393 protein-coding genes, 4 tRNA genes, 1 other RNA gene and 1 riboswitch (2 of these 399 running past the window's edge) are annotated in these 454,296 nt (G+C 65.9%); of the genes, 219 read left to right on the top strand and 179 right to left on the bottom strand.

Annotated elements, in window-relative coordinates:
* From betT to PCA10_RS27415, 3 genes are all read right to left on the bottom strand, one after another.
* A protein-coding gene (betT, locus tag PCA10_RS27425) for a choline BCCT transporter BetT (RefSeq protein WP_016495354.1) crosses the window boundary here: on the bottom strand, positions 1–315 show its 5' portion. Its footprint begins 1,662 nt before the window's first position; only the first 315 of its 1,977 coding nucleotides appear in the window; it begins with the start codon at positions 313–315; the stop codon falls past the left edge of the window.
* A gap of 105 nt (positions 316–420) precedes the next feature.
* Positions 421–1,926, bottom strand: a complete 1,506-nt coding sequence (locus PCA10_RS27420) for a YifB family Mg chelatase-like AAA ATPase (RefSeq protein ID WP_016495353.1) — start codon at positions 1,924–1,926, stop codon at positions 421–423.
* A gap of 38 nt (positions 1,927–1,964) precedes the next feature.
* Positions 1,965–2,228 carry an accessory factor UbiK family protein gene (locus PCA10_RS27415; RefSeq protein WP_016495352.1) on the bottom strand — a complete coding sequence of 88 codons (264 nt, stop codon included), beginning with the start codon at positions 2,226–2,228 and terminating at the stop codon, positions 1,965–1,967.
* Between the two features lie 414 nt (positions 2,229–2,642).
* On the opposite strand from PCA10_RS27415, the gene glnK reads away from it, so the two are divergent.
* The 4 genes from glnK to sutA all read left to right on the top strand — a co-directional run bounded on the left by glnK (position 2,643) and on the right by sutA (position 5,292).
* Positions 2,643–2,981 carry a P-II family nitrogen regulator gene (glnK, locus tag PCA10_RS27410; RefSeq protein ID WP_003457590.1) on the top strand — a complete coding sequence of 113 codons (339 nt, stop codon included), beginning with the start codon at positions 2,643–2,645 and terminating at the stop codon, positions 2,979–2,981.
* A 34-nt stretch (positions 2,982–3,015) separates the two neighbouring features.
* Entirely contained in the window at positions 3,016–4,335 is a 1,320-nt protein-coding gene (locus PCA10_RS27405; protein WP_016495351.1) for an ammonium transporter, read from the top strand.
* A 137-nt stretch (positions 4,336–4,472) separates the two neighbouring features.
* Positions 4,473–4,898, top strand: coding sequence for a secondary thiamine-phosphate synthase enzyme YjbQ (locus PCA10_RS27400; RefSeq protein WP_016495350.1), 426 nt, complete (start codon positions 4,473–4,475; stop codon positions 4,896–4,898).
* A gap of 76 nt (positions 4,899–4,974) precedes the next feature.
* A complete protein-coding gene (gene sutA, locus PCA10_RS27395; protein ID WP_016495349.1) occupies positions 4,975–5,292 on the top strand; it encodes a transcriptional regulator SutA in 318 nt (105 codons plus the stop codon).
* Between the two features lie 202 nt (positions 5,293–5,494).
* Here the strand turns inward: sutA and PCA10_RS27390 are convergent, their stop codons facing one another.
* The 6 genes from PCA10_RS27390 to lptM are packed head-to-tail and all read right to left on the bottom strand — an operon-like array spanning position 5,495 to position 10,063.
* Positions 5,495–6,199, bottom strand: a complete 705-nt coding sequence (locus tag PCA10_RS27390) for an HAD family hydrolase (RefSeq protein ID WP_016495348.1) — start codon at positions 6,197–6,199, stop codon at positions 5,495–5,497.
* The gene (gene xerC, locus PCA10_RS27385) at positions 6,196–7,092 is read right to left on the bottom strand and encodes a tyrosine recombinase XerC (RefSeq protein WP_016495347.1); all 897 of its coding nucleotides are present in this window, start codon (positions 7,090–7,092) and stop codon (positions 6,196–6,198) included. The genes PCA10_RS27390 and xerC overlap by 4 nt, the downstream gene beginning before the upstream one ends.
* A 26-nt stretch (positions 7,093–7,118) precedes the next feature.
* Positions 7,119–7,823, bottom strand: a complete 705-nt coding sequence (locus PCA10_RS27380; protein WP_016495346.1) for a DUF484 family protein — start codon at positions 7,821–7,823, stop codon at positions 7,119–7,121.
* Positions 7,820–8,650, bottom strand: coding sequence for a diaminopimelate epimerase (gene dapF / locus PCA10_RS27375; protein WP_016495345.1), 831 nt, complete (start codon positions 8,648–8,650; stop codon positions 7,820–7,822). The genes PCA10_RS27380 and dapF overlap by 4 nt, the downstream gene beginning before the upstream one ends.
* A 10-nt stretch (positions 8,651–8,660) precedes the next feature.
* Complete coding sequence (gene lysA, locus PCA10_RS27370; protein ID WP_016495344.1) at positions 8,661–9,908, bottom strand: diaminopimelate decarboxylase; 1,248 nt, start codon at positions 9,906–9,908, stop codon at positions 8,661–8,663.
* A 14-nt stretch (positions 9,909–9,922) separates the two neighbouring features.
* Positions 9,923–10,063 carry an LPS translocon maturation chaperone LptM gene (lptM, locus tag PCA10_RS27365; protein WP_016495343.1) on the bottom strand — a complete coding sequence of 47 codons (141 nt, stop codon included), beginning with the start codon at positions 10,061–10,063 and terminating at the stop codon, positions 9,923–9,925.
* Positions 10,064–10,203: 140 nt separating this feature from the next.
* Between lptM and PCA10_RS27360 the strand changes: the two genes are divergently transcribed.
* The 4 genes from PCA10_RS27360 (at position 10,204) to rnk (ending at position 12,327) form a co-directional block, all read left to right on the top strand.
* The gene (locus PCA10_RS27360) at positions 10,204–11,247 is read left to right on the top strand and encodes an AraC family transcriptional regulator (RefSeq protein WP_016495342.1); all 1,044 of its coding nucleotides are present in this window, start codon (positions 10,204–10,206) and stop codon (positions 11,245–11,247) included.
* 11 nt (positions 11,248–11,258) lie between these two features.
* A complete protein-coding gene (cyaY, locus tag PCA10_RS27355; protein WP_016495341.1) occupies positions 11,259–11,591 on the top strand; it encodes an iron donor protein CyaY in 333 nt (110 codons plus the stop codon).
* The gene (locus PCA10_RS29880) at positions 11,572–11,775 is read left to right on the top strand and encodes a DUF1289 domain-containing protein (protein ID WP_081664019.1); all 204 of its coding nucleotides are present in this window, start codon (positions 11,572–11,574) and stop codon (positions 11,773–11,775) included. Before cyaY ends, PCA10_RS29880 begins: the two co-directional genes overlap by 20 nt.
* 144 nt (positions 11,776–11,919) lie before the next feature.
* The gene (rnk, locus tag PCA10_RS27350; protein ID WP_016495340.1) at positions 11,920–12,327 is read left to right on the top strand and encodes a nucleoside diphosphate kinase regulator; all 408 of its coding nucleotides are present in this window, start codon (positions 11,920–11,922) and stop codon (positions 12,325–12,327) included.
* A 73-nt stretch (positions 12,328–12,400) separates the two neighbouring features.
* On the opposite strand, the gene PCA10_RS27345 is transcribed toward rnk, so the two are convergent.
* The 5 genes from PCA10_RS27345 to argH form a co-directional block, all read right to left on the bottom strand.
* Positions 12,401–15,238, bottom strand: coding sequence for a class I adenylate cyclase (locus PCA10_RS27345; RefSeq protein ID WP_016495339.1), 2,838 nt, complete (start codon positions 15,236–15,238; stop codon positions 12,401–12,403).
* A gap of 105 nt (positions 15,239–15,343) precedes the next feature.
* Positions 15,344–15,586, bottom strand: a complete 243-nt coding sequence (locus tag PCA10_RS27340; protein WP_016495338.1) for a TIGR02647 family protein — start codon at positions 15,584–15,586, stop codon at positions 15,344–15,346.
* 81 nt (positions 15,587–15,667) lie between these two features.
* Positions 15,668–15,946, bottom strand: coding sequence for a hypothetical protein (locus PCA10_RS27335; protein WP_016495337.1), 279 nt, complete (start codon positions 15,944–15,946; stop codon positions 15,668–15,670).
* The gene (locus PCA10_RS27330; protein ID WP_016495336.1) at positions 15,943–16,563 is read right to left on the bottom strand and encodes a P-loop NTPase family protein; all 621 of its coding nucleotides are present in this window, start codon (positions 16,561–16,563) and stop codon (positions 15,943–15,945) included. The genes PCA10_RS27335 and PCA10_RS27330 overlap by 4 nt, the downstream gene beginning before the upstream one ends.
* A gap of 14 nt (positions 16,564–16,577) precedes the next feature.
* Positions 16,578–17,972: an argininosuccinate lyase gene (gene argH, locus PCA10_RS27325; RefSeq protein WP_016495335.1), complete on the bottom strand. Its 1,395-nt coding sequence runs from the start codon at positions 17,970–17,972 to the stop codon at positions 16,578–16,580.
* A 218-nt stretch (positions 17,973–18,190) separates the two neighbouring features.
* On the opposite strand from argH, the gene PCA10_RS27320 reads away from it, so the two are divergent.
* From PCA10_RS27320 to PCA10_RS27280, 9 genes are all read left to right on the top strand, one after another.
* Positions 18,191–19,273: a sensor histidine kinase gene (locus PCA10_RS27320; protein ID WP_016495334.1), complete on the top strand. Its 1,083-nt coding sequence runs from the start codon at positions 18,191–18,193 to the stop codon at positions 19,271–19,273.
* Entirely contained in the window at positions 19,270–20,016 is a 747-nt protein-coding gene (locus tag PCA10_RS27315) for a LytR/AlgR family response regulator transcription factor (protein WP_016495333.1), read from the top strand. Before PCA10_RS27320 ends, PCA10_RS27315 begins: the two co-directional genes overlap by 4 nt.
* A gap of 124 nt (positions 20,017–20,140) precedes the next feature.
* Complete coding sequence (gene hemC, locus PCA10_RS27310) at positions 20,141–21,082, top strand: hydroxymethylbilane synthase (RefSeq protein ID WP_162472281.1); 942 nt, start codon at positions 20,141–20,143, stop codon at positions 21,080–21,082.
* Complete coding sequence (locus PCA10_RS27305; protein ID WP_016495331.1) at positions 21,079–21,849, top strand: uroporphyrinogen-III synthase; 771 nt, start codon at positions 21,079–21,081, stop codon at positions 21,847–21,849. The genes hemC and PCA10_RS27305 overlap by 4 nt, the downstream gene beginning before the upstream one ends.
* A gap of 16 nt (positions 21,850–21,865) precedes the next feature.
* Positions 21,866–23,011, top strand: coding sequence for a uroporphyrinogen-III C-methyltransferase (locus PCA10_RS27300; protein WP_016495330.1), 1,146 nt, complete (start codon positions 21,866–21,868; stop codon positions 23,009–23,011).
* Positions 23,008–24,258: a heme biosynthesis HemY N-terminal domain-containing protein gene (locus PCA10_RS27295; RefSeq protein ID WP_016495329.1), complete on the top strand. Its 1,251-nt coding sequence runs from the start codon at positions 23,008–23,010 to the stop codon at positions 24,256–24,258. Before PCA10_RS27300 ends, PCA10_RS27295 begins: the two co-directional genes overlap by 4 nt.
* 280 nt (positions 24,259–24,538) lie before the next feature.
* On the top strand, positions 24,539–25,030 hold the full coding sequence (locus PCA10_RS27290; RefSeq protein WP_016495328.1) for a disulfide bond formation protein B: 492 nt from the start codon (positions 24,539–24,541) through the stop codon (positions 25,028–25,030).
* Between the two features lie 334 nt (positions 25,031–25,364).
* The gene (locus PCA10_RS27285; RefSeq protein WP_016495327.1) at positions 25,365–25,835 is read left to right on the top strand and encodes an Rsd/AlgQ family anti-sigma factor; all 471 of its coding nucleotides are present in this window, start codon (positions 25,365–25,367) and stop codon (positions 25,833–25,835) included.
* Between the two features lie 254 nt (positions 25,836–26,089).
* Complete coding sequence (locus PCA10_RS27280; protein WP_016495326.1) at positions 26,090–27,187, top strand: AlgP family protein; 1,098 nt, start codon at positions 26,090–26,092, stop codon at positions 27,185–27,187.
* On the opposite strand, the gene PCA10_RS27275 is transcribed toward PCA10_RS27280, so the two are convergent.
* Entirely contained in the window at positions 27,184–27,648 is a 465-nt protein-coding gene (locus tag PCA10_RS27275) for a TIGR02444 family protein (protein WP_016495325.1), read from the bottom strand. The genes PCA10_RS27280 and PCA10_RS27275 overlap by 4 nt on opposite strands.
* A gap of 50 nt (positions 27,649–27,698) precedes the next feature.
* On the opposite strand from PCA10_RS27275, the gene PCA10_RS27270 reads away from it, so the two are divergent.
* The 5 genes from PCA10_RS27270 (at position 27,699) to PCA10_RS27250 (ending at position 33,454) form a co-directional block, all read left to right on the top strand.
* Positions 27,699–29,609 carry an ATP-binding cassette domain-containing protein gene (locus PCA10_RS27270; RefSeq protein WP_016495324.1) on the top strand — a complete coding sequence of 637 codons (1,911 nt, stop codon included), beginning with the start codon at positions 27,699–27,701 and terminating at the stop codon, positions 29,607–29,609.
* Positions 29,609–30,148, top strand: coding sequence for a mechanosensitive ion channel family protein (locus PCA10_RS27265; RefSeq protein ID WP_016495323.1), 540 nt, complete (start codon positions 29,609–29,611; stop codon positions 30,146–30,148). Before PCA10_RS27270 ends, PCA10_RS27265 begins: the two co-directional genes overlap by 1 nt.
* Positions 30,149–30,220: 72 nt before the next feature.
* Positions 30,221–30,853, top strand: coding sequence for a homoserine/homoserine lactone efflux protein (gene rhtB / locus PCA10_RS27260; RefSeq protein ID WP_016495322.1), 633 nt, complete (start codon positions 30,221–30,223; stop codon positions 30,851–30,853).
* A gap of 202 nt (positions 30,854–31,055) precedes the next feature.
* On the top strand, positions 31,056–32,945 hold the full coding sequence (locus tag PCA10_RS27255) for an FTR1 family protein (RefSeq protein ID WP_016495321.1): 1,890 nt from the start codon (positions 31,056–31,058) through the stop codon (positions 32,943–32,945).
* A gap of 56 nt (positions 32,946–33,001) precedes the next feature.
* Positions 33,002–33,454, top strand: a complete 453-nt coding sequence (locus tag PCA10_RS27250; RefSeq protein ID WP_016495320.1) for a YaiI/YqxD family protein — start codon at positions 33,002–33,004, stop codon at positions 33,452–33,454.
* 6 nt (positions 33,455–33,460) lie between these two features.
* Here PCA10_RS27250 and PCA10_RS27245 read toward each other — a convergent pair whose 3' ends face one another.
* The 3 genes from PCA10_RS27245 to PCA10_RS27235 all read right to left on the bottom strand — a co-directional run bounded on the left by PCA10_RS27245 (position 33,461) and on the right by PCA10_RS27235 (position 35,565).
* On the bottom strand, positions 33,461–33,931 hold the full coding sequence (locus PCA10_RS27245) for a thioesterase family protein (protein WP_016495319.1): 471 nt from the start codon (positions 33,929–33,931) through the stop codon (positions 33,461–33,463).
* Between the two features lie 133 nt (positions 33,932–34,064).
* Complete coding sequence (gene elbB, locus PCA10_RS27240; protein WP_016495318.1) at positions 34,065–34,721, bottom strand: isoprenoid biosynthesis glyoxalase ElbB; 657 nt, start codon at positions 34,719–34,721, stop codon at positions 34,065–34,067.
* 13 nt (positions 34,722–34,734) lie between these two features.
* Positions 34,735–35,565, bottom strand: coding sequence for a dienelactone hydrolase family protein (locus tag PCA10_RS27235; protein ID WP_016495317.1), 831 nt, complete (start codon positions 35,563–35,565; stop codon positions 34,735–34,737).
* Positions 35,566–35,728: 163 nt separating this feature from the next.
* Here PCA10_RS27235 and PCA10_RS27230 point away from each other — a divergent pair, with 163 nt between their 5' ends.
* Positions 35,729–36,964 carry a sterol desaturase family protein gene (locus tag PCA10_RS27230; RefSeq protein ID WP_016495316.1) on the top strand — a complete coding sequence of 412 codons (1,236 nt, stop codon included), beginning with the start codon at positions 35,729–35,731 and terminating at the stop codon, positions 36,962–36,964.
* Between the two features lie 150 nt (positions 36,965–37,114).
* Here the strand turns inward: PCA10_RS27230 and PCA10_RS27225 are convergent, their stop codons facing one another.
* Complete coding sequence (locus PCA10_RS27225) at positions 37,115–37,675, bottom strand: DedA family protein (protein WP_016495315.1); 561 nt, start codon at positions 37,673–37,675, stop codon at positions 37,115–37,117.
* A gap of 235 nt (positions 37,676–37,910) precedes the next feature.
* On the opposite strand from PCA10_RS27225, the gene hemB reads away from it, so the two are divergent.
* Both hemB and ppk1 read left to right on the top strand, forming a co-directional pair.
* Complete coding sequence (gene hemB, locus PCA10_RS27220) at positions 37,911–38,924, top strand: porphobilinogen synthase (RefSeq protein ID WP_016495314.1); 1,014 nt, start codon at positions 37,911–37,913, stop codon at positions 38,922–38,924.
* Between the two features lie 20 nt (positions 38,925–38,944).
* Positions 38,945–41,179, top strand: coding sequence for a polyphosphate kinase 1 (gene ppk1 / locus PCA10_RS27215; protein ID WP_016495313.1), 2,235 nt, complete (start codon positions 38,945–38,947; stop codon positions 41,177–41,179).
* Positions 41,180–41,248: 69 nt separating this feature from the next.
* Here the strand turns inward: ppk1 and ppx are convergent, their stop codons facing one another.
* The gene (gene ppx / locus PCA10_RS27210; protein WP_016495312.1) at positions 41,249–42,751 is read right to left on the bottom strand and encodes an exopolyphosphatase; all 1,503 of its coding nucleotides are present in this window, start codon (positions 42,749–42,751) and stop codon (positions 41,249–41,251) included.
* A gap of 347 nt (positions 42,752–43,098) precedes the next feature.
* Here ppx and trxA point away from each other — a divergent pair, with 347 nt between their 5' ends.
* The 4 genes from trxA to PCA10_RS27190 all read left to right on the top strand — a co-directional run bounded on the left by trxA (position 43,099) and on the right by PCA10_RS27190 (position 47,516).
* Positions 43,099–43,425: a thioredoxin TrxA gene (trxA, locus tag PCA10_RS27205; RefSeq protein WP_016495311.1), complete on the top strand. Its 327-nt coding sequence runs from the start codon at positions 43,099–43,101 to the stop codon at positions 43,423–43,425.
* A 266-nt stretch (positions 43,426–43,691) separates the two neighbouring features.
* Positions 43,692–44,951 carry a transcription termination factor Rho gene (gene rho / locus PCA10_RS27200; protein ID WP_016495310.1) on the top strand — a complete coding sequence of 420 codons (1,260 nt, stop codon included), beginning with the start codon at positions 43,692–43,694 and terminating at the stop codon, positions 44,949–44,951.
* 130 nt (positions 44,952–45,081) lie between these two features.
* A complete protein-coding gene (gene ubiD, locus PCA10_RS27195; protein WP_016495309.1) occupies positions 45,082–46,548 on the top strand; it encodes a 4-hydroxy-3-polyprenylbenzoate decarboxylase in 1,467 nt (488 codons plus the stop codon).
* Positions 46,548–47,516, top strand: a complete 969-nt coding sequence (locus PCA10_RS27190) for a CDP-6-deoxy-delta-3,4-glucoseen reductase (protein WP_016495308.1) — start codon at positions 46,548–46,550, stop codon at positions 47,514–47,516. The genes ubiD and PCA10_RS27190 overlap by 1 nt, the downstream gene beginning before the upstream one ends.
* 61 nt (positions 47,517–47,577) lie before the next feature.
* On the opposite strand, the gene PCA10_RS27185 is transcribed toward PCA10_RS27190, so the two are convergent.
* On the bottom strand, positions 47,578–48,555 hold the full coding sequence (locus PCA10_RS27185; protein ID WP_016495307.1) for an NADPH:quinone oxidoreductase family protein: 978 nt from the start codon (positions 48,553–48,555) through the stop codon (positions 47,578–47,580).
* 166 nt (positions 48,556–48,721) lie between these two features.
* Here PCA10_RS27185 and PCA10_RS27180 point away from each other — a divergent pair, with 166 nt between their 5' ends.
* The gene (locus PCA10_RS27180; RefSeq protein ID WP_016495306.1) at positions 48,722–49,138 is read left to right on the top strand and encodes a flagellar basal body-associated protein FliL; all 417 of its coding nucleotides are present in this window, start codon (positions 48,722–48,724) and stop codon (positions 49,136–49,138) included.
* Here the strand turns inward: PCA10_RS27180 and PCA10_RS27175 are convergent.
* Positions 49,129–50,973, bottom strand: a complete 1,845-nt coding sequence (locus PCA10_RS27175) for a sensor domain-containing diguanylate cyclase (protein ID WP_016495305.1) — start codon at positions 50,971–50,973, stop codon at positions 49,129–49,131. The genes PCA10_RS27180 and PCA10_RS27175 overlap by 10 nt on opposite strands.
* 50 nt (positions 50,974–51,023) lie before the next feature.
* Positions 51,024–51,473: an EVE domain-containing protein gene (locus PCA10_RS27170; RefSeq protein WP_016495304.1), complete on the bottom strand. Its 450-nt coding sequence runs from the start codon at positions 51,471–51,473 to the stop codon at positions 51,024–51,026.
* Between the two features lie 203 nt (positions 51,474–51,676).
* Between PCA10_RS27170 and PCA10_RS31200 the strand changes: the two genes are divergently transcribed.
* Positions 51,677–51,808 (top strand): hypothetical protein, encoded by a 132-nt coding sequence (locus tag PCA10_RS31200; RefSeq protein ID WP_016495303.1) that lies wholly within the window; start codon positions 51,677–51,679, stop codon positions 51,806–51,808.
* Between the two features lie 42 nt (positions 51,809–51,850).
* On the opposite strand, the gene PCA10_RS27165 is transcribed toward PCA10_RS31200, so the two are convergent.
* From PCA10_RS27165 to PCA10_RS27155, 4 genes are all read right to left on the bottom strand, one after another.
* Positions 51,851–52,456, bottom strand: a complete 606-nt coding sequence (locus tag PCA10_RS27165; protein WP_016495302.1) for a 5-formyltetrahydrofolate cyclo-ligase — start codon at positions 52,454–52,456, stop codon at positions 51,851–51,853.
* An 8-nt stretch (positions 52,457–52,464) separates the two neighbouring features.
* A non-coding RNA gene (gene ssrS, locus PCA10_RS29400) (6S RNA) lies at positions 52,465–52,644 on the bottom strand.
* Positions 52,645–52,744: 100 nt separating this feature from the next.
* The gene (locus PCA10_RS27160; RefSeq protein ID WP_016495301.1) at positions 52,745–53,059 is read right to left on the bottom strand and encodes a cell division protein ZapA; all 315 of its coding nucleotides are present in this window, start codon (positions 53,057–53,059) and stop codon (positions 52,745–52,747) included.
* Positions 53,056–53,265 (bottom strand): TIGR02449 family protein, encoded by a 210-nt coding sequence (locus PCA10_RS27155; RefSeq protein WP_016495300.1) that lies wholly within the window; start codon positions 53,263–53,265, stop codon positions 53,056–53,058. The genes PCA10_RS27160 and PCA10_RS27155 overlap by 4 nt, the downstream gene beginning before the upstream one ends.
* A 204-nt stretch (positions 53,266–53,469) precedes the next feature.
* Between PCA10_RS27155 and PCA10_RS27150 the strand changes: the two genes are divergently transcribed.
* The 9 genes from PCA10_RS27150 (at position 53,470) to gcvP (ending at position 65,372) form a co-directional block, all read left to right on the top strand.
* A complete protein-coding gene (locus PCA10_RS27150) occupies positions 53,470–54,024 on the top strand; it encodes a YecA/YgfB family protein (RefSeq protein WP_016495299.1) in 555 nt (184 codons plus the stop codon).
* Between the two features lie 40 nt (positions 54,025–54,064).
* The gene (gene pepP, locus PCA10_RS27145) at positions 54,065–55,399 is read left to right on the top strand and encodes a Xaa-Pro aminopeptidase (protein ID WP_016495298.1); all 1,335 of its coding nucleotides are present in this window, start codon (positions 54,065–54,067) and stop codon (positions 55,397–55,399) included.
* Position 55,400: 1 nt separating this feature from the next.
* Positions 55,401–56,585 carry a 2-octaprenyl-6-methoxyphenyl hydroxylase gene (gene ubiH, locus PCA10_RS27140; protein ID WP_016495297.1) on the top strand — a complete coding sequence of 395 codons (1,185 nt, stop codon included), beginning with the start codon at positions 55,401–55,403 and terminating at the stop codon, positions 56,583–56,585.
* A 43-nt stretch (positions 56,586–56,628) separates the two neighbouring features.
* Positions 56,629–57,849, top strand: a complete 1,221-nt coding sequence (locus PCA10_RS27135; RefSeq protein ID WP_016495296.1) for a 2-octaprenyl-3-methyl-6-methoxy-1,4-benzoquinol hydroxylase — start codon at positions 56,629–56,631, stop codon at positions 57,847–57,849.
* 130 nt (positions 57,850–57,979) lie between these two features.
* Positions 57,980–58,981 (top strand): extracellular solute-binding protein, encoded by a 1,002-nt coding sequence (locus PCA10_RS27130; RefSeq protein WP_016495295.1) that lies wholly within the window; start codon positions 57,980–57,982, stop codon positions 58,979–58,981.
* Between the two features lie 74 nt (positions 58,982–59,055).
* Positions 59,056–60,675, top strand: a complete 1,620-nt coding sequence (locus tag PCA10_RS27125; protein ID WP_016495294.1) for an ABC transporter permease — start codon at positions 59,056–59,058, stop codon at positions 60,673–60,675.
* Between the two features lie 227 nt (positions 60,676–60,902).
* The gene (gcvT, locus tag PCA10_RS27120) at positions 60,903–61,985 is read left to right on the top strand and encodes a glycine cleavage system aminomethyltransferase GcvT (protein ID WP_016495293.1); all 1,083 of its coding nucleotides are present in this window, start codon (positions 60,903–60,905) and stop codon (positions 61,983–61,985) included.
* Positions 61,986–62,028: 43 nt separating this feature from the next.
* Positions 62,029–62,418 carry a glycine cleavage system protein GcvH gene (gene gcvH, locus PCA10_RS27115; protein WP_016495292.1) on the top strand — a complete coding sequence of 130 codons (390 nt, stop codon included), beginning with the start codon at positions 62,029–62,031 and terminating at the stop codon, positions 62,416–62,418.
* A gap of 77 nt (positions 62,419–62,495) precedes the next feature.
* The gene (gene gcvP, locus PCA10_RS27110; RefSeq protein WP_016495291.1) at positions 62,496–65,372 is read left to right on the top strand and encodes an aminomethyl-transferring glycine dehydrogenase; all 2,877 of its coding nucleotides are present in this window, start codon (positions 62,496–62,498) and stop codon (positions 65,370–65,372) included.
* A 208-nt stretch (positions 65,373–65,580) separates the two neighbouring features.
* Here gcvP and PCA10_RS27105 read toward each other — a convergent pair whose 3' ends face one another.
* The 7 genes from PCA10_RS27105 to PCA10_RS27075 form a co-directional block, all read right to left on the bottom strand.
* Complete coding sequence (locus PCA10_RS27105; RefSeq protein ID WP_016495290.1) at positions 65,581–65,889, bottom strand: DUF2388 domain-containing protein; 309 nt, start codon at positions 65,887–65,889, stop codon at positions 65,581–65,583.
* A gap of 159 nt (positions 65,890–66,048) precedes the next feature.
* Entirely contained in the window at positions 66,049–68,355 is a 2,307-nt protein-coding gene (locus tag PCA10_RS27100) for a tetratricopeptide repeat protein (protein WP_016495289.1), read from the bottom strand.
* A gap of 93 nt (positions 68,356–68,448) precedes the next feature.
* Positions 68,449–68,850 (bottom strand): hypothetical protein, encoded by a 402-nt coding sequence (locus PCA10_RS27095; protein ID WP_016495288.1) that lies wholly within the window; start codon positions 68,848–68,850, stop codon positions 68,449–68,451.
* A 74-nt stretch (positions 68,851–68,924) separates the two neighbouring features.
* Positions 68,925–69,371 carry an NfeD family protein gene (locus PCA10_RS27090; RefSeq protein ID WP_016495287.1) on the bottom strand — a complete coding sequence of 149 codons (447 nt, stop codon included), beginning with the start codon at positions 69,369–69,371 and terminating at the stop codon, positions 68,925–68,927.
* 4 nt (positions 69,372–69,375) lie between these two features.
* Entirely contained in the window at positions 69,376–70,296 is a 921-nt protein-coding gene (locus tag PCA10_RS27085; protein ID WP_016495286.1) for an SPFH domain-containing protein, read from the bottom strand.
* A 64-nt stretch (positions 70,297–70,360) separates the two neighbouring features.
* Entirely contained in the window at positions 70,361–72,145 is a 1,785-nt protein-coding gene (gene tfpB, locus PCA10_RS27080; protein ID WP_016495285.1) for a type IV pilus assembly ATPase TfpB, read from the bottom strand.
* 103 nt (positions 72,146–72,248) lie between these two features.
* Positions 72,249–72,563, bottom strand: a complete 315-nt coding sequence (locus tag PCA10_RS27075) for a hypothetical protein (protein ID WP_016495284.1) — start codon at positions 72,561–72,563, stop codon at positions 72,249–72,251.
* Between the two features lie 126 nt (positions 72,564–72,689).
* Between PCA10_RS27075 and PCA10_RS27070 the strand changes: the two genes are divergently transcribed.
* Positions 72,690–73,163, top strand: coding sequence for an Lrp/AsnC family transcriptional regulator (locus PCA10_RS27070; protein ID WP_016495283.1), 474 nt, complete (start codon positions 72,690–72,692; stop codon positions 73,161–73,163).
* Positions 73,164–73,234: 71 nt separating this feature from the next.
* Here the strand turns inward: PCA10_RS27070 and PCA10_RS27065 are convergent, their stop codons facing one another.
* Both PCA10_RS27065 and PCA10_RS27060 read right to left on the bottom strand, forming a co-directional pair.
* Entirely contained in the window at positions 73,235–73,921 is a 687-nt protein-coding gene (locus PCA10_RS27065; protein ID WP_016495282.1) for a DUF502 domain-containing protein, read from the bottom strand.
* Positions 73,922–73,946: 25 nt separating this feature from the next.
* Positions 73,947–75,311 carry a CYTH domain-containing protein gene (locus PCA10_RS27060; protein ID WP_016495281.1) on the bottom strand — a complete coding sequence of 455 codons (1,365 nt, stop codon included), beginning with the start codon at positions 75,309–75,311 and terminating at the stop codon, positions 73,947–73,949.
* Positions 75,312–75,449: 138 nt separating this feature from the next.
* Between PCA10_RS27060 and argE the strand changes: the two genes are divergently transcribed.
* Together argE and argA are read left to right on the top strand one after the other, a co-directional pair.
* Positions 75,450–76,607, top strand: coding sequence for an acetylornithine deacetylase (gene argE, locus PCA10_RS27055; RefSeq protein ID WP_016495280.1), 1,158 nt, complete (start codon positions 75,450–75,452; stop codon positions 76,605–76,607).
* Positions 76,608–76,723: 116 nt separating this feature from the next.
* Positions 76,724–78,022, top strand: a complete 1,299-nt coding sequence (gene argA / locus PCA10_RS27050; protein WP_016495279.1) for an amino-acid N-acetyltransferase — start codon at positions 76,724–76,726, stop codon at positions 78,020–78,022.
* A 145-nt stretch (positions 78,023–78,167) separates the two neighbouring features.
* Here the strand turns inward: argA and gshA are convergent, their stop codons facing one another.
* The 3 genes from gshA to PCA10_RS27035 all read right to left on the bottom strand — a co-directional run bounded on the left by gshA (position 78,168) and on the right by PCA10_RS27035 (position 82,609).
* Entirely contained in the window at positions 78,168–79,754 is a 1,587-nt protein-coding gene (gene gshA / locus PCA10_RS27045) for a glutamate--cysteine ligase (RefSeq protein WP_016495278.1), read from the bottom strand.
* A 150-nt stretch (positions 79,755–79,904) separates the two neighbouring features.
* The gene (locus tag PCA10_RS29305; protein ID WP_051148053.1) at positions 79,905–80,288 is read right to left on the bottom strand and encodes a PaaI family thioesterase; all 384 of its coding nucleotides are present in this window, start codon (positions 80,286–80,288) and stop codon (positions 79,905–79,907) included.
* Positions 80,289–80,290: 2 nt separating this feature from the next.
* Positions 80,291–82,609 carry a Tex family protein gene (locus tag PCA10_RS27035; protein WP_016495276.1) on the bottom strand — a complete coding sequence of 773 codons (2,319 nt, stop codon included), beginning with the start codon at positions 82,607–82,609 and terminating at the stop codon, positions 80,291–80,293.
* Positions 82,610–82,829: 220 nt separating this feature from the next.
* Here PCA10_RS27035 and ompR point away from each other — a divergent pair, with 220 nt between their 5' ends.
* The 3 genes from ompR (at position 82,830) to PCA10_RS27020 (ending at position 89,039) form a co-directional block, all read left to right on the top strand.
* Positions 82,830–83,561 carry an osmolarity response regulator transcription factor OmpR gene (ompR, locus tag PCA10_RS27030; RefSeq protein WP_016495275.1) on the top strand — a complete coding sequence of 244 codons (732 nt, stop codon included), beginning with the start codon at positions 82,830–82,832 and terminating at the stop codon, positions 83,559–83,561.
* 43 nt (positions 83,562–83,604) lie between these two features.
* Positions 83,605–84,918 (top strand): ATP-binding protein, encoded by a 1,314-nt coding sequence (locus PCA10_RS27025; protein WP_016495274.1) that lies wholly within the window; start codon positions 83,605–83,607, stop codon positions 84,916–84,918.
* A gap of 335 nt (positions 84,919–85,253) precedes the next feature.
* Positions 85,254–89,039 (top strand): bifunctional diguanylate cyclase/phosphodiesterase, encoded by a 3,786-nt coding sequence (locus tag PCA10_RS27020; protein WP_041770463.1) that lies wholly within the window; start codon positions 85,254–85,256, stop codon positions 89,037–89,039.
* Between the two features lie 228 nt (positions 89,040–89,267).
* Here the strand turns inward: PCA10_RS27020 and rimK are convergent, their stop codons facing one another.
* Positions 89,268–90,173 (bottom strand): 30S ribosomal protein S6--L-glutamate ligase, encoded by a 906-nt coding sequence (rimK, locus tag PCA10_RS27015; protein ID WP_016495272.1) that lies wholly within the window; start codon positions 90,171–90,173, stop codon positions 89,268–89,270.
* Positions 90,170–90,634 carry a retropepsin-like aspartic endopeptidase RimB gene (gene rimB, locus PCA10_RS27010; RefSeq protein ID WP_016495271.1) on the bottom strand — a complete coding sequence of 155 codons (465 nt, stop codon included), beginning with the start codon at positions 90,632–90,634 and terminating at the stop codon, positions 90,170–90,172. The genes rimK and rimB overlap by 4 nt, the downstream gene beginning before the upstream one ends.
* A 120-nt stretch (positions 90,635–90,754) precedes the next feature.
* Between rimB and PCA10_RS27005 the strand changes: the two genes are divergently transcribed.
* From PCA10_RS27005 to PCA10_RS26985, 5 genes are all read left to right on the top strand, one after another.
* Entirely contained in the window at positions 90,755–91,159 is a 405-nt protein-coding gene (locus tag PCA10_RS27005; RefSeq protein WP_016495270.1) for an RNA-binding S4 domain-containing protein, read from the top strand.
* A 159-nt stretch (positions 91,160–91,318) separates the two neighbouring features.
* Positions 91,319–92,206, top strand: coding sequence for an Hsp33 family molecular chaperone HslO (gene hslO / locus PCA10_RS27000; protein WP_016495269.1), 888 nt, complete (start codon positions 91,319–91,321; stop codon positions 92,204–92,206).
* Between the two features lie 194 nt (positions 92,207–92,400).
* Entirely contained in the window at positions 92,401–93,945 is a 1,545-nt protein-coding gene (locus tag PCA10_RS26995) for a phosphoenolpyruvate carboxykinase (protein WP_016495268.1), read from the top strand.
* Between the two features lie 167 nt (positions 93,946–94,112).
* On the top strand, positions 94,113–96,068 hold the full coding sequence (locus tag PCA10_RS26990; protein ID WP_016495267.1) for a RecQ family ATP-dependent DNA helicase: 1,956 nt from the start codon (positions 94,113–94,115) through the stop codon (positions 96,066–96,068).
* A 99-nt stretch (positions 96,069–96,167) separates the two neighbouring features.
* Positions 96,168–96,770 carry a nitroreductase family protein gene (locus tag PCA10_RS26985; protein WP_016495266.1) on the top strand — a complete coding sequence of 201 codons (603 nt, stop codon included), beginning with the start codon at positions 96,168–96,170 and terminating at the stop codon, positions 96,768–96,770.
* A gap of 198 nt (positions 96,771–96,968) precedes the next feature.
* Here PCA10_RS26985 and PCA10_RS26980 read toward each other — a convergent pair whose 3' ends face one another.
* Entirely contained in the window at positions 96,969–97,868 is a 900-nt protein-coding gene (locus PCA10_RS26980; RefSeq protein ID WP_041771006.1) for a LysR family transcriptional regulator, read from the bottom strand.
* 98 nt (positions 97,869–97,966) lie between these two features.
* Between PCA10_RS26980 and PCA10_RS26975 the strand changes: the two genes are divergently transcribed.
* From PCA10_RS26975 to PCA10_RS29300, 6 genes are all read left to right on the top strand, one after another.
* Complete coding sequence (locus PCA10_RS26975) at positions 97,967–99,205, top strand: 3-hydroxyacyl-CoA dehydrogenase (RefSeq protein ID WP_016495264.1); 1,239 nt, start codon at positions 97,967–97,969, stop codon at positions 99,203–99,205.
* Between the two features lies 1 nt (position 99,206).
* The gene (locus PCA10_RS26970; RefSeq protein WP_016495263.1) at positions 99,207–100,997 is read left to right on the top strand and encodes an acyl-CoA dehydrogenase C-terminal domain-containing protein; all 1,791 of its coding nucleotides are present in this window, start codon (positions 99,207–99,209) and stop codon (positions 100,995–100,997) included.
* A 43-nt stretch (positions 100,998–101,040) separates the two neighbouring features.
* Entirely contained in the window at positions 101,041–102,204 is a 1,164-nt protein-coding gene (locus PCA10_RS26965) for an iron-containing alcohol dehydrogenase (RefSeq protein WP_016495262.1), read from the top strand.
* Between the two features lie 26 nt (positions 102,205–102,230).
* Positions 102,231–102,668 carry an acyl-CoA thioesterase gene (locus tag PCA10_RS26960; RefSeq protein ID WP_016495261.1) on the top strand — a complete coding sequence of 146 codons (438 nt, stop codon included), beginning with the start codon at positions 102,231–102,233 and terminating at the stop codon, positions 102,666–102,668.
* Positions 102,669–102,954: 286 nt separating this feature from the next.
* Positions 102,955–104,199, top strand: coding sequence for a serine/threonine transporter SstT (gene sstT, locus PCA10_RS26955; RefSeq protein ID WP_016495260.1), 1,245 nt, complete (start codon positions 102,955–102,957; stop codon positions 104,197–104,199).
* Between the two features lie 185 nt (positions 104,200–104,384).
* On the top strand, positions 104,385–110,048 hold the full coding sequence (locus tag PCA10_RS29300) for a beta strand repeat-containing protein (protein ID WP_016495259.1): 5,664 nt from the start codon (positions 104,385–104,387) through the stop codon (positions 110,046–110,048).
* A gap of 75 nt (positions 110,049–110,123) precedes the next feature.
* Here PCA10_RS29300 and PCA10_RS26945 read toward each other — a convergent pair whose 3' ends face one another.
* The 5 genes from PCA10_RS26945 to PCA10_RS26925 form a co-directional block, all read right to left on the bottom strand.
* Positions 110,124–110,522 carry a glycine zipper domain-containing protein gene (locus PCA10_RS26945; protein ID WP_016495258.1) on the bottom strand — a complete coding sequence of 133 codons (399 nt, stop codon included), beginning with the start codon at positions 110,520–110,522 and terminating at the stop codon, positions 110,124–110,126.
* Between the two features lie 167 nt (positions 110,523–110,689).
* On the bottom strand, positions 110,690–111,169 hold the full coding sequence (locus tag PCA10_RS26940; RefSeq protein WP_016495257.1) for a hypothetical protein: 480 nt from the start codon (positions 111,167–111,169) through the stop codon (positions 110,690–110,692).
* Positions 111,170–111,552: 383 nt separating this feature from the next.
* Positions 111,553–113,874, bottom strand: a complete 2,322-nt coding sequence (locus PCA10_RS26935; protein WP_016495256.1) for an FdhF/YdeP family oxidoreductase — start codon at positions 113,872–113,874, stop codon at positions 111,553–111,555.
* Positions 113,871–114,716, bottom strand: coding sequence for a formate dehydrogenase accessory sulfurtransferase FdhD (gene fdhD / locus PCA10_RS26930; protein ID WP_016495255.1), 846 nt, complete (start codon positions 114,714–114,716; stop codon positions 113,871–113,873). Before fdhD ends, PCA10_RS26935 begins: the two co-directional genes overlap by 4 nt.
* A 97-nt stretch (positions 114,717–114,813) precedes the next feature.
* Positions 114,814–115,710: a LysR family transcriptional regulator gene (locus tag PCA10_RS26925; protein WP_016495254.1), complete on the bottom strand. Its 897-nt coding sequence runs from the start codon at positions 115,708–115,710 to the stop codon at positions 114,814–114,816.
* Positions 115,711–115,837: 127 nt separating this feature from the next.
* Here PCA10_RS26925 and lysM point away from each other — a divergent pair, with 127 nt between their 5' ends.
* Entirely contained in the window at positions 115,838–116,278 is a 441-nt protein-coding gene (lysM, locus tag PCA10_RS26920) for a peptidoglycan-binding protein LysM (protein WP_016495253.1), read from the top strand.
* A 3-nt stretch (positions 116,279–116,281) separates the two neighbouring features.
* Here lysM and yrfG read toward each other — a convergent pair whose 3' ends face one another.
* Positions 116,282–116,944 carry a GMP/IMP nucleotidase gene (gene yrfG, locus PCA10_RS26915; protein ID WP_016495252.1) on the bottom strand — a complete coding sequence of 221 codons (663 nt, stop codon included), beginning with the start codon at positions 116,942–116,944 and terminating at the stop codon, positions 116,282–116,284.
* Between the two features lie 129 nt (positions 116,945–117,073).
* On the opposite strand from yrfG, the gene nudE reads away from it, so the two are divergent.
* Positions 117,074–117,640, top strand: coding sequence for an ADP compounds hydrolase NudE (nudE, locus tag PCA10_RS26910; RefSeq protein WP_016495251.1), 567 nt, complete (start codon positions 117,074–117,076; stop codon positions 117,638–117,640).
* Positions 117,637–118,458 carry a 3'(2'),5'-bisphosphate nucleotidase CysQ gene (gene cysQ / locus PCA10_RS26905; RefSeq protein WP_016495250.1) on the top strand — a complete coding sequence of 274 codons (822 nt, stop codon included), beginning with the start codon at positions 117,637–117,639 and terminating at the stop codon, positions 118,456–118,458. The genes nudE and cysQ overlap by 4 nt, the downstream gene beginning before the upstream one ends.
* 158 nt (positions 118,459–118,616) lie before the next feature.
* Here cysQ and PCA10_RS26900 read toward each other — a convergent pair whose 3' ends face one another.
* From PCA10_RS26900 to arcD, 5 genes are all read right to left on the bottom strand, one after another.
* Positions 118,617–120,524 (bottom strand): beta-ketoacyl synthase, encoded by a 1,908-nt coding sequence (locus PCA10_RS26900; protein WP_016495249.1) that lies wholly within the window; start codon positions 120,522–120,524, stop codon positions 118,617–118,619.
* 345 nt (positions 120,525–120,869) lie between these two features.
* Positions 120,870–121,802, bottom strand: coding sequence for a carbamate kinase (gene arcC, locus PCA10_RS26895; RefSeq protein WP_016495248.1), 933 nt, complete (start codon positions 121,800–121,802; stop codon positions 120,870–120,872).
* Positions 121,803–121,873: 71 nt separating this feature from the next.
* Positions 121,874–122,884 carry an ornithine carbamoyltransferase gene (locus tag PCA10_RS26890; RefSeq protein ID WP_016495247.1) on the bottom strand — a complete coding sequence of 337 codons (1,011 nt, stop codon included), beginning with the start codon at positions 122,882–122,884 and terminating at the stop codon, positions 121,874–121,876.
* A gap of 102 nt (positions 122,885–122,986) precedes the next feature.
* Complete coding sequence (arcA, locus tag PCA10_RS26885; protein WP_016495246.1) at positions 122,987–124,237, bottom strand: arginine deiminase; 1,251 nt, start codon at positions 124,235–124,237, stop codon at positions 122,987–122,989.
* Between the two features lie 18 nt (positions 124,238–124,255).
* Positions 124,256–125,683, bottom strand: a complete 1,428-nt coding sequence (gene arcD, locus PCA10_RS26880; protein WP_041770462.1) for an arginine-ornithine antiporter — start codon at positions 125,681–125,683, stop codon at positions 124,256–124,258.
* 239 nt (positions 125,684–125,922) lie between these two features.
* Between arcD and PCA10_RS26875 the strand changes: the two genes are divergently transcribed.
* Positions 125,923–126,411 (top strand): DUF5064 family protein, encoded by a 489-nt coding sequence (locus PCA10_RS26875; RefSeq protein WP_081664017.1) that lies wholly within the window; start codon positions 125,923–125,925, stop codon positions 126,409–126,411.
* Positions 126,412–126,918: 507 nt separating this feature from the next.
* Here the strand turns inward: PCA10_RS26875 and PCA10_RS26870 are convergent.
* The 6 genes from PCA10_RS26870 to rfbB form a co-directional block, all read right to left on the bottom strand.
* Complete coding sequence (locus PCA10_RS26870; RefSeq protein WP_016495243.1) at positions 126,919–128,292, bottom strand: sigma-54-dependent transcriptional regulator; 1,374 nt, start codon at positions 128,290–128,292, stop codon at positions 126,919–126,921.
* A complete protein-coding gene (locus PCA10_RS26865; RefSeq protein ID WP_016495242.1) occupies positions 128,289–130,100 on the bottom strand; it encodes a sensor histidine kinase in 1,812 nt (603 codons plus the stop codon). Before PCA10_RS26865 ends, PCA10_RS26870 begins: the two co-directional genes overlap by 4 nt.
* A gap of 100 nt (positions 130,101–130,200) precedes the next feature.
* A complete protein-coding gene (gene rfbD, locus PCA10_RS26860; protein WP_016495241.1) occupies positions 130,201–131,067 on the bottom strand; it encodes a dTDP-4-dehydrorhamnose reductase in 867 nt (288 codons plus the stop codon).
* Positions 131,064–131,609 (bottom strand): dTDP-4-dehydrorhamnose 3,5-epimerase, encoded by a 546-nt coding sequence (gene rfbC, locus PCA10_RS26855; protein ID WP_016495240.1) that lies wholly within the window; start codon positions 131,607–131,609, stop codon positions 131,064–131,066. Before rfbC ends, rfbD begins: the two co-directional genes overlap by 4 nt.
* The gene (gene rfbA / locus PCA10_RS26850; protein WP_016495239.1) at positions 131,606–132,478 is read right to left on the bottom strand and encodes a glucose-1-phosphate thymidylyltransferase RfbA; all 873 of its coding nucleotides are present in this window, start codon (positions 132,476–132,478) and stop codon (positions 131,606–131,608) included. Before rfbA ends, rfbC begins: the two co-directional genes overlap by 4 nt.
* Positions 132,475–133,539 (bottom strand): dTDP-glucose 4,6-dehydratase, encoded by a 1,065-nt coding sequence (gene rfbB, locus PCA10_RS26845; RefSeq protein WP_016495238.1) that lies wholly within the window; start codon positions 133,537–133,539, stop codon positions 132,475–132,477. The genes rfbA and rfbB overlap by 4 nt, the downstream gene beginning before the upstream one ends.
* A gap of 395 nt (positions 133,540–133,934) precedes the next feature.
* Here rfbB and PCA10_RS26840 point away from each other — a divergent pair, with 395 nt between their 5' ends.
* From PCA10_RS26840 to PCA10_RS26810, 7 genes are all read left to right on the top strand, one after another.
* Positions 133,935–135,122 (top strand): integrase arm-type DNA-binding domain-containing protein, encoded by a 1,188-nt coding sequence (locus PCA10_RS26840; protein WP_016495237.1) that lies wholly within the window; start codon positions 133,935–133,937, stop codon positions 135,120–135,122.
* 344 nt (positions 135,123–135,466) lie between these two features.
* Positions 135,467–135,763 carry a helix-turn-helix transcriptional regulator gene (locus tag PCA10_RS26835; protein WP_016495236.1) on the top strand — a complete coding sequence of 99 codons (297 nt, stop codon included), beginning with the start codon at positions 135,467–135,469 and terminating at the stop codon, positions 135,761–135,763.
* A 2-nt stretch (positions 135,764–135,765) separates the two neighbouring features.
* Positions 135,766–138,012: a VapE domain-containing protein gene (locus PCA10_RS29295; protein WP_016495235.1), complete on the top strand. Its 2,247-nt coding sequence runs from the start codon at positions 135,766–135,768 to the stop codon at positions 138,010–138,012.
* Positions 138,013–138,535: 523 nt separating this feature from the next.
* Positions 138,536–139,048 carry a hypothetical protein gene (locus PCA10_RS26825; RefSeq protein WP_016495234.1) on the top strand — a complete coding sequence of 171 codons (513 nt, stop codon included), beginning with the start codon at positions 138,536–138,538 and terminating at the stop codon, positions 139,046–139,048.
* Positions 139,049–139,058: 10 nt separating this feature from the next.
* Positions 139,059–139,274, top strand: coding sequence for a hypothetical protein (locus PCA10_RS26820; RefSeq protein WP_231866607.1), 216 nt, complete (start codon positions 139,059–139,061; stop codon positions 139,272–139,274).
* A 242-nt stretch (positions 139,275–139,516) separates the two neighbouring features.
* Positions 139,517–140,242: a hypothetical protein gene (locus tag PCA10_RS26815; RefSeq protein ID WP_016495232.1), complete on the top strand. Its 726-nt coding sequence runs from the start codon at positions 139,517–139,519 to the stop codon at positions 140,240–140,242.
* The gene (locus tag PCA10_RS26810) at positions 140,232–140,510 is read left to right on the top strand and encodes a hypothetical protein (RefSeq protein WP_016495231.1); all 279 of its coding nucleotides are present in this window, start codon (positions 140,232–140,234) and stop codon (positions 140,508–140,510) included. The genes PCA10_RS26815 and PCA10_RS26810 overlap by 11 nt, the downstream gene beginning before the upstream one ends.
* 92 nt (positions 140,511–140,602) lie before the next feature.
* Here PCA10_RS26810 and PCA10_RS26805 read toward each other — a convergent pair whose 3' ends face one another.
* The 5 genes from PCA10_RS26805 to PCA10_RS26790 form a co-directional block, all read right to left on the bottom strand.
* The gene (locus PCA10_RS26805) at positions 140,603–141,739 is read right to left on the bottom strand and encodes a beta family protein (protein WP_016495230.1); all 1,137 of its coding nucleotides are present in this window, start codon (positions 141,737–141,739) and stop codon (positions 140,603–140,605) included.
* Positions 141,736–142,956 (bottom strand): ImmA/IrrE family metallo-endopeptidase, encoded by a 1,221-nt coding sequence (locus tag PCA10_RS29875; protein WP_016495229.1) that lies wholly within the window; start codon positions 142,954–142,956, stop codon positions 141,736–141,738. The genes PCA10_RS26805 and PCA10_RS29875 overlap by 4 nt, the downstream gene beginning before the upstream one ends.
* On the bottom strand, positions 142,946–143,224 hold the full coding sequence (locus tag PCA10_RS26800) for a type II toxin-antitoxin system HigB family toxin (RefSeq protein WP_016495228.1): 279 nt from the start codon (positions 143,222–143,224) through the stop codon (positions 142,946–142,948). Before PCA10_RS26800 ends, PCA10_RS29875 begins: the two co-directional genes overlap by 11 nt.
* A gap of 519 nt (positions 143,225–143,743) precedes the next feature.
* Positions 143,744–144,736: a DUF4917 family protein gene (locus PCA10_RS26795; RefSeq protein ID WP_016495227.1), complete on the bottom strand. Its 993-nt coding sequence runs from the start codon at positions 144,734–144,736 to the stop codon at positions 143,744–143,746.
* 146 nt (positions 144,737–144,882) lie between these two features.
* The gene (locus PCA10_RS26790; RefSeq protein ID WP_016495226.1) at positions 144,883–145,209 is read right to left on the bottom strand and encodes a hypothetical protein; all 327 of its coding nucleotides are present in this window, start codon (positions 145,207–145,209) and stop codon (positions 144,883–144,885) included.
* Between the two features lie 98 nt (positions 145,210–145,307).
* On the opposite strand from PCA10_RS26790, the gene PCA10_RS26785 reads away from it, so the two are divergent.
* Entirely contained in the window at positions 145,308–145,598 is a 291-nt protein-coding gene (locus PCA10_RS26785; protein WP_016495225.1) for a helix-turn-helix domain-containing protein, read from the top strand.
* Between the two features lie 77 nt (positions 145,599–145,675).
* Here PCA10_RS26785 and PCA10_RS26780 read toward each other — a convergent pair.
* From PCA10_RS26780 to PCA10_RS26730, 11 genes are all read right to left on the bottom strand, one after another.
* Positions 145,676–145,751: transfer RNA gene (locus PCA10_RS26780), tRNA-Thr, on the bottom strand.
* A 294-nt stretch (positions 145,752–146,045) separates the two neighbouring features.
* Positions 146,046–147,263: a methyltransferase gene (locus PCA10_RS26775; protein ID WP_016495224.1), complete on the bottom strand. Its 1,218-nt coding sequence runs from the start codon at positions 147,261–147,263 to the stop codon at positions 146,046–146,048.
* A gap of 83 nt (positions 147,264–147,346) precedes the next feature.
* A complete protein-coding gene (locus tag PCA10_RS26770; RefSeq protein ID WP_016495223.1) occupies positions 147,347–148,036 on the bottom strand; it encodes an ABC transporter permease in 690 nt (229 codons plus the stop codon).
* On the bottom strand, positions 148,033–148,728 hold the full coding sequence (locus PCA10_RS26765) for an ABC transporter permease (RefSeq protein WP_016495222.1): 696 nt from the start codon (positions 148,726–148,728) through the stop codon (positions 148,033–148,035). Before PCA10_RS26765 ends, PCA10_RS26770 begins: the two co-directional genes overlap by 4 nt.
* A gap of 48 nt (positions 148,729–148,776) precedes the next feature.
* The gene (locus PCA10_RS26760; protein ID WP_016495221.1) at positions 148,777–149,529 is read right to left on the bottom strand and encodes an ABC transporter substrate-binding protein; all 753 of its coding nucleotides are present in this window, start codon (positions 149,527–149,529) and stop codon (positions 148,777–148,779) included.
* A 19-nt stretch (positions 149,530–149,548) separates the two neighbouring features.
* On the bottom strand, positions 149,549–150,322 hold the full coding sequence (locus PCA10_RS26755; protein WP_016495220.1) for an ABC transporter ATP-binding protein: 774 nt from the start codon (positions 150,320–150,322) through the stop codon (positions 149,549–149,551).
* A gap of 381 nt (positions 150,323–150,703) precedes the next feature.
* Positions 150,704–150,779 (bottom strand) — tRNA-Phe (locus tag PCA10_RS26750).
* A gap of 75 nt (positions 150,780–150,854) precedes the next feature.
* Positions 150,855–151,127, bottom strand: coding sequence for an oxidative damage protection protein (locus PCA10_RS26745; protein WP_016495219.1), 273 nt, complete (start codon positions 151,125–151,127; stop codon positions 150,855–150,857).
* Complete coding sequence (gene mutY, locus PCA10_RS26740) at positions 151,124–152,191, bottom strand: A/G-specific adenine glycosylase (RefSeq protein WP_016495218.1); 1,068 nt, start codon at positions 152,189–152,191, stop codon at positions 151,124–151,126. The genes PCA10_RS26745 and mutY overlap by 4 nt, the downstream gene beginning before the upstream one ends.
* Positions 152,188–154,419, bottom strand: a complete 2,232-nt coding sequence (locus tag PCA10_RS26735; RefSeq protein WP_016495217.1) for an AsmA family protein — start codon at positions 154,417–154,419, stop codon at positions 152,188–152,190. Before PCA10_RS26735 ends, mutY begins: the two co-directional genes overlap by 4 nt.
* Before the next feature lie 156 nt (positions 154,420–154,575).
* Positions 154,576–154,974, bottom strand: coding sequence for an acetyl-CoA sensor PanZ family protein (locus PCA10_RS26730; RefSeq protein WP_016495216.1), 399 nt, complete (start codon positions 154,972–154,974; stop codon positions 154,576–154,578).
* 124 nt (positions 154,975–155,098) lie between these two features.
* On the opposite strand from PCA10_RS26730, the gene hisB reads away from it, so the two are divergent.
* From hisB to PCA10_RS26695, 7 genes are all read left to right on the top strand, one after another.
* The gene (hisB, locus tag PCA10_RS26725; protein WP_016495215.1) at positions 155,099–155,692 is read left to right on the top strand and encodes an imidazoleglycerol-phosphate dehydratase HisB; all 594 of its coding nucleotides are present in this window, start codon (positions 155,099–155,101) and stop codon (positions 155,690–155,692) included.
* Entirely contained in the window at positions 155,692–156,330 is a 639-nt protein-coding gene (gene hisH / locus PCA10_RS26720; RefSeq protein WP_016495214.1) for an imidazole glycerol phosphate synthase subunit HisH, read from the top strand. The genes hisB and hisH overlap by 1 nt, the downstream gene beginning before the upstream one ends.
* 4 nt (positions 156,331–156,334) lie before the next feature.
* On the top strand, positions 156,335–156,592 hold the full coding sequence (locus PCA10_RS26715) for a DUF2164 domain-containing protein (protein WP_016495213.1): 258 nt from the start codon (positions 156,335–156,337) through the stop codon (positions 156,590–156,592).
* 40 nt (positions 156,593–156,632) lie between these two features.
* On the top strand, positions 156,633–157,370 hold the full coding sequence (gene hisA, locus PCA10_RS26710; protein WP_016495212.1) for a 1-(5-phosphoribosyl)-5-[(5-phosphoribosylamino)methylideneamino]imidazole-4-carboxamide isomerase: 738 nt from the start codon (positions 156,633–156,635) through the stop codon (positions 157,368–157,370).
* 45 nt (positions 157,371–157,415) lie between these two features.
* On the top strand, positions 157,416–158,186 hold the full coding sequence (hisF, locus tag PCA10_RS26705) for an imidazole glycerol phosphate synthase subunit HisF (RefSeq protein WP_016495211.1): 771 nt from the start codon (positions 157,416–157,418) through the stop codon (positions 158,184–158,186).
* Between the two features lie 135 nt (positions 158,187–158,321).
* Positions 158,322–159,077, top strand: coding sequence for a substrate-binding periplasmic protein (locus tag PCA10_RS26700; RefSeq protein ID WP_016495210.1), 756 nt, complete (start codon positions 158,322–158,324; stop codon positions 159,075–159,077).
* Positions 159,078–159,219: 142 nt separating this feature from the next.
* Entirely contained in the window at positions 159,220–159,975 is a 756-nt protein-coding gene (locus PCA10_RS26695) for a substrate-binding periplasmic protein (protein ID WP_016495209.1), read from the top strand.
* A 130-nt stretch (positions 159,976–160,105) separates the two neighbouring features.
* Here the strand turns inward: PCA10_RS26695 and PCA10_RS26690 are convergent, their stop codons facing one another.
* The 3 genes from PCA10_RS26690 to PCA10_RS26680 are packed head-to-tail and all read right to left on the bottom strand — an operon-like array spanning position 160,106 to position 163,483.
* On the bottom strand, positions 160,106–160,870 hold the full coding sequence (locus PCA10_RS26690; RefSeq protein ID WP_016495208.1) for a divergent polysaccharide deacetylase family protein: 765 nt from the start codon (positions 160,868–160,870) through the stop codon (positions 160,106–160,108).
* Between the two features lie 2 nt (positions 160,871–160,872).
* Positions 160,873–162,186 (bottom strand): S41 family peptidase, encoded by a 1,314-nt coding sequence (locus PCA10_RS26685; protein WP_016495207.1) that lies wholly within the window; start codon positions 162,184–162,186, stop codon positions 160,873–160,875.
* A gap of 31 nt (positions 162,187–162,217) precedes the next feature.
* Positions 162,218–163,483, bottom strand: coding sequence for a murein hydrolase activator EnvC family protein (locus tag PCA10_RS26680; protein WP_016495206.1), 1,266 nt, complete (start codon positions 163,481–163,483; stop codon positions 162,218–162,220).
* A gap of 162 nt (positions 163,484–163,645) precedes the next feature.
* Here PCA10_RS26680 and PCA10_RS26675 point away from each other — a divergent pair, with 162 nt between their 5' ends.
* Complete coding sequence (locus tag PCA10_RS26675) at positions 163,646–164,848, top strand: ISL3 family transposase (RefSeq protein ID WP_016493146.1); 1,203 nt, start codon at positions 163,646–163,648, stop codon at positions 164,846–164,848.
* 95 nt (positions 164,849–164,943) lie between these two features.
* Here the strand turns inward: PCA10_RS26675 and gpmI are convergent, their stop codons facing one another.
* Positions 164,944–166,479, bottom strand: a complete 1,536-nt coding sequence (gene gpmI, locus PCA10_RS26670) for a 2,3-bisphosphoglycerate-independent phosphoglycerate mutase (RefSeq protein ID WP_016495205.1) — start codon at positions 166,477–166,479, stop codon at positions 164,944–164,946.
* A gap of 167 nt (positions 166,480–166,646) precedes the next feature.
* Between gpmI and PCA10_RS26665 the strand changes: the two genes are divergently transcribed.
* Genes PCA10_RS26665 through secB form a run of 3 tightly spaced genes read left to right on the top strand, consistent with a single transcriptional unit; the run spans position 166,647 to position 167,825 of the window.
* Positions 166,647–167,060, top strand: coding sequence for a rhodanese-like domain-containing protein (locus tag PCA10_RS26665; protein ID WP_016495204.1), 414 nt, complete (start codon positions 166,647–166,649; stop codon positions 167,058–167,060).
* 1 nt (position 167,061) lies between these two features.
* Entirely contained in the window at positions 167,062–167,337 is a 276-nt protein-coding gene (gene grxC, locus PCA10_RS26660) for a glutaredoxin 3 (protein ID WP_016495203.1), read from the top strand.
* Positions 167,338–167,351: 14 nt separating this feature from the next.
* Positions 167,352–167,825 (top strand): protein-export chaperone SecB, encoded by a 474-nt coding sequence (gene secB / locus PCA10_RS26655; protein WP_016495202.1) that lies wholly within the window; start codon positions 167,352–167,354, stop codon positions 167,823–167,825.
* 189 nt (positions 167,826–168,014) lie between these two features.
* Here the strand turns inward: secB and trmL are convergent, their stop codons facing one another.
* Positions 168,015–168,476: a tRNA (uridine(34)/cytosine(34)/5-carboxymethylaminomethyluridine(34)-2'-O)-methyltransferase TrmL gene (trmL, locus tag PCA10_RS26650; protein WP_016495201.1), complete on the bottom strand. Its 462-nt coding sequence runs from the start codon at positions 168,474–168,476 to the stop codon at positions 168,015–168,017.
* On the opposite strand from trmL, the gene PCA10_RS26645 reads away from it, so the two are divergent.
* Entirely contained in the window at positions 168,475–168,915 is a 441-nt protein-coding gene (locus tag PCA10_RS26645) for a hypothetical protein (RefSeq protein WP_016495200.1), read from the top strand. The genes trmL and PCA10_RS26645 overlap by 2 nt on opposite strands.
* Before the next feature lie 684 nt (positions 168,916–169,599).
* Here the strand turns inward: PCA10_RS26645 and PCA10_RS26640 are convergent.
* The 5 genes from PCA10_RS26640 to PCA10_RS26620 form a co-directional block, all read right to left on the bottom strand.
* Positions 169,600–169,872 carry a hypothetical protein gene (locus PCA10_RS26640; RefSeq protein WP_231866606.1) on the bottom strand — a complete coding sequence of 91 codons (273 nt, stop codon included), beginning with the start codon at positions 169,870–169,872 and terminating at the stop codon, positions 169,600–169,602.
* Between the two features lie 159 nt (positions 169,873–170,031).
* On the bottom strand, positions 170,032–171,468 hold the full coding sequence (gene ntrC, locus PCA10_RS26635) for a nitrogen regulation protein NR(I) (protein ID WP_016495198.1): 1,437 nt from the start codon (positions 171,466–171,468) through the stop codon (positions 170,032–170,034).
* The gene (gene glnL, locus PCA10_RS26630) at positions 171,465–172,550 is read right to left on the bottom strand and encodes a nitrogen regulation protein NR(II) (protein ID WP_016495197.1); all 1,086 of its coding nucleotides are present in this window, start codon (positions 172,548–172,550) and stop codon (positions 171,465–171,467) included. Before glnL ends, ntrC begins: the two co-directional genes overlap by 4 nt.
* Before the next feature lie 262 nt (positions 172,551–172,812).
* Positions 172,813–173,436: a DUF4124 domain-containing protein gene (locus tag PCA10_RS26625; RefSeq protein ID WP_016495196.1), complete on the bottom strand. Its 624-nt coding sequence runs from the start codon at positions 173,434–173,436 to the stop codon at positions 172,813–172,815.
* A 3-nt stretch (positions 173,437–173,439) separates the two neighbouring features.
* Positions 173,440–174,000, bottom strand: coding sequence for a DUF4124 domain-containing protein (locus PCA10_RS26620; RefSeq protein WP_016495195.1), 561 nt, complete (start codon positions 173,998–174,000; stop codon positions 173,440–173,442).
* A 230-nt stretch (positions 174,001–174,230) separates the two neighbouring features.
* Between PCA10_RS26620 and PCA10_RS26615 the strand changes: the two genes are divergently transcribed.
* Entirely contained in the window at positions 174,231–176,429 is a 2,199-nt protein-coding gene (locus tag PCA10_RS26615; RefSeq protein WP_016495194.1) for a mechanosensitive ion channel family protein, read from the top strand.
* A gap of 485 nt (positions 176,430–176,914) precedes the next feature.
* Here PCA10_RS26615 and PCA10_RS26610 read toward each other — a convergent pair whose 3' ends face one another.
* On the bottom strand, positions 176,915–178,117 hold the full coding sequence (locus tag PCA10_RS26610; protein WP_016493146.1) for an ISL3 family transposase: 1,203 nt from the start codon (positions 178,115–178,117) through the stop codon (positions 176,915–176,917).
* Between the two features lie 159 nt (positions 178,118–178,276).
* Entirely contained in the window at positions 178,277–179,680 is a 1,404-nt protein-coding gene (gene glnA / locus PCA10_RS26605; RefSeq protein WP_016495193.1) for a glutamate--ammonia ligase, read from the bottom strand.
* A gap of 333 nt (positions 179,681–180,013) precedes the next feature.
* Between glnA and thiI the strand changes: the two genes are divergently transcribed.
* The 4 genes from thiI (at position 180,014) to PCA10_RS26585 (ending at position 196,943) form a co-directional block, all read left to right on the top strand.
* The gene (gene thiI, locus PCA10_RS26600) at positions 180,014–181,468 is read left to right on the top strand and encodes a tRNA uracil 4-sulfurtransferase ThiI (RefSeq protein WP_016495192.1); all 1,455 of its coding nucleotides are present in this window, start codon (positions 180,014–180,016) and stop codon (positions 181,466–181,468) included.
* A 131-nt stretch (positions 181,469–181,599) separates the two neighbouring features.
* Positions 181,600–183,417: a translational GTPase TypA gene (gene typA / locus PCA10_RS26595; RefSeq protein WP_016495191.1), complete on the top strand. Its 1,818-nt coding sequence runs from the start codon at positions 181,600–181,602 to the stop codon at positions 183,415–183,417.
* A 329-nt stretch (positions 183,418–183,746) separates the two neighbouring features.
* On the top strand, positions 183,747–185,438 hold the full coding sequence (locus PCA10_RS26590) for a ShlB/FhaC/HecB family hemolysin secretion/activation protein (protein WP_016495190.1): 1,692 nt from the start codon (positions 183,747–183,749) through the stop codon (positions 185,436–185,438).
* 24 nt (positions 185,439–185,462) lie between these two features.
* On the top strand, positions 185,463–196,943 hold the full coding sequence (locus PCA10_RS26585; RefSeq protein WP_016495189.1) for a two-partner secretion domain-containing protein: 11,481 nt from the start codon (positions 185,463–185,465) through the stop codon (positions 196,941–196,943).
* 962 nt (positions 196,944–197,905) lie between these two features.
* Here PCA10_RS26585 and PCA10_RS30525 read toward each other — a convergent pair.
* Positions 197,906–198,259, bottom strand: coding sequence for a hypothetical protein (locus PCA10_RS30525; RefSeq protein ID WP_016495188.1), 354 nt, complete (start codon positions 198,257–198,259; stop codon positions 197,906–197,908).
* A 499-nt stretch (positions 198,260–198,758) separates the two neighbouring features.
* Between PCA10_RS30525 and PCA10_RS26580 the strand changes: the two genes are divergently transcribed.
* From PCA10_RS26580 to PCA10_RS26570, 3 genes are read left to right on the top strand one after another with little or no spacing between them, the layout of a single operon-like run.
* Positions 198,759–199,457: a CsgG/HfaB family protein gene (locus PCA10_RS26580; RefSeq protein WP_016495187.1), complete on the top strand. Its 699-nt coding sequence runs from the start codon at positions 198,759–198,761 to the stop codon at positions 199,455–199,457.
* The gene (locus tag PCA10_RS26575) at positions 199,457–199,825 is read left to right on the top strand and encodes a DUF4810 domain-containing protein (protein ID WP_016495186.1); all 369 of its coding nucleotides are present in this window, start codon (positions 199,457–199,459) and stop codon (positions 199,823–199,825) included. Before PCA10_RS26580 ends, PCA10_RS26575 begins: the two co-directional genes overlap by 1 nt.
* Complete coding sequence (locus PCA10_RS26570) at positions 199,822–200,481, top strand: DUF799 domain-containing protein (protein ID WP_016495185.1); 660 nt, start codon at positions 199,822–199,824, stop codon at positions 200,479–200,481. The genes PCA10_RS26575 and PCA10_RS26570 overlap by 4 nt, the downstream gene beginning before the upstream one ends.
* Before the next feature lie 68 nt (positions 200,482–200,549).
* Here PCA10_RS26570 and PCA10_RS26565 read toward each other — a convergent pair whose 3' ends face one another.
* Both PCA10_RS26565 and PCA10_RS30765 read right to left on the bottom strand, forming a co-directional pair.
* Positions 200,550–201,875, bottom strand: a complete 1,326-nt coding sequence (locus PCA10_RS26565; RefSeq protein WP_081664015.1) for a flavin monoamine oxidase family protein — start codon at positions 201,873–201,875, stop codon at positions 200,550–200,552.
* Positions 201,876–201,933: 58 nt separating this feature from the next.
* Positions 201,934–202,098: a hypothetical protein gene (locus tag PCA10_RS30765; protein ID WP_016495183.1), complete on the bottom strand. Its 165-nt coding sequence runs from the start codon at positions 202,096–202,098 to the stop codon at positions 201,934–201,936.
* A gap of 244 nt (positions 202,099–202,342) precedes the next feature.
* On the opposite strand from PCA10_RS30765, the gene cptA reads away from it, so the two are divergent.
* The 3 genes from cptA (at position 202,343) to PCA10_RS26550 (ending at position 206,214) form a co-directional block, all read left to right on the top strand.
* On the top strand, positions 202,343–204,127 hold the full coding sequence (gene cptA / locus PCA10_RS26560; protein ID WP_041770461.1) for a phosphoethanolamine transferase CptA: 1,785 nt from the start codon (positions 202,343–202,345) through the stop codon (positions 204,125–204,127).
* A 77-nt stretch (positions 204,128–204,204) separates the two neighbouring features.
* Entirely contained in the window at positions 204,205–205,119 is a 915-nt protein-coding gene (locus tag PCA10_RS26555) for a DUF808 domain-containing protein (RefSeq protein WP_016495181.1), read from the top strand.
* Between the two features lie 165 nt (positions 205,120–205,284).
* Positions 205,285–206,214, top strand: a complete 930-nt coding sequence (locus PCA10_RS26550) for a pentapeptide repeat-containing protein (protein WP_016495180.1) — start codon at positions 205,285–205,287, stop codon at positions 206,212–206,214.
* Here the strand turns inward: PCA10_RS26550 and PCA10_RS26545 are convergent, their stop codons facing one another.
* Positions 206,215–206,610 carry a YkgJ family cysteine cluster protein gene (locus PCA10_RS26545; RefSeq protein WP_041770460.1) on the bottom strand — a complete coding sequence of 132 codons (396 nt, stop codon included), beginning with the start codon at positions 206,608–206,610 and terminating at the stop codon, positions 206,215–206,217.
* A gap of 262 nt (positions 206,611–206,872) precedes the next feature.
* On the opposite strand from PCA10_RS26545, the gene PCA10_RS26540 reads away from it, so the two are divergent.
* The 7 genes from PCA10_RS26540 to PCA10_RS26510 all read left to right on the top strand — a co-directional run bounded on the left by PCA10_RS26540 (position 206,873) and on the right by PCA10_RS26510 (position 216,368).
* Positions 206,873–210,478: a DUF2339 domain-containing protein gene (locus tag PCA10_RS26540; RefSeq protein ID WP_016495178.1), complete on the top strand. Its 3,606-nt coding sequence runs from the start codon at positions 206,873–206,875 to the stop codon at positions 210,476–210,478.
* Complete coding sequence (locus PCA10_RS26535) at positions 210,475–211,860, top strand: DUF3999 domain-containing protein (protein ID WP_016495177.1); 1,386 nt, start codon at positions 210,475–210,477, stop codon at positions 211,858–211,860. The genes PCA10_RS26540 and PCA10_RS26535 overlap by 4 nt, the downstream gene beginning before the upstream one ends.
* Positions 211,861–212,028: 168 nt before the next feature.
* Complete coding sequence (locus PCA10_RS26530; protein ID WP_016495176.1) at positions 212,029–213,678, top strand: histidine kinase N-terminal 7TM domain-containing diguanylate cyclase; 1,650 nt, start codon at positions 212,029–212,031, stop codon at positions 213,676–213,678.
* A gap of 154 nt (positions 213,679–213,832) precedes the next feature.
* Positions 213,833–214,843, top strand: coding sequence for a class 1 fructose-bisphosphatase (locus tag PCA10_RS26525; protein WP_016495175.1), 1,011 nt, complete (start codon positions 213,833–213,835; stop codon positions 214,841–214,843).
* Positions 214,844–214,846: 3 nt separating this feature from the next.
* The gene (locus PCA10_RS26520; protein ID WP_016495174.1) at positions 214,847–215,446 is read left to right on the top strand and encodes a DUF924 family protein; all 600 of its coding nucleotides are present in this window, start codon (positions 214,847–214,849) and stop codon (positions 215,444–215,446) included.
* A 116-nt stretch (positions 215,447–215,562) separates the two neighbouring features.
* Positions 215,563–215,817, top strand: coding sequence for an outer membrane protein assembly factor BamE domain-containing protein (bamE, locus tag PCA10_RS26515; RefSeq protein WP_016495173.1), 255 nt, complete (start codon positions 215,563–215,565; stop codon positions 215,815–215,817).
* Positions 215,817–216,368: a lipocalin family protein gene (locus PCA10_RS26510; RefSeq protein WP_016495172.1), complete on the top strand. Its 552-nt coding sequence runs from the start codon at positions 215,817–215,819 to the stop codon at positions 216,366–216,368. The genes bamE and PCA10_RS26510 overlap by 1 nt, the downstream gene beginning before the upstream one ends.
* A 291-nt stretch (positions 216,369–216,659) precedes the next feature.
* Here the strand turns inward: PCA10_RS26510 and PCA10_RS26505 are convergent, their stop codons facing one another.
* Entirely contained in the window at positions 216,660–218,024 is a 1,365-nt protein-coding gene (locus PCA10_RS26505; protein WP_016495171.1) for a formimidoylglutamate deiminase, read from the bottom strand.
* A gap of 234 nt (positions 218,025–218,258) precedes the next feature.
* Here PCA10_RS26505 and hutC point away from each other — a divergent pair, with 234 nt between their 5' ends.
* The 12 genes from hutC (at position 218,259) to hutG (ending at position 232,378) form a co-directional block, all read left to right on the top strand.
* Positions 218,259–218,969: a histidine utilization repressor gene (hutC, locus tag PCA10_RS26500; protein WP_394296635.1), complete on the top strand. Its 711-nt coding sequence runs from the start codon at positions 218,259–218,261 to the stop codon at positions 218,967–218,969.
* Entirely contained in the window at positions 218,966–219,550 is a 585-nt protein-coding gene (locus tag PCA10_RS26495) for a HutD/Ves family protein (RefSeq protein WP_016495169.1), read from the top strand. Before hutC ends, PCA10_RS26495 begins: the two co-directional genes overlap by 4 nt.
* Positions 219,551–219,751: 201 nt before the next feature.
* Positions 219,752–220,759: an ABC transporter substrate-binding protein gene (locus PCA10_RS26490; protein ID WP_016495168.1), complete on the top strand. Its 1,008-nt coding sequence runs from the start codon at positions 219,752–219,754 to the stop codon at positions 220,757–220,759.
* A gap of 291 nt (positions 220,760–221,050) precedes the next feature.
* Positions 221,051–222,721 (top strand): urocanate hydratase, encoded by a 1,671-nt coding sequence (gene hutU, locus PCA10_RS26485; protein WP_016495167.1) that lies wholly within the window; start codon positions 221,051–221,053, stop codon positions 222,719–222,721.
* A 152-nt stretch (positions 222,722–222,873) separates the two neighbouring features.
* A complete protein-coding gene (locus tag PCA10_RS26480; RefSeq protein ID WP_016495166.1) occupies positions 222,874–224,319 on the top strand; it encodes a purine-cytosine permease family protein in 1,446 nt (481 codons plus the stop codon).
* 93 nt (positions 224,320–224,412) lie between these two features.
* Complete coding sequence (gene hutH, locus PCA10_RS26475) at positions 224,413–225,942, top strand: histidine ammonia-lyase (RefSeq protein ID WP_016495165.1); 1,530 nt, start codon at positions 224,413–224,415, stop codon at positions 225,940–225,942.
* Between the two features lie 171 nt (positions 225,943–226,113).
* Positions 226,114–227,082, top strand: coding sequence for an ABC transporter substrate-binding protein (locus PCA10_RS26470; RefSeq protein ID WP_016495164.1), 969 nt, complete (start codon positions 226,114–226,116; stop codon positions 227,080–227,082).
* A 71-nt stretch (positions 227,083–227,153) separates the two neighbouring features.
* A complete protein-coding gene (locus tag PCA10_RS26465) occupies positions 227,154–228,005 on the top strand; it encodes an ABC transporter permease (protein ID WP_016495163.1) in 852 nt (283 codons plus the stop codon).
* Positions 228,002–228,832, top strand: coding sequence for a quaternary amine ABC transporter ATP-binding protein (locus PCA10_RS26460; RefSeq protein ID WP_016495162.1), 831 nt, complete (start codon positions 228,002–228,004; stop codon positions 228,830–228,832). Before PCA10_RS26465 ends, PCA10_RS26460 begins: the two co-directional genes overlap by 4 nt.
* 12 nt (positions 228,833–228,844) lie before the next feature.
* The gene (locus tag PCA10_RS26455; RefSeq protein WP_016495161.1) at positions 228,845–230,377 is read left to right on the top strand and encodes an HAL/PAL/TAL family ammonia-lyase; all 1,533 of its coding nucleotides are present in this window, start codon (positions 228,845–228,847) and stop codon (positions 230,375–230,377) included.
* The gene (gene hutI / locus PCA10_RS26450) at positions 230,374–231,582 is read left to right on the top strand and encodes an imidazolonepropionase (protein ID WP_016495160.1); all 1,209 of its coding nucleotides are present in this window, start codon (positions 230,374–230,376) and stop codon (positions 231,580–231,582) included. The genes PCA10_RS26455 and hutI overlap by 4 nt, the downstream gene beginning before the upstream one ends.
* Positions 231,575–232,378 carry an N-formylglutamate deformylase gene (gene hutG / locus PCA10_RS26445; protein ID WP_016495159.1) on the top strand — a complete coding sequence of 268 codons (804 nt, stop codon included), beginning with the start codon at positions 231,575–231,577 and terminating at the stop codon, positions 232,376–232,378. Before hutI ends, hutG begins: the two co-directional genes overlap by 8 nt.
* A 91-nt stretch (positions 232,379–232,469) precedes the next feature.
* On the opposite strand, the gene PCA10_RS26440 is transcribed toward hutG, so the two are convergent.
* On the bottom strand, positions 232,470–232,943 hold the full coding sequence (locus PCA10_RS26440; RefSeq protein WP_016495158.1) for an NUDIX domain-containing protein: 474 nt from the start codon (positions 232,941–232,943) through the stop codon (positions 232,470–232,472).
* On the bottom strand, positions 232,940–233,371 hold the full coding sequence (locus tag PCA10_RS26435) for a hypothetical protein (protein ID WP_016495157.1): 432 nt from the start codon (positions 233,369–233,371) through the stop codon (positions 232,940–232,942). The genes PCA10_RS26440 and PCA10_RS26435 overlap by 4 nt, the downstream gene beginning before the upstream one ends.
* A gap of 93 nt (positions 233,372–233,464) precedes the next feature.
* Between PCA10_RS26435 and pip the strand changes: the two genes are divergently transcribed.
* The 5 genes from pip (at position 233,465) to PCA10_RS26410 (ending at position 237,566) form a co-directional block, all read left to right on the top strand.
* Positions 233,465–234,439 carry a prolyl aminopeptidase gene (pip, locus tag PCA10_RS26430; protein ID WP_016495156.1) on the top strand — a complete coding sequence of 325 codons (975 nt, stop codon included), beginning with the start codon at positions 233,465–233,467 and terminating at the stop codon, positions 234,437–234,439.
* Entirely contained in the window at positions 234,439–234,876 is a 438-nt protein-coding gene (gene dtd / locus PCA10_RS26425; protein ID WP_016495155.1) for a D-aminoacyl-tRNA deacylase, read from the top strand. The genes pip and dtd overlap by 1 nt, the downstream gene beginning before the upstream one ends.
* A 124-nt stretch (positions 234,877–235,000) precedes the next feature.
* The gene (locus PCA10_RS26420; RefSeq protein ID WP_016495154.1) at positions 235,001–235,792 is read left to right on the top strand and encodes a transporter substrate-binding domain-containing protein; all 792 of its coding nucleotides are present in this window, start codon (positions 235,001–235,003) and stop codon (positions 235,790–235,792) included.
* Positions 235,793–235,876: 84 nt separating this feature from the next.
* Entirely contained in the window at positions 235,877–236,839 is a 963-nt protein-coding gene (locus tag PCA10_RS26415) for an amino acid ABC transporter permease (RefSeq protein ID WP_016495153.1), read from the top strand.
* On the top strand, positions 236,832–237,566 hold the full coding sequence (locus PCA10_RS26410; RefSeq protein ID WP_016495152.1) for an amino acid ABC transporter ATP-binding protein: 735 nt from the start codon (positions 236,832–236,834) through the stop codon (positions 237,564–237,566). Before PCA10_RS26415 ends, PCA10_RS26410 begins: the two co-directional genes overlap by 8 nt.
* Positions 237,567–237,745: 179 nt before the next feature.
* Here PCA10_RS26410 and PCA10_RS26405 read toward each other — a convergent pair whose 3' ends face one another.
* From PCA10_RS26405 to ubiE, 10 genes are all read right to left on the bottom strand, one after another.
* Positions 237,746–238,168, bottom strand: a complete 423-nt coding sequence (locus PCA10_RS26405; protein WP_016495151.1) for a UPF0158 family protein — start codon at positions 238,166–238,168, stop codon at positions 237,746–237,748.
* A gap of 51 nt (positions 238,169–238,219) precedes the next feature.
* On the bottom strand, positions 238,220–238,927 hold the full coding sequence (locus tag PCA10_RS26400; RefSeq protein ID WP_016495150.1) for a 16S rRNA (uracil(1498)-N(3))-methyltransferase: 708 nt from the start codon (positions 238,925–238,927) through the stop codon (positions 238,220–238,222).
* Positions 238,924–239,718, bottom strand: a complete 795-nt coding sequence (gene tatC / locus PCA10_RS26395) for a twin-arginine translocase subunit TatC (RefSeq protein ID WP_016495149.1) — start codon at positions 239,716–239,718, stop codon at positions 238,924–238,926. Before tatC ends, PCA10_RS26400 begins: the two co-directional genes overlap by 4 nt.
* The gene (gene tatB, locus PCA10_RS26390; protein WP_016495148.1) at positions 239,715–240,194 is read right to left on the bottom strand and encodes a Sec-independent protein translocase protein TatB; all 480 of its coding nucleotides are present in this window, start codon (positions 240,192–240,194) and stop codon (positions 239,715–239,717) included. Before tatB ends, tatC begins: the two co-directional genes overlap by 4 nt.
* A 6-nt stretch (positions 240,195–240,200) precedes the next feature.
* Positions 240,201–240,461 (bottom strand): twin-arginine translocase TatA/TatE family subunit, encoded by a 261-nt coding sequence (locus PCA10_RS26385; RefSeq protein ID WP_016495147.1) that lies wholly within the window; start codon positions 240,459–240,461, stop codon positions 240,201–240,203.
* 25 nt (positions 240,462–240,486) lie between these two features.
* The gene (locus PCA10_RS26380) at positions 240,487–240,822 is read right to left on the bottom strand and encodes a phosphoribosyl-ATP diphosphatase (protein WP_016495146.1); all 336 of its coding nucleotides are present in this window, start codon (positions 240,820–240,822) and stop codon (positions 240,487–240,489) included.
* Positions 240,815–241,216: a phosphoribosyl-AMP cyclohydrolase gene (gene hisI, locus PCA10_RS26375; protein WP_016495145.1), complete on the bottom strand. Its 402-nt coding sequence runs from the start codon at positions 241,214–241,216 to the stop codon at positions 240,815–240,817. Before hisI ends, PCA10_RS26380 begins: the two co-directional genes overlap by 8 nt.
* A 78-nt stretch (positions 241,217–241,294) precedes the next feature.
* Positions 241,295–242,887, bottom strand: coding sequence for a ubiquinone biosynthesis regulatory protein kinase UbiB (gene ubiB, locus PCA10_RS26370; protein ID WP_016495144.1), 1,593 nt, complete (start codon positions 242,885–242,887; stop codon positions 241,295–241,297).
* Positions 242,884–243,501, bottom strand: a complete 618-nt coding sequence (locus PCA10_RS26365; RefSeq protein WP_016495143.1) for a ubiquinone biosynthesis accessory factor UbiJ — start codon at positions 243,499–243,501, stop codon at positions 242,884–242,886. The genes ubiB and PCA10_RS26365 overlap by 4 nt, the downstream gene beginning before the upstream one ends.
* Positions 243,501–244,271: a bifunctional demethylmenaquinone methyltransferase/2-methoxy-6-polyprenyl-1,4-benzoquinol methylase UbiE gene (ubiE, locus tag PCA10_RS26360; protein WP_016495142.1), complete on the bottom strand. Its 771-nt coding sequence runs from the start codon at positions 244,269–244,271 to the stop codon at positions 243,501–243,503. The genes PCA10_RS26365 and ubiE overlap by 1 nt, the downstream gene beginning before the upstream one ends.
* A 143-nt stretch (positions 244,272–244,414) precedes the next feature.
* Here ubiE and PCA10_RS26355 point away from each other — a divergent pair, with 143 nt between their 5' ends.
* The 3 genes from PCA10_RS26355 (at position 244,415) to PCA10_RS26345 (ending at position 246,250) form a co-directional block, all read left to right on the top strand.
* Positions 244,415–244,690: a polyhydroxyalkanoic acid system family protein gene (locus tag PCA10_RS26355; protein ID WP_016495141.1), complete on the top strand. Its 276-nt coding sequence runs from the start codon at positions 244,415–244,417 to the stop codon at positions 244,688–244,690.
* Positions 244,691–244,866: 176 nt separating this feature from the next.
* Positions 244,867–245,301 (top strand): phasin family protein, encoded by a 435-nt coding sequence (locus tag PCA10_RS26350; protein WP_016495140.1) that lies wholly within the window; start codon positions 244,867–244,869, stop codon positions 245,299–245,301.
* A gap of 10 nt (positions 245,302–245,311) precedes the next feature.
* A complete protein-coding gene (locus PCA10_RS26345; RefSeq protein WP_016495139.1) occupies positions 245,312–246,250 on the top strand; it encodes a phasin family protein in 939 nt (312 codons plus the stop codon).
* Positions 246,251–246,298: 48 nt separating this feature from the next.
* Here PCA10_RS26345 and PCA10_RS26340 read toward each other — a convergent pair whose 3' ends face one another.
* The 10 genes from PCA10_RS26340 to PCA10_RS26295 form a co-directional block, all read right to left on the bottom strand.
* Positions 246,299–246,913: a TetR/AcrR family transcriptional regulator gene (locus tag PCA10_RS26340; RefSeq protein ID WP_016495138.1), complete on the bottom strand. Its 615-nt coding sequence runs from the start codon at positions 246,911–246,913 to the stop codon at positions 246,299–246,301.
* 73 nt (positions 246,914–246,986) lie between these two features.
* Complete coding sequence (gene phaC / locus PCA10_RS26335; protein WP_016495137.1) at positions 246,987–248,669, bottom strand: class II poly(R)-hydroxyalkanoic acid synthase; 1,683 nt, start codon at positions 248,667–248,669, stop codon at positions 246,987–246,989.
* Between the two features lie 171 nt (positions 248,670–248,840).
* A complete protein-coding gene (phaZ, locus tag PCA10_RS26330; protein WP_016495136.1) occupies positions 248,841–249,698 on the bottom strand; it encodes a poly(3-hydroxyalkanoate) depolymerase in 858 nt (285 codons plus the stop codon).
* A 153-nt stretch (positions 249,699–249,851) separates the two neighbouring features.
* A complete protein-coding gene (gene phaC, locus PCA10_RS26325; protein ID WP_016495135.1) occupies positions 249,852–251,531 on the bottom strand; it encodes a class II poly(R)-hydroxyalkanoic acid synthase in 1,680 nt (559 codons plus the stop codon).
* A gap of 274 nt (positions 251,532–251,805) precedes the next feature.
* The gene (locus PCA10_RS26320) at positions 251,806–252,180 is read right to left on the bottom strand and encodes a gamma-butyrobetaine hydroxylase family protein (protein ID WP_016495134.1); all 375 of its coding nucleotides are present in this window, start codon (positions 252,178–252,180) and stop codon (positions 251,806–251,808) included.
* A 58-nt stretch (positions 252,181–252,238) separates the two neighbouring features.
* Positions 252,239–253,576: an HslU--HslV peptidase ATPase subunit gene (gene hslU / locus PCA10_RS26315; RefSeq protein WP_016495133.1), complete on the bottom strand. Its 1,338-nt coding sequence runs from the start codon at positions 253,574–253,576 to the stop codon at positions 252,239–252,241.
* A 29-nt stretch (positions 253,577–253,605) separates the two neighbouring features.
* Positions 253,606–254,136: an ATP-dependent protease subunit HslV gene (hslV, locus tag PCA10_RS26310; RefSeq protein WP_016495132.1), complete on the bottom strand. Its 531-nt coding sequence runs from the start codon at positions 254,134–254,136 to the stop codon at positions 253,606–253,608.
* 95 nt (positions 254,137–254,231) lie between these two features.
* Positions 254,232–254,951, bottom strand: coding sequence for an SPOR domain-containing protein (locus tag PCA10_RS26305; RefSeq protein WP_016495131.1), 720 nt, complete (start codon positions 254,949–254,951; stop codon positions 254,232–254,234).
* A 6-nt stretch (positions 254,952–254,957) separates the two neighbouring features.
* Positions 254,958–256,697, bottom strand: coding sequence for an arginine--tRNA ligase (gene argS, locus PCA10_RS26300; protein ID WP_016495130.1), 1,740 nt, complete (start codon positions 256,695–256,697; stop codon positions 254,958–254,960).
* Between the two features lie 135 nt (positions 256,698–256,832).
* Positions 256,833–259,055, bottom strand: a complete 2,223-nt coding sequence (locus tag PCA10_RS26295) for a primosomal protein N' (protein ID WP_041770459.1) — start codon at positions 259,053–259,055, stop codon at positions 256,833–256,835.
* A 166-nt stretch (positions 259,056–259,221) separates the two neighbouring features.
* On the opposite strand from PCA10_RS26295, the gene rpmE reads away from it, so the two are divergent.
* From rpmE to PCA10_RS26275, 4 genes are all read left to right on the top strand, one after another.
* Complete coding sequence (gene rpmE, locus PCA10_RS26290; protein WP_016495128.1) at positions 259,222–259,434, top strand: 50S ribosomal protein L31; 213 nt, start codon at positions 259,222–259,224, stop codon at positions 259,432–259,434.
* A gap of 26 nt (positions 259,435–259,460) precedes the next feature.
* The gene (locus PCA10_RS26285) at positions 259,461–260,261 is read left to right on the top strand and encodes a thermonuclease family protein (RefSeq protein WP_016495127.1); all 801 of its coding nucleotides are present in this window, start codon (positions 259,461–259,463) and stop codon (positions 260,259–260,261) included.
* A complete protein-coding gene (locus PCA10_RS26280) occupies positions 260,258–261,712 on the top strand; it encodes a M48 family metalloprotease (RefSeq protein WP_016495126.1) in 1,455 nt (484 codons plus the stop codon). Before PCA10_RS26285 ends, PCA10_RS26280 begins: the two co-directional genes overlap by 4 nt.
* A gap of 100 nt (positions 261,713–261,812) precedes the next feature.
* The gene (locus PCA10_RS26275; RefSeq protein ID WP_016495125.1) at positions 261,813–263,081 is read left to right on the top strand and encodes a malic enzyme-like NAD(P)-binding protein; all 1,269 of its coding nucleotides are present in this window, start codon (positions 261,813–261,815) and stop codon (positions 263,079–263,081) included.
* A 58-nt stretch (positions 263,082–263,139) separates the two neighbouring features.
* Here the strand turns inward: PCA10_RS26275 and PCA10_RS26270 are convergent, their stop codons facing one another.
* Positions 263,140–265,581 (bottom strand): penicillin-binding protein 1A, encoded by a 2,442-nt coding sequence (locus tag PCA10_RS26270; protein WP_016495124.1) that lies wholly within the window; start codon positions 265,579–265,581, stop codon positions 263,140–263,142.
* 181 nt (positions 265,582–265,762) lie between these two features.
* Here PCA10_RS26270 and PCA10_RS26265 point away from each other — a divergent pair, with 181 nt between their 5' ends.
* From PCA10_RS26265 to PCA10_RS26210, 12 genes are all read left to right on the top strand, one after another.
* On the top strand, positions 265,763–266,827 hold the full coding sequence (locus PCA10_RS26265; protein WP_016495123.1) for a pilus assembly protein PilM: 1,065 nt from the start codon (positions 265,763–265,765) through the stop codon (positions 266,825–266,827).
* Positions 266,827–267,450 carry a type 4a pilus biogenesis protein PilN gene (pilN, locus tag PCA10_RS26260; protein ID WP_016495122.1) on the top strand — a complete coding sequence of 208 codons (624 nt, stop codon included), beginning with the start codon at positions 266,827–266,829 and terminating at the stop codon, positions 267,448–267,450. The genes PCA10_RS26265 and pilN overlap by 1 nt, the downstream gene beginning before the upstream one ends.
* Entirely contained in the window at positions 267,447–268,070 is a 624-nt protein-coding gene (pilO, locus tag PCA10_RS26255) for a type 4a pilus biogenesis protein PilO (protein WP_016495121.1), read from the top strand. Before pilN ends, pilO begins: the two co-directional genes overlap by 4 nt.
* Positions 268,067–268,600 (top strand): type 4a pilus biogenesis lipoprotein PilP, encoded by a 534-nt coding sequence (gene pilP / locus PCA10_RS26250; protein ID WP_016495120.1) that lies wholly within the window; start codon positions 268,067–268,069, stop codon positions 268,598–268,600. The genes pilO and pilP overlap by 4 nt, the downstream gene beginning before the upstream one ends.
* Positions 268,601–268,657: 57 nt before the next feature.
* The gene (gene pilQ, locus PCA10_RS26245) at positions 268,658–270,757 is read left to right on the top strand and encodes a type IV pilus secretin PilQ (RefSeq protein WP_016495119.1); all 2,100 of its coding nucleotides are present in this window, start codon (positions 268,658–268,660) and stop codon (positions 270,755–270,757) included.
* Between the two features lie 5 nt (positions 270,758–270,762).
* Entirely contained in the window at positions 270,763–271,281 is a 519-nt protein-coding gene (aroK, locus tag PCA10_RS26240; RefSeq protein WP_081664013.1) for a shikimate kinase AroK, read from the top strand.
* Positions 271,282–271,332: 51 nt separating this feature from the next.
* Positions 271,333–272,436 (top strand): 3-dehydroquinate synthase, encoded by a 1,104-nt coding sequence (gene aroB, locus PCA10_RS26235; RefSeq protein ID WP_016495117.1) that lies wholly within the window; start codon positions 271,333–271,335, stop codon positions 272,434–272,436.
* Positions 272,437–272,445: 9 nt separating this feature from the next.
* Positions 272,446–274,086, top strand: coding sequence for an AAA family ATPase (locus PCA10_RS26230; protein ID WP_016495116.1), 1,641 nt, complete (start codon positions 272,446–272,448; stop codon positions 274,084–274,086).
* A 383-nt stretch (positions 274,087–274,469) separates the two neighbouring features.
* Positions 274,470–278,915, top strand: a complete 4,446-nt coding sequence (gene gltB / locus PCA10_RS26225) for a glutamate synthase large subunit (RefSeq protein WP_016495115.1) — start codon at positions 274,470–274,472, stop codon at positions 278,913–278,915.
* A gap of 36 nt (positions 278,916–278,951) precedes the next feature.
* Positions 278,952–280,370: an FAD-dependent oxidoreductase gene (locus tag PCA10_RS26220; protein WP_016495114.1), complete on the top strand. Its 1,419-nt coding sequence runs from the start codon at positions 278,952–278,954 to the stop codon at positions 280,368–280,370.
* 173 nt (positions 280,371–280,543) lie between these two features.
* The gene (hemE, locus tag PCA10_RS26215) at positions 280,544–281,611 is read left to right on the top strand and encodes a uroporphyrinogen decarboxylase (RefSeq protein WP_016495113.1); all 1,068 of its coding nucleotides are present in this window, start codon (positions 280,544–280,546) and stop codon (positions 281,609–281,611) included.
* A gap of 107 nt (positions 281,612–281,718) precedes the next feature.
* Positions 281,719–282,483, top strand: coding sequence for a ParA family protein (locus PCA10_RS26210; RefSeq protein ID WP_016495112.1), 765 nt, complete (start codon positions 281,719–281,721; stop codon positions 282,481–282,483).
* A gap of 54 nt (positions 282,484–282,537) precedes the next feature.
* Here the strand turns inward: PCA10_RS26210 and PCA10_RS26205 are convergent, their stop codons facing one another.
* The 4 genes from PCA10_RS26205 to PCA10_RS26190 all read right to left on the bottom strand — a co-directional run bounded on the left by PCA10_RS26205 (position 282,538) and on the right by PCA10_RS26190 (position 285,467).
* Positions 282,538–283,362 carry a universal stress protein gene (locus PCA10_RS26205; protein WP_016495111.1) on the bottom strand — a complete coding sequence of 275 codons (825 nt, stop codon included), beginning with the start codon at positions 283,360–283,362 and terminating at the stop codon, positions 282,538–282,540.
* A gap of 73 nt (positions 283,363–283,435) precedes the next feature.
* Entirely contained in the window at positions 283,436–283,879 is a 444-nt protein-coding gene (locus PCA10_RS26200) for a YiiD C-terminal domain-containing protein (protein ID WP_016495110.1), read from the bottom strand.
* A gap of 89 nt (positions 283,880–283,968) precedes the next feature.
* Positions 283,969–284,403, bottom strand: a complete 435-nt coding sequence (gene trxC, locus PCA10_RS26195) for a thioredoxin TrxC (RefSeq protein WP_016495109.1) — start codon at positions 284,401–284,403, stop codon at positions 283,969–283,971.
* A gap of 86 nt (positions 284,404–284,489) precedes the next feature.
* Positions 284,490–285,467: a sulfite exporter TauE/SafE family protein gene (locus tag PCA10_RS26190; protein WP_016495108.1), complete on the bottom strand. Its 978-nt coding sequence runs from the start codon at positions 285,465–285,467 to the stop codon at positions 284,490–284,492.
* Between the two features lie 225 nt (positions 285,468–285,692).
* On the opposite strand from PCA10_RS26190, the gene PCA10_RS26185 reads away from it, so the two are divergent.
* Positions 285,693–286,388 (top strand): aspartate/glutamate racemase family protein, encoded by a 696-nt coding sequence (locus PCA10_RS26185; protein ID WP_041770457.1) that lies wholly within the window; start codon positions 285,693–285,695, stop codon positions 286,386–286,388.
* A 96-nt stretch (positions 286,389–286,484) separates the two neighbouring features.
* Here PCA10_RS26185 and selO read toward each other — a convergent pair whose 3' ends face one another.
* The 4 genes from selO to PCA10_RS26165 form a co-directional block, all read right to left on the bottom strand.
* Positions 286,485–287,945: a protein adenylyltransferase SelO gene (gene selO / locus PCA10_RS26180; RefSeq protein WP_016495106.1), complete on the bottom strand. Its 1,461-nt coding sequence runs from the start codon at positions 287,943–287,945 to the stop codon at positions 286,485–286,487.
* 41 nt (positions 287,946–287,986) lie between these two features.
* Positions 287,987–291,319 (bottom strand): mechanosensitive channel MscK, encoded by a 3,333-nt coding sequence (gene mscK, locus PCA10_RS26175; protein ID WP_051148096.1) that lies wholly within the window; start codon positions 291,317–291,319, stop codon positions 287,987–287,989.
* A gap of 167 nt (positions 291,320–291,486) precedes the next feature.
* Positions 291,487–293,229 carry a potassium/proton antiporter gene (locus tag PCA10_RS26170; RefSeq protein WP_016495104.1) on the bottom strand — a complete coding sequence of 581 codons (1,743 nt, stop codon included), beginning with the start codon at positions 293,227–293,229 and terminating at the stop codon, positions 291,487–291,489.
* A 694-nt stretch (positions 293,230–293,923) separates the two neighbouring features.
* The gene (locus tag PCA10_RS26165) at positions 293,924–295,726 is read right to left on the bottom strand and encodes an acyl-CoA dehydrogenase (RefSeq protein WP_016495103.1); all 1,803 of its coding nucleotides are present in this window, start codon (positions 295,724–295,726) and stop codon (positions 293,924–293,926) included.
* 136 nt (positions 295,727–295,862) lie between these two features.
* On the opposite strand from PCA10_RS26165, the gene PCA10_RS26160 reads away from it, so the two are divergent.
* On the top strand, positions 295,863–296,702 hold the full coding sequence (locus PCA10_RS26160) for a 23S rRNA (adenine(2030)-N(6))-methyltransferase RlmJ (protein ID WP_016495102.1): 840 nt from the start codon (positions 295,863–295,865) through the stop codon (positions 296,700–296,702).
* 60 nt (positions 296,703–296,762) lie between these two features.
* Here the strand turns inward: PCA10_RS26160 and msrA are convergent, their stop codons facing one another.
* The 4 genes from msrA to aceE form a co-directional block, all read right to left on the bottom strand.
* On the bottom strand, positions 296,763–297,410 hold the full coding sequence (msrA, locus tag PCA10_RS26155) for a peptide-methionine (S)-S-oxide reductase MsrA (protein ID WP_016495101.1): 648 nt from the start codon (positions 297,408–297,410) through the stop codon (positions 296,763–296,765).
* Positions 297,411–297,480: 70 nt separating this feature from the next.
* Positions 297,481–300,177 carry a sensor domain-containing protein gene (locus PCA10_RS26150; RefSeq protein ID WP_016495100.1) on the bottom strand — a complete coding sequence of 899 codons (2,697 nt, stop codon included), beginning with the start codon at positions 300,175–300,177 and terminating at the stop codon, positions 297,481–297,483.
* A gap of 334 nt (positions 300,178–300,511) precedes the next feature.
* Positions 300,512–302,497 (bottom strand): dihydrolipoyllysine-residue acetyltransferase, encoded by a 1,986-nt coding sequence (gene aceF / locus PCA10_RS26145; RefSeq protein ID WP_016495099.1) that lies wholly within the window; start codon positions 302,495–302,497, stop codon positions 300,512–300,514.
* Positions 302,498–302,508: 11 nt separating this feature from the next.
* Positions 302,509–305,154 (bottom strand): pyruvate dehydrogenase (acetyl-transferring), homodimeric type, encoded by a 2,646-nt coding sequence (gene aceE, locus PCA10_RS26140; RefSeq protein ID WP_016495098.1) that lies wholly within the window; start codon positions 305,152–305,154, stop codon positions 302,509–302,511.
* Positions 305,155–305,434: 280 nt separating this feature from the next.
* Between aceE and glnE the strand changes: the two genes are divergently transcribed.
* The 15 genes from glnE to PCA10_RS26065 all read left to right on the top strand — a co-directional run bounded on the left by glnE (position 305,435) and on the right by PCA10_RS26065 (position 323,134).
* Positions 305,435–308,368 (top strand): bifunctional [glutamate--ammonia ligase]-adenylyl-L-tyrosine phosphorylase/[glutamate--ammonia-ligase] adenylyltransferase, encoded by a 2,934-nt coding sequence (gene glnE / locus PCA10_RS26135; protein ID WP_016495097.1) that lies wholly within the window; start codon positions 305,435–305,437, stop codon positions 308,366–308,368.
* A gap of 42 nt (positions 308,369–308,410) precedes the next feature.
* Positions 308,411–309,334, top strand: a complete 924-nt coding sequence (gene ilvE / locus PCA10_RS26130) for a branched-chain-amino-acid transaminase (protein ID WP_016495096.1) — start codon at positions 308,411–308,413, stop codon at positions 309,332–309,334.
* A gap of 92 nt (positions 309,335–309,426) precedes the next feature.
* On the top strand, positions 309,427–310,470 hold the full coding sequence (gene waaF, locus PCA10_RS26125; RefSeq protein ID WP_016495095.1) for a lipopolysaccharide heptosyltransferase II: 1,044 nt from the start codon (positions 309,427–309,429) through the stop codon (positions 310,468–310,470).
* Positions 310,471–311,532: a lipopolysaccharide heptosyltransferase I gene (gene waaC, locus PCA10_RS26120; protein ID WP_016495094.1), complete on the top strand. Its 1,062-nt coding sequence runs from the start codon at positions 310,471–310,473 to the stop codon at positions 311,530–311,532. It begins immediately after the preceding gene.
* Positions 311,532–312,653: a glycosyltransferase family 4 protein gene (locus PCA10_RS26115; RefSeq protein WP_016495093.1), complete on the top strand. Its 1,122-nt coding sequence runs from the start codon at positions 311,532–311,534 to the stop codon at positions 312,651–312,653. Before waaC ends, PCA10_RS26115 begins: the two co-directional genes overlap by 1 nt.
* Positions 312,650–313,465 (top strand): lipopolysaccharide core heptose(I) kinase RfaP, encoded by an 816-nt coding sequence (gene rfaP / locus PCA10_RS26110; RefSeq protein WP_016495092.1) that lies wholly within the window; start codon positions 312,650–312,652, stop codon positions 313,463–313,465. Before PCA10_RS26115 ends, rfaP begins: the two co-directional genes overlap by 4 nt.
* Positions 313,462–314,199: a lipopolysaccharide kinase InaA family protein gene (locus PCA10_RS26105; RefSeq protein WP_016495091.1), complete on the top strand. Its 738-nt coding sequence runs from the start codon at positions 313,462–313,464 to the stop codon at positions 314,197–314,199. The genes rfaP and PCA10_RS26105 overlap by 4 nt, the downstream gene beginning before the upstream one ends.
* Positions 314,196–314,951 carry a lipopolysaccharide kinase InaA family protein gene (locus PCA10_RS26100; RefSeq protein WP_016495090.1) on the top strand — a complete coding sequence of 252 codons (756 nt, stop codon included), beginning with the start codon at positions 314,196–314,198 and terminating at the stop codon, positions 314,949–314,951. Before PCA10_RS26105 ends, PCA10_RS26100 begins: the two co-directional genes overlap by 4 nt.
* A complete protein-coding gene (locus PCA10_RS26095) occupies positions 314,948–316,405 on the top strand; it encodes a lipopolysaccharide kinase InaA family protein (protein ID WP_016495089.1) in 1,458 nt (485 codons plus the stop codon). Before PCA10_RS26100 ends, PCA10_RS26095 begins: the two co-directional genes overlap by 4 nt.
* Positions 316,406–316,409: 4 nt before the next feature.
* Positions 316,410–318,167 (top strand): carbamoyltransferase family protein, encoded by a 1,758-nt coding sequence (locus PCA10_RS26090; protein ID WP_016495088.1) that lies wholly within the window; start codon positions 316,410–316,412, stop codon positions 318,165–318,167.
* Entirely contained in the window at positions 318,151–319,065 is a 915-nt protein-coding gene (locus PCA10_RS26085; protein WP_231866605.1) for a glycosyltransferase family 2 protein, read from the top strand. The genes PCA10_RS26090 and PCA10_RS26085 overlap by 17 nt, the downstream gene beginning before the upstream one ends.
* Complete coding sequence (locus PCA10_RS26080) at positions 319,062–320,018, top strand: glycosyltransferase family protein (protein WP_016495086.1); 957 nt, start codon at positions 319,062–319,064, stop codon at positions 320,016–320,018. Before PCA10_RS26085 ends, PCA10_RS26080 begins: the two co-directional genes overlap by 4 nt.
* A gap of 19 nt (positions 320,019–320,037) precedes the next feature.
* On the top strand, positions 320,038–320,907 hold the full coding sequence (locus PCA10_RS26075; RefSeq protein WP_041770456.1) for a glycosyltransferase: 870 nt from the start codon (positions 320,038–320,040) through the stop codon (positions 320,905–320,907).
* A 1-nt stretch (position 320,908) separates the two neighbouring features.
* A complete protein-coding gene (locus PCA10_RS26070; RefSeq protein ID WP_016495084.1) occupies positions 320,909–321,916 on the top strand; it encodes a glycosyltransferase family 2 protein in 1,008 nt (335 codons plus the stop codon).
* Between the two features lie 9 nt (positions 321,917–321,925).
* Positions 321,926–323,134, top strand: a complete 1,209-nt coding sequence (locus tag PCA10_RS26065; protein WP_144277009.1) for an O-antigen ligase family protein — start codon at positions 321,926–321,928, stop codon at positions 323,132–323,134.
* Between the two features lie 48 nt (positions 323,135–323,182).
* Here the strand turns inward: PCA10_RS26065 and PCA10_RS26060 are convergent, their stop codons facing one another.
* The gene (locus PCA10_RS26060) at positions 323,183–323,800 is read right to left on the bottom strand and encodes a lipopolysaccharide kinase InaA family protein (protein WP_016495082.1); all 618 of its coding nucleotides are present in this window, start codon (positions 323,798–323,800) and stop codon (positions 323,183–323,185) included.
* A gap of 32 nt (positions 323,801–323,832) precedes the next feature.
* Here PCA10_RS26060 and msbA point away from each other — a divergent pair, with 32 nt between their 5' ends.
* Together msbA and hldE are read left to right on the top strand one after the other, a co-directional pair.
* On the top strand, positions 323,833–325,629 hold the full coding sequence (msbA, locus tag PCA10_RS26055) for a lipid A export permease/ATP-binding protein MsbA (protein ID WP_016495081.1): 1,797 nt from the start codon (positions 323,833–323,835) through the stop codon (positions 325,627–325,629).
* A 113-nt stretch (positions 325,630–325,742) separates the two neighbouring features.
* Positions 325,743–327,164 (top strand): bifunctional D-glycero-beta-D-manno-heptose-7-phosphate kinase/D-glycero-beta-D-manno-heptose 1-phosphate adenylyltransferase HldE, encoded by a 1,422-nt coding sequence (hldE, locus tag PCA10_RS26050; RefSeq protein WP_016495080.1) that lies wholly within the window; start codon positions 325,743–325,745, stop codon positions 327,162–327,164.
* A 93-nt stretch (positions 327,165–327,257) separates the two neighbouring features.
* Here the strand turns inward: hldE and PCA10_RS26045 are convergent, their stop codons facing one another.
* From PCA10_RS26045 to PCA10_RS26030, 4 genes are all read right to left on the bottom strand, one after another.
* Positions 327,258–328,163, bottom strand: coding sequence for a hypothetical protein (locus PCA10_RS26045; protein WP_016495079.1), 906 nt, complete (start codon positions 328,161–328,163; stop codon positions 327,258–327,260).
* Positions 328,164–328,187: 24 nt separating this feature from the next.
* The gene (locus PCA10_RS26040) at positions 328,188–328,997 is read right to left on the bottom strand and encodes an aldo/keto reductase (RefSeq protein ID WP_016495078.1); all 810 of its coding nucleotides are present in this window, start codon (positions 328,995–328,997) and stop codon (positions 328,188–328,190) included.
* The gene (locus tag PCA10_RS26035; protein ID WP_016495077.1) at positions 328,994–330,169 is read right to left on the bottom strand and encodes an NAD(P)/FAD-dependent oxidoreductase; all 1,176 of its coding nucleotides are present in this window, start codon (positions 330,167–330,169) and stop codon (positions 328,994–328,996) included. The genes PCA10_RS26040 and PCA10_RS26035 overlap by 4 nt, the downstream gene beginning before the upstream one ends.
* 71 nt (positions 330,170–330,240) lie before the next feature.
* Positions 330,241–330,573, bottom strand: a complete 333-nt coding sequence (locus PCA10_RS26030; protein ID WP_016495076.1) for a DMT family transporter — start codon at positions 330,571–330,573, stop codon at positions 330,241–330,243.
* A 92-nt stretch (positions 330,574–330,665) separates the two neighbouring features.
* Between PCA10_RS26030 and PCA10_RS26025 the strand changes: the two genes are divergently transcribed.
* A complete protein-coding gene (locus PCA10_RS26025) occupies positions 330,666–331,550 on the top strand; it encodes a LysR family transcriptional regulator (protein ID WP_041770455.1) in 885 nt (294 codons plus the stop codon).
* An 81-nt stretch (positions 331,551–331,631) separates the two neighbouring features.
* The gene (waaA, locus tag PCA10_RS26020; protein ID WP_016495074.1) at positions 331,632–332,900 is read left to right on the top strand and encodes a lipid IV(A) 3-deoxy-D-manno-octulosonic acid transferase; all 1,269 of its coding nucleotides are present in this window, start codon (positions 331,632–331,634) and stop codon (positions 332,898–332,900) included.
* A 135-nt stretch (positions 332,901–333,035) separates the two neighbouring features.
* Here the strand turns inward: waaA and PCA10_RS26015 are convergent, their stop codons facing one another.
* Positions 333,036–333,626 carry a cupin domain-containing protein gene (locus tag PCA10_RS26015; RefSeq protein WP_016495073.1) on the bottom strand — a complete coding sequence of 197 codons (591 nt, stop codon included), beginning with the start codon at positions 333,624–333,626 and terminating at the stop codon, positions 333,036–333,038.
* A 61-nt stretch (positions 333,627–333,687) separates the two neighbouring features.
* Complete coding sequence (locus tag PCA10_RS26010; protein ID WP_016495072.1) at positions 333,688–335,643, bottom strand: oxidoreductase; 1,956 nt, start codon at positions 335,641–335,643, stop codon at positions 333,688–333,690.
* A 157-nt stretch (positions 335,644–335,800) separates the two neighbouring features.
* Between PCA10_RS26010 and PCA10_RS26005 the strand changes: the two genes are divergently transcribed.
* Entirely contained in the window at positions 335,801–336,874 is a 1,074-nt protein-coding gene (locus PCA10_RS26005; RefSeq protein WP_016495071.1) for an ABC transporter substrate-binding protein, read from the top strand.
* A 109-nt stretch (positions 336,875–336,983) separates the two neighbouring features.
* Here PCA10_RS26005 and PCA10_RS26000 read toward each other — a convergent pair whose 3' ends face one another.
* Positions 336,984–338,423 (bottom strand): TolC family outer membrane protein, encoded by a 1,440-nt coding sequence (locus tag PCA10_RS26000; protein ID WP_016495070.1) that lies wholly within the window; start codon positions 338,421–338,423, stop codon positions 336,984–336,986.
* A gap of 222 nt (positions 338,424–338,645) precedes the next feature.
* Positions 338,646–338,752: riboswitch (TPP riboswitch) on the top strand.
* Positions 338,753–338,842: 90 nt separating this feature from the next.
* Here PCA10_RS26000 and thiC point away from each other — a divergent pair.
* Both thiC and cytX read left to right on the top strand, forming a co-directional pair.
* Positions 338,843–340,726 (top strand): phosphomethylpyrimidine synthase ThiC, encoded by a 1,884-nt coding sequence (gene thiC / locus PCA10_RS25995; RefSeq protein WP_016495069.1) that lies wholly within the window; start codon positions 338,843–338,845, stop codon positions 340,724–340,726.
* A 127-nt stretch (positions 340,727–340,853) separates the two neighbouring features.
* Positions 340,854–342,155 carry a putative hydroxymethylpyrimidine transporter CytX gene (gene cytX, locus PCA10_RS25990; RefSeq protein ID WP_016495068.1) on the top strand — a complete coding sequence of 434 codons (1,302 nt, stop codon included), beginning with the start codon at positions 340,854–340,856 and terminating at the stop codon, positions 342,153–342,155.
* Here cytX and PCA10_RS25985 read toward each other — a convergent pair.
* Complete coding sequence (locus PCA10_RS25985) at positions 342,112–342,852, bottom strand: DUF3298 and DUF4163 domain-containing protein (RefSeq protein WP_016495067.1); 741 nt, start codon at positions 342,850–342,852, stop codon at positions 342,112–342,114. The genes cytX and PCA10_RS25985 overlap by 44 nt on opposite strands.
* A 197-nt stretch (positions 342,853–343,049) precedes the next feature.
* Between PCA10_RS25985 and PCA10_RS25980 the strand changes: the two genes are divergently transcribed.
* From PCA10_RS25980 to PCA10_RS25940, 9 genes are all read left to right on the top strand, one after another.
* Positions 343,050–343,667 carry an NUDIX domain-containing protein gene (locus tag PCA10_RS25980; RefSeq protein WP_016495066.1) on the top strand — a complete coding sequence of 206 codons (618 nt, stop codon included), beginning with the start codon at positions 343,050–343,052 and terminating at the stop codon, positions 343,665–343,667.
* Positions 343,658–344,113: a DUF1249 domain-containing protein gene (locus PCA10_RS25975; RefSeq protein ID WP_016495065.1), complete on the top strand. Its 456-nt coding sequence runs from the start codon at positions 343,658–343,660 to the stop codon at positions 344,111–344,113. The genes PCA10_RS25980 and PCA10_RS25975 overlap by 10 nt, the downstream gene beginning before the upstream one ends.
* Before the next feature lie 105 nt (positions 344,114–344,218).
* Positions 344,219–345,034 (top strand): 3',5'-cyclic-AMP phosphodiesterase, encoded by an 816-nt coding sequence (gene cpdA, locus PCA10_RS25970; protein WP_016495064.1) that lies wholly within the window; start codon positions 344,219–344,221, stop codon positions 345,032–345,034.
* A gap of 58 nt (positions 345,035–345,092) precedes the next feature.
* On the top strand, positions 345,093–345,710 hold the full coding sequence (locus PCA10_RS25965) for a YqiA/YcfP family alpha/beta fold hydrolase (protein WP_016495063.1): 618 nt from the start codon (positions 345,093–345,095) through the stop codon (positions 345,708–345,710).
* Between the two features lie 14 nt (positions 345,711–345,724).
* The gene (gene parE / locus PCA10_RS25960) at positions 345,725–347,614 is read left to right on the top strand and encodes a DNA topoisomerase IV subunit B (protein ID WP_016495062.1); all 1,890 of its coding nucleotides are present in this window, start codon (positions 345,725–345,727) and stop codon (positions 347,612–347,614) included.
* Positions 347,615–347,640: 26 nt separating this feature from the next.
* Entirely contained in the window at positions 347,641–348,594 is a 954-nt protein-coding gene (locus tag PCA10_RS25955; RefSeq protein WP_016495061.1) for an esterase-like activity of phytase family protein, read from the top strand.
* On the top strand, positions 348,591–349,115 hold the full coding sequence (locus PCA10_RS25950; protein WP_016495060.1) for a retropepsin-like aspartic protease family protein: 525 nt from the start codon (positions 348,591–348,593) through the stop codon (positions 349,113–349,115). Before PCA10_RS25955 ends, PCA10_RS25950 begins: the two co-directional genes overlap by 4 nt.
* Positions 349,116–349,122: 7 nt before the next feature.
* Positions 349,123–351,381: a DNA topoisomerase IV subunit A gene (parC, locus tag PCA10_RS25945; protein ID WP_016495059.1), complete on the top strand. Its 2,259-nt coding sequence runs from the start codon at positions 349,123–349,125 to the stop codon at positions 351,379–351,381.
* A gap of 139 nt (positions 351,382–351,520) precedes the next feature.
* The gene (locus PCA10_RS25940) at positions 351,521–352,234 is read left to right on the top strand and encodes a PqiC family protein (protein WP_144277076.1); all 714 of its coding nucleotides are present in this window, start codon (positions 351,521–351,523) and stop codon (positions 352,232–352,234) included.
* Between the two features lie 398 nt (positions 352,235–352,632).
* On the opposite strand, the gene PCA10_RS25935 is transcribed toward PCA10_RS25940, so the two are convergent.
* Positions 352,633–354,156 (bottom strand): AhpA/YtjB family protein, encoded by a 1,524-nt coding sequence (locus PCA10_RS25935; protein ID WP_041770453.1) that lies wholly within the window; start codon positions 354,154–354,156, stop codon positions 352,633–352,635.
* Positions 354,157–354,301: 145 nt separating this feature from the next.
* Here PCA10_RS25935 and serB point away from each other — a divergent pair, with 145 nt between their 5' ends.
* Positions 354,302–355,516, top strand: a complete 1,215-nt coding sequence (gene serB / locus PCA10_RS25930; RefSeq protein ID WP_016495056.1) for a phosphoserine phosphatase SerB — start codon at positions 354,302–354,304, stop codon at positions 355,514–355,516.
* A 103-nt stretch (positions 355,517–355,619) separates the two neighbouring features.
* Here serB and PCA10_RS25925 read toward each other — a convergent pair whose 3' ends face one another.
* The 5 genes from PCA10_RS25925 to PCA10_RS25905 form a co-directional block, all read right to left on the bottom strand.
* The gene (locus PCA10_RS25925; protein ID WP_016495055.1) at positions 355,620–357,689 is read right to left on the bottom strand and encodes an EAL domain-containing response regulator; all 2,070 of its coding nucleotides are present in this window, start codon (positions 357,687–357,689) and stop codon (positions 355,620–355,622) included.
* Between the two features lie 59 nt (positions 357,690–357,748).
* Positions 357,749–359,575: a hypothetical protein gene (locus PCA10_RS25920; protein WP_016495054.1), complete on the bottom strand. Its 1,827-nt coding sequence runs from the start codon at positions 359,573–359,575 to the stop codon at positions 357,749–357,751.
* Between the two features lie 184 nt (positions 359,576–359,759).
* Entirely contained in the window at positions 359,760–360,623 is an 864-nt protein-coding gene (gene asd / locus PCA10_RS25915) for an archaetidylserine decarboxylase (RefSeq protein ID WP_016495053.1), read from the bottom strand.
* Positions 360,624–360,647: 24 nt separating this feature from the next.
* A complete protein-coding gene (gene rhdA, locus PCA10_RS25910; RefSeq protein WP_016495052.1) occupies positions 360,648–361,463 on the bottom strand; it encodes a thiosulfate sulfurtransferase in 816 nt (271 codons plus the stop codon).
* Positions 361,464–361,503: 40 nt separating this feature from the next.
* Positions 361,504–363,027 carry an HDOD domain-containing protein gene (locus PCA10_RS25905; RefSeq protein ID WP_041770452.1) on the bottom strand — a complete coding sequence of 508 codons (1,524 nt, stop codon included), beginning with the start codon at positions 363,025–363,027 and terminating at the stop codon, positions 361,504–361,506.
* A 117-nt stretch (positions 363,028–363,144) separates the two neighbouring features.
* Between PCA10_RS25905 and motA the strand changes: the two genes are divergently transcribed.
* Positions 363,145–363,996, top strand: a complete 852-nt coding sequence (motA, locus tag PCA10_RS25900; RefSeq protein ID WP_016495050.1) for a flagellar motor stator protein MotA — start codon at positions 363,145–363,147, stop codon at positions 363,994–363,996.
* Between the two features lie 10 nt (positions 363,997–364,006).
* Positions 364,007–365,056, top strand: coding sequence for a flagellar motor protein MotB (gene motB, locus PCA10_RS25895; RefSeq protein ID WP_016495049.1), 1,050 nt, complete (start codon positions 364,007–364,009; stop codon positions 365,054–365,056).
* Between the two features lie 74 nt (positions 365,057–365,130).
* Here the strand turns inward: motB and rsgA are convergent, their stop codons facing one another.
* Positions 365,131–366,162 carry a small ribosomal subunit biogenesis GTPase RsgA gene (rsgA, locus tag PCA10_RS25890; RefSeq protein WP_016495048.1) on the bottom strand — a complete coding sequence of 344 codons (1,032 nt, stop codon included), beginning with the start codon at positions 366,160–366,162 and terminating at the stop codon, positions 365,131–365,133.
* Between the two features lie 294 nt (positions 366,163–366,456).
* Between rsgA and orn the strand changes: the two genes are divergently transcribed.
* Entirely contained in the window at positions 366,457–366,999 is a 543-nt protein-coding gene (gene orn / locus PCA10_RS25885) for an oligoribonuclease (RefSeq protein ID WP_016495047.1), read from the top strand.
* Here the strand turns inward: orn and queG are convergent.
* On the bottom strand, positions 366,989–368,071 hold the full coding sequence (gene queG, locus PCA10_RS25880; protein ID WP_016495046.1) for a tRNA epoxyqueuosine(34) reductase QueG: 1,083 nt from the start codon (positions 368,069–368,071) through the stop codon (positions 366,989–366,991). The two genes, orn and queG, sit on opposite strands and share 11 nt — an antisense overlap.
* A gap of 68 nt (positions 368,072–368,139) precedes the next feature.
* Between queG and PCA10_RS25875 the strand changes: the two genes are divergently transcribed.
* The 13 genes from PCA10_RS25875 to PCA10_RS25815 all read left to right on the top strand — a co-directional run bounded on the left by PCA10_RS25875 (position 368,140) and on the right by PCA10_RS25815 (position 383,206).
* Positions 368,140–369,639, top strand: coding sequence for a bifunctional ADP-dependent NAD(P)H-hydrate dehydratase/NAD(P)H-hydrate epimerase (locus tag PCA10_RS25875; protein ID WP_016495045.1), 1,500 nt, complete (start codon positions 368,140–368,142; stop codon positions 369,637–369,639).
* On the top strand, positions 369,627–370,094 hold the full coding sequence (tsaE, locus tag PCA10_RS25870) for a tRNA (adenosine(37)-N6)-threonylcarbamoyltransferase complex ATPase subunit type 1 TsaE (RefSeq protein ID WP_016495044.1): 468 nt from the start codon (positions 369,627–369,629) through the stop codon (positions 370,092–370,094). Before PCA10_RS25875 ends, tsaE begins: the two co-directional genes overlap by 13 nt.
* 8 nt (positions 370,095–370,102) lie before the next feature.
* Complete coding sequence (locus tag PCA10_RS25865; RefSeq protein WP_144277008.1) at positions 370,103–371,536, top strand: N-acetylmuramoyl-L-alanine amidase; 1,434 nt, start codon at positions 370,103–370,105, stop codon at positions 371,534–371,536.
* Positions 371,533–373,413 (top strand): DNA mismatch repair endonuclease MutL, encoded by a 1,881-nt coding sequence (gene mutL / locus PCA10_RS25860; RefSeq protein ID WP_016495042.1) that lies wholly within the window; start codon positions 371,533–371,535, stop codon positions 373,411–373,413. The genes PCA10_RS25865 and mutL overlap by 4 nt, the downstream gene beginning before the upstream one ends.
* Before the next feature lie 2 nt (positions 373,414–373,415).
* Positions 373,416–374,390: a tRNA (adenosine(37)-N6)-dimethylallyltransferase MiaA gene (gene miaA, locus PCA10_RS25855; protein WP_016495041.1), complete on the top strand. Its 975-nt coding sequence runs from the start codon at positions 373,416–373,418 to the stop codon at positions 374,388–374,390.
* A gap of 102 nt (positions 374,391–374,492) precedes the next feature.
* Positions 374,493–374,747: an RNA chaperone Hfq gene (hfq, locus tag PCA10_RS25850; protein ID WP_003453015.1), complete on the top strand. Its 255-nt coding sequence runs from the start codon at positions 374,493–374,495 to the stop codon at positions 374,745–374,747.
* A gap of 13 nt (positions 374,748–374,760) precedes the next feature.
* Positions 374,761–376,062, top strand: coding sequence for a ribosome rescue GTPase HflX (gene hflX, locus PCA10_RS25845; RefSeq protein WP_016495040.1), 1,302 nt, complete (start codon positions 374,761–374,763; stop codon positions 376,060–376,062).
* 96 nt (positions 376,063–376,158) lie between these two features.
* Positions 376,159–377,337 carry an FtsH protease activity modulator HflK gene (hflK, locus tag PCA10_RS25840; protein ID WP_016495039.1) on the top strand — a complete coding sequence of 393 codons (1,179 nt, stop codon included), beginning with the start codon at positions 376,159–376,161 and terminating at the stop codon, positions 377,335–377,337.
* Complete coding sequence (hflC, locus tag PCA10_RS25835) at positions 377,337–378,206, top strand: protease modulator HflC (RefSeq protein WP_016495038.1); 870 nt, start codon at positions 377,337–377,339, stop codon at positions 378,204–378,206. The genes hflK and hflC overlap by 1 nt, the downstream gene beginning before the upstream one ends.
* A 106-nt stretch (positions 378,207–378,312) precedes the next feature.
* Complete coding sequence (locus PCA10_RS25830) at positions 378,313–378,498, top strand: DUF2065 domain-containing protein (protein WP_041770987.1); 186 nt, start codon at positions 378,313–378,315, stop codon at positions 378,496–378,498.
* A 34-nt stretch (positions 378,499–378,532) separates the two neighbouring features.
* Positions 378,533–379,717 (top strand): ATP phosphoribosyltransferase regulatory subunit, encoded by a 1,185-nt coding sequence (locus tag PCA10_RS25825; protein ID WP_016495036.1) that lies wholly within the window; start codon positions 378,533–378,535, stop codon positions 379,715–379,717.
* Between the two features lie 103 nt (positions 379,718–379,820).
* Complete coding sequence (locus tag PCA10_RS25820; protein WP_016495035.1) at positions 379,821–381,116, top strand: adenylosuccinate synthase; 1,296 nt, start codon at positions 379,821–379,823, stop codon at positions 381,114–381,116.
* 155 nt (positions 381,117–381,271) lie between these two features.
* Positions 381,272–383,206 (top strand): methyl-accepting chemotaxis protein, encoded by a 1,935-nt coding sequence (locus PCA10_RS25815; RefSeq protein ID WP_016495034.1) that lies wholly within the window; start codon positions 381,272–381,274, stop codon positions 383,204–383,206.
* Between the two features lie 109 nt (positions 383,207–383,315).
* On the opposite strand, the gene PCA10_RS25810 is transcribed toward PCA10_RS25815, so the two are convergent.
* Positions 383,316–383,402 (bottom strand) — tRNA-Leu (locus PCA10_RS25810).
* 111 nt (positions 383,403–383,513) lie between these two features.
* A tRNA-Leu gene (locus PCA10_RS25805) sits at positions 383,514–383,600 on the bottom strand.
* Positions 383,601–383,805: 205 nt separating this feature from the next.
* Here PCA10_RS25805 and rnr point away from each other — a divergent pair.
* The 8 genes from rnr to alr all read left to right on the top strand — a co-directional run bounded on the left by rnr (position 383,806) and on the right by alr (position 392,273).
* A complete protein-coding gene (gene rnr, locus PCA10_RS25800) occupies positions 383,806–386,544 on the top strand; it encodes a ribonuclease R (RefSeq protein ID WP_016495033.1) in 2,739 nt (912 codons plus the stop codon).
* Positions 386,541–387,287 (top strand): 23S rRNA (guanosine(2251)-2'-O)-methyltransferase RlmB, encoded by a 747-nt coding sequence (rlmB, locus tag PCA10_RS25795; protein WP_016495032.1) that lies wholly within the window; start codon positions 386,541–386,543, stop codon positions 387,285–387,287. Before rnr ends, rlmB begins: the two co-directional genes overlap by 4 nt.
* A 271-nt stretch (positions 387,288–387,558) precedes the next feature.
* Complete coding sequence (rpsF, locus tag PCA10_RS25790; RefSeq protein ID WP_016495031.1) at positions 387,559–387,966, top strand: 30S ribosomal protein S6; 408 nt, start codon at positions 387,559–387,561, stop codon at positions 387,964–387,966.
* Positions 387,967–387,994: 28 nt separating this feature from the next.
* The gene (rpsR, locus tag PCA10_RS25785) at positions 387,995–388,225 is read left to right on the top strand and encodes a 30S ribosomal protein S18 (protein WP_016495030.1); all 231 of its coding nucleotides are present in this window, start codon (positions 387,995–387,997) and stop codon (positions 388,223–388,225) included.
* 31 nt (positions 388,226–388,256) lie between these two features.
* Positions 388,257–389,150: a YybS family protein gene (locus PCA10_RS25780; RefSeq protein WP_016495029.1), complete on the top strand. Its 894-nt coding sequence runs from the start codon at positions 388,257–388,259 to the stop codon at positions 389,148–389,150.
* Between the two features lie 21 nt (positions 389,151–389,171).
* A complete protein-coding gene (gene rplI, locus PCA10_RS25775) occupies positions 389,172–389,618 on the top strand; it encodes a 50S ribosomal protein L9 (protein WP_016495028.1) in 447 nt (148 codons plus the stop codon).
* 112 nt (positions 389,619–389,730) lie between these two features.
* Positions 389,731–391,125, top strand: a complete 1,395-nt coding sequence (dnaB, locus tag PCA10_RS25770; RefSeq protein WP_016495027.1) for a replicative DNA helicase — start codon at positions 389,731–389,733, stop codon at positions 391,123–391,125.
* Positions 391,126–391,196: 71 nt separating this feature from the next.
* On the top strand, positions 391,197–392,273 hold the full coding sequence (gene alr, locus PCA10_RS25765; protein WP_016495026.1) for an alanine racemase: 1,077 nt from the start codon (positions 391,197–391,199) through the stop codon (positions 392,271–392,273).
* A gap of 8 nt (positions 392,274–392,281) precedes the next feature.
* Here alr and PCA10_RS25760 read toward each other — a convergent pair whose 3' ends face one another.
* On the bottom strand, positions 392,282–394,189 hold the full coding sequence (locus tag PCA10_RS25760) for a diguanylate cyclase (protein WP_016495025.1): 1,908 nt from the start codon (positions 394,187–394,189) through the stop codon (positions 392,282–392,284).
* A 211-nt stretch (positions 394,190–394,400) separates the two neighbouring features.
* Between PCA10_RS25760 and PCA10_RS25755 the strand changes: the two genes are divergently transcribed.
* The 7 genes from PCA10_RS25755 (at position 394,401) to PCA10_RS25725 (ending at position 407,475) form a co-directional block, all read left to right on the top strand.
* Positions 394,401–396,698 carry a YgiQ family radical SAM protein gene (locus PCA10_RS25755; RefSeq protein ID WP_016495024.1) on the top strand — a complete coding sequence of 766 codons (2,298 nt, stop codon included), beginning with the start codon at positions 394,401–394,403 and terminating at the stop codon, positions 396,696–396,698.
* Between the two features lie 163 nt (positions 396,699–396,861).
* Complete coding sequence (locus PCA10_RS25750; protein WP_016495023.1) at positions 396,862–398,097, top strand: parallel beta-helix domain-containing protein; 1,236 nt, start codon at positions 396,862–396,864, stop codon at positions 398,095–398,097.
* On the top strand, positions 398,094–399,203 hold the full coding sequence (locus PCA10_RS25745) for an SO2930 family diheme c-type cytochrome (RefSeq protein ID WP_016495022.1): 1,110 nt from the start codon (positions 398,094–398,096) through the stop codon (positions 399,201–399,203). The genes PCA10_RS25750 and PCA10_RS25745 overlap by 4 nt, the downstream gene beginning before the upstream one ends.
* A gap of 362 nt (positions 399,204–399,565) precedes the next feature.
* On the top strand, positions 399,566–402,853 hold the full coding sequence (locus PCA10_RS25740; protein WP_016495021.1) for a transglutaminase family protein: 3,288 nt from the start codon (positions 399,566–399,568) through the stop codon (positions 402,851–402,853).
* 89 nt (positions 402,854–402,942) lie between these two features.
* Positions 402,943–405,441, top strand: coding sequence for a circularly permuted type 2 ATP-grasp protein (locus tag PCA10_RS25735; RefSeq protein ID WP_016495020.1), 2,499 nt, complete (start codon positions 402,943–402,945; stop codon positions 405,439–405,441).
* Positions 405,441–406,376, top strand: coding sequence for a transglutaminase family protein (locus PCA10_RS25730; RefSeq protein ID WP_016495019.1), 936 nt, complete (start codon positions 405,441–405,443; stop codon positions 406,374–406,376). Before PCA10_RS25735 ends, PCA10_RS25730 begins: the two co-directional genes overlap by 1 nt.
* A gap of 250 nt (positions 406,377–406,626) precedes the next feature.
* Positions 406,627–407,475: a mechanosensitive ion channel family protein gene (locus PCA10_RS25725; RefSeq protein ID WP_016495018.1), complete on the top strand. Its 849-nt coding sequence runs from the start codon at positions 406,627–406,629 to the stop codon at positions 407,473–407,475.
* 113 nt (positions 407,476–407,588) lie between these two features.
* Here the strand turns inward: PCA10_RS25725 and PCA10_RS25720 are convergent, their stop codons facing one another.
* The 4 genes from PCA10_RS25720 to PCA10_RS25705 form a co-directional block, all read right to left on the bottom strand.
* On the bottom strand, positions 407,589–408,035 hold the full coding sequence (locus PCA10_RS25720) for a GNAT family N-acetyltransferase (RefSeq protein ID WP_016495017.1): 447 nt from the start codon (positions 408,033–408,035) through the stop codon (positions 407,589–407,591).
* A gap of 5 nt (positions 408,036–408,040) precedes the next feature.
* Complete coding sequence (locus PCA10_RS25715; RefSeq protein ID WP_016495016.1) at positions 408,041–408,412, bottom strand: thiol-disulfide oxidoreductase DCC family protein; 372 nt, start codon at positions 408,410–408,412, stop codon at positions 408,041–408,043.
* Positions 408,413–408,465: 53 nt separating this feature from the next.
* Entirely contained in the window at positions 408,466–409,053 is a 588-nt protein-coding gene (locus PCA10_RS25710; protein ID WP_016495015.1) for an LOG family protein, read from the bottom strand.
* Between the two features lie 393 nt (positions 409,054–409,446).
* Positions 409,447–410,070: a LysE family transporter gene (locus tag PCA10_RS25705; protein WP_016495014.1), complete on the bottom strand. Its 624-nt coding sequence runs from the start codon at positions 410,068–410,070 to the stop codon at positions 409,447–409,449.
* Positions 410,071–410,192: 122 nt separating this feature from the next.
* Here PCA10_RS25705 and azu point away from each other — a divergent pair, with 122 nt between their 5' ends.
* A complete protein-coding gene (gene azu, locus PCA10_RS25700; RefSeq protein ID WP_016495013.1) occupies positions 410,193–410,642 on the top strand; it encodes an azurin in 450 nt (149 codons plus the stop codon).
* 136 nt (positions 410,643–410,778) lie between these two features.
* Here the strand turns inward: azu and PCA10_RS25695 are convergent, their stop codons facing one another.
* Positions 410,779–411,804 carry a DUF1338 domain-containing protein gene (locus PCA10_RS25695; protein WP_016495012.1) on the bottom strand — a complete coding sequence of 342 codons (1,026 nt, stop codon included), beginning with the start codon at positions 411,802–411,804 and terminating at the stop codon, positions 410,779–410,781.
* A gap of 225 nt (positions 411,805–412,029) precedes the next feature.
* The gene (locus tag PCA10_RS25690) at positions 412,030–412,929 is read right to left on the bottom strand and encodes a LysR family transcriptional regulator (protein ID WP_016495011.1); all 900 of its coding nucleotides are present in this window, start codon (positions 412,927–412,929) and stop codon (positions 412,030–412,032) included.
* 136 nt (positions 412,930–413,065) lie between these two features.
* On the opposite strand from PCA10_RS25690, the gene amaB reads away from it, so the two are divergent.
* The 8 genes from amaB to lhpI all read left to right on the top strand — a co-directional run bounded on the left by amaB (position 413,066) and on the right by lhpI (position 422,405).
* Positions 413,066–414,556, top strand: coding sequence for an L-piperidine-6-carboxylate dehydrogenase (gene amaB / locus PCA10_RS25685; RefSeq protein ID WP_016495010.1), 1,491 nt, complete (start codon positions 413,066–413,068; stop codon positions 414,554–414,556).
* A gap of 29 nt (positions 414,557–414,585) precedes the next feature.
* Positions 414,586–415,869 (top strand): L-pipecolate oxidase, encoded by a 1,284-nt coding sequence (amaA, locus tag PCA10_RS25680; protein ID WP_016495009.1) that lies wholly within the window; start codon positions 414,586–414,588, stop codon positions 415,867–415,869.
* Between the two features lie 355 nt (positions 415,870–416,224).
* Positions 416,225–417,346: a branched-chain amino acid ABC transporter substrate-binding protein gene (locus PCA10_RS25675; protein ID WP_016495008.1), complete on the top strand. Its 1,122-nt coding sequence runs from the start codon at positions 416,225–416,227 to the stop codon at positions 417,344–417,346.
* Between the two features lie 231 nt (positions 417,347–417,577).
* Positions 417,578–418,492, top strand: coding sequence for an ABC transporter permease subunit (locus PCA10_RS25670; RefSeq protein WP_016495007.1), 915 nt, complete (start codon positions 417,578–417,580; stop codon positions 418,490–418,492).
* Positions 418,493–418,494: 2 nt separating this feature from the next.
* Positions 418,495–419,781, top strand: coding sequence for a high-affinity branched-chain amino acid ABC transporter permease LivM (gene livM / locus PCA10_RS25665; protein ID WP_016495006.1), 1,287 nt, complete (start codon positions 418,495–418,497; stop codon positions 419,779–419,781).
* Positions 419,778–420,653 (top strand): ABC transporter ATP-binding protein, encoded by an 876-nt coding sequence (locus PCA10_RS25660; protein WP_016495005.1) that lies wholly within the window; start codon positions 419,778–419,780, stop codon positions 420,651–420,653. Before livM ends, PCA10_RS25660 begins: the two co-directional genes overlap by 4 nt.
* Positions 420,650–421,366: an ABC transporter ATP-binding protein gene (locus PCA10_RS25655; RefSeq protein WP_016495004.1), complete on the top strand. Its 717-nt coding sequence runs from the start codon at positions 420,650–420,652 to the stop codon at positions 421,364–421,366. The genes PCA10_RS25660 and PCA10_RS25655 overlap by 4 nt, the downstream gene beginning before the upstream one ends.
* A 100-nt stretch (positions 421,367–421,466) precedes the next feature.
* Positions 421,467–422,405, top strand: coding sequence for a bifunctional Delta(1)-pyrroline-2-carboxylate/Delta(1)-piperideine-2-carboxylate reductase (gene lhpI, locus PCA10_RS25650; protein ID WP_016495003.1), 939 nt, complete (start codon positions 421,467–421,469; stop codon positions 422,403–422,405).
* A gap of 102 nt (positions 422,406–422,507) precedes the next feature.
* On the opposite strand, the gene PCA10_RS25645 is transcribed toward lhpI, so the two are convergent.
* Entirely contained in the window at positions 422,508–422,831 is a 324-nt protein-coding gene (locus PCA10_RS25645) for a putative quinol monooxygenase (protein ID WP_016495002.1), read from the bottom strand.
* Positions 422,832–423,264: 433 nt separating this feature from the next.
* On the opposite strand from PCA10_RS25645, the gene PCA10_RS25640 reads away from it, so the two are divergent.
* Positions 423,265–424,029: an SDR family oxidoreductase gene (locus PCA10_RS25640; RefSeq protein WP_016495001.1), complete on the top strand. Its 765-nt coding sequence runs from the start codon at positions 423,265–423,267 to the stop codon at positions 424,027–424,029.
* A 31-nt stretch (positions 424,030–424,060) separates the two neighbouring features.
* Positions 424,061–424,765, top strand: coding sequence for a GntR family transcriptional regulator (locus PCA10_RS25635; RefSeq protein ID WP_016495000.1), 705 nt, complete (start codon positions 424,061–424,063; stop codon positions 424,763–424,765).
* Between the two features lie 4 nt (positions 424,766–424,769).
* On the opposite strand, the gene PCA10_RS25630 is transcribed toward PCA10_RS25635, so the two are convergent.
* On the bottom strand, positions 424,770–425,717 hold the full coding sequence (locus PCA10_RS25630; protein ID WP_016494999.1) for a PDR/VanB family oxidoreductase: 948 nt from the start codon (positions 425,715–425,717) through the stop codon (positions 424,770–424,772).
* Positions 425,718–425,766: 49 nt separating this feature from the next.
* Positions 425,767–426,822, bottom strand: coding sequence for an aromatic ring-hydroxylating oxygenase subunit alpha (locus PCA10_RS25625; RefSeq protein ID WP_016494998.1), 1,056 nt, complete (start codon positions 426,820–426,822; stop codon positions 425,767–425,769).
* 393 nt (positions 426,823–427,215) lie between these two features.
* Between PCA10_RS25625 and PCA10_RS25620 the strand changes: the two genes are divergently transcribed.
* Positions 427,216–428,544 (top strand): MFS transporter, encoded by a 1,329-nt coding sequence (locus PCA10_RS25620; RefSeq protein WP_041770451.1) that lies wholly within the window; start codon positions 427,216–427,218, stop codon positions 428,542–428,544.
* 136 nt (positions 428,545–428,680) lie between these two features.
* Positions 428,681–429,868 (top strand): OprD family porin, encoded by a 1,188-nt coding sequence (locus PCA10_RS25615; RefSeq protein WP_394296633.1) that lies wholly within the window; start codon positions 428,681–428,683, stop codon positions 429,866–429,868.
* 7 nt (positions 429,869–429,875) lie between these two features.
* Here the strand turns inward: PCA10_RS25615 and PCA10_RS25610 are convergent, their stop codons facing one another.
* From PCA10_RS25610 to PCA10_RS25585, 6 genes are all read right to left on the bottom strand, one after another.
* Entirely contained in the window at positions 429,876–430,790 is a 915-nt protein-coding gene (locus tag PCA10_RS25610; RefSeq protein WP_016494995.1) for a glycerophosphodiester phosphodiesterase, read from the bottom strand.
* 235 nt (positions 430,791–431,025) lie between these two features.
* The gene (locus PCA10_RS25605; RefSeq protein ID WP_016494994.1) at positions 431,026–431,598 is read right to left on the bottom strand and encodes a HupE/UreJ family protein; all 573 of its coding nucleotides are present in this window, start codon (positions 431,596–431,598) and stop codon (positions 431,026–431,028) included.
* Positions 431,599–431,688: 90 nt separating this feature from the next.
* Complete coding sequence (gene ureG / locus PCA10_RS25600; protein ID WP_016494993.1) at positions 431,689–432,300, bottom strand: urease accessory protein UreG; 612 nt, start codon at positions 432,298–432,300, stop codon at positions 431,689–431,691.
* 14 nt (positions 432,301–432,314) lie between these two features.
* A complete protein-coding gene (locus PCA10_RS25595) occupies positions 432,315–432,989 on the bottom strand; it encodes an urease accessory protein UreF (protein ID WP_016494992.1) in 675 nt (224 codons plus the stop codon).
* A complete protein-coding gene (gene ureE, locus PCA10_RS25590) occupies positions 432,986–433,486 on the bottom strand; it encodes an urease accessory protein UreE (RefSeq protein ID WP_016494991.1) in 501 nt (166 codons plus the stop codon). The genes PCA10_RS25595 and ureE overlap by 4 nt, the downstream gene beginning before the upstream one ends.
* Positions 433,487–433,656: 170 nt before the next feature.
* Positions 433,657–434,292 (bottom strand): TetR family transcriptional regulator, encoded by a 636-nt coding sequence (locus tag PCA10_RS25585; protein ID WP_016494990.1) that lies wholly within the window; start codon positions 434,290–434,292, stop codon positions 433,657–433,659.
* Between the two features lie 140 nt (positions 434,293–434,432).
* Between PCA10_RS25585 and PCA10_RS25580 the strand changes: the two genes are divergently transcribed.
* Complete coding sequence (locus tag PCA10_RS25580) at positions 434,433–435,536, top strand: ferredoxin reductase (protein WP_016494989.1); 1,104 nt, start codon at positions 434,433–434,435, stop codon at positions 435,534–435,536.
* 8 nt (positions 435,537–435,544) lie between these two features.
* A complete protein-coding gene (locus PCA10_RS25575) occupies positions 435,545–436,606 on the top strand; it encodes a fatty acid desaturase family protein (protein WP_016494988.1) in 1,062 nt (353 codons plus the stop codon).
* A gap of 63 nt (positions 436,607–436,669) precedes the next feature.
* Here the strand turns inward: PCA10_RS25575 and PCA10_RS25570 are convergent, their stop codons facing one another.
* On the bottom strand, positions 436,670–437,119 hold the full coding sequence (locus tag PCA10_RS25570; RefSeq protein ID WP_016494987.1) for a hypothetical protein: 450 nt from the start codon (positions 437,117–437,119) through the stop codon (positions 436,670–436,672).
* Positions 437,120–437,403: 284 nt separating this feature from the next.
* Here PCA10_RS25570 and PCA10_RS25565 point away from each other — a divergent pair, with 284 nt between their 5' ends.
* On the top strand, positions 437,404–439,455 hold the full coding sequence (locus tag PCA10_RS25565; protein ID WP_016494986.1) for an AsmA family protein: 2,052 nt from the start codon (positions 437,404–437,406) through the stop codon (positions 439,453–439,455).
* Between the two features lie 7 nt (positions 439,456–439,462).
* Here PCA10_RS25565 and osmE (PCA10_RS25560) read toward each other — a convergent pair whose 3' ends face one another.
* The 6 genes from osmE (PCA10_RS25560) to PCA10_RS25535 form a co-directional block, all read right to left on the bottom strand.
* Positions 439,463–439,801, bottom strand: a complete 339-nt coding sequence (gene osmE, locus PCA10_RS25560; protein WP_016494985.1) for an osmotically-inducible lipoprotein OsmE — start codon at positions 439,799–439,801, stop codon at positions 439,463–439,465.
* Positions 439,802–440,087: 286 nt separating this feature from the next.
* Entirely contained in the window at positions 440,088–440,456 is a 369-nt protein-coding gene (osmE, locus tag PCA10_RS25555) for an osmotically-inducible lipoprotein OsmE (RefSeq protein ID WP_041770450.1), read from the bottom strand.
* Positions 440,457–440,558: 102 nt separating this feature from the next.
* The gene (locus PCA10_RS25550) at positions 440,559–441,824 is read right to left on the bottom strand and encodes an Hsp70 family protein (RefSeq protein ID WP_016494983.1); all 1,266 of its coding nucleotides are present in this window, start codon (positions 441,822–441,824) and stop codon (positions 440,559–440,561) included.
* 87 nt (positions 441,825–441,911) lie between these two features.
* Positions 441,912–442,394 carry a DUF6644 family protein gene (locus tag PCA10_RS25545; RefSeq protein WP_144277006.1) on the bottom strand — a complete coding sequence of 161 codons (483 nt, stop codon included), beginning with the start codon at positions 442,392–442,394 and terminating at the stop codon, positions 441,912–441,914.
* A gap of 7 nt (positions 442,395–442,401) precedes the next feature.
* Positions 442,402–442,755, bottom strand: coding sequence for a DUF6152 family protein (locus tag PCA10_RS25540; protein WP_016494981.1), 354 nt, complete (start codon positions 442,753–442,755; stop codon positions 442,402–442,404).
* A gap of 185 nt (positions 442,756–442,940) precedes the next feature.
* Positions 442,941–443,381, bottom strand: coding sequence for a YqaA family protein (locus PCA10_RS25535; protein ID WP_016494980.1), 441 nt, complete (start codon positions 443,379–443,381; stop codon positions 442,941–442,943).
* 194 nt (positions 443,382–443,575) lie between these two features.
* Here PCA10_RS25535 and PCA10_RS25530 point away from each other — a divergent pair, with 194 nt between their 5' ends.
* The 3 genes from PCA10_RS25530 (at position 443,576) to PCA10_RS25520 (ending at position 445,494) form a co-directional block, all read left to right on the top strand.
* Positions 443,576–444,442, top strand: coding sequence for an isocitrate lyase/PEP mutase family protein (locus tag PCA10_RS25530; RefSeq protein ID WP_041770449.1), 867 nt, complete (start codon positions 443,576–443,578; stop codon positions 444,440–444,442).
* Positions 444,443–444,543: 101 nt separating this feature from the next.
* The gene (locus PCA10_RS25525; RefSeq protein ID WP_016494978.1) at positions 444,544–444,810 is read left to right on the top strand and encodes a DksA/TraR family C4-type zinc finger protein; all 267 of its coding nucleotides are present in this window, start codon (positions 444,544–444,546) and stop codon (positions 444,808–444,810) included.
* Between the two features lie 162 nt (positions 444,811–444,972).
* A complete protein-coding gene (locus PCA10_RS25520; RefSeq protein ID WP_016494977.1) occupies positions 444,973–445,494 on the top strand; it encodes an REP-associated tyrosine transposase in 522 nt (173 codons plus the stop codon).
* Positions 445,495–445,609: 115 nt separating this feature from the next.
* Here the strand turns inward: PCA10_RS25520 and ureC are convergent, their stop codons facing one another.
* The 10 genes from ureC to urtA all read right to left on the bottom strand — a co-directional run.
* Positions 445,610–447,310 (bottom strand): urease subunit alpha, encoded by a 1,701-nt coding sequence (gene ureC / locus PCA10_RS25515; protein WP_016494976.1) that lies wholly within the window; start codon positions 447,308–447,310, stop codon positions 445,610–445,612.
* 103 nt (positions 447,311–447,413) lie between these two features.
* A complete protein-coding gene (locus tag PCA10_RS25510; protein ID WP_016494975.1) occupies positions 447,414–447,719 on the bottom strand; it encodes an urease subunit beta in 306 nt (101 codons plus the stop codon).
* Positions 447,716–448,219, bottom strand: a complete 504-nt coding sequence (locus tag PCA10_RS25505; RefSeq protein WP_016494974.1) for a GNAT family N-acetyltransferase — start codon at positions 448,217–448,219, stop codon at positions 447,716–447,718. Before PCA10_RS25505 ends, PCA10_RS25510 begins: the two co-directional genes overlap by 4 nt.
* A gap of 156 nt (positions 448,220–448,375) precedes the next feature.
* Positions 448,376–448,678 carry an urease subunit gamma gene (gene ureA, locus PCA10_RS25500; RefSeq protein WP_016494973.1) on the bottom strand — a complete coding sequence of 101 codons (303 nt, stop codon included), beginning with the start codon at positions 448,676–448,678 and terminating at the stop codon, positions 448,376–448,378.
* Entirely contained in the window at positions 448,678–449,517 is an 840-nt protein-coding gene (locus tag PCA10_RS25495) for an urease accessory protein UreD (RefSeq protein ID WP_016494972.1), read from the bottom strand. Before PCA10_RS25495 ends, ureA begins: the two co-directional genes overlap by 1 nt.
* Positions 449,518–449,592: 75 nt before the next feature.
* Positions 449,593–450,291: an urea ABC transporter ATP-binding subunit UrtE gene (urtE, locus tag PCA10_RS25490; protein WP_016494971.1), complete on the bottom strand. Its 699-nt coding sequence runs from the start codon at positions 450,289–450,291 to the stop codon at positions 449,593–449,595.
* Positions 450,292–450,399: 108 nt separating this feature from the next.
* On the bottom strand, positions 450,400–451,260 hold the full coding sequence (urtD, locus tag PCA10_RS25485) for an urea ABC transporter ATP-binding protein UrtD (protein WP_016494970.1): 861 nt from the start codon (positions 451,258–451,260) through the stop codon (positions 450,400–450,402).
* Complete coding sequence (gene urtC / locus PCA10_RS25480; protein ID WP_016494969.1) at positions 451,261–452,349, bottom strand: urea ABC transporter permease subunit UrtC; 1,089 nt, start codon at positions 452,347–452,349, stop codon at positions 451,261–451,263. It lies immediately after the preceding gene.
* Positions 452,349–453,917, bottom strand: coding sequence for an urea ABC transporter permease subunit UrtB (urtB, locus tag PCA10_RS25475; RefSeq protein ID WP_016494968.1), 1,569 nt, complete (start codon positions 453,915–453,917; stop codon positions 452,349–452,351). The genes urtC and urtB overlap by 1 nt, the downstream gene beginning before the upstream one ends.
* A gap of 182 nt (positions 453,918–454,099) precedes the next feature.
* Positions 454,100–454,296, bottom strand: partial view of an urea ABC transporter substrate-binding protein gene (gene urtA / locus PCA10_RS25470; RefSeq protein WP_016494967.1) — the final stretch only. It continues 1,069 nt past the right edge of the window; 197 of the gene's 1,266 nt are visible here — the last part of the coding sequence; the start codon falls outside the window, past its right edge — the gene reads right to left on this strand; its stop codon occupies positions 454,100–454,102.

Here is a 454,296-nt window from a genome sequence, read left to right as displayed (position 1 = left end):
GATGCCCATGCCGGCGGAGAACAGCATGGCGAACCAGGTGCTGCTGCGGTAGTCGGGGCGGCTATGGTCGGGGCCGAGGCGGATATCGCCGAAGCGACTGACGGCGAGGAAGACCGTGGTGATCAGCAGCAGCGCGACGGTGAGGACGTAGAACCAGCTGGCGTTCACCACTATCCAGTCCTGGATGTGGCCGAACACGGCCTGTGCCTGGTCGCGGGCGAGGGTGCTGTAGAGCACCAGGGCGATGATGAGGATGGCGGAGCCGAAGAATACCGGCGGATTGAGGGTGGATTGCGAAGACGAACGTGCCTCCATTGAGCTAGCTCTCCTTGTTATCGGATGGCCGCCAAGGGCGGGAAGGCGCGGAAGTCTAACAGAATCGATAGAGCCTGTCTTTCATTGGTGTCTAATTGATAGTTTTTATTGAGCCAGGTCAAGGCTCTCCGGCCGGTACTGCAGGGCTTCGCCCAGGTGGTGGCGGGCGATGCTTTCGGCCTCTTCCAGGTCCGCCAGGGTGCGTGCCACCTTGAGGATCCGGTGCGCCGCGCGCAGGGACAGGCCAAGGCGCTCACAGGCGTCTTCCAGCCAGTTGCGATCCGCATCTGGCAGGGCGCAGTGCTGGCGCAGGCCCTTGAGGTCGAGGAAGGCATTGGCGCAACCCTGGCGCTGCAGTTGCAGGTGCCGTGCCCGCGCCACCTCGGCGGCGGCCTCGGCACTGCTCGGGCCCTCGCTGGGACCAGGCTCCAGGGCGGTGGCTTCGCGGGCCACGGTGAGGTGCAGGTCGATCCGGTCGAGCAGCGGCCCGGACAGCTTGGCGCGGTAGCGCTGGATCTGCTCCGGGGTGCAACGGCAGCGGCCACCGGGGTCGCCAAGATATCCACAGGGGCAGGGGTTCATGGCCGCCACGAGCTGGAAGCGCGCCGGGAAGCGCACCTTGTCATGGGCACGGGCAATGACGATCTCGCCGCTCTCCAGGGGCTCGCGCAGGACTTCCAGCACCTTGCGGTCGAACTCGGGAAGTTCGTCGAGAAACAGCACGCCCTGGTGGGCCAAGGTGATTTCCCCCGGCTTGGGGCGGCTGCCACCGCCCACCAGGGCCGCGCCGGAAGCGCTGTGGTGCGGCTGGCGGAACGGGCGCTGGGGCCAACCACGCAGCGGCGCGTGGCTGGCCACCGAGTGGATGGCGGCGACTTCCAGCGCTTCCTGTTCTTCCAGGGGGGGAAGCAGGCCGGGCAGGCGGCTGGCGAGCAGGGTCTTGCCGGTGCCGGGCGGGCCGCAAAAAAGCAGGTTGTGGGAGCCCGCCGCGGCCACCAGCAGGGCGCGCTTGGCGGCGGCCTGGCCCTGGACGTCGGCGAGGTCGGGGTAGGGGGGGCGCTCTGCCAGAAGGCCCTGGGCCTGGTAGGGCGCGAGCGGGGTGTGGCCGGCGAAGTGCGCGGTCAGCTCCAGCAGGTGATCGGCGGCCATTACCTTGAGGCCGCTGGCCAGGCTGGCTTCCTCGGCGTTCTCCCGGGGTACCACCAGGGTGCGCCCGAGCGCGCGGGCGGCCAATGCCGCCGGCAGTACGCCCTGGACCGGCCGCAGGGCGCCGGAGAGGGCCAGCTCACCCAGGCATTCCACGTCTTCCAGGGCGCCGGCGGGCAGTTGGCCACTGGCGGCGAGCACGCCGAGGGCGATGGCCAGGTCGAAGCGGCCGCCATCCTTGGGCAGGTCGGCCGGCGCCAGGTTGAGGGTGATGCGGCGGGGCGGAAAGTCGAAGCCGCTGTTCTGGATAGCGCTGCGCACGCGGTCCTTGCTTTCCTTCACGGCGGTTTCCGGCAGGCCCACCAGGGCCAGGGACGGCAGGCCGTTGGCGAGATGCGCCTCGACGGTCACGGCAGGGGCTTGAACGCCAACCTGCGCGCGGCTGTGGACGATGGCCAGGGACATTGATCACTCCTTGATCGGTCCGCCGGGCCGGAGCGGGATCACTCCGTGGGCGGCGGGTTCAGCTTGGCTTCCATTTCCGCGACCTTGGCCTCCAGCGCTTCCAGGCGGGCACGGGTGCGGGCGAGTACCACCATCTGGCTGTCGAACTCGTCGCGGCTGACCAGGTCGAGTTTGCCGAAGGCGCTTTGCAGCAGGACCTTGAACTGCGCCTCGATCTCGCCGCGGGGCAGCGGGCTGTCACTGCTGAACAGGCGCGAGGCGGTGGCGGCGAGGGTATCGAGCAGGGCTTTGGGCGGCAGCATGGCGGGATTCCGTAAATGACTGGGCGCAAGTCTACCACGGGGTCCCGGCGGGCCGGATCGGCGCAGGGAGGCGCACACTTTTTGAGCAGTGCCCTGGGGCGTCGCGCACCGCTTTGGTGCGATCCATCCGTCGCTTTAATCGTGCCGGGAGGGCATGGGGCCAGTATCTGCTTGAAAAAACGCACTTTGTACGGTTCTGGCAAGGATTCTGCTTGGAGGTAAGCGACGCATGCACTGATGCAGTTCCGGTGCACCGGGCGAGGCGGGGGAGTGTTTCGCCAGACGCGGTTGGTTGACGTCGAAGGGCCATGCCAAGGCCTTCGGCGCGTTACAAAAGCCAGACACTGCGCTTAGACTTGAGCCGGGTTCGCGTTTTTCCTGGGGCAAGTCAACCAAACACGGGAGAGAGTTTTCATGAAGCTAGTCACCGCCATCATCAAGCCTTTCAAGCTCGACGACGTGCGCGAGTCGCTGTCGGAGATCGGCGTCCAGGGCATTACCGTCACCGAGGTCAAGGGCTTCGGACGGCAGAAGGGTCACACCGAGTTGTATCGCGGCGCGGAATACGTCGTTGATTTCCTGCCGAAGGTGAAGATCGACGTGGCGATTGCCGACGATCAGCTGGATCGCGTGATCGAGGCCATCACCAAGGCCGCCAACACCGGCAAGATCGGTGACGGCAAGATCTTCGTAGTCAATCTGGAACAGGCCATCCGTATCCGTACCGGCGAAACCGGCACAGACGCGATCTAAGCCGCCGAACCCCAACGCCCCAGGAGAAAACAACATGACTCTGCGTAAAACCGCAGGGCTAGGAGCCCTTTTGTCCCTCGTCACCCCCGGCCTGGCCATGGCCGCCGACGAGGTCGTACTGAACAGCGGTGACACGGCGTGGATGCTTACCGCCACGGCACTAGTCCTGTTCATGACCATCCCCGGCCTGGCGCTGTTCTACGGCGGCATGGTGCGTTCCAAGAACATCCTGTCGGTCATGATGCAGTGCTTCGCCATCACCGGCCTGATCAGCATCCTCTGGGTGATCTACGGCTACAGCATCGCGTTCGACACCACCGGCATGGAGAAGGGCGTCGTCAACTTCAGCTCCTTCGTGGGTGGTTTCTCCAAGGCCTTCCTCAGTGGCGTCGGCGTCGACAGCCTGGTGGCGGCCTTCCCCGAAAGCGTCTTCATCACCTTCCAGATGACCTTCGCGATCATCACCCCGGCGCTGATCGTGGGTGCATTCGCCGAGCGCATGAAATTCTCCGCCATGCTGATCTTCATGGCCGTCTGGTTCACCCTGGTCTATGCCCCGATCGCCCACATGGTGTGGAGCGGTGACGGCGCCCTGATGTGGGACTGGGGCGTGCTGGACTTCGCCGGTGGCACCGTGGTGCACATCAACGCCGGTGTCGCTGGCCTGGTTGCCTGCCTGGTGCTGGGCAAGCGCAAGGGCTACCCGACCACCCCGATGGCTCCGCACAACCTGGGCTACACCCTGGTCGGCGCCGCCATGCTCTGGGTAGGCTGGTTCGGCTTCAACGCCGGTTCCGCCGTAGCCGCCAACGGCACCGCCGGCATGGCCATGCTGGTCACCCAGATCGCCACCGCCGCCGCCGCCCTGGGCTGGATGTTCGCCGAGTGGCTGACCCACGGTAAGCCGAGTGCCCTGGGCATCGCTTCCGGCGTGGTCGCCGGCCTGGTCGCCATCACCCCGGCCGCCGGTACCGTCGGCCCCATGGGCGCCCTGATCATCGGCCTGGTTGCCGGCGTGATCTGCTACTTCAGCGCCACCAGCCTGAAGCGCAAGCTGGGCTACGACGACTCCCTGGACGCCTTCGGCGTACACGGCATCGGCGGTATCGTCGGCGCCCTGCTGACCGGCATCTTCGCCGCTCCGGTCCTGGGTGGCTTCGGCAGCGTCGACGACATCGGTGCGCAGTTCTTCATCCAGCTCAAGGGCGTGGTCGTGACCGTGCTCTACACCGGTATCGTGACCTTCGTGATCCTCAAGGTCCTGGACGTGGTGATGGGCCTGCGTGTGAACGAAGAGGAAGAGACCGTCGGCCTCGACCTGGCTCAGCACAACGAGCGCGGCTACAACCTCTGATCCCGATGATTTCCCCGTTCGGCAGTTGCCGGCGGGGAGCGCGGAAGGAAAGCCGAAAGGGCGCCGAAAGGCGCCCTTTGTTTTTTCAGCGGCCGCGCTAAAATGCCGCCCGTACGAGCCGAGACAGGCATTTGCGGATGTGGCAGCAGACCCTGATCACCTTGCGCCCGCGACCACGTGGCTTCCACCTGGTCACCGAGGACATCCTTGCGGCACTGCCGGAACTGCGGCGCTGTCGCGTCGGTCTGTTGCACCTCTGGCTGCAGCACACCTCGGCCTCCCTGACGGTCAACGAGAACGCCGACCCTGCGGTGCGGCGTGACTTCGAGCGATTCTTCAATCGCCTGGTGCCCCAGGGAGAAAACGGCTATGAACATGACTACGAAGGGCCGGACGACTTGCCCGCGCACTTCAAGGGCAGCCTGCTGGGCTGTCAGCTGAGTCTGCCGGTCAAAGACGGGCAGTTGGCGATGGGCACCTGGCAAGGTGTCTACCTGGGTGAGCACCGCGATCAAGGCGGTGCGCGCCGGGTGTTGGCGACCTTGCACGGCGAGGCGCCCTGAATTTTTTCCGGCAGCGTTAGAAAGCTGGCGCAGCTGGGCTATAACTAACCTGCTTTGGCAAGGCATGAGGTAGAACATGAGCGACGAAGAACTGGAACAAGACGAGCTGGAAGCGGCCGACGAGGACGACGGCGAAGAGCTGGCTGCAGCCGATGATGGTGATAGCGACGACGATGGCGAGGCCCCTGCCCCTTCCTCCGGGAAGAAGGCCAAGGCTGCGGTCGAAGTCGAAGAGATGCCCAGCATCGAAGCCAAGCAGAAAGAGCGCGATGCCCTGGCCAGAGCCATGGACGAATTCCTGGCGCGCGGCGGCAAAGTGCAGGAGGTCGAACCCAACGTGGTCGCCGACCCGCCGAAGAAGCCGGACAGCAAGTACGGCAGCCGCCCCATCTGAGGCCGGCACCCGTCGAAAGAGCCCGCCATTGGCGGGCTTTTTCATGGGCGCGAGTCGTGTGGGTGTGCTGGCGGAGGATTTGTGTAGGGGCGATTTCAATCGCCAAGGGCTGCAAAGCAGCCCATGACCTCGAAGGGCAGGCCTACGACCTGCTTGGCGAATGAATTCGCCCCTACAGGAAATGGGCGAGCAACCGGTTGCGTCAGTGCCAGCGCGCCCAGCGCGCCAGCACCTCGGGCAGTTCCCGCAGGCTGGCGATCTCGGCGTCCGGCAGTCTCTCGCCGCTCCATTCCTTGCCCAGGGGGTTGAACCAGATGGCGCGCAGGCCGGCCCGGCGGGCGCCTTCGATGTCGTCGGCCGGATGGTCGCCGATGTGCACGGCTTCGCCGGCGCTGACGCCTCCGCGCTTGAGCGCTTCGAGGAAGGGCTCCGGGTCGGGTTTGCCGATGCCCAGTTCCTCGGCGCAGAGCGCGAACTTGAAGTAGTCGGCCAGGCCCAGGCGACGCACGTCGGCGTTGCCGTTGGTGATCACCCCGAGGCTGTAGCGGATCGCCAGGCGCTCCAGGGTGGGCACGGTATCGGGGAAGAAGGTGATGCGATGGCGGGCCTGGAGCATGGCCTGGAAGGCGCCCTCGGCCAGGTCGATGGAGTCAGCGACCGAATAGCCGACGCCTTCCAGGGCGCGGCGCAGGGTACGCCGGCGCAGTTCGCTGAGGCGGTGCTTGAGGCCTGGCTCGGCGGCGAGAATCTCCCCCCGGATGGCCCAGAGGTGCTCCACCGGCAGGGTGCCCAGGGCCGGGGTATGTTCCATCAGCCAGTCGCGCATGGCCGATTCGGCGCCCTCGATTACCGGGCGGTTGTCCCAGAGGGTGTCGTCCAGGTCGAAAGTGATCAGCTGGATGCTCATTCGTCCGCTCCCCGTCGCTTGGCCCGTGGATGGGCCTGGTCGTACACCGAGGCCAGGTGCTGGAAATCCAGGTGGGTGTAGATCTGGGTGGTGGAGATGTCGGCGTGGCCGAGCAGTTCCTGAACCGCCCGCAGGTCCTGGGATGACTCCAGCATATGGCTGGCGAAGGAATGTCGCAGCATGTGCGGATGCAAATGCTGGCCCAGTTCACGTACCCCGGCCTGGCGCACCCGCAGCTGGATGGCGCGAGAGGACAGGCGGCGGCCCTGCTGGCTGATAAATACCGCTGGCTCGGCCGGGTTGGCCATGGCGCGCAGCGGCAACCACTGTTCGAGCGCATCGCGTGCCTTGCTGCCCACCGGGAGTTCGCGGGTCTTGTTGCCCTTGCCGCGCACCCGCACCAGGCCGGCGGCGAGGTCGAGGCCATCGAGGTCCAGGCCTACCAGTTCGGACAGGCGCAGGCCCGAGGAGTAGAAGAGCTCCAGCACGGCCTGGTCGCGGCGGGCGATGAAGTCGTCTTCCACCGCGCCATCCAGCAGTTGCTGGGCACGGTCGGCATCCAGCGCGCGTGGCAGGCGGCGAGCGCCCTTGGGCGCGGCGAGTCCGTTGGCCGGGTCGTGGCGGCAGCGGCCTTCGCGGATCAGGTACTGGTAGAGGCCGCGCACAGCCGAGAGCAGGCGCGCCAGGCTGCGGCTGGACAGGCCGTCCTGGTGCAGCCGGGCGACGAAGCCGCGCAGGCTGCGAACGTCGAGGTCCCGCCAATCGGCGATGGCGTACTTCTCGCAGAGCGCGCGCACCTTGAGCAGGTCGCGGTGGTAGCCGTCGAGGGTGTGGGCCGAGACCTGGCGCTCGCTGCGCAGGTGGTTCAGGTAGGCATCCAGGTCGGCTTGCATGGGACTTCCTTGAACGGTGTGGCGGGCTATCTCACTGAACGCAGCGGGGTGGCGAAGCGCGGTAGCACGCGGGCCAGGACCTCGGCGATGTAGCCGAGGAACAGGGTACCCAGGGAGCTCTTGTAGTGCTGCGGGTCCGGGCTGCCAATGGCCAGTACGCCATGCAGGCCCTGGTAGGTCAGGCTCACCACGGCCGCGGAACCGACCTGGTCGCGCTCGTCGGTGCCGAAGAGGAACTCCAGCTCGTGGCTGCGCAGTACACCGCAGATGGTCTTGCCGCCGGCCAGCAGGCCGCCGATGCTCTGGTGCGCCTCCGCGGCGCTGACGCTGCGGCCCACCGGCAGGGTGTTCTCGCTGAACAGGATGAGACTGACGAAGGGCACCTGGAACTCGTGGCGCAGGCTGTCTTCCACCGCGCCCACCACTTCTTCCAGGCTGGATGCATCGAGCAGGTCGAGCACCAGGCGCCGGGTCTTGTCGAACAGGCGATCGTTCTCCCGGGCCACGTCCATCAGCTGCGACAGCCGATGGCGCATCTCGATGTTGCGTTCACGCAGCAGCTTGACCTGGCGCTCCACCAGGGACACGGCCTCACCCGGCAAGTGCGGGATGCTCAGCTCGGGGATCAGTTCGTCATGGTGGACGAAGAACTCCGGATGGTGGCGCAGGTAGGCGGCCACCGTCTCGGCGTCGAGGTGTTGCGGCGGGTCCTGGTGCTGGTCGTCGGTCATAGGCGAACCTGTCCTTCGAATACGCGGACGGCGGGTCCGGTCATCATAACGGGGTGCCCCGGCCCGGCCCACTCGATGGAGAGTCGGCCGCCCGGTAGCTCGAGCTGCAGCGGGGAATCCATCCAGCCCTGGCGGATCGCCGCCACCGCCGCCGCGCAGGCGCCGGTGCCGCAGGCCAGGGTTTCCCCGGCGCCGCGTTCCCAGACGCGCAGCTTGGCCTGCTTGCGGTCGACGACCTGCAGGAAGCCGACGTTGACCCGCTGCGGGAAGCGCGGGTGGTGTTCCAGCTTCGGCCCCAGTTCGTGTACCGGCGCGCTGGCCACGTCATCGACGCGCAGCACGGCGTGGGGGTTGCCCATGGAGATGGCCGCCAGCTCGACAACCTGGCCGTCCACTTCCACCGGGTAGCTCAGGGCCTCGGCGTCGGCGACGAAGGGGATCTGTTGCGGCACCAGGCGCGGCGGACCCATGTCCACGGTGACCTGGCCGTCGGGGCGCACATCCAGTTCGATGATGCCGCCCTTGGTCTCGACGCGAATGAGCTTCTTCACCGTCAGGCGCTTGTCGATGACGAAGCGGGCGAAGCAGCGCGCACCGTTGCCGCATTGCTCCACTTCCGAGCCGTCGGAATTGAAGATGCGATAGCGGAAATCGACGTCCGGGTTGGTCGGCGCTTCGACGATCAGCAACTGGTCGAAGCCGATGCCGGTGTTGCGGTCGCCCCACTGCTTGGCGTGCTTGGGCTGGATATGGGCGTGCTGGCTGACCAGGTCGAGGACCATGAAGTCGTTACCGAGGCCGTGCATCTTGGTGAAGCGCAATAGCATGGATGCGCCCTCACTGCGGCAGCAGGCTTTCGCCGGCATAAAGGTCTTCGATCATCTCGCGGCGGCGCACCTCGAAGGCTTGCTCGCTGTCCACCAGCACCTCGGCGGCGCGGCCGCGGGTGTTGTAGTTGGAACTCATCACGAAACCGTAGGCGCCGGCGGAGCGAATCGCCAGCAAGTCGCCCTCGGCCAGCACCAGATTGCGCTCACGGGCGAGGAAGTCGCCGGTTTCGCAGATCGGGCCGACCAGGTCGTAGGTGCGCTCGATGCCGGGGTGGGGTTGCACCGGCACCACGTCCATCCAGGCCTCGTAGAGGGCCGGGCGGATCAGGTCGTTCATGGCCGCGTCGATCACGGCGAAATCCTTGTGTTCAGTGTGCTTGAGGTATTCCACCTGGGTCAGCAGAACGCCGGCGTTGGCGACGATGGAGCGACCCGGCTCGAACAGCAGCTCGAGATTGCGACCCTGCAGGCGCTGGCGCACGGCCTGGATGTACTCGCCGGGCAAAGGTGGCTGCTCGTCGCGGTAGCGCACGCCGAGGCCGCCGCCGAGATCCAGGTGGCGAATGGCGATGCCGCGTTCGCCCAGGCGGTCGATCAGGTCCAGGAGGCGGTCGAGGGCATCGAGGAACGGCGCGAGGCTGGTGAGCTGGGAACCGATATGGCAGTCGACGCCGATCACGTCGAGGTTCGGCAGGCTGGCGGCCTGGGCGTACACCGCTTCGGCTTCGTCGATGGAGATGCCGAACTTGTTCTCCTTGAGGCCGGTGGCGATGTAAGGATGGGTGCCGGCATCCACGTCGGGGTTGACCCGCAGGGATACCGGAGCCTTCACCTCCATGGCCGCGGCCACGTTCTGCAGGCGCTCCAGCTCATTGCGCGATTCCACGTTGAAGCAGTACACACCGGCCTCGAGGGCGCGGCGCATGTCGTCACGGCTCTTGCCGACGCCGGAGAAGACGATTCGCTTGGGCGCGCCGCCGGCGGCCAGCACGCGTTCCAGCTCACCGCTGGAAACGATGTCGAAGCCTGCGCCCAGGCGCGCCAGCAGGTTCAGCACGCCGAGGTTGGAGTTGGCCTTGACCGCATAGCAAACCATGCTCGGCGTACCGGCCAGGGCATCGGCATAGGCGTTGTAGCCAGCTTCGATGGCGGCGCGGGAATAGACGTAGGTGGGCGTGCCGAAGCGAGCGGCGATATCGGACAGCGCGACGCCTTCCGCGAACAGCTCCCCGTCGCGGTAAGAGAAAGCCTCCATGGCGGCTCCCCCGGTCAGTGGATGTAGACGTCTTTCTGGTGTTCTTTCGCTGCTTTCTCGTCGTCAGGCATGTAAAGCGGGCCTTTCTGGCCACAGCCGGCCAGCAGACAGGCAACGGCGAGCAGGGCGACGAATGGGGCGTGGAGTCGCTTCATGACGGAGTCCTTGCAGAAAACGTGAATTGTTCCGGAGTATACCGACCCCCCGGCGCCTTGCCTATGCGCCGGAATTCCCGTCCGGCGTGGCTTGCGGGCCTCTGCGGGGCTAGCATTGGCGGCTTGAAAAAGGAGAACCCATGGACAACGCCGCATCCTTTGCCGGCTCGGTCTCGGTCGCCTATCTGCAGGGCCTGGTGGAGCATGTTGGCCAGGCAGGAGTCAGCGCCGCCGAGCTGCTCGGTCATGTCCAGCTGACCCCCGCGACCCTCGCCCAGCGCGATGCGCGCATCGCCGCCAGAGCGTACCTGGAACTGCTCGGCCAGGCCGAGCGGCTGTCCGGCGACCCACGGCTGGGCCTGCACCTGGGCGAGGCGGTGCGACCGGGTTACTACGGCGTGCTGGGATACTTGCTGATGAGTTGCGCCACCCTGGCCGACGCCCTGCACCGCCAGGCGCGCTATGCCGCGCTGGTGGGCGACCTGGGCCGCGTCAGGCTGGCCGATGAGCCTTCCTGCGAGGGCCTGGAACCCCAGGTGGCGCACAGTTGGGAGCCATTGCTACCGCAGCAGCGCGCCTTGTTGGCCGAGGAGACTCTGGCGGGCTGGGTGACCTTCGGCCGCTGGATCACCGGGTTGGACATCCCGCCCACCGAGGTGCGCTTCCAGCACCCGGAGCCGGCCGACACTTCCGAGCACCGGCGGATCTTCCGTTGCCCGGTGCTGTTCGGCCAGGCGGACAACGCCCTGGTGTTTCCCCGGCGCCTGCTGGCCACGCCCCTGGGCCAGGCCGACGCCGAGGTGCGCCGGCTGTTCGACGGCTACGCCGAACGCCTGCTCGGCGAGCTGCGCAAGGGCAGCAGCGTGCTGGACCGTGCCCGTGAACTGCTGGCCGCCCAGCTGTCCGCCGAAGGGCCCGACCTGGAGCGACTGGCCGCGGCCCTGGCGTTGAGCCCGCGTACCTTGCAGCGCCGTTTGCGCGAGGCCGGGTTATCCTTCAGTGCGCTGGTGGACGAGACGCGCCAGCAGTTGGTGCTGCACTATCTGCGCGATCCGAACCTGGAGCTGGCCGATATCGCCTTCCTGGTCGGTTTCAGCGAGCCCGGCTCCCTGGGTCGCGCCTTCCGTCGCTGGACCGGACAGCACCTTGGCGAGTACCGTCGCCAACCCTCCCCAATGCCCTGAGGTAAACCCTGATGAGTTTGAGCGAAGCCCGATTCCATGACCTGGTCGATGCCGCGCAGTCGCTGGTGGAAGACGCATTCGATGACTGCGACCTGGACCTGGACCTGGAGAACAGCGGCGGCGTGCTCACCGTGCGCTTCGAGAACGGCACCCAGGTGATCCTCAGCCGCCAGGCGCCGCTGCGCCAGCTCTGGGTGGCCGCGCGCTCGGGTGGCTTCCACTTCGACTACGACCAGGCGAGCGATCGCTGGATCTGCGACAGCAGCGACGAACCCCTGGGTGAGTTGCTCAGCCGCGTGACCCGCGAACAGGCGGGCGAAGACCTTGAGTTCGACGACCTCTGACCCTGCACCCGCGGCGCCGCAGCCGTCGCCCTGCATCCGACGCTGCTGTCTGGATGATGCCGACGTCTGTGTAGGCTGTGGCCGTACCCTGGCGGAAATCTGCGAGTGGGGCCAGGCCAGCGAGCCGCGCCGCCGCGAAATCTGCGCCGCCGCCGAACGGCGCCGGCGACCGACACGCGGTTGACCGGGCGGTCTTGCCAATGGCCGGCACCCTGACGTACTGTCGGGCTTACCGGCGGTATTCGACCGACCGGACAGAATCTGAAACCCCGCCTTCGGGCGGGGTTTCGCTTTTTTCGCATGCAGCACAAGGAGTCGCGCCTTCGCCATGAACACCCAGCCGCCCATCACCATTACCCGTCTCGACCTGCAACGCCTGGAGCGCCTGCTCGACAGCCTGGAGGAGTACGGCCCTGCCGCCGAGGCGCTGGAGAGCGAGCTGTCGCGTGCCCAGGTGGTTGGCCATGATGAGGTTCCGCCTGGCGTCGTCACCATGAACTCCCGCGTGCATTGCCGCGAGGAAGTCAGCGGCAAGGACTACCACCTGACCCTGGTCTACCCGGAAGACGCGGGTGGCGAAGGCACGGTTTCCATCCTCGCCCCGGTGGGCAGCGCGTTGCTGGGCCTCACCGTTGGCCAGCACATCGACTGGCCGGTGCCCGGTGGCAAGACCCTCAAGCTGACCTTGCTGGGCGTCGAGTACCAGCCCGAGGCGGCCGGCGAATACAACCGCTGATCCCCGCCCGACCAGGGGCCGTGGGAGCGAATTCATCCTCGATCGAGATCGCTCCCGCAACACCCACGCCGCTTCAGCTATCACGCAACGCGCGGTTCAACCGATCTTCCAGCTCGACCTTGTAGCGCAGGTAGTGGACCGTCTGCGCCTGGCCTTTGCCGGGCACCCGCGACAGGTCCAGGTCGGTGATGTAGCAGGGATAGCGTTCCGGCTCGCGGCGCTGGGCGAGGATGTGCCGGGCTACGGCGGCGAACAGGCCCGCGCCATATTCCAGCTCGGAAAATTCCCGGTGGTTGCAGTAGAGGGTCACGTGGACCAGGCCCGGTTCCGCCGGCTCGACGATGGCCTGCACGTCGTAGAAGGGATGGGAAACCGCCGCCGAAGGCGCCGCGCGCCGCTCCAGCTTGCGGCCCTGGCGCACCACTTCGTAGTAGATGATCTCCAGCGCCGCCGGGGTCTGCGGGCTGTCCAGCGGCAGCAGGGCGTTGCGCCGGTAAAGCAACGACTGCAGGAAACGCTGCAACGGCGTCAGCAGGCTCTGTTCGTCGCGGTACGGCAGGCGCTGGCGCCACAGCGCGTTGTGCTCGTCCAGCAGGTTGATCTCGGCGCTGTCGCCGTCCACCCGGTAGAACACCTGGATGCAGTCGGGGCGGCCTACCGGCAGCACCAGCGCCAAGTCCTGCTCCGCGAGGGCGTGGCGGTCCAGTTGCAACGGGCTGTAGCCCGGCAGGTCGCGGCCCAGGTGCTCCACCAGCGCCGGCAGGTCGGGCAGGCTGGCGTGGCTGACCCGGTTCGGCTCCAGCTGCAGCACATGGAAACGCTGCTGGATCTGCAGCAGGAAGCGCGGCACGCCGGCGGCACCGAGCAGCGCCTGGGTTTCGTCGAAGAGTTCCTGCACGCGTTGGGCGATGGCCTGGGCGCGGTTGCGGCAGAAGCAGCGCACCCGCAGTCCGGGCCGGCCGCGATCGGCGGGCAGGGCATTGAGGTAGTCGCCGAGGCAGGCGAGCAGGGCGTCCGCACCTTCGTAACGGCTGACCAGCAACTCGTTCCAGCTGTTAAGGCTGACCTGGTCGATGGTGACCACCAGGTTTTCGCGCACCCCGGAGTAGCCCAGGGCGTCGGTGCGTTCGGTGGTCAGGTGCTGGTTCTTCTGGCTGTGCTGTCGTAGCGGGTCGATCCCGACGTTCACCAGCAGCAGGACCTCGGCCGGCACCCCGGCGCGCAGCAAGGCGTTTTCATCCACCGCGCCCTGGGGCTGGGGGAAGGATTGCTGCAGGCTGGCCAGGAGGTTGAGCAGTTCGTGTTCGCTGAGATCGCTGGTGCCCGGGTGCAGGGAGAGGCGGGTGCCGCTGTCGATCACGCCGTTGCGGTGGCACCAGGCGAGCAGCGGAACCAGCTCGCGGCTGCGCTTGATCGGGGCGAAGTCCTGCCATTCGAGGGCATTGAGGCTGCCGGAGTAGAGCGCCCACTGGGTGTCGCCAGCGGCATCCGGGCTTGGGCATTGCACCAGGGTGAGGGTGTCTTCGGCGATGTCCGGGGCGATCCCGGGGTTGATGAATTCCACCTTGCCGGCCTTGCGCTCGAAGGCGGCGTAGAGGCGTCGGCCGAGCACGCCCAGGTCACGGCTGCTGAGGGTGCCGCTGGCCTGCTCGGTGCGGGAGAACTGGGACAGGAAGCGGTAGCTGTAGGTCAGCTCGTTGACCAGGGCGCGACGCTCGGCCAGCACCTGGCGGACTTTCCACTGGCTACGGCTGTCGAGCATCGCCAGCTGCCGATGCTGCCAGTGCCACTCGGCCGTCAGGCGCTCCAGCAGCAGGCGCTGCCAGCTCTTGCTGCGGTTGCGCGGCGGGCGGCTGAGCTTCTTGTTCACCTTCAGGTAGAGGCAACGGCGGATCAGCTCCAGGCGCTCGGTCTCGTTGCGCCCGCGCAGGTATTCCTCCAGGCGGCGGTAGACCACCATGTAGGGGTCCAGCTCGTCCAGGTCCAGGCGGTTGGCGTAGACCGCCTCCTTGAAGCGCAGGGACAGGCAGGCCACCCGTGGGTGCTCGCTGGCGTAGACCTCGGTGAGCAGCAGCTTGAGCACCGACTTGTAGGGCGACTCGATGCCCTTGTAGAGCTGCCACATGCTGGCGCCGATGAATTCGCCGGGTGGGATCTGCGCAAGGTGGCCGAGGTCGAGCACCTCGTCGGCACGGATGAAGCGCTTGGACACCAGGGTCTGGGCGTACTCGGCGTAGCGTGCCTCCTCGTACACCGGCACCAGCCACCAGAGCGGGGTACGCCCGGCCAGCCAGATGGCGGTGCGGTAGAACTCGTCCAGCAGCAGGTAATGCTGGGTGGTGCCGCAATCATCGGAGGTCAGGCGCGCCTCGCGCGCGCCCTGGGTGAAGCGTTGCGGATCGATCAGGAAGAAGTGCGCTTCGGCGCCCTGGCTCGCGGCCCATTCTTCCAGGGCGCTGCACTTGCGCTGCAGTTCGGCGGTGGCGGCGGCGTCCAGTTCCGGCGCGTGGCAGACCCAGATGTCCATGTCGCTCTGTTCGGCCTGGGCGATGGTGCCCAGGCTGCCCATCAGGAACAGGCCGTGAATCGGTGTGGGTTGCGGGCCGCGGCGCGGCTTGTAGGCAAAGGAGCGGGTCAGCCGCTGGGCTTCGGCCAGTAGTTCGTCGTCGGGCTCGAAGGCGGCGACCCCGGCCGGCGTGGTGCCGGAGACATAGCCCGGCAACAGCGGGTGATTGACGTGGAACAGCAGCGGCAACAGCTTGAGGACCAGTTCCTGGCGCGTGGACAACGCCTGCATGGCGCGCGCCAGGCGGCCGCTGTTGACCTTGAGGAAGCGGGCTCGCAGTTGTGCGAGGACCTTGCGGTCGATGCCGTCGTCGATATCCGGGCGGATTTCCTGGGTGCGCGTCATGCTCTGCTCATGTCCCGATGCTGGCGGCCTGGCCGGCAGCATTTGCTACCGGCAGGCGTCCGCATTGTATCGCCTGGAATGTCGCCGACTTGAGCAGCGGGAAAGTCAGGCGGGTTCGGGCAGGAGGATGGTGCGCAGGGCCTGGACGTGTTCGGCGGCGTCCAGGCCAAGGCTGGTCAGGTAGCCGCCATCGGCCTGGGTGATCAGGCCTTTCTGGTGCAAGCGCATCACCGCGGCCTGGGCCTTGGGATTGGCGCTGTTGTGGACCTTGATGCCCTCCTGGGTGTTGTCCAGGTTGAACAGGGCCAGCAGTTCGAATTCGGCAATGAGTTCGGGGGTGAAGACCATGGTCGCTCCTTGTTCTTGTTGTACCGCAAAGGCCGGCGCTTGTGCCGGCCGGAATCTGGAGACTTTGGAGTGTAGGTGACGTCAGGCCTGATCTTCCGGCAGGTCCGGTAGCGCCCGCAAGGCCCTTTCGTACCATTGACCGTCGAATGGGCGGTCGGCCTTGAGCATGGCGTCGATCTCGTGGGCCAGGACCAGGGCCATCAGCTGGAGGATTTCCTCGCGCTCGTAGCCCACCAGGGTGAGCTTGTTGAAGGTGGCGCGGGCAGCGGGCGGCTCGTCGGCCTCGATCTGGTTCTCGATGGCCTGGATCAGGGTGCTTTCGGCGAAGGCTTCTTCGCCATCATCAATGTCGTCGGTCATGGCGGGGTTCTCGGTTGCGATGGCGGGAGTGTGCCATGCCCGGGGCGGGACTGCTGGCGCAGTGCGTGCAGGAAGGCCCTGACTTCCCGGCGTGAACCCAGGCGTATGCGGCGGATGCCCGCCAGTTCCGGATTCTCGTGCTCTTCGCGAAAGCGTTCGCGGTAGAGGGCGTGACGGGTCCAGCCCCAGAGGATGATGGAGCGGTTGGGGTCGAGACTGAGGAGGTTGCCCAGGCGTTCGCGGTTGCCGTTCCACAGGCGCGTGCGCAGCAGCACCCGGCTGGCGCTGCGCAGCACCAGGTTGCGCAGCACGTCGAGGCGCGGTGGGTCGAGCCAGATCTGGGTGTCGGCGCGGGCCAGCACTTCCGGGCGCACGGCGCCGTAGCTGCCTTCGACTATCCAGCGTTCGCCGGCCAGGGCGTTGGCGACGCGGCTGCGGAACTCCCCCCTGGGCAGGGGCTGCCAGCCGGGCTGGTGGAAGATCGCGTCGAGCTCGATGTGCGGGTGGTCCAGCAAGGCGGCAAGCGCGCGCGCCAGGGTGGTCTTGCCCGAACCCGAGCAGCCGACGATGGAAATGCGCTGGCCGGGCGAACCCGGCCAGTCGTGTTGCCTGTCCATGGCGTGGGTCTTTCTCAGCGGCTGGCGAGCAGATCCTTGCCGCGCTGCACGGCGGCGCGGACCTGGTTCGGTGCGGTGCCGCCGATGTGGTCACGGGCGTTGACCGAGCCTTCCAGGGTCAGCACGGCGAAGACGTCGTCGCCGATCTGGTCGCTGAACTGGCGCAGTTCGTCCAGGCTCATCTCGGCCAGGTCCTTGCTGGTGTCCACGCCGTACTTCACCGCGTGGCCGACGATCTCGTGGCAGTCGCGGAAGGGCAGGCCCTTGCGCACCAGGTAGTCGGCGAGGTCGGTGGCGGTGGAGAAGCCACGGCGGGCCGCCTCGCGCATGATCTCGCGCTTGGGCTTGATGGCCGGGACCATGTCGGCGAAGGCGCGCAGGGAGTCGCGCAGGGTGTCGGCGGCGTCGAACAGCGGTTCCTTGTCTTCCTGGTTGTCCTTGTTGTAGGCCAGCGGCTGGCCCTTCATCAGGGTCAGCAGGCCGGTGAGGGCGCCGAACACCCGGCCGGACTTGCCGCGCACCAGCTCGGGCACGTCGGGGTTCTTCTTCTGCGGCATGATCGAGGAGCCGGTGCAGAAGCGGTCGGGCAGGTCGATGAACTGGAACTGGGCGCTGGTCCAGAGCACCAGCTCTTCGGAGAAGCGCGACAGGTGCATCATCGCCAGGGACGCGGCGGCGCAGAATTCGATGGCGAAGTCACGGTCGGACACGCCGTCCAGGGAGTTGCCGCCGACGGCGTCGAAGCCCAGCAGCTGGCAGGTGACTTCGCGCTGGATCGGGTAGGTGGTGCCGGCCAGGGCGGCCGAGCCCAGCGGCATGCGGTTGACCCGCTTGCGGCAGTCCACCAGGCGCTCGTGGTCGCGGCTGAGCATCTCGAACCAGGCCAGCAGGTGATGGCCGAAGGTCACCGGCTGCGCGGTCTGCAGATGGGTGAAGCCGGGCATGATGGTGTCGGCTTCCGCCTCGGCCAGGCCAAGCAGGCCCTGCTGCAGGCGGGTGATTTCGCCGAGGATGGTGTCGATCTCGTCGCGCAGCCACAGGCGGATGTCGGTGGCCACCTGGTCGTTGCGCGAGCGGCCGGTGTGCAGCTTCTTGCCGGTGACTCCGATGCGGTCGGTCAGGCGCGCCTCGATGTTCATGTGCACGTCTTCCAGGTCCACGCGCCAGTCGAAGCTGCCCGCCTCGATCTCGCCCTGGATCTGCTTCAGGCCGTCGATGATGGTGTCGCGCTCGGCCGTGCTGAGTACGCCGACCTGTGCCAGCATGGTGGCATGGGCTATGGAGCCCATGATGTCGTGGCGATACAGGCGCTTGTCGAAGTCGACGGAAGCGGTGAAGCGGGCGACGAAAGCGTCGACGGGCTCGCTGAAGCGGCCACCCCAGGACTGGTTGGTCTTGTCAGTGCTCATGGGTTCACTCGGTGAGGAAGGTGAAAGAAAGCCGATGGGCCGGAAAATACCGTCGATAATAACAGTGTTGCCGGAAAAACCGGCGCGGCCTGTCCGGTCGGGGGTTGGGCAGTTTGCCGCGCCCTTCACGGAAGTTTCGCGGGTTTGATGGTTCAGTACAGGCTTTTGCCCGGCGATCCTGGCTAGTCGCCAGCTGGGCTTTTGGGGATATGTCCGGGATGCCGAAGCGCCTGAAAAAGAAAGCGCGTTCCAGAGCCGCAAGCGACGATTTCTTCCTGCCGGAGCTTTGCCTGCCCGAGGCGCTGCTCGGGCTGGTGCTGCTGGCCGAGTTGCTGGTGCTGGTACTGGTGCTGGCCGAACCCATGCTGCCCAGTTTCAACTGGGTGCGCCTGGCCCTGACCTCCCTGTTCGTGCAATGGATCGTGCTGCTGTCGGCCGCGTTGCTCTGCCAGCTGCGGCCCTTGCTGGCGCGCTTGCGCGCGGCGCTGGCCGGCGGCATCTGCTGCGCCCTGGTGGTGGGCCTGACGCTGGCCGGCACGGCGGTGGCCGACCACTTCGACCTCGGCGGGCCGCTGCCACGGGACGGCGAGGTCAACCTCTACCTGCGCCACGGGCTGATCAGCCTGATCATGTCGGCGCTGCTGTTGCGCTACTTCTACCTGCAAAGCCAGTGGCGCAAGCAGCAGCAGGCCGAGCTCAGGGCACGCATCGAGTCCCTGCAGGCGCGCATCCGCCCGCACTTCCTGTTCAACAGCCTGAACAGCATCGCCAGCCTGGTAGTGATCGATCCGGACAAGGCCGAGCAGGCCGTGCTCGATCTTTCCGACATCTTTCGCGCCAGCCTGGCCAAGCCCGGCACCCTGGTGGACTGGGGCGAGGAAGTGGAACTGGCGAAACGATATCTGTCGATCGAGCAATATCGGCTCGGAGAACGGCTACAGTTGGATTGGCAGGTGGATGAAGTACCGGATGATCTGCCCATCCCCCAGTTGACGCTGCAGCCTTTGCTGGAGAACGCCCTGATCCATGGCATCCAGCCGCGCATCGAAGGGGGGCTGGTACGCATCGAAGCGGATTACCGCGACGGCATGTTCCGCCTCTGCGTAAGCAACCCTTACGAAGAGGTCCAGGGGCAGTCACCGTCGCGGGGAACCCAGCAGGCTCTACGCAATATCGACGCCCGCCTGACGGCACTTTTCGGGCCGCGGGCAAGTCTCAGCGTGGAGCGCCGTGACGGCCGCCACTTCACCTGTCTACGCTATCCTTGTGCGAGACTCACGCAGGAAGCCCGTGCGATATGAATGTCCTGATCGTCGACGATGAACCCCTTGCCCGCGAGCGCCTCAGCCGCCTGGTCGGCGACCTCGAGGGATACCGAGTACTGGAGCCTGCCGCCAGCAATGGCGAGGAGGCGCTCACCCTGATCGACAGCCTGAAACCGGATGTGGTCCTGCTGGACATTCGCATGCCAGGTCTGGACGGGCTGCAAGTGGCCGCCAGGCTATGCGAGAAAGAGGCGCCGCCGGCGGTGATCTTCTGCACGGCCCATGACGAGTTCGCCCTGGAGGCCTTCCAGGTCAGTGCCGTGGGCTACCTGGTCAAACCGGTGCGTTCGGAGTCCCTGGCCGAGGCACTGAAGAAGGCCGAGCGACCCAACCGTGTGCAACTCGCTGCGCTGACCCGTCCTGCCGCGGTCAGCGGGAGCGGTCCCCGAAGCCACATCAGCGCCCGCACCCGGAAAGGGATCGAGCTGATCCCCCTGGACCAGGTGATCTTCTTCATCGCCGACCACAAGTACGTGACCTTGCGCCACGAACACGGCGAGGTCCTGCTGGACGAACCCTTGAAGGCGCTGGAGGACGAGTTCGGTGACCGCTTCGTGCGCATCCACCGCAATGCCCTGGTGGCCCGCGAGCGGATCGAGCGCCTGCAGCGCACCCCGCTCGGGCACTTCCAGCTCTACCTCAAGGGCATGAACGGAGAGGCGCTGACCGTCAGCCGCCGGCACGTCGCTGGCGTGCGCAAGCTGATGAACAACCTGTAGCCACGGAACCTCGGGCCCTGCCCGCTGCGTTTCCCGGACAGCCCGTGTCGCTGCGCGACAAGCGCCCGCGCCCTTGCAGTGCGCGGGCCTGTTATTATTCCGGGCATTAACGTTTCCGGAAGTGATCATGTCCCGCGAGATCCGCATTGCCACCCGCAAGAGTGCCCTGGCCCTGTGGCAGGCCGAATTCGTCAAAGCCCGGCTCGAGGAGGCCCACCCCGGCCTCAAGGTCAGCCTGGTGCCGATGGTCAGCAAAGGTGACAAGCTGCTCGACGCGCCCCTGGCGAAGATCGGCGGCAAGGGCCTGTTCGTGAAGGAGCTGGAAACCGCCCTGCTGGAAAACGAGGCCGACATCGCCGTGCACTCCATGAAGGACGTGCCCATGGACTTCCCCGAGGGCCTCGGCCTGTACTGCATCTGCGAGCGCGAAGACCCGCGCGATGCCTTCGTCTCCAATCGCTTCGACAGCCTCGACGCGCTGCCCGCCGGCAGCGTGGTCGGCACCTCCAGCCTGCGTCGCCAGGCCCAGTTGCTGGCGCGCCGGCCGGATCTCAAGATCCAGTTCCTGCGCGGCAACGTGAACACCCGACTGGCCAAGCTGGACGCCGGTGAATACGACGCCATCATCCTCGCCGCCGCCGGCCTGATCCGCCTCGGTTTCGAAGATCGCATCCGCTCCTCCATCAGCGTCGAGGACAGCCTGCCGGCCGGTGGCCAGGGTGCCGTGGGCATCGAGTGCCGCAGCGCCGACAGCGAGATCCATGCGCTGCTGGCGCCGTTGCACCACCGGGATACCGCCGTACGCGTCACCGCCGAGCGTGCCCTGAACAAGCACCTGAACGGTGGCTGCCAGGTACCCATCGCCTGCTACGCGGTGCTCGAAGGCGAGCAGCTCTGGCTGCGCGGCCTGGTTGGTCAGCCCGACGGCGGCCAGCTGCTGCGCGCCGAAGCCCGCGCCGCGGTGGCCGATGCCGAGGCCCTGGGTGTCAAGGTGGCCGACGAACTGCTGGAGCTGGGCGCCGGCGACATCCTCAAGGTGGTCTACGGCGAGGCCGGTCACCCGTGACGAACTGGCGGTTGCTGCTGACGCGGCCCCTGGATGAGTGCCAGGCCGTGGCTGCGGCCCTGGCCGAGCAACAGGTGTTCAGCAGCAGCCTGCCGCTGCTGGCCATCGAACCCTTGGAAGAAACCCCCGAGCAGCGCGGCCTGATCGCGGAGCTCGACCGCTACTGCGCCATCGTGGTGGTGAGCAAGCCGGCCGCGCGCCTGGGCCTGCAACTGCTCGACCGCTACTGGCCGCAACCGCCGGCGGCGCAGCATTGGTTCAGTGTCGGCGCCGCCACCGGAAGCCTGCTCGAAGACCGTGGTTTGCCGACTTCCTGGCCGGAGGTCGGCGACGACAGCGAGGCCCTGCTGGCCCTGCCGCGGCTGGCCGAGGCCCTGGCCACGGCAGAGCCCAGGGTACTGATCATGCGTGGCGAAGGTGGTCGGGATTTCCTCGCCGAGCGCTTGCGCGCTCAAGGCGTGACGGTCGACTATCTGGAACTCTATCGGCGCTGCCTGCCGGACTATCCGGCGGGAACCCTGGTGCAGCGGGTCGCCTCGGAACGCCTGAATGGCCTGGTGGTCAGCAGTGGCCAGGGCCTGGAAAACCTCCAGCGCCTGGCCGGCGATGCCTGGCCCGAACTGGCCCGTCTTACCCTGTTCGTACCCAGCCCGCGGGTGGCCGAGCAGGCCGCCGAGGCGGGCGCGAGCAATGTTGTGGATTGCCGTGGCGCCAGTACCACGGCCTTGTTGGCGGCGCTCGAGCAGCACCCGGCGCCGGCCCCCTGATTCGAAGGATGGATACGTGAGCGAAGCAGAAGCCCCCAAGCAAGAGCAACACACCGACTCCGCCGAACCCGTCGCCCCTGCAAGCGCCAGTACCGGGTCCGCACCGCGAGGCAACGGCCTGGCCCTGCTCGCCCTGCTGCTCGGCGCCGCCGGGGTCGCCGTGGGGGGCTGGGGCCTCTGGCAGGTGCGCAGCCTGGAAGCCCGTGACCAGCAACAGCTCAGCATGGTCGAGGATGCCCGTGGCCAGACCCGCGCCCTGGCCCAGCGCGAGCAACAACTGACCCAGCGCCTGGAGGCGTTGCCCAGCGCCGCCGAGCTGGATGAGCGCCGCCGCCTGCTGATGGACCTGCAGGGCGATCAGCAGCAGATGCGCCAACGCCTGGAAACCATCCTCGGCGCCAGCCGCAAGGACTGGCGCCTGGCGGAGGCCGAGCACCTGCTGCGCCTGGCCAGCCTGCGCCTGTCGGCGCTGCAGGATATCCACAGCGCCACGGCGCTGGTGCAGGCCGCCGACGAGATTCTCCGCGAGCAGGATGACCCCGCCGCGTACGCCGCCCGTGAACAGCTGGCGAAAGGCCTGGTGGCCCTGCGCAGCACCGAGCAACCGGATCGCACCGGGCTGTTCCTGCAACTCGGCGCCTTGCGCGAGCAGGCGGCCCAGCTCAATCCACTGGTGCCGGCCTTCGAGGACAAGGGCGGTGTGCTGATGGACATGGCCGCCGAAGGCGACGGCCGCAGCCGCTGGTCCGAGTGGCTGGAAGAACTCTCGCACTACTTCCGCATCCAGCTGGATGCCAGCCAGGACATCAAGCCGCTGCTGTCCGGACAGAGCCTGTCCCAGGTGCGGCTCGCCCTGTCGCTGGCGCTGGAGCAGGCGCAGTGGGGCGCGTTGCATGGCCAGACCCAGGTCTACCAGCAGTCCCTGCGCCAGGCCCGTGAAGTCATCCAGGGGCACTTCAACGAGGAGAACCCCGATAGCCGCGCCCTGCTGGCGCGCCTGGACGAACTGGCCGGCCAGCGCGTCGAGGTCCAGACCCCCGACCTCGCACCGGCACTGGCTGCGTTGCAGGCCTACCTGCAGCGCAATCCGAACGCGGGTGGCGGCGACACCGCCAATGAGGCGCCGGAGGCTTCCGAGCCGGCCAAGGAGGCCGGTCAATGAAGCGCTTCCTCAAGGTCCTGCTGATCCTGCTGGTGATCGGCGCGATCGCCACCCTCGTCGGTATGCAGGTGGCCCAGCACAAGGGCTACGTGCTGGTGGCCTACAAGGGCTTCCGCTACGAATCCACCCTCTGGGCCACCCTGGCGTTGCTGGTGGTGCTCTGGCTGTTGTTCATCGTCCTGCGCTACGTGCTGCGTCTGGTGGTGGCATCCGGTGGCGTGGTCAATCCGTGGTCTCGACGCAACGCCCGACGCCGTGCGCGGCTGGCCTCCGAGCAGGGCCTGCTGGACCTTGCCGAAGGCCGCTGGGCCCGTGCCCTGCGCCATCTGAAACGGGCCGCCGAAGGCGATCCGCAGCCGCTGATCTACTACCTGGGCGCTGCCCGCGCCGCGCAGAAGATCGGCCAGACCGAAGAGGCCGAGCAATTGCTGGAACGTGCCCTGGAGCGCCAGCCCCAGGCCGAACTGGCCATCGCCCTGGCCCATGCCGAGCTGCAACTGGATCGTGGTGATTCGGCGGCGGCGCTGGAAACCCTCAACGCCGTGCACCAGCGCCATCCGCGCCATCACCAGGTGCTGCGCCAGTTGCTGCACCTGCACGAAGTGCGGGGCGACTGGGCAGCGCTGGTGGGCTTGCTGCCGGACCTGCGCAAGCACAAGGCATTACCGGAAGCTCGCTTGGCCGAGCTGGAGCTGCGTGCCTGGAGCGCCCGCCTGCACCAGGCGGGAGAGGAGGGCTTGGACCAGGGCGAAACCGCTCTGCAGCCGCTGACCCGTGCCTGGCAGCAGCTCTCCAGTGCCCAGCGCAATGAGCCCGCGCTGGTGCTGGCATTCGCCGAGCAACTACGCCGGCTGGGGGCCGAAGAGGAGGCCGAGGAGGCCGTGCGCGGCGCGATCAAGCGCAGCTACGACGATGACCTTGTGCGCCTCTACGGCCTGCTCCGTGGCCGTGATCCGGCCCGCCAGCTGCAGACCGCAGAAGGCTGGTTGAAGGAGCATCCGAGCGATGCCTCGCTGCTGCTCACCCTGGGCCGTCTGTGCCTGCGCAATCGGCTCTGGGGCAAGGCGCGGGAGTATTTCGAGACCAGCCTGAGCTTCCGTCGCGATTCGGAAACCTGCGCCGAGCTGGCGCGCCTGCTGGCGCAGCTGGGTGAAGTGGAGCGCAGCAACCAGTTGTTCCAGGAAGGCCTGGGCCTGCTCGATCAGCGCCTGCCGGCCTTGCCCCTGCCAGCTGAGAAGATCGCCTGAAAGCGCGCGGCCCGGTGAGGTCCGGGTCGCTGCGACGCCATGTCGCGCTGGTGTAGGAATCGCCTGAACGGTACCGGGCAAAGAGCTGGATTTTTGTGTGATGTAGTGGTGCATCACTGCCGGCCAACGGGCCCGGGCGGGCGGCCAGGCTGGTGTAATCAGCCGACACGTGGCCCTGAAATCCGGATGGGCAACCTGCCCTTGCCTGGTAGGTCGCCTTGAAAGGCCAACGCGCTTTCCACTACCGTAGCGCCCTTTCCGATAACCCAACGGAGCCGCCATGTCCCTGGCAAGCCCGCGTTCGCTTTTCCTGCTCGCCTTCCTCGGTTGCGTCGCCATCATGGGTGGTGCGCTTTACCTCGAGCATGCTCTGGGTCTCGAACCCTGCCCGCTGTGCATCGTCCAGCGCGTGTTCATCATCGCCTTCGGCATCGTCTGCCTGATCGCTGCACTGCATGGCCCCGAGCGCACCGGGCGCCGCGTGTACGCCTTCTTCGCGCTGCTGTTCGCCGCTGGTGGCGCGGGCTTCGCCGGCCGCCAGATCTGGCTGCAGAGCGTTCCGGCCGACCAGTTGCCGGCGTGCCTGCCCAGCTTCGATTTCATGATGGAAGCCTGGCCCTGGATGCAGATCCTCAAGACCATGCTGCATGGCACCGCCGACTGCGCCGCGGTGACCTGGACCCTGTTCGGCATGAGCATCCCGGAGTGGAGCCTGCTGGCCTTCGCCGGCTGCATCCTGTTCTCGCTCTACCAGCTGCTGCGCCGCACCTGATCCCCCTTGGGCGCATGGCACGCCATGCGCCCTCGCTCCAACATCTCCCGTCCTATCTCCCGCCTTTGCGCGACCATTCCCACTGCGCCAATTCGTCGCGCAGACCCAGAACGCCGGCCTGATGGGCCGCGGCCTGTCGATTAAACGCTCGTATGAATTTTTTCCCGCCAGCGCCTTGATGGCACTGCCTGGCGGGCATAATCTGGCCCGCACGCGCCGCCGGAATATTGCCGTTTTGGCGGCGCCTTCCCAGAATCTTGCACCGGTCGACAAAAAACCGTCTCGGAGCAGACGTATAACGGCATTACCGAATTAGGGAAGTGAGGTCGTCACCATGCTCGAAAGTTGCCAGAACGCTCAGGAACGTTGGGGTGGCGTGCACCAGTTGATCGACCGCTGGTTGCAGGAACGCCAGGAGCTGGTCCGCGTCTATGGCTCGCTGAGCGACAAGCCCCAGGCCCCCAGCGCCAATGCGGAAGCACTGCAAAGGTTTTGTGAGGTCCTGCTGGATTACGTTTCCGCAGGGCATTTCGAGGTCTACGAGCAACTGCTCAACGAGGCGAAAGCGTTTGGTGACCAACGCGGCCTCGACCTCGCCAAGCAAATCTATCCACGTATCGAAGCCATCACCGAAGTCGCCCTGGCGTTCAACGACCGCTGCGACAACGGCGACTGCCGTGACATCTGCCTGACCACCGAGCTCAAGCAACTCGGGCAGCTGCTTCACGAACGCTTCGAGCTGGAAGACTGCCTGATCGAAGTGCTGCACAACGCCCACCAGGGACAGGCTCCGCAACCGGCCTGATCCTGTCCTCCCGTGCTGGAGCCATGGGTCTCACTGTCCCGCTGAGACCCTGATTCCAGAGCCTTCCTGGCGTTGCCAAGCCGTCGACACGAGTGGGGTTGCAGGACCTCGCGACAGCAGGTCCGGATTCCATTGGCGCAAGCATCCGTCGACGATCAGTCGCAAGGCCCGGGCGGGCGGAATTGCACGGCCTCTGGCGACTCGCGAAACAGGCGACTAGTATGGGCCAAATAACGCCCGCCAGGAGGCATACCATGTCGGCCAAGAAGAAGCCCGTAAGCACCCCGCTTCACCTGTTGCAACAGCTTTCCCACAGCCTGCTCGAGCACCTCGAAAACGCCTGCGCCCAAGCTTCGGTCGACGCTGAAAAGCTGCTGACCAAACTGGAAAAGCAGCGCGGTAAAGCCCAGGAAAAACTGCATGCCGCGCACACCAAGTTGCAGGATGCGGCGAAGGCCGGCAAAGCCAAGGCGCAAGCCAAGGCCAAGGCCAGCATCGGCGAGCTCGAGGGCCTGCTGGAAACCCTGAAGAATCGCCAGGCCGAAACCCGCAGCTACATCGCCCAGCTCAAGCGTGATTCCCAGGAGAGCCTGAAGCTCGCCCAGGGGGTCGGCAAGGTGCGTGAAGCGGCAAACAAGGCCCTGGCCTCCCGCGCAGCCAAACCCGCTGCCGCGAAGGTCGCCGCGAAGCCGGCTGCCAAGCCTGCAGCGAAGCCCGCCGCCAAGCCGGTGGCAAAAGCCGCTGCTGCCAAGCCCGCTGCTAAACCTGCTGCCAAGGTTGCCGCGAAGCCTGCCGCAAGAGCTGCTGCCAAGCCTGTCGCCAAGGCCGCTGCCGCTAAACCCGCAGCCAAGCCTGCTGCCAAACCGGCCGTGAAAACCGCCGCTGCGAAACCGGCCGCCAAACCTGCCGCTCGTGCAGCTGCCAAACCCGCAGCCAAGCCCGCCGCGAAGCCGGCTGCCAAAGCGCCCGCCAAACCCGCTGCTGCTGCTGCGAAACCCGCTGCCGCTGCCAAGCCGGCCGCCGCCAAGGCCGTTGCCGCGAAACCGGCAGCCAAGCCCGCCGCCAAGCCTGCTGCTAAACCCGCCGCGAAGCCCGCTGCCGCCGCCAAGCCTGCAGCAGCCAAGCCCGCCGCAAAACCGGCCGCCAAGCCCGCTGCGGCTAAGCCTGCTGCCAAGCCTGCTGCGAAACCGGCCGCTGCGGCGAAACCCGCTCCCGCCGCCAAGCCTGCCGCTCCGGCCGCTGCCGCCAAGCCTGCTCCCGTCGCGCCTGCCGTCCCGGCCGCCGCGACCCCGGTTGCCAGCGTGGCGCCGACCAGCAGCAATGGTGCTTCGCCGACTTCGCCGTCGAACTAAAGCGCCAGGGCCGCGTCGCGCACCAGATCCAGCGCGTCGCGGCCTGTTTCTTCCAGCCCAGGGCAGCAGCCCTGCAGCCAGGCCTCGACCTGCGCTCCAGCTCCCCCCGGCCAGCCGTCGGCAGCGCCTTCAAGCCGCGCAAGCAGCTTGCGCTCGGCTTCCAGTTCCAGTGCCTTGATCTGCTCCCGCAACCCGGCCAGTGCCTGGTCGCCCTGCGCCTGCACGCGCCAGTTCTGGCGTAGCGCACGCAGCGGGCCGACCACCTGTTCCTGCCAGGGATCGCAGACGGCGCGTAGGCTGTCCAGGCGCGTGGAATCGAAGGCCACGCCACGCCGCCCCAGCCAGCAACCGGTTAGCAGCAGGCAGACATCCGCCCCCTGATCCTGCAGGCGCAGGCAGGCCGGCTCAACGCCGGGAAGGCCGTAGAGGTGCACAGCGAAGGTCCACAGGTCTGAAGGCATGGTGCTCCTCGGGCGACGGGACGGCGAAGCTGATAAACTCCGCCGCCATCATGATTCGACTGCAAAATCTCACTCTACAGCGTGGTCCGCAGCGCCTGCTAGAAGGCGCTGAACTGACCCTGCACGCCGGCCAGAAGGTCGGTCTCATCGGCGCCAACGGCGCCGGCAAATCCAGCCTGTTCGCCCTCCTGCGGGGCGAGCTGGGGCCGGACGCCGGCGACTGCCTGCTGCCCGCCAACTGGCGTATCGCCCACATGCGTCAGGAGGTGGACAACCTCGAGCGCCTGGCCGTGGACTACGTGCTCGACGGCGACCAGCACCTGCGCCAGGTACAGCGCGATCTGGCCGCCGCCGAGGCGGGCCACGACGGCACGGCCATCGCCCGCCTGCACATCGAGCTGGACAGCGCCGATGGCTATACGGCCGATGCCCGTGCGCGCAAGCTGCTGGCCGGCCTCGGGTTCACCTCGGAGCAGATGGACCGCCGCGTCGGCGACTTCTCCGGTGGCTGGCGGATGCGCCTCAACCTCGCCCAGGCATTGATGTGCCCGTCGGAGCTGTTGCTGCTCGACGAGCCCACCAACCACCTCGACCTCGACGCCATCCTCTGGCTCGAAGACTGGCTCAAGGGTTATCCGGGCACCCTGTTGCTGATCTCCCACGACCGCGACTTCCTCGATTCGGTGGTGGACAACATTGCGCACCTCGAACAGCAGAAGCTGACGCTCTACCGCGGAGGCTATTCGGCCTTCGAGCGCACCCGTGCCGAGCGCCTGGCGCAGCAGCAGCAGGCTTTCGAGAAACAGCAGGCGCAGCGTGCGCACATGGAAAAGTACATCGCTCGCTTCAAGGCGCAGGCGACCAAGGCACGCCAGGCCCAGAGCCGCATCAAGGCGCTCGAGCGCCTCGAGGAATTGGCTCCGGCCCATGTGGATTCTCCATTCGACTTCAGCTTCCGCGAGTCCGACAAGGTTTCCAGCCCGCTGCTGGACCTGTCCGAAGGCCGCCTCGGCTATGGCGACAAGGCCGTGCTGCAGCAGGTCAAGTTGCAGTTGGTCCCGGGCGCCCGGATCGGCCTGCTTGGCCCCAACGGCGCCGGCAAGTCGACCCTGATCAAGACCCTTTCCGGCGATCTCGATCCCCTCGGCGGGCGCCTTGCGCGCGGTGAGAACCTGGCCATCGGCTACTTCGCCCAGCACCAGCTGGACGCCCTGGACGCCAAGGCCAGCCCGCTGCTGCACCTGCAGCGCATCGCGCCCGGCGAGCGCGAGCAGACCCTGCGCGACTTCCTCGGCGGCTTCGACTTCCGTGGCGATCGCTGCGACGAGGCGGCGACCAATTTCTCCGGTGGCGAGAAGGCTCGCCTGGCCCTGGCGCTGATTGCCTGGCAGAAGCCCAACCTGCTGCTGCTGGACGAACCGACCAACCACCTCGACCTGGAAATGCGCCTGGCGCTGACCATGGCCCTGCAGGACTTCGCCGGTGCCGTGCTGGTGGTGTCCCACGATCGTCACCTGCTGAAAAGCACCACCGACGAATTCCTCCTGGTGGCCGACGGCCGCGTGCAGGACTTCGACGGCGACCTCGACGACTACGCCCGCTGGCTGGTGGACTTCCGCGCGCGGCAGGCCCCGGTGGCCAGCGCAGCGGTCAATCCCGACAAGACCGACAAGCGTGCCCAGCGCCAGGCCGCCGCCGCGCTGCGCCAGCAACTCGCCCCGCACAAGAAGGAAGCCGACAAGCTGGAGAAGGACCTCGGCAAGGTCCACGAACAGCTGGCCGCCATCGAGGAGCGCCTGGGCGACTCCGCCCTCTACGAGGCGGCGCGCAAGGACGAGCTGCGCGACCTGCTGGCCGAGCAGGCGCGCCTGAAAGGCCGTGAGGCGGAGCTGGAAGAAGCCTGGCTGGTGGCCCTGGAAACCCTGGAGGAGCTGCAACGGCAACTGGAGGCCGCGGACTGATGGAAAGCCTGGAGCTGTTGACCGCCTGGAGCGGACCGCTGATCCGCGCAGGCCAGCTGTTGCTCATCGTGGTGCTCGCCTGGGTCGTCCAGCGCATCGTCACCCGTGGCATCACGCGTCTCGGCAGGCACTATCCACAGCTGCCCCCGGAGCTGCTGCTGCCCCTGCGCGGCCTGCTGCGCTGGATGATCCTCGGCAGTGCCCTCATGTTGGTGCTGGAGCGCTTCGGCGTCTCGGCCGAAGTGCTCTGGGCCGCGTTGACCGGCTTCGCCGCCGTGGCGGCGGTGGCCTTCTTCGCCATCTGGAGCGTGCTCTCCAACATGTTCTGCGCGGTGCTGATCCTCTCCCTCGGGTCCTTCCGCATCGGCGACCTGGTCGAGGTGGTGGAAAGCGCCGACAAGCCGGGTGTGAAAGGCCGGGTCATCGCCATCAACCTGTTCTACACCACCCTCGAAGACACCGTCGAAGGCAACCATGGCGCGCTGGTGCAGGTGCCCAACAGCCTGTTCTTCCAGAAGCCCGTGCGCCGCTGGCGCTGACCGTACTTTGCAGCGCGTGGACTAAGGCGTAGGCTCTGCGGCCCGCCCCTTTTCGTTTCCGAGGTATCTGCCATGGCGCTCCAGACCTGGCTCGCTTTCCTGGTTGCCTGCTGGGTGATCAGTCTCTCGCCGGGTGCCGGTGCCATCGCCTCCATGTCTTCCGGCCTGCAGTACGGTTTCCTGCGTGGCTACTGGAATGCCCTCGGCCTGCAGATCGGCCTGGCCCTGCAGATCGCCATCGTCGCGGCCGGCGTCGGCGCCATCCTGGCCACCTCCGCCGTTGCCTTCAGCCTGATCAAGTGGTTCGGCGTGGTCTACCTGGTCTACCTCGCGGTCAAGCAATGGCGGGCGTTGCCCAGCGACATGGCCAGCGATTCCGCCGTGCGCCCCATCGGCCGGCCGCTGACCCTGGTGCTGCGCGGCTTCCTGGTGAACTTCAGCAACCCCAAGGCGATCGTCTTCATGCTCGCCGTGCTGCCGCAGTTCATCGATCCCCATGCGCCCCTGGTGGAGCAATACCTGGTGATGGGCGTGACCATGATCACCGTCGACCTCATCGTCATGGCGGGCTACACCGGCCTGGCCGCCCGAGTCCTGCGCCTGCTGCGCACCCCGCGTCAGCAGCGGGTGATGAACCGCAGCTTCGCCGCCCTGTTCGTCGGTGCCGCCGCGCTTCTGGCCACGGTGCGTCGCGCGCCGGTGTGATCGTCGGCGGGGTTCTTCCCGTCGGAAATCCGCTTCGCGCGGTCCTTCACAGGTAATTTACGTTTCGGCTGCAGCCCAGTTCCCACGGGGCTTGCAGCCAAGGTGTGAGGCAAGCTGCCGCACGCCGGGGAGTCATCTGGGGTTGAGCTGAATCGTTAGTAAGGTAACAATTCGTTTCCCCATTCTCATTTGAGATTGACTCATGTTCCCCATTCCCAGATTGCTCAGCTGGCTTTTCATGCCGCTGATCGCGCTCTGCAGTTTCAATCTGCTGGCCGACCCGGCCGAAGGCGCCGCCCAGGCGCTGCACCTGCTCAGTTACATCGGCGCGGATTACCCGGCCACCGTGGTCGACGGCAAGGTCGTCGACACCAGCGAGTACCGTGAACAGATCGAATTCCTCGGCGCGCTGCAGGGCCTGATCGTCGCCCTGCCTGCTCGCGACGGCCAGAAAGACCTGGAGGCCGGCGTCGCCAGCCTGCACCAGGCGGTCGAAGCCAAGCAGGACGGTGCCAGCGTGGCCCGCCAGGCGCGCCAGCTGGCCACCCGGCTGGCGGCGACCTACGAGGTCAGCCAGGCCCCCCTCATCACCCCTGATCCCGCCCGTGGCGCACCGCTCTATGCCCAGCATTGCAGCGTCTGCCACGGCGACGCCGGCGCCGGCGACGGCCCTGCCGGCATGGGCCTGGAGCCGCCACCGGCCAACCTGCGCGACCAGGCGCGGATGGACCGCATGAGCCTCTACGACCTCTACAACACTCTTGGCCTGGGCGTCGAAGGCACCGATATGCCGGCCTTCGCCGACCAGCTGGATGATCGCCAGCGCTGGGACCTGGCCAGCTACATCGCCGGCTTCAGCGCCGACCCCGCGGTGAAGGGCGAGCCCATCTCGCTCGGCGAGCTGGCCGGCCGCACCCCGGAAGAGGTCGGTGCCAGCCAGGGCGCCGCCACCCAGGCGCTGTTCCGCGCCCAGCGCGCCCAGCCGCCGATCCAGCAGCGCGGGCCGAAGGAGCTGATCGGGCATACCCGCGCCACCCTGGAGCAGAGCCTCAAGGCCTACCGTGATGGCGACGCGGACCAGGCCTACGACCTCTCCGTGGCCGCCTACCTCGAAGGCTTCGAGCTGGTCGAAAGCTCCCTCGACAACCTCGACGCCGCGCAGCGCAAGACCACCGAGCGCTCGCTGATGGCCTATCGGCAGGCCCTGCAGGACCGCCAGCCGGTGGCCAAGGCGGCGCAGCTGCTGGAGCAGGCCAAGGTCGAGCTGGACAAGTCGGCCGACCTGCTGGGCAGCGATGGACTGAGCGGCTCGCTGAGCTTCATCTCCAGCCTGCTGATCCTGCTGCGCGAAGGCCTGGAAGCGATCCTGGTGCTGGCGGCGATCCTCGCCTTCCTGCGCAAGACCGGCCAGGAGCATGCTGTACGCGGCGTCCACGTCGGCTGGGGCCTGGCGATAGTCGCCGGTTTCGCCACCTGGGCGGTGGCTGCCTACCTGATCGATGTCGGTGGCGCCCAGCGCGAGCTGATGGAAGGCTTCACCGCGCTGTTCGCCTGCGTGATGGTGCTCTGGCTCGGCGTGTGGATGCACGACCGCCGCCACGCCGCCGCCTGGCAGAGCTACATCAAGGATCACCTGATCAGCAGCAGCGGCCGCTTCGGCTTCGCCACCCTGGCGTTCTTCTCGGTGTACCGCGAGCTGTTCGAAGTCATCCTGTTCTACGAGACCCTCTGGCTGCAGGCAGGCCCCGCCGGCCACAGCATGGTCATCGCCGGCGCGGTGACGGCACTGGTGCTGCTGGTGGGCCTGGCCTGGGTCATCCTGCGCGGCTCGGCGAGGCTGCCCCTGGGCACCTTCTTCACTGCCAACGCCATCCTGCTCTGCGCCCTGTCGGTGGTGTTCGCCGGCCATGGCGTGGCCGCGCTGCAGGAAGCCGGCGTGATCGGCACCCGCCCGGTACCCTTCGTCGAGTTCGATTGGCTGGGCATCCACCCCGATGCCTACACGCTGTCGGCCCAGGCCCTGGCACTGCTGGCTATCGCCTTGCTCTACGGCCGCAGTTGGCTGCGCGAACGCAGTTCGGCGCAGGCCTGAAAACGGGGCGAGGGGTGTAGACTCCTCGCCCTTTTTCTTATCAGGAGGCCAGCGCCATGCGTGTCTGGATCGATGCCGACGCCTGCCCCCGGGCGGCCAAGGACCAGGTGATCAAGTTCGCCTTGAAGCGCAAGTTCGAGGTGGTGCTGGTGGCCGGGCAAAGCCAGGTCAAGCCGGCCTTCGCCTGCGTGCGCCTGGTGGTGGTCCCCAGCGGCCCGGACGCGGCCGACGACTACCTGGTGGAGCACGCCGTGCCCGGCGAACTGGTGATCTGCAGCGACGTGCCCCTGGCCGACCGCCTGGTGAAGAAGGGGGTCGCGGCCCTCGACCCACGGGGCAACGAGTTCGACGAGCGCAACATGGGCGAGCGCCTGGCGGTGCGCAACCTGTTCACCGACCTGCGTGAGCAGGGCCAGGTGGGCGGCGGCCAGGCGGCCTATGGCGAGCGCGAGCGGCAGGCCTTCGCCAATGCCCTGGACCGCTTGCTCACCCGCTTGAGTCGGGGCTGAGGCGGCTCAGCCGCAGAGGTAGGTGCCGGTACCGACGGCCACCAGGGTGCCGTCGTCGGCGTGGAGTTCCGAGCGCACCACGGCCACCTTGTTGCCCGAGCGCAACAGGACGGCGGTGGCGGTGAAGTGCTGGCCACGACCGGGGCGCAGGTAGTCGATGCGCAGGTCGATGGTGCCGAGCTTGGACAGCCGCGTCATGCGTTCGCTTGTGGATAAGTGTTGGTGGCGCTCGAAGGCGCCGATCAGCGCCATCGCGCCGCCCACCACGTCCAGCAGGCTGGAAATCACCCCGCCGTGAAGGATGCCGTGGACGAAGTTGCCCACCAGTTCGTCCTTCATGGGCAGGTGCATCACCACCTGCTCCGTGCTCATCTCACCGAGCTGGATGCCGAGCACGCGGTTGAAGGGAATGCGTTCGAAGAAGCTGGCGACGGCCTGCTGCAGTTCGGGGGTGAGGACGAAATCGGTCTGGCTCATGGCGCCTCCTGGGAGCATCGATGCAGTGACGCTGCCGGAGAAATGGCCCGAGTGCCAGGGGGACGGCGGGAGAGTCGGGTGGATTGTCCTGATCGACACGCAGCGGGCGGCTGGCGCCGCCCGCCCAGGGGCATCAGTGGGTCAGTTCCAGTACCCGGTCCACCAGCTTGTAGATGCCGCCGGCGGCTTCGCTGATCGATTGCGCCAGCATGTAGGCCGGGGTGGTCACCAGCTTGCGCTTCTCGTCTTCGACTATTTCACCCACCACGCACTCCACATGGGCGGCACCCATTTCTGCCAGGGCGGCGGCGGTGCCGGCATCGTTGCCGATGGTGCAGGTCACGCCTTCGCCATAGATCTTGGCGGCCAGGGCCGGGGCGATGCAGATCAGGCCAACCGGCTTGCCGGCTGCGGCGAAGGCGCGGGCGGCGGCCAGCACGTCGGGCTGCACGGTGCAGTTGGCACCGCTGATGGCGAAGTCGGAGAGGTTCTTCGCCGCGCCGAAACCGCCGGGGACGATCAGCGCGTCGAAATCGGCGGCGGCCAGTTCACGCACGTCGAGGATCTCGCCACGGGCGATGCGCGCCGATTCCACCAGCACGTTGCGGCTTTCCGGCATCTCTTCGCCGGTGGTGTGGTTGATCACGTGGTGCTGCGCGATGTTCGGCGCGAAGCACTGGACCTTGGCACCGCGCTGGTCCAGGCGCAGCAGGGTGATCACACTCTCGTGGATCTCCGCGCCGTCATATACGCCACAGCCGGACAGGATCACGGCAACTTTCTTGGTCATGGACATCTCCAGTTCATTGGGCCGGCCCGAGGTTTTCGTGCAGGAATGCCAGGGCGCGCCGTTGGGCATCCTCGGCCGGCCCGGGTTGGTAGGTATTCAGGTCACTTCGCTGGTCGAAGACATGGTCGGCGTCGCCGTACTGCACCAGCTCCAGGCGGGCGCCGTCGAGGCTGTCGAGGGCCGCGAGGCATTGTTCGTGGTCGGTGATGTGGTCCTTGCCGCCGAGGAACATCAGCACCGGTGCGATGTGGCCGCGTCCCTCGCGCAGGTGGGCGGGGAAGCCGCAGTAGGGGTAGTAGGCGATCACGCCGCGCACGCCGGTCAGCGCATCCTTGCCGGTGGCGGGGAAGCCGTGGCCGGCACTGCCGTCGTAGGACAGCGCGTCGAGAATGGTCCAGCCGCCGTGGGAGTAGCCCAGCAGGGCCAGGCGGGTGGCGTCGATGGCGGGGTTTTCGCGGGCCACGGCCAGGGCGGCGTAGACGTCGATGGCGCGCTCGTTGCCCCACAGGCGCTTGCCGTCGCATACCGGGCGCCAGTCCTTGATGCCGCGCGCGGCGTGGCTGTCGACGAACATCACGGCGTAGCCGGCCTGCAACAGCCAGGATTTGACGTTGCGCACGAACAGTGGGCTCTGGCCGCTGCAGCCGTGGAACACCAGCACGGTGGGGAAGGGGCCGCTATCTTGTGGGGTGAAGAAGCTGAGGTGGGGAGCCAGGCGCTGCTCCGCCACCGTCAGGTCGGCGGTTTGCGGCAGCAGGGCGGCGCGATAGGGGTAGAGCCCGAGCAGGGCCGCGCAGGTCAGCAGGAGCAGGGCGATCAGTACGGGTTTCAGGAGTTTTCGCATGCTGTCGTCATATGCCGCTTGGGTTGGCACGCCATGCCGAGGGGTTGGGCCGGCTGCGGGAGTAGCATCCTATCGAGCAATCCTAGCAGGCCGGATAAACGGGCTGCGAGCGGCGCGCCGCCACCGGCGAGTCATCGGACAAGCATAACGACAAGGCTGCCCCATGAATTACGTACTCTACGCAGTGCCTTTCTTCTTCCTGCTGATCGGCCTCGAGCTGATCGCCGATCGCTGGCGTGGCAGGAGCAGCTACCGCACCGCCGATGCGCTGAACAGCCTGAGCGCCGGCGTGCTGTCGACCACCAGCGGCCTGTTGACCAAGGTGGTCGGGCTGCTCACCTATACCTTCGCCTGGCAGCAGCTGGCGCTCTTCGAGCTGTCGGCGCAGAGCCTCTGGGTCTGGCTGGGCGCCTTCGTCTTCTACGACTTCTGCTACTACTGGAACCATCGCCTGGGCCATGAGCGCAACGTGCTCTGGGCGGCCCACTCGGTGCACCACCAGAGCGAGGAGTACAACCTCTCCACCGCCCTGCGCCAGACCAGCACCGGCTTCATCTTCGGCTGGATCTTCTACCTGCCCATGGCGATCGCCGGCGTGCCGCCCCTGGTGTTCCTCAGCGTCGGCGCGCTGAACCTGCTCTACCAGTTCTGGGTGCACACCCGTCACGTGCCCAAGCTCGGCTGGTTCGAGTGGGTCTTCATCACCCCGTCGAACCACCGCGTCCACCACGCACAGAACCCGGTGTACATGGATCGCAACTACGGCGGCGTCTTCATCCTCTGGGACCGGCTGTTCGGCACCTTCCAGGAAGAGCTGGACGAGGAGCCGGTGATCTTCGGCGTGACCACCCCGCTGGCCAGCTGGAACCCGATCTGGGCCAACCTGCAGTTCTACGTGCAGCTCTGGCGCGACGCGGCGCGTGCCGCCTCCTGGTGGGACAAGCTGCGTATCTGGTTCATGCCCACCGGCTGGCGTCCGGCGGATGTGGCCGCGCGTTATCCACAGGCCAAGCCGGACCTGTCGCGCTTCTGCAAGTTCGAGGTGCCCCTGGGCCTGGGACAGAAGTGGTATGCCGGGGTGCAGTTCGCCGGCTACGTGGTGGCGGGTACCTGGTTGCTGGGCACCGGCGATACGGCGTCCCTGGGGGGCTTGCTGCTGGCCTGGGGCTGGATGGCCTTCGGGCTCTTCGCGATCGGCGCCTGGCTGGAAAACCGCCCTTGGGCGCGTGCCGTGGAGCTGTTGCGGCTGGCGCTGAACTGGCCGGTGTTCTGGGCGGGCGCCGCGCTGGGGATGCTGCCCATGAATGCGCTGGGCTGGGGGCTGCTGGCACTCTACAGCCTGGTCAGCCTGGCCGCGCTGTTCGGCCTGCCGCGCCGCGAGGCGGCGCTGGCGGTCTGATTCATTTGAACGTGGGAAACCACGTCCTTAGCTTCCACAAACAGCATGGGTATCGCAGGCTCAACCCATCCTACGTTGCTACGTCGCGGTGGTCAGTTTCGTCGCGAGGAAGAGCTCAGGGACAAGTCCACGTTCTACGAACGTGGATGTTTACTCGCCCTTGCCGTTGTTGCGCAGGCGGCGCCTCAGCCAGAGGATGCAGCCGATGATCATCAGGCCACCCAGGACCATCAGTTCGTAGCGCTTGAGGTTGCCCAGGATGCCTTCGAGCACGGCGCCGAAGTGATAGGCGGCGAAGCCCAGGGCCAGGGCCCAGATCAGCGCGCCGATGCCGTTGAGGATCAGGTAGCGCAGCGGCGGGTAGCCGGACAGGCCGATGGCCACCGGCATCACGGTGCGCAGGCCGTAGACGAAGCGGAAGCTCAGGACCCACAGGTCGGGATGGCGGCGGATATGGTCCAGGGCGCGGTCGCCCATGGCCTGCCAGCGCGGCTTGCGGGCGAGGATCTGGCGACCCTTGTGGCGGCCCATGTAGTACCAGAGCTGGTCGCCGGCGTAGCTGCCGAAGAAGGCGGTGGCCACCACGGCATTGATGTCCATGTAGCCGCGGAACGCGAAAAAGCCGGCCAGGACCAGGATCGTCTCGCCCTCGAAGAAGGTGCCGAGGAAGAGGGCGAAGTAGCCGTAGTCCTGGAGTAATTGTTGCAGCATGGTCGAGGTGCGCAGCGAAATGAGCGCGCAGCCTAACCGGGATGGCGCCCCGGGAAAAGCTCCGATCCGCGCCGATTGCCATTGGGTTGACCCCGGACAATGCCCGAACCTGCGTCGTAGGTGGCGCTACGCCAGTCGACGCGACCACGGGTCGCTGTCGCGCGTTGTTACCATTCGGTCATAATCGACGCTTATATTTGTCACACTGCGTCCGTTCCGGGCCCTGGAGTCTGCTGTGAGCTTTACCCCCGCCAATCGCCTGTTTCCCGCAACCCGTCTGCGCCGCAACCGTCGTGACGATTTCTCCCGGCGCCTGGTGCGCGAGAACGTCCTGACCGTCGACGACCTGATCCTGCCGGTGTTCGTGCTGGATGGCGAAAACCGTCGCGAAGCCGTGCCCTCCATGCCCGGCGTCGAGCGTCTGTCCATCGACCTGCTGCTCAAGGAAGCAGAAGCCTGGGTCGAGCTGGGCATTCCGGCGCTGGCGCTGTTCCCGGTGACCCCGCTGGAGAAGAAATCCCTCGACGGCGCCGAGGCCTGGAACCCGGACGGCATCGCCCAGCGCGCCATCCGTGCCCTGCGTGAGCGTTTCCCGGAACTCGGCGTGATCAGCGACGTGGCCCTGGACCCCTTCACCACCCACGGCCAGGACGGCATCCTCGACGACAGCGGCTATGTGCAGAACGACATCACCGTCGATGCGCTGGTCAAGCAAGCGCTGTCCCATGCCGCAGCCGGCGCCCAGGTGGTGGCCCCCTCGGACATGATGGACGGCCGCATCCAGGCCATCCGCGAAGCCCTGGAACTGGCCGACTACCCCAACGTGCGCATCATGGCCTACTCGGCCAAGTACGCCAGCGCCTACTACGGCCCCTTCCGTGACGCGGTGGGCTCGGCCGCCAACCTCGGCAAAGGCAACAAGGCCAGCTACCAGATGGACCCGGCCAACAGCGACGAGGCCCTGCATGAAGTGGCCGCGGACCTGGCCGAAGGTGCCGACATGGTGATGGTCAAGCCGGGCATGCCCTACCTCGACATCGTTCGTCGGGTGAAGGATGAATTCCGCGTCCCAACCTTTGTCTACCAGGTCAGTGGTGAGTACGCCATGCACATGGCGGCCATCCAGAACGGCTGGCTCAGCGACGCGGTCATCCTGGAATCCCTGGTGGCCTTCAAACGCGCCGGCGCAGATGGCATCCTCACCTACTTCGCCGTACGCGCCGCAGAAATGCTCAAGACGGGAGCCTGAGCTCCCCCCAGGAACTGCAGATGAACACCGAAGGACTCAATCCCAGCGCTTTGCTCGAACCCCTGAAGGAAGCCACCGAGGTACCGGTGGAGCCGCCCGCCGCCGAGGTGCCCGCCACCGAAGTGGTGCCGGCACCGGTGCCGGTCGCGGCACCGGTTGTTGCACCCCTGGTGGTGCCGAGCCTGGATGACAGCAGCCTGTACATCCACCGCGAACTGTCCCAGTTGCAGTTCAATATCCGCGTGCTGGAGCAGGCGCTGGATGAGTCCTATCCGTTGCTCGAACGTCTGAAGTTCCTGCTGATCTTCTCCAGCAACCTCGACGAATTCTTCGAGATCCGCGTCGCCGGCCTGAAGAAGCAGATCACCTTCGCCCGCGAACAAGCCGGCGCCGACGGCCTGTTGCCCCATCAGGCCATGGCGCGCATCAGCGAGCTGGTGCATGAGCAGGTCACGCGCCAGTACAGCATCCTCAACGACATCCTCCTGCCGGAGCTGGCCAAGCATCAGGTCAACTTCATTCGCCGGCGCTACTGGAACGTCAAGCTCAAGAGCTGGGTGCGCCGCTACTTCCGCGACGAGATCGCGCCGATCATCACCCCCATCGGCCTGGACCCGACGCACCCCTTCCCGTTGCTGGTGAACAAGAGCCTGAACTTCATCGTCGAGCTGGAAGGCGTGGACGCCTTCGGCCGCGATTCGGGCCTCGCGATCATCCCGGCGCCGCGCCTGCTGCCGCGGGTCATTCGCGTGCCCGAGGACATCGGCGGGCCGGGGGACAACTTCGTGTTCCTCTCCTCGATGATCCACGCCCACGCCGACGACCTGTTCCCCGGCATGAAGGTGAAGGGCTGCTACCAGTTCCGCCTGACCCGTAACGCCGATCTTTCGGTGGACACCGAGGATGTCGACGACCTGGCCCGCGCCCTGCGTGGCGAGCTGTTCTCGCGCCGCTACGGCGACGCGGTGCGCCTGGAAGTGGCCGATACCTGCCCGAAGAATCTCTCGGACTACCTGCTCAAGCAGTTCAACCTGGGCGAGAGCGAGCTGTACCAGGTCAACGGCCCGGTGAACCTGACCCGCCTGTTCAGCATCACCGGCCTGGAAAGCCACCCGGAGCTGCAGCACCCGACCTTCACGCCGGTGATCCCCAAGCTGCTGCAGAAGGCCGAGAACCTGTTCAACGTGGTGGGCAAGCAGGACATCCTGCTGCTGCACCCCTTCGAGTCCTTCACCCCGGTGGTGGACTTCCTGCGCCAGGCCGCCAAGGACCCCAACGTCCTGGCGATCAAGCAGACCCTCTACCGCGCCGGCGCCAACTCCGAGATCGTCGACTCCCTGGTGGAAGCGGCGCGCAACGGCAAGGAAGTCACCGTGGTGATCGAGCTGCGGGCGCGCTTCGACGAGGAGTCCAACCTGCAGCTGGCCAGCCGCCTGCAGCAGGCCGGCGCCGTGGTGATCTACGGCGTGGTGGGCTTCAAGACCCACGCCAAGATGATGCTGATCCTGCGTCGCGAGAACGGTGAGCTGCGCCGCTACGCCCACCTGGGCACCGGCAACTACCATGCCGGCAACGCGCGGCTGTACACCGACTACAGCATGCTGACCGCCGACGACGCGCTCTGCGAGGACCTGCACAAGCTGTTCAACCAGCTCATCGGCATGGGCAAGACCCTGCGCATGAAGAAGTTGCTGCACGCGCCCTTCACCCTGAAGAAGACCCTGCTCGACATGATCGCCCGCGAAGCCCTGCACGCCAGCGAAGGCAAGCCGGCGCACATCATGATCAAGGTCAACGCGCTGACCGACCCCAAAGTCATCCGCGCGCTGTACAAGGCCAGCCAGGGTGGCGTGCGCATCGACCTGGTGGTGCGCGGCATGTGCTGCCTGCGCCCGGGTATCCCCGGCGTGTCGCACAACATCCAGGTGCGCTCGATCATCGGTCGTTTCCTCGAGCACAGCCGGGTGTACTACTTCCTCAATGGCGGCGACGAGAAGATGTACCTTTCCAGCGCCGACTGGATGGAGCGCAACCTCGACATGCGCGTGGAGACCTGCTTCCCGGTGGAAGGCAAGAAGTTGCTCACCCGGGTGAAAAAGGAGCTGGAGGCCTACATCACCGACAACACCCAGAGCTGGGTGCTGCAGCCCGACGGCCGCTACCTGCGCAACAGCCCGAGCGGCAACCAGAACTCGCGCAACGCCCAGGCCACCTTGCTGGACAAGCTGACCAACCTGCCGGTCAGCGTACGCTGATCGCGGACAGCGGAACGGGGCCTTCGGGCCCCGTTTTTCATTGGCGGGATGACTGCTCCCGGCCGCGCTTCAGCGCACCTTGAGGACGAAGTCGATGCGTTTCAACCAGTCGACTTCCTGCTGGAAGTCGGCTTGGGTCAGCGGGTTGGCCTCCAGCCAGTCCTTCGGGAACTGCACTTCCAGGCTGTTGCCGGCCGCCTTGAGCTGCACCTTGGGCATGGCCGACGTGCCACGGATATGGTGGAAGAGGATGGCGAAGCGCAGCAGCACGCACAGGCGCAGCAGCTTCACGCCTTCCTCGCCGAACTCGGCGAAGCGGTCCTTGGGGATGTTGCGGCGATGGCCGCGCACCAGAAGGGCCAGCATCAGTTGGTCCTGGCGGGAGAAACCGGCCAGGTCCGAGTGCTCGATCAGGTAGGCGCCGTGCTTGTGGTAGTGGTAGTGGGCGATGTCCATGCCGATCTCGTGGACGCGCGCGCCCCACAGCAGCAGGTCACGGTGCCAGTCGTCGTCCAGGCCCCAGCTGTCGGCCACCTGTTCCAGCGCCGAGAGGGCCTTGGCCTCGACACGCGCCGCCTGTTCCAGGTCCACATGGCAGCGCTCCATCAGCGCGCTGAGGGTGCGCTCGCGAACATCCTCGTGGTGGTGGCGGCCCAGCAGGTCGTAGAGCACGCCTTCGCGCAGGGCGCCTTCGGAATGGGTCATGTGCTTGAGTTCGAGGGCCTCGAAGATCGCCTCGGCGATCGCCAGGCCGGCCGGGAAGATCGGTCGGCGGTCCGGCTTGATGCCGTCGAGGTCGAGCTTTTCCACGTCCCCCAGCTTGAACAGCTTGCGCTTGAGCCAGGCCAGGCCTTCCGGGTTGATCTCGCCGCTGCCCAGGCCCGCAGCCTGGATCGCCAGGCCCACGGCGCGGATGGTGCCGGAGGCGCCCACCGCTTCCTGCCAGCCGAGGCGGCGCAGGCTGTACTCGATTCCCATCAGCTCCAGGCGGGCGGCGGTATAGGCCTGCGCGTAACGCGCCGGGGTGATCTTGCCGTCGCGGAAGTAGCGCTGGGTATAGCTGACGCAACCCATCTGCAGGCTTTCCCGCAGCTGCGACTCGAAGCGCTGGCCGATGATGAATTCGGTGCTGCCGCCGCCGATGTCCGCCACCAGGCGGCGGCCGGGGGTGTCCGGCAGGGTGTGGGAGACGCCCAGATAGATCAGGCGCGCTTCCTCGCGGCCGGAGATGACTTCCACCGGGTGGCCGAGCACTTCCTCGGCGCGGCGGATGAATTCGGCGCGGTTGTGTGCCTCGCGCAGGGCGTTGGTGCCGACGATGCGCACGGCGCCTTCCGGCAGGCCGGCGATCATCTGGGCGAAACGGCGCAGGCAATCGATGCCGCGCTGCATGGACTCTTCGCTGAGATTGCGCGCCTCGTCCAGGCCCGCCGCCAATTGCACCTTGTCGCCGAGCCGTTCCAGGATGCGGATCTCACCGTGGTCGGCCTTGGCCACCACCATGTGGAAGCTGTTCGAGCCGAGGTCGATGGCGGCGATCAGGGACGGAATTTCGGCGGGCTTTTGCGGCATGGTTTCGGGTCTCGAGGCTGAACCGCGCAATCCTGCCACGGTTGCCCGGTCGCGCCAATGCGAATAGCGGTACGTCCGTGCCAGGTTGGCGTGACCGGCAAGGGGGCGGGTGGATACGGCTTTTTCATGCCGATAGCTGGCTGTGCAAACTATAGGTGGGATATGACAGTCGCGCGTCAACCGGCGGTGGCGGGCCGTCTGGAGGCCTGTTGCGCCCCGCGCGGGGCGATCAATGAGTTTTGCACCGGCTTCCCATAGCAAAGCTCAATCGCGCCCTGCTTTCGGTCGCGGAAAAGCCGGGCTATGATGGCTCCACTTTTTTGCTTCCGAACCACGGAGATCCTTCCATGAGCGAATTCATCACCAATGTCACCGATGCCAGCTTCGAGCAGGACGTGCTCAAGGCCGACGGCGCGGTGCTGGTCGACTACTGGGCTGAGTGGTGCGGTCCGTGCAAGATGATTGCACCTGTCCTTGACGAAATCTCCAAGGACTACCAAGGCAAACTCAAGGTCTGCAAGCTGAACATCGACGAGAACCAGGACACCCCGCCGAAGTACGGCGTGCGTGGCATCCCGACCCTGATGCTGTTCAAGAACGGCAACGTCGAAGCCACCAAGGTAGGCGCCCTGTCCAAGTCCCAGCTGGCCGCCTTCCTCGACGCCAACATCTGATTCCGCGCGGTCTTTCCAGGCCGCCGAAGCAGCATTTACAGCGTCACGAAAAAGCCCCGCCAAGTGCGGGGCTTTTTCATGGAACAGCACTAGACTCCCCGTAGCGCCGGTGTTACATTCGGGACCGCTGCCATTTCTGTGCAGCCCTCCACGCCGTCGCCGATGCACTCCAATTCGAATAAGCACAGCGATCCTGTCGCCTTCTCTGCGGCGCGGCCTCTAAAGCTAAACGCTTTCCCTCCTCCATATCTATCTACGTCATTCCTATGAATCTGACCGAACTCAAGCAAAAGCCGATTGGCGAACTTCTGGAAATGTCTGATGCCATGGGCCTGGAGAACATGGCCCGTTCGCGCAAGCAGGACATCATCTTCGCTTTGCTGAAGAAGCACGCGAAGAGCGGCGAGGAGATCTCCGGTGACGGCGTGCTGGAGATTCTCCAGGACGGCTTCGGCTTCCTGCGCTCCGCCGACTCCTCCTACCTGGCCGGCCCGGACGACATCTACGTCTCGCCCAGCCAGATCCGCCGCTTCAACCTGCGGACCGGCGACACCATAGTCGGCAAGATTCGTCCGCCCAAGGAAGGCGAGCGTTACTTCGCGCTGCTCAAGGTCGATTCGATCAACTACGACCGACCCGAGAACGCCAAGAACAAGATCCTGTTCGAGAACCTCACGCCCCTGTTCCCCAATGAGCGCCTGAAGATGGAAGCCGGCAACGGCTCCACCGAAGACCTCACCGGCCGCGTGATCGATCTCTGCGCGCCCATCGGCAAGGGCCAGCGCGGCCTGATCGTCGCCCCGCCGAAAGCGGGCAAGACCATCATGCTGCAGAACATCGCGGCCAACATCACCCGCAACAACCCCGAGTGCCACCTGATCGTCCTGCTGATCGACGAGCGCCCGGAAGAAGTGACCGAGATGCAGCGCACCGTGCGCGGCGAAGTGGTCGCTTCCACCTTCGACGAACCGCCGACCCGCCACGTGCAGGTCGCCGAGATGGTGATCGAGAAGGCCAAGCGCCTGGTCGAGCACAAGAAGGACGTGGTGATCCTGCTGGACTCCATCACCCGTCTGGCCCGTGCCTACAACACCGTGATCCCGAGCTCCGGCAAGGTGCTCACCGGTGGTGTCGACGCCCACGCCCTGGAGAAGCCCAAGCGCTTCTTCGGTGCCGCGCGCAACATCGAGGAAGGCGGTTCGCTGACCATCCTCGCCACCGCGCTGGTGGAAACCGGCTCGAAGATGGATGAAGTCATCTACGAAGAGTTCAAGGGCACCGGCAACATGGAGCTGCCGCTGGATCGCCGCATCGCCGAGAAGCGCGTGTTCCCGGCCATCAACATCAACAAGTCCGGTACCCGCCGCGAAGAGCTGCTGACTGCCGACGACGAGCTGCAGCGCATGTGGATCCTGCGCAAGCTGCTGCACCCGATGGACGAGATCGCCGCCATCGAGTTCCTGCTCGACAAGCTGAAAGACACCAAGACCAACGACGAATTCTTCCTGTCGATGAAGCGCAAGTAAGTCTTGGATGTGCCACAAAGGCCGGGGAAACCCGGCCTTTGTGTTTCTGCGATGGCCCTTTGTCCTTCTGAATAACCCAGTTCGGCGCTAAACTTTGCGCCCCGACCTGCACGCCCCAAGAGGCTCAAGCATGCAGTATCGCGATCTGCGCGAATTCATCAGTGGCCTGGAACAGCGTGGCGAGCTCAAGCGCATCGCCACGCCGGTTTCCACAGTCCTGGAAATGACCGAAATCTGCGACCGCACCCTGCGCAAGCAAGGCCCGGCGCTGCTTTTTGAAAAGCCTACCGGCTTCGACATCCCGGTACTCGGCAACCTCTTCGGCACCCCTGGCCGCGTGGCCCTGGGGATGGGCGCCGAGGATGTCGGCGAGTTGCGCGAGATCGGCAAGCTGCTGGCCTTCCTCAAGGAACCCGAGCCGCCCAAGGGGCTGAAGGACGCCTGGTCCAAGCTGCCGATCTTCAAGAAGGTCATCGCCATGGCACCCAAGGTGCTCAAGGATGCGCCTTGCCATGAAGTGGTGGAGGAGGGCGACGATGTCGACCTCGGCAAGCTGCCGATCCAGCACTGCTGGCCGGGTGACGTGGCGCCGCTGATTACCTGGGGCCTGACCATCACCCGTGGCCCGAACAAGGAGCGGCAGAACCTCGGCATCTATCGCCAGCAGGTGATCGGCCGCAACAAGGTGATCATGCGCTGGCTGAGCCACCGTGGCGGCGCGCTGGATTACCGCGAGTGGTGCCAGAAGTACCCGGACCAGCCCTACCCGGTATGCGTGGCGCTGGGCGCTGATCCGGCGACCATCCTCGGTGCCGTCACCCCGGTGCCCGACACCCTCTCCGAATACGCCTTCGCCGGCCTCCTGCGTGGCCACCGCACCGAGCTGGTCAAGGCCATCGGTTCCGACCTGCAGGTCCCGGCGAGCGCCGAGATCGTGCTGGAAGGCGTGATCCATCCCGGCGAGATGGCCGACGAAGGTCCCTATGGCGACCACACCGGCTACTACAACGAAGTGGACCGCTTCCCGGTGTTCACCGTGGAGCGCATCACCCGCCGGCAAAAGCCGATCTACCACAGCACCTACACCGGCCGGCCGCCGGATGAGCCGGCGATCCTCGGCGTGGCGCTGAACGAAGTCTTCGTGCCGATCCTGCAGAAGCAGTTCCCCGAGATCACCGACTTCTACCTGCCGCCGGAAGGCTGTTCCTACCGCATGGCGGTGGTGACCATGAAGAAGCAGTACCCGGGCCACGCCAAGCGCGTCATGCTCGGTGTCTGGTCGTTCCTGCGGCAGTTCATGTACACCAAGTTCGTCATCGTCACCGACGACGACGTCAATGCGCGGGACTGGAACGACGTGATCTGGGCCATCACCACGCGCATGGACCCCAAGCGTGACACCGTGATGATCGACAACACGCCGATCGACTACCTGGACTTCGCCTCGCCCGTTTCCGGCCTCGGCTCGAAAATGGGCCTGGACGCCACCAACAAGTGGCCCGGCGAAACCAGCCGCGAATGGGGCCGGGTGATCGTCCAGGACGAAGCGGTCAAGCGCCGTGTCGATGAGCTTTGGTCTTCTCTGGGAATCGATTGATGCGTGTCACCCTGCAACCTTCGGGCGCGGTAATCCACACGGAGCCCAGTGAGCGCATCCTGGATGCCGCCCGACGCTTGGGCTACGAGTGCCCTCAGAGCTGCCGCAATGGCAATTGCCATATCTGCGCGGCGTTGCTGGTGGAGGGCCGGGTACGCCAGGACGGCGTCGAGCTGGCCCAGGGCGAGCTGTTTACCTGCCTGGCCGAGCCGCTGGAAGACTGCGTGTTGCACTGGGATGGCGTGCTGGCGCCGGGGGAACTGCCGGTGCGCAGCCTTAACTGTCAGGTCAGCGAGTGCGTGGCGGTGGGCGGCGATGTCTGGCGCGTGCGCCTGCGTGCGCCGGCCGGCAAGCCACCGCGCTACCACGCCGGCCAGTACCTGCTGATCGAGCGTGAGGACGGCGAGTCGTCGGCCTTCTCCATGGCCTCGGCGCCCAGCGCCGGGCGCGACATCGAGGTGCATATCCTGGCCCGCGAGAACAGCGCCCTGGCACTGCTGGAGCAACTGCAGCGTGGCGGCATGGCACGGGTGAAGATGCCCTTCGGCGATACCCACCTGGCGGAACTGCCCGAAGGGCCGCTGGTGCTGATCGCCGCCGGCACCGGCATGGGCCAGATGCACAGCCTGATCGAGCATTGCCGCGCCGCCGGCTTCAAGTACCCGGTGCACCTCTACTGGGGCGTGCGTCGACCGGAGGATTTCTACGAGCTGGCCCATTGGGACGAGTGGCGGCGCCTGCCCAACCTGTTCCTGCACCAGGTGGTCAGCGACCAGTGTGGCTGGCAGGGGCGTTGCGGCCTGCTGCACGAGGCGGTTTGCGAGGACTTCCCGGACCTGGGCACGCTGCGGGTCTACGCCAGCGGCTCGCCCGCCATGGTCTACGCCACCCTGGACGCCCTGGTGGCGGCGGGGATGGATGCCCACCAGATGCGTGCCGACGTATTCGCCTACGCACCACGTTCCTGAATGAAAAAGCCGCCCGAGGGCGGCTTTTTCGTAGGGTGCGCTGCGCGCGCCGGGGCGGTCCTCAGCGAACCTCCACCACCACCTTGCCCACGGCCTGGCGGCTGGCCAGGGCGTTGATCGCCTCGCCGGCCCGCTCCAGCGGGAAGGTCTGCGACACCAGCGGCTTGAGCTTGCCCTCGGCGTACCAGGCGAACAGCTGCTGGAAGTTGGCCAGGTTGTCCTGGGGCTGGCGTTGGGCGAAGGAACCCCAGAACACGCCGACCACCGAAGCGCCCTTGAGCAGTGCCAGGTTCACCGGCAGCTCGGGGATGCGGCCACTGGCGAAGCCCACCACCAGCAGGCGGCCGTTCCAGTTGATCGCGCGTACGGCGGCATCGAACAGGTCGCCACCCACCGGGTCGTAGATCACGTCGGCACCCTGGCCGCCGGTGAGTTCCTTGACGCGGTCCTTGAGGTTTTCCTCGCTGTAGTTGATCAGCGCATCGGCGCCGGCGGCCTTGGCCACTTCGAGTTTTTCCGCGCTGCTGGCGGCGGCGATCACCCGCGCCCCCATTGCCTTGCCGATCTCCACCGCGGCCAGGCCGACGCCGCCGGAGGCGCCGAGCACCAGCAGGGTTTCCCCGGGTTGCAGGTTGGCGCGCTGCTTCAGGGCGTGCATCGAGGTGCCGTAGGTCATGCCGAAGGCGGCGGCGGAGTTGAAGTCGACACCCTTGGGAATCGGCATCACGTTATAGGCGGGCACCGCCACCTGCTCGGCGAAACTGCCCCAGCCGGTCAGCGCCATCACCCGGTCGCCGGGCTTGAGGTGGCTGACTTTCTCGCCGACGGCCGCGACCACGCCGGCTGCTTCACCGCCCGGGGAGAAGGGGAAGGGCGGCTTGAACTGGTACTTGCCTTCGATGATCAGGGTGTCGGGAAAGTTGACCGCCGCGGCATGCACGTCGATGAGGATTTCATTCTTCTTCGGCTCGGGGCTGGCGACTTCCTCCAGCACCAGGGTATCGGCGGGACCGAAGGCTTTGCACAGAACGGCTTTCATCGCGGAGCTCCTTGGCGTGGGGCGTCGGCCCCGGGCATGTGGCCTTGCAGTGTAGGTGGGGGGGCGGGTGGGTCAATCAGCATGGCTGCGCCTGATGGGCCTGCATAAACGCGGGTCTTGGGGCCGGCCGCCGCTGTGGCTATGCTAGGCGCCATTCGAGCTGAGGATGACCCAGGTGAAAAGACTGACTGCACTGCTGCTGGCCCTGACCTTCCCACTGTTGGCCATGGCCCAGGAGGAAGCCAAGGAAGGCGAGGCCCCCAAGGTGGCCTACATCGACCTGGTGCCTTCCCTGGTGGGCAACTATGGACCGGGGCCGCGGCTGAAGTACTACAAGGCGGACATCTCGCTGCGGGTCACCGGCCCCGAAGCCCAGGACAAGGTCACCCGCCACGAGCCGCTGATCCGCAACCAGCTGGTGATGCTGTTCTCCCAGCAGTCGGACGAGACCCTGAACTCGTCCGACTCCAAGGAAAAACTCCGTCAGGAAGCCCTCAAGCAGGTGCAGCAGGTTCTAAACAGCGAGGAAGGCGCGCCCCTGGTGGACGACCTGCTGTTCAACAACCTGATCATTCAGCCCTGATCCTTCTCCCACAGGCAGGTGCGGTTGCGGCCTTCGCGCTTGGCCCGGTAGAGCGCGGCGTCGCTGCGTGAAACCAGGCTGTCGGGCTGGTCTTCGCGGGCCGGGTCGGAAATCGCCATGCCGATGCTGAGGGTCAGCCGCCCGGTCGGGCTGCTGGGGTGTTCGATGGCCAGCGCGGCGATTTCCTCCATCACGCGATCGGCGACGTGCCGCGCACCGGTTTCATCGGTGTTGGCGAGGATGATGGCGAACTCCTCGCCACCGTAGCGGCAGGCCACGTCGCCTTCACGCCGCAGGCTGTTCTGCAGCGCCTGGGATACCTTGCGCAGGGCGTCGTCCCCCGCCTGGTGACCGAAGCCGTCGTTGTAGGCCTTGAAGTGATCCACATCCAGCATCAGTAGCGCCAGCGGCGCACCGAGACGACGCAGGCGCCGCCATTCGCCGTTGAGCTGGCGGTCGAAGTAGCGGCGGTTGTAGAGGCCGGTCAGGCCGTCCTGCTGGGACAGGCGCTGAAGGCGCGCTTCCAGCTCCAGGCGCTCGCGGTTGTCGCGGGAAACCCCGATCAGGTAGTCGCGGCCATTCAGGGTGACCAGCTGGGCGCTGATCTCCGCGGGCTGCAGGCTGCTGTCGGCGTGACGCATCTCCCGCTGGAAGATGCTGGAGTCGCCGTCCCGCTGCGCCTGGCGGACCAACTCCAGCCAGGAGTGGAAGCCGGGCAGGAGCTGTTCCGGATCGTCCTTGAGCAGTTGGCGAAAGTCCTCGGCGCTGTAGTCCAGGCTGGCATGGGTGGCCCGGTTCATATGGAGGATCTCGCGGTTGGCGAGGTCGAGGATGAACAGCCCGTCCTGGCTGGAGCCGGTGAGATCGAGCACCAGCTGCAGGCGTTGGCGACTGTCGCGCAGGCCCTGCTCGGCGAGCTCGCGTTGCTTGACCTCCTCGTTCAGGCGCCGGTTGCCCGCTTGCAGCGCGCTGGCGCGGCGGGCGTTCTCCAGTGCCAGGGCGAGGGCCGCGACCAGCAGCAGGCTGGTGAGCAGGCTGGCGCCGAGCACCACTTGCGGCAGCGGCGAGCTGAGGGCTTCCACCAGCTTGCGGGTGGGCGCGAGTTGCAGGGCGAAGTTGCGGTTGTTGAGCAGTTCGAGGGGTACGCGCTGGCTCAGCGCCGCCAGGCTGCCCGGCTGTTCCTGCTGGTAGATCGGCTGGCCGGACTCCAGCAGGACGACGCTGAAATCGCGGTTGTCGAGACTGCCGAGCAACTGGTTCATCAGGGGTTTGACGCGGAACACGCCCTGGAGAAAACCGTCGAAGGTCCGTTCGCCCTGTGCGTTGGCAATGAACAGCGGGGTGTAGAGGACGAAGCCACTGCCGCCCTGGACCAGGGAAACGCTGTTGGACAGCTGCGCCTGGCCTTCGGCCTTGGCCTGCATGGCGAGATTGAAGTTGGGATGGTTGCGGGTCAGGCGGAAGTTGAGCGCCGCTTCGTTGCCCTGCTCGGGCAGCACCCAGCGCATGTGCAGGTCCGGGCCCATCCACTGGATGGACTGGTAGCCGGGGAAGTGGTCCAGGGCGAAATTGACTTCCAGGGTCCACTCGTCACGGGGAATCCGTCCTCGGTGGTTCCACAGCAGGGCCATGCGGCGCAGACCCTCGACTTCATCGATGAGGTTGGTCTGCAGTTCAGTGGCCAGGCTGCGTGCCTGGAAGCCGACGCGGTCACGGATGCGATCCGCCTGGGCGTCCTCCAGCTTTTTCCAGAGCAGCAGGCTGGTGCCGCACAGCGCCAGCAGGAACAGGGCGAGTAGCGTTCGGACCAGCCAGGCGGGATGAGAGTGCGGCATGGGTGTCCCCAGGGGATTCCCCTCCCTCATAGCACAGGGCCATGTTCGACTCAACGCAGGGCGAGTACGCCGGCCCATTCCTCGTCGGTTACCGGCATCACCGACAGGCGGCTGCCTTTCTGCACCAGGGGCATGCCGGAGAGCACCGCCTGCTCACGCAACTGCGCCAGCGGGATGACCCGGGGGAAGGCTTCGACGAACTCCACGTCGAGGGCGCTCCAGGGATTCTTCTCGGCGCTGGCCTTGGGGTCGTGGTAGTGGCTCTGCGGGTCCAGGGCGGTGGGGTCGGGGTAGGTATCCCCGACTATCCGCGCGATGCCGGCAATGCCCGGTTCCGGACAGCTGGAGTGGTAGAAGAAGAACTGCTCGCCCGGGCGCATGGCGCGCATGAAGTTGCGCGCCTGGTAGTTGCGCACGCCATCCCAACGGGCCTTGCCCAGCCGCTGCAGGTCGTGGATGGAGAGTTCGTCGGGTTCGGATTTCATCAGCCAGAAAGGCATGAACTTTGCTCCTGTACGTTCGTCCCTGATCGGGGCACCAAGCGTGGGTCCGGCCGACGGCCGGTTGGCGTCATAAATTGCGTGTTGGCTCACGTTGCCGGAGAATGCCGCGCATTAAGCTGCTGCCGCCGTTCGGCCCAATCAAAACAACAATTCGCCATCGGTTATCGCGCGAAGATTTGCCTGCAAGGGGGAGGCAATCGATGAAACGTAAGCCAGACATCCTCTGGGTATTGGTAATCATTTTCGGCCTGGGTGTAGTTACTACCGGTTACACCCAGAGCTTGTGGGAACGCCAGAGCAACGCGCCGGTCAATCTGACCCAGCAACCCTGACTCTCCATGCCGGCCGGCATCGCAAGGATCGCGGTGTCGCCGTCAATCTCCGCAGTACCAGCCCTTATCCGTCACGGTCGCCTGCAGGGCCACGTCCCAGCTGGCCAGTTCCAGCCTGTCCACTTTCTGGCATTCGTGCGCCAGGCCCAGCAGGGCCGGCTTGCGCCATTGCTGCCTGCGCGTCAGGTAGGCCAGGCTGCGGTCGTAGAAGCCGCCGCCCATCCCCAGGCGCCCGCCATATTCATCGAAGCCCACCAGGGGCAGCATGACCAGATCCAGTGCCCAGACCTTGCGCTGCTGCGCCGGATTGGCGCGCGGCTCGAGGATGCGGAAGCGGTTTTTCTGCAGTCGCTCCCCGGGCAGCAAGCGCTGGAACACCATTTTTTCCCGTGGCCAGGCGTTGAGCACCGGCAGGTAGGCGCGCTTGCCCCGGCGCTGGGCTTCACGCAGCAGCGGGCGAGGATCGATTTCACCATTGGTGGGCAGGTAGAGGGCGATGTGCCGGGCACGGCGGAACTGCGGGTTCTGCGCGAGCTGTCGGTAGAGGGCCTTGGCGGCTTGCTTCTGCTGGAGAGGGGTGAGTGCGCGACGGGCCTGGCGGAGCAGGCGGCGCAGGCTCTGGCGGGAGTGGGATCCGGCGCAGATCATGAAGAAATAGACTCCCCGGTGGTGCCGCTGTCGGGTTAGCCCTTGAACCCTAAAGTTCAAGGTGGAGGTTGCAGGAGGCGTTAAGGCTTTCCGTCAGGCGGACATGCACACCGGCCCCAACTTGCAACCCCCGTGGTTGCATTTATCGGCTCAGGGACATCACCGACTGGCAAACACTCCAGGGAGCTGGCGGCGAGTATACCCCAAGAACCGCTCTGGAAACTGCTGCGCGTCGGCCCGGATGGGTCAAAAAGCGCCGAGGCGCGTCACCGTGTCGCAGGCAGGCGCTCAGGCCTGCTGGGCGTCCGGGTCGGCGGCCAGGGCGTGATCGACACGCTCCAGCAGGTCACGCACCCGCTCGCGGGTGGAGGTGGCTTCCTGGTCCAGGCGCTGCTGCTTGTGCAGCAGGTCATGGGTAATGTTCAACGCGGCCATCACCGCGATGCGATCGGCCCCTATGACTTTCCCGCTGTGGCGGATCTCACGCATCTTGCCGTCCAGATAGCGGGCGGCGCTCTCCAGATTGGCGCGTTCGTCCGCCGGGCAGGCGATGCAGTATTCCTTATCGAGGATTTGGACGGTGACGGTATTGGACTGGGTCATGAATCCTGCTCCAGGGCTTTCAGGCGCGAAATCATCGCTTCGACCTTGAGCCGGGCCATTTCGTTCTTTTCGATCAGATGAGCGCGTTCTTCACGCCAGGCCTTCTCGCTGGCAAGCAGGAGCCGGTTCTGGGCCTTGAGCTGCTCGACACGCTGGATCAGGAGTTCCAGCTTGCCTGTCAGTGCATGCAGTTCGGCATCTTCCATGGGCGGTCTACTGGGTGGGGAGTACCGGGACTATATAGGACCGGCGCGAAGAAGGGTCAAACCCACGGGCGCCGGTGCGAATTGTCGCACGCCTGTGGATAGGGCCTGGTGACCTGGCCGCCGATGCTGCCTTCACGGCGCCAGGCTGCTAGGATACGAGGCCGTCATTCTAGTGATTGCGCCCTCTGGCGCCTAGCCATCCTTATGTCCAGTTCGAATTCTCCTTACAACGCTTTCGCCACGCTTCTGGCCACCACCGGCCAGCCGGTTTCTCCCGCCGAACTCCACGGCCTGCTGCTCGGCCGTAGTTGCGCTGGTGCCGGCTTCGAGCCCGAGCCCTGGCTGGAGGATGCAGCCGAGCTGCTCGGCGGCGTGCCGCCGGACAACCTGCGCCAGGCCCTGATCGGCCTGCAGGAGATGGTCAAGAGCGAGCTGACCGGCACCGACATGGCGGTGATCCTGTTGCTGCCCGGCGACGATGCGCCGCTGGGCGAACGCGCCGCCGCGCTTGGCCAGTGGTGCCAGGGCTTCCTCGGTGGCTTCGGCCTGACCGCCCGCGAGGGCGCGTTGTCCGGCGAGGCCGTCGAAGTGCTCCAGGACCTCGCGTCCATCGCCCAGGTGCAGAGCGCCCTGGAAGACTCCGATGACGGCGAGAGCGACTATATGGAAGTGATGGAGTACCTGCGCGTCGCGCCCCTGCTGCTTTTCGCCGAGTGCGCCAAGCCCGTTGCGCCGGCCGCCAAACCCTCGTTGCATTGACCCTGGTGGCGGGCCGTCTGCCCGCCCTGAAGGAGCGCGCATGACCCGTATCCCCAAGGCCGAGTTCGCCCGCCGCCGCAAGGCGCTGATGGCGCAGATGGAAGCCAACAGCATCGCCATCCTGCCCGCCGCGCCCGTGCATATCCGCAACCGCGACGTCGAGCACGTCTACCGCCAGGACAGCGACTTCCAGTACCTCAGCGGCTTCCCCGAGCCGGAAGCCGTGCTGGTGCTGATTCCCGGTCGCGAGCATGGCGAGTACGTGCTGTTCTGCCGTGAGCGTGATCCCGAGCGCGAACTCTGGGACGGCCTGCGCGCCGGCCAGGACGGCGCCATCCGCGAGTACGGCGCCGACGATGCCTTCCCCATCGGTGACATCGACGACATTCTCCCCGGGCTGATCGAAGGCCGTAGCCGCGTCTACTACTCCATCGGCACCAATACCGAGTTCGACCAGCACCTGATGGAGTGGGTCAACACCATCCGCTCCAAGGCCCGCCAGGGCGCCCAGCCGCCGAACGAGTTCGTCGCCCTCGACCACCTGCTGCACGACATGCGCCTGTACAAGTCGGCGGCGGAAGTGAAGGTCATGCGCGAGGCCTCCGAAGTGTCCGCCCGCGCCCACGTGCGCGCCATGCAGGCCGCCCGTGCCGGCCTCCACGAATACAGCCTGGAAGCCGAGCTGGAATACGAGTTCCGCAAGGGCGGGGCGAAGATGCCGGCCTACGGCTCCATCGTCGCCGCCGGCAAGAACGCCTGCATCCTCCACTACCGCGAGAACGACGCGCCGCTCAAGGACGGCGACCTGGTGCTGATCGACGCGGCCTGCGAGCTGGATTGCTACGCCAGCGACATCACCCGGACCTTCCCGGTCAGCGGCCGTTTCAGCCCCGAGCAGAAGGCCATCTACGAGCTGGTGCTGAAATCCCAGGAAGCCGCCTTCCTCGAGATCGCCCCCGGCAAGCACTGGAACGAAGCCCACGAAGCCACGGTACGCGTCATCACCGCCGGACTGGTGGAACTGGGGCTGCTCAAGGGCGAGGTCGACGAACTGATCGCCAGCGAAGCCTACAAGGCCTTCTACATGCACCGCGCCGGCCACTGGCTGGGCATGGACGTGCATGACGTCGGCGACTACAAGGTCGGCGGCGAATGGCGCGTGCTCGAAGCGGGCATGGCGATGACCGTCGAGCCCGGCATCTACATTGGCGTCGACAACCAGGACGTGGCGAAGAAGTGGCGCGGCATCGGCGTGCGCATCGAGGATGACGTGGTGGTGACCAAGACCGGCTGCGAAATCCTCACCGGTGGCGTGCCCAAGTCGGTGGACGAGATCGAGGCGCTGATGGCCGCCGCGCGCAGCCAGGCCGCCTGAGATGCAGCGTAGCCAAGTCGCGATCATCGGCGGCGGCCTGGTCGGGGCCAGCCTCGCCCTGGCCCTGCAGGAAGGCGCTCGGGCGCGGGGCTGGAAGATCGTCCTGATCGAGCCGTTCGCCCCGGGCGACAGCTTCCAGCCCAGCTACGACGCCCGCTCTTCCGCGCTGTCCTTCGGCAGCCGGCAGATCTACGAACGCCTCGGCCTCTGGCAAGCCATCGCCCGGCGCGCGGAGCCGATCCTGCAAATCCACGTCTCCGACCGTGGCCGTTTCGGCGCTGCCCGACTCGCGGCCCTGGAAGAGGGTGTACCGGCCCTGGGCTACGTGGTGGAGAACGCCTGGCTCGGCCAGTGCCTCTGGCAGGCCCTGGACGAGGACGTGGTGACCTGGCACTGCCCGGCCGAAGTGGTCGGCATGCAGGCCCTGGAAGACGGCTACCGCCTGACCCTGAATGACGAAACCCAGCTCGACTGCGACCTCGCGGTGCTGGCCGACGGCGGCCGCTCCGGCCTGCGCGAGCGGCTGGGCATCGGCGTGCGCCGCACCCCCTACCGCCAGACCGCGCTGATCGCCAACGTCAGCCCGCTGGAAGCCCATCGCGGCCAGGCGTTCGAACGCTTCACCGACGAAGGCCCGATGGCGCTGCTGCCGTTGCCGGAAAACCGCTGCGCGCTGATCTGGAGCCGCCCGGGCGACGACGCCGAGCGCCTTGCCAGGCTGGATGAGCGGCGCTTCCTCGACGAGCTGCAGGACAACTTCGGCTACCGCCTGGGTGCCTTCCAGCAAGTGGGTGCGCGGCACCTGTACCCGCTGGAGCTGGTGGCCGCCGAGGAGCAGGTGCGCTCCAACCTGGTGGTGCTGGGCAACGCGGCCCACAGCCTGCACCCCATCGCCGGCCAGGGCTACAACCTGTCCCTGCGCGACGCCCAGGCCCTGGCCGAGGCACTGCTGGCAAGCAGCAAGGCCCCCGGCGACTTCGCCACCCTGCAGGGTTACCTGCAGCGCCAGCGCCTGGACCAGAACCTCACGGTGGGCTTCTCCGACCAGGTGACCCGCCTCTTCTCCAACGCCGAACCGCTGCTCACCGCCGGACGCAACCTGGGCCTGCTCGGCCTCGACCTGCTGCCGCCGGCCAAACGCTGGTTCGCCCGCCAGGCCATGGGCCTGGGCACCCGCCCGGACTGACCGGGCGTGCGGAACATAGACACAGGGAGCCTCAGGGCCTGATATGGAATTGCGCGCGGATCTGATCATCGTGGGCGCCGGCATGGTCGGCAGTGCCCTGGCCCTGGCGTTGAAGGACAGCGGCCTGGACATCCTGCTGATCGACGGCAGCCCGCTCAGCGTCAAACCCTTCGACCCGGCGGCCGCCTTCGAGCCGCGGGTCAGTGCCCTGTCCGCCGCCAGCCAGCGGATCCTCCTGCGCCTGGGCGCCTGGCCGGGGGTCATGGCGCGGCGCAGCAGCCCCTATGCCGAGATGCACGTCTGGGATGGCACCGGTACCGGGAAAATCCACTTCTCCGCCGCCAGCGTGCACGCCGAGGTGCTCGGCCACATCGTCGAGAACCGCGTGATCCAGGACGCCCTGATGGAGCCCCTGCACGACAGCGGCATCGGCCTGATGCCCGGCGCGCGCCTGGAGCGCCTGCGCCGCTCCGGCGACGACTGGCTGCTGACCCTGGTGGACGGCCGCGAACTGCGCGCCCCCCTGGTGGTGGCCGCCGACGGCGCCAACTCCGCGGTACGCCGCCTGGCCGGCTGCGCCACCCGCGAATGGGATTACCTGCACCACGCCATCGTCACCAGCGTGCGCTGCGCCGAACCGCACCAGCGCACCGCCTGGCAGCGTTTCACCGACGAAGGCCCGCTGGCCTTCCTGCCCCTGGAGCGGGACGGCGAGCACTGGTGCTCCATCGTCTGGTCGGTGACCCCGGCCGAGGCCGAACGCCTGATGGCCCTGGACGATGCCGGCTTCTGCAGCGAGCTTGGCCGCGCCTTCGAATGGCGCCTTGGTGATGTAATCGGCGCCGACCCGCGCCTGTGCATACCGCTGCGCCAGCGTCACGCCAAGCGCTATGTGGAAGAGGGCCTGGCGCTGATCGGTGACGCCGCCCACACCATCCACCCGCTGGCGGGGCAGGGGGTCAACCTCGGCTTCCTCGACGCGGCGGTTCTGGCTGAAGTCCTGCTGCACGCCGCCGGCCGTGGCGAGCGCCTGGCCGACGAACGCGTGCTGGGTCGCTACGAGCGTCGGCGCATGCCCCACAACCTGGCGATGATGGCGGCAATGGAAGGCTTCGAGCGCCTGTTCCAGGCCGACCCGCTGCCCCTGCGCTGGCTGCGCAACAGCGGCCTGAAGTGGGTGGACGGGCTGCCGGAGGCCAAGGCGCTGTTCGTGCGGCAGGCCCTGGGGTTGTCCGGTGATCTGCCGGATCTGGCGCGCGCTTGATCACGGGGTATCCCGTTCCCGCAAGGGGCGGGATACATGCCGAAACACTCCCCGAGACAATTCGAGCTACAGCTCATAACTGAGGTTGACTATCATTCAGCCTTTGTCGCCATCACAAGAGGCTCCAGCAATGCGGGTACGTAAGTCCCTTTTCGCGCTCCTCGCGCTGTCCGCCGCCGCCACCTCGGCCCAGGCCGCCGATGAAGTGGTGGTCTATTCCTCGCGGATCGACGAACTGATCAAGCCGGTATTCGATGCCTACACCGCCAAGACCGGTGTGCAGATCAAGTTCATTACCGACAAGGAAGCGCCGCTGATGCAGCGCATCAAGGCCGAAGGCGAGAACGGCGTGGCCGACCTGCTGCTCACCGTCGACGCCGGCAACCTCTGGCAGGCCGAGCAGATGGGCATCCTGCAGCCGTTCACCTCGCCGGTGATCGACGCCAACATCCCCACCCAGTACCGCGCCGGCAGCCACGCCTGGACCGGCCTGTCGCTGCGCGCACGGACCATCGTCTACTCCACCGAGCGGGTGAAGCCGGAAGAGCTGTCCACCTACGAGGCGCTGGCCGACAAGAACTGGGAAGGCCGCCTCTGCCTGCGCACGGCGAAGAAGGTCTACAACCAGTCCCTGACCGCCACCCTGATCGAGACCCACGGCGCGGCCAAGACCGAGGAAATCCTCAAGGGCTGGGTGAACAACCTGGCCACCGACGTGTTCGCCGACGACAACGCGGTGATCCAGGCGGTGGACGCCGGCCAGTGCGACGTCGGCATCGTCAACACCTACTACTACGGCCGCCTGCACAAGGCCAACCCGGAGCTGCGGGTGAAAATCTTCTGGCCGAACCAGGCCGACCGTGGCGTACACGTCAACCTCTCGGGCGTCGGCCTGACCAAGCATGCGCCGCACCCCGAGGCCGCCAAGGCCCTGGTGGAGTGGATGACCACTGACGAAGCCCAGGGCCTGTTCGCCGGCATCAACCAGGAATTCCCGGCCAACCCGAAGGTCAAGCCATCGGATGAAGTCGCCGCCTGGGGCAGCTTCAAGGCCGACTCCATCCCGGTGGAAGTGGCTGGCAAGCGCCAGGCCGAAGCCATCAAGATGATGGACCGGGTCGGCTGGAACTGATCCGCCGCTCTGCCGCTATACTCGACGCCCCGGCCAGCCCGGGGCGTTCTGTTTCTTCCCCCCGAGAGGTTTTCGTGGCCCATCCCGCCCAGCGTCGCTGGTATCCCATCAGCTTTGCCGTCGCCATCCTGGTTCTGCTACCGCTCAGCGTCCTGCTGTTGTCCTGGGGCGAAGTGGACCGGGAAATCTGGTCCCACCTCTGGGAAACCCAGATGCCGCGCTTGCTGGGCAATACCCTGGTGCTGGTCGGCGGCGTGTCGGTGGGGGTGACTGTGATCGGCGTCAGCCTGGCCTGGCTCACCAGCCTCTGCGAATTCCCCGGCCGTCGCTGGCTGGACTGGGCACTGATGCTGCCCTTCGCCGTGCCGGCCTATGTGCTGGCGTTCGTCTTCATCGGCCTGTTCGACTTCGCAGGCCCGGTGCAGACCCTGCTCCGCGAGTGGTTCGGCAGCGGCCTGCGGCTGCCGCGCGTGCGTTCCACCGGCGGAGTGATCCTGGTACTGGTGCTGGTCTTCTACCCCTACGTCTACCTGCTCGCCCGTGCCGCCTTCCTGGCCCAGGGCAAGGGCCTGATGGAAGCCGCGCGAGTGCTCGGGCAATCGCCCTGGCAGGCGTTCTGGCGGGTCGCCCTGCCCATGGCGCGGCCGGCCATCGGCGCCGGCCTGGCCCTGGCGGTCATGGAGACCCTGGCCGATTTCGGCGCCGTGGCGGTGTTCAACTTCGACACCTTCACCACCGCCATCTACAAGACCTGGTACGGCTTCTTCAGCCTCTCCAGCGCCGCCCAGCTGGCCAGCCTGCTGCTGCTCGGCGTCTGTCTGGTGCTCTACGGCGAACGCCGCGCCCGTGGCGCCAGTCGCCCGGCCAGCGAGCGGCCACGGGGCAAGGCGCTCTACCAGTTGCGCGGCATCAAGGCACTGGCGGCGAGCGCCTGGTGCGTCCTGGTGTTCGCCTGCGCCTTCGTCATTCCCATGCTGCAGCTGGTGGTGTGGTTCTGGCAGCGGGGCCGCTTCGACCTCGACGAACGCTACGCCGGCCTGATCCTGCATACGCTCTACCTTGGCGGGATGGCGGCGCTCATCACGGTCAGCGTGGCCCTGCTGCTGGCCTTCGCCCGGCGCCTGGCGCCAACCCGGCCGGTACGCGCCGCGGTGGGTCTGGCCAACCTCGGCTACGCCTTGCCGGGCTCGGTGCTGGCGGTGTCGATCATGCTCGCCTTCAGCTACCTCGACAGCCAACTGGTGATCCCGCTGTCCGGCTGGCTGGGCGGTGCCGGCAAGCCGCTGCTGCTGGGCAGCCTCGGTGCCCTGCTGCTGGCTTACCTGGTGCGCTTCATGGCGGTGGCCTACGGCCCGCTGGAAAACGGCCTGGCGCGCATCCGCCCGTCGCTGCCGGAAGCCTCCCGCAGCCTGGGTGTCGGTGGCCCGGCGCTGTTCTTCCGGGTCTACCTGCCGTTGCTGGTGCCCGGCACCCTGAGCGCCGCGCTGCTGGTGTTCGTCGACGTACTCAAGGAAATGCCCGCCACCTTGCTGATGCGCCCCTTCGGCTGGGACACCCTGGCCGTGCGCATCTTCGAGATGACCAGCGAAGGCGAGTGGGCCCGTGCCGCCTTGCCCGCCCTGACCCTGGTGCTGGTCGGGTTGCTGCCGGTGATCGGCCTGATACGCCGTTCGGCACGACGGATCGGTCATTGACCGAATCACCCACGGGGGCCTGGCGGGGCGCGCCAGGCTCAGGGCTCGCCGTTTGCCGCGGAAACACCCTGATTCGTAGTGCCCCGTGGGGTCGGCCGGGCGGAGTGTCCAGTCTTCGACCTTGCGGCTACAATGCGCGCCACTCGTTGTAGCCCGGCCCGTTGTGGCAGCGGAATTTTCCGCGCCAGGGCCCGCCGCACCCTCGCCAAGCCCGGAAGGAGAAACCCATGGGACAGCGCACTCCATTACACGACCAGCACGTTGCGCTGGGCGCCAAGATGGTCGATTTCGGCGGCTGGGACATGCCGTTGCATTACGGTTCCCAGGTCGAGGAGCACCACGAGGTGCGCCGCGATTGTGGCGTCTTCGACGTCTCCCACATGACCGTGGTCGATGTTGCCGGCGCCCAGGCCAAGGCCTGGCTCCAGCACCTGCTGACCAACGACGTGGATCGCCTGCAGGTACCGGGCAAGGCGCTCTACAGCCCCATGCTCAACGAGCGTGGCGGGATCATCGATGACCTGATCGTCTACCTCACCGGCTTCGGCTATCGCCTGGTGGTCAACGCTGCCACCCGCGAAAAGGACCTGGCCTGGATGCAGGCCCGCAGCCAGGGCTTCGAGGTCAGCCTGAGCGAGCGCGCCGACCTCGCCATTCTCGCCATCCAGGGGCCCAGCGCGCGCGCCAAGGTGGCGGAGCTGGTGAGCACCGAGCGCGCCGCGCTGATCCACGAACTCAAACCCTTCCAGGGCCTGCCCGAAGGCGACTGGTTCATCGCCCGCACCGGCTACACCGGTGAAGATGGCCTGGAAATCATGCTGCCTGCCGACCAGGTCGCCGGTTTCTTCAACGACCTGGTCGGCGCCGGCATTTCCCCCATCGGCCTCGGTGCGCGCGATACCCTGCGCCTGGAAGCCGGCATGAACCTCTACGGCCAGGACATGACCGAAGAGGCCTCGCCGCTGGTTTCCAACATGTCCTGGACCATCGCCTGGGAGCCCGAGTCCCGCGACTTCATCGGCCGCGGTGCCCTGGAGGCCGAACGCGCCGCGGGCATCAAGAGCAAGCTGGTCGGCCTGGTGCTGGAGGAGCGCGGCGTGCTGCGCGCCCACCAGGTGGTACGGGTGGAAGGCGTGGGCGAGGGTGAGATCACCAGCGGCAGCTTCTCCCCGACCCTGAACAAATCCATCGCCATGGCCCGCGTGCCGATGGCCACCGGCGATCGCGCCGAAGTGGAAATCCGCGGCAAGTGGTTCCCGGTTCGCGTTGTGCGACCGAACTTCGTGCGCAATGGCAAAGCCTTGATCTAAATTTTCAGGCGGGCCATCCGCCAAAGACTCTGAGGAATTCGACATGAGCAACATCCCCGCCGAACTGCGTTACGCCCCCAGCCACGAGTGGGCCCGTCTGGAAGCCGATGGCAGTGTCACCGTGGGCATCACCGACCACGCCCAGGAAGCCCTGGGCGACGTGGTCTTCGTCGAGCTGCCGGAAGTCGGCAAGACCCTGGCCGCCGGTCAGGAAGCCGGTGTGGTGGAGTCGGTGAAGGCCGCCTCGGATATCTACGCGCCGATCGGCGGTGAAGTGATCGCGGTGAACGACGCCGTCAGCGACGCCCCCGAGAGCGTCAACAGCGACCCCTACGGTTCCTGGTTCTTCAAGCTCAAGCCCAGCGACGTCGCCGAGCTGGACAAGCTGCTCGACGCGGGCGCCTACAAGGCCTCTGCCGACGCCGATAGCTGATTCACCCGCTATCCTTCAAAAAGCCTCGCTAGTCGAGGCTTTTTGTTTTTCTGAAGAGGCCAAACGAGGTTCTGCCCATGTCCCAGATGCCCTCTCTGTCCCAGCTCCAACAGCCTGACGCCTTCCTTCGCCGCCACCTGGGGCCGGACGAAGCGGAGCAACGGGCCATGCTAGAGGTCCTGGGCCTGGCCAGCTGCGACGAGCTGATTGTGCAGACGGTGCCGCCGGCGATCCGCCTCAACCGGCCCCTGGATCTGCCCAAGGCACTGGACGAACAGCAGGCCCTGGCCAAGCTGCGCGGCTACGCCGAGCAGAACCAGCTGTGGACCAACCTGATCGGCATGGGCTACTACGGCACGATCACCCCCACGGTGATCCTGCGCAACGTGCTGGAAAACCCCGGCTGGTACACCGCCTACACCCCCTACCAGCCGGAGATCGCCCAGGGCCGGCTGGAGGCCCTGCTGAACTTCCAGCAACTGACCATCGACCTCACCGGGCTGGACCTGGCCAGCGCCTCCCTGCTCGACGAGGCCACCGCGGCCGCCGAAGCCATGGCCCTGGCCAAGCGGGTCGCCAAATCGAAGAGCAACCTGTTCTTCGTGGACGAGGATTGCCATCCGCAGACCATCTCGGTGGTGCAGACCCGCGCCCAGGCCTTCGGCTTCGATGTCGTGGTGGCCCCTGTGGATAACCTGGCGCAGCACCAGGTCTTCGGCGCGCTGCTGCAGTACCCAGACACCCATGGCGAGATCCGCGACCTGCGCCCACTCATCGAACACTTGCACGGCCAGCAGGCCCTGGCCTGCGTGGGCGCCGACCTGCTCAGCCTGTTGCTGCTGACCCCGCCGGGCGAACTGGGCGCCGACGTGGTGTTCGGCTCGGCCCAGCGCTTTGGCGTGCCCATGGGCTACGGCGGTCCCCACGCGGCCTTCTTCGCGACCCGTGACGAATTCAAGCGGGCCATGCCCGGACGCATCATCGGCGTGTCCAAGGACGCCCGTGGCAACGTCGCCCTGCGCATGGCCCTGCAGACCCGCGAGCAGCACATTCGCCGCGAGAAGGCCAATTCCAACATCTGCACCGCCCAGGTGCTGCTGGCCAATATCGCCAGCTGCTACGCGGTCTACCACGGCCCCGAGGGGCTCAGGCGCATCGCCGAACGGGTCCACCGGCTCACCGCGATCCTCGCCGAAGGGCTGGCGCGCAAGGGTGTGCAGCGCGACAACCAGAACTTCTTCGACACCCTGACCCTGGACGTGGGGGGCAGCCAGACGGCGGTCATCGAGTCGGCCAAGGCCGTGCGCGTCAACCTGCGCATCCTCGGGCGCGGCAAGCTAGGGGTGAGCCTGGACGAGACCTGCACGGCGCAGACGGTGGAACAGCTGTTCGCGATCTTCCTCGGCGCCGACCACGGCCTCTCGGTGGAGGAGCTGGACCAGGGCGTGATCGTCGGCGGCATCCCCGGCGACCTGGCGCGCACCAGCGGCTACCTCGACCACCCGGTGTTCAATGCCCACCACAGTGAAACCGAGATGCTGCGCTACCTCAAACAGCTGGAGAACAAGGACCTGGCGCTGAACCAGGCGATGATCCCGCTGGGTTCCTGCACCATGAAGCTCAACGCCACCAGCGAGATGATCCCCATCACCTGGCCCGAGTTCGCCAACCTGCACCCCTTCGCGCCCCGCGAGCAGGCCCTGGGCTACAAGCTGATGATCGACGAACTCGAGGCCTGGCTCTGCGCGATTACCGGGTTCGACGCCATCTGCATGCAGCCCAACTCCGGCGCCCAGGGCGAGTACGCCGGCTTGCTGGCCATCCGTCGCTACCACGAGAGCCGTGGCGAGGGGCATCGCAACATCTGCCTGATCCCGGCGTCGGCCCACGGCACCAACCCTGCCTCGGCGCAGATGGCGAACATGCGCGTGGTGATCGTGGAGTGCGACCAGGACGGCAACGTCGACCTCGAAGACCTCAAGCTCAAGGCCGGGGAGGCCGGCGGCCAGCTGTCCTGCCTGATGGCCACCTATCCCTCGACCCATGGCGTGTACGAGGAGGGCATCCGCGAGATCTGCGAGGTTATCCACAGCCAGGGCGGCCAGGTCTACATGGACGGCGCCAACCTCAACGCCCAGGTGGGCCTGGCGCGGCCGGCGGACATCGGCGCCGACGTGTCCCACATGAACCTGCACAAGACCTTCTGCATCCCCCATGGCGGCGGCGGGCCGGGCATGGGGCCGATCGGCGTGCGCGCGCACCTGGCGCCTTTCGTCGCCAACCACCCGGTGATCGAGCTGAAGGGACCGAACCCGGAGAACGGCGCGGTCAGCGCGGCGCCCTGGGGCAGCGCGAGCATCCTGCCGATCAGCTGGATGTACATCGCGATGATGGGCCCGGAGCTGGCCGACGCCACCGAGGTGGCCATCCTCAGCGCGAACTACCTGGCCCAACGCCTGGGCGATGCCTATCCGGTGCTCTACAGCGGGCGCAACGGCCGTGTGGCCCACGAGTGCATCCTCGACCTGCGGCCGCTCAAGGCCCAGACCGGCATCACCGAGGAAGACGTCGCCAAGCGCCTGATGGACTACGGCTTCCACGCCCCGACCATGAGCTTCCCGGTGCCCGGGACCCTGATGGTCGAGCCCACCGAGAGCGAATCCAAGCATGAGCTGGACCGCTTCATCGAAGCGATGCTGAGCATTCGTGCGGAGATCGCCAAGGTGCAGGCCGGCGACTGGCCGGCCGAGGACAATCCGCTCAAGCGTGCGCCGCACACCCTGGCCGATGTGATCGGGCATTGGGAACGGCCCTACAGCATCGAGGAAGCCGTCGCGCCCAGCGACCATACCCGCGCCCACAAGTACTGGCCGACGGTGAACCGCGTGGACAACGTCTACGGCGACCGGAACCTGTTCTGTGCCTGTGTCCCAGTAGACGACTACAGGGAGTGACGTAAGGATTATCCGCCTCCCCTGAGGGCCCTTTCAGAAGCGTCGGTTGGCGTGTTGACCGGCCGAAACGCGGGCTGCAAGGTGTCTCTCGCTGCGCCATTTACCCAGGGGAAGATGGCGCAGCGAGCTACCTGCAAAGGGGGGTAGCTGCTCCTGGCCCCGCCGCAACGGCGGGGCTTTTTAATGGGCGGGATTTACCGGAGCGGCATCAGTGCTCGGCGGCGAGGATGGCGCTGGCCAGTTCGGTGTCACTGGCCTTGAGGTCCGGATGCTCGCTGCGGATGTGCTGCAGCGCGGCTTCCAGGTAGGGTCCACGGATCTCGCCACCGCTGGCGACGAAGCTGCTGGCGTCATCGCGGGCCGCGACGATCAGCTTGTCATCCTTGAAGGTCAGGTAGGTAGAAGCGGTGGTGGCGCCGGACGAAATCACGTCGCGCCAGAAATCGCTGTCGGCCATGGCGGAACCCAGGGGCAGGGCAAGCATGACAAGAGCGGCTGCATAGAGACGAGTGCGCATAGTCGGTACTCCATTGGCTGTGGGCCTGGGAGCCTGTTCACCCTCTGTCGCGAAGTCGGGACAGCGCGGCGGTGACTGGGCTCTGAAGTATCAGATCGAGGCCCTTCGACACGAGTTCCACCTTGTCGCCAGCCGGTCATGGCCTCTCGCCATTGCGCCTCATTCGCGGCGCAGCGCGGGATCGTCGGGGTTCTGTTGCTCCAGCTCCGCAAGCAGCGCCTGGACCCGCTGGATCTGCCCGGCCTCACGCCAGTAGTTGATCAGCGTCAGGCGTGCCTGGCGGTTGGCGGGGTCGCGTTCCAGCAGTGTTTCCAGGCGCTGGCTGGCCGCCTCCAGTTGGCCGCTGTCATGCAGGGCCACGGCGTAGGCCTGGTCGTAGAGGTCGTTGGTCGGGTCCAGCCGCACCGCCTCGGCGAAGGCCTTGAGCGCGGCGGGCAGGTCGCCCTTGCGCAGCAGCATCACGCCATTGGCGTGCAGCAGCAGGGCCGACTGTGGATGGGCCTGCAACGCCTGTTCGAGCAGGGCGCGCCCTTCTTCCCAGCGGAAGTTGCCGTCCAGCCATTGCACCAGGGCGACCAGTGCCGGCAGGTAGTCCGGGTCGCGTTGCAGCGCCGTGCGCAGGCGTTGCTCCACCGCGTCGGCGCGGCCGTTGAGCTGGTACAGCAGGGCCAGGTTGAGGTTGGCTTCGGCACGCTCCTGAAGGCTGAGCTGCGCCGCTTCGTACTCGCCGATGGCCTTGCTCCAGCTCTTCTCGTAGTTGCCGAGGCCGGTGGTGCGGATACCCAGCAGCTCGACGGCGGCGGCGATGCGCACGGCGCGTACCGGATCGTCCAGCAGTGGCATCAGCAGGTTGCGCCGCTGTTCCGGCGGCACCAGCGCACCCACGGCCTTGACCGCCGCCTCACGCACCCGGGGCGCGGGGTGGGTGAGGTCCTTTGCTGCGGCCTTGAGGGCGCGCTCGCTGGGGTAGGTGGGGAGTTCGGTCAGCAGGGTGGCCCGGCGGATCGCCGGCAGGTCCCGCGATTCGAGCTGCTGGTAGAGGGCCCGCGAGGCGCCCGGCCGGCCGCCACGGATCAGCCAGAGGCTTTCGTCGTAGCGCGGGGTGTCGCTCTTGTCGTCGCCGAACCAGAGGCGGAACTGCGCGGCCACCTCATCGCCCGGACGCTCGCGGTGGCAGTTCAGGCAAGCGTCCGAGGTGCCCAGGCGCAGCGCGCGGGCGGGGTTGGGCAGGGTAAAGCCGTGGTCATGGCGGTAGTCGATGCCCATGAACGACTTGCCCGGCATGTGGCAGTCCACGCAGTGGGAACCGGCCTGGCCCTGGGCATGGTGGTGGTGTTCCGGACTGTCGTAGTTCTTCGCGCGCAGGCCTTTGCCGTCGATGCCCTTGATGCTGGTCTTGCCGCTGGGGTTGTGGCACTGCGTGCAGAGAGCGTTGCCGGTTACCCGCAGGGCCGTGCTGTGGGGGTTGTGGCAGGTGCTGCAGCGCAGGCCCTTGGCGAACATCCGGCTCTGGGCGAAGGCTCCGTATTCATAGACCTCGTCCTTGATCTTACCGTCCAGTTCATAGTGTTCGCGGGTCAGGGTACTGGGCAGGTAGTCGTCCATCAGCCGTCGGCCGTGGTGGAAGCCATCGTCCAGAGGCACGCGGCGGGAGTGGCAGCGGGCGCAGGTTTCCACTTCCCTGATGCGGTCGGCCCGGGTCAGGCTGAGTTCGAAGCCGGCGTCGCTGGCGTCGAGGGTCTTCGCCGCCCAGTCCAGGTGGCGCGACGCCGGGCCATGGCAGGCCTGGCAGCCAACCCCGAGGCTGTTCCAGTGGCTGGCGAAGCTGTCGCTGGCCGGGTCGTAATTGCGCGTGAAGCCGGTGCTGTGGCACTCCACGCAAAGGGTGTTGGCATTCTCCTGGGGCTGGCTCCAGTGTCGCGGGCCGCGCGTGTCGACGCCCTGGCCCGGCTCGGGCTGGAACCAGGCGCGCTTGCCCACGTCCCAGGCCACGTCCAGTGCTTGCAGGCGGCCACGGGGCAGCTCCAGCAGGTACTGCTGCAGGGGCGCTACGCCAAAGGTGTAGGCAACGCGGAAGTCCGCCGGCTTGCCATCGGCACCGGCGGTGTTGACCCAGAAGCCGCCGTCCTTGCGGAAGAACCGGGTGGTGTCCCGCGTGCCCTCGAAGATGATGTCGTTGAAGTCGCCCAGCACGCTGGTTTCGCTGGCTTCCTGCATCGCCAGGCGGTGATGGCTGGCCTGCCATTCCTTGGCCTGGTCGGCATGGCAGCCGGCGCACTGGCCTTCGTCCACCATGCTCGCGGGCTGTGCATCGGCGGTCGCACGGGGGGCCTTGCCCGGGAGCCCGCCACGGCCACCTTCGAGCAGTAGCCAGGCGGCCAGGCCGATCAATAGCAGCAGCCCCGCGAGGACGGGATAGACGGGCCGCCGGATGTTCCCGGTGACGGAGTTGTGGTGCTTCGGCATGCAGACGTCCGCTGTGCTGGCAAGCGTGCTTCACGGTGGCGTGCAGGTTCCGCGAAGCCCCGGAGGCCGTCAAGGCTGCCCGGCGCTCTCGAATCAGCGATAGCGGATGATGATGCCCTTGAGCTTGCGGCCTTCGATGCGCTCCACGTCCCGCGCCCAGAGCGGCCCGCTGACGTAGGCGCCCATGGGCTGGATACGGTCGAAGACCACCACCACGGCCTCGCCGCCGATCTTCGCCGCCTCTTCGCGCAGCCGTTGTTCGATTTGGTCCACCGGTGGCGCCGGGTCGGTGCTGGCGTCGATGATCACCTCGCCCAGCCGATCGTGGGGGCGCAGGGGTTCGCTGCGCAGGACTTCCACACTGGCCGGGTCGGTGGGGGCGGCGTGGGGCACGCCGACGTATTCGGTGGTCTGGGCGTCGATATTGGCGCAGGCCGCGAGCAGCGGCAGCAGTAGCGCCGGCAGCAGCAGGCGCAAGGATTGGGGCAGTGGCATGTCGGGGGCTCCGCTAACAATCGCCAGGGTCGGCCTTGCAAGCCTAGCTTGCGCGCGCCGCTCTGCCCGCCGGCCTATACCGCCTCGACCTTGAGCAGGACGCCGTCCTGGCCCACCACCCGGACCTGGCTGCCCACCGGCAGGTCGGGACCGGACACCAGCCACACCGTGTCGCCCGCGCGGATCTTGCCGCGGCCGTCGCTGATGGCTTCATGCAGGGGGAACTGGCGCCCGATGAACTCCTGCCCGCGCTGGTTCAGGCCCGGCTGCCGGGAGGGCTTGGCCGCGCTGCGCTGGCGCTGCCACCAGAACACCGCGGTGGCTACCGAGAGCATGCCGAAGAGCAGGAACTGGATGGCCCAGTGCATGTTCGGCAGCACGAAGGTGAGCACGCCGACGCTGGCGGCCGCCACGCCTATCCACAGCAGGTAGCCGCCGGCGCCGAAGACTTCGAGGATCAACAACAGGGTGCCGAGGGCCAGCCAGTCCCAGTAGGTCAGGTGCTGGAGGTAGCTCCACATCGTCTCAACCCTTCTTGCTGTCGAAGGTGGCACGCACGATTTCGCCGATGCCACCCACGGCGCCGATCACCTGGCTGGCTTCCAGGGGCATCAGCACCACCTTGCTGTTGTTGGCGCTGGCGAGATTGCCCAGTGCCTCGACGTATTTCTGCGCGACGAAGTAGTTCACCGCCTGCACGCTGCCCTGGGCGATGGCGTCGGACACCACGCGGGTCGCCTCGGCTTCGGCCTTGGCTGCGCGTTCGCGGGCCTCGGCTTCGAGGAAGGCGGCCTGGCGCTGGCCCTCGGCCTTGAGGATCTGCGCCTGCTTTTCGCCCTCGGCGGTGAGGATCTCCGCCTGGCGACGGCCTTCGGCTTCGAGGATCTGTGCGCGCTTGAGGCGCTCGGCCTTCATCTGGCTGGCCATGGCTTCCACCAGGTCGGCCGGCGGGCTGATGTCCTTGATCTCGATCCGGGTGACCTTGATTCCCCAGGGCGCGGTGGCTTCGTCGACGGTGTGCAGCAGGCGTTCGTTGATGGAGTCGCGCTGGCTGAGCATGGCGTCCAGCTCCATGGAGCCGAGCACGGTGCGGATGTTGGTCATCACCAGGTTGCGGATGGCGTGCTCGAGGTTGTTGACCTCGTAGGCGGCCTGGGCGGCGTTGACCACCTGGAAGAAGCACACGGCGTCGATGGTGACGATGGCGTTGTCGGCGCTGATGGCTTCCTGGGGCGGGATATCCAGCACGCTTTCCATGACGCTGAGCTTGCGGCCGATGCGGTCCATCACCGGCACGATGATGTTCAGCCCGGGCTTGAGGGTGTTGGTGTAGCGGCCGAAGCGCTCCACCGTCCACTCGAAGCCCTGGGGCACCACCTTGAAGCCCATGAAGACCAGGGCGATCGCCAAGGCGACGAAAAGAATGACGACACTGCCGATTTCCATGGGAACAACTCCGTTTACTGGCTGTATGTCAGAGCAGGGCTGCTGGGCCTAGCCACCTAGCATTTCATTTCTGCTCGCTTTGTGGCGTGACCCGGAGCACTTCTTCGATGGTCGTCAGCCCTGAGGCGACCTTTTGTGCACCGGACAGCCGCAGGCTGCGCATGCCTTCCTTGAACGCGGCGCGGCGCAGGGCGATGAGGTCGGTGTCGGCGGTGATCTGCGACTTGATGCCATCGGAGAGCAGCATGATCTCGTAGACCCCGGCACGGCCACGGTAGCCGGTGTCGCGGCATTCCAGGCAGCCGGAGGCGCGGTGGGCGCCGGTGGGCAAGGGCGCATTCCAGGGCTTGGTCAGGCCGGTCCAGTCGTCCTCGGAAAGCTCCATCGGCGCCTTGCAGTGAGGGCAAAGGGTACGTACCAGGCGCTGGGCCATGACCCCGAGCAGGGTGGCGCGCAGCAGGTAGTAGGGCACACCCAGTTCCAGCAGGCGGGTGATGGCGCTGGGGGCGTCGTTGGTGTGCAGGGTGGAGAGCACCAGGTGGCCGGTGAGGGCGGCCTGGATGGCCATTTCGGCGGTTTCCAGGTCGCGGATCTCGCCGATCATGATGATGTCCGGGTCCTGGCGCATCAGCGCGCGCACGCCGCTGGCGAAGGTCAGCTCGATGTTGTGCTGCACCTGCATCTGGTTGAAGGCGCCCTCGATCATCTCGATGGGGTCTTCGATGGTGCAGACGTTCACCTCGCTGGTGGCCAGTTGCTTGAGGGTGGTGTAGAGGGTGGTGGTCTTGCCCGAGCCGGTGGGGCCGGTGACCAGGATGATGCCGTTGGGCTGGTTGGTCATGCTCTGCCAGCGGCGCAGGTCGTCCGGGGAGAAGCCCAGCTGGTCGAAGCTTTTCAGCAGCACCTCGGGGTCGAAGATCCGCATCACCATCTTCTCGCCGAAGGCGGTGGGCAGGGTCGAGAGGCGCAGCTCCACTTCGCCGCCGTCCGGGGTCTTGGTCTTGACCCGGCCATCCTGCGGCTTGCGCTTCTCCGCCACGTTCATCCGCCCGAGGCTCTTCAGGCGGCTGACGATCGCCATGGTGACCTGGGGCGGGAACTGGTAGACGGTGTGCAGCACGCCGTCGATGCGGAAGCGCACCGTGCCCTGTTCGCGGCGTGGCTCGATGTGGATGTCGCTGGCGCGCTGCTGGTAGGCGTACTGGAACAGCCAGTCGACGATGTTGACGATGTGCGCGTCGTTGGCGTCCGGCTCCTGTTCGCTGGAGCCGAGCTTGAGCAACTGCTCGAAGTTGCCGACGCCGCTGATCTTCTGGTCCACCGCGCTGGCGCCGCTGACCGACTTGGCCAGGCGGTAGAACTCCAGGGTGAACTTCTGGATATCCACCGGGTTGGCCACCACCCGCTTGATCGGGCGCTTGAGCACGTGGGTCAGGTTGCTTTCCCAGCTCTGCACGAAGGGCTGCGCGCTGGCGATGGTCACCGCTTCGCTGTCGACGGCCACGGCGAGGATCTTGTGACGCTGGGCGAAGGCGTAGGACATCAGCGGGGTGACGGCGGCGACGTCGATCTTCAGCGGGTCGATGCGCAGGTAGGGTTGGCCGGCATGCTCGGCCAGCCAAAGGCTGAGGGTCTCCAGGTCGAGCTTCTTGCCGGGGCGCTTGAGGTCGTCCACCTGCTGGCTGGCGAGAAATTCCAGGGGGTGCTGCTGGTTGTTCACCGCGCTGCGGCGGATGGCCAGGCAATGCTCGGCCTGGTCCTGGCTCAGACGACCCTGGGTCACCATTTCGCGCATCAGGTCGCTGAGGTCCAGCCAGCGGTCCTGGGCGGGTGAGGCAAAGGCGGACATGCAAGCTCCTCAGTCACGCTGCTCAGTCTGGAAGAGTAGTCAACGCCTCTCCCTGCAAGGACACAAGCATGCCCGAAATGCCAGCATTCGGCTAAGCGCTGGATCAAGGAACCGGAGAATGGGCCAGTTCCACCGAGGACACAGAGACCAGCGAGCGCATCTTCTGCGCGATGACCTCGGCGCGATGTGGCGTCAAGCCTGGCTGGCGCAACTGCACCAGCAGGTCGTCGCCGAGCCGGTTGACCTCCAGCCAGTGCGGAACCAGTTGCAGCTGGGCGAAGAACGCCAGCAGGCGGCCGAGGATGTCCGCCTCCGCTTCGGCGACGATGGCGAACTGCATGTCGCAGGCCTGGAGCTGGGCGGTGCGCGGGTGCCAGTGGTCGGCGCGGCTGGCGGGGGCGGTCGGCAGGCTGAGCATGGTGGATTCCTCGGTTTCGACGCCGATAGTTTTCCAGCCTGCGGTAGGATTTTTCTGCCTGATTCGAGGGCTTTGGATAATTCTTTGGATAAACTTTCCCTGTTAATGACAAAAGCGGGAAATTTTATGTCCGTCGCCCTGGATAACTACGACAAACGCATTCTGCAATTGCTGCAGGAAGACTCCAGCCTGTCCACCGCCGAGATCGCCGAACGGGTCGGCTTGTCCCAGTCGCCCTGCTGGCGACGCATCCAGCGCCTGAAGGATGAGGGGGTGATCCGCCGCCAGGTCACCTTGCTGGACCGGCGCAAGGTCGGCCTCAACGCGCAGATTTTCGCCCAGGTGAAGCTCAACGCCCACGGCCGCTCCAACCTCACCGAGTTCGCCGAGGCCATGCAGGCGTTTCCCGAGGTGCTGGAGTGTCATGTGCTGATGGGGGCGGTGGACTTCATGCTGCGCATCGTTACCCGCGACATCGAGGCCTATGAGCGCTTCTTCTTCGAGAAGCTCTCGCTGGTGCCGGGAATCCAGGAGGTGAACTCCATCGTCGCGCTGTCGGAGATCAAGTCCACCACCAGCCTGCCGGTGGGAGAGGCGTAGACGAGACGGCGGGTGCGCCCCTGGCGGACCTTCGGTCCGCTTGGCGAATGAATTCGCCCCTACAGGAAACCTCAGGACGCCTTGTCGTCGTCCACGACCACCACCGGCTCCTTCGCCAGGCGGCCTGCCTGGTGCGGCGGCGTGAGGCCCATGGAGAGGTAGACGCTGGTCAGGCCTTCCACGCCCATTTCCGCCGGGCGCAGCCATTCCACCGGGACATAGATCAGCCCGCCACCCACCGGGATCGGTGCGGTCGGCACCAGGATTGCGCTGTACTGGCGGCCGTCCAGCTCGAAGGTTTCGGGGTTCGGCTGCAGCGCCAGCACCGCGGCGCCGTCGCCACCGAAGATGCACCAGACCGGGCTCATGGCGGCGATATCGGCGTTCTTGCTGCGGTCCAGCAAGCCGACGAAGCGGTCGGCCAGGTTGTAGAGGCTGCCGATCAGCGGCGCGCGGCGCAGGGTCATGTCCACCAGCCAGGCCAGCGGACGGCGCAGGCCCAGCTGCACGGCCAGGCCAAGGGGGTAGAGGCTGGCCAGCAGCACCAGGCTGCCGACCAGGTAGGCCAGCACCGGGTTGGAGGCGAAGGGCTGGCCCAGGGCGCCGAGGAGCTTGCCGGTCAGCGTGGACGGCCCCACCAGGGTGTTCAGCAGGCTGAACATCCAGGCCAGCAGGGCCAGGGTCAGCACCAGCGGCAGCAGGGCCAGCAGCCCGGTCAGCCAGGTGGTGACCATGGAACGAATGCTCTGCCGCAGCATGGTGGGACTCCTCGACATCAGTGCCTCAGCGGGTCAGCGCCTTCCAGCTGCGCAGGCTGATCAGGGCCTGCGCCTGCTCGCTGCGGGCGGCCAGCACTTCGCCGTCCAGGGGTTGAGCGGCCAGCTCGGCGAACTTGGACAGTTCGCCATAGGCACGGTCGACTTCCGGCACGTCCAGCACCTGGCGCGCCAGGCGCAGCCAGACCAGCAGGCGCTCGATGCGCGGCAGCTGCTCGGCGAGGTCCTCGGGCTGGCGCTTGTAGCGGTCCAGCTTGAGGGCTTCGCCTTCCTCGGCCAGCAGGCGCGGCAGCCATTTGCCCAGCGGCGCCTTGCCCTGGCGATTGCCACGGTCGTTGCGCTCGATGGTCCAGGCGCGGCCCAGCAGCCAGCGCGAGGCATTGAGGGAGAACAGGCCCCAGCGGGTGCCGGCGAGTTCGTCGGCGAACTGCTGCGGCGCGGCATGGCGCACGCTTTCGTCCTGTTCGCCGGCCTGTACGCGCGGGCGCCAATCCTGCAGCAGGGCGTCCAGGGCTTCGCGCAGGTCGTGGCTGCTGGCGCGCGGCGCGGCCTGGCCGAGGCTGCCGATCAAGGCGCGCAGGTCGACCAGTTGCTGCAGCCAGTCCACCAGCAGTTTCCAGTGGCCGTTGAAGCGGTATTGCTCGGCCAGGCGCTGGCTGGCGCCCAGCAGGTGCCAGGCGATGGCGGTGAAGGCGTCGTCCAGCGGCAGCTCGGCATCGAGCTCCGGGACCGCCAGGCCAAGGTGGTAGCTGTTGGCGTCATGCAGGCGGTAGCCGCGCTCGGCCTTGCTGATGTCGCAGGGCATCAGCGGCAGGTCGGCGGCCAGCTCGGCGGCCAGTTCCAGCAGGGCCTCGGGCTCGCCCTGGCGCAGTTCCAGCTCCAGCTCGCAGATTTCTTCTTCCTGCTTGCCGGCGATCACCTTGCCCAGGTCCAGGGCGGCTTCGATCACCACCTTGGCCTTGCCACGGCCCCAGGCGATTTCGGCACGGTCGCGCTGGAAGTCGGTGGTGAAGATCGGCTTGAGCTGCTTCTTGTCCAGCTCGGCGAGGCTGGCGGGCCAGCACTCGTCGGTGAGTTTCTTCGGGTCCAGCTTGGCCTTGTCCAGGTACCAGTCCCACTCATTGCGCTCGGAGAGGCCGGCCACGCTCTGGCCACGGGTCTTCAAGGTCTGGATGAACTGCTCGCCGTCGCGACGCAGGCGCAGGGCCACGCGGGCCTGGGCCAGGTCGCGGGCGGGGGTGTCGAAGTACTGGTTGAAGAGCTCGCGGCGTTCCCAGCCGGACTTGTTGCGCTTCTTCAGCAGCGGGTGGTCGCGCAGGGCTTCCAGGGTCTCGCGGCTGGCGCGAAGCTTGATTTCGGTCTCTTTGTTCATCGCCGGGGTCTTTCGGACGCAGCCAGGGGGCGGCTGCCAAGGCGTTGAAGTCTACAGGAGCGGTCGGCACCTTGCCGCAGCGGTTTCGCCCGGCGCGGCCTTGCGCCTATGATGGTCCCTCGTCCGTGGAGGTCCCCGATGCCCGTTCCAGACCTGAAATCGCAGTTTTCCGCGCTGATCGCCACGCCGTCGGTGAGCTGCACCCAACCCAGCTGGGATCAGTCGAACCTGGCGGTCATCGATCTCCTGGCCGGCTGGCTCGGCGACCTCGGATTCCGTTGCGAGATCCAGACCGTCTCGCCGGGCAAGGCCAACCTGTTGGCCACCTACGGCAGCGGCCCCGGCGGCCTGGTGCTGGCCGGCCACAGCGACACGGTGCCCTTCGACGCCGCCCTGTGGAAAACCGACCCGCTGAAGCTCGGCGAGGTGGGCGACCGCTGGTACGGCCTGGGCAGCTGCGACATGAAAGGCTTCTTCCCGCTGGCCATCGAGGCAGCGCGCGGCCTGCTGGACCAGCCGTTCCAGCAGCCGCTGATCATCCTCGCGACCTGCGACGAGGAAAGCTCCATGGCCGGCGCCCGCGCCCTGGCCGAGGCGGGCCGACCCCTTGGCCGCGCGGCGGTGATCGGCGAGCCGACGGGCCTGAAGCCGATCCGCCTGCACAAGGGGGTGATGATGGAACGCATCGACATTCTCGGGCAGAGCGGCCACTCCTCCGACCCCAGCCTCGGCCGCAGCGCCCTGGAGGCCATGCACGCGGTGATGAGCGACCTCATCGAGTTGCGCGGCGAGTGGCAGCAGGAGTTCCGCAACCCGCAGTTCGGCGTGCCGCAGCCAACCCTCAACCTCGGCTGCATCCATGGCGGCGACAACCCCAACCGCATCTGTGGCCAGTGCAGCCTGGAGTTCGACCTGCGCCCGCTGCCGGGGATGAATCCCGAGACCCTGCGCGCGGTGATCCGCCAGCGCCTGCGTCCGGTGGCCGAGCACTACCAGGTGAAGATCGACTACAAGCCGTTGTTCCCGGCCGTGCCGCCCTTCGAGCAATCGCCGGAAAGTGATCTGGTACGCCTGGCCGAACGTCTCACCGGACATACCGCGCAGGCAGTGGCCTTCGGTACCGAAGCGCCGTATCTTCAGCGCCTCGGATGCGAGACCCTGGTGCTCGGCCCCGGCGATATCGCCTGTGCCCACCAGCCGGACGAACACCTGGAACTGTCACGGATCGAGCCTACGGTTGCGCTATTGCGCCAGCTCATCCAGCATTACTGCCTGCAACCTTCCGCCACATCCTGACCAAGAGGGCTTCCGTTGATGCTCATGCGACGACGATAACGCGCCGCCTCACTTTCACTCCCAGGCTCGCTGGGAGTCGCACTCGTCATTTCGCTCAGAGACAGGCTCACGGAACCATGCCCGACTACGTCAACTGGCTGCGTCACGCTACCCCTTACATCAATTCCCACCGGGACTGCACCTTCGTGGTGATGCTGCCCGGCGAGGGCGTCGCCCACCCGAACTTCGGCAATATCGTCCACGACCTGGTGCTGCTGCACAGCATGGGCGTGCGCCTGGTGCTGGTGCATGGCTCGCGCCCGCAGATCGAAGCGCGTCTGGCCGCCCGCGGCCTGACCCCGCACTTCCACCGCGACCTGCGGATCACCGACGGCCCGACCCTGGAATGCGTGATCGATGCCGTCGGCCAGCTGCGCATCGCCATCGAGGCGCGCCTGTCCATGGATATCGCCGCCTCGCCCATGCAGGGTTCGCGGCTGCGGGTGAGCACCGGCAATTTCGTCACCGCGCGCCCCATCGGCGTGGTCGACGGCATCGACTACCACCACACCGGCGAAGTGCGCCGGGTGGATCGCAAGGGCATCGGCCGTCTGCTGGACGAGCGCACCATCGTGCTGCTGTCGCCGCTGGGTTATTCGCCCACCGGGGAAATCTTCAACCTCGCCTGCGAGGACGTGGCCACCCGCGTCGCCATCGACCTGGGCGCCGACAAGCTGATCCTGTTCGGCAGCGAGCGTGGCCTGATCGACGAGTCCGGCCGGCTGGTGCGCGAGCTGCGCCCGCAGCAGGTGCCGCCGCATCTGCAGCGCCTGGGCAACAACTACCAGGCCGAGCTGCTGGACGCCGCCGCCCAGGCCTGCCGCGCCGGGGTCAAGCGCAGCCACATGGTCAGCTACGCCGACGACGGTTCCTTGCTCACCGAGCTGTTCACCCGTGACGGTGGCGGCACCCTGGTGGACCAGGAGCAGTTCGAGTCCCTGCGCGAGGCCACCATCGAGGACGTTGGCGGCCTGATCGACCTGATCACGCCGCTGGAGGACCAGGGCATCCTGGTGCGCCGTTCGCGGGAGGTGCTGGAGCGGGAGATCGAGCAGTTCACCATCGTCGAGCGCGACGGCCTGATCATCGCCTGCGCGGCGCTCTACCCGATCGCCGATTCGGAATCCGGCGAGCTGGCGTGCCTCGCGGTGAACCCGGAGTACCGCCATGGCGGTCGCGGCGACGAGCTGCTGGAGCGCATCGAGGAGCGGGCCCGCGCCATGGGCCTGAAGACCATCTACGTGCTCACCACGCGCACCGCCCACTGGTTCCGCGAGCGCGGCTTCCAGCCCAGCGGCGTCGAACGCCTGCCGGCGGCGCGGGCGTCGCTGTACAACTACCAGCGCAATTCGCAGGTGTTCGAGAAGGTGCTCTGATCGCGCTGTTGGGGTGAGCTTGCTGTAGGGGCGAATTTATTCGCCAAGGGCAGCGCAGCTGCCCCCGGCAATATCGATGGGCAGGCCTGCGGCCTGCTTGGCGATTGAAATCGCCCCTACGGAATCGTCAGGGGCGATTGGCCGATCAGTTGCTGATCAACCCCAGGATGCTCGCCTGGTAGGCGGCGACGAAGGTATCGAAGTCCACTTCCGGTTCGGCTTCCAGGCGCGCCTGCTCTTCGAGGGACTGGCGCGCCAGGCCTTCGAAGCGGGCCAGGTCCTCGGCGGACAGGGGCTCGCTGCGGAAGTACTCGGCATGCTCGCGGCTCTTGCGCAGGGCGAACTGGCTGAAGCTTTCGCCGCGTTCGCGCAGTTCCGCCAGTACCCGCGCCGAGGGCGTCAGGTCGGGGTTGGCGACCTTGGCGCGCTGGGCGGCCAGGGCTTCGACGTGCTCCTGGCTACCCTGGGCGGTATCCAGCAGCTCGGCGGTGCGATTGATGCGTTCGAGCAGGTCGTTGGCCCAGGCGCTGAGCTCGACATCCTGGCCGCGGCGCTGCAGCAGCAGGCCAGGCCGGCGGCCTTCCTTGACCACGCGCTGGAAGTTGTCGGTGGCGCTGCGGCATTCGTCGCCGGCCATCGGCGGGCTGTCCTGCAGGGCGCAGAACAGCAGGAAGGCATCGAGGAAGCGCGACTCCACCAGGTCGATACCCAGCGGCAGGAAGGGGTTGATGTCCAGGCAACGGACTTCCACGTACTGCACGCCACGGGCCATCAGCGCCTGGATCGGGCGCTCGCCGGTGTAGGTGATGCGCTTGGGACGGATCGACGAGTAGTACTCGTTCTCGATCTGGATCACGTTGGTGTTCAGCTGTACCCACTCGCCGTTCTGCTTGGTGCCGATCTCGGCGTAGGGCGGGTAGGGCGTGGACACCGCCTGGCGCAGGCTCTCCAGGTAACTGTCGAGGCTGTTGTAGCAAGGCGTGAGGCCGGACTGGGCGTTGTTCTGGTAGCCCAGGTCGCTCATCCGCAGGCTGGTGGCCCAGGGCAGGTAGAGGGTGTCGGCGTCCAGGCTGTCGAGGTCGTGCGGGCGGCCGCGCAGGAAGCTCTTGTCCAGGGCCGGGGCGGCGCCGAACAGGTACATCAGCAGCCAGCTGTAGCGGCGGAAGTTGCGGATCATCGCGATGTAGCGCGCCGACTGGTAGTCGCGGTCGCTCTGCGGATCGCCTTCGGCCTGCTTGAGCAGCGGCCAGAGTTCCTCGGGCAGGGAATAGTTGTAGTGGATGCCGGCGATGCACTGCATGGTCCGGCCATAGCGCACCGCCAGGCCGCGACGATAGACGTACTTCAGGCGGCCGATGGGCGAGGTGCCGTAGCGGGCGATCGGGATGTCTTCTTCCGCCGGCAGGCGGCAGGGCATGGACGGGCTCCAGAGCAGCTCGTCACCGAGCTTGGCCACGGTGAAGCGATGCACCTTGTCCAGGTCCGCCAGGGTCTGCGCCGGGTCCGGTTCGGCCGGGGTGATGAACTCCAGCAGCGATTCGGAATAGTCGGTGGTGATCTGCGCATGGGTCAGTGCCGAACCCAGGGCGGGGGAGTGGGGCGTCAGCGCCAGTTGGCCATTGCCATCGACCCGCAGGCATTCACGCTCGATGCCGTGCAGGCAGCGAGTGAGCAGGGGCAGGTTGGCGCGCTCGCCGAGCAAGGCCAGGCGGCGGGAAAGAAGATCGCTCAATTTGGAATCCTTCACGCGTCGGTCGCCCCAATATGGGGGTGGACCAAGCTGTCTACAAGAGGCGGACTTCGCCGCCGGTGGAAATACTTTTCCAGCCGGCGGCTCGCGTTGTCGCTTCGTCCAGAATAGAGCTTTGTCGCCGCCCCGCTGTTACAGCTGAGCGAAGGTGCCTTGTCCCTTGGCGACCAGTTTGTCGCCTTGCAGCACATCGGCTTCCACCACCAGGGTGCGGCTGCCGGCATGCACGACGCGCGCCTTGCAGATCACCTCACCCTCGGTCACCGGACGGATGTAGTTGATCTTGCATTCGAGGGTGGCGCTGCGCCGATCGAAGCCGTGGCTGCTGGAGCAGGCCAGGCCCATGGTGATGTCCAGTAGGGAGAAGATCGCCCCGCCGTGCATATTCAGGGCGCGGTTGCGAACCTGGTCGGCCATGGGCAGGCGCGCCTCGGCGACGCCATCGCCCAGGCTGAGCGCCTCGATGCCCAGCAGCTTGCTGTAGTCGCTGGCGGTCTGCAGGTCGGCCAGGTCCATGCTCATTTCTTCTTGATCTGCTTGGCGTTGGCGAAGAGCGAGGCCATGGCGGCGTTGGCCGGCGGCGCACTGTGGCGCGGGGCGCTCTGTTGCTGGCGAGCCTGGCCGCCCTGGCGGGAGGCGCTGCCGCGCGGGCCTTCGGTCTTCTCGCCGGGGGTGTCGCTCATGCGCATGGACAGGCCGACGCGGTTACGCGGGATGTCCACTTCCATGACCTTGACCTTGACGATGTCGCCGGCCTTGACCACTTCATAGGGGTCCTTGACGAACTTCTCCGACAGCGCGGAGATGTGCACCAGGCCGTCCTGGTGGACACCGATGTCGACGAACGCACCGAAGTTGGTGACGTTGGTCACCACGCCTTCCAGCACCATGCCGGGCTTGAGGTCCTTGAGGCTTTCCACGCCGTCCTGGAACTCGGCGGTCTTGAACTCCGGGCGCGGGTCGCGGGCCGGCTTGTCCAGTTCCTTGAGGATGTCGGTGACGGTGGGAAGGCCGAAGGTTTCGTCGGTGAACTTGGCCGGGTCCAGGCGCTTGAGGAAGCCCGAGTCGCCGATCAGCGAGCGGATGTCGCGGCCGGTTCCTTCGGCGATGCGCTGCACCAGCGGGTAGGTTTCCGGGTGCACGGCGGAAGCGTCCAGCGGGTTCTCGCCGCTCATCACGCGGAGGAAGCCGGCGGCCTGCTCGAAGGTCTTCTCGCCCAGGCGGCTGACTTTCTTCAGCTCGTTACGGGTCTTGAAGGCGCCGTTGGCGTCGCGGTAGGCGACGATGTTCTGCGCCAGGGTCGCGTTGAGGCCGGAGATGCGCGCCAGCAGGGCGGCGGAGGCGGTGTTCACGTCCACGCCCACGGCGTTCACGCAGTCCTCCACCACGGCGTCCAGGCTGCGCGCCAGCTGCAGCTGGGAGACGTCGTGCTGGTACTGGCCGACGCCGATGGATTTCGGGTCGATCTTCACCAGCTCGGCCAGCGGGTCCTGCAGGCGGCGGGCGATGGACACGGCGCCACGCAGGGAGACGTCCAGGTCCGGGAATTCCTTCGCCGCCAGCTCGGAGGCCGAGTACACCGAGGCGCCGGCCTCGCTGACCATGATCTTGGTCATCTTCTGGGCCGGGTATTTCTTGATCAGCTCGATGGCCAGCTTGTCGGTCTCGCGGCTGGCGGTGCCGTTGCCGATGGCGATCAGGTCGACGTTGTGCTTGGCGCAGAGCTTGCCGAGGCTGGCCAGGGTCTCGTCCCACTTGTTGTGCGGCACGTGGGGGTAGACGGTGGCGGTGTCCAGCAGCTTGCCGGTGGCGTCGACCACGGCCACCTTGCAGCCGGTGCGCAGGCCCGGGTCGAGGCCCAGGGTGGCGCGCGGGCCGGCCGGCGCGGCCAGCAGCAGGTCGTGCAGGTTGCGGGCGAAGACGTTGATCGCCTCGCCTTCGGCGGCTTCGCGCAGCTCACCGAGCAGGTCGGTTTCCAGGTGGGTGTAGAGCTTGACCTTCCAGGTCCAGCGCACCACCTCGCCCAGCCACTTGTCGGCGGCACGGCCCTGGTTGGCGATGCCGAAGCGCTCGCCGATCATCACTTCGCAGGGATGCATGGTGCCCGGCAGCTCTTCGCCGACCTTCAGGGCGGCGCTCAGGATGCCTTCGTTGCGGCCGCGGAAGATCGCCAGGGCGCGGTGCGAGGGTACGCCCTTGAGGTTCTCGTCATGCTCGAAGTAGTCGCTGAACTTGGCGCCTTCCTGTTCCTTGCCGGCCACCAGGCGGGCGCTGAGGGTGGCGTTGTCCTTGAGGAAGCCGCGCAGGTTGGCGAGCAGGGTGGCGTCTTCGGCGAAACGCTCCATGAGGATGTACTTGGCGCCTTCCAGCACCGCCTTGACGTCGGCGAAGCCCTTTTCGGCATCGACGAAGCGTTCGGCTTCCGCCTCGGGGGCGAGGTTCGGGTCGTTGAACAGCGCGTCGGCCAGTTCGCCGAGGCCCGCTTCCAGGGCGATCTGGCCCTTGGTGCGGCGCTTCTGCTTGTAGGGCAGGTAGAGGTCTTCCAGGCGGGTCTTGGTGTCGGCCAGCTTGATCTCGCGCTCCAGCTCCGGGGTCAGCTTGCCCTGTTCGGTGATGCTGGAGAGGATCGCGGTACGACGGTCTTCCATCTCGCGCAGGTAGCGCAGGCGCTCTTCCAGGTTGCGCAGCTGGGTGTCGTCGAGGCTGCCGGTGACTTCCTTCCGGTAGCGGGCGATGAAGGGCACGGTGGAACCTTCGTCCAGCAGCGCCACGGCGGCGGCGACCTGTTGCGGGCGCACGCCCAGTTCTTCGGCGATGCGGTTGTTGATGCTATCCATTGAAAAACACCTGCATGGGCGGCAGCCCGGGCCGTGCCACGGCGGCTACTGCGGAATGACAGACCGGCGAGCCAGGGCTCGCCGGTGATGAAAGGCGCCGCATTATAAACACCGAGTTTCGATGGGTAGGGAACCGTTCGGGGAAAAATCTGCTAACAATGGGCAAGCCGCCGCGCGCCGGCAACGAGCGATAATGCGCGGCTTGCAGACAGGAGAGAACATGAGCAGCAACACGACCGCTGAAGGCGAAAAAATCCTCATCGTTGACGACGACGCCCGTCTACGGCGCCTCCTCGAGCGTTTCCTCGACGAGCAGGGCTATCGCGTGCGCACCGTGGAGAACGTCGAGCAGATGGACCGCCTGCTGGCTCGCGAGCTCTTCAACCTGGTGGTGCTGGACCTGATGCTGCCCGGCGAAGATGGCCTGTCGGCCTGCCGCCGGCTGCGCGCGACCAACAACCAGGTGCCGATCATCATGCTCACCGCCAAGGGCGATGAGACCAGCCGTATCCAGGGCCTGGAACTGGGTGCCGACGACTACCTGGCCAAGCCGTTCAATCCCCGCGAGCTGCTGGCGCGGATCAAGGCCGTGCTGCGCCGCCAGGCGCCCCAGGTGCCGGGCGCTCCGGCCAGCGAGGACGAGAGCGTGTCCTTTGGCGAGTACGAGCTGTCCCTGGCCACCCGCGAGCTGAAGAAGGGCGACGAGGTACAGATGCTCACCACCGGTGAGTTCGCCGTGCTCAAGGCCCTGGTCCAGCATGCCCGCGAACCGCTGACCCGCGACAAGCTGATGAACCTGGCCAGGGGCCGCGAATGGGACGCCCTGGAACGTTCGATCGACGTGCAGATTTCCCGCCTGCGCCGGCTGATCGAGCCGGACCCAACCAAGCCGCGCTATATCCAGACCGTCTGGGGCGTCGGCTACGTCTTCGTACCCGATGGCAACAAGTGAACGTGCGGCGGGGGCCCCCGCCGCCGGGCAACCCAGGGTGGTGATGCGTACGCCCTACTGGTTCCCGCAGAGCTTCTTCTCGCGCACCCTGTGGCTGGTGCTCATCGTCGTGCTGTTTTCCAAGGCGCTGACCCTGGTCTACCTGATGATGAACGAGGACGTGCTCGTGGATCGCCAGTACAGCCACGGTGCGGCGCTGACCCTGCGCGCCTACTGGGCCGCGAGCGAGACGGAGCGCCACGACCTGGCCAAGGCCGCGGGTCTCAAGCGGGTGACCCGCGAGGCCGTGCCGGCCAGTGAGCAGCACTGGCCCTACAGCGAGATATTCCAGCGCCAGATGCAGGCCGAGCTCGGTCCAGGCACCGAAGTCCGCCTGCGCGCCCAGAGCCCGCCGGCGCTCTGGGTCCACGCCCCCGAGCTGGGGCCGGACTGGGTGCGCATTCCGCTATATCCACACCCCCTGCGCGGCCAGCGCATCTGGAGCGTGCTCGGCTGGTTCCTGGGCATCGGCCTGCTCTCCACCGCCGCCGCCTGGATCTTCGTCCGCCAGCTCAACGCGCCGCTCAAGCGCCTGGTCTTCGCCGCCCGCCAGGTGGGGCAGGGCCGCAGCGTGCGGCTGCCGGTGAGCGACACACCGAGCGAGATGGCCGAGGTGTACCGCGCCTTCAACCAGATGGCCGAGGACGTCGAGCGTGGCGCCCGTGAGCGCGAGCTGATGCTGGCCGGGGTTTCCCACGACCTGCGTACGCCGCTGACGCGCCTGCGCCTGTCCCTGGAATTGATGAGCATCGACTCGGAGCTGACCGAGGACATGGTCCGCGATATCGAGGACATGGACGCCATCCTCGACCAGTTCCTCGCCTTCATCCGCGACGGCCGTGACGAACGCGTGGAAGAACTGGACCTGAGCGAGTTGGTGCGCGAAGTGGTGGCGCCCTACAACCAGCAGGAAGAGCAGGTGCGCCTGTGCCTGGAGCCCCTGCCGCCGTTCCCGCTGCGGCGGGTGTCGATCAAGCGCCTTTTGGTGAATCTCATCGAGAACGCGCTGCGATATGGCGGCAACGGTGTCGAAGTGGCGGCTTTCCTGGCGGGCGACAATTCCGCGCCCTACGTGGTGCTGAGCGTGCTGGACCGTGGCGCCGGCATCGACCCCGCCGAACTGCAGGACATCTTCAACCCCTTCATCCGTGGCGACCGCGCCCGTGGCGGCAAGGGCACCGGCCTGGGCCTGGCCATCGTCAAGCGCATCGCGGCCCAGCATGGTGGCAGCGTCGAGTTGCGCAATCGTTCCGGTGGTGGCCTCGAAGCCCGCGTCTGCCTACCCCTGGGACTACTCCTCCCCCGCGACGCGGTGTAGGTTCCTACGAAAACGGCCTGCGCTGCGGCCTGGCGTTGTCAGAAATCGGCGAGAAATGCTCATTGACTAGAGTCAACTCCGCTTTCTCGCCGATTTCTTCCTAGCCAGGCCTTTGCTCGGCGCGTTTTCGTACGGAACGGGATACCGCGCGGGGCGGTCTTTTCCGTCGGGCAAGCTTCCAGGAACTGGCCTTCGCTCGGCGCAATTTTCACCGGGAATCCCTTCAGTCAGCGATTCGGACCTGCCATCGGCGGTGATGCCATGGAGCCATGTTTTCGGCGTATTTTGTGGCGGCGCTGGGCTATCCTCAGCTTGCGCACCGACATGAGGTCAGTATGCCAGCTGCATTCTTCCGATTACCCCAATGGACCTGGTGGTTACCGTTGCCGCTGCTGCATCTGGCTACCTGGGTTTCACTCGCGACCCAGACCTCCAGCGGGCTCGCCGTGTGGTACCTGCCCTTTGCCCTCGGCCTGGTGTTCTGTCTCTGGTGGGGCCCCCGGGTGCTCCCCGCGATCTACTTGAACGCCCTCATCAGCGTCCCGCTCTGGGAGCTGAACTGGTTCTGGGCGCCCCTCTATGCCGTACCGGAAACCGTCAGCGTCGCGGCGGGCTGGTGGGCGCTCAGGCGCGCCGGCTGCCATGCCGATCTGCGGGACTTCCCGGAGTTGCTGCGCTTCATGCTCTACGGCGTGCTGCTGCCGGTCAGCCTGCTGGTCTATGGCGAACAGGCGGCGCTGATGCTGAGCGGCAGCCCGGCCCAGGAAAGCTGGGGCAACGCCGCGTTGCTGGTCTGGCCCGGCGCCTGCCTGACCACCCTGGCTGTGAGCCTGCCGCTGCTGACCTACCTGACGCCCCTGTTCAGCAGCCGTGGCTGGGTGCCGGAGCCGGTGGACGAGCTGCCCGAATCCCTGCACCGCCTGCCGCCCTGGCCGCTCCTGTTGGCCCTGGCGCTGCTGATCCCCTGGCTGCTCACCGTGGTGCCGCTGATCCTCACGCTGCCGCCCATCGGCTTGATGATGCTCGGCCTCGCGCTAGTCTGGGGCTTCCCCGGTGCCCTGTGCGGCGCCGGCCTCACCGCGCTGACCGTGCTCGCCCTGCCTGCGCTGCGCCAGCTCGACGGCGGCGCGCGACTGGCCGATCCGCAGTGGGGCGTCGAGCTCTACTTCAGCGTGCTGCTGCTGATGATGTCCGCCCTGCTGGTGGGTCGCAGCCTCAGCGACCTGCGCCTGGCCCTCGGCCGCCGCGACGAGATGCAGAAGGAGCTGGCGCTGACCAATCTGGCGCTGCAGGCCAGCCCCCTGGGGGTGACCATCGTCGATGCGCGCCAGCCTGACCAGCCGCTGATCTACTGCAACCCTGCCTTCGAGAAGCTGAGTGGTTATTCGCGGGAGGAGGCCCTGGGCAACCACTGGCGCTTCCTCCTTCACCACGACCGCAACCAGTCGGAGTTGCCGCGCCTGCAGGACGCCCTGCAGCGAGGCGAGCATTGCCACCTGGTGCTGCGCAACTACCGCAAGGATGGCAGCCTGTTCTGGAACGAGATCACCGTGGCGCCCATGCGCGATGCCGCCGGCATCAGCCACTTCGTCGCGTTGCAGCACGACGTCAGCAGCCGCGAGATGCTCGCCGAGGAACTCGACACCCGCCGCGACGAGCTGCTGCGTCAGACCCACCTGCTGAACCAGACCGAGGCCATCGCCGACATCGGCAGCTGGGTGCTGGAAATCTCCACCCTGAAGATGGCCTGGAGCGAGGGCAGCTTCCGCATCCACGAACTGGATCCGGGTGTCGGCGCCCCCAGCCTCGGACAGATGCTGAGCTTCTTCGACCCCGCCAGTCGCGCCCTGCTGGAAGACACCCTGGAACAGTGCCTGCGCAGCGCGGAGCCCTTCGACGTGGAACTGCGCATGCAGAGCGCCCGGGGCACGCCGCGCTGGGTGCGGATCAAGGGGTTGGCCGAGCACGACGGCGACAAGGTGATCCGCATCTACGGCGCCATGCTCGACCTGACCGGACAGAAGCGCGCCGAGCGCCTGCAGCACGAGCGCGACAAGCACTTGCACCTGTTCTTCGAGGCGCCGCTGATCGGCATGGCCCTGTGCACCCCGGACCAACGCTGGGAAGAGGTCAACTACAAGCTCTGCAGCATCCTCGGCCGCACCCGCGAGCAATTGCACGGGGTCGACTGGATGAGCATGACGATGCCCGAGGACCGCGCCGCCGAGGAGGCCCTGCTGCAACAGGTACGCAAGGGCGAGCGCGACGGCTACGAGCTGGACAAGCGATTCCTGCGCGGCTCCGGCGGCACCGTGCATACCCGCGTCAACGTGCGCGGTGTGCGTGATCTCGATGGCCAGCTCTACGCCCTGCTGGCGCTGGTGGAGGACATCAGCGCCCGGCGCGAGGCCGAGGCCCGCTACCGCACCCTGGTGGAGCACGCGCCCGAAGCCATCCTGGTGTTCGATCCGCAGCACGGCATAGTCGAGGCCAACGAGAATGCGGCGCGCCTGTTCGGCCTGTCCCGCGAGCAGCTCAATGGCCATATGCCCACCAGCTTCAGTCCGCCGCTGCAGGCCGACGGTCGCTCGTCGCGGGACCTTGGCAAGGCCTACACCCGTGCGGCGCTGAAGGGCGACACGCCGACCTTCGACTGGCTGATGCGCGATGTGAACGGCCGCGTGAGGCCTTGCGAGGTGCGCCTGGTGCGGCTGCCCGGCGAGGGTCGGCCGCTGATCCGCCTGAGCATCACCGATATCTCCGAACGCCAGCGCTATCAGCGCGAGATCGAGCGCCTGGCCTACAGCGACGAACTCACGGGCCTGCCCAACCGCCGCCTGCTGCTCGATCGCCTGCAGCACGCCATGGCCCGCGAACAGCGTGAACAACGCTGCGGCGCACTCCTGTTCATCGACCTGGACCATTTCAAGACGGTCAACGACAGCCTCGGCCATCCCGTGGGCGACGCCCTGCTGCGGGAAGTCACCTCACGCCTGGCGGGCTGTTTGCGCACGGAAGACACCCTGGCGCGCCTCGGCGGCGATGAGTTCGTGGTGCTGCTGGAAGCCCTGGCCGAAACCCCGGAACAGGCCGGCAAGCTGGCGGCCGAGGTGGGCGAGAAGCTGCTGGGCAGCCTGCATGGCAGCTACGCGATCGGGGAGCACGAACTGGTGGTCAGCGCCAGTATCGGTATCGCCCTGCACCCCTTCGCCGAGCAGGCGGCCTCCGATGTGCTCAAGCAGGCGGACACCGCCATGTACCGGGCCAAGCAGTCCGGGCGCAATGCCCTGCACTTCTTCGCCCCGGAAATGCAGGCGGCCATCGACCAGCGTCTGCAACTGCAGAGCGAGCTGCGCCAGGCCATCGATCGTGGCCAGTTGAGCCTGGAGTTCCAGCCGCAACTGGCCCTGGCCGACGGCCGCGTGCTGGGGGCGGAGGCCCTGATGCGCTGGCGCCACCCGGTCCGCGGGGAAATCCCGCCCTCGCAGTTCATTCCCCTGGCGGAAGAGACCGGGCTGATCATCGAATTGTCGGACTGGATGCTGGAGCGTGCCTGCCACTGCCTGGCCAGTTGGCAGGCGGACCTGCCGTGCCTGGTGCTGGCGATCAACGTCAGCCCCCGCGAGCTGCGCAAGGCCGGTTTCGTCGAGCGCATCAGCAGCGCACTGAAACGCTATGGCGTGCCGGCCGGGCGGCTGGAGCTGGAAATCACCGAAGGCAGCCTGCTGGAAGAGATCGAGCAGTGCATCAGTGCCATGCAGGCGCTGAAAGCGCTGGGGGTGCGTTTCGCCATCGACGATTTCGGCACCGGCTACTCATCCCTGGCCTACCTCAAGCGCCTGCCCCTGGACCGGTTGAAGATCGACCGCAGCTTCGTCGATGGCCTGGCCCACGACGCCAGCGACGTGGCGCTGGTGGAGACCATCATCGCCATCGGCCGCAACCTCGGCCTGGAATGCATCGCCGAAGGCATCGAGTGCGAGGAACAGCTCTCCATGCTCCGCCAGCGGGGCTGCGAACTGGGGCAGGGCTATCACTTCAGCCGGCCGCTGGACGAGGAAAGCTTCCGCAACTGGATCCGTGAGCGGGAAGGGCGGCAGATGGTGGAGCGCAGCCTGTAGGGCGTGTCATGCCTGTGGGGGCGAATTCATTCGCCAAGCGGACCGCAGGTCCGCCCCATCCGACATGGCTGGCCCGTCCATCCGGGTCAACGCATGCGGTCCGCGCTTCGAGAGAGCTGGGTGTGGACGTCCCTGTCGGAGCCTTTTCGCCTCGCTCAGTCCCGGCCCGGCCCGGCCATCCATGGCCGTGCGTTCGCCAGGGCAACGCATGCGTTGCCTATTTCTGGCTCACCCCTTGCCTTTGGTCCGGGTGGAGTTGGGGCAGGCGTTCTTTTCCAGGTACTGGATGATGATGCTGCCCACGTCATGGCCGGTGGTGGTCTCGATGCCTTCGAGGCCCGGCGAGGAATTCACTTCCATCACCAGCGGCCCGTGGTTGGAGCGCAGGATGTCCACGCCGGCAACGGACAGGCCCATCACCTTCGCGGCGCGGATGGCGGTCATGCGTTCTTCCGGCGTGATCTTGATCAGGCTGGCGCTGCCGCCACGGTGCAGGTTGGAGCGGAACTCGCCGGGCTTGGCCTGGCGCTTCATCGCCGCGATCACCTTGTCGCCGACGACGAAGCAGCGGATGTCGGCGCCACCGGCTTCGCGGATGTACTCCTGGACCATGATGTTCTGCTTCAGGCCCATGAAGGCCTCGATGACCGATTCGGCGGCCTTCTCCGTCTCGCAGAGCACCACGCCTATGCCTTGGGTGCCTTCCAGCACCTTGATCACCAGCGGGGCGCCGTTGACCATGCGGATCAGGTCGGGGATGTCGTCCGGGGAGTGGGCGAAGCCGGTCACCGGCAGGCCGATGCCCTTGCGCGACAGCAGTTGCAGCGAACGCAGCTTGTCCCGCGAACGGCTGATGGCCACCGACTCGTTGAGCGGGAACACCCCCATCATTTCGAACTGGCGAAGGACCGCGCAGCCATAGAAGGTGACCGAGGCGCCGATGCGCGGGATCACCGCGTCGAAGCCTTCCAGCGGTTGGCCGCGATAGTGGATCTGCGGCTTGTGGCTGGCGATGTTCATGTAGGCGCGCAGGGTGTCTATCACCACCATCTCATGGCCACGCTGCTGCCCGGCTTCCACCAGGCGACGCGTCGAATACAGGCGCGGATTGCGCGATAAAACGGCGATTTTCATTGGGCACCCAAAAGGGAAATAGTCGGTTTTTCCTGCACGTAGGTGAGCGCCGGGTTGACCACCAGCTGCGCCTGCACCAGGGCCTTGGAGCCCAGCAGTACGCGATAGCGCATGGTCTTGCGGCAGGCCAGGGTGAACTCGATGGGCCAGACCCTGTCACCCAGCGCGAGGAGGGTGCGGATGACATAGCGGGTCTGCGCCTGGCCGTTGGAGCTTTTTATGGTCTTTACCGATACCACCTGCGCCTCGCAACGATGACGCCGCTGCACCAGGGTGCCAAGGTGAGCGGTGAACCTCACCCAGCGTTCGCCGTGCTTCTCGAACTGGACGATATCGCTGGCGTGCAGGGTGGACGTGCTGGCTCCGGTATCGATCTTCGCGCGCAGGCCGACCATGCCGAGTTCCGGCAGGGCTATCCATTCGCGGAGTCCGATCACGGAGAGATGGTCGAAAGTCTTCAATGCAGGCTTTCCGGTAAAGTTGGCGCATTCTAGTGGGCCGATGTGACAACTGCACCTGGCCCTGGCTGAGCTTAGACCGGGCTGGCAATTGAGGCGCCCCGGCTGAAATGGAAACGACTCATGCGAGCAAAAGAACCTAAGGACGACGACAAGGTACGCCTGGACAAGTGGCTCTGGGCGGCGCGCTTCTACAAGACCCGGGCCCTGGCCAAGGAAGCTATAGAAGGCGGCAAGGTCCATCACCAGGGTGATCGCTGCAAGCCGTCGAAGGAACCCCGGGTGGGCGACGAATACGTCATCCGCGCCGGTTTCGACGAGCGCACGGTGGTGGTGCGCGCCCTCTCCGTGGTGCGCCGTGGCGCGCCCGAGGCCCAGGCCCTCTACGAGGAAACCGCCGAGAGCCTGGCCCGCCGCGAGGAGGCCGCCGCCCTGCGCAAGGCGGGCGCCCTGGGTGTGCAGACCGATGGTCGGCCGACGAAGAAGCAGCGCCGGCAGATCCAGAGCTTCCGCGGCGGCCAGGATTGAGGGGTCGCCGACGCCACGGCGGCCGCCAGACGCCCGTTACGCGGCCTGATAGAAAACACCCGCGCGGCCGATAGACAACCGGCCCTTGGTCGGTCCATGGATTTGCGCCTAAAATCGCCAGCCTTTCGGCCTATCTGGCCCAAACGCAGCGAGTCCGGCATGTCCGATTTCACCCAACGCTTTCTGTTCGACGACACCGACGTGCGCGGCGAACTGGTTTCCCTCGGCGAGAGCTACGCCCACGTCCTGGCCAAGCACCCGTACCCGGAGCCGGTCGCCCAACTGCTCGGCGAGATGCTCGCCGCCGCTTCCCTGCTGGTCGGCACCCTCAAGTTCGATGGCCTGCTGGTGTTGCAGGCGCGTTCTTCCGGCGCAATCCCGCTGCTGATGATCGAATGCTCCAGCGACCGCGAAGTCCGTGGCATCGCCCGCTACCACGCCAGCCAGGTCACGCCTGATGCCGGCCTGCGCGAGCTGATGCCCGAAGGTGTGCTGACGCTCACCGTGGACCCGAAGCAGGGCCAGCGCTACCAGGGCATCGTGGCCCTCGAAGGCGCCACCCTGGCCGAGAGCCTGTCGGCCTACTTCGACAACTCCCAGCAGTTGCCCACCCGCTTCTGGCTCAACGCCGACGGCCGCAATGCCCGTGGCATGCTGCTCCAGGCCCTGCCCGCCGACCGCCTGAAGGATCCGGAAGCACGCCAGGCCAGCTGGCAGCACCTGACCACCCTGGGCGATACGCTGACCGCCGAGGAGCTGATTGGCCTGGACAATGAAACCGTGCTGCATCGCCTCTATCATGAAGAGACGGTGCGCCTGTTCGAGCCGATGCCCATCCACTTCCGCTGCAGCTGCTCGCGCCAGCGCTCGGCCAATGCCCTGATCAGCCTTGGCCAGGCCGACGCCGAAGCCCTGCTGGAAGAGAGTGGCGGCACCGTGGTCATCGATTGCCAGTTCTGCAACCAGCGCTACAGCTTCGATGCAGCGGACATCGCCCAACTGTTCGTTGGCGGTGGCAGCGCGGCGCCGTCGGAAACGCTCCACTGAATATGTAGCGTGCCCGCGAGGTCGCTGTGTGACCAGGGTGCGATTACCGGTCAGGAATATGCCCGGCTGACAGGAGGTTTCTACCCAAAGCGGGCTTTTCTGGCATAATCGCGCGCACTTTTTTCGCTGTAGGGGGTCGCAGTACCCACTACAAATCGTTTGGAGGACTCGGCGTTTCGCCGACGGGGAACCACATGACGCAAGCCAATAACGCCGTGTACACCGATATCAGCGCCGCGCAACTGGTCGAAGAGGCCATTCGCCGTGGCGAGGGTGAACTGGCCGCCAACGGTTCGTTGGTAGTGAAAACCGGTCACCGCACCGGTCGTTCTCCGGCGGATCGATTCATCGTTCAAGAGCCGAGCACCGAAGCCAAGATCGCCTGGGGCGCCATCAACCGTCCCTTCCCGGCGGACAAGTTCGATGCACTGTGGGCCCGCGTCGAAGCTTATGTGACCGAACGCGAGCGTTTCGTCTCCCATGTGCACGTAGGTTCGGATCCCGAGCACTACCTGGCCGTGAAGATGACCACCGAAACCGCCTGGCACAACCTGTTCGGCCGTTGCCTGTTCATCAACCCGGAACAGTACAACCCGCAGTCCCGTCAGGAATGGCAGATCATCAACGCACCGAACTTCGTCTGCGAGCCGGAGCGTGACGGCACCAACTCCGACGGTTGCGTGATCCTCAACTTCGCCGCCAAGAAAGTGCTGATCGCCGGCATGCGCTACGCCGGTGAAATGAAGAAAGCCATGTTCTCCGTGCAGAACTTCCTGCTGCCGGAAAAAGACGTGCTGCCGATGCACTGCGCCGCCAACGTGGGCGAAGAAGGCGACACCACCCTGTTCTTCGGCCTGTCCGGCACCGGCAAGACCACCCTCTCCGCCGACGAAAGCCGTTACCTGATCGGTGACGACGAGCACGGCTGGGGCGTGGGCACCGTGTTCAACATCGAAGGCGGCTGCTACGCCAAGTGCATCGACCTGTCCGCCAAGAACGAGCCGGTGATCTGGAAAGCCATCCAGTTCGGCGCCGTTCTGGAAAACGTCGTGCTCAACCCGGAAACCCGCCTGCCCGACTACAGCGACGACAGCCTGACCCAGAACTCCCGCGCGGCCTACCCGCTGGAACTGGTCGAGAAGCGCGTCGAAGCCAACCGTGCCGGCGAGCCGAACGCAGTGATCTTCCTGACCTGCGACCTGACCGGCGTGCTGCCGCCCGTTTCGATCCTGAACAACGAGCAGGCCGCCTACCACTTCCTGTCCGGCTACACCGCGCTGGTCGGTTCCACCGAGATGGGTTCCGGCGGCGGCATCAAGTCGACCTTCTCCACCTGCTTCGGCGCGCCGTTCTTCCCGCGTCCGGCTGGCGAGTACGCCGAGCTGCTGATCAAGCGCATCAAGGGCTTCGGCTCCAAGGTGTACCTGGTCAACACCGGCTGGACCGGCGGTGGCTACGGTGTCGGCAAGCGCTTCAACATCCCGACCACCCGTGGCGTGATCGCGGCGATCCAGAGCGGCGCTCTGATCGGTGCCGAGACCGAGCACCTGCCGCTGATCAACCTGGACGTGCCGAAGGCCGTTCCGGGCGTCGAGACCAACCTGCTCAACCCGCGCAACACCTGGGCTGACAAGGCTGCCTACGACGAAGCCGCCAAGGGCCTGGCCGAGAAGTTCATCGAGAACTTCAAGAAGTTCGACGTCTCCGACGCCATCAAGAACGCCGGTCCGCAGCTCTAAGCCGCACCGCGTTCAGAAAGGCCGCCTTCGGGCGGCCTTTTCATTTCCGGCGCCAGGTAGGATGGGTCGGGCGGCGTTCCGCGAGCGGAGCGAAACCCATCACCTCGTGATCGATGGGTTTCGTTCCTCTACCCATCCTACGAGTTACATTGCAAGGAATGAGTCCCATGCCCGTCGCCACCCTAGCCCGTGTCTTCGGCTACGACCGCTTCCGCCCCGGCCAGGAAGCCGCAGTCTCCGCCGTGCTGGCCGGCCGCTCGGCCGCCGCCATCTTCCCCACCGGCTCCGGCAAGTCGCTGTGCTACCAACTGCCGGCCCTGCACCTGCCGCACCTGACGCTGGTGGTGTCGCCGCTGCTGGCGCTGATGCAGGACCAACTGGCCTTCCTCCACCGCCACGGCATCAAGGCCGCCAGCATCGACTCGGCGCAGAGCCGCGAGGAAACCGCACGGGTCATGGCCCAGGCGCGCTCCGGCGAGCTGAAGATCCTGATGATCTCCGTGGAGCGCCTGAAGAACGAGCGCTTCCGGGGTTTCATCCAGCAGGTGCCGATCTCCCTGCTGGTGGTGGACGAGGCCCACTGCATCTCCGAATGGGGCCACAACTTCCGTCCCGACTACCTCAAGCTGCCCGAATACCAGCGTCAGTTCGGCATTCCCCAGGTTCTGCTGCTGACCGCTACCGCGACGCCGACGGTGATCGTCGACATGCAGCGCAAGTTCGCCATCGCCGATGCCGACGTGGTCACCACCGGCTTCTATCGACCCAACCTCAACCTGCTGGTGGAGCCGGTGTCCGGGGAGCGCAAGCTTGCCCGCCTGGTGGACTGGCTGGGGCCGCGCGCCGGGCAGCCGGCGATTGTCTACGTGACCCTGCAGAAGACCGCCGAAGAGGTCGCCGAGCGCCTCAAGGCGCGGGGCATCGATGCCAGCGCCTATCACGCCGGCATGCCCTTCGAGGCCCGCGAGGCGCTGCAGCGGCGGTTCATGGCCGGCGAGGTCCAGGTGATGGTCGCCACCATCGCCTTCGGCATGGGTATCGACAAGGCGGACATCCGCAACGTGGTGCACTACGACCTGCCCAAGTCGGTGGAGAACTACAGCCAGGAGATCGGCCGTGCCGGGCGCGACGGCCTGCCCTCGGACTGCCTGGTGCTGGCCAACCGTGACAGCCTCAACGTGCTGGAGAATTTCGTCTACGGCGATACCCCGGAGCTGGCCGGCATTCGCCAGGTGCTGGAAGAGCTGCAGGCGGCGGGGCAGGGCGGCGATCGCTGGGAGCTGATGCTCGGGGCCCTCTCCGACCAGAGCAACATCCGCCAGCTACCGCTCAAGACCCTGCTGGTGCAACTCGAACTGCGCGGCATCATCGCGCCGCTGTTCGCCTACTTTGCCGAGTACCGCTTCAAGCACCTGCTGGAGCCTGAGGCGCTGCTGCAACAGTTCGAGGGCGAGCGTCGCCAGTTCGTCGACGCCCTGCTGCGCAGCTCCAGCCGCGCGCGCACCTGGTGCACCCTGGACTTCGACCAGCTCTACCGCGAGTACGGTGCCGAGCGCAGCCGCGTGGTCAAGGCGCTGGATTACTTCCAGGAGCGCGGCTGGATCGAGCTGGAAAGCAAGCAGATGACCGAGGTGTATGGCCTGCTCGCCGCCGATTTCCCGCTGGAGGCCCTGGCTGCCGAGCTGCATGGCTATTTCCGCCAGCAGGAGGACAGCGAGATCGCCCGCATCCAGGCGATGCTGCAGCTGTTCGCCAGCGAACGCTGCCTGAGTGCACGGCTGGCCCACTACTTCGGCGACTTCGAGGTGCCGGAGCGCTGCGGCCACTGCTCCGTCTGCCAGGGACGGGTGGCGCGGCTGCCGGAGCCACCGCCGCTGGCGCCCCTGGAGGAGCGGGATTTCCAGGCCCTGTGCGGCGCCTTCATGTGCCGCCATGTCGAGCACAAGGGCGTGGAGCCTGGCGTTGAATGCCTGACCCGGATGCTCTGTGGCATCAGCGCGCCGCTGTTCACAAAGCTCAAGGCGCGCAGCCTGCCGGGCTTCGCCGCACTGGAGGCCTATCCCTACGCCAAGGTGCGCGACTGGGTGGGGCGGCAGGTGGGCCAAGACACGCAGGCACGCTGATTATTCGATCGGTTACATCGTTAATCAGTGTTGGAAGAGGGGGCCCCGTCTGCTTAGGATGGCGCCACTTTTTTCCCTCCCCTTTTCCAGGAGCCAGACATGCATATCGATGAAGCCATCCGCAGCCGCCGCGCCATCAAGGGCTACGACACCGCCCACCGCATGAGCCGCGAAGAGAAGGACGAACTGCTGCAACTGGCCCTGCTGGCGCCCACCGCCTTCAACCTGCAGCACGTGCGCCTGGTGGAAGTCAGCGACCCGGCCCTGCGTCAGCGCCTGCGTGAGGTGGCCTGGAACCAGGCCCAGGTGACCGAGGCCGCCATGCTGGTGGTGGTCTGCGCCCGCCTCGACGCCTGGGAGAAGGATTCCGCCCGCGTCTGGGCCGAAGCCCCGCAACCGGTGCAGGACTTCATGGCCGGCGCCATCGACAACTACTACCGTGACAAGCCCCGTGTGCAGCGCGACGAAGTGATGCGCAGCTGCGGCCTGGTAGCCCAGACCCTGATGCTCGCCGCCCGTGGCAAAGGCCTGGACAGCTGCCCCATGGATGGCTTCGACTTCGACGCCGTGGCCGACCTGATCCGCCTGCCGGAAAACCACGCCATCGGCCTGATGGTCGCCGTGGGCAAGCAAGCCGTGGAGGCCAAGCCGCGCATCGGCAAGCTGGCCTTCGACGAAGCGGTGATCCGCGACCAGTTCTGATTCCGTGACGCACGCTTTGTAGGATGGGTAGAGCCTGCGAAACCCATCGCTCGGCGGTGATGGGTTTCGCTTCGCTCTACCCATCCTACGGACTAACCGGGAAGCTCCGTAGGGTGGATGGCGCTCTTCCATCCACCAGCGGTGCCAAACCGGACCTCGATGGTGGACCGATGAAGCGTGGTCCACCCAGGCCCCCCTTCAGCTCCTCCCAATCACCATCAGCCGTTCCACCAGCCATTGCAGTGCCTCGTCGTCCTCGCGCTGGGCCACGCTCACCAGATCCAGGTGGAAGGGCCCGAGGGCGAAGGGCAGGGACTGCACCTGCAACGGCAGCAGGCGGGCGAAGTGCTGCGCCAGCCGCGCCGGCAGCACCACCGTGAGGTCGGTGCCGGCGACTATGTGCGCCGCCTGCAGGTAGTTCGGCGTGGTGTAGACGATGTCCCGCGCCAGCCCCTGTTCCCCCAGCCACTGATCGACCATGCCCTTGGTCTGGCCGCCGTGCACCCAGAGGTGCCGCAGCCTGAGGAATCCGGACAGGTCCGGCGCCTCCTGCACGTGCGGGTGGTCGCGGCGCGCCACCAGGCGCAGGCTCTCGCTCATCCAGCGGCGGCTGGAAAAGCGCTTGGGAATGCTCTCGAAACGCCCCAGCACCAGGTCCAGTTCGCCCTGGTCCAGTGCCGCTGCGGGCAGGCTGGGGGACAGGTGGCGGATGGCTATCTTCACCCCTGGCGCCTCTTCGGCCAGTTGCTGCAGCAGTTGCGGCATGCAGATCAGCTCGACGTAGTCGGTCAGCGCAATGGTGAAGCGCTGGCGGCTGCGCGCCGGGTCGAAGCCTTCACCCATCACCAGGCTCTGCTCGATCTGCCGGAGCGCCGCGCGGATCGGCGCTTCCAGCGCCAGGGCCCGAGGGGTCGGCTGCATGGCCCGGCCCACGCGCACCAGCAGGGGGTCGCCGAGCAGCTCGCGCAGGCGGTTCAGCGCATTGCTCACAGCCGGCTGGCTGAGGGACAGGCGCTCGGCCGCGCGGGACACGTTGCGCTCGCGCAGCAGGGCATCCAGTACCCGCAGGAGGTTGAGGTCGAAGTTGGAGATATTCACCGGAAGAATGCCATCTATCACAAGACTAAATTTCAAAAATAGTACCGGCTTCCTTAAGGTGATTGGCGATTTCGTCCAGAACAACAAGAAGGCATTGCATGACCCAGAGCGCTTTCAACATCCAGCGGGCCGCCGTGATCGGCGCCGGCACCATGGGCCGCGGCATCGTCATGAGCCTGGCCAGCGCCGGCCTCGAAGTGCGCTGGCTGGACAACAACCCTCAGATGCTGGAGCAGGCCAGGGCGGCGGTCGCCGACACCTACGCCCATAACGTGCGCCAGGGTCGCATCGACGAGGCCGAGGCCGCCGCGCGGGTGGCGCGCATCGAGGCGGTGGGCGGCTACGACGAGCTGGCCGAGGTCGACCTGGTGATCGAAGCGGTATACGAGAACCTCGAACTCAAGCAGTCGATCTTCCGCGAGCTGGATTCGCGCCTGAAACCCTCCGCCATCCTCGCCAGCAACACCTCGGCACTGGATATCGACGCCATTGCCGCCGTCACCGGCCGCCCCGAACAGGTGCTCGGGCTGCACTTCTTCAGCCCGGCGCACATCATGAAACTGCTGGAGATAGTGCGCGGCGCGAAAACCGCTCCGGCCGTGCTGGATGCCGCCCTGGAACTGGGCGGGCGCATGGGCAAGGTCAGCGTGGTGGCGGGCAACTGCAAGGGATTCATCGGAAACCGCATGCTCCATACCTACGTGCGCGAGGCGCGGATGATGCTGCTCGAAGGCGCCTTCCCGCATCAGGTGGACGCCGCCCTGCAAGGCTTCGGTTTCGCCATGGGGCCGTTCCGCATGTACGACGTAGTCGGCATCGACCTGGAATGGCGCGCCCGCGAGCTGGCCGGCAAAGGCCAGGACGATCCCGCGGTACAGGTGGACAACCGCCTCTGTAGGCTCGGTCGCTTCGGCCAGAAGGCACGCATGGGCTATTACCGCTACGCCGAAGGTAGCCGCCAGGCCGAGCTCGATCCGGAAGTGGACGCCCTGGTGCAGGAGGTTTCCGAGCAGCTCGGCTTCCGCCGCCGCGACGTCGGCCCCGAGGAAATCCTCGAGCGCTGCCTGCTGGCCCTGGTCAACGAAGGCGCGAAGATCCTCGAAGAAGGCATCGCCGCCTCCAGTGCCGATATCGACACCGTCTACCTCAATGGCTATGGCTTCCCCGTCGACCAGGGCGGGCCCATGGCCTGGGCCGACGGCCAAGGGCTCCCGGCCATCCGCGCGCGCCTGGATGCGCTGGCCGAGCTCTTCGGCAGCCACTGGCGTCCGGCGGCGCTGATCCACCGTCTGGCCGACTCCGGCCAACGCTTCGCCCATTTCCAACAGGAGGCCTGAGATGGCTTACCAGGCACCCCTGCGCGACATGCGCTTCGTCCTGCATGAACTCTTCGATGTCTCCACCCACTGCGAGCTGCTCGGCAACGGCCTGGACCGCGAGCTGGTCGACGGCGTGCTGGAAGAGGGCGCGCGCTACGCCGGCGAGGTGGTCGCACCGCTCAACCGCCAGGGCGATGAACAGGGCGTGACCCTGCTCGATGGCGCCGTGACCACGCCCCAGGGCTTCCGCGAGGCCTACCGGCAGTACTGCGACAACGGCTGGGCGAGCATGACCGGGCCCCTGGAGTACGGCGGCCAGGGCTTCCCGCAGATGGTCGCGTGTAGCTTCCACGAGATGCTGATGGGCGCCAACCTGTCCTTCCGCGTCTATTCCGGGCTGACCGAAGGTGCCGTGCTGGCGCTGCACAAGCACGGCAGCGAAGCGCTCAAGCAGGCCTACCTGGACAAGCTGGTGAGCGGCCAATGGGCCGGCACCATGTGCCTCACCGAACCCCAGGCCGGTACCGACCTGGCGCTGCTGCGCACCCGCGCCGAGCCCCAGGCCGACGGCAGCTACCGGGTCAGCGGCAGCAAGATCTTCATCAGCGGCGGCGAGCAGGACCTCTCCGAGAACATCGTCCACCTGGTGCTGGCCCGCCTGCCGTACGCCCCGGCCGGGGTCAAGGGCATCAGCCTGTTGCTGGTGCCCAAGTTCATCGCCAATGCCGATGGCACACCGGGTGCGAAAAACGCCCTGTCCTGCGGCGCCGTCGAGCACAAGATGGGGATCAAGGGTGCGGCCACCTGCGTGATGAACTTCGACGGCGCCAGCGGCTGGCTGATAGGCGAAGCCAACCAGGGCCTGGCCTGCATGTTCACCATGATGAACGACGCACGTTTCCAGGTCGGCCTGCAGGGCCTTGGGATCGGCGAGGCGGCCTTCCAGGGCGCCCTGGCCTATGCCCGCGAACGTCTGCAATCCCGTGCCCTGAGCGGCCCGGCGGCACCGGACAAGGTGGCCGACCCGATCATCCATCACGCGGATGTGCGGCGCATGTTGCTGACCCAGAAGACCCTGGTGGAGGGTAGCCGCATGCTGGCGGTGTACTGCGCGCGCCAGCTCGACCTGGAGCACGGCCACCCGGACGCAGCCCAGCGCAAGGCCGCTGGCCGCCGCGCGGCGCTGCTGATCCCGCTGGTCAAAGCCTTCCTCACCGACATGGGCCAGGAAGTCGCCAGCCTCGGGGTGCAGGTCTTCGGTGGCCACGGCTACATCCGCGAATGGGGCATGGAGCAACTGATGCGCGACAGCCGCATCACCCAGATCTACGAAGGCACCAACGGCATCCAGGCGCTGGACCTGATCCGCCGCAAGCTGATGGGCGATGGCGGCGCCGAGTTGGCCGCGCTACAGGACGAGTTCGCCGCCCTGGCCGACGCCCAGGCGGGGCGCGCCGAACTGGCCGAGCTGGCCGGCGCGGTGCTGGCGCGGCTGCAGGAATGGCGCACGCTGACCGCCACCCTGCTGGACCGGGTACGGGACAACCCCGAGGAAATCGGTGCGGCCTCGGTGGACTTCCTGCAGTACTCGGCCTATGTCCTATTGGCGGGCTTGTGGCTGCAGGCGGCCGCGCGGTCGCAGGACGCCCTGGAGGCGGGCAGCGAGGAGGTGGATTTCCACCAGGCCAAACTGCACAGCGCGCGCTTTTACCTGCGCCGGATACTGCCCAGGGCCAGCGGCCACCGCGAAGCCCTGCTGGGCGGCGCGGACTGCCTGATGGCCTTGCCCGAGGCGCATTTCGCCTTCTGACCCGGTACGCCGGATCGCCACGACAACAACGGAGGACGCTTTGATGCAGCCCTTCAGCTTTGCCACCACCGCGCAGATCCTCTGCGAATCCGGCTCGGCCTTGCGTCTGGCCGAGCTTTGCCATGAGCGTGGCGCCCGGCGCGTGTTGCTGGTCACCGATCCGGGCATCACCCGGCTCGGCTTGCTGGATGACGTCCTTGCCGGCTTCGCCGCCACCGGTCTCACGGTGGCGGTCTATGACCAGGTCCAGGCCGATCCACCCGAGTCCGTGGTGCTGGAAGCGGTGCAGCTGGCGAAGACCCTGGGCGCCGAACTGGTGGTGGGCTTCGGCGGCGGCAGCTCCATGGACGTGGCCAAGCTGGTGGCGTTGCTGGCGCACCCCGACTGCCACCAGGGGCTTGTGGATATCTTTGGCGTGGGCAACGCCCGTGGCCGCCGCCTGCCTCTTCTGCAGGTGCCGACCACCGCCGGTACCGGTTCCGAGGTGACGCCCATCGCCATCGTCACCACCGGTGAAACCACCAAGATGGGCGTGGTCTCGCCCGTGCTGCTGCCGGACCTGGCGCTGCTGGACGCCGACCTCACCCTCGGCCTGCCGGCGGCCGTCACCGCCGCCACCGGCATCGACGCCATGGTCCATGCCATCGAGGCCTATACCAGTCGACTGAAGAAGAATCCGCTGTCCGACCTGCTGGCCCGCGAGGCCCTGCGTCTGCTGGCCGGCAACCTCGACGCCGTGGTGCAGAACGGCCACGACCGCGACGCGCGCCAGGCCATGCTGCTGGGCGCCTGCCTGGCCGGTCAGGCTTTCGCCAACGCCCCGGTGGCGGCGGTGCACGCTCTGGCCTACCCCCTGGGTGGCCACTTCCACATCCCCCACGGCCTGTCCAACGCCCTGGTGTTGCCCCAGGTGCTGGCGTTCAACGCCGAGGTGGCGGCGCCGCTCTACGCGGAGCTGGCACCGCTGGTGCTGGGGGCTCGGCTCAAGGCTGGCAGCGCGGCCAGCCTCAGCGAACAACTGATCGCCGAGCTGGCTGCCTTCAGCCAGCGCAGCGGCCTGCCCACCCGCCTGCGCGATGCCGGGGTGCCCGAGGCGATGTTGCCGCGCCTGGCCGACGACGCCATGTTGCAGCAACGCCTGCTGGTGAATAATCCTCGCGACGTCAGCCGGGACCAGGCCCTGGCCATCTACCAGGCCGCCTACTGACGACCCCGACCCAGGCAAGGAATCCCATGAGCCAACCCGAGCACCTGCGCAGCGACTACCGCCACTTCCAGCCCATCACCACCCGCTGGCACGACAACGACATCTACGGCCATGTGAACAACGTGGTCTATTACGGCTACTTCGACAGTGCGGTGAATGCCTACCTGATCGAACGCGGCGGCCTGGATATCCACGAGGGCGGCGTGGTGGGCTTCGTGGTGAGCTCTTCCTGCGACTATTTCGCCTCCATCGCCTTCCCCGACCGTATCGAAGTGGGACTGCGGGTGGGCAAGCTGGGCAACAGCTCGGTGCAGTACGAATTGGCGATCTTCAAGCAGGGCGAGGACGAGGCCTGCGCCGCCGGGCGCTTCGTCCACGTCTTCGTCGACCGCGAGAGCAATCGCCCGGTGCCGATTCCCGAGGCCCTGCGCGCCGCGCTGGCGGAGCTGGTGGTGGCCGGTTGACTTTCCTGTGGGGGCGAATGAGTTCGCCCCCACAGGCCATCCGCTCGCAAATGGACAGATTTGCGACATCCACTGGCCCGACCGTCCGTCCGCTCTACCCATCGCTGGCGTGAATCCGCACAATGCGCGCCAAACTCGAAACGCCCCGACCGCTGCGCGGTGACACACCACGCGGCGCGGCCTTTTCTTTTTCCGCTTGATCTGTGGCAGTGAAGGCGGGGCGACTTCGGCGTTCAATGTCCATTCCGGGCCGGCGTGTGCGGCCCGACGTTCAGCGGTACACGCCATGACCCATGCAAACGGCTCCATCCTGCAACGCTTGAAACGCACCAGCCTGGTGACCCGGATCATCATCGGCCTGCTCGCCGGCATCGTCCTCGCCCTGGTCTCTCCCGAGTCCGCCAGCGCCGTCGGCCTGCTCGGCAAGCTCTTCGTGACGGCCCTGAAAGCCGTGGCGCCGGTGCTGGTGTTCATCCTGGTGACGGCGGCCATCGCCAACCACAAACCGGGCGAACGCACCCATATCCGTCCGATCCTGCTGCTCTACCTGATCGGCACCTTCTCCGCCGCAGTGGTGGCCGTGCTGGCCTCCAGCCTGTTCCCGTCCACGCTCACCCTGGCCACCGGCGCCGCCGACCTGGCACCGCCCGGCAACATCTCCGAAGTGCTGCTCAGCCTGCTGTCCAGCGCCGTGACCAACCCGGTGACCGCACTGATGGAGGCCAACTTCATCGGTATCCTGGTCTGGGCCGTGGGCCTGGGCATCGCCATTCGCCAGGGCAGCGAAACCACCCGCAACGTGTTCGCCGACCTGTCCCATGGCGTGTCGCTGATCGTTCGCGTGGTGATCAGCTTCGCCCCGCTGGGCATCTTCGGCCTGGTGACCTCGACCCTGGCGGAAAACGGCGTCGGCGTGCTGGCCGACTACGCCCAATTGCTGGTGGTACTGCTGGGTTGCATGCTGTTCGTGGCCCTGGTGGTCAACCCGCTGATCGTGTTCTGGAAGATCCGCCGCAACCCGTACCCGCTGGTGCTGCTGTGCCTGCGCGAGAGCGGCATCACCGCCTTCTTCACCCGCAGCTCGGCGGCCAACATCCCGGTCAACCTGCAGCTCGCCGAAAAACTCGGCCTGCACGAGGACACCTACTCGGTGTCGATTCCCCTGGGCGCCACCATCAACATGGCCGGCGCGGCGATCACCATCACCGTGCTGACCCTGGCGGCGGTGAATACCCTGGGCATCGCCGTCGACATCCCCACCGCCATCCTCCTCAGCGTGGTGGCCTCGATCTGCGCCTGCGGCGCCTCCGGCGTGGCCGGTGGTTCGCTGCTGCTGATCCCGCTGGCCTGCAGCCTGTTCGGCATTCCCAGCGAAGTGGCGATGCAGGTGGTGGCCGTGGGCTTCATCATCGGCATCCTCCAGGACGCAGCCGAGACCGCGCTGAACTCCTCCACCGACGTGCTTTTCACCGCGGCCGCCTGCATGGCCAGCGGCGAGGTGGACGAGGCGCGCAGCCAGCAGATCGGCTGACGTTTTACCGGCGCCAATCCTTTCGAGGAGGGGCGCCGTGTGCGCTGAATGCAACGCATCAGCGTTCTGGCCCGCTCGTCCATGTAACCCGCCCCCCGTGCTAGCAAAGTGATGCCTGCCATCTAGTCTCCAGATGCTCTGGACCCCGCCCGGTCCATTTCGTCAATCCGCAGATGGAGCTAGCCATGGCCACCTTTGTTTATGGGGAAACCGTCGTAAACACCACCACCACGGGCAACCAGAACGAAGCGGATGTCGTGGCGCTCACCGACGGCGGCTATGTGGTGGTGTGGAAGGGGGCGGGGGCTGGCGACACCGACGGAATCTTCACCCAGCGCTATGACGCCAAGGGTGTCGCGATAGGCCTGGAGACCCGCGTCAATACCGTCGTGACCGGCGTGCAGAACAACCCCTCCATAGTGGCCCTGCTCAACGGCGGCTATGTGGTGACCTGGATCACCGAGGCCGCCGGCGGCGTCGACGCTGAAATCTTCATGCAGCGCTATGACGCCAGCGGCGCCAAGCTGGGGGTCGAGACCCGGGTCAACACCACGACGTCGAACTGGCAGTACAACCCCGAAATCACTGGATTGACCGACGGCGGCTTCGTGGTTGCCTGGGCATCGGATGGCCAGGACGGCAGTCTCGGCACCAGCTGCCTGCAGCGCTACGATGCCAATGGCGTGAAGGTCGGCGCTGAGGTCGTGGTCAACACGACCACTGCCGGTCCCCAGGACTACCCCACCATCTCGGGTCTTGCCGATGGTGGCTACCTGGTGGTGTGGGAAGGGGCTGGAAGCGGTGACACCTACGGCATCTTCGCGCAGCGCTTCAACGCCAGCGGCGCGAAGGCGGGCGCGGAAACCCGCATCAACACCGACGTGCTCGACAGTCAGGACGAACCCGCCATAGCGCCACTGGCCAATGGTGGCTATGTCGTCACCTGGGAGACCATCCAGGACAGCACGGACGGCACCACGGACACCTTCGTCCAGCTTTTCAATGCCGCGGGTACCCCGGTGGGCGCGCAGGTGCGGGTCAACACCACCATCGTTGGCTCCCAGGGCGAACCTGAGATCACCGCGCTGTTCGACGGCGGTTACCTGCTGCTCTGGTGTGGGAGTGGCGGCGGCGATGCGGACGGGATCTTCGCCCAGCGCTTCAACTCCAGTGGGGCCAAGGTCGGCCTGGAAGTCAGGATCAATACCACCACCGCCAATATCCAGGATTTCCCGCACGTCACTCTGCTGGTCGACGGCAGCTACGTGATCACCTGGGATACCTACGACGCCACCGGCCTGGTCGCCGATGTCCATTCCCAGCGTTTCGATGCCAATGGCAACCGCCTGACGGGCATGACCGGAGACGCGCTGGCGAATGTCCTGACATGGACGGGCGTGGGTGCCGCGATCATCGAAGGGTTCGCGGGGAACGACCAACTGACCGGCGCGGCGATGAACGATCACCTCGATGGTGGGTTGGGCGACGATGTGCTCGATGGCGGGCTCGGCGCTGATCGCATGCTCGGGGGGGATGGCTCCGATATCTACCTCGTCAACAGCCTGTTCGATATCGTCAGCGAAACCAATGCGCTGGCGGCGACTGGCGGCACTGACAGCGTCTACAGCTTCCTGGGTGCCTATACCCTGGGGGCCAACGTGGAGAACCTGCGCCTGCTGGCGACTGGCGCGGCCAACGGCACCGGCAACGCCCTTGCCAACACCTTGTTCGCCGGGGCGGGCAACAACGTCCTGGATGGCGGTACCGGTGTCGACACCGCCTCCTACCTCTATGCGACGGCGGCGGTGACCGCCAGCCTGGCGGTGACGACGGCCCAGGCGACCGGGGGCTCGGGCAGCGACACGCTGCTGAACTTCGAGAACCTGGTGGGCAGCAACTTCAACGACACCCTGACCGGCAATGCCGGATCGAACGCCCTCGACGGCGGTCTCGGCAACGATGTGCTGATCGGTGGCGACGGTTCCGATGCCTACTTCGTCAATGCGGCGGGCGATGTGGTCAGCGAGACCAATGCGCTGGTGGCCACCGGCGGCAACGACATCGTGTACAGCTCCCTGGCGGCCTACACCCTGGGCGCCAACGTGGAGAGTTTGCGCATTCAGGCGTCTGGTGCGGCCAACGGCACCGGCAACGCCCTCGACAACACCCTGTTCGCGGGTGCGGGCAACAACGTGCTCGATGGTGGGGCCGGCATCGACACCGCTTCCTACCTCTATGCGACGGCGGCGGTTACCGCCAGCCTGGCGGTGACGACCGCCCAGGCAACCGGGGGCTCGGGCAGTGACACACTGCTGGCCTTCGAGAACCTGGTGGGCAGCAACTTCAACGACACCCTGACCGGCAATGCCGGATCGAATGCCCTCGACGGCGGCCTCGGCAACGATGTGCTGATCGGTGGCGACGGTTCCGATGTCTACTTCGTCAACGCCGTGGGCGATGTGGTCAGCGAGACCAACGCGGCGGCGACTGGCGGCAGCGACGTGGTGTACAGCTCCCTGGCGACCTACACCTTGACTGCCAACGTGGAGAACCTGCGCCTGCAGGCGACCGGTGCGGCCAATGGCACCGGCAACGGCCTCGCCAACACCCTGTTCGCCGGGGCTGGCAACAACGTGTTGAATGGTGGGGCCGGCGTCGACACCGCGTCCTACCTCTATGCAACGGCGGCGGTGACCGCCAGCCTGGCGGTGACCACCGCCCAGGCAACCGGGGGCTCGGGCAGCGACACACTGCTGAACGTCGAGAGCCTGGCAGGCAGCAATTTCAACGACAGGCTGACCGGCAACGCCAGCAGCAATGTCCTCGACGGTGGTCTGGGCAATGACGTGCTGATCGGTGGCGACGGTTCCGATGCCTACTTCGTCGATGCAGCGGGCGATGTGGTCAGTGAGACCAACGCGGCGGCGACTGGCGGCAGCGACACGGTGTACAGCTCGCTGGCGGCCTATACCTTGGGCGCCAACGTGGAGAATTTGCGCCTGCTGGCAACTGGCGCGGCCAATGGCACCGGCAACGCCCTTGCCAACACCCTGTTCGCCGGCGCGGGCAACAACGTGCTGAATGGCGGGACCGGCGAAGACACCGCCTCCTACCTCCAGGCGACGGCGGCGGTGACCGCCAGCCTGGCATTGACGACGGCCCAGGCGACCGGGGGCTCGGGCAGTGACACGCTGCTGGCCTTCGAGAACCTGACGGGGAGCAACTTCAACGACCGACTGACCGGCAACGCGGGGGGCAATGTCCTCGACGGAGGTCTGGGCAATGACGTGCTGATCGGTGGCGACGGTTCCGATACCTACTTCGTCAACGCTGCGGGCGATGTGGTCAGCGAGACCAATGCGGCGGCGACTGGCGGCAGCGACACGGTCTACAGCGCCCTGACGGCCTATACCTTGGGCGCCAACGTGGAGAACCTGCGCCTGCTCGCAACCGGTGCAGCCAACGGCACCGGCAATGCGCTCGCCAATACCCTGTTCGCGGGGGCGGGCAACAACGTGCTGAACGGTGGGGCTGGCGTCGACACCGCCTCCTACGCCGCTGCTGCTGCGGCGGTGACCGTCAGCCTGGCCCTGACGACCGCCCAGGCAACCGGGGGCTCGGGCAGTGACACGCTGCTGGCCTTCGAGAACCTGGTGGGCAGCAACTTCAACGACAGGCTGACCGGCAACGCCGGGGCCAATGTCCTCGATGGCGGTATCGGTAATGACGTGCTGATCGGCGGGGATGGCTCCGATAACTACTTCGTCAACGCGGTGGGCGATGTGGTCAGCGAGACCAACGCGGCGGCGACTGGTGGCAGCGACACGGTTTACAGCTCGCTAGCGGCCTATACCCTGGGCGCCAACGTGGAGAATCTGCGCCTGCAGTCGACTGGTGCGGCCAATGGCACCGGCAACACCCTCGACAACACCCTGTACGCGGCTGCTGGCAACAACGTGTTGAATGGTGGGGCCGGCGTCGACACTGTCGTCTACGTCTCCGCGACAGCGGCGATAACCGCCAGCCTGGCCCTGACGACCGCGCAGGCAACCGGGGGCTCGGGCAGTGACACGCTGCTGAATTTCGAGAACCTGGTGGGCAGCAACTTCAATGACAGGCTGACCGGCAACGCCGGGAGCAATGTCCTCGACGGCGCTCTCGGCAATGACGTGATGATCGGCGGGGATGGTTCCGATAACTACTTCGTCAACGCGGTGGGCGATGTGGTCAGCGAAACCAACGCGGCGGCGACCGGCGGCAGCGACACGGTGTACAGCTCCCTGGCGGCCTACACCCTGGGTGCCAACGTGGAGATCTTGCGCCTGCAGTCGGCTGGTGCGGCCAATGGCACCGGCAACGCCCTCGACAACACCCTGTACGCGGGGGCGGGCAACAACGTGTTGAATGGCGGGGCCGGCGTCGACACCGTCGCCTACGTCTCCGCGACGGCCGCGGTGACCGCCAGCCTGGCCCTGACGACCGCCCAGGCCACCGGGGGCTCGGGCAGCGACACGCTGCTGAATTTCGAGAACCTGGTGGGCAGCAACTTCAATGACAGGCTGACCGGCAACGCCGGGAGCAATGTCCTCGACGGCGCTCTCGGCAATGACGTGATGATCGGCGGGGATGGTTCCGATAACTACTTCGTCAACGCGGTGGGCGATGTGGTCAGCGAAACCAACGCGGCGGCGACCGGCGGCAGCGACACGGTGTACAGCTCCCTGGCGGCCTACACCCTGGGTGCCAACGTGGAGATCTTGCGCCTGCAGTCGGCTGGTGCGGCCAATGGCACCGGCAACGCCCTCGACAACACCCTGTACGCGGGGGCGGGCAACAACGTGTTGAATGGCGGGGCCGGCGTCGACACTGTCGCCTACGTCTCCGCGACGGCCGCGGTGACCGCCAGCCTGGCCCTGACGACCGCCCAGGCCACCGGGGGCTCGGGCAGCGACACGCTGTTGAACTTCGAGAACCTGGTGGGCAGCAACTTCAATGACCGGCTGACCGGCAATGCCGCAGGCAACGTCCTCGACGGAGGTCTGGGCAATGACGTGATGATCGGCGGCGATGGTTCCGATACCTACTTCGTCAACGCAGTGGGCGATGTCGTCAGCGAGACCAATGCGGTGGCGGCGACCGGTGGCGGCGACGTGGTGCTCAGCTCACTGGCGGCCTACACCCTGGGCGCCAACGTGGAGGGTTTGCGCCTGACGGCGACCGGCGCGGCGAATGGCACCGGCAATGCCCTCGCCAACACCCTGTTCGCGGGTGCGGGCAACAACGTGCTCAATGGTGGGGCCGGCGTCGACACCGCGTCCTACCTCTATGCGACCGCGGCGGTGAACGCCAGCCTGGCCGTGACGACCGCCCAGGCAACCGGGGGCTCGGGCAGCGACACGCTGCTGGCCTTCGAGAACCTGGTGGGCAGCAACTTCAACGACATCCTTACCGGTAACGCCGCCACCAACCTCCTGGACGGTGGTCTCGGCAACGACGTGCTGATCGGTGGCGCCGGCGCGGACCATCTGTTCGGCGGCGCGGGGCTGGATCGATTCGACTTCAATGCCCTTGGCGAGATGGGAGTGGGTGCCCTGCGCGATGTGGTGCGGGACTTCCAGCGGGCCCAAGGCGACAAGATCGATCTGTCGACCCTGGATGCCAACGTCGCCACCGTTGCCAATGACGCATTCACCTTCATCGGCGGGAATGCCTTCAGTGCCAATGCGACGGGGCAGCTGCGCTTCGCCAACGGCATTCTGTTCGGCAGCACCGATGCCGATGCCGCAGCCGAGTTCGAGATCGGGCTGGTCGGCGTGACGACCTTCGCCGGCGTCGACCTCATTGCATGACGGCTCGGTAGGGGGATCGATCTTGCTCGAAACGAAAAAGCCCGGCATCTGCCGGGCTTTTTCATGCTCGCCGGATCAGTGGCGATGCTTGCGGTGCTTGCGGTGACCGTCGTGGTCATCCTTGGTCAGCTCGGTGGCGATGGCGCCGCCAGCGGCGCCGCCCAGGCCTGCGCCAATGGCCGAACCGGTGGAGCCGCCCAGGGCGCGACCGGCTACCGAGCCGCCCGCGGCGCCAAGGCCACCGCCAATGGCGGCTTCGGTCTTCTTGCCGCTCTTGGCGGTCATGGCACCGCCCGCCGCACCACCCAGGCCAGCGCCGATGGCCGCGCCGGTGCTACCACCGACGGCATTGCCGACGACGTTGCCCAGGGTGCCGCCGAGGCCGCCGCCGATGGCGTTGTTGAGGGTCTCGCCGGCTACGGCGGCCTGGGTCGCCAGGAGGCTGAAGGCGAGGGCGGTTACTGCTTTGCGCATGTTGCTGAATCTCCGTATCGAAGGGGATGTCCATGGTCCGGCGGGGGCCGGGGTGACCATGACGCAGGTGGAATTATGGAGTGTGCAGGGGGCCGGTCGTCGCTCGACCAGGTCTCGCCGTGCTGGAAAAAGCCCGCATTACGCGGGCTTTTTCGGGGAGGGGGTGCTCAATCGTCCCAGTGACGGTGTTTGTGCTTGCGATGGCCCCAGCCATGGCCGTGACGGTGCTTGTGGCGGCCCTCGCGGTAATAGCGGCGGTCGCCATCGTAGTCGTCATCGTCGTAGCGGTTGCGGTCGCCGAACTCGTTGCCCAGCGCGCCACCCGCGCCGCCGCCGAGGGCCGCGCCGATCAGGCCACCGGTGGTGCCGCCCATCTGCCGGCCGACAACCTGGCCGCCCGCGGCGCCCAGGCCACCGCCGATGGCGGCTTCGGTACGGTTGCGTTTCGGGGCCGCTACCGCGCCGCCGGCTGCACCACCCACGCCGGCGCCAATGGCTGCACCGGTACTGCCGCCGACTGCGTTGCCGACAACGGACCCCAGGACCCCGCCCAGCGCGCCGCCAATACCGGCTTCGGTATTGCCGCCCGCGAAGGCGCTGCCGCTGGCGAGGCCAAGGGACAGGAGAAGGATCGAGGTGTACTTCATGGTGAGGGTCGCCTCAGTGGTTTTGGTGAGGCGATATTTACTGTGGGAAATTACTTACGCAAGTGTCGGACGACGAAAAGCAGCAACTTTCGCTATTTTTTTAATTGTTTGATTTGGCAGCAGAACTTTTTCTGATTTGGCGTGTCTGAGTCCTAATCCCGCCCGCTGTTTCCCTGCCTTTCAAGCCTTTTGCCATACTGGCAAACTGCCAATAAACAACAAAGTTCCGTTGCGACTTTATATAGTCGTTCATTCCGTATTTCAAATTATTTCTGGCGAATACAACTTCGTCGAACAATTGACTTTGTTCAACTCGAAGTTTGCTTGTTCAGTTGGTATTCCGCCTGGCCGGTGCAACGCACGCGGCCGGGCGGGAGTGCATCTCAAAGGATGCGACCGTTGTCGCGGGCGGCTTCGAGGCGGATGGCCACGAACTTGGAGGTGGGGGTGTAGCTGCCGTCGCCGTAGCTTTCCAGGGGCACCAGGGGGTTGGTCTCGGGGTAATAGGCGGCGGCCTGGCCGGCGGGGATGTCAAAGGCCAGCAGGTTGAAGCCCGAGACCCGACGTTCCACGCCATCGTCCCAGAGGGTCACCAGGTCTACTTTCTGCCCGGGCTCGAAGCCCAGGCGGCGGATGTCCGTCTCATTGGCGAAGACCACGTCGCGCTGGCCGCGTACGCCACGGTAGCGGTCGTCCAGGCCGTAGATGGTGGTGTTGTACTGGTCGTGGGAGCGCAGGGTCTGGAGGATCAGGTGAGGCGTCTGGCCGGTGCGGCGGACCTTCTCATGGAGCAGGTCCTCGGGCAGCGGGTTGGCCTTGAAGTTGGCGCGACCGTTGGCGGTGCTCCATTGCCGGGCATTGGCGCTGTTGCCCAGGTAGAACCCCCCCGGGTGCTGCACGCGGCGGTTGAAGTCGTCGAAGCCGGGAATGGTGTCGGCGATCAGCTCGCGGATGCGGTCGTAGTCGGCGATCAGCGCGTCCCAGTCCACCGGGTGGCCGCCCAGGGTGGCCTTGGCGATGCCGGCGATGATGGCCGGCTCCGAGCGCATCTCGCGGGAAGACGGCTCCAGCTGGCCGAAGGAGGCGTGGATCATGCTGAAGGAGTCTTCCACCGTTACCGCTTGCGGGCCGTTGGCCTGGTAGTCGATGTCGGTCCGGCCCAGGCACGGCAGGATCAGCGCCTCCTGGCCGACGGTGAGGTGGCTGCGGTTGAGCTTGGTGCTGATCTGCACCGTCAGCTCGCAGTTCTGCAGGGCGGCGTGGGTGCGGGGGCTGTCCGGGGTGGCCTGGGCGAAGTTGCCGCCCAGGCCGATAAAGACCTTGGCCGCGCCGCCCAGCATGGCGTTGATGGCCTCCACCGTGTTGTGGCCGTTCTCCCGCGGTACCTTGAAGCCGAAGCGCTTCTCCAGGGCATCCAGCAGCGCCGCCGGCGGGCGATCGTTGATGCCCATGGTGCGGTCGCCCTGCACGTTGCTGTGGCCGCGCACCGGGCAGAGGCCGGCACCGGGGCGACCGACGTTGCCGCGCAGGAGCTGCAGGTTGACGATTTCCTGGATGGTCGGCACCGAATGGCGGTGCTGGGTGATGCCCATGGCCCAGCAGATGATCACGTTGCCGGCGTCGCGGTAGATGCGCGCGGCGATCTCGATCTCGTCCAGGCCCAGGCCCGATTGCTGCTCGATCTGCGCCCAGGGCGTGGCGTCCACTTCGGCCAGGTAGGCGTCGACGCCTTCGCTGTGTTCGGCGATGAAGGCGTGGTCGAACACTGGCGCCTCGCCATTGGCCAGGGCCTCGCGTTCCCATTGCAGGAGGAACTTGGCGATACCACGGATGGCCGCCATGTCGCCGCCCAGGGCCGGGCGGAAGAACGCGGTGTTCAGCGGCCGCGAGCCGTTGCTGAGCATTTCCAGGGCGTGCTGCGGGTGCTGGAAGCGTTCCAGGCCGCGCTCCTTGAGCGGGTTGAAGCAGACCACCTGGGCGCCGCGCTTTACCGCTTCACGCAGGGGTTCGAGCATGCGCGGGTGGTTGGTGCCGGGGTTCTGGCCGAGCACGAAGATGGCGTCGGCGTGCTCGAAGTCGTGGAAGGTCACGCTGCCCTTGCCCACTCCCAGGCTCTGGCCCAGGGCCACGCCGCTGGCCTCGTGGCACATGTTCGAGCAGTCGGGGAAGTTGTTGGTGCCGAAGGCGCGGACGAACAGCTGGTAGAGGTAGGCCGCCTCGTTGCTGGCGCGGCCGGAGGTGTAGAACTCGGCCTGGTGCGGGCTTTCCAGCTGGTTCAGGTGGCGCGCCACCAGGGCGAAGGCCTTCTCCCAGCTGACGGGCACGTAGTGGTCGGTCTGGCGGTCGTAGCGCATGGGCTGGGTCAGCCGGCCCTGGTACTCGAGCCAGTAGTCGCTCTGTTCGCGCAGCTGGCTGACGCTGTAGCGGGCGAAGAAGGCGGCATCCACCCGGCGCTTGGTGGCTTCCCAGTTGACCGCCTTGGCGCCGTTTTCGCAGAACTTGATGCGGCCGTCCTCGGGGGAGTCGCCCCAGGCGCAGCCGGGGCAGTCGAAGCCGCCGTTCTGGTTGGTCTTGAGCAGGGCGCGCAGGTTCTTGAACGGTTGTTTGCTGTCCAGCCAGAAGCGGGTGACGCTTTTCAGCGCGCCCCAGCCGGCCGCGGCGCCTTTGTAGGGTTTGTAGCGGGGATCTACGGGTTGCAGGCTCATTGGCTCGGGACTTCTGGGTGCGGCGCCGGGCTGTAGACCCGCGGGGCACTGTGGTGGGGCAGGTGAATGAGGTTGAGGTGGTGCCGGCGCGCCCATTCCACCGTCAGGGTGGTGGGGGCGGAAAGGCTGACCAGGGTCGACAGGCCGGCGCGCACCGCCTTGTGGATAAGTTCCAGGCTGCAGCGGCTGGTGACCACGGCGAAACCGGCGCGTGGGTCCAGGCCCTCTCGCAGCAGGGCGCCGATCAGTTTGTCGAGGGCGTTGTGGCGGCCGATGTCTTCGCGGCACAGGCGCAGCTCGCCCGTGGCGTCGACGAACAGCGCGGCGTGCAGGGCGCCACTGCGGCGGGCCAGCTCCTGGGCGGCGTTGATACGTTCGCGCAGGTCGAGGAAATGTTCGGCCGGCGGCAGGGGCGCCGGGGCCAGGGAACGCAGTTCGGGCAGCGCCTGCTCCAGCGCTTCCACGCCGCAGAGTCCGCAGCCGGTGGTGCCGGCGAGGTTGCGGCGCTGTTCCTTGAGTGACCAGAAGGCGCGGTTGCCGATGTCCACTTCCGCGTGCAGGGCGATGCCCTCGCCTTCGACCTGGATGTCATAGATATCGTCGATGGATTGCACCACGGCGTTGCTCAGGCTGAAGCCGGCGACGAAGTCCTCGAGGGCGCTGGGGGAAACCATCATGACGGCATAGCCGATACCGTTGTAGGAAATCGCCAGGGCGCATTCTTCGGCCAGGGCGGCGTCTTCCACGCGCGCGTTGCCGTCCAGCTCGGCATATTGATAGCCGGTGGGTTCGGGGGGGTTATCCACAGCGGTGGGATGGCGCTTGGCGTCTGGGTTCGGCATGGAGAGTGCCCCCTGTGACGGATTGACTCAGCCATCCTAGGCGCGCCAGGCGGGAGCGTCTAATCGCTAATCCCGATACGGTGATCGAGCGCGTCTATCACTGGGCCGTTTCAAGCCCCAGCAGGGTCCGCGCTTCGGAAAAACAGGCATCCGCCAGCGCCGAGCGTGGCGCGCCACGGCGCAGGATCAGGCCCAGTGGGGCCAGGGTGCGGGCGTCCTCGATGGGCGTCAGCGCCAAGTGTTCGGTGAAGTCGTCCAGGCCGCTTTCCAGCGGCATGATCGCGCAGCACAGGCCGGCGCTCACGGCTTGCAGCAGTTGGTGCACGGCGTCGGTCTCCAGGCGCGCCTGGGGCGACAGGCCGCGACTGCGGAAGCCGTGGTCGATGGACTGGCGGAAGTGCATGCCGGCGGAAAGCAGCCCCAGGGGCAGGTCCACCAGGCTTTCCCAGGACAGAGCCGGGGTGTCGAAGTTGAAATGCCGGCGGTCGTGCAACAGGCCCATGCGGGTCTGCGCCAGCTCCAGGCTTTCGAAGTGCTCGCGATCCAGGCGGTCGAGGTAGGAGAGGCCGAGGTCCAGCTGGTTGCGCGCCAGGCCTTCGAGAATCTGTTCCGAACTCAGGGAGAACAGCTGGAAGCGCAGGCTCGGATGCGGCACCGAGAAGGCCTCCACCAGGCGCATGGGGTCGAAGCCCGCCAGGGGCACCATGCCCAGGCGCAAGGTGCCCACCAGATGGCCGCGGCAGGCCGCCGCCTCGGCGTAGAGGCCGTCGTGGGCGGCCAGCAGGGTGCGCGCCCAGGCCAGCACGCGCAGGCCGGCGTCGGTGAAGCCCTCGAAGCGCTGGCTGCGGACCACCAGTTCCAGCCCCAGTTCTTCTTCCAGGCTGCGCAGGCGCATGGACAGCGTCGGCTGGGTGACGTGGCAGCGCGCGGCGGCCTGGCCGAAGTGGCGGGTTTCCTCCAGTGCGATGAGGAACTTCAGTTGCTTGATGTCCATGCCGGCTCCTTGGGGTGCCCGCGAATTCTAGCCTGTCGTCGCCGCGATCAGGTGGCTCCGGGAGGGGCATCTAGACTTGCACCTCCCAGGCGCGCTGCGCCATCCCAATGGACCGAGAGGATCTGACATGGGCATCTTCGACTTTGTCAAAGAAGCAGGTGTGAAGCTGTGGGAAACACTGGTGGGCCAGGAAGCCCAGGCCGCCGAGTCGCTGAAGGAGCACGTGGCCAAGGTGGGCCTGGGCAACCCGGCCATCGAGCTGACGGTCGAAGGTGACAAGGTGATCGCCCGTGGCGAGGTGGCGACCCAGGAAGAGAAGGAGAAGATCCTCCTGGCCCTGGGCAACGTCGAGGGTGTGGCCCAGGTCGAAGACCAGATCAGCGTCACCGCCCCGGCCGTGACACCGGCCCGTTTCGTCACGGTGAAGAAGGGCGACACCCTGAGTGCCATCGCCAAGGCCGAGTACGGCAATGCCAATGCCTACATGAAGATCTTCGAGGCGAACAAGCCGATGCTTTCGCATCCGGACAAGATCTATCCGGGGCAGGTACTGCGAATCCCTGAGTAAGGGTCAGAGCCCGACGCTCAGGCTCCGATAGCTGTCCACCGCGGCGAACTCCTCGGTGTCCTTCGGGCCCTTGCGGCTGTCCGGCTCGCGCACCGCCAGCAGGTGGGCCACGCCGTAGCGGCCGGCGCTGCGCAGGATCGGCAGGCTGTCGTCGATGAACAGGCTGCGCGACGCGTCGAAACCGAAGTCCTGCTGCAAGGCCTGCCAGAACTGCTGGTCCTCCTTGGGGTAGCCGTAGTCGTGGGAGCTGATCAGGCGGTCGAACCAGGGTGCCAGTTGCACGCGCTCCAGCTTCAGCGACAGCGAGTCGCGGTGGGCGTTGGTGATCAGCGCCACGCGCTTGCCGGCGCGGCGCAGGCTGGCGAGGAAGAGGTCGGCGTCCGGGCGCAGGGCGATCAGGTGCGCGACCTCGCGCTTGAGGTCGCGGATCGACAGGCGCAGCTCGCGGCTCCAGAAGTCCGTGCAGTACCAGTTGAGCTGTCCGGCGTTGTCGCGGAACAGCGGCAGCAGCTCGGCGTCGGCCAGTTCACGGCTGATGCCGTGATGCTCGGCGTAGCGCTGCGGCAGGTACTCCATCCAGAAGTGATTGTCGAAGTGCAGGTCGAGCAGGGTGCCGTCCATGTCGAGCAGCACGGTATCGATCTGGTTCCAGGGCAATTGCGGCATGGTCGGATTCGGTGGTTGCGGGAGGCTGTCGCCTTTGCATCGCAGGCCGTCGCCGGCGAGTAATCTCAAGCACGGACATTGGGCAAAGGCGGGGTATGATAACCCGCCGGTCATGCCAAGGAGTCCGTTATGCGTCAGAAGCCCACGGTGCTCGCTCGCGAGATAGTCGCCAGCAGCCGCCTGTTCCGTGTCGAGGAGCTGCAGTTGCGATTCGCCAATGGAGTCGAGCGTACCTACGAACGCCTGGTGGGCAAGGGCTCCGGTTATGGCGCGGTGATGGTGGTGGCCATGGCCGATGCCGAACACGTGCTGCTGGTGGAGGAATACTGCGCCGGCACCGACGATTACCAGCTGTCCCTGCCCAAGGGGCTGATCGAGCCGGGCGAGGACATACTCGTCGCCGCCAACCGCGAGCTTAAGGAAGAAGCCGGGTTCGGTGCGCGCGAGCTGGAGCATCTCACCGAGCTGTCGCTGTCCCCCGGCTACATGAGCCAGAAGATCCAGGTGGTGCTGGCTCGCGACCTCTATGAGGAAAGCCTGCCGGGCGACGAGCCCGAACCGCTGCGCGTGGACCGCATCAGCCTGCGCGAGCTGTCCAGCCTGGCCCAGCATCAGCAATTCAGCGAAGGCCGTGCCCTGGCCGCGCTTTACCTGACCCGAGACCTGCTCACGCAGCGTGGGGAGTATCAGCCATGAGTCATCCGTTGCTGTCCGCTGTGGTCGACCTGGTGCGTCAGGCCGGCGACGTGATCCTGCCGTACTGGGATGAGGAGCTGGATGTCACCGAGAAGGACGACGCCTCGCCGGTGACCGCCGCCGACCTCGCGGCGCACCAGCTGCTTGCCGCCGGCCTGGCGGCGCTGGACCCGAGTATCCCGGTGTTGTCCGAGGAAGCCGCGGACATCCCGCTGGCCGAGCGGGCCGGTTGGCAGCGCTGGTGGCTGGTCGATCCCCTGGATGGCACCAAGGAATTCATCGCCGGCAGCGACGAGTTCACCGTCAACGTTGCGCTGGTGGAAGGCGGCCGGGTGGTGTTCGGGGTGGTCGGCATGCCGGTCACCGGGCGCTGCTATTTCGGCGGAACCGGTTTCGGCGCCTGGTGCGAGGACGAAGACGAAGAGCCTCATGAAGTCAGCGTGCGCGTCGCGCCGGACGAGGTCTTCACCGTGGTCGCCAGCAAACGTCATTCGAGCCCGGCCCAGGAGCGCCTGCTGGCCTGGCTGGCGGAGCGTTTCGGTGATCTGCAGCTGGCCAGCATCGGCAGCTCGCTGAAGTTCTGCCTGCTGGCCGAAGGCACGGCGGACTGCTACCCGCGTCTGGCACCCACCTCCCAGTGGGACACCGCCGCCGCCCAGGGCGTGCTCGAAGGCGCCGGTGGCGAGGTGCTGGACCTGACCGGCAAGCCCCTGACCTATGAGGCCCGCGAGGGATTCCTCAATCCCTCCTTCCTGGCGCTGCCGGTGGCGGCCGAATGGCGGGCGGAATTGATCCAGCTGGCGCGCGCGCTGGACTGAGACAAGCCATAAACGCAAAAGGGCCCCGAGGGGCCCTTTTTTTGTAGGAGCGATTTCAAGCGCGAAGGGCCGCGAAGCGGGCCGTGGTCCCGTTCGCGAATGAATTCGCTCCTACAGCGAATACTCCGGAATCGGTGTACACAGCGCCGCTCCGCTCCTCAATCCAGCATGTCGGCGAAGCGCTCGTCCTTCTTGTAGCGCAGCACCTGGGCGAAGCCGGGCACCTGGATGCCGTCGCTGTCGATCTCGATCAGTTGCTCGTCGATCAGGTCGTTGCCGAAGTTGTAGATGATGTCGAGCTCGCCCAGGAGCGCCCGGCGGTCGTATTCCTCGGCATTGGCTCGGGTCTGCTGGCGCTTGGCGTCGTAGGCGGCGAAGGCCGCTTCGCCGTGGCGCTTCTTCAGCATCTTCTCGGCCAGGCGCGGGGAGATTACCAGGCCCGTGGCGTTGTTGCCGCCAAAACCCTTGGAGTTGATGAAGCAGACATCCAGCTGCTGCTCACCGAGGACGCGGTCGCGGGTCTCGATGGACAGGTGCTTGCGGTGCACGTCGTCGGCCACCCGGTCGATGGTCTTGATGCCCGGCACGATGCCGTACTTGAAGGTGCCGAGGGCCGCGATCACCTGGTCGCCGCTGGCGGTGGCCAGGGAGTGGCCGAGGTAGGCCTTCACCGCGGCCACCGGCCATTGCTCGATGCCGAACGCGCCGGCGACACGGTCCAGCAGCTCGGACTCGGTGACGCGGTTGGCCGGGGTGCTGGAGCCGTGGGCGTGGACGAAGCTGCGCTGGCGCACACCGTCCGGCCCGATCAGCTGGGTGGCGGCGGCAACGGCCTTGGCCAGGGTCAGGTAGTTGCCCGGGCCGGGAGCGGAGATGGATTTCTTGAAGCCGTCGGCGTTGATGAACACGTCCGTCACCGCGCCGTGGATGTCGGCGCCCAGCTCCAGGGCCAGGGCGTCGTCCATCAGCACCACGTACTGGCTGGACTCGGCCAGGGTGAAGCCGCAGTTTTCGCCGAACGGCCGGCTGGCGCGGCGGAAGTCCACCTCTTCGCGGCCGCCGACCTGGCGCAGGCCTTCCTCGGTGGCCAGGGCGCCCATGGCGCCATAACCGTCGATGCATTCCTGGTTGATCGGCGCTTCGGCGTTGCCCACCAGGGCCACGCGAGCGCGGCCGGAGGTGATGACCTCGATGCCTTTCTGCAGGTTGTAGAGGAAGGTGGCGCAGGCCCCGGTGACACTGCCGGTGGTGCCGACGCTGCCCAGTACGTAGGCGTTGATGAAGTCGGCGGGCATGGTGTTGAGGCCCAGCGGCAGCTGCTTGGCGCTGACGCGGCTGCCCTTGAGTCGCGATTGCATCAGGCCGCCGAAGCCGTTTTCGTCGAGCTGGCTCATGATGCTGCCGGAGAACACGGCGATTTCGTCGGGTTGCACGCGGTCGACGATGTCCTTCCACGGCAGGCCGATGGAGCGGATGGCGTCGGTGGCGGCGACCACGGACATCTGCAGGCCGCGCGGGTGGAAGCGGGAGCTGTACAGCTCACCCGGCTCGAAGCCGGTGGGCAACTGGCCGGCGGACTTCACCGGCAGCTCGCGGTAGCTGTCCACCTTGAAGTCGCAACTGCCCTGGATGGCGACGCGTACTTCGCCGTTGTCCAGGTGCTCCACGGTCCAGTTGGCCGGCAGCGGCTCGGGAAGTTGCTTGCGCGTGGTGGTGAAGCTGAGGGCCTGGCCGTCGGCGACCGACGCGGTGAGGCTCTTCTGCCAGTGGGCGGCGTCGACGTCCAGGTGCTGCTTGCCGATTCGGCGCACCAGGGTGGAGTCGAGTATCTCGGCGGCGTAACGGGTTTCGATCTCGGCCAGGGTCAATGGGTTTCCTTGGCCATCCTGGTACCGGCCGTCGCTCACCGACACCAGCTTCATCATCACGGCGAGGCCGGCCAGGGTTTCCTGACGGGCGCGGGCGTCCAGGGTCTCGATCACCAGGCGGCGGAAGCCGTGGTGGAACGAGCTTCGCCCAGCCGCGTTGTAGCCGCCAAAACCCACAATCACTGGAAGTCGGGACATCTTTCGGAAACTCCTCAAAAAGACCATCTCATGCGACCGACGGGCCTGGCCGCGGGGCGCCGCTCACGGGCGGCGGCAATTTGCGGCGTCAAGCAACAGGGGCCAGGTGGCATGAGCCAGGTGGCAGCTCGAATGTATCGGGATGTCTACCTGACGCGGGGCGTGACTATCAAGTCACTCCTTTGGTCATTCGGCGGGAGATCGATGGGCGGGAAGAGCCTGGGGAATGGAGCGCTGTGGGGGCGATTTCCATCGCTGAGCGGACCGCCGGTCCGCCCCTGGGATCCCAGGGGGCAGCTGCGCTGCCCTTGGCGAATGAATTCGCCCCCACAGGTTTTCAGGGCATCAACGGTATTGGATGCCCGCCTTGCTGGTACTGACGCGGGTGCCAGACTCGCCCTTGGTGATCGCGACGATGTTCTCCAGGGAGCCGATCACCGCATCCTTGCCGGTGTTGCGGGCGAATTCCATGGCCGCCTGGACCTTCGGACCCATGGAGCCGGCGGCGAAGCCGAGGCGTTCCAGTTCGTCCGGGTGGGCCTGGGCGATGGCCTTCTGGGTCGGTTTGCCCCAGTCGACATAGGCGGCGTCCACGTCGGTGGCGATGATCAGGATGTCGGCGGTGAGTTCCTGGGCCAGCAGTGCGGAGCAGAGATCCTTGTCGATTACCGCTTCGACACCGGAAAGCTTCTTGTGCGACTCGTCATACATGGTCGGGATGCCGCCACCGCCTGCGCAGATGACGATGGTGCCCTTCTCCAGCAGCCATTTGACCGGACGGATCTCGAAGATGCGCTTGGGCCTTGGGCTGGCGACCACGCGGCGGAACTTGTCGCCATCGGGCGCGATGCTCCAGCCTTTCTCCTTGGCCAGGCTCTCGGCCTCTTCCTTGGAGTAGACCGGGCCGATCGGCTTGGTGGGGTTCTGGAAGGCGGGGTCGTTCGCGTCGACCTCCACCTGGGTGAGCAGGGTGGCGAAGGGCACTTCGAAGGGGAGCAGGTTGCCCATCTCCTGTTCGATCATGTAGCCGATCATGCCTTCGGTTTCGGCGCCGAGCACATCCAGCGGATAGGGCGAGACCTTCTCGTAGGCCGCGCCCTGCAGGGCCAGCAGGCCCACCTGGGGGCCGTTACCGTGGGCGATCACCAGCTCGTTGCCCGGGGCTACCTTGGCAATCTGCTCGGCGGCGATCTTCACGTTGGTGCGCTGGTTGTCGGCAGTCATGGGTTCGCCACGACGCAGCAAGGCGTTACCGCCCAATGCGACGACGATACGCATAGTGATTTCCTCCTGAGGGTGAAATGCGTCCCGGACCGGCGAACGCGTCGCGGTCCGGGGCGTATCGGCACTTACATGTCGGCGAGGGTCGAAACGAGGATCGCCTTGATGGTGTGCATGCGGTTTTCCGCCTGCTCGAAGGCGATGTTGTACGGGGACTCGAAGACGTCTTCGGTCACTTCGATGCCGTTCTTCAGGTTCGGGTACTTGGCGGCGATGTCCTTGCCGACCTTGGTCTCGCTGTTGTGGAAGGCGGGCAGGCAGTGCATGAACTTCACGCGCGGGTTGCCGGCCGCTTTCATCATGTCCATGTTGACCTGGTAGGGCAGCAGCTCGTTGATACGCTCGCCCCAGGCTTCCACCGGCTCGCCCATGGAGACCCAGACGTCGGTGTGGATGAAGTCCACGCCCTTGACGGCGGCTTTCGGGTCTTCGGTGATGGTGATGCGGGCGCCGCTCTCCTCAGCGAATTTCTTGCAGGCGGCGACATGCTCGTCGGTCGGCCACAGTTCCTTGGGCGCGGCGATGCGCACGTCCATGCCAAGCTTGGCGCCGATCAGCAGCAGCGAGTTGCCCATGTTGTTGCGGGCGTCGCCCAGGTAGGCATAGGAGATCTCGTGCAGCGGCTTGTCGCTGTGCTCACGCATGGTCAGCACGTCGGCGAGCATCTGGGTCGGGTGGTATTCATCGGTCAGGCCGTTGAACACCGGTACGCCGGCGTACTTGGCCAGCTCTTCGACGATTTCCTGCTTGAAGCCGCGGTATTCGATGGCGTCGTACATGCGGCCGAGCACGCGGGCGGTGTCCTTCATGCTCTCCTTGTGGCCGATCTGCGAGGAGTTCGGGTCGATGTAGGTGACGTTGGCGCCCTGGTCGTAGGCGGCGACCTCGAAGGCGCAGCGGGTACGGGTGGAGGTCTTCTCGAAGATCAGCGCAATGTTGTTGCCTTTGAGGTGTTGCTGCTCGGTACCGGTGTATTTCGCGCGTTTCAGGTCGCGGGACAGGTCCAGCAGGTAACGCAGCTCGCGAGTGCTGTGGTGCATCAGGCTGAGCAGGTTACGGTTGTGCATGTTGAAAGCCATGATTCTTTCTCCTTGTGAGTCACTTGAAACCAGGCTCCGTCAGAACAGCTTGTGGCTGGCGGGGCGGGCGGCTCCTGGTTGGGAGCCGCCAGGGGGTGGGTATTAGTAGTCGATCGGGTCGCGCAGGATCGGGCAGGTCATGCAGTGGCCGCCGCCACGGCCGCGACCCAGTTCGCTGGCGCTGATGGTGACCACTTCGACGCCGGCCTTGCGCAGCAGGGTGTTGGTGTAGGTGTTGCGGTCGTAGCCGACCACCACGCCAGGCTCCAGGCAGACCACGTTGTTGCCGTCGTCCCACTGTTCGCGCTCGGCTTCGAAGGCGTCGCCGCCGGTCTGCACCACGCGCAGTTTCTTCAGGTTGAGGGATTCGGCGACCACATCGAGGAAGCTCTTCTCTTCGCGGCGGATGTCGATGCCATAGGGGCGGCTTTCATCAGGACGCAGGACGAAGGGCACGATCTCCTTGACGACTTCGGGGAAGATGGTCACCAGGTCGCGGTCGCAGAAGGTGAACACGGTGTCCAGGTGCATGGCGGCGCGGGACTTGGGCAGGCCGGCGACCACGACTTTCTGGGCCGCGCCCTTGCTGAACAGCGACTGGGCCAACTGGCCGATGGCCTGGCGCGAGGTGCGCTCGCCCATGCCGATCAGCACCACACCGTTGCCGATGGGCATCACGTCGCCACCCTCGAGGGTCGACATGGCGTGGTCCTTGTCGGGGTCGCCGTACCAGACCTCGAACTCGGCCTCGGTGAAGATCGGGTGGAACTTGTAGATGGCGGAGGTCAGCAGGGTTTCCTGGCGACGGGCCGGCCAATACATCGGGTTGAGGGTCACGCCGCCGTAGATCCAGCAGGTGGTGTCGCGGGTGAATTGGGTGTTGGGCAGCGGCGGCAGGATGAAGCTGGAGTGGCCCAGGTAGTCGCGGTACATCTTGATGGCGCTGACGCCTTCGCTTTCCGGGAGGTCGGAGCCGGCGACGCCGCCGATGAGGAACTCGGCGATCTTGCGGGCCTCCAGGCCTTCGATCCAGGAGCGGACTTCGTTGACCAGGCCGACGCCGACCTGGTCATTGGTGAGCTTGCGGTCGAGGATCCACTTCAGGGCCTCGGGGTTCTGCACGATATCGGTGAGCAGGTTGTGCATTTCGAGGACGTCGATGCCACGCTCGCGCATCTTGGTGACGAAATCGAAGTGGTCACGCTTGGCCTGGTTGACCCAGATGACATCGTCGAACAGCAGCTCGTCGCAGTTGTTGGGGGTCAGGCGCATGTGCGCGAGCCCCGGCGAGCAGACCATTACCTTATGCAGCTTGCCGGCTTCCGAGTGAACGCCGAATTTGACTTTGGACATGGTTGGTCTCCTTACGAGTTACAGGGTCAGGAAGCCGTCGTAGAGCCCGTAGGCCGCCACGAGCGCGCCGATCACTACGGCGGCGAAGATCAGCTTCTCGACATTGGTGAATACCGGTTGGCCAACTTCCCGTTTGGCCTTGGCGAAGAGAATCACGCCTGGTGCATAGAGCAGGGCGGAGAGCAGCAGGTACTTCACGCCGCCGGCGTACAGCAGCCAGATGGCGTAAATCAGGGCGATGCCGGCGATGACCAGGTCCTTGTTGCGGTCCTTGGCATCCTGCTCGTAGCCCTCGCCACGCAGCGGCAGGAGGAACGCGTAGGCGGCGGACCAGAGGTAGGGCACCAGGATCATCGAAGTGGCCAGGTAGATCAGCGAGAGGTAGGTGCTGGCGCTGAACAGGGTGATGATCAGGAAGATCTGCACCATGGCGTTGGTCAGCCACAGGGCGTTGGCCGGCACCTGATTGGCGTTCTCCTTGCGGATGAAGGCCGGCATGGTGTGGTCCTTGGCCGCGGCGAAGAGGATTTCGGCGCAGAGCAGTACCCAGGAGAGCAGGGCACCGACCAGGGAGATCACCAGGCCGACGCTGATCAGGACCGCGCCCCAGTGGCCGACCACGTGCTCGAGCACGGCCGCCATGGAGGGGTTCTGCAGCTTGGCCAGTTCCGGCTGGGTCATGATGCCGAGGGACAGCACGTTCACCAGGACCAGCAGCAACAGCACGATGATGAAGCCGAGCACGGTGGCCTTGCCGACGTCGCTGCGCTTCTCGGCGCGGGCGGAGAAGATGCTCGCGCCCTCGATGCCGATGAACACCCAGACGGTGACCAGCATCATGTTGCGCACCTGGTTCATCACGCTGCCCAGCTCGATGTTCTTCGAGCCCCAGATGTCGGCGGTGAAGATGTCCAGCTTGAAGGCGAACAGGCAGATGAGGATGAACAGGAACAGCGGCACCACCTTGGCGACGGTGGTCACCATGTTGATGAAGGCCGCTTCCTTGATCCCGCGCAGCACCAGGAAGTGCACGGCCCAGAGGACGATGGAGGCGCCGATGATGGCCGCCAGCGTGTTGCCCTCGCCGAAGATCGGGAAGAAGTAACCCAGGGTGCTGAACAGCAACACGAAGTAGCCGACGTTGCCGAGCCAGGCGCTGATCCAGTAGCCCCAGGCCGATGAGAAACCCATGTAGTCGCCGAAGCCCGCCTTGGCGTAGGCGTAGACCCCGCCGTCGAGGTTCGGCTTGCGGTTGGCCAGGGTCTGGAAGACGAATGCCAAGGTGAGCATGCCCACCGCGGTGATGCCCCAGCCGATGAGGATGGCGCCGACGTCGGCGCTGGCCGCCATGTTCTGCGGCAACGAGAAAATGCCCCCGCCAACCATTGATCCGACCACCAGTGCGACGAGGGCACCTAGTCGAAGTTTGTCAGATGATTCAGACACTTTGCACCTCCGGTTTGGAGTAGGAACTGTGCTTATTGAGCGCGCGATAATTCGGCGGCGTCCTGATGTAGATCAATAGCTGGCTAATGAGTCATTCGGACAATTTCCTTACTGTCGCAGAGGCGGGGGAACTACGGGGTGCGGCTTGAAATGGGCGGCCTAGAGTGTTCGGCAAGCCATCCCGGGCAGCGCCTAATACAAACTAGTAGGTTTTGCAGATGCTTCAAGTTGGGGCTTGAATGGTGCGAGTTCCTACAAGTAGCCCTATTTTCCATGTAGGAGATTGCAAATATCTTTCGGTACTTTTAGCGATAAGCAGGTACTTTTTAATTAGGAAAACTTCTCCAAGTCATGTAGGAAAAAGCATGTTCAGACCGGGGAGAATTGCCATAAAGCGCGAGCCAGTCGGGCGAAATCCTGCCTATGAACTGGTGTTGGATTACGAGATCGAGAAGCGCGAATTCGAGCCCTACGTGAATTTCGAACTGAGTGGGCAGATTGCCGGCAAGGCGGTGCATGAGCGCTTCTCGCTGCATGGCGACGTGGCCTACAACTTCCTGCAAAGCGCCGGCCTGCGCTTGCGCAAGCACGGCGTGTGGCCGGGGCTGACGGCCGTGCCGGAACTGCATGCCGACTTCCAGAAGGCCTATGCCGACCTGCGTCAGCGCCTGGGGGTGAACCCCGGCCATCCGGTGGACCTGGAGCGTTTCCTGCTGGAGCGCCCTTAGGCTCTGTACGAAAAGTGCCTGCGCTCGGTGATGCTGCGTTGAAATCGGCCTCGTGCGCGAGTCCGATCAGAATGCTCATTTACAACACGTAAACTGCGCTTCTTCGGCCGATTGATTCGCTGGCGCTCCCCCTTCGGGCCAGTCTTCGGCTGTTACTCCCGATGGTCGTTGCGCCTTGCCTGACCTTCGCTCGACGACTTTTCGTACAAGACCCGGGGGAGCGCTTTTGCGCAGGCATGAAAAAGCCCGGCGAATGGCCGGGCTTCTGCACCTGGCGGGTAACCGGGTGCTGCCGCGGGGCTAGGCCCTCAGGCTTGGATGGGAAACCCCTTGGCTGGCTTGTGACCGGTTCGGGGAGAGGCCGGACCCTGGCGGGCACGGTCTCCTGATCCTGCACAAGGCAGGAGTTGAACCTGGCTTGGCAAGCCTTGTGCCATTATGACGCAACCCCTCTGGCCCAAGCTTCCTAGCCTTTCGTAGTAGTTCGCATGAGCGGATTGTTGCCGATCAGTCCTGTTCTTCTGCGGGATTTCCGCCGCTGAAACTGAGGTTGTGCTTACGCAGCTTGTCCGAAAGGGTCTTGCGCGGCAGGCCGAGGGCTTCGGCCACGCTACGCAGCGAGCCATGGGGATGGGTCAGCTCGGCGGCGATCAGCGCACGCTCGAAAGCTTCCACCTGCTCGCTGAGGCCGCCTTCCACTTTCGGCAGGTTCACCGGGGTGTTGTCGAGGGCCAGGTCCAGGCCCAGGGCAAAGCGTTCCGCGGCGTTCTGCAACTCGCGCACATTGCCCGGCCAGCCATGGGTCAGGAGCAGGGCGCGTTGGCTGCTGTCGAGGCTACGGGGGGCCATGCCGTGACGGGTGCGGGCGGCATCGGCGAAATGCTGGAAGAGCATCAGCGCGTCTTCGCCGCGCTCGCGCAGCGGCGGGATGCGCAGGCTGGCGACGTTCAGGCGGTAATAGAGGTCGGCACGGAAGCGGCCCTGGTCGGCGGCATGGCGCAGGTCTTCCTTGGTGGCGGCGATCACGCGGATATCCAGGGGGATCAGCTGGTTGGCGCCCAAGCGCTCCAGCACACGTTCCTGCAGCATGCGCAGCAGCTTGACCTGGACATCCGGGCTCATGCTCTCGATCTCGTCGAGAAACACTGTGCCGCCATTGGCGTACTCGAACTTGCCGATGCGCCGCTTGGAGGCGCCGGTGAAGGCACCCTGTTCGTGGCCGAACAGTTCGCTCTCGACCACCGACTCGGCCAGGGCGCCGGCGTTGATGGCGACGAAGGGGCCGTCACGACGCGCCGACAGGTCGTGCAGGGCGCGGGCCACCACCTCCTTGCCGGCGCCGGTTTCGCCGAGGATCAGCACGTCGGCATTGGTCGCGGCCAGGGCGCCGATCTGTTCTCGCAGGCGTTGCATGGCGGGCGATTGGCCAACCAGGCGGCCGCTGAGTTGCTGGCGGTCGGAGAGGGCCAGGCGCAGGCTGCGGTTTTCCAGTACCAGGCGGCGCAGGTCGAGGCCCCGGCGCACGCTGTCCAGCAACTGGTCGCTGGGGAAGGGCTTTTCCAGGAAGTCGTAGGCACCCGCGCGCATGGCCTGCACGGCCAGCGGCACGTCACCGTGACCGGTGATCAGCAGCACCGGCAGGTCGGGGTCGCGCTCGCGCAACTGGCGCAGCAATTCGAGACCGTCGATGCCCGGCATGCGGATATCGGTGACCACCACTCCCGGCCAGTCCTTGCCGATCATCTGCGCCACGCCCTGGGCGTCCCCCAGGGCCTGCACCTTGAGGCCGGCCAGGTCGAGGGTCTGGCTGAGGGCCTGGCGCAGGTGCGGGTCGTCGTCGATCAGCAGCACCTGGGTGCCGGCGTCCAGGGTGTGGGTCATGCGGAGAGGTCCTCGGGAGGTTGGGGGATGACGCCTGGGGCGCCATTGCGCATGCGCAGGGTCAGCAAGGCGCCGCCGTCCGGGTGGTTGGCGAGCAGCAGCTCGCCGCCCAGGGCGCGCATCAGGCTGTCGCAGATGGCCAGCCCCAGGCCAAGGCCCTGGGCGCTGGTCTTGGTGGTGAAGAAAGGCTCGCGGGCGCGGCGCAGGGCGTCTTCGGAGAAGCCCGGGCCGTTATCGCGCAGGTGCAGTTCGACGCCATCCGCGGTGGTCTCGGCGCTGAGCCAGATGCGCCGTGGCTGGGGCTTCTCGGCCAGGGCGTCGAGGGCATTGGCGAGCAGGTTGCCGAGTACCTGGCGCAGGCGGGTTTCCCCGGCCTGGACCCAGAGCGGTGCGTCCGGCAGGTCGCGGATCAGTTCGACGTCCATGGCTCGCCGACGCTTGCCCAGCAGCGCCAGGGCGTCGTCCAGCGCCGGTTGCAGGGCGACGCTCTCCGGGGCGTGGCGATCGCGCCGGGCGAAGGCGCGCAGGTGGGCGATGATGGAGGCCATGCGGCCGGTCAGCTCGCTGATCTGGCGCAGGTTGCCGCGGGCGTCCTCGGTGCGTTCGTGGTCCAGCAGCACGCCGGCGTTGTCGGCGTAGCTGCGAATCGCGGCCAGGGGTTGGTTCAGTTCATGGCTGATGCTCGCCGACATGGTGCCCAGGGCGGAGAGCTTGCCGGCCTGCACCAGTTCGTCCTGGGCGCGTACCAACTCCTGCTGAGCCTGCTCGCGTTCGAGCACCTCGTCTTTCAACCGGCTGTTGAGGGACTCGAGGTCCTGGGTGCGCTCCTGCACGCGCAGCTCCAGCTCGCGGCGGGCGCGGGCGTCCAGGGCGATGCGGTCGAGGTAGTGGCGGCGGCGCTGCATCATCAGGCCGAGCAGCAGCAGCAGGGTGAGCAGGGTGGCGCCGCCGATGGCCACGGTGGTGGTCACCTGGCGATCGATCAGCTGGCGCGGCGCCAGGATGCTGGCGGTGAGGCCGGTTTCCTTCAGCTCGCGGCTCTGGATCAGCCAGGCGTTCTCCTCCAGCCGCAGCGGTGGCGGCGCCTGGGTCGGGTAGGGCTGGTTGGCGACTATGGCGGCGCGCTCGGCGTTGTCCAGCGGCCGGGTGGCGTGGTAGCGCCAGTCACTGCGCGAGGAGATGAGCACCACGCCGTTGCCGTCGGTCACCATGAGCTGCTCGGGGGTGTTGCCCCAGAGGGTCTCGGCGTCGTCCAGGTCCACTTTCACCACCAGGATGCCGACGATCTTCTCGCCGTCGCGCACTGGACTTGCGAAGAAGTAGCCGCGCTTGCGCGAGGTGGTGCCGAGGCCGAAGAAGCGCCCCTGGTTGCCGGCCAGCGCCTCGCGGAAATAGGGGCGGTAGGTGAAGTCGCGGCCGACGAAGCTGTCCGGCTGGTCCCAGTTGGACGATGCCAGGGTGAGGCCGGCGGGGCTCATCAGGTAGATGACGTCGGCACCGGTGTCCTGGCGCACCTGGGCGAGCACGCGGTTGGCCTCGGCCTGCAGCGCCGTCTTGTCCGGCAATGCCAGCAGCTCACGCAGCGGCGGCAGGTCGGCGAGGATGGGCGGCAGCACCTCGTAGCGACGCAGGGTGCCCAGCAGGTTGGCGACGTAGAGATCCAGGGTCTGGCGGTTCTGCTCGGCCAGGGACGCGCTGTAGTAGCGCTCGCTCAGGTGCTGCAGCGGCCAGAGCAGCGGCGCCAGCAGCAGGGCCAGCAAGGCCAGGCTGCGCCAGCGTGGGCGGTGGGGGTAGGTGATGGCGGTCATGCGTTCATTTTGCGCGGGGCGATGAGGCGCATTATGGCATCGGCACGCGGGTGAGGTGCCAGGAATGGGCCACTCGGCGTGGCCCCCCTTTGACATCGCGTCAGCGCGGCTGCCGCAGGCACTCCGCCAGCGCGCTGCGCCAGTCCGGCAGGCTCAGCTGCCAGTCCTTGGCGAGCTTGCGGCCATCCAGGCGCGAGTTGAGCGGGCGCCGGGCTGGCGTCGGATACTCGCTGGACGGGATGGGCTGCAGTCGCGCGCAGGCCTTGCCCTCGGCCTCGAGCTGCTCGGCAATGGCGCTGGCGAAGCCGAACCAGGACGTCTCACCCTGGTTGGTCAGGTGATAGACGCCCCAATGGCGATTGCCCGCTTGCCACCGGTCCAGCAGCTGGACGGTGGCCTGGGCGATGCTGCCCGCCCAGGTCGGTGCGCCGATCTGGTCATCCACCACCCGCAGCTCGTCGCGCTCCTGCAGCAGTCGCTGCATGGTGAGCAGGAAGTTGCGGCCAACGCGGGAATAGACCCAGCTGGTGCGCAGGATCAGGTGCTGGCCACCGACGGCCTGGATGGCCTGTTCGCCGGCCAGCTTGCTCTGGCCATAGACACCCAGGGGATTGGTGGCATCGGTTTCGCTGTAGGCCCCGACCTTGCTGCCGTCGAAGACGTAGTCGGTGGAGTAGTGGAACAGCGGAACGCCCAGGGTGGCCGCTTCCTCGGCCAGCACGCCGCTGGCCGTGGCGTTGATGGCGAAGGCGGCTGCGGGTTCGTTCTCGGCCTGGTCCACCGCCGTGTAGGCGGCGGCGTTGATCAGCAGGTCGGGTGACTCGGCGCGTACCCGCTGACGGATCAGTTCGGGGTCATTGAGGTCCAGCTGTTCGCGCCCGAGGGCGAGCACCTCGGCCTTGCCCGCCAGGGCCAGCTGGAGCTCGCGGGCGACCTGGCCGTTGCTTCCGGTGATGAGGACTTTCATTCGAACAGGTCCGCGTCCTTGAAGCGGGTCCCGGCCTGATCCTTGGCCGATAGCTGCGGCGCCTCGGCGAGGGGCCAGTCGATGGCCAGGTCCGGGTCGTCCCAGCGGATGCAGCGCTCATGCTCGGGGGCGTAGTAGTCGGTGGTCTTGTAGAGGAACTCGGCGTGCTCGCTCAGGACCAGGAAACCGTGGGCGAAGCCGGCGGGCACCCAGAGCTGGCGTTTGTTCTCGGCGGAGAGGTGCACGCCAACCCAGCGGCCGAAGGTCGGCGAATTGCGGCGAACATCCACCGCTACGTCGAACACTTCACCCTGGACAACCCGCACCAGCTTTCCCTGGGGCTGTTGCAGTTGGTAGTGCAGGCCGCGCAGGACGCCGCGCTGCGATCGCGAGTGGTTGTCTTGCACGAAGTCGCACGTGACGCCGGTTACCTCGGCAAAGGTCCGGGCATTGAAGCTTTCGAAGAAGAAACCACGCTCATCACCAAACACGCGGGGTTCGAGGATGAGGACATCAGGAATTTCGGTCGCAATGGCTTTCACGCGTTTTCACCGGCGATGTTGAACAGATACTGGCCGTAGCCGGTCTTGCCAAAGGCCTTGGCCTGGACGAGCAGTTGCTCTTTGTCGATCCAGCCGTTCTGGTAGGCGATTTCCTCCAGGCAGGCGACTTTCAGGCCTTGGCGGTGCTCGATGGTCTGTACGTACTGGGAGGCTTCCAGCAGGCTGTCGTGGGTGCCGGTGTCGAGCCAGGCGAAGCCACGGCCGAAGCGCTCGACGTTGAGATCACCCCGCTGCAGGTAGGCGTTGTTGACGTCGGTGATCTCCAGTTCGCCCCTGGGGGAGGGCTTGACCGCCTTGGCGATGCTGACCACGTCGTTGTCGTAGAAGTACAGGCCGGTCACGGCATAGCTCGATTTCGGCTTGAGCGGCTTCTCCTCGATGGAGACCGCGCGACCCTGGTCATCGAAATCCACCACGCCGAAGCGCTCCGGGTCCTTTACCCAGTAACCGAACACGGTCGCCCCGGTGGGCGCGCTGGCGGCACGCTTGAGCTTCTCGGTGAAGTGCTGGCCGTGGAAGATGTTGTCGCCGAGGATCAGGCACACCGAGTCGTCGCCGATGAAGTCCTCGCCTATCAGGAATGCCTGGGCGAGGCCGTCCGGAGACGGCTGCACGGCATAGCTGAAACGCACGCCGAACTGGCTGCCATCACCCAGCAGGTTGCGGTATTGGGGCAGGTCATGGGGCGTGGAGATGACCAGGATTTCGCGGATGCCAGCGAGCATCAACACCGAGATCGGGTAGTAAATCATCGGCTTGTCGTAGATCGGCAGCAGCTGTTTGGACACACCCAGGGTGATGGGGTGCAGACGGGTGCCGGAGCCGCCGGCGAGGACTATTCCTTTCATGCGGACGCTCCCAGTCGTTCACGTTGGTAACTGCCATCCTGGACACGCTGGCACCACTGCAGGTTGTCGAGGTACCAGCGCACGGTCTTGCGCAGACCGCTCTCGAAGGTTTCCCGCGGGGTCCAGCCCAGCTCGCGCTCGATCTTGCCGGCATCGATGGCATAGCGCACGTCGTGGCCGGGGCGGTCCTTGACGAAGCTGATCAGGTCCTCGAAGCGGGCGACGCCGGCTGGTTTCTGCGGTGCCAGCTCTTCCAGCAGGGCGCAGATGGCGCGGACCACGTCGAGGTTCTTCTGCTCGTTGTGGCCGCCGATGTTGTAGGTCTCGCCTACCTGGCCACGGCTGACCACCTCCATCAGCGCACGTGCATGGTCCTCGACGAACAGCCAGTCACGAATCTGCTGGCCGTTGCCGTAGACCGGCAGCGGCTTGCCTTCCAGGGCGTTGAGGATCATCAGCGGGATCAGCTTCTCCGGGAAGTGATAGGGGCCGTAATTGTTCGAGCAGTTGGTCAGCAGCACGGGCAGGCCGTAGGTGCGGTGCCAGGCGCGGACCAGGTGATCGGACGCGGCCTTGCTGGCCGAGTACGGCGAGCTGGGCGCGTAGGGCGTGGTTTCGGTGAAGAGGTCATCCACGCCGTGCAGGTCGCCGTACACCTCGTCGGTGGAAATGTGGTGGAAGCGGAAGGCCGCCTTGCGCTCGGGCTCCAGCGCCATCCAATAGGCGCGGACGCTTTCCAGCAGGCTGTAGGTGCCCACGATGTTGGTCTGGATGAAGTCGGAGGGACCGTCGATCGAGCGATCCACATGGGACTCGGCGGCCAGGTGCATCATGGCGTCGGGCTGGAAGCTGGCCAGCGCTGCGCCGACGGCCTGGCTGTCGGCGATGTCGGCCTGGAGGAACTGGTAGCGCGGATCGGACGAGACGGCGGCCAGGGATTCGAGGTTGCCGGCATAGGTCAGCTTGTCGAGGTTGAGCACCTCATGCCCGGTTTCGGTCAGCAGATGGCGAATTAGTGCCGAACCAATGAAGCCGGCTCCGCCGGTGACCAAGATGCGCATGTTCCATGTCCTGAAAGTTACGGATGGCGCATAGCTTGTTGGCAGCGAAGTCCCGATGCAAGTCCATTGGATGGATGAAGGGCGACGACGGCATGCCGGTACCTGCGCCTTTGATCATCAGCCCTGCGGACCGCGAAATAAAAAAGGCCTCGCATCGCTGCGAGGCCTTTCTTTTATATGGTGCCGGCACCAGGAATCGAACCCGGGACCTACTGATTACAAGTCGGGCTTAAGGCATTGTGCCATGATTTGATTCTGTGTGCTGAAAAGCGCTTACGTGACTGATTTTCCACGACTTAATGGTGAGAAATCAGTGGGGCTGCGCTGATTGTGCTTGGCACCTTGTGGTGGCAAAGCGTGTTCTGGTTGTGGCCCCGTCACACGGAGCCAGCACCATGAAGTCGAAGATCACCCAGTCGCTTGTCGAGCGCGCCCCCGCGCCGGATCGGGGCAAAAGCACCCTCTATGCAGACCCCGAGCTACGGGGCTTCTACCTAATCGTCACGCCGTCGAAGCGCTCCTTTTATGTCCAGTCCCTGGTCAATGGCCGGCAGGTACGGGTCAAGGTGGGCGATCACCCCGCGATGGACGCCAAGAAGGCTCGCGACCAAGCGCGCCAGACCCTGGTTAGCATGCGGAACGGCAACAATCCCAACGAAGAGAAGCGCAAGGCCAGGGCGAAGGGGATCACCCTGCGCGAGGCACTCGACCTGCACCTGTCGGCCAAGGCGCTCTCGGTGCGGACCCAGGAGGGCTACCGCTACAACTGCGACGAGTACCTGAGCGACTGGCTCGACCGCCCGCTGGCCGAACTCGGCGCCAATCGTTCGGCGGTGCGCGAGCGGCATGCGTCCATGACGGTCAAGCATGGCAAGGCGACGGCCGACAGCGTGATGCGCGTGCTGCGTGCCGTCTACAACCGCGGCCTGCGGGAGCACCCCGAGCTGCCGTCGAACCCGACCACCAATGTCGATTTCCACGGCGTGCGCCGGCGCAAGGTGGATGCCAATGGCGACAAGCTGAAGGCGTGGGGTAAAGCGGTGGTCGGGTTGGGCAGCACTGTGCGGCGGGACCTTCACCTGTTCATGATCCTGACGGGTATGCGCCGCACAGCCTCGTGCGAGGTTCGCACCGAGCATGCAAACGATGTAGGTGATGCGCTGCATGTGCCGAAACCCAAGGGTGGAGCGGCTCGGGCTTTCGACTTGCCACTGTCGGGCCCTCTAAAGGACTTGGTTGCCCACAGGTCGGAGCACAACAAAAAGGCGTTTCGCCGTTCGCCCTGGTTATTTCCTGCCGACTCGAAGTCGGGCCATATATCCGAGGTCCAGCAGTGCGAGTTGGGCGATTTGACGGGGCATGCCCTGCGCCATACCTACGCGACCCTGGCCCTCGAATCGGGCGTGCCCATCGCCGAGCTGAAGTTTCTGCTCAACCACGCCATCGGCAACGTCACTATGGGTTATCTCAACCCCAGCCTCGACCACCTGCGGGCCTTGCAAGAGAAAGCGTCGGTCAAGGTACTTGATGCGCTAGGTTTGGCCTGGACTCCCGGAGAGTGGCCGCCGACGCCCAAGGAATAGCCGCATGGTCTCCCCAGGTGGCCCAGGTCAAGTTCAGGATGCCTTGGACTGATGCCGAGCATCTTGGACTGACTTTTGGTGAAACGGGCACACCCGAGCGATGGTGAAAGTGATGGTATTTGGGCGTGAATCGCTCTGGTAATGTGTGGCGCAATCGGTGCTCAAGGCAGCCCCGAGGGCCGTCGGCAATGACTATGGCGGCCAGAAGTGCTTTCGGTGGCAAGAACAGCCGAGGCCCTCTTCGGATGACAACGGAGCTCAGGGTCAGATCTGCTGCGCAAGGCAGCGGATGTCCTCCTGGCGGCATGTGGCCCCAGGGGATATCTGCTGACCGGAGCGCCGATATGGCTACTTACCAAGCCCCCGATCTCACCCCAGAAGACCTGTCAGAACTCCACGCACTTCCTGACGATGCTCTTGCGACTACTCAGGAGGCAGCCGCACTCCTGCGTCTTAAGTACGCCACCTTATCTTGGTATCGCTGCCAGGGCGGCGGCCCCAAATTCGTCCGCATCGGGTCGAAGCTGATTCGTTATCGCATGGGAGACCTTCGCGACTATGCGAAAGGACAGCCGATGGGCGAGGGGATGCGAAAGGTCGGTGCCGCAATGCTGGCCGCTCGTACCGGCAAGGAGGGTTGAGCATGGATGCAAAAGAGAACGCCCGCGGGCAAGGCGGGCGCAAAGTGATACCGCAGAGGGAGAGGGAGCATTCGCAAGCTCACGGAATCAATGATGCCGGCACCATTCCTCGCGAAACGCCGTCATTCGATGATGCTGAGTTTCTTGCGAAAGCTGGCTACGAGTTAATTCCTCTTCGTCACGGCGGCAAAGTGCCACGCGATCCGAACTGGCTGCGCCGTCATTACGACCCGGTGACGCTAATCGCCGAGGCACGGCATTGCGGCAGTAACCTGGGAGTCCGCCTGCGGCCGACGGACCTAGTCATCGACGTGGACCCCCGCAACGGGGGAGACAAGTCCTTGGAACGCCTCGTAGCGGATGTCGGCTTGGATTTGGATAGGTGCCCTTGCGTCTTCACGGGCGGAGGTGGTCACCACTACTACCTACAGAAACCGTCCGACTTCCCAACCGTCGGCAAGCGCCCGGAATACCCTGGTATCGACTTCAAGAAGCTCGGCGGGCAGGTCGTGGCGCCTGGTGCAGTGCACCCCGATACCGGCAAGCGCTATATGTCCGAGTTCTTCCTGTTAGGACCCGACGAGACCCCTGGCGCGCCTGCGGCACTGCTCGACCTCCTAAGGGTTCGTCGGATGGCGCCCCCCGAGGGTGCCAATGGCGATGACCGTTGGGGGGAGATTGAACCCTGGCAGCTCGCTGCGGCCTTGGCCAGGTTGCCTGTGGACGACTACGGTGAGGGATCGCACGACGACTGGTTTCAGTTCATGTGTGCCTGCCACCATGCCACTGCCGGTGCAGGGCGCGAGGAGTTTATCGCCTGGAGTACCCAGGCGGCGGGCTATGAAGATCACGCCGAATTGATTGGCTATCGCTGGGACTCGCTCGCATCCAGGGCCGGAAGTGGTGGGCGGCCAACGACCATCCGCCACCTGTACCAGGTGCTCGGCAGGCACGGCATCGGCATCCCACACCCGGCCCCGGAGGGGGACTTCGATGTGGCGCCTGTCGATGGGGACATGTTGCCGACACTGCAGCGTACCGAAGGCGGCAAGATCGTCAGTTCTTATCCGAACTGTCTCAAACTGGTGCAGCACATCAGCGCCCGTCTGGGTTTGGTGTATGACGAGTTCGGCTGCGCCTACCATCTCGTCGCTTCCGAACTGCCATGGGCCGTAGATGCGGGCCGTAGGTTGGACGACGATCTGCTGCGCCTGATTCGCAAGTATCTGGTCGAGTCCACGGGCGTTAATTGGGGCAAGGATGACGTAACGGACGCCGTGTTGACCTTGGCGCGTGAGAACCCCATTCACCCTGTTCGCGCATACCTTGCTGGCCTGACTTGGGATGGAAAGCCTCGGCTCGATACTCTCCTGGTTCGGTACGCAGGTGCCGCTGACAATGCTTATGTCCGTGCCATCGGTGCCAAGACGTTGATCGCTGCGGTTCGCCGTGTTCACCAGCCTGGCTGCAAGTTCGATAACGTCATTGTGTTGGAAGGCGACCAGGGCTGTGGCAAGAGTTCCTTTGTGAAGTCACTGTCGCCGCACGTCGAGTGGTTCTCTGATTCGCCCATCGGCAACACTGAGTCGAAGGATGCGCCGCTTTCGCTGCAAGGCCGCTGGATCATCGAGCTGGGGGAGATGTCTGTTCTCTCCAAGTCTGGCGTCGAGGCTCTCAAGGCGTTCGTGTCGAGCAGCATCGACCACGTCCGCCGTCCTTATGGCCGCATGCACGAGGAGTTGCGCCGCCAGTGCATCTTCATCGGCACCACCAACCAGACCGCCTACCTAAAGGATCAGACTGGTAACCGTCGCTTCTGGCCTGTGAAGGTTGGCACCATCGACCTTGATGGGCTGGTTGCTGATCGTGACCAGCTCTGGGCAGAGGCAGCCGCCAGGGAGGCAGCTGGTGAGTCGTTGCTTCTACCTCAGGAGCTCTGGGGCGTAGCAGCGATAGAGCAAGAGGACCGTGTTGCTGAAGACCCCTGGGCGGACACTTTGCGCGACTACCTGGGCTACAAGGAAGTCTGGGATTCTATTAACAAGGAAGTTCAAAAGTTCGAGCCTCTGGATCGCGTACATTCGGCCATGCTGTTGAGCGATGCCCTTGGCATTCGTCCTTCGGAGCAGACGCAGGCTCATTCGCAGCGTCTGAGGGTGGTCATGGAGAAATACTTGGGCTGGAAGCACAAGTCCAATCTCCGTGCAGGTGAAGACGGAAGGCAGGGTAAGGGCTACCAGAGGCCATGATGCCGTAGGCAGGGTGTTGCCCTGTTGCCCTCCCTCGAACGCAGGGGCAACACCCGAAAGCCTTGCGGCACTAGCCTTGTTACCTCGTTACTCTTGTTACCCCAAAATACTTAGACCATGGAAAAAGACAGTGGTCTGACAGCAAAGGTCAGGTTGCCGAGGACTACTGGGTACTTACAGCGAAACGGCAGTAGCGCGAGCAACGGAGTAACAAGCCTTGCAACGCAAGGCTTTCGGACAACTTGGCGCAGTAACGAGGGAGAGTAACAGGCAACGACAAGGCAAACCCCTGGCCGACCTCGGTGAGCATGTCGGCCAAGACGGGGGCGGCGCTGAGATCGCGCCCGACCTTGCTCGTCTTGTCCTTCGCGCGCGAGGCTAGCCCCTGGCCGACCTCACCATCTAATCGTCAGGCAGCGCCCCGGCTCCCTTCATGCCCTTGATCCGCAAGGGAGAACAGTGGGTTCCCGCTTGCGCCTGACACGACACGATCACGCCGTAAGCCATTTTTGGAGACGGCGGCATGATTCCCAACATCTTCACGCCCGAGCGGCGCGAACTGTTCTTCCAGGTCTTGGAAGACACCTGCTCGCCCAAGCAGGCCGCAGCCGCTGCCGGCATTAGCCGGCAGACGGCGTTCTATCACAAGGCCAACGATCCCGAGTTCCGCAGCCGCTGGGATAAAGCTCTGGAGGTCGCGCTCGACGCACTGCTGGAGGAGGCATATCGGCGTGCGGCCCTGGGCTACGAGGAGCCGGTAATTCACGGCGGCAGGCTCTCCACGGTGATCGATCCCGAGAGCGGCGAGGAGCGTCCTCTTACCGTTCGCAAGCACAGCGACCGGCTGCTGGAGGTGTTGCTGAAGTTTCGCTACGGCGACCAGATGGCTGACAGGCTCAAGGTCAAGGTGGACTCGGTCGGCCTGGATGCCGATGCGCTGCTGAGGATGCCGAGTGAGGAGCGGGCGCAGCTCACTGCGCTCCTGGCGAAGTACCAGGCCAACAAGATCGAGGAGGACGACGATGGCGAGGACTGAAAGATTGACCGTGGCTGAGGTTCTAGAACGGGCCGAGATGATCGACCGCAACCTGGACGCCTGGGAATGTACCTCGCCCAACGTCGTCCGTGAGTTGGGCGGGCGCGATGCGCTGCCTAATCTGAGTGAAATGACCTGCATCGGTCCCGTGCCACGGCTCGACCAAGAGACCTGGGAGCGCGCCAGCCTGGAGTATGAATGCCTGCGGAACAGCCCAGCGGACTGATTTGCTGATACCGAATCAGGGCACTAAGTAGCGCTGAACCCAAAGGGCACAAGGCTCCGCACCTGTGGCTGATGGAGGGTGAACACGGCTGAAACAGGCTCGATGATCGATGGCATGCGCCTCCAACGCTTCGCGACACATTGCAAGCATCCGGTCGCGCACAGGCGCGTGACCACCCCGGCTGGGGGGATGCGCTCGTTACTGGCGACCGGAGGAGACCAACCTCAGAGGAGCCAACGAGCATGAAGATCGAACTCACCAACACCCCGCTACTGACCCCTCAGCAAATCGGCGAACTCGCCTCCGCCCTGGATACCCTCCACACCCGCGTACTTAAGGCCATTGAGCGTCTGCAAAAGGATGTTGCAGCCAGGAAGGCTGAGATTGCGAGCCGCTGGAAGGCGGCCGCCATTGGGGAGGCGGATCGTGCTCGCTTTGCCGAGTCCGAGACCCTGGCCTCCATTCGTCAGATCAAGGACAACTCCCGCGCCGAGTTGGATCGCCTGTTCAAAGAGGCCGGGCCGTCCCATTCGAAGCTAATCGCGCAACGCTCGTACTACGACAGCCCGGTCAAAGTGCTGTCCCGCATCGCCTTGGGCGACGCTCGTCGTACTGCTTACCTACAGCAGCTTGCTCATGCTGGGGCCGCCGAGTTGGGCCACATGGCCCAGGTCGCCGTGGGTACCAAGAACGAACCCCTGGCCGCTGCTGTCCTCTCCCTGCTCGACGCGATGCCGACGAAGGACCGTACGGTTAGCCCGCAGGCGCTGGCATCGGCCATGCTGCTCGATGATTTCAGGAAGGTGCAGGAGTACCTGAAGATCGGCGACGCCCGCCTCCAGGGCATCGTGCTTGCCGTGCGCGCCTGGGAGCAAGGCAGGACCAATGGATACGACACCGTGGCCCTGGCGATGCGGACACAGGCCATCGATGTTCAGGTGCTCCAGGAGCTGAAACATGGTGACTAGACAGAATGAATACGGGCCGCAGGACCCGGTATCAATCGCCCTGGTGGGCATTGCCGTCGTTCTGCGTACTGGCTCCTGTTTGCTGGAGGCCTTGGCCGACCAGGCTGCTCGGGTCGGCGTGCCGTTCGGTTCTGAGTCGTTCGACGAGGCCGCCGAGCTGACCGGCTTGCCGTACTGCCGGCAGTTGGATCTGTACGTGGACCGTGCCACTAAGTGCAAGGCCGACGCATTGCCCTTCAATCTGGCTCACCTTGCGTTCGTGTCCTAGCGGGTGTTGCCAGGCTGTGTTCGAAGGGGCCGTCCATCCGGGCGGCCCCTTCCTTTTCATGGGCTTACGGAGCCATGCAAGCTAATCGAACATCAGTGAGTTTTCTCGAGGTTTCCAGTGGCCATGACGGACAGTTCAAAGTTGTGGACTTCCGCGACGGCATAAGCCAAGTGATGGCTAGTATCATTGGTTATCCATTGCGGGTGACCGCCCATGCACTTTTTCTGGCTGCATTCATAAATTCGCTTATCGCCCCAGCTGAATTCTTCGCCCATATAGTGCTGAGAATCCACAACCGTTTTGGCAAGTCCCCACATCTGCTGGCCCTTCCCTGGGAGCTTCATGGAGTGGCCGCGAACGATGAAGAAGTGTTTGTCTATGGTGTGTCTTATCTTCCCGTTGGCGTGCGGGTTCCTCACACCTTCGTTACTAGTTGGACCCCGGACCCCATAGTCGCCGTAGACAATCCGGCTTTTAGGATGACTTTGACGCATTGCTTGCCAGAGTAACATTTCTTTCCGGGGTATAATTCCGGTGGTGTCCGGCTTCTTGACCGCTAAATCGATGGATTTAGGTAGCGAGCATCCGGCGGTGACGATGTACTTGAAACCATATTTTTCAAGAATGGCAAGCATGGCCTCTGTTTTTTCTATCATGCCTTCTACGGACCAGCCAGTAGCATCTCCAAAGTCAATCAATATAGAGCATTTGGCTGGTTCAAGAGCTAAGCCATCTAGGATTGACTCAATGTTTTCTTCGAAGAAGTCTGGTTCTTCGGAATCTTCTAAGGCCTGCGCGTCCAAACGTATGCAGGACTTAGAGATTTTCACGGGGTCCAGCTTCTGAACTGCTAGGCGATATGCTTGGTTATCCCAGCGGTCATATCCGATAACGGGAATTACATCGACGCCAAGCGAAGCGAGTCGTCCATACATATACTGAACTATATGTTCCCCTGACTCGACTGTGTCCCCTGGTTGCCATTGATAGGCGTCGACCATCGCCGGCCGATCTTTCCAGGTGATGGCAATTCTATCTGTTATCTCATTGAGATAAGCCATTTTTAGTTGAGTGCATCCCTCAAAGCGCTTAGCTTCAGTGATGTTTTTCCCAATGCGAGGAACCTCAAAAAGCGGGCAAATACTATCCGCGACTGATTTTCCCATCTTGACAATCGCTTGGCACTCACTGTCTAGAGCCTTCAACAAAGGTACGTATCGAGGGGTCATTTTAATGCCTCGCACTCAGCCGTTGATAGAAATAACGCCTTCACTTGATGCTGTCCCGTTAAGTCCGGGAAAAGACTGTAGTTTCCAGATTCTTTTCTTAATCTTCCTGCAATGATGGAAGGGTGTATTTTTAATTCTTTTGCAAGTTTCTCAATGCTTTCCCTGCTGGGTGCAATAAAAGCATCGCTTCTTCGCCATACGCCTCTAGGGATGAAAGCTTCTCGCGCTAATCGGTTGGCCTCTGCCTCGCGCCGATCTTCAGACTCTGTATTGAGATCATCTAGGAATGCATCTTCGTTCCCTACATGCTTCCAAAGGTGTGCTACTTCATGGAGCAGTGTAAACCAAAAATTATCAAGTCTATCGTAGCGGAGCGTTAAGGCAACTATAGGTGTTCCATCTATATCCTTTAGGGCAGCACCATCTAGTTGCGTCCCTTTAAGGTGTGGCTCGATAACAACTGCAATGCCTTGCTTTTCTAAATATTCGACAGCAAGTAGGGGGCCCTGATCTGACCAGCTTAGTTGAGCTAGTTCTCGCAAAAAATTACTTGAGAGATGATCATCTCGGAAGGTCCCTAGTTTTGCTTTTTTTTCGCGGGAGCTCTGTATTACTCGGGCTAGCCATGCATATAGCGAATATTGTGTTGTTGGGGACTTCGCCTCGCCGGATAGTGTTCTTCGGAATGATGCTGATCCGAATTGAAGGCCTGCATCCGAGATAAATCCTCTGACTATGTCCTCAACAGATGTCTTCGCTTGATGAGAAATGTTCTGCAGCCAGCCGCGTCGAGTCATCTCTTTAATCGGGAACTTTGACCAATCGATTTCTTTCTTTGATTGCTCAGTGTCTGGCGCTGAAAGCCCAACGAGTGTTTCTGCGGATAGCCCTAGACCAAGAGAAAGTGCGCGGATCATTTGTACGGTGAGTGGTCTTTTTCTATGTAGGACTTCAGATACGCGACTGCTAGTTCCAAAATATGGAACTAGGTCTGCTTGCTTGAGTCCCTTCTCTTGCATTCGAAATAGAATTGCATCAATTGGGTCCGGAGGCTCAACCGGATATTTACTATTTTCATATGCCTCAAGTAATACAGTCAGGACTTCCAGCCTGTCGCTCTCTTCTGTGTAGAGCGCAGGGGCTTGGGCCATGAGTACCTGAACTTCTTCAAGGTATGCTCGGTACTGTTCTTCTGTCCGGATGACCTTAGTGTTCATGAGTGTCTTCGCTAGCTTTTAGATCTGTGATAAGAGCAATGCCTTGTGGGAACGCGATGAGAAGCTGAATCGCCACATCACAGTTACCAACAGGAAACAAAAAACTGCCATTGCCTTTTTCTTTGGCATTAGGGAACTGATTGCGCACGTCAGCAGGGTGCTTCCAGTGAGCATTCGTTACCTCAGCGATCCAGCTAAGAACCCACTTCTCAATTTCATTGCCGATGCCTTTGAGGCTGGCAAGCTTTTCACGTCCGATGAGTCGCATATGATTTTCCCGATTTGGGAAGATCATCCTCCTGGGCTCGGTGTTCGTCAAGCTCCCAAATTGGGAAATTTATGGGTTGGCGTTCGAAGGGAGGCGCCGAGCAGTCTCTGTGGCCAAGGCGCGGTCTCCGGTTCACCATTAGCGGCTGCGAGGGTGCTCGGGCCGTGGCAATCAATGGTCGCTGCAACGCGTACGAGTCATTTCTGGGCGTGGGCTCGGAGCACCGTGGACGCTGGGAGCCCAAGCGAACTGGTTCTCGTGGCCGAAGTCATCGGGGATTGCAGAAAGGATCAGTTCTGCGTTGACGGGTCGGTCGCTATAGCCTAGCGACCATGCGATTCCTCAAGTTCAGCCACATGGGTTCGGCGACTCGGGAGTCTCGGAAGGAATTGATTGTTCCTACTGATCTGGTTCGCAGGATCAGCACGCATATGTCGAAAAGGCCGACTTGATAGGCGGCCTTCTTCATTCAGTAGCATAGAGGCAGACGTTCACCAACAGGGGTAAGCGGCAGTATCTTCAGGGGGTAGGGTTATTCCAGCAGCCGGGACTGGCCGAGTCGAAAAAGACCACCTCCTCAATACCGGCCTGGAGCAGCGCCTCCTCTGCTCGTTGAGCAAACGCTTGGTCGTTGCCCCGGACTGATACGGCAACGCGTTGTGGCGGCCGCCTACGTAGCTGATTCACTATGTGCTGGTCTTGTTCTGAGAGGCTCCATCCATAGATCACAAGTGAAGGGCCAATCGAGGAGATCACCTCCCGGTATACGCGCTGGAGATAGGACGAGCCTTCAATCGATTGCTTCTTATGGGCAGACGTACCCTCACACACAAAAAGGGGTACAGCGGTGCCTTGTTCCCAGCGCTGCAAAATCGCATCCAGCAAGCGTCCGTTATCTTGCGTCCCGATTTTGCTCTCACCATGATCCTGCGTTCGGGTGAGCGCTAAATTTCCGTGCGGATAGAAGAACAGGGTGGCCCCTCTAGCCCCGCGGTAGGGCTGGCGCAATTCCTGCCAGTCTTCGCAAAATACTCCATTGATAAAGCCGTCTTTGAAGTGGCGCCCAATATCCCGATTTCCCATCATTGCGGCCCAGTACACGATCAGGTCGTAGTTCAAGGACGCCACAGTGGTGAAACGTGCCATGAATGGGTAAATCCATGCGAGATGTGGTTCGGCATCTTCGTATCGAACATGCGCATCGCGAACTGTAGCAATCAGGGCGTTCCTTACTTCTGCATAAGCCTCATCGACTCTCCCCGGTGGAATTTCGAGGGCTTGGATGACTAGCTTTGCTTGCCATAGCCGCCGAAGGACCAACTCGAAGTCGTTTACCCCGAATTGATCAAAGATTTCGGCTACCTGGGGGGTGATGTGCCCATTCAGACGAGCTGTCTCAAAGAGCGATCCGTATCCAAAATCAGCATGGACCGCCATGCTTGCGCCGTTTCCCAAGAGCAAGCTGTCGGTGAACCGGTCTTGGATTTCTCCCCATGTCAAAATGACGGGCATGCTGCATCTCCTTTTGCGAGTCAGGTGTCACTGAATGAAGGAGGCAGTATCTTCAGGGGTATGGTTGGCCTCAAGCCTCAATTAATACGAGCCTTCAACGCTTCGGCGAAGAGGGAGCGGCCAATGGCTCCCTCAAGACCGTAGCCCTATCGGCAGTAAGTCTTGCCTAGCTCGACAAATTTCCCAGTGCGGGAAACCTTCACGATATCGATGATCTTGACGAGGCTCGGCTTCAGTCCGTGATCGTCCGCGACGGAGCAGATGTACTCGGCGAAGCCGTCGCGCCTGCTGCCGTCGTCGATAACGCCGACGTACAGGTTCCTATCCGTCATCCAGACCGCATCCTTCACCTTGGGCTCCTCGCCGCTCTTGACCAGATAGTTGATGAAGTCCTTTTGCCCTTGGGTCGGCGCTGCTGAGGCCAGAGCAGGCGCAGTGAGAGCGGCTGCGAGAATGATCGTGATGAGTCGCATCGGGGTACCTTCCATGAGGGCTGAAAAATGCAAAATAGTCCATTTTGGACTATTCCGAAGCGGACTTTACCGTGCGGTGAACTTCCGGTCACCGCACGATGGCAAACTCGACCCACAATGCCGACTACCAGCTGCTGCTTGCCGTCCTGCGGGCCGTCAGGAAGCGCTTGGGCGTCTCCCAGGTCGAGTTGGCCGAGCGACTTGGCAACACGCAGACGTTCGTATCGAAATGCGAGCGTGGGGAGCGTCGTGTTGATGCCGTCGAGCTAGTGGAATTCGCTGAGGCCCTTGGCATCTCCCCACTTGAGCTAATGGGGGAGTTTCTAGAGAGGCGCCGGGGCGGACCTTCACCGAAGACGAGGAAGGCTGCTAAGCGTCAAAACCCTTAGCGTGTTGATTTCGTGTTTACCGCAGCCCAGAAACGACTTAGGCCCGCATCGCTGCGGGCCTAAGTCTTTGACGCATATGGTGCCGGCACCAGGAATCGAACCCGGGACCTACTGATTACAAGTCAGTTGCTCTACCAGCTGAGCTATACCGGCCAGGAAGGGCCGCCATTATAGCGATTGGGCGTTGCGAGTAAACCTCTGCAACGCAGAAGAGGAACGCTTTGGGTATCAGTGCGGTTGGGCTTATGCACAATGGAAATCGCTTCTGGCACGTTCGTCCTGAAAATTTGTGCGCCAGGTCTCGGAATTTCGCAAGTTTCTGTTTTCATTGGTGTTTGGATTCTTGTCTAAAAAACATCCATCGGCTGCGGGCCGCGCAGGCGACGAGCTTGCGGCAGGTTGCCCAGATTCCATCAACAGAGTTATCCACAGGTTCTGTGGGTAAGCTCAGCGCTCGGCCAAGAGCAGGATGTTGCGTGGCGTGAGCTGGGCTTGGCAAAAGCTGCCGAGCGTCACCTGGTAGCCCTGTTCTTCGAGGAACAGGGCGCGGTCCAGCAGCAGCCAGAGTTCCATTGGACGACGGAACAGGCTGCGGGGGAGTTCCAGGTTGCGCACCTCCGCCAGGCGCTGCCAGCCGGCGCCTTCCAGCTTGTCCCAGTCGCGGGTGTCGTCCGGTGCCGGCAGTTGCTTCAGCTCGCACAGGTCGCGGCAATAGTGGGCGAAGGGCTTGTCCAGCCAACTGGTGGGCAGGGACGGGCTTGGCAGGTAGTGGTCTTCGCCGCGCAGTTCCCGTTGCAGCAGGTCGAAGGCCAGGCGACGGGCCATGGACCGGTCGCGTTGGCGGCGCACGCGGGAACCGGCGGTGACGGTTTCGCTGATGGGCAGACGCAGGTCGGCCTTGCTGAGCTTGAGCGCCGAGGCCCGGGCGGTTTGCGACAGCGGCTCGTAGTCGGGTGTGTCGATGCGGTTGTAGCAGCAGGGAGCCACGGCCAGCTGGCGGCAGCCTGCGGCGCTGGCCAGTTGCAGCAGCCGCACGTGGAGGTCGCCGCAGGCATGCAGGGCTACGGGTGTGTGCCGGGCGTCGAGTTGCTGCGCGGCGTTGGCGGCCAGGGCGTCCTGCTCGCAGTGCTCGGCATCGATCCCGAGGCGTTGGCTGAGCAGCAAGCCGCTGGCGACCAGTTGTGGGTCCAGTTCGATGCAGGTCAGTGCGCCGCCATCATGGGCCAGGCGGCGGCCCAGGTGGCCTTTTCCGGAGCACCAGTCCAGCCAGTGCCGGGGTGCCTGGAGAAAGCCCAGGCGGCTGGCGAAGGCCTCGATCTGCTGCCATTTGCGTCCGGGCACGTCGACGGTGAACCCATTGGGAACCCGGTCGACTTGCGCGGCGGGCAGTTCGCCGATGTCGCTGAGGCTCGCCGAGCGTTCCGCGAGCTGTGGGTAAGGTGCCGGGGCCGGCAGCAGCTCGGGGTGGTTGTGGATGGCGTCCGCCTCGGCCAGGGTGCGTCCGCGCAGCCAGGCGGCCAGTTGCGGGTGCTGGTCTTCCCAGGGCAGTCGCAAGGCGGTGAACGGCACCGGGCGCCAGAGTTCCTGGTGCTTCAGCAGGAAATCGTCCAGGGCGGCGAAGCGTTCTCGCAGGAGTGGGCCATGGAGGGGCGCGGAGCTGGTCATGCTGGGAGACGGCGGGGATCAGGGGCGGGCAGTATAACGCCAGCCTTGCCGCTCCTCATCCGTGGACGAGGAGCGGCGAGGTTTCAACGGCCCTGCAGGGCGTCCACCCGCAGCTTGCGTTCGAGCAGGCGGAAGGCCTGTACCAGCACGAAGGCGATCAGCAGGTAGAAGAGCCCCGCGGCGAAGAAGATCTCCACCGGCATATAGGTGCGGGCGATGATGGTGCGCGACATGCCGGTGAGTTCCAGCAGGGTGACGGTACTGGCCAGGGCGCTGGCCTTGACCATCAGGATCACCTCGTTGCTGTAGGCCGGCAGGCCGATGCGCGCCGCGCGCGGCAGGATGATGTAGAACAGCGCCTGGAACCGCGACATGCCCAGCGCCCGCGCCGCCTCGATCTCCCCTGGCGGAACGGCCTGGATGGCGCCACGCAGGATCTCGGCGATGTAGGCCGCGGTATGCAGGGTCATGGTGATCACGGCGCACCAGAACGGGTCGCGCAGGTAGGTCCAGAGCGGACCTTTGCGCACCGATTCGAATTGCGCCAGGCCGTAGTAGACCAGGAACAGCTGTACCAGCAGCGGCGTGCCACGGAAGAAGAAGATGTAGCCGTAGGGCAGGGCGCGCACGTACCAGTGGCGCGACGCACGGGCGATGCCCATGGGCAGCGCCAGGATCAGGCCGGCGAGCACCGCGATGGCCACCAGCTCCAGGGTGAGAATGGCGCCCTGGGCCAGCTGCGGCAGGTATTTGAAGATGACTTCCCAGTTCATGCTGCGCTCCGCTTGAAGCCACGGCCGGCGCGCTTCTCAAGCCAATGCATGCCGATCATCGCGATGATGGTCAGGCCCAGGTAGATGAAGGCGGCCACCATGAAGAAGGTGAAGGGCTGCTTGCTGGCGGTCACGGCGATCTGCGAGCGGCGCATGATTTCCTCGAGGCCGATCACGGACACCAGCGCGGTGTCCTTCATCAGGATCATGAACAGGTTGCCCAGGCCCGGCAGGGAGATGCGCCACATCTGCGGCAGGACCACCCGCCAGAGGATGCGCCCCTTGGACAGGCCAAGCGCCATGCCGGCTTCGCTGTGTCCCTTGGGAATGGCCAGGATCGCGCCACGGAACACTTCGGTGGCGTAGGAGCCGAAGCACAGGCCGAGGGCGATGGTGCCGGCGGCGAAGGCGTTGAGTTCCAGCTCGGGCTTGCCGAACAGCTCGCCCAGCGCATGCATCAGGTTCACCGTGCCGAAATAGATCAGCAGGACCCAGAGCAGCTCGGGCACGCCGCGCACGAGGGTTGAGTAAGTGCCACCCAGCCACCGCAGCGGCTTGATGGAAGAAGTTCTGGCCAGGGCGCCGAGCAGGCCGAGCACCAGGCCCACCGTCAGCGCGGACAGCGCCAACTTGATGGTCATGAGTGCGCCTGCGGCCAGGGCCGGGCCGAATCCGTAGAGGTCTAGGGTCATGGGAGGTCAGGCGCCGGTGCCGCGCGAGGGCGGCACCGGACGGGCAGCTCAGTAGATGCTGAAGGGGAAGTATTTGTCGTTGATCTTCTTGTAGGTGCCGTCGGCGACAATTTCCTTCAGGGCGGTGTTCAGCTTCTCGCGCAGCGGATCGCCTTTGCGCACGGCGATGGCGATCTTGTCGTTGTCGAACACCGGGTCACCCTTGAACTCGAAGTCCTTGCCGGCATCGCTCTTCAGCCATTCCCAGTTCACGAACTTGTCGGCCAGTACGCCATCGACGCGGCCGGAGGACAGGTCGAGGTAGGCGTTTTCCTGGGTGTCGTACAGCTTGATGTCGACGATGTCGGACATGTTGTCTTCAAGCCAGGTGCCGGCGATGGTCGCGCGCTGGGCACCGATCACCTTGCCTTTCAGGCTGGCCTTGTCGGTCTTGAATTCGGTGCCTTTCGGGGCGATGAACTGCAGCTTGTTGGTGTAGTAGGGCTCGGTGAAGTCGACGGCCTGCTTGCGCTCTTCAGTGATGGACATGGAGGCGGCGAGGAAGTCGAACTTCTTGGCGTTGAGGGCGGGGATGATGCCGTCCCAGTCGGAAGTCACGACTTCGCACTCGGCTTTCATCTTGGCGCAGAGGGCCTGGGCGATCTCGACGTCGAAGCCGCCGACCTGGCCGCTGGCGTCGATGAGGTTGAAGGGCGGGTAGGCGCCTTCGGTGCCGATCTTCAGTTTGTCGGCGGCGACGGCGCTGGTGCCGAAAGCCAGGGTAACGGCCGCGGCCAGCAGAATCTTCTTGTAGTTCTTCATTGCGATCTTGCTCCGTGTTTTAGCGATTGCTGGACATGAATTGTTTACAGCGCGCCGATTGCGGGTTGTCAAATACCTGCTGTGGCGGTCCCTGCTCCTCCACCAGCCCTTGGTGAAGGAAAACCACTTCGCTGGAGACGTTCCGGGCGAAGTTCATTTCATGGGTGACCAGCAGCATGGTGCGGCCTTCATCGGCGAGTGCGCGGATCACGTTAAGCACTTCTTGTACCATTTCCGGGTCAAGCGCCGAGGTCGGCTCATCGAAGAGGATGACCTTCGGTTGCATGGCCAGGGTGCGGGCGATGGCTGCGCGTTGCTGCTGGCCGCCGGACAGCTGGGTCGGGTAGACGTGGCGCTTGTCGCCGATACCGACCTTGGCCAATAGGGCTTCGGCGATCTCGGTGGCTTCGGCGCGGCTCTGGCCCAGCACGCGGCGCGGCGCTTCGATGATGTTGTCGAGCACCGTCATATGCGGCCAGAGGTTGAAATTCTGGAAGACGAAGCCGATCTCGCTGCGCATGCGATTGATCTGCTTGTTGTCGGCGGCAACCAGTTCGCCGTCGCGGCTCTTCTTGAGCTTGAGTTCTTCACCCGCCACCAGGATCTGGCCCTCGTGGGGGTTTTCCAGCAGGTTGATGCAACGCAGGAAGGTGGACTTGCCGGAGCCGGAGGAACCGAGAATAGAGATCACGTCACCGTCGTTGGCGGTGAGGGAGATGCCCTTGAGCACTTCGAGATCGCCGTAGCGTTTATGCAGGTTACGGATTTCAAGCGCTGGTGTGGCTTGGGCCATGGGGGGTCCTCTTATTTTTCGGGGGCACTCGGGCGGTGGGGCGGCCTTCCTGGCGTGGGGGAAGCTAGCATAGCGCTTTGCCACGCGCCAAGCGCGTCGGGGGCGTGGCAGCCGCTCTGCGTCGAAGGTTGTCGCATCGCTGCAGTTGCTTGTCGCGGTATCAAAAAAGACCCGGATCCGGCCCGGAATGCCCGGGCGGCGCAGCTTTTTCCCCTGACCCTGGCTTTTTACTTTTGAATCAGGGGGTTAGCCGGATTTCTCGGCACAAGTGCGCGGATTGGTCGCTTTCTGCCCGGCCGGCTGGCCTTTGGTCCTCGGGGAGAGGTAGGGCGGAAAACAAAAAGCCCCAGCGCATGGCTGAGGCTCTTTGGATGGTATTAGTGGTGCCCAGGGACGGAATCGAACCGCCGACACGGGGATTTTCAATCCCCTGCTCTACCAACTGAGCTACCTGGGCAACGGGGCGCTATTAAACGGATTTGCTTCGACCTCGTCAACACCTTTCTAAAAAAATTTTAGTTAATACCGGTGCTTACGCGCTCGGGGGGACATAACCCTCGGCTTGGGCGTAGTCCTCGCCCGAGAGGAATTTGTCCATTTCGGCCTGGAGGAACTTGCGGTCCTCGGCGTTCATCATGTTCAGACGGCGCTCGTTGATCAGCATGGTCTGGTGCGCCTGCCACTCGTCCCAGGCCTTCTTCGAGACGTTGTTGAAGATGTCCTCGCCCTTGGCGCCCGGATACGGCGGACGCTCCAGGCCCGGCAGTTCCTCTTTGAATTTGCGGCACATCACGCTGCGGGTCATCTCGTTTCTCCTGCATTCAGAACATCGGCCGCGCGCTTGAGCAGCTTCTTCACCGGGGCGGCCAAGCCCAGGCGCGGCGGGGTGGCGAGGTTATACCAGAGCCAGTCGCCCTCGGCCACGGCGGGGGCGCTGCCCTCCACCCGTACCAGCCAGGGTTCGATGGCCAACTGGAAGTGGCTGAAAGTATGGGTCAGGCCGGGGAGTTCGCGGCACTCGCCCAGATGCAGCGCGTGCTGGTTGGCCAGGGGCGCGAGGGCTTCCAGGTCGTCCAGTTCCGGCAGGCTCCAGAGTCCGCCCCAGAGCCCGCTGGAGGGGCGGCGATAGAGCAGGATGGCGCCGTCGCCGCTGGCCAGCAGCGGCATCAGGGTGCGCTTCTGCGGCAAGGCCTTGCGCGGTTTGGAGGCGGGGTAGGCGGTTTCCCGGCCAAGCTGGTGCGCGCGACAGCCGCTCTGCAAGGGGCAGAGCAGGCAGCTGGGCTTGCTGCGGGTACAGAGCGTGGCGCCCAGGTCCATCATCGCCTGGGTGTAGTTGTTCACGCGGGCGTGCGGGGTGTAGCGCTCGGCCACTTCCCAGAGCTGCTTTGCCACCTTGGGCTCGCCCGGATAGCCCTCCTGGGCGACGTAGCGGGCCAGCACGCGCTTGACGTTGCCGTCGAGGATAGGCGCGCGCAGTCCCATGGACAGGCTGGCGATGGCGCCGGCGGTGGAGCGGCCGATGCCGGGCAACTCGGCCAGGCGCTCGACGTCACGGGGGAACTCGCCGCCGTGTTCGGCCACCACCAGTTTCGCGGTCTTCTGCAGGTTGCGTGCACGGGTGTAGTAGCCGAGGCCGGTCCAGAGGTGCAGCACTTCGTCTTCCGGCGCCTCGGCCAGGGCCTGCACGCTGGGCAGGGCGTCCATGAAGCGGTCGAAGTAACCCAGCACGGTGCTCACCTGGGTCTGCTGCAACATGATTTCGGAGACCCACACGCGGTACGGGGTGATGCCCTGTTGCCAGGGCAGGTCCTTGCGGCCGTGCCGGTCGTACCATTCCAGCACGGCGCCGGAAAACTGCTCGGGGGTCATCGTTTGAACAGCCCCTTGAGTGCGTCCTTCAGTTCCGGGCTGACTTTGTCGCCGAGCTTTTCCTCGAGTTTCTGGTTCAGCTTGTCGCCGGCGAGCTTGGCGGCCACCTTGCCCATGCCGTCCTGGTCGAGGCGGCAGGCCTTGGCGCCGAGTTCCAGCGGGCCTCGGCAGCGCAGCGGCCACTCGATGCCGACGTAGCGCTCGTTCACCTGGCAGGCCGGGTCCGGCATCTCGCTCTTGTCGCCCTTGATGACCACGCCCAGGCGGTAGTCCAGGCCGAGTACGCGCAGGTCGATGGCGCCTTCACCGTTGACGGTGAGGCCGGGAATGCTGGCGCGCAGGTCGGAGTTGCTGGCCACGCCGTTGTTGAAGACGAGCGAGCCCTTGAGTTCTTCGAAGGGGGTCTCGCTCCCGCCACGGGTGCTGCTCAGGGTTTTCCGGTTGAGGGTGGCGATGCCCTGGCAGAGCTGCTGTTCGAGGTTGGCGTCGAGCAGCGCGCCGTCGTGCAGGGCGAAGCTGGCGGTACCGTTGAGGCCGTCGACCCAGGCTTTCTGACTGTTGCCGCTGGTGCTGATGTCGGCTTGCAGGTCCAGCAGGCCGCGCACCGGCGGTTTCTGTCCCTGGGCTTGCAGGAGTTTCTCTACCGGTACCTTGCTGATGCGCTTCTGCGCCTTGAGCAGCGGCACGGCCGGACGTGCGTCGAGTTGCGCGCTGGCCTGGAAGCTGCCGCCGAACAGGCCGCCGCGCAGGTCATCCAGGGTCAGCACGCCGTTCTTGCCGTTGGCCTTGAGGCTGACGTCATCCATGGGCAGTCGGTCGATGGTGAACTGGCCGAAGTTCAGGGTGGCTTCCAGGTCGACCTTGCGCAGCGGGTCCATCGGCAGGACCGGGGTTTCGCTCCAGGCGGCCTGGGTCGGTGCGTTGGGCAGCGGGGCGCTGCCTTTGACGGCCGCAGCTGCGGTGGACTTCACCTCGGTCTGGCGCGCGGTCTGGGCTTCCTGCTTGGCCTTGGACTTGGGCGGCAGGTAGCGGTCGAGGTCGAGCTTGTCGCCCTTGAGCTGAACGCGCACGGCCTGCTTGGCGATGTCGGCCACGGCCAGGCGGCCGCTGAGGCTGCTGCCGTCGAGCTTCAGGTTCAGGCCTTCGAGGGCGATGCTGTTGGCGCTGCCGGTGAGCTTGGTCACCAGCTCGAACTTCTGCAGGGCGTTGGCGTCGCTCATGGGCGGCAACTCGACGCCGACGCCGGTGAGGAACTCGCGCAGGTTGAGCTGCGCGATGGACAGACCGCCCTCCAGGCGCGCGTCCTTGTCCAGGTCGCGAACCTTCAGCTCGCCGAGGGCGCGCAGCTGGTTGGCGGAAAGCTTCAGGCTGTTCCATTCGGCGACGTTCGCTGCGAGATCGGCCAGCAACTGGCCCTGGGCGTTGAAGGCCAGGGTCTTGCCCTTGAGCGGTTCGCCCGAGGCCTCGCCATTGATCTTGAGGTCTTCCAGCTGGTAGCGCTTCAGGGCGCGCTCGAAACGCAGGTTGGTGGTGAGCTCGGTCTTGGCGCGCAGCACCGGCTGGTTGGTGCCGAAGAAGGCGCTGAGCTTGACCGGGATGCTGGCGCCTTCGCGGATGGCGCCGGTGGTCAGCTCGATGCCTTCGGCGGAAAACTGCTTGCCGCTCTTGGCATCGCTGTAGTCGATGCGGGCGTTGCGCACGGTGAGGCTGTCGATATCCAGCCGGATCGGGCGCGAGGGCTCCTCGGCGGCGGGCGCCTGCGCGGTGCCTTCGGCGGGGGCGGGGCTGGCCGGTGCATCGGCCTGGGCGCTTGCCGGGGGCTTGGGCGGGCGACCGATGTCTTCCCAGTTGCCACGGCCCTTTTCGTCGCGCTGCAGGTCGAGATTGAGGCCTTCGACGCGGATGTCGCTCATCTGCACTTCGCGGCGCAGCAGCGGCAGCACGCGCACGGAGAGGCCGATCATGTCGAGGTTGGCGAACGGCTTTTCCGGCGTTACGGCGCTAGCCAGGGTGGCCTCATGCAGCTCCAGGCCGAGCCAGGGGAACAGGCTCCAGCCGATGTCGCCGTTGAGGGTCAGTTCCAGGTTGGCCTTTTCCCGGGCCAGTTGCTGGATTTCGTCCTTGTAGTCATTCGGGTCGAACAGGTGGGTCAGGGCGAAGCCCGCCGCCACGATGATCAGCAACAGCCCGAGGAAGATGAGGCCCAGGATTTTCCCGAAGGCTTTCATTGGCCAGTCCTTGTGGTGGATCGGATGAATTGAAGGTGCCGAGTATAGCGCCGGGCCATCAGCGATGGCGTGTGGCGGCGCGGACATCGGCCCCCTGGTCAGGGAGTTTGGATGGTGATTTGCAGCGTGGGTTCAGCGCGCGGGTGGCAGCTGTGCTCAGAGGCTTTCCAGCGGCAGGTGAAAACGCGCCGCCAGGGCCTGGCTTTCCAGGTGATCCCGCGGTGCGGCCAGGTGCAGCGATTTGCCTGCCTGTTCGGCGAGAAGTGCGCTTTGTTCCACCAGGCGACGAGCGACGCCGCGATGGCGGGTCACCTTGCGCACGCAGAGATGCGACAGCCGCCAGTGCTGCTCGCCGCGTGCCAGCAAGGCCGCGCCCAACAGGCGGTCATTGAAGCGCCCGGCCACCAGCAGGCCTTCGGCCAGGCCGTGCTCCACCAGCGCCGCTGCGTCGGCATGGGGCGCCAGCAGCCAGTCCGGCGCGTCGGCGTAGATCTTCGCGAGGTCGACGCGATCCTGCTCGGAGGGACTGTTCAGGGTCTCGACGATGACGGGCATGCTGGCTCCTCGGGGCGTTGCGGGCGCGGCAGTGTAAACCCCGCCGACCGTCGTCGGTAGCGGCGCCGGTGGGGCGCGGCCTATAATGGCGCTCTTTTTTCGTGAGTCTTTTGTGGAGTGGGTGATGGCCGAACGTACGGCTTCCGTCGAACGCAATACCCTGGAGACCCAGATCAAGGTCTCGATCAACCTGGATGGCACCGGCAAGGCGCGCTTCGATATCGGCGTGCCCTTCCTCGAGCACATGCTCGACCAGATCGCCCGCCATGGCCTGATTGACCTGGACATCGAGTGCAAGGGCGATCTGCATATCGACGATCACCACACCGTGGAAGACGTCGGCATTACCCTCGGCCAGGCGTTCGCCCGTGCCGTCGGCGACAAGAAGGGCATGGTCCGCTACGGCCATTCCTACGTGCCGCTGGATGAAGCCCTGTCCCGCGTGGTCATCGACTTCTCCGGCCGTCCCGGCCTGCAGATGCACGTGCCCTTCACCCGCGCCGTGGTCGGTGGCTTCGACGTCGACCTGTTCCAGGAATTCTTCCAGGGCTTCGTCAACCACGCCCAGGTGAGCCTGCACATCGACAACCTGCGCGGGCACAACACCCACCACCAGATCGAAACCGTGTTCAAGGCCTTCGGCCGCGCGCTGCGCATGGCCGTCGAACTGGACCCGCGCATGGCCGGCCAGATGCCCTCCACCAAGGGCGTGCTCTGATGCAGACGGTCGCGGTCATCGATTACGGCATGGGCAACCTGCACTCGGTTGCCAAGGCCCTGGAGCACGTCGGCGCCGGTCGCGTGCTGGTCAGCAGCGACGCCAACGTGATCCGCGAAGCCGACCGGGTGGTGTTTCCCGGCGTCGGTGCGATCCGTGACTGCATGGCGGAGATCCGTCGCCTGGGCTTCGACAGCCTGGTACAGGAAGTCAGCCGCGACCGTCCCTTCCTCGGTATCTGCGTGGGCATGCAGGCCCTGCTGGAGCACAGCGAGGAAAACGACGGCGTCGACTGCATCGGCCTGTTCCCCGGCCAGGTGCGCTTCTTCGGCAAGGGCCTGGAGGAAGACGGCGAGCAGTTGAAGGTGCCGCACATGGGCTGGAACGAAGTGCAGCAGAGCGTGGCCCACCCGCTCTGGCACAGCATTCCGGACCGCGCGCGCTTCTACTTCGTGCACAGCTACTACATCGAGGCCGGCAATCCCAAGCAGGTGGTCGGTCGCGGCCACTACGGCAAGGACTTCGCCGCCGCGCTGGCCGATGGCTCGCGCTTCGCCGTGCAGTTCCACCCGGAAAAGAGCCACACCCACGGCCTGCAGCTGCTGCAGAACTTCGCCGCCTGGGATGGCCGCTGGTAAGCCGATGAGCCGCGCGAAGAAGACACCGAGTCTGCAACTCGACGCGGCCCAGACCCAGGGCGCGGTGCTGGCGATCAAGCGCTTCATGGCCGATCGCTTCGAGCTGGAACTGGGCTCCTTCGAGGCCGAGGAAATGCTTGATTTCTTCGCCCGGGAGTTCGCACCGCATTTCTACAACAAGGCGATCTTCGATGTGCAGGCGCACCTGAAAGACAGGTTCGAAAGCATCGAGAGCGACTTGTGGGCGCTCGAGAAAGACTGAGCGCCAAGCCGAATCCACTGACTTCTAACAGGTTGAACCGATGCTGATTATCCCCGCTATCGATCTGAAGGACGGCGCCTGCGTGCGTCTGCGCCAGGGCCGCATGGAAGACTCCACGGTGTTCTCCGACGATCCGGTGAGCATGGCCGCCAAGTGGGTGGAGGGCGGCTGCCGCCGCCTGCACCTGGTGGACCTCAACGGCGCCTTCGAGGGCAAGCCGGTGAACGGCGAGGTGGTCACCGCCATCGCCAAGCGCTACCCGAACCTGCCGATCCAGATCGGCGGCGGCATCCGTTCCCTGGAAACCATCGAGCACTACGTCAAGGCCGGCGTCAGCTACGTGATCATCGGCACCAAGGCGGTGAAGGAACCCGAGTTCGTCACCGAGGCCTGCAAGGCCTTCCCGGGCAAGGTCATCGTCGGCCTGGACGCCAAGGACGGTTTCGTCGCCACCGACGGCTGGGCCGAAGTGAGCAGCGTGCAGGCCGTTGACCTGGCCCGCCGCTTCGAAGCCGACGGCGTGTCCGCCATCGTCTACACCGACATCGCCAAGGACGGGATGATGCAGGGCTGCAACGTCGAGGCCACCGCGGCCCTGGCCGCCGCCAGCCGTATCCCGGTGATCGCCTCCGGCGGTATCCACAACCTGGGTGACATCGAGAAGCTGCTGGCCGCCAAGGCTCCCGGCATCATCGGCGCCATCACCGGCCGCGCCATCTACGAAGGCACCCTGGACGTCGCCGAGGCCCAGGCCTTCTGCGACAGCTACAAGGGTTAATCGACGGATACCGGTGCGCGTGGCGCACCCTACGGGAACACTGCTATGGCTCTGGCAAAACGCATCATCCCTTGCCTCGACGTGGACAACGGCCGCGTGGTCAAGGGCGTCAAGTTCGAGAACATCCGCGACGCCGGCGACCCGGTGGAAATCGCCCGTCGCTATGATGAGCAGGGCGCCGACGAGATCACCTTCCTCGACATCACCGCCAGCGTCGACGGCCGCGACACCACGTTGCACACCGTGGAGCGCATGGCCAGCCAGGTGTTCATCCCGCTGACCGTGGGCGGCGGCGTGCGTACCGTGCAGGACATCCGCAACCTGCTCAACGCCGGTGCCGACAAGGTGTCGATCAACACCGCCGCGGTGTTCACCCCCGAGTTCGTCGGCGAGGCGGCTTCGCGCTTCGGTTCCCAGTGCATCGTGGTCGCCATCGACGCCAAGAAAGTGTCGGCACCGGGCGAAGTTCCGCGCTGGGAAATCTTCACCCATGGCGGGCGCAAGCCCACCGGCCTCGACGCCGTGGCCTGGGCGAAAAAGATGGAAGACCTGGGCGCCGGTGAGATCCTACTCACCAGCATGGACCAGGACGGCGTGAAGAGCGGTTATGACCTGGGCGTCACCCGCGCCATCAGCGAGAGCGTCGGCATTCCGGTGATCGCCTCCGGCGGCGTGGGCAATCTCGAGCACCTGGCCGCCGGCATCCTCGAAGGCAAGGCCGACGCCGTTCTGGCGGCGAGCATCTTCCACTTCGGCGAATACACCGTGCCCGAAGCCAAGGCCTATCTGGCCAGTCGCGGAATCCTCGTGCGCTGAGCACAAATCTTGCCTAGGATTCGCCCAGGCTGCCCATTTGACGGATTTCGCAGCCTGGGTTGCTGATGCCCCGACCTCGTTCCCGCGAGGTCAGGCTCGGCGCATTTCCCATCTCCCCTGGAAGGTAGTCGCCAAATGTCGAAACGCCTGCTGCTGGCCCTGGCCGGTACTCTGATGGTGCTTGCCGGCGCGGCCCGCGCCGAAGTGGATGAGAACTACAGTGTCGTTCTCCTGACCGAAAACTTCCCGCCCTACAACATGTCGATCAACGGGAAGAACTTCGCCCAGGAAGACAATATCGATGGCATCGCCGTCGATATCGTGCGTGAGATGTTCAAGCGCGCGGGGGTCAAGTACAGCCTGACCCTGCGCTTCCCCTGGGACCGTATCTACAAGCTGGCGATGGACAAGCCGGGGTATGGCGTGTTCGTCACCGCGCGGCTGCCGGAGCGCGAGCAGTCCTTCAAGTGGGTCGGCCCGATCGGTCCGGACGACTGGATCATGCTGGCCCGTGGCGATAGCCAGATCACCCTCGGCAGCCTGGACGATGCCCGCAAGTACAAGGTGGGCGCCTACAAGGGCGACGCCATCGCCGAATACCTGACGCAGCAGAAGCTCGAACCCCTCACCGCCCTGCGCGACCAGGAAAACGCCCGCAAGCTGGAGAAGGGCCAGATCGACCTCTGGGCCACCGGCGACCCGGCCGGCCGCTACCTGGCCAAGCAGGAAGGTGTGGGCGGACTGAAGACCGTGTTGCGCTTCAACCAGGCCGAACTCTACCTCGCGCTGAACAAGGAAGTGCCGGACGAGGTGGTGAGCAAGCTCCAGACCGCACTGGATCAGATGCGGACTGAGGGCTACGTCGACGAAATCCTCAACAGTTATCTGTAAAAAGACACAAACGACCGGCCACGAGCCGGTCGTTTGCTATTGCCATGGAAGACAGGACGGTCAGTACCGTACGTCCGTGGGTGGGGAACCCACGCAAGGAGGCCGCTTGGCCACAATCACAACTCGAGCGAGCGGTATGACAATGCAGAAACTGATCCAACGCGCCTGTACGCTGGGCCTGATGTTCCTGGCCCTTTCGGCGCGCGCCGAATTGCCGGCGGACTACAAGGTGGTGTTGCTCACCGAAAACTTCCCGCCCTTCAACATGGCGGTGGATGACAAGAACTTCGCCCGCGACGACGGCATCGACGGCATCAGCGCCGATATCGTCCGCGAGATGTTCAAGCGTGCCGACATCAACTACAGCCTGACCCTGCGCTTCCCCTGGGATCGCCTGTACCGCCTGACCCTGGACAAGCCCAACTACGGCCTGTTCTCCACCACCTACACCCCCGAGCGCCAACCGCTGTTCAAATGGGTTGGGCCGATCGCCAAGACCGAATGGGTGCTGCTGGCCGCGCCGGGTAACAACCTCGCTGTCCCGGACCTGAAGAGCGCGTCCCAGTACCGCATCGGCGCCTACAAGAACGACGCCGTGAGCCAGCACCTGGAAAGCCAGGGCATGGCGCCGCAGAACGCCCTGCGCGACCAGGAAAACGTGAAGAAGCTGATCAAGGGGCAGATCGACCTCTGGGCCACCACCGACCCGGTGGGCCGCTACCTGGCCAAGCAGGAAGGCGTGACCGGCCTGCAGACCGTGCTGCGCTTCAACAGCGCCGAGCTCTACCTGGCGTTCAACAAGGACACGCCGGACGAGGTCATCGAGCGCCTGCAGAAGGCCCTCGATCAGATGCGCAGCGACGGTTTCGTCGACGAGATCACCCAGAACTACCTCTGAGGCTCGAGGGCAGCCCTGCGGGCTGCTTGGCGAATGAATTCGCCCCTACGGGACGTGAATACACCTTGTGGGAGCGAATTCATTCGCGATGCACTTGTGGGGGCGATTTCAATCGCCAAGGACCCATGACCTACCGGTAGATCCCCGCCTTGCCATGGGCCGCCATGGCGCGGTTGCTGCGCAGGGCGATCAGCATTTCCACATCGATCAGTTCGAACCCGCGGGCTTTCAGGCGCGGCAGTTCGCGTTCGAGCAATTCCAGGGTGGCCGGGTGCGGATGGCCGATCATCAGCGCCGAACCCTGCTTGCGCGCCAGGTTGAGCGCTGCCTCGAACTGGGCGGCGACCGCCGCCGGGCTTTGGTCGTCATCGAGGAATACGTCCCGCGACAGGCTCGCCAGGCCGGCCTTCTGCGCTTCGGCGGCGGCCACGGTGGCGGCGCTGGTGCGGCTGTCGATGAAGAAGCGGTGCTCACGCTGCAGGCGCTGCATCAGTCGGGCCATGGCCGGGCGCTGGGAGGTCATGCGGCTGCCCATGTGATTGTTCAGGCCTCGGGCATGGGGCACCTGGTGCAGGGCGGCGTCCAGGCGACGCTCCAGCTCGGCGCTGGGCAGTTCCGGGTGCCAGGCATACGGGCCGTTGGCCGGGTCCATGGGCAGGTGCAGCATCACCGTCTTGCCGGCCTGGTGGGCGGCTTCGGCGAGTTCGCGGGAGTGGCGGGTATCGGGGAGGATGGACAGCGCCACCGGGCCGGGCAGGGCCAGTACGCGCTGGTCGCGGGCGGGAGTCTGGCCGAGGTCGTCGATCACCAGGGCCAGACGTGCGAGGGGGGCGGCCCAGGCACCGGCTGCCGTCGCACTCAGGCAGAGCGCCAGCAGCCAGGCACCCCGGCGCATCCTCAGTTCTCGCGGGTGACGTTCAGGCCTTTCAGCAGGTTCAGGGCCTGGCTCAGCTGGTAGTCGTCATCCTGCAGGCGCGGGCCGGCGGCCTTCTTGCTCGTGCTCGGGCGGTCGGCGCCGCCGTTGCCATTGCCGAGGTGGCCGGCGAGGTCGGCTTCCTTGAAGGTCTCGGCGTCCTGTTCGCGGGTGACCTTGGCGCGCGGCACCTCGACGTCCGGGACGATGCCCTGGGCCTGGATGGAGCGGCCGCTCGGGGTGTAGTAGAGCGCGGTGGTCAGCTTCAGGGCGCGGTCGTTGTTCAGCGGCAGCACGGTCTGTACCGAGCCCTTGCCGAAGCTGTCGGTCCCCATCAGGACGCCACGCTTGTGGTCCTGCAGGGCGCCGGCGACGATCTCGGCGGCCGAGGCGCTGCCGCCGTTGATCAGCACCACCAGGGGTACGCCTTCGCTGGCATCGGCGGAGTCGGCGGAGAAGCGCAGCTCGGAGTTGGCGATGCGTCCCTTGGTGTAGACGATCAGGCCTTTCTTCAGGAAGTGGTCGGACACCTCCACCGCCGACTGCAGTACGCCGCCGGGGTTGTTGCGCAGGTCCAGCACCAGACCGCTCAGGCGTCCGCCGTTTTCCTTCTTCAGCTTGGCCAGGGCCTTGGCGACTTCCTCGCCCGTGTTGACCTGGAACTGGGTGATGCGCAGGTAGCCGTAGCCCTTGTCCAGCAGCTCGCTCTTCACGCTCTTGACCTTGATGGCCGCGCGCATCAGTTCGACATCGAAGGGCTTGCCGCCGTCGCGCACCACGGTCAGGTTGATCTTGCTGCCGATCTTGCCGCGCATCTTGTCCACCGCTTCCATCAGCGAGATGCCCTTGGTCGGCTGCCCGTCGATCTTCACGATCAGGTCGCCAGGCTGGATGCCCGCCTTGGACGCCGGGGTGTCGTCGATGGGGGACACCACCTTGATGAAGCCGTCTTCGGTGCCGACCTCGATCCCCAGGCCACCGAATTCGCCGCTGGTGCTTTCCTGCAGCTCCTCGAAGTCTTCCGGCTCCAGGTAGGTCGAGTGCGGGTCGAGGTTGCTGAGCATGCCCTTGATGGCATTCTCCAGCAGGGTCTTGTCGTCCACCGGCTCGACGTAGGAGGACTTGATGCGGTCCAGCACCTCGGCGAAGGTTCGCAGCTCATCCAGCGGCAGCGGCGCCTTGCCGCTCACCGCCGTGGCGGGGAGGCTTTCCGGCTCCTCGGCGGCCAGCAGCTGTGGGGCGCAGCCGAGCAGGGCCATTGCCAAGGCCAGGGAAGTGAGGCGGGACAAATGCGGCATGCGAACTAACTCCTGCTAGGTGAGGTGGCGCCTATCCTTGCGCGCGGCACCACTGTGCGGGGTCGGACGGCCGGCCCTGCTGGCGAATGGCGAAGTACAGAGCAGGCGTATCCTGCCCGCCGCTGGTGCCGACGGTGGCGATGGATTCGCCCGCTTTGACGATATCGCCGGCATTTTTCAGTAAACGCTGGTTGTGCCCGTAGAGGCTCAGATAGCCGTTGCCATGGTCGAGAATGACCAGAAGCCCGGCGCCGCGCAACCAATCGGCAAAAACCACGCGGCCGCCATGCACCGCGCGCACGGCGCTGCCTTCCGCGGCGCCGATCAGCACGCCGTCCCATTTGGCGCGCGAGTCGCCGCCCCGGGCCGAACCGAAGCGCGCCACCAGGCGGCCGTCCACCGGCCAGGGCAGCTGGCCACGGGCCTTGGCGAAGGGGCCGCCGAAATTGGTGCCGCTGCTGGACACCAGCGGACCGCTGGTGGCGCGGGCGGGGCTGCCGGCGGGGCGCTCGCGCAGCTGGCGCTGCTCTTCGGCGAGTGCGCGCTTGCGCGCCTCCTCGGCCTCGCGGGCTTCGCGTGCCTGGCGGGCCAGGGTTTCCTCGATGGTCTTGAGCACCTTGGCCAGTTGGGTCTGGTCCTGCTGGCGGGTCTTGAGTTTCTTGTCGCGCTCGTTCACGTCGCGATTGAGCTTGGCCAGTGCCTGCTGGCGTTCCTTGCGCGCCGTGGCCAACTGCTCGCGGCGGCCCTCTAGGGCGGCCTTCTGCTCATTGAGCTGGTCCTGTTGGGCGGTGATTTCCTGCTCGACGTTGGCCAGCTGGCGCAGGGTCTCGTTGAAGGCCGCGAGTTGCTCCAGGCGCGCCTTGCTCAAGTAGTCGTAGTAGGTGAGGGTGCGGGCGAATTTCTCGGGATGCTGCTGGTTGAGCAGCAGCTTGACGTATTCCTGCTGGCCGCTCTGGTAGGCGGCGCGGGCCTGGATGCCGATCAGGCGTTGCTGCTCAGTGCGCGCGTCCTGGAGTTTTTTTTTCTCTTCGTCCAGGCGCTTGATCTCGCCTTCGCTGTTCTGCAGCTCCTGCTGCAGGTCCTTGACCTGCTGTTCCAGGTTGCCCATTTCGGTTTCGGTTTTCTTCAGGTCCGCCTGGACACCGGATTTCTCCTGCTTCAACTGCTGCAGGAGCTTCTTCAGCTCGGTGACATCCTTGGCGGCCTGGTCCAGCTGCTGCTGGGTTTCGGCGCGCTGGTCGGCCATGGCCGGAACGGCGAGGCTGGCGAGAATAACGAGGGCGAGGGCGCGAAACATGGGGTGTGGTGCACCAGGGGAGGGGACGGGCCTAGTATGCCCGTGGCGCCGGGCAAAAAAAACGGTTCTTCGCGGATTCAGGGGGAAGAGCGAGTTGACAGTCAGGGAAGTGGGTAGATTGGCAGTCGCCAAACGAACCAACCCCCACTCCCTGCTGCCGCCGTGAATCCTATTGATCTTGCCCAGTTCTGGCCAGGCTACGAGGTCGTCGCCTGTCGCCAAGCCACTCACGACACCCTGCTGATTGAGCTCGAACCTCAAGCCGGCTCCCTCCCCAAATGTGGCCGCTGTCACCAAGACTGCCCGCTGATCCACGAGCGGCGAATCCGCCAGGTGCGTGACCGTGACCTGCTGGATCAGCGCGTGCTGCTCCAACTGCCGGTGCGTCGCGTCGATTGCCTGGATTGTGGGCGGGTGACCGAGCGGATTGACTGGCTGGAGCCGGCCTCCCGCTTGACCCAGCGGCTGCGCCTCTGGCTCGAGGGCTTGCTGCAACTGTTGCCGATCAGCCATGTCAGCCGCCTCACTGGCCTGCACTGGCACACCCTCAAGACGCTCGACAAGCGCCGCCTCGAGGCGGCCGTGGGGACCTTTGAGCCCGGTGAGGTGCGGCGGCTGGTGATGGACGAGTTCGCCCTGCACAAGGGGCATCGTTACGCCACGGTGATCATGGATGCCGAGCGCACGCGGGTGCTGTGGGTCGGGCATGGCAACAGCCGTGAGGCGATCCGTCCGTTCTTCGAATTGCTCGGCGAGCACTGCCGGCAGATCGAGGCGGTGGCCATGGACATGAACACCGCCTTCGACCTCGAGGTGAAACGGCATTGCCCGCAGGCCGAGGTGGTGTACGACCTGTTCCACGTGGTGGCGCGCTACGGCCGGGACGTGATCGACCGGATCCGGGTCGACCAGGCCAACCGCCTGCGCGAAGACAAACCGGCGCGCAAGGTGGTCAAGCAGAGCCGCTGGCTGCTGCTGCGCAATCGCGAAAACCTCAAGGGCGGACAGGCCGTGCAGTTGCAGGAATTGCTCGCGGCCAACCAGCCACTGGCCACGGCCTACGTGCTCAAGGATGCATTAAAGGAAATCTGGTACGCCCCCAGTGTGCAGGACGGCTGGCGGCGCTGGCGAACCTGGCTGCGGCACGCCCGGGACAGCGGCTTGGCGCCGCTCCAACGCTTTGCCAGGAACCTCAAGCGTTACGCGCGCGGCATCCTCGCCAGCGCCCGTTTCCCCTTGCACACCAGCCAGCTGGAAGGGGTGAACAACCGCATCAAAGTGATCAAGCGCATGGCCTATGGCTTCCGCGACTCGGCCTACTTCTTCCTGAAAATCAAGGCCGCCTTCCCCGGGAAAGCGCGATGAACCAAAAAAACGCCCGGAACCCGGAGTTCGAGGCGTTTCCTGATGAGGTGCGCAGATTTTCCGCGCGGTGGCCGCCCCGGGGCGGCCACGCTCGATCATTGCAGCTCGACGATGGTCGTGCCGGTCATCTCGGCCGGTACCGGCAGACCCATCAGGGTCAGCAGGGTCGGCGCCACATCGGCCAGCACGCCGCCTTCGCGGATCCGCGCCGGACGCTTGCCTACATAGATGAAGGGCACCGGCTCACAGGTGTGGGCGGTGTGGGCCTGGCCGGTCATCTCGTCTTCCATCTGCTCGACGTTGCCGTGGTCGGCGGTGATCAGCGCTTCGCCGCCCACCTTGTCCAGGGCCTCGACGATGCGGCCGACGCAGCCGTCCAGGCATTCCACGGCCTTGACCGCCGCCTCGAACACGCCGGTGTGGCCGACCATGTCGCCATTGGCGTAGTTCACCACGATCACGTCGTAGCGCTGGTTCTCGATGGCGTCGACGATCTTGTCGGTGACTTCCGGGGCGCTCATTTCCGGCTGCAGGTCATAGGTGGCGACCTTGGGAGACGGGATCAGGATGCGTTCTTCGCCTTCGAAGGGCTCTTCGCGACCGCCGGAGAAGAAGAAGGTCACGTGGGCGTACTTCTCGGTTTCGGCGATGCGCAGCTGGGTCTTGCCGTTCTTGGCCAGGTACTCGCCCAGGACGTTGTTCAGGGACTCGGGCTTGAAGGCGCTGGGGGCGGGGATGCTCGCCGCGTACTGGGTCAGCATCACGTAGCCGGCCAGTTGCAGTTCGCGTTGGCGCGGGAATTCCTTGAAGCCCGGCTCGACGAAGGCGCGGGACAGCTCGCGGGCGCGGTCGGCGCGGAAGTTCATGAAGACCACGGCGTCGCCGTCCTCCACCTTCACCTGCTCGCCGATGCGGGTGGCCTTGACGAACTCGTCGCTCTCGCCGCGCTCGTAGGCGGCGGCCAGGCCTTCACAGGCCGAAGCGGCGGAGAACTCGGCCCGGCCTTCGGTGATCAGGTTGTAGGCGGCTTCGACGCGGTCCCAGCGGTTGTCGCGGTCCATGGCGAAGTAGCGGCCGATCAGGCTGGCGATGCGGCCCTTGCCCAGGCGGGCGAACGCATCGTCGAGCAGCTTGATGGAGGGCTCGGCGCTCTTGGGCGGGGTGTCGCGGCCGTCGAGGAAGGCGTGCAGGTAGATCTTCTCGGCGCCGCGCTGGGCGGCCAGCTCGGCCATGGCGACCAGGTGGTCCTGGTGGCTGTGCACGCCACCGTCGGACAGCAGGCCCATGAAGTGCACGGCCTTGCCGGCGGCCACGGCCTTGTCCACGGCGGCGGTGATCTGCGGATTGGTGAAGAAGTCACCGTCGCGGATCGACTTGGTCACGCGGGTGAAGTCCTGGTACACCACGCGGCCGGCGCCCAGGTTCATGTGGCCGACCTCGGAGTTGCCCATCTGGCCGTCGGGCAGGCCGACGTCCATGCCGCTGCCGGAAATCAGGCCATGGGGCTGGGTGGCGCGCAGGCGGTCGTAGACCGGCGTGCTGGCGGCATGGATGGCGTTGTATTCGGGGCTGTCACTGTGGCCGAAACCGTCCAGGATGATCAGGACCAGGGGTTTGGGCGTGGCTGTCATAGTGTCCGACTCGTCTGCGGCAAATGGAGGAAAGTTGCGGGCAATGCCCCGGAAAAAGGCCGCGGCATTCTACGGTCTGGTTCCATCGGCGTCACCGCTGGACGGGGTTTGGCCGACCTGTGGGGCTGTGTATACTGGCCGGCATTTTACCGTCCCGGAAGCCGACGATGCTCGCTCATCTGATTGAATTTGCCACTAACCACTATGTACTGAGTGGATCGTTCGTTTTGCTGCTGGCCCTGCTGCTCGCCCACGAACTGCGCCGCAGCGGCCGCGCCGTCTCCACCCGTGAACTCACCAGTCTGGTCAACGGCGGCCAGGCCGTGGTGCTGGATGTGCGCGCCAACAAGGATTTCTCCACCGGTCATATCGTCGATGCGCTGAACATTCCCTATGAGAAGCTGACCAGCCGCATCGTCGAGCTGGAGAAGCACAAGGACAAGGCCATCATCGTGGTCGACGCCATGGGCCAGCACGCCGGCAGCGTCTGCCGCGACCTGAAGAAGGCCGGTTTCAACGCCCTCAAGCTGTCCGGCGGGATTGGCAGCTGGCGTGGCGACAACCTGCCGCTGGTGAAGTGAAATGGCCGAGATCGTCGTCTATTCGAGCGCCTGGTGCCCGTTTTGCGTCCGCGCCAAGCACCTGCTGGACAGCAAGGGCGTTCGCTTTGAGGAGATCATCGTCGATGGCAACCCCGCAATTCGCGCCGAGATGACCCGCAAGGCCGGGCGCACCTCGGTGCCGCAGATCTGGATCGGCCAGACCCATGTGGGTGGCTGTGACGACCTGTACGCTCTGGAGCGCGCCGGCAAGCTCGACGCGCTGATCCAGGCCAGCCCGCAAACGGAAACGCACTAGAACAAGGCAGAACCATGACCGAACAAGCAGCAAGCAACGGCGCCAACCAGAATCCTCAGTTCTCCCTGCAGCGCATCTACGTGCGCGACCTGTCCTTCGAAGCGCCGAAGAGCCCGGAAATCTTCCGTCAGGAGTGGTCGCCGAGCGTCGCCCTGGACCTGAACACCCGTCAGAAGCAGCTGGACGGCGACTTCCACGAAGTCGTGCTGACCCTGTCCGTGACCGTGAAGAACGGCGAAGAAACCGCCTTCATCGCTGAAGTCCAGCAGGCCGGTATCTTCCTGATCAAGGGCCTGGACGCGGCTTCCATGAGCCACACCCTGGGTGCCTTCTGCCCGAACATCCTGTTCCCCTACGCCCGTGAAACCCTGGACAGCCTGGTTGTCCGTGGCTCCTTCCCGGCGCTGATGCTGTCTCCGGTGAACTTCGACGCCCTGTACGCGCAAGAACTGGCGCGCCTGCAGGCCGCTGGCGAAGCCCAGGCCTGAGTCGACCCGGCTCCATGAAAAAGCGCCCTTCGGGGCGCTTTTTCTTTGGCTCGGGAAAAGGACTTGGAGATGGGGTTGTAGGGGCGAATTCATTCGCCAAGGGGCGCGAAGCGGCCCCGATGGGGCTGAGGGCAGCCCTGCGGGCTGCATGGCGAATGAATTCGCCCCTACCGAAGAACGGCGTTCGCGTCACTCCAGGCTGAAATCATGCTGCCGCCAGGCCTCGTACACCGCCACGGCCACCGTGTTGGAGAGGTTCAGGCTGCGGCAGTTCGGGCGCATGGGCAGGCGCAGGCGCTGCTCCGGCGGCAGGGCCTCGCGGACCTCCTGGGGCAGGCCGCGGCTTTCCGGGCCGAAGAGGAACGCATCGCCCTTCTCGAAGGCCACCTCGTGGTAGAGCCGCGTGCCTTTGGTGGTAAACGCGAAGACCCGGGGCTGGCCCAGGGCTTCCAGGCAGCTTTCCAGGTCGGCGTAGCGCTTGAGGGTGGCGTACTCGTGATAGTCCAGGCCGGCGCGACGCAGACGCTTGTCGTCCAGCTCGAAGCCAAGGGGTTCGATGAGGTGCAGGTGGCAGCCGGAATTGGCGCACAGCCTGATAATGTTGCCGGTATTCGGTGGAATTTCCGGTTGGAACAGGATGACGTGAAACATGGGTAGCCCCGAGCCCGAAGACGGGCGGCATTCTACTCTCGATGATGATCCGCGACCGAGCCTGTGGCCGCGCTTTTTGTTCTCCCTTGCCCTGCTGGGCCTGATGGCGGGGTTGATGATCGGCCGACTGACGACGCCGGAGCCGGTGCACCTGGAGCGCATCGAAGTGCTCCCGGGTGCCCTGGTGCTCTGGTTCGACCATGAGCCCGAGGTGGCTGTCGAGGAACTGGCTGGCGCCTACGCGCTGCTGCTGGGGGCTGATGGGCGGGGCGCGGGGGGCCAGTTGGCCCTGGGTGAGGCGCCGGTGAGCTGGAAGGTGCTGCGCTCGAACCAGGGGCTGACGCTGCGCTTCGTCGCGGCGCGTCCCCTGCAAGGGGACTGGCATGGCGCCGAGGTGGAGGGGCGCTGGCGGCTGGAAGTCAGCCTGCGCGCCGAATAAAAGAGGGGATTCCCCGGCCTGCCTGTACCAAGGCCCCCAGAAGGGTGGTCGCCGGCATTGCCGACGACGCTGTATTGCAGCGGACTCCGCTGGAGCCCCGGCGGCTGGAAGCCAGCGCGCCTGTGGATAAAAGAGGGGATTCCCCGGCCTGCCTGTACCAAGGTCCCCAGAAGGGTTGTCGCCGGTCTTGCCGACGACGCTGTGTTGCAGCGGACTCCGCTGGAGCCCTGGCGGCTGGAAGCCAGCGCGCCTGTGGATAAAAAAGGGGATTCCCCGGCCTGCCTGTACCAAGGCCCCCTGAAACCTGGTCGCTCGTGGCGACGCTGTGTTGCATCCGGCCCCTGGGGCCGTGGCGGCTGGAGGTCAGCCTGCCTGTGTAAGAGTGGGGATTCCCTGGCCTGCCTGAACCAGGGGCCCCAAAACCTGTGTTGTCTGGACTATTGCAGAGCGCGTGCCAGTTTTTCGGAAAGCCTTCGTAAAATTTCCTGGTGAGCCTGAAGGCCGCGGAATTACTGGGGTTTGCGGTGGGGGAGGGTCGGCGGGGGCTGGTCTTGCCCAGTGCCTGGCGTGCCGGGAAGGCACCTCGATGAAGCACTTTTTTGAGGCGGCGATGTTGCCCAGGCACCAGAGATGGTCTTTCCCTGCTGCCACGGAAAACCCCGCCGAAGCGGGGTTGAGGCGGGGTCAGTGATTGAGGGGAGGGAGGTAGGACGCGGTGGATTGGCATTTGCGCAGCCGCTCCACCTTGAGGGAGAGGCTTCGAGGGGCGCGGACGCCGATGCGCGAACGACCGCCTTCCATGGGGCCGACCACTATCTCGATACCCTCGGTGCGCAGCATCCGCGCCAGCTCGAGTTCACTGCAATTCTCCATGGCCTTGAGCCTGAGTACGTCTCCTTCCTTGCGAACGCCGATATGTAACTGCATGGTTTTATCCTGCCTTTGATTCAGGTTCATGCAGCATCCCGCCCCGTTTGCTCTCAGTCCACGGTGGTGCGGAAAACCAGACATTTCGTACGGGCAATATGGAAGCGGAAAGGGGGTGTGATGGCGTAGGGCGGGGGTGTGATGGGACGGGAAAAGAGGCGGGGTGCTGGCGCGACCCCGCCGGGTGGGTCAGGCGTCGTCGCTGTCGTCGTCGTCGCCGCCGTCCACCTTCATGCCCAGTTCCTTGATCTTGCGGGTCAGGGTATTGCGGCCCCAGCCCAGGAGCACGGCGGCATCGCGGCGACGGCCAGCGGTGTGCTTGAGGGCGGTCTCGATCATGATCCGCTCGAACGCCGGTACGGCGCTGTCGAGCAGCCCGGACTGGCCGCGCGCCAGGGCCTGGTCGGCCCACTGGCGCAGTGCCTGCTCCCAATTGGTGACCGGGGCGGCATCCTGGGGTTGGGTGAGCAGTTCGGGCGGCAGGTCGTCGACATGCACTTCGCGGCCCGAGGCCATCACCGTGATCCAGCGGCAGGTGTTCTCCAGCTGGCGCACGTTGCCCGGCCAGGGCAGGTTCTTCAGGTACTCCTCCGTCTCGCCCTTCAGCAGCTTGGGCTCCACCGCCAGTTCCTGGGCGGCGCGCGCGAGGAAGTGCCTGGCCAGGGCGGGGATGTCCTCGCGGCGGTCGGACATGCGTGGGATATGGATGCGGATGACGTTGAGGCGGTGGAACAGGTCCTCGCGGAACTTGCCGGCCTGTACCAGGTTTTCCAGGTTCTGGTGGGTGGCGGCGATGATGCGCACGTCCACCTTCACCGGGGTATGGCCGCCCACGCGGTAGAACTCGCCGTCGGCCAGCACCCGCAGCAGGCGGGTCTGGGTGTCGGCCGGCATGTCGCCGATCTCGTCGAGGAACAGGGTGCCGCCATCGGCCTGTTCGAAGCGGCCGCGACGCTGGTTGGCGGCGCCGGTGAAGGCGCCTTTCTCATGGCCGAACAGCTCGGACTCCATCAGGTCCTTGGGGATCGCCGCCATGTTCAGGGCGATGAAGGGTGACGCCGCGCGCGGGCTGTGGCGGTGCAGGGCATGGGCCACCAGTTCCTTGCCGGTACCGGATTCGCCGTTGATCAGCACGGTAATGTTGGAGTGGCTGAGGCGGCCGATGGCGCGGAACACCTCCTGCATGGCCGGCGCTTCACCGATGATCTCCGGCGTTCGCGCCTGGCTGGCCGGGGCCTCCAGGCCTTGTTGCTCCTGGGCGTGCTGGAAGGCGCGCTTGACCAGCGAGACGGCTTCGTCGACGTCGAAGGGCTTGGGCAGGTACTCGAAGGCGCCGCCCTGGTAGGACGCCACCGCGCTGTCCAGGTCGGAGTGCGCGGTCATGATGATCACCGGCAGGCGCGGGTGCAGCTCGCGGATCTGCGCCAGCAGGTCCAGGCCGCTGGCGCCGGGCATGCGGATGTCGGAGATGATCACGTCCGGCTGCTGCCTGGACAGGCGCCCGAGCAGGCTGTCGGCACTCTCGAAGCTCTGGGTGTTCATGCCTTCCTGCTGCAGGGCCTTCTCCAGGACCCAGCGGATGGAACGGTCGTCATCGACGATCCAGACAGTTTCAGTACGGCTCATGTCGAAGAGACTCCTTGTTCCAGCGGCAGGAAGATCGAGAAGACGGTGTGCCCGGGATGGCTTTCACACTCGATCAGGCCCTGGTGCTGACTGATGATGTTCTGGGCGATGGCCAGGCCCAGTCCGGTACCGTCCGGACGACCGCTGACCATGGGATAGAAGATGGTTTCCTGGAGCTCGGCCGGGATGCCCGGGCCGTTGTCGATGATTTCCACCTTGGTCACCAGGCGATGGCGCGTGTGGCCGATGGTGAACTGGCGCAGGGTGCGGGTGCGCAGGGTGATGCGGCCCAGGCGCAGGTCGTTCTGCGCCGACAGGGCCTGCATGGCGTTGCGCACGATATTGAGCACGGCCTGGATCATCTGCTCCTTGTCGATGAAGACATCGGGGATGCTCGGGTCGTAGTCGCGCACCAGATTGATGCCGCCCTGGCTCTCCGCATCCACCAGGCTGCAGACCCGCTCCAGCACTTCGTGGACGTTGGTCATGGCCAGCGACGGCAGCTTGTTCGAGCCGAGCATGCGGTCCACCAGGTTCCGCAGGCGGTCGGCCTCTTCGATGATGACGTTGGTGTAGTCCTTCAGGTGCTCTTCCGGCAGTTCGCGGGAGAGCAGCTGGGCGGCGCCACGGATGCCGCCCAAGGGGTTCTTGATCTCGTGGGCAAGGCCTCGCACCAGCAGCTTGGTGGTCTCCTGCTTGGACAGCTGGGCCTCCTCCTTGGTGATCCGCAGCAGGCGGTCACGGGGGTGGACTTCCAGCAGCAGCAGGGTCTCGCCGCGATTGAGGATGGGCGTGACCGCGTAATCCACGGTCAGGGCCTGCCCGGAGAGCGAGGTCAGCATGGCCTCGCGCTTGGTGAAGGGGTGCGCCTGTTCCACCGCCTGGCGCAGGGAGGCGAGGGCCTCGGGCGACTCGGTGAACAGCTCGCTGATGAACTGGCCATGGCTGCGCTGGCCACTGACGGCGAGGAGCATTTCCGCTGCCGGATTCATGTACTCGAGGCGCAGGTCGGCGTTGAGCAGGATCACTGCTGTCGTCAGGTTGTCGAGCAGCAGTCGGTGCAGGGCGTCGTTGATGGTCATGGCTTCGGCGCTCGTGGCGATGACAGGAAAATGCAAGAAGCAAACCAAAGCCCTGAAAAGACGCGTGAAAATAGGGTTTCCGCTGGCTGAGGCTATCTTTCAGAGCAAATAGTCCGGCTCCGGACGAACCAAAATGGGGAGAGTATAGAAAGCGGTGCAGGGTCTTGCACTGAAATGGTGCGATAGCGCGGATCAGCGGGAGGGGCGTCCAGGCGATACCCCGGGTGACATCGGGGGTACCGCCGGTTACGGGAGGGGCGGGTCAGATGAAGGGCAGGATGGCGATGTCGTCATCCTCTTCCTCGGGCTTGTCCTTCAGCGGGCATTCGGGGCGCACGCCGTAGTCGTCTTTCTCGCAGGGGCGCGCCAGGCGTTTCTGCGCCAGCGACATGCGGATGATGTGCACCGGTTGTCCCGGGGTGCGCTCGACCGTGCGGCCCTGCTCATCGATGATTTCCACGGCCAACTGATGGGTGCCGCGATCGAGGTTCTTCAGCGGGAACACCGGGCTGCGGCCCGGCTCGCCCACGGGCTTGCCGTCCAGCAACAGGCGGTAGTTGTGGTTGGCGCGCAGGCCGGGTTCGCTGGTGGCGCTGACGATCAGGTTGCCTTCGCCGTCGCGGATGGTGGCTTCCGGCTCGGGCACCAGGATGCGCAGCACCTGGTAGCCCTGCTCGCGGGGAATCGGCTTCTGGTAGAGCGGCGGCGGCTGGATATCCCCGGGGACGTTCATGGCGTTGGAAGGCGCCAACTGCAGGCGTTCCGCGTTGCCCGGCTTGGGGCGGTCGGTGAAGACGCGGTTGCCCTCGTCGTCGATGTAGGTGTAGACCTCGGCCAGCACGGGCTGGCCGAGGAGCAGGAGGGCGAGGAGCAGGAATCGGGTCATCGGTCAGTTGTTCGGCCGTGGGGTGGGGGCGGGCGGGGGACGCAGCGCCGGGCTGCTGGTATTGACCCGCTGGACGGTAAAGGTGACAGGGGCGCTGGTCTGCACCACTCTGGTGCCGGAGAGCACATCCACCGCCATGGTGTGTTCGCCGCGCGACAGGTTCACCAGTTGCAGGCGTGGCACGTTGGTGGGCTGGCCGTGGGGTTCGCCATCCAGGCGCAGGCGCAGGCTGTGGCCGGGCTGCAGGCGCGGGTCCAGCGCCACGCCGACGCTGAAGGTACCGTTGTTGGCACGCAGGGCTTCGTCGGAGGGGATGTCGGTGAGCGCGAGCACCTGGTAGAAGGGCGCGCCGTTGGCCGGGTCCGTCGCGTCGTCGGCCGGAGCCGTCGGCGCCTGGGAGCGCACGGTATTGGTCGGCGCCAGCTCCACCCGTTCGGTGGCGGCGCCATCCGGGGGCTGGTTGGTGAACACCGTGTTGCCGTTGGCGTCGATGTACCTGTAGATCTGGGCGGTGGCTGGCAGCGCTGCGGCGAGCAGCAGGCAGCTGATGACGATGAGGCGCATGGTGGCGGTCTCCGGAAGCTCATGCCAAGCCTTGCACCCGGATGGCGGGCTGGCAAGTCGGGCATTGTGCGATAGCGTCGAGGTGGCCGGTGTGCGTTGCGACACGTTGGGACATTTCCGCGGGCCGACGCCGCTGCCAGGCTCATTCGGCCGCGTCGAACTGTCGGCGGCTCACGTGCAGGCTTTTGTATCATGCGCTTTGCTTTGACTGTTCAAGGGACGCCTTTCTCATGCCGCTACCGTCCATGCTTGCCATCCGCTTCCTCATGCCGCTGCTGCTGTGCCTGCTCGTCAGCCTGTTCCCGGCGCAGGGGCGTGCGGCCTTGCCCAACCCCCTGGCGGGGAGTTCCTCGGGGAGCGAGCAGGTCAGCAGTGCCCAGCTCGAACAGTCGCTCAACCAGGTGATCCAGACCCTGGAGAACGACAAGCAGCGCGCCGACCTGCTGAACAAGCTGAAGCAATTGCGCGATGTCACCGGCAAGGAAAAGGCCAGCGAGGGCGGGGTGCTTGGACTGATCAGCGACTCCCTGATGGAGCTGGAGAAGCGCTTCCAGGGCGATAACAGCCCGTTGCTGCACTGGCGCAATAAGTTCCGTCTGGCGGGTGCCGAGTTGGCGGAGCGCCTGCCGGATTGGCGAGCGTTGCCCGTCGTCGTCTTCAATTTTTCCATCGTGCTGCTGGTCTGGGGCCTGTTGGCGTCGGCGATCCTCTGGCTGGGGCGGCGCATGCGCGAACGCTTCGGGCTGGCAGCGGAGCTGCCGCAGCAGCCCAAGACCCGCGACCTCGTGCTGTTCGCCCTGCGCAAGCTGGGCCCCTGGATGATCGCCTTCCTGATCACCCTGTACCTCTCGCTCGTGCTGCCCAGCTCCCTGGGCAAGACCCTGGCGATGGTCATGGCTTATGTGCTGATCTGCGGCACCTTGTTCTCGGCCCTCTGCGTGATCTGCCTGTCGTTGTTGAGTGGGCCGCACCGCCGGCGGGCCCTGGATATCCTGCGGCGCCAGGCCTTCCACCCGCTCTGGCTGATCGGCAGCCTGGCCGCCCTTGGCGAGGCGGCCCATGACCCGCGACTGATTGCCGGGCTGGGAGAGAACACTGCCAGCTGCCTGAGCGTCCTGGCCAATGTCAGTGCGGCGGTGCTCACCGCGCTCTTCGTGTTGCGCTTCCGCCGTCCCATCGCCCACCTGATCCGCAACCAGCCACTGGACCGTCGCATTGGCCAGCGCGGCCTGCATGATCTGGTGCAGTTGATCGGCACCCTGTGGTTCGTGCCGGTGCTGCTGCTGGTGGGTACCTCCCTGATCGCCACCTTCGTGTCCGCCGGCGATAGCAGTTCCGCCCTGCGTCGCGCCCTGGTCTCGGCAGTGCTGGCGGTGGTGGCGATGACAGTGGTTGGCTTGATCCGCCGTGGCTCCAGCCGGGATGCGGCAGGGGCTCGGCGCAGTGCCCCCTACCTCGAGCAATTGCAGAACTTCGGCCTCACCCTGGTGCACCTCGTCGTGGTGTTGCTTTTCGTCGAGTTGGGGTTGCGGGTCTGGGACATGTCGCTGATCAGCTATGCCAAGGGCGAGGGCGCGGAGATCAGCAGACAGGTGGTGCGTTTCGGCACCACCCTGCTGGTGGCCTGGCTGGTGTGGATCCTCGCCGACACGGCGGTGCAGCACAGCCTTGGCGTTGGCGGACGGAACCGCACCAACACCCGTGCGCTGACCATGCTGCCGCTGATCCGCAACGTGTTGTTCGCCAGCATCGCGTTGATCGCGCTGATCGTCGCTCTGGCCAACATGGGCATGAACGTGACGCCGCTGCTGGCCGGTGCCGGTGTCATCGGCCTGGCCATCGGCTTCGGCGCGCAGTCACTGGTGGCGGACCTGATCACCGGGCTGTTCATCATCATCGAGGACTCGCTGTCCATCGACGACTACGTGGATGTCGGCGGCCACCTGGGAACGGTGGAGGGGCTGACCATCCGCACCGTGCGCCTGCGCGATCTGGATGGCGTGGTGCATACCATTCCCTTCAGCGAGATCAAGAGCATCAAGAACTACTCGCGGCAGTTCGGCTACGCCATGTTCCGCTGGCCGGTGCCGGCGAGCATGCCGATCGACGATGCGGTGGCATTGGTGCATGAGGTGGCCAAGGAGCTGCGCAGCGACCCGTCGGTCTACCGCAGCCTGTGGTCGCCCCTGGAATTGCAGGGCGTGGAGAGTTTCGACAACGGCCAGGCGATCCTGCGCTTCCGCTTCAAGACCGCGCCGATCAAGCAGTGGGAAGTGCAGCGGGCGTTCAACCTGCGCCTGCGCCGGCGCCTCGACCAGTCCGGCATGGAGCTGGCGATGCCGCGCCTGAACGTGCAACTGACCCGTGCACGCCGGCCCGCCGGCGAGTCGCCGCAGGACCCGGATGTGCCGGACGGCCTGGGCGTTTGAGGGTGGGGGCACTGAATTGGCAAGTTCATGTGATTGCTTCTCCCTGACTTCTTGCATGTAGACACATCCCTCTCCCCCGCCCCTCTCCCGTAGGGCGAGGGGTGACTCGCGCCGGCAGGCGCGAGCCGTCCTGATGCCCAAACCGGCCTGAAACGAAGCATTGGAGATGACGCCGCGCAAAGCGCCCCTTCAGGCGGCCGAGTGGAATCGTTGGGGAGGGGGACGAGCGGCATGGATGCCGCGAGAGGCGCGCAGGGCCATGGATGGCCCTTCGCGCCGTGCCCCCGGAGCGACGATGTAGCGAGGGGAGTTTGGCGCAGCCAAACCCGGATGTCGGGGCAAGCCCTCTTGGTTACTTCTGGGGCGACTGCCAGAAGTGACTCGCCCGGGAAGGCGAAACAGAAACCTCCCGCCCACTCGGCAATGAGCTGAACAACGGAGATTGCCAGTCCGGCTCGAGCCCCCAAGACGGCAATAAAAAAGGTTCATCGCGCTTTCCCGGGGAAGGCGGCCTTGATTTTCAGGAAGAAGTAGGCCGAGTCGCGGAAGCCATAGGCCATGCGCTTGATCACCTTGATGCGGTTGTTCACCCCTTCCAGCTGGCTGGTGTGCAAGGGGAAACGGGCGCTGGCGAGGATGCCGCGCGCGTAACGCTTGAGGTTCCTGGCAAAGCGTTGGAGCGGCGCCAAGCCGCTGTCCCGGGCGTGCCGCAGCCAGGTTCGCCAGCGCCGCCAGCCGTCCTGCACACTGGGGGCGTACCAGATTTCCTTTAATGCATCCTTGAGCACGTAGGCCGTGGCCAGTGGCTGGTTGGCCGCGAGCAATTCCTGCAACTGCACGGCCTGTCCGCCCTTGAGGTTTTCGCGATTGCGCAGCAGCAGCCAGCGGCTCTGCTTGACCACCTTGCGCGCCGGTTTGTCTTCGCGCAGGCGGTTGGCCTGGTCGACCCGGATCCGGTCGATCACGTCCCGGCCGTAGCGCGCCACCACGTGGAACAGGTCGTACACCACCTCGGCCTGCGGGCAATGCCGTTTCACCTCGAGGTCGAAGGCGGTGTTCATGTCCATGGCCACCGCCTCGATCTGCCGGCAGTGCTCGCCGAGCAATTCGAAGAACGGACGGATCGCCTCACGGCTGTTGCCATGCCCGACCCACAGCACCCGCGTGCGCTCGGCATCCATGATCACCGTGGCGTAACGATGCCCCTTGTGCAGGGCGAACTCGTCCATCACCAGCCGCCGCACCTCACCGGGCTCAAAGGTCCCCACGGCCGCCTCGAGGCGGCGCTTGTCGAGCGTCTTGAGGGTGTGCCAGTGCAGGCCAGTGAGGCGGCTGACATGGCTGATCGGCAACAGTTGCAGCAAGCCCTCGAGCCAGAGGCGCAGCCGCTGGGTCAAGCGGGAGGCCGGCTCCAGCCAGTCAATCCGCTCGGTCACCCGCCCACAATCCAGGCAATCGACGCGACGCACCGGCAGTTGGAGCAGCACGCGCTGATCCAGCAGGTCACGGTCACGCACCTGGCGGATTCGCCGCTCGTGGATCAGCGGGCAGTCTTGGTGACAGCGGCCACATTTGGGGAGGGAGCCGGCTTGAGGTTCGAGCTCAATCAGCAGGGTGTCGTGAGTGGCTTGGCGACAGGCGACGACCTCGTAGCCTGGCCAGAACTGGGCAAGATCAATAGGATTCACGGCGGCAGCAGGGAGTGGGGGTTGGTTCGTTTGGCGACTGCCAATCTACCCACTTCCCTGACTGTCAACTCGCTCTTCCCCCTGAATCCGCGAAGAACCATAAAAAAGGCCTCCCGAAGGAGGCCTCTCAATCATGCCGCTTGCGCGGTCACAACTGGATCAGACGCTGTAGTACAGGTCGTATTCCAGCGGGTGCACGAAGGTGCGCACCTTGATTTCTTCTTCGCTCTTCAGCTCGATATAGGCATCGATGAAGTCGTCGCTGAACACGCCGCCCTTGGTCAGGAACGCACGGCCCTTGTCGAGTTCTTCCAGAGCCTCTTTCAGGCTGCCGCAAACCTGCGGGATTTCCTTGGCCTCTTCCGGCGGCAGGTCATACAGGTTCTTGTCGGCGGCATCGCCGGGGTGGATCTTGTTCTGGATGCCGTCCAGGCCAGCCATCAGCAGTGCGGCGAAGCACAGGTAGGGGTTGGCAGCCGGGTCCGGGAAGCGCGCTTCGATACGGCGGGCTTTCGGGCTGTTCACGTACGGGATACGGATCGAGGCGGAACGGTTGCGGGCGGAGTAGGCCAGCATTACCGGGGCTTCGAAGCCCGGGACCAGACGCTTGTAGGAGTTGGTCGACGGGTTGGTGAAGCCGTTCAGGGCCTTACCGTGCTTGATGATGCCGCCAATGAAGTACAGGGCGGTATCGGACAGGCCGGCATAGCCTTCGCCAGCGAAGGTGTTCTTGCCATCCTTGGAGATGGACATGTGAACGTGCATACCCGAGCCGTTGTCGCCGTACAGGGGCTTGGGCATGAAGGTCACGGTCTTGCCGTAAGCGTCAGCCACGTTGTGCACGCAGTACTTCAGGGTCTGAACTTCGTCAGCCTTGGCTACCAGGGTGTTGAACTTCACGCCGATTTCGTTCTGACCGGCGGTCGCCACTTCGTGGTGGTGAACTTCGACGACCAGGCCCATTTCTTCCAGTGCGTTGCACATGGCGGTACGGATTTCGTGGTCGTGGTCGACCGGCGGTACCGGGAAGTAGCCGCCCTTCACGCCCGGACGGTGGCCTTTGTTGCCGCCTTCGATGTCGGCGTCGGTGTTCCAGGAAGCCTGCTCGGAGAAGATCTTGAACATGGAACCGGAAATGTCGGACTTGAACTTCACTTCGTCGAAGATGAAGAACTCCGGCTCCGGGCCCACGAAGACGGTGTCACCGATACCGGTGGTCTTCAGGAACTCTTCGGCGCGACGGGCGATGGCGCGCGGGTCGCGGTCGTAGCCTTGCATGGTGCTCGGCTCGATGATGTCGCAGACCAGGATGATGGTCGGCTCTTCGGTGAAGGGGTCCAGGACGGCGGTGCTGTCGTCCGGCAGCAGGATCATGTCGGAGGCTTCGATGCCTTTCCAGCCTTCGATGGAGGAGCCGTCGAACATCTTGCCGTGCTCGAAGAAATCGTCATCGGCGTCACGGGCCGGCATGGTCACGTGCTGCTGCTTGCCTTTGGTGTCGGTGAAGCGCAGATCAATCCACTTCACGTCGTGTTCTTTAATCAGTTGAAGCGACTTCGACATGTTGTCCTCCAGATGGATGGGGGCAGTAACCTTGCCTCCCAAAAAGATTCGGGGTGAAGCCGGGGCGGGATAGTCCGCCAGGGCGACCTGCCTCACAAGGGAGCAAATTGCGTGCCAGTGCCCTGGAATGGGCTGACCCCCCCTAAACTCGCGGCTGGCGGGTCATTCGCTCTGATTAAGCGCACTTTTGCGCACCGTTTTCGTGCCCTCCATGGTGCGCGTGATGCATTTTGGTGCATCGAAAGCTTTGATGAATGATTTTGGTCAAAGCTTGAACAATTTCCGCTATAATCCGCGCCCCTCTTTTTCGGCTGTCGCCCTCGCGCTGTTTTCATGAAACTCATCGTCAAAGTCTTCCCGGAAATCACCATCAAGAGCCGGCCGGTGCGCAAGCACTTCATCCGTCAGCTCTCGAAGAACATCCGTGCGGTCCTGAAGGATCTGGACCCGGAGCTCGAGGTGACCGGCGTTTGGGACAACCTCGACGTCCAGACTCGCCAGACCGAGCCGAAGCTGCTGCGCGAGATGATCGAGCGCCTGACCTGCGTCCCCGGGATCACCCACTTCCTGGAAGTGCACGAGTACCCCCTGGGCGACTTCGACGACGTGCTGGAAAAGTGCAAGCTGCACTTCGCCGACCAGCTCCCCGGCAAGATCTTCGCCGTGCGCTGCAAACGTGCAGGCAAGCATGAATTCACCTCCATGGAGCTGGAGCGCCATGTCGGCAGCCGTCTGCGCCAGGAGTGCAACGCCGCCGGCATCGACCTGAAGAAGCCGGAAGTGGAAGTACGGATGGAAGTGCGCGACCAGCGCCTCTACGTCATCCACCACCAGCACAACGGCATCGGCGGCTACCCGCTGGGCTCCCTGGAGCAGACCCTGGTGCTGATGTCCGGTGGCTTCGACTCCACCGTCGCCGCCTATCAGATGATGCGCCGCGGCCTGATGACCCATTTCTGCTTCTTCAACCTCGGCGGCCGCGCCCACGAACTGGGCGTGATGGAAGTGGCCCACTTCCTGTGGGAAAAGTACGGCCGCTCCCAGCGCGTGCTGTTCATCAGCGTGCCCTTCGAGGAAGTGGTCGGCGAGATCCTCAGCAAGGTCGACAACAGCCAGATGGGCGTGGTGCTCAAGCGCATGATGCTGCGCGCCTCCACCCACATGGCGCGCAAGCTGAACCTCGACGCGCTGGTGACCGGCGAAGCCATTTCCCAGGTTTCCAGCCAGACCCTGCCCAACCTCTCGGTGATCGACTCGGCCACCGACATGCTGGTCCTGCGCCCGCTGATCGCCAGCCACAAGCAGGACATCATCGACACCGCCACCAAGATCGGCACCGCCGAGTTCGCCAAGCACATGCCCGAGTACTGCGGCGTGATCTCGGTGAACCCGACCACCCGCGCCAAGCCCGGCCGCATCGAGCACGAGGAAGAGCAGTTCGACATGGCCATCCTCGAGCGCGCCCTTGAGCGCGCTCGCCTGGTGCCCATCGACCGGGTGATCGACGAGCTGGGCCAGGACGTGGCGGTGGAAGAAGTGCGTGAAGCCCTGCCCGGGCAGATCGTCGTCGACATCCGCCACCCGGACGCCCAGGAAGACGACCCCCTGGAGCTGGCCGGCATCGAGGTGTTGGCCCTGCCGTTCTACGCGGTCAACAACCGCTTCAAGGAACTGGACGCCAACCGCCAGTACCTCCTGTATTGCGACAAGGGTGTGATGAGCCGCCTGCACGCCCACCACCTGCTCAGCGAGGGACATGCCAATGTGCGTGTTTATCGTCCGGCCTAGGCAGCCAGGGCTGTTCGGCGGAAGCATCCGTCATCGCCCTCCCGACCATCGGGCCGCCTGATTCGCCTGTCTTTCATCTATGCCGCCTACAGTGGGCGGCACACCGAATCCTCTGATCGAGACGCACAACCGTGATCGAAAATCTCCGCAACATCGCCATCATCGCCCACGTCGACCATGGCAAGACCACCCTGGTAGACAAGCTCCTGAAGCTGTCCGGCACCCTCGACCGCAAAGAAGCGGAAAGCGAGCGCGTGATGGACTCCAACGACCAGGAAAAAGAGCGCGGCATCACCATTCTGGCGAAGAACACTGCCATCAAGTGGAACGGCTACAACATCAACATCGTCGACACCCCCGGCCACGCCGACTTCGGTGGCGAGGTTGAGCGCGTAATGAGCATGGTCGACTCCGTACTGCTGGTGGTCGACGCCCAGGACGGCCCCATGCCGCAGACCCGTTTCGTGACCCAGAAGGCCTTCAAGGCCGGCCTGCGTCCGATCGTCGTCGTCAACAAGATCGACCGTCCGGGCGCGCGTCCTGACTGGGTAATCGACCAGATCTTCGACCTGTTCGACAACCTCGGCGCCACCGACGAGCAGCTGGACTTCCCGATCGTCTACGCCAGTGCCCTGAACGGCATCGCCGGCATGGACCACGAGAAGATGGACGACAACATGGACGCCCTGTTCCAGGCCATCATCGACCACGTACCGGCCCCGGTCGTGGACACCGAAGGCCCGTTCCAGATGCAGATCTCCCAGCTGGACTACAACAGCTTCCTCGGCGTGATCGGCATCGGCCGCATCGCCCGTGGCCGCATCAAGGCCAACACCCCGGTAGTCGCCATCAGCGACGACGGTTCCAAGCGCAACGGCCGCGTCCTGAAGATCATGGGTCACTCCGGCCTGCAGCGCGTTGAAGTCGCCGACGCCGAAGCCGGCGACATCGTCTGCGTCAGCGGCATGGAAGAGCTGTTCATCTCCGATACCCTGTGCGACCCGCAGAACGTCGAAGCCCTGCCGCCGCTGACCGTTGACCAGCCGACCGTGAGCATGACCTTCCAGGTCAACGACTCGCCGTTCGCCGGCAAGGAAGGCAAGTTCGTCACCAGCCGCAACATCAAGGACCGTCTGGAGAAGGAACTGCTGCACAACGTCGCCCTGCGCGTCGAAGCGGGCGAGTCCGCCGAGAAGTTCAAGGTCTCCGGCCGTGGCGAACTGCACCTCTCCGTACTGATCGAAACCATGCGCCGCGAAGGCTTCGAGATGGCCGTGGGCCGTCCGGAAGTGGTGATCATCGAGAAGGACGGCGAGAAGCAGGAGCCCTACGAGAACGTCACCATCGACATCGAAGAGCAGCACCAGGGCTCGGTGATGGAGCAGATGGGCCTGCGCAAGGGCGATCTGACCAACATGATCCCCGACGGCAAGGGCCGTGTTCGCCTGGAATACACCATCCCGGCGCGTGGCCTGATCGGCTTCCGTAACAACTTCCTGACCCTGACCTCGGGTACCGGCATCCTGACCTCGACCTTCAGCCACTACGGCCCGATCAAGGCCGGCGAAGTCAGCAACCGTCAGAACGGCGTACTGGTCTCCATGGCCACCGGCACCGCCCTGACCTACTCGCTGGAAACCCTGCAGAGCCGCGGCAAGCTGTTCCTCGCCCCGGGCGACGAGATCTACGAAGGCCAGCTGTCGGGCATCAACAGCCGTGACAACGACCTGGTGATCAACCCCACCAAGGGCAAGAAGCTCGACAACATGCGCGCTTCCGGCAAGGACGAAGTCATCGCCCTGGTTCCGCCGATCAAGTTCACCCTGGAACAGGCTCTGGAATTCATCGCCGACGACGAGCTGGTGGAAGTGACGCCGAAGTCCATCCGCCTGCGCAAGAAACTGCTGAACGAGAACGACCGCAAGCGCTACGAGCGCGCCAAGGTCTGATCGCCGATCAGTAACTGAAAAGCCCCCGCCGGAGCGATCCGGCGGGGGCTTCTTTTTATTGGGATGCGTCTCCGACTGTGCCGACAACTGTAGGTTGGTGTGGAGCGAAGCGAAACCCAACGTTTCGAGGCCTGGCCGAGCTTAGGGCTTCGCGCTGCCCAGGCGGTTGGATCTTCCCCCGGATTCTATCCGGGCTACCCGAGGTTCGGTTTCGTCGTTGCATACCCCACTGATTCGGAGTCTTTTCCGAGGTAATTAAGACTCGTCCTACATACTTCCCAATGGGGTAGTTGGTTTCATTTGCGGTCGCTCGCAAAGGACTGCCCGACGTGCCCCGCTACTACCTTCTCAGCTTATTCCTGGCCCTGGTCATCAGCCTCCCGGCCCTATCCCAGGAGACGTCGCCCGGTGACCGCGACCTGATCCGCGACCGCCAGGAACGCATCCTCGAAGAACAGCGCCGCCGCTTGGAGGAACTGCAACAACTGCCCGGCCAGGCGGCGCCTACCCCACGGCTGGAACAGCCGGCGGACTCGGCCTGTTTCCCGGTGCGCCATATCCGTCTCTCCGGGGCCGGGCTGATGCCGCCGGAGCGACAGCGTGAACTGCTGGCCGGCTTCGAGGGACGTTGCCTGGGCACCGGCGAGCTGAACCAGTTGCTCAAGGAGATCACCGACTTCTATCTCGACCGTGGCCATGTCACCTCCCGTGCCTACCTGCCACAGCAGGACCTCGCCGATGGCGAGCTGGAGGTGATCGTCATCGAGGGGCGGCTCGAAGGCCTGGACGGTTCCGCCATCGCCAGCGACCGGGAACTGGCGATGGTTTCGCCGGCACGCATCGGCGAGGTGCTGGACCTTCGCGAGCTGGAGCAACTGGTGGACCAGATCAACCGCCTGCCGTCGCGCCCGGCGCAGCTGGAGCTGGTGCCGGGCGCTGAAGTGGGCGGTAGCCGCGTACGTCTCCAGGGCGAACCCGACAAGCCCTGGCGGGCGGGCTTGAACCGTCACAACGACGGCCAGCGCGACACCGGCGAGCAGCAATGGGGGGTGAATTTCGACTGGGACAGCCCGCTGGGCCTCGCCGACCAGCTGAGCCTGCGCGGTGGCGGCGACCTCGCCAGCGACCGCTGGCGCCACTCGGCCAACCAGGGGTTTTCCTACAGCCTGCCCTACGGCTGGTGGAGCCTGTCCTATGCCTACAGCCAGAGTTACTACCGCACCCGCAACGACAGCTCGGGCTTCGCCTTCGTCACCGACGGCGAGAGCAAGAGCCACCAGTTCCAGGCAGAGCGTGTGCTGCACCGCGATGCCGTGAGCAAGACGGCCGCCAGCTTCGGCCTGAGCCACTTGCGCACCCGCAACTACATGGACAACAGCCTGATCGGGGTGTCCAGCCATCGTCTGAGCGAGGCCCTGCTCGGCTTCAACCATGGCCGCCGAATAGGCGCCGCCTTCGTCAACCTGGACGCCGGCTGGCACCAGGGCGTCGGTGCCCTGGATGCCCAGGGCGCGGGCCACCCCCGTGGCAGCGAGCCGGTGGCCCGCTACGACAAATACAGCCTCACCCTCAGCTTCCTGCTGCCCTTCCAGGTGCGCGGCGAAAACCTCAGCTTCGACAGCCTCGCCTACGGCCAGCGCAGCGAGGACGTGCTGTTCAGCCCGCAGCGCATCAGCCTCGGCGGGCTGAGTTCGGTGCGCGGCTTCAAGGACCAGTCGCTGTCCGGCGACAGCGGCGGTTACTGGCGTAACCAGCTGCGCTGGCGCCGGGCGATCGGTTGGGAACCGCTGCGTCCCTGGCTGCAGGAATACGGCGTGGCACTGGCCTATGACCTCGGCGTCATTCACGGCAACCGGCACAACCCTGGCCAGCACGGGCGCATGAGCGGCCACGCGCTGGAGCTGAGCGCTCGCGGCCAGCACCTCGCGGCGTCGGTCACCTTCGCCCGTTCCCTGGAGCGCCCGGCCGCCATCGAGCGCCGCGAGCACCCGCTGTATTTCCGTTTCGACCTCTTCTTCTGAGCCGGCCACGACAGGAGTCACGCCATGGATACCCGCAGCCCGCTGAACCAATGCATCGCCCTGACCCTGGCCGGCATCCTGTTCCTCGATCCGATCGTCACGGTCGCCGCCGAGCTGGCGGTGGACCGCGCCGCCGGCGGCAACACCCAGCTGGGCCAGGCCGGCAACGGCGTACCCATCGTCAATATCGCCACCCCCAACGGCAGCGGGCTGTCGCACAACAAGTTCCGTGACTACAACGTCGGGCAGCAGGGCCTGATTCTCAACAACGCCACCAACAAGACCCAGGCGACCCAACTGGGCGGCATCATCGTCGGCAACTCCAACCTCCAGGGCCGGGCGGCCAGCACCATCCTCAACGAGGTCACCGGCGGCACCCGCAGCCAGCTCAAGGGCTACACCGAAGTCGCCGGCCAGTCGGCACGGGTCATAGTTGCCAACCCCCACGGCATCACCTGCGACGGTTGCGGTTTCATCAACACCCCGCGCGCCACCCTCACCACCGGCAAGCCGGTGGTCGAGGGCGGGCGCTTGCAGCGCTTCGAGGTGGACGGCGGCGACATCGCCATCGAGGGCGCCGGCCTGAATGCCGGCAACATCGACCAGTTCGAGCTGATCACCCGCAGCGCCAGGCTCAACGCCGAACTGCATGCTCGCAACCTGACCGTAGTCACCGGCCGAAATGACGTGCAGGCCGACAGCCTGGCCGCCACACCACGCGCCGCCGATGGCAGTGCAAAACCGGAACTGGCCATCGACAGCTCCGCCCTGGGCGGCATGTATGCCGGAGCCATTCGCCTGGTGGGCACCGAGGCCGGCGTCGGCGTGAAGCTGGCCGGCGATATGGCCGCCAGCGCCGGCGATATCCATATCGACGCCAACGGCAGGCTGACCTTGGCCCAGACCTCGGCACGTGGCGACCTGCAGGTCAACGCGCAAAGCGCTGAACTGACCGGCAAGACCTACGCCGGCGGGGGTGCGAACATCACCACCCGGGAGGACCTGACCAACCGCCAGAGCCTCGCGGCTCGGGAAGGGGTTCGCTTGGACAGCGGCGGTCTGTTGAGCAACCAGGGCGTGATCGAGGCTGGGGTCAATCCGGACAACAGCCGCAATGCCGCAAGCGATCTCCAGGTCCAGGCGCGGGACCTGCGCAACAGCGGCAGCCTGGTGGCTGGCCGCAACCTCGAACTGAGCGCCAGCCAGACCCTGGACAACCGAGGCGGCACCCTGAGCGCCCAGGGCCAGGCCAAGGTGGCGGCCGCGAAGCTGGATAACCGTGGCGGTCGGGTATTGGCCAAGGGCGACCTGGAACTGGCGGCCGGTGAGCTGAACAACGGAGAGGCCGGTCTGGTGGCCAGTACCGGCAAGCTGGAAGCCAAGCTCGGCCACCTGGATAACCGTGGCGGCGAATTGTCCAGCCAGACCAGCGCCAATCTCCAGGCCGATAGCCTGGACAACCGTGGCGGCAAGCTGGGCGCGAGCCGGCAGGTACAGGTCACGGCAGGCACGCTGGACAACCGCAGCGGCCAACTCACCAGCGGCTCGACCCTCGATCTACAGGCCGGCCTTGTGGATAACCGCGACGCCGGCCGCATCGCCAGCGACGGCAAGCTGTCGGCCAGTGTCACCGCGCTGGACCAGGGCAACGGCGGCCAGCTCTACAGCAACAGCGGGCTCGGCCTGGACCTCAATGGCGGCAAGCTCGACAACCGTGGCGGGCTGCTGAACGCGCCGGGCCAGCTGCTGTTGAAGAACCTCGGCGAGGTCGACAACCGGGGTGGTGAAATCTCCAGTCGGCAGGCCTTCACCCTGGCCGCCCGCAGCCTCGACAACAGCGGCGGCAAGCTGCTCAGCGCCCAGGCCCTGACCCTGCGCATCGACCGCGCCCTGAACAACCTCAAGGGGTTGATCTCCGCTTCCGCCCTGGACGCACGCAGTACGTCCCTGAACAACGCCAGCGGGCTGCTCAGCAGCGCCGGCAACCTGCTGCTCAATGTCACCGGCGACGCCGGCAACCGTGGCGGCGAGATCTCCGCGGGCGGTGCCATCGGGCTCAGTGCCGCCAGCCTGGACAACCAGGGCGGCGATCTGTTGGGTGATGGTGGACTGGAGCTTTCCCTGGCCGGGGCCCTGAACAACCAGGGCGGTACGCTGGGGTCGGGCAAACAGCTCAACCTGCAGGCCGGCAGCCTCGACAACCGCCAGGGCAGCCTGGTGGCGGACGGCGCCCTGAATGCCAGGGTCAGCGGCCTGCTCGACAACCAGGATCGCGGCAGCCTGCTTGCCAAGGGCGGCCTGGCCGTACGGGCCGACAGGCTGGACAACCGGGGTGGCGAGCTCGGCAGCCAAGGCCGGGTCGAGCTCGCCGGCAGCCAGCTGGACAATCGCGCTGGGCTCATCTCGGCGGGTGGCCCGCTGGTGCTTGCGGTCGAGCATCTGGACAACCGCCAACAGGGTCGTATCACCAGCGCCGCCAGCCTCGACTACCAGGGGCAACGGCTGGACAACCAGGGCGGGCTCGTCACCTCGGCCGGAGCGCTTTCGCTCAAGGCCGAGGACGTGAACAACGCCCAGGGGCGCATCGCCAGCCAGCACAACCTGACCGCCACGCTTGGCCGCCTGGCGCAGCAAGGCGGCGAACTGGTCGCCCAGGGCGATCTGCAGCTTCAGGCCGCCAGCCTCGACAACCGCCAGGGCGGCCTGGTGGGCAGCACAAAAGCGCTGAAACTCGCCGTAGGGGATGTCGACAACCGCGGCGGTGAGTTGTCCAGCCAGACCAGCGTCAGCCTCACCGGTCAGCGGCTGGACAACAGCGGCGGCAAGGTGCTGGCCGGCAGCAGCCTGGCCCTTGCCGTGGCGCGGGTGATCAACCAGGCCAAGGGCCTGGTCTTCGGCCGCCAGTCGACCATCGTCAATGCCAGTCACCTGGATAACAGTGGCGGCACGCTGGCTGGTGCGACCTCGCTGGTTATCGCCCTGACGCCCAGGGACGCCGAACTGGATGGCACCCTGGTCAACCGCCAGGGCCTGCTCAGCAGCGAGGGTAGCCTCGACCTCAGCGCCGGCCATGTGGATAACCAGGGCGGCATGCTCTCCAGTGCCGCCGATCTGAACCTGACTGCTCGTGGCCAACTCGACAACCAGGGCGGCGTCATCGTCAGCGACGGTGCCCTGAAGCTGGCGAGCGCCGGCCTGGACAACAGCCTGTCGGGCTCACTCAGTGCCAAGGGCAACCTGCAACTCGACACGGGCGCCCTGGACAACAGCCAGGGCGGCAGGCTGACCGCTGCTGGCCGGCTGCAATTGATCGCAGGCCTGGTCGACAACAGTGCCAAGGGCCGCATCGCCAGCGGGCAGGCCTTGAGTGCCCGGGTCACCGGCCTGGACCAGCATGATGGCGGCGAGCTGTTCAGCAGGGCCGACCTCCAGCTCGATCTGCAACACGGCCTGCTGAACAACAGCGCCGGAGGCCTGATCAACAGCCCCGGCCAACTGCTGCTGCAGAACCTCGGGCAGGTGCAGAATCGCGGCGGCGAAATCTCCAGCCAGCAGGGCTTCACCCTGGCCGCGCAGCAGCTCGACAACAGCGGCGGCAAGCTGCTCAGCAACCAGGCCCTGGTGGTGCGTATCGCCCAGGCCCTGGACAACGCCAGGGGCGAGCTTTCCGCCAACGGGCTCGACCTGCGCGCCGGCAGCCTGGACAACCGCGAGGGCCGAATCAACAGCCTCGGCTCGTCCACTATCGCAGTGGTCGGCCACTTCGATAACCGGGGCGGCGCCCTGTCGGCCAACGGCCCGCTCGACCTCGCCGTCGCCACCCTCGACAACCGTGCAGGCGAGATCGTCGGCCGAGGCGACGTCCAGGCCCGCGTCGGCAGCCTCGACCAGCGTGGCGGGCTGCTGATCGCCCTGGGCAGCCTGGCGCTCGACGGCCAGCGTCTCGATAACAGTGCCAACGGCCTGGTCAGCGCCACCCGGGACCTGGTCCTCAAGGTCGATGAAATCGACAACCGTGGCGGCGAGATCTCCAGCCAGGAGTCCGTCCAGCTTACCGGCCAGCAACTCGACAACAGCGACCAGGGCCGACTTCTGGCCGGCACCCGCCTGGGGCTTGCCGTGGCGCAGGTGATCAACCGCACCCGGGGCCTGATCTCCGGCAATAGCGCCGTGACCCTGCGCGCTACGAGCCTGGACAACAGCGGAGGCCGCCTGCTCAGCCAGCAGGACGTGGACATCGCCCTGGAGCAGGCGCTGACCAACACCCAGGGCCTGATCAACAGCGAAGGTCGCCTCGACCTCAGCGTGGGCCAGCTGGACAACCGCAGTGGCCGCCTCTCCAGCGCCGGCGCCATGACCCTGGCCAGCCGTGGCGAACTGAACAACGACGCCGGCCAACTGCTGACCGACGGCCGCCTGGTGCTGGCCAGTGCCAGCCTGAGCAATCGCGAGGGCGTACTGTCCGCCAAGGGGGCGGCGCAGCTCACCACGGGCCGTCTCGACAACAGCCAGGGGCAACTGATCGGTGCCGACACGCTGGCCCTGCAGGCCGGCGAGTTGATCAACAATGCGGGCCGTATCGGCAGCAACCGGGCGCTCACTGCCAGCGCCAGCCGCCTGGAGCAGCGGGCCGGCCAGCTGTTCAGCGACACAGACCTCAGTCTCGACCTACAGGGCGGCGACCTCGACAACCGCCAGGGGCTGATCAACGCCCCCGGCCAGTTGCTGCTGAAAAACCTTGGCAACCTCGATAACCAGGGTGGCGAAATCTCCAGCCAGCAGGCCTTCACCCTGGCCGCCCGCAGCGTCGACAACGCCAGCGGCAAGCTGCTCAGTGCCCAGGCCCTGACCCTGCGCATCGAGCAGGCGCTGGCCAACCTCAAGGGGCTGATTGCCGGCTCCCGGCTCGATGTTCGTGCCTCCAGCCTGGCCAACGGCGGCGGCACCCTGACCAGCCGTGGCGATACCCGCGTCGACACCACCGGCGACCTCGTCAACGACGACCAGGGCCTTATCAATGCTGCCCAGCGCCTCACGCTGAACGCCGGCAACCTCGACAACCGGGGCGGCAGCCTGTTGGCCGGCACCGCCCTCGAGCTCCAGGCCCAGGCCATCGATAATCGCGACCAGGGCCTGATCAACAGCCAGGGCACGCTCGACCTGCAGGCCGGCACGCTGGACTCCAGCGACGATGGCGAAGTGTCCGCCAAGGGTTCGATGCTTCTGGGCCTCGACCGGCTCATCCAGCGCCAGGGCCGCCTGATCGGTGCCTCGGGCATCAACCTCGACCTCAAGGGCGGTGACCTGGACAACCAGGGTGGCCTGATCCTCACCCAGGGTCCGCTGAGCATTTCGCGGCTGCGCGACCTGGCCAACCAGGCCGGCGAGATCAGCAGCAGCCAGGGCTTCAGCCTGAGCCTGCGCAACCTCGACAACAGTGGTGGCCGGCTGATCAGCAGCGGCCAGTTGGGCCTCAGCGGTGTCGCGCTGAATAACCAGGGTGGCCTGCTTTCCGGCTGGCAGGGGCTGGCGGTCAGCGGCCAGAGCCTCGACAACCGCAACCTGGGCACCCTTTCCAGCCGCAGCGGCGACCTGTCCGTCACGCTCACGGGCGGGCTGCTCAACAGCGGCGAAGGCGCCATCGCCAGCCAGGGGCGCCTGGACGTCAAGGCCGCCAGCCTGGACAACAGCGGCAAGGGCATTCTCTCCAGTGGCGGCGACCAGCAACTGGATATCGCCACTGTGTTGAACAACGGTGCCGGCGGCCTGATCGACAGCGCCGCCGCACTCGACCTCAAGGCCGCCAACCTGAACAACGCCGGCGGTAGCCTGCAGGCCGAGCGAGTGCTGGACCTGCGCACCACCGACCTCGACAACGGCGGCGGCAGCATTGCCGGCAACGGCGCGATCAACCTCAATCTGCTCGGCACCTTCGGCAATGCCAACGGCCAATTGGCCAGTGCGGGCCCGCTGGTGCTGCAAGCGATCCAGATCGACAACCAGGCCGGTCAGATCGCCAGCCGAAGCCTCCTCACCTTGCTGACCGGTGGCCTGGACAACCGCAATCGCGGCACCCTCGCCGCCAATGGTGCGCTGCTGCTCACCGCCACCGGTGCGTTGCAAAACGACAACGACGGCCTGATCTACAGCCGCGATGCCGGCATCCGGATCAACGCCGCCAACCTGGGCAACGCCCAAGGCACCATCCAGGCCCAGGGCGAGCTGGACATCGATACCGGCACCTTCTCCAACCAGGGCGGCCGTATCCTCAGCCAGGCAGGCAACCTGACGATCAACGCCGGCAACCTCGACAACCGGGGCGGCACCCTCGCCAGCCTGCAAGGCTGGGTGAAGGCGCGCCTTGGCGGCTGGCTCGACAACAGCGCCACTGCCGGCACGGCTGGCGTGGTCCAGGGCCGCTCGCTGGAACTGGACGCGACCGCCATCCGCAACCAGGGCGGACACCTCTCGGCCATCGGCGGCGACGCAGTACTGCGCACCGGCGACCTCGCCAACGACCAGGGCGGCCTCTACGCCAAGGGCCTGCTCAAGATCACGGGCAACAACCTCAACAACGCCGGGCAGATCGCCGCCCAGGCGGTGGACTTCAGCCTCGCCGGTGCCCTGAACAACCAGCGCGGCATCATCGAAAGCGATACCACTCTGCTCCTGGCCGCCGCCTCGCTGGACAACCGTGGCGGACAGCTACGCGGCCTCGGTACCACGGGTCGTAGCCAGCTGACTGTGCGGGGCCTGCTGGACAATCGCGACGGCACCCTGGAAATTGCCAGCAGCGACTTCGGCCTGACGGCCGCGAGCTTCCAGAACGAAGCGGGCAGGCTGCTCCATGTCGGCAGGGGCGTCTTCGACCTCACCTTGCCCAGCGTGGTCAACGCCGGTGGCAGCATCGTCACCCGAGGTGGGCTGACGCTGAATGCCGGCAGCTGGACCAACAGCAGCATCATCCAGGCGGGCCGCCTGACGGTGAACGTCGGCGAGTTCCACCAGACCGCCAGCGGCCAACTGCTGGCCAGCGACGCATTCAGCGGCATCGGTGGCAGCTGGACCAACGACGGCCTGATCGCCAGCGACGGCCGGCTCGACCTCCGCCTCAGCGGGACCTACAGCGGTGAGGGTAGCGTCAGCAGCCTGGACGACCTGACGCTGGACGCCGCGCGGTTGTTGCTGCCCACGGCGGGGCGCATCACCGGTGGGGGCGACACCCGCATCCGCGTCGGTGGCCCGCTCGACAACCACGGCGTCATGACCTCCGCCAGCGGCCTGATCCTCGAAGCGGCGCGGCTGAACAACCATGGCACCCTGGGCAGCGCCGGAACCTTGCGCCTGGTGGCGGCGAACCTGCTCAACCAGGACGGCCTGATCTTCAGTGGCGGTGACATGGCCCTGCGGGTAGGCAGCTTCACCAACCGTTACGCGGATGTTTACAGCCTCGGCGATATCGATATCGCGGCGGATGACGCGGGCGGCCAGGCGAGCTTGCTGAGCAACCAGTCAGGCACCCTGGAAAGCGTGGGTGCCTTCAGCCTGCGTGCCGCGCTGATCGAGAACCGGCGCGACATCCTGACCTACAGCGATGGCGGCCTGTACACCGCGAAGATCGAAGAAAACTTCTGTGTGGAACCCGGTGTGGATTGCAGCGGCCGCAGCAACACCTGGTTCCGGATCACCACGCGCAGCAAGCTCGAGGTCACGGACGCCAGCGCGGCGGCGGTGATCAACGCAGGCCAGGGCCTGACCATCACGGGCGGCACCCTGCGTAACGAATCCAGCCTGATCAGTGCGGGCGGGGACATCGCGATGACCCTGGACGCCCTCGACAACAAGGGCGTGGAAGTTGGCGAAACCGAAACCAGCAGGGTCTATCGCCTCACGCGAATGGATCGCCGCTACCAGCTTGCCTATGTCGCCCAGGCGGAAGCGTTCACCGCCAGGTACTGGCTGGAAAGCCCGAACTATGACGCCGGCAATACCGCTGCGATTGCACCGGCGATCTCCTTGTTCCTTTCCGGTGAGTTCGACGGAGAAGTCCACCGCCTGGCCAGCACCACTCAGTTGAGCAGTGGGGATCAGCGCTACGCGAGCATCATCCAGGCCGGCGGCAACGTCAGCATCAGCGCGAGGGATCACATCAACAACGGTGTGGTTCGTACCCACCAGACCTACGTGAGTGGGGGCAACAAGGTGGGTGGTACGGCATCCGGCGGCACGGGCGCGATCACCGATTTCACCCTCAACGCCCAGTTGCCGCCCGACCTCGCCCAGCAACAGGTCAACCCACTCACGCTGCCGGGCTTCAGCATTCCCACCGGGCAGAACGGCCTGTTCCGTCTGAGCGGAGCCGCCGGCAGCGATGTCGACGCGAGCCAGGCAGACCAGGGCCCGCAGAGCTGGGAAATGGCCGGGGGCAGCATCGGCGCCACTCAGCGCGAGCGCGACCTGAGCGACACCCAGGCACGGCAGGTGCAGACCGCCGGCCAGGGGCCGGCGAGACTCGGCAGTGGCCAGCTGGAGCTGGGCAGTCGTGTTCGGGTGGAGGGCACCGATGCCGGCGCCATTCGCGTGGACGCAGGCGGTGCGCCGGATACCTCCCCATTGCCCAACCGGACCGGGGTGCCCGGCGATCCGACCCAGGGCGGCGCGATTGCCGAGGGGCCGGGCGGTATCACCAGCCCGCAAAGCCAGGTGGTCGATCGGGTCCAGGGCCTGCCGGCCGAGCGTGCGCCGTCCCGGTCTCACCGCTACCTGATCGAAACCAACCCGGAGCTCACCAACCTCCGCCAGTTCCTCAGCTCGGACTACCTGCTCGGCGAACTGGGCTACGACCCGGACCAGGCGCAGAAGCGCCTGGGCGATGGCCTCTACGAGCAACGCCTGGTGCGCGAGGCGATCGCCGCCCGCACCGGCCAGCGCTACCTCGAGGGCCTGACCAGCGACGAAGCGATGTTCCGCTACCTGATGGACAACGCCCTCGCCAGCAAGGAGCGGCTAGGCCTGAGTGTCGGCGTGAGCCTGTCCGCCGCCCAGGTGGCGGCGCTGACCCACGACATCGTCTGGCTCGAAGAGCACGAGGTGAACGGTGAAAAGGTACTGGTGCCGGTGCTCTACCTGGCCCAGGCCGAAGGCCGCCTGGCACCCAACGGCGCGTTGATCCAGGGCCGCGACGTAGCGCTGATCTCCGGCGGCGAGCTGGACAATCAGGGCACCCTGCGCGCCAGCAACAACCTCAGCGCCAGCGGCGGCAACCTGGTCAACAGTGGCCTGATCGAAGCCGGCAACCGCCTCGACCTGCTCGCCACCGACAGCATCCGCAACGCCCAGGGCGGCATCATCGCCGGCCGCGATGTCAGCGCCATCGCCCTCACCGGTGACATCGTCAACGAACGTTCGGTGACCACGCACCAGGCCGCCACCCAATCCGGCAGCCAGAGCGAAAGACGGGACTTCGTCGACACGGCATCTCGCATCGAAGCGGCCAACGACCTCAGCCTGTCGGCGGGACGCGACCTCGCCAACATCGGCGGGATGCTGGGCGCGGGTGGCAACGCCAGCCTCAGTGCGGGACGTGACCTGATCATCGGCTCGGCCACCGAAGCCCACAGCACGAACGTCGACGCCGGAAAGGCGCGCTGGAGTGACACCAGCATCACCCAGCACGGCAGTGACGTGCAGGTGGGTGGCAATCTGGAGATCGAAGCCGGCCGCGACCTGGCGGTGATCGCCAGCCGCGTGGGGGCAGACGGTGACCTCGACCTGGCGGCGGGGCGCGACCTCGATATCAGCTCGGCGGCCAACGAAAGCCACTACGAGTCCCACTACAAGAGCGGCGGCAAGAAGCTCGACATAGAGCAGTCCCTGGTCCGCCAGCAGGGCAGCGTGCTCGAGGCGGGCGGTGATCTCAGCGTCATCGCCGGAGGCGACCTCAGCGTTACCTCCAGCCGCCTGCAAGCCGGCGACGAAGCCTTCCTCTATGCCGGCAACGACCTCAGCCTGCTGGCGGAGCAGGACAGCGACTACAGCCTCTACGACAAACAGAAGAAGGGCTCCTTCGGCAGCAGCCAGACCCAGCGCGACGAGGTCACCGATATCCGCCATGTCGGCAGCAGCATCAGCGCTGGCGGCGATATCACCCTGGTCAGCGAGGGCGACCAGCGCTACCAGAAGGCCCGCCTGGAGAGCGGCGGTGACCTGACCCTCGACAGCGGCGGTGAAATCGCCTTTGAAGCGGTCAAGGACCTGCACCAGGAAAGCCACGAGAAGAGCAAGGGCGACCTCGCCTGGACCTCCGCCAAGGGCCAGGGCACCACCGACGAAACCCTGCGCCAGAGCGAACTCGTCGCCCAGGGCGAAATCGCCATCAAGGCGGTGGACGGCCTGAAGATCGACCTCAAGCAGATCGACCAGAAGACGGTGAGCCAAACCATCGATGCGATGGTCCAGGCCGACCCGAACCTGGCTTGGCTGAAGCAGATGGAAGAGCGCGGCGACGTCGATTGGCAGCGGGTGCAGGAAATCCACGACTCCTTCAAGTACAGCCACTCGGGGTTGGGGGTTGGGGCGGCGATTGCCATCGCAATTCTGGTGGCAGCCGCAACCTATGGTGCTGCAAGTGGCTTAGTTGGAACAGCGGCTAGCGCTACGGCCGGCTCGGGTTCTGCGATGTCGGCTGGATTAGCCACAAGTACCACCACTGCAGCAGGTATTACCACGACCACATCCGTGGCCGCTGGTTGGGGCAATGTTATGGCGGCTACCGCTCTGTCCTCGGCGGCGGGAACCGGTGCCTCAAGTTTCGTTAGTAACAAGGGTGATCTAGGAAAAACCTGGGCGGATATGACGAGTGAAGATAGTCTTAAAAGTTACGCGACTGCTGCCTTGATCGCTGGATTTGCCGTCGGTGTTACAGATGGTTGGGGGAGGGAGATTACTTCAGAGGGTAACTACAAGCTGATCGATTACGGCGAGCGCTTCAAGGCATATTCCGCTAATACAGCGCTGAAATTGGCGTTGAGTAGCGACAATAAAGAGGCTTGGTTGAGTATCGCTGCAACTGGCGCTTTGATGGAGCTTTACCAGTATTCAGTCGGGCGGGATCCAGATGCTAATTCCGGCGTAGATAGGCCGGAAGGCTCTGCGTTTGATGCTTCACCTGGCTATGTTCCGAAAATTTCGGTTGATGGCATCGCTAAGGAGGGTAAAAATATTGGTTTGAACTTGCCGCTAGATGACATTGCATGCTCAAAATTTTACTCGGTATGCCACGGTACTGCTATAAGTAATCTGCTAAATGAAGTTCCTGGGTTTAATTCCTTTGCCACGATTCATGATCAATGGATGATAAGCTTGGAGGCTGCAAAGGGAGCCGATATGTCGGTTTTTGAGAATATTGGAAGTATGCCGCCAGCCATAATAGTTAATTATGGTGCGATTTACGATAAATACCGAGCCTTGCTTGAGTCAACAAGGAGGTTAAGTGATGATGATTAAGTTGTGTTGCAGGCTTGTATTTTTTAACATTCTTCTTCTGCTTCTCGTGTCCGGATGTCTATCTTACAGTGCGTGGGAGAAAAGCAGGGACACCCTAATAGGGAGGAAATTTGATCCAGAAACCAGTCTTTCTGGTGTGGAAAGGTTGTATTACGTTAGAGGGGCAAATAGTAAGAGAGTGGTGGATTATTCGGTTCCAGAAGCCGGGGGTGTCAGATACTACATAACGTATGTTAATCCATTTTGCCAGTACTCAATATTGGTGTCGAAAGACAATATTATTAAATCCTGGAGAAGGGAGACAAAAGACAGAAAAAGTTGCTATGTTTATTAGTTGGTGCTAGGAGGGTAAATATCTCAATTTCCTCGGGTCGGAAAGTGGGTGTATTTATTTTTCTCTACTCTAGTTTACTGTCTGAGCGCGTAAGCCTGCAGGGTAAAGGGGGCGGGGTAAAGGGGACAGATTTATTTTCCCTGCTCTAGCTTATTTTCTGGGCACGTGATGCCGAGGTGCAGTGCCTGATCTGGACAGATCACCATGGAGGACGCAGTCATGCCCAGGGGCGGGTGCGTGTTATTGCTGAACTATCCGCGTCACATCGGCCGAAAAGGGGATGGATCTATTTTTATGCTCTAAAGCTGATTTCGGCGGAAGGATTAGAGTTCCTAAAATAAATCTGTCCACTTTTCTGGTCGCTCACATAAGCATTTGAGTACGAGCAGAGAAGCCCAACGAACCGATGCCAGCTGTCCTGGCATCGGTTTTTGTGCCTTTTCTGTACTGATTGAGGGCATGAGTTGTCCGATCAGCCCTGCTGAACCAGGGGACAGAACAGAAAAGCGCCGCGATCCCGGCAACGGAATCGCGGCGTCATTCTTAAATGAACAGCATTACGCCAGTGGGCGGGCTTGCTCATTAAACAGGCTATGGCCGGGTTGGCTCCGGCTTGTTAGAAGTTACCTTAGGAGTCTTTTGCAAGGGACCAGCCTTTACCAGCTTTCTCGCCAGTTAAATGTTTAGTCATGCAGTTTATTACTTGCGCTTTGCGTTTTTTTGCAAAAACTTCTGGGCTAATTGGCTGGCCGTAGATTTTGGCAAGCTTCTCGCTGTTTTTAATGTCTGATTCATACTGGAGTTGAGCCATGTTGTGGCACTCCGTTATGTCATGTTGGAATTTTACGGGGTTCTGGGCTGTGCCTGCAACAGCGACAAAACGCACATCTTCATAGCTAAAATCGCCGGAGATGGGTGTCTGCTGTGGCGTTGTGCATCCAGAAATGAGTAGTGTGATTACTGGGGCTGCATAAAATTTCATAAAAACTCCTAACGTCTGAGCTCAGGTCTGTCGACCCTGCAGCTAATTGTTAGACGCCGTCGCCGGACAAGCTATAGGCTTCATCACCGCAAGAAAATAAGACTTTTTCGAAATTGCTTCTGCGATTTCTTTTACAGAGATTGTTGCTATCTATATGGAGGAAAAGGGGATGGATCTAGTTTTCTTGCTCGATTTTCGAGAAAGGACGATGCATTCATTCTTCATGCTATAAGTCTGACTGTTTTGGCGGGATTGGATTTTCGTGGATAGAGCTTCCTTGGTTGATTTTAATTCCATTTAAGTAATGCTGAAATCCTACGCCTGTTTAGGACCAATCCTAAGGGGCTTGTAGATATCCACATTGCTCCCTTCGTGCACAATCCACCGACTTTCCTGGCTCGTCGAGTCATCTTCAGTATCTGCTCTGGATATTGAGGATATATTGTCTTGTCGAGTTCATGGAATCGGAAGGAAATACAAGAACGAGAGGATAGTGCGGATGCCCCCGAAAGTAGTTTCACTCATGGCCAGTTCGGCCGTTCTTTTCATTCTGGCGGGATGCGCCACCGAAACGTCGAGATCACTGCCGATCAAGCAGGTCGAGAGTGCCACTCGACCTTACTCCGGAGTACGTACGCCTATCTCTGTAGGCAAGTTCGACAATCGTTCGAGCTATATGCGCGGGATATTCTCCGACGGTGTGGATCGCCTGGGTGGGCAGGCGAAGACCATCCTGATCACACATCTGCAGCAATCCAGCCGCTTCAATGTCCTGGACCGAGACAACCTCGCGGAAAGCCGGCTCGAAGCGTCGATCACGGGTGAGGCCCAGCGATTGAAGGGGGCTCGTTACGTGGTGACCGGGGATGTGACCGAGTTCGGCCGCAAGGAAGTCGGTGACCGCCAGCTGTTCGGCATTCTCGGGCGCGGCAAGTCCCAGGTGGCGTATGCCAAGGTCGACCTGAACATCGTCGATGTGTCCACGTCGGAAGTCGTCTATTCCACGCAGGGTGCTGGCGAGTACTCGTTGTCGAACCGCGAGGTCATCGGGTTCGGCGGCACGGCCAGTTACGACTCCACCCTGAACGGGAAGGTGCTGGATCTGGCCATCCGTGAAGCCGTCGAGGCGTTGGCGAAGGCATTGGACAATAGTGGCAGCTGGGCAACAGTGGCTCACCAGACAGGGGAGGTCCTGTGATGCGCATGGAATCAAGGACCCCGCTGTTTCCGCTGATGCTGCTGGCGGTCTGCGCGGGCCTCGCCGGCTGCGCCGGACCGCAGCCGCTGTACCAGTGGGAGGGCTACCAAACCCAGGTTCGCGAGTACTTCAAGGGAGAACCTCGGGAGGCCCAGGTCGAAGCACTTGAGCAGGGGCTGCAGAAGATCAGGGCCAAGGGCGGCGCTGTGCCGCCGGGCTATCACGCCCAGTTGGGCTTGCTCTATAGCGGCATGGGTCGTGATGACCAGATGGTGCAACAGTTCGAGACGGAAAAGGCACTCTTTCCCGAGTCCACCGCCTATATGGACTTCCTGCTGGACAACGCCGGGCAAGGAGGCAAGCCATGAAGTTCCGTCTACTGAAAGGCGTGGCCTGCGTGGCCCTCGCCGTGATGTTCGCAGGCTGTGCCGAGGTCAGGACTATCGACTACTCGGCCTTCAAGGAAAGCCGGCCGCGCTCGGTGGTGGTATTGCCACCGCTGAACGAGTCGCCGGATGTACAGGCGACGTACGGGCTGCTCTCCCAGGTCACGGTGCCGCTGGCGGAGGCGGGCTACTACGTGCTACCGGTGGCGCTGGTGGATGAGACCTTCCGGCAGAACGGCCTGACGGCGTCTGGGGATATCCATCAGGTGGAGCCTGCGAAGCTGAGGGAAATCTTCGGTGCGGATGCCGCACTGTATCTATCGGTCAAGGAGTACGGCACCAGTTACAAGCTGATCGCCAGCGAGACGGCGGTAACAGTCGGCGCCAGGTTGGTCGACACCAAGACCGGAGTCGCACTCTGGACGGGCAGCGCACGGGCTTCCAGCGAAGAGAACAACCAGAACAGCGGTGGTCTGGTGGGCATGCTGGTGGCGGCTGCGGTCAAGCAGATCATCAGCAGCGTACAGGAGGACGCGGCATACCCGATCGCAGGTCTGGCGGCCGGGCGTTTGCTGCTTCCCCGGCAACCTGCAGGCATCCTGCATGGGCCTAGATCGCCCAAGTACATGACCGACTAGGCATCGTGGCGCTATTTAGCAAGCCCCCGCCGAATCACTCCGGCGGGGGCCTTTTTATGGGAGGTGCTTTAGCCTGCCGCATCCAGCAACCGCAGAACCGCCTTCTCCCCACTGTCCAGCGCGCCTTCCACAAAGCCTCTGTAGCTGGCTGCGTACTCGGCGCCGGCGAAGGCGATGCCTTTGCCCCAGCTGGCCAGGTATTCGCAGGCGTCGCTCATGCCGCCGGCGCGGATATGGGAGTTGTAGGCGCCGGCGCACCAGCGGTGGTCGACCCAGTTGCCTTCGTGCACCGAGCGTACCTGGTAGACCTGCTCGCCGAAGGCTTTCGCCATCAGGTCCAGCAGGGCCTGGCGGCGCCAGCCGGCGGACTGCCCGGCCCATTGCCGGGCCAGTGGGCCGCCGAGAAAGGCCACCAGGCGCGGGTGACTGCCGTCGTCGAGGCTGCCGTCCACCAGGTTCAGGCCGGCGGGTTCCAGGTATTCCACCTGGCCGCTGAGGCCGGTGTAGCGCCAGAAGGGGGTGTCGAAGGTGAGGATGAACTTGATCAGTTCACCGCCGACGAAACTGTCCAGGGCGGCCGTCAGGTGCGAGTCGACGTCGTCCAGGTCGAGCTGGATATGCCGGACCACCGGCGGCGGCACCGCGATCACCAGGTGGGCGGCCGACCATTCGCCGGCGTCGGTGCGGGCGATGATGCGCTCGCCATGCCGGCTGATGGCGTGGACCGGCGTCTGCAGCAGCGGCGCTTGGCGCAAGCTGCTGGCCAGTTGCTCGATGATGCCGCTGAAGCCACGGCGGAACTGGAATTCGATATCGCTGCGCTGGGAGCGGAAGGTCTGGGTTTCGAGGATGGCGCCCAGCCCGTCCAGGGCCTCGGCCGGGTGGCCGAACATCTCGCAGATGGTGCTGCGGATCAGTTGCGCCTCCTGCTGGTCCAGGTTCAGCCAGTCCAGCACCTCGCTGAGTGTGGGCGCAGATGTGGCGGCTTGTGCCCGCGCCACCAGTTCCGGGGTCAGCAGCATGTCCATCCAGCCTTCGCTGTTACGCGCAAGGTCACGGTAGACACGGTCATCGGCCAGTACCGTCTTCACCGCGCCGGTGCCGGCGACCGGGGCGAGGTGCAGGCCGGCATCCCGGGCGATGCGCAGTACCCGGCTCATGTCGCCGTTGACCAGTTGGCCTCCCAGGTCCACCCACATGGCGTCCGCGTCGGAACGGATCGACCAGAGTCGTCCGCCCAGGCGCTCCTGGGCTTCCAGCACTTGGCAGCTGAGGCCCCGACGCTCGGCTGTCAGCGCCGCCGACAAGCCGGCCGCGCCGCCCCCCACCACCAGCAGGTCCACCTGCTTGTTCTCCACCACCATCACGTTGCCCTCCGGCGTTCTGGTTGACATGGACTGAGTCTGGAAGGGGCGCCCGGCTTGTCAAATGGGGCTAGCGCCACCTCCGGCGCTAGCCCAGCTCGATGTACATCTTCAGCACGATGGGCGCGAACATGGAGGCCGTGCCCAGGCCGGTCAGCCACACCCCCCAGTCCTTCTCGCGGTTGCTGAAGCCTATGCCCAGCAGCAGGAAACCCGTCACCAGCAGCACGATCATGAGGTGGACATTGTCCATGGCTTGCTCCTTTGCCTCGTTGGTCTGCTTCGAGACTAGACGCTGGGGCGGCCTCCGGCCCTGACCTGGGACAGTTCGCTGTGTGCCGACTGCTGGGCAATGGGGCTGGCGATCCTGTAGGCAAAACCCCTCTAGATCGCAGGTTGTAGGATGACTCCGACTCATTTGACGAACTTTTCACACTTTCGCAGTCATATTCCCAGCGGTTCGATCAGATCGACTGGTCAGGGCTCGTCTAGGGCGGATGTCTATGAAGTTCAATGTGCACAAGGCTGAGGCGCGGTCATTCGACTGGGCCGGGCTGGGCTGGCTCTTCCTCTACTTCTGGTATTTCTCGGGCGTTACCCACGTGCTGATCCAGCTCGCGGGTGCCAGCGGCTTCGCCGGTTTCCGACAGGCGTTCCTGCTCAGCGGCCTGTGGCTGATCCCGGTCCTGCTGTTCCCGGGGCGCACCCGCGCCATCGCCGCAGGCCTCGGCGCGCTGCTCTGGGTGGCCTCGCTGCCGGCCTTCGGTTACTTCCTGGTGTACGGCCAGGAGTTCTCCCAGAGCGTCATCTTCATCATGTTCGAATCCAACGTGGCGGAGGGGGCGGAGTACATGGCCCAGTACTTCGCCTGGTGGATGGTGCCGGCCTTCCTCGGCTACGCCGCCGGTGCCGTGCTCCTGTGGACGCGTCTGCGCCCGGTTCACCTGCCACGCCGCACGGCGCTGGTCGCGAGCGTGGGGCTGCTGGCGGGGCTGGTGGGCTACCCGGCGGTCAAGCAGAGCGTGGTGGAACCGACTTTCGAGTCGGCGCTCAACAATTTCGAGAAGCGCATGGAGCCGGCGGTACCCTGGCAGCTCGTCGTGGGCTTCCGGCAGTACAGCCAGCAGCTCGAGGAAATGAACCAGTTGCTGGCGGACAACGCGCGCATCGCACCGCTGGCCAACCTCAAGGATGCCAATGCCGACTTGCCGGCCACCCTGGTGCTGGTGCTGGGCGAGTCCACCAACCGCCAGCGCATGAGCCTCTACGGCTACCCGCGCCAGACCACGCCCAACCTGGACCGCATCCGCGACCAGCTGGATGTCTTCGACAACGTCATTACCCCGCGCCCCTACACCATCGAGGCGCTGCAGCAGGTCCTGACCTTCGCCGACGAGAACAACCCCGACTACTACCTGAGCCAGCCGTCGCTACTGAACATGATGAAGCAGGCCGGCTACAAGACCTTCTGGATCACCAACCAGCAGACCCTGACCAAGCGCAACACCATGCTCACCACCTTCTCCCAGCAGGCGGACGAGCAGTTCTACCTGAACAACAACCGCAACCAGAACGCGCGCCAGTACGACGACGATGTGCTGCCGCCCTTCGAGAAGGTGCTGGCCGACCCGGCGCCACGCAAGCTCATCGTGGTGCACCTGCTGGGCACCCACATGAGCTACAGCCGCCGATATCCCTCGAGCTACGAGCGCTTCACCGACCGCCAGGGCGTGCCGGCCAACGTCACCGACGACCAGTTGCCCACCTACAACAGCTACGACAATGCCGTGCTGTTCAACGACCATGTGGTGTCCAGCCTGATCCAGCGCTTCTCCGACAGCCGCGCCAATGGCTTCCTGCTCTACCTGTCCGACCATGGCGAGGCGGTGTTCGACCCGGAGCACCCCAACGTGCTGGGCCGCAACGAGGCGGCCCCCACCGCGCCGATGTACACCATCCCCTTCATGCTCTGGCGCTCGCCACAATGGCGCGCCACTCATCCGCAGGCACTCGACGCCAGCCTCGGCCGGCCCTACAGCAGTGCCAACTTCATCCACACCTGGGCGGACCTGGCCGGGCTGAGCTTCGATGAGTTCGACCCCAGCCGCAGCGTGGTCAACGCGAGCTTCCGGCAACGTCCGCTGTTGATCGGCGACCCCTACCAGCCCAAGGCGCTGATCGATTTCAGCCTGATCAAGCCCAAGTCCCAGGGCCAGGGTAGCGAGCTGGAAGTGGTCAGCGACGAGCGCAAGGGCCAGGGCAGGAAAGCACCGCCGGGTTGACCGGCGGGGCGTTTTTGTCTGTAGTTCGGCTGCGCCGGACTGCGGCGCCCCGTCTCTCCCCTCTGCAAGGACACACCATGGCCGGAGCCAGCCTGCTCACCCTGCTCGACGACATCGCCACCGTGCTCGATGACGTCTCGGTAATGACCAAAGTCGCCGCGAAGAAAACCGCCGGCGTGTTGGGCGACGACCTGGCGCTCAATGCCCAGCAGGTCAGCGGCGTGCGCGCCGAGCGCGAACTGCCGGTGGTCTGGGCGGTCGCCAAGGGTTCCCTGGTGAACAAGGCCATCCTGGTGCCGGCGGCCCTGCTGATCAGCGCCTTCGCGCCCTGGGCGGTGATCCCGCTGCTGATGCTCGGTGGCGCCTTCCTCTGTTTCGAGGGCTTCGAGAAGCTGGCGCACAAGTGGCTGCACAGCGCGGAGGAGGAGGCCCAGGCCCACGCGGCGCGGGTCGAGGCGGTGGCCGACCCCGAGGTGGATCTGGTGGCCATGGAGAAGGGCAAGATCAAGGGCGCGATCCGTACCGACTTCATCCTCTCCGCCGAAATCATCGTGATCACCCTGGGCACGGTCTCCGCCGCGTCCTTCGGTACCCAGGTGTCGGTGCTGGTGGGCATCGCGCTGATCATGACGGTGGGCGTCTACGGGCTGGTGGCCGGCATCGTCAAGCTGGATGACCTCGGCTTCTACCTGGTGCGCCAGGACAGCAAGGCGGCCCAGGCGTTTGGCCGCGGCATCCTCGCCGCCGCGCCCTGGATGATGAAGAGCCTGGCGGTAATCGGCACGGCCGCCATGTTCCTGGTGGGCGGCAGCATCATCCTCCACGGCATTCCGGCGGCGCATCACCTGCTCGAGCCGCTCCTGGCCGCTGCCGGCGGCTTCTCCTGGTTGGTGCAGATCCTCGCCGACGGCGTGGTCGGCGTGCTTACCGGCGCCCTGGTGCTGGCCGGCGTGAGCCTGGTGAAAAAGGTGATAGGTGCCGTGAAAGGCTGATAGCCGGCACAACTCGTAGGATGGGTTGAGGAACGAAACCCATCGGCAGTCCGCATGGGTATCGCTGCGCTCGCGGAGCGCCGCCCGACCCACCCTACGGTGCACCCTGCGACGCGACCTGCGGGCGTGGGCTAGGCTGAAAATCCATACCCAGGGTTTGCCAGCATGCTCGACATCCCCCCTGTGGACGACTTCTGGCGGGATGCCACGCAGGACAAATCGGAAGAGCCGGACCTCTGTGCGGCGCTGGAGGCCCGCGCGCGCAGCGGCGCTCCGATGCAGGGCTTCTGCCTGAAGAAGTGCCGGTTGGCGGGCCTGGACCTGGTGCACCGTGGCAGCCACGTCGGCTACGACCTTTCCGGAAGCGACCTGTACCGCGCCGACCTGCGCGGCGCCCACCTGTTCGCCATCAACCTGCGCGGCGCCTCCTTGATGAAGGCCGACCTGCGTGACGCCAACCTGCACTGCGCGGACCTGCGCGACGCCAACCTGCTCGGCGTGAAGCTGGACGGCGCGCGCCTGGACAACGTGCTCTGGGACGAACGGGTGCTGCAGGAGCGCGAGGCCCGCGAGGCGCGCAGGAGCGGGCAACGGGCACAGATGCAGGATCTGTTGCAGCAGGCCGAGGAGGTCTATCGCAACCTGCGCATCCAGTTGGAGAAGGCCGGGTTGTTCGAGGAGGCGGGGCGCTTCTTCTACCGGGAGATGATGATGCGTCGGCTGCAGATGCCGCGCTGGTCCGGCCAGCGCCTGTTTTCCTGGCTGGTGGACCTGTTCTGCGGCTATGGCGAGCAGCCCCTGCGGGTGGTGCTGTTCTCCCTGGGCTTCGTCCTGTTCTGCGCGCTGCTCTACTTCATGGTGGGCATCCACCACGGCGACGTGCGGCTGGCCTTCGGCCTGGACCAGGACCTGCTGACCAACCTCGAGGAGCTGGGCGCCTGTATGTACTTCAGCGTGGTGACCTTCACCACCCTCGGCTACGGCGATATCGCGCCGCTGGGCCTGTCGCGGCCGTTGGCTGCCTTCGAGGCCTTCGTCGGCAGCTTCACCATGGCGCTGTTCGTGGTGGTGTTCGTGAAGAAGATGACCCGGTAATCACTCTTTGGGCTTGAACGCGCAGTAACCGGGGCGCGGACCGATGCGCGGGTGATTGCGGCAGGTTTCCGGGCGCTTGTCGTAGACGGTGCACAGCCGGGTCTTGCGATCCAGGAAGTAGCAGTCGTTGTTGCCCATGCGGGTGAGGGTGAAGATCCCCGATTTCTGGTTGAAGCGCTCGACCACACCGTCCTTCATCAGCCTTTTCGCGATGTTCTTCGGCGGCTCGCCACGTTCAAATTCGGCCACCAGCTCCAGGCGGATCAGGTCGCTTAGCCGCGTTTCGACTGGCATGGTGCAGCAGCTGGAAACGCAGGCGTGGCACATGGTCTTTTCGTACTTGATCCAGGTATCCGTCCGGTCGAGGTCGGCACCAACGATCATCATGGTCTTCATGGTCGGCGAGCAGGCTTGGGTAGGGGGCGGGCATCATAGCGATGTCGGTGAAAAAGTGAACAGTTTCCCGTCGGGGAATGCGAATTTTCCTTTTGTCTCGACAGACTTGTTCTTGATGTCGTGCGCGATTTAGGAATCCTCCTGTGTCCGTGATCGGGGGCCTGGCGTCACTATTGGGCCGGAGCCATACCTGCTGTAGCTTCTGGCTGATCGGGCGGCGATGGATGCGGCCCAGTCGCTCAATCATTCGAGAAATCACTGCATGCAATGGATCTTCATGCTGGTTGGCCTGGCCTTTGGCGCCGGGATTGATGAAAGCTTCAGCGGCGCCCTGATCGGCGGCCTGATGGGCCTGGGGCTCGGGCAGGCCATTCGCCTCCAGGGGCTGGGCCGGGAAAACGCCGAACTGCGCAAGGCGCTCGACGGTTTCGCCGCTCGCTTCGACAAGGGCACCCAGGCCATCCACGAGCGCCTGCTCAAAGTGGAGCAGGGCAAGGCGCAGCCGGCCAAGGCGGAGCCACCGGCGCCACCGCCGGTTGTCGAGCCCGCCGCGCCACTGGCCGAAGCCGCGCGCGAAGCGGAGCCCACGGACGACGACGGACTGATCTGGGAGCTACCGGCCGAAGTGCAGGAACCCCCCATTGCCGCCGCCGTCCAGCCCAGGCCTATCCCAGCAGCTGCTGCCGCCGATGACTGGACCCGCGAAGCCCTTCCCGAGTCGCCGCGCCGCGCACCGCCGCCCCCGGCAAAACCCCGCGAGCCTTCCCTGTTCGAGCGCGGCTTCGCTGCCGCCCGCAACTGGCTGTTCGGCGGCAATACGGTGCTGCGCATAGGCGTGGTGCTGTTGTTCCTCGGCCTGGCCTTCCTGTTGCGCTACGCCACCGAAGGCATGGTGGTGCCGGTGGAAGTGCGTTACGCCGGGGTGGGCATGGCGGCCATCGCCCTGCTTTGCCTCGGCTGGTGGCTGCGCCAGCGTAATCCGAACTACGGGTTGATGCTCCAGGGCGCCGGCATCGCCGTGCTCTACCTGACGGTGTTCGCCGCCATGCGCCTGCATCCGTTGCTGGACCCGAAGCTGGCCTTCGGCCTGCTGGTGGCGGTGACCCTGTTCTCCGCCATCCTCGCCGTGGCCCAGGACGCCCTGGGCCTAGCCGCCGCCGCGGCGCTGGGCGGCTTCGCCGCGCCCATCCTCACTTCCAGCGGCAGCGGCGACCATGTGGCGCTGTTCAGCTATTTCGCGCTGCTCAACGCCGGCATCTTCGCCATCGCCTGGTTCAAGGCCTGGCGCCTGCTCAACCTGATCGGCTTCGTCGGCACCTTCGGCATCGGCTTCGCCTGGGGCCTGCGCTCGTACCAGCCGGAGCTCTTCGCCAGCACCCAGCCCTTCCTGGTGCTGTTCTTCCTGATGTACGTCGGTATCGGGCTGTTGTTCGCCCGGCGCAAGTTGAGTGATGCGGCGGACGCCCCCGTGGAGCGCGAAGAACTGCTGCGCTGGTCCGCTCGCCAGGGCGACACGGTGGACGGCACCGTGCTGTTCGGCCCGCCGATCATCGGCTTCGGCCTGCAGCTGGCGTTGGTCCGCCACATCGAATTCGGCGCGGCCTTCAGCGCCCTGGCCCTGGGGCTGTTCTACATCCTGCTGGCGCGGATTCTCGCCGGCCGCACCGCCGGCCGCGCCTTGCTGCTGGTGGAAACCTGCCTGGCCCTGGGCGTGGTGTTCGGCAGCCTGGCGATTCCCCTCGGCCTGGATGCCCGCTGGACGTCCGCCGCCTGGGCGGTGGAGGGTGCCGGCCTCTACTGGCTCGGCCTGCGCCAGGGCCGGCCGTTGGCGAGGGCCTTCGCGCTGCTGCTGCAGTTCGGTGCGGCGCTGGCCTTCCTCGGTGGGCTGCGCGCAGGTGACGCCAGCCTGCTGGACGGCTCGCCCCTCGGCGCCCTGATGCTGGGCGCGGCGCTGCTGTTCGTGTTCCGGCAACTACGCCGGGCACCCACGGACGCCGCTACCGATCTGGAGCGACGCTGCCTGCCGGTGCTGGCCGTCGTCGGCCTGGCGTTCCTCTACCTGATGGCGCCACTGATCTTCGCCGCCGAAGGCACGGCCATCGCCTGGGCCCTGGCGGGGCTGGCGACGCTCCTCGTCGGGCTGCGACTGGGTTCGCGCACCTTCCTGTTCAGCGCCTTCGCCGTGCAGTTGCTCGGTGGTGCGATCTTCCTGCTCGACCTGGATGGCTCGGGCCTGGGCAGCGAGGCGTTGCCGGGCTGGCGGGGGCTGATGGTGGCCTCGCTGATCGGCCTGGCGCTGATCGCCGGGATGGTGCTGGCCGCCCGCCACCCGCTGGCGCGCGGCGACGCACGGCTGCTGCGGGGCCTGTCGCTGGTGCTGCTGGTGGGCCTGGCCTTCGTCAACCTGGCGGTGCTGTTCGTCCTGCCCTGGCGCACCGCCGCTGCGGTCTGGGCCGGCAGCGGGCTGCTGATCCTCTGGCTCAGCCTGCGCCTGCAACAGCGCGCGAGCTTCTACTTCGGCCTGTTCCTGCAGGTGCTGGCGGGGTTCAGCTTCCTCGCGGTGAGCCCGCTGTTGCTCGGCCAACTGAGTGGCATCGGTCTGCGCCCGCTGGCCCACGCCGGTTTCTGGACGCCGACGGTGCTGGCCCTGGCGGCACTCATCGGTGCCTGGCGCCTGCAGCGTGGGGCGCGCGCCGAGGCGGCCATGGGTGCGCTCAGCCTCGACCATCTGGCCCAGTTGCTGCTGGCCTGGGGCGCGGGTTGGTGGGCCCTGGCCTGGCTGACGGAAATCGGCCGCTTCGCCGCCCCGGAGTTGCGGGTACCGCTGGCGCTGTTGCTGGCCGCCGCCAGTGTGGCATTCGGCACCTGGCTGGCCGGGCGCGAACGCTGGCGTGCCCTGGCGCTGCTCTGCCTGTCGCTGGCGCCGATCGGGCTGGCGGCGCTGGCGGTGGCCTGGGAGCCGCAGTATCACCCGGCGGCGCATTTCGGCTGGGTTGCCTGGGGCGCGCTGTTCGCCGTGCACCTGTTGGCCCTGCGCAGGCTCGACGGGCTGTTGCCCGCCGGTGCGCGCAGCGCCGTCCACGTGCTGGGCTGCTGGTTGCTGCTGGGCGTGCTGGCGCTGGAGTTGCGTTATCTGCTGATGCTGCTGTCCGAGCACTACAACGCCTGGCGCTGGCTGGGTTGGGCATTGCTGCCAAGCGCCTGGCTGCTGCTGATGGCGCGGAGCTCGCGCCTGCCCTGGCCGGTGGCCGCCTACCCACGGGAATACCGCCTGTGGGCCTCGCTGCCGCTGGCGCTGTCGATGCTCGCCTGGTTCTGGATCGCCAACGCCTGGAGCGACGGCGCCGCCGACCCGCTGCCCTACCTGCCGCTGCTCAACCCCCTGGAACTGGGCCTGCTGTTCGCCCTGCTCGGCGTGTGCCTCTGGCTGCGCGATTGCCTGCCGCAGTCCGGCCTGCCCGCGCAACCGGCCTGGCTGCCCCAGGGCGTGGCGGGGGTCTCGCTGTTCGCCCTGGCGACCGCTGCGGTGTTCCGCTGCGCCCACCACTGGGGCGGGGTGCCCTATGCGCTGGAGCCGCAGCTCGACTCCATGCTGGTGCAGGCGGGGCTGTCCATCGTCTGGACGAGCATCGCCCTCGGCCTGATGGTCGGCGGCCACCTGCGGGCCCGGCGCGAGCTGTGGCTGGTGGGCGCGGCGCTGATCGCGCTGGTGGTGGCCAAGCTGTTCTTCGTCGAGCTGGGCAATCGCGGTGGCCTGGAACGTATCGTGTCTTTCATCGGCGTCGGCGTCCTGCTGCTGGTCGTCGGCTACTTCGCGCCCCTGCCGCCCAGGCGCGCCGAACCTGAACAGGAGCGGGTCAACGCATGATCCTTTCGTCTTTCCTGCCGCAATCCGGCCTGGCCCTGCTGGCTGGCCTGGGGCTGTTCTGCCAGCCGGTGCTCGCCGCCGAGCAGGTGGAGGATTTCTCCACCCATGTCGAGCTGCGCCTGGACGGCGAGGGACCCTGGTACCGCATGGACCTGCCCATGTCCCTGCACTTCGCCGCGCGCCATGCCGACCTGCGTGACCTGCGAGTGTTCAACGCCGAAGGCGAGGCCCTGGCCTATGCCCTGACCCGTAGCAGCGCCAGCGAACACCGCGCCCGCCATGAGCACGCGCTGCGGGTGTTCCCGCTGCGCGGCGCGATCGACGCCGCTGCCAGCCTGCCCAGCGTGCGGGTGGAGCGCAGCACCACGGGCACGGTGGTGCAGGTGGTACCGGACGGCCCGGCCGCGGCGGGGGAGACAGTGCGGGGCTGGCTGCTGGACACCAGCGCCGTGCAGGCGCCCCTGGAGCAACTGAGCCTGGACTGGCACAGCGATGCCGAGGGCTTCCAGCGCTTTTCCATCGAGGCCAGCGACGATCTGCAGCACTGGACCTCCTGGGGCGAGGGTCAGGTGGCCCGGCTGTCCTTTGCGGACCAGCGCATCGACCAACGGGAAGTGACCCTCCCCGGGCAGTCCGCGCGCTACCTGCGGCTGCTCTGGCTGAGCCCGCAGCAGGCGCCGGAGCTGACCGCCGCGAAGGTCGTCAGCGCCAGTCGTGAAAGCCAGCCGGCGGCCATGGCCTGGTCCGCGCCGCTGGAGCCGGTCAGCCAGAAGGACGGCCAGTATGTCTGGGACCTGCCCCTGGGCTTGCCCATCGAGCGCCTGCGTATCGCTGTGGAGCGCTCTGGGAGCCTGCTCCCGGTGCAGGTGGAAGCCCGTCGGGACGGCGCTCCGCAATGGCAGCCCCTGGCCTCCGGCCTGCTCTACCGGTTGCCCCAGGACGGCAAGGAAGTGGCCCGCGAAGAGCTGGACCTGCCCGGCTGGATGGCGGCCAAGCAACTGCGCCTGACCGTGGACCAGCGCGCGGGCGGCTTCGGCCAGCAGGTTCCGCGCCTGGAGGTGGGCATGCACGCCACCCAACTGGTGTTCCTCGCCCGTGGCACTCCACCCTTCACCCTGGCCCTGGGCAGCCTGGACGCCCCTCGGGTGGAGATGCCCCTGGGCACCCTGGTACCCGGTTTCGACGGCGCCAGCCTGGAGAAGATGGGAGTGGCGCATGGCTTGGCCATTCCGCCGCAGGTCGGTCTGCACCAGGCGGAGCGGCTGAGCGCCGGGCAGGTGGTGTGGAAGCGCATCGGGCTCTGGGCGGTGCTGCTGCTGGGCGTCGGCTTGCTGGGTGGCATGGCCTTCAGCCTTCTCCGGCGGCCGCCTGCGCAATCCTGAGGGCGAGTACAAGTCCCTGCAGCGGTAGTGGCTTTTTGATGTATCTTTAACCCGTCATTCCGTGGCGACGCATCGTCGCCATGTCAGGTCAGGACGGCCAGTGCAGAGCCTTCAGCAGTTCCTCCAGGGTCCCGTTTCCCAGCTCGCCCCGTTTGCCGGAGCGCGGCGATGAACGCCTGCCTGGCCGGCGGCTGGAGCCTCAATGGCCCGGTGCTGCTGACGCTGGTGCTGGGCGTGGGGGTGATCCTCATGGCGCGCTGGGTCGGCCGGCAGCGTCATTTCCCTGGCCGTGAGAGCTTCATCGTCCTGCACATCGCCATCTTCTGGTGGCTCGCCGCCGCCGGCCTCGAGCTGGCCGCGCAGGGGCCGCAATGCAAGGTGTTCTGGGCCAGCATGGCCTGGCCGGGGATAGTCGGTGTCCCGAGCCTCTGGGCGGTGTTCCTCTGGCAGTACGTCAACAGCATCCGCGAGCCCATCAGTCCGCGTCGCTTCCTGCTGCTGGGCATCGCGCCGCTGGTGACCCTCGGCATGGCCCTGAGCAATCCCTGGCACCAGCTGTTCTACGGCCCCGGTACCCTGCCGGTGGATGCCACGCCCGGTGCGGCGATCCGCTACGACCATGGCCCGCTCTTCGATGCGGCGGCCATCTACGTCTACCTGTTCATGCTGTTCTGCCTGGCGGTGGTCACCCGCGCGGCCTACGCCAGCCGGGGCCTGCACCGGCGGCACTACCTTGCGTTCGTGCTGGTCACCTGCGTGCCCTGGGCGGTCAACCTGGGCTATGTGGTCGAGGGTTGGACCCTGTTCGGCTTCGACCCCACGCCCTTCAGCTTCGCCTTCACTCTGGTGGCATTCGCCTTCCTGATCGTTGGCGTGCGTCTGTTCGACCTGCTCCCGGTGGCGCGTCACCTGCTGCTGGAAGAGTTGCCCGACCCGGTGCTGGTGGTCGATGCCCGGCGCCGGGTGATCGACGCCAACCCCGCCGCCCTGGCGCTGGCGGAGCAACCCCAGGACTGGCAGGGCGTGGCGCTGGCGCACTGGCCGGTGTTCGGCGTGGAACTGGAGGCGATGCTGGCGGCAGGGGAGAAGGACATGCTGCTGATGCCGGCCACATCCTCGCGCTACTTCGAGGTGCGCTCGCTGAACATCGAGCGCACCAGCCGTGGCGGCATCGCCGTCCTCGGGCGGATGCTCTACCTGCGCGACATCACCGAGCGCCATTGCAGCGAACTCAAGCTGGCCGAGGCCCTGGCCACCAGCGAGGAGCGCCTGCGCACCATCACCCGCCTGCACGAAAAACTGCAGGAGCAGGCCCTGCGCGATCCGCTGACCGGCCTCTACAACCGGCGCCACCTGGGTGAATTGTTCGACCGCGAACAGGCCCGCTGCCAGCGTGACCACAGCCCCATTGCCCTGGCGCTGATCGATCTCGACCATTTCAAGCTGCTCAACGACCGTCACGGCCACCTGGTCGGCGACGATGTGCTGCGCGCGGTGGCCATCCACCTCACCAGTAACCTGCGTGAAAGCGATGCGGTATTCCGTATCGGCGGCGAGGAGTTCCTGCTGCTGTTGCCCGGCGCGTCCGGCGACGAGGCCTATGCCCGGCTACAGGCGCTCTGCCAGGCCCTGGCCGGCCAGCCGTTGCCCACCCGCGTGGGGCCGCTGTCGGTGACCCTGTCGGCCGGGATCGCCCAATGGCCCAGCCAGGGGCAGGGCCTGGAAGCGCTGATGCAGGTGGCCGACGCCGCGCTGTACGAGGCCAAGCGCGGCGGCCGCAACCAGGTGCGGCGTCTGGTCGCTGCCGATACCGACTGACGGCTGAACCAGTCCCCGACAGCGGCGTCAGATGTTTTCGCCGCCCTCGCGGGCAATCACAACGGCCTCTTCGGCGCCTTCCATCCCGCTGAGAGGCATTGACCACCGAGTCGCGCTAAACTGCGCGCATTTTTCCACCCTCCGGAGCCAATCCATGTCCCGCGTTACCCTGAGTCGCTACCTGATCGAGCAGACCAGAAGCCACAACACCCCTGCCGATCTGCGCTTCCTCATAGAGGTCGTCGCGCGCGCCTGCAAGGAAATCAGCCATGCGGTGTCCAAGGGCGCGCTGGGCGGCGTACTCGGCAGCATGGGCACCGAGAACGTGCAGGGCGAAGTGCAGAAGAAGCTGGACGTGATGTCCAACGAGATCCTGCTGGAAGCCAACGAGTGGGGCGGCCACCTGGCCGGCATGGCCTCCGAGGAGATGGACAACGCCTACCAGATCCCCGGCAAGTACCCCAAGGGTGCCTACCTGCTGGTGTTCGACCCGCTGGACGGCTCCTCCAACATCGACGTGAACGTGTCGGTGGGGACCATCTTCTCGGTGCTGCGTTGCCCCGAGCAGCACCTGTCGCAGAACGACAGCCTCAACGAGCAGGCCTTCCTCCAGCCGGGCGCCAAGCAGGTCGCCGCCGGCTACGCCATCTACGGCCCGCAGACCATGCTGCTGCTGACCCTGGGCGACGGCGTCAAGGGCTTCACCCTGGATCGCGAACTGGGCAGCTTCGTGCTCACCCACGACAACATCCGCGTGCCGGAAACCACCGCTGAATTCGCCATCAACATGTCCAACCAGCGCCACTGGGAAGCCCCCGTGAAGCGCTACGTCGACGAGATGCTGGCCGGCAAGGAAGGCCCGCTGGGCAAGAACTACAACATGCGCTGGATCGCCTCCATGGTGGCCGACGTACACCGCATCCTCACCCGCGGCGGCGTCTTCATGTACCCCTGGGACGCCCGTGAGCCGGAGAAACCCGGCAAGCTGCGCCTGATGTACGAGGCCAACCCGATGTCCTTCATCATCGAGCAGGCCGGCGGCGCCTCCACCGATGGTCGCCAGCGCATCCTCGATATCCAGCCGACTTCCCTGCACCAGCGCGTGCCGGTCTTCCTCGGTTCCAAGGAAGAAGTCGCCCGCGTCACCGGTTACCACCAGGAGTAACCGGTGCAGCCCTGGCAGCCGCTGCTCGACTGGTGGTTCGGCCCCGAGGCCGCCGCCGGCGAGGTCGCGGCGGCGCGCCAAGGGCTCTGGTTCGGCAAGAAGGACCAGCAGGACCGCGATGCCCGCGAACGCTTCGGCGCGTGGGTGGAGCAGGCCCTGGACGGTGGTCTCGCCGAGTGGAGCGCGGTGCCCGACGGCTGGCTCGCCCTGGTCATCCTGCTGGACCAGTTGCCGCGCATGATCTTCCGTGACAGTCCCCGAGGTTTTGCCGGCGACGCCCGCGCCCAGGCGCTGGTGAGCGAGGGCCTGGCCCGGGGGCTGGAGCGGGACCTCGCGCCGATCCGCCAGGTGTTCATCTACCTGGTGCTGGAGCACGCCGAGGACCTGGCCAGCCAGGAGCGCGCGCTCTACCGCTACCGCCTGCTGCTGGACGGCGCCGCCGACGCCGAGCGGGAGCTGTTCGCCAACTTCTTCGATTTCTCCGAGCGCCACCGGGCGGTGATTGCCCGCTTCGGTCGCTTCCCCCACCGCAACGCGGTGCTCGGCCGCCCCTCCAGCGCCGAAGAGACTGAGTTCCTGCAGAAACCTGGCTCGCGCTTCTAGGCGCGTCGCGAAATCTTGCCGGGTGCTGGCACTTTTCCACCACTTCATGGCTCAAATGGGCGACCCCGCGACCGCTGTGCCAAGCTTGTCGCAACCTATCGTCCAAGGAGCTCCACATGTCCCTGCGTATCCTCGCCCTGTTGTCCTGCTGCCTGGTGCTGGCCGCCTGCAACAAACTCAGTTCTGAGAATTACTCCAAGCTCAAGACCGGCATGACCAAGGCGGAAGTGGAGCAACTGCTCGGCAACCCCACCGAGTGCTCGGGCGCCGTGGGCTTCACCAGCTGCACCTGGGGTGACGAGAAGACCTTCGTCAGCGTGCAGTACGGCGGTGACAAGGTGCTGATGTTCTCCGGCAAGGGCCTCAAGTGATGCGCCTGGGCGCGCTGCTGGCGGCCCTGCTGCTGGCCGGCTGCGCCAGCCAGGGCGAGGCGCCGGTGCCGCCGCGCACGGTCGCGGCGGTGGACCTGCAGCGTTACCAGGGCACCTGGTACGAGCTGGCGCGCCTGCCGATGTTCTTCCAGCGCGGCTGCGCGCAGTCCGAAGCCCACTACAGCCTGGAGGGCGACGGCAGTCTGGGCGTGCTCAACCGCTGCCGCGACCTGGACGGCGACTGGAAGCAGGCCCGTGGCCGGGCCGTGCCCCAGGTGGAGGGGCGCACCGACAAGCTCTGGGTGAGTTTCGACAACTGGTTCTCCCGGCTCCTGCCGGGTCTCACCAAGGGCGACTACTGGGTGCTCTACCTGGACGATGACTACCGCACCGCGCTGGTGGGCAATCCCGATCGCAAGTACCTCTGGCTGCTGTCACGCACGCCGGTGGTGTCGGAGGCGACCCGCGAGCGGCTGCTGGAAGTGGCGGAAGAGCAGGGCTATGACACCGACCTGCTGATCTGGCGCACGCCGGACACGGCGATCCCGTAGGTTGGCGCCAAGCGCAGCGCGGCCCAACGTCGGGCGCCGTTTCGTTGGGCTTCGCGTAGCTCAGCCACAACCTACGTGGAGCCAGTCGGTAGATCCTATGTTTCTGCGCAAGCCTGCCGGTCTGCTCGGGTGGATGTCGCTTTTCACATCCACCAACGGAGCCTGGCACCACGCCGAATGGTGGACCGGTGAAGCGTGGTCCACCCGTACGCAGGCTTGTAGCCCGGATGAAATCCGGGGAAGACCCGACCACCGCTCCCGGATTTCATCCGGGCTAGGATCCGTGCCGGATCAGCCCAGCACGTCGCGCAATACCCCGGTGAAGGCCCGCGCCGTTTCTCCCTCGGCCGCGTGCCGGCCATCGCGCACCACCCAGTTCCCGGCCACCATGACATCCCGCACCTGGCGGTCGCCGCCGGCGAACAGCCAGCGGTTGAGCAGGGCGTCGCCTTCGGCCGTGGCGAGGTAGGGGTCATTGCCGTCCAGCACCAGCCAGTCGGCACGTTTGCCCACCGCCAGCTCGCCCACCGGCTGGCCCAGGGCCTGGGCGCCACCGGCAAGGGCGGCGTCGTACAGGGTGCGGCCGACCTGCGGCTGCTCGGCGCGGTAGAGGCGGTTGCGGCGCTGGTCGCGCAGGCGCTGGCCGTATTCCAGCCAACGCAGTTCCTCCACCACGCTGACCGAGACATGGCTATCCGAGCCGATGCCCAGGCGGCCGCCCTGGGCGAGGAAGTCCACCGCCGGGAAGATGCCGTCGCCCAGGTTGGCCTCGGTGGTCAGGCAGAGCCCGGCCACCGCGCCGCTGCTAGCCATCGCCGCCACTTCGTCGGGCTGGGCGTGGGTGGCGTGCACCAGGCACCAGCGTTGGTCCACCGAGGCGTTGTCGTAGAGCCATTGCAGCGGGCGACGGCCGCTCCAGGCCAGGCAGTCGTCCACTTCCTTCTGCTGTTCGGCGATATGGATATGGATCGGGCGCTGGCCCTGTTCGGCCGCCAGCACGGTAGCCAGCTGCTCCGGGGTGACCGCGCGCAGGGAGTGGAAGCACAGGCCCAGCTGCTGGTTGGGCTGGCGCGCCAGTTCGCCGCGCAGGCGCTCCTGCAGGGCCAGGTAGCTCTCGGTGCTGTGGATGAAGCGACGCTGGCCGTCGTTGGGGGCCTGGCCACCGAAACCTGCATGGCTGTAGAGCACCGGCAGCAGGGTCAGGCCGATGCCGACGTCGCGGGCGGCCTGGCTGACCCGCAGCGCGAGTTCGGCGGGGTCGGCGTAGCGGCGGCCATCGACGTCATGGTGCACGTAGTGGAACTCGGCGACGCTGGTGTAGCCGGCCTTGAGCATCTCGATGTAGAGCTGCCGGGCGATCACTTCCAGTTGCTCCGGGGTGATCCGGCCGACCAGGCGATACATCAGGTCGCGCCAGGTCCAGAAGCTGTCATTGGGGTTGCCCGCCACCTCGGCGAGACCGGCCATGGCGCGCTGGAAGGCGTGGGAGTGCAGGTTCGGCATGCCCGCCAGCACGGGGCCCTGGAGGCGCTCGGCGCCTTCTGCATCGGCATCCACCAGGACCTGCTCGATGAGGCCGGCGGAACAGACTTCGAAGCGGACATTGCGTGCCCAGCCTTGCGGCAGCAGGGCGCGTTCGGCGAAGAAAGCGGACATGGTGAGGCCCCGGGATGTGGGTTGTTTTATTTGTATATACATATACAGACGTTTGTGGGTAACGTAAACTCACGCCAGTCGCGCACTTGTCTGGAATTGTCGATTCCGGTACATGCCGGGAGGCGGGAACCCAGTTCCGGGCTCCGCCAGTATTCCTTCCAGGGTCCCGCGCTCGCCGACAAGGAGATTCCCGTGCCCAGTTCGCCCAACGCACCAACTTCGCTGGCCGCCCAGATGGGAGAGGCGCCCGCGCCGCTCTATGCGCGGGTCAAACAGATGATCAGCCAGCAGATCCAGAGCGGCGCCTGGCCGCCGCATTACCGCGTGCCGTCCGAGAGCGAACTGGTCAACGAGCTGGGCTTCAGCCGCATGACCATCAATCGTGCCCTGCGCGAGCTGACCGCCGAAGGCATGCTGGTGCGCATGCAGGGCGTGGGCACCTTCGTCGCCGAGCCCAAGGGCCAGTCGGCGCTGTTCGAGGTGCACAACATCGCCGAGGAGATCGCCCAGCGCGGTCATCGCCACCATTGCGTGGTGGTCAGCCTGGTGGACGAAGTGGCCGGCCCCGAGCGCGCCATGGCGCTGGATCTGCGCGAAGGCCAGCGGGTGTTCCACTCGCGCATCGTGCATTTCGAGAATGACGTGCCGGTACAGATCGAAGACCGCTTCGTGAACCCCGTGGTCGCCCCCGATTACCTGAAGCAGGACTTCACCCGCCAGACGCCCTATGCCTACCTGTCCCAGGTGGCGCCGTTGACCGAGGGCGAGCATGTGGTCGAGGCCATCCTGGCCGATGCCGATGAGTGCCGGCTGCTGCAGATCGAGCGCGGCGAGCCCTGCCTGCTGATTCGCCGGCGCACCTGGTCCGGGCGCAACACCGTGACCAGCGCCCGCCTGCTTTACCCCGGTTCCCGCTATCGCCTCGAAGGACGTTTCGGTTCATGAGCCAATCCCGCTTGCTGCGCGCCGCCGATTACCCCCGCATGCCCTGGAAAAACGGCGCGGGTTCCACCCTGGAAATCACCCGTGACGCGGGTGACGGTCTCGATGGCTTCGGCTGGCGCCTGTCCATCGCCGATGTGGGCGAGTCCGGCGGCTTCTCCGCCTTCACCGGCTACCAGCGGGTGATCACCGTGCTCGAAGGCGCCGGCATGCGCCTCGAGGTGGACGGCCATCTCTCTCGCGACCTGACCGCCCTGGACGCCTTCGCCTTCGATGGCGGCAGCGTGGTGGACTGCGAGCTGCTCGACGGTCCGATCCGCGACTTCAACCTCATCTACTCCCCGCAGCGTTACACCGCGCGCCTGCAATGGCTGCCCATCGATGGCGAGCTGAAGCTGTTCAGCGCCGCCACCACCCTGCTGCTGTTCGCCGCCGATGGCGAGGTGGCCGCGAGCCTGGACGACGTGGCCGCAGGCTCATTGGGCCGGCACGACTGCCTGCACCTGGAAAACCAGGGGCAGTTGGCCGAGCTGAAGCTCGCCGGCACCGGCACCCTGTGCCTGATCGAGCTGACTCCCCGCTGAAACCTCCCTCTCCTGTAGGTTGTGGCTGAGCGACGCGAAGCCCAACAGCCTGGCTCGCACGTTGGGCCGCGCTGCGCTTGGCCCAACCTACAGCTAGCTGATCGACATCGAGTCTCCCACCGGCATTGCCGGCCAGCGGGCAGGATCAGGCCACAGGGTCTACACCTAACCTGTCGCCCGCCACGCCCACCGGTGCCGTCCATGCCCCGCCACAGCGTCCTTGCCACCATCCTGCTGTCCCTGCTGGTCCCCGCCTCACTGGAAGCCAAGGCCGCCGGATGCCCCTATCCCAAGCCCGTGGTGCTGGCCGGGCTGAACTGGGAGAGCGGCATGTTCACCACCGAGGTCCTGCGGGTGCTGCTGGAAAAAGGCTATGGCTGCAAGACCGACGTGCTTCCCGGTAACACCCTGACCATGGAGAACGCCCTGCGGCAGAACGATGTCCAGCTGATCGCCGAGCAGTGGGCCGGGCGCAGCGAGTTGTGGCGCAAGGCCGAGGCGGCCGGCGAGGTCTTCGCCGTTGGCGAGCCGGTGCAAGGTGCCACCGAGGGCTGGTGGGTGCCGGAGTACCTGGTCAAGGGGGAGGGCGCCCCGGCCGCCGGATTGCGCTCGGTCAGCGACCTGCCGCGCTACAAGGCGCTGTTCAAGGACCCCGAGGACCCGAACAAGGGCCGCTTCTACAACTGCCCGACGGGCTGGTCCTGCGAAGGGGTCAACAGCCAGAAGCTCAAGGCCTATGGCCTGGTAGACAGTTATGTGAACTTCCGCACCGGGACCGGCCCGGCACTGGATGCGGCCATCACCTCGGCGATCCGCCAGCGGCAGCCGATCCTCTTCTACTACTGGTCGCCGACGCCGCTGATGGGGCGTTACCCCCTGGTACAGCTGGAAGAACCCCCCTTCGATCGCAAGGCCTGGGAAACCCTGATCGACCCGAAGAACCCCAAGCCCATCGGCACCCGCTCCTTGCCGGCGAAGATATCCATCGGCGTCTCCCGCGACCTGCACCAGAAGGCACCGGCGCTGGTGCAGACCCTCGAGAAGGTGCAGATCCCCCTGCCGCTGTTCAACAGCATCCTCGCGCGCATGGCCGAGGAGCGCGCCGAGGCCGGCCCGCTGGCCGACGCCTTCTTCCGCCAGCACCGGGACATCTGGTCGCTCTGGGTGCCGGCGGACGTCGCCCGGCAGCTGGATGCTTCCCTGAAGTGACTGTTACCTAACACCCCACTCTGGTGCGCGACTGCTTCGAAAGCGGGCGTTTTTCCTGTGCGGTAACGGTTTTCCCGGTCCTCCCTTCCGTACTTGTCTATACAAGGTGATCGGCTGTCGCCCTTGTGCGGCAAGGCTTCCGGCTGTCCAGGGCAATGGGCGAACGGGGTTTGGCCCCTTGATTGCATATGCTTGTATGTACAAGTTCATATGTGTGCAGATAGGCACGGCATAACCCGCGCAGTCTTGCCGTGACACTGCCCACCGCTACCACCCCATGAGGACCCAGGCATGACCAAATTCCGCGACATCGAAATCCGCGCGCCGCGTGGCAACAAGCTGACCGCCAAGAGCTGGCTGACCGAAGCGCCGCTGCGCATGCTGATGAACAACCTCGACCCCGAGGTGGCGGAGAACCCGAAGGAACTGGTGGTGTACGGCGGCATCGGCCGCGCCGCGCGCAATTGGGAGTGCTACGACAAGATCGTCGAAGCCCTCACGCAACTGAACGAGGACGAAACCCTGCTGGTGCAGTCCGGCAAGCCAGTGGGCGTGTTCAAGACCCACGCCAATGCACCCCGCGTGCTGATCGCCAACTCCAACCTGGTGCCCCACTGGGCCACCTGGGAGCATTTCAACGAACTGGATGCCAAGGGCCTGGCCATGTACGGCCAGATGACCGCCGGCAGCTGGATCTACATCGGCAGCCAGGGCATCGTCCAGGGCACCTATGAAACCTTCGTCGAGGCAGGCCGCCAGCACTACAACGGCAACCTCAAGGGCCGTTGGGTGCTCACCGCCGGCCTCGGCGGCATGGGCGGCGCCCAGCCCCTGGCCGCGACCCTGGCCGGCGCCTGCTCGCTGAACATCGAGTGCCAGCAGACCAGCATCGATTTCCGCCTGCGCAGCCGCTACGTCGACGAGCAGGCCACCGACCTGGACGACGCCCTGGCGCGCATCGCCACGTACACCGCCGAGGGCAAGGCGATCTCCATCGCCCTGCTGGGCAACGCCGCTGAAATCCTCCCGGAACTGGTTCGCCGTGGCGTGCGTCCGGACATGGTCACCGACCAGACCAGCGCCCACGACCCGCTCAATGGCTACCTGCCGATCGGCTGGACCTGGGAGCAGTACCGCGACCGCGCCCAGACCGAGCCGGCTGCCGTGGTGAAAGCCGCCAAGCAGTCCATGGCCGTGCACGTGCAGGCCATGCTGGACTTCCAGAAGCAGGGCGTACCGACCTTCGACTACGGCAACAACATCCGCCAGATGGCCAAGGAAGAGGGCGTGAGCAATGCCTTCGACTTCCCCGGCTTCGTCCCGGCCTACATCCGCCCGCTGTTCTGCCGTGGCATCGGCCCGTTCCGCTGGGCCGCGCTGTCGGGCAACGCCGAGGACATCTACAAGACCGACGCCAAGGTCAAGGAACTGATCCCGGAAGACGCCCACCTGCACCGCTGGCTGGACATGGCCCGCGAGCGCATCGCCTTCCAGGGCCTGCCGGCGCGCATCTGCTGGGTCGGCCTGGGCCAGCGCGCCAAGCTGGGCCTGGCCTTCAACGAGATGGTCCGCACGGGCGAGCTGTCCGCGCCCATCGTCATCGGCCGCGACCACCTGGACTCCGGTTCGGTCTCCAGCCCCAACCGTGAAACCGAAGCCATGGCCGACGGCTCCGACGCCGTGTCCGACTGGCCGCTGCTCAACGCCCTGCTGAACACCGCCAGCGGCGCCACCTGGGTCTCGCTGCACCACGGCGGCGGCGTGGGCATGGGCTTCTCCCAGCACTCGGGCATGGTGATCGTCTGCGACGGTACCGACGAGGCGGCGGCACGCATCGCCCGTGTGCTGACCAACGACCCGGGTACCGGCGTGATGCGCCATGCCGATGCCGGTTACCAGATCGCCATCGACTGTGCCAAGGAACAGGGCCTGAACCTGCCGATGATCACCGGCAAGGCCTGAGGCCGGCGCCCCTGCGCGGACTCCGACCCGACGCCAGGGTCGGAGCGCCGCGCAGGGGGCACGCGCCCGCCAGGGAAGCGGCGCGGGCCAGAGCGTTTCCGAAGGACAACAACAAGAACATCGCCAGCCAAGCCGCAGCGGAGAACCCATAGATGACCCAGCCCCAAGAGCCTTCGGCCAAGCCCCTGATCGAGCGGCGCTCGATCGACTACATCCCCGAGGCCGAACGCCATGGCCGCCTCTACAGCCAGTTCACCCTCTGGATGGGCGCCAACCTGCAGATCACCGCGATAGTCACCGGTGCGCTTGCCGTGGTGCTGGGTGGGGATGTGTTCTGGTCGCTGATCGGCCTGTTCATCGGCCAACTGCTCGGCGGCGCGGTGATGGCCCTGCACGCGGCCCAGGGGCCGAAGCTCGGCCTGCCGCAGATGATCTCCAGCCGCGTGCAGTTCGGCGTCTACGGCGCGGCCATCCCGATCGTGCTGGTGTGCCTGATGTACCTGGGCTTCACCGCTACCGGCACCGTGCTCTCCGGCCAGGCCATCGGCCAGTTGCTGGGGGTCAGCGACAGCGCCGGCATCCTGCTCTTCGCCGCGGTGATCGTCGTGGCCGCCGTGTCCGGCTACCGGGTGATCCACTACATCGGCCGCATCGCCAGCGTGCTCGGGATCATCGCCTTCATCTACCTGTTCAGCCGCGTGATGGCCCTGGGCGACATCGGCGAGCTGCTGCAGAACCGTCATTTCAGCTGGTCCAGCTTCCTGCTCGCGGTGTCCCTGGCGGCGTCCTGGCAGATCGCCTACGGCCCCTACGTGGCCGACTACTCGCGCTACCTGCCGAGCGACACCTCGCCGGTGAAGACCTTCCTCGCCGCCGGCCTGGGCTCGGTGATCGGCGCGCAGATCGCCATGGTCCTCGGGGTGTTCGTCGCGGCCATGGCCAATGGTCAGTTCGCCGGCCGCGAAGTGGCCTACGTGGTCGGCCTGGGCAGCACCGGCGCCGTGGCCGCACTGCTGTACTTCAGCATCGCCTTCGGCAAGGTGACCATCTCCACCCTGAACTCCTACGGCAGCTTCATGTGCATCGCCACCATCATCAGCGGCTTCCGTGGCCACATCGAGGTGTCCCGCGCCCAGCGCCTGCTGTTCGTGCTCGGCATAGTCGGCGCCTCCACCCTGGTGGCGCTGCTCGGCCAGCATTCCTTCCTGGCCGCGTTCAAGTCCTTCATCCTCTTCCTGCTGACCTTCTTCACCCCGTGGAGCGCGGTGAACCTGGTGGATTACTACTTCGTCACCAAGGAACGCTACGACGTACCGGCGCTGTCCGATCCCGATGGCCGCTACGGCCGCTGGAACGTAGCGGGGATCAGCGTCTACGCCATCGGCGTGCTGGTGCAGTTGCCCTTCATCTCCACCAAGCTCTATACCGGCCCGCTGGTGGAGGCCCTTGGCGGTGTGGATATCTCCTGGATCATCGGTCTGGTGGTGCCCGGAGTCCTCTACTACCTGGTGGCGCGCCGCAGCCGGCGACCGATTCCGGAGCGCATGCTGCTGCCGGCCGATTCGATCAACCTGGGCAAGGTCGCCAACGGCGCCTGAGTCCGGGGCTTTTTCCGGGATGCGGCGCTCGCCGCCGCGTCCGACTTTGAAACGAACGCCGCCAAGGGAAGGCGGCGGACAAGGAGACATGCGATGAACCTGCACCTCAAACCCGGCCAATTGACCCTCGCCGAGCTGCGCCAGGCCTATCGGCAACCCGTGCGCCTGGCCCTGGACGCCAGTGCCGGCAAGGCCATCGAGGCCAGCGTTGCCTGCGTCGAGAGCATCGTCGCCGAGGGCCGCACGGCCTATGGCATCAACACCGGCTTCGGCCTGCTGGCCTCCACCCGCATCGCCCCGGCCGACCTGGAGAAGCTGCAGCGCTCCCTGGTGCTGTCCCACGCCGCCGGTGTCGGCGAGCCGCTGGACGACGCCATGGTGCGGCTGATCATGCTGCTCAAGGTGAACAGCCTGGCACGCGGCTTCTCCGGCATCCGCCGCAAGGTGATCGACGCCCTGGTGGCCCTGATCAACGCCGAGGTCTACCCGCACATCCCGCTCAAGGGCTCGGTGGGCGCCTCCGGCGACCTGGCGCCGCTGGCGCACATGTCCCTGGTGCTGCTCGGCGAGAGCCGCGCCCGCTACCGGGGCGAGTGGCTGCCGGCCAGCGAAGCCCTGGCCGCCGCCGGCCTGGAACCCCTGACCCTGGCCGCCAAGGAGGGCCTGGCCCTGCTCAACGGCACCCAGGTGTCCACCGCCTACGCCCTGCGCGGCCTGTTCGAGGCCGAGGACCTGTTCGCCGGCGCCACCGTCTGCGGCGGCCTCAGCGTCGAGGCCATGCTCGGCTCGCGGGCACCCTTCGATGCGCGCATCCACGCCGCCCGTGGCCAGCGCGGCCAGATCGACGTCGCCGCCGCCTACCGCGAGCTGCTCACCGCCAGCAGCGAGATCGCCCGCTCCCACGAGAAGTGCGACAAGGTCCAGGACCCGTACTCCCTGCGCTGCCAGCCCCAGGTCATGGGCGCCTGCCTGACCCAGCTGCGCCAGGCAGCCGAGGTGCTGGAGATCGAATCCAATGCGGTGTCCGACAACCCGCTGGTGTTCGCCGAAGAGGGCGACGTGATCTCCGGCGGCAACTTCCACGCCGAGCCCGTGGCCATGGCCGCCGACAACCTCGCCCTGGCCATCGCCGAGATCGGCTCGCTGTCGGAGCGGCGCATCTCGCTGATGATGGACATGCACATGTCCCAGCTGCCGCCCTTCCTGGTGGAGAACGGCGGGGTCAACTCCGGCTTCATGATCGCCCAGGTCACCGCCGCCGCCCTGGCCAGCGACAACAAGGCCCTGGCCCACCCGGCCAGCGTCGACAGCCTGCCCACTTCGGCCAACCAGGAGGACCACGTGTCCATGGCGCCGAACGCCGGCAAGCGCCTCTGGGCCATGGCCGAGAACGTGCGCGGCATCCTCGCCATCGAATGGCTGGGTGCCTGCCAGGGCCTGGATTTCCGCACCGGCCTGAAGAGCTCGCCGAAGCTGGAGGAGGCCCGCGGCCTGCTGCGCGCCGAGGTGTCCTACTACCAGGAGGACCGTTTCTTCGCTCCGGATATCGAGACCGCCAGCAACCTGCTCGCCAGCGGTTGCCTGAATTCCCTGATGCCGGCCGGGCTGCTGCCGAGCCTGTGAAGCGGATGACGGAGCGGCAAGGGGCGGGCCTGCGGGCCCGTTCCGGGTCAGGACGACCGCTGTTCGTGCACAACAACAATCGCCAGTCACTGGCACCGGAGCCGGCCTCGTCCGGCTTCCGGCCCTGATCGAACTGCCTTAACCCTTACCAAGTTTCAGGAGCGTCGGAACATGCAATTCAAGAAGCGAGTGTTGGGCATCATCTGCGTCGCCGGCCTGCTGTCCACGGCGGCTTCCGCCCAGGCGGCCGGCTGGTGCGAATCCGGCAAACCGGTGAAGTTCGCCGGGCTCAACTGGGAAAGCGGCATGTTGCTCACCGACGTGCTGCAGTTCGTTTTGAAGAACGGCTACGGCTGCGAGACCGACAGCCTGCCGGGCAATTCCATCACCATGGAGCAGGCGCTGGGCAACAACGATATCCAGGTGTTCGCCGAGGAGTGGATCGGCCGCAGCGACGCCTGGAACAAGGCCGCCGCCGCCGGCAAGGTGGTGGGCGTGGGCGCACCCATCGTCGGCGCCACCGAAGGCTGGTACGTGCCGCGCTACGTGATCGAGGGTGACGCCAAGCGCGGCATCGAGGCCAAGGCGCCGAAGCTCAAGGCCATCGCCGACCTCGGCCCTTACGCCGAAGTGTTCCGCGACCCGGAAGAGCCCGGCAAGGGCCGCTTCTACAACTGCCCGGCCGGCTGGACCTGCGAGCTGGACAACAGCGAGATGCTGAAAAGCTACGGCCTCGAGGACAAGTTCACCAACTTCCGTCCCGGCACCGGCCCGGCCCTGGATGCCGCCGTGCTCTCGAGCTATCGCCGTGGCGAGCCTATCCTTTTCTATTACTGGTCGCCGACGCCGCTGATGGGCCAGGCGGACCTGGTCAAGCTGGAGGAGAAGCCCGGCGTGGACAAGAGCGTGACCATCCAGGTCGGCCTGTCCAAGACCTTCCATGACGAGGCCCCCGAGCTGGTCGACGTGCTGAAGAAGGTCAACCTGCCCATCGACCTGCTGAACCAGAACCTGGCGAAGATGGCCAAGGAAAAACTGGACTCGGCGGACCTGGCCCAGGCCTTCCTCAAGGAACACCCGGAGGTGTGGCACGCCTGGGTCAGCGCGGATGCGGCGAAGAAGATCGACGCCGCGCTCTGAGGCTGCGGGCGAGTACTGACAAGGGCCTTTCCCCCGGGCGGGGGAAAGGCCTCACCTGACCGGAGCGAACCATGTTCCCCAAAAGCTTTACCTTCTCCATCGCCGACTGGGTCAATGGCTGGGTCGACAGCCTGGTGACCAACTACGGCGATGTGTTCCGCCACATCTCCGACACCCTGCTCTGGGCCATCGTCTACCTCGAAGGCGTGCTGCGCGCGACGCCCTGGTGGCTGGTGCTGCTGGTGGTCGCCGGCATCGCCTGGCACGCCACCCGGCGCATCCTGCCGACCCTGGTGATCACCGGCCTGCTGTTCCTGGTGGGCGCCGTGGGCCTCTGGGACAAGCTGATGCAGACCGTGGCGCTGATGCTGGTGGCCACCTTCATCTCGGTGCTGATCGGCATTCCGCTGGGCATCCTCGCGGCCCGCAGCGACCGCCTGCGCGCCGTGCTGATGCCGCTGCTGGACATCATGCAGACCATGCCCAGCTTCGTGTACCTGATCCCGGTCCTGATGCTCTTCGGCCTGGGCAAGGTGCCGGCCATTTTCGCCACCGTGATCTACGCCGCGCCGCCCCTGATCCGCCTCACCGACCTCGGCATCCGCCAGGTGGACAAGGAAGTGATGGAGGCGGTCAACGCCTTCGGCGCCAACCGCTGGCAGCAGCTGTTCGGCGTGCAGTTGCCGCTGGCCCTGCCGAGCATCATGGCCGGGATCAACCAGACCACCATGATGGCCCTGTCGATGGTGGTGATCGCCTCCATGATCGGTGCCCGAGGCCTCGGCGAGGACGTGCTGGTGGGCATCCAGACCCTCAACGTCGGCAAGGGCCTGGAAGCGGGCCTGGCCATCGTCATCCTGGCCGTGGTCTTCGACCGCATCACCCAGGCTTACGGCCGTTCGCGGCACGCAGACAGCAAATGAGTGGCCAGAACATGAGCAAGATCGTCGTCAAGAACGTATTCAAGATCTTCGGCCAGCGCGCCGACGAGGCCCTGTCGCTGATCCAGCAAGGCACGAGCAAGGCCGAGGTGCTGGACAAGACCGGCTGCGTGGTGGGGGTCAACGACCTGTCGCTGTCCATCGGCGCCGGCGAGATCTTCGTGATCATGGGCCTGTCCGGTTCCGGCAAGTCCACCCTGGTGCGCCACTTCAACCGCCTGATCGACCCCACCAGCGGGCAGATCCTGGTGGATGGCGAGGACATCCTGCGCTACGACATGGAGCAACTGCGGGAATTCCGCCGCAAGAAGATCAGCATGGTGTTCCAGAGCTTCGGCCTGTTGCCGCACAAGACGGTGCTGGACAACGTCGCCTACGGCCTCAAGGTGCGCGGCGAGACCCGCGACTACTGCCTGGAGCGCGCCCAGCACTGGATCACCACCGTGGGCCTGAAGGGCTACGAGAAGTCCTACCCTCACCAGCTTTCCGGCGGCATGCGCCAGCGCGTGGGCCTGGCCCGCGCACTGGCCTCGGACACCGACATCATCCTCATGGACGAAGCCTTCAGCGCCCTCGACCCGCTGATCCGCGCCGACATGCAGGAGCAACTGCTGGAGCTGCAGAAGACCCTGCAGAAGACCATCGTCTTCATCACCCACGACCTGGACGAGGCGGTGCGCATCGGCAATCGCATCGCCATTCTCAAGGACGGCCGGCTGATCCAGGTCGGCACGCCCAGGGAAATCCTCCACCAGCCGGCGGACGATTACGTCGACCGCTTCGTCCAGCGCCGCGTGGCCAACCTGTAAGGAACAGCCGAGATGTCGTTACCCGAGAAAGTCCTGCTGGGCGATTCGCCGCTGACCTGGCGCCAGGTGGTGGCCGTGGCCCGCCACGGCGCCCCTCTGGAGCTGACCCAGGCGGCCTGGGCGCGCATCGAGAACGCCCGCGCGATCGTCGATCGCATCGTCGAGCGGGGCGAGCGCGCCTACGGCATCAGCACCGGCCTCGGTGCCCTGAGCGAGGTGGTGCTCAGCGGCGAGCAGTTCGCCATGCTGTCGCGCAATACCCTGCTCAGCCATGCCTGCGGCGTCGGCCCGGTGCTGTCCATCGAGCAGACCCGCGCCATCATCTGCTGCGCCATCGCCAACTACAGCCACGGCCGCTCCGGCCTGCAGCGCAAGGTGGTGGAAGCGCTGCTGGCGCTGCTGGAGCGCGGCATCACCCCGCGCGTGCCGTCCCAGGGGTCGGTGGGCTACCTGACCCATATGGCCCATGTCGGTATCGCCCTGCTGGGCGTCGGCGAGGTGGAATGGCGCGGCCGCGTGGTGCCCGCCGCGGAGGCCCTGGCCGGTGAAGGCCTGGCGCCCCTGCGCCTGGGCGCCAAGGACGGGCTCTGCCTGGTCAACGGCCTGCCCTGCATGACCGGCCTGACCTGCCTGGCGCTGGATGACGCCGAGCGCCTGCTGCACTGGGCCGACGTGATCGGCGCCATGAGCTTCGAGGCCCTGCGCGGACAGATCGCCGCCTTCGACCCGGCGATCATCGCCCTCAAGCCGCACCCGGGCGTGCAACGGGTGGGCGCCAACCTGCTGGCGCTGCTGGCCGGCAGCGAGGTGGTGGCCGCCAGCCGCGGCATCCGCACCCAGGATGCTCTCTCCATCCGTTCCATTCCCCAGGTCCACGGCGCCTGCCGCGACCAGTTGGCCCACGCCGCCCGCCAGGTGGATGCGGAGCTGGCCGCGGCCAACGACAACCCGCTGGTACTGGGCACGCCGGACGATTACCGGGTGGTGTCCCAGGCCAACCCCCATGGTGAGTCCGTGGCCATGGCGGCGGACCTGCTGGCGATCGCCGTGGCGGAAATCGGCGGGATCGCCGAACGACGCCTGGACCGCCTGGTGAACCCGCTGGTCAGCGGGCTCCCGGCCTTCCTGGTGAGCCAGCCGGGAGTCAACTCGGGGATGATGATCGTCCAGTACGTGGCGGCGGCCCTGGCCGGGGAGAACCGCCAACTGGCCCAGCCGGCCGTTGTGGATAACTTCGTCACCTCCGGCCTGCAGGAAGACCACCTGAGCCTGGGGACCAGCGCCGCCCTCAAGCTCGGCAGGGCCCTGGAGAACTGCCAGCGCATCCTCGCCATCGAGTACCTGCTGGCCGCCCAGGCCTTCGAGTTCCATCGACCCAGCGCGTTCGGCAGCGGTACCGGGGCGGCCTGGGAAACCCTGCGCGAGCGGGTTCCGGCCTATGATCAGGATCGCTGGCTGGCTCCGGATATCGACGCCGCGACCGAACTGTTGCGCGACCGCGCGGTGCTCGAGGGCATTGCCGCGCGCATTGGAGGCTTGCAATGAAACACCTCTGGCACAACTGCCATGTCGCCACCCTGCGGGGCGGCAAGTACTCGATCATCGACGACGCGGTCCTGGTGACCCACGCCGGGCGTATCGAGTGGATCGGCCCGCGTGACGATCTGCCGACCGTGCCCTATGACGTGGAAGTCGACCTGGGTGGCGCCTGGGTCACGCCGGGACTGATCGACTGCCACACCCACCTGGTGTTCGGCGGCGACCGCAGCGGCGAGTTCGAGCAGCGCCTGGAAGGCGTCAGCTATGCCGAGATCGCCGCCCAGGGCGGCGGCATCGCCAGCACCGTGCGGGCTACCCGCGAGGCGAGCGAGGACGAGCTGCTGGAGAGTGCCAGCCGCCGCGCCCGCCAGCTGCTGCGCGATGGCGTCACCACCCTGGAAGTGAAGTCCGGCTACGGCCTGGACCTGGCCAGCGAGCGCAAGATGCTGCGGGTCGCCCGCCGCCTGGGCGAGACCCTGCCCATCACCGTGCGCGCCACTTGCCTGGCCGCCCACGCCCTGCCGCCGGAATACGCCGGCCGCGCCGACGACTACATCGAGCACATCTGCAGCGAGATCCTGCCGACCCTGGCCGGCGAAGGGCTGGTGGACGCGGTGGACGCCTTCTGCGAACACCTGGCCTTCTCCCCGGCCCAGGTGGAGCGGGTCTTCAAGGTCGCCCACGAACTGGACCTGCCGGTGAAGCTGCACGCCGAGCAACTGTCCTCCCTGCACGGCTCGGCCCTGGCCGCGCGCTACCAGGCGCTGTCGGCCGACCACCTGGAATACATGACCGAGGATGACGCCATCGCCATGGCGGCGGCGGGCACCGTCGCCGTGCTGCTGCCCGGCGCCTTCTACCTGCTGCGCGAAACCCAGTTGCCGCCCATCGACGCCTTGCGCAAGCACGGTGTGGCCATGGCGGTGGCCAGCGACCTCAACCCCGGCACGTCGCCGGCCTTGTCCCTGCGGATGATGCTGAACATGGCCTGCACCTCCTTCCGCCTGACCCCGGAAGAAGCCCTGGCCGGCGTCACCTTGCACGCCGCGCGGGCCCTGGGCCTGGCCCACAGCCACGGCAGCCTGGAGGTGGGCAAGGTGGCGGACTTCATCGCCTGGGACATCCAGCGCCCGGCGGAACTCGCCTACTGGCTGGGCGGCGACCTGCCCAAGCGGGTGATTCGACACGGACAGGAGATCGACTGTGGATAACGTAATCGGCTTCAGCCGCGGCAGCGTGCCGCTGCTGATCAGCATGCCGCACCCCGGCACCCTCCTCACGCCGGCGGTGGAAGCCGGCATGGTGGAAGCCGGCTGGGACCTCACCGACACCGACTGGCACATCCCACGGCTCTATGATTTCGCCGCCGAGCTGGGGGCCAGCACGCTGGCGGCGCAGTACTCGCGCTACGTCATCGACCTCAACCGGCCGGCCGACGACAAGCCGCTCTACGCCACCGCCACCACGGGCCTTTACCCTGCCACCCTGTTCGACGGCGAGCCGCTCTACCGCGAAGGCGAGGAGCCCTCGGCGGCGGAGCGTGCGCGCTACCTGGCGGAAATCTGGACGCCTTACCACCAGGCCATCAACGACGAACTGGCGCGGATGAAGAGCGAGTTCGGCTATGCGCTGCTGTTCGACGCCCATTCCATCCGCTCCTTCGTGCCGCGCCTGTTCGACGGCCGCCTGCCGGACTTCAACCTCGGCACCAATGCCGGGGCCAGCTGCGCCCCGGACCTGGCCGAGGCCCTGGTGGCGACCTGCGCGCAGGCCAAGGATTACAGCCATGTGCTCAACGGCCGCTTCAAGGGCGGTCACATCACCCGTCACTACGGCCAGCCCGACCAGCACATCCATGCCGTGCAGCTGGAGCTGGCGCAATGCACCTACATGGACGAGCAAGTGCCCTTCGACTACCGCGAGGACCTGGCCGTGCCGACCCAGGCGGTGCTGCGCACGCTGCTGCAGCGGATGCTGGAGTGGGGGCGGGAAACCTACGGGCGCTGATGGGGTTGGTTGGGACGCTCTTGCGATACCCATCGATCTCCACCGATGGGTATCGCTCCGCTCAACCCATCCTACGGAAGAACGGCGCGCATCACTTTTGCAGCCCCAGATGGCGGATCACCACCGGCTCGGCGGCCAGGCGCTGCCAGACATCGTCCAGCAGCTCGGCCGGATAGAAGGGCAGGGCGGCCAGTTCCTCGCGGCCGATCCAGGCCAGTTCCTTGATATCGAACTCGTCGCCACCCAGGCCCGCGAGGTTGGCCAGGCTGAGCTCACCGCTCCAGGCGTCTATCCGGTAGAACAGCTCCAGGTGGAAGCGGCCCATGGCCGGTTCGGCGAATTCGCGGACGTAGACCAGTGGGCCGACCTCCACCGCCAGGCTGGTTTCCTCCATGAACTCGCGGCGCACGGTGTCGCGGGTGGACTCGTCGCTTGCGGATTCGAAGCCGCCGCCCGGCGGTATCCAGTAGGTGTCGTCGCCCACCACATGCTTGACCAGCAGGATGCGGCCATCGCGCACCAGCAGGCCGGCGGCGCGGATGCGGTGGGTGAGCGGCGCGCTCATTGCCAGTCCAGCCGGGCGAGCTTCCACTCGCCGTCGTCCAGCCACCACTCCAGCTTCACCCCGTAGTGACGGGCGCTGTCGGGAATCAGCCCCTCGGCGCCGGCCAGGGCTACCTGGGCCTCGGTGTAGCCCTTCTCGCTGTAGGTGGGGTCGAGCTGGCTGGACTTGCTCAGGGCCATCACGTTGACGTTCTTGTGGCGCAGGAACAGCAGGGCCATGGTGCGTTTGGCCCAGTCGCGGTCATGCTGCTGCTGGGCTAGAAATTGCGGGTGCAACTGCTCCAGAACGGCGCCGGTCTGCTTCGCTTCGAGGTTGTCCTGTAGCTGTTGTACCGCCGCATCCAGCGCCGCGGCCGGGTCGTCGCGGCCACAACCAGCTAGGATTGCCAGTACGCAGAGCGTCGGCAGAGCGAACTTCCTGAGTAGCATGCTGAACTCCATTTCCTTCGTTATGATGCCCGGCAGATTAGACGGCCGAACTCGCCAAGGGGTCGACCTTATGCACAGATTCGGGAGTCCAGAATGCAGACTTTGTATCCGGAGATAAAACCCCACGCCCGGCATGAGCTGGCGGTGGATGCACCGCACGTGCTCTATGTGGACGAGAGCGGCACGCCGGACGGTCTGCCGGTGGTGTTCATCCACGGTGGCCCGGGGGCCGGCTGCGATGCCATGAGCCGGCGCTTCTTCGACCCCAACCTGTACCGCATCGTCACCTTCGACCAGCGCGGCTGCGGCCGCTCCACGCCCCACGCGAGCCTGGAGAACAACACCACCTGGGACCTGGTGGCCGACCTCGAGCGTATCCGCCAGCACCTGGGGATCGACAAGTGGGTGCTGTTCGGCGGTTCCTGGGGCTCCACCCTGTCCCTGGCCTACGCCCAGGCTCACCCGGAGCGCGTGCTGGGGCTGATCCTGCGGGGCATCTTCCTGTGCCGTCCGGAGGACTTCCACTGGTTCTACCAGGAAGGCTGCAGCCGGCTGTTCCCCGACTACTGGGAAGACTACCTGGCGCCCATCCCGGCGGAAGAGCAGGGCGACCTGATGCAGGCCTTCCACAAGCGCCTGACCGGCCCCGACCAGATCGCCCAGATGCACGCCGCCAAGGCCTGGTCCACCTGGGAAGGCCGCACCGCCACCCTGCGCCCCAGCGCACCGGTGGTGGAACGCTTCAGCGAGCCCATGCGGGCCCTCTCCATCGCCCGCATCGAGTGCCACTACTTCGTCAACCAGGCCTTCCTCGAACCCAACCAGTTGCTCCGCGACATGCCGCGCATCGCCCACTTGCCGGGTGTCATCGTGCATGGCCGCTATGACGCCATCTGCCCCCTGGACAACGCCTGGGCGCTGCACAAGGCCTGGCCCAACAGCGAGCTGCAGATCGTCCGCGATGCCGGCCACGCCGCCTCCGAGGCCGGCATCACCGATGCCCTGGTGCGCGCGGCCAACCAGATGGCGCGCCGCCTGCTGGACCTGCCGCCGGAAGAAGACGCCTGATGAAGGCACTGCTGCAACGGGTCAGTGCCGCCCGCGTCGAAGTGGAAGGTGAAGTGGTCGGCGCCATCGACCAGGGCCTGCTGGTGCTGGTGGGCGTCGAGCCCCAGGACACCGAGGCCAGCGCCGACAAGCTGCTGCACAAGCTGGTCAACTACCGGGTCTTCGCCGACGCCGAGGGCAAGATGAACCTGTCCCTGGGGGCGGTCGGTGGCGGCCTGCTGCTGGTGTCCCAGTTCACCCTGGCGGCCGATACCAACAGCGGCCTGCGCCCGAGCTTCTCCACCGCGGCGCCGCCGGCGCTGGGCGAGGCGCTGTTCGACTACCTCGTGGCCCAGGCCCGGCTCAAGCACCCGCAAGTGGCCACGGGGCGCTTTGGCGCGAACATGCAGGTGCATCTGGTCAATGACGGTCCGGTCACTTTCCTGCTCTCGAGCTGACTGGCCCGATATCTGCTTTCATTGCGACTCGCCATCCACGTTCATGAGCGTTAGCATGCGCGCCATGCCCCGCCGTCCGTGGGCTTGCACAAGAATAACGAGCCGTCCCCCATTAGGAGAAAGAATGAAAAAGTTTCTCGCGTCGCTGCTGTTCTCCGCCTGCGCCCTGACCGGCCTGGCCCACGCCGGCATGGTCGATGACGCCGTCAAGCGCGGCACCCTGCGCGTTGGCATGGACCCGACCTACATGCCCTTCGAGATGACCAACAAGCGCGGTGAGATCATCGGCTTCGAAGTCGACCTGCTCAAAGCCATGGCCAAGGCCATGGGGGTCAAGCTGGAGCTGGTGTCCACCAGCTACGACGGCATCATCCCGGCCCTGCTGACCGACAAGTTCGACATGATCGGCTCCGGCATGACCCTGACCCAGGAACGCAACCTGCGGATCAACTTCGCCGAACCCTTCATCGTGGTTGGCCAGACCCTGCTGATCCGCAAGGAACTGGCTGACAAGATCAAGTCCTACAAGGACCTGAACGATCCCCAGTACCGCATCACCTCGAAGATCGGCACCACCGGCGAAATGGTCGCCAAGAAGCTGATCGCCAAGGCCCAGTACCACGGCTTCGACAACGAGCAGGAAGCGGTGATGGACGTGGTCAACGCCAAGGCCGACGCCTTCATCTACGACGCGCCCTACAACGTGGTGGCGGTGAACAAGGCCGGCGCCGGCAAGCTGGTGTTCCTCGAAGAGCCCTTCACCTTCGAACCCCTGGCCTTCGGCCTGAAGAAGGGCGACTACGACAGCATCAACTGGATCAACAACTGGCTGCACCAGATCCGCAACGATGGCACCTACGATCGCATTCACGCCAAGTGGTTCAAGAAGAGCGACTGGCTGAAAGAGATGGAATAAGCCGGCCGATCCAGGCTGGCTTCGACAGGCCCGGCCCACAAGGCCGGGCCTGCCTTTTGTCCCCCGCCATGAGCGAGATTTACCGTGACTAGCAAACATCGCCGCAACTGGCCCTGGCATGTCCTGACCGGTCTGATCCTGGTCGTGATCAGCCTGGGCCTCTGGTATTCCACGTCGCTGATTTCCTACGAGTGGCGCTGGAATCGCGTTCCCCAGTACTTCGCCTACCAGCACGAGGAAAGCCAGCGCGCCGCCGACTACGGCACCGTCAGCGCGATCAGCGACTCCGGCGACAAGGCGCGGGTGACCCTCACCGCCGAAGGCGGCGATGAGCAGGTGCTGGAGGTGGACCGCGACAGCCTGCAGGTGAGCCAGGGCGATGACGTTTCCGAAGGCGACCAGATCGGCGTGACCCGCCACTGGGCTGCCGGCCCGCTGCTCTGGGGCCTCTGGACCACCCTGTGGATATCCGTGGTTTCCGGCGCGTTCGGCCTGCTGATAGGCCTCTTCACCGGCCTCTGCCGGCTGTCCAGCAACCCGACCCTGCGCGACCTCTCCACCGTCTATGTCGAGCTGGTGCGCGGTACGCCGCTGCTGGTGCAGATCTTCATCTTCTACTTCTTCATCGGCACCGTGCTGAACCTCTCCCGGGAGTTCGCCGGGGTCGCGGCGCTGGCGCTGTTCACCGGTGCCTATGTCGGCGAGATCGTCCGCGCGGGGGTGCAGTCCATCGCCCGTGGCCAGAACGAGGCCGCGCGCTCCCTGGGCCTGACCGGTCCCCAGTCGATGCGCCATGTGATCCTGCCCCAGGCCTTCAAGCGCGTACTGCCGCCCCTGGCCGGGCAGTTCATCAGCCTGGTCAAGGACACCTCGCTGGTGTCGGTGATCGCCATCACCGAGCTGACCAAGAGCGGCCGCGAAGCCATCACCACCTCGTTCTCCACCTTCGAGATCTGGTTCTGCGTGGCCGCGCTCTACCTCGTGATCAACCTGCCGCTGTCGCAAATCGCCAGCCGTCTGGAGCGGAGGCTCGGGAAAAGTGATTGAAGTCCGTAACCTGGTGAAAGTCTTCGATGCCCGCGGCCATGAAGTGCGGGCTGTGGATAACGTCACCACGCAAGTGAAGCGGGGTGAAGTGGTGGTGGTGATCGGCCCCTCGGGCTCCGGCAAGTCCACCTTCCTGCGCTGCCTGAACGGCCTGGAAGAGCTGGATTCCGGCTCGGTGAGCATCGACGGCGTCGACCTCGCCAACCCGAAGACCGATGTGAACGCCTACCGCCGCGAAGTGGGCATGGTGTTCCAGCACTTCAACCTGTTCCCGCACATGACCGTGCTGGAGAACCTCTGCCTGGCGCAGAAGGTGGTGCGCAAGCGCGGCAAGGCCGAGCGCGAGGCCAAGGCCCAGGCGCTGCTGGCCAAGGTCGGCATCGCGCAGAAGGCCAACGAGTATCCCTCGCGCCTGTCCGGCGGCCAGCAGCAGCGCGTGGCCATCGCCCGCGCCCTGTGCATGGAACCCAAGGTGATGCTGTTCGACGAACCCACCTCGGCGCTGGACCCGGAAATGGTCGGCGAAGTGCTGGACGTGATGAAGCAGCTGGCCCAGGAAGGCATGACCATGGTCTGCGTGACCCACGAAATGGGCTTCGCCCGTGAAGTGGCCGACCGGGTGCTGTTCTTCGATCACGGCAAGCTGCTGGAGGATGCGCCCCCCGCGCAATTCTTCGCCCAGCCCCAGGACCCGCGTGCGCAGAGCTTCCTGCGCCAGGTGCTCTGATCGCCGCTGCCGGGGGCCGCTGCGCGGCCCTTGGCGAATGAATTCGCCCCTACAGGAGCGCCCGGATCGCCCCCTCTCCCTCTGGGAGAGGGCTGGGGAGAGGGTTATTCCAGGCAGACTCGGCGTTCGGGATCATTGCGAATGAATTCGCTCCAACCGGCCGCGCCGTGGCGGGAGCGTCAGTGCAGCGGCGTCGCCGGCTTGAGTTCGTTGTCTTCCAGCCAGTCCTGAGCCAGCTCTCGCAGGCGGGTGGCCTCAAAGGCGTGCCAGGCTTCCAGCAGCACCGGGTATTCCATCAGCACATGGCGGAAGCTGCGGGCCGGCTTGCGGCCCGCCAGGGCCTGCTGCAGGGCCGCGTAGGCATGGGGATGGACCACTTCCGGGAGGAATTCCTCCATCAGCCGCAGCTCATCTGACTGGCCGAGGGGCTCCACCAGCAGGAAGCGCTCCGGCTCTTCGCGCAGCAGGGTTTCCAGTTCGGGATCTGCGTCTTCTTCGGGTATCAGCAGCACCTTGCCGCTGAGCAGGTCGAGATAATGGTCCAGGCCCTCGGTGTTGAGGGCGAAGGCGAGCTGGTCAAGGTCGATGGTCAGCGGGCGCATGGGCAAGTCTCGATGACGGGGGTTGCCCTCAGCCTACGCCAGTGGCTCGCCTCAGAACAGCCGTGCGAGCAGGGCGGTGACCGCCGTTTCCACCCGCAGGATGCGCTCGCCGAGCTGCACCGGCTGCAGGCCGGCCTCGTGCAGTTTCTCCACCTCGTAGGGAATCCAGCCGCCTTCCGGGCCTATGGCCAGGGTGATGGCGCCATCCACCGCGCGCGGGCAGGCGGGGTAGTTCCCGGGGTGGCCAACCAGGCCCTGGGTGCCGGCGGCGAGCTGCGGCAGGCGGTCCTCGACGAAGGGCTTGAAGCGCTTTTCGATCACCACCTCGGGCAGCACCGTGTCCCGAGCCTGTTCCAGGCCGAGGATCAGCTGCTCGCGGATGGCCGCAGGTTCGAGGAAGGGGGTCTGCCAGAAGCTCTTTTCCACCCGGTAGCTGTTGAGCAGCACCAGGCGCGGCACACCCATGGCGGCCACCGTCTGCAGCACGCGGCGAAGCATCTTCGGCCGGGGCAGGGCCAGCAGCAGGGTAATGGGTAGCTTGGCGGGCGGCGGTTGGTCGAAGGCGACTTCCAACTCGGCGCAGTCCGGCGCAAGGCTGAGCAGGCGACCCTGGCCCATCAGGCCACCGAGGCGGCCCACCCGCAGGCTGTCGCCGGCTTCGGCGCGGTGTACCTCATGCAGGTGCTTGAGGCGCCGGCCTTCGAGGCGCGCCCGGTCCGCCGCGATGAAGTCGGCGTCTTCGAGAAGCAGCAGGTTCACGGGCGGGTGGCAGGCGGCTGGTCGCCGGGCTCTTCGGCGTCGTCTTCCGGATGGTCGCCGCGCTTGCGGATCAGCCCACCGAAGAACACGCCGACCTCGAACAGCAGCCACATGGGCACGGCCAGCAGGGTCTGGGAGAAGATGTCCGGCGGGGTGAGGATCATGCCCACCACGAAGCAGCCGATGATCACGTAGGGGCGGATGCGCTTGAGGTAGGCGACGTCCACCACGCCGATCCAGATCAGCAGTATCACCGCCACGGGAATCTCGAAGGCCACGCCGAAGGCGAAGAACAGCGTCATCACGAAGTCGAGGTAGCTGCTGATGTCGGTCATCATCGACACGCCTTCGGGGGTCACGCTGGCGAAGAAGTGGAAGATCAGCGGGAATACCAGGAAATAGGCGAAGGCCATGCCGGAGTAGAACAGCACGATGCTCGACACCAGCAGCGGCAGGGCCACGCGCTTCTCATGCTTGTACAGGCCGGGGGCGATGAAGCCCCAGACCTGGTGCAGGATCACCGGCATGGCGAGGAACAGCGCCACCACCATGGTCAGCTTGAACGGCGTGAGGAAGGGCGAGGCCACGTCGGTGGCGATCATGGTCGCGCCTTCGGGCAGGTACTGGCGCAGCGGCGCCGAGACCAGGGTGTAGATCCGCTGTGCGAAGTAGAACAGGCAGGCGAAGATCAGGAAGATCGCCACCACGCAGCGCAGCAGGCGCGTTCGCAGTTCGGTGAGGTGCGAGACCAGGGGCATTTCCTGGTCTTGATCCGGCTTCTGTTCGCTCATGGGGTGCGGGACGGCTGTTGCGGTTCGACGGGGGCCTGGGCCGTTGCCGGGGTGGTCGGCGCGGTGGCGCTCGACGGGGCGGCAACGGGTTGGACACCAGGCGCGGGTGCGCTGGCGGCCGGAGCGGCTGGAGCGGCCGCCGGAGCACTGCTTGCCGGTGCGGCGGGCGCTGCGGCGGAGACTGTTGCGGCGCTCTCAGGCTCGGATTCTGTCGCGGCGGTGTCGGCAGTCGGCGGCATGATGCTGTCCTTGATCTGCTTCTCCAGCGACATGATGTGTTCGTTATGCAGCTGTCGACGAATCTCGTCGGCGCCGATTTCGCGTTCTACCTCGGTCTTGATCGCGTTGAAGCTGCGCTTCAGGCGGCCGATCCAGAGGCCGGCGGTGCGAGCCGCGCCGGGTAGCCGCTCGGGCCCGAGCACCAGGAGTGCGATCAGGCCGATCAGCAGCAGTTCACCGAAGCTGATACCGAACATGGGTCATCAGTCCTTGCGAGTCACCGGGTCCTGCACTTGCTGCGCCTGGCCGTCGATGGTGTGCGGCTGGTTCAGCGGAGTGCCGGATTGCTGGGCGGTGGTGTTCTGCTCGGGAGCCTTGTCGGCTTCCTCGGTGTTCATGGCCTTGCGGAAGCCCTTGATGGCTTCGCCCACGTCGGAGCCGAGGTTTTTCAGGCGCTTGGTGCCGAAGACCAGTACGACGACGATGAGAATGACCAGCCAGTGTTTCCAGTCGAAGATGCCCATGGTGTGTTCCTCTTGATTGTCTTTGTCAGGCGGAGGGCTGTCGGGCGGCCTTTTCGGCGTGCCCGGACAGGCCGAAGCGACGGTCCAGTTCATCGAGCACGGCCTGGGGGTGCTGGCCGAGCGCGGCGAGCATGATCAGGCTGTGGAACCAGAGGTCGGCGGTTTCGTAGATCAGCTCATCGACGTCGCCGCCGGCGGCGACGTCCTTGGCGGCGAGTATGGTTTCCACCGCTTCTTCGCCGACCTTCTCCAGAATCTTGTTCAGGCCCTTGTGGTACAGGCTGGCGACATAGGAACTGTCGGGCGCGGCGTTCTTGCGCTCCTCCAGCACCTCGGCCAGGCGGGCGAGAGTATCACTCATGGCTGTGTCCTGCGGCGTAGATGGCATGCGGGTCCTTGAGCACGGGGTCGACGGTCTTCCAGCCGCCCTCCTCGAAGACGCGGTAGAAGCAGCTTTGGCGACCAGTATGGCAGGCGATGCCGCCCAGTTGCTCGACCATCAGGATGACGACGTCGGCATCGCAATCCAGGCGCAGTTCGTGGAGTTGCTGCACGTGGCCGGATTCCTCGCCCTTGCGCCACAGCTTGCCACGGGAGCGTGACCAGTAGATGGCGCGGTTCTCGGCGACGGTGAGGGCCAGGGCTTCGCGGTTCATCCAGGCCATCATCAGCACGCGGCCCGTCTTGTGGTCCTGGGCGATCGCCGGGACCAGGCCATCGGCGTTCCAGTGAATCTCTTCCAGCCAGTCTTTCATCGTGTCTTCCACAACTCGGCCGACCCCGTGGGGCCGGCACTCGGATCGAAATAGTGTGCCAGTGCCACTCGGGGCTGGCTATCGGCGCAGCACCAGATATAGACCGCCGGCCAGCATCAGCCAGCTCGGCCAGGTCTCGGCGGTGGGCGCCAGGCCCTGGGTGGCGGCGCCGGCGATCAGCAGCGCGCCGAGCAGCCGTGCGGGCCACTGGCCGGCGCTCGGCTGTTCGGCCTTCTGCGGCGCGCTGGGCGGCAGGGCCAGGCGTTCCAGGGTATCGCGGGCGATCTGCGACAGGTGCGGCACCTGCTCGGCCTGCAGCTGCAGGTTGCGCAGCAGATGCAGCGGACTGACCCGCTCACGCATCCAGCGCTCGAGGAAGGGCTGGGCGGTGCTCCACAGGTCCAGGTCCGGGTAGAGCTGGCGGCCCAGGCCTTCGATGTTCAGCAGGGTCTTCTGCAACAGCACCAGTTGCGGCTGGACTTCCATGTTGAAGCGTCGCGCGGTCTGGAACAGGCGCAGCAGCAGTTGGCCAAAGGAAATGTCCTTCAGCGGCTTCTCGAAGATCGGTTCGCAGACGGTGCGGATGGCCGCCTCGAAGTCGTTGACCTTGGTTTCGGCCGGCACCCAGCCCGAATCGATGTGCAGCTGGGCCACGCGGCGGTAGTCGCGCTTGAAGAAGGCGATCAGGTTGCGCGCCAGGTAGTCCTGGTCCTCGGGGGTGAGGCTGCCGATGATGCCGCAGTCGATGGCGATGTACTGCGGGTTCCAGGGCTGGCGGGTGGCGACGAAGATGTTGCCGGGGTGCATGTCGGCGTGGAAGAAGCTGTCGCGGAACACCTGGGTGAAGAAGATCTCCACACCCCGTTCGGCCAGCAGCTTCATGTCGGTACGCTGGTCGGCGAGGGTGGCGAGGTCGGTCACCGGGATGCCGTAGATGCGCTCCATCACCAGCACCTTGGGGCGGCACCAGTCCCAGTAGACCTGGGGCACGTAGAGCAGCGGCGAGCCGTCGAAATTGCGCCGCAGCTGGCTGGCGTTGGCCGCCTCGCGGAGCAGGTCGAGCTCGTCGTAGATGGTCTTCTCGTAGTCGTCCACCACTTCCACCGGGCGCAGGCGGCGGGCGTCGGCGGACACGCGTTCGGCCAGGCGGGCGAGGATGTACAGCCAGGCGAGGTCCTGGCGGATGATCGGCCGCAGGTTGGGGCGGATCACCTTCACCACCACCTCTTCACCGCTTTTCAGCTGGGCGGCGTGGACCTGGGCCACCGAGGCCGAGGCCAGGGGCTCGACGTCGAAGCGCGCGAACACTTCGCCGACCTTGGCGCCGAGCTGCTCCTCGATGCGCTCCACGGCCTTGGCCGGGGCGAAGGGCGGCACCTGGTCCTGCAGCCGCGCCAGCTCGTCGGCGATGTCCGGCGGCATCAGGTCGCGGCGGGTGGAGAGCAGCTGGCCGAACTTGATGAAGATCGGCCCCAGGTCTTCCAGGGCCCGGCGCAGGCGCTCGCCCCGGGACAGCGTCAGTTCCTTGCGCGGCAGCCAGCGCCAGGGCAGGAGGTAGCTCAGCGTGCGCAGCCACCAGGGCAGCGGCAGGTCGAGCAGCAGGTCATCGAGACGGTAGCGGATGACGACCTGCTGGATGCGCAGCAGGCGGCGGGCGGCGAGCAGCTTCATGCTTTGGGTTTGGTTCTCTGGTTCAGGCGTTCGACGCGGGCGTCGAGGCGGTCGAGGGCGAGCTTGAGTCGGTCCAGCTCGGCGAAGCGTGCGTCGGCCTCACGGCGGCCCACCAGGGTGCGCGATTCCTCGGCCAGGTAGTCGGCGAGGTTCTGCTTGAGGCTGTCCAGGCCTTGTCCGGCCCAGTTGGCGCGGCTCTTCAGGTGGCCGGCGAGCAACTGGGTACCGACCGGGCCGAGCCAGCGCGACAGTTCGTATTCCCAGTCCAGCTCCAGGTCCTGGAGGATGGCGGCGAGCTCCAGCAACACGGCGCTGTTGCCGTCCAGGCTGACGTCCGGGCTGTGCAGGACAGCGGTCTTTTCCTTGCTGACGGCCAGCCTCAGCAGGCTCCCGGCCGGCGCGCGCAGGCGGCAGTCGGCAGGGGCGGACCAGTGCGCGGAGAGCCGCAGGCCATCGCCGCCGGGGAGCAGGAACAGGGTCAGCGCCGGGCTCTGGCAATCCACCTCGATGACGCTGCCTTCCAGGGCGGCCATGCGCGGCAACGCGGTGCTGTCCAGGGCCAGCACCCGGTTCAGGCCGCGTTCGATGCCGGCCAGCAGCGCCTGGGTCAGCATCAGGGCTTGATGCCGCGGTGCAGGGCGACGATGCCGCCGGTCATGTTGTGGAAGGTGGCGCGCTCGAAGCCGGCCTCGACCATCATCGCCTTGAGGGTTTCCTGGTCCGGGTGCATGCGGATGGATTCGGCGAGGTAGCGGTAGCTTTCCGAGTCGTTGGTGATCAGCTTGCCCATCAGCGGCAGCAGGCTGAACGAGTAAGCGTCATAGGCCTTGGACAGCAGGTTGCTGGTGGGCTTGGAGAACTCCAGCACCAGCAGGCGGCCGCCCGGCTTGAGCACTCGCAGCATGGAGCGCAGGGCTTCGTCCTTGTGGGTGACGTTGCGCAGGCCGAAGGCGATGGTGACCACATCGAAGTGGTTGTCGGGGAAGGGCAGCTTCTCGGCGTCGGCCTGGACGAAGCTGACGTTGCCGGCCACGCCGCTGTCCAGCAGCTTGTCGCGGCCGACCTTGAGCATGGAGGCGTTGATGTCGGCCAGCACCACTTCACCGGTGGGGCCTACCAGGCGCGAGAACTGGCGGGTGAGGTCGCCGGTGCCGCCGGCGATGTCCAGCACGCGGTTGCCCGGGCGTACGCCGGAGAGCTCGATGGTGAAGCGCTTCCACAGCCGGTGGACGCCGCCGGACATCAGGTCGTTCATCAGGTCGTACTTGGCCGCAACCGAGTGGAATACCTCGGCGACCTTGTCGGCCTTCTGGCTCTCGGGGACCTGCTGGTAACCGAAGTGGGTCGTGGGTTCGGCGTCGTTGTCTTTGCGCGGGTCGTTCATGTCGCTGCCACCGGAATAGAGTGGCGGCCATTCTAATGCCCGCGTCCGGCTTTGTCTTGGCAGCCGACGGCGGTGGACGCGGCCAGGGCCCGTGGGGGCTGGTATAGTCGCGCGACCAAAGGTCGCAGTTCAGGAACCCACCCATGTCGCGCATCCAAGTCGAACGTTCCCACGCCCTCGGTCGAGAGGCTGTCCGGGAGAAAGCCGAGAAACTCGCCGAGCGCCTGGCCCGCGAGTACGACGTGCGCTACCAGTGGCGCGGCGACACCCTGGAGTTCAAGCGCAGCGGCGCCGATGGCGCGATCGAAGTGAGCGACGCCAAGGTGCGCGTGGAGGTCAAGCTGGGCCTGCTGCTGTCGACCATGAGCGGCAGCATCAAGCGCGAGATCGAGAAGGCGCTGGACGAGTATCTGGTCTGATTCCAGGGGCCGCTGCGCGGCCCTTCGCGAATGAATTCGCTCCTACGACGAGGCGCCGCAGCGGTAAGGCCCATGCCCCATCCCGCGGCTAGTATGCGGTTTCTAATTTTCCTCGCTACCTTGCGCTCAAGTCCTGAGAAAGGGCGAGTCATCTACCATTCCGCGTGAGGTGCACCATGGCCAAAGTAGCCGTCAAGAAGAAAGTCGAGAAAGCCGAAGTCAAATCCACCACCGTCCTGACCGACGTGAAGGTCTATGCGCGCAAGATCTGGCTGGCTGGCCTGGGTGCCTACGCCAAGGCCGGTGCCGAGGGCGTCGACTACTTCAAGGAGCTGGTGAAGGCCGGCGAAGGCGTCGAGAAGCAAGGCAAGAAGCTGGTGGACGAGCAGGTCGAGGCTGCCAACAGCCAGATCGACAGCGTCAAGAGCAGCGTTACCGGCGTGAAGGAAAAGGTCGAGGTTCAACTCGACAAGATCGAGAAGGCTTTCGACAACCGGGTGGCCAGTGCGCTCAACCGCATCGGTATTCCTTCCCGGCAGGATGTTGAGGCACTCTCTGCTAAGCTTGATGAGCTGAGCGCGTTGCTCGAGCACGTCGCGCGAACCAAATAAGGAGAGCAGGATGGCTGGCAAGAAGAAAACCGATAAAGACACCAACTCCTGGATCGGCGAGGTCGAGAAATACTCGCGCCAGATCTGGCTGGCTGGCCTGGGGGCCTACTCGAAGATCAGCAACGACGGCAACAAGCTGTTCGACGCGCTGGTCAAGGATGGCGAGAAGGCCGAGAAGCAGGCCAAGACCGAAGTGGACAAGCAGGTAGGCGCGGTGAAGTCGAAGGTCGGTGACCGCGTCGACACGGCCAAGTCCAAGGTCGAAGAGGTGAAGGGCAAGGCGATCGGCAAGTGGAGCGAGCTGGAAGAGGCTTTCGACAAGCGTCTGAACAGCGCCATTTCCCGACTCGGCGTGCCTAGCCGCACCGAGGTGAAGAGCTTGCAGGGCAAGGTTGATGCACTGACCAAGCAACTCGAGAAGCTCACCGGCGTGTCGGCCAAATCGGTCAAGCCCGCAGCCAAGCCGGCGGTGAAAGCCGCAGCCAAGCCTGCTGCCAAGCCAGCCGCCAAACCGGCTGCCAAGGTGGCCGCTGCCAAGCCGGCTCCCAAGGCGGCAGCTGCCAAACCCGCTGCTGCGAAGCCGGCCGCCAAGCCTGCTGCCAAGGCCGCGGCGAAACCGGCCGCCAAGCCGGCCGCAGCTGCCAAACCTGCAGCCAAGCCCGCTGCGAAACCGGCTGCCAAGCCCGCCGCAGCGAAGCCCGCTGCCAAGCCGGCCGCCGCCGCCAAACCGGCAGCCAAGCCTGCAGCTGCGAAACCTGCAGCGGCCAAACCCGCCGCCGCGAAGAAGCCCGCAGTGAAGAAACCCGCCGCGCCCAAGGCTGCTGCCAAGCCCGCTGCGCCGGCCGCAAGCCCGGCCCCGGCAGCTCCTGCCGCCGCGGCTCCGGCGCCCAGCGCGGCACCGGCTCCGGCTCCGGCAGCACCGGCCACGCCGCCGGCCAGCCAGTCCTGAGCTGGATCGGTATGACACAAACGCCCGGCTTGTCCGGGCGTTTGTGTTTCAGGCGTCCAGATAACGCCTGGCCAGCTTCTCGGCGGCGTGCCGGGAACCGGGGCGCAGGTGCGGCGCGACCAGCATCATCACCTGATAGACCACCAGTCGGATCTCGCCGCCACTGCCCAGTACCCGCTGATAGTCGAGGGAGAAGAGCAGGGTCAGGGTGATCTGTTCCACCAGTTGGCCGAGGGCTTCGGTATCGCTGATCAGCTGGCGCTCGGCCTTGAGCCTGGCCAGCAGCGTGGCGAGGGTGCGCTTGAGGTGGTTGAGCCACTGGCGCATGCCACGGGCCAGCTTCGGCAGGCGTCCGGCCAGGTTCGACAGGTCCTGGAACAGGAAGCGGAACTGGGACAGGCGCTCGACGATCAGGTGCAGGAACAGCCAGTAGTCCTCGGCGTCCAGTCGCGCGTCGGCGGGCGGGTCGAGCAGTGGTGCCAGTTCCTCCTGGAAGCGCTCGAACAGCGCCATCACCAGCGGCTCCTTGCCGTGGAAGTGGTAGTAGAGGTTGCCCGGACTGATGCCGAGTTCGGTGGCGATCTCCAGGGTGGTGACATTGGGTTCGCCGTTGCGGTTGAACAGATCGAGGGCGCACTCGAGGATGCGGTCGCGGGTCTTCATCCAGGGTTCTTGCCAGGCTTTCCGTAAGAGGTGAAGGGCCGGTCGGGCGGTTGCCCGGCCGGCCCGTGGGGTGTCAGCGCACGTGCACGTAGGTGCCCGGGGCGGCTTCCATCGCCGGGTAGTCCTGGTTACCCAGGGCCATGATGGTTTCCCGCTGCTCGCCGGAGCGTTCCTGGATCCAGCCCAGCCACTGCGACCACCAGCTGCCCTGTACGTGCTTGGCGTCGTAGTACCAGGCGCGGGGGTCGGAGGTGAGCTTGCCGTTCTCGTAGTAGTTGGCCTTGGGGTTGCCCGGCGGGTTGAGGATGCTCTGGATATGGCCGCTGTTGGACAGCACGAAGCGGCTGTCGCCACCCAGCAGCAAGGCCGAGCGGTAGACCGCGTCCCAGGGCGTGATGTGGTCGTTGATGCCGGCCACGTTGAAGCTGTCCACCGTGACCTTCTGCAGGTCGATGGGGGTGCCGCAGATTTCCAGGCCGCCGCTGCGGGTCAGCGGGTTGTGCTTGAAGAAGTCCAGCATGTCGCCGTGCAGGGCGGCGGGCAGGCGGGTGTTGTCGTTGTTCCAGTAGAGGATGTCGAAGGCCGGGGGTTCGCGGCCCAGCAGGTAGTTGTTGACGAAGTAGTTCCAGACCAGGTCGTTCGGGCGCATCCAGGCGAACACCTTGGCCATGTCCTTGCCGTCCAGCACGCCGGCCTGATAGGAGCGGCGCTTGGCGGCTTCCAGGGTCTGCTCGTCGGCGAAGAGCGCGGCCGGGCTGTCCACCTGGCTGTCCAGCAGGCTCACCAGGTAGGTGGCACTGGAGACCTTGCGCAGTTGCCGGCGCGCTTGCAGGTGGCCCTGCAGGGCGGCGTTGGTGAGGCCGCCGGCGCAGGCGCCGACCAGGTTCACTTCCTTGCTGCCGGTGATGGCGCGGCAGGCCTCGAAGGCCTCCTCCAGGGCCTGCACGTAGGTGGACAGGCCCCATTCGCGGTGGCGTGCATCGGGGTTGCGCCAGCTCACCATGAACACCTGCAGGCCGTTCTTCAGGGCGTACTGGACGAAGCTCTTGTCCGGGGCGAGGTCGAATATGTAGTACTTGTTGATCTGCGGCGGCACCACCAGCAGCGGGCGCAGGTACTGCTTCTCGCTCATCGGCTTGTACTGGATCAGCTCCAGCAGCTCGTTGCGGAAGACCACGGCGCCCGGGGTGTTGGCCAGGTTGCGGCCGATCTCGAAGGCATGCTTGCTGACCTGGCTGGGCATGCCGTCGTTGTGCAGCAGGTCGTCCACCAGGTGGCTGAGGCCCTTGATCAGGCTGAAGCCGCCGGTGTTGAACAGCTCCTTCACCGCCAGCGGATTGAGCAGGCTGTTGGTGGGCGCGAGGGCATCGCTCAGCTGGGCCAGGACGAAGCGCGCGCGGGCGCGGTCATCGTCGCTGAGGTCGCTTTCCTCGATCCAGGCGCCGAGCTGTTTCTGCCAGGTGAGATAGACCTGCAGGCCGCGGCGATAGAAGGGGTTGTGCTGCCAGGACGGGTCGGCGAAGCGGCTGTCCTGCGGGTTGGGCTGGTGCAGGGTGTCCCCCAGCAGCACACGGCCGACCTGGCCGCCGAAGGCGAGCATGTGCCGCGCGCTGTGCACCGGGTGCCGCAGTCCGTGCAGCGCCAGGTTGCGTACCGTGGAAAACAGATCCTTGCCGCGCAGGCCGACGATGGCGTTCTGCGCGTTCATGAAAGCAGCAGGTACCGGCAAGGTGCCCGGGATTTGTTTTTCTCGCATGGGGCAGCGCTCCGTATTCGGTCCGTGGTCCAGGAGGTCTACAGCAAGGGTTGTACCATCGTGAGCCCGAAGTGCATTCCAGACTATCGCGGGCGGAATTCAAGTTGATGACAGCGCGCACCGCTCTGGTTCGGGCGCTTGCTCGCCGCCCCACAAGGGAGCGGCGCCTGTTCAGCCGCTTCGCAGCGGCAGTGCCTGCGGGTGGATCACCGCCCGCTGCCGCTCCTCGGCGAGGAATTTCATGATGATCGGCGCCACGGTTTCGGCGCGGGTCACGAGGAACAGATGACCGTCGTCGATCACGTGCAGTTCCGCATTGGGAATGCGCCAGGCCAGCAGGCGCATGTTCACCAGCGGGATGATCGGGTCGTCGTCGCCGGCCAGCACCAGGGTGGGCTGATGGATGCGGTGCAGCCAGTGGATGCTGGTCCAGCCGAATCCGGCGAACAGCTGCCAGTAGTAGCCCATCTTGCCGGACGAACGCACTTTGCTGGCGTGGGCCAGGGCCAGGCGTGGGTCGCGGCGGAAGGCGCCGCCGTAGATGTCCGGGGCGATGTGGACGCCGTAGGACGGCTGGATGTAGCGCCTCGGGCTGGCCATGCGCCAGAGCACCTTGGGCTTGCCCGGCACCATCACGGCGCCGGCCGAGGTGGCGGCCAGGATCAGTTTCTTGCAGCGCTCTGGGTAGTCGTGGGCGAACTGCTGGGCCAGGGCGCCGCCCCAGGACACGCCGATGGCGCTGACCTGTCCGTAGTCCAGGTAGTCCAGCATGCGTGCGGCGAGCTTGGCCAGGCCGGAGAACCGGTAGGGCCGGCTGGGGGTGGACGAGCCGCCGACGCCGGGGACGTCGAAGGCGATCACCTCCAGGTCCGGGTCCAGCGCCTGGACGAAGGGGAACACCAGTTCGAGGTTGGCGCCGATGCCGTTGAAGATCAGCAGCGGAGTCATGTGCGATTGCCCCGGGCGGACGGCGGTCCGGATGGTCTGGCCGTCGAGCTCGATGGTGCGGAATACGAAAGGTTGCGACATGCGCGGAGCCCTATTGATTAGAAAACCGGGAGAGGCCGCCGGTGGCCCCTCCCGAATCCGCCAGGTCGTGCCTGGCTGCCGCCAGCCACGAGGGCTGGCGGCGAGCAGGGCACATCCCGGTGCCATGGGCAGTGGTGCGCAAGGTGCAATCTGTCATCGCTCGTGCACGTAGGTGCCGGGCGCGGCCTCGCCAGCCGGGAAGGCCTTGTTGCCCAGGTTGAAGTTGGCTTTCTTGGTCTTGCCGGAGCGATCGGCGATCCACTGCTGCCAGTGCAACCACCAGGAGTCGGCGTGCTTGGTGGCGTTTTCCTGCCAGAGCTTCGGATCCTCCGGCATGTCGCTGCTGGTGGAGAAGCGCGCCTTGGGGTTGCCCGGCGGGTTGAGGATGCTCTGGATATGGCCGCTGTTGGACAGCACGAACTCGCACTTGCCGCCCAGCAGCCGCGCCGAGCGGTAGCAGGCTTCCCAGGGGGTGATGTGGTCGGTGGTGCCGGCCACGCAGTAGAAGTCGCAGGTGACCTGCTTGAGGTCGATGGGGGTGCCGCTGACTTCCAGGGCGTGGGGGCGGGTCAGCGGGTTGGTCTTGAACATCTCCACAAGCTCACCGTGCAGCGCCGCGGGCAGGCGCGTGGTGTCGTTGTTCCAGTAGAGGATGTCGAAGGCCGGCGGCTCGTTGCCCAGCAGGTAGTTGTTGACCCAGTAGTTCCAGATCAGGTCGTTCGGCCGCATCCAGGCGAACACCTTGGCCATGTCCTTGCCCTCCAGCACGCCGGCCTGGTACGACCGGCGCTTGGCGGCCTCCAGGGTCTGTTCGTCGGCGAACAGGGCGACCTGGGTGTTGAGGTTGAAGTCGAGCACGCTGACCATCTGGGTGAAGGCGTTGACCTTGTTCTGGCCGGTGGCCTGGTAGTGGCCGAGCAGGGCGACGGTGGTGATGCCGCCGGAGCAGGCGCCGAGGATGTTGAGGTCCTTCGCGCCGGTGATCTTCAGGATGACATCGATGGTTTCCTTGAGGGCCTCGATGTAGGTGGACAGGCCCCACTCGCGCTGCGCCTTGGTCGGGTTGCGCCAGCTGACGATGAAAGTCTGCAGGCCATTGCGCAGGCAGAAGCGCGCCAGGCTCTTTTCCGGTGACAGGTCGAAGACGTAGAACTTGTTGATCTGCGGCGGCACCACCAGCAGCGGGCGCTCGTGCACGCTCTCGGTGATGGGTTTGTACTGGATCAGCTCCAGTACGTCGTTGCGGTACACCACCGCGCCTTCGGTGGTGGCCAGGTTCTTGCCGACCTCGAAGGCGTCCATGTTCACCTGGCTCGGCATGCCGCCGTTGTTGACCAGGTCCTTGGCCAGGTGGGAAAGGCCGTCCAGCAGGCTCTTGCCGCCGGTCTCGAAGAAGCGCTTCACCGCAGCCGGGTTGGCCATGCTGTTGGTGGGCGCCATGGCCTCGGTCATCAGGTTGATGACGAAGTGGCCGCGGCTGCTGTCCTGCTCGGAGAGGTTGCTCTGCTCGATCCAGCTGTGCAGTTCCTTGCGCCAGGCGAGGTAGGTCTGCATGTAGCGTTTGTACAGCGGGTTCTGGCTCCAGGCCGGGTCATGGAAGCGGCGGTCGTCGGACTCCGGTTGCAGGCCGGATTGCCCGAGCAGCACGTTCTTCAGTTCCAGGCCGAAATGAGCGACGTGTTTTGCACTGTGGAAGGGTTGCTTGATGGCTTGCAACAGCACCATACGAGCTGAAGACAGCAGGTCCTTGCCACGGATCCCGATAACCGGATTGAGGTTCAGGGTGTTATCCGAGGCTTGCCGCTGCAGGTCTTCGTTGTTCTTGTTGCTCATCTACGACGCTCCATTGTCCTGAGTCGAACAGCGCCTGCGGAACAGCGCGCTGACACGCTCGGGTTACCGGGATGGCGAAGCGAACTTCGCCTAATGCTCTGTATCTGGCTATGCCAAATGCATGGAACCTGCCAGATCTTGGTTACCCGAGTTTGTCAGTTTGCGCAAGCCGACCGCAGACAGATCGCTGCAGCGGGAGTATGTCGAGGGTGTTTAGAAAATGCGCCCTAACCTTGGGCGGCGGGGTGCGCAATGGGGCGCGGCATGCACCGCTTTAGAGCATGAGCCTGACCACGGTTTCGTCCGGGTCGCGGGAGCGGCCGGCGGCCGCGAGCTCCTGCAGATAGTCGTTCCACAGCTCCTCTTGGCGAGTGGCGAGCTGGTACAGGTAGTCCCAGGTGAACAGGCCGCTGTCGTGGCCGTCATCGAAGGTCAATTTCAGGGCATAGTTGCCGGCCGGTTCCAGCTGGGTCAGGCCGACGTTCAACTTGCCGTACTGGAGGATCGGCTTGCCGTGGCCCTGCACCTCGGCCGAGGGCGAGTGCACGCGCAGGAACTCGGCGCTCAGGGTGTAGCTTTCCTCCGGCCCGTACTTGAGGGTCAGGGTCCTGGAGGCCTTGTGCAGTTCGATACCGCTGGGGATTCGCATGTCGGGGTCTCCAAATGCATGCAGCCGGCGGGCGCCGGCTGCAGCAAGTTTGCACCTGTCAGAGGATGTAGCGCGACAGGTCTTCGTCCTGGGCCAGCTCGCCGAGATGGCCGTTGACGTAGGCCGCGTCAATGCGGATCGGCGTTTCGTCGTGCTGCGCGGCCAGGTCGCCGGCGCTGAAGGACACCTCTTCGAGCAGGCGCTCGATCAGGGTATGCAGGCGACGGGCACCGATGTTCTCGGTCTTCTCGTTGACCTGCCAGGCGATCTCGGCCAGGCGCTTGATGCCGTCCTGGGCGAACTCGACGTTCAGGCCTTCGGTCTTCAGCAGCGCGGTGTACTGCTCGGTCAGCGAGGCGTGGGGCTCGGTGAGGATGCGCTCGAAATCTTCCGGGGAGAGGGCCTTGAGCTCCACGCGGATCGGCAGGCGGCCCTGCAGTTCCGGCACCAGGTCGCTGGGTTTGGACAGGTGGAAGGCGCCGGAGGCGATGAACAGGATGTGGTCGGTCTTGACCATGCCCAGCTTGGTGTTGACGGTGCAGCCTTCGATCAGCGGCAGCAGGTCGCGCTGCACGCCTTCACGGGAAACATCGGCGCCGCCGACGTTGCCGCGCTTGGCTACCTTGTCGATCTCGTCGATGAAGACGATGCCGTTCTGCTCCACCGCTTCCAGGGCGGCGGCCTTGAGCTCTTCCTCGTTGACCAGGCGCGCGGCTTCTTCGTCGCGCACCAGTTTCATGGCTTCCTTGACCTTCAGCTTGCGCGGTTTGCGCTTGCCCTTGCCCAGGTTGGAGAAGAGGCTCTGCAGCTGGTTGGTCATTTCCTCCATGCCGGGCGGGGCCATGATTTCCACGCCGGCCGGGGACTCGGCCACCTCGATATCGATTTCCTTGTCGTCCAGCTGGCCTTCGCGCAGGCGCTTGCGGAACAGCTGGCGGGTGTTGGAATCCTCGCGCGGCGGCTCGTCGCCGAAGCCGGTGCGGGCCGGCGGCAGCAGGGCGTCGAGGATGCGTTCCTCGGCGGCGTCTTCGGCGCGGTAACGCACCTTGTGCATCTCCTGCTCGCGCATCATCTTGATCGCCGCATCGGCGAGGTCGCGGATGATCGACTCGACGTCGCGGCCGACATAACCCACTTCGGTGAACTTGGTGGCTTCGACCTTGAGGAAGGGCGCGTTGGCCAGCTTGGCCAGGCGACGGGCGATCTCGGTCTTGCCGACACCGGTCGGGCCGATCATCAGGATGTTCTTCGGGGTCACCTCGGCGCGCAGTTCGGCCGGCAGCTGCATGCGCCGCCAGCGGTTGCGCAGGGCGATGGCGACGGCGCGCTTGGCGTCGTCCTGGCCAATGATATGGCGGTTGAGTTCGTGGACGATTTCGCGGGGCGTCATGGACATGAAGGGTGCTCCGTTACTGGACGGCGGCCTCATTCGGCGCTGTCCAGCTCCTCGATGGTCAGGTTCTGGTTGGTGAACACGCAGATGGAGCCGGCGATGTTCAAGGCGGTCTCGGCCACTTCGCGGGCGGACAGCTCGGTGTGCTTGAGCAGCGCCATGGCGGCGGCCTGGGCGAAGCCGCCGCCGGAGCCCATGGCGATCAGGCCTTGCTCGGGTTCGACCACGTCACCGTTGCCGGTGATGATCAGCGAGGCGTCTTTGTTCGCCACGGCGAGCATGGCTTCCAGGCGGCTCAGGGAGCGGTCGGTGCGCCAGTCCTTGGCCAGCTCGACGGCGGCCCGGACCAGATGGCCCTGGTGTTTTTCCAGCTGGCCTTCGAAGCGCTCGAACAGGGTGAAGGCATCGGCGGTGGCGCCTGCGAAGCCGGCCAGGACCTGGCCGTGGTAGAGGCGGCGGACCTTCTTCGCGTTGCCTTTCATCACGGTGTTGCCGAGGGAAACCTGGCCGTCGCCGCCCATGACGACTTTGCCGTTGCGGCGGACTGAAACGATGGTGGTCAAGGGGAGAGTCTCCACGCAGCGGGGCGAAATGCCCGAATGGAAACTCAGATGGGGGGCCTGGTCCGGCTTTTCAACCGGACCAGGTGATCAAGTGCTCAACGGCTCTGGCGCTGCTGTAACAGCAAATTGCTGAAGCCGCTGCCGGCCAGCTGCTTCTGTGCCGAGGAGAGCTGCTCGCGGTTGGCGAAGGGACCCACCAGTACGCGGTACCAGGTTTCCTCGCGCACGGTGCCCGATTCCACCTGGACGTTCTGCCCCAGCAGGATGATCTGCGCGCGCACCCGATCGGCATCGTCGCGCTTGCGGAACGAGCCGGCCTGGAGGAAGAACTGGTTGGTGACCGGTGCCTTGGCGACCACGGGCGGCGGCGGCGGGGTCTCTCCGTTGAGGGCGGCCTGGGCGCGCGCGGCATCGATCTTGGCGGCCTCCTCCGGCGTCACCGGCTTCTGCGCCGGTTGCGCGGGCGGCGTCTCTTTCGGCACCGCTTCGGGCGGCACTATGACTTCCGATTCCGGCAGCAGGGTGTAGAAGTCGTACTTCGGCTTGGCCGGTTCCTGGGGTTGCGGGGTCGGTTTGGCCTGGGTGGTGCCCTTGGCCGTGCTGGCGGCTTCGGTGGAGCCCTTCGCCGCGCCCGAGGCCTGTTCGGGCTTGGCGCGACGGACTTCGTCGCGGCCAGGCTCGAGCTGGTTCAGGAACACCACGAAGCCACCAATCACCAGGCCGATGGCCAGCCAAACCCAGCCGGGAACCGGTTTTTTCGCGGGCGCCTGGTAGCGGCTCGCGCCACGCTTGGGTGCGGGTTTCTTCTTCGCCATAGTCCGTTACATGCGTTCCAGTGTTTGCAGGCCGAGCAGCTCCAGGCCCTGCTTGAGGGTGCGGCCGGTCAGCGCGGCGAGGCGCAGGCGGCTCTGCTGGGTGGCCTGGTCCTCGGCGCCGAGGATCGGGCAGTTCTCGTAGAAGCTGGAGAACAGGCCGGCCAGGTCGTAGAGGTAGGCGCAGAGGATGTGCGGCACGCCTTTCTCGGCGACGTTGCCCAGGGTGTCGGCGAACTGCGCCAGCTTGGCGGCCAGGGCCTGCTCCTGATCGGCGGCGAGGATGATCTGGCCGTCGACTTCGGCGAAGTCCTTGCCGAGCTTGCGGAACACGCTGGCCACTCGGGTGTAGGCGTAGAGCAGGTAGGGCGCGGTGTTGCCCTCGAAGCTCAGCATCAGCTCGAAGTTGAAGCTGTAGTCGCTGGTGCGGTGCTTGGACAGGTCGGCGTATTTCACCGCGCCGATGCCCACGGCGCGGGCGATGGTGCGCAGTTCGGCTTCGTCCAGATCGGGGTTCTTGCCCTTCACCAGGTCGTAGGCGCGCTGCTCGGCCTCGTCCAGCAGGTCGATCAGCTTCACCGTGCCGCCGTCGCGGGTCTTGAATGGACGGCCGTCGGCGCCGTTCATGGTGCCGAAGCCCATGTGCTCCATCTCGAAGCTGTCCGGCACGAAGCCGGCCAGGCGGGCGCAGGCGAAGACCATCTGGAAGTGCAGGGCCTGGCGCTGGTCGACGAAGTACAGGGCGCGATCGGCCTTGAGCACGCCGCTGCGGTAGCGGGTGGCGGCGAGGTCGGTGGTGGCGTAGAGGTAACCGCCGCCGGCTTTCTGCACGATCAACGGCAGCGGGTTGCCTTCGGCGTTCTTGAACTCGTCCATGAACACGCACAGGGCGCCATCGCTCTCGGTGAGCAGGCCCTTGGCGCGCAGGTCGTCGACCACCTTGGCCAGGTCATCGTTGTAGGCGCTCTCGCCCTTGACGTCGGCCATGGTCAGCTTGACGCCCAGGCGGTCGTACACCGCCTGGCAGTGGCTCAGGGAAATGTCGTTGAAGCGGTTCCACAGGCGCAGGCATTCGGCGTCGCCGGCCTGGAGCTTGACCACCAGCTCACGGGCGCGGTCGGCGAACTCGGGGGAATCGTCGAAACGCTTCTTGGCGGCGCGGTAGAAGGACTCGAGGTCGGACAGCTCGGCGTCGCTGCCCACCGGCTGTTCCTGCATGTAGGCCAGCAGCATGCCGAACTGGGTGCCCCAGTCGCCCACGTGGTTCTGGCGGATCACCGTATCGCCGAGGAACTCGAGGACCCGGGCCACGCCGTCACCGATGATGGTGGAGCGCAGGTGGCCGACGTGCATCTCCTTGGCCAGGTTCGGTGCCGAGAGGTCGACGACGACGCGCTGCTGCGGGCCGTTCTTGCGCACGCCGAGGTGGTCGTCGGCCAGCGCGGCTTCCAGGCGCTGGGCGAGGGCGTCGCTGTTCTGGAAGAAGTTGAGGAAGCCGGGGCCGGCGATTTCCACCTTGGCCACCTGCTCGTCCTGGGGCAGCGCGGCAATCAGCTTCTCGGCCAGGTCGCGCGGCTTCATGCCGGCGGGCTTGGCCAGCATCATGGCGATGTTGCTGGCGAAGTCGCCGTGGCTCTTGTCCTTGGTGTTTTCCACCTGGATGGCCGGGCTGAGGCCCTCGGGCAGCACGCCCTCGTTGGCGAGGCGGGTCAGGGCTTGCTGGATCAGCTGGCGAATGGTGTCTTTCATCTTCTGCTCTTCCGGCCGCCCGGGGAGGGCTGGCGCTGGTTGAAAACTGTGCATTATCGGCGGCCTGCTGCCGCAGCTTCAAGTTTTAAGCGGCAAGCTGCAAGGAGCGGATGGTGATATCGGCCGGGCGGTGCCTCAGAACAGGTCGATCGGATCGATATCCAGCGACCAGCGCACCGCGCGACCGCCCGGCAACTGCTCCAGGGCCTGGCTCCAGGGCGTCAGCAGGCGGTGCAGCGGCGCCCGGGCGTTGGCCTGCAGCAGCAGCTGCGCGCGGTAGCGGCCGGCGCGGCGTTCCATGGGGGCGGGTACCGGGCCCAGCAGTTCCACGCCATCCAGGCCCAGTTCGGCGAGCATCAGTTCGGCTTCGGCGCAGGCGCTGTCGAGAAAGTCCTCGGCCTGGCCCGGCTTGTGCGCCTCGCCCCTTAGCAGGGCGAGATGGGCGAACGGCGGCAGGCCGGCGGCGCGACGCTCGGAAAGGGCCTGCTCGGCGAAGGCGAAATAGCCCTGTTCGGTGAGCTGCACCAGCAACGGGTGCTCGGCCAGGTGGGTCTGGATGATCACCCTGCCCGGTTCTTCGGCGCGTCCGGCGCGGCCGGCCACCTGGACGATGAGCTGGGCCATGCGCTCGCTGGCGCGGAAGTCGGCGGAGAACAGGCCACCATCGGCGTCGAGGATGGCCACCAGGGTCACCCGCGGGAAGTGGTGCCCCTTGGCGAGCATCTGGGTGCCCACCAGGATGCAGGGTTCGCCGCGCTGGATGGTGGCGAACAGCTTGTCCATGGCGTCCTTGCGCGAGGTGCTGTCGCGGTCGATGCGCAGTACGGGGGTCTTCGGGAAGAGGATCGCCAGGCGCTCTTCGGCGCGCTCGGTGCCGGCGCCCACCGGGCGCAGGTCGACCTTGCCGCAATCGGGGCAGCAGGACGGCTGGCGCTGGGAGTGGCCGCAGTGGTGGCAGCGCAGCTCGTTGTGGCGCTGGTGCAGGGTCATGCGCGCGTCGCAGCGCGGGCACTGGCTGATCCAGCCGCAGTCGTGGCACAGCAGGGTGGGCGCGAACCCCCGTCGATTGAGGAACACCAGCACCTGCTGGCCGGCCGCCAGGGTCTGGGCGATGGCTTGCTGCAGCGGCATGGAAATGCCGGAATCCAGCGGCAGGCTCTTCACATCCAGGCGCAGGAAGCGCGGCTGCTTCGCGCCACCGGCGCGCTGGGTCAGGCGCAGCAGGCCGTAGCGGCCGGCGTGGGCGTTCTGCAGGCTTTCCAGGGAGGGCGTGGCCGAGCCCAGCAGGATCGGGATGTTTTCCTGGCGGGCGCGCACCAGGGCCAGGTCGCGGGCGTGGTAGCGCAGGCCTTCCTGCTGTTTATAGGAAGCGTCGTGCTCCTCGTCGATGATGATCAGGCCGGGATTCTTCAGGGGCGTGAACAGGGCCGAACGGGTGCCGATGACGATGTCGGCCTCGCCATCGCGGGCGGCCAGCCAGGCGTCCAGGCGTTCGCGGTCGTTCACCGCCGAGTGGAGCAGGGCGATGCGCGCGTTGAAGCGGCGGGAAAAGCGCTCCAGGGTCTGCGGGCCGAGGTTGATCTCGGGAATCAGCACCAGGGCCTGCTTGCCGGCTTCCAGGGTCTGGCGGATCAGTTGCAGGTAGACCTCGGTCTTGCCGCTGCCGGTGACCCCGGCCAGGAGCAGGGCGTTGAAGCTGCCGAAGGAGGCGTGAACGGCATCGAACGCGGCGCGCTGCTCAGGGTTGAGCGGCAGCTCCGGCTGGGCCAGCAGCGGACCGTGGCGCTCGCTGGGGGCATGGCGGCGCACCTCGACCCGGGCCAGGCCCTTGTCGAGGAGGATGTCGAGGCTGTCCTTGTTCAGCTGCAGCTGGGAGAGCAACTGGTGAGCCACCCCGTGAGGGTGTTGCGCCAGGGTCGCCAGGGCCTGGCGTTGGCGCGGCGCGCGGGCCAGGCGTGGGTCGTCGAGGCTGGCGCCTGGGGCGACGTGCCAGAAACGCTCCTGGCGGGCCTCGGCCGGTTCGCCCTGGCGCAGCAATACCGGCAGCGCCCAGCTCAGGGTGTCGCCCAGGCTGTGCTGGTAGTACTGGGCGGTCCACAGGCAGAGCTTGAACAGGGTTGGCGGCAGCGGCGGCTGGCGGTCCAGCAGTTCCAGGGCAGGTTTCAGCTTGTCCGCAGGCACCTCGCTGGTCTCGGCCAGCTCCACCAGTACACCGATGATCTCGCGGCGACCGAAGGGCACCCGCAGGCGCACGCCCGGCTGCAGGGCGGCACGGGGCACGCCGGCTGGCGCCCGGTAGTCGAACAGGCGGCGCAGCGGGGAGGGCAGGGCAAGGCGCAGAATGGGGGCGTCGGACAAGGGGCGGTCCCGCTGGAAAAGCCGCGATCTTAGCATGGCGCGGCTCGACGACCGGTGGGGCGGGCCGGTTGCATCGCGTCCTCACTCTGGTATCATCCGCCGCCTGTTTCCGTGCGGTGCTCGACATAGGGTCGGGTGGCGGCACGCCAGACCTGAGGATCAAGCGATGAAACCGGAAATCCATCCCGAGTACGTAGCGATCGAAGCTACCTGCAGCTGCGGCAACGTCATCAAGACCCGCTCCACCATCGGCAAGAACATCAGCCTCGACGTATGCTCCGAGTGCCACCCGTTCTACACCGGTAAGCAGAAGGTCCTGGACACCGGCGGCCGTATCGATCGCTTCAAGCAGCGTTTCGGTGTGTTCGGCGCCAAGTAAGGCCACGAACAGCCCGGGAAGGCCAGATGGCCAGGTCCCCGCTGACAAAAAAGGCGCCTCTGACAGGCGCCTTTTTCTTTTTTCTGCTCCTGAGTTTTTCTCTTCAGGCCGCCTGCCCGGTTCAGGGCAATCTTCCTACTCACAAAGTCCTCAAGGTCATAGATGGCGACACGGTGCGCCTGGTCGATGGGCGAAGTGTTCGTCTGATCGGTCTGAATGCGCCCGAGCTCGCGCGTAAGGGGCGGTCGGCCGAGCCCTACGCCGTGGCTGCGCAAAGACGCCTGAGTGACCTGATACGCGCCAGCGATGGACGCGTCGGGCTCAGGTACGGGCGCGAGTCCAGGGACAGGTACGGCCGCACCCTGGCCCATCTCTATGACCGCCATGGCCGCAATCTGGAAGAGCGCCTGCTCGCCGACGGTCTGGCCCTGCACATCGCCATCGCCCCGAATGCCGCGCTCAGCGCCTGCCATGCCGTTGCCGAGCGAGAGGCGCGCAAGCGCGGGCGAGGCCTCTGGAGTCGCGGGCCCCAGCGCACGCCCTGGCAGTTGCGCGAGAGCGGTTTCGCCCTGGTGCAGGGGCGGGTGCTGAAGGTGGAGCGCAATCGCGGCGGGGTCTGGCTGCAACTGGAGGGGCCGCTGGTGCTGCGCATCGAATCAAGGCGCCTGCGCCATTTCGACACTGCCGCGCTAGAGCGGTTGGAGGGGCGGCGGGTGGAGGCGCGCGGCTGGGTGATTGACCGGGCGCGAAGGCCTGGAGTAAATACGCGGGATTCCCGCTGGATGCTCCCCCTTACCCATCACGCAATGCTCGAGGTACTCCAATGAAATGGCCTGAGTTCAGCCTGGCGCTGTTGCTGGCGTCTTTCCTGCTGACCGGCTGCGCGGTGAACCCGGCCACCGGGCGTACCAACTTCGTGATGATGAGCGAGCAGCAGGAGCTGGATCTCGGCCGCCGCTACAACCAGGAAATCGCCAAGCAGAATCCGCGCTACGCCGACGAGAAACTGCAGGCCTATGTGCAGGAAGTGGGGCAGAAGGTCGCCAGTCACAGTCATCGCGGCAACATCCCCTACCACTTCACCGTGGTCGACTCGCCCGATATCAACGCCTTCGCCCTGCCGGGTGGCTACATCTATATCCACCGTGGCCTGCTGGGCTACCTGAACTCCGAGGCCGAGCTAGCCGCCGTGCTGGGGCATGAGGTGGGGCACGTGACGGCGCGTCACAGCGTCCAGCAGCAGAGCCAGTCCACTGCCTGGAACATCCTCGGGCAGGCGGTGGCCATCGGCACCGGCGTGGGCGCTGCGGCCGACCTCACCAACGCACTGGGCACCACCTTCGTGCGTGGCTACGGCCGCGACATGGAGCTGGAGGCCGACGGCCTGGGGGCCCAATACCTGGCACGTAGTGGCTACGATCCCCAGGCCATGATCGAAGTGGTGAAGGTACTCAAGCTCCAGGAAGAGTTCGCCCGCGACCAGGCCCAGCGGGAAGGGAAGTCGACACCACCCTCGAGTTACCACGGACTGTTCGATACCCACCCCGACAACGATACCCGCCTGCAGCAGGTAGTCGGCCCGGCCAAGGCCCTGGTCGGCGGCAACCAGGTGGTGAATCGGGAGGTGTTCCTCCAGCACCTGGAGGGGCTGCCCTTTGGTGATTCGGCGGAAACCGGCGTGCGGCGCGGACAGAATTTCTACCACGCCGAGCTGGACTTCACCCTGCATTTCCCGGATGGCTGGGAGCTGGTCAACCGTCCTGACGCGGTGATCACCCACAGCGCCGACCAGCAGGCATTCGTTGCCATGACCATGGATGGGCGCAAGCCGAGCGTGACGCCTGCGGACTACCTGCGGCAGAAAGCCGGTGGACGGAGCCTGGCCATGGAGGAGTCGCTGCAGCAGTCCGGCCTGCAAGGGGCCACCGCCCTGCTGCCGGGCAACCCGGCTCGGCGGGTCGCGGTCGTCTACAAGGACGACAAGGCGTACTTGTTCGTGGGCGCCATCCGCAACGGCGCATCCCTGGAAAGCCAGGATCAGCACTTCCTTTCGGTTATCCGCAGCTTCCGCGCCTTGAACAAGGAAGAGCTGGCCCTGGCCCAACCGCTGCGCCTGCATATGATCCAGGTGAAGCCGGGGCAGACCATCGCCAGCCTGGTCCGGGAGAGCAAGTTGCCGGGTTCGCAGGCGGAGCTGGAAAATCGTATCCGATTGTTGAATAATTTGTATCCAATCGGCGAGCCAAAGCCCGGAGATTGGCTAAAAGTCGTACGTTAGAGGGGTTGACTCCGGGTGACTGAACGGTCTTGTTAGCCCCCTGCATCTTGCGTATGCTCGCCCGTCACGTCTGTCACAAGCAAAAAGCGGAAATGCCAAAATGTCTGATCTGAAAACGGCCGCTCTCGAATACCATGCCCAACCCCGCCCCGGAAAACTCAGCGTCGAGCTGACCAAGCCGACCGCTACCGCCCGCGACCTGTCGCTGGCCTACAGCCCGGGCGTCGCCGAGCCGGTACGCGAAATCGCGCGTGATCCCGAACTGGCCTTCAAGTACACCGGCAAGGGCAACCTGGTAGCGGTCATTTCCGATGGCACCGCCATTCTCGGCCTGGGCAACCTCGGCCCGCTGGCCTCCAAGCCGGTAATGGAAGGCAAGGGCGTTCTGTTCAAGCGTTTCGCCGGCATCGACGTATTCGACATCGAAGTTGACGCCGAAAGCCCCCAGGCCTTCATCGACACCGTCAAGCGCATTTCCATCACCTTCGGCGGCATCAACCTCGAAGACATCAAGGCTCCGGAGTGCTTCGAGATCGAGCGCACCCTGATCGAGCAGTGCGACATCCCGGTCTTCCACGATGACCAGCACGGCACCGCCATCGTGACCGCGGCCGGCATGCTCAACGCCCTGGAAATCGCCGGCAAGGACCTGCCCAGCGCCAAGATCGTCTGCCTGGGCGCCGGTGCCGCCGCCATCTCCTGCATGAAGCTGCTGGTGAGCATGGGCGCCAAGGTCGAGAACATCTTCATGATCGACCGCAAGGGCGTGATCCACGCCGGCCGTGACGACCTCAACCAGTACAAGGCCGTGTTCGCCCACGAGACCGACAAGCGCAGCCTGTCCGATGCCCTCGACGGTGCGGACGTGTTCGTCGGCCTGTCCGGTGCCAACCTGCTGAGCCCGGAAGACCTCCTGCGCATGGCGCCCAACCCGATCGTATTCGCCTGCTCCAACCCGGATCCGGAAATCAAGCCGGAGCTGGCCCACGAGACGCGCAATGATGTGATCATGGCTACCGGTCGTTCCGACTACCCGAACCAGGTCAACAACGTGCTGGGCTTCCCCTTCATCTTCCGTGGCGCGCTGGACGTGCGCGCTACCCGCATCAACGAAGAGATGAAGATCGCCGCCGCCAACGCCCTGCGCGATCTGGCCAAGCTGCCGGTACCCAAGGACGTCTGCGACGCTTACGGCGTGGCTTCCCTGGAGTTCGGCCGCGAGTACATCATTCCGAAACCCATGGACAAGCGCCTGATCACCGTCGTCTCCGATGCCGTGGCCAAGGCCGCCATCGAGTCCGGTGTAGCGACCCTGCCCTATCCGAAGCACTATCCGCTGACCTCGGTGGATGACGTGTTCAACGGCTAAGTCCGGATGAAATGAAAAGCCCCGCAATCGCGGGGCTTTTTATTGACCGCCAACTTCCTCAGAAGAGGTCGATGGGCGCTGCTTCGTCGGCCGGAAGCGGGCTGCCGGGGATGGCCAGGCCGGGTTCGAACTCGCTCATCGGCGGCGGTGTGTCCTCGCTCTTGAACAGTTCGAAGAATGCACCCGGCGTGCCGGGGCTTGCCGCGCGACCGCTCAGCGGGTCGATGCGCAAGGTCAGCAGGCCTGCCGGTTCCGGCTGGACATGGGGCGGCCTGTCCTTGAGCGCGGTGCTCATGTAGCTCATCCAGATCGGTAGCGCGACCGTGCCGCCGTACTCATGGCGACCGAGGCTTTCCGGCTGGTCGAAGCCGACCCACACGGTGGTGACGTAATCGCCGTTGTAGCCGGAGAACCAGCTGTCCTTGGACTCGTTGGTGGTACCGGTCTTGCCGGCGATGTCGCTACGGCCCATGGACAGGGCGCGACGGCCGGTGCCGCGCTTGATCACATCCTGCAGCATGCTGTTGAGGATGAAGGTGGTGCGCGGGTCGACTATGCGCTCGGCGACGGCCGGTACCTGGCCCTGGGGTGCCGACGTGTCGGTGGAGGCGATCACGGTGTCCGGCGCGGCGTTGGCCTGGGCGACATCCTCGCTGGACTCCGCGGAACCCTGGGGAACCCTTGGCGGGTTGGCGACGAACAGGGTCTTGCCGTCGCGGCTCTCGATGCGCTGGATCAGGTAGGGCTGGATCTTGAAGCCGCCGTTGGCGAAGGTGCTCCAGCCGCCGGCGATCTCCAGCGGGGTGAGGTTGGCGGTACCCAGGGCCAGGGACAGGTTGCGCGGCAGGTCGTCCTTGTTGAAGCCGAAGCGGCTGACATAGTTCAGGGCGTAATCGATGCCGATGGCCTGGAGGACGCGGATCGACACCAGGTTGCGGGACTTGTACAGGGCCTCGCGCAGGCGGATCGGGCCGAGGAAGGTGTTGTTGTCGTTCTTCGGTCGCCAGGCTTCTTCCATGCCGGCTTCCTGGAAGACGATGGGGGCGTCGTTCACCAGGCTGGCGGCGGTAAAGCCGTTGTCCAGGGCGGCGGAATAGAGGAAGGGTTTGAAGCTGGAGCCAGGTTGGCGCTTGGCCTGGGCCGCGCGGTTGTAGTTGCTCTGCTCGAAGGAGAAGCCGCCGACCAGGGAGCGGATGGCGCCGTCCTGCGGATCCAGCGATACCAGTGCGCTCTGCGCTGCGGGCAGCTGAACGAAGCGCAGGCTGCCATCGGCCTGGCGCTGCACGCGAACCAGGTCGCCAACCTGGGTGACATCCGCCGGTTGCTGCGGGCGCGGGCCCAGGCTGTTGGTGTTGAGGAAGGGGCGGGCCCATTTCATGCTGTCCCAGGCCACCGCTTCTTCCTGGCCGCTGCGGGTCAGGACCAGGATGCCGCTCTTCTCCACCTGCGTAACGATGGCCGGCTCCAGTCCGCCGAGGGATTTCTGCTTGGCCAGTTCCTGCAGCCAGGTTTCCTTGGTCATGCCGGGGAGGCGGGTTTCCGGCCCGCGGTAGCCGTGGCGTTGGTCATAGTCCATCAGGCCTTCGCGCAGGGAGGTATTGGCTGCCTCCTGCAGGTCGCTGGGCACGGTGGTGGTGACGCGGAAGCCCTCAGTATAGGCGTCGCTGCCGTAGCGGCCGACCATTTCGGCGCGGGCCATCTCGGCGATGTAGGGGGCGGCCAGTTCAGGCGTGGGGACGTGGTAGCTGGCATTGATCGGCTCGTTGATGGCCTGCTGGTAGCGGGCTTCATCGATGCGGCCGAGCTTGTACATGCGGCCGAGGATCCAGTCGCGACGCTCCTTGCTGCGGGTGGGGTTGACCAGGGGGTTGAAGCGCGAGGGGGCTTTCGGCAGGCCGGCGATCATTGCCATTTGCGCCAGGCTGATCTCGCGAATGGACTTGCCGTAATAGACCTGGGCGGCGGCCTCGATACCGTAGGCACGGTTACCGAGGTAGATCTTGTTCACATAAAGTTCAAGGATTTCGTCTTTGCTGAGTTCCCGTTCAATTTGCAGGGCTAGCAATATTTCATTGATCTTGCGCGAGAAACTTCTCTCGCTGGTGAGGAAGTAGTTCTTCGCCACCTGCATGGTGATGGTGCTGCCGCCCGTCTGGATGTGGCCGGTCTTCAATAATTGCGTGGCAGCGCGCATCAGGCTGGTGAGGTCGACGCCATAATGGTTCGCGAAATTGTCGTCTTCCGCGGCCAGCAGGGCGCGGATGAAGTCCGGCGGAATGTCGGCGAAACGCACCGGAGAGCGGCGCATCTCGCCGAACTCCGCGATTAGCTTGCCGTCGCTGCTGTACACGCGCAGCGGGATCTGTAGCTGGATTCGGCGCAGCGAATCAACAGACGGCAGGCTGGGGCTAAGATAGAGGTAAGCGCCGCTGAAACTGAGCAATAGGCCACAGAAAACGGCAACGAAGGACCACCAGAAAAACTTCAGCAGGCGAATCAAGGCGTGTGGATTTCCAGGCAAAAGAATGAGTTAAGCGGAAGGTCATGATAAAAGGCAAAAGCCGATCACATTATAAGCGTTTTTTTTCCGGGGGAGCCATTTGCGCTTCTGTCAAGACTGCTATTTAATGTGGAAAAACATAAATCGTCCGTAAGTCTCGGACGCTGATAGGAAATCGGTCGTGCTAGGGCTCTTCAATAAGAAAGCGAATTCGCTGTTGGGGATCGACATAAGCTCGACCTCAGTCAAGCTCCTTGAATTGAGTCGCTCGGGAAGCCGCTTCAAAGTGGAGTCCTATGCCGTCGAGCCGCTCCCACCAAACGCGGTCGTCGAAAAGAACATCGCGGAGCTGGAAGGCGTCGGGCAGGCGCTTTCCCGTGTGATCACCAAGGCACGCACCGGCGTCAAGTCGGCCGCCGTCGCCGTGGCCGGTTCCGCCGTGATCACCAAGACCATCGAGATGGAATCCGGTCTCTCCGACGACGACCTGGAAAACCAGCTGAAGATCGAGGCGGATCAATATATCCCCTATCCGCTGGAAGAGGTCGCCATCGATTTCGAGGTGCAGGGGCAATCCGCGCGCAACTCCGAGCGCGTCGATGTGCTGCTGGCGGCCTGCCGCAAGGAGAACGTCGAGGTGCGCGAGGCTGCGCTGGCTCTGGCAGGGCTCACCGCCAAGGTGGTCGATGTCGAGGCCTATGCGCTGGAACGCGCCTACTCGCTCCTTTCCTCCCAGCTCGGCGAGTCCCATTCCGACCTGACCGTGGCCGTCGTCGATATCGGCGCCACCATGACGACCCTCAGCGTGCTGCACAACGGTCGCACCATCTATACCCGGGAGCAGCTCTTCGGTGGCCGCCAGTTGACCGAGGAGATCCAGCGTCGCTATGGCCTCTCGGTCGAAGAAGCTGGCCTTGCCAAGAAGCAGGGCGGTCTTCCGGATGACTACGACAGCGAGGTTCTGCAACCGTTCAAGGATGCCGTTGTCCAGCAGGTGTCCCGTTCGCTGCAGTTCTTCTTCGCCGCGGGCCAGTTCAACGATGTCGATTACATCCTCCTGGCCGGTGGCACGGCGTCCATTGCGGACCTGGATCGCCTCATCCAGCAGAAGATCGGTACCCCGACCCTGGTCGCCAACCCCTTCGCCGACATGGCGCTGAGCAGCAAGGTCAATGCGGGGGCTCTGGCTAGCGATGCGCCGGCTCTGATGATTGCATGCGGCTTGGCGATGAGGAGTTTCGACTGATGGCACGCATCAACCTACTCCCCTGGCGCGAGCAGCTACGTGAGGAGCGCAAGCAGCGTTTCCTGGTGGCCCTGGGTGCCGTGTTGGCCCTTGGCGCCGGCGCGGTTTTCCTGGGTGACCAGTACTTCAACAGTGCCATCGAGAATCAGCAGGCGCGCAACGATTTCGTGCGCAAGGAAATTGCCGTCCTGGATGCTCGGATCAAGGAGATCAGCGAGCTGAAGACCCGTCGTCAGCAGTTGCTCGAGCGGATGAAGATCATTCAGGACCTGCAGGGCAACCGGCCGATCATCGGTCGAGTATTTGACCAACTGGTACGCACCTTGCCGGACGGCGTGTTCTTCACTGGCGTGAAGATGAACGGCAAGAACATCGCCATCGTTGGTGCCGCCGAATCGAACAACCGTGTTTCCAACCTGATGCGCAACCTGGATGCCTCCGAATGGCTGGCCTCGCCCAACCTGACCCAGGTGAAGGCGATCACCGCTGGCGCGGTGGACCAGGCCAACGTCTTCCAGTTGACCGTGCAGCAGACCCAGCCCGGGGCTGAGGAGGATGCCGCCAAGCCTGGTGTTGCGACCAAGGCCGCTGCCAAGCCCGCGAAGAAAGGAGCCGCGAAATGAGTTTCTCCGACTCCCTCGAAAGCCTGCGCAAGATCGACCTGGCCGACCTGGATGTCAATAACCTGGGTTCCTGGCCGTTGGCGGTCAAGATCATCACTTGCATCCTGTTGCTCGTGCTGGTCCTGGTGCTCGGTTACAACTTCCACCTGAAGGACCTCGAGCTCCGGCTCAACTCCAAGCGTGCCGAAGAAACGACCCTGAAGCAGCAGTTCGCCACCAAGGCGTTCCAGGCCGCCAACCTCGAGGCGTACAAAGAGCAGATGAAGGAGATGGAAACTTCCTTCGGCGCGTTGCTGCGCCAACTGCCCAGCGACACCGAGGTGCCTGGCCTGCTGGAAGACATCACCCGTACCGGCCTGGGCAGTGGCCTGGAGTTCGAAGAGATCAAGCTGCTGCCGGAGATCGCCCAGCAGTTCTATATCGAGTTGCCGATCCAGATCTCCGTGGTGGGTGGCTATCACGACCTGGCGACCTTCGTCAGTGGCGTTGCCAGTCTGCCGCGAATCGTCACCCTGCATGATTTCGAGATCAAGCCGGTTGCTGACGACAGCGGTTCCAAGCTGAGAATGTCGATCCTGGCCAAGACCTATCGCTACAACGACAAGGGGCTGCAGAAATGAGTAGTCCTCGCGCCCGCCTGGCGCTCTGCGTCCTGATGCTCGCAACCCTGTCCGGTTGCGGCGTCGGTAACGACTTCAACGATCTTCAGGCCTATATGGATGAGGTGCGTGCCCGCCCCAAGGGTTCCATCGAGCCATTGCCGAAATTCCAGCCCTACGAGGCCTTCACCTACAGCGCCGCCTCGTTGCGCAGTCCCTTCCAGCCGCCGATCAAGATCGATCTGGCCAAGCAGCAGAAGGGTTCCAAGGACATCCATCCGGATGAAACCCGGGTCAAGCAATTCCTCGAAGGGTTCAATATCGAGTCCTTCCAGATGGTGGGCACCTTGGTCAACGGCACGGGGAACTTCGCGTTGATCAGTGGTGCGGGAGGGGTGCACCGGGTCAAGGTGGGCGATTACCTGGGACGCAACCACGGCCGCATCGTCACGATCGACGAAGGCAAGGTCGATGTGGTCGAGATAGTCCCGGACGGGGAGGGCGGATGGCTGGAGCGTCCGCGAAGTCTCGCGCTCAGGGAGCGCTCTTGAGAGCGAGGTTGATCACCGATGAAGAATAACTACCGGTCTGCACAACGGAACCAGATGATGAAAAGCTCGCTATCGCGCCTCGGTATCACGCTATTGGCCGCCCTGCTGTCGCCCGCGCTGCTGGCCGCGAACCTGCAGGCGCTGGATGTCGCGGCCCTGCCAGGCGACAAGGTTGAACTCAGGCTGACCTTCGATGAGCCGGTGGTCGCTCCTCGCGGCTATACCATCGAGCAGCCCGCGCGTATCGCGCTGGACTTGCCGGGTGTATCCAGCGAACTGGGTACCAAGAACCGTGAGCTGGGTGTGGGCAATGCCCGCAGCGTGACCGTGGTCGAAGCCAAGGATCGCACCCGCCTGATCATCAACCTGACCACGCTGGTGCCCTATAGCACTCGCGTGGAAGGGAAGAACCTCTACGTGCTGGTCGGTGACAGTGCATCCGCAGCTGCCCCGCGCCCCGTAGCCGCTGCGCCGGCTCCTGTCGCCGCACCGCTGTCCGCATCGCAGCCGGTGAAGAACTACGGCCGTTCTGATCGCGCCATCGAGAACATCGACTTCCAGCGCGGTGAGCAGGGCGAGGGCAATGTGGTCATTACCCTCTCCGATCCCAGCGTCAGTCCGGATATCCAGGAGCAAGGCGGCAAGATCCGCCTGGACTTCGCCAAGACCCAGTTGCCGGAGCCCCTGCGCGTACGCCTGGATGTGAAGGATTTCGCCACCCCGGTGCAGTTCGTCAGTGCGTCGGGCTCGGGTAGCAATTCCAGCATCAGCATCGAGCCCACCGGCTTCTACGACTACCTGGCCTATCAGACCGACAACAAGCTGACCGTCAGCATCAAGCCGCTGAGCCAGGATGACGTCGAGAAGCGCAAGATCGAGCGTTTCGCCTACTCCGGCGAGAAGCTGTCGCTGAACTTCCAGGACATCGACGTACGTTCGGTGCTGCAGCTGATCGCCGACTTCACTGACCTCAACCTGGTGGCGTCGGACACCGTGCAGGGCAACATCACCCTGCGCCTGCAGAACGTGCCCTGGGATCAGGCGCTGGACCTGGTGCTCAAGACCAAGGGCCTGGACAAGCGCAAGATCGGCAACGTGCTGCTGGTTGCGCCGGCGGACGAGATCGCTGCGCGCGAACGTCAGGAGCTGGAGTCGCAACGGCAGATCGCCGAGCTGGCGCCCCTGCGTCGCGAGCTGATCCAGGTGAACTACGCCAAGGCGGCGGACATCGCCAAGCTGTTCCAGTCGGTCACCAGTGGTGATCCGAGTGCGGCCGGCACTGACGAGCGCGGTTCCATCACGGTGGACGATCGTACCAACAGCATCATCGCCTACCAGACCCAGGAAAAGCTGGATGAGCTGCGTCGTATCGTCACCCAGCTGGACATCCCGGTACGCCAGGTGATGATCGAGGCGCGCATCGTCGAAGCCAACGTCGACTACGACAAGTCCCTCGGCGTGCGCTGGCGCGGCGCCAGCATCGGCGACAACAACTTCGTCGTCGGCGGTGGCGGCAACGGTCGTCCGGGCGCGGGGCAATCTGGCAACGTCAACCTCGCCGACGCACCCTTCGTCGACCTGGGCGCTTCCGGCGCCACCTCGAGCATCGGCATTGGCTTCATCACCGACAACACCATCCTCGACCTCGAACTGTCGGCGATGGAGAAGACCGGCAACGGCGAAATCGTCTCCCAGCCCAAAGTGGTCACCTCGGACAAGGAAACCGCGAAGATCCTCAAGGGCGCCGAGATTCCCTACCAGGAAGCCAGCTCCAGCGGCGCCACCAGCACCTCCTTCAAGGAAGCGGCGCTGTCCCTGGAAGTGACGCCGCAGATCACGCCGGACAACCGCATCATCATGGAAGTGAAGGTCACCAAGGACGCGCCGGACTTCGCCAACGCGCTAAACGGTGTACCGCCGATCAATAAAAACGAGGTCAACGCCAAGGTACTGGTGAACGATGGTGAAACCATTGTCATAGGTGGGGTATTCTCCAACACCCAAACCAAGGCGGTGGACAAGGTGCCCTTCCTCGGCGACCTGCCCTTCCTCGGCCGCATGTTCCGTCGCGACGTGGTTCAGGACAAGAAGTCTGAGCTCCTGGTATTCCTCACTCCCCGCATCATGAACAACCAGGCTATTGCGGTGAGTCGCTGATATCGGTGCGAAATTTGATTCTGATCGGCCCGATGGGGGCAGGAAAAAGCACCATCGGGCGTTTGCTTGCCAAAGAACTGCGTCTTCCCTTCAAGGACTCCGATAAGGAAATCGAACAACGTACCGGGGCGGATATCCCATGGATATTCGACGTCGAAGGCGAACAGGGTTTTCGTGATCGCGAACAGGCGATGATCGAAGAGCTCTGCGAGCACGATGGCGTTGTCCTGGCGACTGGTGGCGGCGCGGTCCTGCGTCCGGCCAATCGCCAGGCCCTGCGTTGCGGTGGTCGGGTCGTGTATCTGCATACCTCCGTGGAGCAGCAGATCGAACGGACTTCCCGGGACCGAAATCGGCCGTTGCTGCGTTCGGCCGACCCCGGAAAAGTGTTGCGCGACCTGATGGCGATTCGCGATCCGCTCTACCGCGAGATCGCTGACATCATCATCGAAACCGACGAGCGGCCGCCGCGCCTGGTGGTGCAAGAAATATTGGCGCGCCTGCAAGCGCTGCCGCCCCGTTAAAGCGCGGGCGGAACTGCGCTATCCTTTAGCCCTTTTTAAGTCGGGGGCCCCATGCGGACACTTCAGGTCGATCTTGGCGAGCGTAGCTATCCCATCCATATAGGTTCCGACCTGCTGTCGCGGGCGGAGCTCTTCACGCCGCACATCGCCGGTCGGCAGGTGGCCATTGTCACCAACGAGACCGTCGCACCCCTTTATCTCGAGAAGCTGACCCAGACCCTGCAGGGCTACTCGGTATTGCCGGTGATACTCCCGGATGGCGAGGCCCACAAGAACTGGGAAACCCTGCAGCTGATCTTCGACGCCCTGCTGGGTGCACGGCACGATCGCCGTACCACCGTCATCGCCCTCGGCGGCGGCGTGATCGGCGACATGGCCGGTTTCGCGGCGGCCTGCTACCAGCGCGGGGTGGATTTCATCCAGGTGCCCACCACCCTGTTGTCCCAGGTGGACTCTTCGGTCGGCGGCAAGACCGGGATCAACCATCCCCTGGGCAAGAACATGGTCGGTGCCTTCTACCAGCCCAAGGCGGTGATCATCGACACCGACAGCCTGCGCACGTTGCCTGCGCGCGAACTGTCCGCCGGCCTGGCCGAGGTCATCAAGTACGGCCTGATCTGCGACGAGCCCTTCCTGCCCTGGCTGGCCGAGAAGATGCCGGCGTTGCGCAGTCTCGACGCCAGCGCCCTGACCGAGGCCATCGAGCGCTCCTGCGCGGCCAAGGCCCGAGTGGTTGGCGTGGACGAGCGCGAGTCCGGGCTGCGCGCCATCCTCAACCTGGGCCATACCTTTGGCCATGCCATCGAAACCCAGATGGGCTACGGTGTCTGGTTGCATGGCGAGGCGGTATCGGCGGGTACCGTGATGGCCCTGGAAATGTCCTGCCGCCTGGGCCGGATTTCCACCGACGAACGCGACGCGGCGATTCGCCTGCTGCGCAACGCCGGCTTGCCAGTCGTACCCCCAGCGGACATGACGCCGGAACATTTCCTCCAGCACATGGCCGTAGACAAGAAGGTGCTCGATGGCCAATTGCGCCTGGTGCTGCTGCACCGGATTGGCGAAGCCGTCGTGACCGCCGAATATCCGCGCGATGTGCTGCAGGCCACCTTGGCCGCAGACTACCGCGCCCTGGCCGACCAGCTTGGAGAGTAAAGGATTCCCATGAGCAGCCTGCACGCCGACGAGGCCTACCTCGGTCATTACCAGTTCACCCATGACCCGTTCGCGGCGCGGGTGCCTGGCTTCAAATTCTTCCCCGCCCAGCGCAAGCCGGTGCTCGGTCAGCTGCATCACCTGGCGCGATACAGCCAGCTGATGCTGGTGGTGAGTGGTCCCCACGGCAGTGGCAAGACCCTGCTGCGCCAGGCCCTGGTGGCCAGCACCAACAAGCAGGCGGTACAGAGCCTGGTGATCTCGGCGCGCAACTCCGCCGAAGCCGGCGGCCTGCTGCGGCAGGTCGCCCAGGGGCTGAACGTCGCCCAGGCCGATCTTCGTTCCATCCTTGCCCAGATCGCCCAATTGGCGCTGACCGGCCAGGAGGTGTATCTCCTGGTGGATGACGCCGAGGAGCTGGACGACGTATCCCTCGAGCATCTGCTGGCCCTGGCCGAAGGCAATGTGGAGGCGCGCACCCATGTCTTCCTGTTCGGAGAGGATGCCCTGCTGGCGCGTCTGGAGGCACTGGTCGAGGGCGAGGAGCGCTTCCACGTCATCGAGCTGCAGCCCTATACCCAGGACGAGACCCGTGAATACCTCGCCCAGCGCCTGGAGGGTGCCGGGCGTGGCATCGAGTTGCTGAGCGATGAGCAGGTGGAAGACGTCCACCTGCAGTCCGGTGGTTGGCCCGGTTCGATCAACCAGGTGGCGCGCGACCTGCTGATCGAGACGATGCTCGCCCAGCGCGGTGCCTCGCGCAAATCCACTGCCGGCTTCAGCCTGCCGAAGAAACATCTGCTGGCACTGGCCGTGGTCGGTGTGGGCGTGATTGCCGCCTGGATGATGCAGGGCCGTAACGACGGTACTGCCGAGACCGCGCCGACCAGTGCGCAGCTGCCACTGGACCAGGCGCCTGCCGGACAGCCCGCTGCCGAAGGCGATTCCGGCTCGCCGGCCGTGGAGTTCGCCGGTTCCTCGCAGCCGCTGCCGTTGCCTCTGGTGGGCGAGGCTCAGCCGGTGATCCGTGAGCCCCTGGCCCAGGCAGCTGGTCAAGGCGACACCGATGAAGGTCCGGCGCCCGAAGGGGCTGCCAGCGTGCCGCCCACCGTCACCAGCATTGCCCCGCCGCAAGGCGTTCCGGCAGGACCGGCGGCCACTGCTCCAGTGCAGCCCATCGCGTCGCCGCAACCGCTTGCGCAGCCGGTACAGCCCCTCGCGGCTGCCCCCGCCGCCCCGGCCGTAGCACCGAAGCCGGCCGCACCGGCGCCAGCGCCGGCTGTGGCGCCGACTCCGGCACCCAAGCCGACCCAGGCTGCGGCCAAGCCAGCCGAGAAACCCGCGCCGGCCCCCGTGAAAACCGCGAGCGGTGGTGGCTGGTATGGCAGCCAGAGCGGTAGCCACTATGCCTTGCAGGTACTCGGCACCAGTTCGGAGAGCAGCGCCCAGGCGTTCGTGCAGCAGAATGGCGGCCAGTACCGCTACTTCAAGAAGCAGCACCAGGGCAAGCCGCTCTATGTCGTGACCTACGGCAGCTTCCCTAGCCGGACGGCCGCCCAGGCCGCCATCAAGGCCTTGCCCGCCAAGGTCCAGGCTGGTAAACCCTGGCCCAAGACCTTTGCCAGCATCCAGCAGGAAATGGCTCGCTAGGCTCGGCCCGAGGATCGGTGATCCTGCGTCGGAATCGGCCTTAGAATGCGCGTTTACGGCTTGTAAACTGCGCTTCTTCGGCCGATCCCGCCCTGCCTGACCTTCGCAGGGCGACGCTTCTACAGGCCTCGTTTCCCGCGAGCCTGATCCCCCGCCTTTTGACTGGGTGGTCGCTAGCACGACCTCCCGGTTCATTCATTCATTTTTGCGACATCGACTTTCACAAGTTGGCCCTGAAGATTTGTGGTCGACCAAGGGCCTATGTACAATGACCTCCCTTTGCCCTACGCAAAAGCTGGCAGCAAGTCCGGCGCGTATGGTAAGGAGTTGAATTACAAAGCAATTCTGCCTTTTTCAAAGGCAACCCTGGTGAGAGTTCCCCTATGAAAGCAGGTCTGTACCATCCTGATGAATTCAAGGATAACTGCGGTTTCGGCTTGATCGCCCATATGCAGGGCGAAGCCAGCCACCATCTCTTGAATACCGCTATCGAAGCCCTGACCTGCATGACCCACCGTGGCGGCATCAACGCCGACGGCAAGACCGGCGACGGTTGTGGTCTGTTGATCCAGAAGCCCGACCTTTTCCTGCGCGCCATCGCCAAGGAAACCTTCGGCGTCGACCTGCCCGACCAGTACGCAGTCGGCATGGTCTTCTTCAACCAGGATCCGGTGCGCGCCGAAGCCGCCCGCGAGAACATGAACCGCGAGATCGAGCGCGCCGGCCTGCAGCTGGTCGGCTGGCGCAAGGTCCCGGTGGACACCAGCGTCCTCGGCCGCCTGGCCCTGGAGCGCCTGCCGCAGATCGAGCAGGTGTTCATCGGTGGTGCCGGTCTGTCCGACCAGGAGATGGCGGTCAAGCTGTTCAGCGCCCGTCGTCGCTCCTCCGTGGCCAACGCCGCGGACGCCGACCACTACATCTGCAGCTTCTCGAACAAGACCATCATCTACAAAGGCCTGATGATGCCGGCCGACCTGCAGCAGTTCTACCCGGACCTGGGTGACGAACGCCTGCAGACCGCCATCTGCGTCTTCCACCAGCGCTTCTCCACCAACACCCTGCCGAAGTGGCCGCTGGCGCAGCCCTTCCGCTTCCTCGCCCACAACGGCGAGATCAACACCATCACTGGCAACCGCAACTGGGCCGTGGCCCGTCGCACCAAGTTCGCCAACGAGCAACTGCCCGACATCGACGAGCTGGGCCCGCTGGTCAACCGTGTGGGTTCCGACTCCTCCAGCATGGACAACATGCTGGAACTGATGGTCACCGGCGGCATCGACCTGTTCCGCGGCGTGCGCATGATCATCCCGCCGGCCTGGCAGAACATGGAAACCATGGATGCCGACCTGCGCGCCTTCTACGAATACAACTCCATGCACATGGAGCCCTGGGACGGCCCCGCCGGCGTCGTGCTGACCGACGGCCGCTACGCTGTCTGCCTGCTCGACCGCAATGGCCTGCGCCCGGCCCGCTGGGTCACCACCAAGAACGGCTACATCACCCTCGCCTCGGAAATCGGCGTGTGGGACTACAAGCCCGAAGAGGTGCTTGCCAAGGGTCGCGTCGGCCCGGGCCAGATCCTCGCGGTGGACACCGAGACCGGCCAGATCCTCAACACCGGGGACATCGACAGCCGCCTGAAGTCGCGTCATCCCTACAAGCAGTGGCTGCGCCAGAGCGCCGTGCGCATCCAGGCCAAGCTGGATGACGACCACGGCGTGGCCAGCTACGACAGCGACCAGCTCAAGCAGTACATGAAGATGTTCCAGGTCACCTTCGAGGAGCGTGACCAGGTACTGCGCCCGCTGGCCGAACAGGGCCAGGAAGCGGTGGGCTCCATGGGTGACGACACCCCCATGGCCGTGCTTTCCCAACGCGTGCGTTCGCCCTTCGACTACTTCCGCCAGCAGTTCGCGCAGGTGACCAACCCGCCGATCGACCCGCTGCGCGAAGCCATCGTGATGTCCCTGGAAATCTGCCTGGGCGCCGAGCGCAACATCTTCAGCGAGTCGCCGGACCACGCCACCCGCGTGATCCTCAGCAGCCCGGTGATCTCTCCCGCCAAGTGGAGTGCGCTGATGAGCCTGGATCGCCCGGGCTTCGAGCGCCAGATCATCGACCTCAACTACGACGAGAGCCTCGGCCTCGAAGCGGCCGTGCGCAACATGGCCGACCAGGCCGAGGAAGCAGTGCGCGCCGGCAAGGTGCTGCTGGTCCTGACCGACCGCCACATCGCTCCCGGCAAGCTGCCGGCCCACGCCTCCCTGGCCGTTGGCGCCGTGCACCACCGCCTGGTGGAGAAGGGCCTGCGTTGCGACTGCAATATCCTGGTCGAGACCGCCACCGCCCGTGACCCGCACCACTTCGCCGTGCTGGTGGGCTTCGGCGCCTCCGCCGTGTACCCCTTCCTCGCCTACGAGGTACTGGCCGACCTGATCCGCACCGGCGAAGTGCTGGGCGACCTCTACGAAGTCTTCAAGCACTACCGCAAGGGCATCTCCAAGGGCCTGCTGAAGATCCTCTCGAAGATGGGCATCTCCACCATCGCGTCCTACCGCGGTGCGCAGCTGTTCGAGGCCATCGGCCTGTCCGAGGAAGTGGTGGATCTGAGCTTCCGTGGCGTCGCCAGCCGCATCAAGGGCGCGCGCTTCGTCGACATCGAGTCCGAGCAGAAGCTGCTGGCCAATGAAGCCTGGAACAACCGCAAGGCGATCCAGCAGGGTGGCCTGCTGAAGTTCGTCTACGGCGGCGAGTACCACGCCTACAACCCGGACGTGGTCAACACCCTGCAGGCCGCCGTGCAGCAGGGCGACTACGAGAAGTTCAAGGAATACACCGCGCTGGTGGACAACCGTCCGGTATCGATGCTGCGCGACCTGCTCAAGGTGAAGGTGGCCGACCAGCCGCTGTCCCTCGACGAGATCGAACCGCTGGAATCCATCTTCAAGCGCTTCGACGCCGCGGGCATCTCCCTGGGCGCGCTCTCGCCGGAGGCCCACGAGGCCCTGGCCGAGGCCATGAACCGCCTGGGCGGCCGCTCCAACTCCGGTGAGGGCGGTGAAGACCCGGCGCGCTACGGCACGGTCAAGAGCTCCAAGATCAAGCAGGTGGCCACCGGCCGCTTCGGCGTCACCCCCGAGTACCTGGTCAACGCCGAAGTGCTGCAGATCAAGGTGGCCCAGGGCGCCAAGCCCGGCGAGGGCGGCCAGCTGCCCGGCGGCAAGGTCAACGGCCTGATCGCCCGCCTGCGCTACGCGGTACCCGGTGTGACCCTGATCTCGCCGCCGCCGCACCACGACATCTACTCCATCGAAGACCTGGCGCAGCTGATCTATGACCTCAAGCAGGTCAACCCGCAGGCCCTGGTCTCGGTGAAGCTCGTGGCAGAGGCCGGCGTGGGCACCATCGCCGCCGGCGTGGCCAAGGCCTACGCCGACCTGATCACCATCTCCGGCTACGACGGCGGTACCGGCGCATCGCCGCTGACCTCCATCAAGTACGCCGGCAGCCCGTGGGAACTGGGCCTGGCGGAAACCCACCAGACCCTGCGCGGCAACGACCTGCGCGGCAAGGTACGGGTGCAGACCGACGGCGGCCTGAAAACCGGCCTCGACGTGATCAAGGCGGCCATCCTCGGCGCCGAAAGCTTCGGCTTCGGCACCGCGCCGATGATCGCCCTGGGCTGCAAGTACCTGCGCATCTGCCACCTGAACAACTGCGCCACCGGCGTCGCCACCCAGAACGACAAGCTGCGCAAGGACCACTTCATCGGCACCGTCGAAATGGTGATGAACTTCTTCACCTACATCGCCGAAGAAACCCGTGAGTGGCTGGCCAAGCTGGGTGTACGTAGCCTGAGCGAACTGATCGGCCGTACCGACCTGCTGGAAATGCTCCCCGGCGACACCGAGAAACAGGGCCACCTGGACCTCAGCCCGCTGCTCGGCAGCGCGCACGTGCCGGCCGACAAGCCGCAGTTCTGCGAAGTCGAGAAGAACCCGCCCTTCGACCCGGGCCTGCTGGCCGAGAAGATGTGGGACATCGCCAAGGCTGCCGTCGAAGGCAAGACCGGCGGCGTCTACGACCTGGATATCTGCAACTGCGACCGTTCCATCGGCGCGCGGATCTCCGGCGAGATCGCCCGTCGCCATGGCAACCAGGGCATGAAGGACAAACCGGTGACCTTCCGCTTCCGCGGCACCGCCGGTCAGAGCTTCGGCGTGTGGAACGCCGGCGGCCTGAACCTGTACCTGGAAGGCGACGCCAACGACTACGTGGGCAAGGGCATGACCGGCGGCAAGGTGGTGATCACCCCGCCCAAGGGCAGCCCGTTCAAGAGCCAGGAGTCGGCCATCGTCGGCAACACCTGCCTCTACGGCGCCACCGGCGGCAAGCTGTTCGCCGCGGGTACCGCGGGCGAGCGCTTCGCGGTGCGTAACTCCGGCGCCCACACCGTGGTGGAAGGCACTGGCGACCACTGCTGCGAATACATGACCGGCGGTTTCGTCTGCGTGCTCGGCAAGACCGGCTACAACTTCGGTTCCGGCATGACCGGCGGCTTCGCCTACGTGCTCGACCAGGACAACAGCTTCGTCGACCGGGTCAACCACGAACTGGTGGAAATCCAGCGCATCAGCAACGAGTCCATGGAGGCCTACCGTAGCCACCTGCACAGCGTGCTGGTGGAATACGTCAAGGAAACCGCCAGCGACTGGGGTGCCCACCTGCTGGAAAACCTGGACGATTACCTGCGCAAGTTCTGGCTGGTCAAGCCGAAGGCCGCGAGCCTCGCCTCGCTGCTCTCCAGCACCCGTGCCAACCCGCAATAACAACAGCGCCTGAAGTGGTTTGATGAGGTTTTTTTAATGACTGAACGTCTGAACAACGACTTCCAGTTCATCGAGGTCGGGCGCAAGGATCCGAAGAAGAAACTCTTGCGTCAGCGCAAGAAGGAATTCGTCGAGATCCATGACCTGTTCAAGCCGCAGCAAGCGGCTGACCAGGCTCACCGCTGCCTTGGCTGCGGTAACCCGTATTGCGAGTGGAAGTGCCCGGTGCACAACTTCATTCCGAACTGGCTGAAGCTGGTCTCGGAAGGCAACATCCTGGCCGCCGCCGAACTGTCGCACCAGACCAACACCCTGCCGGAAGTCTGCGGCCGGGTGTGCCCGCAGGACCGTCTCTGCGAGGGTGCCTGCACCCTCAACGACGGCTTCGGCGCGGTGACCATCGGTTCGGTGGAGAAGTACATCACCGACACCGCCTTCGCCATGGGCTGGCGTCCGGACATGTCCAAGGTCAAGCCCACCGGCAAGCGCGTTGCCGTGATCGGCGCGGGCCCTGCGGGCCTGGGCTGCGCCGACGTGCTGGTGCGCAACGGCGTGACCCCGGTGGTGTTCGACAAGAACCCGGAAATCGGCGGCCTGCTGACCTTCGGCATCCCCGAGTTCAAGCTCGAGAAACACGTGCTCAGCCGTCGCCGCGAAGTCTTCGGCGGCATGGGCGTCGAGTTCCGCCTGAACACCGAGGTGGGCAAGGACGTGACCATGGACCAGCTGCTCGAGGAATTCGATGCGGTCTTCATGGGCATGGGCACCTACACCTACATGAAGGGCGGTTTCCCGGGCGAGGACCTGCCGGGCGTGCATGACGCGCTGGACTTCCTGATCGCCAACGTCAACCGCAACCTCGGCTTCGAGAAGTCCGCCGAGGACTTCATCGACATGAAGGGCAAGCGCGTGGTGGTCCTGGGTGGTGGCGACACCGCCATGGACTGCAACCGCACCTCCATTCGCCAAGGCGCCAAGTCGGTTACCTGCGCCTACCGCCGCGACGAAGAGAACATGCCCGGCTCGCGCAAAGAGGTGAAGAACGCCAAGGAAGAGGGCGTGAAATTCCTCTTCAACCGCCAGCCCATCGCCATCGTTGGCGAGGACAAGGTGGAAGGCGTGAAGGTGGTCGAGACCCGTCTCGGCGAGCCGGACGCCCGTGGTCGTCGCAGCCCCGAGCCGATCCCGGGTTCCGAGGAGATCATCCCGGCTGAAGCCGTGCTGATCGCCTTCGGCTTCCGTCCGAGCCCGGCACCCTGGTTCGAGCAGTTCGACATCAGCATCGACAACCAGGGCCGCGTGGTCGCCCCCGCGCAGTCGCAGTTCAAGCACCAGACCAGCAACCCGAAGATCTTCGCCGGTGGCGACATGGTCCGGGGTTCCGACCTGGTGGTGACCGCGATCTTCGAGGGGCGTACCGCCGCCGAAGGTATCCTGGATTATCTGGGCGTGTGATACCGGTGTCTCTGTAGGATGGGTCGGGCGGCGTTCCGTCGAGCGTAGCGATACCCATCGTTTCGGGGCTCGCGACGCGGCAAATGGTCGCGATGGATAAAAGGCACGGCACTCGCCGTGCCTTTTGCGTTGGGCTTTGCGAAAATGCCTGCACTTTTTCGTTGGACACTGCCATGACCGTCTTGAAGAACGACCGTTTCCTCCGCGCCCTGCTCAAGCAGCCCGTCGATGTCACCCCCGTCTGGATGATGCGCCAGGCCGGTCGTTACCTGCCGGAATACCGTGCCACCCGCGCCAAGGCCGGTAACTTCGTCAACCTGATGAAGAACCCCGAGCTGGCCTGCGAAGTCACCATCCAGCCGCTGGACCGTTACCCGCAGCTGGACGCGGCAATCCTCTTCTCCGACATCCTCACCATCCCCGACGCCATGGGCCAGGGTCTGTACTTCGAGACCGGCGAAGGCCCGCGCTTCAAGAAGGTCGTGAGCAGCCTGGCCGATATCGAGGCCCTGCCGATCCCGGACCCGGAGCAGGACCTGGGCTACGTGATGGACGCCGTGCGCAACATCCGCCGCGAGCTGAACGGCCGCGTGCCGCTGATCGGCTTCTCCGGCAGCCCCTGGACCCTGGCCACCTACATGGTCGAGGGCGGTTCCAGCCGCGACTTCCGCAAGTCCAAGGCGATGCTCTACGACAACCCCCAGGCCATGCACGCGCTGCTCGACAAGCTGGCCCAGTCGGTCACCGCCTACCTCAACGGCCAGATCAGGGCCGGCGCCCAGGCGGTGCAGATCTTCGACTCCTGGGGCGGCAGCCTGTCGGCGGCGGCCTACCAGGAATTCTCCCTGGCCTACATGAAGCAGATCGTCGACGGCCTGATCCGCGAACACGACGGTCGCCGCGTGCCGGTGATCCTCTTCACCAAGGGCGGCGGCCTCTGGCTGGAATCCATGGCTGACAGCGGCGCCGAGGCCCTGGGCCTGGACTGGACCTGCGACATCGGCAGCGCCCGCGCCCGCGTCGGCGACAAGGTGGCCCTGCAAGGCAACATGGACCCGTCGGTGCTCTACGCCAACCCGGCGGCCATCCGCGCCGAAGTGGGGCGGATCCTCGCCGCCTACGGCAAGGGCTCGGGCCAGGTGTTCAACCTCGGCCACGGCATCACCCCGGAAGTCGACCCGGCCCACGCCGGCGCGTTCTTCGAGGCGGTGCACGAGCTGTCGGCGCAGTACCACGGCTGAACCCCCGGGGCCCGCAATCGCGGGCCTCGTGCTTTTCGTACAGGCCCTCGCCCTTGTCATGGGCATTGCATAGAATCCAGTACTCATCAGGCTCAGGGAGGTGTTCAATGCGGCGCGTGGTGTTCAATCAGAAGGGTGGCGTGGGCAAGTCCAGCATCGCCTGCAACCTGGCGGCGGTGAGTGCTTCGCAGGGCTATCGCACCCTGTTGATCGACCTGGATGCCCAGGCCAACTCCACCCATTACCTCACCGGCCTGACCGGCGACGAGATCCCCATGGGGATCGCCGACTTCTTCAAGCAGACGCTTTCGGCCACCGCCTTCCGCAAGGGCAAGGTGGATATCTACGAAACCCCCTACGACAACCTGCACGTGGTGACGGCCACCGCGGAGCTGGCCGACCTGCAGCCCAAGCTGGAGGCCAAGCACAAGATCAACAAGCTGCGCAAACTGCTGGAAGACCTGGGCGAGGACTACGACCGGATCTACCTGGATACGCCGCCAGCCCTGAACTTCTATACGGTTTCTGCGCTGATCGCGGCTGATCGCTGCCTGATTCCCTTCGACTGCGACAGTTTTTCGCGCAATGCCCTCTATGGGCTGCTGGCCGAAATCGAGGAACTGAAGGAAGACCACAACGAGGGTCTGGAAGTGGAGGGCATCGTGGTCAACCAGTTCCAGCCGCGCGCCACCCTGCCGCAGCAACTGCTGGACGAGTTGCTGGAAGAGGGGCTGCCGGTGCTGCCGGTGAACCTGATGATGTCGGTGAAGATGCGTGAGTCGCACCAGGCCTGCAAACCGCTGATCTACCTCGACCGCAACCACAAGCTGACCCAGCAGTTCGTCGAGCTGCACGACCTGCTGGAAAGCTGACGCCATTGGCGTTGTCGATTCCCCCATTCGCCCCGGTTCGCCGGGGCGAATGCGTTATTTGACCAGCAACAGGTCGCAGGGCGGGTTCTGCAGGTAGCGCAGGGCTAGGCTGCCCAGCAGTGCCTGGGAAATCAGGCTGCGGCCGTGGCTGCCTAGGGCCAGCAGCTGGGGGCGTTGCCCGGCGATGGCCTCATCCAGCGCTTTCGGCAGGGCGCCGCGCACCACGTCCAGCGCCACCTCGGGCGCCTCATTGGCGAGTCCGGCCAGTTCGTCTTCCAATAGCTTGCCCAGCAGCTCGCGCTGGGTGGCGAGGAAGTCCCCCGATTGCCCACCCCTGGACAGCAGGCGGCTGCCCAGCTCCATCACGTTCAGGGCCACCAGGCGGGCGCTTTGCGGCAGCAGCACGCAGGCCTTGCGCAGCGCGTCGCAGGCGCAAAGGGAAAAGTCCAGTGCCACGGCGGCCCGTTGGTAGGGTTGCTCCGGTTGTTCAACGGTGACCAGCAGCAGGGGCTGGGCCAGGTGACGGGCAACGCGCTCCAGGGTGGTGCCGATGAACAGCTCGGGTGCGTTGTGGTGGTGCCGGCCAATCACCAGTAGATCGGCCTGGCTGTCGCTCATTTCGTCGAGGATCTGCTGGGCGGGGCGCCCCTTGCGCAGCAGTACCTGGCAATCGGTGGCCCGCAGTTGCGCCAGGCGTTCGGTCAGGTGCTGCTGGACCGAGTCGCGCAGCTTGTCCTGCACGGCATTGGGCAGGTGGTCTTCGAGCACATGCAGCAGGGACAGTCGCGCGCCGTGCTGGTGGGCGAGCTGGGTGGCGCGGCGCAAGGCGATGTCGGCCTCGCCGCTGAGGTCATGGGCGACCAGGATGTGCTTGAACATGGTGTGGGCCTCCTCTGGAGCCCACACTCTGCGGTGTTTTACAGCGCGACGACTTGATCCAGCGCAACGCCGCTCAGTGCTTGCGCAACTGGTAGAGCCCACGGCTTTCGGCCACTACCTCGCCGCTGGCGTCCAGCAACTGCAGCTCCAGTTGATACTCGGCCTTGCCGTTGGCTTCGGCTTCCTCCTGGATGCGGGTGATCTCGGCCTGGTCGAGGCGGGCTTCCACACGGATGTCGCCCTTGGCCGGGCGGCGGAAGCGCAGGTTCATCTCCTTGACGATGGGGTAGAAGCGGCGGGTATCGAAGCTGGTGAGAAAGAGCGCGCCGCCGGGCATCTCGGCCAGGGTGAACAGGGCGCCGGCGTAGAGGGTGCCGATATGGTTCTGGTTGCCGGCCAGCGGCATGCACAAGCGTATGTGGCCGGGCTCGAGGAGCTCGGCCTTGAGGCCGCTGCGTTTGACGAAGGCGATCTGTTCTTCGGTCAGCTGGCGGACCAGCTCGGGGGGCATGGACATGGCGGGCTCCGGGGTGGGGATTCCCAGAGCCTAGCGGCGCTGGCCGCTCCGGCAATGACCGGGACGGCCAGCCGGATTGACCGAATCGATCAGACGCCCTGGCCGTTCAGCCAGGCCAGCAGTTGCGGCAGGGGCAGGGCGCCGCTCTGGCGGGCGACCTCCTTGCCGTCCTTGAACAGGATCAAGGTCGGGATGGAACGGATGCCCAGTTGGCCGGCCAGCTGCCGGTTGGCCTCGCTGTCCAGCTTGCCCAGGCGGCAGCGGCCCTGGAGCTGGCCGGCGGCCTGTTGGTAGATGGGCGCGAAGGCCTTGCAGGGGCCGCACCAGTCCGCCCAGACATCCACCAGTAGCGGCAGGTCGCCGCGCAGCTGCTTGGCGAAGCCGGCTTCATCGAGGTCGAAGGGTGCAGCCGGCAGGACGGCGGCCTTGCAGTGGCCGCAACGCGGCGAGTCGCCCAGGCGGGCGGCGGGAATACGGTTGAGGCCTGCGCACTGGGCGCAGGGAATGAGCAGGGGATCGGTCATGGTGGGCTCCGGAGCGGGAATGTCCCTGATCTGGAGCCGGCAGCGGCACAAATCAAGTCCGGGCGGGTGATCCGCCCGGCACTGGATCAGCGCAGGGCCATGTAGATGTTGAAGGCGCTGATGCAGGTGATCAGGCAGCCGACGATGGTCAGCAGCACGCGGGCCGGCAGCTTCTTGCACAGCAGGGCGGCGAAGGGGGCGGCGAACAGGCCGCCGAAGACCAGGCCGGCCACCATCAACCAGGTGTTCAGCTCGCCCGCCAGGAGGATGAAGGAGGCGGCGCTGGAAATGGTCAGGAAGAACTCGGCGAAGTTCACCGAGCCGATCGTGGTGCGCGGGTCGCTGCCCGAGCCCAGCAGGCTGCTGGTGACCACCGGACCCCAGCCGCCACCGCCGGCGGCGTCGACGAAACCGCCGAACAGGGCGAGCTTGGCCACATGCTTGGGCGCGCGGCGCTGGGCCACGTGGCGGTAGGCCTTGCTCAGGATGTACAGGCCCATCAGCAGCAGGTAGGCGGAGATGAAGGGCTTGAGCACAGCGCCGTCGAAGGTGGTGATCAGCACCGCGCCCAGCACGGCGCCGATGATGCCGGGCAGCAGCAGGCGCAGGAACAGCGACTTGTTCACATTGCCCAGCTTCACATGGGAAATGCCGGAGAGGCCGGTGGTGAAGACTTCGGCGATGTGCACGCTGGCGCTGGCCGCGGCTGGCGATGCGCCGGCCGTGAGCAGGAAGCTGGTGGCGGTGATGCCATAGGCCATGCCGAGGGCGCCATCCACTACCTGGGCGAGGAAGCCCACGGCTACCGCACTCCAGAAGGTGGGGCTGGAAAGGGCGCTCTCGATGATGTCCAGGCCGCTCTCGCCACCGTGGTCACCGAAGAACAGGCGCCAGGCGAGGAAGCCGAGCAGGCTCACCAGGATCAGCACGGCCGCCCACATGGCGGCGCGCAGGACCGGGTGGTCGTCGGGATGGGTAACGAAGTCCTCGACGGGGGGAATGCCCAGGGCCTGGTGTTCGGAGTTGAGCGGGCTCTGGCTCAGGTCGAGATCGCGAATCTTCATGCAGGGTCGCCTGACAGTGGGTGGTAGAACAGGCTGGAATAAGGCGGCGGCTGAAGATAAACGGCTTTGCTTATGGAGTCTAAGAATGTTTGGAAAGGTTTATATGCCTATTCGATTTAAGCGATAAGGCCTGTGCGCTGTACCTGCTGATGACTCGGCAACTGTATCCGCGAGTCATTCCGGTCATGGACTAGGCTGGGATTTTTCATCGGCGAGGAGCGGGTCATGAGGATGCTGGGCGTGTTGGGCGGGATGAGCTGGGAGTCCACCGTGACCTACTACCAGTTGCTCAACCGTGGCGTGCGCGAGCGCCTGGGTGGGCTGCACTCGGCGCCGTTGCTGCTGCATTCGGTAGATTTCGCGCAGATCGCCGCGCAGCAGAAAGCCGGCGAATGGGACGCCGCCGGCGACGTGCTGGCGGAGGCTGCGCGAGGCCTGGAGCGTGCCGGTGCGACGGCGCTGCTGCTGGCCACCAACACCATGCACAAGGTGGCGGCGGCCATCGAGGCGGCGGTGGATATCCCGCTGCTCCACATCGGCGATGCCGTGGGCCAGGCGCTACGCGAGGGCGGCATCGAACGCGCGGCGCTGCTGGGCACCCGCTTCACCATGCAGGAAGCTTTCTACCGTGAGCGTCTCAGCCAGCGCTTCGGCATCCAGGTGCTGGTGCCCGGCGACAAGGCGATGGTGGAGATCGACCGGGTGATTTTCCAGGAACTCTGTGTGGGCCGTTTCCTGCCGGATGCGCGGGCCTTCTACCTGGACCAGCTGGAACGACTGCGCGCCCAGGGCGCCCAGGCGGCCATCCTCGGCTGCACCGAGATCGGCCTGCTGCTGGAGGGCTGCGCATCGCCGTTGCCCCTGGTGGACAGCGGCGAGCGGCATGTGGCCATGGGGCTTGAATGGATGCTCGGCGAGTAGGTTGGCGCCGAGCGCAGTGAGGCCCAACGTGGGTGCGACTCCGCTGTGTTGGGCCTCGTTCCTCGGCCCAACCTACGACGTACTATTCCGGCGGCGTCAGGACGAGCAGCTGATCTCCAGGTGCTTGCCCCATTCCGGCGGACGCTCGGCGTAGGTTTCCATGCCGGGCTGCTCGTCGAAGGGCCGCGAAAGCACCGCGTGCAGCTGGCGCACCTCGCTGTAGTCGCCCTGCTGGGCGGCCTCGATGGCGCGCTGGGCCAGGTAGTTGCGCAGCACGAACTTGGGGTTCACCGCGTGCATGCGGCTCCGCCGCGCCTGCTGGTCGTCGCCGTCCCGCGCCGCGCGGGCCCGGTAGTCGGCGGCCCAGGCGTCGAATCCCGCCAGGTCGACGAAGTCTTCCCGCAGCTTGTTCAGCGCCTGTTCCGGTGCCTGCTCGCCGAGGCGGCGGAAGAACTGGCTGTAGTCCACCGCGCTGCCCTGCATCAGCTGCAGCAGGCGTTGCACCAGGGCTTCGTCCTGCTCGTCCGCCGAGGTGAAGCCCAGGCGGCGGCGCATCAGGTCAAGGTAATGGGCCTGGTAGAGCGGCAGGAACAGGTTGAGGGTTTCCCGCAGTTGCTCCACCTCGACGAAGGGCGTCAGGGCCTGGGCCAGGGCCGCCAGGTTCCAGTGGGCGATGGGCACCTGGTTACTGAAGCTGTAGCGACCGGTGTCGTCGGAGTGGTTGCAGATGTGCTTGGCATCGAAGTCGTCGAGGAAGGCGTAGGGGCCGTAGTCGAAGGTGATGCCGAGGATGGACATGTTGTCGGTGTTCATCACCCCGTGGCAGAAGCCGTAGGCCTGCCAGAGGGCGATCATGGCGGCGTTGCGCTCCAGCACCTCGCGGAAGAACGCGGCCCAGGGCTGCTCGGTTTCCAGGCACGCGGGGAAGTGGCACTCCATGACGTGCCGCCCCAGGGCCTCGAGTTGCTCGTGCTGGCGGGTGTAATAGAAGTACTCGAAATGGCCGAAGCGCACATGGCTGGGCGCCAGGCGCATGACCATGGCGCCGGTCTCGCGGCTTTCCCGGTACACCGGCGTGGAGGAACCGGTCACGCACAGCGCACGGCTGGTGGGGATGCCCAGGGCGTGCAGGTATTCGCTGGCGAGGAACTCGCGGATCGAACTGCGCAGCACGGCGCGGCCGTCGCCCATGCGTGAATAGGGAGTCTGGCCGGCGCCCTTGAGGTGCAGGTCCCAGTGCTCGCCCGCGTCGTTGAGCACCTCGCCCAGCAGCAGCCCACGCCCGTCGCCCAGGCGCGGGTTGTAGGCGCCGAACTGGTGCCCCGAATAGACCATCGCCCTTGGCTCGGCCTCGGACCAGAGCTTGTGCCCGGAAAACAGCTCGGCGAACACCTGGGTCTCGGCCTCGGCCGGATCGAGGTCGAGCAGGGCCATGGCCGACGGGCTGGCCACCACCAGGCGCGGCTCGGCGATGGGTTCGGGCAGCACCTCGGTGGAGAAGGCGTCGCCCAGGCGGGCGAAGCGGTTGTCGAACTGCAGTTGGTCGAGTGTCTTCATGGACTCAGCTTGTCATGCCGCCGGGTGGGCTGGAAGGGGGCTCAGCGAACCTCCGGCGTGGGGGTCTTGTCCCGTGCGGGCTGTTGCTCGGCGGCCGCTTCGCTCTCCTCGCCCACCGAATGCTCGGTCTTGCGGCTGAGGGTGACGTCCATCTTCGGCACGCTGGAGACGTTGATGTCGTGCTCCTGGAACAGCTGATCGACGCGCCGGTTCAGCTCGTCGGTGGCCAGGCCGCGGTCGCCCAGCTCGCGCACGTAGATCTTCAGCTCGTGCTCCAGGGTGCTGGCGCCGTAGGTCTTCAGCTGGACGTTGGGCGCAGGGTCGCGCAGCACGCGGGGGTTTTCCTGGGCGGCTTGCAGCAGCAGCTTGCGCACCAGTTCCAGGTCGGCGCCGCGGTTGACGTTGTACACCAGCACGATGCGGGTGACGGTGTCGGTCAGGGTCCAGTTGATCAACTGGCTGGTAAGGAAGGTCTGGTTGGGCACTATCACTTCCTTGCGGTCGCTGTCGGTGATGTGCGTGGCGCGGATGCGAATCCGGTTCACCGTGCCGGTGACGGTGCCGATGGTCACCAGGTCGCCGATGCGCACCGGGCGCTCGAACAGCAGGATCAGGCCAGAGATGAAGTTGGCGAAGATCGCCTGCATGCCAAAGCCGATACCCACCGAGAGGGCGGCCACCAGCCATTGCAGCTTGTCCCAGCTGACCCCGAGGGTCGAAAGCGCACTGACGAAACCGAGGCCGGCGATGGCGTAGGAGAGCAGGGTGGTAGTGGCGTAGGCGCTGCCCTGGGCCAGCTTCAGCCTCGACAGCACCAGCACTTCCAACAGGCCGGGCAGGTTGCGCGCCAGGGCGATGGTGATGCCGGCGATGATCAGCGCGCCGAGCACGTCGAGCAGGCTGATGGGCACCTGGGTGGCGGCGTCGCCGGTGCCGCTGGAGTACTGGTACAGGTTCACCTGGTCGAGGTAGGCGAGGACGCTGATCAGGTCGGCCCAGACCAGGTACAGCCCGGTGATGAACACGCCCAGCAGGGCCAGGCGAATCAGCCGCAGGGACTGCTCGTTGACCTTCTCGATATCCAGTACCGGCTCCTCGACGGCCACTTCCTCGCCTTCGGCGTTCTCCTTGGTCTGCGCCTGGCGCTTGGCGAGCACACGCTGGTAGGCCAGGCGCCGCGCCGCGACGGCCAGGCCACGGACGAAGGTGGCTTCCACCAACAGCACCACGATCAGCAGGTAGAGGGTGATGATCAGGCGGTCGGTAAGCTTGAGGGAGGTGTAGTAGTAGCCGAAGCCCACGGCGACGATGAAGCCCAGCGGCAGCAGGGTGAAGCCCACGCCGATGAGCAGGCGGAAGGGCGAGGTCTGCTCGCGCATGGGTTCGGCCAGCAGCAGGTTGCTCAGTACCAGGGTCATCAGCGTGTAGCAGCTGAGCACCACCATTATCCCGATGATGTCTTCGGCCAGGGCGGCGGGCTGGTGCTCGGCGACAGTGACGATGGCCACCAGGGCCATGACCACGCCGCCGAGGCGGCGGATCTGGCCACGCAGGAAGGCGACTTGCGGGCGGTCCCAGCCGAAGTGCAGCTCGGCGATGCCGCCGGGCGCGAGCACGCGGTAGAGGGTGTAGAACACCATCCAGGCCTGGGCCATCTCGAACAGCGCGGCACCCAGGGTCGCGTTCTGACCACGGGCGTCCATCTGCAGGGCATAGCCGCAGAGCGACAGCCCCAGGCCCACCGGCAACGCCAGGAGCACGGTCAACAGCAGGGCCAGCGGGGTGTGCAGCTGGCTGTCACGCTTGAAGTGGCCGACGTCCTGGTTGATCTCGTGGAGACGGGCGTGGATGTAGCGGCGTTTCCACAGCAGCGCGCCGATGGTCAGCAACAGTGGCAGGAACAGCCAGGGACGGTCCACCAGGCCTTCGCCCAGCTCGCGTACCCCTGCGCCCCAGGGCATTTCCTGCAGCTGCTTCTCCAGCAGGTGCGGTGCGGTTTTCAGCCAGGAGAGGTCCAGCGGCTTGTTGCTGGGAATCCAGAACATCTGCTCGTCGAGGGTGTTGCGCAGCGCCTGGGAGGTTTCCTGCAGCTGTTTCTGGTTGAGTTGCAGGGTGATGGATTCGTTGAGCAGCGTGTTCAGTTCGCGGCTGAGGCGATCGAGCAGTTCGCCACGGGTGCTGATCAGGTTGGTCAGGGTGGCGCGCAATTCAGGGGTGACCTGCTCCGCCGGCTGCTCGGCGAGCAGGTTGTCGACATAGGCTTGGGGATTGGCCAGCTTGTCGCGCTGCTGGTTGAGCTCGAACTGGTAGAGGCGGATATCGCCGATGTCGTTCGCCAGGTCCTTGTCCAGGTGCAGTTTGGGCAAGGCCTGCCGCTGCTGGTAGAGGATCTTGGACAGCAGCAGGCTGCCCTTGAGCACGCTGATCTGCTCTTCCAGGGCCTGGTCGGCCTGGCTGAGGTTGTCCAGCTGCTGGCGTGTCTGCAGGTTCTGCTGGGTCAGTTCATTGAGGCGGTCGGTGGCGCGCAGCAGGTAGTCGGACATCTTCAGGTTGATGTCGTTTTCCTTCGCCAGAACGCTGTCCGGCGTGGCCTTCTCGGCATCGCGGGAGAGCTCGGCGACGGTCTGCTCGGAACTTTCCCGGCGCATGTCGTTGATCAGCAGCTGCAGGTCCTGGGTTTCCTGTTCCAGGCGGCGGATGCGCTCGGCCAGCAGGTCGCGGCGGCTGTTGCCGAGATCCTGCAGCAGGCTGTTGCCGGCCAGTTCCTCGCGGCGCAACTCGGTCTGGGCGGCGAGGGCGGTCAGTTCGGCGTTGAGGAGGGGGCGCTGTTCCTCGGTAACGGCCTTGCCCGCGTCCTTGCCGGACTTGAGGATGATGCCGATCTGCTGGGTGCGCGTCTGATTGCTGCTGATCTCGGCCTGGGCGCGTTCCGGGCGGGTCTGGGAGGTGATGATCAGGCTGTTGGCTTCAGCCAGCGCCTTCTGCATCTCGGCCAGCTGGTTGCTGCGCTCGTCCAGCAGTTTTTCCAGCTGGGTGAGTTCGGATTTGCCGTAACGCTCTTTCACCGGCACCGGCGGGCTGCTCTTCAGGCGCGTCAGTTCGCGCTGGGATTCGCTGATCAGGCGGGGCGCATCGCTCAGCTGGCGCTTGAGGGCGGCGAGGCTCGCCTCGCTTTCCTGCTGGTTGGCGACGAAGGTCTGGGTCTGCTCCTCGATCGAGGGCTTGGCCGCGGCTTCGCCTTCGGCGGGCTTGCTGGCGGCGGGCGAGGCCTTGGGCAGGGCGGCGCCTGCGACGGGCGCGGCTTGCAGGTAAGTCGGGGCGAGGCAGAGGCCCAGCACGGCGGCAGCGAAAAAGGTGCGCAAGGAAGCAATCATCGCGATCAGGCAGCTCGGGTTCAAATGCGGCTAATGATATGCCAGGGCGCGCCTTGCGGGGCCGCCCGGCACGAGCGGTAGTGATTCGGGTTCGTGCGGGGGTGTACACGCGGAGTCCATGGCGGGGTGCCTGAAGGCTCGAAAATGGCCGTTCCAGAGCGGTCGCCCTAGAGGAATAGCCCCGGGCGACCCTGACCTTCGGGGAATTTGACGCCCACTTTGCGCACCTTGTTCCCTTCCATCAGAGCAACGGTCCAGGTCAGGCCGTTCCATTCCACCTGGTCGCCCACCACCGGCTCGCCGCCGATCTCGTGGGCAATGAAGCGGCCCAGGGGCTGGTGGCCGTCCTGCTCGCCCAGCTTGAGGCCGTAGAGCGAGGCCACGGCGGACAGCTGGGCGTCGCCTTCCAGCACGAAGTCGCCGAAGAAGCGCAGGTCCAGCCCGCGCTGCGGTGCCTGGCTGAACAGCTTGCCGAGTGACGGCAGGTCGTGTTCGTGGCCAACCACGCAGAGGATGTCGCCGGCTTCCAGGGTGGTACTGCCCGAGGGGTGCAGCAGTTCCTTGCCACGGAACAGCGCGGCGATGCGGGTCCCTTCGGGCATCTTCAGTTCACGCAGGGCCGCGCCGATGCACCATTTCTCGGCGCCCAGGCGGTAGACGAACAGTTCCCACTCGCTGGTGGGGTGTACTTCCAGGCCGGCGCGGGAGATGGGCGCCGGCTCCGGCGGCACGGTGACCCGCAGCAACCTGGCGGCCACCGGCAGGCTGGCGCCCTGTACCAGCAGGGAGACCAGGACGATGAAGAAGGCCAGGTTGAAGTAGAGCTGCGCGTGGGGCAGGCCGGCCATCATCGGGAACACCGCGAGGATGATCGGCACGGCGCCGCGCAGGCCGACCCAGGCGATGAAGACTTTCTCGCGGTTGTGGAAGGCGCGGAACGGCGCCAGGCCGACGAACACCGACAGCGGGCGGGCGACGACGATCATCCACAGGGCCAGGCCCAGGGCCGGGACGGCGATGGGCAGCAGGTCGTGGGGCGTGACCAGCAGGCCGAGGACCAGGAACATGCCGATCTGCGCCAGCCAGGCCATGCCGTCGAGCATGTGCAGGATGCTGTGGCGCGAGCGGATCGGCTGGTTGCCCAGCACCAGGCCGCAGATATAGGCGGCGAGGATGCCACTGCCATGCAGGGTGTTGGTCAGTGCGAAGATCAGCAGGCCGCCGCTGACCACCAGCAGGGGGTAGAGCCCGTTGGGCAGGTTGATGCGATTGATCAGGTTGAGCAGCAGCCAGCCGCCACCGAGGCCGACCAGGGTGCCGATGCCGAATTCGCGCAACAGGTGGCCGAGGAAGGCGAAGCTGAACTCGCTCTGCCCCTTTACCAACATGTCGATCAGGGTGACGGTGAGGAACACCGCCATCGGGTCGTTGCTGCCGGATTCGATTTCCAGGGTGGCGGTGACCCGTTCGTTGAGCCCTTTGCCGCCGAGCAGAGAGAACACCGCCGCGGCGTCGGTGGAGCCGACGATGGCGCCGATCAGCAGGCCCTGCATCATGTCCAGGTCGAACAGCCAGGCGGCGACCATGCCGGTCAGCCCGGTGGTGATCAGCACGCCCACCGTGGCCAGGGACAAGGCCGGCCAGAGGGCCACGCGGAAGCTCGACACCCGGGTGCGCAGGCCGCCGTCCAGCAGGATGATGGCCAGCGCCAGGTTGCCCACCAGGTAGGCCAGCGGGTAGTTGCTGAAGCCGATGCCGCCCGGTCCGTCGACGCCGGCGACCATGCCCACGGCGAGGATGATGACCAGGATCGGGATACCCAGGCGCGAGGAAACCGAGCTCACCAGGATGCTTGCGCCGACCAGCAACGCGCCGATCAGGAACAGGCTATTGATGGTGGCTGCATCCACGTGTCGAAGCTCCTGCAAAGTGTGGGGGGTGATGCTGGGAGGGGTGCATGCAGTGTGCATGCCAGCGGGATTCTAACCTGCTACCCGGAACGGGCCGCAAGCGTGGATTGGCATAAATTCGGAGGAATTTCCGGGGGGGTTGATGGTGGGAAGTTCAGGTCGGTTGGGAGGTTTTGTTGCCCGGCTCATTGCCGAGCGGGCGGCGGGTTTCTGTTTCGCCCTCCCGGGCGACTCCCTTTTACAGTCGCCTAAAAGGAAGCAAAACGCTTGCCCCTGCATCCGGCCCCGGCTTCGCCGGGGTCCCCTTGCTCCATCCTTGCTCCGGGGACACGGCGCGAGGGGCCATCCATGGCCCCGCGCGCCTCTCGCGGCATCCATGCCGCTCGTCCCCCTCCGCAAGGATTCCGCTCGGCCTCCTGAAGGGGCGCTTTGCGCGGCGTCATCTTCATTGCTTCATGTCAGGGCCGATCAGGCATCAGGACTACTTTACCTCGCCGGCGCGAGTCACCCCTCTCCATTCAGGGAGAGGGGCTGGGGCGGGCCGCGTTCGGAAGAGGGAAGCATCCGCAGACTGGGGGTCAGCCAGAACCATCACACAAAACGACCAATTCAGCGTGGGCACCTGCCCCCGGAATGAAAAAAGAACCAAAAAAAAGCCCCGCATGTGCGCGGGGCATGAAAACTAGAAATGGTTTCAAAACCAGCTGTCCTGCATCGCCAGGCAGGTGTCGTCGCGGGCTTCGAGCAGGGCCAGTTCGTGGTGGCAGCCGGGCACTTCCCAGGTGAGGAAGTAGCGCGCGGCCTGCAGCTTGCCCTGGTAGAAGTCGACGTCCGCCGGGTTGCCGAGGGCCAGGCCCTGTTCGGCGCGGATCGCCTGTTCCAGCCAGCGCCAGCCGATCACGGCGTGGCCGAAGACCTTGAGGTACAGCGCCGAGTTGGCCAGGGCCTGGTTGACCTTGCCCTGCATCAGGTCGCCGAGCAGCGCCAGGGTGACCTCGGACAGGCGCGTCATCAGCTGTTCCAGCGGCTGGCGCAGGGCGTTCAGGGAGTCGTACTCGGCGGCGCGCTCGCAGCAGCCCTGGATCAGTCGGGTCAGTTGCTTGAGGCCGGCGCCCTTGTTCTGCACCAGCTTGCGGCCCAGCAGGTCGAGGGACTGGATGCCGTGGGTGCCTTCGTGGATGGGGTTCAGGCGGTTGTCGCGGTAGTACTGCTCCACCGGGTACTCGCGGGTGTAGCCGTGGCCGCCGAGGATCTGGATGGCCAGTTCGTTGGCCTTGAGGCAGAACTCCGAGGGCCAGGATTTGACGATGGGGGTCAGCAGGTCGAGCAGTTCGTGGGCCTGGCGGCGCTCCTCCTCGGTGGCGAGGGTCTGGGTGTCGTCGAACAGCCGCGCGGAATACAGGCCGAGGTCGAAGGCGCCTTCCACATAGGCCTTCTGGGTCAGCAGCATGCGTCGTACGTCTGCGTGCTGGATGATCGACACCTGCGGCGAGGTCGGGTCCTTGCCGTCCGGTAGGCGACCTTGCGGGCGTTCGCGGGCGTATTCCAGGGAGTAGAGGTAGCCGGCGTAGCCGAGCATGACCGCGCCCATGCCGACGCCGATACGGGCTTCGTTCATCATCTGGAACATATAGGACAGGCCGGCGTGGGGCTGGCCGACCAGGTAGCCGACGCACTCGCCGTTATCGCCGAAGTTCAGCGCGGTGGAGGTGGTGCCCCGGTAGCCCATCTTGTGGAACAGGCCAGCGAGGATCACGTCGTTGCGCTTGCCCAGGGAACCGTCGTCGTTGACCAGGAACTTGGGCACGATGAACAGCGAGATGCCCTTCACCCCGGGCGGTGCGTCCGGCAGCTTGGCCAGCACCATGTGCACGATGTTCTCCGACAGCGGGTGGTCGCCGCCGGAGATGAAGATCTTGTTGCCCTTGATGCGGTAGCTGCCGTCGCCAGCCGGTTCGGCACGGGTGCGGATGTCCGACAGGGACGAGCCGGCGTGGGGCTCGGTGAGGGCCATGGTGCCGAAGAAGCGGCCGTCGATCATCGGCTGCAGGAAGCGCTGCTTCTGCTGGTCGCTGCCGAAGCTCTCGATCAGGTTGGCCGCGCCCATGGTCAGGAAGGGGTAGGCCGAGCTGCCGACGTTGGCCGCCTGGAAATGCGCGAAGCAGGCTTGCGACAGCAGGGTCGGCAGCTGCATGCCGCCTTGCTCGAAGCTGCGGGTGGCGTTGAGGAAGCCGGCCTCGAGGAAGGCATCCACCGCGGGCTTCACTTCCGGGATCAGGGTGGCGGCGCCGTTGACGTACTCCGGCTCATGCTCGTCGCCCTTGCGGTTGTGCGGGGCGAAGAATTTCTCGGCGATGCTGCGGGCGGTGCCCAGGGCGGCGTCGAAGGTTTCGCGGTTGTGATCGGCGAAGCGCTCGCGCTGGGTCAGGGCTTCGGCGTCCAGCACTTCGTAGAGTTCGAAGGCCAGGTTGCGGGAACTGAGCAGGGTCTCGGACATGGTCGCTCTCCGGTGGAATCAGCCGAGTCTAGGTCGGTGAATGAAAGCCGCCTACCAACATCGACGAGCGTGATAAAGGGGGTGAAGCCGTGGTGAGGCACGGACTGGTAGAATGCGGGCCTTGCGAGGACCTCCTATGAACTACCGCCATGCCTTCCACGCCGGCAACCACGCCGACGTGCTCAAACACTTCACCCTGGCCCGCCTGATCGCCCTGCTGTCGCGCAAGGAGGCCCCATTCGCCTACCTCGATACCCATGCCGGGGTGGGGCTGTACGACTTGTTGGGAAGTGAGGCCAGCCGCACCGACGAATGGCGCGACGGCATCGGCCGCCTCTGGGGCCTGCCGGACACGCCGGCGCCCATGGCCGACTACCTGGAGGTCATCCGCGCGCTGAACCCGGACGGCGAGCTGCGCTACTACCCGGGCTCGCCGGAAGTGGCGCGGCACCTGAGCCGGCCCCAGGACCGCCTGCGGTTGAACGAGAAGCACCCGGAAGACGGCCTGCTGCTGAAGGACAACATGGCCGGCGACCGTCGCGTGGCAGTGAACCTGGGGGAAGGCTGGCACGTGCCCCGGGCGCTGCTGCCGGTGCCGGAGAAGCGAGCGCTGATGCTGATCGACCCGCCCTTCGAGAAGGCCGACGAGCTGGAACGCTGCGTTACCGCGTTGCAGGAAGCCATCGGCCGCATGCGCCAGACAGTCGTGGCCATCTGGTACCCGATCAAGGACCAGCGTCAGCTCAAGCGCTTCTACCAGGGCCTGCAGGCCAGCGGTGCGCCCAAGCTGCTGCGCGTGGAGCTGCGGGTCCACGCCGTGGATAACGCCCTGGGGCTGAACGGCTCCGGGCTGGCCATCGCCAACCCGCCGTGGGGGCTCGAGGAAGAATTGAAGCAGACCTTGCCCTGGCTGGCGCAGCACCTGGCGCAGAGCCAGGGTGGTTGGCAAGTGGATTGGTTGATCGCGGAAAGCTGATCGCCGGATACGCAACGGGGCGGGTCAAGGCCCGCCCCGTGGGTTTTCACTGGCTGGCGGTTACTCCGGCAGGCAGACGCCGGTGCCGCCGAGACCGCAATAGCCGCCGGGGTTCTTGCCCAGGTACTGCTGGTGATAGGCCTCGGCGTAATAGAAGGTGGGGGCCTCGTCGATCTCGGTGGTGATCTCGCCGAAGCCGGACTTCTCCAGCTCGGCCTGGAAGTGTTCCTTGCTGGCCCGGGCGGCGCTGAGCTGGGCCGCGTCGTAGCAGTAGATGGCCGAACGGTACTGGGTGCCGACATCGTTGCCCTGGCGCATGCCCTGGGTCGGATTGTGGGCTTCCCAGAACACCTTCAGCAGGTTTTCGAAGCTGATCTGCAGCGGGTCGAACACCACCAGCACCACTTCGGTGTGGCCGGTGAGGCCGGAGCAGACTTCCTCGTAGGTGGGGTTCGGGGTGATACCGCCGGCATAGCCCACCGCCGTGGTCCAGACGCCGGGTTGTTGCCAGAAACGCCGCTCGGCGCCCCAGAAACAACCCAGGGCGAACTGCGCCATCGCCAGGCCAGTGGGGAAGGGACCCTGCAACGGGCGGCCACTGATGTAGTGGGCATTCGGCACCGGCATCGGCGTTTCGCGGCCCGGCAGGGCCTGGGCGGCCTCGGGCAGCTCGAGTTTGTGGGCGAGTATTTGCGAACGCAGGACCATCGGCCTTTTCCTCGGAATTGCAGTGGACCCCGATGTTACCCCGATTGGACCGGTGTTGATCAACGTCCGTTCAGGCGCCTTTGCGGCAGGGGTAGCGGCCGAGGTTCTCGAACAGGTGCTTGCCGGAAATCGGCTTGTCGAAGAGGTAGCCCTGGCCGACGTCGCAATGCTGGCGACGCAGGAAACCGAGCTGGGCGGCGGTTTCGATGCCTTCGGCGACGACCTTCAGCTTGAGCTTGTGGGCCATGGCGATCACCGCCGAGGTGATCTCCTTGTCGTCCTGGCTGTCGGGGATGTCCTTGATGAAGCTGCGATCGATCTTGATCACATCGATGGGGAATTTCTTCAGGTAGCTCAGCGACGAATAGCCGGTGCCGAAATCGTCCATGGCCAGGGTCAGGCCCAGGCTCTTCAGGCGGTTGAGCTGGTGGCGGGTATCGTCGGTGGCCTCCAGCAGCAGGCCTTCGGTGAGTTCCAGTTCCAGGCGCTCGGGCGGCAGTTGTTCCTCGTGGAGGATGGCGGCGATGGAGCCCACCAGGTCGTGGTCGCTGAACTGCTTGGGCGACAGGTTGATCGCCACCTGCAAGTCGCCGAGGCCCGCGGCGGTCAGGCGCTTGCTCATGCGGCAGGCCTCGCGGATCACCCATTTGCCGATGGGGATGATCATGCCGGTTTCTTCCGCCACGCTGATGAACTGGTCCGGGCTGATCATGCCCCGTTCCGGGTGGTGCCAGCGCAGCAGCGCCTCCATGCCCAGCAGGTTGCCGCTCTTGAGGCACAGCTTGGGCTGATAGAAGACTTCCAGCTCGTTCTGCGCCAGGGCCCGGCGCAGGTTGTTCTCGACGAAGAGCTTGTAGCTGGCCTCGGCGTTCAGGGCCTCGGTGAACAGCTGCAGCTGGTGCTTGCCGTTGGCCTTGGCCTTGTGCAGGGCCAGGCCCGCGTGCTTCATCAGGGTCTGCGGGTCGCGCCCGTGCTGGGGCGCGCAGGCCAGGCCCAGGGAGCCGGTCACGCTGATCAGCTGGTTGTCGACGAACAGGGGCTTGTCGAGGGTCTGCAGGACCTGGGCGGCGATGCGTTGGCCGCTCTCCAGGTCGGCGCCGTCCAGCAGCACGGCGAATTCGTTGCTGGCAAAGCGCGCGAGGATACCGTTGGGGGAGAGGCTGTTGCGCAGGCGCCGGGCCAGGCTCACCAGCAGCTTGTCGCCGGTCTGGTGGCCGAGGCTGTCGTTGATCCGCTTGAAGTTGTCGATGTCCACCAGCAGCAGGCAGAGCGGTGTGTCGCGGTCGCTGTGGAAGCGCTCTTCGAGGGTGCGGATGAAATAGGGACGGTTGACCAGCCCGGTGAGGTTGTCGGTGTAGGCCAGCTTTTCGATGCGCTGCTGGGCCAGCTTGCTCTGGGTGACGTCCTCGTAGATGCCGATGTAGTGGGTGAGCTCGCCTTCCTCGCCGAACACCTTGGATATCGACAGTTGGCCCCAGTAGGGCTCGAGGTTCTTGCGCCGGCTGCGGAACTCGCCCTGCCAGCTGTTGCAGGCGGCGAGGCCGGCGCTGGTGTCGAACAGCAGATCGCTGAGGTTCTCGAGCGCCGGCAGGTCGGACAGGCGACGGCCGTGGACCTCGTCGGCGCTGTACTGGGTAATGGCGGTGAAGCTCGGGTTGACGTACTCAACCAGGCCGTCGCGGTCCACCAGCAGGAAGGCGCTGGCGCTCTGCTCGACGGCGCGCTGGAACAGGTGCAGGGCGCTCGTGGCGTGGCGGCGCTGCTGGTTCACCAGCACTTGTGCGAACTGGTCGGCGAGCTCCCCGGCGAAGGCGATCTCGTCGCTCTGCCAGACCCGTGGCGCGCCGATGTGCTCCAGGCAGAGCACGCCGACCACTTCACCGCCGATGCGGATGCTGGCGTCGAGCATGGCGGTGACGCCCTGGGGCTTCAGGTAGCTCTGGGTCAGTTCGCGGGTGCGGGGGTCCTGCTGGGCGACATGGGCGTCGATGGCGCGGCCGCTGTGCAGGGCTTCGAGGTACAGCGGGTACTGGCTCATGTCCATGGCCCGCGGGTGCTCGTGGTGGTCCTCGTCGCGGCGGAACAGGCTGACGGCGGCCAGTTGGTTGCCTTCGAGCAGCCAGATGCCGGCGCGAGCCACGTCGTAGGTCTCGCAGGCGGCCTGGGTGATCAGTTGCGCCGCTTCCTCCGCCGGATGGCTGGAGCTGTAGCGGTGGCGCGCCAGGCGCACGATCAGGCTCTGCTGCGCGCGGGAGCGGATCAGGTGCTGGACATGGTCGTCCTGGGAGCGTTGGTAGTGCTCCAGGGAGGAGCGCAGCTTGTGGTTCTGCTCCTCCAGCTCGAGGTGCTTCAGGTTGTCCTTGTGGTCGGCGGCGTCGCCTGCCGTCAGCAGGTAGCCGTGCAACAGCTGGCGCCCGTGTTGCTGGAACGGCTCGCCCATCTCCAGCAGGCGCAAGGGGCCGTTGGGCGTATGCAGGGTGTACTCGATGGAGTAGTGGGGCTGCCTGGCCAGTTGCAGCTGCACGTCGTCGTGCAGGCGATAACGGCTTTCCGGCTCCATCAGGCTGGCATAGGGGGAATCGATCAGGGCGCAGAGTTCGCTGGCCGGCAGGCCGAGGTTGCGTTCGCAGGTCGGGTCCAGGTACAGCATCGCCCAACTGGCCTCATTGAGCCGCTCGAAACGCATCAAGCCCAGCCGCGAGGGGACAGGCAATTGCGTCACTATCTCGGCCACCGTACGGCTGGCGGCATCGGGATGGCTCTTCATCGGGCGCTGGGCTTCCACTTCCTGGCCGGTAGAGGGTCCGGCCTACTTCTTCAAAGCATCGGGCAAGGGTGCATCATGATGATGGCACTGGCAAGCACGCCGGCGATTGCCGCCGCGACGAGGGTGAAGGGGGTCTCATTCACCCATCACGAGCCGCCATGTCGGCCACTGGCACAATCTGCTTTGCGTAGGAGCGAATTCATTCGCGAAGGGCCGCCAGCGGCCCGTGTCCCCCGTCGCGAACGGGGTCGTTGGCCAAAAACAGCCAAAAAAAACCCCGCCTCAGGGGGGCGGGGTTGAGGTACGAGCGTGACGCGCTCGCGAATAGCAAGGTTTACAGCAGCATGGTGCGGATATCCGCCAGCACGTCGCCGAGACGCTTGGTGAAGCGCGCGGCGGCGGCGCCGTTGATCACGCGGTGGTCGTAGGACAGCGACAGCGGCAGCATCAGGCGCGGCTGGAAGGCCTCGCCGTCCCATACCGACTGCATCGCGGCCTTGGAGACACCGAGGATCGCCACTTCGGGCGCGTTGACGATCGGCGTGAAGCCGGTGCCGCCAATGTGGCCGAGGCTGGAGATGGTGAAGCAGGCGCCCTGCATGTCGTCGGCCGAAAGTTTCTTGGTCCGGGCTTTTTCCGCCAGGGCCGCGGCTTCGGCAGCCAGTTGCAGCAGGCTCTTCTGGTCGACGTTCTTGATCACCGGTACCAGCAGGCCATCCGGCGTGTCCACGGCGAAGCCGATGTGCACGTACTTCTTGCGGATCAGTGCCTTGCCGCTGGGGGCCAGGGAGCTGTTGAAGTCCGGCAGTTCCTTGAGCAGGTAGGCGCAGGCCTTGAGCAGCAGTGGCAGGACGGTCAGCTTGACGCCAGCCTTCTCGGCCACGGCCTTCTGGGCTACACGGAAGGCTTCCAGCTCGGTGATGTCGGCCGAATCGAACTGGGTCACGTGGGGCACGTTGAGCCAGCTGCGATGCAGGTTGGCGGCGCCGACCTGCATCAGGCGGGTCATGGCCACTTCTTCGATTTCACCGAACTTGCTGAAGTCCACCACCGGGATCGGCGGGATGCCGGCACCGCCGGTTGCGCCGGCGGCGGCAGCGGCCGGAGCTTCCTTGGCCTTCTGCATCATGGCCTTGACGTAGGCCTGCACGTCTTCCTTGACCACACGGCCATGGGGGCCGGTGGCCGGCACGGCGCTCAGCTCGACGCCGAACTCGCGGGCCAGCTGGCGAACCGCAGGGCCGGCATGGACCTTGGCGCCGCTGGAGCGTGCCGGTACGCCGGTGGTGCTCGCGGCGGCAGCGGCCAGGGAAGCGATGGCGCTGACCTCGGCGGCAGCGACCGGATGGGCGCCTTCCGGAACGCGGTGCACCGGCTGCTCGGCGGCTTGGGCCGGAGCGGCTGCCGGTGCTGCGCCCGCGACCTTGAGCTTGAGGATCAGGTCGCCGGTGCTGACTTCGCTGTCCAGCTTGACCTCGACGCTCTCCACCACGCCGGCGGCGGGGGAGGGGATCTCCATGGAGGCCTTGTCGGACTCCAGGGTGATCAGCGACTGCTCGGCGGAGACGCTGTCGCCAGCTTTCACCAGCACTTCGATGACCTTGACCTTGCCATCGGTGCCGATGTCCGGGACGCGGACGTCCTGGACGCTGGAACCGGTGGCGACCGGTGCGGCTGCGGCGGGAGCGGGAGCTGCGGCAGGGGCTGCGGCCTGGGCCGGTGCCGGTGCTGGTGCCTGCGCGGCGCCAGCAACCTTGAGCTTGACGATCAGGTCACCGGTGCCGACTTCGGCGTCCAGTTGCACGACCACGCTCTCCACCACGCCAGCGGCGGGGGAGGGGATCTCCATGGAGGCCTTGTCGGACTCCAGGGTGATCAGGGACTGCTCGGCGGCGACGGTGTCACCGGCCTTCACCAGGACTTCGATGACCTTGACCTTGCCGTCGGTGCCGATGTCCGGAACGAAGACGTCCTGCACGCTGGAGCCGGTGGCGGCCGGAGCGGCAGCCGGAGCCGGCGCCGCAGCGGGTTGCGCTTCGGCCTTGGGTGCGGCGGCGGGAGCCTGCGCGGGCGCCGCGGCGGCGGCACCCTCGACTTCCAGCTCCAGCAGTTCGTCGCCTTCCTTCAGGCGGTCGCCCAGCTTGACCTTCAGGCTCTTGACCACGCCGGCCTTGGGGGCCGGGATTTCCATGGAGGCCTTGTCGGACTCCAGGGTCAGCACGCTCTGGTCGGCTTCGATGCGGTCGCCAACCTTGACGAACAGCTCGATCACTTCACCTTCGCCGCCGCCGATGTCGGGTACGCGAATCAATTCACTCACAATGCGTCTCCTCAGCAGTCCAGCGGGTTGGGTTTTTCAGGATCGATACCGAACTTGGCGATGGCTTCGGCCACTACCTTGGGTTCGATCTCGCCGCGGTCTGCCAGGGCTTCCAGGGTCGCCAGGACTACCCAGTTGCGGTCCACTTCGAAGAAGTGGCGCAGTTTCTTGCGGCTGTCGCTGCGGCCGAAGCCGTCGGTGCCGAGGACCTTGTATTCCTTGCTCGGGACCCACTGGCGGATCTGGTCGGCGAACAGCTTCATGTAGTCGGTGGAGGCCACGACCGGACCTTTGCGGCCGGACAGGCACTGCTCGACGTAGGTCTGCTTGGGCTTCTGCTCCGGATGCAGGCGGTTGTGACGCTCGACCGCCAGGCCTTCGCGGCGCAGTTCGTTGAAGCTGGTGACGCTCCAGACGTCGGCGGCGACGTTGAACTCTTCGCGGAGGATCTTCGCCGCTTCGCGGACTTCGCGCAGGATGGTGCCCGAACCCAGCAGTTGCACGTGGTGCGCGGCGTCCTTCTTGTCCTCTTCGAGCAGGTACATGCCCTTGATGATGCCTTCCTCGGCGCCGGCCGGCAGGGCGGGCTGCTGGTAGGCCTCGTTCATCACGGTGATGTAGTAGAAGACGTTCTGCTGCTCTTCGGTCATCTGGCGGATGCCTTCACGCACGATCACCGCCAGCTCGTAGCCGTAGGTGGGGTCGTAGGTGCGGCAGTTGGGGATGGTGGCCGCCATGATGTGGCTGTGACCGTCCTCGTGCTGCAGGCCTTCGCCGTTCAGGGTGGTACGGCCCGAGGTGCCGCCGATCAGGAAGCCGCGGGTGCGGCTGTCGCCGGCCGCCCAGGCCAGGTCGCCGATACGCTGGAAGCCGAACATCGAATAGAAGATGTAGAACGGCAGCATCGGCTGGTTGTGGTTGCTGTAGGAGGTGCCGGCAGCGATGAAGGAGGACATGGCGCCCGCTTCGTTGATGCCTTCTTCGAGGATCTGGCCCTTCTTGTCCTCCTTGTAGAACATCACCTGGTCCTTATCCACCGGCTCGTAGAGCTGGCCGACCGAGGAGTAGATGCCCAACTGGCGGAACATGCCTTCCATGCCGAAGGTGCGGGCTTCGTCCGGGATGATCGGGACGATGCGCTGGCCCAGTTCCTTGTCCTTGACCAGCTGCGCCAGGATGCGCACGAAGGCCATGGTGGTGGAGATTTCACGATCGCCGGAGCCGTCGAGGATGGCCTTGAGGGTTTCCAGTGGCGGCGTCGGGATGCTGAAGCTGTTGACCCGGCGCTGCGGCACGTAGCCGCCCAGCGCGGCGCGGCGGCCGTGCAGGTACTTGTACTCGGCGCTGCCTTCCTGCGGACGGTAGAAGGGCAGTTTCTCCAGGTCGGCGTCGTTGACCGGGATGTCGAAGCGGTCGCGGAACTGCTTCAGGCTCTCGACGTCGACCTTCTTGGTGTTGTGGGCGGTGTTCTGCGCTTCGCCCGCGCCGGTGCCGTAACCCTTAATGGTCTTGGCCAGGATGACGGTGGGCTGGCCCTTGTGGTTGACCGCCTGGTGGTAGGCCGCATAGACCTTGTAGGGGTCGTGGCCGCCACGGTTGAGCTTCCAGATCTCGTCATCGGACAGGTCCTTGACCATGTCCTTGAGCTCCGGGCTGTTGAAGAAGTTGTCGCGGACGTACGCGCCGTCCTTGGCCTTGTAGTTCTGGTACTCGCCGTCGACCACTTCGTCCATGCGGCGCTGCAGGGCGCCAGTGGTGTCCTTGGCGAACAGCGGGTCCCAGAAGCGGCCCCAGACCACCTTGTTGACGTTCCACTGGGCGCCGCGGAAGACGCCTTCGAGTTCCTGGATGATCTTGCCGTTGCCGCGAACCGGGCCGTCGAGGCGCTGCAGGTTGCAGTTGATGACGAAGATCAGGTTGTCCAGCTTCTCGCGGCCGGCCAGGGAGATGGCGCCGAGGGATTCGGGCTCGTCGCACTCGCCGTCGCCCATGAAGCACCAGACCTTCTGCTTGCCGGCGGGGATGAAGCCGCGGCTTTCCAGGTACTTCATGAAGCGCGCCTGGTAGATCGCCTGGATCGGGCCGAGGCCCATGGACACGGTGGGGAACTGCCAGAAGTCCGGCATCAGCCAGGGGTGCGGGTAGGAAGACAGGCCCTTGCCGTCCACTTCCTGGCGGAAGTTGATCATCTGGTCTTCGGTGATGCGGCCTTCGAGGAAGGCGCGGGCGTAGATGCCGGGGGAGGCGTGGCCCTGGTAGAAGATCAGGTCGCCGCCGTGCTCCTCGGTGGGAGCCTGGAAGAAGTAGTTGAAGCCGATGTCGTACAGGGTGGCCGAGGACGCGAAGCTGGAAATGTGACCGCCCAGGTCCGGGTCGTTCAGGTTGGTGCGCATCACCATGGCCAGGGCGTTCCAGCGCACCATGGAGCGGATGCGGCGTTCCATGAACAGGTCGCCGGGCATGCGTGCTTCATGGGTGACGGGAATGCTGTTGCGATACGGCGTGGTGATGGCGTACGGCAGTTGGGTACCGCTGCGGGTCGCCAGCTCACCCATGCGGGTCAGCAGGTAGTGCGCGCGATCTTCGCCTTCTTTGTCGAGTACAGATTCCAGGGAATCCAGCCATTCCTGGGTTTCGACGGGATCGAGGTCTTGCATGGCTTGCTCCAGGGCGGAAAGGCTTCCAGAATCGGATGCCAGTGGTCACGGCCGGCCTTGTGGGGCGGTCGCGGCGAAATTCTTGTTGCCGGGGGTAGAACCGGGCTCGTGTAGTTTTACTACAAATCGACGAAGGTTTCAGCCCTCTGGATACAATCTTTAGTAGTAAAACTACAGACTATGCGGTGTGGTCAGCTGGAAGCCCCGCTCTAGAGCTGTTCCGCCACCGCTGCGTCAACTGCGGGCGTAGCCTCGGCCCGCAGCCCATAAAGGATAGACCATGAGCCTGCCGCCGCTGGCCGCCCTCCCGGCCAACCTCCAGCCCAGCGCCGATCGCGCGCTTTTCACCTTCCGCAGCGCCCTTGCCGAGCACGACCAGGCATTCGCCGATTGGCCCGATGAGCGGCAGGAGGCCTTCGCCCGCGTCGCCGCCGCCAGTGATTTCGTTGCCGAGCAGTCCCAGCGTGATCCGGCCATGCTGCTGGCGCTGGCCGCCTCCGGTGAACTCGAACGGTCCCTGGCGTCCGGCGAATTGCGTGCCCAGGTCGCCGAACTGCTGGAAGACTGCACGGAGGAGGACGACCTCGGTCGCCGCCTGCGCCGCTATCGTAATCGCCAGCAGTTGCGCATCATCTGGCGCGACCTGACGCGCCAGGCCGACCTGGCGGAAACCTGCCGCGACCTGTCCGACCTGGCGGATGCCAGCATCGACCTGGCCTACCACTGGCTCTACAGCCGCCATTGCGCGCAGTTCGGCACACCTATCGGCCATCGCTCCGGCCAACCGCAGCACCTGGTGGTACTGGGCATGGGCAAGCTGGGTGCCTTCGAGCTGAACCTGTCCTCGGACATCGACCTGATCTTCGGCTACCCCGAGGGCGGCGAGACCGAAGGGGCCAAGCGCGCCCTGGACAATCAGGAGTTCTTCACCCGCCTCGGCCAGCGGCTGATCAAGGCGCTGGACGCCATCACCGTCGACGGTTTCGTCTTCCGGGTGGACATGCGCCTGCGCCCCTACGGCTCGTCCGGTCCGCTGGTGTTCAGCTTCAACGCCCTGGAGCAGTACTACCAGGACCAGGGGCGCGACTGGGAACGCTACGCGATGATCAAGGCGCGGGTGGTGGGCGGCGACCAGGCCGCCGGCGCCCAGTTGCTGCAGATGCTCAGACCCTTCGTCTACCGCCGCTACCTGGACTTCTCCGCCATCGAGGCGCTGCGTTCGATGAAGCAGCTGATCCAGCAGGAAGTGCGGCGCAAGGGCATGACCGAGAACGTCAAGCTCGGCTCCGGCGGTATCCGCGAGGTGGAGTTCATCGCCCAGGCCTTCCAGCTGATCCATGGCGGCCGCGACCTCAGCCTGCAGCAGCGACCCTTGCTGAAGGTGCTGGATACCCTGGAGGGCCAGGGCTACCTGCCGCCGCCGGTGGTGGCGGAAATGAAGGAGGGCTACGAGTTCCTCCGCTATACCGAGCACGCGCTGCAAGCCATCGCCGATCGCCAGACCCAGATGCTGCCGGATAGCGACCTGGATCGCGCCCGCGTCGCCTTCATCATGGGCTTCGATGATTGGGCGGCCTTCCACGAGCGCCTGATGCACTGGCGCGGCCGGGTGGAATGGCACTTCCAGCAGGTGATCGCCGATCCCGATGAAGAAGAGGGCGGCGGCAGCGAAGGCTGCATCGGTGGCGAATGGCTGCCGCTGTGGGAAGAGGCCCTGGACGAGGAAAGTGCCTGTCGCCAGCTGGGCGAGTCCGGCTTTGCCGAGCCCGCCGTGGCCTGGCGCCGTCTCACCGACCTGCGCAACGGACCGCAGGTGCGCGCCATGCAGCGGCTCGGCCGCGAGCGCCTGGACGCGTTCATCCCACGCCTGCTCAACCTGACCGCGGAGCACCGCAATCCCGACCTGGTGCTGGAACGGGTGCTGCCGATGGTGGAAAAGGTGGCGCGGCGTTCCGCCTACCTGGTGCTGCTGACCGAGAACCCCGGTGCCCTGCAGCGCCTGATCGAGCTGTGCGGCGCCAGCCCCTGGATCGCCGAGCAGATCACCCGTTTCCCGCTGCTGCTCGACGAGTTGCTCAACGAGGGCCGCCTCTACCGTCCGCCATTGGCGCCGGAGCTGGCCGCCGAGCTGCGCGAGCGCCTCACGCGGATTCCCGAGGATGACCTGGAACAGCAGATGGAGGCCCTGCGTCACTTCAAGCTGGCCCACAGCCTGCGCGTCGCGGCCTCGGAAATCGCCGGCACCCTGCCGTTGATGAAGGTCAGCGACTACCTGACCTGGCTGGCCGAGGCCATTCTCGACCAGGTGCTGGCGCTGACCTGGCGCCAGACCGTGGCCAAGTACGGCACGCCCAAGCGCGCCGATGGCAGCCTCTGCGATCCGGACTTCGTCATCGTCGGCTACGGCAAGGTGGGCGGCCTGGAGTTCGGCCATGGCTCCGACCTGGACCTGGTGTTCATCCACGACGGCGACCCCCAGGCCGAGACCGACGGCGCCAAGCCCATCGACGGCGCGCAGTTCTTCACCCGGCTGGGGCAGCGCATCATCCACCTGCTGACCACCCAGACCACCTCCGGCGCACTCTACGAGGTGGACATGCGCCTGCGTCCTTCCGGCGCGGCGGGCCTGCTGGTCAGTTCCCTCGGCGCCTTCCAGCGCTACCAGGAGAACGAGGCCTGGACCTGGGAACACCAGGCGCTGGTGCGTGCGCGGGTGCTGGTGGGGTCGCCCCGGGTCGCCAGCGCCTTCGAGCAGGTGCGCCTGGCCGTGCTCGGTCGCGAGCGCGACCTGGACAAGCTCAGGGCCGAGGTCAGCGAGATGCGGGCGAAGATGCGCGGCAACCTGGGGACCCGCGAAACCGCAGCCGGAAGTGGCCCGAATGCCTTCGAGGCCGCGGCCTCCTTCGATCTGAAGCAGGATGCCGGCGGTATCGTCGATATCGAATTTATGGTGCAATATGCCGCCCTGGCCTGGTCGCGACAGCACCCTTCGCTGGTCCGTTACACCGATAACATCCGCATTCTGGATGGCCTGGAGCAGGCAAGCCTGCTGGCCGGCGACGAGGTTCGCCTGCTGCAGGAAGCCTACAAAGCCTATCGTTCAGCGGCTCACCGCCAGGCGCTGCAAAAGCAGCCGGGGGTGGTGAGTGGGGATCAGTTCCATGCGGAGCGCCGAGGCGTGATGCGGATCTGGCGCGAGTTGGGCTTGAACTGACTCGAATGGCTGAACCAATCGAATTCTTGAGGAGCTGGCAATATGTCGATGGCCGACCGTGATGGCGTGATCTGGTATGACGGCGAACTGGTGCCGTGGCGCGAAGCGACCACCCACGTCCTGACCCACACCCTGCACTACGGCATGGGCGTGTTCGAAGGCGTGCGTGCCTACGACACGCCGGAAGGCACCGCCATCTTCCGCCTGCAGGCGCACACCGACCGCCTGTTCGACTCCGCGCACATCATGAACATGCAGATCCCGTACACCAAGGACGAGATCAACGAGGCCACCCGTGCCGCCGTGCGCGAGAACAACCTGGAAAGCGCCTACATCCGCCCGATGGTGTTCTACGGAAGCGAAGGCATGGGCCTGCGCGCCACCGGCCTGAAGGTCCACGTGATCGTCGCCGCCTGGAACTGGGGCGCCTACATGGGCGAAGAAGCCCTGCAGCAGGGCATCAAGGTGCGCACCAGCTCCTTCACCCGCCACCACGTGAACATCTCGATGACCCGCGCCAAGTCCAACGGCGCCTACATCAACTCCATGCTGGCCCTGCAGGAAGCCATTTCCGGCGGCGCCGACGAAGCCATGATGCTCGACCCCGAAGGCTACGTGGCCGAAGGTTCCGGCGAGAACATCTTCATCATCAAGGACGGTGTGATCTACACCCCCGAAGTGACCGCCTGCCTCAACGGCATCACCCGCAACACCGTGCTGCGCCTGGCCGAAGAGCATGGCTACAAGCTCGTCGAGAAGCGCATCACCCGTGACGAGGTGTACATCGCCGACGAAGCCTTCTTCACCGGTACCGCCGCTGAAGTCACCCCGATCCGCGAAGTGGACGGCCGCAAGATCGGCATCGGCCGTCGCGGTCCGGTGACCGAGAAGCTGCAGAAAGCCTACTTCGACCTGGTGTCCGGCAAGACGTCCGCCCACGCCGAGTGGCGCACCCTGGTCAAGTAATCAACTGAGCTGCACGCGGCAAGCCGCAAGCTACAAGTGGACGTCACCGCTTGGAGCTTGCGGCTTGTCTATTCAGGCTTGAAGCTGCCCTTATGAAGATTCTGATCGTAGGTCCCTCCTGGGTCGGCGACATGGTGATGGCGCAGACACTCTTCCAGTGCCTGAAAGCCCGCCATCCCGGCTGCGAAATCGACGTGCTGGCGCCCGAGTGGAGCCGGCCCATCCTCGAGCGCATGCCGGAAGTCCGCCAGGCGCTGAGTTTCCCCATCGGCCATGGCGTGCTGGATATCGCCAGCCGGCGCAAGATCGGCAAATCCCTGGCCGGCCGGTACGACCAGGCCATTCTCCTGCCCAACTCGCTGAAGTCGGCGCTGGTGCCCTGGTTCGCCGGCATACCCAAGCGCACGGGCTGGAAAGGCGAGATGCGCTACGGCCTGCTGAACGACATCCGCGTCCTCGATAAACAGCGCCACCCGCTGATGATCGAGCGCTTCATGGCCCTGGCATTCGAGCCCGACGCCGAGCTGCCCAAGCCCTATCCGCGCCCGTCGCTGCAGATCGATCCGGCCAGCCGTGACGCCGCGCTGGCCAAGTTCAGCCTCGGCCTGGACCGTCCGGTCCTGGCGCTTTGCCCGGGTGCCGAGTTCGGTGAGGCCAAGCGCTGGCCGGCCGAGCATTACGCCAAGGTGGCCGAGCTGAAGATCCGCGCGGGCTGGCAGGTCTGGCTGTTCGGTTCGAAGAACGACCACCCCGGCGGCGAAGACATTCGCATGCGGCTGATCCCGGGCCTGCGCGAAGAAGCGGTCAACCTCTCCGGCGAAACCAGCCTGGCCGAGGCGATCGACCTGATGTCCTGCGCCAGCGCCGTGGTCTCCAACGACTCCGGCCTGATGCACGTGGCCGCCGCCCTGGCGCGCCCGCTGGTGGCGGTCTACGGCTCCACGTCGCCGCAGTTCACCCCGCCGCTGGCGGAACAGGTGGAAATCGTCCGCCTGGGCCTGGAATGCAGTCCCTGCTTCGAGCGCACCTGCCGCTTCGGCCACTACAACTGCTTGCGCGAGCTCAAGCCGCGTCCGGTGATCGAGGCCCTGGACCGCCTGGTGCCGGACCCGCTGGAACTGGTGGAGAGTCGCTGAGTGCGGGTACTGCTGATCAAGACCTCCTCCCTGGGCGATGTCATCCATACCCTGCCGGCGTTGACCGATGCCGCGCGGGCGATTCCCGGCATCCAGTTCGACTGGGTGGTGGAGGAAGGCTTCGCTGAAATCCCCGCCTGGCACCCCGCGGTGGCCCAGGTCATCCCGGTGGCCATCCGCCGCTGGCGCAAGAATGTCTGGCAGACCCTGCGCAGTGGTGAATGGCGACGCTTCAAGCGGCGCCTGCGGGAAACCCGCTACGACCTGGTGATCGATGCCCAGGGGCTGCTCAAAAGCGCCCTGCTGACCCGTTACACCAAGGCGCCGGTGGTGGGGCTGGACCGCGATTCCGCCCGTGAACCGCTGGCCAGCCGCTTCTACGACCGCCGTTACCCGGTGGCCTGGGGGCAGCACGCCGTCGAGCGCGTGCGCCAGCTGTTCGCCCAGGCCCTGGATTACAAGGTGCCCGAAGGTGTCGGCAACTACGGCCTGAATCGCGCCCAGTTGGCGGACGCCGAGAGCGGCGCGCCCTACCTGCTGTTCCTTCACGGCACCACCTGGGACACCAAGCACTGGCCGGAAAAATACTGGCGCGAACTCACCGAGCGCGCCTGCGACCACGGCTGGCATGTGCGCCTGCCCTGGGGCAACGAGTCGGAGAAGCAGCGCGCCGAGCGCATCGCCGAAGGCTTGGAAAACGCCGCCGTGCTCCCCAGATTATCCCTGGCGGGGATGGCCAAGGTGGTGGCTGGCGCCCGCGCCTGTGTTGCCGTGGACACCGGCCTCGGCCACCTGGCCGCCGCGCTGGACGTGCCGACCCTGTCGCTCTATGGCCCGACCAACCCGGGCTTCACCGGCGCCTACGGGCGCTCGCAGATCCACCTGGGCAGCGACTTCCCCTGTGCGCCATGCCTGAAGAAGACCTGCGCCTACAAGCCGACGGCGGAGGACGCCCGTCTGTTCGACCTGGCGCGCGAACAGCCGCTATGTTTTACCCGGCTGAATCCGCAGCGTGTGGCGACTCAACTGGAAGCCCTGCTGCTGACCGAGGATAACCACTGATGCAACTGGCATTCGTGCTCTACAAATACTTCCCCTTCGGTGGCCTGCAGCGTGACTTCATGCGCATCGCCCTGGAGTGCCAGCGTCGTGGGCATGCCATTCGCGTCTACACCATGATCTGGGAAGGCGAGGTCCCGGACGGCTTCGAAGTGCTGATCGCGCCGGTCAAGGCGCTGTTCAACCACAAGCGCAACGAGAAATTCACCGCCTGGGTCGAGGCCGACCTGGCGCGCCGGCCGGTGGAGCGGGTGATCGGCTTCAACAAGATGCCGGGCCTGGACGTCTACTACGCCGCCGACCCCTGCTTCGAGGACAAGGCGCAGACCCTGCGCAATGGCCTTTACCGCCGCTGGGGCCGCTACAAGCACTTCTCCGACTACGAGCGTGCGGTGTTCGCCCCCGAGTCGAAGACGGAGGTGCTGATGATCTCCGAGGTGCAGCAGCCGCTCTTCGTCAAGCATTACGCCACCCCGGCCGGGCGCTTCCACCTGCTGCCCCCGGGCATCGCCGCCGACCGCCGTGCCCCGGCCAACGCCGGCGAGATCCGCGCCGAGTTCCGCCGTGAGTTCAAGCTGGCGGATGACGACCTGCTGCTGGTGCAGATCGGTTCCGGCTTCAAGACCAAGGGCCTGGACCGCAGCCTCAAGGCCGTGGCCGCGCTGCCCCGCGAATTGAAGAAACGCGTCCGGCTGATCGTCATCGGCCAGGACGACCCCAAGCCCTTCCTGCTACAGATGAAGGCCCTGGGCATTTCCGACCAGGTGGACATCCTCAAGGGCCGCAGCGATATCCCGCGCTTCCTGCTGGGCGCCGACCTGCTGATCCATCCGGCCTACAACGAAAACACCGGCACCGTTTTGCTGGAAGCGCTGGTGGCGGGGCTGCCGGTGCTGGTCACCGACGTCTGCGGCTACGCCCACTACATCGCCGAGGCGGACAGCGGCCGCGTGCTGCCGAGCCCCTTCGAGCAGGACGCGCTCAATCAGCTGCTCGCCGAGATGCTCGCCGACTCGGCGGCGCGTGCGCGCTGGGGCGCCAATGGCCTGGCCTTCGCCGACAGCGCCGACCTCTACAGCATGCCGCAGCACGCGGCGGACGTGATTCTCGCGGAGCGCCCATGAAGCTAGTGCTGAAGGAACCCTTCGAGCGCCTCTGGGCCGGGCGTGATGCCTTCGCCGCCGTGGAAGCGCTGCAGGGCCAGGTCTACCGCGAGCTGGAAGGCCGTCGCACCCTGCGCACCGAGGTCGAGGGCCGCGGCTACTTCGTCAAGATCCACCGTGGCATCGGCTGGGCCGAGATCGTCAAGAATCTGGTCACCGCCAAGGCCCCGGTGCTCGGCGCCGGCCAGGAGTGGGCGGCCATCCGGCGCCTGCACGAGGCGGACGTGCCGACCATGACCGCCGTGGCCTTTGGCGAGCGCGGCGGCAACCCGGCGCGCCAGCACTCCTTCATCGTCACCGAAGAGCTGGCGCCCACCGTCAGCCTCGAGGACTTCTGTGTCGACTGGCCGCGCAACCCGCCGCCGCTGCGCCTGAAGTGGGCGCTGATCGACGAAGTGGCGCGGATGACCGGCACCATGCACCGGGCCGGGGTCAATCACCGCGACTGCTACATCTGCCATTTCCTGCTGCACACGGATCGACCGGTCAGCGCCGACGACTTCAAGCTGTCGCTGATCGACCTGCACCGTGCCCAGACCCGAGCCGCCACGCCCGTGCGCTGGCGCGACAAGGACCTGGCCGGGCTGTACTTCTCGGCCCTGAACATCGGCCTGACCCGACGCGACAAGCTGCGCTTCCTCAAGGCCTATTTCCGCCAGCCGCTGCGCCAGGTGCTGCGGGACGAGAGCCGCCTGTTGGCCTGGCTCGAGGAGAAGGCCGCGCGCCTGCTCTCGCGCTACGAGCGCAAGTACGCCGGAGGAGGAGAGGCGTGAGTCATTGGAAACTCGCCGAGGGGCTGGATGCCGATATCGCCGCGCGCTTCGGCGACCTCGACAAGGTGTTCGCCCTGGAAGGCGACTGGATCACCGGTGATCCGCTGTCCGAAGTGCTGCGGGTCGAGCACCGTGGCGTGCGTTACTACGTCAAGCGCTACTGGGGCGCGGGCAAGGGCCTGCGCCGCTGGTTCGGCCGGCCACGGGTCAAGGCCGAATGGCAGAACCTCAAGCACTTCAGCAAGTGGGGCATCCCGACCGCGCCGCTGGTGGGCTGGGGTCAGGAGCGCCGCGCCGGCGCCTTCCACCGTGGCGCGCTGATCACCCGCGAGCTCAAGGGCACCGTGGACATGGCAGAAATGGCCAAGCTGGGCGATCCGCGCCTGGCCGATTCACGCTGGGTCGACCGGGTCAGCCGCCAGTTGGCCAAGGCCACCCGGCAGCTACACCGGCACGGGTTCGCCCACAACGACCTGAAGTGGCGCAACCTGCTGGTGGACGAGCAGGGCGACCTGTTCCTGATCGACTGCCCGACCGGCACCTTCTGGTGGGGCCCCTTCCTGCACTACCGGGTGATCAAGGACCTGGCCTGCCTGGACAAGGTGGCCAAGTACCACCTCAGCCGTACCCAGCGCCTGCGTTTCTACCTGCAATACCGTGACCGTCCGCGCCTGCGCAGCAGCGACAAGCGCCGGGTACGGCAGATCCTCAAGTTCTTCGAGGGACGCGAATGAACGACTTCATCGCTGCGGCCGACCGCGAGATGCTCGCCCGCAACGGCCTGGACAACTTCGATGCGCTCTGGGCGCTGCGCCTGGAGGCGGTGGACGCCCCCAATACCGGTCGGGGTGGTTGGAGCAGCGTGTTCCGCCTGGACCTGGACGGCGCCGCGTACTACCTCAAGCGGCAGAGCAACTTCTTCAGCCGCAACCTGCTGCACCCCTTTGGCGAGCCCACCTTCGCCCGCGAATTCCGCAATATCCGGCGTTACCAGAAGCTGGGGATTCCGGCGCTGCAGGCGGCGTACTTCGGTGCCCGCAGCGTCAGCGGCGAGCGTCGCGCCATCCTGGTCACCCGCGCCCTGGACGGCTGGCGCGAGCTGGCCGGTTGGCTGGAACACTGGGCCGGAGCCGGCGCCGCGCAGCGTTCGGCCATCATCGCCGCCGTGGCGGAGCTGGCGCTGCGCCTGCACAACGCCGGTCAGATGCATGGCTGCTTCTACCCCAAGCACGTCTTCCTGCGCGAGAGCGGGGCGGGCTTCGAGGCCTGCCTGATCGACCTGGAAAAGACCCGGCCACTGCTGCTCGGCCGCCGCGACCGGATCAAGGACCTGGAAACCCTGGTGCGTCGTGCCGATGCCTGGGGCGAGTCTGAGGTGCGCGAGCTCCTGTCCGCCTACCTGGGGCGTCCGGGCGACTCGGCCGAAGTCAGCGACTGGCTGGGGCGCCTGGGCGCTCGTCGTCGCAGCAAGGATCAGCGCCCATGACCCTGGCCGAACTGGCCCAGGCGGGGCGTACGCCGTCGTTGCCCATCCGCCTGGATATCGCTGGCGGCCTCGAGCTGCAGAGCCTCCTGCGCGTGCTGCCCGGCCAGCGCTACGTCGGCGTGGCGTTGTGGCAGGGGCGCCGGGTACTGGCCAAGCTGCTGGTGGGCGGCCGTGCCGAACGGCACTTTCAACGCGAACTGGCCGGCACCCGCGCCCTGCACGAGCAGGGCATCGAGTCTCCGGCCCTGCTGAGTGAAGGGCAGCTGGCCGGACAAGGCGGTTGGCTGCTGTTCGAGTACCTGGATTCGGCGCAGAGCCTGTGGGATGCCTGGCGCCAGGTCGAGCGCGAGGCGCCCCTGTCCGACGGCCAGCAACTGGTGCTGGGCGAAGCCCTGGGGGCGATCGCCCGACTTCACCTGGCCGGACTGGCTCAGGAAGACCTTCACCTGGACAACCTGCTGCGCCATGGCGGCAAGCTGCAGGTGATCGACGGTGGCGGCATCCGCGCCGTAACCCCCGGCTCGCCGCTCGCCCGGGACAAGGTCCTGGCCAACCTGGGGGTGTTTTTCGCCCAGTTGCCCGCCGAGCTCGATCCCTACCTCGAAGAGCTGCTGGTGCAGTACCTGCTGGTCAACTGTGAGCACGCGCTGCCGCTGGAAGCCTTGCAGAAGGAGATCGCCCGGGTGCGGCGCTGGCGCCTGGGCGACTACATGAACAAGGTCGCCCGCGATTGCAGCCTGTTCAGCGTGATTCGCGGCGCCTTTGGCCTGCGGGCGGTGCGGCGCGAGTCCGAGCAAGCCCTCGCCGGCCTGCTGGATGCGCCGGATGCGGCCCTGGAGCAGGGCCGGTCGCTGAAGCGGGGCGCCACCGCCACGGTGGCCGAGGTAGAGGCTGGCGGGCGCAAGCTGCTGGTCAAGCGCTACAACATCAAGGGCCTGACGCACTGGCTGACGCGCTTCTGGCGTCCGAGCCGGGCCTGGCACAGCTGGCGCGAAGGCAATCGCCTCGAATTCCTCGGCATCGCCACGCCGCGTCCGCTGGCGGTGCTCGAGCGACGTTTCCTCTGGCTGCGCGGCGGCGCCTACCTGATTACCGAATATCTCTCCGGGCAAGATATAATCGCCCGTTTTCGACCCTATCTGGACGACCCGGACGGGGCTGGTGCTCCACCGGAAGCCGAACTGCAGGCCCTCGACCGCTTGTTCTGTGCGCTCATTCGCGAGCGCATCAGCCATGGCGACTTCAAGGGTAACAACCTGTTCTGGCACGACGGCCGCTGGACCCTGATCGACCTCGATGCCGTGTGCCAGCATCGCAGCGCGCGGAGTTTCGCCCGGGCCTATGCCCGTGACCGCGCGCGTTTCCTGCGCAATTGGCCGGCCGAATCGACGCTGCACCAGCTACTGGATAAACGTTTACCGCAGGTGCCAGGCACCTGCCCTGAAAGAGGCTAACCCCGTGGCACTGACGATTCTCGGCCTTTCCGGCGCTCTCAGCCATGATCCCTCCGCCGCGCTCTACATCGACGGCAAGCTGATCGCGGCCGCCGAAGAAGAGCGCTTCGTGCGCGACAAGCACGCGAAGAATCGCATGCCCTACGAGTCGGCCAAGTTCTGCCTGGAGCAGGCCGGCATCAAGCCCTCCGACGTCGACGTGGTGGCCATTCCCTTCGCCCCCATCAGCCTGTTCGGCAAGGCCCGCTGGCACTACGCCAAGCGCTACTGGTACGCCCCGGATCGCGCGCTGGACGCCATTCTCATGGGCAACCGCCGCTACAAGCGCTACCGCAAGAAGATCGTCTGGTGCCTGGAGCAACTGGGCTTCGACGCCAAGAAGGTGAAGATCGAGCCGGTGGAGCACCACCTGGCCCACGCCTCCAGTGCCTACCACTGCTCCGGCTTCAAGGAGAAGACCGCGATCCTCGGGATCGACGGCAAGGGCGAGTACGCCACCACCTTCTTCGGCTGGGGCGAGAACGGCAAGATCCACAAGATCAAGGAGTTCTTCGATCCGGACTCCCTCGGTGGCCTCTATGGCGCGATCACCGAGTACCTCGGCTTCGAGATGCTCGACGGCGAGTTCAAGGTCATGGGCATGGCGCCCTACGGTGACGCCGCCAAGTACGATTTCTCGCGCCTGGCCAAGTTCGAGAACGGCGAGCTGACCATCAACACCGACTACGCCAACGTGATCGGCTTCCGTCGCTACAAGGAAAACGGCAAGGGCTTCTACTTCTCGCCCAAGCTGATCGAGTGGCTGGGTCCGAAACGCCAGGGCGACATCGCTGACGACCCCTACATCCACTACGCCGCCAGCATGCAGGCCCTGTTCGAGAAGCTGGCGCTGGAGATGATGGACTACTACCTAGGCGACATCATCCGCGAGACCGGCAAGATCGCCTTTGCCGGCGGTTGCGCGCTGAACGTCAAGCTGAACCAGAAGATCATCGCCCGTCCGGAAGTGAAGGAGCTGTTCGTCCAGCCGGCCTCCGGCGACGCCGGCACCTCCGTGGGCGCCGCCGCTTATGTCTCGGTCAAGCGCGGCGTGCCGGTGGAGAAGATGGAGCACGTCTACCTCGGCCCGTCCTTCAGCAACGAGGACGTGATCGCCGCCTGCGCCCGTCACCCGCAGAAGCCGGTGTTCAAGCGCATCGACAACACCCCGCAGCGGATCGCCCGGATCATGGTCGACGCCAACCCGGTGGCCTGGTTCCAGGGCCGCATGGAGTTCGGCCCGCGCGCCCTCGGCGGCCGCTCCATCATCGGCTGCCTGAGCGTGGCCGGCGTGGCCGATCGCATCAACGAACAGATCAAGTTCCGCGAGCGCTGGCGCCCCTTCTGCCCGTCGATGCTGGATACGGTCGCGGCGCAGATGCTCAAGGTCGACCACCCGTCGCCGTTCATGACCTTCACCTTCGAGGTCAACGACGAATGGAAGAACCGCGTGGGCGAAGTGGTGCACGAGGACGGCACGTCCCGCGCCCAGGTGCTGGAGCGCCGCCACAACCCGCGCTGGTACGACCTGATGAAGGAACTGGAAGTCCTCACCGGCAACGGCGTGTCCCTGAACACCTCCCTCAACCGTCGCGGCGAGCCGATGATCTGCTCGCCCACCGACGCGCTGAACATGTTCTACGGCTCGGACCTGCAGTACCTGATCATGGAAGACATCCTCGTCGTCAAGGAAGGCAAGGATTGGTATGACAATGTCGGCTAAGCCGCTGCTTAGCGTCGTCATCCCTACCTACAACTACGCGGGCGTGCTCCCGCGTGCCGTGGAGTCGGTGCTGGCCCAAGCCACCTCGGAGGTCGAACTCTGGGTGGTGGATGACGGCTCCACCGACGACACCCCGGCGGTTTGTGCCGCTTTGAGCCAACGCCATGGCGCGGCCTTCCAGTGCGTGCGCCAGACCAACGCCGGCCCCTCGGCCGCACGCAACAACGGCGTGCAACTTGCCCAGGGACGCTACGTCCTGCTGCTGGACGCCGACGATGAGTTGGTGCCCGATACGCTCCCCAGCCTGTGCGAGCGCCTGCGCCAGCAGCCGGACGTCGGCCTCTGGCTGGCCGGCCATGTGGCGGTACAGCCGGATGGACGCGAGCGCGCCCACCCCGCCAGCACTGTGCCTGGCGATGCGTTGCAACGCCTCAGGGGTTACCTGCTGGACAAGGACATCGGCCTCGGTCACGGCTCCTGCGTGTTCCTGCGCGAGCTGCTGCTGGAACGGCCCTATCCCGAGCACCTGCGCCACAGCGAAGATATCCCGGTGTTCGCCTATTGCCTGACCCAGCGCCAAGTGGAAGTCCTCGACCTGATGCTGGCGCGCATCCACAAGCATCCCGGCAGCCTGCGCCACAACGCCGAGGCCGCGCGCAAGGTTGGCCTGACCCTGGTGGACGAGGTATTCCTCAAGCTCCCGGCGGGCCTGCAATCGCTCAAGCCCGCCTACCGCGCCCAGCGCTGCCTGTCGCTGTTCCGCACCTGCCTGCTGGCCGGTGAGAAGAGTGGTGCCCGCGACTACTACCGCGAGGCGCTGCGGACGGATTGGCGAGTACTGTTCAAGTGGTCCTACACCCGCAAGGCGATACGCCTGTGGGGGCTGCCAGGAAAATGAAGGTCCTTGCGCTCAGCTCCGCAGGGCGGGAACCTGACTTTTCCCGGGTCTACGAGCATCTGGGCGGACAGCTGGACCTCGACCTGAAAATCCTCGACAAGGAAGCACAGCGCGATCTGCGCGGTACGTTGCGGCAGGTCGACCTCGCCACCTACGACCGCGTACTGGTGGACCTGCATTTCAAGAACATTCGGCGCCAGACCCGCTTCCTGAGACGGATCCCAGGCCTCCTGATCTACGAGGAGGACGCCTGCCAGAACTACCTCGAGACCTCCCGTTGGCGCGGATGCTTCAGTCGCTTCTACCGGGCCCTGCCCAATGCGCGGATCGTCGTGACCGGTGCCAGCGTGGCCGAGCGCCTGACGCGCGAGGGCTTCAACGTCCACTTCATCCCCAAGGGCTATGACCCGCAGGTGATCTTCTCCGAGCACCTGGAGCGGGACATCGAGCTGGGTTTCATCGGCCGGACCGCGAGCGCCGCCTACCAGGAGCGCAAGCGCCTTCTGGATCGCCTGGCCGCCGAGGACGCGCTGCAGTTGCTGCGAACGCCACCCGGCGAGCCCTACCGGCAGATGCTGAACCGCATACGCTACTTCGTCAGTGCCGATGTCGGGCTGAACGAGTACATGGCGAAGAACTTCGAGGCGATGGCCTGTGGATGCGTTCTGCTGGCCTGGCGCCAGGGCCGCGAGGAACCGGCCATAGGCCTGGAGGATGGCGTTCACCTGCTGCTCTATTCCAGCGTCGAGGAGTTGCGCGGGCATCTGGTCCGGCTACGCCAGGACCCCGAACTGGCGCGGACCATTGCCGAGAACGGACGGCATTTCACCGAACGGCACCTTTCCCATCTACGGCTGGCCGAGCACCTCATGAAAGTGCTAGAAGAGCCCTGGCCGTCGCCCGAGCCCCTGACCCCCTGGCGGGAGTTCTGGGCCCGGCTAAATCCATTCTGAGTCCTACTGCATGTCTTCCATGAGCAATGGCCAGCAGCCGCTGGTAAGCGTGATCATCGCTTCCTACAACCATGCCCCCTACATCGAGGAGAGCATTCTCAGCGTGCTGGGGCAGAGCTACCCGAACATCGAGCTGCTGGTGGTGGACGATGGCTCGCGCGACGATAGCGTGGCGCGTATCCAGGCATTGCAGGCGGTTCATGGCTTCGATTTTCGCGCCCAGGCCAACCAGGGGCTCTCGAGAACCCTCAACGACACCATCGCACGGGCGAAGGGGAGCCTGATCGCACCTTTCGGTTCGGACGACATCATGCTGTCCGAGCGCATCGCCACGCAGGTCGCCTACATGGCGGACAAGCCGGAGGTGGGGATCTGCGCGGGAGGCATCCGGATCATCGATGGAGAGGGACGGCCTGGCGACAAGGACCGCGTGCCGCCGCAGCGCCGACTGGACTTCGAGGATGTGTTCCTCAATCGCAAGCCAGGCGCCCCGGCTCCGACACTGCTGTTCCGGCGCGAGGCGCTGGAGCGGGTCGGCGGCTTCGATCCGGAGGTCAGGCTCGAGGACCTGATGATCGAACTGAAGATCACCCGAGCCGGCTATTTCATCGATATCCTCGGGGAGCCGTTGGCGCTCTATCGGGTACATGGCAGCAACACCTACAAGAACTATCGGTTCATGGTGGAGAACGTGCTGCGTACCTACGAGCGCTTCAGCGATCATCCGGACTACGCCCGGGTCTGTGCGCAGTTCCGCAACTCGATGCTGCTCAAGTGCGCGGGTGTCGACCCCGAACTGGCCAGGACCCTGTTACGTGATATTCCCTTGCGCGCCTGGAACATGAAGACCCTGCGCGGGCTCTTGCGAATGCTGTTCCGTAGAGGATGACATGACGCAGGTAACGTCACCGCAGTCGGTGGAGCACAAGGTTTCCGTCATTATCCCGTGCTACAACTACGGGCGCTTTCTCGAGCAGACGATCGAAAGCTTGCGGGGACAGAGCTACCAGAACTGGGAAGCCATCATCGTCGACGACGGCTCCACCGATGATTCGGAAGAAGTCGCCGAACGGCTGGTGGTCGCGGACCCTCGGGTCCGCTATGTGCACCAGCCGAATGCAGGGACGTCAGCGGCGAAGAATGCCGGCATAAGGCTCGCACAAGGGGACTACCTGCTGTTCCTCGATGCAGATGATCTGATAATGCCCGCCAAATTGATGGCTCATGTCCGGCACTTCAAGGAAAACCCGCATGTGGACATATCCTATTCGCGCTTCCGCTATTTCGAGGATCTGCGTGCGAATCGGCTCTTCACAAAGCTCGATCTGACCTCGACCGAGGAGTGGTCGAAGGTGATAGATGGACGCTACGAAGCGGCTTTCCCTGTTTTTGTCAGGGGCAACAACATGGCCATTCATGCGGCGGTGGTGAGAAAGTCGCTGATTGAAAAAGTCGGTTACTTCGATGTGGGCATGCGCGCCTTGGAGGACTGGGATTATTGGTTGCGCTGCATTCTGCGTGGAGCCCATATCTCTTTCCTGGATGATCCGCAGGCGATCGCATTGACCAGGGTTCATCCAGCCAGCGCCACGCAGAAACTGGATTTCTCCAGCTATATCGAAACCATCTATGAAAAAGTCGCCCAGGAAGCCGCCCGGATTCGTGCGGAGGGTGATGAGCGATTCTACGGATTCGTGATGAGGGAGATGGAACTCCTCGAAAAAAAGAACAGGAATCGTTCATTCAAGAGAAAGAAGTCCGAAATACAGGCGAGAATTCGGCTGGCTGGTTTCCTGGATGGGGGTGAGTTGCTGCGCATTGCCAGGGATTTTGGTTATTTGAACTGTGCTAGGGCATACTTTGGTGCGCTAACAAAACACAATATAAAAGATAAGTAAGTCGTGATTATGAGTAAGGAAAATTTGGGGGTTTGGCTTTCCCGGTTCGCTGTGGTTGGCGTGCTCTTCTTGTTGTTTGGGCCATGGGTTCTGCCGAACAACTCTTTCTATCATCGGGCGATAATATTTTTCCTGTGGCTGCCGGCGTTCGTGCATTTCTGCTTGTTCCGCAAAGGCTATCCACCGATTCATAAGTTGTTTTTCTGGCTTTATATCGCTATTTCCGCCTGGTACATATTTGTCCTGCTCATGACTATTGATGGCTGGGAGGACGCGCGCGAGTTCAAGTTACCCTTCTACGTGGCGTTCAGCCTGCTGGGGATCCTGGTTGCCGCTATGCATCTCAAGGAGCGCTTCCGGGATTTCCTGCTGCTTTGCGGCGTTCTGGGGGGGCTTGCTGCAGGGGTTACCTGCCTATATGTCTACTGGGTGCAGGGGCATTTTCTCGGGTATCGGGTAGCATCACTGGGCGTATGGCGAGTGGTGATTCCTGTCGCGCAGGCATGCGGGGCCCTGGCTATCCTGACTGCGATGCTGTGGCTGGAGATTAGGCGGGGCGCAAGTGTCATTGTGGTAGTACTGATCGCCTTGTTGGGCTATCTAGTTTTTCTGTACTTCAATCAAAGCCGCTGGGTCTGGCTATGCCTGGTGCTGTCTTTCCTCGGAACAGGTGTTCTGTTGCGGAACAGGGCTGCCTACGTGATGGCCGCTATGTCCGTGTTGTTATTAATTGTGGTCGTATTCGTCAAGCCAACTCTTCTTCTGAGTCGAGGCCTCTCTTACCGACCAGAGTTATGGCTCGGGGGGCTTTCGCTATTGCTGGATAACTGGGTCCACGGCGTCGGCTTCCAAGAATACTGGATCAAAGTCGCAACTCTTAAAGTTGGTTCAAGACACCCCCATAACATGTTCCTGGATATCGGTATCAGGTTCGGTGTCCTGGGACTGCTGCTATGGATTGGGCTCTGGTGCTGGGCGGGATGGCGAGCGTTCACGCACCGGCACTCCGCGATGGGCGAAGCGGCGGTCGGCCTGTGGTTGTACTCGGGGCTCGTGGTGCTGACGGAAGGCATCGCCCCCTGGGTTAAACCCTCGCCCATCTGGTTCGTGACCTGGCTGCCCCTGGCACTGGTACTGGTGATAGATACCCTGGCCCGGCAGGGGAAGCTGGGCGGGGCAGCATCCACTCCGACTCCCGGTGGTCCGCCAAGCGTCTGACCTCGGGTTCAGCGAATCACGCCGGAGGCCACTTATCTCTGGCGTCGATCACTTGCCGGCCTCGGGCAGGGCATGTCCATAGGCCTGCAGCAGCCGCTGCCATGGGAAGTCGTTGATCTGGCTGCGGTGCAGGTAGCTCCTGAGGTGCTGCAGGTTGCGGCGGGCCAGGCGGGCACTGAGCGGGCCGCGCTTGAAGTGCATGTCCAGGAAGTCGATCAGGCCGAAGCCGCCCTCCGGCAGGCGCAGGATGTTGCCCAGGTGCAGCGAGCGGAAGTAGATGCCGCGCTGGTGCAGGGTGTGGATGAAATCGGCCAGCTCGGGCAGAAATTCATCGAACTCCTGGCGCTTGTTGCGATACAGCTGATCCAGCGAACGGCCTGGCAGCGGGGCATAGAAACAGGCGCTGACCGCCTCGGAGCGCTCGAGCCACATGCATTCGCTGATTCGGGGGGTAGCAATGCCGCGCTCGGTGAGCCGCTCGGCATTGCGTGCGAAGCGCTGCGCGGCGGGGCGCAGGCGGGCGAGCCAGAGCCGTCGGCGTGGGCGGAAGATCTTCAGCAGCTGGCCGTCCGGCTGGCGCAGGACCTTGGGGCCGCGCCCGTCCTTTTCCAGTACCTCGCCCTGGGCGAGCCACAGCTGTAATTCTTTCGCTGGTACAATCCGCATCAATTTTCTCTGCGTAGCTAAAGGGATCGAGAGTGGCCAATTCTAACCAGCAATCAGATCTCCGGGTTTATCTACGGTTGCTGCGCTACGTCAGGCCGTACGTGGGGCTCTTTCTGCTCAGCCTCCTCGGGTTCCTGATCTTTGCTTCGACCCAGCCGATGCTGGGCTACATGCTCAAGTACTTCGTCGACGGCCTGGCCAACCCCCACGTCGTATTGTTTCCGAAGATTCCCTACCTGCGGGACATGGATCTGGTACAGGCCGTACCGATACTCATAGTCCTGATTGCGCTCTGGCAGGGTATCGGTTCGTTCCTCGGCAACTTCTACCTGGCCAGGGTCTCGCTCGGCCTTGTGCACGACCTGCGGGTGGCGTTGTTCAACCAGTTGATGTGCTTGCCCAATCGATATTTCGACAGCAACAACTCGGGGCACCTGATCTCCCGTATCACCTTCAACGTGACCATGGTCACCGGTGCTGCCACCGATGCGATAAAAGTGGTGATTCGCGAGGGCATGACGGTGATCTTCCTGTTTGCCTCGCTGCTCTGGATGAACTGGAAGCTGACGCTGGTCATGGTCGCCATCCTGCCGTTGATCGCGTTGATGGTCAGCAGTGCCAGCAAGAAATTCCGCAAACAGAGCAAGAAGATCCAGGTAGCGATGGGGGATGTCATGCACATCTCGTCGGAGGCCATTCAGGGTTACCGGGTGGTGCGCAGCTTCGGTGGCGAACCCTACGAACAGCAGCGTTTTCTGGATGCCAGTATCGGCAACACGGAAAAGCAACTGCGGATGATCAAGACCGGCGCCGTTTATACCCCGATGCTGCAACTGGTGATCTACAGCGGTATGGCGCTGCTGATGTTCCTGGTGTTGTTCCTGCGTGGCGATGCCTCGGCGGGCGACCTGGTGGCCTACATCACGCTGGCGGGACTATTGCCGAAACCGATTCGCCAGTTGAGCGAAGTCAGCTCGACCATCCAAAAGGGACTGGCGGGCGCCGAAAGCATCTTCGAGCAGCTGGACGAGACGCCGGAGGAGGATCGCGGCACGGTCGAGCGGGAGCGGGTCGGTGGCCGCCTGGAAGTGCGCAACCTGAGTTTCCGCTACCCCGGCACCGACAAGCCCGTGCTGCAGGACATCAGCTTTGCGGCCGAGCCTGGCCAGATGATTGCCCTGGTTGGGCGCTCCGGCAGCGGCAAGTCCACCTTGGCCAACCTGATTCCGCGTTTCTACCACCATGAACAAGGGCAGATCCTGCTGGATGGTGTGGATATCGAGGACTATCGCCTGCGCAACCTGCGCAGCCATATCGCCTTGGTCACCCAGCAGGTGACCCTGTTCAACGACTCGGTGGCCAACAACATCGCCTATGGCGACCTGGCAGGCACGCCGCGGGAGGAGGTCGAGAAGGCCGCCGAGGCCGCCTACGCCAAGGAATTCGTCGACAAGCTGCCCCATGGCTTCGACACCGAAGTGGGTGAGAACGGCGTGCTGCTTTCCGGCGGACAGCGCCAGCGTCTGGCCATCGCCCGGGCCTTGCTGAAGAACGCGCCGGTGCTGGTGCTGGACGAGGCCACTTCGGCCCTGGACACCGAGTCCGAGCGGCATATCCAGGCCGCGCTGGATCGCGTCATGGATGGCCGCACCACGCTGGTGATCGCCCACCGCCTGTCCACCATCGAGAAGGCGGACCTGATCCTGGTGATGGACCAGGGGCGCATCGTCGAGCGCGGCAGCCACGCCGAGCTGCTGGCGCTGAACGGCTACTATGCCCGTCTGCACGCCAACCAGTTCGCCGAGGAGTCCCAGTCGGACGCGGGTTGATCATAGCTTCCGGCCAATCGGCAGGGTGCGTGCCGCCAGGCTCGTGATCCCTGCCCTCGGCCCGCCCGGCTGCTATGGTATTATCCGCGCCGTTTTTGACGTCCGGAGACTCCATGAAGCTGTCCATGCCCCGATTCGATCAGGCCCCCGTTCTGGTGGTGGGCGACGTCATGCTTGACCGTTACTGGCATGGCGGCACCTCGCGCATTTCGCCCGAGGCGCCGGTGCCCGTGGTCAAGGTCGAGCAAGTTGAGGACCGTCCCGGCGGTGCCGCCAACGTCGCCTTGAACATCGCCGCCCTGGGCGCTCCTGCCATGCTGGTGGGCATCACCGGCGTCGACGAAGCGGCCGAGAGCCTGGCCGACAGCCTCAATGCCGCAGGTGTTGACGTGCATTTCCAGCGCCACGCCGAGCAGCCGACCATCGTCAAACTGCGGGTCATGAGCCGTCACCAGCAATTGCTGCGCATGGATTTCGAGGAAGCCTTCGCCACCGACGCCGAGGCCCTGGTCACCGAGGTCGAATGCCTGTTGCCCCAGGCCAAGGTGCTGGTGCTGTCCGACTACGGCAAGGGCGCGCTGCAGAACCACCAGGCGCTGATCCAGGCCGCTCGCCGTCGTGGCGTACCGGTGCTGGCCGACCCCAAGGGCAAGGATTTCAGTATCTACCGTGGCGCCAGCCTGATCACCCCGAACCTCAGCGAGTTCGAAGCCATCGTCGGGCGCTGCGCCGATGAGGCCGAACTGGTCGCCAAGGGCGCGGGCCTGATGCGGGAGCTGGAACTGGGCGCGCTACTGGTCACCCGTGGCGAGCATGGCATGACCCTGCTGCGTCCGGATCATTCCCCGCTGCACCTGCCGGCCCGCGCCCGCGAAGTATTCGACGTCACCGGTGCCGGCGACACGGTGATTTCCACCCTGGCCGCCTCCCTGGCCGCCGGCGAGGAACTGCCCAGCGCGGTGGCCCTGGCCAACCTCGCCGCCGGCATCGTGGTCGGCAAGCTGGGTACCGCCGCCATCAGCGCGCCAGAGCTGCGCCGTGCCGTGCAGCGCTCGCAGGGTTCCGAGCGTGGCGTGCTGAGTCTCGACCAACTGTTGGTGGCCATCGAGGACGCTCGCGCCCATGGCGAGAAGATCGTCTTCACCAATGGCTGCTTCGACATTCTCCACGCCGGTCATGTGACCTACCTGGAACAGGCCCGCGCCCAAGGTGATCGCCTGGTGCTGGCGGTCAACGACGACGCTTCGGTCAGCCGCCTGAAAGGGCCGGGTCGCCCGATCAACAGCGTCGACCGGCGCATGGCCGTGATGGCCGGCCTGGGTGCCGTGGATTGGGTGGTGAGCTTCTCCGAGGACACCCCCGAGCGCCTGCTCGCCCAGGTCAAGCCCGATGTGCTGGTCAAGGGCGGCGACTACGGTATCGACCAGGTGGTCGGCGCCGACATCGTGCGTGCCTATGGTGGCGAAGTGAAGGTTCTCGGCCTGGTGGAGAACAGCTCCACCACCGCGATTGTCGAGAAGATCCGCAGCAAGTGATCCCCGCTGGCGCCCAATGCGGGGGCGCCAAAGAACCAAGCTGAGCCGGGGTGCCGGCTCACTCTCGCTGGGGCGCCTTGTGCGCCCCGGGTTTCAACACGCGAGCCGCTTTCCCATCGGTCGGGCCGTTCCCACCCGCGCCAGCCAGTCCCGCCAGCGCACCCGTTCCTCGTGCACCAGCCAGCCGTCCTGCTCGGCGAAACTTTCCGAGAGCCAGATGCCTCGGGTGCTGGTTTCCTTGAACTCGCCGTTGCGCAGGGTCAGCAGATCGCCAGTGGGCAGGCCCTGGTGTAGCGGCAGCAGGTAGATATCGGGTCGACGTCGTTCCAGGCTGGCCAGCAACTGGCCGTCCTGGAGGACTTCGTCGACGTGGAAGAGGCTGATCTGGTGACTGTCCCGTGGTAGCTCCAGGCGCAGGTCGTAGACCAGTTGCAGGGAGGCGGTGGGCAGGTGGACATAGGCCTGGGGCCGCTCCAGCAGGGTCAGCTTGCCGTTGCGCACCGGCCGCGCCGCACCGGAGAGCGGGCTGAGGCGGAAGTGGCAGGCTTCGCGATAGCGCAGCTGGCGCTGGTAGGGGGTGGGTAGCCAGGTATCGGCGAAACGCCCGGCGAGCCAGCCTTCCGGCGTCTCGATCAGGCATTCCTCGGCCACTTCCTGGATGGCGGTCAGCAGCGGCAGGTTCAGTTCATGGGCCGGCACGTAGCCGGAAATCAGCTTGAGCACGGTGTCGCCGCGATCCTGCCGGCGCTGGCGCACCAGCAGCCAGTAGTCGCGGCCCTGCAGGTTCAGGGTCAGCCGTACCGAGACGCCGAGGTTCGCCAGTTCCACCGCGAAGCGCTGGTTGTCGTTGACCTGTACCGGGCGACGGCGCTCCAGCATCTGGGTGAAGTTGAGCGGTCGCCCCAGGCTCTGGTAGCTCAGGGAGTCGGCTCCGGCTTCGACGTGCAGTGGAAGGGTCTTGAACGCGCTTGGGTCCTTGCGGGCGAGGATTCGCGGCATGTCGGCTCCTTCGTTAGGGGTCGGCTAGCAACGACCCCCGATAACCGCGGCGGCCGTCGCGACATTATGGGACAGATGCAGCGGATTGATGGTCCCGATTATCGCGCTGGTCACTCCAGGGTGATCGAAGATCAGTTCGAAGCTGGCGCGCACCGGGTCGACGCCCGCGTCCAGGCAGGCGTGGCCGCTGGCCAGGCCCTTCTTGATCAGGATGCCCTTGTGCTGTTGCGCCGCGAAGTCGAGCACCGGCTTCTCGGCCTGCTCGTTGAGGTTGTAGGTGACCATGGCGCAATCGCCTTGTTGCAGGGCCAGCAGGCCGCCCTCCACGGTCTTGCCGGACAGGCCGAAGGCGCGGATCTTGCCGGCCTGCTTGAGTTCGGCGAGGGCCTCATAGACCCCGCTGTCCTGCAGGATGGCCAGGTCGTTGCCGTCGGAATGCACCAGTACCAGGTCGATGAAGTCGGTTTCCAGGCGTTTCAAGCTGCGTTCCACGGAGAATCGCGCGTGTTCGGCGCTGAAGTTGAAGCTGGAAACGCCGCCCTCGAACTCCTCGCCGACCTTACTGACGATCACCCAGTCCTGGCGCTGGCCACGCAGCAAGGGACCGAGTCGCTCCTCGCTGCGGCCATAGGCCGGTGCGGTATCGATCAGGTTGATACCCAGCTCGCGGGCCAGGTTCAGTAGCTGGCGGGCCTCGAAGTCGTCGGGAATGGTGAAGCCCGCGGGGTACTTCACCCCCTGGTCGCGGCCAAGCTTGACGGTGCCCAGGCCCAGGGGGGAAACCACCAGGCCGGTGTCGCCCAGGGGGCGGTGGAAATCGTGCAGGCCGTTCATCCCAGGAGTTCCTCCCAGGCCGGTTGCGCCACGGGTGGGCGGGGTAGGGCGGGCAAGGGCGGGTTGGCGGACGGACGCAAGCCGTCACGCTCGAAGGCCGCCAACACGCGGTCCGCGAAGTCCGGGGCTAGGGCCAGCTTGGTCGGCCAGCCCACCAGCAGGTTGCCCTGCTCGCTGAGGAAGGCGTTGTCCGGACGCACCAGGCCGGACTGCGCAGGCTCGGCGCGATCCACCCGCAAGGTCGCCCACTGGGCGGTGGACAGGTCGATCCAGGGCAGCAGCTGGCGCAGTTCCTGTTCCGCAGCGGCGATCTGCTCGGCCTCGTTGCGGGCCACACCTTCGGCCTCGGCCAGGTCGCCACCCAGGTACCAGACCCACTGGCCATCGGCGGCCGGGTGGCTGGTGACGGTGACGCGCGGCTTGGGGCCGCCGCCCAGGCAGTGGGCGTAAAGCGGCTTCAGGCTGGGCGCCTTGACCATCACCATGTGCAGCGGGCGGCGCTGCATGGCCGGCTGGCTCAGGCCCAGGGTCTGCAGCAGTGCCTGGTTGCCGGCGCCGGCGCTGAGGACGATGCGCTGGGCGCGGACTGCGCGACCATCGATGCGCAGGCCGGCCAGTTGTCCGTCTTCGTGCAGGGGCTCGATCTCGCGGGCGGCCAGCAGGCCATCTCCGGCAAGCTCCGCCAGGCGGGCGATCAGGCTGGGTACGTCCAGCACCAGCTCGGCCAGGCGATAGACCTTGCCCTTGAATTTCGGGTGCTGCAGCGCCGGTGGCAGGGCGTCGCCCTTGACCTGGTCGACGCGGCCGCGCACGGCCTTGCTGGCGAAGAAACTGGTGAGGTTGCCGGCCAGGGTGCCGGGGGACCAGAGGTAATGCGCATCGGAGAGCAGGCGTACGCCGGTGAGGTCCAGCTCGCCGTTGCCGGCCAGGGCTTCGCGCCAGCGGCGCGGCATGTCGGCGATGGCTTCGGAGGCGCCGGTCAGGGCGCCGTGCAGGGCGTACTTGGCGCCGCCGTGGATGATCCCCTGGGATTTCACGCTCTGCTCGCCGCCCAGGCTGGCGTTCTCCACCAGCAGGGTGGCGAAGCCCTGCTGGCGCAGGCGGGCGTTGAGCCAGAGGCCGGCGATGCCGCCGCCGAGGATGAGGACATCGGTGGAAAGGGATTCAGCCATGGGGGAGGGCGCCTGGAAAAAACAGGGGCGCAGTATAGCGCCCCTGTCGTCGCGCGACGCGCAGCAGGCTCTCAGTGGCCGGTGCTGCCGCTGAACAGCTGGATGACCACGACGCCCGAGACGATCATCCCCATGCCCAGCATGGCCGGGATATCAAGCTTCTGCTGGTAGAGCACCAGGGCGGCGACGCTCACCAGCACGATGCCCAGACCCGCCCAGATGGCGTAGGCGATACCCACCGGAATGCTGCGTACCACCAGCGTCAGCAGCCAGATGGCCACGGCGTAGCCGACGATCACCAGAATCAGGGGCACGGGCTTGTTGAAGCCGTCGACGGACTTCAGCGAGGTGGTGGCGACCACTTCGGCGATGATGGCGATAGCGAGGTAGATGTAGCCGGTCATGGTCGTGCCTCCAGTGCAATGACGTGAATTCTAAGTCTTCGGGCGATGGGATAAAGTGATTACCTATCTGCTTTGGAGATGGGTTGCCCGCCATGCAATGGAACCTGGAACAGATTCGCCTGTTCGTCGGCGTCGCCGAAGGCCAGTCCTTTTCCGCCGTGGCGCGGCGGCTGCGGCGTGCCCAGTCGGCCGTGAGCAGTGCCATTGCGTTGCTGGAGGAGGACCTCGGCGTGCAGCTGTTCGAGCGTAGCAGCGGGCGCCAGCCGCGCCTGACGCTGGCCGGCGCGGCGCTGCTGGAGGAAGCCCGCGAAGTGTTGCGCCAGTGCCAGCGGCTGGATGGCCGCGCCTTGGGGCTGGCGCGCGGCGAGGAGGCGCGTCTGCGTCTGGCCCTGGACGAGGCCATGCCCTACCAGCCGGTGCTGGCCAGCCTGGAAGCCCTGGGCACGGCCTTCCCCATGCTGGAAGTGCAGTTGGCCAGCAGCGCTCAGGGCGAGGTGGCGCGCAAGCTGCTGGAGCGCCGCGCGGACCTGGGCCTGCTGTTCCACCACGAGCAGATGCCCGACGCCCTGGAACGCCAGCGCCTGGGAACCATCGAGATGGTCACCGTCTGCGGTGCCAGCCATCCCCTGGCCAGACGGGCCTTTGCCGAGCGCCGCGAGTTGGCGCGATACCGGCAGATCCTCATGTCGCCCCAGGACAGCCATTACCCCGGCGGCGAGCAGTTCGGCCCGCAGGTCTGGCGCGCCGACAGCTTCTACGTGATGGCCGAGCTGCTGATGCGCGGCCTGGGCTGGGCCTGGTTGCCGCGCCACGTGGCCCAGTATCCGGCCTACCAGGGGCAGTTGGTGGAGCTGCGCAGCGACTGGACGCCACCCTCGCTGGTGGTGGAGCTGGTCTGCCGTCGCGACGAGGTTCCGGGGCCGGCGGCCCTCTGGCTGGGTGATAGCCTGGCCGAGCACCTTCAAGCCATGGGTTGAGCGCCTATTTCCCGTCGGGCTGCCGTTGAGCAGTCGCTTGTCAGGTATCATCCGCAGCCAGTCCGGCCAGGCGCACTGCCCATGAATCGCACCCTCTATACCCTGCTGTTCCATCTCGGCCTGCCCCTGGTGGCCCTGCGTCTGGCCTGGCGCGCCTGGCGGGCGCCGGCCTACGCCAAGCGAGTTGGCGAGCGCTTCGCCCTGGGGCTGCCGGACGTCCGCCCCGGCGGGATCTGGGTGCATGCCGTGTCGGTGGGCGAGAGCATTGCCGCGGCGCCAATGGTCCGCGCCTTGCTGGAGCGCCACCCGGAGCTGCCGATCACCATCACCTGCATGACCCCGACCGGTTCGGAGCGAATCCGCGCCCTGTTCGGCGATCGCGTGCAGCACTGCTACCTGCCCTACGACCTGCCCTGGGCGGCGGCGCGCTTCCTCGCGCGGGTCCGGCCCAAGCTCGCGGTGATCATGGAAACCGAGCTCTGGCCCAACCACATCCACCAGTGCGCTCGCCGCGGCGTTCCCGTGGTGCTGGCCAACGCACGCCTGTCCGAGCGCTCGGCCCGTGGCTATGGGCGCTTCGCCAAGCTCACCGCGCCCATGCTGGCGGAACTGAGCTGGATCGCGGTGCAGACCGAGGCCGAGGCCGCGCGCTTCCGCGCACTCGGCGCACGCCCGGACTGCGTGGCGGTGACCGGTTCGATCAAGTACGACCTGCGCATCGACCCGGCGCTACCCCGGCGCGCGGCCGAGCTGCGCGGTCAGTGGGGCGCCGAGGCGCGCCCGGTGTGGATCGCCGCCAGCACCCATGCCGGCGAGGACGAGATAGTCCTCGCGGCCCACAAGGCCCTGCTGGCGCAGCGACCGGACGCCTTGCTGATCCTGGTGCCGCGCCATCCCGAGCGCTTCGGTCCGGTGTTCGAGCTGTGCCGCCGCGAGGGTCTGGCCACGGTGCGCCGCTCCAGCGGCGAGGCGGTCGCCGCGCAAACCCAGGTGCTGCTGGGCGACACCATGGGTGAACTGCTGTTCCTCTATGCCCTGGCCGATATCGCCTTCGTCGGCGGCAGCCTGGTGCCCAGTGGCGGCCACAACCTGCTGGAACCGGCGGCGCTGGGCAAGCCGGTGCTGTCGGGGCCGCATCTGTTCAACTTCCTCGAGATCGCCGCGCAGCTGCGCGATGCCGGCGCCCTGGCCGAGGTGGCCGATGCCGGGGAGTTGGCCACCCGAGTGGAGCGGCTCTGGGCCGAGCCGGCGGGGGCGACCGCCATGCGTGAGGCGGGCCTGAGTGTACTCAGGGCCAACCAGGGAGCGTTGGAGCGGCTGCTGGGCGGGATCGCGCGATTGCTCGGATAAGGGAATCGCTCTTGTAGGGGCGATTTCAATCGCCATGGGTAGCGAAGCTGCCCCGCTGGGCGTGTCGAGGCAGGCCTTCGGCTTGCTTGGCGAATGAATTCGCCCCCACAGAGAAGGTCCTGCAGATAGCGGGGATCAGAAGGTCGGCGGGGTGATGACCCACAGGATCAGCGCATCCTTGTCGCCCGGATTGCCATAGCGGTGCGGTTCCTGGCTCGAGAAGCTGAAACTGTCCCCTTCCTGCAGGCGGAAGTGGCGCTCGCCCACCCAGAGCTCGAACTCGCCGGCCAGCACATAGCCGGCTTCCTCGCCTTCGTGGCTGTAGCTCTCTTCGCTGTAGGTGCCTGGCGGAAAGCGCGAGTGGAGCATTTCCAGCTGGCGCAAGGGCTGTGGGCTGAGCAGCTCGTCGGTGATGCCGTCTTCGTAATGCAGGCTGGTACGGGCGTTGCGGCGCACCACGTAGCCACGGTCGGCGTCGTCGGTGGGCGCCTCGCTGGCGAAGAACCACTGGATGGTCACGCCCAGGCTGCGGGCGATGTTGAACAACGCCGGGATCGAGGGGTACGCCAGGTTGCGTTCCAGTTGGCTGATGTAGCCGGCGGTGAGCTTGCTCTGCTCGGCCAGCTCGCTGAGGGTCAGGCCCCGGCGTTTGCGCAGCGCGCGGATGCGCGTGCCGAGGAACTGGCTCTCGGCGTTGGCGTTCGGCGATGGCAGGCTGGGGCTCATGGTTCCCTCCATGGGGCACGGGATCGCGGCATTGTATGGCAGCCGCGATCGGCAAGGACACTCAGATGTCCCAGGCCAGCTTCAATCCCTCGTAGATCGCCTCTTCCACCGTGCGTGGCGCCAGGCAGTCGCCGATGCGGCGGAACGCCACCAGGCCTTCCAGTTCGCTGCCCAGGTCGTCCACCGGCTGGTGGCCCTGGCAGAGCACCAGGGTATCCACCTCCTCGAACAGCATCGGCTCGCCGCAGCTCGCGTGCATCATGTACACCGTGTTGTCGTCGCAACCGTAGAGGCGCGCATAGGGCGTGATCGGGATGCCCAGCTTGTGCAGCTCCCCGGCCATGTGGTCGCGCACGTAGAGCGGCAGGCTCTCGCCGCAATGGGTGCCGTTCACCGCCAGGCGAACCGAGTGGCCCTCGCGCGCCAGACGCTCGGCGATGCCGGGGGCGATCCAGTCACCGCGCCAGTCGGTCACCAGTACCGAACGGCCCGGTTGCACTTCACCTCGCAGTACCTGCCAGGCGTCCACCACTTGCAGCTCGCCGCCGCGCTCGAAGGCCGGCCAGTAGGGCTTGGCGCCGGTGGCGATGATCACCAGGTCGGGACGCTCGAGCTCCACCAGCGCACGGTCGACGCGGGTATTGCGCCGCACCTGCACGCCGGCCAGCTCCATCTCCCGTTGCAGGTTGGTGACGATGCCGCCGAACTCGGCGCGGCGCGGCAGCAACTGCGCCAGCTGGACCTGGCCGCCGAGTTGGCCGGCGGCCTCGAAGAGGGTCACCTCGTGACCGCGCCGGGCCGCCACTGCGGCAGCCTTCATGCCGGCCGGGCCGCCACCCACCACCATCACGCGCTTGCGCACGGTTGCCGGTCTGGGCTGGTCGTAGGTCAGTTCGCGGCCGGTTTCCGGGTGCTGGATGCAGGAAATCGGATAGCCACGGTGGAAGTGCCCGATGCACGCCTGGTTGCAGGCGATGCAGGCGCGCACGTCGTCGCTGCGGCCTGCGGAGGCCTTGTTCGGCATCTGCGGGTCGCAGATCAGCGCGCGGGTCATGCCGCAGACATCGGCCTGACCGCGGGCGAGTATGGCCTCGGCTTCCTGGGGCTGGTTGATCCGTCCGGTGACGAACAGCGGGATGCCCAGGCGCGCCTTGAAGCTGCCGGCGGTGGGGGCCAGGTAGGCGGCTTCGATGGCCATGGGCGGCACGATGTGGATGGCGCCGCCGAGGGACGCCGAGGTTCCGGCCACCAGGTGCAGGTAGTCGAGTTGCCCTTGCAGGGACAGCGCCGCCGCCAGGGTCTCGTCCTCGGTCAGGCCTTCCGGGTCGCGTTCATCGGCGGAGATGCGCATCCCGACGATGAAGTCCTCCGAGCAGTTGTCGCGCACCGACTGGATGATTTCGCGGAGGAAGCGCAGGCGTGCGTCCAGGTCGCCGTTGTAGCCGTCGTCACGCTGGTTCACCCGTGGGTTGAGGAACTGCGCCGGCAGGTAGCCGTGGCTGGCGACTATCTCCACTCCGTCCAGCCCGGCCGCGCAGAGGCGCCGGGCGGCGGCGCCGTACCCGGCGACTATCTCGTCGATCATCGCCTGGTCCAGGGCCCGGGGCATCACGCGGAAACGCTCGTTGGGCGAGGCGGAGGCGGACCAGGCCACCGTCAGCAGGCCGTCGCTGGATTCCATGATTTCCCGACCCGGGTGGAAGACCTGGGACAGCACCACGGTGCCCTCGGCGTGACAGGCCTCGGCCAGGCGCCGGTAGCCCTCGATGCAGGCGTCATCGGTGGCCATCAGCACATGGGAGGTGTAGCGCGCGCTGTCGTGGACCCCGGCCACCTGCAGCACGATCAGGCCGACGCCGCCCTTGGCGCGGGCCCGGTGGTAGGCGATGAGCTGCTCGTTGACCAGGTTGTCGGCGGGCATGGAGGTGTCGTGGCCGCTGGACATGATCCGGTTCTTCAGGCGTTTGCCGCGGATTTCCAGCGGCTCGAAGAGATGCGGGAAGGTAACGCTGGACATGGAGGCTCCTCTGGACCTGGCGGCCGACTTGTTCTTGTTTTGTCATAGGAATTTACCGACAGTAAAAAATCAACTTGTTTTTTTACTTGTGCCTGACTTAGCTTCGAGTCAGCCCGAATCGGGCCAGCTTCATCACAACAACAAGAGGAGAAGCACCATGCGGCATTCCCGAGTTCCTCACCCGAACCTTGCGCGACCTTCCTTCGGCGTTCTCGCCGGCCTTGCCCTGGTGTCCACCCTGGGGGTGGCCCAGGCGGCGGACAACATGGTGGTGGTGGGCTACGGCGGAGCGGGGCAGAAGGCCCTGAGCGACGCCTTCTTCAAACCGTTCGCCAAGGCCAGTGGCGCGCCGCTGACCGAGGGCGAGTACAACGGCGAGATGGCGCGGATCAAGGTGATGAGCGACACCGGCAGCGTCGATTGGGACCTGGTGGAAATCGAGGCGCCGGACCTGGCGCGCGGCTGTGACGAGGGCATGTTCGAGCGGCTGGACTGGCAGCGCATCGGCGGGGCAGACCAGCTGATCGCCGATGCCGCCCATGAATGCGGCTCGGCTGCCATGGTCTGGAGCGTGGCCCTGGCCTATGACGCCGGTAAGCTGGCTGCGGCGCCGACCTCCTGGGCGGACTTCTGGGACGTGCAGCGCTTCCCCGGCAAACGCGGCCTGCGCAAGCGCGCGGTGTACAACCTGGAGTTCGCCCTGCTGGCCGATGGCGTGAAGCGCGAGGATGTCTACAAGTTGCTGGCCACTCCAGCCGGTGTGGAGCGGGCCTTCGCCAAGCTGGACCAGCTCAAGCCGCACATCCAGTGGTGGGAAGCCGGTGCACAGCCGGTGCAGTGGCTGGCGGCCGGCGACGTGACCATGACCTCGGTGTACAGCGGACGCATCGCCGCGGCCCACCAGGAGGGGAACAACTTCGCCGTGGTCTGGCCGGATAGCCTTTACGGCATGGACTACTGGGCGATCATCAAGGGCTCGAAGCACGTCGACCGCGCCCAGCAGCTGATCGCCTTCATCAACAAGGCGGAAAACCAGGCCGACTACGTGAAACGCATTCCCTACGGCCCGGTCAATCAGCAGACCTTCGACCGCCTCGATCCGCAACTGACCGGCTGGCTGCCCAGCTCACCGCAGAACATGGCCCAGGCACTGCCCATGGACGTGGAGTTCTGGACCGACCACGGCGAGGACCTGGAGCAGCGCTTCAACGCCTGGGCGGCGAAGAAGTAGGAGCGAATTCATTCGCGAAACAGGCCAGAGGCCTGCGTGGTTTCAGATCACACGGAACCCCAACAAAAAAGCCCGGCATCGCTGCCGGGCTTTCTCATGGTGCTGGAACTCAGTATTCCGGGTCGCCGTGCAGGCTGGCTTCCGCCGCCTTGGCCAGGTCCGGCGGGAGGAAGTCCTTGTCCGGGTCGTAGTCGGGCTTGAGGTAGTTGGCCAGGGCCTGCAGGTCGCCCGGGCTGAGGGTGCCGGCGGCCTGTTTCAGGCGCAGGTTGTCGAGGATGTAGTCGTAGCGGGCGTTGTTGTAGTCGCGCACCGAGCTGAACAGCTGGCGCTGCGCGTCGAGCACGTCGACGATGTTGCGGGTACCCACCTGGTAGCCGATTTCGGTGGCTTCCAGGGCGCTCTGGTTGGAAATGATCGACTGCTTGCGGGCCTTCACCTGCTCGACGTCGGTGTTCACCGCGCGATGGAAGTTGCGGGTGTTCTGCACCACGTTGCGGCGCAGGCTTTCACGCTGCTGTTCGGTCTGGTTCAGGCGCTGGTAGGACTCGCGCACCTGGGAGCTGGTCAGGCCGCCGCTGTAGATCGGGATGTTCAGCTGCAGGCCGAGGCTGCGTTGCTCGACGTCGCCGCCAAAGCGCTGGTCGCTGCTGCCGGTGTTGCTGAAGCCGAGGCTGTCGTTGTCGCCTTTCTGGTAGCTGGCCACCGCGTCCAGGGTCGGCGCATGGCCGGCCTTGCGCTGGCGCAGGGTCTCTTCGGCGGCGTCGACGGCGAAGTTGGCGGCCTGCAGGTTGAGGTTCTGCAGGGCGGCGGTGTCGACCCAGGCCTTGGCGTCGTTGGGCACCGGTTCCACGATCGGCAGGGTGTGGAGCATGCCTTCGATCGAGTTGTATTCGCGGTTGGTCAGGGTGACCAGGGCCTGGAAGGCGTCATCCACGGCGCGTTCGGCAACCAGGCGGTTGGCGCGGGAAGTGTCGAACCCGGCCTGGGCTTCCAGGACGTCGGTCTTGTCCGAAAGGCCCACATCGAAGCGTTCGTTGGCCTGGTCGAGCTGGCGCTTGAAGGCCGCTTCCTCGGCGCGGGTGGCGGCCAGGTTGTCCTGGGCGCGGAGCACGGCGAAGTAGGTTTCGGCGGTCTGCAGGATCAGGTTCTGCTGGGTCGCGGAGAAGTCCAGGGAGGCCTGTTCGGTCGTGGACTCCGCGGCCTTGAGCTGGAACCAGCGGTCGGCGCGGAAGATCGGCTGGCTCAGGGTCGCCTGGTAGGCGTTACCGCTGCGCGACAGCGTACTGGAGGGTTCGTCCAGCTCGGTCCGGGTGTTGTTCATCGTGGCGCCGCCATTGATCTGCGGCAGCAGTCCGGAGCGGGCCTGGGGCACGGCTTCGCGCAGCGCTTCATAGTTGGCGCGGGAAGCAGCGAGGTCGGCGTTATTGTCGACAGCGTCCTTGTAGACGGTCACGAGGTCCGTCTTGGCTGACAGGGGGGCATCTACGGCCCAGGCGGTTCCGGCAAAGGCGGATGCCACGGCGATGGCCAGCGAGAGTCTGCGCAGCATGATCAATCCTGGATTCGGGGGTGTCGGGGGCAAGGCTACGGGGCTGCTCGGGGCGGGTCAATATGCCCCGGCAGCGGCAGGAGTGTAGTTTGCGGCAAGCTATGTTGCCTGCCTGCAACAATAGGGTTGTCGCACCCGGGACTTACGTCATTTCGCGACGCGCCAGTCACATTATTCTGACCACCGGGTTGGTTTTATCCGACGAGCTTGTTTAGACTGCGCGAGTTCTTGTCGGGGTGCCTCGAATCGGAGGCTGAGATCGGATAGTTCCGGATCCCGTTGAACCTGATCAGGTTAAGGCCTGCGTAGGGAACAAGATGTGCCTCCCCAGTTCCACGTCACGGGAGGTCCCTCTCAGCACCGCTCCAGGTGCCCTCTGCTTTCAGGTTCGCTCCGACATCTATCCCAGGAGCCAGCCGATGACCGCAAAACAACAAAAGAACCTGAGCGAGAGTGCCCAGGTCGATAAGCAATCCATCCAGCCTTTCCCCCGCTCGCAGAAGATCTACGTCGAAGGTTCCCGCCCGGATATCCGCGTACCCATGCGCGAGATCAGCCTGGACGTGACGCCCACCGCCTTCGGCGGCGAGATCAACGCCCCGGTCACCGTCTATGACACCTCCGGCCCCTACACCGACCCCGCCGTCAGCATCGACGTGCGCAAGGGCCTGGCCGACGTGCGCTCGCCCTGGATCGAGGAGCGCGACGACACCGAGCGCCTGCCGGGCCTGACCTCCGAGTTCGGCCAGCGCCGCCTGGCCGATGCCGAGCTGTCGGCCATGCGCTTCGCCCACGTGCGCAACCCGCGCCGCGCCAAGGCCGGCCGCAACGTCACCCAGATGCACTATGCGAAGCAGGGCATCATCACGCCCGAGATGGAATACGTCGCCATCCGCGAGAACATGAAACTGGCCGAGGCGCGTGCCGCCGGCCTGTTGAAGGAGCAGCACGCCGGCCACAGCTTCGGCGCGAGCATTCCGAAGGAGATCACCCCCGAGTTCGTCCGCGAGGAAATCGCCCGCGGCCGCGCCATCATCCCGGCCAACATCAACCACGTGGAGCTGGAGCCGATGATCATCGGCCGCAACTTCCTGGTGAAGATCAACGGCAACATCGGCAACTCGGCCCTGGGCTCCTCCATCGAGGAAGAAGTGGCCAAGCTGACCTGGGGCATCCGCTGGGGCTCCGACACCGTGATGGACCTGTCCACTGGCAAGCACATCCATGAAACCCGCGAGTGGATCATCCGCAACTCGCCGGTACCGATCGGCACCGTGCCGGTCTACCAGGCCCTGGAAAAGGTCGGCGGCATCGCCGAGGACCTGACCTGGGAGCTGTTCCGCGACACCCTGATCGAACAGGCCGAGCAGGGCGTGGACTACTTCACCATCCACTCGGGCGTACTGCTGCGCTATGTACCGCTGACCGCCAAGCGCGTCACCGGCATCGTCTCCCGTGGCGGCTCGATCATGGCCAAGTGGTGCCTGGCCCACCACAAGGAGAATTTCCTCTACACCCATTTCGAGGAAATCTGCGAAATCATGAAGGCCTACGACGTCAGCTTCTCGCTGGGCGACGGACTGCGTCCGGGCTCCATCGCCGACGCCAACGACGCCGCCCAGTTCGGCGAGCTGGAAACCCTCGGCGAGCTGACCAAGATCGCCTGGAAGCATGACGTGCAGACCATGATCGAGGGTCCCGGACACGTGCCGATGCACCTGATCAAGGAGAACATGGACAAGCAGCTGGAATGCTGCGACGAGGCGCCGTTCTACACCCTCGGCCCGCTGACCACCGACATCGCCCCCGGCTACGACCACATCACCTCCGGCATCGGCGCCGCGATGATCGGCTGGTTCGGTTGCGCCATGCTCTGCTACGTGACGCCCAAGGAGCACCTGGGCCTGCCGAACAAGGATGACGTGAAGACCGGCATCATCACCTACAAGATCGCGGCCCATGCCGCTGACCTCGCCAAGGGCCATCCGGGCGCGCAGGTCCGCGACAATGCGCTGTCCAAGGCGCGCTTCGAGTTCCGCTGGGAAGACCAGTTCAACCTCGGCCTGGACCCGGACACCGCCCGCGCCTTCCACGACGAGACCCTGCCGAAGGAGTCGGCCAAGGTCGCGCACTTCTGCTCCATGTGCGGGCCGAAGTTCTGCTCCATGAAAATCACCCAGGAAGTCCGTGACTACGCCAAGGAAAATGGCCTGACCGACGAGCAGAAGGCTATCGAGGCCGGTTTCGCCGAGCAGTCCGGACGCTTCAAGGACGAAGGCTCGATGATCTACAAGCAAGTGTAAGTACAAGCTCCCGTGTGACCGTGATGGGGCGCCGCCCCGTCACAACACGCCGCAAGCCGGGCCTCGTGCCCGGCTTCGCGGTTTGTGGCCATAACCATAACGACAGTCCATCCAGGGCCTCTGCCAAGTGAACACTCCAACCAGCTATTCACCGTCCATCCCGGTCGCCTTCGACCAGCGCGTGCTGGGCACGCGTGATCTGTTTTCCCTCTGGTTCTCCCTCGGCCTCGGCCTGATGGTGCTGCAGACCGGCGCGCTGCTGGCGCCCGGTCTGGGTTTCAGCGACGCGCTGCTGGCGATTCTGCTCGGCACTGGCGTCGGCGTGCTGCTGCTGGGTTCGGCGGCCATGATCGGCAGCGACACCGGCCTTTCCTCCATGGCCTCGCTCAAGCTCAGCCTGGGTTCGGCCGGCGCGACCCTGCCGGCCGTGCTCAACCTGCTGCAACTGGTGGGTTGGGGGGCCTTCGAGATCATCGTGATGCGTGACGCCGCCAGCCTGCTGGCCGCTCGCGGACTGGGGGAGGGCAGCCTGTTGGCTTCGCCGGTCCTCTGGACCCTGGTGTTCGGCGCCCTGGCCACCCTGCTGGCCGTGGCCGGCCCGCTCGCCTTCGTGCGTCGCATCCTGCGCCGCTGGGGCATCTGGCTGCTGCTGGGCGCCTGCGTCTGGCTGACCTGGGACCTGTTCAACCGTGCCGACCTGTCGGCCCTGATGGCGCGTGCCGGCGATGGCTCCATGTCCTTTGCCCTGGGCTTCGACATCGCCATCGCCATGCCGCTGTCCTGGCTGCCGCTGATTGCCGACTACTCGCGCTTCGGTCGCCGTGGCGGCGGGGTGTTCGTGGGTTCCGCGCTGGGCTTCTTCATCGGCTGCCTGTGGCTGATGGGCCTGGGCGTGGCCTACACCCTGGCGTTCGCCGAGGCCAGTGACGCCAACGCCCTGCTACTGGCCCTGGCCGGAGCCGGCATGGGGATTCCGCTGCTGCTCATCCTGTTGGACGAGTCGGAGAAGGCTTTCGCCGACATCCATTCGGCGGCGGTCTCCACCGGCATCCTGGTGCCGCTGAAGGTGGAGCACCTGGCTCTGGCCATCGGCGTGCTCTGCACCTTGATCGCCTGGTTCGCACCCTTGGCCAAGTACCAGAACTTCCTGCTGCTGATCGGCTCGGTGTTCGCGCCGCTGTTCGGCGTGGTGCTGGTGGATCACTTCATCCTGCGCCGTCGCCGCATCGAGCTGGCGCCGCGTGTCCTGCTGCGCTGGGATACCCTGGTGGCCTGGGCCTGCGGCGTAGCCACCTACCACGTGCTGGCCAACCATTGGCCGGAGCTGGGCGCCACCCTGCCGGCGCTGCTGGTGGCCGGCGGGTTGCAACTCGTGCTGGGGCGCTTCAGCCGCGTCCGGGGAAATACTGGGGCTTCAGTATTCCGTTGAGCTGCGGGTAGGGGATGCGCAGCTCCGGGTGGCCGCTGGAGTAGGGCGCGATGGTGTAGACGTCGTACTTGAGCAGCATGGCGCCGTAGCCGAGGCCGATGTTGTCGGTGCGCTCGAAGGGCCAGGTCCTGGCGAATTCCGGGTCCTGGTCCAGCTTGTTGGTTGCCAGCCAGCGGCGGTGGGCCTGTTCGGCCACCTTCCAGAAGGCCTCTTCCTGGCCGGGAAGCAGCATGTCGCCGAGGCTCAGCGGTTTTTCCAGCTTGCGGTCGTAGTTGATGAATCCGCGTCCCGGCATGCCATGGGCGCCGCCGGTGAAGAGGTAGCTGGACAGCTCCACCAGCACCAGCTTGTCGTGCTCTTCCAGCACCTTGGCCTGCAGGTAGCTGCTCCAGCCCGGCTCGGCGCTGGCGAGGAAGTCCCTTTCATAGGATTGGAAGGAGGCCGGCAGCGGCGCGTCCGGGCTGTCCTGGGTCATCTGCAGCAGGCGCCGGTTGATCAGGGCGTTGAGCTCGGGCTCGTCCTCGAAGCTGATGGCGTCGATGTTCACCAGCGGGCAGGTGTCGCCCTGGCAGCCGGGTTTGAGGTGTTCCCAGGCATGGCGCTGCGGTTCCAGCTTGTCGTGTCCGCCGGGGAGCATCTGGCAGGCGCTGAGCAGGGCGCCGAGGCTGGCGGCGGCAAGGAGTCTGGCAAAAGGCATCGGCTTCATCTTCTGGGACGGGTTCCGGAACGTGCAGGCTTCGACTGCGCTCGCGGCCATGAGTTCGGCGGCCGCGCGGCACGGTTTCGCCGCGCATCTTCCCAGCCTGCGAGCCATCTGCAAAGAGGCTGCGCCCCATGCGGCCAAGGCGTAGGATGCGCGGATCGAAGCCTTCCAACAGTGAGTGAGAACCGCCCATGACCGAAACGTTCAAGCCGGATCCGGACGCCGTTGAAATAGTCGAGCAGGAAACCTGTTTCCAGGGTTTTTACCGTCTGGACCGACTGAGCCTGCGTCATCGGCAGTTCTCCGGTGCCATGGGGCCGGTCATCCATCGGGAACTCTTCGTCCGTCATGATGCGGTCTGTGTTCTGCCCTATGATCCGCAGCGTGACCAGGTGGTGCTGATCGAACAGTTCCGGGTCGGCGCCTACGGCAAGAGCGAGAACCCCTGGTTGCTGGAGCTGGTCGCGGGGCTGATCGACAAGGACGAGGAACCGGAAGAGGTCGCCCGTCGGGAAGCCGTTGAAGAGGCCGATCTGCAGTTGACTTCACTCTGGCCGATCACCACCTACTATCCTTCACCAGGGGGTTCGAACGAACGTGTGCACCTGTTCCTCGGGCGTTGCGACAGTGACGGCGCGGGCGGCGTACACGGGCTGGCGGAAGAGGGCGAAGACATCCGCGTGCATGTGATGCCGCTGGAAGACGCCCTGGCCCTGATGCGTGAAGGGCGGCTGGACAATGCCGCAAGTATGCTGGCCCTGCAGTGGCTGGCGCTGAACCGTGCCGAAGTCAGGGGGTTGTGGACGTGAATCTGTTGCGCGATCGCTACCGGGTCGATCTCGTCGGGCTGCAAGCAGCCTGCGAGGCGAACTACGCGCGCCTGATGCGTCTGCTCCCGCAGATGCGCGAGGTGCGTGGCTCCCGGCGCGTCGCGTTGAGCCAGGGCGAGCGCCTGCTCGGCGTGCTGACCCTGGAAGTGGTCGACGCCTGTCCCTATACCACCACCCTGCGGGTGCGCCAGGAGCACAGCCTGCCCTGGTTGCCGGCGCCGCAGCTGGAAGTGCGGGTCTACCATGACGCGCGCATGGCCGAAGTGGTCGGTGCCGAGAATGCACGGCGCATTCGTAGCGTGTATCCCTATCCCAACGCCGACATGCACCAGCCCGATGAGAAGAGCCAGTTGAATCTCTTCCTCGGCGAGTGGCTGAGCCATTGCCTGGCCTGCGGCCACGAGCTGGAGCCCGTGTCCCTCTGATCGGCGCGATCCACTGCGAGTAACTGTGAACCATTCCCGCTTCGCGGGTTTACCCCTTGTGCGCGCAGCAACCATAATTGGACCACCTTGCCCAAGGAGAAGGCCTTGCCCAGTCCACTCCCCCACGCCGCTGACGAGTCGGTGCTGCTGGTGCAGCTCTCCGACAGCCACCTGTTCGCCGAAGCGGACGGCAAGCTGCTGGGCATGGAGACCCGCGACAGCCTGCGGCGGGTGATCGAGCAGGTGCTGCAGGAGCAACCGCGCATCGATCTGGTGCTTGCTACCGGCGACCTCTCCCAGGATGGTTCGGTCGAATCCTACGAAGCTTTCCGCGACATGGCGGCGGGCATTCCCGCGCCGGCCCGCTGGTTCCCCGGCAACCACGACGAAGTGCCGGTGATGCGCGATGTCTGCGCCGGCTCCGACGCCCTCGAACCCATAGTCGATTTCCCCCACTGGCGCCTGGTCCTGCTGGATTCCACCATTGCCGGCGCCGTGCCCGGACATTTCCCCGCCGAGCAGCTCAAGCTCCTGGAAGACGCCCTCCAGGGCGCCGGCGAGCGCCATGTGCTGGTCAGCTTCCACCATCATCCGGTGCCCATAGGCTGCACCTGGATGGACCCGATCGGCGTACGCAACGCCGACAGCCTGTTCGCCGTGCTGGATCGTTATCCACAGGTGCGTGCGCTGCTCTGGGGGCACGTCCACCAGGAGTTCGACCAACTGCGCAACGGCGTGCGCCTGCTGGCCTCGCCGTCCACCTGCGTGCAGTTCGCGCCGGGCAGCGAGGATTTCTGCGTGGGCAACGAGGCACCCGGCTACCGCTGGTTGCGCCTGGCCCGCGACGGCAGCGTGGAAACCGGGGTTTCCCGGGTCACCGGCATCGACTTCGAGGTGGACTACAGCGTCAAGGGTTATTGACCTTCGCGCCGTTGCACGGCAAGAAGTACTCCTTTCCCTCGACCTGTCAGGAAGCCGCGTGTCCAGCTCCTCACCCAGTCTTCTCTATATCCACGGTTTCAACAGCTCGCCTGCCTCGCACAAGGCGCGCCAGCTCGATGCGCTCATGCAGCGCCTGGGACTGGCCGAGCGCCTGCGGGTACCGGCCCTGCACCACCACCCACGCCAAGCCATCGCGCAGCTCGAAGCGGCCATCGCCGAGCTGGGGCGCCCGGTGCTGGTCGGCAGCTCCCTGGGCGGCTACTATGCGACCCACCTGGCCGAGCGCCACGGCCTTTCGGCCGTGCTGATCAACCCGGCTGTGGCTCCGCACCGGCTGTTCGACGGCCGGCTCGGGCCACAGAAGAATTACTACAGCGACGAAACCTGGGAGCTGACGCTGGAGCACGTGATGGCATTGGCCGAACTGGAAGTGCCGCCACCACGGGACCCGCTGCGTTACCAGGTCTGGTTGCAGACGGCCGACGAGACCCTCGACTACCGCCAGGCGGAGCGCTACTACCGCGCTTGTGCCCTGCGCATCGAGGCCGGCGGCGACCACGGTTTCCAGAACTTCCCCGCCCATCTGCCCGCTTTGCTGGCCTTCGCCGGCCTGCCCGCGCAGCTGTGGCGTGACATCGACTTTTCCGACCTCTGACTGAAAGGGAATCCATGGCTACTTACAACGCGGATGCCATCGAAGTCCTCTCCGGCCTCGACCCGGTGCGCAAGCGCCCGGGCATGTACACCGACACCAGCCGCCCGAACCACCTGGCCCAGGAAGTCATCGACAACAGTGTGGACGAGGCCCTGGCCGGCCACGCCAAGAGCGTGCAGGTGATCCTCCATGAGGACAACTCCCTGCAGGTGATCGACGACGGCCGCGGCATGCCGGTGGATATCCACCCCGAAGAAGGGGTGCCCGGCGTCGAGCTGATCCTCACCAAGCTGCACGCCGGCGGCAAGTTCTCCAACAAGAACTACCAGTTCTCCGGCGGCCTCCACGGCGTGGGCATCTCGGTGGTGAACGCCCTGTCGACCCGCGTCGAAGTGCGGGTCAAGCGCGAAGGCAGCGAGTACCTGATGACCTTCGCCGACGGCTTCAAGGCCAGCGAGCTGGAAGTCATCGGCACGGTCGGCAAGCGCAACACCGGCACCAGCGTGCACTTCTGGCCGGACGCCAAGTACTTCGACTCCCACAAGTTCTCCGTCAGCCGCCTCAAGCATGTGCTCAAGGCCAAGGCCGTGCTCTGCCCGGGGCTGCTGGTCACCTTCGAGGACAAGGCCAGCGGCGAGAAGGTCGAGTGGCACTACGAGGACGGACTGCGTTCCTACCTGGTGGACGCGGTCAGCGAGTTCGAGCGGCTGCCGAGCGAGCCGTTCTGCGGCAGCCTGGCCGGTAACAAGGAAGCCGTGGACTGGGCGCTGCTGTGGCTGCCCGAGGGTGGCGACAGCGTCCAGGAAAGCTATGTCAACCTGATCCCTACCGCCCAGGGCGGCACCCACGTCAACGGCTTGCGCCAGGGCCTGCTGGACGCCATGCGCGAGTTCTGCGAGTTCCGCAACCTGCTGCCCCGTGGGGTGAAGCTGGCGCCCGAGGATGTCTGGGAGCGCATTGCCTTCGTGCTCTCGATGAAGCTGCAGGAACCGCAATTCTCCGGCCAGACCAAGGAGCGCCTGTCCTCCCGCGAGGCGGCCGCCTTCGTCTCCGGGGTGGTCAAGGATGCCTTCAGCCTCTGGCTCAACGCCCACCCGGAACTGGGCATGCAGCTGGCCGAACTGGCCATCAGCAACGCCGGCCGTCGCCTGAAGGCGAGCAAGAAGGTCGAGCGCAAGCGCGTGACCCAGGGCCCGGCGCTGCCCGGCAAGCTGGCCGACTGCGCCGGGCAGGACCCCATGCGCTCGGAACTCTTCCTGGTGGAGGGCGACTCCGCCGGCGGCTCGGCCAAGCAGGCGCGGGACAAGGAATTCCAGGCGATCATGCCCCTGCGCGGCAAGATCCTGAACACCTGGGAAGTCGACGGTGGCGAAGTCCTGGCTTCCCAGGAAGTCCACGACATCGCCGTCGCCATCGGCGTCGATCCCGGCGCCGCCGACCTGACCCAGCTGCGCTACGGCAAGATCTGCATCCTCGCCGATGCCGACTCCGACGGCCTGCACATCGCCACGCTGCTCTGCGCCTTGTTCGTCCGCCACTTCCGCCCGCTGGTGGAAGCCGGCAACGTCTACGTGGCCATGCCGCCGCTGTACCGCATCGACCTGGGCAAGGAAATCTACTACGCCCTGGATGACGCCGAGCGCGACGGTATCCTCGACCGCCTGGTGGCGGAGAAGAAACGCGGCAAGCCGCAGGTCACCCGATTCAAGGGCCTGGGCGAGATGAACCCGCCGCAGCTGCGCGAAACCACCATGGACCCGAACACCCGCCGCCTGGTCCAGCTGACCCTGGAAGACACCGAAGGCACGGTGGAAATCATGGACATGCTGCTGGCGAAGAAGCGCGCCGGCGACCGCAAGTCCTGGCTGGAGTCCAAGGGCAACCTGGCCGAGGTCATGGTGTGAGGAGTGCGCTCCTCCTCCTCGGCCTGATGTTCGCTGCACCGCTCTGGGCCGCCGACGACCTGGAGCAGCTGCGCCTGGCCGCCGAATACCCGGTGGACGGCATGCCCCAGGGCAACCTGTCCGGCCTCGCCCGTTGCGGCACCGACCTGCTGGCGGTGTCCGACCGGGTGGATAACCAGCTCTATCGGCTCACACCCATCGGTGGCGTGCTCCAGGCCGAGGCCGAGATCTTCCACGCGCCGCCACCGCCGCCGAGCAACCTGCCTTGGGGCGTGCGTGCGCGTTCCTGGGCCATCAGCATGCTGCGGGGCAACGACCTGGATTTCGAGGGCATCAGCTGCGATGCCTCCGGTAACCGCTACCTGGTGAGCGAGGCCCACGCGACGGTGCTGCAGGTGCCCGTGAGCGGCGAGCCCAACTGGATGCTGCTGCCGGAGAACCTGGTCCGCCAGGCCCGCGCCAGCGGCATGTTGCTGCACTTCAACGCTTTACTGGAAGGCGTCGCCGTCGATCCCAAGGGGGATCGTCTCTGGCTTGCCGCCGAGCGCGAGCGTCGCGGCCTGATGGTGGTGCACCGCCAGCAGTCCACCTGGCGTTGCTCCGGCGGCTGCGTGATCTTCAGCGAAGCCGGTACCGAGCGTCCGCCGGCGCCCATGGGCAGCGAACAGCGGATGCCCCGGGACTTCGCCGACGTCGCCTACTTCGATGAAAAGCTCTTCACCCTGGAGCGCCTGGCGCACCGGGTCTGCCGGCGCAAGCCGAGCAATGGCGAGGTGGAACGTTGCTGGTCCTTCGCTGAAGAGGCCCTGGCCGACACCCGCCGCTACGGCGTGCCCTTCGGCGTCGCCGAAGGCCTGTGGGTCGACGCCGACGGCGCCTGGATCGGCCTGGACAACGGCGGCAAGGCTCGCGCCGATGGTGAGCGTCGACCCATCGTCTGGCGCTTTTCCACACCCAAGGGCGGCTGGAGCGCGAAATGACCACGCAGGCGCCGGGAAAACGCGCGGGAAGGGTCATGCTGGTGCTCGCCTGGGGCATCGGCCTGCTCCTGGCCGCGCGCTTTTTCGGCATCTGGGAAGATCGCCAGCACAACCCCAACCGTGCGCCCGCGTCGGTGCACGGCGATGGTTACGTCGAGGTGCGCCTGGCCAGCAGCCGGCAAGGGCACTACCTGCTGGACGGCCGGATCGACGGCCAGGACGTGACCTTCCTCCTCGATACCGGCGCCACCCAGGTGGCGGTGCCCGCGGCGCTGGCCGGGCGGCTTGGGCTCGCGCCCGGCTCCGCGGTCACCCTGAGCACCGCCAACGGTCGCGTCACCGGCCATCGCACCCAGTTGCAGGAACTGCGCCTGGGAGACATCCGGCTGACCCAGGTACCGGCGATCATCGTGCCGGGCATGGACGGCGACGAGGTGCTGCTCGGCATGAGCGCCCTGAAACAACTCGAATTCACCCAGCGCGACGGCACCCTGGTGCTGCGCCAAGTCACTTCTCCGTGAGGCACGCATGAGCGAATCCCTCGATCTGAGCCTGGAGGGCGTCGAACGCCGCTCCCTGGCCGATTTCACCGAACAGGCCTACCTCAACTATTCCATGTACGTGATCATGGACCGTGCCCTGCCGCATATCGGCGACGGTCTGAAACCCGTACAGCGGCGCATCATCTACGCCATGAGCGAGCTGGGCCTGGACGCCGACTCCAAGCACAAGAAGTCGGCGCGTACCGTCGGCGACGTACTCGGCAAGTTCCATCCCCACGGCGATTCCGCCTGCTACGAAGCCATGGTGCTGATGGCCCAGCCCTTCAGCTACCGCTACACCCTGGTGGACGGCCAGGGCAACTGGGGTGCGCCTGACGATCCCAAGTCCTTCGCCGCCATGCGCTACACCGAGGCGCGCCTGTCGCGCTACTCGGAAGTGCTGCTCTCGGAGCTCGGCCAGGGCACCGTGGACTGGGTACCGAACTTCGACGGCACCCTGAACGAGCCGGCGACCCTGCCGGCGCGCCTGCCCAACCTGCTGCTCAACGGCACCACCGGCATCGCCGTCGGCATGGCCACCGACGTACCGCCGCATAACCTGCGAGAAGTGGCGGCCGCCTGCGTGCGCCTGCTCGACGAGCCAAGTGCCACGGTCGAGCAGCTCTGCGAACACATCCTGGGCCCGGACTTCCCCACCGAGGCGGAAGTCATCACCCCGCGCGCCGATCTGCTGAAGATCTACGAGACCGGCCGTGGCTCGGTGCGCATGCGTGCCGTTTACCGGGTGGAAGATGGCGACATCGTGGTCACCGCGCTGCCCCACCAGGTGTCCGGCTCCAAGGTGCTGGAGCAGATCGCCGGCCAGATGCAGGCCAAGAAGCTTCCCATGGTGGCCGACCTGCGCGACGAGTCGGACCACGAGAACCCCACCCGTATCGTCATCATCCCGCGCTCCAACCGTGTCGATGCCGACGAACTGATGCAGCACCTGTTCGCCACCACCGACCTGGAGTCGAGCTACCGGGTCAACACCAACGTCATCGGCCTGGACGGCAAGCCCCAGGTCAAGGACCTGCGCACCCTGCTCAGCGAGTGGCTGACCTACCGCATCGGCACCGTGCGCCGCCGCCTGCAGTTCCGCCTGGACAAGGTGGAGAAGCGCCTGCACCTGTTGGACGGTTTGCTGATCGCCTTCCTCAACCTGGATGAAGTGATCCACATCATCCGCACCGAGGACCAACCCAAGCAGGTCCTGATGGCGCGCTTCGATCTCACCGAGATCCAGGCCGACTACATTCTCGACACCCGTCTGCGCCAACTGGCCCGCCTGGAAGAGATGAAGATCCGTGGCGAGCAGGACGAACTGCTGAAGGAACAGAAAAAGCTGCAGACGCTGCTGGGCAGCGACAGCAAGCTGAAGAAGCTGGTGCGTGACGAACTGATCAAGGACGCCGAGACCTACGGCGATGCTCGCCGCTCGCCGATAGTCGCCCGCGCCGAAGCCCGCGCCCTGTCGGAAACCGAACTGATGCCGACCGAGCCGGTGACCGTGGTGCTCTCCGAGAAGGGTTGGGTGCGTTGCGCCAAGGGCCACGATATCGATGCGACCGGTCTCTCCTACAAGGCCGGCGATGGCTTCAAGGCCGCGGCGCCAGGGCGTTCCAACCAGTACGCGGTGTTCATCGACTCCACCGGCCGCAGCTATTCCCTGGCGGCGCATTCGCTGCCCTCGGCCCGTGGCCAGGGCGAGCCGCTCACCGGCAAGCTGACGCCTCCGCCGGGCGCAAACTTCGACTGCGTGCTGCTGCCCGAGGATGACGCCACCTACGTGATCGCTTCCGACGCCGGCTATGGCTTCGTGGTCAAGGGCGCCGACCTGCAGGCCAAGAACAAGGCCGGCAAGGCCCTGCTCAGCTTGCCGAACGGCGCCAAGGTGGTGCCGCCGCGCCCGGTGCAGAGCGTCGAGGAGGACTGGCTGGCCGCCGTCACCACCGAAGGTCGCCTGCTACTGTTCAAGGTCGCCGACCTGCCGCAGCTGGCCAAGGGCAAGGGCAACAAGATCATCGGCATCCCCGGCGATCGCGTCGCCAGCCGTGAGGAATACCTGACGGACCTGGCGGTATTGCCGGCCGGCGCGACCCTGGTTCTGCAGGCCGGCAAGCGCACCCTGTCGCTCAAGGCCGATGACCTGGAGCACTACAAGGGCGAGCGCGGACGCCGTGGCAACAAGCTCCCGCGCGGGTTCCAGCGAGTCGACGCGCTACAGGTGGAACCGGTGGCCTGAGTCCGGCGACAGCGAATTGACGTGGGGCTCTGGAGTCCAGCGCCACATTGACGGATGATATGTCCCCTCGCCGCTCCGGATGGCGGCGAAGACGAACGAATGCGACTGCAGGCTGCTCACGAGGCAGCCGTGGGTGAGATTGATGATCATGCGTTTTCCCCTGGCTTTGATGCTGGCCAGCCTCCTGGGGCTGGCCGGTTGTGTACATAGCCCCCCCGTCCCGATGTTCCAGCTGGATGCCGGCACCCCGGAGGTGCCCTCCAAGAATGCCGGGATTCAGGTTCTGCTCGGCCCGGTGACCGTGGCCGACTACCTGCAGCGTGAAACCCTGCTGCAACGTCAGCCCGACGGCAGCCTGACCGCTGCGCCGGATGGCCGCTGGGCCGGTAGCCTGGCCGCGGATATCGACCAGGTTCTGTTGCGTCAGCTGTCCTGGCGCCTGGACAGCCAACGTCTGGTGCTGGCCCCGGGTAACCCCGGCTTCACGCCCGAAGTGCAGGTGCTGCTGACCATCAGCCGCCTGGACTCCGGCCCGCAGCGTCCGGCAGTGCTGGAGGCGCAATGGCGCCTGCTGGACCGCGCCGGCCAACTGCGTGACAGCCGCCTGGTGCGCCTGGAAGAGAGCCATGCCGGCACTTCCGCCGACCAGGTGCGTGCCCAGAGCGAACTGCTGCAGCAACTGGCCGAGCAACTGGCCGCCGCGGTCAAGCCGCTGGAAGGTCAGCCGGTGGCCGTCGAGCCCGTGCGCAAACCGGCCGCGCCTGCGGCGCCGGCCAAGGCCAAGGAACCGCAACCGCCGAAGATCCCCATGGCGGCGCCGGTGCGTACCGATGTGGAAGTGTTCCGCTTCTGAGTGCGCAGCACGCCTGGAAAGAGCCCGCTATTTGCGGGCTTTTTCATGCCTATGGATAACCGGTAGGAGCGATTTCAATCGCGATGCAAGCCGTCATACCGGTTGCAGGGTGGACCACGCTTCACCGGTCCACCATTCGATGCCCTGCATAGCGCCGCTGGTGGATGGAAAAGCATCATCCCCCTTGTACCGAGTGACGGATGATGGCTCTCCTGTAGGTTGGGTAGAGCGCAGCGAAACCCAACGATTCCCCAGGCAGGCCGAACGTTGGGCTTCGCATAGCTCAGCCACAACCTACACGCCCCCCTTCAATCAATCGGAGATCAGCTCGGCCCCGTTGGTCTGGAATGGCGGCATGAAAAAGCCCGCAACTGCGGGCTTTTTCATCAGCGGGAGGTTCAGTGCGCGCGGGCTTCGTGCATGCGCGACAGCTGGCGTTCCAGCAGCGAGGGGTAGGGCTCCAGCAGGCGTTCGACGCAGCTGGCGCCTTCCGGGCTGCTGATGGAGCGGATGCGGGCGCGCTGGCGCAGCAGGTCGTCGTCAGCGATGGCGCGTTCCACCAGCAGCAGGTTGCGGCTGTGCTGGCACAGCGCGAGGGCGTTCTGGGTGGTGTCGTTGAGCAGCAGGTCGCCCTGGCCGAGGCCGAAGAGGTCGTCGCCCAGGGTCAGGCCCAGTTGCAGCTGCAGGGTGATGCCGCTGTCGGCCACCTCGATCTGCAGGGCGTGGCCGAGGGCGCGCATCAGTTCGCCACAGCAGACGGCATGGGTCAGGTAGTCCTCGCCACCGTCCCGGCTGTGGAAGAGCATCAGGCTGCTGCCGTCGTTGAGGGTCAGCAACTGGCAATGGTAGAGGCGCGCAGCCTGGTCCAGGCAATCGCGGTAGCGCTGCAGCAAGTCCATCAGGCGGGCCCGTGGCAGGCGGCGCAGCTGGTCCTGGGCACCCAGTTGGATGGCCAGTACGGCACTGTTCTGCGGCTCTGCGGGCGCCACGGGCGCCGGCGTCGGGGCGGGTTGTGGTTCGGCCAGCTCCTCGCGCAGGTCGACGAAGGGGTCTTCCTCGTCCGGGGTGAACAACTTGCTCGGGGTGTCTTCCTCGACGTCGTAGCTGTCGTCGCGCAGGTCGCGGACCTCGAAGCTCTCCTCGGCGTCCTGTTCTTCGTCCAGGTAGTGCTCTTCGTCCTCGGCGTAATCCTCTTCTTCCAGGATGGGCTCCGGCTCGGGCTCGGGCTTCTCCGGCACCAGGCGGGCCTGCAGCTGGCGGGCGAGGTCGCCGATCTCATCCTGGCGGCCGGCGCCAGGGGCGGGGTCGTCCGGGTCGCGAAGCCAGACCCGCAGTTGCAGCAGCGGTGTGGAGATATGGCGGCCCAGGCGCAGGCTGAGGGACAGGGTCAGGGCCAGCAGGATCAGGCTGAGCAGGCCCATGCTCTGCAGGCTGATGGTCATGGGCTGCTGGAACTGCTCCATGTCCAGGCTCAGGCGCAGGTGCCCGGCTATCACTTCCTGGAAGGTGATAGGCGTGGAGTACAGGCCTTCGGCTTCGCCCAGCAGGCCCTGCTTGGGCCGCGAGCCGGCCTCGGCGAGGATGCGGTTGTCGACGCTGTAGATGGCCGCGTGGGCCACCAGTGGGTTCTTCACCAGGTTGTTGAGCAGCACGTTGAGGCTGAGGATGTCGTTGGACACCAGCAGTTCGGTGGCTGAGGCCGCCGTCTGCGCCGTCAGGCTCTGGCCAAGGGCGTCGGCCTGCTGCTGCATGGCCTGCTTGAACTGCATGCCCATGACCCAGGCATAGATCACCAGCGCCAGGGCCACCAGCAGCAAACTGTGGCTGGCGATGCGCAGGGCAAGTGGCACGCGCCTCTGGCGGAGGGCGTGGAAGATCAGCAGGAAGAAGTTATCGGGTTTGACAGGCGTGGGCCGGTTCACAGAGCGCGGCTCTTCTCGAACGAAATTGTGCCGCAGTATAGCGAGCGCCCCTTGCAGGGCAAAGCGCCGGGCATGCCAGGCATGCCGCGTAAGCCGTGAAAGTGGGTAGAATGTGCGCCTTTTCATGCGTTGAACGAGGTGCGCCTTGCGCGAGATTGTCCTGATCAACATCACTGGCGAGGATCGCCCCGGCCTGACCGCCGCAATCACCGGCGTTCTGGCCCAGGGTGGCGTGAACATTCTGGATATCGGCCAGGCGGTGATCCACGACACCCTGTCGTTCGGCATCCTGGTGGAAATCCCGGACAACGGCGAAGCCTCGTCCGTGCTCAAGGACGTGCTGTTCACCGCCTACAAGCTGGACCAGCAGGTGCGTTTCACCCCGGTTTCCGAGTCCGACTACCAGCAGTGGGTCGGCGGCCAGGGCAAGAGCCGCTACATCGTCACCCTGCTGACCCGCAAGGTGACCGCCGAGCAGTTGCAGCGGGTGAGTTCCATCACCGCCAAGTACGGCCTGAACATCGATCACATCGACCGTCTGTCGGGCCGCATGCCATTGGATATGCCGGCCGACCAGGGCAAGGGCTGCATCGAGTTCTCCGTGCGTGGCGAGCCCGCTGATCCGGTGGCATTGCGCGCCGAGTTCCTCAGCGTGGCCCAGGAGCTGAACGTCGACATCGCCTTCCAGCGCGACTCGCTGTTCCGCCGCAACCGCCGCCTGGCGGTGTTCGACATGGATTCGACGCTGATCGAGGCCGAGGTGATCGACGAGCTGGCCAAGGCCGCCGGGGTGGGCGACCAGGTCGCGGAAATCACCGAGCGCGCCATGCGCGGCGAACTGGACTTCCGCGCCAGCTTCAAGGAGCGCCTGGGCCTGCTCCAGGGCCTGTCGGAGGAGGTGCTGGAAGAGATCGGCGCTTCCCTGCGCCTGACCGAAGGCGCCGAAACCCTGTTCGCCGAGCTCAAGCGCCTGGGCTACAAGACCGCGATCCTTTCCGGCGGCTTCAGCTACTTCGCCAAGCAGCTGCAGGCCAAGCTGGGCATCGACTACGTGTTCGCCAACGAGCTGCAGATCGTCGACGGCAAGCTGACCGGCGTGGCGGTGGAGCCCATCGTCGACGCCCAGCGCAAGGCCGACCTGCTGCGCGAGCTGGCCCAGAAGGAAGGCCTGCGCCTGGAGCAGACCATCGCCGTGGGCGATGGCGCCAACGACCTGCCGATGCTCGGCCTGGCCGGCCTGGGCGTGGCCTTCCGCGCCAAGCCGCTGGTCAAGCAGTCGGCCAAGCAGGCCATCTCCACCCTGGGCCTGGACGGCATCCTCTATCTGCTGGGCTTCCGCGACCGCGACGGCCAGGACTGAGGCGTTCGCCGGACATGAAAAAGCCGCCTTCGGGCGGCTTTTTCATGGTTCGTCGCGATGGGTATCGCTTCGCTCGACCCATCCTACGGCGGCACGCTACCTCTTATTCATCTTCGGAGGAGAAGTCGTAATCCATCGCCTGGCTGGGGCCCTGCAGGTAGTAGCCCTGGATGTAGTTGACGCCGGCCTGCCAGAGCGTCGCCAGTACGCTGGCGGTTTCGACGAAGGGCACGATGGTCAGCTTGGCCTGGGCGTGGAGGCTGGCGAGCAGCGTCTTGAGCGCATCCTGGTTCTCGGGACGGCTGAGATCCTGGGTGAAGGAACCATCGACCTTCACGAAGTCGATGGAGAGGTGCTTGAGGGTGTTGAAGGGGGTCAGCGCGCAGCCGAACTGGCTCAGGGCGACCTGGCAGTGCAGCTCGGCCAATCCCTGGGTCAGCAGCTTGGCCTGTTTCAGGTAGGCGATGGCATCCGGCTCGCTGAACTGGAAGATCAGCGCATCGGAGGGTAGCCGTGCCGCCTTGAGCGCCACGCTGAGCCACGGTAGCAGGGTCTGGTCCTGCAGGCTGGAGCTCGACAGGTGCACGAACAGCCGCGTGTTGTGGCCCTTGGTGCGGTGCTCGGCAAGCAGCTTGATGGAGTTGAGGATCACCCAGCGGTCGATCTTCTCGGCCAGGCCGGCGTCCCTGGCCGCGTCGAGGAAGTCGGCGGGTGGCACTTCCTCGCCCTGCGGGCTGAGCAGGCGCAGCAGCACTTCGTAGTGTTCGAAGCTGTCGCCGCGCAGGCTGATGATCGGTTGGAACAGCAGGCGGAAGCTGTTGTTCTCCAGGGCCTGCTGGACCATGGCCACCAGGTTGCCGCGATTGGCTGCGGCGGCCAGTTCTTCCGCCGGGTCGTAGAGCTTGAGGCCGTTATTGTCGCCGAGTTCATCGGCGCAGCGATGGGCGCGGTCCACCACGTCCTGGGCCTTGGGTGTGGTTTCGCTGAGGCCGGCGACGCCGATGCACAGGCTGAGCTGTACGGTACGGCTGCTGACGTCGAACAGGTGGATGTCGATCTTTTTCAGCAAGGCCTGCAGGCTTTCGGTGGCCTGTTCCGGGGAGAGGCCCGGAAGCAGCACGCCGAACACGTCGTCGCCATAGCGCGCCAGCTGGGCGTCGCCGGCGAAATGGGCGCGCAGCAGGTTGGCGAGGTCCGTGAGCAGCAGGTCGACGCCGGCGATGCCGACTTCGGCCAACAGGCTCGAATAGCGGGCGACGCGGATGTAGCCGAGGCTGGACGGCTGCCCGGCGTTGACGGCGCGTTCCGCCGCGACGTCGAGCATCTCGTTGAAGTGGGTGCGATTGAACAGGCCGGTGACCAGGTCCTGGCTGCTGATCTCGCGCAGCTTCTCTTCCAGTTCGGCGCTATCGGTTTCGGCGCGGATGACCACCTGGATGCAGGGTTCGCCGTCGTAGGTGGCGGGGGAGAAGCTCATGCGCGCCTGGAAGCTCTGGCCATCGACCTTGCAACCGTTGCAGGTCAGCTCGCCGCTGCCCTCGCCATCGCGGTAGTTCTTCAGGAAGTCCTTGAACCCGGATTGGTCGGTGCCGGCGATCAGGTCGATCATCGGCATGCCTTCGAGTTCGTCGCCGTCGTCGTAGCCGAACATCTCCACGTAGGCGCGGTTGGCATAGATGTGCATGCCGTCGTGGACATAGGCGATGGCATCCACCGAGCTGTCGAGCAGCAGCTGGCAGCGCTTCTCGGCTTCCCGCAGGCTGACTTCGGCGGCGCGTCGGGCGCGGCGTTGCTCGAGGTTCGCCAGTTCGCGGTTGGCCACCAGTACCAGGCGCTCGTCCTCGCCCTGGGGCAAGGCATCCTGGGCGCCGAGGGCCAGGGCTTCGGTAATGAGGTCGGAGTCGTTGTCCGGCACCAGCTGGATGAAGGGGATGTCCTTGGACTGGCGGCGGATGCTGGTGAGGGCTTCGCCCGGGCTCAGGAGTTCGCTGGTGGGTGCGGCGATCAGAAGGTCCCAGCTCTGCTGCAGGGCTTCATTGAGATCGTCGCCGCCAAGGATGCGGTGGACGCGGGTGGCGCGGCCGGCGTTGCGAAATAGGCTGACCAGACGCTCGGCTTCGTTCTGCGAGTCTTCCAGGATCAGGAGGCGGATCGTTTTCTTTTCGATGGCCATGGCCTGTGCTTAGCGCCGAACGAGCGCGAATAGGCGACGAATGGTGATAAGCCTCGAATCTACAGCGACTTCCAGAGCGAGTCAAAATCTTCCTCGCCCCCCGGCGACTGGCTTCCCGGTGCTGTGACGGGCTTCCCTTGTGGCGGTGTCGGCTGCTCGAAGATCCGGTATTCGAACTGGTTGAAACTGCCCGTGCTGGTAAGGCGGCGGGTGAGGACCGCGCGGTGCTCGTCGCCATGCAGGTTGATCTGCACCTTGTTGCCTTCCTGGAAGGGCAGGCGCGGCGTGATCAGCGTGGCCGGACGGGAAATGGCGCCGATGGCCGGCAGCAGCAGGGCGCGCAGGTAGTGGCTGTTCTGCTCGCCCTTGCGCAGCAGCAGTACGCCGCAGGATTGCGCCTGGGGGGCCACCAGTTCGATGCCCATCTGGGTGCCGCCGCCGCGTACCTGGCGGATCCAGCGCACCACGGCGATGCTCCAGCCCTGGCCGGGGATGTCCTGTACGCCGAGCAGTTCGCCGGCCTGCAACTGGCTGGGCACTTCCTTGGGCCAGCTCAGGCAGTAGCCGCCCGGGCTGTGGTTGACCACCGCGACACTGAAGGTCGGGTAGCTCTCCGGCGCCGCGCTGGCCTGGGTGGGCTGTGCGTTGCTTTCGGCGACGGGGCGGGTGTATTCGATTTCCTCGAGTGGCATGCCTGGCTGCCAGCCCTGGTTGGGCTGGGCGTCGAATGCCTTGGACCAGACGTCCTTGGCGACCGGCTTGGCCACGCTGTCGAAGACCGCCTGGCCAATGTCCAAGGGGATCTTCAGCACTTCGCTGAATGGGCGGCTGCCGGCCAGGTAGAAATGCAGCGCGCTCATGCCGATGCACAGGGTCAGGCTGCCCTGGCCGGGGTTGCGCTGGAAGGTGCGCTCGGAGATGTCGCCCCAGGCCGAGCTCAGGTGCTGCAGCAGGTCGACGCTCAGGCCCTCGGGCATAAGCAGGCGCGATTGGCCGCGCTGTTCGGCCGGCAGCAGCAGGTATTCCTTGATGGCGTCCACCAGCGGCAACGGGTCGAACCCCAGCAGGGTGCGCGGGTCGGCTTCGCTGAACAGGGATTTGTAGCGCGGCGGCCCGTCCAGCTGCGGCGCCACGGCGAACAGGCTGGACGGCAGGTCGGCCGGCTGCAGGCTGACCAGCGCGCTCCAGGGTTCGAGGACTTCCGCGAGACGGGCGATGCCGTTCTGGCGCATCTGGTTGCAGCGGGAGCAGCCCAGCAGCAGGGCCACCAGGTAGGTCTGCTCGACGCTCAGGCCCTGGGTGTGACGGGCCAGCGGGTCGCGCACGGTCACACGATGCAGCTGGCGGCCCTGGGCCAGTTGATAGAGCTGGTGCAGTTCCAGCCAGAGGCCTTCCGGGACCGGGCAGTACAGCTGGTTGGAGCGGATCAGCGGGCCGTTCAGGCTGTGCACGGCGCGCTGCAGGGCGATGGCCAGGAGTTGCACGCGTTCGCGGTCGCGGCTGGGTCGCGGCGACTCCTGCACGACGATCAGTTTGTAACCGATGGCCAGGTGGTTCTGCAGGGCCTGGCAGAGGTTGGCGACCTTGCGGGGCCGCTCGTCGAGCACGATGGACTGGCTGAGGAAGTGGCGTTCCAGGTGCTGGCAGACGAAGTAGATTTCCGGCCGCATCAGTTCCAGCAGCTGCAGGCGGTTTTCGCAGGGGGTTTCCAGTTGGTTCAGCTCTACCATCGCCTGGTAGAGCTGGCGCGCGGTCTCGCCGAGGTTGGCCTTCGGCAGATGGGCGATCCAGCCTTTCAGCTCACGAGGGGTGGCACCGCAGAAGGACAGGCTCTGTTTGCTAGGCGTAGGGACACGCAACAGCAGGTGAGGGCTCTGGTGGTCCATCCGGATCGGCTTCTCCGATTGCTCGTGCGACATGAATTGGCTTGGTTTTCAGCACTCTAACAGCATCCTTGCGCGCTGGCAGCCATCCCGGGGGCGGACTGTCGACGCGTTGGCAGGTGCTGCGAATACCTGTCTTCCATGATAGGACCCCGGCCGGATAGTGCAGTTCGGCCGGGGTTTTTCCTCAGGCTTCCTTGGGCAGGGCCAGCAGCTGGCCCATGCGCACCTGGCTGCCCGGCCAGGCGTTTTCGGCCCAGCGCACCTGATCCGGCCCGAAAAGAACGATGGCGGTGGAGCCGAGCTTGAAGCGGCCGAGTTCCTCGCCCTTCTCCAGTTTGATCGGCGCGCGGGCCGCTTCGCCGTAGCTGAAGGTCTTGAGTTCGCGCTTGGGCGGAGTCACCAGCCCGGCCCAGGTGGTTTCGACCGAGGCGACGATCATCGCCCCCACCAGCACCACGGCCATGGGGCCGCGCTCGGTGTCGAACAGGCAGACCACCCGTTCGTTGCGAGCGAACAGTTCCGGCACGTTCTCGGCGGTGCTCTGGTTCACCGAGAACAGGCGGCCGGGTACGTAGACCATCTCCCGCAGGGTGCCGCCCAGGGGCGCGTGCACGCGGTGGTAGTCCTTCGGCGACAGGTAGACCGTGGCGAACTCACCGCCCATGAAGGGCGCCGCCAGTTCGGCGTCGCCACCCAGCAGTTCGAGCACGCTGAAGCTGTGGCCCTTGGCCTGGAAGCAGCGGCCGTGCTCGATCGGGCCGATCTGGCTGATGGCGCCGTCGGCCGGGCAGAGGATGGCGCCGGGGGTTTCGTCCAGCGGACGCGCGCCGGGCTTCAGCGCACGGGTGAAGAAGGCGTTGAAGTGCTCGTAGGCGGTGAGGTCTTCGACCAGCGCTTCACCCATGTTCACCTGGTAGCGCTTGGCGAACCAGGCGGTGAAGGCGTTCTTGAACCAGCGCACGCGGCACTCGGCGATGCCGCCGGCCAGGCGCGACAGCAGGTGATGCGGCAGCAGGTACTGGCTGATGATGAAAAGGCGTTCTTTCATGGTGTTTCCTTGGCGGGCAGGCTCTCAGAGCTCTACGGGGGTATCTGGGTGATTGCCCCACTCGGACCAGGAGCCGGCGTAACCCTTGACCCGCGGATAACCGAGGGCCTTGGCGACCAGATAGGTGAAGCCCGAGCGGTGATGGGTCTGGCAGTGGGTGACGATTTCCTTGTCCGGGGTGATGCCCAGCGACTTGAGGATTTCCGCCATGTCGGTGCGGATGCGCAGGGCACGGGCCTGGTCCATGCCGGCGGTCCACTCGAAATTGACCGCGCCCGGAATGTGTCCGCCCTTGGCGGCCAGCACCTTGGTGCCGTTGTACTCACCGGGGCCGCGGGCGTCCCAGATGGCCAGGTCGGCCGCACCGAGACGGCTTTGCAGGTACTCGCGGGTGGCGGTGGGTTCGTCATGCAGGGGCAGGGCGAGCGGGCCGCCTACCGGCGCCGGTACCAGATCGGAGGTTTCCCGGCCTTCGGCCAGCCAGGCGTGCAGGCCGCCGTCCAGGTAGTGGTAGCGGTGGTGGCCGATCACATCCAGCAGCCAGATGAAACGTCCGGCCCAGCCACCGCCTTCGTCGTCGTAGACCACGTAGGTGGCGTCGCTGCGGTGGCCGAGCTCACCGAACAGCGCTTCGAGGTCGGCCTTGGCCGGCAGCAGGCCCGGCGCCGGCGGCTGGCCGAGCTGGGTGCGCTTGGGGTCGACGAAACGAGCGCCCGGCAGGTGGCCGGCGGTATAGCGCGCGGTGCTGGTGAGGTCGACCAGGATCAGGTCGGCGGCGTCGAGGCGGGAGGCCAGGTCGGCCGGCTCGATCACCAGCGGCAGGTTGGAGAAGGCGGACATGGAAGCCTCCATTAATGGGCAAAGTGGCGGATTGTAGCGCCTAGCGGCCGCGACTGGCGAAAGCGGCGAGGGCTCGTTCGATGCACTGGGCGGTCTTGGCGAAGGCGCGCAGGCCGAGTTCGGAGAACGGCGCGCCATCCTGGTCGGCCACCACGAGCATGGCCACCCGGCCGTTCACCGCCAGGGAGCGCAGCAGCAGGTAGTTGCCCGGGAGCAGGCCCTTCAGCTGGCCCGGCAGCAGCGCGGAGAACTGCGCCATGTTGTCCGGCCCCAGGCGCAGCTGCCCGGCCTGGCTCAGCAAGCGGCGCAGGACCTGGCTCTGGCCGGGGTCCAGTTGCAGGCCGTTGGCCTCCTTGGGCATGCCGGCCTGTTGCTGGACCATCAGGCGGCTGTGGTTGCGGTCGGCCAACAGCACCAGGACCCGGCTCATGCCGCCGCTGTGCAGGGCGTCGCGGGCGCAGGCGGAGAGTTGCACCACGTTGGCGAAGGGGCTGGGCTCGCGCAGCAGTTCGCCGCAGTGACGGCGCCAGTCGTCCAGGGCGGCGGCGTTCGGCGTTGGCGCGGCCACGGGCTCCGGACGCAGGCGTTGCTGGTGCCAGGGCCAGAGCAGCGCCTCGGCGGGGTGCCAGAGGTCGCCGCGGGCATGCAGGCGCCCGCTCTGGGCCGCATGCTGGTGAACCTGTTGCTGCAGTTCGTCGAGAGGGGTCTTGAGGAACAGCCCGGTGAGCCGCTGCCAGCGCAAGCTGTGGTCGTCGCCCCAGCCGACATGGGCGGAAATCGCCAGGCCGTTGGCCAGCAGCACCGTATTGCCCGGCTGGGTGAGCCAGCGACCCAGGATCGGGTTGGCGTCCAGTTGCTGTTGCTGCTGCAGCGGATGTTCGTTGTCGCGGGCGATGTGCAGGGCCTTGACCAGCAGGCGGCGATCATCGCTCAGCAGGCGGTAGCCCTGGATGATCCAGTCGGGCAGTTTCCAGTGCTCGGCCAGGCGTTGGCAGAGCTGCAGCAGGGGCACGCCGAGCAGCTCGCGCTCGACCTTGAGGGCCGGCTCGCCTGCGCCCAGCACGCGTTTTTCCCAGTTGGCGAACAGCTCCGGGTGGCTGGCCAGCAGCGGCCACAGTGGCGAAAGGAACAGCAGGCTGCACCAGTGGACTTCCTGCCAGAGGCGCGCCAGGCGTGCGGCAAACAGGCCGTTGGCCTGCTGGGTGGCGTGCTGGCTGATGAGCAGCAATTGGCGCAGGGCCTGGGGGATTTCTTCCTCGGGCACCGCCGGCAGGCGGTTTAGGAGTGTTTCGGCGCGTTTCAGCCCGAGGCGGGTGAGGGCGACCTCCAGGCTTTCGGCCGGGCTGCTCAGCATGTTGCTGGTGGCGTTGGCCTCACGCAGCAGGCTGAGGGCCAGCGCCGGGCTTTCCTGGGTCAGGTCGGCGATATCGCGCAGGGAGCGGCGGTTGTCGCCCAATGCCCGGCGAACTTTCTCGTGGGCGGCGGCGGGGACGGGCAAGCGAACTCCATCGAGGTGCTTGATCCATCCATCAAGGCTGCGTGGCATGGGCTTTGCGGTTGACATGGGGGGCCGCCAATCTGGCTTTTCGCCTGAACAGGCTATAGTCTGGCGCATATCTTCCGATAATTAGAAGGGGCACTTTTCATAACCCTTTCTACTGACTCATCAAGCTTCCTTCCTATGGCAAAAATCATCGGCATCATCGTCGTATTCGCCAGTGTGCTCGGCGGATACATCCTGTCCCACGGTAAGGTCGGCGCGCTGATCCAGCCCTTCGAAGTGCTGATCATCGGCGGTGCGGCGCTTGGCGCGTTCCTGCAGGCCAACCCCGGCAGCACGACCATGATCGTCTTCAAGAAGTCGCTGAAGATGTTCGGCACCCGCTTCACCCATGGTTTCTACCTGGAAGTGCTGCGCCTGCTCTACGAGATCCTCAACAAGAGCCGCCGCGAAGGGATGATGGCCATCGAGGCCGACATCGAGGACGCCGCCGCCAGCCCGATCTTCAGCAAGTACCCCGGTATCCTCAAGGATGACCGGATGACCGCCTATATCTGCGACTACCTGCGCATCATGTCGTCCGGCAACATGGCGCCCCACGAACTGGAAGGCCTGTTCGACATGGAGCTGGCCAGCATGAAGGAAGAGCTGGAACACCCGGCCCACGCTGTCAACCGCATCGCCGACGGCCTGCCGGGCTTCGGTATTGTCGCCGCGGTACTCGGCATCGTGGTGACCATGGCCATGCTGGGCGAGGCCGAGCAGGCCGCGCTGGGCCAGCACGTGGGTGCGGCGCTGGTGGGTACCTTCCTCGGTATTCTCGCGGCCTATGGCTTCTTCGGCCCGCTGGCGGTGTCCCTGGAGCATGACGCTCGCGAAGAGTTGAACGTGTTCGAGTCGATCAAGGCCTGCCTGGTGGCATCGGCTTCCGGCATGCCGCCGTCCCTGGCCGTGGAGTTCGGCCGCAAGACGCTGTTCCCGGCGCACCGGCCGAGCTTCAGCGAGCTGGAGCAGGCCGTGCGCGGCAGCTGAAGGCTGAGTCATGGAGAACAATCAGCCGATCATCGTCAAGCGCGTCAAGCGCTACGCCGCCGGGCACCACGGCGGCGCCTGGAAGATCGCCTTCGCCGACTTCGCCACGGCGATGATGGCCTTCTTCCTGGTGCTCTGGCTGATGTCCTCGGCCACCCCGGAACAGAAGAAGGCCATCTCCGGCTATTTCAAGGACCCCATCGGGTTCACCGAGAGCGCCAGCCCCTACGTCATCGACCTGGGCGGTACGCCGACCCCCGCACCTGACCGCACCCTGAACCCCGAGTTGAAGGATGCCCCCGATTCCCAGGAAGCGGCCATCGACTCCACCGACACCACGCCCGTCGACGCCAGCCAGGTGGAAACCCTGGCCGACCAGATCGAACGCGAGCGCCTGGAACTGCTGCTGCAGGAGTTGCAGAACAAGGTCGAAGAGAACCCCGAGCTGCGCAAGTTCAAGGACCAGATCCTCTTCGAGATCACCCAGGACGGCCTGCGTATCCAGATCATGGACGCCGCCAACCGGCCGATGTTCGATCTCGGCAGTGCGCGCCTGCAGCCCTATTTCGAGGACATCCTGCTGATCCTCGCCGAAACCATCAAAGCCGTGCCGAACAAGATCAGCATCAGCGGCCACACCGACGCCAAGCCCTATGCCGGCGATGGCGAGTTCGGCAACTGGGAGCTTTCCGCCGGCCGCGCCAACGCCGCGCGCCGGACCCTGATCGCCGGTGGTTACCCCGACGAGCAGGTGGCGCGCGTGGTGGGCTACGCCTCCTCGGCGCTGTTCGATCGCAAGGACCCCTTCAATCCGGTCAACCGCCGCATCGACATCATCGTCCTGACCAAGAAGGCCCAGCGCGCCATCGAGGGTGAGCAGGGCGATGGCGACAAGGCCGCCGAGCCTGCGCCTGGGCAGCCCCAGGCGCCCATCGATGGCGCCGCGCCCCAGGCTCCGGGCGGGGAGCAGTCCGCGCCGGTACAGCCCCGCGAACTTCGGGAGAAACTGAATATCTTCGAAGACGGCGTACTGAAGATGGATGAGCCCAAGGGGCAGTGATTCCGTCGGGAATGAAAAAAAGGCCACGCATTGCGTGGCCTTTTTCATTTCTGGCGATCAAGTCGGCCCGAGGCTCAATACTCGCTCTCGGGCATGCTGGCGAGAATATGCCGATAGCTCGCCATGCGTTGCGGGTGCACGCGGCCGTCTTCCAGGGCCTTGAGCAGCGCGCAGCCGGGCTCGCGGTCGTGCTTGCAGTCGCGGAAGCGGCAGGTGCCGATCAGCTCGTTGAACTCGATGAAGCCGGCTTCCACGTCGTCACGGCTGACATGGCCCAGGCCGAATTCGCGGATACCGGGGGAGTCGATCAGCTCGCCGCCGCCGGGGAAGTGGAACAGCCGCGCGGTGGTGGTGGTGTGGGTGCCCTTGCCGGTGAGTTCGGAGAGGGGGCCGACACGGGTATCCACCCCCGGGAGCAGGCTGTTGACCAGGGATGACTTGCCCACCCCGGACTGGCCGACGAACACGCTGATATGGCCGTCGAGCCGCGTCATCAGGTCTTCCATGCCGCCGCCCTGGCTGGCCGAGACTTCCAGCAGCGGATAGCCCAGATCCCGGTAGACGCCGAGCAGCGCGTCGAGCATGGCGCCGTTCTCGTCATCCACCAGGTCGGCCTTGTTCAGCAGCAGCAGCGGGCGGATGCCGGCATGCTCGGCGGCGATCAGGTAGCGGTCGATCAGGTTGGCGTGGGGATGGGGCAGGGGGGCGAAGACGATGACGATCTGGTCGACGTTGGCCGCCACCGGCTTGAGCACGCCGCGCATGTCCGGGCGGCAAAGCTCCGACGTGCGCGGCAGTTGAGCCACGATCACGCCAATGCCCTGGTTGCCGGAGCGCCAGACCACGCGGTCGCCGGTCACCAGCGGCGGCAGGTTGGCGCGCAGGTGGCAGCGCATGATCTGGCCGGCCTGATCGCCTTCCAGGGCCTCGACCTCCACCTGGACGCCGAAGTGGGCGATTACCAGGCCGGTCTGCTCGGGGCCGAGGTCGCCGCCTTCGAGTTCTTCGACCGCGCGCGACTCCCGCTTGGCTGCACGAGCAGCGCGCTCTTCCTGAATCTTCTCGATGCGCCAGCTTTGCCGGCGTGTCAGTTGGCGTTTGGCCATGGTGGTTCCGCTTGGAAAAAACCGCGCGAGTTTAGCACGCGGCCCACATCCTCAGGCTCCAAGAGCCGGTTCACGATTTCGCGAGCTAGAGTCATGCAAGGCGCAACGACCAACGGGAGTAACAGCCGCAGGCTGGCCCACAGGGTGAGCGCCAGCGAATCAAACAGGCGAGGAAGCGGAGTTTACAGCTGTAAATGAGCATTCCGAGCCTGCTTTTAACGCAGCAGGGCCGACGCGCAGCAAATCGTGGATAGGCTCTGAGCTAGAATGCGCGTCTTGCCCTGGAGACCGACTATGCCCAATGCCCTGAACCTGATCTGGATCGATCTGGAAATGACCGGCCTGAACCCGGACACGGACGTCATCATCGAGATGGCCACCATCGTCACCGACAGCGACCTCAACGTGCTGGCCGAGGGGCCGACCATCGCCATCCACCAGAGCGACGAGATCCTCGCCGGCATGGACGAGTGGAACACCCGCCAGCACGGCCAGAGCGGCCTGACCCAGCGTGTGCGTGACAGCCGCATCAGCGCTGCCGAAGCCGAAGCCCAGACGCTGGCTTTCCTCGAGCAATGGGTGCCCAAGGGCAAGTCGCCGATCTGCGGCAACAGCATCTGCCAGGACCGCCGCTTCCTCTATCGCCACATGCCGCAGCTGGAAGCCTACTTCCACTACCGCAACCTGGACGTTTCCACCGTCAAGGAGCTGGCCGCGCGCTGGGCGCCGGCAGTACGCGACGGGGTGAAGAAGAGCAGCACCCACCTGGCGCTGGACGATATCCGCGACTCGATTGCCGAGCTGCAGCACTACCGCGAACACTTCTTCAAGATCTGACGTCGCGCGCGCTGGCCCGGTGCCGGGCCAGCGCCCACTCCACATGCTCGCGCACCAGAGCCGAGGGATGCTCGCGGCGCAGGTGCAGGGCCTCCAGTACCGGAATGCTCGAGGGCGCATTGCCCAGTCCTACCGCCAGGTTGCGCAGCCAGCGCTCGTAGCCGGCGCGGCGTAGCGGCGAGCCTTCGGTGCGGCTGAGGAACTCCTCTTCGCTCCAGCGGAACAGCTCGGCCAACTCGGCGTTGTCCAGGCCGTGGCGTGGCTGGAAGTCGCCTTCACCCGATGGGCGGGCGAAGCGGTTCCAGGGGCAGACCATCTGGCAGTCGTCGCAACCGAAGACCCGGTTGCCGATGAGCGGGCGCAGCTCTTCGGGAATGCTGCCCTTGTACTCGATGGTCAGGTAGGAAATGCAGCGCCGGGCATCGAGCTGGTAGGGGCCGACGAAGGCGGCGGTCGGGCAGATGTCCAGGCAGGCCGAACAGCGTCCGCAATGCTCGCTGCCGTGGGGCTCATCCACCGGGAGGGGCGCGTCGACGAACAGCTCGCCGAGGAAGAAGTAGCTGCCGGCCTTGCGGTTGAGCACCAGGGTGTTCTTGCCGATCCAGCCAAGCCCCGCCTGCTCGGCGATGGCTTTCTCCAGCACCGGTGCGCTGTCGACGAAGGCGCGGTAGCTGAACGGCCCGACGGCCTGTTCGATGCGCTCGGCCAGCTGCTGCAGGCGCTTGCGGATCAGCTTGTGGTAGTCGCGGCCCAGGGCGTAGCGGGAAACGTAGGCCTTCTCCGGCTGTCCCAGCACCTGGGCCATGCGGGTGTCGCCGGCCAGGTAGTCCATGCGCAGGGAGATCACCCGCAGGGTGCCGGGCACCAGTTCGTCCGGGTGGGAGCGCTTGCTGCCATGGGCGGCCATGTAGTCCATCTCGCCCTGGTAGCCGGCGTCCAGCCAGCGTTGCAGGTGGGCCTCGTGCTCGCCCAGTTCGACACCGCTGATGCCCACTTGCTGGAAGCCGAGTTCGCGCCCCCATTCCTTGATGGATTGGGCCAGCGTGGCGAGTTCTTGCGTGGAAAGGCTCATTCTGGGGCGGGAAACCGGTACCGAGGTGGATATAATTCTGCCAGACCTCACTGCCCCAGCCGAATCCGATGCTTGCTTCGCGCGACGACCTGCCCATTTCGCTCCACTCCGCCGCCCAGGTGCGGGACCTCGACGCGCGCCTGATCGCGGCCGGAACTCCCGGTTTCGAACTGATGCGGCGCGCCGCCCACGCCACCTGGCGAGCCCTGCGCCGCCGCTGGCCGGAGGCGGGTTGCGTCAGTGTGCTGGTCGGCAAGGGCAACAATGCCGGCGATGGTTACCTGGTGGCCGCCCTGGCCTTGCGTGCCGGCTGGCGGGTGAAGCTCCTCGCGGTGGGCGCGGCCGATGCGCTGGTGGGCGACGCCGCCCTGGCGAAGGACGAGGCCGTCGCCGCCGGCAACCAGATCCAGCCCTGGACCGAATGCACGGTGCTGGAAGGCGTGGTGGTGGACGCACTGCTGGGCACCGGTCTGTCCGGGGCGGTGCGCGAACCCTACGCCCAGGCCATTCGCCTGCTCAACGCCAGCGGCTTGCCGGTGCTGGCCGTGGACATTCCCTCCGGCCTCTGCGCGGATACCGGCCGCATGCTGGGTGTCGCCGTGCGGGCGGACCTGACGGTCAGTTTCATCGGCCTCAAGCTCGGCCTGTTCACCGCCGACGCGCCAAACCAGGTGGGTGAGCTGGTGTTCGATGACCTCCAGGCCGATCCGGCGCTGGTCGCGGCGACGCCAAGGGTCGCCGAGCGCATGGCGGTAGGCAGCCTGCAGCGTCTTGCGCCGCGCCCGCGCACCGCACACAAGGGGCAGTTCGGCCACCTGCTGGTGGTGGGCGGGGATCGCGGCCTGGGTGGTGCGGCGCTGCTCTCGGCGGAAAGCGCCCTGCGCAGCGGCGCCGGGCTGGTGTCCCTGGCAACCCGGCCTGAACATGTAGCAGCCGCCCTGGCGCGACGTCCGGAAGTGATGTGCGCCGGGGTGAGCTCCGCCAACCAGTTGCTGGGCCTGGCGGAGAAAGCCGATGTACTGGTGCTGGGGCCGGGCCTGGGGCAGGGGGCCTGGGGCCGTAGCCTGCTCAGCGCGGTCGCCGGCCTGGCCGTGCCCCAGGTCTGGGATGCCGATGCGCTCAATCTGCTGGCCGGCGGCGAGATCCGTCTGGGTGGCCGCTGCGTGATCACCCCCCATCCGGGCGAGGCCGCGCGCCTGCTGGGCATTTCCACGGCCGAGGTGCAGGCGGACCGACCGCGCGCGGTCCTGGCCTTGGCGCGACGTTTCGACGCTGTTGTGCTGCTCAAGGGGGCCGGTAGTCTGGTGGCCGCCTCCGATGGCCGCATCGCGCTGTGCGACCGAGGCCATCCAGTGATGGCCGGCGCCGGGCTTGGCGACGTGCTCGCCGGGCTGATCGGCGCCCTGCTGGCCCAAGGCATGGACGGCTACGCCGCCACCTGCCTGGCCGTCTGGCTGCATGCCCACGCGGGCGAGAGCCTGGCCCGTCAGGGGCGGGGGCTGGCGGCCAGTGACCTGATTCCGACCATTCGTCAGTTGCTCGAGGAGTTTGCACCGTGCCTGAAGTGATCCTGCATGCCGAGGGCGAGGACGCCATGATGGCCCTCGGGGCCCGCCTGGCCACCGTTACCGGAGGGCGCGGCATCCTCTACCTGCATGGCGACCTGGGAGCGGGCAAGACCACGCTATCTCGCGGCCTGCTGCGGGGGCTGGGCCATGCCGGGGCGGTGAAGAGCCCCACCTTCACCCTGGTCGAGCCTTATGAAATAGGTGACAAGCGCGCCTTCCATTTCGATCTATACCGTCTGGCCGACCCGGAAGAACTGGAATTTATGGGCATCCGCGATTACTTCGACGGCGATGTCCTGTGCCTGATCGAGTGGCCTCAGCGAGGCGTCGGCGTTTTGCCAAAGGCCGACCTGGACATTAACATTACGCCGCAAGCGGGCGGCCGTTCGCTGCGTTTCACGCCACACACAGCGCGTGGCGAAGCATGGTGTGCCGCCCTGGCCTTGGGAGCATGAAAACAAAGATGGGGTGGGGTATGCGCTCGCGCGCACTGTTTGCCGGGATTGGGGTTCTGCTTGCGGCGTTCGCCGCTGATGTCCTGGCCGCCGCGGAGGTTCGCGGGGTGCGCCTGTGGCGAGCTCCCGACAACACGCGGCTGGTCTTCGACCTGTCCGGGCCCGTGCAGCATTCGGTGTTCACGCTGACGTCGCCCAATCGCATCGTCATCGACATCAACGGCGCCCAGCTGGCCACCAAGCTGGAGCAGCTGTCCCTCAGCAACACGCCGATCACCAGCGTCCGCTCCGCCCAGCGCAGCCCCACTGACCTGCGCGTGGTGATCGACGTCTCCACGTCGGTGACGCCCAAGAGCTTCTCCCTGGCGCCCAACCAGCAATACGGCAACCGCCTGGTGGTGGACCTGTTCGATCCGGAGGCCGCCGGCGAAGCCACCGCGCCTCGGGTAGCGGTCGCACCGAGCACGCCGCAACCCCCGGTCACCCCGACCCAGCCGGCGCCGAGCAACCTGCCGCCGGTTCCGGGTGGCAAGCGCGACATCGTGATCGCCATCGACGCCGGCCATGGTGGTGAAGACCCCGGCGCCCTCGGGCCCAAGGGCCAGCACGAGAAGAACGTGACCCTGGCGATTGCCAAGGAGCTGCAGCGGCAGATCAACCAGGAGAAGGGTTTCCGTGGTGAGCTGGTGCGTACCGGCGACTACTTCATCCCGCTGCGCAAGCGCACCGAGATCGCCCGTAAGAAGGGCGCCGACCTGTTCGTCTCCATCCACGCCGATGCCGCGCCCAGTCGCAGCGCCTTCGGTGCCTCGGTGTTCGCCCTGTCGGACCGTGGCGCCACCTCGGAAACCGCACGCTGGCTGGCCGACAACGAAAACCGCTCCGACCTGATCGGCGGCGTGGGCAGCGTCAGCCTGGATGACAAGGACCGCATGCTGGCCGGTGTGCTGCTGGACCTGTCGATGACCGCGACCATGTCCTCCAGCCTCAATGTCGGGCAGAAGGTGCTGTCCAACGTCGGCCAGGTGACTTCGCTGCACAAGCGCCGCGTGGAACAGGCCGGCTTCATGGTGCTGAAATCCCCGGACATCCCCTCGATCCTGGTGGAAACCGGATTCATCTCCAACCACAACGAATCCCAGAAACTGGCGAGCCCGAGCCACCAGCAGGCGCTGGCGCGCTCGATCAGGACCGGCGTGAAGCAGTTCTTCCAGCAGAACCCGCCGCCCGGCACCTACATCGCCATGCTGCGTGACCAGGGCAAGATCGCCATGGGGCCCCGTGAACACCTGGTGACCTCCGGCGAGAGCCTGGCGCTGATCGCCCAGCGCTACGAAGTGAGCATGGCCACCCTGCGCAAGGCCAACTCCCTGACCAGCGACAACCTCAAGGCCGGCCAGACCCTCAAGATTCCCGCCGCGGCTCTGGCGGCCCAGCCATGAGTGAATTGCCCCGCATCCAGCTGCTCACGCCGCGGCTGGCGAACCAGATTGCCGCCGGTGAAGTGGTCGAACGCCCGGCGTCAGTCATCAAGGAATTGCTGGAGAACAGCCTCGATGCAGGCGCTCGGCGCATTGACGTCGACGTGGAGCAGGGCGGCATCAAGCTGTTGCGGGTGCGCGACGACGGCGGCGGCATCCCCGCCGAAGACCTGCCCCTGGCGCTGGCCCGTCACGCCACCAGCAAGATCCGCGACCTGGAAGACCTGGAACGGGTGATGAGCCTCGGCTTCCGGGGCGAGGCCCTGGCGTCCATCAGTTCGGTGGCGCGCCTGACCATGACCTCGCGCACCGCCGACGCCGACCAGGCCTGGCAGGTGGAAACCGAAGGCCGCGACATGGAAGCGCGGGTGCAACCCGCCGCACACCCCGTGGGCACCTCGGTGGAGGTGCGCGACCTGTTCTTCAATACCCCGGCGCGGCGCAAGTTCCTGCGCGCGGAGAAGACCGAGTTCGACCACCTGCAGGAAGTCATCAAGCGCCTGGCCCTGGCCCGCTTCGACGTGGCCTTCAACCTGCGCCATAACGGCAAGACCATCTTCGCCCTGCACGAGGCGCGCGACGCCATCGCCCGTGCCCGCCGCGTGGCCACCGTCTGCGGCCCGGCCTTCCTCGAGCAGGCGCTGCCCATCGAAGTGGAGCGCAATGGCCTGCACCTCTGGGGCTGGGTCGGCCTGCCGACCTTCTCCCGCAGCCAGGCGGACCTGCAGTACTTCTACGTGAACGGGCGCATGGTGCGCGACAAACTGGTGGCCCATGCCGTGCGCCAGGCCTACCGCGACGTGCTCTACAACGGCCGGCACCCGACGTTCGTGCTGTTCTTCGAGGTCGATCCGGCGGTGGTCGACGTCAACGTGCACCCGACCAAGCACGAAGTGCGCTTCCGCGACGGGCGCATGGTGCATGACTTCCTCTACGGCACGCTGCATCGCGCGCTGGGCGAGGTGCGTCCCGAGGATCAACTGGCCGCGCCGGCCGCCACCGACGCGGTGGTGCGTCCCACCGGCATCGCCGCCGGCGAGTTCGGCCCGCAGGGCGAGATGAGCCTCGCCGCCAATGTGCTGGAGCGACCGACGGCCGAACCGTCCTGGCGTCCTCCGGCTGGCGCCGGCTACCAGGCGCCCCGTCCGCAGCCCGTGGTGCCGATTGCCGAGGCCCAGGGCGCCTACCGCGAATACTTCGCGCCGCTGCCGACGGGCTCCGCCCCGGCTGCGCTGCCGGAATCCCAGGGCGATATCCCGCCCCTGGGCTATGCGCTGGCCCAGCTCAAGGGTATCTACATCCTGGCGGAAAACGCCCTCGGACTGGTGCTGGTGGACATGCACGCGGCCCATGAGCGCATTACCTACGAGCGCCTGAAAGTGGCCATGGCCAGTGAAGGGCTCAAGGGGCAGCCGCTGCTGGTGCCCGAATCCATCGCGGTGAGCCAGCGCGAGGCCGATTGCGCGGAAGAACACGGCGAGTGGTTCCGTCGCCTGGGCTTCGAGCTGCAGCGCCTCGGTCCGGAAACCCTGGCGATCCGGCAGATTCCCGCGCTGCTGAAGCAGGCCGAGGCCTCGCAGCTGGTGCGCGACGTGCTGTCCGACCTGCTGGAGTACGGCACCAGCGACCGCATCCAGGCGCACCTGAACGAACTCCTGGGGACCATGGCCTGCCACGGCGCCGTGCGCGCCAATCGCCGCCTCACCCAGCCGGAGATGAATGCCCTGCTGCGGGACATGGAACACACCGAGCGCAGCGGCCAGTGCAACCATGGGCGTCCGACCTGGACCCAATTGGGCATGGATGAGCTGGACAAGCTGTTCCTGCGCGGTCGTTGACGATGGCTGAACGCCTGCCGCCGGCAATCTTCCTCATGGGTCCCACCGCCGCCGGCAAGACCGACCTGGCGCTGGAACTCGCGCGTACCCTGCCCTGTGAGCTGGTCAGCGTCGATTCGGCGCTGATCTACCGCGACATGGATATAGGAACGGCCAAGCCGGACAAGGCGACCCTGGCCGAATTCCCCCACCGCCTGATCGATATCCGCGATCCCGCCGAGAGTTACTCGGCCGCGGAGTTTCGTGCCGACGCCCTGGCGGCCATGGCCGAAATCAGCGGTCGGGGCCGGATTCCGCTGCTGGTGGGTGGCACCATGCTCTATTACAAGGCCTTGCTCGAAGGTCTGGCGGACATGCCCAGCGCGGATCCCGAGGTGCGCGCCGAGCTGGAAGCCCGCGCCGCCCGCGAAGGCTGGGCTGCGCTGCATCGTGAGTTGGCGGCGGTGGACCCGGAGTCGGCCGCCCGCATTCACCCCAATGATCCCCAGCGCCTTACCCGGGCGCTGGAGGTGTACAAGGTCAGCGGACTCAGCATGACCGCCCATCGACAGCGGCAGGCTGCGCAGAATGCGCTCGGCGAGGCGTCAGGATCGGGGCATTTGCCGTATACTGTCGCGCATCTGGCCATCGCTCCGGCGCAACGTCAGGTATTGCACGAAAGAATTGCGCAACGATTTCGCCTGATGCTGGAACAGGGCTTCATCGATGAGGTCCAAGCGCTGCGCCGCAGAAGCGACTTGCATGCAGGACTACCGTCGATAAGGGCGGTCGGCTACCGCCAGGTCTGGGATTACCTGGATGGCGGACTGACCCGGGCGGAGATGGAAGAACGGGGCATCATCGCTACCCGCCAACTCGCCAAACGACAGTTCACCTGGTTGCGCAGTTGGTCCGACCTGTACTGGTTGGATAGCCTGGCTTGCGACAATCTGCCGCGTACCTTGAAATACCTGAAGTCAGTCTCCATATTGAACTGAGACCTTACTGGTTACCGTCTATCCTTGGGGCTAGGGTGGATACCAGTCATCTTTCTTCTCATTTGAAAACTAAAACGATTTTTCCCTAAAGGAGTGCGGCACATGTCAAAAGGGCATTCGCTACAAGACCCTTACCTCAATACCCTGCGTAAGGAACGCGTACCGGTTTCCATCTATCTGGTGAACGGCATCAAGCTGCAAGGCCAGATCGAATCCTTCGACCAGTTCGTGATTCTGCTGAAGAACACTGTCAGCCAGATGGTCTACAAACACGCCATCTCCACTGTGGTGCCGAGTCGCCCTGTACGCCTGCCGAGTGCTTCCGAGCAGGAGCAGCCCGAGCCGGGCAACGCCTAAATAGGAGACTGCTTTGTTTTTCGAACGCCCTGGTGGTGGTGAACGGGCCATCCTGGTTCATCTGGAAGGCCAAGATCCCGAGGCGCGCGAAGACCCGCAGGAGTTCCTGGAACTTGCACGTTCGGCCGGTGCGGAAACGGTGGCTTTCATCTCCGTTACCCGTCACCAGCCAACGGCCAAGTACCTGATCGGTAGCGGCAAGGTCGACGAGCTGCATGACCTGGTTCAAGCCGAAAAAGCTGAACTGGTCATCTTCAACCATACCCTCACACCCAGTCAGGAGCGCAACCTCGAGCGCGCCTTCGAGTGCCGGGTGCTCGACCGTACCGGTCTGATTCTCGATATCTTCGCCCAGCGCGCCCGGACCCACGAGGGCAAGCTGCAGGTCGAACTGGCCCAGCTTGAGCACATGAGCACGCGGCTGGTACGCGGCTGGACCCACCTTGAGCGGCAGAAGGGCGGTATCGGCCTGCGCGGCCCGGGTGAAACCCAGCTGGAAACCGACCGTCGACTGCTGCGCGTACGCATCCGCCAGATCAAGCAGCGCCTGGAGAAGGTGCGCAGTCAGCGCGAACAGGCCCGCCGCGGGCGCAAGCGCGCGGATATCCCGGTGGTTTCCCTGGTCGGCTATACCAACGCCGGCAAGTCCACGCTGTTCAATTCCCTGACCACCTCCGAGGTCTACGCGGCCGACCAGTTGTTCGCCACCCTCGACCCGACCTTGCGCCGGCTCGAGCTGGACGACCTGGGTCCGGTGGTCCTGGCCGACACCGTGGGCTTCATTCGTCACCTGCCGCACAAGCTGGTGGAGGCCTTCCGGGCTACCCTTGAAGAATCCGCCAACGCCGACCTGCTGCTGCATGTGATCGACGCCCATGAGCCCGAGCGCATGGCACAGATCGAGCAGGTGTTGGCGGTGCTGGGCGAAATCGGTGCCGAAGGGCTGCCAATGCTGGAGGTCTACAACAAGGTCGACCTCCTGGAGAACGTCGAGCCGCACATCCAGCGCGATGCCGATGGCAAGCCCGAGCGGGTCTGGCTTTCGGCGCGCGAGGGCAGCGGCGTGGAGTTGCTGGAGCAGGCGGTCGCCGAGTTGCTGGGCGATGATCTGTTCGTGGGTACCCTGTGCCTGCCGCAGCGTTTTGGCCGGTTACGGGCGCAATTCTTTGCGCTTGGTGCGGTGCAGACCGAGGATCACAATGAGGCGGGTGACATACTGCTCGCCGTGCGCTTGCCGCGCGTTGAACTGAACCGGTTGGTCAGCCGCGAAGGTTGGCAGCCGAGCGAGTTTCTCGAGCAACACACTTTGCAATAAAGCCCGTTTAGGTGGTTTTGCGGCGGGCCGCAGGCTTGGGTAGCATGGGCGGGCGCGCCGTGGGCGCGTCTTTGCTTTATCAGTATGGAGAGCGCTATGGCTTGGAATGAGCCGGGTGGCAACTCGAATAACCAGGACCCGTGGGGCGGACGCCGTGGTGGCGATCGCAAAGGACCACCGGACCTGGATGAGGCCTTCCGCAAGCTGCAGGACAGCCTGAACGGACTGTTTGGCAGCGGCAAGAAACGTGGCGGCAGTGGCGGCGACGATGGTGGCAGTGGCAGGTCGGGCGGTTTCGGCCTGATCGGCATCAGCCTGGCCGTCCTGGCTGCGGTCTGGCTGTACAGCGCCGTCTACGTGGTGGATGAGCAGGAGCAGGCCGTGGTGCTGCGCTTCGGCAAATACCATGAGACCGTCGGCCCTGGCCTGAACATCTACTTCCCGCCGATCGATCGCCGATTCCAGGAGAACGTCACCCGCGAGCGTGCCTACAGCAAGCAGGGGCAGATGCTCACCGAGGACGAGAACATCGTCGAAGTACCGCTCACCGTCCAATACAAGATCAGCAACCTCAAGGACTTCGTGCTGAACGTCGACCAGCCCGAGATCAGCCTGCAGCACGCCACCGAAAGCGCCCTGCGCCACGTGGTCGGCTCCACCGAGATGGATCAGGTGCTGACTGAAGGTCGCGAGCTCATGGCCAGCGAGATCAAGGAGCGCCTGCAGCGCTTCCTCGACACCTATGGCACCGGTATCACCGTCACCCAGGTCAACGTACAGAGCGCGGCTGCCCCGCGGGAAGTGCAGGAAGCCTTCGACGACGTGATCCGCGCCCGCGAAGACGAACAGCGAGCCAAGAACCAGGCCGAGGCCTATGCCAACGCCGTGGTCCCTGAGGCCCGTGGCCAGGCCCAGCGAATCATCGAGGATGCCCACGGCTACCGCGATGAGGTGGTGGCTCGCGCCGAGGGTGAGGCCAATCGCTTCGGCATGCTGCTCACCGAGTACCACAAGGCACCGGAAATCACCCGTCAGCGCCTGTACCTGGAAAACATGCAGGACGTACTGTCCAGCACCAGCAAGGTCCTGATGGCCGGCAAGGAAGGGCAAAGCAACCTGCTTTACCTGCCGCTGGACAAGATGATCGACAACCGTGGCGCCAGTCCGGCCCCGGCAGCGCCGGCAGGATCGGCCGCCGCCACTGGCAGCGACCTCGGATCGCGCGTCGCCACTGACTTGCAGCAGCGCAATTCGCGTTCCAGGGAGAGTCGCTGATGAGCAATAAATCGCTATTCGCCCTGATTGGCGGTGTGGTGCTGGCACTGGTCCTGTGGAGCAGCCTGTTCATCGTGTCGCAGACCGAAAAGGCGGTCCTGCTGCAGTTTGGTCGTATCGTCAACGCTGATCTGCAGCCTGGCTTGCACTTCAAGATTCCGTTCGTCAACCAGGTGCGCAAGTTCGACGCCCGCCTGCTGACCCTGGATTCGCCGACCCAGCGCTTCCTCACTCTCGAGAAGAAAGCGGTGATGGTGGATGCGTTCGCCAAATGGCGCGTGGCCGATGCCGAGCGTTTCTACACCGCGACCTCCGGCATGAAGCAGATCGCCGACGAGCGCCTGTCCCGCCGTCTGGAAGCGGGCCTGCGCGACCAGTTCGGCAAGCGCACCCTGCACGAAGTGGTGTCGGGTGAGCGCGATGCGCTGATGGCCGAGATCACCGGCTCCCTCAATCGCATGGCCAACAAGGAGTTGGGCATCGAGGTGGTGGACGTGCGGGTCAAGGCCATCGACCTGCCCAAGGAAGTCAACCGCAGCGTCTTCGAGCGGATGAGCACCGAGCGTGAGCGTGAGGCTCGCGAGCACCGCGCCAAGGGTGCGGAGCTGGCCGAGGGTATCCGTGCCGACGCCGACCGTCAGCGCCGCGTGCTGCTGGCCGAGGCCTATCGCGAAGCCGAGGAAGCCCGCGGTGAGGGTGACGCCAAGGCGGCCGCCATCTACGCCAAGGCCTTCGGGGCGGACCAGGAGTTCTACGCGTTCCACCGTAGTCTCCAGGCCTATCGTGAAAGCTTCTCGAACAAGAGCGACGTGATGGTCCTGGATTCCGATAGCGATTTCTTCCGCTATCTGGACAAGTCCGTACGCTGACCCAGTCTCCCGGCGGACGCTCATCGTCCGCCGGGGTGACCGTCAGGGAAAACGTGTTATCATGGGTCAGCCGGGAAATCCCGGCTTTTTTGCGTCCGCGGGAATCATGTGGCAGGAACTCGGCATTGCGTTTTGTCTGATGCTGGTGCTGGAAGGCATCCTGCCCTTCCTCTATCCGCGCCGTTGGCGCGCCGCGGTGCTTGGGGTGGCGGGGTTCAAGGACCGCCATCTCCGCCTGATGGGCCTGTCCAGCATGTTGCTGGGGACTGGCCTCCTGTATTTGCTTCACTGATGACATGCCGCCCGGCTGAGAGGGGATTGGCGAAATGGCAACGGTAGATCGCTGGCTGCTGCCAGACGGTATCGAAGAAGTACTGCCGCCCGAAGCGGCACGCATCGAGGCAGCCCGCCGCCAGGTGCTGGATCTGTTCCAGCGTTGGGGCTACGACTTCGTGGTCACTCCGCACATCGAATATCTCGAGTCTCTCCTGACCGGTGCCGGCCAGGACCTCGACCTGCGTACCTTCAAGGTGACCGACCCGCAGTCGGGCCACCTGATGGGATTCCGCGCCGACATCACGCCGCAGGTGGCGCGCATCGACGCCCACACCCTGCGTCGCGAAGGCCCGAACCGCCTGTGCTATGCCGGCAGCGTGCTGCACGCCAAGCCGCGTGCGCTGTCCACGTCGCGCAGCCCGATCCAGTTGGGTGCCGAGCTCTATGGCGACGCCAGCCCGGCCAGTGACGTAGAAGTCATCAGCCTGATGCTGGAAATGCTCGAGCTCGCCGCCGTGCCGGACGTGCACATGGACCTCGGTCATGTCGGCATCTACCGCGGCCTGGCCAAGGCCGCAGGCCTTTCCGGCGAAGCCGAGCGCGATCTGTTCGACGCCCTGCAGCGCAAGGCGGTGGACGAAGTCGCCCAGCTCACGGAAGGGTTGCCGCACGAGCTGGCTTCCATGCTGCGTTCCCTGGCCGAGCTCTGTGGCGGCCGCGAAGTGCTGGACCTGGCCCAGGGCGTGCTGATGGATGCCCCGACCGAAGTGCACCGCGCGCTGGACGAGTTGATCGCCATCGCCGACGCCCTGGAGTTGCGCTATCCGGAGCTGCCGCTGTACTTCGACCTGGGCGAATTGCGTGGCTACCGCTACCACACCGGGGTGGTGTTCGCCGCCTTCGTGCCGGGTGTCGGGCAGTCCATCGCCCAGGGCGGCCGTTATGACGACATCGGCGCGGACTTCGGTCGTGCCCGTCCCGCCACCGGCTTCTCTACCGACCTGAAGACCCTGGTGACCCTGGGCAACATGGCGCTGGATCAGCCGGCCCCTGGTGTCTGGGCGCCGGACAGCCGCGACCCCTACCTCTGGTACGAGGTCAAGCGACTGCGTGCCGACGGGCAGCGCGTCGTGCAGGCCCTGCCGGGGCAGGAAGTGGCAAGTGCCACAGAGGCGGATTGCGATCGCCAGCTGGTCCTGCGTGACGGGCGCTGGCAAGTGGCAGCGCTCTCCTAGGGAGCGGCTTCATGGCCGGCGCCTTGGGGTCGGCCACTAACGAGTTTCCGTGTTTTCCGCTGGCTACCGCCGGCATCGAGCTTCTGCGAAGAGGACAAGAGTTATGGGTAAGAATGTCGTAGTCCTGGGCACCCAGTGGGGTGATGAGGGTAAGGGCAAGATCGTCGATCTGCTGACCGACCAGGCTGCCGCCGTCGTGCGTTACCAGGGCGGCCACAACGCCGGCCACACCCTGGTGATCGATGGCGAGAAGACCGTGCTGCACCTGATCCCGTCCGGCATCCTGCGCGAGAACGTCGAGTGCCTGATCGGCAACGGCGTCGTGGTCGCGCCCGATGCGCTGATGCGCGAAATCACCAAGCTGGAAGAGAAGGGTGTACCGGTGCGCGAGCGCCTGCGCATCAGCCCGGCTTGCACCCTGATCCTGCCGTACCACGTGGCCCTGGACCAGGCCCGCGAGAAAGCCCGTGGCGACGCCAAGATCGGCACCACCGGCCGCGGTATCGGCCCGGCCTATGAAGACAAGGTGGCTCGTCGCGGTCTGCGCATCGGCGACCTGTTCCATCGCGAGCGCTTCGCCGCCAAGCTGGGTGAGCTGCTGGACTACCACAACTTCGTCCTGCAGAACTATTACAAGGAGCCGGCGGTCGACTTCCAGAAGACCCTGGACGAGGCCCTGGCCTACGCCGAGCTGCTCAAGCCGATGATGGTCGACGTTGCTGCGCGCCTGCACCAGCTGCGCAAGCAGGGCGCCTACATCATGTTCGAGGGCGCGCAAGGCTCGCTGCTGGACATCGACCACGGCACCTACCCCTTCGTGACCAGCTCCAACACCACCGCTGGCGGTACCGCCACCGGTTCCGGTTTCGGCCCGCTGTACCTCGACTACATCCTGGGTATCACCAAGGCCTACACCACTCGCGTAGGTTCCGGTCCCTTCCCCACCGAGCTGTTCGATGAAACCGGCGCCTTCCTGGCCAAGCGCGGCCATGAGTTCGGTTCCACCACCGGCCGCGCCCGTCGCTGCGGTTGGTTCGATGCCGTGATCCTGCGTCGCGCCATCGAGATCAACAGCATCTCCGGCCTCTGCCTGACCAAGCTGGACGTGCTCGACGGCCTGGAAACCATCCGTATCTGCACCGGTTACAAAGGTGCCAACGGTGAGCTCCTGGTCGATGCGCCGACCGACGCCGACAGCTACATCGGCCTGCAGCCGCTCTACGAAGAAATGCCGGGCTGGAGCGAGTCCACCGTCGGCGCCAAGAGCCTGGAAGAGCTGCCGGCCAACGCCCGCGCCTATATCAAGCGCGTGGAAGAGCTGGTGGGTGCGCCGATCGACATCATCTCCACCGGTCCTGACCGTAACGAGACGATCGTCCTGCGTCACCCCTACGCCTGAGTCTCCCGACTCCCCCGAAGGGCCGCCTAGTGCGGCCCTTCGTCGTTTCTACGGCCGCGAATGTCGCACGGTTGGTCGGCACGTACCTTGCTGGCACTTTATAAATCCGAGTTGTCGCCGTTACAGCGGTAACGGTCGTAAAGGAGTCACAAGTCGTGTCAGCCATCCTGTCTTTGCTGCAAAGCCGTTTGCTGCGTCCGGTCTTCATCGCCCTGGGGCTCGCCCTGCTGGTGCAGGTGGTGGTGGCCGTTGCCCTGACGCGGAGCACCGTGAACACCCTGGTGGACGAGCTCGGCGTGCGCCTGGGGGGAGATACCCAGCGCCTGGCCGGTGATCTCGAACAGGCCGGGCAGGAAGTGTCCGGTAGCCTCGGGGCGCTTTCCACCAAGACCCGTGAGCGCCTGGGGGCCGCCCTCAGCGCGCGCCTCCAGCAGGAGCAGGGCCAGCTTCGTCAGACCCTGGAGCAGAACCTCAAGGAGTCGGCCGGCGACCTCGCTCAATTGCTGGCGGCCGTGGCGCCCCGGGCCATGTGGGACAACGACGTGCCCACGCTTTCCGAGTTCGCCCGCCGTGCCCAGCGCAATCCCAATGTGCTCTTCGTCATCTACGACGACGCCAATGGCCAGCACCTGACTCGCTATCTCAATCGCGAGAACCCGCAGATCAAGGCCTTGCTGGCCAAGGGGCAGGGCGAGCGGGCGCTGGACAAGGTGCTGAATGCGGCGGCCAATGATCCGACCGTGTACCTGGTCGACGCCCCCATCAGCCCCAATGGCGTGGAGATCGGCAAGGTGCGCATGGGGGTTTCCACGGCGGCGGTGGAAGAACAGCTGAAGGCGCTGGATCAGCGCTTCGACGCGTTGATCGCCAGTGGCGGCGAGCTGGTCAGTGAAAGCCTTTCGGGCGCGGCCAGCGAAAGCAGCGCCACGCTCACCGCCCGCCTGCAGTCGGCCCGCGAGGCGGCTGCCAACATGAATAGCGGCACCCGCGAAGCGGTGGAGTCGGCAGCGGGCGAGTTGCGCTGGCGCATTGGCGTGGGCCTGGCGCTGGTCGGCCTCGGCGTGTTGCTGGCGCTGGCGGTGGTGCTCGGACGGCGAGTGGTGGTGCGCTTGCGCCTGCTGATCGACGCCCTCGACGACCTGGCCGCAGGCGACGGCGACCTGACCCGTCGGGTCAAGCTCGACAGCCGCGACGAAGTGGGTGAAATGGCGACCGCGGTGAACCGGTTCGTCGACAAGCTGCAGCCCATCGTCCGCGAGGCGGGTGATGTGGCACATCGCACCGGTGTGGAAATCGTTGCGCTTTCGCAGCGCAGCCAGACCGCCGAGGCGGCCGCACACCGCCAGCGCAGTGAAGTGGAAGGCAGCCTGAGTGCGTTGGCCGGCATGGTTTCCGAGGCGCAGGCGGAGAGTCGGGCGATGCAGGACACCCTGCGCCAGGTGGGCGAGATACGCCAGGCGGCCCAGGACAACGCGGCAATCGCGCGGCGGGTCGGTGGTCTGATCGAGACCCTGGAAGAGCGGGTGCAAAACGGCTCGGCCGTGATCGAGCGCCTGGCGCGGCAGAGCGAGCAGATCGAAATGGTGCTGTCGGTGATCCACGGTATTGCCGAGCAGACCAACCTGCTGGCCTTGAACGCCGCGATCGAGGCGGCCAGGGCGGGGGAGAGCGGTCGTGGATTTGCCGTGGTCGCTGACGAGGTTCGCGCGCTGGCCAGCAAGACCCAGCAGTCCACCGGGGATATCCAGGAGCACATCGCGGCGTTGCAGACGGGCGCGCGCGAGGCCGTTTCGGCGATAGCCCAGGCGCGCGAGCGCGCGGTGGAAGGCCTGGACGCGCTGCGTGACAGCGAGCGCCTGCAACAGAGCGTGCAGCAGGCGGTGGAACAGGTGCATGGTGCCGTGCAGGCCGCGGCCCGCGCTGCCGAGCAGCAGGCGGCGGGCGCCGATGGCGTTCGTGGCCGAGTGGATGTGATCCATGCCGAAGCCAGCCTGGCCTCCGAGGCCGTGGCGGCGACCGCCAGCAGCGGGCGTGTGCTCGCCGGCCTGGCCGAACAGCTCAAGGCCAGCCTGGGGCAGTTCAAGGCATAGGGAGTGGTGGGGGAGGGGGCGAGCCGAATGGTCGCCCCTTGAGCCGGGTGGCGAAATATCCAAACGCCAGAAAGCACAAAGCCGAGCAGAGCTCGGCTTTGTTTAAGAGTGGTGCCCAGGAGAAGACTCGAACTTCCACGGTGTTGCCACCGCTAGGACCTGAACCTAGTGCGTCTACCAATTCCGCCACCTGGGCACATTGCGATGATCGCTCATCGACTTATATGGTGTTCATCGTTGGACGACACGGAACCATACGATCCGTTGGAGCAAGAAGCCAAGCTTTTCAGCTCGGATTCTGAATAAATGGTGCCCAGGAGAAGACTCGAACTTCCACGGTGTTGCCACCGCTAGGACCTGAACCTAGTGCGTCTACCAATTCCGCCACCTGGGCACTGGATGCGATGATTGCTCATCCGCTTCCTTCACAACGTCTCAGCGACGCTGTGGGCGCGAACTATACGAGCCGACTTTTGTGTTGTAAACCCCTGAGCGAGAAAAAAATTATTCTTCCGGCTAAGCTGACCGACAATTGGAATTCGCGCTTCAATAAGACACATGGCACATCCCTCTATGGATAAAAAGGCGATCACCCCCTAATGGCCGATTGGCAGAACCTCGATCCCGAGGCCGCCCGCGAGGCGGAAAAATACGAAAACCCCATCCCCAGCCGCGAGCTGATCCTGCAGCGCCTCGACGAGCGCGGTGCCCCTGCCAGTCGTGAGCAACTGGTAGAAGAATTCGGCCTGACCACCGATGAGCAGCTGGAGGCACTGCGTCGACGCCTCCGCGCCATGGAACGCGACGGTCAGCTTATCTATACGCGTCGGGGCACCTATGCCCCGGTGGACAAGCTCGATCTGATCTGCGGCCGCATCAGCGGTCACCGCGACGGCTTCGGCTTCCTCATTCCCGACGATGCATCCGAAGACCTCTTCCTCAGCCCGGCGCAGATGCGCCTGGTGTTCGACGGCGACCGCGCGTTGGCGCGGGTTTCCGGCGTCGATCGCCGTGGGCGCCGCGAAGGTGCCCTGGTCGAGGTCATCGCGCGTGCCCACGAAATCCTGGTGGGCCGTTTCTATGAAGAAAGCGGTATCGCCCGGGTGGTCGCCGACAACCCGAAGATCCAGCAGGAAGTCCTGGTGCCCCATGGCAAGCAGGGCGCGGCCAAGCACGGCCAGTTCGTGCAGGTGAAGATCGAACAGTGGCCGAGCAACTTCCGCCTGGCCCAGGGCGAAGTGGTGGAAGTGCTGGGCGACTACATGGCGCCGGGCATGGAGATCGAGGTTGCCCTGCGCAGCTACGACATCCCCCACGAGTGGCCCGCCGCCGTGATCAAGGAAGCGGCCAAGCTCAAGCCCGAAGTGGCCGAGAAGGACAAGGAAAAGCGCATCGACCTGCGCGACCTGCCCTTGGTCACCATCGATGGCGAGGACGCCCGCGACTTCGACGATGCGGTCTATGCCGAGGCCCGCAAGGGCGGCGGCTGGCGCCTGATCGTCGCCATCGCCGACGTTTCCCACTACGTAAAGGTGGGGTCGGCACTGGATGAGGAAGCGACCAATCGCGGCAACTCGGTGTACTTCCCCGAGAAGGTCATCCCGATGCTGCCGGAGGTCCTGTCCAACGGCCTCTGCTCGCTGAACCCCCTGGTGGACCGCCTGGCCATGGTCTGCGACATGACCATCTCCCGTGCCGGCAAGCTAACCGGCTACGAGTTCTACGAAGCGGTCATCCACTCCCACGCGCGGCTCACCTACACCAAGGTCAGCCAGTTCCTGGAAACCCCCGAGTCCACCGAGGCCGCGCAGTTCGCCGAGCAACTGCCCAACCTGGTCAAGCCCCTGCAGCAGCTCTACAAGCTCTATCAGGCGCTGTTGGCGGCGCGCCAGGTGCGTGGCGCCATCGACTTCGAGACCCAGGAGACCCGCATCGTCTTCGGCGCCGACCGGAAGATCTCGGAGATCCGGCCGACCCAGCGCAACGACGCCCACAAGCTGATCGAGGAGTGCATGCTCTGCGCCAACGTGGCCACGGCGCGCTTCCTCATGCAGCACGAGATCCCGGCGCTCTACCGCGTCCACGACGGCCCGCCCAGCGAGCGCCTGGACAAGCTGCGGCAGTTCCTCGCCGAGCTGGGCCTGTCCCTCAATCGTGGCAAGGACGATCCGACGCCGAGCGATTACCAGGCGCTGCTGGAGAAAATCCGCGAGCGTCCGGATTACCACCTGATCCAGACGGTGATGCTGCGCTCCCTGAGCCAGGCGGTGTACAGCCCGGAGAACGAGGGCCACTTCGGCCTCAACTACGACGCCTACACCCACTTCACCTCGCCGATCCGCCGCTACCCGGACCTGCTGGTGCATCGCGCCATCCGTGGCCTGATCCGCTCCAAGCGGGAAAGCGCCCACGTCCGTCGCGCGGGCGCGGCGAGCATGCCCAAGGCGCGCATCTATCCCTACGACGAAGCCCGCCTGGTGCAGCTGGGCGAGCAGTGCTCGATGACCGAGCGCCGCGCCGACGAAGCCACCCGTGATGTCAGCAACTGGCTGAAATGCGAGTACATGCGTGACCGCGTGGGCGAAACCTTCCCCGGTGTGATTTCGGCGGTGACCGGCTTCGGTATCTTCGTCGAATTGATCGACATCTATGTCGAAGGCCTGGTGCACGTTACCGCGCTGCCGGGCGACTACTACCACTTCGACCCGATCCACCATCGCCTGTCGGGCGAGCGCAGCGGTCGCAGCTTCCGTCTCGGTGACCAGGTGGAAGTGGTGGTGGCCCGCGTCGACCTGGACGAGCGCAAGATCGACTTCGAGCTTTCCGAGAACGTGCTCAGCGCGCCGGTCGGTCGCAAGAAACGCGGTGCCGAACCAGCCGCACCGGCCAAGGCGGAGCCCCGCTTCGGCAAGGGCCGCAGTCGTGGCGCCAAGGGTGCCGCGCGCGCCGCCGCCGCGGTGCAGGATAATGCCCCGCGCGAGCCCAGGGCTGCCGTGGCGCCGCGCCGCGCGCGAGCCGGCAAGGTCCAGGCGCTGCCCGCGGTACCGCCGGAAATGCTCGCCCAGGCCGAAGAGCAGCTCGGCAATACCGACGTGAACCGCAGTCGCGCGCTCAAGCAGGCGTTGCTAAGCGAAGCTCGTCAGGGCGCCAAGGCGAGCAAGGGCACGCGTCCGGCGCAGAAGCCCCTGGACAAGCCGGCCAACGCACAGGCCGAGGGCAGCGCCAAGCCGCCGAAGAAGAAGTCCAAGGCAGCCAAGGCCAAGGCCGCCAGCAAGCCATCGAAACACCGTAAAGGGCCGCCCAAACCCAAGGCGCCCAACAGCAAGGTCAAGAAATGAGTCAGTTGGAGAAAGTCTACGGCGTGCATGCCGTGGAAGCGTTGCTGCGTCACCACCCCAAGCGCGTCAAGCAGCTGTGGCTTGCGGAAAGCCGAAATGACCCGAGAGTCCAGGTGCTCCTCGACCTGGCCGGCCAGCACCGCGTCGCGGTCGGCCACAAGGATCGCCACGAGCTGGACGAGTGGGCCGAAGGCGTGCACCAGGGCGTGGTGGCCGAGGTCAGCCCCAGCCAGGTCTGGGGCGAGAACATGCTCGACGAGTTGCTCGAGCGCACCCCGGGCGCGCCGCTGTTGCTGGCGCTGGATGGCGTCACCGATCCGCACAACCTCGGCGCCTGCCTGCGCACCGCCGACGCCGCCGGCGTGCTGGCGGTGATAGTGCCCAAGGACAAGTCCGCCACCCTCAACGCCACGGTGCGCAAGGTGGCCTGTGGCGCGGCGGAAGTCATGCCGCTGGTGGCCGTGACCAACCTCTCCCGCACCCTGGAGAAACTCCAGAAGAAGGGGCTGTGGGTGGTCGGCACCGCCGGTGAGGCGGAGCAGGAAGTCTTCGACCAGGACATGACCGGGCCCACCGTGCTGGTCATGGGTGCCGAGGGCAAAGGCATGCGTCGCCTGACCCGCGAGCACTGCGATTACCTGGTCAAGCTGCCCATGGGCGGCAGCGTCAGCAGTCTGAACGTCTCGGTAGCCACCGGGGTGTGCCTGTTCGAAGCGGTGCGCCAGCGCAGGTCCAAGGCCTGACCCAGTCGTAGCCCGGATGAAATCCGGGAAGCAGGAGTACGGGCATTCCCCGGATTGCATCCGGGCTACGGTTTATCCTGTGGCGCTTTCAGCTCGCCAGTTGTTCAAATAATCGACAATCTTCCTTGCGCGGCATTCAGGCCTTCTCTAGAATGTCGCCCCTTGCCGTGGGGGCAGGCTCATGCACGCCCCAGCCTCGGCAAGCCCAAACGAGATATTCACTCCTTGCCTGACCACTACGTTGGCAGGCTACAACCCGTAAGGAGCATTTATGCGTCATTACGAAATCATCTTCCTGGTTCACCCGGACCAGAGCGAGCAGGTTGGCGGCATGGTTGAGCGCTACACCAAGCTCATCGAAGAAGACGGTGGCAAGATTCACCGCCTGGAAGACTGGGGCCGTCGTCAGCTGGCCTACGCCATCAACAACGTTCACAAGGCTCACTACGTGATGCTGAACGTTGAGTGCAGCGGCAAAGCCCTGGCCGAGCTGGAAGACAACTTCCGCTACAACGACGCCGTCATCCGTAACCTGGTCATCCGTCGCGACGAAGCCGTAACCGGCCAGTCCGAGATGCTCAAGGCCGAGGAAAACCGCAACGAGCGCCGCGAGCGCCGTGAGCGCGTTGAGACTGACGCTGTCGCCGAAGGCGAAGACAGCGACAACGCTGACGAGTAATCCACGGATCTATTGAGGAGCCAAGTTCATGGCACGTTTCTTCCGTCGTCGTAAGTTCTGCCGTTTCACCGCTGAAGGCGTGAAAGAGATCGACTTCAAGGATCTCAACACCCTGAAGGCATACGTCTCCGAAACCGGCAAAATCGTTCCGAGCCGTATCACCGGCACCAAAGCCAAGTATCAGCGTCAGCTGGCTACCGCTATCAAGCGCGCCCGTTACCTGGCCCTGCTGCCCTACACCGACAGCCACGGCCGTTGATCTCGGTCTGTCGACCAAGGGATAGATACTGATGCGCGCTCTGGCTGAGTTCATCATGCGCGGTCGCAAGCAAGCCATCCTGGTGGTGGCGGGCGCTGCGGCTCTGCCGTTGATGTTCTGGTTGAGCGCGGCCGCGGGCAGCCTCGTGTTGCTGCGGCGTGGTGTGAACGATGCAATCGGCATCATTGCCTGGGCCCTGCTGCCAGCTCTTGGCTGGTGGTACTTCGGTGAGCCGCGCACCCTGATGGTGTTGCTCGGTGCGCTGGGGTTGGCCCTGGTACTGCGTTCCAGCGTGTCCTGGACGCGGGTGCTGATGATCAGCGTGGCGCTGGGTCTGTTGTACGGCCTGGTGCTGGGCGCGGTGTTCCGCGAGCCCATAACCGCCATGGCGGTAGAGCTGCAGAAGCTCATGCCGCAGGTGATGGGTGGCGTCTATTCGCAATTGGCGGATGACGAGCGAGCGCGTCTGGGAGCCATGGTCGCGCCGGTCCTGACCGGTCTGATCGCGGCGCTGCTGCAGTTGGTCAGCGTGCTGAGCCTGATGCTCGGCCGTTACTGGCAGGCAGCCCTGTATAACCCCGGTGGCTTCGGCAGCGAGTTTCGCGCGCTGAAGCTACCGCCGGCACTGGCATTCGGTTTGCTGGCCGCCATGCTGCTGGGTCCGAACCTGGGCCTGGAGCTGGCGATGCTGACGCCGATCTGCAGCGTGCCGCTGGCGATCGCCGGCCTTGCCCTGGTGCACGGTCTGGCGAAGCAGGGTGGGCTGGCCGGTTTCTGGCTGGTGGGGCTCTACGTGTCGCTGCTGCTGTTCATGCAACTGATCTATCCGTTGCTGGTGGTCTTGGCCATCGTCGACAGCCTGATTGATTTCCGCGGACGCAAGGCGCGCAAGAATGGCGCCGGCCCCGCGAACGGTGAAGGTTAAAAGTTAAGAGGTAAGACTCAAATGGAAGTCATCCTGCTCGAAAAAATCGCCAACCTGGGCAACCTGGGCGACAAGGTGAACGTAAAGTCCGGCTACGGCCGTAACTTCCTGCTGCCGAAAGGCAAGGCTACCGCTGCTACCGCCGAGAACGTTGCTGCGTTCGAAGCCCGCCGCGCCGAGCTGGAAAAGCAGGCTGCCGACAAGAAAGCCACCGCTGAAGCCCGTGCTGCCCAGCTGTCCGAACTGGAAGTGACCATCACTGCCAGCGCCGGCGACGAAGGCAAGCTGTTCGGTTCCATCGGCACCCACGACATCGCTGACGCCCTGACCGCCGCTGGCGTTCCGGTTGCCAAAGCCGAAGTCCGCCTGCCGAACGGCACCATTCGCCAAGTTGGCGAGTACGACGTTGCACTGCACCTGCACACCGACGTCGAAGCCGCGGTCAAGCTGATCGTCATTGGCGGCTAAGTTAGCCGCCGAGCGGGCTTGCACTCAGGTGCCGGCTCGCTAACATCGGGCACGTCATCGTGAAAGCGGTGACGTGCCCTTTGTCTTTCCAGCCCTAGAATTTTCCGAGCTCATGAACGAAATCACCGTCCCGGAACAGTTCGACCTGCAGACTGCCGCCCTCAAGGTGCCGCCGCACTCCGTCGAGGCCGAGCAGGCCGTCCTCGGTGGCCTGATGCTGGACAACAACGCCTGGGAGCGAGTGCTCGACCAGGTGTCCGACGGCGACTTCTATCGCCATGATCATCGACTGATCTTCCGCGCCATCTACAAGCTCGCCGAGCGCAACATGCCCTTCGACGTGGTCACCCTGTCCGAACAGTTGGACAAGGAAGGCCAGTTGCCACAGGTCGGCGGCCTGGCCTATCTCGGCGAACTGGCGAAGAACACCCCGTCCGTGGCCAACATCAAGGCCTACGCCCAGATCATTCGCGAGCGAGCGACCCTGCGTCAGCTGATCAGCATCAGCAGCGGGATCGCCGACAGCGCCTACGCGCCCCAGGGGCGGACCGGCGAAGAGATCCTCGACGAAGCCGAGCGGCTGATCTTCCAGATCGCCGAGGCGCGGCCCAAGACCGGCGGCCCGGTCGGCATCAACGACATCCTGGTCAAGGCCATCGACCGTATCGACGAGCTGTTCAACAACGGCGACGCCATCACCGGCCTGTCCACCGGCTTCAACGACCTGGACAACCTGACCAGCGGCCTGCAACCCGCCGACATGATCATCGTCGCCGGCCGTCCGTCCATGGGTAAGACCACCTTCGCCATGAACCTGGTGGAAAACGCCCTGATGCGCAGCGACAAGGCGATCCTGGTGTATTCCCTGGAGATGCCCTCCGAATCCATCGTGATTCGTATGCTCGCGTCCCTCGGCCGCATCGACCAGACCAAGGTGCGTGCCGGCCGCCTGGACGACGACGACTGGCCGCGCCTGACCTCTGCGGTCAACCTGCTCAACGACCGCAAGCTGTTCATCGACGATACCGCCGGCATCTCGCCTTCCGAGATGCGCGCCCGTACCCGTCGCCTGGCCCGTGAGCACGGCGAGATCGGCCTGATCATGGTCGACTACCTGCAGCTGATGCAGATCCCGGGTTCCAGTGGCGACAGCCGGGTGAACGAGATCTCCGAGATCTCGCGCTCCCTCAAGGCCCTGGCCAAGGAATTCAACTGCCCGGTGATCGCGCTGTCGCAGCTGAACCGGGGCCTCGAACAGCGCCCGAACAAGCGCCCGATCAACTCCGACTTGCGTGAATCCGGAGCGATCGAGCAGGACGCCGACATCATCCTGTTCGTCTACCGCGACGAGGTCTACCACCCCGAGACCGAGTTCAAGGGTGTGGCCGAGATCATCATCGGCAAGCAGCGTAACGGTCCCCTGGGCACCGCGCGCCTGGCCTTCCTGGGAAAGTACTCGCGCTTCGAGAACCTGGCGCCGGGCGCCTACAACTTCGAAGACGAATAAGCCGCAGATCAATGAACACGGGCGCCCAGGCGGTATGATGGGCGCCCGTTTTCGTTCATGAGCCCGCCTCGATGCGCCCGCTGATCGCCGCCGTAGACCTCTCCGCCATCCGCCACAATTACGCCGTCGCCAAGCGCTGCGCCCCCGGGCGCCAGGCCTTCGCGGTGGTCAAGGCAAACGCCTACGGGCATGGCGTGCGTGAGGTGGTGACCAGCCTGCGCGGCGAGGTCGACGGTTTTGCCGTCGCCAGTCTGGAGGAGGCCGCGGAGGTGCGCGCCCTCGACGACCGCTCGCGGGTCCTGCTGCTGGAAGGCTGCTTCGAACCGGGCGAATACCCACTGGCCGCCCAGCTGGGCCTGGACCTGGTGGTACAAGGCCCGGAGCAGGTCGAGGCGCTGCTTGCGGCCAGCCTGTCGCGGCCGTTGAACGTCTGGCTCAAACTGGATTCGGGCATGCATCGCCTGGGGTTCGCCGCCGACGCACTGCGCCAGTGCCACGCCCGCCTGCGCGCTGCCGCGCAGGTGGCCGAACTCAACCTGATCAGTCACTTCGCCTGCGCCGACCTGCGTGGCCATGGGTTGAACGAGGACCAACTGGAAAGCTTCCTCGGCCTGCTCGACCTGGATTTCGACCAGCGCAGCCTGGCCAACTCGGCGGCGATCCTGACCATGCCTGCCGCCCATATGGACTGGGTGCGTCCCGGCATCATGCTCTACGGCGCCTCGCCGTTCGCCGATCTCGGCGCCGCCGAACTGGGCCTGAAACCCGCCATGAGCCTCAGCGCCCAATTGATCGCGGTGCGCGAGGTCGCGGCAGGGGAGAGCGTGGGCTATGGCGCCGCCTGGGAAGCCGCGCGGCCGTCGCGCATCGGCACCGTGAGCTGCGGCTACGCCGACGGCTACCCGCGCCACGCGCCCAGCGGCACCCCGGTGGTGGTAAACGGCCGTCGAGTGCCCCTGGTCGGGCGGGTTTCCATGGACATGCTGGCGGTGGACCTGTCCGAACTGCCGAACGCCAAGGTCGGCGACCCGGTGGAGCTCTGGGGCGCGCAACTGCCGGTGGACGAGCTGGCCAGCGCCTGCGGCACCATCGGCTACGAGCTGCTGACCAAGGTCACCGCGCGGGTTCCGCGCCGCTACCTGGCCTGAACGGGGCCTTAGATCAACCCGGTACGGATCTTCAGCACATCCAGGTGCAGGCTGGCCTCCTCGGACAGCTCGCCGTCCTCGCCGAACACCGCCACGCCTGAGCGGCCACGGGCCTTGACCTTGTAGAGGGCGTGGTCGGCGGTCTGGTACAGCCCGGAGAAGTGCCGGGCGTGCTGGGGGAACAGGGCCATGCCGATGCTGATGCTCACCGACAGCTGCTCGGCGCCGTAGCACATCGGCGCCGCCAGTTCGTCCAGCAGGCGCTGGGCCAGTTCGCCGGCCTCGGTTTCGGCGTCCGGCCCGCCGATCAGCACGGCGAACTCGTCACCACCCAGGCGTGCCACCGCGTCGCCGCCGCGCACGTGCTTGCGCAGGCGCTGGCCGATGGTGCGCAGCATCTCGTCGCCGGCATCGTGGCCGAAGCGGTCGTTGATCGGTTTGAAGTGGTCCAGGTCGATCAGCATCAGCGCCAGCGGCTCGTCGTGGCGCTTGGCGTTGGCCAGGGCCGATTCGGTGCGCTCGATCAGGTAGCGGCGGTTCGGCAGCTCGGTCAGCGAATCATGGAAGGCGGCGTGCTGCAGCTCGCGCTCGCGCTCGCTGAGGCGCTGGTTGGCGGCGGCCAGCTCGGCGGTGCGGATGGTCACCGCCGCCTGCAGTTCGTCGGCGCTGGCCTGCATCTGCGCCAGGCGGGCGGCCTTCTCGCGGTCGGCCTGTTCCACCGCGGCGGCGCGTTCCTGCTTGAGCATCTGGATGCGGTAGGCGAGGGCGAAGGAGAACAGGATCGACTCGGTGGCGACGGCGACGGGGAACATGTAGGCGGTGAAATTGATCGGCTGGATCAGGCCGGCCGCGCGCATCACCAGCACCGCGGTGCTGACCAGCACGGTGCCGTAGCCGATCAGGTAGAAGCGCGCCGGGATGAAGCCCTGGCGCCAGCGGATCACCGCGCTGATCAGGGCGGTTGGTACGGTCACGATCGGGGTGATGGCGATCAGGATGGCGCCTTCGGCGCGAAAACCGAAGGCATTGATCAGGATGGCGATGGCGTAGAGCACGCAGGCCACGTTGAACAGCCGATTGGCCCAGGGCAGGCCCCGGCGGGTGTACAGCAGCTCCTGGGTGAAGCGCATCACGAAGATGCCCCAGAGCGCCGGCAAGGTGATGCGATCCAGCCAGACGGGCACCGGCGCGTCGGGCCAGAAGTACTGGAAGCCGTGGCCGGTCATGCTGAGGATGAACACCAGCGCCGAGGCCGTGGCCAGCACGTACCAGAGGTAGGCCGTATCACGCAGGGCGGCGAGGATGAACAGGTTGTAGAGGAACAGCGCCAGGATCACGCCATAGACCAGGCCGAACCACAGGTTCTCGGTGGACTTCAGCTCCTTCAGGTCATCCAGCTGCCAGATCTTCAGGGGAAAGGAGTTGCCCGCCGGGTCGAAGCTGCGGAAGTAGAGGGTCAGGGGCTGGGGGCCGATTTCCGGCAGCTTGAACAGCATGCGCCGGTAGGAATGGTCGCGGGTGTCGGCGAAGGGCCGGGACTCGCTGGACTCCCTCTCGGTCCAGCCGCCCCGGCCATCGGGGAGGAACAGGCTGACCCGATGGACGGTGATCCCGGAGTTCTCCAGCCACCACTGCTTGGGCGCGTCAAAGCTGCGGCCGAGCTGCACCCTAACCCACCAGGTGCTGCGGCTCTGGCCCACGGTGGCGCGGCCATCGGCCGGAACGAAGCGCTGCTGCACCTCGGGGTTGGCCATGTCCTGGATACCCAGCTTGCCCTCCGGGTCTTCCAGCAGGTCGATCGCGCCATTGAGGCTGGCCCCGCTGCTTTGCGGCGTCAGCTCAAAGGCCGCCCGCGCCGGCAGGTTCAGGCCCAGCCAGCAGAGCAGCAGGAAGAGGGTAAGGATCGGACGTCGCACCGCACACGCTCCTTGTAAGATTTTTACTACTGCGGCTGGGCGGCTTTTTGTTTCGGCAGGAGTATAGCGACCTGGAGAATCTTTCATCACGTTGTACGTGATTTCGTACAGCCTTGCAGTTGGTCTTTCAGAAACCAAGCGGAGTCGTCGGATTTGCTCAAAATTTGTGCTATATTCCGCGCCCCGTGAAAAAGCCCGCTGGTCAAAAAATATGCAAGCTGCGAAGCCGCTGTTCGACTATCCGAAGTACTGGGCCGAGTGTTTCGGTCCCGCACCCTTCCTGCCGATGAGCCGGGAAGAGATGGATCAGCTCGGCTGGGATTCCTGCGACATCATCATCGTGACCGGCGACGCCTACGTCGACCACCCGTCCTTCGGCATGGCCATCATCGGCCGTCTGCTGGAAGCCCAGGGCTTCCGCGTGGGCATCATCGCCCAGCCGGACTGGCGCTCGAAGGACGACTTCATGAAGCTCGGTCAGCCGAACCTGTTCTTCGGCGTGGCGGCGGGCAACATGGACTCCATGATCAACCGCTACACCGCTGACAAGAAGATCCGTTCCGACGACGCCTACACCCCCGGCGGCATCGCCGGCAAGCGCCCGGACCGTGCCAGCCTGGTCTACAGCCAGCGCTGCAAGGAAGCCTTCAGCCATGTACCGGTGGTGCTGGGCGGCATCGAGGCGTCCCTGCGCCGCATCGCCCACTACGACTACTGGCAGGACAAGGTGCGTCGCTCCATCCTGATGGACGCCACCGCCGACATCCTGCTCTACGGCAACGCCGAGCGCGCCGTGGTGGAAATCGCCCAGCGTCTGTCCTGGGGCGAGAGCATCGAGAGCATCACCGACGTGCGTGGCACCGCCTTCATTCGCCACGACACCCCCGAAGGCTGGTTCGAGATCGACTCCACCCGCATCGACCGCCCGGGCCATGTCGACAAGATCATCAACCCCTACGTCAACACCCAGGACACGGCCGCCTGCGCCATCGAGCAGGAGAAAGGCCCGGTTGACGATCCGCAAGAGGCCAAGTTGGTGCAACTGCTGCCCAACCCGCGCCTGACCCGCGACAAGACCGTGATCCGTCTGCCGTCCTTCGAGAAGGTGCGCAACGACCCGGTGCTCTATGCCCACGCCAACCGCGTGCTGCACCTGGAGACCAACCCCGGCAACGCCCGCGCGCTGGTGCAGCGCCACGGTGAGGTGGACGTGTGGTTCAACGCGCCGCCCATCCCGATGACCACCGAAGAGATGGACTACGTCTTCGGCATGCCCTATGCCCGCGTTCCGCACCCCGCGTACGGCAAGGAGAAGATCCCGGCCTACGAGATGATTCGCTTCTCGGTGAACATCATGCGTGGCTGCTTCGGCGGCTGCACCTTCTGCTCCATCACCGAGCACGAAGGGCGGATCATCCAGAACCGCTCGCACGAGTCGATCATTCGCGAGATCGAAGAGATGCGCGACAAGGTTCCCGGCTTCACCGGCGTGGTCTCCGACCTCGGCGGGCCGACCGCGAACATGTACCGCATCGCCTGCAAGGACCCGGAAATCGAGAAGCACTGCCGCAAACCGTCATGCGTGTTCCCGGGCATCTGCGAAAACCTCAACACCGACCACAGCTCGCTGATCGAGCTGTATCGCAAGGCCCGCGCCCTGCCGGGGGTGAAGAAGATCCTCATCGCCTCGGGCCTGCGCTACGACCTCGCGGTGGAGTCGCCTGAATACGTCAAGGAACTGGTCACCCACCATGTCGGCGGTTATCTGAAGATCGCGCCGGAGCACACCGAGCGCGGTCCGCTGGACAAGATGATGAAGCCGGGGATCGGCTCCTACGACCGCTTCAAGCAGATGTTCGAGAAGTTCTCGAGGGAAGCGGGCAAGGAGCAGTACCTCATCCCGTACTTCATCGCCGCCCACCCCGGCACCACGGACGAGGACATGATGAACCTCGCCCTCTGGCTCAAGCGCAACGGCTTCCGCGCCGACCAGGTGCAGGCCTTCTACCCGTCGCCCATGGCCAGCGCCACCGCCATGTACCACTCGGGCAAGAACCCCCTGCGCAAGGTCACCTACAAGAGCGACGGGGTGACCATCGTCAAGAGCGAGGAACAGCGTCGCCTGCACAAGGCGTTCCTGCGCTATCACGATCCGAAAGGCTGGCCGATGCTCCGCGCAGCGCTGGAACGCATGGGCCGCGCCGACCTGATCGGCAACGGCAAGCACCACCTGATTCCGACCTACCAGCCGGAAACCGGCGAGTACCAGAGCGCCCGCCGCAAGAATTCCACCCCGGCCGGCAGCAAGAAGGTCGGCGGTTCCGGCAAGATGCTCACCCAGCACACCGGCCTGCCGCCCCGCGCCAGCGACGGCAGCAACCCCTGGGACAAGCGCGAGCAGGCCAAGGCCGCGGCCTTCGCCCGCAAGCAGGCGGAGAACAAGGCAGCCGCCGCCGAGAAGGGCGGTGGCAAGAAGAAGCCGGCCAAGCGCCCGGTGGCGCCACGCTAAGCGCAACGCCAGCCCTCGGGCTGGCGTTTTACTTTCTACCTGGCCTGTAGGAGCGAGCTCTGCTCGCGAACCTCCGTGCTCGCAGGTTCATCCGTCGGCTTCTTCCTGAATCGAAGATATTGGTACTATAGTGCCAATATTACGATAAGAACCGGTGCCCGCCATGCGTCCTCTCTCCCTTCTTGCCCTCGCCATGCTGCTCGCCGGCTGCGGCGACCAGGCCGACACCCCCGTCGCCCACGCCGATTTCCAGAAGGACCTGCAGGCCCGGCTGATCAAGGCCAAGCCCGGTAGCGTCATCGAGATACCGGCCGGCACCTGGCACCTGGACCGTGGCCTCAGCCTCAAGGTCAGCGGCGTCACCATCAAGGGCGCCGGCATGGACAAGACCATCCTCAGCTTCAAGGGCCAGAAGGCCGGCGCCGAAGGGCTGCTGGTGGATGCCTCGGACTTCACCATCGAAGACCTCGCCCTGGAAGACAGCAAGGGCGACGCCCTCAAGGTGGTGGGCGGCAAGAACATCGTGATCCGCAATGTGCGCACCGAATGGACCAACGGCCCGGCCACCGAGAACGGCGCCTACGGCATCTACCCGGTGCAGACGGAAAACACCCTGATCGAGGGCGCGGTGGCCATCGGCGCGTCGGATGCCGGCATCTACGTCGGCCAGTCGCGCAACGTGGTAGTGCGCAACAGCCGCGCCGAGCGCAACGTCGCCGGCATCGAGATCGAGAACACCATCGGCGCCGACGTCTACGACAACCTCGCCACCGGCAATACCGGCGGCATCCTGGTGTTCAACATGCCCAACCTGCAGCAGCCGGGGCACGGCACGCGCATCCACCGCAACAAGGTGGAGGGCAACAACCACGACAACTTCGGCCACAAGGGCACCCCGGTGGCCAGCGTGCCGGCCGGCTCCGGCGTGGTGATCAACTCCAACGATGATGTGGAGATTTTCGACAACGACATCGGCAACCACCGCACCGCCAACGTCATCGTCAGCAGCTACTTCAGCACCGGCTACAGCGACCTCTCCACCAGCGCGGACTTCGACCCCTATCCCGAGCGCATCGCCATCCACGGCAACCGCTTCGGCCCAGGCGGCGACAGCCCCGACCATATCGAGCTGAAGGCCCTGCGGATCGCCAAGTTCGGTCTCAACGGCCGCCTGCCGGACATCCTCTGGGACGGCTACGTGAACCCGGCGAAGCTGGTGGACGGCAAACTGCCGGCGGCGATGGGCATCTGCGTCGACAACGGCGCGGCCACCCTGGTCAACGTCGATGGGCCGAACAACTTCAAGAACATCAGTACCGACATGAGCGCCCACCGCTGCACACTGCCGCCGCTGCCCGAAGTGGTGCTGGCCAGCGCCGGGGAGCAGAAGGGCTCATGAGGGGCGCGCTGTGCCTGATGCTCCTGCTGCTGGCCGGCTGCGACCGGCCAGTGGAGCCGCTCTACCTGCCCGACGGCGAGGCCTACCCGGAAACACTCAGCGGCTGGGGCATGCTGCAGCGCGCCGACGGCCACTTGCAGCCGGCCGCCACGGCCCAGGCCTACGACCTCAACACCCCGCTGTACAGCGACTACGCCCACAAGCTGCGCACCCTCTGGCTGCCGCCGGGGGAGAGCGCCCGCTATGCCGAGAAGGACTTCGACTTTCCCGTCGGCACCGTGCTCACCAAGACCTTCTATTACCCCAAGGATGCTCAGGGCCGTTTGCTGAAAAACACCCGGGACGACCGCGACCCGGCCCGGGGCCTGGATCTCGAACGGGTACGCCTGGTGGAGACCCGCGTGCTGCTGCGCCAGCGGCAGGGCTGGGTGGCGCTGCCCTATGTGTGGGACGAGGCCCAGCAGGAAGCCACCCTGGAGTGGGCGGGCGCCAGCGCGGCGTTGACCCTGCATGACGAGCGGGGCGACAGCCTGGCGGTGGACTACCAGGTGCCCGACGCCAACCAGTGCGCCGGTTGCCACGAGGAACGCCACGGCGAGGGCCTCAAGCCACTGGGGCCCAAGGCCCGCCACTTGAACCGCGACCTGGCCTATGCCGACGGTGTGGAGAACCAGCTGCAGCACTGGCAACGCCTGGGCCTATTGCAGGGCCTGCCGGCGCCCGAAGGACTGCCACGCAATGCCCTGGCCGGCGCACCCCGCGCCGGGGAAAGCCTGGAGCAGCAGGCGCGCAGCTACCTCGACATCAACTGCGCGCACTGCCACAACCCCAAGGGCCCGGCGCGCACCTCCGGCCTCTACCTCGACCCGGCCACCGCGCTGGGCATCCCCTATGGCCTGTGCAAGCAGCCGGTGGCCGCCGGCAAGGGCTCCGGCGACCGCCTGGTGGACATCCATCCCGGCCAGCCCGACGCCTCGGTGCTGGTCTACCGGGTGCAAAGCACCGACCCCAGCGTGATGATGCCTGAGCTCGGCCGCTCCACCGCCCACCGCGAGGGCCTGGAACTGCTGACCCGCTGGATCGCCAGCCTCCCCGGCGGTTGCTGACCTGGACGCATGGATGCGTCGCTCTTGTAGGGGCGAATTCATTCGCCAAGGGCAGGGAAGCTGCCCCGTGCGGCAAAAGGCAGGCCTTCGGCCTGCTTGGCGAATGAATTCGCCCCCACGGTTGCTACATATGCCCAATCGGCCTAAACAATCTGCCGGGAATTCCCTTCTCCTTCATCTTCCCTCGCTAGGCTTGAACCACACCCGTTGCCACGGCCCGCGAACCATTTTTGTGCGGCCGGGCGATTCGGGTGCGCAGGTGGCCCCTTTGCAGTGCTTGGAGGGGCCGAAATCAACGGTTCGGGGGCTGGCACAAGTCTTGCGCGACTCCCGCTATCGCCCAGGCCCGCAGGAGGCACGCCGTGTCGATCCATGTCGCACTGCATCACGTCACCCACTATCGCTACGATCGTGAGGTCAACCTAGGTCCGCAGATCATTCGTCTGCGCCCGGCTCCCCACAGCCGCACGCGAATCCTCGGTTACTCCCTGAAGGTCACCCCGGGCAAGCACTTCATCAACTGGCAGCAGGACCCCCAGGGCAACTACCTGGCGCGCCTGGTGTTCCCGGGCAAGACCCGGGAAATGAAGGTGGAGGTGGATCTGGTCGCCGAGATGGCGGTGTTCAACCCCTTCGACTTCTTCCTCGAGCCCTACGCCGAGCAGATCCCCTTCAGCTACACCGCCGACGACCAGCGCGAGCTGGCCCCCTACCTCAGCCGCCTGCCGGCGACCCCGCTGTTCGCCGATTACCTGGCCGGCATCGACCTCACGCCGATGCGCAGCGTGGACTTCCTGGTGGCGCTCAACCAGCGGTTGTCGCGGGACATCCGCTACCTGATCCGCCTGGAACCCGGCGTGCAGAGCCCGGAACAGAGCCTGGAGAAGGGCTCCGGTTCCTGCCGCGACTCCGCCTGGCTGCTGGTGCGGCTGTTGCGCCACCTGGGCCTGGCGGCGCGTTTCGTCTCCGGCTACCTGATCCAGCTCACCGCCGACCAGAAATCCCTCGACGGCCCCAGTGGCACCGAGGTGGACTTCACCGACCTGCACGCCTGGTGCGAGGTCTACCTGCCGGGCGCCGGCTGGGTCGGCCTGGACCCGACCTCCGGCCTGTTCGCCGGCGAGGGCCACATCCCGCTGGCCTGCAGCCCGGAACCCTCCTCGGCGGCCCCCATCAGCGGCGGGGTGGATGAGTCCGAGTGCGAGTTCTCCCACGACATGCGCGTCGAGCGGGTCTGGGAAGCGCCACGGGTGACCAAGCCCTACAGCGACGAGCAGTGGCAGGCCATCCGTGAACTGGGCGCCCGCATCGACGCCGACCTGGCCGCCGCCGATGTGCGCCTGACCATGGGCGGTGAGCCCACCTTCATCGCCATCGACTACCCCGACGATCCGGAGTGGAACACCACCGCGCTCGGCCCCAACAAGCGGCGTCTGGCCGTCGACCTGTTCCAGCGCCTGCGCGGCCACTACGCGCCCGCCGGCCTGGTGCACTTCGGCCAGGGCAAGTGGTACCCCGGCGAGCAACTGCCGCGCTGGTCGCTGAATTGCTTCTGGCGCAAGGACGGTGAGCCGATCTGGCAGGACGCCGCCCTCTACGCCGACGAAAGCCGCAACTACGGCGCCGACGCCCCGCTCGCCGCACGTTTCCTCAGCGGCGTGGCCAGCCGCCTCGGCGTGTCGGCGGACTACCAGTTCCCGGCCTATGAGGACTGGTTCTACTACCTCTGGCGCGAGCGCAAGCTGCCCGTCAACGTGACCCCGGACGACGCCCGCCTGGCCGACCCGCTGGAGCGCGAGCGCCTGCGCAAGCTGTTCGAGCGTGGCCTGGGTGAGGTGGTCGGGCAGATCCTGCCCCTGGCGCGTAATGCAGCAGGTGACGCCTGGGAAAGCGGCCGCTGGTTCCTGCGCGACGAGCATTGCCGGCTGATGCCCGGCGACTCCGCCATGGGCTACCGCCTGCCGCTGGACTCCCAGCCCTGGGCCAGCGAAGCCGACTACCCCTACGTGAACCCGGCCGACCCCAGCCAGGCCTTCCCGCCGCTGCAACGTGCCGCGCAGATTCGCCAGCAGCTGCGCGCGGGTGCGGCCAGGTCGCCGGGCGAAGACCGCCAGCCGGCCCTGCACCGGTCCGCCGCCGGCATCACCCGCACCGCCCTCTGCGCCGAACCCCGCGAGGGCCGGCTCTACCTGTTCATGCCGCCCCTGGCCGAACTGGAGGATTACCTGGAGCTGGTGGCGGCCATCGAAGCCACCGCCGGCGAGCTGGCGTGCCCGGTGCTGCTGGAAGGCTACGAGCCCCCCAGCGACCCGCGCCTGAGCAACTTCCGCGTCACCCCCGACCCGGGCGTGATCGAGGTGAACATCCACCCCTCGGCCAATTGGGAGGAGCTGGTGGAGCGCACCGAATTCCTCTACGAGGCGGCGCGGCAGTGCCGGCTCTCCAGCGAGAAGTTCATGGTCGATGGCCGCCATGTCGGGACCGGCGGCGGCAACCACTTCGTCCTCGGCGGCGCCACCGCTGCCGACTCGCCCTTCCTGCGCCGGCCGGACCTGCTGCGCAGCCTGGTCAGCTACTGGCACAACCACCCGTCGCTGTCCTACCTGTTCTCCGGGCTGTTCATCGGGCCCACCTCCCAGGCGCCGCGGGTCGACGAGGCGCGCAACGACGCCCTCTACGAGCTGGAGATCGCCTTCGCGCAGATGCCCGAACCCGGCGCCGACTGTCCGCCCTGGCTGGTGGACCGCCTGCTGCGCAACCTGCTGGTGGACGTCACCGGCAACACCCATCGGGCCGAGTTCTGCATCGACAAGCTCTATTCGCCCGACAGCGCCAGCGGCCGCCTCGGCCTGCTGGAACTGCGTGCCTTCGAGATGCCGCCCCACGCGCGCATGAGCCTGGCCCAGCAGTTGCTGCTGCGTGGCATGGTGGCGCGCTTCTGGAACGAACCCTACACCCCGCCCAAGCTGGTGCGCTGGGGCACCGAGCTGCACGACCGCTTCCTGCTACCGCATTTCGTCCAGCAGGACTTCGAGGATGTGGTGCATGAATTCAACGCGGCGGGTTACCCGTTGCGCGCGGAATGGTTCGCGCCGCACTTCGAGTTCCGCTTCCCCAAGTACGGCGACTACCAGGTCAAGGGCATCGACCTGGAGCTGCGCCAGGCGCTGGAGCCCTGGCATGTGCTGGGGGAGGAGGGCTCCGCCGGCAGCACCGTGCGCTACGTGGATTCGTCCCTCGAGCGGGTACAGGTGAAAGTCGCCGGCATGACGCCGGATCGCTACGTGCTCACCTGCAACGGTGAACCGGTGCCGCTGCGGTCCACCGGGCGGGTGGGCGAATTCGTCGCCGGGGTGCGCTACCGCGCCTGGCAGCCGGCTTCCTGTCTGCAGCCCACCATCGGCGTGCAGGTGCCCCTGGTGTTCGACCTGGTGGACACCTGGATGCAGCGCTCCCTGGGTGGCTGCCAGTACCATGTGGCCCATCCCGGCGGGCGCAGCTACGACAGTTTCCCGGTGAACGCCTACGAAGCCGAGAGCCGCCGCCTGGCGCGCTTCTTCCGTCACGGGCATACACCAGGCAAGCTGCAGGTCGGCGCGCCCGTGGTGAACGACGAATTGCCCATGACCCTGGACCTGCGCCGCCGTTAGGCGGCCCGGTTGGCCCGGCCGGCGGTATCGCGTCCGGGCCCCGCGTCGTCCGCTAAAGTTTCCCTGCTGCCTGTCTGCCGAGTTCACCGATGCCCGAGCTGCTAGCCAACTATCCCCTGACCTCCACGGCCTACCACGAGTTGCTGGACGCCGATGGCCAGGTACGCCCCCACTGGCGGCGCCTGTTCAAACGGTTGGAGCGCAGCAGCCCGGCGCAGATGCGCCAGCGCCAGGAACTGCTGGTGCGGCAGATCCAGGAAAACGGCGTTACCTACAACGTCTACGCCGACCCCAAGGGCACCGATCGCCCCTGGGAGCTCGACCTGCTGCCCAACCTGCTCTCGGCCGAGGAATGGCAGCCCATCGCGGCCGGGGTTGCCCAGCGCGCGCGGCTGCTCAATGCCGTGCTGGCCGACCTCTATGGCGAGCAGCAACTGCTCGCCGAGGGGCTGCTGCCCAGCGAGCTGGTCTACGGCCATCCCAACTTCCTCTGGCCCTGCCAGGGCGTGCGGCCGCCCGGCGGCATCTACCTGCACAGCTACGCGGTGGACCTGGCCCGCGACCTCGATGGCCGCTGGCACGTGCTCGCCGACCGTACCCAGGCGCCTTCGGGCGCCGGCTATGCCCTGGAGAACCGGCAGATCGTTTCCCGCGCCTTGCCGGAGCTCTATCGCGACCTGCGGGTGCAGTACCTGGCCGGCTACTTCCGCACCCTGCAGGAAACCCTGATCCGCCAGGCCCCCAGCGACGGCGAGACGCCCCTGGTGGTGCTGCTCACGCCGGGGCGCTTCAACGAAACCTATTTCGAGCACCTCTACCTCGCCCGCCAGCTCGGCTTCCCCCTGGTGGAGGGTCATGACTTGACGGTGCGCGATGCCACCCTCTACCTCAAGACCCTGGGTGGCCTGAAGCGTGTCCACGCGGTGCTGCGGCGCCTCGACGACGACTACTGCGACCCCCTGGAACTGCGCACCGACTCGGCCCTGGGCGTGCCCGGCCTGCTGGACGCCGTGCGCCGGGGCCGGGTGCTGGTGGCCAACGCCCTGGGCAGCGGCGTGCTGGAGTCGCCGGGGCTGCTGGGCTTCCTGCCCGAGGTCGGCCGGCGCCTGCTGGGTGAAGACCTGCTGCTGCCCACCCTGGAGACGTCCTGGTGCAGCCAGGGGCAGTTGCTGGGCAAGTCCCGGGAGGACCTGGCCGGGCTGGTGATCAAGCCGGCCTTCCCCAGCCAGAGCTTCGAACCGCTGTTCGGCCATGCCCTGGAAGACGGCGCCCTGCTGGCCCTGCGCAAGCGCCTGCTGGCCCATCCCCATGTCTATGTGGCCCAGCGCATGGCGCGGCTGTCCCTGGCGCCGGTCTGGCAGGGCGATGGCGAGGTCGGCGAGCTGCAATCGCGGGCCATCGGCATGCGCGTCTTCGCCGTGGCCGGCAGCGACGGCAGCTACTGGGTGATGCCCGGCGGCCTCACGCGGGTGGCGTCGGCGGCCGACGCGGAAGTGGTGTCCATGCAGCGCGGTGGCGCCAGCAAGGACACCTGGGTCCTGGCCGACCTGCCGGTGGTGGGCGAGCCGCTGCGCCCGCGCACCCTTGGCGTGCGCGAGCTGATCCGCCAGGACCCCTACCTGCCGTCGCGGGTGGTGGAGAACCTCTACTGGTTCGGCCGCTATGGGGAACGCTGCGACGACGGCGCGCGCCTGCTGCGGGTGGTGCTGTCGCGCTACGTGGACGCCGATGGCGACGAACAGGCGCTGCAGACGGCCCTGCAGCTGGCCCAGGCCGTGGGCCTGGTGCCGCGCGGCGCCGAGCCCCTGGAGCAGCGCCTGCTGGCGGCCCTGCTGGACGACGAGTGGCCGAGCAGCATCAGCGCCAACCTGCGCCGCCTGCATTGGACGGCGGCCCAGGTGCGCGGCCGGCTGTCGCGGGAGAACTGGCACGCGGTGCTGGAGCTACACCGTGATGCGCAGGCCCTGGACCCGACACGCACCGACCTGGGCGAGGCCCTGGAATTCCTCAACCGCCTGCTGATGTCCCTGGCCGCGCTGTCCGGCTTCGCCCTGGACGACATGACCCGCGACGACGGCTGGCGCTTCCTGATGATCGGCCGGCGCATCGAGCGGGTGCAGTTCTACGCCGAGGCCATCGCCGGCTTCCTCGAAGGGGGCGCCGCCTGGGACCCGGTGGCCCTGGAGTGGCTGCTGGAACTGGGCAACAGCACCATCACCTACCGCTCGCGCTACCTGGCCTCGCCCCAATTGATCCCGGTGCTCGACCTGCTCCTGCTGCACGAGCAGAACCCCCACTCCCTGCGCTTCCAGCTGCAGGCCCTGGAGCGCTCCCTGGGCCGCCTGCACCAGGACTTCGGCGCGCCCCAGGAGCTGGTGCTGAGTGGCCTGATCGGCCGCCTGCTGGCCTTCGACCTGGGCACGCTGGAAAACCCCCTGTTCGGCAACGAAAGCCTGGACGAGGTGCTCGCCGGGCTGGCCGGGCTGCTGCGGGAAATCGCACTGAACGTCGGACTGGTCTCCGATCGCCTCGGATTGCGCTATTTTGCCCACGTCGACGACGTCAGCCAGCAAACGGTATCCACCTGATGCACGCGCAAGCCCAATCCATCGCCCCCGTGCAGGGCGCCCGTTACCAGGTGTTCCACGACACCCACTACCGCTATTCGGCGCCGGTGTCCCTGTCCCAGCAGCTGGTGCACCTCTGGCCACGGGAGTGCCCCTGGCAACTGTGCAATGGCCAGCAACTGCTGATCGAGCCCGAGCCCACCCTGCGCCAGGACCTCGTGGACGTGTTCGGCAACCCCCTGACCCGCCTGGCCTTCGAGCGCCCCCACGACGAGCTGCGGGTCAGCGCCCGCCTGCAAGTCGAGGTGCTGCCCCACGGCCCGCTGGACCTGGCCGCCTCGCCGGCCTGGGAGCAGGTAGCCGCCAGCCTGGCCTTCAGCGGCCGGGCGCTGTCGCCCATCGAGCTGGAAGCCTGCCGCTACCGGGTGGAGTCGCCCTATGTGCGGATCAAGCGCCAGTTCAGCGAGTTCGGGGCCGCCTGCTTCCCGGCCGGACGGCCGTTGCTGCAAGGGGCTGCGGCGTTGATGGAGAAGATCTTCAGCGAGTTCGCCTTCGATGCCGAAGCGACCCAGGTGGCGACACCGCTCACCGAGGTGCTGGAACGCCGCCGTGGCGTCTGCCAGGACTTCGCCCACCTGATGCTGGCCTGCCTGCGCTCCCGTGGGCTGGCGGTGCGCTACGTCAGCGGCTACCTGCTGACCCAGCCGCCACCCGGCCAGCCGCGCCTGATCGGCGCCGACGCCTCCCACGCCTGGGTGTCGGTCTACTGCCCGCGCAACGGCTGGGTGGACTTCGACCCCACCAACAACATCCTGCCCAATCTGGAACACATCACCCTGGCCTGGGGCCGCGATTTCTCCGATGTCTCGCCCCTGCGCGGGGTGATCCTCGGCGGCGGCAGCCACGATCCGGACGTGCGCGTCACCGTGATGCCGCTCTGGGAACTGGCGGTCTGAGGTTCTGCTGGTTCGTTGGGCTTCGTTCCTCTGCCCAACCTACGGAACGCGTCTGTGCCAGCTCGTAGGATGGGTCGGGCGGCGTTCCGCTGAGCGGAGCGATACCCATCAGTGGCGGTCGATGGGAACCGCGAGTTCCCGGAACGCCGACCGACCCATCCACGCAGAGCACATTGCGCCCCGGACGGGCACTTTACCGACACCGTGCTAGCTTTTTCGAAGCCACTTCTTTCCTGCAAGGTGCTTCGCCATGGATGAAACAACGATCGTCAACGTGGGTACCGAGAAGGTCAGCGCGTTCATGACCACCGTCACGCAGTACGCCACCACCTTCGGCGTCAAGATTCTCGCGGCCATCGCCTTCTGGGTGGTGGGCCGCTGGTTGATCACCTTCGCGGTACGCCTGGTCCAGCGTTCCCTGGAGCGACAGCGGGTCGATCCCACGGTGCTGCGCTATGTCGGCTCCTTCATCACCGTGACCCTGAACATCCTCCTGGTGGTGGGCATCCTGGGCTTCTTCGGTATCCAGACCACCAGTTTGGCGGCGCTGATCGCGGCGGTCGGCCTGGCCATCGGCATGGCCTGGTCGGGTCTGCTGGCCAACCTGGCGGCGGGCGGCTTCATCATCGTCCTGCGGCCGTTCAAGGTGGGCGATTTCATCAGTGCCGGCGGCGTCGTCGGCACCGTGAAGGAGATCGGCCTGTTCGCCACCGCCATCAACACGCCGGACAACGTGATGACCCTGGTGGGCAACAACAAGATCTTCAGTGACACCATCCAGAACTTCAGCCACAACGATTTCCGTCGTGTGGAGCTGAAGGCCCAGCTCTCCGGCGCCGCCGACTGGCACGCCGCCGCGGCCGTGCTCAAGGAGCGTATCGCGGCCATCCCCAATGTGCTCAGCGAGCCGCCGGTGGACGTGGAAATCCTCGAGTTCAACCTGGTGGGTCCGGTGCTGGCGGTGCGGCCTTTCTGCCACAACGACAACTACTGGCAGGTGTACTTCGACACCAACCGCACCATCAAGGACGCCCTGGGGACCGACTTCCCTGCACCCATGCCGGCGCAGACCATCATCGTGCAGCAGCCCCAGGGTTAGGCCGAACGCAATCCGCTCCCTCTCCCTCCGGGAGAGGGTTGGGGTGAGGGGACCGGTGAGCAGGGTAGGGTGGATCGGGCGTCAGCGGTCCACCTTCGGAGCCGCCTTCAAGGTCAGGGCCTGTGCAGATGCAGGATGGGGAAGGGTTTGCCCGAACCGTCCAGCTCCGAGCGGGCGTACTGGACGAACCCCAGGTGCTGGTAGAAGCCCAGCGCCTGGGGATTCTGCTCGTTCACATCGACCTTTCGCGCACCCCGTTCCAGGGCGTGCCGCAGCAGCGCGCGGCCGATGCCACGGCCATGCTGCGCCGGATCGACGAAGAGCATTTCCACGCTGTCGCCACCGGTGCCGATGAAGCCGGCGATCCGGCCTTCGGCATCGCGCAGGCAGGCCAGTCGTACCGAATCCAGGTAGGCGTCGCGCACCAGGGGGCGGAAGAACTGGATGTCGTCCTCGCTGAGGAAGTGATGGGTGGCGCGCACGGCGGCCTCCCAGACCTCCACCAGGCGCTGGCGGTCGGCGGGGGAAATGCTGTCGAGGGTTTCGAGTGTGGTGGTCATCCGTTTCACCAGTGGCGCTTGGCCTTGTTCCAGCGATAGAGGAGGCGGGCGAAGGCCTTGTAGGCCAGTTGCGCCGCGCCGTGGATCAGCGGCAGGGAGAATAGCCGGGCTTTCCAGCGTTCCCCCGGCGAGTGCCGCCAGAGCACGATGAAGGCGTCCATCCCCATGCGCTTGACGCCCTGTTCGTCCACCAGGTGCAGGCGTTCGCGGACGTACTCCAGGTTCTCGCCGATCTCAATCACCGCGTCGTTATCCCGGTGGACGTCGGCCCATTCCACCTGGCAGGCGGTGGTCTTGCCCATCTGGCCTTCGATACCGGCTTTGCACACCGGGCAGGCGCTGTTGTAGTAGACCTTGATCCGTTCGTCGTCAGCCATGGGGGCTCCTGGCGCTGCGCGCGATGCCCCAGTCTAGCGCGACGGCGTGGCGGTCAGTGCGGCTTGCGATCGACCCACTTGGGGGCGGCGCTCGGGCGCCAGGCTTCCAGTCGGTCCAGCAGGATTTCCGGGTGGCCGCCGACCTGCAGCATGCCGCGGTGCTGGTCGCGGACGAAGCGCTCTTCCACCAGGTGGTCGAGGAAGTCGGTGAGCTTGTCGTAGAAACTGTTCACTTCCAGCAGGCCCAGGGGCTTGTTGTGATAGCCCAACTGGCCCCAGGTCCAGATCTCGAAGAGCTCTTCCAGGGTGCCGAGGCCGCCGGGCAATGCGATGAAGGCGTCGGACAGCTCGGCCATGCGCGCCTTGCGCGCGTGCATGCCGTCCACCACTTCCAGGCGAGTCAGGCCGTTGTGGCCCACCTCGGCGTCCACCAGGCTCTGCGGAATCACCCCGATGACCTCGCCGCCGGCGGCCAGGGCCGCATCGGCCACGGTGCCCATCAGGCCCACTGCGCCGCCGCCGTAGACCAGCGTGATGCCGCGCTCGGCCAGGGTATGCCCCAGCATGGCCGCGGTTTCACGGTAGATCGGCTTGGCGCCGGGGCTGGCGCCGCAGAAGACGCAGACGGAACGCAAGGACATGGGGGACTCCTGGTGCGAAAAAAGCGCGCAAGAGTACCGATTTCGTCCCCGCGCTCCAAGCGGTGCGAGGAGGCAGCTTCCGAACGGTAGGGGCTCAGGTCACTCGGCGCAGCCGCCGCAGGCACCGGCGGCGTAGGCGGCGAGCAGGCTTTGCAGGAAGTCCATGGCACATCTCCTTGTTGATGCATGGCGCCATGCTAGGTTCTGTACGAAAAGTGTCTGCGCTCGGTGATGCTGCGTTGAAATCGGCCTCAGAATGCTCATTTACAACACGTAAACTGCGCTTCTTCGGCCGATTTCGCCTTGCCTGACCTTCGCTCGACGACTTTTCGTACAAGACCTAGGGCCGCGTCCGGCGGCCCGTCCGTTGATTGTGTCGATGGCCCCGATAGCTCAGACCAGCTTGAGCAGTTCGGCCGCCGTCATGCCGGACAACCCCAGCAGGCAGAGGCCGCAGGCGAGATAGGTAAGGCGGTGCCAGAGGGTCGAGGCGGCGCGGCGGAACCAGTCCACCAGGCCGGCGCAGATGAAACACCAGAGCAGCGACGAGAGCATGAACCCGGCGAAGAACACCGCCAGGTGGGTAGGCGTCGGCTCGGCCACGCCCACCGCCGCCATGGCGCCACCCATGGCGGCCCAGTAGACGATGTTCTGCGGGTTGGTCAGCGACAGCGCCGCCCCCGAGGCGAAGGCGCCACCGCTGGCACCGGCGTCGTCGGCGGACGGTTGCGGCGGGTGCCGGGCGTCACGCAGCGACTGCAGGCCCAGCCAACCCAGGTACAGGGCGCTGGCGATGGTCAGCGGGTAGCGCACGGTGGCGCTGTCCAGCAGCAGGGCGAGGCCGGTAAGGCCCAGCGCGGCCCAGGTGGCATCGCCCACCAGGGAGCCGATCTGCACCATCAGTGCCGGCCGGTAGCCGTCCCGCAGGCCGCGTCGCAGGGTTTCGCTGAAGACCGCGCCGGGCGCGGCGTTGAAGATGAAGCCGAGGAGCATCGCGGCGATGAAGAAAGACAGCATGGCGCTTGAAAATCCTTGTAATCAGTAAAGCGCGGCCAGTTGCCGCAGGTGATGGGAACTCGCCGGTAATTCGGGCAGTCTTCCTAGTTGGGCCTTTCGCCCATTCTGCCAAGGAGACTCCCATGATTCGCAAGCTCGTCGTTGCATCCGTGCTGGCCCTGGCCAGTGCACCTCTGCTGGCTGCTGAATGTACCGTGGATGTGCAAGGCACTGACCAGATGACGTTCGATACCAAAGAGATCAAGGTCAGCAAAAGTTGCAAAACCTTCACCGTGAACCTGAAGCACGTCGGTGCGCTGGCCAAGAACGTAATGGGCCACAACTGGGTGCTGAGCAAGACCGCCGATGCCCAGGCCATCGCCACTGAAGGCATGACCGCCGGTATCGACAAGGGTTACCTGAAGGCCGATGACCCGCGCATCATCGCCCACACCGAGATGATCGGTGGCGGCCAGAGCACCAGCGTAACCTTCGACGTGGCCAAGCTGGCCGCCGGTGAGAGCTACGAATTCTTCTGCTCCTTCCCGGGTCACGTGTCGATGATGAAGGGTACCCTGGCCCTGGTCGACTGACCTATCAGGTGAAGACAAAAAGGCCGCTCCGTGTAGCGGCCTTTTTCATTCGTAGGAGCGATTTCAATCGCGATTGGCCTGCGCAGCAGGCCCTGGCAGGGCGGACCTGCGGCCCGTTTCGCGAATGAATTCGCTCCTACAGGTTTCCACCCGAGGTCATCTTGAAGATGCCCTGGGCGTTGGAACTGTCGAAGTTCAAGTCCAGCTCGCGGCTGTCCGGATCGATGTCGCGCTGGATGAACTCGACGAAGGAGCCCGGCACCTCGCGCTGCACCGCGCAGCCGCTGGAGTCGACGAAATCCCTTTGCACCTGCACCGCGCGGTAGGCGGTCTGCATCACCCGGCCGGACGCCGAGACCTCGATGCTGGCCTTCATCGGCCGGCCCTTGGCGTTCTGTTCGTCCACCACCGCCTGCAGGTCGACGACCCGGTCGGTGAGGTGGTTGAACATGTTGCCCTCGGTGGCGATCCAGGCCATCTCCACGCTTTCATCGCGCAGCAGCTGGTAGTCGCTTTCGTGGACAACGCCGTGCTGGCGGTCGAAGGCGCGGTAGAGCGCCGGCAGCAGGTGCCGGGCGTCGCTCAGGCTGCAATGGCGCTGGCGCCAGAGGCTATCGAGGATGGCCTTGTGGCTGGCATCCAGCGGGTCGCGGCTGTCGCCCACGACGCGGCTGACCGCCTGCTGGAAGGCTTCACTGAAACGCCCCGGGTGCAGCTCGGAAACGAAGAACTGGGCGATGTCCTCGGGCAGGTCCATCTGCCGGTAGGCGTAACCGGTCATCTTCAGCCTGGTCAGCGGATAGGTGCGCACATCGGCGAAGCCCAGTGGTTCCAGCAGGCGGGCGAAGGCCTGGCGGCCACGGGGCAGGGCGCCGTTGTCCGGCCAGTCGACGGTGCGGATGGCGCCGTGGTCGAACAGCACCTGGCGGCCCTTGGCGCGTTGCTCCTCGACATAGGTGCGGCCGATGGGCACCGCTTCCACCAGCTTGTGGAACAGGCAGAGGTTGAGCGCCTCGGCCAGCCAGGCGCGGTGCACCAGGGTTTCGCTGAAGGGCAGGGCCTGGAGGGCGGCGGGGACTTCCACATGGGTGTCGACCCAGCGGGCGGCGGGCTCGCCGATCACGCTGGCGACCAGGGCAAGCAGGCGTTCGTTGGCGGACATTCGGGGCATTCCGGGCTGACGGGGATCTGTTGCCTATCCAAGCAGCCCGCCGCCTTGCGGGCAAACGAAAAAAACCGGCGGGTTCATTCCGTTTTTTCCTGAACATATGGCGTGGTAATGCCAGCGTTGTAGGAGCGAATTCATTCGCGATACGGACCCACGGACCGCTCCGCGGCCCTTCGCGAATGAATTCGCTCCTACAGGAAGCAGATCGCAGTCCCCTGGTTACAGTGGTTCTCGGTCCAATTGTTCGAGCATCCAGCGCACGAAGTCGCGCACCTTGGGCACCTCGGCGGCGTGCTCGGGGTAGGCCAGGTAGTAGGCATTGCGGCTGGGCAACGGGTGGTCCCAGGGGATCACCAGCTTGCCTTCGGCCAGTTCTTCCTCCACCAGGAAGCGCGGCAGCAGGGCCACGCCGCAGCCGGCCTGGGCGGCGCGGATGCACATGTAGGAGGTGTCGAAACGTGGCCCGTGGTAGCTGTGCTCGGTGTGCCGGCCCTGGCTCTGGAACCACTCGTGCCAGGCTTCCGGGCGGGTGGCGTTCTGCAGCAGCACCAGGTCGGTGAGCTGGGTGGGTTCGCTGAAGGGCCGCTCGGGCATCGCCCCCGGGGCACACACCGGCACCACTTCCTCGCCGAACAGGCGGATGCATTCGGCGCCGGGCTGGGCGCCCTGGCCGAAGTAGAAGGCCACGTCGCTGCGGCCCTGGGCCAGGGCGTTGGGCTCCAGCTCGTTGCGCAGGTCCAGGTGGATGTTCGGGTGGCGCAGGCGCCAGCCCTTCAGGCGCGGGATCAGCCAGCGCGCGCCGAAGGTGGGCGGGGTGGCCACCCGCAGCACCTCGGTGTCGCCGCCATAGGACAGCATGTAGTGGGTGGACATCTCCACCTGGGCGAGGATCTTGCGCACCTCGGTGAGGTACAGCGAACCCGCCGGGGTCAGCTGCAGGCGGCGGCGCACGCGTCGGAACAGCAGGTGCTGGAGCAGCTCCTCCAGTTGCGCCACCTGCTTGCTCACCGCGCTCTGGGTCAGCGCGAGCTCTTCGGAGGCGCGGGTGAAACTGAGGTGCCGGGCCACCGCTTCGAAGCATTGCAGGGCGGTGATCGAGGGCATGTGGCGCTTGAGCATCGGGATTTCTCGTGGGCGATCCGCATCATGAATAATCGGAATGATATGTGTCGGAAAGGTCGTTTGTTGGCAAGCCCTTTTCACGGCTATTACTGGGGGCCTCACGATCTGCCCGATTGAAGAAACAGGAGTTCCCATGGTTGCCGCACTGCTCGATCGCCTCGGTGTCGATCCGTCCCTCTACCAGCAAGGCGATCACGCCGTGCATTCGCCCATCGATGGCAGTCGCATCGGCCGCGTGCGCCTGGAGAGCCGCGCCGAGGTGGAAGCGAAGATCACCCGCGCCGCCGAAGCCTTCCAGGCCTGGCGCAAGGTGCCGGCGCCGCGTCGCGGCGAACTGATCCGCCTGTACGGCGAAGCGCTGCGCCAGTACAAGGCCGAGCTGGGCGAACTGGTGTCCTGGGAAGCCGGCAAGATCACCCAGGAAGGCCTGGGCGAAGTGCAGGAAATGATCGACATCTGCGACTTCGCCGTCGGCCTGTCGCGCCAGCTCTACGGCCTGACCATCGCCTCCGAGCGCCCCGGCCATCACATGCGCGAGACCTGGCATCCGTTGGGTGTGGTCGGCGTCATCAGCGCATTCAACTTCCCGGTCGCGGTGTGGAGCTGGAACACCGCGCTGGCGCTGGTATGCGGCAACCCGGTGGTGTGGAAGCCCTCGGAAAAGACTCCGCTCACGGCCCTGGCCTGCCAGGCCCTGTTCGAGCGCGTGGCGAAGAACTTCAGCGAGGCCCCGGCCCACCTCAGCCAGGTGGTGATCGGCGCCCGCGACGCCGGTGAAGCCCTGGTGGACGACCCGCGCGTGGCCCTGGTCAGCGCCACCGGCAGCACCCGCATGGGACGCGAGGTCGCCCCCCGGGTGGCGGCGCGCTTCGCCCGCAGCGTGCTGGAACTGGGCGGCAACAACGCCATGATCCTCGCCCCCAGCGCCGACCTCGACCTGGCGGTGCGTGCCATCCTCTTCAGCGCCGTCGGCACCGCCGGCCAGCGCTGCACCACCCTGCGCCGGCTGATCGCCCACGAATCGGTCAAGGCCGAGATCGTCGAGCGCCTCCAGGCGGCCTACGCCAAGGTGCGCATCGGCCACCCGCTGGAAGGCAACCTGATCGGCCCGCTGATCGACAAGCAGAGCTACGAGGGCATGCAGCGCGCCCTGGAACAGGCCCGCGCCGAGGGCGGCAAGGTCTTCGGCGGCGAACGCCAACTGGCCGAGCGCTACCCCGACGCCTACTACGTGTCCCCCGCCATCGTGGAGATGCCGGGCCAGAGCGCCGTGGTCTGCCATGAAACCTTCGCGCCCATCCTCTACGTGGTCGGCTACCGCGATTTCGCCGACGCCGTCGCCCTCAACAACGCCGTGCCCCAGGGGCTGTCGTCCTGCGTGTTCACCACCGATGTCCGCGAAGCCGAGCTGTTCCAGTCAGCGGTCGGCAGCGACTGCGGCATCGCCAACGTCAACATCGGCCCGAGCGGCGCGGAGATCGGCGGCGCCTTCGGTGGCGAGAAGGAAACCGGCGGTGGCCGCGAGTCCGGCTCCGATGCCTGGAAGGCCTACATGCGCCGCCAGACCAACACAGTGAACTACTCCCACGAATTGCCGCTGGCCCAGGGCATTACTTTCGATTGATCGGGCACCCGCCCTAAGGATCGGCATCCATGACCCTGCGCCAGGAATGCCTCTGGGAACATCTGACGCCGCAACTGCCGGAAAGCCCCGTGCTGCACGGCGAGGTCCGGGCGGACGTGTGCGTGATCGGGGCCGGGTTCACCGGCCTCTCCGCCGCGCTGCACCTGCTGGAGGCGGGCAAGCGCGTCTGCCTGCTGGAAGCCCATACCGCCGGCCATGGCGGTTCGGGGCGCAATGTCGGCCTCGTCAACGCTGGCATGTGGATCCCGCCGGACGAGATCGAAGCGGGCCTCGGCCGCACGGTCGGCGAACGCCTCAACCGCACCCTGGGGGCGGCGCCGTCACTGGTGTTCTCCCTGGTGGACCGCTACGACATCGATTGCCAGCTGCGTCGCGAAGGCACCCTGCACATGGCCCACAACGCCCGTGGCCAGGCCGACCTCGCCAGCCGCTGCGCACAGTGGCAGCGTCGTGGCGCGCCGGTGGAACTGCTGACCGGCGATGCCTGCCGCGAGGCCACCGGCACCGACAAGATCGCCGCCGCGCTGCTCGATCGCCGCGCCGGCACCCTCAACCCCATGGGCTACACCCGCGGCCTGGCCCGCGCGGTGAAGTACCTCGGCGGGCAATTCTTCGAGCACACCAAGGTGCTGCGCCTGGAGCGCCAGGGCGCCAACTGGTGCGTGGTCACCGAACACGGTGCGGCCATCGCGCCGCAAGTGGTGATCGCCTCCAACGCCTACACCGAAGGCGAGTGGACGGAGTTGCGGCGCAACTTCTTCCCCGGTTTCTACTACCAGGTGGCCTCGAAGCCGCTCAGCGGTGAGGCCGCCGCGCGCATCCTGCCGGGCGGCCAGGGTTCCTGGGATACCCGCCAGGTGCTCAGCAGCATCCGCCGCGACGCCGATGGCCGCTTGCTGCTCGGCAGCCTGGGCAACGGCGCCCGCAAGCCGGACTGGTTCCTGCGTGCCTGGGCCGACCGTATCCAGAGCCACTACTTCCCCTACGTCGGCAAGCTGGACTGGGAATTCACCTGGACCGGCTGCATCGACTTCACCCCCGACCACCTGATGCGTCTCTACGAACCGGCGCCCGGCCTGCTCGCCTTCACCGGCTACAACGGCCGTGGCGTGACCACCGGCAGCGTGGTGGGCAAGGCCTTCGCCGACTACCTGCAAAGTGGCGACGCGAACAGCCTGCCGATGCCATTTCAGCCAATGCGGGCGGTTTCGGCGGTTGGACTTCGAAGTTCGCTATACGAAGCGGGTTTTTCGCTGTATCACGCAGGACAGTGTTTGCGCGTCGTGATTTAGCTCGCAAAAAAGTTGTCATGCACAGCTTTGAGGCAAGGGGCTGTTTCTTGCAGGATGGGGGAGTCTGAACCGGGCATTAACAGTGCGAAGTGGGAAAATTCGCGCACCAGTGATGTGCAAATAAGTACCGTGAGTCTATTGTTACCGCACGTGCTGGCATACTGCTGTCGTGCGGCTTCCAGACGCGTCTGAAGGTTTTCCGGCGCTATTTGGAAGTTGTTGATTCATAAGAATAAAAATAAAAAACAAAGGAGGTGGGATAAGCCTTTCAGGGCGCGGAGCAACTACAAGAATTAATGGCACGCCACTTGCTGAACATGAGCGCTAACCCTAAAAACCTCAGGAGCAAAACTCCATGTCGCAGAAGATTTTCAGAAAAGGCTTTCTGGCTCTGGCGGTTACCACCGCGCTGAGCATTTCTTCCGTTGTAGAGGCTGACATCGTCATTGGTGTCGCCGGTCCGCACACCGGCGCCAACGCATCCTTCGGCGAACAATATTGGCGCGGCGCCACCCAGGCGGCCGACGACATCAACGCCGCCGGTGGCGTCAACGGCGAGAAGATCAAGCTGGTCAAGGCCGACGACGCCTGCGAACCGAAGCAGGCCGTATCCGTCGCCAACCGCCTGGTGGACCAGGACAAGGCCATCGGCGTGGTCGGGCACTTCTGCTCCTCCTCCACCATCCCGGCGTCCGAGGTCTACGACGAAGCCGGCATCATCGCCATCACCCCCGGTTCCACCAACCCGCAGGTGACCGAGCGCGGCCTCTCCGGCATGTTCCGCATGTGCGGCCGTGACGACCAGCAGGGCATCGTCGCCGGCGACTACATCGTCGACGTACTGAAGGCCAAGAAGGTCGCCATCATCCACGACAAGGACACCTACGGTCAGGGCCTGGCCGACGCCACCAAGGCGCAACTGGCCAAGCGCGGCGTGAAGGAAGTCCTGTACGAAGGCCTGACCCGTGGTGAGAAGGACTTCAACGCCCTGGTCACCAAGATTCGCGCCTCGGGCGCCGAAGTCGTCTACTTCGGTGGCCTGCACCCGGAAGCCGGCCCGCTGGTTCGCCAGATGCGCGAGCAGGGCCTGACCGCCAAGTTCCTCTCCGGCGACGGCATCGTCACCGACGAACTGGTCACCACCGCTGGCGGCCCGCAGTACACCAAGGGCGTACTGATGACCTTCGGCGCCGACCCGCGCAAGATCGAGGACGGCAAGGCCGTGATCGAGAAGTTCCGCGCCGCGGGCTTCGAGCCGGAAGGCTACACCCTCTACGCCTACGCCTCCCTCCAGGCCCTGGCTGCCGCCTTCGCTGGCGCTGGCGCCAACGACCCGGCCAAGGCTTCCGAATGGCTGAAGAGCCATCCGGTACAGACCGTGATGGGCAAGAAGGAATGGGACGGCAAGGGCGACCTGAAAGTCTCCGACTACGTGATCTACGAGTGGGATGACGCAGGTAAATATCACCAGCAGTAAGTTGCGGGCAGGATCGCTAGCGCGATCCTGATCCGACACTGGTTATTGCTCGGCTGACTGGCCTGGCGCCATCCGCGCCTGGCCGGTCGGTGTATTCCGGGAAACTGCTGAAGTCCTTCTCTGCTTGACTCGGGCGATTGCCCGATCCGGTAATTCAGTGGTGCCCGTCTGATTCCACTCGCGGGGGCTTGGCCGAACCCAAGGCGGTCCTCCAAAAGACGAGAAAGAGTGATGGACGGTATTATCCTGCAACAGCTGATCAACGGGCTGACCCTCGGGTCCGTCTACGGTCTGATCGCCATCGGCTACACCATGGTTTACGGCATCATCGGCATGATCAACTTCGCCCATGGCGAGGTGTACATGATCTCCGCCTACATCGCCGCGATCACCCTGGCCATCCTGGCCTTCTTCGGACTCGAATCCTTCCCGCTGCTGATCCTCGGCACCTTGCTGTTCACCATCGCGGTGACCGGCGTCTACGGTTTCGTGATCGAGCGCATCGCCTACAAGCCGCTGCGCAACTCCACCCGCCTGGCGCCGCTGATCTCCGCCATCGGCATGTCGCTGATCCTGCAGAACTACGTGCAGCTGAGCCAGGGCGCGCGCCAGCAAGGCGTACCCACCCTGCTCGACGGCGCGCTGAAGTTCCATATCGGCGAGGGCTTCGTGCAGCTCACCTACACCAAGGTGTTCATCCTGGTGGCAGCCTTCCTCGGCATGGCGGTGCTGACCTACGTGATCCAGCGCACCAAGCTCGGCCGCATGTGCCGCGCCACCCAGCAGGACCGCAAGATGGCGTCGATCCTCGGGATCAACACCGACCGGGTGATCTCCTACGTGTTCGTCATCGGCGCCGCCATGGCCGCCCTGGCCGGCGTGCTGATCACCATGAACTACGGCACCTTCGACTTCTATGCCGGCTTCATCATCGGCATCAAGGCCTTCACCGCAGCGGTGCTCGGCGGCATCGGCTCGCTGCCCGGCGCCATGCTCGGCGGCATCATCCTCGGCATCGCCGAGGCGCAGTTCTCCGGCATGGTCAACACCGACTACAAGGACGTGTTCAGCTTCTCCCTGCTGGTCCTGATCCTGATCTTCCGTCCCCAGGGCCTGCTGGGCCGTCCGCACGTCGCCAAGGTGTAAGCATGACTTCTGCCATCGCCAGGAAACCCCTGGATATCAAGAAGAGCCTGATCGACGCCGTCGTCGCCGGTCTGCTCGCCCTCATCGTCTTCGGCCCCATCATGGGCGTGGTGCTCGACGGCTACAGCTTCAACCTGGAGTTCGGCCGTGTCGGCGTGATGATCGCCGTGGTCATGGTCGGTCGCTTCTTCCTCAGCCTCTACCTGCAGACCCCGCGCGGCGAAGTGCTGATGCAGCGCTTCGAGACCACCGGTTCCGGCGTGCACGTGCGCGACCCCGACCACAAGAGCCGGCTGCGCTGGATCCTCCCGGTGCTGATCGTGGCCGCGGTGATCTTCCCGTTCTTCGCCAGCAAGTACCTGCTCACCGTGGTCATCCTCGGCCTGATCTACGTGTTGCTGGGCCTGGGCCTGAACATAGTGGTGGGCCTCGCCGGCCTGCTCGACCTCGGCTACGTGGCCTTCTACGCCATCGGCGCCTACGGCCTGGCGCTGGGCTACGAGCACCTGGGTCTCGGCTTCTGGTCCGCCTTGCCATTGTCCGCCCTCGCCGCGGCACTGGCCGGCGCGTTGCTGGGCTTCCCGGTGCTGCGCATGCATGGTGACTACCTGGCCATCGTGACCCTGGGCTTCGGCGAGATCATCCGCCTGGTGCTGAACAACTGGCTGAGCTTCACCGGCGGCCCGAACGGCATGTCGGTGCCGTCGCCCACTTTCCTCGGCCTGGAGTTCGGCCGCCGGGCGAAGGACGGCGGGGTGCCCATCCACGAGTTCCTGGGCTTCGCCTACAACCCCAACCTGAAGTTCCTGTTCATCTACGTGGTGCTCTTCCTGGTGGTGCTGCTGGTGCTCTACATCAAGCACCGTCTCACCCGCATGCCGGTGGGCCGCGCCTGGGAAGCGCTGCGCGAGGATGAGATCGCCTGCCGCGCCATGGGCCTGAACCATGTGCTGGTGAAGCTCTCGGCGTTCATGCTGGGCGCCTCCACCGCGGGCCTGGCGGGCGTCTTCTTCGCCAGCTACCAGGGCTTCGTCAACCCGTCGTCCTTCACCTTCTTCGAGTCGGCGCTGATCCTCGCCATCGTCGTGCTCGGGGGCATGGGTTCCACCGTCGGGGTGGTCATCGCCGCCTTCGTCCTCACCGTCGCGCCGGAGCTGCTGCGCACCTTCGCCGACTACCGTGTGCTGCTGTTCGGCGTGCTCATGGTGGTGATGATGATCTGGCGCCCGCGTGGGCTGATCCGTATCAGCCGCGCCGGCTTCACCCCGCGTAAAGGAGTTGCCCCATGAGCGACGAAAACATCCTCAGCGTCGAGCACCTGATGATGCACTTCGGCGGCATCAAGGCGCTCAACGATGTCAGCCTGAAGATCAAGCGCGGCTCGATTTCCGCGCTGATCGGCCCCAACGGTGCCGGCAAGACCACGGTGTTCAACTGCCTGACCGGCTTCTACAAGGCCACCGGCGGACGCATCCATCTCAACACCCGTGACACCACCACGGACATCATCAAGGTGCTGGGCGAGCCGTTCGAGCCCACCGACTTCGTCAAACCGGCGCAGTTCGCCAGCCGCCTGCGCTACAAGATGTTCGGCGGCACCCACCTGGTGAACCGGGCGGGGCTGGCGCGCACCTTCCAGAACATCCGCCTGTTCCGGGAAATGTCGGTGGTGGAGAACCTGCTGGTGGCCCAGCACATGTGGGTCAACCGCAACCTGCTGGCCGGGGTGTTCAACACGCCGGGCTTCCGCAAGTCCGAGGACGACGCCCTGAACCATGCCTTCTACTGGCTGGAAGTGGTGGACCTGGTGGACTGCGCCAACCGCCTGGCCGGCGAGCTTTCCTACGGCCAGCAGCGCCGATTGGAGATCGCCCGCGCCATGTGCACCCGGCCGCAGCTGATCTGCCTCGACGAACCCGCCGCCGGCCTCAACCCGGCCGAAACCGAAGCGCTCAGCCGGATCATCCGCAAGCTGCGCGACGAACACGATCAGACCGTGGTGCTGATCGAACACGACATGGGCATGGTAATGAGCATTTCCGACCACATCGTGGTGCTGGACCACGGCGAAGTGATCGCCGAAGGCACCCCCCACGATATCCGCCACGATCCCAAGGTGATCGCCGCCTACCTCGGCGCCGAAGAGGAGGAAGTGGCATGAGTGCGCCGATCCTGGAGTTCAAGGATGTCGACGTGTTCTACGGGCCGATCCAGGCCCTGCGAAAGGTCAGCCTGCACATCAACGAAGGTGAGACGGTGAGCCTGATCGGCGCCAACGGCGCCGGCAAGTCGACCCTGCTGATGTCCATCTTCGGCCAGCCCCGCGCGGCGAACGGCGCCATCGTCTACCGGGGTACCGACATCACCCACAAGTCGGCGCACTTCGTCGCCTCCAACGGCGTTGCCCAGTCGCCGGAAGGGCGCCGGGTGTTCCCCGACATGAGCGTGGAGGAGAACCTGCTGATGGGCACCATTCCCGTCGGCATGGACCATGTGGACGAAGACATGCAGCGCATGTTCGAGCTCTTCCCGCGCCTCAAGGAGCGGCGCAACCAGCGCGCCATGACCATGTCCGGCGGCGAGCAGCAGATGCTCGCCATCGCCCGTGCGCTGATGAGCCGGCCCAAGCTGCTGCTGCTCGACGAACCTTCCCTGGGCCTGGCGCCCATCGTGGTCAAGCAGATCTTCCAGACCCTCAAGGAACTGGCGCAGACCGGCATGACCATCTTCCTCGTCGAGCAGAACGCCAACCACGCGCTCAAGCTCTCCGACCGCGCCTACGTGATGGTCACCGGGGAAATCCGCATGAGCGGCACGGGCGAGGAGCTGCTGGGCAACCAGGACGTGCGCAACGCCTACCTCGGCGGCCACTGACCCTAACCTCAGTGCCCGGCCCCTCCGGGAGAGGGGCCGGGGCGGGCCGCGTTCGGATGAGGGTGGTTTGCCCGCCCTCGGTCCGGCCAAGGAGACCTCTATGCAAAGCATTCGCTTCTTCACCAACGCCGATGTCGCCGCCGCCCTGGCTTATCCACAGCTCATCGAGGCCCTGCGCAAAGGCCTGGCCAAGCCCGCCGAGGCGCCGGTGCGTGCCTCCCACGCCCTGCCGGAGGACGCCTCGCTGCTGTGCATGCCGGTGTGGCAGAAAGGCCAGGGCGTCGGGGTGAAACTGGTCACCGTGTTCCCCCGCAACGGCGAGAAGGGCCTGCCCTCGGTCGCCGCCCTGTTCACCCTGTTCGACGACGCCACCGGCCGGCCCCTGGCGGTGCTGGAGGCCTCCGAACTCACCGCCCGCCGCACCGCCTGCACCTCGGCCCTGGCCGCCAGCGCCCTGGTGCGCCACGACGCCAGCCGCCTGCTGGTGGTGGGTACCGGCACCCTGGCCGCGCACATGGTCCGCGCCCACTGCGTGGTGCGCCCGTACCAGCGTGTGGATATCTGGGGGCGCAATCCGGACAAGGCCGCCGAGCTGGTGGCCAGGCTCAAAGCCGAAGGCTATCCGGTGCAGGTCGCCGCCGACCTGCAGACCTGCGCCCAGCAGGCCGACTGCATCAGCTGCGTCACCACGTCCACCTCGCCACTGATCCTGGGCGACTGGCTGCGGCCGGGTACCCACCTCGACCTGGTGGGCGCCTTCCTGCCGAACATGCGGGAGACCGACAGCGCCGCCGTGGCCCGCTCGCGCATCGTCGTCGACACCCGCGCCGGTGCCTTGGAGGAAGCCGGCGACCTGCTGCTGGCCATCGCCGACGGCGCCATCACCGAGCAGAGCATCCACGTCGAACTCGCGGACCTGCTGCACGGCAAGGGCCATCGCCAGACCAACAGCGAGATCACCCTGTTCAAGTCCGTAGGTCATGCGCTGGAGGACTTGATCGCCGCGCAGGTGCTGCTGGCCGGTGCCGAGGCTGGTTGAGGGCCTCTCGTTGTAGGGGCGAATTCATTCGCCAAGGACAAAGGAGTTGTCCCACCGGGCCGAAAGGCAGCCCTTCGGCCTGCATGGCGAATAAATTCGCCCCTACAGGGCTTCGTCCTCGTCATCGGCAGGCAACTTCGCCGCCAGCACTTCCAGCCGCTCGATCTGTGGCGGCTCGCTGAACAGCTCACCGGCGTGCTCCATCAGCGCGGCGGCCACCTTGCCGGCCATGTGCGCCTGCAAGCCCATTTCGCTGTCGAAGGCATCGAAGATGCCGAAACTCTGTGGTCCCAGGCGCAGGGCGAACCAGGCGGTGGTGTCGGGCTCTTCCTGCACCAGCGGCAGTCCGCCGCGAAGAAAGTCTTCCACCTCGGCGACTTTTCCCGGCTTGGCTTCGAGGCGTACCAGCAAGGCGACTTTGACCATGGCCCGATCTCCTCTGTAGGTGGACAGGCAAGTCTAGGCCCACCGAAACGGCAACCGGGCCCGTTGGTCCGGCGCGGCCAGGACGGCTACCCACAAAAACTGTGCAGCAAGCTGTGGATAACTTGGTGGCAGCTGCCGCCAGGCGCCGTCCAGCGCCCCGTTCGGCTGGTTGGTCAAAAAATGATCGATATGTATTTCCCACGCAGAAACAGTGGGTTGGCTCAGCTGCCCGCTCGTCAGCTGGTTCGGAGGAGTTGTCCCCGCAGGCTGTGCGCAAAGCTGTGGATAAGCTTGGGAATAACCGCTGCAGGGCAGTCGCTGCGGGGCCTGTATGGCGCTGGCGCTTTTTTCGCCAGGAGTTCGCCCCCGTGGATGGCGTAACCTATGCCGGTTTATTCGCATTGGGCCCGTGCCCCACCGCAAGGAGAACAGCATGACTTCCACCCTTTTCATCACTGGCGCCACCTCCGGATTCGGCGAAGCCTGCGCACGCCGCTTCGCCCAGGCCGGCTGGTCGCTGGTGCTGACCGGCCGCCGCGCCGCGCGCCTGCAAGCGCTCAAGGACGAACTCTCGGCCCTGACCGATGTGCACACCCTGGAGCTGGACGTGCGCGACCGCGCCGCCATGGAAGCCGCCATCGCCGGCCTGCCGGCCAAGTACGAGAAGATCCGCGGACTGATCAACAACGCCGGCTTGGCCCTGGGCGCCGACCCCGCGCCCAAGTGCAACCTGGATGACTGGGACACCATGGTCGACACCAACATCAAGGGCCTGATGTACAGCACCCGCCTGCTGCTGCCGCGCCTGATCGCCCACGGCCGCGGCGCGAGCATCGTCAACCTGGGTTCGGTGGCCGGCAACTGGCCCTATCCGGGCAGCCATGTGTACGGCGCCACCAAGGCCTTCGTCGGCCAGTTCTCGCTGAACCTGCGCAACGACCTGGTAGGCACCGGCGTGCGCGTGTCCAACATCGAGCCGGGCCTGTGCGAGAGCGAGTTCTCCCTGGTGCGCTTCGGTGGCGACCAGGCCAAGTACGACGCCACCTACGCGGGCGCCGAGGCCATCCAGCCGGAAGACATCGCCGAGACCATCTTCTGGATGATGAACCAGCCGGCCCACATCAACATCAACAGCCTGGAAATCATGCCGGTGAGCCAGACCTGGGCCGGTTTCGCCGTCAATCGCTCGGTGAAGTGATGGCGCGCGGCCCTTTCCCGGAGTCCCGTCGATGAGCAAGCCGGGCCAGCGCGTGCTGGCGGAACTGCGCAAGATGATCGCCTCCGGCGAACTGGCGGCAGGGGAGCGCATCATCGAGATCCCCACCGCCGAACGCCTGCAGGTGTCCCGCATGCCGGTGCGCATGGCGCTGCGGGAGCTGGAGCAGGAGGGGCTGCTGATCAAGTCCGGCGGCCGGGGCTATACGGTGCGCGCGGTGACCGCCGAGGACATCGCCGGGGCGGTGGAGGTGCGCGGCGTGCTGGAGGGCCTGGCGGCACGCCAGGCCGCCGAGCGCGGCATCGACGACGCGACCCGCGAGGTGTTGCAAGGCTGCCTGGACGAGGGCGACCGGTTGTTCGAGAAAGGCCATGTCCTGCTAGAGGAGCTGGAGGCCTACCACAGCCTGAACATGCGCTTCCATCGGGCGATCATCGACGCCAGCGGCAACCGCGCAATCGCCGAGGCGTTGGCGCGCAACGACCACCTGCCATTCGCCTCGGTGAGTTCGCTGGCGGTGGACCGCAACGACCTGGCCCGAGAGTTCCGCCGCTTCAACTTCGCCCACATGCAGCACCACGCCGTGTTCGATGCCCTGGTCAGCGGCCAGGGCGCGCGGGCCGAGGCGGTCATGCGCGAGCACGCCAACGCCACCCTGCGCTACGCCGAGTATTTCCTGCCGCAACGCCAGGGCGTGACCGTGCTGCAGAAAGGCTGAAGACCTAGAGGTCGAGCACCAGGCGTGGGCTGCGGGCGCGGGAGCAGCAGGGCGTGAACTGATCGTTGGCGGCCTGTTCCTCCTCGGTGAGGAACAGGTCGCGGTGCTCCGGCACGCCGTCCAGCACGCGGGTCAGGCAGGTGCCGCAGATACCCTGCTCACAGGCCACCGGCACCTCCACCCCGACCTTGCGCAGGGCCTCCACCACACTCTCCCCGGCTTCCACCCGCAGCACCTGGCCGCTGCCGGCCAACTGCACTTCGAACGCATCGGCTGCGCCCTGCGGGGTCGCCTCGGCGCTGAAGTATTCGCGGTGAAGGCGGCTCTCTTCCCAACCAAGCTCGCGGGCGCTGTCCAGCACGTGCTGCATGAACCCACCGGGACCGCAGGTGTAGAGCTGGGTGTCGCCCGGCTGGGCGGCCAGCAGGCGGCTGACGTCCAGGCGGCCCCGCGCGCCGTCGTCGAAGTGCAGCTGCACCCGTCCGGCGAAGGGGCTCCCTTCGAGGCGCGCGACGAAGGCGGCGTGCTCCTCCGAGCGGACGCAGTAGTGAAGCTGGAAATCGGCGTCGCTCGAGGCCAGCTGCTCAGCCATGCACAGCAGGGGCGTGATGCCGATACCCCCGGCCAACAGCAGGCTGCGTCCGCCGTACTCGGCCAGCGGGAACAGGTTGCGCGGTGTGCCGATGCGCAGCGCCTGGCCGGGCTGCAGCTGGTGCACGGCGTCGGAGCCTCCGCGCGAGTCGGCGCTGCGCAGCACGGCGATCTGGTAGCGATGGGTTTCCTCGGGGTGGTTGCACAGCGAGTACTGGCGCACCAGCCCGTTAGGCAGGTGCAGGTCGATGTGCGCGCCGGCGCTGAAGGCCGGCAGTGGGCCGCGGTCGGCGCGGGCGAGTTCGAGGCTGAGGATGTCCCGGGCTTCCGGGCGGATGGCGGTGATGACGACGTCGAGCACGGCGAGAGTCTCAATGGGGCCGGCCGTGGGCCGGCGATGGGCGGGCGGGTCAGGCGCTGGCGATCCGGGCGCTGGCGCCAGGGCGTTCGGCTTCGATCCGGCGCTCGAGGATGCGTCGGGCCTGGACGCCTCCGGCATCGATGTTGAGCTTGAGCAGGTTACGCTGGGGATGGCGCAGCAGGTTCTGCTGCTGCTGTTCGAGCATCTCCAGGTCTTCGGCGAAGATCTTGCCCTGGCCCTCGCGAATGGTGTCGGTGAGGGCCTGGTCGCCGGGATTGAAGTTGCGCGCCATTCCCCAGAAGTACCAGATGGAGGTCTCGCTCTCGGGGGTGATGAAGTCCACCACTATGCTGGAGGCCTTGTGCTGCGCCGGGGCGTGGTAGCCGCCGTGGCCAGCATGGGCCACGCCCACCTCGATCAGCACGTGGCTCGGCGGGGTGAAGCGGCAGATCTGCCAGCGGTCCACCGCTACGTCGTCGGCCAGGCCGTTGCCGCGCAGGGCCATGCGCCAGAAGGGTGGGGCCATGACCCCTTCCATGTGCCGCTCGGTGATCACTTCCTCGCCGTCGACGCGGGTGCTGGGGGCGGCCTCGTCGATTTCCTTCTGGCCGATGCTGGAGGCATGGACGTAGGTCTCGTGGGTCAGGTCCATCAGGTTGTCGATCATCAGGCGGTAGTCGCAGCCGATGTGGTAGAGGCCGCCACCGTAGGCCCAGTCCGGGCTCTCTGCCCATTCCAGGTGATGGATCAGCGCCGGGTCGGCCTGTTCGGCGTCACCCGGCCAGACCCAGATGAAGCCGTATCGCTCCACGGCCGGGAAGCTGCGGATCGCCGGGAAACCGCGCACGCGCTGGCCGGGCATGGCTTCGGTGCGGCCTTCGCAGCCCATGGCCAGGCCGTGGTAGCCGCAGATCAGCCGGCCGTCCTCGACGAAGCCCAGGGACAGGGGCGCGCCACGGTGCGGGCAGAAGTCCTCCAGGGCGGCCACGCGACCCTCGGCGGCGCGGTAGAAGACCATCTTCTCGCCGCAGATCTGGCGGCCGAGCGGTTTGCCCTCGATCTCGTCGGGCGTGCAGGCCACGTACCAGGCGTTCTTCGGAAACATGGGCAGTTCCTCATCATGTCTTGTGGTTGTTATTGGATCCAATCATTCGGGCCTGCCCCGCACCCTGTCAACCCGGAAAACTGAAAAATCGGTCAAAAATTAATCTGTTCGATCAGCGAACGATGAATTGTGAGGGGCGGATTTATCTACGTGAGCCGCTAGGATGCTGGGGCTTGGAGCATGTTGTGGATCCCCTGAATCAGTTCGCCTAAATCAGCTTTGGCCTGTTTTTGGATCCAATAATCTTGCAATTGCCCGGAAAGACGGCGAGGGTGGCGAAGCTCGAATAACAACAACAAGGGATCCAACCATGAAGGATTTCACCGTGCCCCGGGGCCGTGCGCCCCTGCCTGCAACACTGCTGACCATGGCCCGCCGGCCGGGGGGGGTGGCATGAGCCTCGACCCCAAAGGCGTCATAGACAACAGACCGATGCGGCGCTTCCAGTGGCTGGCCATCGGTATCTGCATCGTGCTGAACATGATCGATGGCTTCGACGTGCTGGTGATGGCGTTCACCTCGGCGTCGGTCTCCGCCGAATGGGGCCTCGGCGGGGCCCAGGTGGGCCTGCTGTTGAGCTCGGGGCTGTTCGGCATGGCCGCCGGCTCGCTGTTCATCGCGCCCTGGGCCGACCGCTTCGGCCGCCGGCCGCTGATTCTCGTCTGCCTGCTCCTGTCCGCCGCCGGCATGCTGCTCTCGGCGCTGAGCCAAAGCCCGCTCCAGCTCGCCCTGCTGCGCGGCCTCACCGGCCTCGGCGTAGGCGGCATCCTGGCCAGCAGCAACGTGATCGCCGCCGAATACGCCTCGCGGCGCTGGCGCGGCCTGGCGGTCAGCCTGCAATCCACCGGCTATGCCCTGGGCGCCACCTTCGGCGGCATGCTCGCGGTCTGGCTGATCGGCCACTGGGGCTGGCGCTCGGTGTTCCTCGCCGGCGGGCTGGCGACCCTGGCGGTGATCCCGCTGGTGCTGCTGTGGCTGCCGGAGTCGCTCGACTTCCTCATCGAGCGGCGGCCGCGCGGAGCCCTGGCCAGGGTCAACGCCCTGTGCCGGCGCCTTGGGCTGGAACCTCTGCAGGAGCTGCCGCCGGCGGTGCCCCGGACCGCAGCCGAGATGGGCGTTCGCGGGCTGTTCGCGCCGAAGGTGCGACACACCACCTTCCTGATCTGGGCGACCTTCTTCCTGGTGATGTTCGGCTTCTACTTCATCATGAGCTGGACGCCGAAGCTGCTGGTGGCTGCGGGCCTTTCCGCGCAAGAGGGGATCACCGGCGGCGTGCTGCTGAGCGTCGGCGGCATCTTCGGCGCCGCGTTGCTGGGCGGCCTGTCGGCGCGCTTCAGCCTGGCCGGCGTGCTCGGCGCCTTCATGCTGGTCACCGCCGCATTGCTGGTGGCCTTCGTCTTCGGCGCGACTTCCCTGGCCACCGCCCTGGGACTCGGGTTCTTCATCGGCCTGTTCGCCAACGGTTGCGTGGCGGGTCTCTATGCCCTGTCGCCGACCGTCTACGACGCCTCGCTGCGCGCCACGGGCGTGGGCTGGGGCATCGGCATCGGCCGCTTCGGCGCCATTCTCTCGCCCACCGTGGCCGGCGTCCTGCTCGATGCCGGCTGGCAGCCGCTGCACCTCTACGGCTTGTTTGCCGTGGTGTTCGTGGCTGCGGTCCTGGTACTGCTCGGGCTGCGTCGCAGCCAGGCCCCGGCTGTCCTGGCCACTACCAGCGCCTGACCTTCCATCGTCCGCCCCAGGCGCTTCCCAACGGTAGCGTCCGGGGCCGGCCGTCCCCAAGAAACGGAGAACAAGAACAATGATCCATCGTTCCGCGATGCCCCTTGCGCTCGCCTGCGCGGTACTGCTGCCAACCATGCCCGTCGTCGCCGAAGAGGCCGGTTTCCTCGACGGCGCTCGCACCGACCTGCTGCTGCGCAACTATGCCTTCAACCGCGACTTCCGCAGCCATGATGCGGGCAAGAGCGTGATCAACGAGTGGGCCCAGGGCTTCATCCTGAAATTCACCTCTGGCTACACGCCGGGCGCGGTCGGCCTGGGGCTCGATGGCATCGGGCTGCTCGGTGTGCGCCTGGACAGCTCGCCGGAGCACAGCGGCTCGGAGCTGTTGCCGGTGCACGACGACGGCCGCGCCGCCCAGGACTACGGGCGGGCCGGCGCGGCGTTGAAGCTGCGGGTGTCGGCCAGCGAACTGAAGGTGGGTGAGATGCTGCCCGACGTCCCGGTGCTGCGCTACGACGATGGTCGCCTGCTGCCGCAGACCTTCCAGGGCGCAGCCCTGACGTCCCGCGAGATCGATGGGCTTGGCCTCTATGCGGGGCATTACCGGGAGGTGAGCCTGCGCCACTCGGCGAACATGCAGAAGCTGTCGTCGTGGTCGGCCCCCGGCGCGGAGTCGGACGGCTTCAGCTACGCGGGCGCCGAATACCGCTTCAATGGCGAGCGTACCCTGGCCGGTGCCTGGCACGCGCAACTGGACGATATCTACCGGCAGAGCTACCTGAACCTGGTGCACAAGCAGGCGCTGGGGGGCTGGACCCTCGGCGCCAACCTGGGGTTGTTCATGGACCGCGACGAAGGCCGCGCCCTGGCCGGAGAAATCGACAGCCACACCGGGTTTGCCCTGCTCTCCGCCGGCCGCGCCGGGCACACCTTCTGGCTCGGCGTGCAGAAGGTCGGCGGCACCGGTGGCTGGCAGTCGGTGTACGGGGCGAGCGGGCGAACCATCGGCAACGACATGTACAACGGCAACTTCACCAACGCCGACGAGCGCTCGTGGCAATTGCGCCACGACTACGACTTCGCCGCGCTCGGCATTCCGGGGCTGGGCAGCATGATCCGTTACGGCCACGGCAGCAACGCCACCACCCGTTCTGGCAGTGGCGGCAGGGAGTGGGAGCGAGACCTGGAGCTGAACTACACGGTCCAGGGCGGACCGCTGAAGTTCCTCAACCTGCGCGTGAACCACGCCAGCAACCGGCGCAGCTTCGGGCCTGACTTCGACCAGACGCGCCTGATCATCAACTACCCCATCAGCCTCTAGCCCGGGGCTACTGCTCGCTCAGCGAGCTGATGCGCGTGGACCGCCCCAGCAGTTGCAGGGCGCGGTCCGGATAGTCGGTGATCACGCCGTTGGCGCCCATGTCCAGCAGGTGGCGCATGGCCGGTTGTTCGTTGATGGTCCACATCTGCACCGCCAGGCCACGTTGCAGGGCGGTGCGCATCAGGCGCTCGCTGGCGACCTGCAGGCCGCCGCTGCGTTCGGGGATCTGCAGGGCCTGGTAGGAGGGGCTGACCAGGCTGCCCAGGCCGACCCAGTTCAGCGCCACCAGCAGGCGCACCGAGGTCGGCCCAGCCGAGGTGGCGACGCCGGGGCAGACGTCGCGGAAGCGCTTCAGGCTGCGTTCGTAGAAGCTGCCCACCAGCACCCGCTGGCGCTGCTCATGCTTGTCCAGCAGGGCGCACAGCTGCTCCTCCATGCCCACGTCGGGCACCTTGATTTCCACCACCTTGGCCTGCTCCGGGAAGCGCTCCAGGACTTCGGCGAAAGTCGGGATGCGGATGCCCTGGCCACGGTAGGGGTGGCTTTCGCCGCCGTCGGCGCTCCAGCGGTAGCCGGCGTCCAGGGCCTGCAGGTCGGCCAGGGCCAGCTCGGCCACCTTGCCGTCGCCGTTGGTGGTGCGATCCACCCGCGCGTCGTGCAGCACTACCAGTTCACCGTCGCGGGTCTTGCGCAGGTCCATTTCCAGCATGTCGACCTGGAGGGCGGCGGCACGCTCGAAGGCGAACAGGGTGTTTTCCGGCCACAGGCCGCGGCCGCCGCGATGGGCAATCACCAGCGGCTTGTCGCCGAAGCCGGCGAGCACGGTCGGGCGCTCAGCCGGGCGGCTGGTCAGGGCCAGCGCCAGCAGGGCGACGACCAGGAAAAAGAGGGGGGCGAGAACGAATCGGGCAAAGCGCTTCATGTTGTTCTTATCCGTAAGACGTGGACGGGCGTGCCGAATCAAACCTGCGGACTATGACAAAGACGTGAAGGCGAGGCGAGGGGCGGATGCGCGGGATGTCGAGCTTGGGGAAAAGCCGTAGGGGCGAATTCATTCGCCAAGGGCAGCGCAGCTGCCCCCTGCTACTCCATTGGGCAGGCCTGCGGCCTGCTTGGCGATTGAAATCGCCCCTACAAGGTTATGGGATCGGCCGTGCTCAGCCCGCCAGCAGCCACACCCCGGCACCGGCCGAGGCACCACCGGCAAGGCGCACCAGGGGCGCGGCAGCCTGCGGCAGGACGCGCACCAGGCCGTAGCCAGCGGCGTGCAGGGCGGCGGTGGCGGCGACGAAGCCGGCGGCGTAGCCCCAGGGGCTGGACAGCTCCGGCAGCTCAAGGCCATGGGCGACGCCGTGGGCCAGGGCGAACAGCGCGGTCAGGCCCATGGCCAGCCACAGCGGCGGACGCACCGCCACGGCCACCAGCAGACCGAGGGCCAGTACCGAGCCGGCGATACCGGTTTCCATCAGCGGCAGTTCCGCGCCGGCGAAGCCCGCCAGGCCGCCCAGCAGCATGGTGCCGACGAAGGTCAGCGGCAGTATCCAGCGCGCGTTGCCCTGTTGCTGTGCGGCCCAGAGGCCGACGGCGAGCATGGCCAGCAGGTGGTCGAGGCCGGTGACCGGGTGGGCGAGGCCCGACAGCACCCCGGCATGGTCGTGGCCGGCGTGGGCGAAGGCCATGGCCGGCGTGAGGAACAGGGCGATGGCGAAGAGCGACTTGCGCAGGTTCATGGTGAGGCTCCTTGGTCACATGAGAGCGAGAGTGGTAGGGAACTACCCTCTCCCCCGGCCCCTCTCCCAGAGGGAGAGGGGAGGCTGAATTCAGGCTGTCAATAGGCCCTGTTTCTCGATGAAGGCGATGATCTCGTCCAGACCCTGGCCGACCTTCTGGTTGCTGAACACGAAGGGGCGCTCGCCGCGCATCTTGCGGGCGTCACGGTCCATCACGTCGAGGGAGGCGCCGACCATGGGTGCCAGGTCCACCTTGTTGATCACCAGCAGGTCCGATTTGCAGATGCCGGGGCCGCCCTTGCGCGGCAGCTTGTCGCCGGCGGAGACGTCGATCACGTAGATGGTCAGGTCGGAGAGCTCCGGGCTGAAGGTGGCGGAGAGGTTGTCGCCACCGGATTCCACCAGGATCAGGTCGAGGCCGGGGAAGCGGCGGTTGAGTTGCTCCACGGCCTCCAGGTTGATCGAGGCGTCCTCGCGGATTGCAGTGTGCGGGCAGCCGCCGGTCTCGACGCCGATGATGCGCTCCGGCGCCAGGGCCTCGTTGCGCACCAGGAACTGGGCGTCTTCCTGGGTGTAGATGTCGTTGGTCACCACGGCCAGGTTGTAGCGGTCGCGCAGGGCGCAACAGAGGGCCAGGGTGAGGGCGGTCTTGCCGGAACCGACGGGACCGCCGATGCCCACGCGCAAGGGTTGGCTGTTCATATGCTGTGCATCTCCTAGGAACGGAACAAGCGGCTGTACTGGCGCTCGTGCGCCATGCTCGCCAGGGCCAGGCCGAAGGCGGCACTGCCCCAACGGGCCGGGGGGATTTCGCGGGCCGCGTGCTGTGCCTGCTCCAGGCAGGGCAGCAGCGCGGAGGTCAGGCGCTGGGCGGCCTGCTGGCCCAGCGGCAGGGTTTTCATCAGCACCGCCAGTTGGTTTTCCAGCCAGCCCCAGAGCCAGGCGGCGAGGGCGTCCTGCGGGGCGATGGACCAGGCGCGGGCGGCCAGTGCCCAGGCCAGGGCCAGGCCGGGTTCTTCCTGCTCGGCGAGGAGTGCGCGGGCGGCGTCGTCCTGTTCGGGCAGGTCGTTCAAAAGCTGCTGCAGGGAATAGCCCATCTGCCGGCTTTCCAGCCGCGACTCGCGGGTTTCCCGGCTGGCGCGGTGCTGCTCGGCCAGGGCGTCGAGAGCGTGCCAGTCCTCCCGCGCCGCGGCCTCGCAATGGGCCAGCAGCAGGGGCGCTTCGAAGCGCGCCAGGTTGAGCAGCAGCTGATCCCTGATCCAGCGTTCGGCGCTGGCCGGGTCATGCACCAGGCCCGTGTCCACGGCCAGTTCCAGGCCCTGGGAGTAGCTGTAGCCGCCGATGGGCAACTGTGGGCTCGCCAGGCGCAGCAGCTGCCACGCCGGGTTCACTTGCGCACACCGAACTGATGCAGGCGCGGCGCGTAGTTGAAGTCGGCCTCGAGCTGGTGGGAATGGTGATGGCCACCACCGTAGGCGCCATGCTCGGGCTGGAAGCCGGCTTCGACGCTGGTCACCGAAGCGCCCAGCTGCTCGAGCATGGCCTTGAGCACATAGTCGTCGAGCAGGCGCAGCCAGCCGTCGCCGATTTGCAGGGCGACGTGGCGGTTGCCCAGGTGGTACGCGGCGCGGGTCAGCTCGAAGGCATTGGCGCAGGTCACGTGGAGCAGGGTTTCGGGACGGGCGCAGACCCGTACCACGCGGCCGTCCTGGCTGAGCAGGCAGTCGCCGTCACGCAGGGGCGGTTGGCCGCGTTCGAGAAACAGGCCGACGTCCTCGCCCTTGACCGTGAAGCAGCGCAGGCGACTCTTGCTGCGGGCTTCATAGGTCAGCAGCAGTTCTTCGTCCCAGCTGGGGCGGGGGTCTATTCGTTCGTGGATGACCAGCATCGGGTGAATCCGGCAGTGTGCAATGCCGGGTGCTGAGCAAGGCTCGCGCCAAGATGCTCGAATGCCGGTTCACGGGGCCTGGCGGCGTGTCGTGCCTGTAGATGGGGCGTCACGCCGATCCATTGCGGTGCGCCTGGCGCATTTTTGGTGCGTCGCTGCTGGTGGGGCGGTCAGCCCTGGGGCTTGCCCGGACCTTGCCAGTGCTTGCCGCCGATCATGATGAAGCGCAGCTGCTGGGTGATCTTGGCGGCCGGCAGCAGATGGGCGGGCAGGTTCTGCGCCGGCGGGTCGATCAGCTCCGGCAGCGTGGCGAATACGGTTTTCACCACTAGGTCGGCCACCAGGTCCAGGCCCTGGTCGTCCAGGTGCGGCATGCGGTTGATCAGCTTGAGATCGGCCGCCAGGTCATCCGTGATGCGTTGGCGCAGGGCGCCGATGGCCTGGCGCACGGGCTGGGAGCCGCCGTACTGCTCACGGGCGAGGAAGAGGAACTGGCCACGGTTGGCGACCACCGCATCGAGGAAGATGCGCACCGACGCTTCGATGATGCCGCCCAGTTCGAACTCATGGTGGCGCACCACGCGGATGGTTGCGCGGAAGGTCTCGCCGACTTCTTCCACCAGCGCCAGGCCCAGTTCGTCCATGTCGCTGAAGTGGCGATAGAAACCGGTGGGCACTATGCCGGCGTTCTTCGTCACTTCCCGCAGGCTCAGGCTGCCGAAGCCGCGGCCACTGTCCATCAGGAGGCGCGCGGCATCCATCAGGGCGAGGCGGGTCTGCTGCTTCTGTTCCGAGCGTTGGGTCATGGGGCAGGGCCGGTGGCGAATGTGCGGCGCACTCTAGCAAAAGCGCTTCGCGGGCGTCGAACTCAGCTCAGTGAACAAGTGTTGACTATGTTTCGAATATTCGTGCAGCCTAGTGCACAACTGTTCACTGTGAATTTTTCATGTACCTAGTTCCCCTTTCCCTTGCGCGCCGCCTGGGTCCCGCGCTGAAACCCCTGCGTGCGCTGGTGGCCGGCGGCTGGCTGCAGGAGGCCGACACGGACTGCCTGCTGCGCCTGGTGCACCCGGCATTGCGCCTGAAACGGGTGTTCGCCCGGGTGGAGTCGCGCGTCTGGGTGGCCGACGACATGCTCGCCCTCGGCCTGCGTACCAATGGCAATGCCCATGGCTGGCGCCCTGGCCAGCACGTGCGGCTCTATCGCGAGCTGGATGGCGTGCGCCACGGCCGCAGCTACAGCCTGACGAAGGCGGAGCCCGACGGCCGCATCGAACTGGCGGTGAGGCGCCAGCCGGGCGGGCGTTTTTCCAACGGGTTGCTGGAGCGTCTTGAAGTCGGAAGCCTGGTGGAACTGGACCCGGCCCAAGGCGAACTGACCTGGCCGCATGAAGCTGGCTCGGTGCTGTTGCTGGCCGCCGGCAGCGGTATCACGCCCCTGCTGGGGTTGCTGCGCCACGCGCTGGCCCAGGGCTTCGCCGCACCGGTGACGCTGCTGCACTACGTGCGCCAACGCCGTCAGCGCGCCTTCGGCGAGGAACTGCAGGGGCTGATGGCGCGCTACCCCAACTTCCAGGTGCGTTGGGCCATCAGCGGCGAGGCGCCCGCGGCCGGTGAGCTGGCCGGACGCTTCCAGGCGGCCCACCTGGCAGGGCGGCCGGTCCACAGTCTGCTGGCCTGCGGTCCCCACGGTTTCGTCGCCAGTGTGGACGACTGGTGGCGGGCCGAGCCCCGTGCGGGTGGCTTGCAGGTGGAGGCCTTCACCCCGCCCGCGCCCAGTGTCGGCGGCGGTGAGCAGGTGCGCCTGCGCTTCGCCCGGTCCCACCGGGAGCTGCCGGGCAACAGCGCCGTCAATCTGCTGGAGCAGGCCGAGGCCCATGGCTTGCGTCCGCCCCATGGCTGCCGCCAGGGCATCTGCACCGCCTGCACCTGCCAATTGCTGGCCGGCGGCGTACGCGACCTGCGCACCGGTGGCCTGACCCATGGCCCGGGCTTGCCGATCCGCCTCTGTGTGAGCGCCCCGCTGGGCGATGTGGAACTGGACCTCTAGGAATCGAGATGCGACACGACCGCCAACTGACCGCCGCTGAACTGGACAGCTTCGGCGCCGAACTGGACGCCCTGCGCCAGCGCACCCTGGACGACCTGGGCGAGCCCGATGCCCGCTATATCCGTCGCATTCGCGCGGCGGTGCGCCTGTGCTGCTGGAGCGGCCGCGCCTTGCTGCTGCTCGGCTGGTTCCCGCCCACCTGGCTGCTGGGGGTGGCGCTGCTCGGGCTGGGCAAGATCCTCGAAAACATGGAACTGGGCCATAACGTCATGCACGGCCAGTACGACTGGATGAACGACCCGGAACTGCGCGGCACCCGCTACGAGTGGGATATCGCCGGCCCGGCCGACTTCTGGCGGCATACCCACAACCATATCCATCACAGCTACACCAATGTGCTGGGCAAGGACGACGACGTCGGCTATGGCCTGGTGCGGCTGTTCCCCGAGCAGCGCTGGAAGCCCTTCTATCGCTGGCAACCGCTCTGGGTGACGCTGCAGGCGCTGCTCTTCCAGTATTCGGTGGCGGTGCAGCACTTGCGCCTGGACCAGTACGTCAAGGGCCGGATGAGCCGTGCCGAATTGCGCCCGCTGCTGCGCCAGTTCAACGCGAAACTGCTGCGCCAGTCGGTCAAGGATTACCTGGCGTTCCCGCTGCTGGCGCTGCTGTTGGGCACCAGCGCGGCGGCGGTGCTGGTGGGCAATCTGCTGGCCAACCTGATCCGCAACCTCTGGACCTTCACCGTGATCTTCTGCGGCCACTTCACCGAACGCGCGGCGGTGTTTCCGCCCAGCGTGCTGGAGGGGGAAAGTCGCGGCCACTGGTACCTGCGCCAGCTGCGTGGTTCCAGCAACCTTACGGGCGGGCCGCTGTTGCATATCCTCACCGGCAACCTGAGTCACCAGATCGAGCATCACCTGTTCCCCGACCTGCCGGCGCGGCGCTACGCCGAGCTGGCGGTAGAGGTAAGGGAGATCGCCGCGCGCTATGGGCAGGTCTACAACAGCGGCCGCCTGTCGAGACAGTTCGGCACGGTTCTGCGGCGCATCTGGAAGTACCGGCTGGCCTGAGCTGAGCGGGAAAACAAAAAGCCCGGCTTGTGCCGGGCTTTGAGGGAGTGAAGCCTGTTGCGATCAGCTGACGCGCTGGGCCTGCAGCAGACGGTCGGAACCACCTTCGGCTACGCGGAAGCCATTGGTGCGGTCAGAGCCACCTTCGGCGATGCGATTGGCACCAGTGCGGTCGGCGCCACCTTCAGCGATGCGGTTGGCACCGGTACGGTCGGCGCCACCTTCGGCGATGCGGTTGGCACCGGTACGGTCGGCGCCACCTTCGGCGATGCGGTTGGCGCCGGTACGGTCAGCGCCACCTTCGGCGATGCGATTGGCGCCGGTACGCTCAGCGCCACCTTCGGCAACGCGGTCCAGGACCATGAAACCACCTTCAACGGCCACCGGCTCGATGACCCGCAGGTGACGGCCTTCGGTCGACTCGCCCAGTACGGGCTGTTCGTTGGACGGCAGGGCGAAAACGGCGGTGCTCAGGGAGGCGATGAACAGGGCGGCGAAGGCTTGGGTTTTCATGATCAAAGGCTCCTCAGGGGGGGCTGGAAACTGGGTACGGAGCCAATGTTACGGACCTGCCGTTGATTAAGAAGTGATCAGTCGAGATAGCAAACATCGACGCCGTTAATGATCCTTAAAGTCCTTTATGATCAGTGCCTTGATACTGGCTGGCGGAATGTTTCCGGGGCTTGGGGGTCAGTTCCGGCAGCAGAGAGTCTGAGCATCCGGGCGATTTCATGGGTCGATAGGCTATGGACGTCAGGCAACGCCTAGCGGCTGCCGAGGGAAGAGGGGAGAGGAAGATGACGCGTAGTCTCAGCATCCTGATCAGGACGGTCCTGGCGTTGACGCTGCTCCTGGCGGCCTTGCTGGTACTGGTCGCCACATTCGATTGGAACCGTATCAAGCCGGCGCTCAACGAGCGGGTCGCCGCCGAACTGGGCAGGCCGTTCGCCATCGAAGGCGACCTGCGGGTGATCTGGCAGCGCGAGGAAGGCGAGGGCGGCTGGCGGGCACCGCTGCCCTGGCCGCGCTTCGTCGCCGAGCAACTGCACCTGGGCAACCCGGAATGGGCCAAGGGCGGTGATTTCCTCAGCCTCGAACGGGTGGAGTTCCGCGTCGCGCCGTTGCCGCTGCTCTGGCGGCAACTGAGCATTCCGCGCATCGATCTGGGCGCGCCGAGGGCCAGCGTTCGGCGCCTGGCCGACGGCCGCAACAACTGGACCTTCGAGTTGCCGGCCAAGCCTGAAGGCGAGGAGGGAAAAGCCTCCAGCTGGACCCTGGATATCGGCACCATCGGTTTCGACAAGGGCCAGGTCCAGGTGGACGACGCCCAGACCCGCACCCGGCTCGACATCCTCGTCGATCCGCTCGGCAAGCCCATCCCGTTCAGCGACCTGCTGCCGGCCAAGGGTGCCAAGCCGGGCAACGTCTCCGCCCAGGACTATGCCTTCGGCTGGCGGGCCAAGGGCAGCTACCGGGGCCAGCCACTGGATGGCAGCGGCAAGCTGGGCGGGTTGCTGGCGCTGCAGAACGCCGACCTGCCCTTTCCGATGCAGGCCGACATCAAGGCCGGCGACACCCGCATCGCGCTGCTGGGCACCCTGACCGACCCCCGCCGCCTGGGTGCCCTGGACCTGCGCCTGCAGCTGTCCGGCAAGAGCCTGGCCCAGCTCTACCCGCTCACCGGCGTGACCCTGCCGGAAACGCCGGCCTATAGCACCGACGGTCGGCTGCTGGCCAAGCTGCACGAGCCCGGCGGCGCCGAGTTTCGCTACCAGGGCTTCAACGGCCGCATCGGCGGCAGCGACATCCATGGCGACCTCACCTATGTGGCCCGCCAGCCGCGCCCCAAACTCTCCGGCTCGCTGACCTCGGAGCAGCTGCGTTTCGTCGACCTCGGCCCGCTGATCGGCGCCGACTCCAGGGCCGGGCAGCAGGCCCGTGGCGTTTCCAGCCGTCAGCCCACGGACAAGGTGCTGCCGGTGGAGGAATTCCGCACCGAGCGCTGGCGCGTGATGGACGCCGACGTGAGCTTCACCGGCAAGCGCATCCAGCACAGCGAAAAACTGCCCGTCACCGACCTGGCCACCCATCTGGTGCTCGACGATGGCGTGCTCAACCTGGAACCGCTGCGCTTCGGTGTGGCCGGCGGCAGCCTGGAGGCGACCATCCGCCTGGACGGCCGGCGCACCCCGTTGGCCGGCAAGGCGCGGCTCGACGCCCGGCATTTCAAGCTCAAGGAGCTGTTCCCCAGCGTCCAGGCGATGCGCAACAGCCTGGGTGAGCTGAACGGCAAGGCCGACCTGTCCGGCACCGGCAACTCGGTGGCGGCCCTGCTGGGCAGCGCCAACGGTGACCTGCAGATGCTGGTCAACGACGGCACCATCAGCCGCAACCTGATGGAGATCGCCGGACTCAACGTGGGCAATTACCTGGTGGGCCGGCTGTTCGGCGACGAGGAGGTGAAGATCAATTGCGCGGCGGCGGACCTGGGTCTCAAGGACGGCCTGGTGACGCCACGGCTGTTCGTCTTCGATACCGAGAACGCCCTGGTGCATATCGACGGCAGCGCGAACCTGCGCAGCGAGCGGCTGGATCTCAGCGTCAACCCGGAATCCAAGGGCATGCGGGTGTTCTCGCTGCGTTCGCCGCTCTACGTGCGGGGGACGTTCAAGAATCCCCAGGCGGGGGTGCAGACGGTGCCGTTGATGGTACGTGGGGCGGGGATGCTGGCACTGGGCGTGGCGGTGGCGCCGGCGGCTGCACTGCTGGCGCTGGTGGCCCCGGCGGGTGGCGGGGGCGAGGACGGCCATGCCTGTGCGCCGCTGTTGCAGAAGCTGGGGCGGCGTTAGACCCGGCTCAGAGCATTTCGCGTTCGGCCTGCTCCCGCTGGCCGCAGGTCATGAAGCCCTTGTGGCGCACGCGGCCGCTGCTGTCGAAGCTGATGTGGTAAGGCTGCTGGTGGCCTTGCTCATTGAGGATGTAGTTGTTGCAGGAGCCGGGATGCACGCTGCGCTGGACGATGGAAGAAGGGCGCCCGCCAATGATCAGGACTTGCTGCCGGCTCATGCCGGGCTCCACTTCACTCACCAGGGGTTGGTCGCGGAAAGTGATGTAGTCCGTGGGGTTTTCGATCTTGCTGGCACAGCCCGCCATTGATGCCAGGGCACAAGCCATGACAAGCGCTTGCTTGTACATCATGGGTCCTCGTGGGTTCACGCAGTTGAAACACAGCGCTTGGAACATCGGAAGCTGGGGAGAGTTCGCCGGCAAACGTCGCAAGTGCGATCAGGCGATGGACGGCATTGCGCCAGTAGCTGGCGCAATGCCCGGAGATGAGGGTGGGAACCGCTACTGGCGCGGCTTCCAGATTGAATGATGGCGAAGTGAGATCCGTGGATGGCGTTTTTCCATCCACCAGCGGCGCCATGGGGGGCTTCGAATGGTGGACCGGTGAAGCGTGGCCCACCCTACGGCCGCGGCATCAGTAGCCGCCGCCGTGCTCGACGTTCTTCTGCGCCTTCTCGAGCTCGACCTTTTCCCGCTGCGCGCAACTCATGAAGCCCGAGTGCTCGACCCGTCCATCGCGGTCGAAGCTGACGTGGAAGGCCTGCTGGTGGCCGTCCTGATTGAGCACGTAGTCGTTGCAGGTGCCCGCATTGACCTTGCGCCGCATGGCGGAGGAAGGCGGACCGCCGATATTGCGCACCTGCTGCTCGGTCATGCCGTCTTCCACCTGCTTGACCAGCGGCTGGTTGCGGTAGGTGTAGTAGTCGGTGGGGTTTTCCAGCTTGCTGGCGCAGCCGACCGTGGAGGCCAGGGCGCAGGCCAGCAACAATCCGTGCTTGCTCATGGCGGAAGTTTCCATTCTGGCGCGGTCTCCCCGCGATGGGTTTGAGCCTAGTCCGCCTGTCCGGCCCGTCAGTTCGTACCGGGCCGGTTTGCCGATGAACGGTCAGCCGTAGCGTTTCTTCGCTTCGATGGCCAGGCCGCTTCCGATGCTGCCGAACAGGTTGCCTTCCACCTGGCGGGCGTTGGGCAGCATGGCCGCCACGCTCTGGCGCAGCGCCGGGATGCCGCTGGAACCACCGGTGAAGAACAGCGTGTCGACCTGGTCGGCACGCACGCCGGCCTGGACCAGCAAGGCATCGACACTGGTGCGGATGCGCGCCAGCAGGTCGTCGATGGCGCTCTCGAACAGCGGACGGGTCAGTTCCACCGCCAGGCCCGGTTCGACGCGCGCCAGGTCGATGCGGCGGCTTGCGGCCTCGGTCAGCGCGATCTTGCTCTCTTCCACCTGCATCGCCAGCCAGTGGCCGGCGCGCTGCTCGATGAGGCTGAACAGGCGATCGATGCCGGTGGCGTCGACTATGTCGTAGCGCATGTTCTTCAGCGCCAGCTGCGTCTTCTGCGCGTAGACGACGTTGATGGTGTGCCAGGTGGCCAGGTTCAGGTGGTAGCTGGTGGGCATCAGCGCGTCGCTCTTCATCCGGCTGCCATAGCCGAACAGCGGCATCACGCCCTGCAGGCTGAGCTGCTTGTCGAAGTCGGTACCGCCCACGTGCACGCCACCGGTGGCAAGGATGTCGTCCTGGCGCTCGGCCACTTCGCGGCGCTGGGGCGACAGGCGCACCAGGGAGAAGTCCGAGGTACCGCCACCGATGTCGACGATCAGTACCAGCTCCTCGCGCTCGATGCCGCGCTCGTAGTCGAAGGCGGCGGCGATGGGTTCGTACTGGAAGGACACGTCCTTGAAGCCGAGCTTGTGCGCCACGGCCACCAGGGTGTTCTGTGCTTCCTGGTCGGCCTCGGGGTCGTCATCCACGAAGAACACCGGACGGCCCAGCACCACCTGCTCGAACTCGCGGCCCGCGGCGGTTTCGGCGCGCTGCTTGAGTTGGCCGATGAACAGGCCCAGCAGGTCCTTGAAGGGCATGGCGCTGCCCAGAACCGTGGTCTCGCTTTTCAGCAGCGGCGAACCCAGCAGGCTTTTCAGCGAGCGCATCAGGCGGCCTTCATAGCCTTCCAGGTACTCGTGCAGGGCCAGGCGACCGTAGACCGGACGACGCTCCTCGGTGTTGAAGAACACTACCGAGGGCAGGGTGATCTTCCCGTCTTCCAGGGCGATCAGCGGTTCCACATCCGGGCGCCACCAGCCGACGGTGGAGTTGGAGGTGCCGAAGTCGATGCCCAGGGCCTGGGCGGGAAGATGGTTGCTCATGTCGCGGGTGTTCCGGAAAAAAACGGCCGAGCAGTTTACGCGAGCGGCCGCCTGCGGTCAGCGCAATTCGTCGTGCGGAGCGATTCGTCAGACATAGGCCAGCAGCCGCCCGGCCGCCATGGCGCCGCACCAGAGCAGGATCGACAGCCCCACCTGCAGCCGTCCGGCCAAAGGCGGCCGCAGGTCCCAGTGCTCCAGGCTGGCTGTCCACAGCGCCCGAAACAGCAGCGCGTTGATGATGCCCAGGGCCACCAGCAGCAACTTTAGTTGCAGCAGCCAGTTCCCCAGCAGCGGCCCCGCATCGGCGGCGAACAGGCAGAAGCCGGTGAGCAGCATCAGCAGCAGGCCGGCGATTCCGATGGGCGTGAGCCGGCGCGAAGCCGCCTGCACGGGGACCTCCCGGGCCAGGCCGAGCAGGCGCAGATCGAGCAGCAGCATGGCCCCCAGCAGCATCACCAGTCCCGCCAGGTGCAGGAGATTGGCGGCGGGGTAGAACAGCTCGGAGCTGCGCATCAGCGCGCCGAAAGCGGAACCTTCGAGGCGCTGCATCCAGGGCAGCAGGAACTCCACCACCGACTTAGCGCAGCTCCACGGTGCGGCCGTCGACTATCACCCGTTCGGCGCGGATCTCCGCCTCGCCGTCCTTGCGCGGGTAGCCGACTATGGTGATGCGCTTGCCCGGCAGCAGGTCGGACTCGGGCAGCCCGCGCGCCGCCATGCGGCTGATGGGGGCCAGTACCACGTGCCATTCGCGGCCCTCGAAGTCGACGGTGATATGGGCGTGGGGGTTGCGGTAGGAGACCGTCTTGATCGGCGCTTCGAAGTTCAACGACTTGTCCGCGTCATAGGAACTCCAGCCGTGGTGGGCGAAGGCGGCGGTGGCACCGAGCACCAGGGCGAGGCAGGCGACCAGCAGGGCGAGTTTTCTCATGGGATGAGCCTCCAGGCAGCGACCCGGAAAGCGTAGGCGATGCTGGGCGTAGCGGTATCGCGGGCAGTATCCCGCAACACAATGTCCAGCCTTACTCGCCGTAGGATGGGTCGGGCGGCGTTCCGCGAGCGAAGCGATACCCATCAAGCGGGCCCCGTCGAGGTTGCGTTGGCTTGTTGGATCGCTCAGGTCATCCAACCCAGGGTCAGCGCCGCCAGCACCAGGTAACGCCCGGCCTTGGCCAGGGTCACCAGCACCAGGAACACCCAGAAGGATTCGCGCATCACCCCGGCCACCAGGGTCAGCGGATCGCCGATCACCGGCACCCAGGCCAGCAGCAGCGACCAGCGTCCGTAGCGTTGGTAGAAGGCCTGGGCCCGCTCCATCTGCGCCGGTTTCACCGGGAACCAGCGACGGTCACGCCAATGCTCCACGTAGCGCCCCAGCAGCCAGTTCACCAGCGAGCCGAGCACATTGCCGAGGGTCGCCACCGCCACCAGTGCCCAGGCCGGATGGGCCTTGGCCAGCAGCAGGCCTACCAGCACCGCTTCCGACTGCAGGGGTAGCAGGGTGGCGGCGCCGAATGCGGAGAGGAACAGGCCCAGGTAGGCGGTGAGTGCCAGCACGCAAGGGTCTCGATGGAGGGTGCGCCAGTGTGGCGGCCGACGAAGGGCGGAACAAGCTGCGCGGCGCCTTAAGCGGATTGAAAGACTGATCCGTTAGAATGGGCGCAGTCTGACAATGGAAAAACGGGGGCGCCGACTTCAGAGTCATGAAGCCGGCTTTATCCTGACCCCCCTCTGATAACTTTGGTGCCCCTATGCGTAGAGCTTCTCATCACGAGTTGCGCACGGCTTTCCGTGCGTTGCTGGACTCGGACTCCTGCTTCCACACCGCCTCGGTGTTCGACCCCATGTCCGCCCGCATCGCCGCCGACCTCGGCTTCGAGGTCGGCATCCTCGGCGGCTCGGTTGCCTCCCTGCAGGTACTGGCCGCGCCCGATTTCGCGCTGATCACCCTCAGCGAATTCGTCGAGCAGGCCGCCCGCATCGGCCGCGTCTCGCGCCTGCCGGTGATCGCCGACGCCGACCACGGCTATGGCAACGCCCTCAACGTGATGCGCACCGTGGTCGAGCTGGAGCGCGCCGGCATTGCCGCGCTGACCATCGAGGACACCCTGCTGCCGGCCCAGTTCGGTCGCAAGTCCACCGACCTGATCCCGGTCGAAGAAGGTGTGGGCAAGATCCGCGCGGCCCTGGAAGCACGGGTTGACCCGGACCTGGCGATCATCGCCCGCACCAACGCCGGGGTGCTCAGCACCGAGGAAGTGATCAAGCGCACCAAGGCCTACCAGGCCGCCGGCGCCGATGGCATCTGCATGGTCGGCGTAACCGATTTCGAGCACCTGGAGCAGATCGCCGAACACCTGAGCGTGCCGCTGATGCTGGTCACCTACGGCAACCCCAAGCTGCGCGACAACGAACGCCTCGCCCGCCTCGGCGTGCGCATCGTGGTCAACGGCCACGCGGCCTACTTCGCCGCCATCAAGGCCACCTACGACTGCCTGCGCGAGCAGCGCCAGGTGTCCACCGGTACCGAGCTGACCGCCACCGAACTGACCCACAAGTACACCTTGCCCGAGGACTACATCGTCTGGGCCGAGGAATTCATGAACGTGAAGGAGTAACGACCTCCGCTTGTCGCCAGCCGACCCCCACCCTTGCAAAGGCCCGTCACCAGGCCCATAACTCGATCAGTACGCACTTTTCGAACCCGTGGGAGGTCAGCATGGCCAGTGGTTGGGCCGGCGACGGCGCCGTCCAGGAACAGATCGACAGCACCATCGAGGATGCCGTCCAGCGCGCGCGCAGCCAGTTGCCCAAAGGCGAGAGCCTGACGCATTGCGAAGAGTGCGACACGCCCATCCCCCAGGCCCGCCGCGAGGCCATCCCCGGCGTGCGCCTGTGCGTCAAATGCCAGACCGAACACGACCGGGAAAACGCCGCCTACGCCGGCTACAACCGGCGGGGGAGCAAGGACAGTCAGTTGCGTTGAGGCATGCGCGAAACCCAACGACAGGCGTAGGTTGGTCCGAGCTTGGCGAGGCCCAACATTCCTACCATCTCGCTGGCCGTTTCCTTCCCCCATCCAGGCCCTCTCCGACTCTCGCTCCTCCTAGACTGCCCGCTCGGCATTCGTACCAGGGAGGGTTGGGCCATGCGCTATCGACGCGACTTCGTGCCGGGTGGCACGTACTTCTTCACGGTCAATCTGGCGGATCGATCACAACGGTTGCTGACGGATCATGTCGATGGGCTGCGCTTCGCTTTTCAGCGCGTGAAGAAGCGGCATCCCTTCGAGATCCCCGCCATGGTCGTGCTGCCCGAGCACTTGCATGCCATCTGGGTGCTTCCGGAGGGCGAGGCCGATTTCTCGCTGCGCTGGCGGCAGATCAAGGGGACCTTCTCCCGGCTGCTTCCTGAGTTGGAATGGGTTAGCCGGTCGCGGAACGAAAGACGGGAGCGGAACATCTGGCAGAGGCGCTTCTGGGAGCATCAGATACGTGATGACCAGGATTTTTCCCGGCATGTCGATTACATCCACATCAATCCGGTGAAGCATGGGCATGTCCGTCGTGCTTCGGATTGGCCGTATTCATCCATCCATCGCTACATCCGCGTGGGCTTGATCAGCGCCGATTGGGCCTGTGAGCCCGGCGATGGCTCATTCGGTGAGTGACCGTAGGTTGGTCCGAGCAGCGCGAGGCCCAACAGGGTGTGCTGGGATTGTTGTGTTGGGCTTCGCTGCGCTCTGCCCAACCTACGGGTTGGGCATCCAGGTGGATGCCGGTTGATCAGAACAGGAAATACCGCTGCGCCATCGGCAGCACCTCGGCCGGTTCGCACCAGAGCAGTTGGCCGTCGGCTTTCACCTGGTAGTTCTGCGGGTCCACCTCGATTTCCGGGGTGTAGTCGTTGTGGATCAGGTCTGCCTTGGTCACCGTGCGGCAGCCTTTCACCACGCCGATCCTCTTCTTCAGGCCAAGCCGCTCGGGCACGCCGGCGTCGAAGGCGGCCTGGCTGATGAAGGTGATGCTGGTGGCGTGGCGGCTGCCGGCGAAGCTCGCGAACATCGGCCGGTAGTGCACCGGTTGCGGGGTAGGGATGGAGGCGTTGGCGTCGCCCATCAGGCTGGCGGCGATGGCTCCGCCCTTGAGGATCAGGGTCGGTTTCACCCCGAAGAAGGCCGGGCGCCAGAGCACCAGGTCGGCCCACTTGCCCACCTCGATGGAGCCCACTTCGTGGCTGATGCCATGGGTGATGGCCGGGTTGATGGTGTACTTGGCGATGTAGCGCTTGGCGCGGAAGTTGTCGTTGCCCGGGGCGTCCTCGGGCAGGGCGCCGCGTTGCTTCTTCATCTTGTCGGCGGTCTGCCAGGTGCGGGTGATCACCTCGCCGACGCGGCCCATGGCCTGGCTGTCGGAGCTGATCATGCTGAACGCGCCGAGGTCGTGGAGGATGTCTTCGGCGGCGATGGTCTCGCGGCGGATGCGGCTTTCGGCGAAGGCCACGTCCTCGGCGATGCTCGGGTCCAGGTGGTGGCAGACCATGAGCATGTCCAGGTGCTCGTCGATGGTGTTGCGGGTGAAGGGCCGGGTCGGGTTGGTGGAGCTGGGCAGCACGTTGGGGAAACCGCAGGCCTTGATGATGTCGGGGGCGTGGCCGCCGCCGGCGCCCTCGGTGTGGTAGGTGTGGATGGTGCGGCCCTTGAAGGCGCCCAGGGTGGTCTCGACGAAGCCGGACTCGTTCAGGGTGTCGGTGTGGATTGCCACCTGCACGTCGTACTGGTCGGCCACGGTGAGGCAGTTGTCGATGGACGCCGGGGTGGTGCCCCAGTCCTCGTGCAGCTTCAGGCCGATGGCGCCGGCTTTCACCTGCTCGATCAGGGGTTCGGGCAGCGAGGCGTTGCCCTTGCCGGTGAAGCCGATGTTCATCGGGAAGGCGTCGGCGGCCTGGAGCATGCGCGCCATGTGCCAGGGGCCGGAGGTGCAGGTGGTGGCGTTGGTGCCGGTGGCCGGCCCGGTGCCGCCGCCGACCATGGTGGTGACGCCGCTCATCAGGGCCTCTTCGATCTGCTGCGGGCAGATGAAGTGGATGTGGGTGTCGATGCCGCCGGCGGTGAGGATCATGCCCTCGCCGGCGATCACTTCGGTGCTGGCGCCGACGGCGATGGTCACGTCGGGCTGGATGTCCGGGTTGCCGGCCTTGCCGATGGCGGCAATGCGGCCGTCCTTGAGGCCGACGTCTGCCTTGACCACGCCCCAGTGGTCGAGGATCAGGGCGTTGGTGATCAGGGTGTCGACCACATCGGCCGCCAGCAGCTGGCCCTGGCCCATGCCGTCGCGGATCACCTTGCCGCCGCCGAACTTCACTTCTTCGCCGTAGGTGGTGAAGTCCTTCTCCACTTCGATCCACAGGTCGGTGTCGGCCAGGCGCACCTTGTCGCCGACGGTGGGGCCGAACATGTCGGCGTAGGCTTGGCGGGAAATCTTCATCGTTGGTCCTGTCCGTAGGATGGGTTAGCCACGCAGTGGCGTAACCCATCGTTGCGAGATGATGGGTATCGCTTCGCTCGACCCATCCTACGAGTTGTCCTGTTCAGAGCTCGCCCATCACCCGGCCGGCGAAGCCGAACACGCGGCGTTTTCCCGCGAGTTCCACCAGCTCCACCTCGCGGCTCTGGCCGGGTTCGAAGCGCACGGCGGTGCCGGCCGGGATGTTCAGGCGCATGCCCCGTGTGGCGGCGCGGTCGAAGGCCAGGGCGTCGTTGGTCTCGAAGAAGTGGTAGTGGGAGCCCACCTGGATCGGCCGGTCGCCGGTATTGGCCACGGAGAGGGTCAGGGTGCGGCGGCCGACGTTGAGCTCGATCTCACCGTCCTGGATCTGGTATTCGCCGGGGATCATCGCGGTTGCTCCAGCATCAGTTGCATGAAGGTGAGGTCGAGCCAGCGGCCGAACTTGCGCCCCACCTGGGGCATCCGCCCGGTGGTGGCGAAGCCGAGGCGCTCGTGCAGGCGGATGGAGGCGGCGTTCTCGCTTTCGATGGCCGCCACCATCACGTGCAGCGAGGCGGCGCGGGCGCGTTCGATCAGCGCCTGCATCAGCGCGGGGCCGAGGCCCTGGCCGCGCTGGTCGCCGCGCACGTAGACCGAGTGTTCCACGGTGTGGCGGAAGCCCTCGATGGTGCGCCAGGTACCGTAGCTGGCGTAGCCCAGCACCTCGCCGGCGGCGTCCACCGCCACCAGCACCGGGAAGCCCGCGGCGCTGCGGTCGGCGAGCCAGGAGCGGCGGTTGGCCAGGTCCACCAGGGTTTCGTTCCAGATCGCCGTGGTGTTCTCCACGGCGTCGTTGTAGATGGCGAGGATGCCGGGCAGGTCGGCTTCTCCTGCATCACGAATGATCATGTTTTCGGGTCTCCAGGAAGTCGTTCAAGGTCGTAGCGAGCGCAGCTCAGGCAAGGCGCAAGCCGGCGAGGATGCGGAGTTGACGCCTGTCAATGAGCAATCCGAGCCGGCTTGCAACGCCGCATGGGCAAGTGCAGTAGACATTGGACGATTTCCTCAGGCGATTGGTTGGTGGACGGTTACTAGCTTGGTGCCATCCGGGAAGGTGGCCTCGATCTGGATCTCCGGGATCATCTCCGGCACCCCTTCCATCACCTGGTCACGGGAAAGCAGGGTGGTGCCGTAGTGCATCAGCTCGGCCACGGTGCGGCCGTCGCGGGCGCCCTCCAGCAGGGCGGCAGAGATCAGCGCCATGGCTTCCGGGTAGTTGAGCTTCAGGCCACGGGCCAGGCGCCGCTCGGCCACCAGGCCGGCGGTGAAGATCAGCAGCTTGTCTTTTTCACGGGGGGTGAGGTCCATCAGGTACTCCAGATACGCGGCAGCAGGGCCTCGCGGCCGAGCAGGGCAGGGCGCAACAGGCGCCAGAGGTCGATCAGCCAGGCGCGGGCGTGCAGCGCCTCGGGGGCGAGGCAGCGGGCCACCAGCAGGCCGGGCAGTGGGGTCAGGTCGCCGCGTCCGGCACAGGGCCGTTCGCGGCAGCGTTCGAGCAGTTCGGGGTCGATTTCGCCGGTGACGATCAGGGTGGCGAACACCGGCTGGCCAGCCAGGCCGATGGGCGAGTCCAGCAGGCCGTCGGCGCCCTCGATGCGCTGGCGTTCGTGCCAGAGCAGCTGGCCGTCGCGGCGGATGTCCAGTTGCGCCTGGAAGTGCCCTTCGGCGAAGCGCTCGCCGGCCGCCGGGCGGCCGAGGGCGACCATGTCCCAGTAGAACAATCGGGCGTCGCCGATCAGCTCGATGCGGGTGGCAAGCTCGGCCTGAGCGCCGGAGAAGACGATGGTCTCCTGGGGCAACCATTCCAGGGTGGCGCCGGCCTCGACGTTGAGGGCGAGGGTCTGGAACGCGGGACCGGCGGCGCGGTACCACTTGGCCGCACCGGGGCTGGTGAGCTGGGCCCAGGCGCCTTCGCCGACGCGGGCGGAGAGGTCCAGGCGGTCACCGCCGGCGATGCCGCCGGGCGGGTGGACGATGATGTGCTGGCACACTTGCGGGCCCTCGGCGTGCAGGTGCTTCTGCACCCGCAGCGGGCCCTGGTGGCGGCGCAGCACCGGGCGTGTGGTGGCGCCGTCCAGGGCATAGGCCAGCTCCAGCTCGGCGTGCCAGCTGGGGGTGAACAGGGCGGTGTTGGCAGGTGCGTTCATGGGGCGTTCTTGTAGGGTGGGTTAGCCGCGAAGCGGCGTAACCCACGCGGTGCAATGAATTCGTAGGGCGCGATTCTAGATGGTCACCAGGCCGCGTACGCCTTCGGTTTCCATGTTTTCGCCACGGCCTTGCTGGATGATTTCGCCACGGCTCATCACCAGGTACTGGTCGGCCAGCTCGGCGGCGAAGTCGTAGAACTGCTCCACCAGCAGGATGGCCATGTCGCCGCGCTCGGCGAGTTTGCGGATCACCGCGCCGATCTCCTTGATCACCGAGGGCTGGATGCCTTCGGTGGGCTCGTCGAGGATCAGCAGGCGCGGCTGGCTGGCCAGGGCGCGGCCGATGGCGAGTTGTTGCTGCTGGCCGCCGGAGAGGTCGCCGCCCCGGCGCTGCTTCATCTCGCGCAGCACCGGGAAGAGCTCGTAGATGGACTCCGGCACCGCCTTGGCGTCCTTGGCGCTGAAGCGGGAGAGCCCCATCAGCAGGTTCTCTTCCACCGTCAGGCGCGGGAATATCTCGCGGCCCTGGGGGACATAGGCGATGCCGGCGTGCACCCGCTGGTGCGGCTTGAAGCCGGTGATGGCGCGGCCTTCCCAGTTCACCGCGCCTTCCTTGGCCGGGATCAGGCCCATCAGGCATTTCAGCAGGGTGGTCTTGCCCACCCCGTTGCGCCCGAGCAGGCAGGTGACTTCGCCCACCTTCGCCTCGAAGGACAGGCCGCGGAGGATGTGGCTGCCGCCGTAGTACTGGTGGAGCTTGTCGACTGTCAGCATGTGTTGTCCTTGTCTTTGCGCAGGGTGGATCGCGCTTCATCGATCCACCGTGCCGTGCGCCTGGTGGATGAAAAAAGCGTCATCCACCCTACGGATTGGGTTGCCGATTCAGCGGCCGAGGTAGACCTCGATCACCTGCTCGTTGGCCTGCACGTCGGCCAGCGAACCCTCGGCCAGCACGTGGCCCTGGTGCAGCACGGTGACGTGGTCGGCGATGGAGCCGACGAAGCCCATGTCGTGCTCCACCACCATCAGCGAGTGCTGGCCCTTGAGCGCCTTGAACAGTTCGGCGGTGAACTCGGTTTCGGCGTCGGTCATGCCGGCCACCGGCTCGTCGAGCAACAGCAACTGCGGGTCCTGCATCAGCAGCATGCCGATCTCCAGGAACTGCTTCTGGCCGTGGGAGAGCAGGCCCGCCGGGCGATTGCGCGAGGCCTCCAGGCGGATCACCGCGAGCACTTCGTCGATGCGGTCCTTCTGTTCGCCGGAGAGCTTCGCGCGCAGGCTGGCCCACACCGACTTGTCGGTCTTCTGCGCCAGTTCGAGGTTCTCGAACACGCTGAGGGCCTCGAACACCGTGGGCTTCTGGAACTTGCGGCCGATGCCGGCCTGGGCGATTTCCACCTCGCTCATGCGGGTCAGGTCGAAGGTTTCGCCGAACCAGGCCTTGCCGGTGTCGGGGCGGGTCTTGCCGGTGATCACGTCCATCAGCGTGGTCTTGCCCGCGCCGTTGGGGCCGATGATGCAGCGCAGCTCGCCCACGCCTATGTAGAGGTTCAGCTCGCGCAGGGCCTTGAAGCCGTCGAAGCTGACGCTGATGTCTTCCAGGGTGAGGATGGTGCCGTGGCGCACGTCCAGGCCCTGGCCGGCGACGCGGCCGAGGCCCAGCGAGTCGCGGCCGCTGCCGGCATCGCGGTTGGGATCATAGGCGGGTTCGAGCATGAGTTCGGGTACCGGGGCTGCACGCATTTACTTGTCCCCCTTGTTCACCAGGCCGATCACGCCCTTGGGCAGGTACAGGGTGACCAGGATGAACAGGGCGCCGAGGAAGAACAGCCAGTACTCCGGGAAGGCCACGGTGAACCAGCTCTTCATGCCATTGACCAGGCCCGCGCCGAGCAGCGGGCCGATCAGCGAGCCACGCCCGCCGAGCGCCACCCACACGGCCGCCTCGATGGAGTTGGTGGGCGACATCTCGCTGGGGTTGATGATGCCCACCTGGGGCACGTAGAGGGCGCCGGCCAGGCCACAGAGCACCGCCGACAGCACCCAGATGAACAGCTTGTAGCCGCGCGGGTCGTAGCCGCAGAACATCAGGCGGTTCTCGGCGTCGCGCAGGGCGGTGAGTACCCGGCCGAACTTGCTCCGGGCCAGGCGCCAGCCCAGCAGCAGGCTGCCCACCAGCAGCGCCACGGTGGCGAGGAAGAGCACGGCGCGGGTGCCCGGCGCCGTGATGTCGAAGCCGAGGATGCGCTTGAAGTCGGTGAAGCCGTTGTTGCCGCCGAAGCCGGTCTCGTTGCGGAAGAACAGCAGCATGCCGGCGAAGGTCAGGGCCTGGGTCATGATCGAGAAGTACACGCCCTTGATCCGCGAGCGGAAGGCGAAGAAGCCGAACACCAGGGCCAGCAGACCGGGCGCCAGCACCACCAGGCACATCGCCCAGAGGAAGTGCTGGGTGCCGGCCCAGTACCAGGGTAGCTCGGTCCAGGCGAGGAAACTCATGAAGGCCGGCAGGCCGTCGCCGGCGGTCTGGCGCATCAGGTACATGCCCATGGCGTAGCCGCCGAGGGCGAAGAACAATCCGTGGCCGAGAGACAGCAGCCCCGCGTAGCCCCAGACCAGGTCCAGGGCCAGGGCGACGATGGCGTAGCAGAGGATCTTGCCCACCAGGGTCAGGGTGTAGGCCGAGACCTGCAGCGGATTGTCCGCCGGCAGCAGGTGCAGCAGCGGCAGGGCCAGCAGGAAGGCGAGCGCCACCAGGCCGATGGCCAGTGAGGCGCGTGGGCCGAGGGTGGCCGTGGCGCGGGCGAGCAGGGTCTGGTTGAGTGGTTGAGTCATCAGTCGATCACCCGTCCCTTGAGAGCGAAGAGGCCCTGGGGCCGCTTCTGGATGAAGAGGATGATCAGCGCCAGGATGAGGATCTTGCCCAGCACGGCGCCGATCGCAGGTTCCAGGATCTTGTTCGCCACGCCAAGGCCGAAGGCCGCCATGACGCTGCCGGCCAGTTGGCCGACGCCGCCCAGCACCACCACCAGGAACGAGTCGATGATGTAGCCCTGGCCGAGTTCCGGGCCGACGTTGCCGATCTGGCTCAGGGCCACGCCGCCGAGGCCGGCGATGCCCGAGCCGAGGCCGAAGGCGAGCATGTCCACGCGGCCGGTGGGCACGCCGCAGCAGGCGGCCATGTTGCGGTTCTGGGTGACGGCGCGGACGTTGAGGCCCAGGCGGGTCTTGTTCAGCAGCAGCCAGGTGAGGGCCACCACGAACAGGGCGAAGCCGATGATGACGATGCGGTTGTAGGGCAGCACCAGGTTGGGCAGCACCTGTATGCCGCCGGAGAGCCAGGCCGGGTTGGCCACTTCGACGTTCTGCGCGCCGAAGATCACCCGCACCAGCTGGATCAGGATCAGGCTGATGCCCCAGGTGGCCAGCAAGGTTTCCAGCGGCCGGCCGTAGAGGTGGCGGATCACCGTGCGTTCCAGGGCCATGCCCACCAGGGCGGTGACCAGGAAGGCCGCCGGCAGGGCCACCAGCGGGTAGAGGGCAAGCGCCTCCGGGGCCAGGCGCTGGAAGCCCAGTTGCACCATGTAGGTGGTGTAGGCGCCGAGCATCAGCATCTCGCCGTGGGCCATGTTGATCACCCCCAGCAGGCCGAAGGTGATGGCCAGGCCGAGGGCCGCCAGCAGCAGGATCGAGCCGAGGGACAGGCCGCTGAAGGCCTGGCCCAGCAGGTCGCCCACCAGCAGCCGGCGCTTGACCTGGGCCAGGCTGGTCTCGGCGGCGGTGCGTACCGCGGTGTCGGCTTCCACGCCCGGTTCGAGCAGGGCCTCCAGGCGGGTACGGGCCAGCGGGTCGCCGGTTTCGCCGAGCAGGCGCACGGCGTTCAGACGGATCGCCGGGTCCGGGTCAACCAGCTGCAGGTTGGCCAGGGCCAGGGAGAGGGCGTCGCGCACGCCGGCGTCTTCCTCGGCCGCCATGCGCTGGTTGAGCAGCGGCAATTGCGCAGGCTTGGCGCTCTTCTGCAGCTGGCGCGCCCCTTCCAGGCGGGCGGTGGGATCGGCGGCGAGCAACTGGTGGCTGGCCTGGGCGGTGTTCAGCAGGCCGCGCAGGCGGTTGTTCAGGCGCAGTTTCTTCGGCGCGCCGACAGGGGCGGCGTCACCTTCGGCGGCCTGGTAGGCGCCGTCCTGTTCGAGGTAGGCGAGCTTGGCGTCGATGGCGAAGCGGCCTTGCTGCAGGGCGTCCAGCAGCGGTTGGCGCGCGGCGTCGGGCTCGGCGGCCCAGCGTTCCAACAGCTTCGCCTGCTGCGCCGGGTTGGCGCCGGCGAAGTCGTTGGCGTCGCCGGCCAGTGCTTGCAGGGGAAGCAGCAGGGCCAGGGCGAGGAGGATTCGGTGGAGGACTTTCGGCATTGGGTGGTCCTGGTTCAGGGCAGGAGGAGGGGGCTGTGCCGGCTGACACCGCCCTCACCCCCGGCCCCTCTCCCATGGGGAGAGGGGTGACGTTGCGTCGGACACCGTGCTTCCCCGTGACTCCGAACGGTTCCCCTCTCGCTTCGGGAGAGGGGCTAGGGGTGAGGGTGTCCTCATTCGGCTCAGTTGCTCTTCACCGCGTAGTCCGGCTTCTTGTCGTTGCCGTCGATGAAGGGGCTCCAGGGCTGGGCGCGCAGCGGCCCTTCGGTCTGCCAGACCACAGAGAACTGACCGTCGTCCTGGATCTCGCCGATCATCACCGGCTTGTGCAGGTGGTGGTTGGTCTTGTCCATGGTCAGGGTGTAGCCGGACGGCGCGG

The sequence above is a fragment of the Pseudomonas resinovorans NBRC 106553 genome, from assembly GCF_000412695.1.
GTDB classification, from domain to species: Bacteria; Pseudomonadota; Gammaproteobacteria; order Pseudomonadales; family Pseudomonadaceae; genus Metapseudomonas; species Metapseudomonas resinovorans_A.
This window is presented reverse-complemented; position numbering and strand designations above follow the sequence as displayed.

What these genes read in the sequence shown, in the direction of transcription:
- PCA10_RS25575 (WP_016494988.1), top strand. Translation starts at nt 435,545, where the DNA reads ATGCGACACGACCGCCAACTGACCGCCGCTGAACTGGACAGCTTCGGC.
- thiC (WP_016495069.1), top strand. Translation starts at nt 338,843, where the DNA reads ATGACCGCAAAACAACAAAAGAACCTGAGCGAGAGTGCCCAGGTCGAT.
- pilP (WP_016495120.1), top strand. Translation starts at nt 268,067, where the DNA reads ATGAGTAGTCCTCGCGCCCGCCTGGCGCTCTGCGTCCTGATGCTCGCA.
- ppx (WP_016495312.1), bottom strand. Translation starts at nt 42,751, where the DNA reads ATGCCGCAAAAGCCCGCCGAAATTCCGTCCCTGATCGCCGCCATCGAC.
- glnA (WP_016495193.1), bottom strand. Translation starts at nt 179,680, where the DNA reads ATGTCGAAGTCGCTTCAACTGATTAAAGAACACGACGTGAAGTGGATT.
- PCA10_RS27160 (WP_016495301.1), bottom strand. Translation starts at nt 53,059, where the DNA reads ATGACCCAGTCCAATACCGTCACCGTCCAAATCCTCGATAAGGAATAC.
- trxC (WP_016495109.1), bottom strand. Translation starts at nt 284,403, where the DNA reads ATGACCGATCCCCTGCTCATTCCCTGCGCCCAGTGCGCAGGCCTCAAC.
- PCA10_RS25865 (WP_144277008.1), top strand. Translation starts at nt 370,103, where the DNA reads ATGGGGTGGGGTATGCGCTCGCGCGCACTGTTTGCCGGGATTGGGGTT.
- waaF (WP_016495095.1), top strand. Translation starts at nt 309,427, where the DNA reads ATGAAGATTCTGATCGTAGGTCCCTCCTGGGTCGGCGACATGGTGATG.
- rpsR (WP_016495030.1), top strand. Translation starts at nt 387,995, where the DNA reads ATGGCACGTTTCTTCCGTCGTCGTAAGTTCTGCCGTTTCACCGCTGAA.
- PCA10_RS25715 (WP_016495016.1), bottom strand. Translation starts at nt 408,412, where the DNA reads ATGGCTGACGACGAACGGATCAAGGTCTACTACAACAGCGCCTGCCCG.
- glnE (WP_016495097.1), top strand. Translation starts at nt 305,435, where the DNA reads ATGAGCCTGCCGCCGCTGGCCGCCCTCCCGGCCAACCTCCAGCCCAGC.
- secB (WP_016495202.1), top strand. Translation starts at nt 167,352, where the DNA reads ATGACCGAACAAGCAGCAAGCAACGGCGCCAACCAGAATCCTCAGTTC.
- gltB (WP_016495115.1), top strand. Translation starts at nt 274,470, where the DNA reads ATGAAAGCAGGTCTGTACCATCCTGATGAATTCAAGGATAACTGCGGT.
- PCA10_RS26760 (WP_016495221.1), bottom strand. Translation starts at nt 149,529, where the DNA reads ATGAAGAACTACAAGAAGATTCTGCTGGCCGCGGCCGTTACCCTGGCT.
- rplI (WP_016495028.1), top strand. Translation starts at nt 389,172, where the DNA reads ATGGAAGTCATCCTGCTCGAAAAAATCGCCAACCTGGGCAACCTGGGC.
- PCA10_RS26900 (WP_016495249.1), bottom strand. Translation starts at nt 120,524, where the DNA reads ATGTCCCGACTTCCAGTGATTGTGGGTTTTGGCGGCTACAACGCGGCT.
- osmE (WP_016494985.1), bottom strand. Translation starts at nt 439,801, where the DNA reads ATGTACAAGCAAGCGCTTGTCATGGCTTGTGCCCTGGCATCAATGGCG.
- rfbD (WP_016495241.1), bottom strand. Translation starts at nt 131,067, where the DNA reads ATGAAAGTCCTCATCACCGGAAGCAACGGCCAGGTCGCCCGCGAGCTC.
- PCA10_RS27020 (WP_041770463.1), top strand. Translation starts at nt 85,254, where the DNA reads ATGCCAGCTGCATTCTTCCGATTACCCCAATGGACCTGGTGGTTACCG.
- PCA10_RS26200 (WP_016495110.1), bottom strand. Translation starts at nt 283,879, where the DNA reads ATGTCCATGCCCCCCGAGCTGGTCCGCCAGCTGACCGAAGAACAGATC.
- PCA10_RS26745 (WP_016495219.1), bottom strand. Translation starts at nt 151,127, where the DNA reads ATGACCCGCAGCGTGATGTGCCGCAAATTCAAAGAGGAACTGCCGGGC.
- phaC (WP_016495137.1), bottom strand. Translation starts at nt 248,669, where the DNA reads ATGCGAGAAAAACAAATCCCGGGCACCTTGCCGGTACCTGCTGCTTTC.
- PCA10_RS26010 (WP_016495072.1), bottom strand. Translation starts at nt 335,643, where the DNA reads ATGTCCAGCGTTACCTTCCCGCATCTCTTCGAGCCGCTGGAAATCCGC.
- PCA10_RS25705 (WP_016495014.1), bottom strand. Translation starts at nt 410,070, where the DNA reads ATGCTGTCTTTCTTCATCGCCGCGATGCTCCTCGGCTTCATCTTCAAC.
- PCA10_RS26640 (WP_231866606.1), bottom strand. Translation starts at nt 169,872, where the DNA reads ATGAACCTGAATCAAAGGCAGGATAAAACCATGCAGTTACATATCGGC.
- pepP (WP_016495298.1), top strand. Translation starts at nt 54,065, where the DNA reads ATGACCCGTATCCCCAAGGCCGAGTTCGCCCGCCGCCGCAAGGCGCTG.
- PCA10_RS26825 (WP_016495234.1), top strand. Translation starts at nt 138,536, where the DNA reads ATGATTCCCAACATCTTCACGCCCGAGCGGCGCGAACTGTTCTTCCAG.
- PCA10_RS30765 (WP_016495183.1), bottom strand. Translation starts at nt 202,098, where the DNA reads ATGGACAATGTCCACCTCATGATCGTGCTGCTGGTGACGGGTTTCCTG.
- azu (WP_016495013.1), top strand. Translation starts at nt 410,193, where the DNA reads ATGATTCGCAAGCTCGTCGTTGCATCCGTGCTGGCCCTGGCCAGTGCA.
- PCA10_RS25690 (WP_016495011.1), bottom strand. Translation starts at nt 412,929, where the DNA reads ATGCTCAAGCGCCACATGCCCTCGATCACCGCCCTGCAATGCTTCGAA.
- rnk (WP_016495340.1), top strand. Translation starts at nt 11,920, where the DNA reads ATGAACACCCAGCCGCCCATCACCATTACCCGTCTCGACCTGCAACGC.
- bamE (WP_016495173.1), top strand. Translation starts at nt 215,563, where the DNA reads ATGTCCCTGCGTATCCTCGCCCTGTTGTCCTGCTGCCTGGTGCTGGCC.
- PCA10_RS27320 (WP_016495334.1), top strand. Translation starts at nt 18,191, where the DNA reads ATGCCGAAGCGCCTGAAAAAGAAAGCGCGTTCCAGAGCCGCAAGCGAC.
- nudE (WP_016495251.1), top strand. Translation starts at nt 117,074, where the DNA reads ATGCGTCAGAAGCCCACGGTGCTCGCTCGCGAGATAGTCGCCAGCAGC.
- arcA (WP_016495246.1), bottom strand. Translation starts at nt 124,237, where the DNA reads ATGTCCAAAGTCAAATTCGGCGTTCACTCGGAAGCCGGCAAGCTGCAT.
- tatB (WP_016495148.1), bottom strand. Translation starts at nt 240,194, where the DNA reads ATGTTCGGTATCAGCTTCGGTGAACTGCTGCTGATCGGCCTGATCGCA.
- PCA10_RS27150 (WP_016495299.1), top strand. Translation starts at nt 53,470, where the DNA reads ATGTCCAGTTCGAATTCTCCTTACAACGCTTTCGCCACGCTTCTGGCC.
- PCA10_RS26035 (WP_016495077.1), bottom strand. Translation starts at nt 330,169, where the DNA reads ATGGCTGAATCCCTTTCCACCGATGTCCTCATCCTCGGCGGCGGCATC.
- miaA (WP_016495041.1), top strand. Translation starts at nt 373,416, where the DNA reads ATGGCTGAACGCCTGCCGCCGGCAATCTTCCTCATGGGTCCCACCGCC.
- PCA10_RS27090 (WP_016495287.1), bottom strand. Translation starts at nt 69,371, where the DNA reads ATGTGGAGCTACCTCCAGCACCTGACCTACTGGGACTGGCTGGCCCTC.
- PCA10_RS27275 (WP_016495325.1), bottom strand. Translation starts at nt 27,648, where the DNA reads ATGCCTTCAGACCTGTGGACCTTCGCTGTGCACCTCTACGGCCTTCCC.
- PCA10_RS26350 (WP_016495140.1), top strand. Translation starts at nt 244,867, where the DNA reads ATGGCCAAAGTAGCCGTCAAGAAGAAAGTCGAGAAAGCCGAAGTCAAA.
- PCA10_RS26730 (WP_016495216.1), bottom strand. Translation starts at nt 154,974, where the DNA reads ATGCCCGTCATCGTCGAGACCCTGAACAGTCCCTCCGAGCAGGATCGC.
- PCA10_RS27390 (WP_016495348.1), bottom strand. Translation starts at nt 6,199, where the DNA reads ATGAGCATCCAGCTGATCACTTTCGACCTGGACGACACCCTCTGGGAC.
- urtC (WP_016494969.1), bottom strand. Translation starts at nt 452,349, where the DNA reads ATGACTCAACCACTCAACCAGACCCTGCTCGCCCGCGCCACGGCCACC.
- PCA10_RS25925 (WP_016495055.1), bottom strand. Translation starts at nt 357,689, where the DNA reads ATGGCCATCGAAAAGAAAACGATCCGCCTCCTGATCCTGGAAGACTCG.
- PCA10_RS26435 (WP_016495157.1), bottom strand. Translation starts at nt 233,371, where the DNA reads ATGCTACTCAGGAAGTTCGCTCTGCCGACGCTCTGCGTACTGGCAATC.
- hisA (WP_016495212.1), top strand. Translation starts at nt 156,633, where the DNA reads ATGCTGATTATCCCCGCTATCGATCTGAAGGACGGCGCCTGCGTGCGT.
- PCA10_RS25980 (WP_016495066.1), top strand. Translation starts at nt 343,050, where the DNA reads ATGACCGAAACGTTCAAGCCGGATCCGGACGCCGTTGAAATAGTCGAG.
- PCA10_RS27245 (WP_016495319.1), bottom strand. Translation starts at nt 33,931, where the DNA reads ATGAGCCAGACCGATTTCGTCCTCACCCCCGAACTGCAGCAGGCCGTC.
- argA (WP_016495279.1), top strand. Translation starts at nt 76,724, where the DNA reads ATGCCCGACTACGTCAACTGGCTGCGTCACGCTACCCCTTACATCAAT.
- gcvT (WP_016495293.1), top strand. Translation starts at nt 60,903, where the DNA reads ATGGGACAGCGCACTCCATTACACGACCAGCACGTTGCGCTGGGCGCC.
- PCA10_RS27225 (WP_016495315.1), bottom strand. Translation starts at nt 37,675, where the DNA reads ATGCTGCAACAATTACTCCAGGACTACGGCTACTTCGCCCTCTTCCTC.
- PCA10_RS26075 (WP_041770456.1), top strand. Translation starts at nt 320,038, where the DNA reads ATGAGCAATGGCCAGCAGCCGCTGGTAAGCGTGATCATCGCTTCCTAC.
- PCA10_RS25755 (WP_016495024.1), top strand. Translation starts at nt 394,401, where the DNA reads ATGCAAGCTGCGAAGCCGCTGTTCGACTATCCGAAGTACTGGGCCGAG.
- PCA10_RS25720 (WP_016495017.1), bottom strand. Translation starts at nt 408,035, where the DNA reads ATGACCACCACACTCGAAACCCTCGACAGCATTTCCCCCGCCGACCGC.
- gpmI (WP_016495205.1), bottom strand. Translation starts at nt 166,479, where the DNA reads ATGACAGCCACGCCCAAACCCCTGGTCCTGATCATCCTGGACGGTTTC.
- rpsF (WP_016495031.1), top strand. Translation starts at nt 387,559, where the DNA reads ATGCGTCATTACGAAATCATCTTCCTGGTTCACCCGGACCAGAGCGAG.
- queG (WP_016495046.1), bottom strand. Translation starts at nt 368,071, where the DNA reads ATGAGCCTTTCCACGCAAGAACTCGCCACGCTGGCCCAATCCATCAAG.
- mutL (WP_016495042.1), top strand. Translation starts at nt 371,533, where the DNA reads ATGAGTGAATTGCCCCGCATCCAGCTGCTCACGCCGCGGCTGGCGAAC.
- PCA10_RS26975 (WP_016495264.1), top strand. Translation starts at nt 97,967, where the DNA reads ATGACCCAGAGCGCTTTCAACATCCAGCGGGCCGCCGTGATCGGCGCC.
- glnL (WP_016495197.1), bottom strand. Translation starts at nt 172,550, where the DNA reads ATGACCATCAACGACGCCCTGCACCGACTGCTGCTCGACAACCTGACG.
- PCA10_RS26680 (WP_016495206.1), bottom strand. Translation starts at nt 163,483, where the DNA reads ATGTTTCGCGCCCTCGCCCTCGTTATTCTCGCCAGCCTCGCCGTTCCG.
- PCA10_RS25950 (WP_016495060.1), top strand. Translation starts at nt 348,591, where the DNA reads ATGACCACGCAGGCGCCGGGAAAACGCGCGGGAAGGGTCATGCTGGTG.
- PCA10_RS25830 (WP_041770987.1), top strand. Translation starts at nt 378,313, where the DNA reads ATGTGGCAGGAACTCGGCATTGCGTTTTGTCTGATGCTGGTGCTGGAA.
- PCA10_RS26510 (WP_016495172.1), top strand. Translation starts at nt 215,817, where the DNA reads ATGCGCCTGGGCGCGCTGCTGGCGGCCCTGCTGCTGGCCGGCTGCGCC.
- PCA10_RS27360 (WP_016495342.1), top strand. Translation starts at nt 10,204, where the DNA reads ATGGACAACGCCGCATCCTTTGCCGGCTCGGTCTCGGTCGCCTATCTG.
- PCA10_RS27400 (WP_016495350.1), top strand. Translation starts at nt 4,473, where the DNA reads ATGTGGCAGCAGACCCTGATCACCTTGCGCCCGCGACCACGTGGCTTC.
- PCA10_RS26380 (WP_016495146.1), bottom strand. Translation starts at nt 240,822, where the DNA reads ATGAGTGATACTCTCGCCCGCCTGGCCGAGGTGCTGGAGGAGCGCAAG.
- dnaB (WP_016495027.1), top strand. Translation starts at nt 389,731, where the DNA reads ATGAACGAAATCACCGTCCCGGAACAGTTCGACCTGCAGACTGCCGCC.
- PCA10_RS29295 (WP_016495235.1), top strand. Translation starts at nt 135,766, where the DNA reads ATGGATGCAAAAGAGAACGCCCGCGGGCAAGGCGGGCGCAAAGTGATA.
- rhtB (WP_016495322.1), top strand. Translation starts at nt 30,221, where the DNA reads ATGGCGCTCCAGACCTGGCTCGCTTTCCTGGTTGCCTGCTGGGTGATC.
- gcvH (WP_016495292.1), top strand. Translation starts at nt 62,029, where the DNA reads ATGAGCAACATCCCCGCCGAACTGCGTTACGCCCCCAGCCACGAGTGG.
- trmL (WP_016495201.1), bottom strand. Translation starts at nt 168,476, where the DNA reads ATGTTTCACGTCATCCTGTTCCAACCGGAAATTCCACCGAATACCGGC.
- PCA10_RS26555 (WP_016495181.1), top strand. Translation starts at nt 204,205, where the DNA reads ATGGCCGGAGCCAGCCTGCTCACCCTGCTCGACGACATCGCCACCGTG.
- ntrC (WP_016495198.1), bottom strand. Translation starts at nt 171,468, where the DNA reads ATGAGCCGTACTGAAACTGTCTGGATCGTCGATGACGACCGTTCCATC.
- PCA10_RS27100 (WP_016495289.1), bottom strand. Translation starts at nt 68,355, where the DNA reads ATGCCGAAGCACCACAACTCCGTCACCGGGAACATCCGGCGGCCCGTC.
- PCA10_RS25875 (WP_016495045.1), top strand. Translation starts at nt 368,140, where the DNA reads ATGCTTGCTTCGCGCGACGACCTGCCCATTTCGCTCCACTCCGCCGCC.
- PCA10_RS25620 (WP_041770451.1), top strand. Translation starts at nt 427,216, where the DNA reads ATGAGCCTCGACCCCAAAGGCGTCATAGACAACAGACCGATGCGGCGC.
- PCA10_RS26040 (WP_016495078.1), bottom strand. Translation starts at nt 328,997, where the DNA reads ATGAACGGCCTGCACGATTTCCACCGCCCCCTGGGCGACACCGGCCTG.
- PCA10_RS26795 (WP_016495227.1), bottom strand. Translation starts at nt 144,736, where the DNA reads ATGCCCGTCATTTTGACATGGGGAGAAATCCAAGACCGGTTCACCGAC.
- urtE (WP_016494971.1), bottom strand. Translation starts at nt 450,291, where the DNA reads ATGCTGACAGTCGACAAGCTCCACCAGTACTACGGCGGCAGCCACATC.
- PCA10_RS25525 (WP_016494978.1), top strand. Translation starts at nt 444,544, where the DNA reads ATGGCCAGTGGTTGGGCCGGCGACGGCGCCGTCCAGGAACAGATCGAC.
- PCA10_RS25955 (WP_016495061.1), top strand. Translation starts at nt 347,641, where the DNA reads ATGTTCGCTGCACCGCTCTGGGCCGCCGACGACCTGGAGCAGCTGCGC.
- lhpI (WP_016495003.1), top strand. Translation starts at nt 421,467, where the DNA reads ATGCAAAGCATTCGCTTCTTCACCAACGCCGATGTCGCCGCCGCCCTG.
- rlmB (WP_016495032.1), top strand. Translation starts at nt 386,541, where the DNA reads ATGAGTCAGTTGGAGAAAGTCTACGGCGTGCATGCCGTGGAAGCGTTG.
- PCA10_RS26995 (WP_016495268.1), top strand. Translation starts at nt 92,401, where the DNA reads ATGACGCAAGCCAATAACGCCGTGTACACCGATATCAGCGCCGCGCAA.
- ppk1 (WP_016495313.1), top strand. Translation starts at nt 38,945, where the DNA reads ATGAACACCGAAGGACTCAATCCCAGCGCTTTGCTCGAACCCCTGAAG.
- motA (WP_016495050.1), top strand. Translation starts at nt 363,145, where the DNA reads ATGGCAAAAATCATCGGCATCATCGTCGTATTCGCCAGTGTGCTCGGC.
- PCA10_RS27185 (WP_016495307.1), bottom strand. Translation starts at nt 48,555, where the DNA reads ATGAAAGCCGTTCTGTGCAAAGCCTTCGGTCCCGCCGATACCCTGGTG.
- PCA10_RS25905 (WP_041770452.1), bottom strand. Translation starts at nt 363,027, where the DNA reads ATGTCAACCGCAAAGCCCATGCCACGCAGCCTTGATGGATGGATCAAG.
- PCA10_RS26185 (WP_041770457.1), top strand. Translation starts at nt 285,693, where the DNA reads ATGAGGATGCTGGGCGTGTTGGGCGGGATGAGCTGGGAGTCCACCGTG.
- PCA10_RS27155 (WP_016495300.1), bottom strand. Translation starts at nt 53,265, where the DNA reads ATGGAAGATGCCGAACTGCATGCACTGACAGGCAAGCTGGAACTCCTG.
- pip (WP_016495156.1), top strand. Translation starts at nt 233,465, where the DNA reads ATGCAGACTTTGTATCCGGAGATAAAACCCCACGCCCGGCATGAGCTG.
- PCA10_RS27065 (WP_016495282.1), bottom strand. Translation starts at nt 73,921, where the DNA reads ATGCTGCGGCAGAGCATTCGTTCCATGGTCACCACCTGGCTGACCGGG.
- PCA10_RS25550 (WP_016494983.1), bottom strand. Translation starts at nt 441,824, where the DNA reads ATGAGCAACCATCTTCCCGCCCAGGCCCTGGGCATCGACTTCGGCACC.
- cptA (WP_041770461.1), top strand. Translation starts at nt 202,343, where the DNA reads ATGTCTATGAAGTTCAATGTGCACAAGGCTGAGGCGCGGTCATTCGAC.
- pilQ (WP_016495119.1), top strand. Translation starts at nt 268,658, where the DNA reads ATGAAAAGCTCGCTATCGCGCCTCGGTATCACGCTATTGGCCGCCCTG.
- PCA10_RS26665 (WP_016495204.1), top strand. Translation starts at nt 166,647, where the DNA reads ATGCTCGCTCATCTGATTGAATTTGCCACTAACCACTATGTACTGAGT.
- PCA10_RS26205 (WP_016495111.1), bottom strand. Translation starts at nt 283,362, where the DNA reads ATGTTCAAGCACATCCTGGTCGCCCATGACCTCAGCGGCGAGGCCGAC.
- cysQ (WP_016495250.1), top strand. Translation starts at nt 117,637, where the DNA reads ATGAGTCATCCGTTGCTGTCCGCTGTGGTCGACCTGGTGCGTCAGGCC.
- PCA10_RS27095 (WP_016495288.1), bottom strand. Translation starts at nt 68,850, where the DNA reads ATGCCACTGCCCCAATCCTTGCGCCTGCTGCTGCCGGCGCTACTGCTG.
- PCA10_RS26755 (WP_016495220.1), bottom strand. Translation starts at nt 150,322, where the DNA reads ATGGCCCAAGCCACACCAGCGCTTGAAATCCGTAACCTGCATAAACGC.
- PCA10_RS26000 (WP_016495070.1), bottom strand. Translation starts at nt 338,423, where the DNA reads ATGCTGCGCAGACTCTCGCTGGCCATCGCCGTGGCATCCGCCTTTGCC.
- hslU (WP_016495133.1), bottom strand. Translation starts at nt 253,576, where the DNA reads ATGTCCATGACGCCCCGCGAAATCGTCCACGAACTCAACCGCCATATC.
- asd (WP_016495053.1), bottom strand. Translation starts at nt 360,623, where the DNA reads ATGAAAGAACGCCTTTTCATCATCAGCCAGTACCTGCTGCCGCATCAC.
- PCA10_RS25675 (WP_016495008.1), top strand. Translation starts at nt 416,225, where the DNA reads ATGTCGCAGAAGATTTTCAGAAAAGGCTTTCTGGCTCTGGCGGTTACC.
- PCA10_RS26405 (WP_016495151.1), bottom strand. Translation starts at nt 238,168, where the DNA reads ATGCGCCCGCTGACCATCGACCTTGACCAGCTCGCCTTCGCCCTCAAC.
- PCA10_RS25640 (WP_016495001.1), top strand. Translation starts at nt 423,265, where the DNA reads ATGACTTCCACCCTTTTCATCACTGGCGCCACCTCCGGATTCGGCGAA.
- hflK (WP_016495039.1), top strand. Translation starts at nt 376,159, where the DNA reads ATGGCTTGGAATGAGCCGGGTGGCAACTCGAATAACCAGGACCCGTGG.
- PCA10_RS25580 (WP_016494989.1), top strand. Translation starts at nt 434,433, where the DNA reads ATGTACCTAGTTCCCCTTTCCCTTGCGCGCCGCCTGGGTCCCGCGCTG.
- PCA10_RS25670 (WP_016495007.1), top strand. Translation starts at nt 417,578, where the DNA reads ATGGACGGTATTATCCTGCAACAGCTGATCAACGGGCTGACCCTCGGG.
- sutA (WP_016495349.1), top strand. Translation starts at nt 4,975, where the DNA reads ATGAGCGACGAAGAACTGGAACAAGACGAGCTGGAAGCGGCCGACGAG.
- PCA10_RS26545 (WP_041770460.1), bottom strand. Translation starts at nt 206,610, where the DNA reads ATGAAGACCATGATGATCGTTGGTGCCGACCTCGACCGGACGGATACC.
- PCA10_RS26305 (WP_016495131.1), bottom strand. Translation starts at nt 254,951, where the DNA reads ATGGCGAAGAAGAAACCCGCACCCAAGCGTGGCGCGAGCCGCTACCAG.
- PCA10_RS27405 (WP_016495351.1), top strand. Translation starts at nt 3,016, where the DNA reads ATGACTCTGCGTAAAACCGCAGGGCTAGGAGCCCTTTTGTCCCTCGTC.
- PCA10_RS27420 (WP_016495353.1), bottom strand. Translation starts at nt 1,926, where the DNA reads ATGTCCCTGGCCATCGTCCACAGCCGCGCGCAGGTTGGCGTTCAAGCC.
- PCA10_RS25820 (WP_016495035.1), top strand. Translation starts at nt 379,821, where the DNA reads ATGGGTAAGAATGTCGTAGTCCTGGGCACCCAGTGGGGTGATGAGGGT.
- orn (WP_016495047.1), top strand. Translation starts at nt 366,457, where the DNA reads ATGCCCAATGCCCTGAACCTGATCTGGATCGATCTGGAAATGACCGGC.
- PCA10_RS26695 (WP_016495209.1), top strand. Translation starts at nt 159,220, where the DNA reads ATGCAGAAACTGATCCAACGCGCCTGTACGCTGGGCCTGATGTTCCTG.
- PCA10_RS26025 (WP_041770455.1), top strand. Translation starts at nt 330,666, where the DNA reads ATGCAATGGAACCTGGAACAGATTCGCCTGTTCGTCGGCGTCGCCGAA.
- PCA10_RS26150 (WP_016495100.1), bottom strand. Translation starts at nt 300,177, where the DNA reads ATGAAGAGCCATCCCGATGCCGCCAGCCGTACGGTGGCCGAGATAGTG.
- hutU (WP_016495167.1), top strand. Translation starts at nt 221,051, where the DNA reads ATGACCAAATTCCGCGACATCGAAATCCGCGCGCCGCGTGGCAACAAG.
- PCA10_RS26230 (WP_016495116.1), top strand. Translation starts at nt 272,446, where the DNA reads ATGAGCAGCCTGCACGCCGACGAGGCCTACCTCGGTCATTACCAGTTC.
- PCA10_RS25605 (WP_016494994.1), bottom strand. Translation starts at nt 431,598, where the DNA reads ATGAACCTGCGCAAGTCGCTCTTCGCCATCGCCCTGTTCCTCACGCCG.
- PCA10_RS25695 (WP_016495012.1), bottom strand. Translation starts at nt 411,804, where the DNA reads ATGTCCGCCAACGAACGCCTGCTTGCCCTGGTCGCCAGCGTGATCGGC.
- PCA10_RS26100 (WP_016495090.1), top strand. Translation starts at nt 314,196, where the DNA reads ATGAACGACTTCATCGCTGCGGCCGACCGCGAGATGCTCGCCCGCAAC.
- PCA10_RS29300 (WP_016495259.1), top strand. Translation starts at nt 104,385, where the DNA reads ATGGCCACCTTTGTTTATGGGGAAACCGTCGTAAACACCACCACCACG.
- PCA10_RS26735 (WP_016495217.1), bottom strand. Translation starts at nt 154,419, where the DNA reads ATGAAAGCCTTCGGGAAAATCCTGGGCCTCATCTTCCTCGGGCTGTTG.
- hutC (WP_394296635.1), top strand. Translation starts at nt 218,259, where the DNA reads ATGGGAGAGGCGCCCGCGCCGCTCTATGCGCGGGTCAAACAGATGATC.
- lptM (WP_016495343.1), bottom strand. Translation starts at nt 10,063, where the DNA reads ATGAAGCGACTCCACGCCCCATTCGTCGCCCTGCTCGCCGTTGCCTGT.
- PCA10_RS26770 (WP_016495223.1), bottom strand. Translation starts at nt 148,036, where the DNA reads ATGAACTGGGAAGTCATCTTCAAATACCTGCCGCAGCTGGCCCAGGGC.
- dapF (WP_016495345.1), bottom strand. Translation starts at nt 8,650, where the DNA reads ATGCTATTGCGCTTCACCAAGATGCACGGCCTCGGTAACGACTTCATG.
- PCA10_RS25565 (WP_016494986.1), top strand. Translation starts at nt 437,404, where the DNA reads ATGACGCGTAGTCTCAGCATCCTGATCAGGACGGTCCTGGCGTTGACG.
- argH (WP_016495335.1), bottom strand. Translation starts at nt 17,972, where the DNA reads ATGAGCACTGACAAGACCAACCAGTCCTGGGGTGGCCGCTTCAGCGAG.
- mutY (WP_016495218.1), bottom strand. Translation starts at nt 152,191, where the DNA reads ATGACCCCCGAGCAGTTTTCCGGCGCCGTGCTGGAATGGTACGACCGG.
- PCA10_RS26865 (WP_016495242.1), bottom strand. Translation starts at nt 130,100, where the DNA reads ATGACCGCCATCACCTACCCCCACCGCCCACGCTGGCGCAGCCTGGCC.
- PCA10_RS26530 (WP_016495176.1), top strand. Translation starts at nt 212,029, where the DNA reads ATGAACGCCTGCCTGGCCGGCGGCTGGAGCCTCAATGGCCCGGTGCTG.
- hslO (WP_016495269.1), top strand. Translation starts at nt 91,319, where the DNA reads ATGTCCGATTTCACCCAACGCTTTCTGTTCGACGACACCGACGTGCGC.
- PCA10_RS27230 (WP_016495316.1), top strand. Translation starts at nt 35,729, where the DNA reads ATGAATTACGTACTCTACGCAGTGCCTTTCTTCTTCCTGCTGATCGGC.
- PCA10_RS25730 (WP_016495019.1), top strand. Translation starts at nt 405,441, where the DNA reads ATGCACGCGCAAGCCCAATCCATCGCCCCCGTGCAGGGCGCCCGTTAC.
- PCA10_RS25625 (WP_016494998.1), bottom strand. Translation starts at nt 426,822, where the DNA reads ATGTTTCCGAAGAACGCCTGGTACGTGGCCTGCACGCCCGACGAGATC.
- rimK (WP_016495272.1), bottom strand. Translation starts at nt 90,173, where the DNA reads ATGAAAATCGCCGTTTTATCGCGCAATCCGCGCCTGTATTCGACGCGT.
- PCA10_RS26160 (WP_016495102.1), top strand. Translation starts at nt 295,863, where the DNA reads ATGAACTACCGCCATGCCTTCCACGCCGGCAACCACGCCGACGTGCTC.
- PCA10_RS25655 (WP_016495004.1), top strand. Translation starts at nt 420,650, where the DNA reads ATGAGTGCGCCGATCCTGGAGTTCAAGGATGTCGACGTGTTCTACGGG.
- rho (WP_016495310.1), top strand. Translation starts at nt 43,692, where the DNA reads ATGAATCTGACCGAACTCAAGCAAAAGCCGATTGGCGAACTTCTGGAA.
- hutI (WP_016495160.1), top strand. Translation starts at nt 230,374, where the DNA reads ATGAAACACCTCTGGCACAACTGCCATGTCGCCACCCTGCGGGGCGGC.
- PCA10_RS25985 (WP_016495067.1), bottom strand. Translation starts at nt 342,852, where the DNA reads ATGCCTTTTGCCAGACTCCTTGCCGCCGCCAGCCTCGGCGCCCTGCTC.
- PCA10_RS27075 (WP_016495284.1), bottom strand. Translation starts at nt 72,563, where the DNA reads ATGCTCAGCCTGCCGACCGCCCCCGCCAGCCGCGCCGACCACTGGCAC.
- PCA10_RS26280 (WP_016495126.1), top strand. Translation starts at nt 260,258, where the DNA reads ATGAAATGGCCTGAGTTCAGCCTGGCGCTGTTGCTGGCGTCTTTCCTG.
- rnr (WP_016495033.1), top strand. Translation starts at nt 383,806, where the DNA reads ATGGCCGATTGGCAGAACCTCGATCCCGAGGCCGCCCGCGAGGCGGAA.
- tfpB (WP_016495285.1), bottom strand. Translation starts at nt 72,145, where the DNA reads ATGTCCGCCTTTGCCTCACCCGCCCAGGACCGCTGGCTGGACCTCAGC.
- PCA10_RS26800 (WP_016495228.1), bottom strand. Translation starts at nt 143,224, where the DNA reads ATGCGACTCATCGGACGTGAAAAGCTTGCCAGCCTCAAAGGCATCGGC.
- PCA10_RS25530 (WP_041770449.1), top strand. Translation starts at nt 443,576, where the DNA reads ATGCGTAGAGCTTCTCATCACGAGTTGCGCACGGCTTTCCGTGCGTTG.
- PCA10_RS25825 (WP_016495036.1), top strand. Translation starts at nt 378,533, where the DNA reads ATGGCAACGGTAGATCGCTGGCTGCTGCCAGACGGTATCGAAGAAGTA.
- PCA10_RS26550 (WP_016495180.1), top strand. Translation starts at nt 205,285, where the DNA reads ATGCTCGACATCCCCCCTGTGGACGACTTCTGGCGGGATGCCACGCAG.
- PCA10_RS26890 (WP_016495247.1), bottom strand. Translation starts at nt 122,884, where the DNA reads ATGGCTTTCAACATGCACAACCGTAACCTGCTCAGCCTGATGCACCAC.
- PCA10_RS25735 (WP_016495020.1), top strand. Translation starts at nt 402,943, where the DNA reads ATGCCCGAGCTGCTAGCCAACTATCCCCTGACCTCCACGGCCTACCAC.
- PCA10_RS27135 (WP_016495296.1), top strand. Translation starts at nt 56,629, where the DNA reads ATGGAATTGCGCGCGGATCTGATCATCGTGGGCGCCGGCATGGTCGGC.
- PCA10_RS26580 (WP_016495187.1), top strand. Translation starts at nt 198,759, where the DNA reads ATGCCCCCGAAAGTAGTTTCACTCATGGCCAGTTCGGCCGTTCTTTTC.
- hflC (WP_016495038.1), top strand. Translation starts at nt 377,337, where the DNA reads ATGAGCAATAAATCGCTATTCGCCCTGATTGGCGGTGTGGTGCTGGCA.
- ubiD (WP_016495309.1), top strand. Translation starts at nt 45,082, where the DNA reads ATGCAGTATCGCGATCTGCGCGAATTCATCAGTGGCCTGGAACAGCGT.
- PCA10_RS26320 (WP_016495134.1), bottom strand. Translation starts at nt 252,180, where the DNA reads ATGCGAATCCCCAGCGGTATCGAACTGCACAAGGCCTCCAGGACCCTG.
- PCA10_RS26870 (WP_016495243.1), bottom strand. Translation starts at nt 128,292, where the DNA reads ATGACCCACACCCTGGACGCCGGCACCCAGGTGCTGCTGATCGACGAC.
- PCA10_RS27270 (WP_016495324.1), top strand. Translation starts at nt 27,699, where the DNA reads ATGATTCGACTGCAAAATCTCACTCTACAGCGTGGTCCGCAGCGCCTG.
- hutH (WP_016495165.1), top strand. Translation starts at nt 224,413, where the DNA reads ATGAACCTGCACCTCAAACCCGGCCAATTGACCCTCGCCGAGCTGCGC.
- PCA10_RS29305 (WP_051148053.1), bottom strand. Translation starts at nt 80,288, where the DNA reads ATGGACCTGGCCGACCTGCAGACCGCCAGCGACTACAGCAAGCTGCTG.
- lysA (WP_016495344.1), bottom strand. Translation starts at nt 9,908, where the DNA reads ATGGAGGCTTTCTCTTACCGCGACGGGGAGCTGTTCGCGGAAGGCGTC.
- hfq (WP_003453015.1), top strand. Translation starts at nt 374,493, where the DNA reads ATGTCAAAAGGGCATTCGCTACAAGACCCTTACCTCAATACCCTGCGT.
- PCA10_RS27190 (WP_016495308.1), top strand. Translation starts at nt 46,548, where the DNA reads ATGCGTGTCACCCTGCAACCTTCGGGCGCGGTAATCCACACGGAGCCC.
- PCA10_RS25920 (WP_016495054.1), bottom strand. Translation starts at nt 359,575, where the DNA reads ATGGACCACCAGAGCCCTCACCTGCTGTTGCGTGTCCCTACGCCTAGC.
- mscK (WP_051148096.1), bottom strand. Translation starts at nt 291,319, where the DNA reads ATGATTGCTTCCTTGCGCACCTTTTTCGCTGCCGCCGTGCTGGGCCTC.
- PCA10_RS26765 (WP_016495222.1), bottom strand. Translation starts at nt 148,728, where the DNA reads ATGACCCTAGACCTCTACGGATTCGGCCCGGCCCTGGCCGCAGGCGCA.
- PCA10_RS26080 (WP_016495086.1), top strand. Translation starts at nt 319,062, where the DNA reads ATGAAGGTCCTTGCGCTCAGCTCCGCAGGGCGGGAACCTGACTTTTCC.
- elbB (WP_016495318.1), bottom strand. Translation starts at nt 34,721, where the DNA reads ATGACCAAGAAAGTTGCCGTGATCCTGTCCGGCTGTGGCGTATATGAC.
- PCA10_RS26945 (WP_016495258.1), bottom strand. Translation starts at nt 110,522, where the DNA reads ATGCGCAAAGCAGTAACCGCCCTCGCCTTCAGCCTCCTGGCGACCCAG.
- ilvE (WP_016495096.1), top strand. Translation starts at nt 308,411, where the DNA reads ATGTCGATGGCCGACCGTGATGGCGTGATCTGGTATGACGGCGAACTG.
- hisH (WP_016495214.1), top strand. Translation starts at nt 155,692, where the DNA reads ATGCAGACGGTCGCGGTCATCGATTACGGCATGGGCAACCTGCACTCG.
- rfbB (WP_016495238.1), bottom strand. Translation starts at nt 133,539, where the DNA reads ATGCGCATCTTGGTCACCGGCGGAGCCGGCTTCATTGGTTCGGCACTA.
- PCA10_RS26570 (WP_016495185.1), top strand. Translation starts at nt 199,822, where the DNA reads ATGAAGTTCCGTCTACTGAAAGGCGTGGCCTGCGTGGCCCTCGCCGTG.
- PCA10_RS26465 (WP_016495163.1), top strand. Translation starts at nt 227,154, where the DNA reads ATGTTCCCCAAAAGCTTTACCTTCTCCATCGCCGACTGGGTCAATGGC.
- fdhD (WP_016495255.1), bottom strand. Translation starts at nt 114,716, where the DNA reads ATGCCGAACCCAGACGCCAAGCGCCATCCCACCGCTGTGGATAACCCC.
- rpmE (WP_016495128.1), top strand. Translation starts at nt 259,222, where the DNA reads ATGAAACCGGAAATCCATCCCGAGTACGTAGCGATCGAAGCTACCTGC.
- PCA10_RS27340 (WP_016495338.1), bottom strand. Translation starts at nt 15,586, where the DNA reads ATGGTCTTCACCCCCGAACTCATTGCCGAATTCGAACTGCTGGCCCTG.
- PCA10_RS27180 (WP_016495306.1), top strand. Translation starts at nt 48,722, where the DNA reads ATGACCCAGGTGAAAAGACTGACTGCACTGCTGCTGGCCCTGACCTTC.
- PCA10_RS27290 (WP_016495328.1), top strand. Translation starts at nt 24,539, where the DNA reads ATGTCCCTGGCAAGCCCGCGTTCGCTTTTCCTGCTCGCCTTCCTCGGT.
- PCA10_RS25520 (WP_016494977.1), top strand. Translation starts at nt 444,973, where the DNA reads ATGCGCTATCGACGCGACTTCGTGCCGGGTGGCACGTACTTCTTCACG.
- argS (WP_016495130.1), bottom strand. Translation starts at nt 256,697, where the DNA reads ATGAAAGACACCATTCGCCAGCTGATCCAGCAAGCCCTGACCCGCCTC.
- PCA10_RS27085 (WP_016495286.1), bottom strand. Translation starts at nt 70,296, where the DNA reads ATGGAAATCGGCAGTGTCGTCATTCTTTTCGTCGCCTTGGCGATCGCC.
- PCA10_RS26690 (WP_016495208.1), bottom strand. Translation starts at nt 160,870, where the DNA reads ATGCGCCGGGGTGCCTGGCTGCTGGCGCTCTGCCTGAGTGCGACGGCA.
- PCA10_RS26935 (WP_016495256.1), bottom strand. Translation starts at nt 113,874, where the DNA reads ATGAGCCTGCAACCCGTAGATCCCCGCTACAAACCCTACAAAGGCGCC.
- PCA10_RS26460 (WP_016495162.1), top strand. Translation starts at nt 228,002, where the DNA reads ATGAGTGGCCAGAACATGAGCAAGATCGTCGTCAAGAACGTATTCAAG.
- PCA10_RS26805 (WP_016495230.1), bottom strand. Translation starts at nt 141,739, where the DNA reads ATGACCCCTCGATACGTACCTTTGTTGAAGGCTCTAGACAGTGAGTGC.
- PCA10_RS26645 (WP_016495200.1), top strand. Translation starts at nt 168,475, where the DNA reads ATGGGTAGCCCCGAGCCCGAAGACGGGCGGCATTCTACTCTCGATGAT.
- hisI (WP_016495145.1), bottom strand. Translation starts at nt 241,216, where the DNA reads ATGAAAGACTGGCTGGAAGAGATTCACTGGAACGCCGATGGCCTGGTC.
- PCA10_RS27285 (WP_016495327.1), top strand. Translation starts at nt 25,365, where the DNA reads ATGCTCGAAAGTTGCCAGAACGCTCAGGAACGTTGGGGTGGCGTGCAC.
- PCA10_RS27130 (WP_016495295.1), top strand. Translation starts at nt 57,980, where the DNA reads ATGCGGGTACGTAAGTCCCTTTTCGCGCTCCTCGCGCTGTCCGCCGCC.
- PCA10_RS27315 (WP_016495333.1), top strand. Translation starts at nt 19,270, where the DNA reads ATGAATGTCCTGATCGTCGACGATGAACCCCTTGCCCGCGAGCGCCTC.
- PCA10_RS26005 (WP_016495071.1), top strand. Translation starts at nt 335,801, where the DNA reads ATGCGGCATTCCCGAGTTCCTCACCCGAACCTTGCGCGACCTTCCTTC.
- PCA10_RS26470 (WP_016495164.1), top strand. Translation starts at nt 226,114, where the DNA reads ATGCAATTCAAGAAGCGAGTGTTGGGCATCATCTGCGTCGCCGGCCTG.
- PCA10_RS27265 (WP_016495323.1), top strand. Translation starts at nt 29,609, where the DNA reads ATGGAAAGCCTGGAGCTGTTGACCGCCTGGAGCGGACCGCTGATCCGC.
- PCA10_RS27035 (WP_016495276.1), bottom strand. Translation starts at nt 82,609, where the DNA reads ATGGATAGCATCAACAACCGCATCGCCGAAGAACTGGGCGTGCGCCCG.
- PCA10_RS25780 (WP_016495029.1), top strand. Translation starts at nt 388,257, where the DNA reads ATGCGCGCTCTGGCTGAGTTCATCATGCGCGGTCGCAAGCAAGCCATC.
- hisB (WP_016495215.1), top strand. Translation starts at nt 155,099, where the DNA reads ATGGCCGAACGTACGGCTTCCGTCGAACGCAATACCCTGGAGACCCAG.
- tatC (WP_016495149.1), bottom strand. Translation starts at nt 239,718, where the DNA reads ATGAGCGAACAGAAGCCGGATCAAGACCAGGAAATGCCCCTGGTCTCG.
- PCA10_RS27175 (WP_016495305.1), bottom strand. Translation starts at nt 50,973, where the DNA reads ATGCCGCACTCTCATCCCGCCTGGCTGGTCCGAACGCTACTCGCCCTG.
- PCA10_RS26990 (WP_016495267.1), top strand. Translation starts at nt 94,113, where the DNA reads ATGCCCGTCGCCACCCTAGCCCGTGTCTTCGGCTACGACCGCTTCCGC.
- sstT (WP_016495260.1), top strand. Translation starts at nt 102,955, where the DNA reads ATGACCCATGCAAACGGCTCCATCCTGCAACGCTTGAAACGCACCAGC.
- PCA10_RS25570 (WP_016494987.1), bottom strand. Translation starts at nt 437,119, where the DNA reads ATGAAAACCCAAGCCTTCGCCGCCCTGTTCATCGCCTCCCTGAGCACC.
- hldE (WP_016495080.1), top strand. Translation starts at nt 325,743, where the DNA reads ATGAAGCTGTCCATGCCCCGATTCGATCAGGCCCCCGTTCTGGTGGTG.
- PCA10_RS26505 (WP_016495171.1), bottom strand. Translation starts at nt 218,024, where the DNA reads ATGTCCGCTTTCTTCGCCGAACGCGCCCTGCTGCCGCAAGGCTGGGCA.
- PCA10_RS26875 (WP_081664017.1), top strand. Translation starts at nt 125,923, where the DNA reads ATGGTGCGAGTTCCTACAAGTAGCCCTATTTTCCATGTAGGAGATTGC.
- PCA10_RS26685 (WP_016495207.1), bottom strand. Translation starts at nt 162,186, where the DNA reads ATGCCGCATTTGTCCCGCCTCACTTCCCTGGCCTTGGCAATGGCCCTG.
- PCA10_RS25660 (WP_016495005.1), top strand. Translation starts at nt 419,778, where the DNA reads ATGAGCGACGAAAACATCCTCAGCGTCGAGCACCTGATGATGCACTTC.
- amaA (WP_016495009.1), top strand. Translation starts at nt 414,586, where the DNA reads ATGACCCTGCGCCAGGAATGCCTCTGGGAACATCTGACGCCGCAACTG.
- rhdA (WP_016495052.1), bottom strand. Translation starts at nt 361,463, where the DNA reads ATGTCCGCCTTCTCCAACCTGCCGCTGGTGATCGAGCCGGCCGACCTG.
- lysM (WP_016495253.1), top strand. Translation starts at nt 115,838, where the DNA reads ATGGGCATCTTCGACTTTGTCAAAGAAGCAGGTGTGAAGCTGTGGGAA.
- arcC (WP_016495248.1), bottom strand. Translation starts at nt 121,802, where the DNA reads ATGCGTATCGTCGTCGCATTGGGCGGTAACGCCTTGCTGCGTCGTGGC.
- phaZ (WP_016495136.1), bottom strand. Translation starts at nt 249,698, where the DNA reads ATGTCGCAACCTTTCGTATTCCGCACCATCGAGCTCGACGGCCAGACC.
- PCA10_RS30525 (WP_016495188.1), bottom strand. Translation starts at nt 198,259, where the DNA reads ATGAAATTTTATGCAGCCCCAGTAATCACACTACTCATTTCTGGATGC.
- pilN (WP_016495122.1), top strand. Translation starts at nt 266,827, where the DNA reads ATGGCACGCATCAACCTACTCCCCTGGCGCGAGCAGCTACGTGAGGAG.
- PCA10_RS26220 (WP_016495114.1), top strand. Translation starts at nt 278,952, where the DNA reads ATGACTGAACGTCTGAACAACGACTTCCAGTTCATCGAGGTCGGGCGC.
- grxC (WP_016495203.1), top strand. Translation starts at nt 167,062, where the DNA reads ATGGCCGAGATCGTCGTCTATTCGAGCGCCTGGTGCCCGTTTTGCGTC.
- PCA10_RS26585 (WP_016495189.1), top strand. Translation starts at nt 185,463, where the DNA reads ATGGATACCCGCAGCCCGCTGAACCAATGCATCGCCCTGACCCTGGCC.
- PCA10_RS26420 (WP_016495154.1), top strand. Translation starts at nt 235,001, where the DNA reads ATGAAAAAGTTTCTCGCGTCGCTGCTGTTCTCCGCCTGCGCCCTGACC.
- PCA10_RS26785 (WP_016495225.1), top strand. Translation starts at nt 145,308, where the DNA reads ATGGCAAACTCGACCCACAATGCCGACTACCAGCTGCTGCTTGCCGTC.
- PCA10_RS27235 (WP_016495317.1), bottom strand. Translation starts at nt 35,565, where the DNA reads ATGCGAAAACTCCTGAAACCCGTACTGATCGCCCTGCTCCTGCTGACC.
- PCA10_RS26540 (WP_016495178.1), top strand. Translation starts at nt 206,873, where the DNA reads ATGCAATGGATCTTCATGCTGGTTGGCCTGGCCTTTGGCGCCGGGATT.
- PCA10_RS26715 (WP_016495213.1), top strand. Translation starts at nt 156,335, where the DNA reads ATGAGCCGCGCGAAGAAGACACCGAGTCTGCAACTCGACGCGGCCCAG.
- gcvP (WP_016495291.1), top strand. Translation starts at nt 62,496, where the DNA reads ATGTCCCAGATGCCCTCTCTGTCCCAGCTCCAACAGCCTGACGCCTTC.
- ureE (WP_016494991.1), bottom strand. Translation starts at nt 433,486, where the DNA reads ATGCTGGTCATCCACGAACGAATAGACCCCCGCCCCAGCTGGGACGAA.
- parC (WP_016495059.1), top strand. Translation starts at nt 349,123, where the DNA reads ATGAGCGAATCCCTCGATCTGAGCCTGGAGGGCGTCGAACGCCGCTCC.
- PCA10_RS27345 (WP_016495339.1), bottom strand. Translation starts at nt 15,238, where the DNA reads ATGACGCGCACCCAGGAAATCCGCCCGGATATCGACGACGGCATCGAC.
- PCA10_RS26190 (WP_016495108.1), bottom strand. Translation starts at nt 285,467, where the DNA reads ATGAAGATTCGCGATCTCGACCTGAGCCAGAGCCCGCTCAACTCCGAA.
- PCA10_RS26525 (WP_016495175.1), top strand. Translation starts at nt 213,833, where the DNA reads ATGTCCCGCGTTACCCTGAGTCGCTACCTGATCGAGCAGACCAGAAGC.
- yrfG (WP_016495252.1), bottom strand. Translation starts at nt 116,944, where the DNA reads ATGCCGCAATTGCCCTGGAACCAGATCGATACCGTGCTGCTCGACATG.
- PCA10_RS27070 (WP_016495283.1), top strand. Translation starts at nt 72,690, where the DNA reads ATGTCCGTCGCCCTGGATAACTACGACAAACGCATTCTGCAATTGCTG.
- PCA10_RS26535 (WP_016495177.1), top strand. Translation starts at nt 210,475, where the DNA reads ATGATCCTTTCGTCTTTCCTGCCGCAATCCGGCCTGGCCCTGCTGGCT.
- amaB (WP_016495010.1), top strand. Translation starts at nt 413,066, where the DNA reads ATGGTTGCCGCACTGCTCGATCGCCTCGGTGTCGATCCGTCCCTCTAC.
- PCA10_RS26355 (WP_016495141.1), top strand. Translation starts at nt 244,415, where the DNA reads ATGTCGCGCATCCAAGTCGAACGTTCCCACGCCCTCGGTCGAGAGGCT.
- PCA10_RS25540 (WP_016494981.1), bottom strand. Translation starts at nt 442,755, where the DNA reads ATGAGAAAACTCGCCCTGCTGGTCGCCTGCCTCGCCCTGGTGCTCGGT.
- PCA10_RS26790 (WP_016495226.1), bottom strand. Translation starts at nt 145,209, where the DNA reads ATGCGACTCATCACGATCATTCTCGCAGCCGCTCTCACTGCGCCTGCT.
- PCA10_RS25505 (WP_016494974.1), bottom strand. Translation starts at nt 448,219, where the DNA reads ATGATCATTCGTGATGCAGGAGAAGCCGACCTGCCCGGCATCCTCGCC.
- PCA10_RS27330 (WP_016495336.1), bottom strand. Translation starts at nt 16,563, where the DNA reads ATGGACAGGCAACACGACTGGCCGGGTTCGCCCGGCCAGCGCATTTCC.
- PCA10_RS27105 (WP_016495290.1), bottom strand. Translation starts at nt 65,889, where the DNA reads ATGCGCACTCGTCTCTATGCAGCCGCTCTTGTCATGCTTGCCCTGCCC.
- PCA10_RS27280 (WP_016495326.1), top strand. Translation starts at nt 26,090, where the DNA reads ATGTCGGCCAAGAAGAAGCCCGTAAGCACCCCGCTTCACCTGTTGCAA.
- PCA10_RS26345 (WP_016495139.1), top strand. Translation starts at nt 245,312, where the DNA reads ATGGCTGGCAAGAAGAAAACCGATAAAGACACCAACTCCTGGATCGGC.
- cyaY (WP_016495341.1), top strand. Translation starts at nt 11,259, where the DNA reads ATGAGTTTGAGCGAAGCCCGATTCCATGACCTGGTCGATGCCGCGCAG.
- hisF (WP_016495211.1), top strand. Translation starts at nt 157,416, where the DNA reads ATGGCTCTGGCAAAACGCATCATCCCTTGCCTCGACGTGGACAACGGC.
- PCA10_RS26625 (WP_016495196.1), bottom strand. Translation starts at nt 173,436, where the DNA reads ATGACCCGATTCCTGCTCCTCGCCCTCCTGCTCCTCGGCCAGCCCGTG.
- PCA10_RS27005 (WP_016495270.1), top strand. Translation starts at nt 90,755, where the DNA reads ATGCGAGCAAAAGAACCTAAGGACGACGACAAGGTACGCCTGGACAAG.
- rsgA (WP_016495048.1), bottom strand. Translation starts at nt 366,162, where the DNA reads ATGGCCAAACGCCAACTGACACGCCGGCAAAGCTGGCGCATCGAGAAG.
- argE (WP_016495280.1), top strand. Translation starts at nt 75,450, where the DNA reads ATGCCCGTTCCAGACCTGAAATCGCAGTTTTCCGCGCTGATCGCCACG.
- PCA10_RS26970 (WP_016495263.1), top strand. Translation starts at nt 99,207, where the DNA reads ATGGCTTACCAGGCACCCCTGCGCGACATGCGCTTCGTCCTGCATGAA.
- PCA10_RS27295 (WP_016495329.1), top strand. Translation starts at nt 23,008, where the DNA reads ATGAAGCGCTTCCTCAAGGTCCTGCTGATCCTGCTGGTGATCGGCGCG.
- PCA10_RS26495 (WP_016495169.1), top strand. Translation starts at nt 218,966, where the DNA reads ATGAGCCAATCCCGCTTGCTGCGCGCCGCCGATTACCCCCGCATGCCC.
- PCA10_RS26925 (WP_016495254.1), bottom strand. Translation starts at nt 115,710, where the DNA reads ATGGACATCAAGCAACTGAAGTTCCTCATCGCACTGGAGGAAACCCGC.
- osmE (WP_041770450.1), bottom strand. Translation starts at nt 440,456, where the DNA reads ATGAGCAAGCACGGATTGTTGCTGGCCTGCGCCCTGGCCTCCACGGTC.
- PCA10_RS27335 (WP_016495337.1), bottom strand. Translation starts at nt 15,946, where the DNA reads ATGACCGACGACATTGATGATGGCGAAGAAGCCTTCGCCGAAAGCACC.
- PCA10_RS25615 (WP_394296633.1), top strand. Translation starts at nt 428,681, where the DNA reads ATGCCCGTCGTCGCCGAAGAGGCCGGTTTCCTCGACGGCGCTCGCACC.
- PCA10_RS26615 (WP_016495194.1), top strand. Translation starts at nt 174,231, where the DNA reads ATGCCGCTACCGTCCATGCTTGCCATCCGCTTCCTCATGCCGCTGCTG.
- ompR (WP_016495275.1), top strand. Translation starts at nt 82,830, where the DNA reads ATGAGCAGCAACACGACCGCTGAAGGCGAAAAAATCCTCATCGTTGAC.
- aceE (WP_016495098.1), bottom strand. Translation starts at nt 305,154, where the DNA reads ATGCAAGACCTCGATCCCGTCGAAACCCAGGAATGGCTGGATTCCCTG.
- PCA10_RS27025 (WP_016495274.1), top strand. Translation starts at nt 83,605, where the DNA reads ATGCGTACGCCCTACTGGTTCCCGCAGAGCTTCTTCTCGCGCACCCTG.
- dtd (WP_016495155.1), top strand. Translation starts at nt 234,439, where the DNA reads ATGAAGGCACTGCTGCAACGGGTCAGTGCCGCCCGCGTCGAAGTGGAA.
- PCA10_RS26775 (WP_016495224.1), bottom strand. Translation starts at nt 147,263, where the DNA reads ATGACCAGCTCCGCGCCCCTCCATGGCCCACTCCTGCGAGAACGCTTC.
- PCA10_RS26365 (WP_016495143.1), bottom strand. Translation starts at nt 243,501, where the DNA reads ATGCTGACCCAGGCGCTGCTGGCCGGCATCGAACGCGGCCTGAACCGG.
- PCA10_RS26065 (WP_144277009.1), top strand. Translation starts at nt 321,926, where the DNA reads ATGAGTAAGGAAAATTTGGGGGTTTGGCTTTCCCGGTTCGCTGTGGTT.
- PCA10_RS26070 (WP_016495084.1), top strand. Translation starts at nt 320,909, where the DNA reads ATGACGCAGGTAACGTCACCGCAGTCGGTGGAGCACAAGGTTTCCGTC.
- PCA10_RS26285 (WP_016495127.1), top strand. Translation starts at nt 259,461, where the DNA reads ATGGCCAGGTCCCCGCTGACAAAAAAGGCGCCTCTGACAGGCGCCTTT.
- livM (WP_016495006.1), top strand. Translation starts at nt 418,495, where the DNA reads ATGACTTCTGCCATCGCCAGGAAACCCCTGGATATCAAGAAGAGCCTG.
- PCA10_RS25725 (WP_016495018.1), top strand. Translation starts at nt 406,627, where the DNA reads ATGGATGAAACAACGATCGTCAACGTGGGTACCGAGAAGGTCAGCGCG.
- PCA10_RS25610 (WP_016494995.1), bottom strand. Translation starts at nt 430,790, where the DNA reads ATGAAGCGCTTTGCCCGATTCGTTCTCGCCCCCCTCTTTTTCCTGGTC.
- PCA10_RS26940 (WP_016495257.1), bottom strand. Translation starts at nt 111,169, where the DNA reads ATGAAGTACACCTCGATCCTTCTCCTGTCCCTTGGCCTCGCCAGCGGC.
- hemE (WP_016495113.1), top strand. Translation starts at nt 280,544, where the DNA reads ATGACCGTCTTGAAGAACGACCGTTTCCTCCGCGCCCTGCTCAAGCAG.
- PCA10_RS26840 (WP_016495237.1), top strand. Translation starts at nt 133,935, where the DNA reads ATGAAGTCGAAGATCACCCAGTCGCTTGTCGAGCGCGCCCCCGCGCCG.
- PCA10_RS26115 (WP_016495093.1), top strand. Translation starts at nt 311,532, where the DNA reads ATGCAACTGGCATTCGTGCTCTACAAATACTTCCCCTTCGGTGGCCTG.
- msrA (WP_016495101.1), bottom strand. Translation starts at nt 297,410, where the DNA reads ATGGTCCTGCGTTCGCAAATACTCGCCCACAAACTCGAGCTGCCCGAG.
- PCA10_RS25585 (WP_016494990.1), bottom strand. Translation starts at nt 434,292, where the DNA reads ATGACCCAACGCTCGGAACAGAAGCAGCAGACCCGCCTCGCCCTGATG.
- PCA10_RS25710 (WP_016495015.1), bottom strand. Translation starts at nt 409,053, where the DNA reads ATGTCCTTGCGTTCCGTCTGCGTCTTCTGCGGCGCCAGCCCCGGCGCC.
- PCA10_RS27060 (WP_016495281.1), bottom strand. Translation starts at nt 75,311, where the DNA reads ATGAACAAAGAGACCGAAATCAAGCTTCGCGCCAGCCGCGAGACCCTG.
- pilO (WP_016495121.1), top strand. Translation starts at nt 267,447, where the DNA reads ATGAGTTTCTCCGACTCCCTCGAAAGCCTGCGCAAGATCGACCTGGCC.
- PCA10_RS25745 (WP_016495022.1), top strand. Translation starts at nt 398,094, where the DNA reads ATGAGGGGCGCGCTGTGCCTGATGCTCCTGCTGCTGGCCGGCTGCGAC.
- urtD (WP_016494970.1), bottom strand. Translation starts at nt 451,260, where the DNA reads ATGCGTGCAGCCCCGGTACCCGAACTCATGCTCGAACCCGCCTATGAT.
- PCA10_RS25495 (WP_016494972.1), bottom strand. Translation starts at nt 449,517, where the DNA reads ATGAACGCACCTGCCAACACCGCCCTGTTCACCCCCAGCTGGCACGCC.
- PCA10_RS25645 (WP_016495002.1), bottom strand. Translation starts at nt 422,831, where the DNA reads ATGGTCAAAGTCGCCTTGCTGGTACGCCTCGAAGCCAAGCCGGGAAAA.
- PCA10_RS27255 (WP_016495321.1), top strand. Translation starts at nt 31,056, where the DNA reads ATGTTCCCCATTCCCAGATTGCTCAGCTGGCTTTTCATGCCGCTGATC.
- PCA10_RS26340 (WP_016495138.1), bottom strand. Translation starts at nt 246,913, where the DNA reads ATGAAGACCCGCGACCGCATCCTCGAGTGCGCCCTCGATCTGTTCAAC.
- PCA10_RS26060 (WP_016495082.1), bottom strand. Translation starts at nt 323,800, where the DNA reads ATGCGGATTGTACCAGCGAAAGAATTACAGCTGTGGCTCGCCCAGGGC.
- PCA10_RS31200 (WP_016495303.1), top strand. Translation starts at nt 51,677, where the DNA reads ATGAAACGTAAGCCAGACATCCTCTGGGTATTGGTAATCATTTTCGGC.
- ubiB (WP_016495144.1), bottom strand. Translation starts at nt 242,887, where the DNA reads ATGAAGCTGCTCGCCGCCCGCCGCCTGCTGCGCATCCAGCAGGTCGTC.
- PCA10_RS25635 (WP_016495000.1), top strand. Translation starts at nt 424,061, where the DNA reads ATGAGCAAGCCGGGCCAGCGCGTGCTGGCGGAACTGCGCAAGATGATC.
- PCA10_RS27250 (WP_016495320.1), top strand. Translation starts at nt 33,002, where the DNA reads ATGCGTGTCTGGATCGATGCCGACGCCTGCCCCCGGGCGGCCAAGGAC.
- ureC (WP_016494976.1), bottom strand. Translation starts at nt 447,310, where the DNA reads ATGAAGATTTCCCGCCAAGCCTACGCCGACATGTTCGGCCCCACCGTC.
- PCA10_RS26440 (WP_016495158.1), bottom strand. Translation starts at nt 232,943, where the DNA reads ATGAGCGCGCCGCTCACCCACCGCATCCGCGCCGCCGGCCTGCTGGTG.
- PCA10_RS29875 (WP_016495229.1), bottom strand. Translation starts at nt 142,956, where the DNA reads ATGAACACTAAGGTCATCCGGACAGAAGAACAGTACCGAGCATACCTT.
- PCA10_RS26030 (WP_016495076.1), bottom strand. Translation starts at nt 330,573, where the DNA reads ATGACCGGCTACATCTACCTCGCTATCGCCATCATCGCCGAAGTGGTC.
- waaA (WP_016495074.1), top strand. Translation starts at nt 331,632, where the DNA reads ATGAATCGCACCCTCTATACCCTGCTGTTCCATCTCGGCCTGCCCCTG.
- PCA10_RS26045 (WP_016495079.1), bottom strand. Translation starts at nt 328,163, where the DNA reads ATGCCGCGAATCCTCGCCCGCAAGGACCCAAGCGCGTTCAAGACCCTT.
- ureA (WP_016494973.1), bottom strand. Translation starts at nt 448,678, where the DNA reads ATGGACCTCACCCCCCGTGAAAAAGACAAGCTGCTGATCTTCACCGCC.
- PCA10_RS26565 (WP_081664015.1), bottom strand. Translation starts at nt 201,875, where the DNA reads ATGTCAACCAGAACGCCGGAGGGCAACGTGATGGTGGTGGAGAACAAG.
- PCA10_RS26575 (WP_016495186.1), top strand. Translation starts at nt 199,457, where the DNA reads ATGCGCATGGAATCAAGGACCCCGCTGTTTCCGCTGATGCTGCTGGCG.
- PCA10_RS27165 (WP_016495302.1), bottom strand. Translation starts at nt 52,456, where the DNA reads ATGATCTGCGCCGGATCCCACTCCCGCCAGAGCCTGCGCCGCCTGCTC.
- PCA10_RS27170 (WP_016495304.1), bottom strand. Translation starts at nt 51,473, where the DNA reads ATGCCTTTCTGGCTGATGAAATCCGAACCCGACGAACTCTCCATCCAC.
- thiI (WP_016495192.1), top strand. Translation starts at nt 180,014, where the DNA reads ATGAAACTCATCGTCAAAGTCTTCCCGGAAATCACCATCAAGAGCCGG.
- PCA10_RS26815 (WP_016495232.1), top strand. Translation starts at nt 139,517, where the DNA reads ATGAAGATCGAACTCACCAACACCCCGCTACTGACCCCTCAGCAAATC.
- ureG (WP_016494993.1), bottom strand. Translation starts at nt 432,300, where the DNA reads ATGAACAGCCAACCCTTGCGCGTGGGCATCGGCGGTCCCGTCGGTTCC.
- PCA10_RS26210 (WP_016495112.1), top strand. Translation starts at nt 281,719, where the DNA reads ATGCGGCGCGTGGTGTTCAATCAGAAGGGTGGCGTGGGCAAGTCCAGC.
- ubiE (WP_016495142.1), bottom strand. Translation starts at nt 244,271, where the DNA reads ATGAACGACCCGCGCAAAGACAACGACGCCGAACCCACGACCCACTTC.
- motB (WP_016495049.1), top strand. Translation starts at nt 364,007, where the DNA reads ATGGAGAACAATCAGCCGATCATCGTCAAGCGCGTCAAGCGCTACGCC.
- PCA10_RS26700 (WP_016495210.1), top strand. Translation starts at nt 158,322, where the DNA reads ATGTCGAAACGCCTGCTGCTGGCCCTGGCCGGTACTCTGATGGTGCTT.
- xerC (WP_016495347.1), bottom strand. Translation starts at nt 7,092, where the DNA reads ATGCAAGCCGACCTGGATGCCTACCTGAACCACCTGCGCAGCGAGCGC.
- phaC (WP_016495135.1), bottom strand. Translation starts at nt 251,531, where the DNA reads ATGAGCAACAAGAACAACGAAGACCTGCAGCGGCAAGCCTCGGATAAC.
- PCA10_RS27380 (WP_016495346.1), bottom strand. Translation starts at nt 7,823, where the DNA reads ATGACCGACGACCAGCACCAGGACCCGCCGCAACACCTCGACGCCGAG.
- PCA10_RS27415 (WP_016495352.1), bottom strand. Translation starts at nt 2,228, where the DNA reads ATGCTGCCGCCCAAAGCCCTGCTCGATACCCTCGCCGCCACCGCCTCG.
- PCA10_RS26620 (WP_016495195.1), bottom strand. Translation starts at nt 174,000, where the DNA reads ATGCGCCTCATCGTCATCAGCTGCCTGCTGCTCGCCGCAGCGCTGCCA.
- glnK (WP_003457590.1), top strand. Translation starts at nt 2,643, where the DNA reads ATGAAGCTAGTCACCGCCATCATCAAGCCTTTCAAGCTCGACGACGTG.
- PCA10_RS26960 (WP_016495261.1), top strand. Translation starts at nt 102,231, where the DNA reads ATGAGCCAACCCGAGCACCTGCGCAGCGACTACCGCCACTTCCAGCCC.
- PCA10_RS26015 (WP_016495073.1), bottom strand. Translation starts at nt 333,626, where the DNA reads ATGAGCCCCAGCCTGCCATCGCCGAACGCCAACGCCGAGAGCCAGTTC.
- PCA10_RS26275 (WP_016495125.1), top strand. Translation starts at nt 261,813, where the DNA reads ATGTCTGATCTGAAAACGGCCGCTCTCGAATACCATGCCCAACCCCGC.
- PCA10_RS25750 (WP_016495023.1), top strand. Translation starts at nt 396,862, where the DNA reads ATGCGTCCTCTCTCCCTTCTTGCCCTCGCCATGCTGCTCGCCGGCTGC.
- PCA10_RS26810 (WP_016495231.1), top strand. Translation starts at nt 140,232, where the DNA reads ATGGTGACTAGACAGAATGAATACGGGCCGCAGGACCCGGTATCAATC.
- selO (WP_016495106.1), bottom strand. Translation starts at nt 287,945, where the DNA reads ATGAAGACACTCGACCAACTGCAGTTCGACAACCGCTTCGCCCGCCTG.
- aroB (WP_016495117.1), top strand. Translation starts at nt 271,333, where the DNA reads ATGCGGACACTTCAGGTCGATCTTGGCGAGCGTAGCTATCCCATCCAT.
- PCA10_RS26965 (WP_016495262.1), top strand. Translation starts at nt 101,041, where the DNA reads ATGCAGCCCTTCAGCTTTGCCACCACCGCGCAGATCCTCTGCGAATCC.
- PCA10_RS26835 (WP_016495236.1), top strand. Translation starts at nt 135,467, where the DNA reads ATGGCTACTTACCAAGCCCCCGATCTCACCCCAGAAGACCTGTCAGAA.
- PCA10_RS25510 (WP_016494975.1), bottom strand. Translation starts at nt 447,719, where the DNA reads ATGATCCCCGGCGAATACCAGATCCAGGACGGTGAGATCGAGCTCAAC.
- alr (WP_016495026.1), top strand. Translation starts at nt 391,197, where the DNA reads ATGCGCCCGCTGATCGCCGCCGTAGACCTCTCCGCCATCCGCCACAAT.
- trxA (WP_016495311.1), top strand. Translation starts at nt 43,099, where the DNA reads ATGAGCGAATTCATCACCAATGTCACCGATGCCAGCTTCGAGCAGGAC.
- rfaP (WP_016495092.1), top strand. Translation starts at nt 312,650, where the DNA reads ATGAAGCTAGTGCTGAAGGAACCCTTCGAGCGCCTCTGGGCCGGGCGT.
- PCA10_RS26165 (WP_016495103.1), bottom strand. Translation starts at nt 295,726, where the DNA reads ATGTCCGAGACCCTGCTCAGTTCCCGCAACCTGGCCTTCGAACTCTAC.
- PCA10_RS26985 (WP_016495266.1), top strand. Translation starts at nt 96,168, where the DNA reads ATGCATATCGATGAAGCCATCCGCAGCCGCCGCGCCATCAAGGGCTAC.
- PCA10_RS26085 (WP_231866605.1), top strand. Translation starts at nt 318,151, where the DNA reads ATGACAATGTCGGCTAAGCCGCTGCTTAGCGTCGTCATCCCTACCTAC.
- PCA10_RS26095 (WP_016495089.1), top strand. Translation starts at nt 314,948, where the DNA reads ATGACCCTGGCCGAACTGGCCCAGGCGGGGCGTACGCCGTCGTTGCCC.
- ubiH (WP_016495297.1), top strand. Translation starts at nt 55,401, where the DNA reads ATGCAGCGTAGCCAAGTCGCGATCATCGGCGGCGGCCTGGTCGGGGCC.
- urtB (WP_016494968.1), bottom strand. Translation starts at nt 453,917, where the DNA reads ATGCCGAAAGTCCTCCACCGAATCCTCCTCGCCCTGGCCCTGCTGCTT.
- PCA10_RS26385 (WP_016495147.1), bottom strand. Translation starts at nt 240,461, where the DNA reads ATGGGCATCTTCGACTGGAAACACTGGCTGGTCATTCTCATCGTCGTC.
- PCA10_RS26490 (WP_016495168.1), top strand. Translation starts at nt 219,752, where the DNA reads ATGCCCCGCCACAGCGTCCTTGCCACCATCCTGCTGTCCCTGCTGGTC.
- PCA10_RS26455 (WP_016495161.1), top strand. Translation starts at nt 228,845, where the DNA reads ATGTCGTTACCCGAGAAAGTCCTGCTGGGCGATTCGCCGCTGACCTGG.
- rfbA (WP_016495239.1), bottom strand. Translation starts at nt 132,478, where the DNA reads ATGAAAGGAATAGTCCTCGCCGGCGGCTCCGGCACCCGTCTGCACCCC.
- parE (WP_016495062.1), top strand. Translation starts at nt 345,725, where the DNA reads ATGGCTACTTACAACGCGGATGCCATCGAAGTCCTCTCCGGCCTCGAC.
- PCA10_RS26480 (WP_016495166.1), top strand. Translation starts at nt 222,874, where the DNA reads ATGACCCAGCCCCAAGAGCCTTCGGCCAAGCCCCTGATCGAGCGGCGC.